Source organism: unidentified bacterial endosymbiont (assembly GCF_918797525.1).
Lineage (GTDB): Bacteria > Pseudomonadota > Gammaproteobacteria > Enterobacterales > Enterobacteriaceae > Enterobacter.
Map to the genome: position 1 here is coordinate 2,180,223 of NZ_OU963893.1, position 461,373 is coordinate 2,641,595.

Here is a 461,373-nt window from a genome sequence, read left to right on the forward strand (position 1 = left end):
AATCAAACCTATACTGTCCAGGAAGGTGACAATAAACTGCAGGCCATTGCCCGTCGGTTTAATACTGCCGCACAGCTTATTCTGGAAACCAATAATACCATTGCGCCGGTTAACCCTGCGCCCGGAACGGTTATCACTATTCCTTCCCAGATGCTGCTGCCGGATACGCCACGGGAAGGCATCGTGGTAAACCTCGCGGAACTGAGGCTCTATTATTTCCCGCCAGGAGAGAACCGTGTACAGGTCTTCCCGCTCGGAATTGGGCTACTGGGTCTGGAAACCCCGGTCAGCACCACGCGTGTGAGCCAGAAAATCCCGAATCCGACCTGGACCCCTACAGCGGGCATCAGAGCACGCTCTCTTGAGCAGGGCATTAAATTACCGCCGGTTGTACCTGCCGGGCCAAATAACCCGTTAGGACGCTTTGCGCTGCGTTTAGGCATAGGTAACGGAGAATATCTTATTCACGGCACCAGTGCGCCTGACAGCGTAGGGTTGCGGGTCAGCTCGGGCTGTATGCGCATGAATGCGCCGGATATCAAAGCGCTCTTCGAGCAGGTGCGTGTCGGTACGCGGGTACAGATTATTAATGAACCGGTGAAGTTCGCCGTCGAACCTGATGGCAAGCGTTATATTGAAGTGCATCGCCCGCTGGCGCAGGTAGAAGGTGAAAATCCTCAGGTTACGCCCATCACGCATTCCGCCGGGTTCGCGGCCTTTGTCGCTGAGTCAGAGAGTGATAAAGCGCTCATCAACAGAGCCTTGTCCCGTCGTGCGGGGATCCCGGTCGCAGTCACTGCGGGTAACGGCCCGTCAGCCAGCAATGGCGTGTTGTCGGTGCAGAACAGCCGGATATCAGCGGGCATAGCCGAGGGTGAAGGGGAGAGGGTAACGCAGTAGCGGTGTTACGCAGACAAAAAAATGGCGCACTGTGTGCGCCATTTTATTAACAGGTACTATTACTTACGGTATTTAGTAGCCTGGTTGTCCAGACGCTGGTTAGCGCGAGCTGCGTCGTCTTTAGCAGCCTGAACGTCAGAACGCATTGCGTTCACGTCGTTGCTCAGCTGGTCAACTTTAGCGTTCAGAGTCTGAACGTCAGAAGACAGCTGGTCGATTTTAGCGTTGCTGGAGCAACCTGCCAGCAGAGTAGAACCCAGGATTACCGCGCCCAGTACCAGTTTAGTACGATTCATTATTAATACCCTCTAGATTGAGTTAATCTCCATGTAGCGTTACAAGTATTACACAAAGTTTTTTAGGTTGAGAATATTTTTTTGTTGGGAATACGCCTATTTTTGATCGTTCGCTCAAAGAAGCAACGAATTCGGGGTTTTTATTGAAAAAGCTCTGTAAAAAAAGGCATTTTTCATCGGATTCATCTTAGATTAATCGCGATTAAATAGAAAAACTCGATTTGCTTTTTGAATTGTATTGGTTAAAGCGGGAAATAAAAAAAGCGCCCCGCAGGACGCTTCTTTAACAAAAATAATTCGCGTGGGAATTATTACAGCACGTGAACAGATGCGGTGTTAGTTGTACCAGACGGAACCAGCGCACCGGAAACCATCACTACAACGTCGCCTTTCTGTGCCAGACCACGGTCAACGAGCTGCAGAGCCACGTCTTTACCCAGACGATAGAAATCATCGGTAGAGGCAATCTCTTTTACCAGATGAGGCACAACGCCTTTACTCAGCACCAGCTGACGCGCCGTGGTTTCGTTGGTGGTCAGTGCCAGGATAGTCGCATCCGGGAAGTATTTGCGGATTGCACGTGCGGATTTACCGCCCTGGGTCGCCACCACGATCAGCGGCGCTTCCAGCTTCTCAGCCGTTTCCACTGCACCACGGCACACGGCTTCGGTGATGCGCAGTTTACGGCTGTCGTTGTTGTAGTCCAGACGGCTGGTCATCACGCGGTCGGTACGCTCACAGATGGTGGCCATAATAGAAACGGCTTCCAGCGGATATTTACCCTTCGCGGATTCACCAGACAGCATCACCGCATCGGTACCGTCGAGGATGGCATTTGCCACGTCGCCCGCTTCAGCGCGGGTAGGGCGTGGGTTTTTGATCATGGAGTCCAGCATCTGCGTCGCGGTGATAACCACTTTACGCGCGCGAACACATTTCTCGATCATCATCTTCTGCGCGAAGATAACTTCTTCAACCGGGATTTCAACGCCCAGATCGCCACGTGCCACCATGATGCCGTCAGACGCTTCGAGGATTTCGTCGAAGTTATTCAGGCCTTCCTGGTTTTCGATTTTGGAGATGATCTGGATCTTTTCGCCGCCGTGGGCTTTCAGGTGCTCGCGGATTTCAACCACGTCGGAACGTTTACGGATGAAGGATGCCGCAACGAAGTCAACGCCTTGTTCGCAGCCGAAGATCAGGTCTTGTTTATCTTTTTCCGCAAGCGCCGGCAGTGCGATGGAGACGCCCGGCAGGTTAACGCCTTTGTTCTCACCCAGGTCACCGTTGTTCAGCACTTTACACACTACGTTTTTGCCTTCAATGGCGGTCACTTCCATGCCGATCAGACCATCGTCCACCAGAACGGTGTTGCCAACGGACAGATCGCTGGTGAAACCTTCGTAGGTGACCGCTACGATTTCGTTGTTACCGACAACCGTTTTATCGGTGGTGAAGGTGAAGGTTTGGCCCGCTTTCAGCGAAACGTCGCTACCGCCTTCCAGTTTGATGGTACGGATCTCAGGCCCTTTGGTATCAAGCAGGATGGCTGCTTTCTTACCGGTCTTGCTCATGACGTTGCGCAAGTTCTGGATACGCTGACCGTGTTCTGCGTAGTCACCGTGAGAGAAGTTCAGACGCATAACGTTCATGCCGGCGTCCAGCATTTTGGTCAGCATCTCTTCGGATTCGGTTTTCGGGCCGATGGTGCAAACAATTTTCGTCTTTTTCATGACAGTCTTAGTCTTTAAGTTGGGAAGGATATGGAAATCTCGCTCCGGGGGCGCATCGCCGCAGAGCCAAACCTGTATTGCAAAAGAGTATATGACACGCACTAAGGATAGGAGACATCAAATGAGCGTGCAGAAGAAAGTGTGCCTGAATGTCAGCCCAACGGAGGAGAGGAAAAGTGGTACGTTGTTTTTTGTCTTCCAAGCGCTGAAACCATTCACCAGGGATTTGGGGCGCATTATACGCCGATTTTCACCTAAAAGGAAAATGAAAACAGCGTTTCAAAAATAATCTGTGCAGTTTCACATAATATTGTTATCAAGGCGTTAAGGCTTGTCGACAACTTTAGCCGACACACGAGGCGTCTGCCGCACGTTGCTCGTTTTCCTGGGTCTGGACGCGGTCGGCAAGTGGGTCGTTACTCTCTTCGATACCCACTGAAAGGCGGATTAACTGCACAACATTGCCCTTTGCCGGACATTGCGCAATCGCCTTTAAGTCCACGAGTTTAAGCAGCGAATTTATAGGGGTTTAAGGCATTATTCAGCGCCGCTTTGCAGGTGAAGGATTACGGCTTATGCGCCTTGCAGATAATCATTGCTGAAATGCCGCTTTTCCCATTGACCCCGGCTCGCCGTGTCTTATTTCGGGCCGTTATAAGAAATTCCAATTTGGTCATTTAAAAGCGGATAACGGCTGTTTACTCACTTTTGGACATCCATACTGCTTAACCGCTCTATGCGGCCGGATTGCGAAAAACAATGATAGTACTTAGCAATATTTCAAAGGTTTTTGACAACGGAAAGGTGGCGCTCACGGCTGCTGATAACGTCAACCTGACGATTGAACAGGGGCAGATTTACGGCATCATCGGTTACAGCGGCGCGGGTAAAAGTACCCTAAAAAATATAAATCACTGAAAGATCTGCCGGAAGCCGGCAAAATTATTATGCGTGATGCCGTTTCCGAAGAGGGACGTAGTCTCTCCATCTTCGAAAAAGAGGGAGTGATCAAGCTCAAGCCGGGCATCGACAAAGTGACCGCGCGTATCAGCGATATCATAGAGAACCCGAAAAAACTGCAGTTTACGCCTAACGTAGAAGCCTCACTGTTGCCGCAAATGTACAACAACGACGAAGGGGCGGCGGTGGTGATCAACGCTAACTACGCGATTGATGCGGGTCTCGACCCGATAGCCGTGGAGAGCGGTGAAAACAACCCGTACGCCAACATCATTACCGTGCAGCGCGGTGACGAGAAGAAAGATATTGTTGCGCTGGTTGACGTGCTGCACTCAAAAGAGTTTCAGGAGTGGATCCGTACCAGGTATAAAGGCGCTGTGATTCCGGTGAATAACTGATTACGGGATCCACAGATACAGCCCGGTGCGTTTCTCGCCGGGCTTCTTTTTTGTATCCAGCCCGCGGATCCATTAAGCTGATTTCTTTCGGGCAATGGAGTGATGGCAATGGGCAATGTGAGCAAAGATGATGCGCTGTATCAGGAGATGTGCCGGGTGGTTGGCAAGGTCGTGCTTGAGATGCGTGATTTAGGGCAGGAGCCGAAGCATATTGTGATTGCCGGTGTGCTCCGTACCGCGTTGGCCAACCAGCGCGTCAAACGCAGCGAGCTCACCACTCGGGCGATGGAAACGGTGGTCGATGCGCTGGCCGGATGATCCCCCCGCGTTTCGCCTGTTGCTCAGAACGGTATAAAAAGCGTCACCCTGAACTGCGCCGCAGGCGGGAAATCTACTGGAATGAGCTGTGCGTTGTCGCTGTAAAGAGAGGTTGAGCGGAAAAGTACGCAGGGAAAATCTCGGTTAACGAAAGCCGTTTTGTTACCTATATCTCCTTTCAATTTTAGGAGATAACGATGAAACGGACCACATTAACCACGGCGCTTTCAGCCCCTGTATTGCTGTTAGCAATGCAGGCGGCTCATGCCGGACCTCAGGCCCACGTTGTGTGCGGCTATTCTCACACCCTTGGCGATGACGCCATTATGATGTTCGGCAGGCCTAACGAAGCCATGCTGCACGATTTCTTCGGTAATACGCACACCGATGCCAGCTCGACCCGGGAGACATTGCGTGAGCAAGAAGAGACCACTTGCGATAACAAAGCGGACGGTTCCGCTTACTGGGCGCCGTCAATGCGTTTGCCTGACGGTACGGTGGTAACACCGGCGTATCAGAAAACCTACTACCAGGCGTCTAATGTAGAAACCTGGCCGCTGCAGCCGTTCCCCGCCGGGCTGTCTCTGCTGGCGGGCGATCACCACGGAGCGGCACCTAACCCCCACATCACGTTCTTATGCGCCAACGGCAAAGGTTACACCACCAAAACGGGTGAAGTTTGCGGATTACGTAAGGGGGGAGATGCCGTGCAGTTTAATATCGGCATTCAGTTCCCGAACTGTTGGGACGGCGTCAATCTTAAACCTTCTCATGGCGTCGCCAACGCAGCCTACGATACCAAAGGACAGTGCCCGACGGCGTTCCCGGTAAAAATTCCGACCGTGAACATGAACATTGCCTACGTGCTTCCTTCAATTACCTCTCTGGATACCAGCAAGGTACAGCTCTCGCTCGATCCCATTATGCATGGCGATACGCGTGAGGAGCTGTGGGGAAGCCTGTATACCGCACACGCTGATTTCATGAATGGCTGGACGGAAGACGCGGCGCGGTTTATGACCGAACTGTGCATGAACCGCGGAATGGACTGTGGAACCACCGTCCCTTACGGCTACTCGAAAGCTGAGGCGAACGTCGTGTTAAGCAGCCTGCAGCCTGAAACCTCCCAGCCCGATCCACAGGTTTTGCTGGTGCAGGATAACTGGCAAAATGGCGGAAGAACGAAAAACAGTGAAACCCTGTCACTGGTGAAATTCACCATCCCGGCGCTGCCAGCAGGGCAGGATCCGTCGCTGTTTAAATACCGCGTGCGCATCTATGGCGGAAAAGTGGAGACAGATGGCGCAGATCAAATCTTCTTCTACCCGACCAACAACAACTGGGATCCGTCCAGCGTCTCCTGGGCCACGCGTCCGGCGTGCAATTATAACTCGGATGCCGTGCTGTATCTCAACCACTCCCGTGAGTACCGAATGGTGGACGTAGACAAAGCGGTGCGCAAGGCGCTGGCGGAAGGAAAAACCGAGATTTCGTGGTATATCGGTGGCGATCGCCAGGGCAATCACTATCAGTTTGAACCAGCGGGATCGGAGCAAAGCCTGGTTCTGATGTTAAGCGGATTTAAAACCACGCCAGAAATCTGATGATACTACTGAGACGTAAAAAAAGCACCGGGTTGTCCGGTGCTTGCACTTAAATCTTGCAGGCGTCGCCGCAGTCATCATCGGCAATTATCGCCTGCGCTTTTTGATCCGCGTCGTCCAGACGTTGCGCATTACGCTCTTCGGCTTCATCCAGCCCGTTAAAGACTAAGTTATCGAGATCAATTTCCATGTTGCACCTGCTTGTTCGGTTTTTGATACGAGCAGAGTATAGGGCAAAAAACCTCGGTAATGTACCTCGCAGCACAGAAGGTGAAGCGCCGCAAGCAACGCAAACATAGCGATCCACCCCATACCAGTGGCATGATGTCAGTGCATTATTTGCAGATGCTCTGGCTACAGCAGGCAAAGAGATTTTGCGCCGAGATAATCCCGCTAAAAATACCGGGGCTTTTAATGCATCGTTTGAATTTCGCTTAACAGGATCGTGTTATTTGCGAAATTCTGTGTAGTGGATCGACTTAGTGATTTGGTGCGTCGCGGCGCTCAATCTCCATGCCTCAGACTGGAAGCCCTTGTCAAATCTGGATTTCCTCCCGTTCATTCCCGTGGAATCTCACGTACTTCCGGAAATATCTTCTGGATCAATGTAGTTGAGTCTATTCAGAAGAATAATCCCTGCCATACTCAGTGATTTACCGCTGAGGAACGCGCATGGCGATACTCTGTAAAACCTGTGGCACATCTTATGACCTGCAACCGGACCGCTGTCCCGTTTGCGAGGACGAACGACAATATGTCCCGAAAGAGGGGCAGACGTGGGTAGACTTCGCCACCCTGATCGCTTCCCACACCAATAAATGGCAGCAAATGGAGCCTCAGTTGCTCAGTATCCAGACCGTCCCTGCTTTTGGCATCAACCAGCGGGCGCTGCTTTTGCGGACCCCGCAGGGAAATATTCTGTGGGACTGCATTGCCAGCCTTGACCCGGCAACGCAAATGCTGCTGACGGCGCTCGGTGGCATCAGCGCGATCGCGATTTCTCATCCTCATTATTACACCACTATGCAGGACTGGGCGCAGACATTCGATGCGCCGATTTACCTGCATGCCAGCGACCGGGAGTGGGTCATGCGCGAAAGCGAGGCAATCCGCTTCTGGGAGGGGGACGCCCTTGACATTATGCCGGACGTGACGCTGCTACGGCTGGGCGGGCATTTTGCCGGGGGAACGGTGTTGCACTGGCAAGCAGGCCAGGGCGTGTTGCTGGCGGGGGATATTTTGCAGGTGACGCCGGGCAAAGACGCTGTTTCGTTCATGTGGAGCTATCCTAATATGCTGCCGCTACCCGCAAGCATTGTTGAACAGATTACCGGTCATTTGCAGGGCAAACCGTTTGAACGGCTGTACGGGGCATTCGAAGGGCAGGACGTAGAGGCGAAAGCGGATGAGATTGTGCAGCGGTCTGGCGAGAAATATATTGCTTGTCTGAAGTAAAGCACGATGGGTAAACTCCGGGAGTGTGATCGCGATCATGCCTACACTAAACAGATAAAAGAGAAATCGTTATGCAACATATCATTGAAGGTTTTCTCAGCTTTCAGAAACAGATTTTCCCGCAACGTAAAGAGCTGTTTCGCAGTTTAGCGTCTAGCCAGAATCCCAAAGCGTTGTTCATCTCATGCTCAGACAGCCGTCTGGTACCTGAACTGGTTACCCAGCAAGAGCCAGGACAGCTTTTTGTTATTCGTAATGCTGGCAATATCGTGCCGCCGTTTGGACCTGAACCAGGCGGTGTCTCCGCGACCATCGAATATGCGGTGGTGGCATTGGGCGTGACCGACATCGTTATCTGCGGCCACTCTAACTGTGGCGCGATGAAGGCGATTGCCGATAACGCCAACCTCGAGCCAATGCCAGCGGTATCACACTGGCTGCGCTATGCCGATGCGGCGAAAGCCGTGGTTGAGAACACGCGCTGGGAGACGCCAATCGACAAAGTGAATGCCATGGTGCAGGAAAACGTGTTTGCGCAGTTGAGCAATATCAAAACGCATCCGTCGGTGGCGGTTGGTCTGCGCAACAACGCCATTCGCCTGCACGGCTGGGTGTATGACATCGAAAGTGGCGACATCCGGGCGCTGGAGAAAGAGACAAAAACCTTTGTTTCTCTCTCTGACAACCCGGACGTCTACTTCGAGTAATCAGACTCCGGGGGCAGGGAAGCCCTTTTAATGTTCCACGAAAGGGAGTTTGCGGCGCGGCCTCAGTGCTGGTTTTTCCGCTGCTTTCGCCATCCATTCGCCAATCTCTGCACACTCTGCCAGACCCTGCACAAAGGGGTGATCGTGCATCAGCCAAGGTATCGCACCAAAAGCGATTTTGCCGCGAAGTATTTCAGGCGCCTCTAAGGTGTAATCTTCGCCTACGTCCGGTATCTCATCTCCCGCGGCCAGCAGTTGTTTGCGAAGGGTGGGGAAGGGCAGATCTTTGGTCTTGAGCGGTTTTTGCCCGCGTGCGTCAATAAAGACGTCGAAGCGCCAGCTTTTCTCCTTAGCGGTGATAACCGTTTGATCGCGGCCGACGTCCAGATCGTAATCATCCCCGAGCGCAACCACGCTAAGGATCCCGGCCTCACGCAGTGCGAGAAGCCGGCGGATAGACTGCGGAGGAATGGCGGCATAGTTATCGATAAATACGCGCGCCAGCCCGTGCCGGAATCGTTTACCGTCTTGCTCATTGAAATGAGGGACGATCGCCTGTACCACTTCATGCAGACGCAAAATGGTATAGCGCCAGGCAACGGTGCGTTTGTCACGCTTGTTTTGCTCAACTTCCTGAAGATTGTCTTCTGCCCAGGCGAAGGGGTCGTGCTTTTTGCGATCGGCAAACCACGCATCAAGAAGCGTGTCGGCATTCAGCGTGCGCAGCGCAATGGCCTCGCACCACCGGGGATCGGCACGCTCAAGTTCCTCCACCATCAGCGAAAATATCCGATCAAGCAGACCATCCGCGCCTTTTTGTACCTCGGCATCAGCGACGGTTTCACTGAGAATGCGCAGCGGTTCATACGGAATGGGGCAGTAGAAATCAGCCTCCGGAAGAATACCCGTGCGCGACATCAATACGATTTTCAGCCCCCGGCTGGTGTCATCCAGCCTGAACTTATCATCAATAAACTCCCCGTGCTGGATAACCACGGCCATCGCGGCATCCAGCCCACTGAGAGAGGTGCCCATGATACCCACATGGCAGGGAGGGATCCTGGCGTCCATAAGGCCGGACCACGGGCTTGGAAAGAAGGTGAGAGTGGCTTCATCTTCATCAGGCCAGACGTGGCCCGTAGCGATGATGGCCAAATCAAAGCGCTTTTTGAAAGGGGTTTGGTTGACCGAAAGCGTAACGCCCTCAGTGTTTGTATCGATATCTGTCACGCGGGCGTTTTCATAAACCTGCACATCGAAACCCCGATTTTTAGCCTCTTCAGTGATAGCCAAAAAACGGTCGCGGAAATACTCACCCAGCAAAATGCGGGGCAAGAACTGCCGGTCATGGAGCGTGGATTTATCTACGCCATAGCGCGCAAGATGCGCTGCGCCTTGGGTTTTTAGCCAGTCGAGATAGGTGATAAATAAGGGCGGAATTTCGATACTCGCGATATTCGCCAGCATCAGACGTGAGTTTTCTTCATCGCTGTAAGGCATACCCACACCGGCTTCTTCAGCCTGTTCGAAAACGGAGATAGAGAGGGGCGCTGTGTTTTTTAAAAGCGAATAAAAGGTGTAAATCCCTGTTGGGCCTGAGCCGATAATGGCGATTTTCTTCATCGACAGACTTCCTGTATTTTTTTCCATGAGAAAAGCGTAGCAGGTAAGGGGTAAAGAAACGGGAAGATTGGGATTATTCAGGATATTCAGAGAAAGATTGCACCATTTCAGGAGTGAAATGGTGCGTCCGAGTGGACTCGAACCACCGACCCCCACCATGTCAAGGTGGTGCTCTAACCAACTGAGCTACGGACGCAGAATGGTGCGTTCAATTGGACTCGAACCAACGACCCCCACCATGTCAAGGTGGTGCTCTAACCAACTGAGCTATGAACGCAACGCGTTGTCAGTGACAACGGGGACGAATATTAGCGGCACAGCTCCGAACAGGCAAGAGGGAAAATGCATTTTTCTCTCTGATTTCACTCGATTGCTTCAATACCGCGCAAAGTGAAGAGAAAGTAGCCGCCAGCAGGCGGCCACTGGATACTTAACGTGCGGCACGTTGCAAAATTACCGTCGAGGGCTGGCGTTGCAGGAAGCGCATGCGCAGCATCATCATGATGGCTGCGGCGGTCAGCCCGATGATAAAGCCCATCCAGAAGCCAGCCGGACCCATGCGTTCAACCACCCAATCGGTCAGCGCAAGAATATAGCCGCACGGCAGGCCTAACACCCAGTAGGCGATGAAGGTAATAAAGAAGATTGAACGTGTATCTTTATATCCGCGCAGGATACCACTGCCGACAACCTGAATGGAGTCTGATAGCTGATAGATAGCAGCCAGCAGCATCAGGTGCGAGGCGAGCATAACAACCTCAGGGTTATCGTTGTAGAGCAGGGCAATCTGCTCGCGAAGCGCGATGGTGAAAAGCGCCGTACAGGCAGCCATGCAGACTCCGACACCCAGCCCGGTTCGCGCGGCCGTTTGCGCCTCAAGCGTTGAGCCTTGCCCCAGACAAAAGCCCACGCGGATCGTCACGGCGGCGGCCAGCGACATTGGCAAGACGAACATCAGGGAGCTAAAGTTCAGCGCTATCTGGTGTCCTGCAACGTCAATAATGCCCAGCGGAGAAACCAGCAGAGCCACCACTGCAAACAGCGTCACTTCGAAGAACAGCGCCAGCGCAATAGGAAGCCCAAGCTGTATCAGACGGTTCATAATATTCCAGTCCGGGGCGCTAAAGGAATCTTCGTTACGAATATCGCGCATGGATCGGGCACGTTTGATAAAGGTGAGCATGCTAAAGAACATGACCCAATAGACCGCAGCCGTCGCCACGCCGCAACCGATCCCGCCGAGTTCGGGCATACCGAAGTGACCGTAGATAAAGATATAGTTCACCGGAATATTCACCAGCAGGCCAATAAACCCCATTACCATTCCCGGTTTGGTTTTGGCAAGACCTTCACACTGGTTACGGGCCACCTGGAAAAACAGATAGCCAGGCGCACCCCACAGCAAGGCGCGCAGATAGCCAACGGCTTTATCTGCCAGCGCCGGATCGATATTATCCATGGCGCGGATGATATGCCCTGCGTTCCAGAGCACGACCATGATCAGCACCGAGACGAAGCCTGCCAGCCAGAATCCCTGGCGAACCTGATGGGCAATACGCTCTCGTCGTCCTGAACCATTCAATTGGGCGATAACCGGCGTGAGCGCCAGCAGCAGTCCGTGACCAAAAAGAATGGCGGGCAGCCAGATAGAGGTTCCTATTGCCACTGCAGCCATATCGGTAGCGCTATACCCGCCTGCCATCACCGTGTCCACAAAGCCCATTGCGGTCTGCGCCACTTGCGCGATGATCACGGGTATCGCCAGCGCCAATAGCTGGCGCGCTTCATTCATGTACTTCTGCACGTGAACACCTATGTATTGTTGTTATTTAAGAGACTAAAAAAGCCGTCGTAACGGGCAGCAAGAAGAAAATCCAGAGGGGTGCCAGCTATTGTAGCGGGGTTAAAGTAATTATCTAGTGAAAAAATCGCCAGAAAATGCCCTCCACTGGCAACCTGTTTTTCCAACTGTTATTGTGGTGGGATTAAACGGTGTCACCGCCGTCCGGAAAAAGGAGTAAAAAGTATGTTTACTGGTATTGTACAGGGCATCGCCAAAGTGGTGTCTATAGATGAAAAACCTAATTTTCGCACTCACGTGATTGAGCTGCCGGAATATATGCTCGACGGCATTGAAACCGGCGCGTCGATCGCCCATAACGGCTGCTGCCTGACGGTGACCGAAATTAACGGCAACCATATTAGCTTTGATTTAATGAAAGAGACCTTACGCATCACCAACCTTGGCGAACTCGGGGTAGGTGACAGCGTTAACGTGGAGCGTGCCGCCAGGTTTAGCGATGAGATCGGTGGTCATTTGATGTCTGGTCACATCATGACCACCGCCGAAGTCGCCAAGATTGTGACCTCTGAAAATAACCGTCAAATTTGGTTTAAGGTGCAGGATCCGACACTTATGAAATACATCCTGTATAAAGGATTTATTGGTATTGATGGCATCAGCCTGACCGTTGGGGAAGTGACGCCGACCCGTTTTTGCGTGCATTTGATTCCGGAAACGCTCCAGCGCACAACGCTTGCTGCAAAAAAACTGGGCCATCGCGTGAATATTGAAATTGATCCGCAAACCCAGGCGGTTGTGGATACCGTTGAGCGCGTGCTGGCGGCAAAAGAGGCCGCAACAATCAAGGCTGCCGAAGAAGAATAAAAACGTTATCGCTGCTGATAAACAGAATGCCATCACTCTTTCATCAACGTTGTTTACTAAAAGTCATGTTCCGGTAACGGACTAAAATATGATTAATCAAAACATTGCCTGAGCCCGGGCGTATTAAGGGGGCCGAGCTGGCCCCCTTAATACGTTCGACTCTCTTTACCGTAACGGATGTCTAGCGGGCAACGCGCAAACCCTGTTCTATTCCCCGGCTAAACACGACCTGCCATAACTGAATATCACGTGCACGGAACGCACCCGCGCAGGCGTTCAGGTAATAGCTGAACATCCGTTTAAAGCGTTCAGTATAGTTGCCCTCAATATCTGGCCAGGCGTCCTGGAAACGTGAGTGCCAGGCCATCAATGTCGTATCATAATCTGCGCCGAAATTATGCCAGTCTTCGACGATAAAGTGAGGCTCACTGGCTGTGGCAATCTGGCGGACTGAGGGTAAACACCCGTTCGGGAAGATATATTTATTAATCCACGGGTCAACGTTGTTATCAGTCTGTTTTGAGCCGATGGTATGCAGCAAGAAGATACCATCAGGCTTCAGATTACGATCCGCGACGTTAAAGTAGGTGTCATAGTTTTTCGGCCCCACGTGCTCGAACATGCCGACGGAGACAATACGGTCAAACTGCTCGTTCAGGTCACGATAATCCTGAAGCCGAATATCAACGTCCAGAGCGTGACAACGTTCCTGCGCCATTTTTTGCTGTTCGGCTGAAATGGTCACCCCAACCACGCTCACGCCGTAGTGACTGGCCATATAATAAGCCAGCCCACCCCAACCGCAGCCAATATCCAGCACGCGCATTCCGGGCCGTAACTGCAGTTTTTCGCAAATCAATCGCAGCTTATCGCGCTGGGCCTCTTCAAGGCTTGATGCCTCTTTCCAGTAAGCGCAGGAATATTGCATAAAGGGATCAAGCATGCGGCTGAACAGATCGTTACCCAAATCGTAGTGCTCTTTGCCCACGATCCATGCTCGTTTTTTACTTTGCAGATTAAATAAACGTGCGGAGGCGACACGCAGGGTATCTTTAAAATTTCGCGGGATCTGTTTTTCCAGTCCGGCGCGTAAAACGCTTGAGAAAAAGATATCCAGCCGCTCGCAATCCCACCAGCCATCCATATAACTCTCACCCAGACCCAGCGATCCTTCCTGCAACACCCGTTTAAAAAAATCAGGGTGTTTGATCTGCGGATCGGAGGGGGACGATCCGTTAATGGTAATACCTGCGCGACCCAACAGTTCACTGACGATCCGGGACCAGTTGTCGTCCGGAACGCTGACTTCTTCTATACACGATGAACTCATAGCTTCTCCATCACCTTGCTGTGATCAGAACCTTCAAACAGCGTAGACGCTTTTTATGGTTTGTGAGAAGTCTCACGGAAATGGACCGTGAGGCTACTATCCGACGTAGAACCGAGGAAGGAAGATAACCCTTGCCGAAATGTTTTCTATAGCAAAACGGGAGCACCGTGGCTCCCGTTAACACTTAATATTTATAGTATTTAATTGAACCAAATGTAGTATAGGCCTCAAAATTTGTTGATTCAACATTAAAATGTTAGCAAGCTAATGACTTAAATGTAACATAATGCCTGACGCAATTATGCGTGCGACGTCTGTGTACGTCGCCTGTCATCATTCTCTCGTCGCGCCGCAGACTGCATGCGATAGCCAAGGGCCGCCAGCGCAACGGTCACCAGCATCACGCTGGTGGTGGTCAACAGCGGAGTAGAAATCAGCGCTGATACCACCAGGCTTGCGAGAAAGCAAAGGCCCAGTTGCAACGTATTTTGCAGCGCGGCTGCGCGACCTGTCGCCTGCGGGAACGGACGCAACGCCTGCGCCACGACGATAGGGTAAATGGCGCCATTCGCGATAGCCATGATGCAGAATGGAATCAAAATTTCAGCCAGCCCCGCACCTGGAATAAAGCCCACCGCCCAGGTTCCGATCACGCTAAACGCGTAGAGAACCAGCAACCAGGGCAGCATTTGCTGGCCTTCCCATTTCTGCAACGCCGCACGACAGCCATACCCTCCGACCAGGAAGGCGATAGTTTGTGGAACATAACTCAGGCCGATAGCCGCCGGGCTATAACCCATGCTGTGAAGAATAAACGGCGAGCCGGTCAGCCACGCGAAGAAGCTCGCCGAACAGGCCGCGTAAATCAGCACGTTACCGCGATATGCTTTCGTGCGCAGTAAAGAGGTAAAGGTAATCGGCTTCGCTTGCGCAGGCGTCTCTTTTTTCAGCGCGGGCTTTAGCGTAAACGCAGGCAACATCAGCACCAGGGTGATGACCAAGAGGGTGGCGAAGATTGCTTGCCAGTCGAAATGCGCAAGGATCCAGCTCCCCAGCAACGGAGCAAGGGCGGGAGAAAGTCCTACCAGCGGCATAATAGTGGCGAAAATGCGGTTTGTACGCGAGGCCGGATAATAATCGGTCACCAGCGCCTGCCAGGTTACCGCCGCGGCGCACACCCCGACGGCCTGAACAAAACGCAGCACCAGCAGCCAGGTCGCATCGCGTACCCACAACATCCCCAGACAGCCCACGGCAAAAATGGTCAGACCCAGTAACAATACTGGCTTACGGCCGAAACGATCTGAGAGCGGCCCCCAGAGAAGCTGAGCGATGGCAAACCCGGCGAGGAACAGGCTCAGGCTGGCGCTGATGGCGGCGGCAGGCGTTTGTAAATCTTCCTGCATCGCAGCAAACGCGGGCAGGTACATATCGGTGGCTAAAAAGCCCAGCACGCTTAATCCGCCGAGCCAGACCAGAAATCCTTTATGAGGTTGCACTGTTTTATTCTCCTTGAGGAGGCAGGTGTAGGTTGGCGCAGAGTGTATGGAGTGCAAAGCGGCTTGTGAAACGCTAATATTTGGTCGGTGCATTCAAAAATTTTGCAGGCAGAAAATGTGGTCAGATTATTCGCTTGAAGTGGTCGATGCTGTGGCGCGCAACGGCAGTTTTAGCGCTGCGGCGCAGGAGCTGCACCGCGTCCCTTCGGCAATCAGCTATACGGTGCGTCAACTGGAAGACTGGCTGGCTGTGCCGCTGTTTGAACGCCGTCATCGTGATGTGGAATTAACGCCTGCCGGGGCGTGGTTTTTGAAAGAAGGGCGTTCTGTTATCAAAAAAATGCAGATCACCCGCGAGCAGTGCCAGCAGATCGCCAACGGCTGGCGAGGCCACCTTTCTATCGCCGTGGATAACATCGTTAAGCCCGAACGGACGCGGCAGATGATTGTCGATTTCTATCGCCACTTTTCCGACGTCGAGCTTCGGGTGTCGCAGGAGGTCTTCAACGGCGTCTGGGATGCGCTGGCAGACGGCAGGGCAGAGATGGCGATAGGCGCAACCCAGGCGATCCCCGTCGGGGGGCGTTATGCCTTTCGGGATATGGGGATGTTGAGCTGGATTTGCGTCGTGGCGAGCCATCATCCGCTGGCGGCGCTGACGGGGCCGCTCAGCGACGACACATTACGAAGCTGGCCTTCTCTGGTGATGGAAGATACCTCTCGATCATTGCCTAAGCGTATCACCTGGCTGCTTGATAACCAGCGCCGGGTTGTGGTGCCGGACTGGGAAACCTCCGCGACCTGTCTCAGCGCCGGGTTGTGCGTGGCGATGGTGCCTGTGCATTTTGCGCGTCCCCGTATCGACTCAGGAGAGTGGGTGGAACTGGCGCTCGAAAATCCCTTTCCGGATGCAGCCTGCTGTCTGACGTGGCAACAAACTGACGTGTCGCCTGCAATGGCCTGGCTGCTGGATTACCTGGGCGACAGCGAAACGCTTAACCGGGAGTGGCTACGGGAGCCAGTGTAGCTGGCCCCATAAAGGATTAACGGCGGTAGTCGCGGAACGGACCGTCCGCGACGGAACGGCGTTCAATCAGGCGCGGGTGGACTTCAATGGATTGCGACTCTTCACGCTTGCTGACGATCCTGTCCATCAGCATATTGAAGGCCGTTTCGCCCAGTGAATCTTTCGGCTGGTGAATGGTGGTGAGCGCAGGTGTAAAGTAACGCGCATTACGCACGTTATCATATCCGATAACGGAAATGTCCTGAGGTACGCGCAGACCCAGCTCATCAGCGGCGCAAAGTGCGCCCATTGCCATGATATCGCCGCCGCAGAACACGGCGGTGGGGCGATGCGGCTGGGAGACGATTTGCTGCATAGCGCGATAACCCGATTCCGGCTCAAAGTCGCCCTGCACAATCCAGTTTTCCGGTACGGCGATCAGCGCTTCTTCCATAGCCTTCATAAAGCCAGCCAGACGGCCTGCGCCGGTATTACGCTCCAGCGGACCGGGGATCACGCCTATTTCACGGTGGCCCCGTTCGACCAGATAGCGTCCCGCCATATAGCCGCCTTCAAAGGCGTTATCGATGACGGAATCAGTGAAGTCTGCGCGCGCCTCACCCCAGTCCATTACCACCATGGGAATATGACGATACTCTTCCAGCATGGAAAGTACCGATTCCGGGTACTCGGAACACATTACCAGCAGGCCATCCACGCGTTTTTGCGCCATCATCGACAGATAGGCGCGCTGTTTTTCAATGTTGTTCCACGCATTGCCCAGAATCAGGGTATAGCCTTTCTGGAAACAGTTTTTCTCTACTGCTTCGATGATCTCGGCAAAATAGGCCGCTTCACTGCTGGTGGCCAGCAAACCAATAGACTTGGTATGATTAACTTTAAGGCTGCGCGCCACGGCACTTGGCGAGTAGTGCAGCTCCTTGATGGCTGCCCAGACGGCATTGCGCGTCTCTTCAGCAACAAAACGGGTTTTATTAATTACATGTGATACGGTTGTAGTGGAAACGTTTGCGCGTTTCGCTACGTCTTTAATCGTTGCCATTAAATGTCACTCCAGACCATATCCTAAGCTCCTGAAAAACATGAAGGTAAACGTTTGCCTTCTCTCACCCTTATCACGCAATCTGGAATTGCGACACGCCGGGAAAACGACACAGGACGTCAGGAGGGGGACAATGGCCGGTACGCTAATAAATTTAGCGTGGAATTTTGTCCTATCTTGATGAAAAGGGGAAGCGCTAAAGTCGATATCCGTCTAAATCCAGCAAGATTTTTGATGCAAACTGTGTAAAAATGAGCAGGCGCACTTTTCGTAGGGTGAATAAAAGGAGAAAAAATTGATGAACGCCAATCTTAAGTTTTCGTTAACGACCACCGTTATCGTTCTGGGTTTGATTGTGGCTGCCTCTTTAACGGCCATTCTGAACTGATTTATACGGGGGGAGAACGTGCTTCCCCCGGCTCTCCTCGATTGTTCCCTCTGCGGCAAAAATCTTTTGCCACATTGTTAACTTCTCATTTTTTGTGATTAATGTCATGCTTTTGACTTCTTAATTCTGTGTCGCTAGACGACACGGCATCCGGAGTTGACCCATGAAAATCAATTTTCCACTGCTGGCCCTGGCGATTGGCGCCTTTGGGATTGGTACCACTGAATTCTCCCCCATGGGATTATTGCCTGTTATTGCCCGGGGCGTGGACGTTTCTATCCCTGCGGCCGGTATGTTGATCAGCGCCTACGCGATAGGCGTGATGGTGGGCGCGCCCTTAATGACGCTGCTGCTTTCGCACCGTGCGCGCCGCAATGCGCTGATTTTTTTAATGGCTATTTTCACCCTGGGCAATGTGCTTTCCGCCATTTCGCCAGATTACACCACCTTGATGCTTTCACGTATTTTGACCAGCCTTAACCACGGCGCATTCTTCGGTCTTGGGTCTGTCGTTGCGGCAAGCGTGGTGCCAAAGCACAAACAGGCCAGCGCGGTAGCCACCATGTTTATGGGGCTGACTATCGCCAATATTGGCGGCGTGCCTGCGGCCACCTGGCTGGGGGAAGCGATTGGCTGGCGTATGTCCTTCCTCGCAACGGCTGGACTGGGTATTGTCGCGATGGTAGCGCTGTTCTTCTCGCTACCTAAGGGCGGTGCCGGTCAACGTCCGGATGTGCGCAAAGAGCTGTCGGTACTGATGCGCCCTCAGGTCCTTTCCGCGCTGCTGACTACCGTGCTTGGGGCGGGGGCGATGTTTACGCTTTACACCTATATTTCTCCGGTATTGCACGATATTACCCATGCAACGCCGCTCTTTATTACCGCGATGCTGGTGCTGATTGGCGTGGGTTTCTCTGTCGGTAACTATCTGGGCGGGAAGCTGGCCGATCGTTCGGTGACCGGGACGCTGAAAGGCTTTTTAACCCTGCTGATTGTCATCATGGTGGCGATCCCGTGGCTGGCGCGCAACGAATTTGGCGCGGCGCTGGCAATGGTCGTCTGGGGCGCAGCTACGTTTGCCGTGGTGCCGCCGCTGCAGATGCGCGTCATGCGCGTGGCGCATGACGCGCCTGGACTTTCGTCGTCGGTTAACATTGGCGCATTCAACCTGGGTAATGCCCTCGGCGCTGCGGCGGGCGGAGCGGTGATTTCAGGCGGGCTGGGATACAGCTTTGTCCCGGTGATGGGGGCCATGATTGCCGCGCTCGGTCTGCTGCTGGTGCTGATGTCGGGCCGCAAACAACCCGAAGTCGCCTGCGCTGCAAAATAGGTCAAAAACGCAGAAGGGTAAACCTTCTGCGTGCCTCCTTTATGCGGCGAAATTCTTCGCCACAAAGTCCCAGTTAACCAGTGCCCAGAAGTGCTCCAGATACACAGGACGCGTATTGCGGTAGTCAATGTAGTAGGCGTGTTCCCAGACATCCACGGTCATCAGCGGCGTAGCGCTGCTGGTCAGTGGAGTACCGGCGTTTGAGGTCGAAACGATAGCCAGTTTGCCGTCCGCTTCTTTAACCAGCCACGTCCAGCCAGAGCCGAAGTTTTTGATTGCAGCATCGGTAAACTTCGCTTTGAACTCAGCGAAGCGACCAAACGCGGCGTTTATCGCACCAGCCAGTTCACCGGTCGGCTCTCCGCCTGCATTGGGTGCAAGGCAGTGCCAGTAGAAGGTGTGGTTCCACACCTGAGCGGCGTTATTGAAAATTCCACCGTCAGAACTGCGCACGATCTCTTCCAGCGTTTTGCCTTCATAATCGGTGCCCTTGATCAGGTTGTTCAGATTGGTGACGTAGGTCTGATGATGTTTGTCGTAATGGTATTCCAGGGTTTCCACTGAAATGTGTGGCGCCAGGGCGTCTTTTGCATACGGTAGTGCAGGTAATTCGAACGACATTGCTTCTCTCCTTATATACCCGTCATACTTCAAATTGCATGTGCGTTGGCTGCACGCGTTCACCCCAGTCACGTACTTATGTCCGCTCCCGGGGATCCACTCCCTTGCCAATAACCACATAAGCAACAGGGAAATGATAGCAAATTGAAAGGGTATGCAAAAGAGGAACTTACCCTGCCACACGGTGGCAGGGCAGGAGCTAGCGGATAGTTTTTGGCGTCATGACGCGGCGGGCGCCCACATAGTGGCGGACCCAATAATCTTCGCTGAGCGAGGTGATTTGAATATCCTGACCGCTACGGGGCGACTGGATAAATTTCCCGTTGCCTACATAAACGCCAACGTGATCGGCGGTGCCGCGACCCTGGGTGCGAAAGAAGACCAGATCGCCATTTTCCAGTTCACCGCGGTTAACCGGCGCGGCATCGCGCAGGTGATACATTTCATTGGCGGTGCGTGGAATACGGAACTTGACCAGATCTTTATAGGCGTAATAGACAAGGCCGCTGCAGTCAAAACCGGTACGCGGAGAGGTGCCCCCCCCAGTGATACGGCTTGCCAATCTGCCCCATTAATTTGTTCATCGCCGTTTTTTTGCGCTTTTTGCATCCGCACTTTATGCACTTCCGCTAGTTTCAAGGCTTTGGTGCATTTCGCCTTGTGGCCTTTACGTGGAGTGCATGTTTGTGTCATAAGATTCGCAGCGGTTTTCGTCGTTTTACTTTTGCTGGCGTGGGCCGTGCGCAGGGATTTTGTTTTCGACTTGCTGGAGGCGATCTTTTTGCTCTGTAGGGTGGTTTTCTTCTTTGCGGTCTTACGGGTGGGTTTTTTCTTACGCTCAGCGTTTTTTACCAGATGCGTTTTTTGTACTGCAGAGTGCCGCGCCTGTTCAGAGGCATGTGCCGCCGGCGTCAAAGCCAATGATGTAAAAAGTAAAGCACAGAGCGTGATCGAGATTTTAGTTATCCGCGCCACTGGGCAGTCCCCTGGTTAATGCGGGCTATTAATAATACCCGCGCATGATTTACAAAACCCGTCGATTCTAATCTATAAAAACCCTGGAAGTTAATAGCAATTTTCAATCTTAATTCCTGTTTCGTTACCAGGTGCAAAAAAATGCATCATTTAACCACAATCATTAAAATAGAGGGACGTGACAAAAATGTTATTTTCCGCGGGCGGTCTGAACCGCTACAATGTCAGACTCATGCCGTAACAGTAGTCAAAGGAAGCAAACATGAGCACCACTATTGAAAAAATCCAGCGCCAGATCGCTGAAAACCCGATCCTCCTGTATATGAAAGGTTCTCCGAAGCTGCCAAGCTGCGGTTTTTCCGCGCAAGCCGTTCAGGCGCTGTCTGCCTGTGGCGAGCGTTTTGCTTACGTTGATATCCTGCAAAACCCGGACATTCGTGCTGAACTGCCAAAATACGCTAACTGGCCGACTTTCCCACAGCTGTGGATCGATGGCGAGCTGGTCGGCGGTTGCGACATCCTGATCGAAATGTATCAGCGTGGTGAACTGCAGCAGTTGATCAAAGAAACCGCTGCGAAGTACAAAACGCAAGAGCCTGACGCAGAATAATTTTTTGCGGATACAAAAAAGCGACTCCGTGAAGTCGCTTTTTTTATGCGAGGCGCGGGCTTAACCGGCCTGCGATTCAGTGTTAGCTTCATCGCCCATCGGTAATGGCCAGCCGCCCAGACGTTTCCAGCGGTTGACGATTTCGCAGAACAGTTCCGCCGTGCGCTCAGTGTCATATAACGCTGAATGCGCCTGAGTGCCGTCAAACGCAATTCCCGCCGTGATGCAGGCTTTTGATAGTACCGTTTGTCCCAGTGCCAGGCCGCTCAGTGCCGCGGTGTCGAAGGTGACGAAAGGGTGGAAGGGATTACGTTTAAGCGACGCACGTTCCGCCGCGGCCATCGTAAAGCTGTGATCGAAGGTGGCATTGTGAGCCACCATGATGGCGCGGCTGCAGTCATTCTCTTTCATGCCTTTGCGCACCATTTTAAAGATGGCGTGAAGCGCATCATATTCACTCACCGCGCCGCGCAGCGGGTTTGTAGGGTCGATACCGTTAAAGGCCAGCGCTTCTGGCTGCAGATTTGCACCTTTGAATGGTTCAACGTGGAAATGCAGCGTGGTGTCCGGTGTAAGCCAGCCCTGTTCATCCATCTTCAGCGTGATGGCGGCAATTTCAAGCAGCGCATCGGTTTTAGCGTTAAATCCGGCTGTTTCGACATCGATCACAACAGGATAAAAACCACGAAAACGGTCGCACAGACCGGTAAAATGAGCGTTATCGGACATCAGGGTCTCTTACAAGGGAAAAAAGCAGTGCGCATTATGGCAAATTTTAAGAGGGGATGCAGTAAAACTACGGGCGCATGTTGCGCCCTGAGAGATCAATTGCCGAGACCGCGACCCGCGTCTTTGGCCTCAATCAGCTCTATTTTGTAACCATCGGGATCTTCTACAAAGGCAATCACCGTGGTGCCGCCTTTGACCGGGCCCGCTTCACGGGTAACATTCCCGCCGTTGCTGCGAATGCGTTCACAGGCGTCGGCAGCGTTATCCACTTCCAGCGCGATATGACCATATGCCGTGCCCAGCTCGTAGGCGTCGACGCCCCAGTTCCAGGTCAGCTCAATTACCGCTTCATCCGCTTCCGGGCCGTAGCCGACAAACGCCAGTGAATATTTGTATTCCGGGTTTTCGCTGGTGCGCAGCAGCGTCATGCCCAGTACGTTCGTGTAGAAATCGATAGAACGTTGCAGGTCGCCAACGCGCAGCATGGTGTGAAGTAGGCGCATAATTTCCTCATTAACCTTTGGAATGGATTATCTTTTTTAACAGAAACGATGTTTTAGTATAGCGGCGATGTATCGCCGCTATCAATGCTCAGAGGCGGAATTAGAGCGAAGGGTAGTCGGTATAGCCTTCTGCGCCACCGCCGTAGAAGCTCTCAGGGCGCTGTGGGTTCAGCTCTGCTTTCTTCTGCAGACGAGCCACCAGATCCGGGTTGGCAATGTAGTCACGGCCAAAGGCGACGGCGTCGATCAGGCCTTTGTTGATCAGATCTTCAGCCTTCTCAGGGGTGTAAGCACCCGCGCCAATGATCACCCCGTTAAAGCGCTCACGCACTTTCTGACGGAAGGACTCAGTGTAAGGCTGGCCACCGGCCCAGTCCGGCTCGGACATATGCAGGTAAGCAATGCCGCGTTTCGCCAGTTCGTCAATCAGATACAGGGCATCGGCCTCTTCGTTCGGTCCGTTGTCGACATTCTGGAAAGAACCGATGGGGGAGACGCGGATACCTATCCGCTCCGGGCCCCACTCCTGGCAGACGGCATCAACCACTTCCAGCACCAGGCGGGCGCGGTTTTCTACGCTGCCGCCATACTGGTCGGTACGATGGTTAGACGACGGTGACAGGAACTGGTGCAGCAGATAGCCGTGAGCCGAGTGCAGTTCAACCAGGTCGAACCCGGCTTCACGCGCATTCGCCACCGCCTGACGGAAATCATTCACGATGCCCGGGATCTCGTCCAGCTCCAGCGCACGCGGCATCGAGGTATCGACGCGGATTGATTGACCGTTTTCATCGCGCAGAGAGGTACGGGTATTAGCGCTGAGGGCCGAGGCGGAAACTGGCGCCTGACCGCCTGGCTGGACGCTGGTGTGAGAGATACGGCCGGTATGCCAGAGCTGTACCGCAATGCGGCCATCTTCAGCGTGAACGCCAGCGGTGATTTTCTGCCACGCGGCAATTTGCTCAGGGCTGTGCAGACCCGGTGCGCCGGCATAGCCTTTCGCCTGGGCGGAAATCTGCGTTGCTTCAGAGATGATCAGGCCAGAGCTGGCGCGCTGGCGGTAATATTCACCCATCAGCGGGGTAGGGATGTCGCCCGGCTCAATGCTGCGCAGACGGGTGAGCGGGGCCATAAACACGCGGTTTGGCGCGGTAACGGCACCGACTTTTAGTGGGGTAAATAATTTTTCAGCGGACATAGAGACTCCTGAGTAGACCAGTCGACTAGTGATTAACTAAATAAAAACGCCTGTTAAACGGCAGGCGCAGAAAGCGTGCTTGTCACATGCGTCAGTGCGCTTTCTAGCGGCACTGCGCTGCGAGAAATTTTGGCCTGCAGGTTAGCCCCCAGCCAGAGAGCATATAATACCTGAGCCTGGGTTAATGGCTCGCCGGGGAAGGTCAGCGTTTTTTCATCACGACCCTTCTCCAGCGCCTGGGCGAGCAGGACGATAACCCCGCTGGCGCCTTTATCCATTGCAGTGCGCATATCTTCGGAGAGATCGCACACTTCGGCCGAGAGCTTAACCGTCAGGCAACCGCTGATGACGCCCTGCTGACAGAACTGGGTCAGCGTCTCCTGATAGTAGTTCAGAACACGATCCCGGTAATTACCTGCGCCGCAGGCAAAATGGGTCGCCAGACGCTGGTGATAGCTGGCATAGTGCCGCTCCAGCATCGCCACGCCAAAGGCTTCTTTGGACCGGAAGTAATGATAAAACGATCCTTTCGGTACCTCAGCGGTTTTGAGTAACTCGCTCAACCCCATACCGGTGAACCCACGATGCATGCAAAGACGCTCGCCGGTCGCCAGTAGATGTTCGCGTGTATCGTGTTCAGTATTTCTGCTCATGGCAACACTGTAATAGACCGTTCGGTCTATTGCAAGGGCGTGGCGCGTCGGTACAGGTTAAGTATATCCAGTTGTTGTTTATAAGCTGTTGATTTAACGCCCATTTTCCCCAGTACGGTAGTGAACAAATAAGTAAGCGCGGTATTCATGATCGGTACGGTTTTTTGGCGTTGGGCGGACAAATATCGCGATCGCTCGCACCAGCAGGGCATACCCCCCTTTTCCGGTGGGAATGCGCATCTCTGTGGTAAAGCCCTTGCACGCAAGGCATTTAACGTCTTCACTGTAATTGTTTGTTGCTTTTGGGAGGTGAGCGTGGCAGAGCAACTGGAATTTTTCCCCATCCAGAGCCCGTGCCGGGGGATTTGTCAGATGGACGAGCGCGGGTATTGCCGCGGGTGTATGCGTACCCGCGATGAGCGCTTTAACTGGCAAAGCTTGAGCGACACGCAAAAGCAGGACGTGCTTCGTCTCTGTCGACAGCGCTTTTTGCGTAAAATACGCGCGAACAAGCCCGGTGATACCGAAGAACCTCAGCAGTCTTCACTGTTTTAGTACGGTAAATGCGTATACTCATGGCATCACTTCCTTGAGGAAATTGTCATGGTTCAGCGTATTACCCTTGCCCCCCAGGGCCCGGAATTCTCCCGCTTTGTGATGGGCTACTGGCGGCTTATGGACTGGAATATGTCTTCCCTTCAACTGGCGAGCTTTATCGACGAGCATCTCGAGTTAGGGGTCACCACCGTCGATCATGCTGATATTTACGGTGGCTACCAGTGTGAAGCCGCCTTCGGTGAGGCGCTCAGGCAGGCTCCGGCGCTGCGTCAGCGCATGGAGATTGTCACGAAATGCGGTATCGCCACCACCGCCAGGCCTGAGCATACGCTGGGGCACTACATCACCGATAGCCGGCATATCATCAACAGCGCAGAACAGTCCCTGACCCATCTGGCAACGGATTATATCGATCTGTTGTTAATTCACCGTCCCGATCCGTTGATGGAGGCTGATGAGGTGGCAGAAGCGTTCCTCAATCTGCATCAAAGCGGGAAGGTGCGTCATTTCGGCGTATCTAATTTTACCCCCGCGCAGTTTGCGCTGCTTCAGTCTCGTCTGCCGTTTACGCTTGCAACCAACCAGGTGGAAATTTCTCCCGTTCATCAGCCGCTGCTGCTGGATGGTACGCTCGATCAGCTGCAGCAGTTGCGCATTCGTCCAATGGCGTGGTCTTGCCTGGGCGGCGGCCGGCTGTTCAATGATGAGCAGTTCCAGCCGCTGCGCAATGAACTGGAAACTATTGCGCTTGAGCTAAATGCCCGGACCATCGAACAGGTGGTTTACGCATGGATCCTGCGCCTGCCTTCAAAACCGCTGCCGATTATCGGCTCCGGCAAAATTGAGCGTGTGCGCTCTGCGCTGGCGGCGGAAGAGCTGCAGATGACCCGTCAACATTGGTTCCGCATCCGCAAAGCGGCGCTGGGGTACGACGTCCCCTAATCAGCTTTAAACAGGGCTTTTCGGTGAAATCTTTCCCCCTGGTATAAACTGAAGGGGGAAAATTAACCTGTGGAGGTCATATGAAGCGTTTTGCTCTGGCGTTCGTTACGCTGGTTGTTTGCGCAGGGGCGCAGGCAGCCAGCGATAAAGTGGAAATGAATCTCGTCACCTCTCAGGGGGTCGGCCAGTCTATCGGCACGGTAAACATTACCGAGACCGACAAAGGACTGGAATTTGCCCCCGATCTCAAAGCTCTTCCTCCTGGCGAACATGGTTTCCACGTTCATGCTAAAGGTAGCTGTCAGCCCGCCATTAAAGACGGTAAAGCCACGGCTGCCGAAGCGGCGGGTGGACACCTTGATCCGCAGCACACCGGCAAGCATGAAGGCCCGGACGGCGTGGGGCACCTGGGTGACCTGCCGGTGCTGGTGGTCAATAATGACGGAAAAGCCACTGACCCGGTAGTGGCCCCGCGTCTGAAAAAACTGGATGAGGTGAAAGGCAAAGCGCTGATGATCCACGTTGGCGGGGACAATATGTCCGATCAGCCTAAACCGCTCGGCGGTGGCGGTGCGCGTTACGCCTGCGGGGTAATGTGATCGCCAATTGAGCCCGGTGGCGGTGCCTGCTCCAGCTGCGACAGCGAACAGTGCAGCCGCCATATTATTGAGGCTAAGTCGTGTGACGCAGGTAAAGGGTGACGCGCAAGGGTATCGCAAATCCGCTGAAGCTCCGCAAGCGTGGCTTCCAGCGGACGCTGCTGTACGCCACGTTCATTCATCACATCGCGAAGCAGTGAAATGCACACGTCTCGTACCTGGGAAAGCGGATCGGAACGCGTTTCCCATGCGCGAAGCTGCCAGACCACATGCGAACAATTGAGCAGTACCACCCCCCAGCGTAACAACCAGCGACGGGAAAGCGAATCCTGGCTGTTATTGAGCTGGCTGACATGATGGTACACCAGCGACTCGTACTCACTTTCGTGCAGATGCGGTCTTCGGCTGAGCTGATCGACAAACCCGCGACGAAGCTCGCGGATATGCCTGCGGCTCTTACGGGCATCCGAACCCGGGCGAAGTACCGCAAATGCTAGCCAGGCCAGCCCCACGCCGACGATTTTCGCCAGGTTATCGTTAAGAAAATCGGCGTAATCGTAAACCGGTGGATTGGTTACCGAGATAAACGAACCCATAAAGACAATCAGTTGCCCCCACAGACCGGCCAGCCTGGGCATTTGCAGCTTAAGCAACTGCATAGTGGTTATCAGCGGGAATAAAAACAGCAGGAATTGCCAGAGGTCGCTTATCTGTACCATCAGGCCAAATTTCACCACAAAGCTAAACAGTGATAATAGCACCAGGGTGCGCAGTAATAGCGTGAGCGAGTTAAACGGTGAGGCGACCACGGAATAGAGCACACAACTGATGGCGGCAAGCGTCAATGCGGCCGAGCCGGAATCCCACTGCGTCATTATGGTCCACGCGCCAACCAACATAAGTGCGCAGAAGGTGCGAAAACCGCTCCACAACGCCTCCATGGCGTCGGTGTGCCGCGCCAGCGCCGGACTGCCGGGCACGGCAAACTCGGTTATCGGCGTGGCATTTTCGACGGCGTTAATCCAGCGACTGCTGCGCAAATATAACCGGCAAAAATCATTTAAACGCTGCCAGAAGGCGCGGTGGCGGTAGTCATACTCATCTTTAGGGGCCAGCGGGGCAATAATTCGCGCCACGGTATAGATGTCAGCATCCCGGCGGGCAAGGGCGGCGAGCAGCGCTTCGATAATGGCGCGCGTATTTTGTGGCGGCGTCGGCCAGTTAAGCAGCATCCGACGCAGGCCGGAGATCGCGCTGGTCATTCGTAACTGCTGGTGCAGTAAATAGTTAAGCAGGGTGTTCTGACGACGAAAACGATAGTGGCTCCAGAAGGCCTGAATGCGCAGCAGGTTCATGGTCAGGATCTGAGCAATGACCTTCTCGTGTGCAAGGCGGATGGCATCGTTGGAATCAGGCTGCCACAGCAAGCTGGCATGCTCAAGTAAACGGGTATGCATGTTCTTCAGAGCGGAGATAAGCGCCGTACCGTCGGAAGTGCTGGGCAGGATCATCATCATGAACCCGCCGCACAGGATACCGACAATCACCTCGCAGACGCGGGCCTGGGCGATATCCCACAGCTCCGTAGTGTCGAGAACGTTGATCACCGGGAAGGCAATAATGGCGGCGGTATAGCCTGCCAGTTGAAACGCGTAGGCGACGTTATGGCTGAAATGCGCGCAAGCCCAGGTACAAAAACCAAGCCATGCCGCCATGCTCAGTAAAAAGAGCCACGGATCGTTGAGGGTGTGGCCGGCCAGGATCAGCGCGGCCGTGGCGCCCAACAGACTTCCGGCTACGCGCCCCAGGCTTTTACTGATCACACCGCCGACGGTCGGGAAACTCACCACCGCCGCAGAGGTCATCGCCCAGTAGGGTTCATCCAGATTGAGACAATAGGCTACCGTGAGCGCAAGACACATTGCGATGCCATTTCGCAGCGCGTAGCGCCACTGGGGCCGTGTCGCTTTGATCCACGGGGTATTTCGCCAGGAGAACGCCCGCAGGTTCATTAGCGTGTTCCGAGGGAGACGGTACAGGTCGTGCCTGAGACCAGCGTAATATCCTGCGGTACACGGTCAAATTCTACGCGAACCGGTACACGCTGCGCCAGTCGTACCCAGGGAACGTTAGGTTTGATGTCCGGCACCAGCCCCGAATCGGTCTCCACGCTTTGGTCGTAAATCGCACGTCCGATACTGGAAACGTGACCTTGTAACGTTTGTGAGCCGCTGTAAAGGGTGATGGTTGCTGGCGCGCCTTCATGGATATGGCGTAGTTTGGTCTCTTCAAAATAGCCCACCACGTAGAAAGAGTGGCTGTCGATAAGGGCAAAGATGGGCTGGCCGGTAGTGGCATAATTGCCGACGCGGGCAGACAGATTGGTCACCCATCCGTCTACCGGTGCCTTGACCACGGTTTGCTCCCGCTCCCACTGAGCCTGTTTAAGGGAAGCCTCAGCCACATCAACGCTGGCCTGCATCGCTTTAACGGTAATATTGGCGGTATCCAGATCTTCGGCGGAAATGTAGTTTTGCGACAGGTGTCGGCGGCGGTTCGCTTCATTGTTCGCTTTCGCTAAATCAGAGCGGGCTTTAGCCAGTTGCGCCTGGGCGTTAAGAATGGCGATGCGGTACGGCGTTTCATCGATGCGCAATAAAACCTCTCCTTTTTTGACCAACTGGTTATCCTTAACAAGAAGCGCGGTAATACTGCCGGAAACCTGTGGCGTGATACTCACCTGCTCAGCGCGAATTTTACCGTCGCGTGTCCAGGGGGATTGCATATAAAAATTCCACAGCCACCATCCGGCAATCAGCGCCAGCGCCAGGACGAACAAGGTGGAGAAGTATTTCAGCGTTTTCAGAGACATATTTACCACACAATCAATACAGCGAGGCCCAGGCTCACGCAGAGGGCAAACAGGGAGAGATCCATGAGCATGGGGTGCCAGATCTCACCGGAGTACATCCAGTCGCGCAGGAGTCTGTGCGCCACAAGCCAGATCGGAAAGCCCAGCAGGACGGCTTTAAACAGGGGTGGAAAATAGAGTGATGCACCGAAGATAAGGTCCTGGAGGGGTAACCCTGCACAGCGATGAAAGAACGTCACGAGCAAAGATCCTTTGCAGTGGACACATTGCCACGATGGCCGGTCCGGTATGGTATTCAGTGTAAATCATACTTCTGTGTGTGTTGAATGCAGTATTGCATTTGTTTTGGCAATATAAATGCTGCACACTATTCTAAAATCAGTATAATCACTTAGCAAGCTAATTATAAGGAGATGAAATTGGAATCGCCATTAGGTTCTGATCTGGCAAGGTTAGTACGCGTCTGGCGTGCCCTGATTGACCATCGCCTGAAACCTCTGGAGTTGACACAGACGCATTGGGTTACGCTGCATAATATCCATCAGCTTCCGCCTGAGCAGTCACAAATTCAACTGGCCAAAGCGATTGGCATTGAGCAGCCATCACTGGTGCGCACGCTTGACCAACTGGAGGAGAAGGGGCTGATCTCCCGGCAAACCTGCGCCAGCGATCGTCGTGCTAAGCGGATTAAACTCACTGACAAAGCAGCGCCTATCATTACCGAGATGGAGGCTGTTATCAGCAAAACGCGAAGTGAAATCCTGACAGGGGTTTCACCTGCGGAGCTTGAAATGCTCATCAGTCTCATCGGTCGCCTTGAGCAAAACATCCATGAGCTGCAGTCACGTGACTAACGAGAAACAAGTGCCTTGCTGATGCAGGGCCTTTTAACAGGCAATAAGCAGATGAAAAATCAGTAAAAAAAGAGTGAGTGAAGTGAATTGTTTATGCGTAAATGCGGATGCGGCCTGTCAGCCACATCCGCAATGTGATTAGCGCGGGGAAACCGTAACCTGTCGGCCGTTGCTTGCCAGAACAACACGCTGCCCGGCGGAGAAGCGGGTATTGCCTTGCTTCTGTACCACCATAATGGTGCTGCCGTCGTCTTTACGAATTTCAAGCTCTACACCCTGGGACTTGTTCATTGCCCCCTGAACGCCCTGGCCTGCAACCCCACCCGCAACAGCACCCGCCGCCGTTGCCAGTGAACGGCCTGTACCACCGCCTACGGTGTTACCCAGGAAACCGCCCAGCACGGCGCCACCGAGAGCGCCAACAACGTTGTTTTCATCACCACCCTGGATCTGAACAGGACGAGCATTAACAACGGTACCGTAAGTGACGTTCTGAACTTGTTTAGCCTCAGAAGCGCGATAAACGTCGCCAGAAAGTGAACTGTCATTCACACAACCAGCCAGTGTTAAACCAATCAGGGAAACGCCCAGTACACGTAACATCATTTGAATCTCCTGTTCACCAAATACGCTCAGTTTGAGCATCCGTAATGGCTAAATTATAAGGCATTAAAGACTACAATTCATATCTTTGCATTAACAATGGGAAAATTGTACTCGAATTTGACTTAACGAGAGATAAACGGAGCCCGTCGCGTTACGTCTATGACATTGTTAAAAAATATTATCTCCGCATAGCCAAGCTGCGCCGTTTATGGTTGAGTGGTTAGCCTTAGCCCACGCAACGTAAGGAAAGCGCATGAAATCGGGTCGCTACATTGGCGTAATGTCTGGCACCAGTCTGGATGGGGTAGATGTAGTTCTTGCCGCCATTGATAACACCATGGTGGCACAGCAGGCGAGCCTGATATGGCCTATTCCTGTCTCGCTGAAAGAGGAAATTCTAAGCATCTGCCAGGGACAACCGTTGACGCTTTCACAGCTTGGGCAACTTGATGTACGCCTGGGGGCGCTGTTTGCTGATGCGGTGCTGGCCCTGATGCGCCAGCAAAATCTTCAGCCGCTGGATGTGGTGGCCATTGGCTGTCATGGCCAGACCGTCTGGCATGAGCCTACCGGCGATGCCCCCCACACCTTGCAAATTGGCGATAACAACCAAATTGTAGCCAGAACTGGCGTCACGGTAGTGGGGGATTTCCGTCGTCGTGATATCGCCCTTGGCGGCCAGGGCGCACCGCTCGTGCCGGCTTTCCACCAGGCACTGCTGGCACACCCGACAGAGCGTCGAATGGTGCTTAACATTGGCGGAATTGCTAATCTGTCGATGCTGATCCCGGGCCAGCCTGTTCGTGGCTATGATACCGGCCCGGGCAATATGCTGATGGATGCCTGGATCTGGCGCCGGTGTAGAAAACCTTACGATAAAAATGCCCGGTGGGCCAGCGAAGGCAAGGTTATCATCCCGCTACTGCAATCAATGCTCAGCGACCCGTATTTTGCGTTACCGGCGCCCAAAAGTACGGGTCGTGAATATTTCAATTATGGCTGGCTTGAACGTCATTTAGCCCGCTATCCTGCGCTCGCGCCGCACGATGTCCAGACGACGCTCGCCGAGTTTACCGCGGTATCAATAGCCGAACAGGTTCTCCTGAGCGGAGGATGCGACCGCCTGCTGGTCTGCGGTGGCGGAAGCCGCAACCCGCTGGTGATGGCGCGTCTGGCGGGATTACTGGCGGGAACTGAAGTCTCAACCACCGATGAGGCCGGGATAAGCGGCGATGATATGGAAGCGCTGGCGTTTGCCTGGCTTGCCTGGCGAACCGTGGCCGGGTTACCGGGAAATATGCCCTCGGTAACCGGCGTGCGGGAAGCGAGCGTGCTGGGGGCGATTTTCCCGGCGAACCCGCGACATAATCAGAGTTAACTGAAATTCAGCGCTATCTATAGTCGCTAGAATGGTGCCAATTGGGAGGGCAACGCTGCCCTTCAGGACCAGGATAGTCTTCGGAATATGACCATGAAAAAACTTCTTATTGCTGTGCCGTTATTGTTGTCCGGGTGCAGCGCCTATAACCAATTCGTTGAGCGCATGCAGACCGATACGCTTGAGTATCGCTGTGATGAAAAACCCCTGACGGTGAAGTTAAACAATCCGCGTCAGGAAGCCAGCTTTGTCTACGACAACACGCTGCTCACGCTTAAGCAAGGGATCTCCGCCTCTGGCGCGCGCTACACGGACGGGATTTATGTTTTCTGGTCAAAAGGAGACAGCGCGACGGTTTACAAACGCGATCGTATCGTGCTCAACAATTGCCAGCTCGAAAACCCGAAGCGTTGAGATTTTTACGGGGGGAGCGCACAATAGTGCCACCCAATGTCAATCTCAGCTAATGCCATGTCAGACAACGACGAACTGCAGCAAATTGCGCATCTGCGCCGCGAATACACCAAAGGCGGCCTGCGTCGCCCGGACCTGCCTGCCGACCCACTGGTGCTCTTTGAACACTGGCTGAAACAGGCCTGTGAGGCCAAACTGGCCGACCCGACGGCAATGGTTGTCGCGACGGTTGACGAAAACGGTCAGCCCTATCAACGTATCGTGTTGCTTAAGCATTACGACGAAAAAGGGCTGGTCTTTTATACCAACCTGGGCAGCCGCAAAGCGCACCACTTAGAAAATAACCCGCGTATTAGCCTGCTGTTCCCGTGGCACATGCTGGAGCGTCAGGTCATGGTCACAGGCCTTGCACAACGGCTTTCTACGCTTGAAGTAGTGAAATACTTCCACAGCCGTCCGCGTGACAGCCAGATCGGCGCCTGGGTCTCTAAACAATCCAGCCGTATTTCCGCACGTGGCATACTGGAAAGCAAATTCCTCGAGTTAAAACAGAAGTTCCAGCAGGGTGAAGTCCCCCTGCCCAGTTTCTGGGGCGGGTTTCGCATCCCGATTGAGCAGATGGAGTTCTGGCAGGGGGGGGAACATCGCCTGCACGACCGCTTTTTGTACCAACGTGTAAATGACGGCTGGAAAATCGACAGACTGGCGCCTTAATCCCCGAATTTGTTGTTTTAAGCGCTAGCGCTACGTGCGCCAGCGCTTTATTCTATGTACTTTTCGCATCAGGCGAAAAGTCGTGTACCGGCAAAGGTGCAGTCGCTTATACATGGAGAATTTGATGGCAAGCAGTAACTTGATTAAACAATTGCAAGAGCGGGGCCTGGTGGCCCAGGTGACGGACGAGGAAGCGTTAGCTTCGCTGCTGGCGCAAGGCCCGATCGCGCTCTATTGCGGCTTCGATCCCACCGCTGACAGCTTGCATTTGGGGCATCTTGTTCCATTGTTATGCCTGAAACGCTTCCAGATGGCAGGCCATAAACCTGTTGCACTGGTGGGCGGCGCAACCGGTCTGATTGGCGACCCGAGCTTTAAAGCCGCTGAGCGTAAACTTAACACCGAAGACACCGTGCAGGAGTGGGTGGATAAAATCCGCAAGCAGGTCGCACCGTTCCTCGACTTCGACGGTGGCGACAACGCTGCGATTGCCGCAAACAACTACGATTGGTTTGGTGGCATGAATGTGCTGACTTTCCTGCGAGATATCGGCAAACATTTTTCTGTTAACCAGATGATTAACAAAGAAGCCGTGAAGCAGCGTCTCAACCGTGACGACCAGGGTATCTCCTTCACCGAGTTCTCCTACAACCTGCTGCAGGGTTATGACTTTGCCTGCCTGAACAAACTGCACGGCGTCTCGCTGCAGATTGGCGGTTCAGACCAGTGGGGTAACATCACCTCCGGTATCGATCTGACCCGTCGTCTGCACCAGAAGCAGGTCTTCGGTCTGACCGTTCCGCTTATCACTAAAGCGGACGGGACGAAGTTCGGAAAAACCGAAGGCGGCGCGGTATGGCTCGATCCGAAGAAAACCAGCCCGTATAAATTCTATCAGTTCTGGATCAACACGGCGGATGCCGATGTTTACCGCTTCCTCAAGTTCTTCACCTTTATGGAGCTTGACGCGATTAATGCGCTGGAAGAGGAAGACAAAACCAGCGGTGCAGCACCGCGCGCCCAGTACGTGCTGGCTGATGAAGTCACCAGACTGGTACACGGCGAAGAGGGGCTGGTTGCGGCTAAGCGTATTACCGACAGCCTGTTCAACGGTACGTTAAGCGAGTTGAGCGAAGCGGACTTCGAACAACTGGCGCAGGATGGCGTGCCGATGGTTGAAATGGAACAAGGTGCAGACCTGATGCAAGCGCTGGTGGATTCCGGGCTGCAGCCGTCGCGCGGTCAGGCACGTAAAACCATCGCGTCTAACGCCATCACCATCAACGGTGAGAAGCAGGCTGACCCGGAATATATTTTTGCGCAAGGCGATCGTCTGTTTGGCCGCTACACGCTTCTGCGTCGCGGCAAGAAAAACTACTGTCTGATCTGCTGGAAGTCATAAGATGAGTGCAGGGCGTGGGAAACCACGCCCTTTTTGAAATGCAGGCGCTTGCGGCGCAGGAACGTATCGCGAAGCCGCGTCACACCTGCAGGCCCACGCCAGCGGGATAAATTAGTTCAACTCTTCCGCTTTCAGCGCCGCAGCCACCGCAGGGCGGGTCGCCACACGATCCATATACGCTGTAATATGCTCAAACCCTTCCAGGTTCAGCTTAACCGCACGCGCCCAGCGCAGAACAGTGAACAGGTAGGCATCGGCAATGGTAAAACGCGCGCCGCAAATCCACCCGTCGTCCTTCAGTGATTCGTTGATGTACTGCAGCTTTTTCTCCAGCAGAGTGCGTACGGTTGGCTTGTACTCTTCTGGGGTATCCGGGCGGAACAACGGCGTAAAGCCTTTGTGCAGCTCGGTTGCAATATAGTTCAGCCACTCCAGCGTCTTATAGCGGGAAATACTGTTTACCGGTGCCAGCAGCTGGCGATCCGGTACGGAATCGGCGAGGTACTGCATAATCGCCACGCCCTCGGTCAGTAACGTGCCGTCATCGAGCAGCAGGGCCGGAACTTGTCCTTTGGGATTGATAGCCAGGTAGTCATCGCCGTTTTCGAGGCACTTTTTCATCAGGTCAACGCCATCCAGGGTAAAATCTTTGCCGCTCTCGCGTAAGATAATGTGGGAAGCAAGAGAGCAGGCGCCCGGTTTATAGAACAGTTTCATCGGTAACTCCTTTTGGCTGAGATTCCAGCTATGTTAGTGCGCGAACGGATAAAAAAAAAGCCGCTAATGCATCCATTAGCGGCTTCTGTTCATTCGTTTCCCGATGACATTACGCGTCAGCGGACTTGTCGTCGTCCTGAGTCATACGGTTAAGCTTAGGTGCAGTCAGCAGCATCAGAATCGCGATAACCGCAGTCGCAATACCAATCTGCATAAATACGGTACCGTAGACATTCAGCGAAACCAGCGGGTCAGTTACGTTTTCCGGAACCGCCATCAGGTTCGCTATCTTACCGGCGATAAGTGCCGCACCGGCAGTGGTCAGGAACCAGCTACCCATAATGAAGCCCATCAGGCGCTGTGGAACCAGCTGTGCAACCATTGCCAGGCCCAGACCGGAGATCATCAGCTCGCCAATAGACTGCAGCGCGTAGCTCAGGATCAGCCAGTTAACGGAGACGATACCCGCGTCGGAGGCAAATTTGGTCCCCAGTGGCAGTACCAGGAACGCGCCAGAGCACAGCACCATACCGATCGCGAATTTATGCGGCATCGGCAGTCGGTCGCCCATCTTGTTATAGATGGCGGCAAGAATCGGGCTACCAACCATTATCCAGAACGGGTTGAGCGCCTGATACTGCTCCGGCTCGAAGGCGATACCCAGAATGGAGTGTTCAACGTTACGGATAGCGAAGAAGTTCAGCGACGTTGGCATCTGGCTATACAGCACGAAGAAGATAATTGCTTCCAGCATCAGGATGAACGCAACGATCATTTTACGGCGAGACGCTCCCTGCATGGCGAACGCTTCTTTGGCGAAGATGCAGACGATACCCAGCGCAACCACGCCCAGTACGGCACGTGCAACGCCCTGATTATGCAGCAGCCAGGTCGCGATAGCCGCGAGGACCACAATACCCACGAGCGTCGCCAGCAGTTTACCCATGTGGACAGGTTCGAAGTCTGGTTTAGAACCGTAATCTTTAACCCAGCTACGACAGAACAAGAAGTTCACGACCGTAATCAACATACCGACGAAACTCAGCGAAAACGCCACGCTCCAGCCGAATTTGGCCGCGAGCCATGGGGTCGCCAGCATTGAGAAGAATGAACCGATGTTGATGGACATATAGTACATGGTGAATGCACCGTCCAGACGCGGATCATCTTTGTTATAGCAGGTCGAGAGCAGGGAAGACGGGTTTGCTTTAAACAGTCCATTACCTACTGCGATAGTCGCCATACCCATGTAGACCACAGCGGCGTCGTGACCGGACCACGCAACCAGCGCATAACCGATCGCCAGTACAATCGCGCCCAGCATGATGACACGTTTGGTGCCGAGGACTTTATCGCCCAGCCAGCCGCCAATGGCGACCAGGCCGTACACTAATGCGCTGAATGAGGAGAACAGCGTGATGGAGTCCGCTTCGGACATACCCAGTTGCTTAACCAGGTACACCGCCATGATCCCTTGCAGGCCGTAATAACCAAAACGCTCCCATAACTCGATAGAGAAGATGAGATAAAACGCTTTAGGCTGTTTGAAAGCGTTAAGACTAACGCTCTCATCTGTTGGTTTATTGTTTGCAGTAGACACATATACCTCTTTTTTTACGTCCCATATTAACGGGGGTGTTCATGGCGTGATGACCGTAGTCTATCCGCCTTATAATTATATTGGGAGGGGAAACGGCGGGTAATGTTCACTATCCTGACCTGTCTGGCAATACGTTTGTAATAATCTGTTACATATAACTGACTCGGCATAATCAACGTATCGGACAAATATTATTCAGCGTTAAATTTCATTCGCTGAGTATTAGTGGTTTTTTTCACTGCTCAGAACCCTGTGTAATGGCATTACGGCAATATGTTCTGCTATTTTAGCGATTAAGTAGTGATATAGCCCATATTCTGAAAAATGACTGGTCTAATCTGCGGTAGTGAAGCGTTTAAAACTTGTCTGGCAGTGGGTTTGGGGCGGTTTTAACAACAAAAATTCAACACCAGGTTATCAGAGTGATCCCGATCACAAATGTATAGAAATTTTTGGTGACGAAAAAACAATTAACCTGTTTGAGCGTTATAAGACCGAATAATCGACAGGTACCTGTGCAAGATAAGCGTACAATTGCGGGTGACAGGACAAACTGACAGAAGCCCTGGTATTGATAAGGGCTTGCGTGTCGACAGGTAAAAACACAATCGCCCTCAGGCGTAGACTTTATCTTTATACTCGCACAGATCTTCGATGATGCAGGAGCCGCAGCGGGGCTTGCGCGCAATACAGGTATAGCGACCATGCAGGATCAGCCAGTGATGGCAATCGACCTTAAATTCAGCGGGAACAACTTTTAACAGCTTCTCTTCAACCTGCTCGACGTTTTTGCCAGGTGCAAAGCGGGTGCGATTAGAGACGCGGAAGATATGGGTATCTACGGCAATAGTGGGCCAGCCAAACGCGGTATTCAACACCACGTTCGCAGTTTTACGCCCGACGCCCGGTAGGGCTTCCAGCGCCGCCCGGTCTTCAGGCACTTCGCCACCGTGCTGTTCCAGTAAAATACGGCAGGTCTTGATGACGTTCTCCGCTTTGCTGTTAAACAGACCGATGGTTTTGATATACGACTTCACGCCGTCTACCCCCAGATCCAGCATCGCCTGTGGTGTATTCGCCACCGGATAGAGCAGGGCCGTGGCTTTATTTACGCTCACGTCCGTGGCCTGGGCAGAGAGCAGCACGGCGATTAACAGCTCAAACGGCGAGTTAAAATTGAGTTCCGTTGTCGGATGCGGGTTTTCATTTTGCAGACGTGTGAGGATCGCAATGCGCTTTTCTTTGTTCATGAAGCCTTCTCGGGTATCCCTTCCTGGACGCTGCGCTCGGCCGCACGGCGTTTACGTTTTTCATCAATCAGGTATTTTACCGCCAGCATCATGCCAAGGCCAATAAACGCGCCGGGGGGCAACATGGCCAGCAGGAACGGCGTATCCGTATGGAACACTTCGATGCGCAACGCTTTAGCCCAGCCGCCCAACAGCGCATCGGCCCCGTCAAACAGCGTACTGTTGCCCAGAATTTCACGCATCGATCCCAGCACGAACATCGCGCAGGTGGCGCCCATACCGATGGCAAAACCATCAAGCGCCGACATGGCCGGACTGTTCTTTACGGCAAAGGCTTCAGCGCGGCCAACAACGATACAGTTGGTCACGATAAGCGGAATAAAGATCCCAAGCGACTGGTACAGACCAAACGCATAGGCGTTGATTAGCATCTGAACGATGCTCACCACCGATGCAATAATCATTACATAGATTGGAATACGGATTTCCGTTGGCGTCCAGCGGCGCAGGGCAGAGATGGACAGGTTGGTCAGGGTCAAGACCAGCGTGGTCGCAAGCCCCAGCCCCAGCGCATTGGTGGCGGTGGAGGTGACGGCCAGCAACGGGCACATACCCAGCAACTGGACCAGTGCGGAGTTGTTCTTCCACAGACCCTGAACGATGACCTCTTTAACCTGGCTCATGATGACTCCTCACAGGCCGGAAGTTGATTGAGTTGCGCAGGCAGCGTTTCAGCATACAGCCCGGCTCGTTTGACAGCGTTAACTATTGCGCGCGGCGTGATGGTGGCACCGGTGAACTGGTCGAATTCGCCGCCATCTTTCTTCACCGCGAATGCGCTATCCTCTTCGCCATGAATAACTTTACCGGCAAAGTGTAAAATCCAGTCGCTCATGCGCGTCTCGATTTTATCTCCAAGACCGGGTGTTTCATGGTGCCCGGTCACCCGGGTACCCAGCACGGTTCCGGAAAAATCAGTGCCAACCAGCAGTTGAATCGCCCCCGAATAGCCATCGGGGGCGGTAGCTTCCATTACGACGCCCACCGGCTGGTCACCCTTACGGGCGATAAAGAGGCGATGCGGGCCTTTACCAAGCTGGGGAGCCTCAACCACGAAACAGCTTTTCTGCAGGTTATTATCATAGAACTCGGCTGGGATCACCTGATCAAAAAGCGCTTTTTGCTGCTTGACCGCCTGTTCTTCAATGGTTGTTTTGGTCAGCGCATTGACCAGCGCCGTCAGCCCAGTCAGGACAGCGGCGAAGACAGCCAGCGTAACGCCGTGTTTCTGCATCGTTTTTAACATGGCGAAGCCCTTAACGGTGACCGTAGACGCGTGGACGCGTGTAGTAGTCGATGAGCGGAACGGTGATATTGGCCAGCAGTACGGCAAAAGCCACGCCATCCGGATAGCCCCCAAAACTGCGGATAAGCCATACTAACAACCCTGCCAGCGCGCCGAAAATCAGGCGACCACGATTTGTGGTTGAGGCCGTAACCGGGTCGGTCAGGATAAAGAATGCGCCGAGCATGGTGGCGCCGGAGAGCAGATGCATCTGCGGGCTGGCCATTGACTCAGGGGAGAACAGCCAGCCCAACGTGGAGCAGACCGTAAGCGTAATCAGAAAGCTCAGCGGAATATGCCAGCGAATCGCCTTTTGTTGCAGCAGGATCGCGCCACCCAGCAGGTAGGCGAGATTGACCCACTGCCAGCCTGCGCCCGCCAGCATACCGCTGTAGATGGCGGATTTCATAATTTGCTCAACGCTGTGCCCGGCATGCAGCGACGTTTTAAAGGTGTCGAGCGGCGTAGCCTGGCTGATACCGTCCACGCCCATACGCAGCGCGGTCATATCGGTACCGAGTGCAGTATGGCCTGTAAAGATAACGTTCAGGGCATCCATAAAGCCAGGCACCGTGGCGGCAATTTCCTGCGGTGGCAACCAGTTGGTCATCTGCACCGGGAAGGAGATCAGCAACACCACGTAGCCGATCATCGCCGGGTTGAACGGGTTATGGCCCAGGCCGCCATACAGCTGTTTGGCGATAATCACCGCAAACACGGTTCCGAGCACCACCATCCACCAGGGGGCGAGCGGGGGAATACTGATCGCCAGCAGGAGGCCGGTCAGCAGCGCGGAGTTGTCGCTAAGAATGCGGGAAACGTCCATCTTGCGCAGCGTCAGGATCAGGCCTTCCGCCGCCAGCGCGCTGGCCGTGCCGAGTACTAACTGGAAAAGGGTTCCCCAGCCAAAAAACCAGAACTGAACGGCGATACCCGGCAGGGCAGCCAGGCAGACCAGCATCATAATACGCGACGTCTGGCGCTGGTTATGGGTATAGGGGGAACTTGCGATTCTGAAAACCATTTAATCCTCGTTAACTGCTTGCTGTGCGGCTTTCTTCGCCTGAACGCGGGCAATCGCGGCGGCGACAGCGGCTTTACGCGGATCGTCGTTGGTGGCCTGCGGCTCTTCCTGCTGTGCCGCCTTACGGGCTTTCGCGCGGGCGATGGCGGCCTCGACGGCTGCCTTGCGCGGGTCGACCGGTACGTCGGGTTCCGCAGTGGGCTGTGGCTGAGTCGCTTTTCGCGCTTTAGCGCGGGCAATAGCCGCCTCAACCGCCGCTTTACGCGGATCTGTCTCAGCGTCGGGTTGCTCATGCTGTGCCTGACGGGCGCGAGCCTGCGCTTTACGCGCCTCGCGGGCGGCAATGGCTTCGCTATTATCTGGTTTTTCACCCGCAGGGATCACGATAGCTTGTGCCGCCGTGGCTTTTTTCTCACGCACGCGAGCCAGCGCGGCGTTAATGGCATCCTGATCTTTTCCACCAGGCTGAACGGCGGCTTGCTTATGCCGCTCATGGCGGGCCGCTTTCTCACGCTCAAGCCGCGCCTGACGGGCTTCAAAGCGGGCTTTCGCTTCGGCGGCGCGTTTTTCTTCCATCGAAATAGCATAAATTTCGGCCTTCTCCTGACGGAAGTATTGCACCAGCGGGATATTGCTTGGGCAGACCCAGGCGCAGGCGCCGCACTCGATGCAGTCAGCCAGGTTATGGGCTTTTGCCTTATCATGGAGCTGGCCTTTGCTATACCAGTAAAGCTGCTGGGGTAGCAGGTCGGCCGGGCATGCGTCGGCGCAGGCGCTGCAGCGGATACAGCCTTTCTCTTCCTGCTCCTCACCCATCTCCGTGGGGGAAGGGGCGAGGAGACAGTTAGTTATTTTCACCACCGGAACATCCAGCCAGGGCAGGGTGAAGCCCATTAATGGGCCGCCCATGATCACCATCTGGTGACTGCCGGGGCAAAATTCAGCCTGTTCGAGAAGATGGCGTACCGGCGTGCCGAGACGCGCCCAGACGTTACCGGGACGCGCAACCGACTCTCCGGTTAAGGTCACAACGCGCTCGGTTAAGGGTTCACCATCGACCACCGCACGTTTTACCGCATAGGCGGTACCGACGTTTTGCATCAGCACGCCAATATCCGACGAGCGTCCGCCGTGCGGAACCTGTTTTCCGGTCAGAATTTGCGTCAGTTGCTTCGCACCGCCAGAGGGATACTTGGTCGGGATAACGCGCAGGCCAATATCATGGCTACCGGCCAGCACGGCACGCAGCATGGAGATGGCCTGGGGTTTGTTGTCTTCAATGCCGATGAGCACCTCACGCGGCTGCAGAATATGCGCAAGGATGCGGATCCCTTCTACTACCTGTGCGGCGCAGTCCTGCATCAGCCGGTCATCGGCGGTGATGTAAGGTTCGCATTCAGCGGCATTGATAATCAGCGTTTCAATTTTATCGCCCCCGCCGCGCAGCTTGGCGCCCGTCGGAAAGCCTGCGCCGCCGAGACCGGCAACGCCAAACTGATGGATGCGCTCTATCAGCGCTTCACGGCTTTGGGCGCGGTAATCACTCCAGCCATCACGTTCAATCCAGTGGTCTTCGCCGTCGGCGTCGATAATCACGCTCAGCTCAGAGAGGGCCGACGGGTGCGCCACGGTATGAGGAGAAATCGATACCACAGTACCGGACGTCGGGGCGTGCACCGGCAGCATACGACCGCGACCAAAGGTTAAGGGCTGGCCGCGAAGGACGGTATCGCCTTCTTTAACGCACAGTTCGCCTTCAGCGCCGAGGTGCTGTTTAAGCGGCATCACGTAACGGGTCGCCAGCGGGATCTGACGTAGCGGAGTGCCATTGGACTGGGTCTTCATTTCAGGCGGATGGATACCGCCGTCGAAGTCCCAAATCTTCTCTTTTCTGAAAGCCGAAAATAACTTAAGCATGGTGTTCCACAGGAATATTGCGAACCGGAATGGTTTGAAGATCCCACTTCCAGCTTTCGGTGGTCGTTTCGACCGGACGTAAGGTTATACACTGCGTCGGGCAGGGGGCCACACAGAGGTTACACCCGGTGCACAGATCCGCTACAACGGTGTGCATGGCGCGGGTTGCGCCCACAATGGCATCGACGGGACACGCCTGAATACATTTGGTGCAGCCGATGCAGTTAGGTTCGTCGATCACCGCCAGGACGCGAACCGGTTCCTGCACATCCGCATCGCCATCAGCAGGCTGCGGGTCAACGTTAAGCAGGGCGGCAATTTTCAGCATCACTGCTTCGCCACCCGGCGCGCAGCGGTTGATTTTTTCACCCTGCACGCCCACGGCTTCTGCGTAGGGACGACAGCCAGGATAACCGCATTGCCCGCACTGGCTTTGCGGTAAAAGCGCGTCAATTTTTTCGACAACGGGATCGTCCTCAACCGCGAAACGGCGAGAGGCATACCCGAGAATCAGACCAAACACCAACCCCAAAACGCTGATGGAGGCGATGGCAATCCAGATAGCATTCATTACAACTTCACCAGACCACTAAAGCCCATAAAGGCCAGAGACATTAAACCTGCTGTCACCAGGGCAATCGCGTTCCCACGAAACGGCGCGGGAATGTCGGCAGCCGCCAGGCGTTCACGGATAGAGGCAAACAGCACCATCACCAGCGAGAAACCGACGGCGGCAGAGAAGCCGTACAGCGCCGATTGCATAAAATTATGCCCGAGGTTGATGTTCAGCAGCGCCACGCCGAGGACGGCGCAGTTAGTGGTGATGAGCGGCAGGAAGATCCCCAGCAGACGGTACAGCGCCGGGCTGGTTTTACGCACCACCATTTCGGTAAATTGCACCACGACCGCGATAACCAGGATAAAGGCCAGCGTGCGCAGATATATTAATCCCAGCGGGATCAGGATCCAGGTGTCAATCCACCACGCGCAGATGGACGCCAGCGTCATAACGAAGGTTGTCGCCAGCCCCATGCCCATTGCCGTTTCCAGCTTTTTGGAAACACCCATAAACGGACACAGGCCAAGAAACTTCACCAGGACGAAGTTATTCACCAGCACAGTGCCGACAAAGAGCAGTAAGTAATCGGTCATTATTCAGCCTGAAATAAAAAAGCCGCCTATTATCGGACAAAGCACGACAGGCGACAACAGGTTAACTGTAAGGTTATTACGGGTTCACGAAGGTTTTCTTAACCCGCATCGAACGCTTGAAATAAGGCACCAGCAGCGCGGTCGCCAGTAACGGGAAAAGCAGTTGGCGAACGGCCAGGGCGTCCGAAACCGGTGAAAACGCAAAGGCTTTCACCGCCAGCAGAACTGAAATCAGCAGCCAGATAATGTAGTGCTTAGGTACGCCTTTGCGACGCTTAAAGAAAGCAATGGTCAACCAGAGCGTGTAGTACCACATGGCAATCGCGAAAACGAACGAGATAAACCACAGCGCAATTTTGAGCACGCTTTGCGACATCAACGTCTGCATGGCGTGCGGTGTGACGAGCGCGGTGGTGTAGAGCAGCAGCGCAAGCGTTGCGCTTAATAAAGCAACCAGCAGCCATGCCAGCGGGGCAAGTAACCAGCCTCCAATGCGTTCTCCAGGCGTTGCGGTCATAAACTCTCCCATAGGTCTGCGCGAAAAGGTATACAGAAATTTGCAGGCCGAAGAGTATATAACATTTCGCGCGGATGGCTACTTTCTTATAAAACGTAACGCCATACCGACTTTGGGACTTCGCCAACGTTGAACAAACGACCGCCGGAGACGAGCTCGGCACGGCGATGATCCGCGGCGCGGTACATATTAATAATTTGCTGATTATCCGACAGGGAGTAGTTCAGATGATCAAAGAGTTTTTCCAGGCTTTCAAGGGAATTGATTTTACGAAATTTTAATAAATAATCCTGAACCGTCATGTTAATAATTTTCCATTTAAAAAGGGTAAGATCACTAAGGATAATTCGATCGAATAATAAACGGATGAATAAAAGACGAAAACTCAGGCATCGATTGATGCCTGGAAATGAAGGTTAACGATGTTCATCACAACTGGCAATATGCCGCAGACACATTATGACACGCTTTAATGCCGGAAGGCGTTACTTAGGATGGGCAACAGTGACAGGCTCTGGCGGCTGGTAGTTATCGATATGGCTGGCAACGCCGAGCAAAATGACCGATACCCCAAGAACAATCCATCCCGCTAATTCAATGATTCGATTAAAAATTGATGTCATGATTGGTGTTTGTCATTTATCCATAAATACAGGGTGTAAATTTTACAGCGGCACCTCTTTGACGGCAAGCGCTTTGGGTATAGGTTCTTTAAATGAAATCAGAAGGTTAACCTGATGTAACAAAAAACGACGCATAGAGGATGCTATTCTTCAGGCTGTGGCACATTATTATTCTGTACTGATATCAGAAAAGTCTGTGCGAAATAAAAAATCCTGCCACAGGAGGACACATTTATGAGTGATAGCATCCGCGTCGGGTTAATAGGTTACGGGTATGCGAGCAAAACATTCCATGCGCCTCTGATTGCCGGGACGGCGGGAATGACGTTGGCCGCCGTGTCAAGCAGCGACGCAGACAAAGTCCATGGTGACTGGCCCACCGTGCCGGTGGTGTCTGAGCCAAAACATCTTTTCAACGACCCCAACATTGATTTAATTGTGATCCCCACGCCCAACGACACCCATTTTCCTCTGGCTAAAGCCGCGCTGGAGGCCGGGAAGCATGTTGTTGTCGATAAACCCTTTACCGTGACGTTGTCACAAGCAAGAGAGCTGGATGCGCTGGCGAAGAGCCTCGGCAGGCTGTTGTCGGTGTTTCACAACCGGCGCTGGGATAGCGATTTCCTGACGATAAAAGCGCTCCTTGCTCAAGGAACGCTGGGGGAGATAGCCTTTTTTGAATCGCACTTTGATCGTTTTCGCCCGCAGGTACGTAACCGCTGGCGGGAACAGGCAGGCCCCGGGAGCGGTATCTGGTACGATTTAGCGCCGCATTTGCTCGATCAGGCCGTCAATCTGTTTGGTCTGCCGGTGAGTATGACGGTCGATCTGGCTCAGCTCAGACCTGGCGCGCAGGCCACCGATTATTTTCACGCGGTGTTAAGCTACCCGCAGCGGCGCATCGTGCTGCACGCGACAATGCTGGCCGCGTCAGAGACGCCGCGGTATACCCTCCACGGAACGCGGGGTAGTTACGTCAAGTTTGGTCTGGATCCGCAGGAGGAACGGCTGAAAAACGGGGAGCGTTTGCCGCAGGAAGACTGGGGATACGACATGCGCGACGGCGTGGTCACGCGCGTAGAGGGGGAGGCGTGTGTCCAGGAAACCCTGCTGACTCTCCCGGGTAACTATCCTGCGTTTTATGCCGCAATCCGTGACGCCCTGAGTGGATCGGGTGAAAACCCGGTGCCAGCAAGCCAGGCGATTCAGATTATGGAGCTCATTGAACTGGGCATTGAATCTGCCAGGCACCGCGCGACGCTGTGTCTGGCATGAGTTCAGGCTGGCCGAAAGGCGGCACTGATGTTACCCGTGAGCCACTTTGTCGCGCAGCGCCTGTTTCTCTGCAGGCGTAATGAACGCCATTTCCAGGCCGTTAATCTGCGCCTGGCGGATCTGTTGCTGGCTCAGCCCGGCCTGCGGTGCGGCGAAGGTGTACTCGTGAATGATGTCCACACCCTGAACGGCCGGATCGTCGGTATTCAGCGACGCCAGCACGCCATGCGCAAGGAAGGTTTTTAACGGGTGCTTGTCCAGCGTCGATACCGTGCTGGTCTGCATGTTGGAGGTCAGGCAGGATTCAATCCCGATGCGCTGTTCCGCGAGGAAATCCAGCAGGGCGCGATCCTCGACGGCCTTCACCCCGTGACCGATACGTTCCGCCCCCAGTTCACGAATGGCCTGCCAGATGCTTTCCGGGCCCGCGGCTTCACCTGCATGAACGGTGATATGCCAGCCTGCGTCGCGTGCGCGGTTGAAGTGAGAAAGAAACAGGCTCCCCGGGAAGCCCAGTTCATCACCCGCCAGATCAACCGCGGTGATGTGGTCGCGATGCGCCAGCAGCGCGTCCAGTTCCTGCAGGCAGGCCGCTTCGCCAAAGGTACGGCTCATAATACCAATCAGGCGCGCCTGCACGTCGAATGCGTTACAGCCTTCACGCACGCCTTCAATTACGGCTTCCACTACGCCCGCTACCGGCAGGCTGTGGGTCATCGCCATATAGCCTGGGGAAAAACGCAGCTCAACATAGTGCAGGCCGTTTCGGGCGGCATCTTCAACGTTTTCGAAAGCGACGCGGCGGCAGGCGTCCAGTGAGGCCAGCATCTTCACACCCCAGTCGAGTTTGCTCAGAAAACTCACCAGGTCTGGTTCATTTGAGGTGACCTGAACGTGCGGAATCAAGGTTTCAAGCGTTTGCGCAGGCAGGGTTAAATTGAACTGGCGGCCAAGATCGAGAATGGTTTGGGCACGAATGTTTCCGTCGAGATGACGATGAATATCAGTTAAGGGCAGGCGTGTATCAATCATGGTCGCACTCTTTTCAGATTAAAGTGCGCCACAGTATAGAAACAAAACGGGATAAAAAGCGAATTGCGCAAAGGAATATTCCATTGCGCAACGCCATTACTGGAGTGAGGCGATCCCGGCAATGAGCCGTTGCACTCCTTGCTCGAGCTTGCTGCGTGGGCAACCCACATTGAGGCGAATAAAACCCTTGCCTTCGCGACCGTAGGTATAACCCGGCATGATCGCCACTTTTTGCTGCTCTATAAGCACCTTTTGCAGCGCGTTATCGTCAATGCCTAACGGGCGCAGATCGATCCAGGCGAGATAGGTTGCCTCGGGCGGCTGCCAGTTGAGTTGCTCAAAAGCCTGGTTTAATTCACGCGCCACGTACTGCAAATTTTCCTGCAGATACGCGCGCAACCCTTCAAGCCAGGGCTCGCCCTGCTGATAAGCCGCGATGTGTGCCGTTAACGTCAGCACTGAAGGCGAAGATAAGCCGTCACGCCCTTTGAGCGCACGCAGGTAACGAGTACGGCTTTCTTCGTCGCCAATGAGACCGTAAGCGCCCGTCAATGCCGGAATGTTAAAGCTTTTGGAACCTGAGGTCAGTAGCGCCCATGTGCCGCGCGCCACGTCGTTCCACGGCGTATGACGATGTTCACCCCACACCATATCCATATGGATTTCATCGCTTATCACCGCCACGTCGTAGCGGGCGCAAAGTTCAGCCATAACGGTTAGCTCATGACGCGTCCAGACCTTACCCGTTGGGTTTTGCGGGCTACACAATAGCAGAATTTTGTTCTCCGGCTTCGCAAGCGCAGTTTCAAGCGCCTGCATATCGCCTTGCCAGCCGGTGGTTTGTTTCAGCATCCCCACAGGCACTACGTTGCGCTGATTACCTTCGATCGCGTGATAAAACGCATCGTAGGCCGGAGTATGCACTACCACGCCATCACCGGGCTGTGACCAGATACGAATCAGTTCCGAGACCATATAGATGACGGAAGGGCCATAAACCACCGATTCCCTGTCGATGCGGCTGTTAAAGCGTTGCTGGAACCAGTGGGCGACCGCGGCCAGGAACGCATCGTTTTTCCAGCGGCTATAACCAAACACGCCGTGATCAATGCGTTGCTGCAGCGCGTCGATGATGCAAGGCGCGGTGGCAAAATCCATATCCGAGATAGTGAAGGGCAGCAGGTCGGCAGCGCCAAACCGGTCAGCGACATAATCCCACTGCGTACACCAGGTGCCGTGACGATCCACGACGGCAGAAAAATCAAACATGACGTTGTTCCTTAAAGTAAAACCCCCTCATGGTGAGGGGGCTGAGGCATCAGGCTTCTACTGTTCGCATCAGGGTCGCCAGTTCATCTTTCACCGACTGTACCTGCGGGCCAATGACAACCTGCAAATTATGCTGATTTAACTGTACCACGCCGATGGCACGGTTAGCTTTTAGCGCGTTGCTGTCCACTTTAGACATATCCGCAACCGATAAACGCAGACGGGTAATGCAGTTATCCAGAGAGGTGATGTTATCGGCACCGCCCAGCGCCGCCAGAATAGCAGGGGTGTTATAACCAGATTTCCCCACGCTGCCCGCAACCGCCGGTTCCACGCTGGTGGTCGTGTCAACGTCCCGACCCGGCGTTTTGAGGTTGAAGCGGGTGATGGCGAAGCGGAACAGCCCGTAGTAGACCGCGAACCAGATCGCCGCCACAATCGGCACCAGGTACCATTTCGTCGACAAGCCATGCAAGATACCGAACACCACGAAGTCGATCACGTTGCCGTCGGTGTTACCGATGGTCACGCCAAGTACCGCCATCACGGTGAAACCCAGACCGGTCAGCACGGCGTGGATGAGGTACAGCACCGGCGCGACAAACAAGAACAGGAATTCAATTGGCTCCGTTGTCCCGCCGACCACACAGGCAATTACGCCGGAAATCAACAGGCCTTTAATTTTATGGCGGTTTTCCGGACGAGCACAGTGATACATCGCCAGCGCGGCACCCGGCAGGCCGCCGAGGAAGGCCGGCATTTTACCCTGAGACAGGAAGCGCGTTGCGCTCTCAGAGAAGCCATGCGTCGTGGGGCAGCTCAGTTGCGCCTGGAAGATGGTCAGCGCACCGCTCACGTTTTGTCCGCACACGTCCATCGTGCCTCCCGCTTCGGTGAAGCGGATCAAGGCGACCAGAATATGTTGCAGACCAAACGGCAGCAGCAAACGTTCACCGGTACCAAAGATCATCGGGCCAAAATCACCGGCACCGTTGATAATACGGCCAATGCCGGAAATACCCAGCGCAAACACGGGCCAGATAAGCGGGATGATCAGACCGAACAGCCCCATGACCACGAGGGTAACGATAGGCACAAAGCGGGTGCCGCCGAAGAACGCCAGCGCGTCCGGCAGGCGGATATTATGAAAACGTTCGTGTAGCATCCAGATGATGACGCCCGCCATTACCGCCCCGAGGATCCCGGTATCGATAGACTGGATCCCAATCACGCTCTGGATGTTGTTGGCTTTCAGCACCGCGGCATCGGTAGTGGGTAGGATGCCTTTTGCCGTCAGCCAGAAGTTGACCGCCAGGTTCATCACCGCATAACCCACGAAGCCGGCAAAGGCGGCAACGCCTTTATTTTCCCGCGCCAGGCCCAGCGGAATAGCGATGCAGAACATCACTGGCAGGAAGCTAAATGCAAAGGAGCCGACCTTGCTCATCCATACAAAGATCGCCTGCAGCACAGGGTTGCCGAGGAACGGGAGTAAAGTGATAACATCGTTGCTGCTCAGCGAGCTGCCGATCCCGAGCATGATCCCGCAGAATGAGAGCAGGGCCACGGGCAGCATGAAGGTTTTACCCAGTTGCTGGAAAAATTCCCACAGCGATATTTTTGGTGTTGCTTTCGTCGTCATAAAACGACTCCTTTATCGTTAACGTCAGTTTATCCACCTCATGAGAAGATAAAACGTTTTATCAAACTTTAGTGCGCGCTAAATCACATTCTTAGGCTTTGACTGGGAGTATAAAGATAACGTATTGATAAAACGTTTTACCGATCTCATTTTAGGGAGTCACGCCTGTATATGGCTGTAGCGAAGAAGATTACCATCAACGATGTCGCCCACGCGGCTGGGGTTTCCGTCAGCACCGTATCCCTGGTATTGAGCGGGAAAGGTCGTATCTCATCTGCGACCGGACAACGGGTAAACGAAGCGGTAGAGCAACTGGGGTTTGTGCGTAATCGCCAGGCTTCAGCGCTGCGCGGTGGGCAAAGCGGGGTGATTGGTTTGATCGTACGTGATTTGACATCGCCCTTTTATGCTGAGCTAACAGCCGGGCTTACCGAAGCGCTTGAAGCACAGGGAAGAATGGTGTTTTTACTGCACGGCGGGCGCGAGGTCGATCAGCTGCTTTCCCGCCTCGATATGTTGTTAAACCAGGGGGTTGACGCCGTGATCGTGGCCGGAGCATCGGGCCTCGGCAAGGCGTTGTGCGAACGCGCAGCCGGGAAAGGCGTGCCGCTGGTATTCGCCTCGCGCGCCAGCTACCTGGACGAAGCCGATACGTTACGACCGGACAACATGCAGGCCGCGCAAATGTTGACCGAACATCTTATTCATCGCGGTCATCAGCGTATCGCCTGGCTTGGCGGTGAAAGTGCGTCCCTGACCCGAGCCGAGCGGGTGGGCGGCTACTGTTCAACCCTCATCAAATACGGCCTCCCGTTCCACAGTGAATGGGTGGTCGAGTGTGCTTCCAGCCAGAAGTCTGCGGCCGAAGCGATAAACACGTTGTTACGCAGCAGCCCAACGATCAGCGCCGTAATTTGCTACAACGAAACCATCGCCATGGGGGCGTGGTTTGGTTTACTTCGCGCCGGACGTCAGAGCGGCGAGGGCGGGGTAGAGACCTTCTTCGGCCATCAGGTGGCGTTAGGTGCATTTGCCGACGTCAGTGAAAATGCGCTGGACGATCTCCCCATCGTCTGGGCCACCACGCCCGCCCGCGAAATGGGCTACACGCTGGCGGACAGAATAATGCAGCGAATAGAGAACGCAGACGTCCAGACCGGCCACCAGATTGTCTCGGCGCGGCTGGTGACGACGAAGTAGTCGCTTGTCCCTCTCAGGTTTATCTGGCTGACCCTTCTCCGGCCACGGGCTGGAGAGAAGGGTGTAATTATATCCCACACCAATGTAATGGCTTACATTGAATCTCCCTGATAATAAAGATATATATTCAGCCACCGCGAATGGAGCAACCCTGCCGTCTGGCCGTTCATGTTGTTGAAATCAGCATGGTCCCAGTTTTAGGGTAACGGACGTGACGTGAGGCGCGGATGAAATTATATAACACCTTGTTTAAAAAGGAGAAAATATCATGCCTGAAAAGATAGATTTCAATACATCCCTGACATGGGATAGCCCCCTGATTAATAATGAACTTCTTGCGGAAACAATGGCCGATATCTTCCAGATCGAAGTTGAACAGTGGGCTCAACGCGAAATATCCAACGGGGCTGATGCGGCTGATATTGAAAAAGCGACGCGCGCGCTGTTGCAGGGCGGGCACGAAATCAATCTGGCTGGTCTTGATCTCACGTCTCTGCCCAATGTTATTTTACCTTCTGGTGTTTTGCGCCTGGATCTGTCGGGTAATCCGCAACTGGCCACAATCCCAGTCCGCTTTCTCAGCCAGTCCCCGGATGCCTTGATTGTCTCTGATGTGTCGTAGCTCTCCTTTCTGCGACAGCAGTTAAACGAAAAGCTACCGATGCCGTGTATGAGAGCGATGAAGTCCCGCAGGTGTTTGCGTCCAGCAAGCGTCCCAGGCTGCAGTAATAGGGTGCCAGATGGCAGCAAGTATGTGAGGGCAAACCAGGCAGGGGGGAATGGAGTGCCTGACAACGCTATTTATAACTCATCTTTGACATGGGATTCCCCGCTGTTTGACGATGAGCCTGTCATCCACCCACCAGTCGCTGTTTTCGAGGAGACGGTGCAGCACTGGGCAGAGCGTGAGTTATCCATGGGGACTGATGAGGCTAATATAATAAAAGCAGCACATGCCCTGCTCTACGGGGGGAGCGTCATTGACCTGGCCGGCCTAAATCTTACCTCTTTGCCTGATGTCACGCTCCCTTCGGGTGTCCTGAGGCTGGATCTTTCGAATAATCCGCAACTGACCGCTCTCCCTGCACGCTTTCTTGACCAGTCACCGTTTATCTATATTGTTATTGATTACACGCCTCTCTCCGGTGAGACCATCCGCTTTTTTGAGGCGCGCCTTGGGAGCATTCTCTTTCACTATGAACAACACCCAACTGGTGTCTCAGAGCCGCATGGGTGCAGCTTTTACCCAGAGCAACTCTTCACAGACGTGGGAATAAACCCGCTCAAAGATACGCCTCCTGATGGGACCCTTAATCCGTCCGTTATGGAACAGAATTTACTGTTACCTGAACACCGGGCATGGCTTAAGACCAATGTGGACGATAGAGTGTCTGGCGGCATAGTGAAAGCAAAAAGGCTTGCCACCCTGCTTGAGGGTGCTGAACCCTTGCCAAAGGGCCTTACCCAGGCAAACGTGGCCAGCCACTATGGGTTTAATACTCACATCCTGTACTCTGCCCTCGGCGAGGTTCGGCGGGCTAAAGTTTCTGTGCGAAGGCTTTCAGCCGTACACCGGAGATGGCTGGCGCGACACCTGGGTGAACCTGTGGCCAGCGTGAAGATGCTGGCGACCCTGTGCCTTGCCCACAGACCGTACCCGGCAGGCCTCACTGAGTTACTGATTGCCCGGTACTATAATGTCAAACGTACTACCCTCCATAATGCCATCGCACGAATCAGTCCGCCGGAAGTAGTGCCTCCATTGTCAGAGACGATGAGGGCGTGGCTTGCCTTGCACTGGGACGATAAAGTGCCTGAAGGCGAAGGGAAAATGGATGCGGTGGTTGCCCTCTATCTGGCCCATATCCCGTTACCAACGGGCCTCACCTGTGCGCAGATTGCAGTGCATTACAGGTTAAAATTTTCCACCTTTGAGTCATCCATCCAGCGATGCAGAACCCAGGAACCGCAACCTCCGCAATCAGACATCTTACTGACGTGGCTTGAGCAGCATTGGGACCCGCAGATGGCAGACATAAAGAGCAAGGGGGGAAAAACAAAGGCGCTGGCTGCCCTGTTTGTGTCCGATAACGCGAGACCGGAGGATCTCACCAGGATGCAGATTGCCGGGTACTACAAGTTAACGTATAACGCCCTTACTAAGGCCATCCTAAGAGCGAAGAAAACACAGGTACCGCAACGGTTGCGGATTGAGAATGCTGGCGTGCACAACAGGGAGAATTGATTATGCCAGACAACGCTATTTTTAACTCATCCATTGCATGGGATTTCTCCCTCTTTCACGATGAGCCTGTCACCGAAACATCCGCTACTGCGTTTGAGGAGAGGGTGCAGCAATGGGCAGAGCGTGAGTTATCCATGGGCGCTGACGGGGCTGATATTCACAAGGCGACACACGCCCTGTTGCACGGGGGAAGCGTCATCGATCTGGCCGGTCTGCATCTTACGTCTTTGCCTGATATCACACTCCCGCCGGGCGTTCTGCGTCTGGATCTGTCGGATAATCCGCGGCTGACCACACTTCCTGCACGTTTTCTTGACCAGTCACCGTATATCTGTGTCGTTATTGATAACACGTCTCTCTGCAGTGAGGACATCCGTTTTTTTGAGGATAGCCTTGGGAGCAAACTCTTTCACTATGAACAACAGCCAACGGATGGCGCAGAGCTGCAGGCGCGCTGCTCATACTCTGAGCTGTTCATCACAGGCGTGGAAGACGATACGGTTCATGAATACGCAAATCCGCTCTCCGGTGTCGCATCTGATCCCGCTGCAGGAGATGACACGGTAGACATGGCGCATGAGCGTGCAGAGTACGAGCAGGTTTATGCCTCCCCGGTTCATTCGGGTGCGGATATAGACAGTTATGCCTCATCCGTCCCTCCTGATGAGACCCGAAGCCCGGCCAGTATGGAGCAGGATTTGCCGTCACCTGAACACCGGGCATGGCTTAAGACCCACGTCGACGATAAACGGCCTGCTGGCAAAATGAAGATGATAACGCTTGGCAAGCTGCTCGAAAACGCTAAACCCTTTCCAGAAGACCTTAGCCTGGAAATAGTTGCCAAATATTATGGAATAGAGCTTTCCTCGGTGTATTCGGCCATTCGCGAGGCCCAGCGGCCTAAGGCGAATGGACGCGTGAGTGTACGTGGACTCTCAGTCGCAAACCAGGCATGGCTTGAGCGAAACCTGAGCGGACCTGTAGCCAGGAGCGAACGTAAAATGAAGACGTTGGCATCTCTTATTGTGGCGCAGAAGTCGTTGCCGGTGGGCCTCACTGAGAAGCTGATTGCCCAATACTATAATGTGAATCGTTCTACCCTTCATTCCGCCATCTTTAGAGCCCAAACACCGCAAATGCGGCCTCCCTTGTCAGAGGATAAGAGGGCATGGTTTGCTTCGCACTGGGACAACAATGTGCCTGCAGGCATAGAGAAAAAGGAGGCGGTGGCTGCCCTCTATCTGTCCCAAAATACCTTTCCATTGGGCATCACCTGTAGAGATATTGCAGAGTACTATAATCTAAAGTTTACCACCTTTGAGCATACCATTAAGAAACTCCGGTCGAAGGCAGTGCAGCCTCCGCTGTCAGACACAACCCTGGCATGGCTTGAGCAGAACTGGAATATTACGCTGGCAAATATCACATACGGAAAAATAAAGAGGCTGGCTGTCCTGTATCTGGCCGATAACACCAGGCCGGCGGAGCTCACTAAGCGGCAGATTGCCGGGTACTATAAGATCGATTATTACGCCTTTACCACGACCATCTGGAACGAGAAAAAAAACAAAGGTCCCGCCACAGCTAAGGATTAACAATGTAAACGGAAGGCCCAGCTATGCCTGATAATGCTATTTTTAACTCATCTTTGACATGGGATTTCTCTCCGCTTCACGATGAGCCTGTCACCGAAACATCCGCTACTGCGTTTGAGGAGAGGGTGCAGCAATGGGCAGAGTGTGAGTTGTCCATGGGCGCTGACGGGGCTGATATTCACAAGGCGATACACGCCCTGTTGCACGGGGGGAGCATCATCGATCTGGCCGGCCTGCATCTTACGTCTCTGCCTGATATCACACTCCCGCCGGGCGTTCTGCGCCTGGATCTGTCGGATAATCCGCGGCTGACCACACTTCCTGCACGTTTTCTCGACCAGTCACCGTATATCTGTGTCGTTATTGATAACACTTCTCTCTCCAGTGAGACCATCCGCGTTTTTGAGGCGCGACTCGGGAATAAACTCTTCCACCAGGAACAACAGGCAATGGATGGCGCAGAGCAGCAGGCGCGCTGCTTCTACCCTGAACTGTTCTGCACTGATGTGGAAGACAATCCGTTCGATGTTATGGCTCGTGAAGAGGCAAAACCGCTTTCCGATGTCGCATCTGAACCCGCTACAGGGGATGACACGGTGCATGAGCCTGCGGAGAACAGACAGGTTTATGCCTCCCCGGTTCATTCGGGTGCAGATGAAGACAGTTATGCCTCACCGGTCTCTCCCGATGAGTTTCGTCGCCCGTCCGGTATAGAGCAGAACTTGCTGCCACCTGAACACCAGGCATGGCTTAAGACCCACGTGGACGATAAACGGCCTGCTGGTAAAATGATGATGAAAACGCTTGGTACCCTGCTTGAGAAGGCTAAACCCCTGCCAGTGGGCCTTACCCGGGCGCAGATTGCCTGGTACTATGGGATACAGCGTACCTCCGTGTATGCGGCCATCCGCGAGGTCCGGCGGCCTAAGGCGCATGGGGCTGGGAGTGTGCCTGAACTATCAGACGCAAACCGGGCATGGATTGCGCTAAACCTGAGTGAACCTATGGCCAGAAACCCACGTGACGTGAAGACGCTGGCGTCTCTTTGTGTGGCGCATAAACCGTTGCCGGCGGGCCTCTCTGGGAGGCAGATTGCCCAGTATTATAAAGTAAATTATTCCACCCTTAATTCTGCTATCAACGCATTCTATGCACTGAAAACGCGGCCTCTGCTGCCAGAGGAGAAGAGGGCATGGCTTGCTTCAAACTGGGACAATAATATGCCTGTAGGCGTAGGGAAGGATAAGGCGGTGGCTGCCCTCTATCTGGCCGACAAAACCTTACCAGCGGGCATCACCTGTAGAGATATTGCAGAGTACTATGAGCTAAAGTTTTCCACCTTTGAGTATACCATTAAGCAACTCAGGTCGCAGGAAGCGCAGCCTCCGCTGTTAGACACAACCCTGGCGTGGCTTGAGCAGAACTGGAATCGAAAGATTGCCAATATCAGGCACGGAAAAATAAAAAGGCTGGCTGCCCTGTATGTGGTCGATAACACCAGGCCGGCGGAGCTCACCAGGCTGCAGATTGCCGGATACTATAAAGTCGATTATCAGTCCTTTACCAGGGCCATCAGGCAAAAAAAACGCACTGATCCCGCCACGGATACGCAATGAAAATATAGACGGGAGACCCGGCTATGCCCGGCAACGCTTTTTTCGACACATCCATAACATGGGGTAGCTCACTACTTCCCGATATCCCTGCCATTCAAACATCCGTTACTGTGTTTGAGGAGAGGGTGCGGCAATGGGCAGAGCGTGAGCTATCCATGGGGGCTAACGGGGCTGATATTCACAAGGCGACACACGCTTTGTTACACGGGGGGAGCGTCATCGATCTGGCCGGCCTGCATCTTACGTCTCTGCCTGATGCTGAACTTCCCCCTGACGTTCTGCGGCTGGATTTGTCGAATAATCCGCAACTGACTACTATCCCAGCCCGCTTTCTCAGCCAGACGCCGTTTATTTATGTCGTCATTGATAACACTGCGCTCTCCAGTGAGACTATCCGCTTTTTTGAGGATAGCCTTGGGTGCTTACTCTTTCACCGTGAACAACAGCCAACGGATGCCGCAGAGCCGGAGGCGTACTGCTTATTCCCCGAGCAATTCTTCACTGATGTGCAAGAATTACCCTTCGACAGGTATACCTCACTCGTTCTTCCTGATGAGAGCCATAGCCCGTCCGGCATGAAACAGCCTTTGCCTGCGCCTGAACAGCAGACAGGGCTTGAGCACCGGCGCGATAATTCACCTGAGGGTAAAGAGAGCGTGAAAGCACAGCCATCGATGCTATCCGATGAAAACCGGCGCTGGCTTGAGCGGAATTTTAGCTTCTCTATGGCCAGCAGCACTGACCGGGTAAGGACGCTGTCTGCCCTGTGTGTGGCTTATAAACCCTGGCCTGCGGAGCTCACCCTGGACCAGATTGCCCGGTATTATGGTGTACAGCTACCTCATAGCCTCAGGGCCAACCATCAACCCCGGGCGGAGCCCGCGCCGCATCCCATCTCAGCAGTAAACAGGGAATGGCTTGATCGGTACTGGCGCAATCACGTTCCTGAAGGCGAAGATAAAGTGGAGGCGGTGGCTACCCTCTATCTGAAGAGTCCATCATTGCCGATGGGCCTTACTATTCCACAGATTGCCGAGCACTTTACGTTAATGCCTGACAGCCTCAGGATGGCCATCGCGAGGGTGAAGGATAAGGTTGTGCATACTCCAGTCTCAGACCATCACCGTGCGTGGCTTGAGCAGAACTGGAGCCCTAAGCTGGCAGGTGTGCAGAGAGGAAGAACAGCGGCGCTGGCCGCACTCTGTGTGGCCTCCAAACCGCCAGCCGGGCTTACTCAGATGCAGATAGCCCGGTACTATGATGTAAAATATTACGGATTAACCACGGCTATATACAGGTGGCATCAGTGGATCCGTACCGAAACGGGTGTGGAGTGAGTGTATGTAACGTGCGGTTCGGCACCCATCTTAAGCCCCCCGGATGAGGGGCTTAAGCTATTACTGCTGGGGTGCTAACGGTACGGCAGGGGCCGCCGGTTCCGGTATTCCCAAACCAGGCATACCAAACATACCCACAAAATCTTCCAGCGGCATTTTGTCGCCGTTAAGCGTGACCTGGCCGTTGGCATACTGCAGGCTGGTTGAGATGGTATTGTCTTCGAGCTTAGTGATGCGGAACATCTGGCCCATTGCCGCCAGGCCTTTTACCTGTTGGTTAGCCAGCTTGCCGGCATCCTCTTCACCGTACCCTTCAAGCTTCGCAATCTGGGTCATAAACTCGGTTGCCATGTCCATTGGGATGGTCAATTTGCTGTCGAGGGATTTCACGCTGCGATCCACTTCCTGGGCCAGCGTCTGCGGCTCAGCCGGTGCCGGGTTTTTCAGGAACAGAGAGAGGTTAAAGTTGGTCTCGCCTTTGCTATTTTTCCAGCTCAGCGGAGCTACGGTTATCACCGGTTCACCTTTGAGCAGGATAGGCAGGTTGTTGAACAGCACCGCCATCGCCTGTTGCTGATAAACGACCGGGTTTTGCTGCAGTGCGGCATCGCTCAGCAGGGCCTGGCTCTCTTTACTGTATTTCTGGCTAAATTCATGCCACGCTTGTCCGTCGATATTGCCGATCTTCAGCGACAGTTTGCCAGTGCCGAGATCCTGGTTCTGCACTTTCAGGCTGTTGAGGGTGTAGTCGAGTTGAGTATTGATGCTTTTGCCATCTTTGGAGAGATCGGACTTACCGTTCAGAACCATCCCTTCCAGCACGGCCAACTCTTTACCTTCAACGCCAATGGTCATTTTATCGAGACTCAATCTCTGGTCACCCACGCGCTCGTCAAACCCGGTCATACGGCTGTTGCCGCTGACGTTCAGGTTATTAAACGTCAGTTGCACCTTCTGATCGTACTCATTGACGGCATTAACCAGCCCGCTTTCGGCTTCGCCTGTCAGGGAGACATTTTTACCGTCACGATCGGCTTCAAGCTGGAAATGACCGCCGCTAAAGGCAACTTTATCGTTACCTTTCTCATAGTTCAGCGCTTTCAGGGCAATATCAGAATGCGTACCCCCGGCATAGCTGATGCGGGTATTGATTTCGAATGGCGACTGGTTATTGGCCAACTCAAACAGCGGTTTGGTCACCTCGTTATTCACCAGTACCGTTCTGGCAAAGGCCATGGACGGGATCACATTAAACGATTTCAACTGGGCCAGCGGGAAAGGACCGTGGCTCACCACCTCATCCAGCACCACGCTCTGACCCGGTTTCAGCCATGCGGTTTGATTACCGGCCACAGGTTTCACCACCACCTGCATACGACTGGTAAACACGCCACGCTGATAATTCTGGTAGCTCAGTTCAATGCCTGCTTCAGGCGCGCTGCGTTTAATTTCGCTGTTTGCCTGCACCACCATCTCTGCCAGACGGCTTTCGAGTTGCTTACCGGTAAACCAGGAAGCCCCCGTCCAGACCACGCCTAATGCAACAATCACGCCTACCGCTACGACCGATTTTTTCATTGCCATTATCCCTAAATGAAACCAGGCGGTAATTACCGCCTGGTGATATAACGCTCTCAACTAGCTTAGCAAGAGTCGGTAAAAAATTCAGTAAGTGCTTAAAGCTTATTGAAAACACGCGCCAGACGGCCAGAGCCGCTCACGCTAATGGGAGATTCATTTGCCGCAACGAAAGCTGATTCACCTGGCTTTAGCACCAGACGCTGCCCCTCTTTATGCAGCATCGCTTCACCGTCCACGCAGAACAGGATCGCCGCGCTTTGCTGGGCGATAGCCGTTTCTGCTGCGCTCAGGTCGTGCAGCGCGAAGGCAAAATCATCCACCGGGATCGGGAAGTCCAGCTCAGGGCCATTTTTCACCGGTTGTGTCAGCAACTCTGCGGCAGGTTTCGCCACAAACTTGACGTTAGCAACCAGTTCCGGGATATCAATGTACTTAGGCGTCAGGCCCGCACGCAGTACGTTATCTGAGTTTGCCATCACCTCCAGCGCCACACCCTGCAGGTAGGCGTGCGGGGTTTCGGCAAACAGGAACATAGCATCGCCCGGGTTTAGCTTGACCACATTCAGCAGCAGGGGAGAGAACAGGCCGCTGTCGTCCGGGTAAAACGCGGAGATCAAACGAATCGTGTCCCAGGGCTCACCCTGCTGGCTGGCTAGCGCCGCTTTCAACACCGCCAGCGCGTGGAACTTTTCTTCGCCCTGCATGTTCAGCAGGCTGGCAAACAGCTGGCTCAGACCCGCTGCATCCGGGTTTTCAAGGAAATGCGCAATCGCCTTGCTGGCACCGGCGACAGGCTGCAGCAGAGAGATAATCTCCGGGAACGCGCGGAACGCGTTCATCGCCAGGAAGGGGGTGAGGGCGAAAACCAGCTCTGGCTTATGGTTAGGATCTTTGTAGTTGCGTTCGGCGGCATCTAACGGAATACCGGCTGTATTCTCTTTGGCAAAGCCAATTTCAGACGCTTTCTTGTTCGGGTGAACCTGAATGGAAAGCGGCTGGTCGGCACACAGCACTTTAAACAGGAACGGCAGCTCGCCAAAACGGGTCGCCACTTTTTCGCCGAGCAGCGCGGCTTTGTCGGCGTCGATCACCTCGCGCAGGCTGCGGACCTGGCCGTGGGTGTCTTCAATTTTTGAGCTGCTCTTCGGGTGCGCGCCCATCCACAGTTCTGCCATCGGCAGGTCGTTCGGGTTCGCGATACCGTAGAGATCCGTTAACGCAGTTTTACTTCCCCAGGCGTAGTTTTGCACTGAGTTGATGAGTTTTTGCATTATCAAGCCCTGATTCATGTGAAAGTAACTGCGGGTATTAAAGCAATAAACCGCGTGGAAGTAACCTGCGGATGTAAAAAGTCGTACTAGTCTCAGTTTTTGTTAAAAAATTGTGTAGGATAAGCTAACTCGCTTTTAAGCGGGCAGCGGAACATCTGCCCAATATAATCAGACCCAGGCAGTAAGTGAGAGAACAATGTCGAACAAACCCTTCTATTATCAGGATCCTTTTCCCCTCGCTAAGGATCAGACCGAGTATTACCTGTTAACCCGCGATCACGTTTGCGTCGCTGAATTCGAAGGCCAGCAGATCCTCAAGGTTGACCCACAGGCGCTGACGCTTCTGGCGCAGCACGCGTTCCACGATGCCTCCTTTATGCTGCGCCCTGCGCATCAGCAGCAGGTTGCAGATATTCTTAGCGATCCGCAGGCCAGCGAAAACGACAAATACGTTGCGCTGCAGTTCCTGCGCAACTCGGATATCGCGGCCAAAGGCATTCTGCCCACCTGTCAGGATACGGGCACAGCCATTATCACCGGTAAAAAAGGTCAGCGCGTCTGGACCGGCGGCGGTGACGAAGCGGCACTGGCGCAGGGCGTTTATAACACCTATATCGAAGATAACCTGCGTTACTCGCAAAACGCGGCGCTGGATATGTATAACGAGGTCAACACCGGCACCAACCTGCCGGCCCAGATTGATCTCTACAGCGTGGACGGGGACGAGTACAAATTCCTCTGCATCGCTAAAGGTGGGGGGTCAGCAAACAAAACCTATCTTTACCAGGAAACTAAAGCGCTGCTCAGTCCGGGCAAACTCAAGACCTACCTGGTGGAGAAAATGCGTACCCTCGGTACTGCCGCCTGCCCGCCGTACCATATCGCGTTTGTGATTGGCGGAACCTCGGCAGAAAGTACGCTGAAAACCGTCAAGCTGGCGTCCACCAGGTACTACGACGGCCTGCCAACCGAAGGCAACGAACACGGTCAGGCGTTCCGCGATATTCAGCTCGAGCAGGAACTGTTAAAGGAAGCGCAGGATCTCGGCCTTGGCGCGCAGTTTGGCGGTAAATACTTCGCGCACGATATTCGCGTTATTCGTCTGCCGCGCCACGGTGCTTCCTGCCCGGTGGGAATGGGCGTCTCCTGTTCTGCCGATCGCAACATCAAAGCGAAGATCAACCGTGACGGCGTGTGGATTGAGAAGCTGGAGAACAACCCTGGCAAGTATATTCCGCAAGAACTGCGTAAAGCGGGTGAAGGCGAAGCCGTTCACGTTGACCTGAACCGCCCGATGAGCGACATTCTGGCACAGCTTTCGCACTACCCGGTCTCGACGCGTCTTTCGCTAAACGGGACGATTATTGTTGGGCGCGACATTGCGCATGCGAAGCTAAAAGAGCGTCTCGACAATGGCGAAGGGTTACCGCAGTACATTAAAGACCACCCTATCTACTACGCAGGGCCGGCGAAAACGCCAGAGGGCTATGCCTCGGGTTCGTTAGGCCCGACTACGGCGGGCCGTATGGACTCCTATGTTGACCAACTGCAGGCCAACGGCGGGAGCATGATCATGCTGGCGAAAGGCAACCGCAGCCAGCAGGTCACGGATGCCTGCCACAAGCACGGCGGCTTCTACCTTGGCAGCATCGGTGGACCGGCAGCGGTACTGGCGCAGGGCAGCATCAAGAGCCTGGCGTGCGTGGCGTACCCGGAACTGGGTATGGAAGCCATCTGGAAAATTGAAGTTGAAGACTTCCCGGCGTTTATCCTGGTGGATGACAAAGGTAATGACTTCTTCAAACAGATCCAGTCGTCGCCGTGTTCGGCCTGCGTGAAGTAAATGAACACAGCCGGGGGGCGGCAATGCCTGACCCGGCAAATCAGAGAGCGCACAAAGCGCCATACGGATATTCATAAGCCATCAATACTTATCTCTTAAGCATGTGAGCAATCCCCTCTTTATGAACAAGGAGAAAGTAATGACCATTCATCGCAGCGAGCAAGACTCCATGGGCGCCATCGACGTCCCGGCCGATAAACTGTGGGGCGCGCAAACCCAGCGTTCGCTTGAGCATTTCCGCATATCGACCGAGAAAATGCCCGTCTCGCTGATTCAGGCCCTGGCGCTCACCAAACGCGCCGCAGCGAAAGTAAACCTGGATTTAGGCCTGCTGGCGGCAGATAAAGCCTCGGCGATTATTACGGCCGCCGACGAAGTGCTGGCGGGTAAACATCCCGACGAATTCCCACTCGCAGTCTGGCAGACCGGCTCGGGTACCCAAAGCAACATGAACATGAATGAAGTGCTGGCGAACCGGGCCAGCGAACTGCTGGGCGGCGTTCGCGGCATGGAGCGGAAAGTTCACCCCAACGATGACGTCAACAAAAGCCAGAGTTCTAACGATGTGTTTCCGACGGCGATGCACGTTGCGGCGGTGATTGCCATCCGTGAACAGCTTATCCCGCAGTTGCAGGTGCTCAAAACCACGCTTAACGAAAAAGCAGTGGCCTTTAGCGACATCGTCAAAATAGGCCGCACCCATCTGCAGGACGCCACGCCCCTGACGCTCGGCCAGGAGATTTCCGGCTGGGTCGCCATGCTTGAACATAATCTGAAACACATCGAACACGGTCTGCCGCATCTGGCCGAGCTGGCGCTGGGCGGCACCGCTGTCGGTACGGGGTTAAACACCCATCCGGAGTATGCCGTGCGCGTGGCGGCTGAGCTGGCCGATATTGCCGGACAGCCGTTTGTGACCGCGCCCAATAAATTTGAAGCGCTGGCGACCTGCGACGCCCTGGTCCACACCCACGGCGCGCTGAAAGGGCTGGCGGCATCGCTGATGAAAATAGCCAACGACGTGCGCTGGCTGGCGTCCGGCCCGCGTTGCGGTATCGGTGAAATCAGCATTCCGGAAAACGAACCGGGAAGCTCCATCATGCCGGGGAAGGTCAACCCGACCCAGTGTGAAGCCATGACCATGCTCTGCTGCCAGGTCATGGGGAACGACGTCGCCGTTAACATGGGCGGTGCATCGGGTAACTTTGAGCTAAACGTCTATCGTCCGATGGTGATTCACAACGTGCTGCAGTCTGTGCGCCTGCTGGCCGACGGCATGGAGAGCTTCAACGAACATTGCGCGGTAGGCATTGAACCGAACCGGGCACGTATCAACCAGTTGCTGAACGAGTCCCTGATGCTGGTGACGGCGCTTAACACCCATATCGGTTATGACAAAGCGGCCGAAATCGCCAAAAAAGCGCACAAAGAGGGGCTAACGCTGAAAGCCTCCGCGCTGGCACTGGGCTACCTGACCGAGTCCGAGTTTGATAGCTGGGTGCGCCCGCAAGAGATGGTCGGCAGCCTGAAGTAATCACTTAGCGACATACAGGTGCAGCCGTGGAATGATCGGCTCTAGCGGCTGCGCCTGCGGCTTATAGCGATGCTGAACGTTTTCAGCATCGTAGTTCAGCAGCTCGCCAATATCCGGCACAATGGCGCCATGATCGGCATCATACAGCGCAATCAACGGCGTTGGGCAGGCGTACTGCACCTGCTTTTGTTGCCCGGAATACCAGACGCGGGCAATAGGCTGCACCTTCACCGGACGCTTGATCTTGAGGCGGGTATCGGCCGGTAACGAGGCAATGCTGTGGTACTCCTGCTCCAGACGCGCTATCCACTGCTCGCGCGACCACGGCGCGACCGTTCGTGGCGTTTTCAGGCTTTTCTCCAGTTGCGCCAGGATTTCATCCCGGGTGAAATTTTTAATGATGTGTTTATTAGCCCAGCCAAAACGCAGCGTGGCGGGGTGGCGCAGTATGGTCAGCGAGCGATAGGCGTTGAGCGTAATCAGCCCTGGGAGCTGGCGATGCACCCACTCAAAACGCGCAGCAGGGGTGAGCCCCGACTCTTCGGTGACAATCTTTTCAAAGGTCGCTTTTAGCGTATTGATCTGCGCAATCCGGGCTTCCAGCGCTTCACGGGTTGGTGTATCGGTTTGCAGACAGATAACGCCAGGCAGACGCACGGCTGCCTTACTGCTGCGGTTTTCTGACTGCTGTTGGATAAACAAACGACGATAGTGCTGCAGCGTCAACGCCAGCGCGGCTTTGCCGAGATACTGCTGGACCTCGATGGTTTCCAGCGGGTCATGCTCTGCGCCTTTTGCCACATCGGGCAGGGTAAACACCCGCGCGGCTAACAGACGGCAGGCCTGCAAATGCGTTGTCAGGGCCAGGAGCTGGCGCTCAATGTCACGAAAAGTGGTGTTCAGACGTTCGAGAAGATCGTAGCTCGCCATAGTCATCTCTCATTAGTTACAACATACTTATTGTATAACACAGCACGCCGGGTCGGGCCAGCGTGCGGTCAGGGTCAAACAGCAGGGGGAAGGGCGACGTTATGATAAACCGGCCAGCTAAAGCAGAAACGCGCTCCGCCGAGCTCGCTCTCTTCACAGTGCACCGTGCCGCCCATCGCCTGGGCGATGGAGTGGACAATCGCCAGTCCCAGGCCACATCCGCCCGTTGCGCGATCGCGGCTTGGGTCGAGACGCACAAAGGGTTCGAAAACGGTTTCACGCGCCTGGGGCTCAATGCCAGGACCGTCGTCTTCAACCGTCAGGCTGGCCCGGTTGTCCTGCAAATCTAAGCTGATTTTCATTGTCTTTACGCTATAGCGCAGGGCGTTGTTGACCAGGTTATCCAGCACGCGCTCCATCAATCGCATATCCAGGGCACCGTAATCGCCGGGGGTGACGGTTGCCAGCAGCGTGCGCTGGGGGTTGACGCTCTGCACATCCTCAATATGCGTCTGCAACCAGAGCGGCAGATCGGTCATGCTGAGCGTTAGTTCGTTTTGCGGGCGGTCGAGCCGGGCGTAGGTCAGCAACTCTTCTATTAATGCTTCAAGCTGGCCGATATCGCGGTTGAGCGCCATGTGCTCTGTCCCGGTAAGGTTTTCACTCATCTCCAGCCGGTAACGCAGACGCACCAGCGGCGTACGCAGTTCGTGCGCTATGCCGTCGATCAGCTTTTTTTTACTGGCAATCAACGCGTTGATGTTATCAGCCATCTGGTTAAATGCGATGCCAAGTCGGTCAAAACTGGAACCCGCATCGAAGTGAATACGTTCGGTAAGATGCCCCTCGCCAAAGCGCTGGGCGGCTGACTCCAGTTTTAGCATGTCCTGCCAGTGGGGCCGCATCCAGATAAACACCGGAAAAGCCAGTGAAATGGCAATAAACACCATCAGCGCCATATCCAAAAGGCGCATCTGATGCAGGTAATAGAGATAAGGCACAGGCCCCACGGCCAGTACATAATGGCTACGAGGAATGCGCTGGATGAAGGTATATTTCTCATCCAGCGCCACAATATCCCCTTCGCGCAGACGCTGCCGGGCCGGGGCATCTAAATCGAAGTCTTTTAAAGGCTCAATGCGCAGATCAAACGACAGATTCAAATCCAGCTCTTTCAGGGTCTTAGCCCAGTCATGAGGCGGAATTTCCCGCAGCTCGCTGCGCATCAGATAGAGCGAGCTTTTCATTAAGTCATCCAGCGACTGCCGGCCCGCGCGTTCGGCGGTGAATTTGTAGACCAGCCCGACCAGCATGGTCATCACCAGAAAGCAGACAAACAACAAAAGATAAAATTGTACGAACAGCTTTTTCATTAAAAACCACCGAACGTTGAATATGTTAGCCACTACGCGTTTATGCTGGCAGATTACACGAATACGGTCGATGACGTAGGCATTTTGTGTATCACTCTCCGCGTTGTTCAGCGAAAATTACCGCGCCGTTATCCTCAAACGCGCCTCCAGTAACAATTAATAGACTTCTCAATTTTTTTACTTCTCTTACTATCAGAGTGGTTATTATTTCGTTAATGAGGTCTGGCTATGTTAAGTTCAACGATTCGGTCAAGTTCGGTTTTATTAAAGACGTCTTATGATGCTGATTTCATTTCCAGTGAGGACGTTCATAAAGCTATAGTTAAGGTTTTTGAAGGCTTTCCTACTGGAAGGGAGATGGCGGTTGAAATTGGCAAAGCATGGAAGAAATTTAAGGCGGATAATCCAGACGGGAGTAACCTGGTTTCCTCGCTGGCGTTCAGTTATAAGGGCTACGATATTCTTGTTGAGGGCGGGGGGGTAAAAGCATGGTACAAAATAACCGACCGCTATCAACAGATAACCACTCATGAGCTTTCTACTAAACAATCCACGTACTTTATTGAGCGGTGTGATCTTGCACAGCAGTTTAACGATATTAAAACGCTCAATCCGGATCTCGACATTGATTTCAAATACGAGCATGGTTCTGGTTATGACTCAGATTCTGAATCAGAGTATAAAGAAACACTAAACCGACTGAATCTTGATGGGCGTGACCTGAATAATGCCAACCTGAGTAACCTTGATCTGAAAAAGATTATGCTTGGATATACAAACTTAAGTGGAGCAGACCTGAGTGGTAGCGACCTTGAAGGTGCAGACCTTTGTTATGCAGAACTCATGAATGCGAACCTGAAGGGATGTAATCTGGAAAAGGCTGATTTGAGCGATGCCAGTCTGGATGGGGCCAACCTTCGCGACGTAAAGCTAAAAGGGGCTAAGTTTGACAAAACCTCTCTGAAGCAAACGGATTTTCGCGATACCGATCTGACCCACATTGCGAACGAAGAAGATATTGATTTTGAAGCCTGGGAACAGGCGATAATGGACCCCGAAATGCGGAAACATTTTGATAACGCAAAAGCCAGAACCCAGGTCGCAGAAAAGGCAGAAGCGTAAAGATGAATCTGCCTCAACTGTATAGAGATTGTCATTTTCGGCATCACATCGCTGGCTTACATTGCGTGCGTGCGAGATTTTACCCTGGCAATGAGCGTTTCCGTTATGGCCAGACCTTCCGCAACATGAGCGTCGATAACTGAAATTCCGAATTCTTTAATTAAATCAAGGAGTATTTCATAAGACTGGATCAGCTCAAGGAGAGTGAGTAGCGCTTTTTGGTCGGTGAGTGAGAGCGAGGGGCGGCTAATCGCTGTTTGATTAACAATCCACTCAAGATTGGTTTTGATGGCTTCGACCTTATCGTAACTATACATAAGTCATTGGCTTAAATCCTCATTTCAAGATTTTTGTGAAGAACATAACGGCAAGGCTTTGTTTTGTAAAAGCCGAACAACGCGTTGGCAAAAAGGACGAATGCAGGTGAGCCGGAACGGGCGGGTAGCAGTAGCGGCGCGGGTTTGCCAACGCTAGTGCCGTATGTCCCCAGAGAACGGGTATAAGGAGAGTAGGCTGTGTCCCTTAATCGTTTGAGCTATAGTAACTGTCTGTTTCCACAACATATTGAACTATGGCTCGCTACGACCTTCCTGATGAAGCATGGATTATCATCCAGCCTTTATTGCCTGCTGAACCCGTATCTCCACGGGCCGGACGCCCATGGGCTGAGCATCGTAAAATTATCAACGGTATGTTCTGGGTGTTGTGTTCCGGGGCTCCGTGGCGTGATTTACCTGAACGATATGGACCATGGAAAACGGTTTATAACCGCTTTAACCGGTGGTCAAAATCAGGTGTTATTAACATTATTTTCAACAGGTTGCTTTCGCTACTTGATGCCAGCAATCTTGTTGACTGGTCTGCTACGGCGCTGGATGGCAGCAATATCCGGGCGTTGAAATGTGCTGCCGGGGCTCAAAAAAACATCCCGATATCGCCGGAGATAATGGGCTGGGTCGCTCTCGCGGTGGTTTTGGCACCAAAATCCATCTGGCGACAGACGGAAACGGTCTTCCGTTAAACATAGTGCTGAGTCCCGGACAGGCTCACGAAAGCCAGTTCGCGCAACGTCTTCTCGACGGTATTGGTGTTCAGCGCCAGAACGGCAGCATGAAACGCCGTGGCCATGCGGTACTGGCCGACAAAGCGTACTCCGGGCATGCGTTACGCAACGAACTGAAAAGCAAAGGTATAAAAGCAGTCATTCCCCGAAAATCAAATGAGAAAATGGCATTGGATGGGCGTTCACAGCTCGATCGTAATGCGTACCGCAATCGCAACGTTGTTGAGCGATGTTTTGGTCGCCTGAAAGAATACCGTCGCATAGCGACGCGTTACGACAAAACGGCGAGAAATTATCTGGCGATGGTGAAGCTGGGCTGCATCCGGCTCTTTTATCAACGACTATATAATTAAGGGACACAGCCTAGATTAAGTATGCCTCAATTTGCCGTTTAAGCAAGGCGCGTTTGCGCAACCGGCAACGTTTCCTGGGGTATCCTCAAAAGCGCCGCCACGAACCACTAATAGACTTCTCTATTTTTTTGTACGTCGTAATCTGCCTTTTCTCCTGATTTGGATAATGAGGTAAGGATATGATTGGTCCGACCATGCAAAGCACACGTGTTCTTTCATACACAGAAGTCAGAGACGCCTGCTTTGCTGCAAGGGTGACTGATAAAGTCAATAAAGATATTATGACTGTTTTTAATTGCACGCCTTTGGCTGATGACCTGGCGAATGAAATGGGCAAAGCATGGAAAGCCTGTAAGGAGAATAATCCAAACTGGAGGGAAGAGGCGATCGCTCTGGAGGTGAAATATAAAGACTGTGATATTTTGTTAGAGAAAAAGAATATGAATTTTCCAGTGAACATTGTCGTTTTTTTATTGCGAAATGTAATCTTATAGAGCAATATAGCGATATTAAACGCCTGAATCCCGCGCTTAAAATCGCATTCGAATACGACAGCTCAGGTGGCAATGACACAGACTCTGATACCCAGTATGAGGATACCTTTAACCGTCTTAAACTCAATTCGGCACACATGGATAACGCTAACCTGAGTAACCTTAATTTGAGAGGGGTTCTGCTCGGAAATGCAAAATTGAACGGTGCAGATCTGAGTGGGAGTAATCTTAAAGGTGCAGATTTGGGTTGTGCAAAGCTCAACGATGCGAAACTGGATAACTGTAAGCTGGAAAAGGTAGATTTCACCTATGCAGAATTAGACAGGGCAAGCCTTCGCGATGTAAACCTTAAGGATGCGGTATTTGAGGGTACGTCTCTTATTAAAACGGATTTTGGCGATACGGACCTTACACAATTTGCAAACGATGAATGTGTATGTCCCGAAGAGTGGGACAACGCGATAATGAACCCGGAAATGCGCAAACGCTTCGATGAGGCGAAGGCCAGGGAAGCTGCTGCACAAACGTCAGACGAGGACATTTGAATTTGCCCCGACTCAATAAAGTAAAATAGAGCTAAATGCGTTACGCAGACAAAGGGGTCAGCTTTCCCAGGCGTGGGGGGCAAACAGATACCCTTTATTGCGTATGGTTTTGATGCGGTAGGGTTCGGTGGCGTTATCCTGTAATTTCTTGCGCAGGCGCGAAATGGCCACATCGACGCTGCGATCCATTCCATCGTAGCTGACGCCACGCAGATTCTTCAGCAGTGCGTCTCTGTCCATGATTTGCCCGGCATGGGTCGCCAGTTCCCAAAGCAGGTCAAAATCTGCCGTCGAGAGCGAAATAAGCTCGCCGGAAAGTAAAACCTGGCGGTTGACCGGATCGATAGACAAGGTGCCAAACCGCATCGCTTTATGCGGAGTCAGGGATGAAACAGGCGTTTCGCGACCAATGCTGGCACGCTGGCGCAAATGCAGACGCAGGCGGGCAAGCAGAACGGCTGGTGGGGTGGTTTTCAAAATGTAGTCGTTGGCCCCCATTTCCAGCGATAAAATATGATTCATGTCGCTGTCCAGAGAGGTCAGCAGCACGATAGGGCCATCCCACCTGGCGCGAAGATCGCGGCAAAGGGTCATGCCATCTTTGCCCGGCAGCATGATGTCCAGCAACACCAGATCGGGGTTTTCGCGCAGGACTACCTCTTCGGCACGGTCGCCGCGGGGCTCAACAATGACGTCTATATCATGTTTACCGAGATAAGCGGCAATAAGCTGACCGACTTCCGGTTCATCTTCCACATACACAATGTTGTTCATACAGCGTCTGTTATGGCGAAAAAAGCCAACATACACCGCGCCACGTAAACCTTCCATAACTCTTTCATTATTACCCCTGGTTCCGCTATTCTGCTTCCCATTGTTACTTGTTTGTTATAGGGAAAAGTATGGGGCTGGTGATTAAAGCCGCGCTGGGTGCGCTGGTGGTGGTATTGATTGGTATTCTGGCTAAAACGAAGAACTACTATATTGCCGGGTTAATCCCGCTGTTCCCGACATTTGCGCTGATCGCACACTATATTGTCGCCTCTGAACGGGGAGTCGACGCGTTGCGCACCACCATTGTGTTTGGCATGTGGTCCATCATCCCTTACTTTGTCTATCTGCTGTCGCTGTGGTATTTCACCGGTTTTCTTCGTCTCCCGCTGGCGCTGGGTGGGGCCGTGGTCTGCTGGAGCCTCAGCGCCTGGGTATTAATCTCTTTCTGGAGCCGTTTTCACTAACGCAGAGGCCGTCCCCCGTCCACCGCGAAGGTTCTGCCGGTGACGTAGCAACTGGTGAGCAGGTAATCAACAAGGTCGATTATCTCTTTCTCGCCGGGCTCGATTTTCATCAGCGATTTGTTAAGCGCCTGCTGGCGATACTCGGCATCATCGCCTTCGTTGAATAAAATCATCGCCGGGGCGATAGCGTTTACCTTCACTTCCGGGGCCAGTTTGCGGGCAAATGAGCGGGTCATATTATCCAGTGCGGCCTTGCTAGCCGCATAGGCAATATGCTTATCGCTCCCGCGCTCCACAACATAATCAGTGAAATGGATAATATCACCGGCGGCATGCCCGTGGCCGCGCAGTAGCTCCTGCAGGGCATGATTAAGCAGATAAGGCGCATTAACGTGGATCTGCATCATGCAAGAGAGCGTGTCGCAGAGCGGTACGCCTGGCTTTTCAGCCAGCCATGCGCTGGCGTTATGAATGATTGCCCGCAGTCCGTTGGTCGAGGCTTTTACCCGTTCAGCAAAAGCGAGAATACCGTCATCGGTTGAGAAATCAGCCTGAATGCAGGTCGCCCCGGCGTTTCTGAGCCCCTCAATCGAGGGATACTCCCTACGATAACTCACGATGACCGGATGGCGAAGGTTGAGAAAGTGATGGGCGAGGGCGAGGCCGATACGACGGCCTGCACCGGTAATCAGTATTGGGCGAAGCGGCGCTTTTTCCATCGTGTTCTCCATATTGTTCAACACTGGGGGAAGCTTCGCTATCCCATTAACATCCAGGTTGCGGGGGCAGCAGCAACCAGTAGCAGGACAATTAAGGCCATTTCACGGCGTTTAAGCGCCTGTTTAAGCTTATGCGTACGTCGGGCGTAAATAAACACCAGCAGCCCCGGGGCATACAACACCACCGACAGCAGAAGGTGTATTGGACCGGAAGCATACAGCAACCACAGACCGTAAATACAGGCTCCTACGCCCACGGCATAATGGGCCGGACGCGTGGCTATCTTCAGCAAATACGCGCCCACTAAGAAATAGGGTACCAGAATCATCTCTGAGGCGATGGTCAACAGGGTGTTATAATCTGAACCTGTGAGCCAGATCAGCACCAGGCAGACCTGTACGCTGATGTTGGTAAGCCACAGAGAGGCTGACGGCGCATTGTTTTTATTCTGACGGGCAAACAGGCGTGGAAACGCTTTATGCGTGGCGGCCAGAAACGGCACTTCCGCCGCCATAATTGTCCAGCTCAGATAGGCACCGCAGACCGAGACAATCAGCCCCGCGGCAATCACCACATCCCCCCAGGAACCGAGCATTTTCATCATCAGCCCGGCCATTGACGGGTTACGCATTTCTGCCAGTTCAGGACGCGCCACCACGCCCAGCGACAGCAGCGTGACCAGCAGATAGACGCTCAATGCCGCCAGCACGGCCAGCAGCGTGGCACGCCCCACATCGCGCTTATTGCGCGCGCGGGCAGAGACCACTACGGCACCTTCGACGCCGATAAACACCCACAAGGTGATCAGCATGGTATTTTTCACCTGCTCCCACACGGGAACGCCCAGCGCGAGACCGGTGAAATCGAGCTTAAACACGTCAAGACGGAAGGCGATAAACGCCAGCACAATAAACAGGCCAAGCGGCACCAGTTTGGCAAGCGTCGCCACCAGGTTGATACTGGCCGCCGTTTGCACCCCGCGTAACACCAGCCAGTGGACGATCCACAGCAGCACCGAAGCCCCCACAATGGACTGCCAGGTATTGCCATCGCCGAAGAAACGCAGTTCAGGGGTATCGGTAAAGAAGCTGATCGCCGAAAAGACAATCACCAGATACGAGACGTTCGCAATCACCGCGCACAGCCAGTACCCCCATGCGGAACAGAAGCCAATCAGCTCCCCGAAGCCTTCCCGGGCGTAGGTGAATATTCCGCCGTCGAGATCCGGGCGAATACGGGTCAGCAGCAGCATAGCGAACGCCAGCAGCAGTATTCCGGCACCGGTGATACCCCAGCCAATCATCAGGGCGGCAGGGCTTGCGACGGCTGCCATATTCTGCGGCAAACTGAATACACCCGCACCCAGCATTGAGCTTAAGACGAGCGCCGTTAACGCGCTCAGGCCAAGTTTCTTTTCCATTGGCTTCCTGTTATGAAAGGTCCACATCCAGAATAATTATTTCGCACAAGCGCATAAAAATGGTGGATCACACTAAGGCGCGGGATTTTACGGAGTGTCACGAAGTCATGCAATAAAGTGTGGCCTAAATTAGCAAAAAAGTGCCAAAAAGGCGGCATTGCGCCGCCCTCAGGAAACATTTTTGTTACTTGTACAGATCGGCGCTGATGGTCACGTTGTTACCACGTTCCTGCCACTGGCGGGTGATGTGGTAATACTTCGCCCCTTTCTTCGCTGCGCGCTTCGCGACCTGATAAGAGACTTCCGTCATGTTGCCGTAGTTGCCGGTAAATTTGATGCTGTCGAACGGCACCATCTGCGCGGCAGTGGCGTTGTTCAGCTCTTCAATTTTAGTGCCGTCTGGCAGCGACACGGAGTAACGCCCCCCCCTGGTGGACTGCGTTTCGAAGAAACGGCCCACGTCAGTGCTCGGTGCCGCCGACGTCGCCACGCCCGGGATTTCAACTTTCTTCGCTTCTTCACCGCCTTTGGCAATTGCAGCACGCCCCGCCTCGGAGTCTGCCGGGATCACATCCGGACTCTGCAGAACGCGTTTTTTCGCATCTTCTTTATAGATAAAGGCGGTAATGCGCTGGTTGCCGCCCTGGTTCGCATCAACCTGGCGCACAATGTAGAAAGCATAAGCTCCTTTCTTCTTCGCGGCTTTGGTGATTGCATCGTTCACTTCAGGCTGGCTGCGATAGAAGCCCTGAATGGTCACGGTGTCGAACGGTTCTAACAGAACTGCCTGTTCCTTTGGCAATTCAACAACGCCGTTAATGACGCGGTTGGTCGGTGCGTCAGCTTTAGGCGCGTTGTCTTTATACAGCGCAATGGTCACACGCTGATTACCGCTGTTGCCAGAATCAGACTGGTCGACGACATAAAACGAATCTGCGCCGTTTTTATCGGCGGCTTTAGATGCGGCGGCTACCGCATCGCCAATGGAATTATAACGACCCACAATGACCTTCTGGTCAAAAGGCTTTAACGCTGCCGCTTGCTCCGGCGTTAACTCTGTCGCGGCATTCGCAGACAGGGCGGTCGCAGAAAGAAGTGCGGACGCCAGGAGTGTGTTCTTAAGCTTCATAAAAATAATCCTTCGCCTTGCGCAAACCATGTACTGGTATTGTTGTAAATTTGAGACAGTCCCGATTATGGCATTTAACACCCGTCGCTGTCTGCGCCATTTTTCACAGCCTGTACTCAGGGTGAGACAGGCGGGAATGACATTTTATGATATGTTGAAAAAACAGACGTTTGACAAGCAAAACTGATAAAGCATATGACTTTTGCAAGTTAATTTAATGTTAATGGGATGATCACATATGGCGCTATATCATGTTTTTACCGCTCCGCTTGCGCGATTTATCGGTCACGGCGATGCATTTAAGGTAAATATCCCTGTCTGCGATGGCGATCGCTTATTTTTCACAGATAAAGTCAGAAATAGTGTTTTCTGAAGGTAGATCACAGGCGTTATTTTCAGTAGGTTATAGACAGTTTGTTACTATTTTATTTTCTGCGGTTAGTCATGTGTCGCTGTAATCATTCTGGTTAAAGTTGATACAAATTACGGGCATTTATCGACAAACCATCATCAAAAAAACCGATGGAAGGGAAAACTATGCGTATTGGGGTACCAAAAGAACGGTTAGCCAATGAAACCCGCGTAGCCGCGACACCGAAAACGGTGGAGCAACTACGTAAACTGGGTTTTACCGTCGCGGTTGAGAGCGGCGCGGGTAAACTGGCGAGTTTTGACGACGAGGCCTTTATTCAGGCAGGGGCAGAGGTTGTGGCGGAGGCTGAGGTCTGGCAATCTCCGATCGTTCTGAAAGTTAATGCACCGCAAGAGCGTGAGATCGCACTGCTCAATCCTGGCGCTACGCTTGTGAGCTTCGTCTGGCCGGCGCAAAATCCAGAGCTGATGGAAAAGCTGGCGGCACGCGGAGTGACTGTGATGGCGATGGACTCCGTGCCGCGTATTTCGCGTGCGCAGTCGCTTGATGCGCTGAGTTCGATGGCCAACATCGCCGGTTACCGTGCCATTGTGGAGGCTGCCCATGAATTTGGTCGCTTCTTCACCGGGCAAATCACCGCGGCAGGCAAAGTGCCGCCAGCGAAGGTAATGGTGATTGGCGCGGGCGTGGCCGGTCTTGCGGCCATCGGCGCGGCCAATAGCCTCGGCGCCATCGTGCGCGCTTTTGATACCCGTCCGGAGGTGAAGGAACAGGTGCAGAGCATGGGCGCTGAATTCCTTGAGCTGGATTTTAAGGAACAGGCGGGCAGCGGCGACGGTTACGCGAAGGTGATGTCCGAAGCCTTTATTAAAGCAGAAATGGCGCTGTTCGCCGCGCAGGCGAGAGAGGTCGACATTATTGTCACCACCGCGCTGATCCCAGGTAAACCGGCGCCGAAGCTGATTACCCGCGAAATGGTTGACGCCATGAACCCGGGCAGCGTGATTGTCGATTTGGCGGCGCAGAACGGCGGAAATTGTGAGTACACCGTGCCGAACCAGGTGACCACCACCGCCAACGGCGTGAAGGTGATAGGTTATACCGACCTGCCGGGTCGTCTGCCTACACAGTCTTCTCAGCTGTACGGTACCAACCTCGTTAACCTGCTGAAGCTGCTTTGCAAAGAGAAAGACGGCAACATCATCGTGGATTTCGACGATGTGGTGGTGCGTGGCGTCACGGTTGTGCGCGACGGTGAAATCACCTGGCCTGCGCCGCCTGTTCAGGTTTCCGCGCAGCCTCAGGCTGCGCCAAAAGTCGCGCCTGCAGCGAAAGAGCCTGCTAAGCCGGCTTCACCATGGCGTAAATACGCGATCATGGCGCTGGTTATCATTCTTTTCGGCTGGCTGGCAGACGTCGCGCCGAAAGAGTTCCTCGGCCATTTTACCGTCTTTGCGCTCTCCTGCGTGGTGGGTTACTACGTAGTATGGAATGTCTCGCACGCGCTGCATACGCCGCTGATGTCGGTCACTAACGCCATCTCGGGGATCATTGTGGTGGGGGCATTACTGCAAATTGGTCACGGCGGCTGGGTAAGTTTCCTGAGCTTTGTCGCGGTGCTGATCGCCAGTATCAATATTTTCGGTGGTTTCACCGTGACTCAGCGCATGCTGAAAATGTTTCGTAAAGGCTAAGGGGTAGCATATGTCTGGAGGATTAGTGACAGCCGCATACATTGTTGCTGCAATCCTGTTTATTTTCAGTCTGGCGGGACTTTCCAAACATGAAACGTCTCAACAGGGGAATAACTTTGGTATCGCCGGGATGGCGATCGCGCTAATTGCCACTATCTTCGGGCCGGATACCGGTAACGTAGCATGGATCCTGGTGGCGATGATCATTGGTGGCGCAATCGGCATTCGTCTGGCGAAACGCGTCGAAATGACCGAGATGCCAGAACTGGTGGCCATTCTGCACAGCTTTGTGGGGCTGGCGGCGGTGCTGGTAGGCTTCAACAGCTACCTGTATCACGAGCCGGGTATGGAACCTATTCTGGTGAATATCCACCTGACGGAAGTGTTCCTTGGCATCTTCATCGGCGCCGTGACCTTCACCGGTTCGATTGTGGCGTTCGGCAAGCTGCGCGGGAAGATCTCATCTAAACCCCTGATGTTGCCAAACCGTCATAAGCTGAACCTCGCCGCGCTGTTGGTGTCGTTTGTGCTGCTGGTTATTTTCGTGCGTACCGAAAGCGTAGCCGTGCAGGTGTTGGCGATCCTGGTGATGACTGTTATCGCGCTGGCGTTCGGCTGGCACCTGGTGGCATCCATCGGTGGGGCAGATATGCCGGTGGTCGTTTCGATGCTGAACTCCTACTCCGGTTGGGCGGCGGCGGCGGCAGGCTTTATGCTGAGTAACGATCTGCTGATCGTCACCGGTGCGCTGGTCGGCTCTTCCGGTGCGATCCTGTCCTACATCATGTGTAAGGCCATGAATCGCTCGTTTATTAGCGTTATTGCGGGCGGCTTCGGGACGGATGGTTCTTCCTCAGGCAGTGATGAGGAAGTGGGCGAGCATCGTGAAATTTCAGCCCAGGACACCGCAGAAATGCTGAAAGAGTCGCACACGGTTATCATCACCCCAGGCTATGGCATGGCGGTGGCGCAGGCTCAGTACCCGGTGGCGGAAATTACCGAAAAACTGCGCGCCCGCGGGATCAAGGTTCGCTTCGGTATTCACCCGGTAGCGGGGCGACTGCCTGGTCACATGAACGTGCTGCTGGCTGAGGCAAAAGTGCCTTACGACATCGTGCTTGAGATGGATGAAATCAACGATGATTTCTCTGAGACTGATACCGTGTTGGTTATCGGTGCTAACGACACCGTGAACCCGGCGGCGCAGGACGATCCAGGTAGCCCAATTGCGGGTATGCCGGTGCTGGAAGTGTGGAAGGCGCAGAACGTGATTGTTTTCAAGCGTTCGATGAACACTGGTTATGCCGGTGTGCAGAACCCGCTGTTCTTTAAGGAGAACACCCACATGCTGTTTGGCGACGCCAAAGCCAGTGTGGATGCCATTCTGAAAGCCCTCTGATCGTGGGAAAAGCCCGGCGGCGCAAGTTTGCCGGGCAAAAAAACCGCTGGTTTTCCCGGCGGTTTTTCGTTTTACGGCTCAATCATCCTCTGGATCGTCCAGCTCAACCGGCGTTTGATACTCATCCGGCTTAATGACCAGCAGGTCACAACGCAGGTGGTCAATTACCTGCTCGGCGGTATTGCCGAGAAACGCGGCGGAAATGCCGGTACGCCCAATGGTTCCCAGCACCACAATCCCGGCCTGCAGATGTTCCGCCAGATCCGGGATCACCTCTTCAGGCAAGCCTTTTTCGACGTGCGTCATTTTCTCATCGATACTGAATTTTTGACGTAGCGCTTTCATGGCCAGCAGATGTTGGCCCCGGATGGCGTCGTTATAGACGCTCGGGTCAAATTCTGGTAGCTCAATGGCGATGTTGATCGGGGTCACGGGATACGCGCCAACCAGATGCACCTCGGTGTGGTTAACCTGTTCGGCAAGCTGGAGCGTCTCCTTCACCAGTTTCTCATTCAGTGAATTATGGTAATCCTCTTCACTGGCGAGGTTTACCGCTACAACGGCTTTACCGCCTTCTGGCCACGGCTGATCTTTCACCATCCACACCGGACAAGGGCATTTACGCAGCAGGTGCCAGTCGGTTGGCGTGAAGATAACCGATTCCAGTTTATCGTGCTGGTGCGCCATTTTCAGCAACAGGTCGTGCCCGCTCGCAACAATCTCCTGGATAATGGCTTCGAAGGGCCGGTTGTGCCAGACCACTTTTATGTCGATAGGCACGCCTGCGTCGATGTAATACTTCGCCTGTTCGCGGATCCACGCGGTACGTTGGCTAATCACTCCCTGACGCATAGCGGTGCGCTCGTCAGGCGACAGAAGGGTGGTCATCTCATACGAAAAGTCATAGATCGGTAAAAATGCTTTGATTTTGCCGCCAATCCGTTGATGTAAATACACAGCACGTCGTAATGCTGGCTGATCGTCCTGATTGGGATCGATAGCCACCAGCATATTTTGATACTTTGCCATACAGGTCTCCTTACTGCTATCACCACAGTCTGTAAGTAAAAGAGTAACCTATATATCTTGAATGAAACAGGGGGGGAAGTTTTGCCAGATCAATAAATCAGGAAATTTATCGATCTGGCGTGAATGCGAAGGGATTACGCTACGCTACGTTGCGAGCGTGTCCGGCGAGCACCGCCAGCGCCTCACCGTTTTCGATGGTGATGTACTTACCTTTAACGGCCAGCATTCCGCTTTTCTGGAAACGCCCCAGCAGACGGCTGATGGTCTCAACGGTCAGACCCAGGTAGTTACCGATATCGCCACGCGTCATCGTCAGACGGAACTCGCGTGGGGAGAAGCCCCGCTCGGCGAAACGACGGGAGAGATTATAGATAAACGCCGCCAGACGTTCTTCTGCATTCTTTTTGGAAAGTAGCAGGATCATGTCCTGATCGCCTTTGATCTCACCGCTCATCAGACGCATCATCTGTTGGCGCAGGTTCGGCATTTTGCCGGACAGATCGTCCAGGGTTTCAAACGGGATTTCGCACACCATAGAGGTTTCCAGCGCCTGAGCAAAGCTCGGGTGGTGGCCAGTGCCGATGGCATCAAAGCCTACCAGGTCACCCGCCAGGTGGAAGCCGGTGATCTGCTCATCGCCTTGTTCGGTGATGGTGTAGCTCTTGATGGTGCCAGAACGGATAGCATAGAGCGACTTCAGTTCGTCTCCCGCTTTAAACAGCGTCTGCCCTTTCTGAATCGGTTTTTTACGCTCGATGATATTATCAAGCTGATCGAGCTCATGTTCATTCAGGGTAAAAGGGATACAGAGCTGGCTAATGCTGCAATCCTGGCAATGGATAGCACAACCGCCAGACTGAATGCGTCGTATAATTCGCTTTTCCGGGATCATAGGTTCGCTCAAGCCTTAATTGATATTGGTCAATTTTAACATCTTTTTGTTAAGTACGTAAGCCTGGTAATCCATCAATAAGGGCATGAGACGGCAATGTGTAGCCATCTTCTTGAAATTCCACAGCTTGATTAAGGATTTCTATCCTAACTGAAAGAAAATTAAGCACAAAAAGCCTGGGATCTAAAGCAACAAATACCCTTCATGCCGCAGTAACCACTGTTTGCGCTGCACGCCTCCGGCATAGCCCGTCATGGTGCCGTTGCGGCCGATCACGCGGTGACAGGGAACCACAATACTGACAGGGTTGGTGCCATTGGCCGCGCCTACCGCGCGCGCAGCACCTTCCCGACCGAGCAGCGCCGCGAGCTGACCATAGTGCATCACCTGTCCGCACGGGATGCTACGTAATGCCTGCCATACTTCACGCTGGAAGGGGGGTGCCGGCGGTGGTTGTTGGCAGGTCATTAATGCTGCTCAGTTCGCCCTCGAAATATGCGGCAAGCTTGTCGCTCAGCCCGCCCGGGTTAGTGGCGCTAATACGCTCAAAACCTTGCATGCGGTAATGAACGGCGAGCAGCGCTTCCATGCGGTCGCTGTGCTCCTCCCATTCGACGGCACGCAGGTTAAACTGCTCATCAGCGATAACCCACAGCGCCCCAAGCGGCGTTGCAATTTTATCTTCGAGTAATTTCAGCATCCTCTTTCCTTTAATTCAGCCGTGGGTGGAATCCCGGTCCTCTTTGCAGGTCGACAAGATACCATGCAGACGCATTACCAGCCATACTCCTAAAAAGCTAAGCGATACGATCATGAATTTAGGGTTAAAAAAGCGGTTGTCGTATTTTTCCGGGAAGGGCATTCGTCGGTAGGGTAAATAAATTAATGAACCGCGCAATTATAACGGAATGATGCTGACTTTGCGTGAGGGTTATTATCAACAGCTACAGGATATATTTTATTATCGTTGGTAAATACTACGGGCAGACTTTGTCTGCGAGAGCATCACTTCCTGCATGACTGTGGTCACATAAAGTATATTTATCAACGTATTATTTAATTCAGTGTTACGGGGTGATTCGTTAATCATACAATTCGGAATGGATGGTAAAAATAAAATAAAAACAATAAAAAAATAGAGTCTGTCCGACATCAGGCAGACCCCACAGTATACACAGCAGTGCATCCTTTCGCGGACCCTACGTCTTTTATCCATTGTGCAGGTGTATTTAGTTATAACAGCTTTCTCTTAAAAAGATAGGCGGCTGAGTGATTGTTTTCACGATTTTTTAACGTAAATTTTTGAGTTAACCGAGGCTGAAGTTTTAGTTAAGGTTTGTTGAAATATTAATTCATATGTATTTTATATATTCACCACATCAATATATTGCATTCCCTGACGTCGGGAGTTATTGAGAGGTGCATCTGGCGCAGGTATAGTACAGGCTCAGTTGTAGCCGGAGGAATTCCATGAACCCTGACGACAAATCACTTTTTCTCGACGCCATGGAAGATGTCCAGCCCCTGAAGCGCTGTACGGATATTCACTGGCAGCAGAGCCGCAACGCGCGGGTACGCCAGGAGATTGATACCGAGCAGCTCGATAACTTTCTGACGCTGGGTTTTCTGGAACTTCTGCCGCTTGATGAGCCTCTGGCGTTCCAGCGTGAAGGCGTACAGCAGGGGGTTATTGATAAACTGCGTTCAGGCAAATACTCCCGCCAGGCCAGCTTAAACCTGCTACGTCAGCCCGCCGAGCGTTGTCGGCAGATGCTCTATTCCTTTATTCGTCAGGCCGAACGTGACGGGCTGCGCAATCTGGTCATCGTTCATGGAAAAGGGCGTGAACCACATTCCCATCCCAACGTGGTGCGCAGCTACCTGTCGCGCTGGTTGACGGAGTTCGTGGAAGTGCAGGCGTTCTGCGTGGCACTGCCGCACCATGGCGGCAGCGGGGCATGTTATGTCTCATTACGTAAATCCGACGAAGCAAAACAAGAAAACCGGGAACGGCTCGCAAAGCGCAGCCGTTAGTGCATTGATGCAGGGGTTACACAACCACTCTCTGTGAGGTAGGTCAACATGAACAGCATTGAAAAAAGCGGGACGTTCACGCTCGGGACGCATACGGTAAAACGACTTGGCTATGGCGCCATGCAGCTGGCAGGACCCGGGGTTTTTGGCCCACCGAAAGACAAAAATGCCGCACTGGCGGTGCTTCGCGCGGCCATGAGCGCGGGGGTGAATCACATTGATACCAGCGATTTCTACGGTCCCCACATCACCAACCAGCTTATCTGCGAGGCGCTGCACCCGTACCGGGACGATCTCACTATTGTGACCAAAATCGGCGCCCGACGCGGCGGTGATGGCGCCTGGCTACCGGCCTTTTCCGCGCAGGAACTGACGCAGGCAGTACATGACAACCTGCGCAATTTACAGTTAGACGTGCTGGATGTGGTTAATCTGCGGATAATGTTTAGCGCCCACGGGCCAGCGGAAGGATCGATTACAGAACCCCTGACCACCCTGGCAGAGCTGCAACAGCAGGGGCTGGTTCGTCATATCGGGTTGAGCAACGTAACGGCCAGTCAGGTTGCCGAAGCGCAGAAAATGGTGTCTGTCGTCTGCGTACAGAACATGTACAACATCGTGAACCGCAGCGATGATGCGCTGCTGGATGCCCTGGCGCAGCAGGGGATTGCCTATGTGCCATTCTTCCCGCTCGGCGGTTTTACGCCACTACAATCTTCCGGGCTGCAGGCAGTAGCAGACGCGCTCGGCGCAACGGCTATGCAGGTTGCGCTGGCATGGCTCCTGCAGCGTTCACCGAACATTTTGTTGATCCCCGGCACCTCATCCGTTTCGCACCTGCAGCAGAACCTGGCAGCGGCAGAGCTGGTTTTACCGCCTGACGCCGTCGCGACCCTGAATGCGCTGGTGGATTAACACCCGGTTTTACGCCCGATAACCGCCGAAGGCTATCGGGCATATTTCGCGATCCGATAACGCTGCCGACGTCTCTGTCTGACTTTTTAGTCTGTGTAATACCAGGGCTTCCGCCACGATCTCCTGCTTATTTTTACGCGTCTCATAGGCAGTGATCCTGATGTACTATAGCAAACATCCTCTGAACATAACCTTGTTAATTTGTGCTGTGAAATATGCTTTCCCACGCTTTAAAAGTCAATGATTAGTGATGGGGGTAGGCTTTTTATTTGATTTTTCTTTTCCGTTAAATCATTTAAAAGTGATGCCTAAGTGTTTTGTCTTTGACGTTCTTTAACGACAGGGAAGGCGAAAAAGGTCTTTCCCGTTATTTGGTGGCTATTGCGCCCGGGGAGCACTTTGGGGACTATGGGCGTTATCACAACGAGAGGGGAATAATATGGACTTTAAGGCAGTCAAATTGCAGGTGACCAACGCGCCGCCGATTTTTTCGGATGTGGCTCCCGTTCCGCTCACGGACGCCACGCTGCAGGTCAGGAAAGAGAAACTCCTTACACGCATGGTGGAAGAGGGGTTCGATGCGCTGATTATTTACGCCGACAAAGAACACGGTAGCAACTTTGAATACCTGACCGGTTTCATTCCCCGGTTTGAAGAAGGGCTACTGATACTGAAGAAAAACGGTGAGGCGACCGTTATTCTCGGCAATGAAAATCTCAAAATGGCGGCGCACTCACGTATTCCGGTGACGCTAAAGCATAGTCCCTACTTCTCATTACCTAATCAGCCCATGGATAACGACAGGCCGCTGGATGCATTGTTCAGGGAGACAGGACTACCGGTCATGGACCGCATCGGGTTAGTCGGCTGGAAACTGTTTACCTCTGAGCACGCGGATAACAAACAGCTCTTCGATATTCCGGCCTTTATTGTTGATGCCATCCGTCACAGCACTCCGGCTGATGCACGTTTAGAAAATGCCGCCCACCTGTTTATTGGCGGAGATAACGGCGCCCGCATCACCAATAATGCTAACGAAATCGCCCACTATGAATATGGCGCTAACCTTGCTTCAACCTGCATCCTGAACGCGATGAATGCCGTCGAACCTGGTATTCGCGAGGCGGAGCTGGGGAGTTATCTTACGGCAGAAGGTCAGTACAATACGGTGGTGACCATCGCCGCAGGCGGACAGCGCTTTGAAAAAGCCAATCTTTACCCGACGTATAAACCGCTGCAGCACGGCCAGCCGCTTTCGATGACCACTGGCTTCAAAGGGGGGTTATCGAGCCGTACCGGGTTTATTATCGCCGATGAAGGGGAGCTGCCGGAGACGCAGAAAGATTACCTCGACCGGGTGGCTAAACCCTATTTTGCGGCGGTAGTGACCTGGCTTGAAAATATACGTATCGGCATGGCTGGCGCTGAGATATATACCCTGATGGAGTCCGTGCTGCCGAAGGCGAAATATGGCTGGCACCTGAACCCGGGCCATCTCAGCGCTGACGAAGAGTGGATGTCATCGCCCATTTTTGCACGCTCCGCGCAGACGCTGAAAAGCGGTATGATCCTGCAGATTGACATTATTCCGTCCGTGAAAGGCTATACCGGTACCAGTGCGGAAGAGTGTATTGCGCTGGCGGACAAGGCGCTGCAGGCAGACATTGCACACGCGTTTCCGGAGCTATGGGCGCGCATTGAAACCCGTAAGCGTTATCTCACCGATGTGCTTAACATTAAGCTGAGCGAGGATGTTATCCCGCTCTCCAGCACGGTGGCCTATTTGCGACCGTTCTTCCTTGCGAAAGATAAAGCCTTCACCTGCTAAGCCAGCATGGGCGTGTTTCAGCGCCCATTCTTAGCGTGCTGATGATTAATTTACCTCGACTATACAGAACGATACGGTATTTATGATACGTTCTCACAGGTTAGCTTATGGGTAATTAATGATTTGTGGGGGAATATGCGGGCATTTTATTCTGGCCGGTATCTACGCTGGTTTTGTATTTTACTTTTTCCGGTTAATGGTTATACCAGGGCTGATGGCGAATATCTGGATATGATCAGCTTTCATACGCCAAGTTCATCAGGCTTTCGCACCATAGATATTTTTGATACGGGCTTTGTTGGGGCTAAAATAACCATGAGCAGTAATAGCCCCTATCTGAATCTGAATAATTTACGCTTCAGTGTGAATCAAACGTGGTTAAAGATTGAAAATCACACAGAGGGGAGGGTGACGATAAAAATGGTCAGGCAGCCCAGCTATAATGAACGTTATGTGACGATGACCATTGAAAATATAAAGAACGGAGAGCTTAACCACAGACAGTTCAGGTTAGATAACTGGCTTACAGGCGATGGTGCGACGGGTGATTCTCTGGCAAGCGCGCGAGAGCGTTGTCATCGACATGGCGGCAGACTGCTCAATAAACGTGAATTTAAAAATATAGCCTATAACTGGTTTGGTATAAGTCACGGAACCGTTAAAGAAAGATACCCTGCATCTTATGTGTTTAACGAATCCTCTTTGTTGAGCGGTGGGTTTTGGGTCAAGGAAGGAAAGGCCCTGCATCTTCATACGGCCCAGAAATATGATGGAGCAAGAATAACAACGTTGTGCCGTTACGAATATTAAAGAAATGGGTTCAATTACCGAGGTAACTGAACCCATTCTCACAGCAAAACCATCTTAGGTTACTGGCTTGTCTTACATAGTCTGAACAGTACAGCCAAAACGGCAGTAACAAAGGCAGTAATCGTCCCGAAAATGATAACTTTGGTGATAGCTTCCCGATAGTGTGCTATCACCTCTATCTTCATTGACAGTTCGCCGATAAAGCCAATAGATAAAACCCACATAAAGGCGCTGATAACGCTAACGAAATAAAAACGTAAAACTTTGTTCGAGTTATTGCCAATTAACATTGGGGTTATGACGCGGACAAAGGGGATAAACCGCGATAAGAACATCGAAGAGATCCCATATTTGCTGACCAGTTCAGCCGCTTTCTCCAGTTTACTGAGCGGCACGACTCTGTTCAGATGTCGCATAACCGGAGAGGTCCTTAGCCAATAGCCTTGCCAGTATGCCAATATCGACCCTAGCCCGGCCGCAATGGGCAAATAGATGAAAATAACTTCCATCCCGATAACGCCCAGTCCCACCAGCGCCCCCGTCATAAAGACCAGGCTATCCCCGGGCAGAGGCAGAAATAACACCGCAGACTCCAGCATTAATATTATGCAAATCATGAGTACTAATAAGCCTAACATATCAGAGTGCGCTAGCTTATCGAGGTCATGTTCCCAGATAGCTAAGAGTATTTCATGCATAGTTGAGCCTCTAACGTAGGGTTTGGCAATACAATATTTTCCGGGGTTAAGGCCTTCGTTACGGCGCTGCTCATCAATTCGCGTTATGGAAAATATTTTTAATAACCCGATGAATTTAAAAATGATTTTGTCATAATTTTTTGTACTAAAGTGCTTAAAAAATAAATGTTTTGGTAAATAATCGATTCTTAAGTAAATTACGTAAAGGTTTTTCTGTGGATCAACCCTCTGATTATGTTTTAGCAAATTTTTGTACATGATATGTAAAAAATCTTCTGCTATCGCCTGACACGATTCAGCCTTGCTGGTCCGGACGTCTCATCCGTTCAAACGAATATTACCTAACGCTGAGTAAATCAGCATAACGGGTGGTATATCGGGGTGAGAGCATTTCCCGCTTCATCTGCCATTTTTGCTGAATACCCTGTCCTGCGAAGTAGAGCGTTCTACGACCCTTTTCAGCATTCAGTTGGTCTAATACTTCCATTAGCTGTTGGCTATTTTTCCGTGGAGCGCTGCCGTCAAACAGATTGAGTTGTGCGACTCCCTGGCTATAAAAATCGCCCAGCATCACTCCGGCTTTCTGGTACCGACACCCTTTTTTCCAGACTGCATCCAGGCAACGAACTGATGCCCCGATGATATCCCGACTATCCTGAGTCGGTGTGAGCAGTTTTACCGAAGCGCTATTACCATAATAAGGTTCGTTGAGCGTGAAGGGTGAGGTTTTAACAAATACGGAGATAAACCGGCAATGCTGATGCTCATGGCGAAGTTTCTCTGCTGCCCGGACCGCGTAACTGCAGATGGCCTGACGCATATCCTCATATTCTGTGATAAAACCGCCGAACGAGCGCGAACAGACGATTTCCTGCTTTACTGGCGCAAACGCTTCCAGCTCAAGGCACGGTTCCCCCCGCAATTCACGCACCGTCCTCTCCAGCACAACGTTAAAGTGTTTTCTGATGAAGCGGATATCGGCATCCGCCAGTTGCAACACGGTTTTGATACCCATGGCTTCGAGGTGCTTCGTGAGCCTCCGGCCTACACCCCAGACCTCGTCTACCGGCAGGGCTGCCATCAATCTTCTCTGACGATTCACATTCGACAGGTCTACTACGCCCCCCGTCTGTCGTTGCCATCGTTTAGCCGCGTGATTTGCCAGTTTCGCCAGGGTCTTTGTGGGGGCGATCCCCACGCCCACGGTGAGATGAGTGTGTTGCAGAACAGTCGCTCTCATTTCATGGCCAAAGTCGGAAAGATCGCGACAATTGCGCACGCCTGTAAGATCGCAAAAGATCTCATCAATTGAATATATTTCGCTACGAGGAGACATCTCTTCCAGCGTGTTCATCACCCGGTTGGACATATCAGCGTAAAGTTCATAGTTACTACTGAAACAGACCACACCATGATGCCTGAAGAGATCTTTCTGTTTGAAGTATGGTTCACCCATTTTGACAAAGGGTTTTGCTTCAGCTGAGCGAGAGATGACGCAGCCGTCGTTGTTTGACAAAACGACGACCGGCCGGCCCTTGAGATCCGGGCGAAAAACGGTTTCGCAGGAAGTATAGAATGAGTTCACATCACACAGTGCAAACATAGTCAGCTCGCCGCTTTCACGATATAGGTCACTACCCCGAAAACCTCAAGATTGTCTTCGCTGCCTATCAGAATTGGCTTGTAAGCGGGATTTTCAGGCTTGAGCATGACAACAGGATGCAACTGCAAGCGTTTAACCGTGAACTCACCGTCGACGGCAGCAATGACAATGCTGCCATGTTCGGCCTTGCGGGAGCTATCCACTACCAGCAAATCGCCTTCGCCAATACCGGCTTCACTCATTGAGTCGCCGCTGGATTTGACGAAGTAGGTCGCACTGGGGTGCTGAACCATAAGTTCGTTCAGATCAATACGACGCTCAACATAGTCCTGCGCTGGGCTGGGAAAACCGCAAGGAACAAGGTCATTAAACATAGGGAGCGCCACTATCTGGCGTAGCTCAGTAGGTGTGAAAAACTGCATTATAATCACCGTTAATGTTTACTGTATATGTATACAGTATTGTGGATAGGTAGCAGAGATCAAGAGAAGCATACGTTAGAGCGCTCTGATGCTGCTGGAGAAGGGCGAAGATCCTATCCAAAATTGTTGGCTGCAAAAACCAATAAGCCTTTATATTTATGCGCGTTTATTCATACTAACGAAATAACCGGTTTATTTTTGTACAGATGGTTAACCTGTTGATTCTCATGATCTTAAAAAATAATGGAATTATCGCGTGAATTATAACCAGTGACATATATTAATAGCATGATAACTAAATTATAATTCTTTTACATCCGGTAGCCCGCTGAGGTTAAAATGCGTTTAATTGTCATGTTGTTAAGCTTTGGGGTCACCTCACAGGTCTGGGCTGGTGAACTTCCTAAACCTGTCGGTAACGTCCTTTTAACTCTGTCCGGTAATATAAAAAATACCAATCAGGACGGTAAAGCCGTTTTTGATATCGCCAGCCTTGAAAAACTGGGCATGGTTAGTTTCCAGACCGCCTCACCCTGGTATAATGGACGTACAACCTTTACGGGTATTCCACTGCAAAAGCTTATGGACCATGTGGGAGCTAAAGGTTCGGTTGTTAAAGTGACTGCGCTCAATGATTACACGACGGAACTTTCTCTCAGTGATTTCAAAAAATACAATGTTATCCTTGCATTAAAAGTCAACGGAGAATATATGCGTATCCGTGACAAAGGCCCTTTTTTCATTGTCTATCCTTATGACAGCATACCTGAGCTGAATAATCAGATTTATTATTCAAGATCCGCGTGGCAGGTCAGCAGAATGAATATTGAGTAGGAGTTCAGAAGAAGATCATGAACAGAATACTGGCTGGCATCATATTTTCCCTTTTTATCGCGACCGGATATATTTCTTTCCTTGTACATGAAAGGCAACAAGAGTTACAAAAGCTGACTCATTACACCGATTCCTGGTCTGCTGCACAGCTGGTACCAGAATATTACCGATTCGAATCATGGCTTGGTCTTTACACTATCGATGATACTATCACGCTCGATACGGTACGCCTGCGTCTCGATATTATGCTGAGCCAGAGTGATTTAGTGAACGGGGGTGATTTGGGGCATTATATCGACAGTAACAAAGCACATCATGATCTGGCTGGACAACTCGAAAAGACGCTTCACTATCTGGATCTTCACCTTGAAAAAATGAATCATTCAGAACTCCAGTCATATTTAAAAGTTATGCATACGCTTGATGCGCCGCTGAGCCGCCTTTCATCCGGTGCATTAAACAAGGATGTGAATTCGATTAATAATGCCAACCTCAAAATCCAGACGCTGTACTATATTTATTCAGCAATGTCGGTACTGCTGATAATACTGAGTGCGATCCTCGGAGTGCTGATATTTTATCAGAACAGAAATATTCTGAAGGCGCATCTTCAGGTTAAAAGCCTTGCTGAGGAACTCCAGAAGTCTAAAGAAAAATTGCAAATCCAAAATGCGAAGCTGGAGTATGACGTCTACCATGACTCTCTTACGGAGATGAGTAACCGCCATTATTTTTGGGGAAATTTAAATAAAACCATCGAGTTAGCCAGGAAAAATAATGACGCTGTGACGGTAATGTTGTTCGATTTAGATCGCTTCAAAGAGGTAAATGACACCTATGGTCATGATGCGGGTGATATGTTGTTACGCCAGATCTCCCGGCGCCTGATTTCGATGGGCCTGACGTCAGATACGCTTTATCGATTAGGTGGGGATGAATTTGCATTCCTCTCATGTGGCCTGACAGAGAGCTGTGCCGTTTCCCGCGCCCAAAAAATATGTGATGCTATCAACCAGCCCTACACGATTTATAACACCATTATAAATATAACCACCTGTGTTGGGATTGTTATCTCTGAGACCGAACGCCGCTCTGATTATCTGTATAAATTTGCCGATCTGGCCCTTTATGAAGCCAAAAATGAAGGTTCCGGAAAAATAAAAGTCTTCCGTCAACGCATGTTAGACAAGCTGCAGGAGAGCAGAACGCTTGAGCATGATATGGCGTCGGCCTTAGTGAATAAAGAGTTCGTGGTTTATTATCAGCCGATTGTTGACTCGTTCAACCGGGAAATTTACAGCTACGAGGCTCTTATCCGTTGGATGCATCCTGTAAAGGGCCTCCTGTCGCCGGATAGCTTTATTCCCGTTGCGGAAAAAACAGGCATGATTAATGCGATGGGGAAATTTATGCTTGAAATGGCCTGCAGGGAAGCCGCTGGCTGGGCGGTTCCGACGAAAATTTCAGTCAACGTTTCACCTGTTCAGCTAAGCAGCAAAGCCTTTGCCGGCATTGTGCTGTCTATTCTGAAAGATACAGGACTGCCGGCAGACCGACTTGAGCTGGAAGTGACGGAGTCCTCTCTGTTTACCGAGAATCATACGCCGATGAATACCCTTAATAAGCTCAGAGCCCTGGGCGTAAAAATCTCCATCGATGATTTTGGAACGGGATACTCTTCGCTTTCGCGGCTGAGCAGGCTTGCCTTTGATAAAATTAAAATAGATAAATCCTTTGTGCATTCGATATCGACACAGGAAGACGCCCTTAATATTATCAAACTCATTACGGGCATGGCGAAAACACTTAATATGAAGGCCGTGGCAGAAGGTGTTGAAACGCAGGAGCAACTGGAAAGCCTTCAGGCGCTGGGCTGTGATTTCGCACAAGGTTATCTGTTCGGAAAACCTCAGCCTTATGTCGATGAGAAAATCAGGAACGGGTAAACTATTCCGTTTACGTTTTGTCATTAACTGATGAACAACAGCCCGTGTGAGCGGCAGACTCCTTGACTACTTCTTCTTATTCATCATCGACTTCAAATCGGCAAAGGGGTTAAACGTGGCGACACCCATATCCTTTTGCGCATCTTCACCGGCCACTACGGCGGTGCCGTAAAGATCGGCTTCAGTGTATTTCGAATGTTCATGGTCGTGGCAAAACAGACACAACAGCTCCCAGTTACTGCCATCGTCCGGGTTGTTGGTGTGATCGTGGTCGATATGGTGAACCGTCAGTTCACGCAGGTTAGAATAGACAAACTCCCGCGAGCAGCGACCGCACACCCAGGGGTAAATTTTTAACGCTTTCTCACGGTAGCCACTTTCCAGGCGCGCGTAGTTTTTGGGGATCAGAGCCATTGCTGATAGTACCTGTCATAAAAAATATGCCGTCAATATATCCCATAGATAAGGGAAGGGGAAATCTTCCCTGCATCAAAGCGTAAATGTCCCTTTCTGCGTATATACCCGTCATACTTCAGGTTGCATGTGCGTTGGCTGCACACGTTCACTCCAGTTACGTACTTATGTACGCTCCCGGGGATCTACTTCCTTGCCACCTTCCTGCAACTCGAATTATTTAGGGTATATGCCCTTCCTCGGGAACTGTTGCAAAATGCGTGTAGAGGTTGCCTTTAATGTTAGTGAAAAGTGTTATGTTTCAAAGTCTGAGGTCACCAGACGCATCTCGCTCAGGGATGCCCAAAATAAAATGATCTGGTCTGATCTTGCCGTCGCTTTGGTGGGGCCAGAATATACACGAAATATCAATGAATCCGTAGATAACCCTATTATGAAATTAGGGGGCGGGGAAATATGATACCGTCAAGTTCAATCGTTATAACTCCTGCACAGATATTATGTGTAAATTTACAGTGGATATTTTATGATGCCTTTACACGTTGGAAACACATCTTTTCCCGCCACAATCAGCGACAATCATGTTAACCGTATCGCCCGTTCAGATACCCCTGTTGAAATAAGCATCTGGAAAAAAATTGAGGGTTTTTTTTGCTCAACGCGAAAGCCTGAAGCGCTGAAGTGCATTCAGCAGATTTGTCACCTGCCGCCCGGAACGAAGCGGGAGGACGTAGCTGACAGTTTTGAACAGCTCTGGACGCTCGCGTATTCCGGATCAAAAGTAAACATTCAGTTCGACAGGCACGGAGAAAACCACTTCTGTATCCTTGATGCAGAAGGTCAAGAGATGCTTTCCGTCACCTCTGATGAAGCCGGAGAGTATTCCGTGAAAATGCAGGGATACAATGAAACACGAGAGTCAACACCCCACACTTTGAACTTATCCGACAGAGAAGAAATCGTGTCCCATGGCTGGAAAGGTAATGGTGCGCCGGGGAATTCCTGGCAGCCGCGCACAACGCTTTCCCCCACCATAAATCCAAACCAGACAGTACAGGGCGGGACCTTTATACAGTTTGCTGATGACCCCACAGAGCCGCTGGCGCTTAATCAGTTAACTCTTAATTCCGATGCGAGAGTTAAACGTAACAATGAGGCGAAGCAAAATTGTAATACATCAGACCTCTCTGATAAACTACGTTACTATTCAGATGAGTTTTTCAGGCTCAGGAGTGAAGATAAAACGTCTATTTTTAATAATCTGGAGAATATCGTTACTAAAGCTAAAACCAATAACACTATTTCTTCAGACGAAGTTCTTAAGGCAAAAACTTTGGTTAGACATTTAATAACAAAGGAGAGTGAAGCGTTAAATCAGCTCAATCAGTACAATAAAATTGTTGAAGATAGCAAGGGGGTCATTGAAAATTTCTGGTGGGAAAACAAGGAATATAATTATAAAGAGACCAACAAGAGATTAAATGAGGATATAACAACAAAAAAATCCCAGGTTGACAACATGGAAAAGATATGTGATGTTTTTCAGGATGCTAATCTGACAAATAATGAAAAAGTCATTTTACTGCGGGCTGAGCTTCGCTTTATGAATGCACTTACTCTTACGTTGTATTCGGATTATGTATCTGCGGCAAGATTCAATGTTATGAGCCTGGGAAAATTAATTGGATACGATACTGAGGACTTAACAACAGTGCCCAATGATGCAAAGCGAGCTTTCAGTCAGGAACATTTTTTCCCGGAAATTAAGAAGATTGTTATTGGCAGTTTAAACAATCAAAATACCAGCGCATCTTTCAGGAACAGATTAAAAGAAGACATTGTAAATATTGCCCGGGAAATAAAAAAGGAATACTCAATGCTGGATAATTCACAAAATGATAAGCTCGATTCTTTAGTAAACGCATTGAAGTAGGGGATTTACACCGTCTGGCCTCTTCACTGGCTCAACATATCGGACGTTCAATTAAAAAGGAGGACGGGCAAGCCCGGCTGGATAGTGATATGGAATGGCTGGTTCAGGCTCCAGGAAAGGGTTGAAGACTACAGACTGGCGATGTCTCTTGATCAGGAGATCTGATCAAGAGACAGTCGCAATGGCAGGGGGGATGAACTACTTATAGTTCATATCACTCAGCAACACCGCGATACTTTGCCCCCCGGCCGTCTGTTCAAGTCCAATCTTCACGATAATGGTCAGCGGTACGGAGAGCAGCATCCCGACGGGGCCGAGTAGCCAGCCCCAGAAGATCAGCGATAAAAATACTACCAGTGTCGAAAGCCCCAGCCCGCGTCCCATCATGCGTGGTTCAAGAATGTTGCCGAATAGCAGGTTAATCACCAGATAACCGGCCAGCAGAACAAGCGCATCGTAAAAACCGGTGAAAACCAATACCTGCAGAATGGGGGGAATGGCGGCCAGCACGGAGCCGATGTTGGGAATGTAGTTGAGCGCAAAGGCGAGTAAGCCCCAGACGAAGGCAAAGCGGACGTCCAGCGCAACCAGCATGCCCCAGACAACGAACCCCGTAACCAGACTGATAGCCGTTTTCAATACCAGGTAGCGGGAAACGCTATCCAGCGCGCGCTGGATAGCGCCCATACCTTCAACCGGACGAACCATGATTTGCTGTAGCTTCGCCGGTAGCTGCGGTACTTCAAGCAGCATAAACACTACCGTCAAAAAGAGGAGGAATATCGACGTCATAGCATTCGAGAGCTGGGCCAACAGGCTGGTGACAAGAGTCATGGCCGCGTTCGGGTCGATATATTTCAGCACCTCGTCAACCGAGATTTCTATTCCTGCACGCTGAAGCCAGGGTTCAAGCTGGAGCAGCGGGATCGCCAGCGACGAACGGTATTTGGGCAGGGTTCTTGCCAGCTCATTCAGGGAAGCTCCCAGATAGGCTACCAATAACACCATCGCGACGATGATAATGCTGATAAGCAAGGTAATCGCCAGCACTCGCGGTATGCGCAGCCGCACCATGCGCTGAACCAGGGGATTAAGGATCACTGCAACAAAAAGCGCCAGAATAAAGGGCACGATGATGTCGGCAGCAAAGCGAACCCCCGTGAGTATGATCACCAGCATGCCGAGCATGATGACAATTTTTAATCCGTTGAGGGTGATGATGGGTTTAGACATGGTGGTTCCTGAATAATATTTTTATTTATAATAGATGTGAAAGCCGTTCCAATAAACTAACTGAAATCAAACAGGATGGGTAAAGAAATGAAAAGACTTTGAGTAAATTCTTACCTTATGGTACAAATCAGATGTGTTCAACTACTGAGGACAATTTTCATCCGCACAGACGAGAAGCAACAACGCGGATAATTGTAATTTTATGGACAATGTGTTCAGGACCAACATTTCACATAACACTGCTGTATTTTCTACCTCCCTCCGCCTGCTGTCTGGTGAGCAACACTGGCACAACGGGTTATAGTCACGTCTTCTGCCTGAGCTGGCGCTATGCGCTTAGCTGACTGATCGCTATGTCTATTTTTGGGTTTGCTGTTCGCAGCGAGCCGCAATGGACTTTATTCTCAAGCAGGAGAAGAACATGTTTTACTGGATTTTATTAGCCCTGGCTATCCTCGCAGAAATTACGGGTACGCTGTCTATGAAATGGGCAAGCGTCAGTAATGACAACACTGGCTTTATTTTTATGCTGGTGATGATTTCACTTTCCTATATTTTTCTCTCCTTCGCCGTCAAGAAAATCGCGCTGGGTGTGGCTTACGCGCTATGGGAAGGAATCGGTATTTTATTAATTACACTGTTCAGCGTCATGTTATTTGACGAAACGTTATCAATCATGAAAATTGCGGGATTAACGACGCTGGTGGCAGGCATCGTGCTGATTAAATCAGGTACCCGTAAGCCGATGAAACAGCCTGAGGAGCGGAGCCATGCAACAGTTTGAATGGATCCACGCCGCCTGGCTGGCGTTCGCCATTGTTCTGGAAATTGTGGCCAACATCTTTTTGAAATTCTCTGACGGTTTTCGGCGTAAATTCTACGGCCTGATGTCGATTGTCGCCGTGCTGGGAGCATTCAGCGCCCTGTCCCAGGCGGTAAAGGGAATCGATCTTTCGGTGGCGTACGCGCTGTGGGGCGGATTGGGTATTGCCGCTACCCTGGCGGCAGGGTGGGTACTTTTCGGTCAACGGTTAAATCATAAAGGCTGGATAGGCCTGATGCTGCTGATTGCAGGCATGATTATGATAAAGCTCGCCTGATGCTGATGCCGCCATCGTTCTTTGTCAGGAGAGGCGTGCTGATTATTACTGTGCCAGCGCTTCCAGCCTGTCGCGAAACCCGGTAACGGATAAGGCCCGGTTATCGGCGCGCCATCTGTCTTTGGCGGCCGGCGCGGAACTCTGCACGCCGATAACCTGCCAGCCGTTGGCGGTTTTCAACATCAGCGGCGAGCCGCTATCCCCGGGCAAGGTATCGCACTGGTGGGAGAGCACGCTGTTTTGCGCCCAGCCGGTTACCACACAATCGTTATGCGTGTATAGCGAATCCAGATGATCGACAGGATAGCCAGCCTGCGTGACTTTACGATCCGCGGCTTTCAACGCGGCGGTCAGGGCGGCTTTATCGCCACCAAACAATGGCAGCGGCGTAATGCCAGACGGCGGATAACGTAAGATAATCAGACCAAAATCCCAGGAGGCTGCGCCAGGCGGCACGATCCAGCCATCGCCATCCGGCTTCAGACGTTTGCCAAGGGAAGGGGAGACCCGGCCTTCAATACCGTGAATTTCATAGCGCCACAGCCCTTTTTGCGACACAAAGCGTAAGGCAACCGCTTTATCCGGCTTGCCGTCTGGCGGGGTCAACAGACAATGTCCTGCCGTTAACGCAAGTTGAGGGGTGATCAACGTGGCGGTGCACAAGTTGCCGCTGGCGGTTTCAAGTTGCCCGATGGCATCCCAGGGGGCCTGCGTTGGGTCGGAGACGCGCGTGCGATCATCATGACCAAAAAACAGCGTCTTTACCTCTTTGGCGTTAATGGTGTCATCATCGCCATCATCCGCATGTGCGGTTCCAGAAATAAGCGCTAACGTTCCCAGTAACAACGCAACAGATTTATGCATATCACACTCTGGTGGGGTAATTATGATTATTAAAAGTGAACCCTATGAAAATACTATAGACGGGACAGCGCGAAAGTGGGAGTAAAATCAGCGTGCTACAGTCAGGAAAGATAAAAATGGCTTGCGATGAGCGCGCATATAATAAGTAAGATGAGAAGGAACTCAAACCGATAGCGTTGCAGCATACGCCCTCCGGATAAAAAAACCGGCGCCGAACCGAATGATTCCGCGCCGGTTTAACAACGTGCCCCAAAGGGCACGGTTAAATGTGTACGCTTACGCCGCTGGCTGTGCAGCTGGTTTAGCGTCGGGTTTTACCGCTTTTTTGTGATGCTTTTTTGCAGCCTGCGCTTTCTGCTCTGCAGCAGGTTTGGCGGCTTTTTTATGGTGCTTTTTAGCGGCCTGCGCTTTCTGCTCTGTAGCGGGTTTAGCCGCTTTGTGGTGTTTCTTATGATGAACGGTTTTTGCAGGCGCAGCGGTAGCGGTTGCCGCAGGTGCCGGCGTTGCCGTTGTTTCAGCAGCAAACGCAGCAGAAGAGAGACCCATAGTAGCGGCAACAACCAGAGCTAATACTTTTTTCATTCTCATACCCTCGAATTTGGTTTTTCATTTAACCCCACTTCGGGGCCGTTGAAATAACTATATCCCTGTAAATTCGAGGTTTCCGTGAGTGATTGGTATCGGCGTGTAACGGTATGTACAACACCGGGGAGCGCCCCGGCGTTGGGGGTTACAGATAGCGCGACGTGAGATGTTCGCGGAAGTAACGGATATTCAGATCTTCCCCCGTCGCCTGAGTGATAAGCCGGGAGGTACTAAAGCGGCTGCCGTGCTGCCAGATATTCTGGCGCAGCCAGTCAAACAGTGCCGAGAAATCGCCCTCTGCAATGGAGGTATGAAGGTCCGGCAACGCCGTTTTGGCGGCATGGAACAGCTGCGCGGCGTACATGGCCCCTAGCGTATATGACGGGAAGTAACCAAAACCGCCGTCGGTCCAGTGAATATCCTGCATACAGCCGTTGCGATAGTTATCTTTGGTGGACAACCCAAGCCAGGCCTGCATTTTTTCATCCCACAGTGCCGGGATGTCCTCAACCTCAATGTCACCGTTAATCAGCGCACGCTCAATTTCATAGCGCAAAACCACGTGGGCCGGATAGCTCACTTCATCCGCATCAACGCGGATATAACCCGGTTTCACGCGCTGGTTCCAGGCAATGAAATTCTCTTCGCTGAACGCGGCCTGACTGCCAAAGCGGGCGTGTACAGCCGGAAGAAGGTGTTTGAGGAAGGCATCGCTCCGCCCAAGCTGCATTTCAAAGAACAGGCTCTGGGATTCGTGGATCGCCGTGGAGCGCGCCAGCGCAACAGGCTGACCAGCCCAGGCGCGCGGCAGGTTTTGCTCATATCGCGCGTGTCCGGTTTCGTGTACTACGCCAAAGAGTGCGCTGAGCAGTTCGTTCTCGTCGTAACGCGTGGTAATGCGGACATCCTCAGGTACGCCGCCGCAGAACGGATGCGCGCTTACGTCCAGACGACCGCCGTTAAAATCGAAGCCGAGCATGCTCATGGCTTCCCGTCCCAGCTCGCGCTGTGCGGCGGTGGGGAACGGCCCCTGCGGTGGCACGAACGCGTGCTGAGCTTGTTTTTCTACCACCTTCGCCAGCAGCGCTGGCAGCCAGGACTTCATGTCGGCAAACAGCACGTCCAGACGGGCGCTGGTCATGTCCGGTTCAAAAATATCCAGCAGCGCATCATACGGCGAGCAGCCTTTAGCCTGTGCCCGCAGGCACGCCTCTTCGCGGCTGAGTTTGACCACCTCTTTCAGATTAGAGGCGAAACCGTGCCAGTCGTTGGCCGGGCGCTGAGTTCGCCAGGCGTGCTCGCACCTGTTGCCTGCAAGGGATTTGGCTTCTACCAGAGACGCCGGTAGCAAAGACGCTTGATGATAATGGCGCGTCATTTCATGCAGGTTTGCCTGTTCAACATCATTCAGGTTTTCACCTGCTGCTGCGGCCAACCAGTCTCCCACTTTTTTATCGGTCAGGATCTGGTGCTGCAGTACGCTCATTTCGGCCAGCGCTTCACCGCGCGTGGCGCTACCGCCAGGGGGCATCATGGTGAACATGTCCCAGCTGGCGATGGAAGAGAGGTGCGAGAAGCGGGAGAGACGCTGAAAGGTGCGGGTAAGTTGTTGATAGTTATTGTTTTCGCTCATTCTGTATTCTCTGTTAAAGACGATGTCATAGCTTGCGATGAGTAAGCAGCAAAAAATCCCAGTGAAGTCCAGGGCATCGCCTTTTATAGCATAGAGAAAGTTATGGCGCTTGCGTCTCACTGGCTATCTGTAAGGACTGGGCCCGGGTCTGTTGGGCTAACAACAGGCCATTCTTAAAGTGGGCAGCGGCCTGAGGATCGTTTGCGGATTGCATTAACACAGTAAAAAGTTGGATAACGGCATGGGTATAAGCGGTTTCAATTCCGCATTCAGTCACTGTCTGGTTAGACATACAACGCTCCTTTAAGGGTTTAGGTAGTAACACGTTCACCAATAACGATAGCGGCGGATCACAGTGCGAATGCAGACGTGAATGCGACGATGATAACAGATGACCATCGGCTGATGAAAAATGAGGGGCGAAGAGGCTTAATGCAGGCGCTTATGTAAACTGGCCCCGACCAATAATGCCGCACACAGCATCAGCGCGATAAACCCGCCGACGCCGCTCCAGCCGTAGTTAAGCCAGAACACGCCGCCAAGCGTCCCGGCTATACTGGAACCAAGATAGTAGCTAAACAGATACAGAGACGATGCCTGGCCTTTGGCGCGACGTGCGCGAGGACCAATCCAGCTGCTGGCGACGGAGTGCGCGGCGAAAAAGCCCGCCGAAAAGAACAGCATCCCAGCAAAGATAAGCCACAGGGAGGAGAAAAACGTCATCAGCACGCCGGCCAACATTACCGCCGTGAAGAGCAGAAGCACCGGGCCACGTCCATAGCGTGCGGTCATCGCTCCCGCTTTAGGCGAGCTCCAGGTTCCGGTGAGATAGGCGACGGAGAGCAGACCGACAACCGCCTGGCTCAAATGCCAGGGGGAGAGCATCAGGCGATAACCAATATAGTTAAACAGCGTCACGAACGAGCCCATCAGCAGAAAACCGGTGAGGAACAGGCGCGGCAGTCCTTTATCACGCCAGTGCAGGCGGAAGTTGATAAACAGCGTTTTCGGGCGCAGGGACGTGGGGCGGAAATGGCGAGATTCCGGCAGAATTTTCCAGAACATCAACGCCGATGCCAGGGCGAAGCAGCCAATCACCGCTACCGCAATTCGCCAGTTAAAGACGTCGGTAATCACTCCGCTCAGCAGGCGTCCGCTCATCCCGCCAATTGAATTGCCGCTAATGTACAGCCCCATGGAGAATGCGACAAAGCTGGGGTGGATCTCTTCGCTGAGGTACGTCATTCCAACCGCCGCCACGCCGCTTAGCGATAAACCTATCAGCGCGCGCATCGTCAGAATACCGTGCCAACTGGTCATCATGGTAGAGAGCAACGTACAGACCGACGCCAGCATCAGGGCGGTAACCATTACCTTTTTGCGGCCAATCGCGTCGGAGAGCGGCCCGGTAAAGAGCAGACCCACCGCCAGCATTCCGGTAGAAATAGAGAGTGAAATACTGCTGCTGGCGGGCGAAATGCCAAACTCATGCGACAACACCGGAAGGATCGGCTGAACGCAATAGAGCAGGGCAAAGGTTGCGAGTCCGGCTGAGAACAGCGCCAGCGTGACGCGCATAAACTGGGGTGTCCCCCGCTTGATAAACTGAACCGGCTGGGGTGCAGGGGGTAAAGTATCAATATCGCTTGCCGGAGGGATATCAATGGTAGTTGTACGACTCACACAGGTTCCTTGCATAAACATCCCCGTGATTTCGGGTGACGGGTTTGACTCCATGGACAGAGTAGAAAAATGTAAATATTCTGTCTAATATATTAATAATCTCAAATGATACTTTTAAAATATGAATATCGAGCTGCGTCATTTACGTTACTTTGTCGCCGTGGCTGAAGAGCTTCATTTTGGCCGGGCTGCGGCGCGGCTGAACATCTCACAACCGCCGCTGAGCCAGCAAATTCAAACCCTTGAACAACAGGTGGGCGCGCGTCTTTTGGCGCGCACCAACCGCAGCGTGAGCCTGACGCCGGCAGGAAGGCAATTTTTGGCCGACAGCCGACAAATTCTGAGCATGGTGGAGGAGGCCGCCGCCCGCGCCGAGCGGCTCTATCTGGGCGAAACCGGGGAGTTGCGCATCGGCTTTACCTCATCTGCCCCGTTTATCAGCGCCGTTTCAGAGACGCTTTCTTCATTTCGTCGTCATTACCCGGCTGTCCATATTCAAACGCGTGAAATAAATACCCGCGAGCAGATCGCCCCGCTTAATGAAGGAGCGCTCGATCTCGGGCTAATGCGCAACACGCAACTTCCGGATACGCTGGCGTGGCAGGTTCTGCTGCGAGAGCCGCTGATGGCGATGATCCCAGGCGATCATCCTCTGGCGTCGCAACCGACCGTAACGCTGACAGAGCTGGCGAAAGAGCCGTTTGTCTTTTTTGACCCACAGGTCGGAACCGGTTTATATGATGATATTCTTGGCCTGATGCGCCGCTACGGCCTTGCCCCGGTGATTACTCAGGAGGTGGGCGAGGCGATGACGATTATTGGGCTGGTGGCTGCAGGACTCGGCGTTTCTATTCTCCCCGCCTCCTTTAAACGGGTACAATTACGTGAAATGCGCTGGGTTGCCATCGCCGAAGTGGATGCCGTTTCAGAAATGTGGCTGGTGTGGTCAAAACATCATGAACAGAGCCACGCGGCACAGCGTTTCAAAAAGCAGTTAATCACCGCTTCCACACGGCAGCGTTTAGAGGGAAATGTGGGCGAAAATGTGCGGTAAATCACATGGCTAAGTAAATATTTGACGACGGCCACTGAAGTGCTTCACCATAGCCCTCAGTTTATTTCGAAGCTCGAAAATAAGGGAGTATGAGGTGGTTGCTGATAGTCAGCCTGGGCATATTGATCAGATTAAGCAGACCAACGCTGGCGCGGTTTATCGCCTGATTGATCAGCTTGGTCCGGTGTCGCGTATTGATCTGTCGCGTCTGGCACAACTGGCACCTGCCAGTATCACCAAGATTGTTCGCGAAATGCTGGAAGCTCACCTGGTCCAGGAAACGGAGATTCAGGAGCCGGGCAGCCGCGGCCGTCCGGCGGTCGGGCTGGTGGTGGAGACGGAAGCCTGGCACTATCTGTCGTTACGCATTCGCCGGGGGGAAATTTTTCTCGCCCTGCGCGACCTAAGCAGCAAACTGGTGGTAGAAGATCGGCTGGATCTGCCCCTCAACGCTGAACAATCGCTCCTTGATGCCATTGTCGCGCACATTGACCGCTTCTTTATTCGCCATCAGCAGCAACTTGAACGCTTAACGGCGATTGCCATTACCCTGCCGGGCATTATTGACACTGAAAAGGGTATTGTGCACCGCATGCCGTTCTATGAAGACGTTAAAGATATGCCGCTGGGTGAGATGCTGAAAAATCATACTGGCGTGCCGGTCTATATTCAGCATGACATCAGCGCCTGGACAATGGCAGAGGCGCTGTTCGGCGCGTCTCGCGGCGCAAGAGATGTGATTCAGGTGGTGATCGACCACAACGTAGGCGCGGGGGTGATCACTGACGGACGCCTTCTGCACGCCGGAAGCAGTAGCCTGGTGGAAATTGGCCACACGCAGGTCGACCCTTACGGTAAACGCTGTTACTGCGGGAATCACGGCTGCCTGGAGACAATCGCCAGCGTGGAAAGCGTGCTGGAACTGGCACAGGCGAGGCTTTGTCAGTCGATGAGCTCCACGCTCCACGGACAACCCTTGACCGTGGATTCGCTCTGCGCGGCGGCGGGCCAGGGCGATCTGCTGGCGAGGGATATCATTACCGGCGTGGGGACGAACATTGGTCGCATTCTCGCTATTATGGTAAATCTCTTCAACCCGCAAAAAATCCTCATTGGCTCACCGCTCAGCCAGGCGGCTGATATCCTCTTCCCGGCGATTTCTGCCTGTATAAACCAGCAGGCGCTACCGGCCTACAGCAAAAATATCGTGGTCGAAAGCACCCAGTTTTCGAACCAGGGCACAATGGCAGGGGCGGCGCTGGTAAAAGATGCGATGTATAACGGTTCGTTACTGATCCGCCTGCTGCAGGGTTAACTCTTTTTCACAGATGTAAGAAAAATTGCGCTATCTCAAGCCGGGTAGCGCACGTATCCCGTAGACTTCCTCCACTGAATTATTTACCTGGTTTATATTTTCAAAGCATACCCAAGAGGTGGAGTGAGTCATGCTTAAGCGTTTCTTTGTTACAGGAACAGATACTTCTGTTGGGAAGACCGTTGTTTCCCGCGCGTTGCTACAGTCCCTGGCGGCAAAGGGTAAACGTGTTGCGGGATACAAACCGGTCGCAAAAGGCAGTCAAGAGACTCAGGACGGGATGCGTAATAAAGACGCCCTGATACTGCAAAGTGTCTGCTCTCTGGATCTGCCGTATCACGCGGTTAATCCCATCGCCTTGAGTGAAAATGAGAGCAGCGTAGCGCACAGCGGTCCGATCAACTACTCCCTGCTGTCGGATGGCCTCGCCAGTCTGAGCGAGAAGGTTGATCACGTGGTGGTCGAGGGGACGGGCGGCTGGCGCAGTCTAATGAATGATTTGCGCCCGCTTTCGGAGTGGGTTGTACAGGAACAGTTGCCGGTAGTCATGGTTGTCGGTATCCAGGAAGGGTGTATTAACCATGCGCTGCTAACGGCGCAGGCCGTTGCCAATGATGGGCTACCGTTAGTGGGCTGGGTCGCAAACCGTATAAATCCAGGCCTGGCGCACTACGCTGAAATTATCGGGGTGTTGAGCAAAAAACTGCCCGGACCGTTAGTCGGTGAGCTGCCTTATCTGCCCCGTGCCGAGCAGCGTGAATTATCGCAGTACATCAATCTTTCTGCTCTCGGCAGCGTGTTGACCGTAGATAGAGTCGTGGCGTAACGTTCGCGACAGCACAGACGATCGGCGAAACATCGCGCGGATATCGGGGTAAGCGTGTTAAAAAAAGCCGGGCAAGCCCGGCGGATAAAGTCAGTTCTCGCTGTAAATATTCAACGCCCGACGCGTACGCCCTGAACTTAAATACTCGGCAATATAATCCTGCGAAATCTCGCCGTTATAGCGCCCGTCTTCATCCACAATCGGCATCCAGCTGGTATTGCTCTCGTACAAGCGCGAGAGCACCACGCGCAGGTTATCTTCTGCTTTCCCGGTCATGCGGAACGGATGGATGATGTCAGTACAGACACCGGTGGCGTTACGCGCTTCACGACGCTTGACAAAGCCCAGCGGTTTTCCCTGTTCATCAACTACGGTGATTGCGCGGATGTCATTATCATCCATGGTGGCAAACGCCTGTGCGAGCGGGGTAGAGCCGCGTACCGTAAGGGTAGGCTGCTGGTCGGTCACATCGCCTGCTGAAACCAGCAGTAAGCGTTTTAGGGTACGGTCCTGGCCCACAAACGACCCGACAAATTCGTTCGCCGGTTTGGCCAACAGTTCGTCGGGGCTTGCGCACTGAACAATGCGTCCCTGACGGAAAACGGCGATACGGTCGCCCAGTTTCAGGGCCTCATCAATATCATGGCTCACCAGCATCACCGTCTTTTTCAGCTTGCGCTGCATCTCAAGGAACTGGTTCTGGATCACCTCACGGTTGATAGGGTCGACCGCGCCGAAAGGTTCGTCCATCAGCAGTACCGGAGGATCGGCCGCCAGAGCGCGGATCACGCCGATACGCTGCTGCTGCCCGCCGGACATTTCGCGCGGATAGCGATGGAGAAATTTATGCGGATCCATTGCCACCATATCCATTAGCTCCTCGGCACGGGTTTTACAGCGGGCTTTATCCCAGCCGAGCATGCGTGGCACAACGGTGATGTTCTCTTCAATCGTCATGTTTGGAAACAGGCCAATCTGCTGGATAACGTAGCCGATGTTGCGGCGCAGCGTCACGGTATCCATACCGCTGGTATCTTCGCCGTTTATGAGGATAGCCCCGCTGCTTGGGGTAATAAGGCGATTAATCATCTTCAGGGTGGTGGTCTTGCCGCAGCCGGAGGGCCCAAGCAGTACGCACATTTCACCCTCGGGGACGTTCAGGTTGACGTTATCCACCGCCTTCATGGCCTGGCCGTTTTTCTGTGAAAATTGTTTGGTGAGATTTTCCAGTTTTATCATTATCGAATCCCCTTTGGAGTCAGTACCACCTGCAAACGGTGCAGCAACCAGTCGAGCACAATCGCTAACAGACAAATCATTAGCGCGCCCGCAATCAACATACGAATATCACTTCCGCCAATGCCGTTAAGCAGCAGCAGACCAAGGCCCCCCGCGCCAATAACGGCAGCAATCGCCATTACGCCGATATTCATCACCACCGCGGTACGAATGCCGCCGAAAATCACCGGCAGCGCCATAGGAATTTCGACCCAGCGCAGACGCTGCCAGAAAGTCATGCCGATACCGCGACCCGCTTCTCTCAGGCCGGGCGGCAGGCTGTCCAGCGCGGTATGGGTGTTACGTACAATCGGCAGTAATGAGTAAAGAAACACCGCCGTGATCGCGGGCAGGGCGCCTATGCCCTGACCGATCAGCGAAAAAAGCGGGATCATCAGACCAAACAGCGCAATAGACGGTATGGTTAGCACAAGGGTGGCAATCCCCAGAACCGGCGTGGCGAGCCATTTATGGCGGACAATCAAAATACCCAGCGGTACGCCGATAATAATCGCCAGGCCCACGGCCAGCGCCACCAGCCACAGATGCTGCAGCGTCAGGGTCAACAGATAGCCCCAGTTATCCAGAATGTAGTGAACGGTATCCATGGCGCCTCCTATAGCAACTTTTTGCTACGCAGGAAATCACGGGCGACCTGCTGCGGTGACTGATGGTCGATATCCACCTTTTTATTCAGTTCGGTGATGACCTCGTTATTAAGCTGACCGGAGAGGGTATTCAACGCGTCCTCCAGCCCCGGATTCGCCGCCAGCGTGTCTTTTCGCACCACCGGCGTGACCGCGTAGCTCGGGAAGAAACCTTTGTCATCTTCCAGTATCTTAAGGTCGAAACCTTTCACCCGGCCATCCGTGGTGTAAATAAGTCCGGCATCGACAAAGCCGTCGCGCACCGCGTTATACACCAGCCCCGGATCCATCTGCCGGATTTGCGGGCGGTCAAGCGGCATGTTGTAGGCGGCCTGCAGGGGTTTCATCCCATCACTACGACCGGCAAATTCCAGATCCAGGCCCAGCAGCCAGTTATTTTCCGGATCGGTTTTGCGGATCTGTTCAATTTTTGCTACCAACTCCGACATGGTGTAGATGTGTTCCGCCTCGGCGCGTTTGCGCTGCATAGCGAAGGCGTAGGTGTTGTTCATGTCTGCCGGCTTGAGCCATACCAGACCATGCTTCGCGTCCAGGCGCTTTACCGTCTCGTAAGACGCCTGCGGCGACATGCGTTTGTTGATGTGGTTAAAAATGATCAATGACGTACCGGTGTACTCCCATGTCATATCAATTTGTTTGTTGATCATAGCGTTACGCGAAATCACCGTCGCGATGTTGGTCTGCGGCTGTACCTGGAAACCTTTCTTTTGCAGGTACTGCACGGTCAAAGCCGAAAGGATGTGCTGCTCGGTAAAGCTCTTGGTCGCCAGGATCAGTGGCTCTGCGAGCGCCTGGACGGTGAAAAGCGCCGCGGCACAGAGTGCCGTCAGGCTGGAGAACAGTCTCATAAAAAGCTCCTGATGATTGTTATTGAGCGAGATGCGGACTCATCACGCGGCCCAGCGCAGCCAGCAGGGTATCGAGGATCAGGGCAAACAGGGCCGTCGCCGCTGCGCCCAGGATAAGCGTCGGAAAATCGTTGAGGTAGATGCCGGGGAAAATTAATTCGCCGTAACTGCTGGCGCCGATCAAGAAGGCCAGCGGTGCGGTGCCGACGTTAATGGCGGTAGCAATGCGGATCCCGGAAAGCATCACCGGCCAGGCAGTGGGCATTTCCACCTGGCGCAGGCGCTGCCATTTGGTCATACCAATCCCGTTCGCCGCCTCCAGCAACGAAGGAGGAACGGAGCACAATCCGGCATAGGTGTTGCGCACAATCGGCAGCAGCGAAGCCAGAAAAAGGGCAATAATGGCGGGTGTATCACCTATGCCAATCACCACCATCGCCAGTGCCAGAACGGCCAGCGGCGGCAGGGTATTGCCGACGTTAAAAATTTGCATAACATACTCGGCGATACCCCGCGCGGCCGGGCGGCTGAGTAAAATACCGCCTGGAATCCCCACCAGCAGGGCAAAAAACATTGATGAGAAAACCAGCATCATATGCTGTTTCCCGAGATAGATAAGGTCGAGCTGACGCGCTTTGATGGTCTCCAGCCCAATTCCCCACGTGAGGAGGGCGAGGACCACAAAAATTGCGCCGACGAAGAGCAGCGAACGTTTGAGTAAGGGGTGCATTGCGGTGTGTCTCCCTGTGCGCATGCGTTATAGCAACCACGGTTGCCTGTTGTTATGCCATGATTCGGCAGGGGTATTTCAGCTATAGCAACAGAATGGGAAGGGTTCCAGCGAAGGGGCAAAATCAGTAACCCTATGAATTCAGGGACAACCTTATGGTAAGCCTTATAGAGTAAGGCCTGGCAACAGGGCGGACAGAATAATCTTAAATAGCGTTTGTGAAAGTGACAGTGTCACATGGCGTGAAGATTAATCACGCCAGTGAGTCTTATCTGCCGAGGGGGGCGCGGACTTTTCGAACCCGTAGCGAAACGCGAACAACGGAGAAGCTGGCAATAAACACCAGCATGATTCCCAGCGCCAGCATCGCGTTAAAGCCAAACCACCTGAACAGTATTAGCCCGGCAATACCGCCGGTAATAAACGAGAACAGGGTGGTTAAATGTGTTTTGAGCTGACTGCGTTGCGCTGCCGTATCTTTGGAAAAGTCCCGGCGTAACATGGCAACCATAACGGACGCCAACGCGATACCCGCGTCGGTTAGTGTTCCGGTAATGTGAGTGGATCTCACCCTACCGCCGGAAAGCTGGGTTGAGGTTGAATTATGGATCCCCATCAGTCCGCAGAGAAAAACAATGATTTCACGGTTGGTCGTGAGCGCATGAAAGAACATTTCGTAAACGGAAACGCCTGTCAGTAATAATCCTTCAACGAACAGAACCTGACAAAAAATAAGCCGGACGTTATGAATGATGCCCCAAAGAATCATCATCCGCGCAACGATTGCCCCCGTCAAAAACGCCAGGATGAGGGTGGCAAAGAAGAGTATATCCGTCAAATCGGTGGAGGACACTTCGCTGGTTAGCTGTGAGGTGTTGCCCGTCATATGGGAAGGGAAGAAGCCAAATGCGCCCAGCGCAATGGCATTCAGTAATCCTGCAGAGGTCGCCAGCCAGAGAGCAAGCCGGCGATCCTCCTTGTGCGTTCGTTCTTTCTTGAGTTTAATCAGCAAAGAATACCTCCGGTTTGAGCTTTGCCTGAATAAACAGGCTAGCAAAGCCGTTTCTCTGGATGACCAGGACAGAGCTTAATTATTAAGGCTCCGGAGCATATTCGCGGTTTAGTAATTAATTAAATTAACCCTTTTATTAGCGCGGCTATCATGGCTTTGCTATCTTTTGTCTGCAAGCTTTGCCACTAAGCGGCTAACAACGATATAGAAACAGGACACAAAAAAATCCCCGCACTCACTGTGTGCGGGTAAGTCTATATAACCCTGATGATGGCTAAATATCTCTTCTCTTTATAGCGATCTGCGCCAAAAAATGTTACCAGAGGGAATGTTAACGCTCCTGGTCCTTACAATCGGTAGTCCATTTCACAAATGTTGCGTTATATACTGCATCAGTGTCACTGACAAAGGATGCCTCACCTGATTTGGCCTCATTCGACAACAATTTCCCAAGCAGCTCGGAATCTGTCATTCGCAACTCGAAACCTTTTCCTTGGGTATCGAAGGCTTTGTAACACCCGTTATGCCCGATTAACTCAACGGGTGATTTGTCTTTATTTATCACCGTCAAATTAAATGTTTTTTCATACATGGGTTTGCCTTTAACGACAACAGTCCCTTCAGAGGAGGGAATAGCCTGTATAACGAGCTTCTGCTCAATGTCATTGGCTGCGGTAGCGACGAATGATAACAGCGTAAGTGTTGGCAAAAGGACGAAAGCTATCTTTCTCATAAAAATTCCCTTAAATATGTTGAGCCTGACGTCATTTTCTGGACAGGGTTATCTATAGCAGCTTTAGTTTAAACAAAATGTATACAGACACAGGCATATAAGCTATACCTTTTTTAAATGTGATAAGGTTCACGATGAAAGCATGCGCAATAATGAATGCCCGTCTTAGCCTCTCCCGGGTATAAACGCTTTTGGTCTTAAGAAAATTCCTATGCGCTATACATATCACCACACTCTTATAAGTCATTTCTGGGGTTTAGCGTAGGTGGAATCTCCTAAAAACTAAATGCGAGATAAACAAAAACTTTAAAAGTGAAATATTTACTTTGCTGACATTAGCGTTACTTTGGCCTGCGAATAATCACACCAGATACTAACGCAATAAAAAAATCTTTATTTATCATTGATAACGACTTAGTTCATTTTATTAGCAATGTTAATTTCGATCATTCAATGTTTTTTGATAGTCTATAGCTATCAAAATCAAATTTTTGATCGCTGTTGACAATTCACATTGTGAGGAAGATTATTCCGCCAGTCTGAAGTTGAGGTCAGAATCGGTAATTGGCAATACGCACAGGATTTTTCTGTCTTTTCTGGTGTGGGAAATCCTGGGTGCGAGAAAATAGGGTAAAGGGAATTTTTATGCGAGATTGTAATAAAAAAACTAATTGGCTCATGAAGTCCGTAGAACTAAAGTTTAAAATTTTTCGCTGTTTTTTTTCAAATGATATTAAGTACAAGTCCAGGAAACATACTAAAGACTTTGGCCACGCTCCGAACTTAGTTAATCCTAAAACATTTAATGAGAAAATTATTTTCAGAATGCTTTATGAAGATAACGCCAGTTATACGCTTTTGGCGGATAAAGTAAATGCAAAGTTTTATGTTTCCAGCATTATAGGTTCTCAATATGTTGTGCCTGTTATAGGTGTTTATGAAAAATTTGATGATATCGATTTTGAAAAATTGCCTGTTTCATTTGTACTAAAATGCAGTCATGACAGTGAAAGTTGCATTATTTGCCATGACAAAAGGTTCTTTGATAAAGAAGAGGCAAGGAAGAAGATGCATTTTTGCCTCAGTAGAAATATGTATCATACAACCCGGGAAAAACACTACCGGTACATTGAACCGGTCATTGTTTGCGAAGAGTATCTGGATGTATATAAACATAAAAAAAGAGATTTAACACCAGAGCTGTACCGGGTTCATTGTTTTGATAGTATTCCTAAATTCATCGAGGCTGATTTTACTGACAGTAGCGGAAAGGAGTTTGTTAATGTTTATAATGATAATTGGGAGCTTCAGGATGTTACAGTTGGCTTCCCTAATAAAACAGAAAATATTGCCTGCCCGCAAGAGTTAAAAGAGTTGCTCAGACTGTCAACCATTCTTGCCGGGAAATTTGATTATGTGAGACTGGATTGGTTTGTGGTTGACGGTTCTCTCTTTTTTAGTGAATTTACATTCACTCCTTGCTCTGGAAGGATGAAGTTCCATCCTGTTGATTTCGATGCCGTTTTTGGTTCGTACTGGAATCAGGGTGTCTACGCGCGTAATAATATCAGATTTGCCTCTAATGAAATGGCTGGTCGAGATAGCTGGCTTGATAACCATCAATCTGAGAAATAAGTGTTATGAAATCTGCACGCTATGGGTTTGCACTTTTTGTATTATTTATTTTTTACTACCTTATTCCGATTGATGCCCGTCTATTATGGCAGCCGGATGAAACGCGGTATGCGGAGATTAGCCGGGAAATGCTGGTATCAGGAGATTGGGTCGTCCCCCATTTTCTCGGGCTTCGGTACTTTGAAAAACCGATAAGTGGATACTGGATAAACAGTATTGGACAAATGTTGTTTGGTCATAGCAATTTTGCCGTACGTTCAGGTGCAATATTTTCAACAGGGCTAACGGTATTAATGGTGATGTGGTTGACTCAGCATATCTGGCGAGACGGAAAAAGTGCACTGTTTGCAGGCACAATTTATCTGACGCTGTTTTTGGTCTACAGCGTGGGAACTTATGCCGTTCTTGACCCCATCGTGACCCTTTGGCTGGTTGCAGCAATGTGCAGCTTTTGGTGCGCTGCTCAGGCAAAGACGACGGCCAGAAAAGCAGGGGGGTATTTTCTTCTGGGAGCGGCCTGCGGCCTGGGGGTGATGACCAAAGGATTTCTCGCGCTGGCGGTGCCAGTGCTTAGCGTATTGCCCTGGGTTATTATCCAGAAGAGATGGAAAGAGGTGTTGATTTTTGGGTGGCTGGCGGTCGTTAGCTGTGCACTCATTGTCCTGCCCTGGGGGCTGGCAATTGCGCAACGTGAACCTGATTTCTGGCGTTATTTCTTCTGGGTTGAGCATATCCAGCGTTTTGCTCAGAGCGACGCTCAGCACAAAGCCCCCTTCTGGTTCTATTTGCCGGTTATTGCCGCAGGGGCTCTTCCCTGGTTAGGTTTACTGCCTGGAGCGCTTCGCCATGGCTGGCGTGAAAAGGCGAATGGAGGAGCAGGATTATATCTGCTTGGCTGGACTGTTATGCCGTTTCTCTTTTTTAGTATCGGGAAAGGAAAATTACTAACCTATATTCTGCCCTGTATGGCGCCACTGGCAATATTGATTGCTCAGTATGCCGTCGGGGCTGGGGATAAATGTTGGCGCGCCCTGCGGATCAATGCGGGTATCAATGTGTGCTTTGGCTTAACGGGCATCATTGCCGCGCTTATTGTTTCTCCCTGGGGGTTACTTGAGGATCCGCTCTGGGACGGGGATGAGCTTTATAAAGTGCTAAATGCAGTTATTGCATTTCTTATCTGGGCGGTAGTGGGCGGGTTAACACTACAGCAGTGTAAGAAACGTTGGGGGTGGGCAGCCCTGTGTCCATTAGGTTTAGCATTGCTTATCGGTTTTATGATACCGGACCGGGTGGTGAATTCTGAACAACCACAGTTGCTGGCTGAAACGTATCGCGACGCATTGAAGGAGAGTCAATTCGTACTGACTAATAATGTCGGAGTGGCCTCCACGCTGGCATGGGAACTTGAACGCAGCGACATTACCCTTTTTGATCAGGTTGGTGAGCTAAAATATGGCCTTAATTATCCCGATGGAGAAGGGCGATTTGTGGCAAAAACCGATTTTACACAATGGCTGGCTGAGCACCGAAAATAAGACACCGTTGCTCTGGTTATTTTGTTCTCGAAAGATGAACGCATTGAAAATTCTACTTTACCTAAACCAGACTGCATTTATGTTCAGGGAAGACTGGCATATTTCCAGTATTTACCGCATGCGTTAAAAGGGGTGGCCTGCTAAAAGCCTGTATGAATCAGCAAGAAATAAGCCACCTGCCGGGCAGGTGGCTTGTCAGCCAGACTATTTTGAATTATTTAAGGATACGCAGATGGTCAACATCTATTTCAGTGCGGCCATCATTTTTGTCGACATCACCGACAATGCGCACCTGTCTGCCGATAAGCGATCCTTCGTCGTCGTCATCAACGTCGATTCGTATTTTGCCGGTGCTGTCCTGCAACCAATACCGATCATCATCACCGGCACGGCTGGTAATTTTGCCTTCCAGTGTGACTCGCGCATCATCACGCATTTCTTTCGCTTGCTTAATAGTCGAAACATCCCGGGCCAGCGCATTATTCGCTACCAGGCATCCTCCCAGCAGTGCTATCAAACCCAGATACTTTTTCATTGAGATCATCCTTGTCGATAAAATATGAAATACGGCTCCCTGAGAGAGACACAGGGGAAAATCAGTAGCCTCTGACTGCTTTAGCGGTAAATGTAAATAAGTTGTATGAGCTGATGGGATTATAAATAATTTCTGTTAAGTAAAAAGCGTGAAACTTCTTAAAGTGAGGTGAAAAAGTGCCATGCCGTGTTGGGGACCGAGTCGTGCACTGGCTTGCTCAGCAGGTGTGAGCAAGTCAGCGGGGTTCATCGGTAAAGCGTTTTTTCGGCAACAGGAATGAGCAGCGTGGAGCGCCAGTCCGCCAGCGTCATTACGGCGAGTTCGCCCAGCGCATGATAAAACGGGTGTCCGGCCTTTTCGCTAAAGGCCGCGAGAAAACGCGTGCTCCACGGCAGCAGATGCCAGGCCAGAAGCTGGTCACGTTGTGCATCCCGGCTATTCTCCGCAAGCCATGCGGCCAGCAGCAGTAAGGTGCCAAAGTGATCTTCCGGTTCGTTCTGTCGCATCTCAAAGGCGATGTTGTTCTCCCGCATCCACTGGCGCAGCGCGAGGGTTGAGTCGCCAAACAGCACCGATTCGCGATCCAGCCAGACGGAACCCCAGGGGGGTGCGGGTAGGGCGAAAGGTCCAATAAACAGGCGCTGCCAGGCCTCGGTTAATGGCTCACTGGCGGAGGCTTTAAACGCTTCAGCCACTGGCTTTAGTCGCTCTGCCTGCAGCGGCCACTCTTCCAGCCAGCCGTCCGTCGTCAGGGCATCCACCAGCGGTGCGGCCTGCTCGCTGTCAGGCGCGAAATAAAACAGTGCCCCCAGTACCCGCGCGCTAAACGCGAACGACTCACTATCTGAGATTTCTTTCATTACACTCTTCCTTACTGGCGCGGGTTACCCCGCGTGCCTGCATTAACCCGCAATAGCCAAACCCGCAGTCATATGCATACCATAAAACAGGCCGCGACCCATCAGCTCCCCCAGCACAACCAGCACCACGCCCGCGAACAGGCCAGGGATTTTCGGCTCCTGACGGCGGATTAACGGGCACAGCCAGCAGCCTAATCCGGCGGCGATCAGTGCGATACGCCAGATTTGCCATGTACCGTAATCCGGCAGTAGTTCGCTCGCCTGCTGTACAGAACTGTGGATTGTCGCGAGGTCATTGCTTTGCAGCACAATAACCGCCACGCAGACCAACAGCGCCAGCACGCTGACGGAGGCGGCAAGGCTACCTTTAAATGTCGCTTTTGCCAGCCGAAGCAGCAGGGCTGCAAACAGCGTACCGCCGAGAACCAGCGTCAGGAAGAACGCCAGGGTGGTGTAACCCGTGTACCAGGTCGGGACGGTATCAATCTGATAAACCCGCGTCATGGCCCAGACAAAGACTATCCCCAGTATCTGACCGATGAGCAGCCATATTTTACCCAGCGCAGGCGGCATTTTACCCAGAACAGATACCAGCCACCAGAAACCGCCAACGGCAAAGAAGATGGAACCTGCCGCGATCTCATTGCTCAACGCTGAAGCACCAACGCGATTGAGGGAGTTAAATGCGCGCAGGGGCGAACCAAGATGTAGTACCGACGCCATAAACCCAATACCCATCACCAGCCACAGAAAGAACATGCTGCGCACGATCCGGGCTTTTACCGCCTCATCCTTTTCGTTAAACCAGACGAAACCCATCACAATTAGCGCACCGGCGACGCACTGTCCAAAAACGGTGAAGATCACCAGCGGCCATTCATGCCATCCACTTTCCATCTCATACCTCCTTCGGGTTTGCCAGGTAGCCGGTGGTATCACCTGTTGGCCGGCTGTTGGCGTTCGGTTTAATCACCATGTTCGGCTGCGTAAAATGGGCGGACGGCAGCGGTGCGACGGCGGCCAGCTTGCCGTGTTTTTTGCGCAGTTCCTCGATGGGGGCAAAATCCAGCGCACGCAGCGGGCAGGACTCGACGCAAATCGGCTTTTTACCGTCGGCGACGCGGGTATGGCAGCCATCGCACTTGGTCATGTGGCCTTTGGCTGCATTGTACTGCGGTGCGCCGTACGGGCAGGCCATATGGCAGTAGCGACAGCCGATGCAGACCTCTTCGTCCACCACCACAAAGCCGTCGTCACGCTTGTGCATCGCCCCGCTCGGACACACTTTGGTACAGGCCGGATCTTCGCAGTGATTGCAGGCAATCGACAGGTAATAGGCAAACACATTCTGATGCCAGACGCCGTTGTCCTCCTGCCAGTCGCCCCCCGCGTATTCGTAAACACGGCGGAAGCTGACGTCCGGGGTTAAGTCTTTGTAATCTTTACAGGCCAGCTCGCAGGTTTTGCACCCGGTGCACCGGCTGGAATCAATATAAAATCCATACTGGGTTGTCATCGGTTACTCCTTACGCCTTTTCAATTTGCACCAGATTAGTGTGCTGCGGGTTGCCTTTTGCCAGCGGCGACGGACGGTGCGTGGTTAAGGTGTTGATACACGAACCGTGGTCCACGCGATCGCCGTTCATGTTGGCGTCGTGCCAGGCACCCTGACCCATAGCGCTGACGCCGGGCATGATGCGTGGCGTGACCTTTGCCGGAATACGCACTTCGCCGCGATTGTTAAAGACGCGTACGCTATCACCGTTTTTGATGCCACGTTTTTCTGCATCGACAGGGTTGATCCACACTTCCTGACGGCAGGCGGCTTTCAGCACATCGACGTTGCCGTAGCTGGAGTGGGTGCGTGCTTTAAAGTGGAAACCAAACAACTGCAGTGGGAAGGTGCTGCGCGCTGGCGAATCCCAGCCGTCGAACGTGGAGGCATACACCGGGAGAGGACTGATGGTTTCATCTTTTTCCAGTTCCCAGGCGGCCGCAATTTCAGCCAGTGCGCTGGAATAAATTTCAATTTTGCCGGATGGCGTTTTAAGCGGATTCGCTTGCGGATTGTCACGAAATTTTTTATAGGCCACAAAATGTCCGTTAGGATCTTTGCGCTTATAAATGCCCGTCTTTTTCAGCTCGTCATAGGACGGCAGTTGAGGATCTTTTTCCAGCATTTTGGCGTACAGATACTGCAGCCACTGCGCCTGGGTGCGGCCTTCAGTAAACTGCTGGTGAATATCCGGCCCCAGACGTTTTGCCACTTCACTCATGATCCAGTAGATGGGCTTGCGTTCAAACTTCGGCGCGGTGACGGGCTGGAGGAAAATCAGATAGCCCATATTGCCCGCGTAATCGTTAGGAATGATATCTTCCTGTTCGACGGTCATCAGATCGGGCAGCAGAATGTCGGCATACTTCGCCGAAGAGGTCATAAAGTTGTCGATCACCACGATGGTTTCGCACGTGCTTTCATCCTGCAAAATATCGTGGGTCTTATTGATATCCGAATGCTGGTTAGTGATGGTATTACCGGCATAGTTCCAGATAAATTTGATCGGCACATCGAGTTTATCTTTGCCGCGCACGCCATCACGAAGGGCGGTCATTTCCGGGCCACGGGCGATGGCGTCGGTCCAGCTAAAGCAGGAAATCTGCGTTTTTACCGGGTTATCCGGCAACGGCATGCGCTCAATGGTGATGGTGTACGTTGACTCACGCGCGCCGCTGTTGCCGCCGTTGATGCCGACGTTGCCGGTTAAAATTGGCAGCATGGCGATGGCCCGCGAGGTCAGTTCGCCGTTCGCCTGACGCTGTGGCCCCCAGCCCTGGCAGATATAGGCCGGTTTCGCCTGGCCCATTTCGCGGGCCAGTTTGATGATGCGCTCGGCCGGGATCCCGGTAATGCGCGAAGCCCATTCCGGCGTTTTCGCCGTATGGTCATCACCCTGACCCAGAATGTAAGCTTTGTAATGGCCGTTTGCTGGCGCGCCTTCCGGCAGCGTTTTTTCATCATAGCCGACACAGTATTTATCCAGAAACGGCTGGTCGACCAGGTTTTCATCAATCAACACCCAGGCGATACCGGCCACCAGCGCAGCATCGGTGCCAGGGCGAATCGGGATCCATTCGTCTTCACGCCCGGCGGCAGTATCGGTATACCGTGGATCGATAACAATCATTCGCGCATGAGAGCGTTCGCGGGCTTGCTCAAGGTAATAGGCGATCCCGCCGCCACTCATGCGCGTTTCCGCCGGGTTATTACCGAACATCACCACCAGTTTAGTGTTTGCAATATCCGAGGTGCTGTTACCGTCATTGCTACCGTAGGTATACGGCATCGCGCAGGAAATTTGTGCCGTGCTGTAGGTGCCGTAATGGCTTAAAAAACCACCATAGCAGTTCATCAGCCGCGCCACCAGCGAAGCATAAGGCGAGGAGCGTGTGATATTGCCGCCCACAACGCCAGAGGAGTAGTTGATGTAAACCGCTTCGTTACCGTATTTTTCCACTACGTGTTTAAGGCTTGACGAAATGGTGTCCAGCGCTTCGTCCCAGCTAATTCGTTCAAACTTGCCTTCGCCACGCTTGCCGGCGCGTTTCATTGGGTAGTTAAGGCGGTCGGGGTGGTTAATACGACGGCGAATAGAGCGGCCACGCAGGCAAGCCCGCACCTGGTGATTGCCGTACAGATCATCGCCGGTGTTATCTGTTTCAACCCAATACACTTCGTTATCGCGCACGTGCAGGCGCAGCGGGCAGCGGCTACCGCAGTTGACGGAACAGGCGCCCCAGACAACCTTCTCCTCTACGGGCTGGACGGCGCGTTGTATCGCGGCGGCGGCGCTTTTTAAACCAAAAGGTAACGACAGCCCACCTGCGGCAAGCGCCAGCGACCCTATTGCCGTGGATTTGACCAGAGACCGGCGGGAAATACCGCCGTAATGTTCGATATCGGACATGACTCACCCCATCATTGTAAATACCGGTTATTTTCGCCCGTGACTACAATCGGGCTAATGATGGGGTGAGTGTTACTTATTTAGAGGTAGTAAATCTTAATCCTTATCAAATCAAAGGACAATGGCGCCGTAATTGTACCTCAATTACTGGGGTTCACCTTGCGGACTTTCCTGAGCCCCTACAGCACCTGTGCGGGTATACAAAATCTTGAAAGTATCGTTGGCACAATGCCCAACCACCTGCGCGTCAGGCTGGTCGGCCTGATCGTTGGGAACAATGTTAAGGCTAAAGCCAGACTCGGGCACGCCGTTATTGATGATTTTCTGCTGAATGTCGCTTTTTATGCGTTCGCAGGAATCTGGGGCGGCCAGCACGGCCGTTGACGCACTCATTAACAGCAGGGCGGTAATCCAGGGTAACCGTTTCATGTATAGCTCCTTTTCTCTGTGTAATGGTTAATTTTAGCAGGGTTCGTGTAAACATCTGTATTTGCTAATATGAATAAGAATAATCTTTCTAAAACGGTAAAAAGATGTGAAGAAATACGTAATTATGCTGCTCGCAACGACGCTGATCGGCTGTGACAATAGCTCCACGCCGCTGTCGTTTACGCCGGAGATGGCTAGTTTTTCGAATGAGTTTGATTTTGATCCCCTGCGCGGTCCGGTCAAAGATTTCTCCCAGACCTTGTTCAATGACAAGGGCGAAGTATCTAAACGGATCACCGGCACGCTGTCAGCGGAAGGCTGCTTCGACACTCTGGAACTGCACGATCTGGATGCCAACACCGGCGTGGCGTTGGTGCTGGATGCGAATTATTACCTGGATGCCGAAACCCAGCAGCGTAAAGTCAAGCTACAGGGGAAATGTCAGTTGGCTGAGCTGCCGTCTGCAGGCGTAACGTGGGAAACCGATGATAATGGATTTGTGGTCGCGGCGCACGGCAAAGAGAGGGTTGTAAACTACCGTTACGACGCTGATGGCTATCCGCTGGGTAAAACGACTGTCTCAGGGGACCAGCGTTTGTCCGTGCAGTCAACGCCGTCGAAAGACGTGCGCAAAAGAATGGACTATTCAGCTGTCAGCACGCTTAACGATAAACCGCTGGGGAACGTGAAGCAAAGCTGCGATTACGACAGACATAATAATACGATAAGCTGCGAGCTGATTATCTCAGATGAGAGCGTCACTCCTGCGGTGGAGCACCAGTACACCATTAAAAATACCATTGAATACTATTAACGCGAAATAACCGCGCAGTTTACTGCGCGGTCGGTTTCAACAGGCTGGCGGCTGAAGATTTGTGTCCAGCCAGATGCTGGTGCTGGAAAATGCACATCCGGATGGTATTGCGGTACTCGCCATTGATAAAGAACTCGTGAATCAGTTCACCTTCCACCATAAAACCTAATTTACGGTAGATATGAATGGCTTTTTCATTCTCTTTATCAACGATCAGATAAAGCTTGTACAGATTCAGGACGTTGAACCCGTAATCCATGGCAAGCTTTGCCGCGCGTGAGGCGAGTCCTTTCCCCTGATGCTCCGGCGAAATAATGATCTGAAATTCCGCCCGCCGGTGAACGTGGTTGATCTCTACCAGTTCAACCAGCCCGGCTTTTTCACCTCCGCACTCAACGACAAAGCGACGTTCACTCTGGTCGTGAATGTGCTTATCGTAAAGATCCGACAGTTCCACAAAGGCTTCATACGGCTCTTCAAACCAGTAGCGCATGACGCTGGCGTTGTTGTCGAGCTGGTGGACGAAACGCAAATCCTCCCGCTCCAGCGGACGCAGTTTTATGTCATGGTTTGGCGGCATTAGGGGGCAACCGTGCGGCCGGTGCGTCGATCCAGGCAGCGCAGGGTGTTCGGCTCCCAGTAAGCATTTGTATTCGCGCTCTGCTGACACTTATCGCGAGCATCGAAGGCGACATCTTCTTTATCCCACTCTTTTTCCACGCGGGAGTTGACCTTGTGGCGCAGGCTACGGGTGTCATTCCATTGTTCTTTGTCCATCGCTGCATTCTGGCGGCTTTGTGCACTGTCGCCAGATTCAATAATCAGTTTGCTGGTTTCCGCGGTTGCCGTCGCGGTGAAGGCGAGCGTAGACAGCGCCAGGGCGGCTGTCAGACAAAGGCGTTTGCTTAATGTTGTCATAGCATTTCCTTTTTGATGGGTGCAGATAATCAAATTATCCAGGATCGATTCTACACCAAAGCGAAAGGGTGGCATACCCGTACCGCAGGTATGGAAAAGTAAAAATCATTATCCGATGTGATGATTAAATCAAACCTCACCTGACGTTAGAAAAGTCCAAAAAGAGACCTTCGATTTTTGACCGCGCACGTTAGCACCTGGTTTTTGTGATCGTCCGCCAAATTTTAGATCGTCATACTTGTATGGTAGTAGTGTAGTTACGTAGATTTCCAGCATCACAACACGCGATGTAAGGAAATGGATTATGAAAATTGTAGGGGCTGAAGTCTTTGTTACCTGCCCGGGGCGTAACTTTGTCACCCTTAAAATCACCACCGACGAGGGGATTGTCGGTTTTGGGGATGCCACCCTCAATGGGCGTGAACTCTCTGTCGCGTCTTACCTTAAAGATCACCTCTGCCCGCAACTGATTGGCCGCGATGCGCAGCGTATCGAAGATATCTGGCAATTCTTCTATAAAGGCGCCTACTGGCGTCGCGGGCCGGTTACGATGTCGGCCATTTCTGCTATCGATATGGCGTTGTGGGACATTAAAGCCAAAGCGGCCAATATGCCGCTCTACCAACTGCTGGGGGGAGCATCCCGTGAAGGCGTAATGGTCTATTGCCATACCACCGGGCACACTATCGACGATGTTCTTGAAGATTACGCGCGGCATAAAGAGATGGGCTTTAAGGCCATCCGCGTGCAGTGCGGCGTGCCGGGAATGAAAACCACCTACGGTATGTCGAAGGGAAAAGGGCTGGCCTACGAGCCTGCCACTAAAGGGGATTGGCCGGAAGAGCAACTGTGGTCCACCGAGAAATACCTCGATTTCACACCGAAACTGTTTGATGCGGTGCGCAGCAAGTTTGGTTTCAACGAGCACCTGCTTCACGATATGCACCACCGCCTGACACCTATTGAAGCAGCCCGCTTCGGTAAGAGCATTGAGCCCTTCCGCATGTTCTGGATGGAGGATCCGACCCCGGCAGAAAACCAGGCTTGCTTCCGCTTAATCCGCCAGCACACCGTCACGCCCATTGCTGTGGGCGAAGTGTTTAACAGCATCTGGGATTGTAAACAGCTTATCGAAGAGCAACTGATCGACTATATCCGCACCACCATGACACATGCGGGTGGGATCACTGGCATGCGCCGTATTGCGGACTTCGCATCGCTCTATCAGGTGCGTACGGGTTCACATGGCCCATCGGATCTTTCACCCATCTGCCACGCGGCCGCGCTGCATTTTGACCTGTGGGTGCCGAACTTTGGCGTGCAGGAGTACATGGGCTACTCGGAGCAAATGCTGGAAGTCTTCCCACATAGCTGGCGCTTTGAGAACGGCTATATGCACCCGGGAGATAAGCCAGGGCTGGGCATTGAGTTTGACGAGAAACTGGCCGCCAGATACCCCTATGATCCCGCCTATTTGCCGGTAGCCCGTCTGGAAGATGGCACGCTGTGGAACTGGTGAGAAGGAGCCAAAAATGAAAAGCGTAGTGATTAAACAACCGAACGAACTGGTGATTGAAGAGCGCCCGCTCCCGATGCCTGCCGCGGGTGAAGTCCGCGTCAACGTTAAGCTTGCCGGGATCTGCGGTTCTGATAGCCATATTTACCGTGGACATAACCCCTTTGCTCACTATCCACGCACGATCGGCCATGAGTTTTTTGGTGAGATCGATGCCGTCGGGGAGGGAGTTAACCGTTCGCGTCTGGGCCAACGCGTTTCGGTTGATCCGGTGATTAGCTGCGGGCATTGCTACCCGTGCTCTGTCGGGAAACCTAACGTTTGCACCTCGCTGGTGGTACTGGGCGTCCACCGTGACGGCGGATTCAGCGAGTACGCGGTTGTTCCCGCACACAACGCCTGGCCTATCCCGGACGCTATTGCCGACAAGCACGCCGTCATGGTTGAGCCTTTTACCATTGCCGCCAACGTTACAGGCCAGATAGCCCCCACAGAGCAGGACGTTGCCTTGATCTACGGCGCAGGCCCGATGGGGCTTGTCACCGTGCAGGCGCTGAAAGGCGTCTATAAGGTGAAGCTGGTCATCGTCGTGGACCGGATAGACGAGCGTCTGGCAATGGCGCAGCGCAGCGGGGCTGATTGGGTGATCAACAATGGCGAGCGCTCATTACAGGCGGCCCTGGACGAGAGAGGGATCATGCCGACCATCGTTATTGATGCCGCCTGCCATCCGTCCATTTTGCAGGAGGCGATAACCCTTGCCTCGCCGGCTGCACGTATTGTGCTGATGGGCTTTTCCAGCGAGGCGAGCCAGATTGTTCAGCAAGCAATAACCGGCAAAGAGCTGTCAATCTTCTCTTCGCGCCTCAATGCCAACAAATTCCGGGTCGTCATAGACTGGCTGGAGAAAGGGCTAATCGACCCTGAAAAACTGATAACCCATACCTTTGACTATCACCATGTAACCGACGCCATTGAACTGTTTGAAAAAGACCAGCGGCAGTGCTGCAAGGTCTTGCTTACGTTCAGCCAATAATAAATCACGCGGTTAAGAGCCTGTGCAGACAGGCTCTAAGTAGTACGCATCTTACCTTTAGAGAAAGCCATTATGACTCAAGCACAACCTCAACGAACGACAGCCGATCTGGTCAAAGCCGCCGTATCCGGCTGGCTGGGCACCGCTCTGGAGTTTATGGATTTTCAGCTCTACTCGCTGGGTGCCGCATTGGTGTTCCACGAAATTTTTTTCCCGGAACAGTCTGCGGCGATGGCGCTGATTCTGGCGATGGGAACCTACGGCGCGGGCTACATTGCGCGCATTGTCGGGGCCTTTATCTTCGGCAAAATGGGCGACAGTATAGGCCGTAAGAAAGTACTGTTTATCACCATTACCATGATGGGGATTTGTACCACCCTGATTGGCGTGCTGCCGACCTACGCGCAGATTGGCATTTTCGCGCCTGTGCTGCTGGTTACCCTGCGCGTCATTCAGGGGCTGGGAGCTGGAGCGGAAATCTCCGGAGCGGGAACCATGCTGGCGGAGTACGCGCCAGCAGGCAAACGCGGCATCATCTCCTCGCTGGTGGCGATGGGGACCAACTGCGGAACCCTGAGCGCGACGGCCATCTGGGCGGTGATGTTTTTTGCGCTCGACCGCGAAGCGTTGATCGCCTGGGGCTGGCGCGTGCCGTTCCTGGCAACGGTGGTGGTGATGTTCTTCACCCTCTGGCTACGACTGAATCTTAAAGAGAGCCCGGTATTCGAGCAAGTGAACGACACGGAAACGACCGCACCAGCGGCTGTCCAGGATACCGGGTTGGGCGCAATGTTTAAGAGTAAATCGTTCTGGCTGGCGACCGGATTGCGCTTTGGTCAGGCGGGCAACTCGGGTTTAATCCAGACCTTCCTCGCCGGGTATCTGGTACAGACATTGCTGTTTGATAAAGGCATTCCAACCGATGCGTTAATGATAAGTTCCATCATCGGGTTTATCACTATTCCGCTGCTGGGCTGGCTGTCAGATAAAATAGGGCGTCGCTTGCCTTATATTATTCTTAATATCTCCGCCATTATTCTGGCCTGGCCGATGCTGGCCATTATCGTTGATAAGAGTTATTCCCCGGGCGTCATTATGCTCTCGATCATCGTAATTCATAACGTCGCGGTACTGGGATTGTTTGCCCTTGAAAACATCACTATGGCGGAAATTTTTGGCTCACGTAATCGCTTTACCCGAATGGCTATCTCAAAAGAGGCGGGCGGCCTGGTTGCGGTAGGTTTTGGTCCTCTTCTGGCGGGGATCTTCTGCGACATGACCGACGCCTGGTGGCCGATGGTGGCGATGCTAATCGTTTATTCCGTCATTGGTCTTATCTCCGCCATCCTGATGCCTGAAGTCCGGGATCGTGATTTAAGCCTGGCGGAAGATGCGGCTGAACCGGCAAGAGTAAAAAGTGTAAAAGCGGACCAGCCTGATTATGGCGCGCAAGCCTAATGTTATATAAATCTGCAGAGAAACTGGCGCGCGATGCGCGCCAAAAATAGACGCTATAAAAGATTATGCTTGCTGCACAACATGCACTTATTTCAAACGAAAATAATAAATACATTACTGCATTCTACTCATTGAGTAGGGGGTGAACTATGTCACAGAAAGCAAAAAATATTACTGTTCCGGTAAGCATTGGTTATGGACTTACGGATATTATGGGCGGCGGCGCATTTACCGTTATCGGCGCCTGGCTACTCTTCTTTTATACCACGTTTGTCGGCTTATCCCCGGTAGAGGCGGCCTCAATCGTCGCGATTGCACGTGTCGTTGATGCGGTGGTTAGCCTGTTTATGGGCAGTTTTACCGATCATTTCTACAAACATTATTTTGGCAAAAAATTTGGCCGTCGACGCTTTTTCTTACTGATTGGCGCGCCGTTGATGCTGGTCTATGCCTTGCTTTGGCTGGATGGGATGAATTACGGTTTTTATCTGGCGGTCTATCTTGCGTTTGAGATTATCGCGGCGATGGTTCTTATTCCCTGGGAAACATTGCCCTCTGAAATGACCAAAGATTACAACCAGCGCACCAAACTTTCCACCTGCCGCATGTTTCTTTCTGCCTCCGGTACTTTTTTGGCAACGTTTATTCCCGGGTTGCTAATTAGCTATTTCGGTGAAAACAGCGCACATGCCTATCTTATTAATGGCGTCATTTTTGCCGTCCTGTTTATGGTCTGCGTTTTTATCTCCTGGAACGTCACTTGGGAGCGCGAACTGACGCCAGAGATGCGGGCCGAGCTTGAAAAAGACGAACGGCAAAAAACGCTGGCGGAAAAACTGGCAAGCCTCTGTCATCTTTTCAGGGAGTATGGTTCAACCCTCAAAATTCGGGCATTCCGTAAGCATCTGGCCATCTATCTGCTCTCGTTTACCGGTAAAGATGTCTATAACACGGTGTTTGTCTTCTTCTGTGTTTACTGCCTGCACGTATCGTCCTCGCTTGCGGGAAGCTTATTATCGATGAGTATCGTCGGGCTACCCGTCACCCTGATTGCGGGTATCGGGATCATCAAATACGGACCCTCGAAGCTCTATGTCTTTGCCTATTTATTGATGTTGATCTGCCTGGGCGGTTTTTTTGCGGTGTACCAGATCCCGGCCCTGAACACCGTGACGATGCTGGTTGTTCTTGGCGGCCTTTATCAGGTGGGGCGCTGTGTACTGGAGTTCACCCCCTGGAACGTGTTCCCGTTCATTCCAGATATTGATGAGATGGTTAGCCACCAGCGTCGCGAAGGTCTTTTTGCGGCCGTTATGACCTTCTCGCGCAAAACCACCGTTGCGATCGCCACTTTTATCGTCGGCATTCTGTTGCAAAGCGGGGGCTTTATGAAAGGCAGCCAGACGCAGCCGCCGGAGGCTGTTCATACCATCGCAATGTTAATGTTCGTTGGCACAGCTGGACTACTGATTCTGGCGCTGTGGCAGGCGCTGACGTTCCATCTGAATAAACGGACGCATAAAATTTTTGTCGATGAGCTGGACCGGTTGAAAGCAAACGGTCACCCGCAGCAGGTCTCTGCCGAGGCGCGTCGTGTTGTGGAAGATTTAACGGGATATTCATGGGACACGCTGTGCCGTGAGCCCGCGGCGACAGTCACTGACGGAAATGTACGGCCTGTCCTGTGAGTTTGGTTTATATCTTTTGAACTGATATCACACAACTTGATTTTTATATCACACCAGTTAGATGAAAGTTAATGTAAATCAATGTTCATCTCAGGGGGATCCGTATGGTGAATGGCACGGTATGTTACAGCCACTGCCATTCTAGTTGGTGTAGTCAGCAGGCGCTGTCGCGCTAGTCACCGTGCGGCAGCGGATCACAGCGAAATTTACTTAACGAGTCTCAATCATGGAAAACCGGTTATTACAGGCGAAAGCGACGCTTCCTCAATACGATCGCGAGAGCCTCAAGGTACGCATTGTTCATTTAGGGTTTGGCGCTTTCCACCGCGCGCACCAGGCCGTGTATACCGACATTCTTGCGGCGGAACACGGCAGCGACTGGGGGTACTGCGAAGTTAACCTGATTGGCGGCGAGCAGCAAATTGCCGACCTCAAGGCGCAGGATAACCTGTACACCGTGGCGGAAATGTCGGCCGATGCGTGGACATCACGGGTAGTAGGGGTGGTTAAAAAAGTCCTGCACGCCCAGGTTGATGGCCTGGAGACCGTGCTGGCGGCCATGTGTGAACCGCAGGTGGCGATTGTTTCACTGACCATCACCGAGAAAGGGTACTGCCACTCCCCGGCGACCGGGCAACTGATGCTCGATCATCCTTTTATTGTAGCTGACCTGCAACACCCTCAGCAGCCAAAATCCGCGCCTGGCGTGGTGGTTGAAGCACTGGCGCGACGCAAAGCGGCAGGTCTGCCCGCGTTTAGCGTTATGTCCTGTGACAATATGCCCGAGAACGGCCACGTGATGCGCAACGTCATCTGTGCCTACGCCCGCGCGGTTGACCAGGCGCTGGCGGACTGGATTGACGCCAATGTGACATTCCCGTCGACGATGGTCGACCGCATTGTGCCCGCAGTGACGGCCGACACGCTTGATAAAATCGAACAGTTGACTGGCGTGCGCGATCCGGCTGGCGTGGCCTGTGAACCTTTCCGCCAGTGGGTGGTTGAGGATAACTTTGTGGCCGGGTGCCCGCAGTGGGAAAAAGCGGGCGCTGAACTGGTTGCAGATGTCATTCCGTTTGAAGAGATGAAACTGCGTATGCTTAACGGCAGTCATTCGTTCCTGGCCTATCTCGGTTATCTGGCGGGGTATCAGCACATCAATGACTGCATGGAAGACAAAAACTATCGCCTCGCCGCTCACGCGCTGATGTTGAAAGAGCAGGCGCCGACGCTGAAGGTCAAAGGCGTTGATTTAGCGCACTATGCCGATCTTCTGATCGCACGTTACAGCAACCCGGCGCTGCGTCACCGCACCTGGCAAATCGCGATGGATGGCAGCCAAAAACTGCCGCAACGTATGCTTGATTCCGTGCGCTGGCATCTGGAGCAGCAGAAGCCCTTCCCATTGCTGGCGCTGGGCGTGGCGGGCTGGATGCGCTATGTCGGCGGCGTGGATGAGCAGGGTAACGACATTGACGTGAGTGACCCGCAGCTTGCCACTATTCAGGCCGCAGTTGAGGGCAGCGCAGAGGGCGTAAGCCGTGTGAAAGCGCTGTTGGGCATTGAGGCTATCTTTGGCAAAACGTTACCGAAGAACGCGACCTTTGTGGATGCGGTATTGAAAGCGTATCAGACGCTGCTGCAACACGGGGCGAAAGCAACGGTTGCGCAGTACGCCGCACAGCCGTAAGCCGGATATGCCGCCTGCGACGGCATAATTCGTCAGCCAATGGTCATTACATTACGCTTGTGTACAGCATTTTACAAAGCAGACGCCTATTTACCTTATTAATAGTTTCTGCACGTAAACGTTGAGGGTTTGTTTATATTCTTAATGTCAAACTTACAGCAGAAAATAATTTCTTCCTCGGTATAAGGAGTCAGGCTTATGTATAAGAAAATTTTGATGCCTGTTGACGTGTTTGAAATGGACTTGAGCGATAAAGCGGTACGCCACGCGGCCAACCTGGCGAAAGCGGAGGGGGCATCGATAACCCTGTTGAACATTTTGCCCGCCAGTAGCCGGTCTTTGCTGCGCGGCTTTAACGCCGATATTAAGAAGTTTGAAACGTTCATGACCGCAGAATCCGAGAGAAAAATGAAGACCTTAAAGCGGCTCTTCGATATTTCGCCGGAGGATATTGACTGCAAAGTCTGTTTTGGCAATGTGCGTGATGAAATTATCAAGCTCAGCAAAGAAGGCGATTATGATGTGATTGTCATTGGCTCGAAAAACCCGAGCATCACCACGCATCTTCTGGGTTCGAATGCTGAATCCATCCTGCGTTACGCCACCATTCCGGTATTAGTCGTCCGCTGAATAACTCGCCGCAACCGTAAGGGCGCGGCGACCTTTACTCTTCGCTAAACCACTCGCTATTTTCCTGACGAATTAACTGCACCGACTCGCTAATTTCCTGCAAATGCAAGGTCATCGCTTTATCGACGCCATCAGCATCACGTTGTTCCAGAGCGTTGAAAATATCATGGTGCTGGCGAAGCAACATTTCCGGCGGAGAGACGTGGTCAAGGCTCATATAGCGCACGCGGTCAATGGTCGCTTTGATGTTCTCAATGGTATCCCAGGCCAGCTGGCAATCGGCTATTTGCGCCAGCTTCTGGTGAAACTCGTCATCAAGCTGGAAAAAATCGTTCAGTTGTTTACGGTCGATGGCCATTCGCTGTTGATGCAGGTTTTGTTCAAGATGGTACACCTGATTGTCGTTAATCAGCGATGCGGCACGTCGCGCCACCGCGCACTCAATGGCCTGGCGGACAAAACAGCCATTACGTACCTGAGTAAGCGAGATCTTATTAACATAGCTGCCGCGCTGCGGGCGTATCTGAATCAGGCCGTTTTCAGCGAGCTTAATAAACGCCTCACGCACTGGCTGTCGGGAAACATCAAAACGTACCGACACCTCTTTCTCAGAGAGCGGCGTTCCGGGTGGGATCAGACAATGGACAATATCACGTCGCAAAATACGATAGATCTGTTGATTAACAGGCTGGGTAGGATTGAGCTGGGATTCAACGGCCATGGATTGTGATTTCTCAGAGAGTTAACATGGACATACTACCATTCTTTTCCCTGCTAACATACCCGGCCCGCAGGCCGGGTAGGGCCGATTAGCCCCGGTGAACGCTGAGCCCGGCAAAGCTCTGGCTGACCGGCATCATTTCAACGGTATTAATATTGACGTGTTTCGGCAGCGTCGCCACCCACCAGACCGCCTCGGTAATATCTTCGGGGGTCAGTGCCGTGGTGTTTTCGTAGGTTTTATCCGCTTTCGCATCATCACCTTTGAAACGCACGTTGGAAAATTCAGTCCCGCCAACCAGACCCGGCTCAATGTCGGTGACGCGAACGGCGGTACCGTGCAGGTCGGTACGCAGGTTAAGGCTGAACTGGCGCACGAAGGCTTTGGTTGCGCCATAAACGTTACCGCCAACGTACGGCCAACTGCCGGCGGTAGAACCGATGTTGATAACGTGACCGCGGTTGCGTTCGACCATGCCTGGCAGCACGGCGCGGGTCATGTACACCAGCCCTTTGTTGTTGGTGTCGATCATATTTTCCCAGTCTTCCACGCTCGCCTTGTGAGCAGGCTCAAGGCCCAGCGCCAGACCGGCGTTGTTCACCAGCACATCGATGGCGCGCCATTCACCAGGCAGGTTTGCCATCATCTCTTCAATGGCGGCACGGTTGCGGACGTCCAGTTGGGCGGTCAGAATATTATCACCCAGCGCATCTTTCAGCTCCTGCAGACGTTCCTGACGGCGACCCGTTGCAATCACCTTATGCCCGTTGGCGACGAAACGACGCGTGATGCTTTCACCAAAACCCGCTGTCGCCCCGGTTACTAATACTATCATCTCACTGTTCCTCAACGTTTTTTATGTTGTATTACCATAGCACGCCCGCGCGCGATGCGTTAAGGCAACATTTGTATGACGCCATTGCAGGCGATGTCCGCCTGGCCTACTCTGGGGAGATATCCCGTGCTCAGGAGTAAAAGATGTCGGACAACAATCCCTTGTTTGAAAGCAGTTTGTTACCTTATCAGGCGCCGCGCTTTGATGAGATCAACGATAGCCACTATCGCCCGGCGTTCGATAAAGCGATGCGCCAGAAGCGGGCTGAGGTTGATGCTATCGTGGCGCAGGACGCGGCGGCGGATTTCAGCAATACCGTGCTGGCGCTGGAAAAAAGCGGAGCCATGCTGTCGCGTGTGTGCAGCGTTTTCTTCGCCATGGCCTCGGCACACACCAATGATGATTTACAGGCGCTGGACGAGGCGTTTTCCACCGAACTGGCAGCGCTGGCGAACGATATCTGGCTCAACGACACGCTCTTCTCCCGCGTGGAAAGCGTCTGGCAGGAGCGTACTGCGCTGGATACGGAATCCCGACGACTGGTGGAAGAGATCTATCAACGCTTTGTGCTCTCCGGCGCGCGCCTGAATAGCGCAGAAAAAGCGGAGCTGAAAGCGCTTAATACGGCGTCCGCCGCCCTGACCAGCCAGTTTAACCAGCGCTTGCTGGCTGCCAATAAAGCGGGTGGGTTAGTTGTCGATTACGCCCATCAGCTTGAGGGGTTAAGCCCGGACGAAAAAGCCACCGCGGCTCAGGCCGCGGCTGAAAAAGGGCTGAACGATCGTTGGCTGATCCCCTTGCTCAATACCACCCAACAGCCTGCGCTTTCGCTACTGAAGAACCGTCAGACGCGACAAAATCTCTTTCATGCCGGATGGGAACGCACCCAAAAGGGCGATGAAAACGATACCCGGGAGCTGGTTTGCCGCCTCACCGCTTTGCGTGCGCGTCAGGCACAGTTGCTGGGGTTCGAGGATTATGCAAGCTGGAGTACTGCCGATCAGATGGCGAAAACCCCCGCCGCCGCGCTGGCCTTTATGCGCGGTATTGTTCCGGCCGCGCGCGCGCGGGCAGAGCGTGAGCAGGCGGATATCCAGAAAGTGATTGATGACGAACAGGGTGGCTTTAGCGTACAGGTCTGGGACTGGTCGTTCTATGCCGAGCGCGTGCGGCAAAGAAAATATGCTCTGGATGAGTCGCAAATCAAACCCTACTTTGCCCTCAATACCGTGTTGCACGACGGCGTATTCTGGGCCGCCAGCCAGCTGTTTGGGATCCGCTTCGTCGAGCGGTTTGATCTTCCCGTCTATCACCCCGACGTTCGCGTATGGGAGATTTTCGACTACACCGGGGAGGGCATGGCTTTGTTCTACGGTGATTACTTCGCCCGCGAATCGAAAGGTGGCGGGGCGTGGATGGGGAATTTTGTCGAGCAATCCTTCGAGTTTGCCGCGCGTCCGGTCATCTATAACGTCTGTAACTATCAAAAACCGGCTAACGGACAGCCGGCACTGCTCTCCTGGGATGATGTGATGACGTTATTGCATGAATTTGGCCATACGCTGCACGGTCTGTTTGCCCGCCAGCGATACGCCACGCTTTCAGGCACCAATACGCCGCGTGATTTTGTAGAATTCCCCTCGCAAATTAACGAGCACTGGGCCAGCCATCCCCAGGTCTTTGCCCATTATGCCCGTCACGTTGAAACCGGTGAACCGATGCCGGAAGCCTTGCTGGAAAAAATGCTTAACACTGCGCAGTTCAATAAAGGCTACGACATGACGGAGCTGCTTAGCGCTGCGTTACTGGACATGAACTGGCATGGCATCCGCGATGCAGTAAGTGACGTCGAGGCGTTTGAAGCGGCAGCCCTGGAAAGAGAGGGGATGGATCTGCCCGCAATCCCACCGCGCTATCGCAGCAGCTACTTTGCCCATATCTTCGGCGGCGGCTACGCGGCGGGATATTACGCCTACCTGTGGACGCAGATGCTGGCCGACGATGGATACCAGTGGTTCGTCGAGCAGGGCGGATTAACGCGCGAGAACGGGCAAAAATTCCGCGAGGCGATACTGTCCCGCGGGAACAGCACTGATTTAGCTGAACTCTACCGGAACTGGCGCGGGCACGATCCGAAGATTGAACCGATGCTGGAGAATCGCGGGTTGAGCGCATAGGGTCATTGTTGGCTGCAAACATAACCGGGCATTGCGCCCGGTTTTATCGATAAGAGTGGAGAGGAACTCAGTATGGTCTGTGTGTATGACCCTTATCAATGCGGCTGAGCCGGGTAGGGCAACACCGCTACCCGGCACGCCAGCGTCAGGCAATGCTGTTAGGACAGGCTTCACCTTTCTCAAGCTGCAGCAGATTCTCAAGCGTGGTCTCAGAAATGCTGATCAGCGCTTCTGCAGTGAGGAACGCCTGGTGACCGGTGAACAACACGTTATGGCAGGCAGACAGGCGGCGGAACACGTCATCCTGAATGACGTCGTTGGACTTGTCTTCAAAGAACAAATCGCGTTCGTTCTCATACACGTCCATGCCCAGTGCGCCAATCTTCTGCGTTTTCAGCGCTTCGATAGCGGCCTGAGAATCAATTAATGCCCCGCGACTGGTATTGATGATCATCACCCCGTCTTTCATCTGGTCAAACGCGGCCTGGTTAAGCAGGTGGTGGTTATCAGGCGTTAGCGGGCAGTGCAGGGAAATTACGTCAGACTGTGAGAACAGCGTAGGCAGGTCGACATATTCCACGCCCAGATCCAGCGCAGCCGCACTGGGATACGGATCAAACGCCAGCAGGCGCATGCCAAAACCTTTCAGAATGCGAAGGGCCGCCACGCCAATTTTGCCGGTACCGACCACGCCTGCGGTTTTGCCGTACAGGGTAAAGCCCGTCAGCCCTTCGAGGGAGAAGTTCGCATCACGGGTGCGTTGATAAGCGCGATGAATACGACGATTCAGCGACATCATCATGCCAACAGCATGTTCTGCGACCGCTTCCGGCGAGTAAGCCGGGACGCGTACTACCTTCAAACCCAGTTCTTTTGCCGCGTCAAGATCAACGTTGTTAAAGCCTGCGCAGCGCAGGGCGATGAACTTCACGCCGTGTTTTTTCAACTCTTCCAGCACTGGACGGCTGCCGTCATCGTTGACGAAAATGCAGACACCCTCACAACCGTTCGCCGTTTTGGCAGTTTTATCGGTGAGCAGAAAGTCGAAAAATTCGAGTTCGAACCCGTAAGTCTTGTTAACCTGTTGCAGATACTTTTTGTCGTACTGTTTTGTACTATAAACGGCAAGTTTCATAAGACTTTCTCCAGTGATTTTGCCTTCACGTTAGCATGATTAAAAATAGCTTACAAATTCTAAAATTTCATTGAATTCAATAGGTTCTTTAAGGGTTTTCAGCCTATTCACGGCCCTTAATGAATTTTAATACATCAACAGCGACAGGCATTACCTCAGGGAAAATAGCGTCCGCATAGCGGCATTATTCGCCTGCTTCAGTTTAGCCTTTCAGAGGCAATCTCACCCTCGGTCCAGTGGACGTGATTAACTCTGTTATGCCATGATGCAAATAAGTTAATTTTTTGTACAACTCAGCAGAGTACCGCGTTATTGCACAGTTACGGGTCAGGCAGGTGATAAATGATGGCATACATGGAGTATTTATTAACTTATATTGAAGGGAATCCAGCGCTGGCCATTGGTTTTAATATCGTACTGCTGATTATCTCCGGGTTTTTTGCGCATATTATGTGCAAATTTCTGCTCATTAAAGTTGTCCGAAAAGTGTTCTTTTCCAGCCACAAACAGGATGTTCCCCTCGAAAAAGATCGGCGCATTGCTGAAAAGCTGTCCAATTTCGTGCCTGTTCTTATCGTTTATTATCTTCTGCAATTTATGCCGAATATGCCTGGCTCGTTGACCACGGCGATAAACACGGTATGTGGAATACTGTTCTTTGTTTTCCTGTCTCTCTTTTTCAATGAAATGCTGGATATCGTTAACAGCTCCTATTTACGCAAAACCAAGAGAAAAAATCACTCAATTAAAGGCTATATCCAGATAGGGAAGATTTTAGTCCACATCATCGCGGCGATTATGATACTGGCCGTGATGTCGAACAAATCCCCAGCCATTATCATCTCAAGTCTCGGGGCGGTTGCTGCGGTACTGATGTTAATCTTCCAGCACACGCTGCTTTCGCTGGTGGCCAACGTACAGCTCTCATCAAATGATGTGCTGCAGCTTGGCGACTGGATTGAAATGCCGGATAAAAATTTAAGCGGTGAAGTGACCGATATAGCCTTGCACACGATCACGATACGTAACTGGGATAATACTATCTCCCGTATTCCGACGAAAAATTTCCTCACCGAAACCTATACCAACTGGCAGGCCATGTTTTCGTCCGGGGCGCGACGGATAATGCGAAATACGACAATCGATCAGCACTCGGTGGTGTTTTTGTCTCAGGACATCCTGGCGCCCATGCTGGCGATCCGCGGCGTCAATGAACCTCTGGCAAAGCTGCTTGACGGACGTGATCCCACCGGGGTGGCGGACAGCTGGTTTGTGGATAATGGGCTGACCAATTTAACGCTTTTTCGCCACTATCTGATGGCGTACCTGGCAGAACGAACCGATATTATCAAGGATATGTACATCGTGGTGCGAACGTTAAAACCTTCACCGTCCGGGATCCCGCTCGAAATTTACTGTTTTACCACCTCAACCCTGTGGATGGATTATGAAAATACCCAGTCCGCTATTTTTGAGTATATTACCGCCGTCGCCGGGCGATTTTCCCTGCGTTTATATCAATATCCTGCGGGGCATGATTTCTGGCGTTTGTCACAGGAAAGTCGCCCGCAAAATAGTGAACAGCGGCCTGATGAGCCTTAAGTGATAGATTGCGCGCTACTGCATCAGCGACACTAAAAAAACTCCCGCAGGGGGTAAGTGCATCTATCCTTAAAAAGCCATCCGCTTCACCTGACTGGCTAAACATGCGACAATGATCGGCACTGCCGGCTTAATCTTACGCTAAATCAGGATATTAACTGCCCATGAAGGGTAAATACAAAGCCGCTATTGCGCTCTTACTGCTGTTCATTTTGTTGCCACTGACGCTGTTGATGACCCTCGCGCAGTGGGTGCCGACGCTCGCCGGGATTTGGCTGCCCGCAGGGACGCGTATCGCCTTCGAGAAGCCTCCCATCCTGACGCGCCACGCTATTGTTATCCCCGATCTTCGTTATCTGGTTGAGGACTGCGAAATTGCCCGCCTCGAAAATGCGACCCTGTCGCACCCCAGCCGCTGGGATCTGGATATCGGCGCGCTTGACATTCATTCCGTCTGCCTTGGCAAAATTCCGCCGTCCGCCCCCTCGACGGCCGCGCCAAAAACCCTGGCGCAGTGGCAGGCACTCTTGCCCAACGCCTGGATAACCATTCATCGCCTGACGCTTTCGCCCTGGCAGCAGTGGGAGGGTGAGCTTCGTGCATCGCTCACGCCTGCCCAACAGGAAGTGGCCTATCAAGGTGAACAGGTGAGTATCAAGGGGCAATTGCGTGGTCAAACGCTGGCTATCAGCCAGTTTGACGTTCAGCTTGCCGGTCAACCCCAGCCCGTTAAGCTGCTGGGTGAGTTCACCTTACCCCTGGTGCCGGACGGCGTGCCGGTTAAAGGCCAAGCGCTCGCGACATTTAAGGTGCCAGCGTTATCGTCGCTGGTCGATGCCGAACTGGAATGGCAAGAAAACCAGGGGCAACTGGTGGTCATGGCGCGAGATAACCCCGACCCCCTGCTCGACCTGCCGTGGCAAATTACCCGCCAAGAGTTGACCATCAGCGACGGTCGCTGGCACTGGGATCGGTCAGGTATGCCGTTGAGCGGTCGCGTTGGCCTTCGGGTCGACAACTGGCAACTGGGACTGGAAAAAGCCACGGTTACGGGGCGCCTGAATGTGCTTACCCAGGGCGATGCGGGGAAAGGTAACGCGGTACTGAATTTTGGCCCGGGCAGGCTCAGCATGGATAACAGCGACATGCCGCTCCACCTGAGCGGCGAGGCGAAACAAGACGACCTCGTGCTCTACGCCAGGCTCCCGGCAAAACTGACTGGCAGCCTGAGCGACCCGCAGCTCATTTTTGCCCCCGGTGCGCTATTGCGTTCACGCGGACGTATCATCAACGCCCTTGATATCGATGAAATCCGCTGGCCGCTGGCCGGTGTGAAAGTGACGCAGAAGGGCGTGGATGGACGGCTGCAGGCCATTTTGCGGGCGCATGAAAATGACATGGGGGATTTTGAACTCCATCTCGACGGCCAGGCCAGCGACTTTTTACCCGATAACGGACTGTGGCAGTGGCGCTACTGGGGCAAAGGAGGCTTCACGCCGATGCAGGCGCGTTGGGATGTAGCGGGAAGAGGCGAGTGGCGTGACCAGCTTATTGAGCTGACCGATCTTTCCACCGGTTTTGACCAGCTCCAGTACGGCACCATGACGGTGAGCAAACCTCGTCTGGTGCTGGATAAGCCTGTACGCTGGTTTCGCGACCCGGCGAGGCCCACGTTCAGCGGCGCACTCTCACTCAATGCCGGGCAAACGACCTTCTCCGGTGGAAGCGTGCTGCCGCCGTCGGTACTGGCGTTCAGCGTTGAGGGGCCTGACCCGACACGCTTCCAGTTCAGGGGCCGCCTCCATGCCGATAAAATTGGCCCGGTGCAGGTAAACGGGCGCTGGGACGGCGAACGTCTGCGCGGAGAAGCCTGGTGGCCGCAACAGTCGCTTAACGTGTTCCAGCCGCTTATCCCGACGGACTGGAAGATGACCCTGCGTGACGGCGAACTCTATGCGCAGGTTGCCTTTTCAGCCGCCGCAGACCAGGGCTTTGAGGCTGGCGGTCACGGCGTCCTTAAATCCGGTAGCGTCTGGATGCCAGATAACCAGGTCAGCGGCGTGGACTTCGTTCTACCGTTTCGTTTTCGCGAGGGGATCTGGTCGTTAGGCACCCGCGGTCCGGTAACCTTACGTATCGGCGAAGTGAAAAATCTGGTCACCGCGCGCAATATTACAGCGGACCTGCAGGGCGACTATCCATGGAGTGAGGAAAACCCGCTGCTGCTCACCAACGTGAAGGTTGAAATGCTGGGGGGCAAAATTACCCTGCAGCAACTGCGAATGCCGCAACACGTTCCGGGCCTGTTACGCGTGGACAATATCTCCTCCAGCGAACTGATTAGCGCCGTTAACCCGAAGCAATTTACCCTGTCCGGGCCGGTAAGCGGGGCGTTGCCGTTCTGGCTAAATAATGAAAAATGGATTATCAAAGACGGTTGGCTGACGAACCCGGGGACTATGACGCTGCGTATCGACCAGGATACCGCCGACGCCATCGTGCGCGACAATATGGTCGCAGGCGCGGCGATCAACTGGCTCCGCTATATGGAAATCGCCCACTCCTGGACAAAAATTAATCTTGATAATCTGGGGCAATTGACAATGCAGTCGGCGATCAAAGGAACCAGCCGGATGGATGGAAAAAGCGGTTCTGTCAACCTGAATTACACTCATGAAGAGAACGTCTTTATCCTCTGGCGCAGCCTGCGTTTTGGAGACAACCTGAAAACCTGGTTTGAGCAACACGCGGTCATACCCATTACCCGCAGTTCGACTGGCAAGGAAAGTGAGGAACAACAATGAAAAAGAGGGCTGGGGCACTTACCGTCGCCGTTGCCGCGCTGCTGAACGGCTGTACGCCGCGCATTGAAGTCGCCGCGCCGAAGGAGCCGATTACCATCAATATGAACGTGAAAATCGAACATGAGATCCACATCAAAGTCGATAAGGACGTTGAAACCCTGTTGAAATCACGCAGCGATCTGTTCTGAGGATGCCATGAAACAAACAGTAGCCCTTTTCATCCTGACGCTGGGAATGAACGTACAGGCGGCAGCGCTCACCTTAAACGACGCCCGGATGCAGGGGCGCGTGGGGGAAACCCTGAGCGGTTATATCGCGCCAGTTAGGCAAGATGCCGAGACCCTGGCACTGGTGAACAACATCAATGCCGCGCGTACGGAAAGTTATCAAAAACTGGCGGACAGCAATAACTTACCGGTCAATGAAGTGGCGAAAATGGCCGGGCAAAAACTGGTTGCCCGCGTCCAGCCCGGAGAATACGTGAAGGGGATTAACGGCAAATGGCTGAAAAAGTAGCGGGCCAAAACGCGTGTCATGAGCGTGACCACCGGTCCTGCCGCTAGATTTTCAGGGTATCAATAACGATGCGCAGGGCGGGGGAGACGTTGCGATGAGGGTAATACAGGAACAACCCCTCCATGCGCAGGCTGTAACGCTGTAACACCCGGATCAGCGTACCGCGTTCAAGATCGTCCGCAATGAGTTCGACAGGAACATAGGCCAGCCCCAGGCCCAACCGGGCGGCTTCTGCCTCCATATAGCTATCAGACAGCGCCCATTGCCCGTCTGGCCGGTGGATGATTTTTTTCCCGTCCTGAATGAGTTCCCACTGATACACACTGCCGTCGGCAAACTGGTAGGCAATGCAGGGATGGAGGGCTAAATCCGCCGGGGTCTGGGCAAAGCCGTAGCGACGAAAATGGTCGGGGGTGGCGACCACAGCCATCTCCATATCGGGGGTAATGCGCACCGCCACCATGCCCTGAGCCACCTCTGGCCCCAGGCGAACCCCCGCATCGAACCGTTCCTCAATAATATCGACGAAGCGACTCTCATTTATCAGTTCAAGCCTGATGTCGGGGTAGCGCTGTTTAAATACCGCAAGCTTTGGCAGGAGGCATTTATCAATAGCGTGCTGGCTGGCATTGATCCGCACCGTGCCAGAGGGGCTTTGACGATAATGGGCCAGAGTGGCAAGCCCCACGTCTAACGCATCAAACCCGGACTCAGCCTTCTGGTAAAGCTGCTCCCCGGCCTGCGTTAGCGACAGCTTGCGCGTAGTGCGCACCAGCAACTGAACGCCCACTCTCTCTTCAAGTTCACGAACAGACCGGCTGACGCCCGACTGCGCAAGCCCAAGCCGCTGAGCCGCCGCGGTAAAACTGCCTTCCCGCACCACCTGCATGAACAGGTAAAGCTCATTGTAATTTTCTCGTTTCGCCACCGCGATATCCCCGTCAGGTCCGGCGCTAATTTATAACAATATGGTATGAATCTTAGCATTTATCCCCCTCTAATCAGCACTAATTTTGCTCATTATACTGACCCTCAGTGAAATAAAGCACCGCAGCGTTGTCCGTAAGAAACCTGTATTTCTCTCTTGTTCTTTATGGGGATGTTTATGAATACGTTTGCCAGAAAACTGAAAACTGCGATGCCTGCCATGCTGCTATTCGCCTCATTAAGTGGAGTAACGACTATGAGTTATGCCGATTTAACCCATCCGAATGCCCCCGTGTCGATGATCAATAAATGGGATAAAACCTTCCCCGAGAGCGATAAAGTCGACCATCGTAAAGTGTCATTCCAGAACCGGTACGGCATCACCCTGGTGGGCGATCTCTACCTGCCTAAAGACCGGGGCGACCGTAAGTTTGCGGCGGTGGCGGTAAGCGGGCCTTTTGGCGCGGTGAAGGAGCAATCCAGCGGGCTGTATGCCCAGACCCTGGCTGAGCAGGGATTTATTACGCTGGCTTTTGACCCATCCTATACCGGCGAAAGCGGCGGTTATCCGCGTAACGTCGCCTCACCGGATATCAACACTGAAGATTTTAGCGCTGCGGTTGATTTTCTGGGATTACAAAAAGAGGTGGATCGAAACCGGATTGGCATCCTCGGTATTTGTGGCTGGGGAGGGATGGCGCTGAATGCGGCGGCGGCGGATACGCGCATTAAAGCGGTTGCGACCAGCGTGATGTATGACATGAGCCGGGCGATGGGCCACGGCGTAGGCGACGGCAAAGACCGTTACACCCCCGCCGATCGCCGCGCGGTATTGCACTATCTGAATGAACAGCGCTGGAAAGATACCCAAAGTGGAACCTTCGCACACGGCGGCCATGACATTAACGTCGACCGTAACGGCAACGTCAGCGCAGGCGAGCGCATCCTGCCCGAAACGCTGCCGGCAAATCCTCATCCGGTCCTGAAAGAGTTCTTTGATTACTACCGTATGCCGCGCGGCTTCCATGAGCGTTCCGTTAACTCGACCGGCGCCTGGACCGCCACCATGCCGCTGTCATTTATGAATATGCCGCTGCTGAGCTACGCGAAAGAGATAACCATCCCAACCCTGATCGTGACGGGTGAGAAGGCGCATTCACGCTACTTCGCGGAAGATGCCTTTAAGGCCGTGGGCAGTAAAAACAAAGCGCTGGTGATTGTCCCGGGCGCAAATCACGTCGATTTGTACGATAACGTTGCGGGCAAAATCCCCTTTGCCCGCTTTGAGCAGTTCTTCCAGACCAACCTGAAATAAGCGACAGCCACCCGTCTGCGGCGGGTGGCTTCGCTACTGAGCTGAATATGTCCACACTAAGCCAAACAGCTTCACAGAAGCGTCAGCACGCTCAATGGGGCGGTATTTTTGCCATGACCCTGTGTGTCTTTGTCTTGATTGCATCCGAGTTTATGCCCGTCAGCCTGCTCACGCCAATTGCCCGTGACCTGGGCGTGACGGAGGGGCTGGCAGGACAAGGGATTGCCATCTCCGGCGCGCTGGCGGTGTTAACCAGCCTCACCCTCTCAACCCTTGCCGGAACGGCGAACCGGAAATATGTCCTGATGGCGATGACGGTTCTGATGGCGGTGTCGGGCATTGTTATTGCGCTGGCATCCAGTTATCTGGTGTACATGGCGGGCCGGGCGCTGATTGGTATTGCCATCGGCGGATTCTGGTCAATGTCCGCCGCGACGGCGATCCGTCTTGTCCCGGATCATCTGGTGGCGCGTGCGCTGGCTATTTTTAACGGCGGGAATGCGCTGGCGACGGTAGTGGCGGCACCGTTAGGGAGCTACCTCGGGGCAATCCTCGGCTGGCGCGGAGCCTTCTTATGCCTAGTCCCCGTCGCAATGGTGGCGCTTATCTGGCAGAGCGTGAGCCTGCCCGACATGGCTGGTCATAAAAGCGATGCGTCACGCGGATCCGTGTTCAGCCTGCTCAGCCGCCCGGGGATCTCTCCTGGCCTGCTGGCCTGTGGCCTGTTCTTTATGGGCCAGTTTGCGCTCTTTACCTACGTGCGGCCGTTTCTCGAGACGGTGACGCGGGTCAATGACGCCGGGCTGTCGCTTATACTGCTCGCGATCGGCGTGGCGGGGCTTGTGGGCACGCTAATTGTCTCAAACTTCCTGAACGCGCAATTCTACCCAACGCTTTTCGCTATCCCTGGACTGATGGCGGCCGTCGCCATAGCCTTGATTCTGACCGGGCACAGCGTGTGGATTGTTGCGCCGCTGTTTGGCTTCTGGGGACTACTGGCAACGGCTGCGCCAACCGGGTGGTGGACCTGGATTGCGCGCACGCTGCCTGATGATGCCGAAGCTGGAGGCGGACTGATGGTTGCCGTGATCCAGCTCGCTATCGCACTGGGCTCAACGGCAGGCGGCGTTATGTTTGATAATCTCGGCTGGCAGAGCGCATTTGCCATGAGTAGCGTGCTGCTGCTGTGCGCCGTCGCCCTGACGTTCCTCACATCGCGCCGGGTTTAACCCTACCCCAGTCGCGACGGCGGGAACCGGTTCTCAGCGTGTCGCCACCGGGGCTTCACTTTTTACCGTCCGCACTCTCACCCTGATGCGCCATTGCCAGCGCGCTGGCGCTGGCGGGATCGAACAATGAAAGACTCTCAATCTGATTGAGTAAAATCACCTTTCGGAAGTCCATTGCGCTTTTAGGTTCTGAATCAAGCGCGATGTCGTGTTCGGCATACCATCTGCTGTAATTATTTTCGATGCGCAGGTTCATCGTCTCCTCTTCGCGGTAACCGCTCAACATCGGAATAAGCACGATATTGGCCGTTTTTTCATATTCAAGCGTGGCGGTGTGGATCATTCCCACATAGATGCGCCGCGAGCGGAGCGTCACCAGCGCCAGTTCGCCCTGTTCCATACACTGATACAGCAACTGTTCGATACCGCTCGACTGGGCAAGGCGTTTGTACAGTTTTTTTCGGCCTTCGCCATCCAGTCGCGCGCTTCCGGCCCAGTTGGAGCGATAAAGACAAAACAGGATCGCAAACGCCAGCATCACCACCACCGGAGCCTGGATCCCCAAAAAGCTCCAGTTCATAAAATCAATTTGCCAGTCGGCGTATTTCTGCGAGGTGAAATGAAAAGTGTTGTCGAGAGCGGAGAGGGCATACAGCAGTAGCCAGAGCAGACCGGTGGCAATCACCCCTTGCAGAACAAAAATACAGCCGTACAGCGCCACAAGAAAATAGACATCCCAGCCGAAAGAACGTTTGATTTTAAAGCGTGTGGAGAGATCGCGGCTGGTGTACCAGTATCCGCACACCATCAGCACCATAAAGATTGCCGTTCCCATATTACGCCCTCTTCAGCGCATTAACGTGGCGCAGAAAATCCTGGCGCACGTCGTTGCTTTTGTAGTTAACCGAGGCGTTACCGTCCTGATCGATAATGATCCGATCGCCATCCTCCACGGCTTCAATAATTTCCTGCTGGCTCATCACCTGAAGCAGGGACTCAGGGCTTGAGAAAAGTGAAATTAATAGTCGTCTCATGGCGTTACATCCTCATAAAGAAAAAGGATAAGCCTGGAAGAAAGAACGGAGGTTTTCCTTAAGGTTTAACTGAAAAGCATGGCGGGTGAGGCGACGCATAATCTGAGTGAAAAAAACCATCAAAATATGCTTCTCATATCTATATGAAATATATAAATAATACAAAATATCTCATCATAAACTTGGACAAATATCATTGAATGTGTAAGTTTTAATTATGCCCTTACGCTCCGTTGTTCACTGTCAGGATGTGACCCATGAACACCTTGCCCGCTGTTGTCAGTCGATTTATTGATTACTATGCCGCGCTTGATACCCAGCCGCCGTCCGCGCTGGCAGAGCTTTATCACGCGGATGCCACGCTTATCGATCCTTTCGGTAAACACGCTGGGCTATTTGCGCTGCAGCGCTATTTTACCCACCTGTTGGCCAGCGTCGAAAAGTGCCGTTTCGCCATCGAGTCCCCGTTACACCGTGACGATCGTTTTGCTGTCAGTTGGACGATGCACTGGTCGCACCCGCGTATGGCCGGTGGCGCGCCTCTGGAACTGCCGGGCTGTTCCATGGTGCAGGTTGAGAACGATCGGGTAATTCACCAGAGGGATTACTACGATGCGGGTGAAATGATCTACGAACACCTTCCCCTGATCGGCTGGGCGGTACGCGGCGTGAAACGCAGGGTGGCATCATGAAAACCGTGCTGATTACCGGCGCGAGTTCCGGCATAGGGGCCGGGCTGGCGAAATCCTTTGCCGACGAGGGTTACCAGGTGGTCGCCTGCGGACGGGATCCGGCGCGCCTTGAAGCCCTGCGGCACTACAGCCCGACGATCACGCTTCGCCCGTTTGACACGACAGACAGGGACGGCTGTCGCCAGGCGCTGACCGACTGCGATGCCGATCTGGTCATTCTCTGTGCCGGAACCTGCGAATACCTCGACCATGGCAGGGTAGACGCTGCGCTTGTCGAGCGGGTCATGAACACCAATTTCATGGGGTCGGTGAACTGCCTCGCGGCGCTTGAGACACGGTTGGCGGCGGGCAGCCGCGTTGTGTTGGTCAGTTCGATGGCGCACTGGCTACCCTTCCCACGGGCGGAAGCCTATGGTGCCTCGAAAGCGGCGTTAAGCTGGTTCGCAGAGAGCCTGCGCCTCGACTGGGAGCCAAGAGGAATTGCCGTCACCCTGGTGTCGCCAGGCTTCGTCGATACCCCCCTGACGCGAAAAAACGATTTTGCCATGCCCGGTCTGGTCAACGTCGACCAGGCCGTGAAGGCTATCCGCACCGGGCTGGCGAAAGGGAAGAACCACATCGCCTTTCCCGGCGGATTCAGCCTGATGCTGCGGGCGATCGCCAGCCTGCCCGCATCTGTGCAACGCGCCCTGCTGCGCAGGATGGTGCGCGCATGAACATCGCCATTATCGGCAGCGGCATCGCCGGTTTGACCTGCGCCTGGCGGCTGGCCGGTCATCATCAGGTAACCCTGTTTGAAGCCGGGGCCACGCCCGGCGGCCATACCGCGACGGTCGATGTCGCCACGCCGCAGGGGACTTACGCCATTGATACCGGTTTTATCGTCTACAACGATCGCACCTATCCGCGCTTTATGGGCCTGCTCAGCGAGCTTGGGATCCGCGGGCAAAAAACGCAGATGAGCTTTTCGGTGCACAATCCCCGCAGCGGGCTGGAGTACAACGGGCACAGCCTGACGTCGCTGTTTGCCCAGCGCCGCAACCTGCTGAATCCCGCGTTCTGGGCGCTTTTGCGGGAGATTATGCGTTTCAACCGACTGGCTAAACAGAGCCTCGCGCAGGACGTTGACCCGAGCGCTACCCTGCAGACCTTTCTGCAACAGCACCGTTTCACGCCATTTTTTGCCCGACATTATATTCTGCCCATGGGGGCGGCTATCTGGTCATCGTCGCTGCAGGAGATGAAACGCTTTCCGCTGCCACTTTTCCTGCGCTTTTTTGAAAACCACGGTTTGCTGGATATCCGCGATCGTCCCCAGTGGTACGTAGTGCCTGGCGGGTCGCGAGAGTATATCCGCGCCATGCTGGACACGCTGGGCGACAGGTTAACCTTGCGCCTCAACGCGCCCGTACAGCGGGTGATTCGACATGAACGTGGGGTGAAGATCCAGCTCCACACCACCAGCCATGAGTTTGATCAGGTTATATTTGCCTGCCATTCCGTCCAGGCGCTGGCGATGCTGGACGCGCCAACCTATGCCGAGCGCCAGATTCTGGGCGATATCGGCTGGCAGCGTAATGAAGTGGTGCTGCACAGTGACCGGCGCTGGCTCCCGATACGCCAGCGCGCCTGGGCTAGCTGGAATTACCGCCTGAGCGAACGCGACCAGGCCAGCGCGTGTGTCACCTATAACATGAATATTTTGCAGGGCTTGCCCGCAGGCAGCCCGCTATTCTGCGTGACGCTGAACCCGGAAACAGCGGTAGACGAACGCTTCGTTTTGCAACGTTTTACCTACGAACATCCGCTCTTTACCCCGCAAAGCTGGCGGGCACAGGCCCGGCGTGGCGAGATCAATGGTCACAACCGGAGCTGGTTTTGCGGAGCTTACTGGTACAACGGTTTCCATGAAGATGGCGTGCGCAGCGCGCTGGACGTGGTGCAGGCCGTAGCGTGCGCGGAGGGCCGTTAAGATGAACAGTTGCCTCTATCACGGGCTGATGCGCCATCGGCGTTTTCTGCCAAAGGCGCATCAGTTTAACTACAGCGTTTTTATGGCCTGGCTGGATCTCGACGAGCTGGATGCGCTTTCTTCTGTTGGCGTGCGTCGCAACCGCTTTGCCGCCGCCGCCTTTTACGATGCAGATTACCCGCTGGGAATGCCGCTCAAAGAAAACGTCCTCGCGCGTCTCGAGAGCCTGACGGGGGAGCGCCCCGAGGGACGCGTGATGCTACTGACGCAGTTGCGCTATTGCGGCTTTCATTTCAATCCGGTCAATTTTTACTATTGCTATGACGCTGGCGATACGCTGCGCTGGGTACTCGCCGAGGTGAGAAATACCCCCTGGAACGAGCGCCATTACTACGCCATAGAGGGGCAAGATGCCCCCCCGACCGCGAAAGCGTTTCACGTTTCGCCCTTCAATCCAATGGATATGGTTTACCACTGGCGCTTCAACTGCCCGGGTCAGACGCTGAACATGCATATCGAAAATCATCAGCAGGCCAAAGTGTTTGATGCCACGCTGGCACTGCGTCGGGCACCGCTTACGCGCTCTACGCTGCGTTCGCTGCTGTTGCGTATTCCGCTGATGACGCTTAAGACCGTTATCGCCATCTACTGGCAAGCGCTCAGGCTGTGGCTGAAACGTGTGCCGTTGCATAACCATCCTGTTAGCAGGAGTGAGCGATCATGACCGATCCCGCCTTTGCGCTTGAACCCGATATCCCGCGTAACGTTCGCATCGCTCGTTGGCTGCTTTTTCGCCTGCTGAGCGGTATTCGTGGTGGAACGCTCACCGTCCGTGAAGGCGCGCAGACGTTCCATTTTGGTGAAACTACCGCCGGGCTGCATGCCGACGTGCAGATCCTGACCCCGGGCGTATACTGGCGTCTCTTAACCGGGGGTAGCCTCGCCGCAGCGCAAGCCTGGATAGACGGGGAGTGGGAGACAGCACAGTTAACGCCGCTTCTTCAGCTCCTTGCGCTTAACGGACACGTGCTCGGTCGGCTGGAAAAAGGGTTCCGCCTGCTGGGAAGGCCTGTGGAACGGTTACGCCACTGGACGCGGCGAAACTCCCGTGCTCAGGCCCGGAAAAATATTGCCGCCCACTACGATCTGGGCAACAGCTTTTATGCTCATTTTCTGGACAAAGACCTGCTTTACTCCAGCGCGCTGTTTACCGCGGGCGAGGACGATCTTGCCCGGGCGCAGCAGGCGAAAATGGCCCGTCTGTGCGAACAGCTAGCGTTGACGGCCAACGATCGTCTGCTTGAGATTGGTACTGGCTGGGGGGCCATGGCGGAGTACGCCGCCCGCCATTACGGCTGTCGGGTAACCACCACCACGCTCTCACGGGAACAATATCTGTGGGCGAAGGCGCGGATCGCCCGGGCAGGGTTACAGGATCGCGTCGAGGTGCTGCTGTGCGACTACCGCGATCTCACCGGGCAATTCGACAAGCTGGTCTCCATAGAGATGATTGAAGCGGTAGGGCAGCGCTATTTGCCCACCTTCTTCCGGACCTGCCAGGCGCGGCTGCGCCCGGGAGGACGGCTGGCCATTCAGGCGATAACCATCCAGGATCAGCGTTTTGCCGACTACAGCAAAAATGTTGACTTCATTCAGCGTTATATCTTTCCCGGCGGTTTTTTACCCAGCATCACCGCCATGAACGAGCTGATGACGCGCCATACCGATTTTGTGGTGCGCAATCTGTTCGACATGGGGCCGGACTACGCGCGTACGCTGTCCCTCTGGCGGCAGCGCTTCGTGCACGCCTGGCAGGAGATAGAAACCCTGGGCTTTGATGAACGTTTTCGTCGGATGTGGCTGTATTACTTCGGCTATTGCGAGGCGGGGTTTAACGCCCGCACCATCAGCGTGGTGCAAATGACCGCGGACCGGGTATGAAGCGCTACGGGCAGGTGTTCCTGCTCGCCATTGCGTTCGATCTCTACTGGACGCTGGTGGTGCTGTTTCGCGAGCGTGGGCTGGTTATCTGGCTCGCGCTGGCAATATTCGCCTGCCTGATGCTGCCTGCGGCTCAACGCCTGTACGCCGTTGTTCTGGCAGCGGCGGGCAGCGTGCTCGACGCGCTCTGGGCGCTAACCGGGCTTCTCGCCTTTACGGGCGAGTCGCTGATGCCTTTGTGGATGGTGGCGCTATGGTTGATGTTCGCCACCGTCTGGACCCGGCTGACCCATACCACCACCTTACCGGGCTGGCTGCTCACGCTGATGGCAACGATCGGTGGGCCGGTGGCGTACCTGATCGGCAAGCGGCTGGGGGCGATCGTTTTTCTGGAGCCGACCTTTATCGTCGTCAGTTGGATGGTACCCGGCTGGCTGATTTTGATGCTGTTTTTCCACCTGATGATGGGGAGGCAACAATGAAAAACGCGTTATACGCCTGATGGCCGTTATCGCGGCCCCGGTCAGGATCACGCCTTGCTCATCACCTGCGTACGCAATACCCTGAACTTCGTCGACAGTTGATCGGAGACCAAAAATGAAACGAATCCTGATCATGGCGCTTGCCTTGACCATGCTGCTGGCAGGCTGTAGCACAGAGGTGACCGAGTATCGCCATCAGAAGCCGGAACTGGATATCTTTACGTGGTTTACCGGCAGCACCGAGGCGTGGGGCATGGTGCAGGATCGTAGCGGCAAGCAGATACGGCGGTTCCATGTTGACATCACCGGAAACGTTGTGGGCGATACGCTGACGCTCAACGAGCATTTTGTCTACGACGATGGCGAAAAGCAGCAGCGGGTCTGGCATATCCGACGTACAGGACCGGGCCGCTACGAGGGAAGGGCAGGCGATATTAAAGGCGTTGCCACGGGGCAGGCGGCGGGCAATGCTTTCCACTGGCGATACAGCATGAACGTTAAGGCCAACGGCAATACCTGGCTACTGCACTTCGATGACTGGATGTACCTGCAGGATAGCACGCACCTGTTCAATAAAACGGAGATGACAAAATTTGGCGTCACCGTTGCCACGGTGACGCTGTTCTTTACCCGCAAGACGCGAGCTTAATCGCGAGCGGTGCGGGGCTTATTGCTGGAGTAGATAAAAAACAGGGCAACCGCCAGGCAGAGGATCGCTCCCAGTCGGCTGGGTGAAAACGCAATCGCCGCATTGCCCAGCCAGCCAAAGTTATCGATCAGCATGCTCATGGCTAACTGCCCCAAAATCACCGCCACCGTCGCCACCGCGGTGCCAATACGCTGCACGGCGAGCACCATTATGACGATGTAGGGCACGCCGCACAGTGCGCCCAGCAGTTGCCACTTTGGCACGTCCAGCAAGGTGATCGCCTGTTTTGGCTCAAAGAAGAAGATCAGCAGGGCGGTCACCAGCGCGCCAACGGAAAAGGTCAGGAATGCACTTTTGAACACCCCCACGCTGCTGCCCAGTTGTCCGTTGATCGCAGCCTGGACGCTCAGCGTCGCCCCCCCTACCACGGCTAAAAAAATCATCATGACGGTCATAACGTTACCCCTGTGCAACCAGAATCAATGCAGCAATAATGAAAATTAACGCGAGAAAACGTTTAGTCTCTATTTTCCTGCGCGCCGTACCCAGTAGACCATAGTGATCGATGATTAAGCTCTTAAATACCTGGCCCGCCAGAATGCCAATCATCGTCATGGCAATGCCGATCGCAGGCGTGGCGATGGTCAAAATGACCACGTAAACCGGGCCGAGTACTCCACCCAGCAACTGCCAGCCCGGTTGAGAGAAGATAGAGGGGCTATTGCGCGGGCTGAAAAATAGCATCAGCAAAAACGTCAGGGCACTTCCCACCCCAAATATGCTGAACGTCGCCCATAAATCACCGACTTTCCCCCCCAGAGGGCCAAGTAAGCCTGCCTCGACGGACAGCCCCATTCCGGCCGCAATAACCAGTAAAATCAAAACAAATTGCATAGCATCCACTCTCGAGTTCTTAAGACGACGAAGACTACCGCTGAAGACCGATGTGAAAAATGCCATAATGTAATAAACACCTTTGCAGGAAATGCATAAATGTACGATGTGAGAAACATCAGCATTCGCACCATGCTTATCTTCATTGACGTCTATGAGACGCAAAATTTTTCCGTGGTTGCGCGGCGGGAAGGGGTGTCGGCTTCGCAGGTATCACGCGTTATACACCAGCTTGAAGATGCGCTTGGTCAACAGCTTTTTTACCGTAATACGCGGGCGATTATGCCCACGGAGAGTGGGCACCTTTTCGTGCGTTATGCCCGGGCGATGGCGGGAAGCCTTGAGGAGGCGCGACGTGAACTGGATGAACGTGCGAGCGAGCCTTCGGGCACCATTCGTATTAATGGCCCGGTCAACTTCGGCCAGAGGCACCTGGCGCCGGGGCTTGCTACGCTGTCGGCGCGTTACCCCCGGCTCACCATCGAATTGACGCTGACCGATGATTTTATCGACCCGCACCGGGATGCCGCGGATCTTATCTTCCGCATTGGCGCGCTGACGGACTCCTCCTTTCGCGCACGGGTTTTCGGACAGCAATTTTATCACCTTGCCGCCTCGCCAGCCTATTTACGCAAACAGGGTTCGCCTGAAGTGCCGGATGACCTCAGTCGCCATCACTGTCTTGTCTATCGCGGATCTTCCGGGCCAAACCGCTGGCTGGTCCGTCAGCCCGGGAAGGCGTGGATCCACTATCCCATTGCGCCGCTGATAACCTCCAACAATGCCGAAACGCTGCTGATTGCCGCCCTGGAGGGGATGGGGATTGTGCTCTTTCCGGACTGGCTGGTGAGTGAAAGACTGAAAAGCGGCGAGCTGGTGACGCTTATGCCTGAGCGGGAATGTTCCATCCATACCGAGCCACAAACCCTTGCGGCACTCTATCCTGATACCCGGCATCCGCCCCTCAACGTCAGGGCGGTAATCGATCACTACATCGAGCAGTTCGGCACGCCGCTATACTGGCAAAAATAGCGTTACTGAGTTAACGGCTAAGCTCACGACGGATAATCTCTGCCCCCGCGCTTAACGCATTCAGCTTGCCGTTGGCCACCTGGCGGGAGAGGGGGGCCATCCCACAGTTAGTCGACGGGTAAAGCTTGTCCGCGTCGACGAACTGCAGCGCCTTACGCAGCGTATCGGCGACTTCGTCCGGCGTTTCGACACTGTTGGTTGCCACATCGATTGCGCCCACCATCACCTTCTTACCGCGGATCAGTTCTAGCAGATCCATCGGTACCCGCGCGTTATGGCACTCCAGAGAGATGATATCGATATTGGACGTCTGCAGTTTAGGGAACGCCTCTTCATACTGACGCCACTCTGCGCCCAGCGTCTTTTTCCAGTCGGTATTGGCTTTGATGCCGTATCCATAGCAGATATGGACGGCGGTTTCGCATTTCAGCCCGTCGATGGCGCGTTCTAACGCGGCAATACCCCAGTCGTTCACCTCATCAAAAAAGACGTTAAAGGCAGGCTCATCAAACTGGATGATATCGACCCCGGCCGCCTCCAGCTCTCTGGCCTCCTGGTTAAGGATTTTGGCAAATTCCCAGGCCAGCTTTTCACGGCTTTTATAGTGGGCATCATACAGGGTATCGATCATGGTCATCGGCCCGGGTAGCGCCCATTTGATCGGTTTATCCGTCAATTGCCGCAGATACCTGGCATCGTCGACGAATACCGGTTTTTGACGCGCCACGGCATCGACAACGGTGGGGACGCTCGCATCATAGCGGTTGCGGATGCGCACCGTCTGACGGTTGGCAAAATCAACGCCACTCAGGTGTTCAATAAACGTGGTCACGAAGTGTTGGCGTGTTTGCTCGCCATCACTAACGATATCAATTCCGGCGCGGAGCTGGTCGTCGAGAGAGAGGCGCAGGGCATCCTGTTTGCCTGCCAGTAATTCCTGGTCCTGCAATTTCCACGGCGACCACAGGGTTTCGGGTTGAGCAAGCCAGCTGGGTTTAGGTAAACTTCCAGCCGTTGATGTCGGGAGCAATGTTTTCATTATAGAAGACCTTATTATTGATTATTTAACGTGTGAAATTATGAGACCACTGCTCAAGACGTTGTTGGTACGGCGTAATAAATTGCGCCTGGGTAAATTTGCCTTGTTCAATCGCCAGGCGGCTGCGCTCTTCACGATCGTAAACAATTTTTGTTACTGAATGATCGTCATGATTAAGATCTGGCTGATAACATTGTCCTGCCGTCGAGTTCGCATTATAAATCTCAGGACGATAAATTTTCTGAAAGGTCTCCATCGTGCTGATGGTAGCGATCAGTTCGAGATTACTGTAATCCGCCAGTAAATCGCCGGAATGATAAAAGGCAAAAGGCGCGGCGCTGTTTTCAGGCATGAAATAGCGCACCTTCAGGCCCATTTTGCCAAAATACTGTTCTGTCAAGGAGGTTCCTTCAGGCTGGTACTCAATACCCAGCACGGGATGGCTGTTACCGGTGCGGTGATAGATCTCCTTACTGGAAACGCTCAGGCAAATGACCGGTGGCTTTTTAAAGTGCTCTCTGTATTGCGCTGACCGGGTGAAATGCCTGAAGATGTTACCGTGCAAATCGCCAAAGTTCTCCGGAAGCGTAAAGCGGGGCTGATCTTTATTATGTTCGAGCAGTAACACGCTAAAGTCATAGTCGCGGACATAGGATGAAAAATTATTGCCGACGATACCCTCGATACGCTGATGTGTTTTTTTATCAACGATGGTGGTTTGTAATATTTCTATAGCCGGGAAGCTATTGCCATCGCCCATATTCATGTCTACGGAAATAATGTCAAGCGCTACCGCGTAACGATCGGCTTTTGGATTATCCCAACGCGCTAATGCATTAAAACGGTTATTGATCATCACCAGCGTATTGCGCAGGTTTTCCTGTCGTCTTTCACCACGGGCCAGATTGGCAAAATTGGTGGTGGTACGCGTATTTTCTGAAGGGTTATAGTTCTCATCGAAGCAACTGCGCTTAAGGGTGAATGTAAAAGCGTTACTCATTGTGTTATACATCCTACGTTCATGTTGCCAGGAAGTTATCAATGCGTAATTTATGCCTGAGCGAGTGGCGCAGGGGAAGTGACTTAATTTCACTGTAACATGAGTAATCGTCATGTACGCCTGCGCAGAGGCGACGGTGGCGGAGCGTATTTTCGGGTTAATGCAAAGTTAATAACCCACAGGAATGTCATCAAACAGGCCTTCTCTATCATTGCTTTACCTTACATCGCCATTGAAATTTTCAGTTGAATTACTCCGCAATATATACGTTTCAATGTCGGGCAGTGTGCCTCTCTCGGGGTAAAACGGTACAAGCGGTGATCCTTCACTGCCTGTCTGGTACAGGCTCCTCAATTGCCGGTATAATCATTAAAATTTCCACTCGGTTTAGAAGCGAACATGACAAAACTCACCTTACAAGAGCAGATGCTAAAAGCGGGACTGGTGTCCAGCAAGAAGATGGCCAAGGTTCAGCGCACGGCGAAGAAATCCCGCGTGCAGGCGCGTGAGGCCAGAGAGGCTGTGGAAGAGAACAAAAAAGCGCAAAGCGAGCGTGATAAGCAGCTAAGCGAACAGCAAAAGCAGACCGTGATGGCGAAAGAGTTCAAGGCGCAGGTGAAGCAGTTAATTGAAATGAACCGCATCACCGTGGCGAAAGGTAATATCACCTTTAACTTCACCGATGGCACTCTCATCAAGCGGATAGACGTCGATAAGCAGACGCAGGCCCAGCTCATTAATGGCCGTCTGGCCATTGCGCGCCTGGTGATAAACGCCAATGGCGACTGCGACTACGCGATTATCCCGGCCGTAGTGGCCGATAAAATTGCCCAGCGTGATGCCCGGAGCATTGTTTTAAACAGCGCCCTGAGTCAGGAAGAGCAGGACGAAGACGATCCGTATGCAGATTTCAAAATTCCTGATGATTTGATGTGGTAAACCGTTATCAAAACGGTGCGGCATGACGGGCGTTAATCACCTCTGCGCTCACCGGGTGAACAAAGTCCAGCCCGCTGGCGTGAAGCATCAGCCTTCGGGCGCTCTTCGCGCCCGGCATCTCAAGACCCCCGTAAAGATCGCAGCCTAAAATAGGGTGGCCCAACTGCTGGCAGTGAATGCGCAGTTGATGGGTTCGCCCGGTTTCAGGAAACAATTCGACCCGCGTCAACGGCAGCTCCGCGCCCTGATAAAAACGCGCGATCGCCCGATAGCGGGAGCGGGCCGGTTTGCCATGGTCAGGGCAAATCGACATCAACGGAAACAGCGCCGGATCGTTGGCTATCGGCGCATCAACCGTCCCTTCGTCGTCCGCGAGATGTCCGCACAATAGCGCGCTGTAGGTCTTGCTCACTGTGCGTTGGCTAAACTGACGGCACAGGGCGGCATTGATCGCTTTATTGCGGGCGATCACCATCAGCCCAGAGGTGCCGAAATCAAGACGGTGCACCAGCGTGCAGTCTGGATACGTCTGGACCAGACGATGATGAACGGAATCACGGTTTTGCGGGTTCTTGCCTGACAGGCTCAACAGCCCGGAAGGTTTGTTGATAAGCAACAGATGCTCGTCCTGCCAGAGAATATCAATCTCATCGCGACAGGGTGGGGCAATAAAGGTATCGACAATAACAGACATCGGGCTGCCCGGCTGGAAAGTGGGAGCGGATGATAACGAAATAGCGGGAAAAAGAACAACCCTCCCGCCGGAGGCAGGAGGAGGACATCCTAGGCTGCGACGAAACCGTCGATGGCAGCTTTAGCGTCAGACTGCGCTTTGGTCGCCACTTCCGGACCGTAAGCAATGCCTTCCGCGAACACGAAGTTGACGTCGGTGATGCCGATAAAGCCCAGGAACACGGTCAGGTACGGGGTCACCAGGTCAGTTGCGGTATCTTTGTGAATACCTCCACGGCTGGTCAGAACAAACGCGCGTTTGCCTTTTACCAGGCCTTCAGGGCCGTTCTCGGTGTAACGGAAGGTTACGCCTGCACGCGCCACCAGGTCGAAGTAGTTTTTCAGTTGAGTAGGAATATTGAAGTTATACATTGGGGCGTTGATCACGATAACGTCGTGCGCCTGCAGCTCAGCGACCAGCTCGTCAGAGAGCGCCAGGGCTTCCTGCTGACGCGGCGTCAGCGGCGCATCGCTCGGGCGCAGCGCCCCAACCAGTTCGCCATCCAGCACCGGGATCGGGTTTGCAGCCAGGTCACGGACGGTGATTTCGTCTGCGGAATGCTGTTCACGCCACTGTTCAACGAAGTAGTCAGACAACTGACCAGACTGTGAGTACCCTGCCAGAATACTGGATTTCAATACGAGAACTTTGCTCATGGGTCATTCCTGTTTTGCATTTGATTGAAGGGGGTTGCCCCGTTGCTTGTTGACACTTTATTCACAATCCTGTCGCAGGGATAGTGCAATATATCGAAGCCCATGTTCGAAATTTTTGAATAAGGCGCTGGAGGCGTCGATGTGATACGCTATACCTATCATTGAAAACAGAATTTATCCGGCAGAGCACTGCCCGTTAACGCTATGACAGAACACCAAAAATTAACCTTGCCGATGCTCCTGCAACAGCTTAATTCATTGATGCTGCGCGACAAACAGCGCTTTGCCCACCGTCTGCACGGAGTCAAGAAGGTTAAAAATCCTGATGCACAACAGGCCATTTACCAGGAGATGGCGAAAGAGATTGAACAGGCCGCAGGGAAGGTTGTGCTGCGCCAAGCCGCACGTCCGCAGATAACCTACCCGGAAAACCTGCCCGTTAGTCAGAAAAAGCAGGACATCCTTAACGCGGTGCGGGATAACCAGGTGGTGATTGTCGCCGGGGAAACCGGGTCGGGCAAAACCACCCAGTTGCCGAAAATTTGTCTGGAACTGGGTCGCGGAGTCAAAGGGCTGATCGGTCACACCCAGCCGCGTCGACTGGCGGCGCGTACCGTTGCCAACCGTATTGCCGAAGAGTTGCAAACAGAACCGGGTGGCTGTATTGGGTACAAAGTCCGCTTCAGCGACCATGTGAGCGATAACACCCAGGTCAAGCTGATGACCGACGGTATTCTGCTGGCGGAGATCCAGCAGGATCGTCTGCTCATGCAGTACGACACCATCATCATCGATGAAGCACACGAGCGCAGCCTGAATATTGACTTCCTGCTCGGCTATCTGAAAGAGCTGTTACCGCGCCGTCCGGATCTGAAAATCATCATTACCTCCGCCACCATTGACCCGGAGCGTTTCTCAACGCATTTCAACAATGCGCCGATTATCGAGGTCTCTGGCCGGACGTATCCGGTAGAGGTGCGCTATCGCCCGATAGTTGAAGAAGCAGACGACACCGAGCGCGATCAACTGCAGGCCATCTTCGACGCCGTTGATGAACTGGGTAATGAGAGTGCGGGCGATATCTTAATCTTTATGAGCGGCGAGCGTGAAATTCGTGATACCGCCGAGGCGCTGAACAAGCGCGACCTGCGTCATACCGAGATCCTGCCGCTCTACGCACGCTTATCGAACAGCGAGCAAAACCGCGTGTTCCTGGCGCACAACGGGCGCCGCATTGTGCTGGCGACCAACGTGGCGGAAACCTCGCTGACCGTGCCGGGCATCAAATATGTGATAGACCCGGGTACGGCGCGCATCAGCCGCTACAGCTACCGCACCAAAGTCCAGCGCCTGCCCATTGAACCGGTATCGCAGGCCTCGGCTAACCAGCGTAAAGGTCGCTGTGGCCGCGTGTCGGAAGGGATCTGTATTCGTCTCTATTCGGAAGACGATTTCCTGTCGCGTCCGGAATTTACCGACCCGGAGATTCTGCGTACCAACCTCGCGTCCGTTATTCTGCAGATGACCGCGCTGGGGCTGGGCGATATCGCCGCGTTCCCGTTTGTTGAAGCGCCCGACAAGCTCAATATTCAGGACGGCGTGCGTCTGCTGGAAGAGCTGGGCGCGATCGCCACCGATGCGCAGGCGACCGCCTATAAACTGACGCCGCTGGGCCGCCAGCTTAGCCAGTTGCCGGTTGACCCGCGTCTGGCGCGGATGGTGCTGGAAGCGCAAAAACACGGCTGCGTGCGCGAGGCGATGATTATCACCTCGGCGCTCTCCATTCAGGACCCGCGCGAGCGTCCCATGGAGAAACAGCAGGCCTCCGACGAAAAACACCGTCGCTTCCACGATAAAGAGTCCGATTTCCTCGCCTTTGTGAACCTGTGGAACTACCTCGGTGAACAGCAAAAAGCCCTGTCGTCGAATCAATTCCGCCGCCAGTGTCGCGTCGAGTTCCTCAACTATCTACGCGTGCGCGAATGGCAGGATATCTACACCCAACTGCGCCAGGTGGTGAAGGAGCTGGGTATTCCGGTCAACAGTGAACCGGCAGAATATCGCGAGATCCATCTCGCGCTGCTGACCGGCCTGCTTTCACATATCGGCATGAAAGATGCTGATAAACAGGAATATACCGGCGCGCGCAACGCCCGTTTCTCCCTCTTCCCGGGGTCGGGCTTATTCAAAAAACCGCCGAAATGGACCATGGTGGCCGAACTGGTGGAAACCAGCCGCCTGTGGGGACGCATTGCCGCGCGTATCGATCTAGAATGGGTTGAACCGCTGGCCCAACATCTGCTGAAACGCGCGTACAGTGAACCGCACTGGGAGCGGGCGCAGGGCGCGGTAATGGCGACGGAGAAAGTCACCGTGTACGGCCTGCCGGTGGTGGCGGCGCGTAAGGTCAACTACAGCCAGATTGACCCGGCGCTGTGCCGCGAGCTGTTTATCCGTCATGCGCTGGTGGAAGGAGACTGGCAGACGCGCCATGCGTTCTTCCGGGAAAACCTCAGGCTGCGCGCTGAAGTAGAAGAACTGGAGCACAAATCCCGTCGCCGCGACATTCTGGTGGATGACGACGCGCTGTTCGAGTTTTACGACCAGCGCATCAGCCACGAGGTGATGTCCGCCCGTCACTTCGATAGCTGGTGGAAGAAAGCCAGTAAAGCGACGCCAGACCTGCTTAACTTTGAAAAGAGCATGCTGATTAAAGAAGGGGCGGAGTCGGTCAGCAAGCTTGATTACCCGAACTTCTGGCATCAGGGCAACCTCAAGCTGCGCTTAACCTACCAGTTTGAACCGGGGACCGATGCCGATGGCGTCACCGTCCATATTCCGCTTGCGCTGTTAAACCAGGTGGAAGAGAGCGGGTTTGAGTGGCAAATTCCCGGCCTGCGCCGTGAGCTGGTGATTGCCCTGATTAAATCGTTGCCGAAACCGGTACGCCGCAACTTTGTTCCCGCGCCTAACTATGCCGATGCCTTTTTAGGCCGCGTAACGCCGCTGGAAATGCCGCTGCTGGATGCCCTCGAACGTGAATTCAGACGCATGGCGGGCACCACCATTGAGCGTGAGGCGTGGAACTGGGATCAGGTGCCCGATCACCTGAAAGTCAGCTTCCGGTTGGTAGACGATAAAAACAAAAAGCTGCAGGAAGGCCGCAGCCTGACCGCGCTAAAAGAGGCGCTGAAGGGTAAGGTCCAGGAAACTCTTTCCGCCGTAGCCGATGACGGCATCGAGCAGAGCGGGCTGCATATCTGGAGCTTTGGTCAACTGCCGGAAAGCTACGAACAGAAACGCGGCAACTACAGGGTGAAAGCCTGGCCTGCGCTGGTCGACGATCGGGACAGCGTTTCCATCAGGCTGTTTGATAACCCACTGGAACAGCAGCAGATGATGTGGCGCGGCCTGCGTCGCTTGCTGCTGCTCAATATCCCGTCGCCGATAAAGTATCTGCACGAGAAACTGCCGAACAAAGCCAAGCTCGGTCTCTACTTCAACCCGTACGGTAAAGTGCTGGATCTGATCGACGACTGCATCTCCTGCGGCGTGGACAAGCTGATCCATGAAGCGGGTGGTCCGGTATGGACGGAAGAGGGGTTTGCGAAGCTGCATGATAAAGTGCGCGCAGAGCTGAACGACACCGTGGTGGAGATTGCCAAACAGGTCGAGCAGATCCTGACAGCCGTCTTCAACATCAACAAGCGTCTGAAAGGGCGCGTCGATATGACCATGGCCCTGGGGCTGTCGGATGTCAAAGTGCAGATGGCCGGGCTGGTGTACCGCGGTTTTGTCACCGGCAACGGCTTTAATCGCCTGGGCGACACGCTGCGCTATCTGCAGGCGATTGAAAAGCGGCTGGAGAAAATGGCCACCGATCCGCACCGCGACCGCGCGCAGATGCTGAAAGTGGAAAGCGTGCAGCAGGCGTGGCAGCAGTGGCTGAACAAACTGCCGCCCGCCCGCCGTGAAGATGAAGACGTTAAGGCGATCCGCTGGATGATTGAAGAGCTGCGCGTCAGCTTCTTCGCTCAACAACTGGGGACGCCGTATCCGATTTCAGACAAGCGTATCGTGCAGGCGATGGAGCAGATCCCGGTATAAGAAAGCGCGTCAACACAGGCCCGGTAAGCGAAGCGCGACCGGGCCTGTCATTAGCTCATCGCCCATCCGCCGCCGAGGGCTTTGTACAAATCAATTTGCGCCAGCAGCAGGTTATTTTTGATCTGCACCACGTTAATCTGCACCGCGTACAGCGTTCGCTGCGCGTCCAGCACATCCAGATAAGAGGAATAGCCGTTGTTGTAACGGTTTTGCGCAATACGCAGCGTCTCCCGGGCAACCTCCTGCTGTCCCTCAAGTTCCGTCAGTTGTTGCCCAAAACGCGTTATGGCATCAAGGCAATCGTTCACCTCGACAAAGGCGTTACGCACAATTTTCTCGTAGCTGTACAGCGCCTGGTTACGCTGGGACTGGGAAATATCCACCTGCGCATTCAGCGCCTGGCGATTCAGGAGTGGAGCCAGAATGCTGCCGCCCACGCTCCAGAGCTGGAGTGGGTTATCCAGTAACCCCGCAAGGGTGCGATCCTGCACCGAACCGCTGGCTGTCAGGTTGACAGACGGCAGCAGGCTGGCCCGGGACGCCGCTAATGTGGCATCGGCGGCGATAAGCTGCCGTTCAGCCTGCACGATATCCGGACGGCGGTTAAGCAGCGTCGAAGGCAGTTGCGACGGGAGCGGTAGCGGCGTCAGAGAGTCAAAATCTCCACCGCGCGCCACCTCACCAGGGTTACTGCCAAGTAGCAGGCTGAGGGCGTTCTCCTGCTGAGCAATCTGGTGCTGCAGCACCGGCACCTGCGCCCGGGTGGCGCGTAGCTCGGAGTCAGATTGCATCCATTCCAGACGCGAGCTGTAGCCGGTGTCAAACTGCCGTCTGGCAAGGTTGAATGCCGCTTCGCGCGCGCTGAGCGTAGAGTCGGTCACGCGCAGTTGTTCATCGAGCGACAACAGCGTGACGTAGCCAGAGGCTACCGACGAGGCCACGGTCAAATCCGCCGCCGCTGCCGCCGCTTTCTGCGCGTCCAGCGACGCATCGGCAGCGTTAGCGGTGCTGCGGTTCACGCCCCAGATATCGACATCGTAACTGGCGGTGAGGCTGCCTTTATACAGCGTACCGTAAACCGGCAGGCCGGTTGCCACAGACTGTGAGCGCGCCCGTGTGCCGTTGACGCCTGCATCAAGCGTCGGGAAAAGGCTGCCGTCGGCGGCATAGACTCGCGCCAGATATTCATTGATACGCTCGCGGGCAATCAGCACGTCATTATTGTGTTCAAGCGCCTGATCCACGTAACGGTTCAGGTCGTTATCATGAAAATTACGCCACCAGAGCCGTTGTGCCGGACTGGCGGGGCCAGCATCGGCACGCCACTGGGCGGGAAGGGTCAGTGACGGTTGCGCAGGTGTGACGTCGACCGACTGACAGCCGGTCACCGTGATGGCAAACAGCAGGCCCGCTATCGGGCGCAGGGTCATGGCTTCGCCTCCCGCGTATCGATAGTGACCTGCACCGACATGCCCGGACGCAGTTGCGCTGAATCCTCAGCGCTGCCCAATACTTCGATGCGCACCGGAATGCGCTGGGCAATTTTGACAAAGTTACCCGTGGCGTTATCCGGCGAAATGGCGCTGAACTCACCGCCGGTGGCCGGAGAGATACTCTCCACCCGGCCCTGCCAGGCTTTATTGTTTAACGCGTCGACGGTGAACGTCACCGGCTGCCCGACGCGTATAGTGGCCAGCTGGGTTTCTTTGATATTGGCAATCACCCAGTGCTGAGGGGGAACCAGCGTGGTGAGGTGCGTCCCGGCGCTCACATATGCCCCCAGACGGACCGCAATTTGACCAAGCTGACCGTCACGCGGGGCGACAATGCGGGTGTTTTGCAGGTCGATTTGCGCCAGCTCCAGCGCGGCCTTGGCATTGTCCACGTCCGCCCTGAGCGCATCATCATTGACGATAACTGACTGCAGATCCTGCCGCGACATCTCAAGCGTGGCCCCGGCCTGGTCAATATCCGCGCGGCTCTGGGCGGCGCTGGCCAGCGCCGCATCGCGCTCGCGGATGGAGAGTGAACCGTCTGCGGTTAAGGCCTTCACGCGTTTCAGGTCGGCCTGGTACTTCAGACTTTGCGCGCGGGCGTTTTTCAGGGCGGCCTCGTTTTTAACGATCACCGCCTCGGCGCTTTTACGCTGCTGCAGGTTATTACTCAGCGCGGCTATTTTCATTGCCAGCTGGGCCTGGGCCTGATGGACGCGCTGGCGATAGATACGGTCATCAATCTGTAACAGCAGATCGCCTTTTTTGACCTGCACGAAATCCTGAACATTCACTTCAGTGATATATCCATTCACCTGTGGGCTGATAAACGTGGTCTGGCCGCGCACGTAGGCATTATCGGTAAACTGCGCATGACGGGTGAACGGCGGCAATTGCCAGGCATAGAGGATCACCAGTACGCCGACAATCGCGATCGCCGTGGCGGTGAAAACCGATACCACGCGGACATTTTTGCGGGTGTTGGCCTGCTCTTTAGCGGCATCCTGCTGACTCATAACTTCTCCTGAAACATCATAGTGTTAAATCCATTAATGATTGCCGGTCGCTTTCCTGAGCGCCATGCGGGCGGTGATGCGCAGGCGCAGCAAGCGCCAGAGAATCCACACCAGGGTGGCGGCGGCAATACAGGCCGTCAGTAAATAAGTATCGTTGTAAGCCAGAATGTTTGCCTCGAGCGCGGTCACCGTCTGTAGCTGGGTGATAGCCTGCGTCCCGAGCAGCGAGCTGTCGCCGATCAGGCTTTGGTACAGGCGGGTATAGGCCTGAATACGTTCACTAACCAGCGGGTTAAGGGTGGTGAGCTGGTCGGCCAGCAGGCTGGAGTGATACTTCTCGCGCCAGGTCTGGAAGGTGCCGAGAATGGCGGACCCAAGCAAACCGCCCAGGTTCTGGCTCATACCAAACATCACCGAAAAGCTGACCAGGTTTCGCGGCTCGGCGATTACCCCACCTATCGCGGCCAGCATAGCCGGGGCCAGGAAAAAGGCGCTGCCGAAACCTAACAGGAACTGGCTCAGCACCAGCTGGTCCGGGCGCGTCAGGTTGTTAGACTGGCTGTCCAGCAGCGAGGCCACAATCATCAGCGCCAGCGAGGTGACGATCGGCCAGGCCAGCTTTGTCGGTTTGATCGTCAGACAACTGGCAACGATACCGCAGGCAATACCGGCAAATATCGCCCACGCCAGATGCGTCATCTGTTCGTTTTGCAGGCCAACATACTGTAACCAGCCAATGACCCCGGTGTTCTGTTCCGCCAGCACGATGCGAATTAACAGCATGATTAACCCTAGTCGCAGGATGCTGCCGCTCGACAGCCAGCGGGTATTAAGCAACGGGTTGGTGCGGCCGTGTTCGAAGGTGATAGCCGCAACGATCAATACCAGCGATAACGCCAGTGACCAGCCGATCCACGGGGCTTCAAACCACCAGACGAGACGGCCCAGAGAAAGCACCGCGCACAGCAACGCCATGCCCGGGGCCAACAGAAAGAAGGTGACAAAGTCTTTTTTCTCGAACACCTTACGCCGATCGCCCGGCGGCAGCTTGAGCACCATCACGCAGGCCAATGAAACCAGAGCCAGCCCCAGCTCGAAGAAATAGAGCCCGCGCCACTCATCAAGCTGAAGCAGTTCGGTAGAGAATAGCCGGGCAAGGGGAATAGCCAGCGAGGAGCCGGTGATACCGATCGTCAGCGCCTTAAGACGGTGCTTTGCAGGCCAGGCCTGGATCTGATAGTAAATGCCCAGCGAACTGAGCGCGGCGGCGACCATTCCGTGTGCGGCGCGGACCATCAGCGCGGAGCTTAAGTCGTTTACAAACAGGTGGAAGAAGGTGACCAGCACATACAGCACCAAAAATCCTTCGGTGAAGGCGCGCAGACCGTACTGCTGGCGAAATTTTACCAGCAGCAGGTTGATCGAGACGTTGGTCATAACGTAGACGGCAGGCAGCCAGGCAATTTCTGTCGACCAGGCACTGAACGTTCCCTGCAGGTTTTGCAGATTGGCGGCGACCACCGCGTTGCCCAGAGCGCCCGTCAGACACACCAGCAGGCCAACGATGCCATAGGCAACTCGCTTTGGTGTACGGTGAACCGGCGTCGAGGGCGAACCCAGCAGGGCAGGTTTTTCATGAGGCTGCCACTCGCGAGGAGCATAGGGGTCGCGTTGGGGCAGGCGCATAACGGCTTTACCTTTGGAAAAGTTGAATAGTGAGCGGGCTAATGATTCTACGTCTGACACAAATCATAATTCAAGTGAATATGATTATCGCACGTTTTCGCGGCACATCATTGCCCGTTTGCGCAACCTTTGCCGCAAACGGGCATTTGCTGTTTCAAATATGTAACATCTTCATTGTAGTGATCGGTTTCTTTTATGAGATATCTCACAAAAACAGCGCGATAGAGTAGGCAAGTGATCCTGTGATAGTAGCTTTTAACAATAAGTTTACTTGTTAAAAACAGTGTAATTACAGGAGCAGGTCATGACAGTATCCGTACAACACCCGATGTATATTGATGGACGGTTTGTTCCCTGGCAGGGTGATGCCTGGATTGATGTGATCAACCCGGCAACCGAAGAGGTCATCTCCCGTATTCCCGATGGGGGGGCTGAAGATGCGCGCAAAGCGATCGACGCCGCTCAGCGCGCGCAGGCACAGTGGGAGGCGCAGCCCGCCATCGAACGCGCCCGCTGGCTGCGTAAAATTGCAGCCGGGATCCGCGAGCGTGCCAGTGACATCAGCGCGCTAATCGTGGCCGAAGGCGGCAAAATCCAGCAACTGGCGGAAGTGGAAGTTAACTTTACCGCAGACTATATCGATTATATGGCCGAGTGGGCGCGCCGCTATGAGGGCGAAATTATCCAGAGCGACCGTCCCGGGGAGAATATTCTGGTATTTAAGCGCGCGCTGGGGGTTACCACCGGGATCCTGCCGTGGAACTTTCCCTTCTTCCTTATTGCCCGCAAGCTCGCGCCCGCGCTGCTGACCGGCAATACCATAGTGATTAAGCCGAGCGAATTTACGCCCAATAATGCTATCGCCTTCGCTAAAATTGTCGACGAAATCGGCCTGCCCAAAGGGGTTTTTAACCTGGTATTAGGGCGCGGCGAAACCGTGGGACAGGAGCTGGCGGGGAACCCGAACGTGGCGATGGTGAGCATGACCGGAAGCGTTGGCGCCGGGGAAAAAATCATGGCTGCGGCGGCGAAAAACATTACCAGAGTGGGGCTGGAGCTGGGAGGCAAAGCACCGGCTATTGTGATGGACGATGCCAACCTGGAGCTGGCGGTAAAAGCGATTGTCGATTCCAGGGTGATCAATTCCGGGCAGGTGTGTAATTGTGTCGAGCGGGTCTATGTGCAAAAAGGCATTTACGACCGCTTTGTCAATCGCCTTGGTGAGGCAATGAAAGCCGTCCAGTTTGGTAATCCCGCCGAGCGTACCGACATCGCAATGGGGCCGCTGATTAACGCCGCCGCGCGTGAGCGCGTGGCGCAAAAGGTCGCCCGGGCGGTAGAGGAAGGGGCGAAGGTGGTTCTCGGCGGCAAGGCGGTTGCCGGAAAAGGGTATTACTATCCGCCAACGCTGCTGCTGGATGTGCGACAGGATATGGCCATCATGCATGAAGAGACCTTCGGCCCGGTGTTGCCGGTGGTGATGTTCACCACGCTGGAAGAGGCGCTGACGATGGCTAATGACAGCGACTACGGGTTAACCTCCTCTGTTTATACGCAGGATCTGAACGTCGCCATGAAGGCCATTAACGGCCTGAAGTTTGGTGAGACCTATATCAACCGCGAAAACTTTGAAGCGATGCAGGGCTTCCATGCGGGCTGGCGTAAATCAGGGATTGGCGGGGCAGATGGTAAACACGGGTTGAATGAATATCTGCAAACGCAGGTTGTCTATCTTCAGTCCTGATCTGCGTCTCCCCCTCTGCATGCGGCGGGGGAGACGGTTTCGTGAGGAGACATCGCTGAAAAACAATTCATAAAAATAATGAATTTTTAGCTAAAGCGGATTATGTTGGCGCGGTAACCGTTTTTTCAGGAAATCTCATGCGCACTCGATATACAGGCCTGCAAATTGGTATTCACTGGTTGGTGTTTTTACTGGTCATCATCGCCTACTGTGCGATGGAGTTAAGAGGCTATTTCCCCCGCACCGCGCGCCCGCTCGTTAACATGACCCACGTCTCGTGCGGTATCGCCATCCTGGTATTAATGGTCGCGCGTCTGCTGGTGCGCCTTAAATTCCGTGCGCCGCCCATTCAACCAAAACCGAAGGCGATGATTATCGGCATGTCGCATCTGGGACACTTAATCGTCTACCTGTTGTTTATTGCCCTGCCGCTGATTGGCATTGTGATGATGTACAACCGTGGACATGACTGGTTGGCCTTTGGCATGGTGATGCCGCATGCGGCGCAATCGAATTTTGATGTGGTGGATGTGCTCAAGGAGTGGCACGTGACGCTGGCAAAACTGGGCTATTTTGTTATTGGTCTGCACGCCCTTGCGGCGTTGATGCATCACTATTACTGGAAAGATAACACCCTCCTGCGCATGATGCCGAATAAACGGCAGTAACGCTGTAGCGATGCCCTGCCGCGTTCTGCAGGGCATCCTTCACGCGTCATTATTGCAGATGAGCGCGTTCTTCCGCCGTCAGCGCCAGCGTCTGGGTGGATCCGGTCTCTGAGGATTTCACCGCCGCTTCCAGCACCGCCATGACCGCCAGAGCCTCGACGGGATGCACCGGGTTATCGATTTTACCCGTCAGCGCATCGCGTACGTGGAGGTAATACTGGCGCTGATCGCCTTTCGGCGTTTTCAGCGCCTGCGCGTCGCCATTAGCGTCAAACAGCACCATATCATCGCTGTCTTCTCCCCAGCTTTCGCTGCCCGGGGTTACGCCTGCCAGAAGCTGAACTTCCTGCTGATCAATACGCCCCTTCACCACGCTGGCTTTATCGCCATGCACGGTAAAGCGTGATGTTCCACCTGCAACCAGCATGCTGCAATGCAAAATGACCTTATGCTTCGGGTAGTTCAGAACGACGTGCGCCCAGTCGTTAATTTCCGCGCCGTCACGCAGGGTGGCGATGTTTCCCTGTACCGACTGAGGCAGGCCAAAGAGCTGCAGCGTCTGGTCAATCAAATGCGGCCCGAGGTCAAACCATAATCCGCTCCCCGGGACGTTTTGCTCTCGCCAGCGCACGCGAACTTCCGGGCGGAAGCGGTCAATATGCGATTCCAGGAGCTTTACCTTTCCAATACGGCCTTGCCCGATAACCTGCTTAATGCCGAGAAAGTCGCTGTCCCAGCGGCGGTTATGAAACACGGAGAGCAGGCGTTGCTTTTCCTGCGCCAGGGCAATCAGCTCCCGGGCTTCCTGCATATCAAGGGTGAAGGGCTTATCAACCACCACATGTTTACCGGCGTTCAGGGCCAGCGCCGCCAGCGGCGCGTGGGTGGCATTCGGCGAGGCGATGACCACCAGGTCGATATCCGGATGATGAATCGCTTCCTCCGGGGTAGAGACAACCTGAACATCCGGCAGATCGCGCTTCACTTTCTCTTCATCGCCGGAAGAGACCACCGTTAGCCTAAGCCCTTCGACAGACTGGATAAGCGGGGCATGAAACGTTTTGCCGACAAAGCCATACCCAATCAGCGCAATGTTAATGGTCTTACTGTTATTCATAACGAGCTCCACGTTAGTTCGCGCAAATCGTGACCTGCAATGCGCCAGTATCCCCGGCTTCAGCCCAGGGACGGTCTAAAAACAGTTGATGAATATCGGTTAACCCGCAAACCAGCCAGGGTTCGCAGCGGTTCAGTTTGAGGTGGTCGGTAACAATCCAGTGCTGGCGGCTCGCCGCCAGCATGGCCCGTTTCACCTCGGCATCCGCTTCCTGGCTGGCGCTTAAGCCAAGCTCAGCATGGATCGCGCAGGCGCCGAGAATGGCAATATCCGCCCGATAGCGTGAGAGAAGAGCGAGGGTCGCGCTGCCAGCGAACAGGCGCTGCTGTATGTCCCATTTCCCGCCGAGCAGAACCAGTTCAATGTCCGTCCGCTCGCTGAAAAGTTGGGCAATATCCAGCGAGGGGGTAATGACGGTCAGCGGGCCTTTCAGAAAGGCGGCGACGGCCAGAACCGTGCTACCCGCATCCAGAAACAGCGTTGAACCTGCCGGAACGCTCTGCGCGACCCGTTTCCCGAGGCGCTGTTTGGTTTCAGGCAGCAGTGAATTTCTGCCCTGGCGGTTCATGGCCGAAAGATCAAGCGCAATGGCGCCGCCGTGGTTTTTCTGCGCCAGCCCACGGGTTTCCAGATCGGTCAAATCGCGGCGGATAGTATCAGCAGAAACCTGCAGTTTTCGCGCAAGCTCGCTGATGCTGGCTTGACCCTGTTCGCTGATGATCTCCAGAAGATGTCTCTGGCGGGCGGTTTTGTGCATCGTGACTTTAACCCTGCAAAATATCGCAATAAACTGCATATTACAGCAAATTGTCGAAATGTGAATCTGTTGCACTCAGGTTTAAGCAGGATGGAGTACAACATTCAGGGCGAGAAATGTTACGGTTACATGGCGTAATAATTGAAATATTATTAGTCAGTTATAAGAAATCTCTCAGAAATGTTAACAGCAGTATACTTTTATCATTTCATTTAACATTTCAGGTTATATGGCCGAAAAGTTGACAATAAACCATCTATAATCCCGCTAATTTATTTTTCTCTGGCATTAAAATCTAAATAAATGTTTATCTTAAGAGTAAAATATCGCTTTGCCGTCACTAATTACGTAAGCTGACAGTACTTTGAAAATCTTTGTGTCTGATGCGTGAGTAAATTAACGCAAAAATGTGCGGCGTGTTATTTGAAAATTTTACTTAAATAACAAGGGTTTTTAGAGCTTCATTCGAAAGGTGTTTTTTAAGCATTTGTCCAGAAATCTAAGGATTTTTCTTATACGTAACACCTCGTTAACATTGAAGGTGTAGTTGCGTATAACTCATTTTGGTAGACTGCAATTCAGTTTTAGGAATAAGTAAATTCTTAATTTTTTATAGGCCTTAGGGCGACTCCATCTCCGCGGAAATGGGTATGGGGAACTTTTCCTCCAAATTGAGGGAGAGAGTGAAGGATAATTTTCTAATTTTTATACCTCTTTTGGATCGGTATTTCCGTAAAGCTCAGAATCTGGGGGGTAGAAATTGACTACATTGCGTAATGACATGTTATTCAGATTTTCAACGGTAGTGATATTAATAGCGATGGCCTTCCCTCGGGCGCACGCTAATAGCAGCCAGGTTGGTATTTCCCCGGTTGCAGCGACCACCTTAAAAGAGAGTATTCTGTTTGCCATCGATCGTGACCCGTCAGTTAGCCAGCAGGCAGCGCAATTAGGCATTGGTCAGGCGCAAATAGACGAAGCACGCAGCGGTTGGATGCCGCAAATATCATTAAACGGTAGCACCGGGCACAGCCAAACAACCGATTCCAGCGGATCGTTAAGAAATTCTGCGGCGTGGGGATTGAGCCTGACACAGCGCCTTTACGATTTTGGCAAAACCAATAACAGCATTAGCCAGTCATCGGCGCAACGTGACAGCTACCGCTATAAGCTGATGGGCACGTTATCGGACGTGGCGGAAAAAACGGCCCTGAGCTACGTAGAGGTTAAGCGCTATAGCGACTTGCTGCAGGCGGCAAAAGAGAATGTTAAGGCGCTTAAAAATGTGGAGCAACTGGCAAAGTTGCGCGCTGATGCTGGCGTGAGTTCGACATCCGACGAACTGCAAACCCGTACGCGTATCGCGGGCATGCAGGCGATGGTGGAGCAATATAACGCGTCGTTAAACAGCGCCCGCGCGCGGCTTGCGGTGTTGACCGGCATGCAGGCACAAACGTATTCACCTGTTCCGGCGAAGCTTGCCGTTGAAGCTGACTCGCTGAATCGTATTGATTATTCGCTGATCCCGGCGGTCATGGCGGCGCAGAATATGGAACGCTCAGCCCAGTATGGCGTGGAAACCGCTCGCTCTCAGCACTGGCCGACGTTAAGCCTGAAAGGCGGTCGCACCCGTTATGAGTCGGACAACCGCTCGTACTGGGACGATCAGATCCAGCTCAATGTTGACGCCCCGCTTTATCAGGGAGGCGCCGTTTCAGCACGTGTGCGCCAGGCCGAAGAGGCGAGGGCGATGGCATCGTCACAGGTTGATCAGGCGCGATTCGATGTCCTGCAAAAGGCCTCCGTGGCGCAAGCCGACTGGACCGGCGCGCACGGCAGAATGGAAGCGGGCAAGGTGCAGCTGGAAAATGCCCTGCGAGCCCGCGATGTCTATAAGAATGAATATACCCTGAGCAAGCGGAGCATTAACGATTTGCTCAGCGTTGAACAGGATGTATGGCAGGCCACATCGGCGAAAATAATGGCTGAATATGATGGCTGGAGTTCGGCAATTAATTACGCCTCAGCGGTAGATAATTTGATGCCGCTTATTGGCATAGAGAAAAACGCGGCCGCCAAATTGCCTGATTTGAGTTAAAAAAAGACGCGCCTTTCTGCGCGAAATAAGTCTGACAATAATGGGTGATTCTTTCCCAGGGATAGCTATATCCATCTGCTGGATATATCCACAGGAATTCGTGCACCTGCAAGGAGTAGAATATGAGTAATGCAAAAGTTGTTGATGTCATCGTTCGCAAAACGGCGGAGAAAACGAAATTAACCGGCGAGGGTAATTTGTCGGTCTCTATTTCATCGCCGAGTGTGATTGAAATCCAGGGTTCTGCTCAGGATGTGGTGCGTTATGTGCGCCAGGGTAAAGATCTTCTCATCTATATGAAAGATGGCAGCGTTATTCGCTGCAATAATTATTTCGTAGAAGATACTGAAACGCATAACCAGTCTGAACTGGTGTTTAACGATAATCAGGAACTGACTCATGTTTCATTCGCCGATGCCGGGGAAGCCTCCGGCGTTGCGGGTAGCGAATTAACCGCGCAGGTCACACCGATCAGCAGTATTGAACCGTTCATGGAGCAGGGCAGCATTTTAGACGATGCGCCATGGGGATGGATTGCGGGGGCGGCATTAGGCGGCGGCGCCATTGGCGCGCTGCTGGCAAACGGCAATGATGGCGAAACCAAAACCCAGGTGATTGATAACACCAAAGAGGTTGAGAGCGCGAAGCCGACCTTTATGGTCACGGACAACGCAGGTGACAAGCAGGGGCTGCTGAGTGCGAAAGAGATCACGGATGACAACACCCCAACATTTAGCGGTACGGGGCAGCCGGGCGCGACCATTCAGGTTAAGGACAGCAGCGGCAGCACCATTGCCAGCACCATGGTCGGCAAGGATGGCGCATGGACGGTGAAATTGCCGACCCAGAAGGACGGGGAGCATACCTGGTCCGTGGTGCAAATCGACGGCAGTAAAACCACTGCCGCAGGCAGCATCACCGTGACCGTTTCCACCGCTGACGCTACCGTTACGCTCGCCACCACCGCAGGCGATAACGTTGTCAACGCCAGCGAACAAGCTGCAGGCTTTACGCTCTCCGGCGCCAGTAAAAATCTGGCGCAGGGCACTGAGCTGACCGTCACGCTGAACGGCAAATCCTATCGCGCAGAAGCGGGGGCAAACGGCGCCTGGAGCGTAAAAGTCCCGGCGTCCGACGCAAAGGCGCTGGCTGACGGTACCTGGACGGTTAACGTGAGCGGTAAAGACGCTGCGGGCAATACCGTGAGCGCCAGCCAGACGCTCGGTGTTGACACCACGGCACCGACAATTTCTGTCGATACCCTTGCCCAGGACAACATCATCAATGCCGCAGAGCACAATCAGAGCTTAACCCTCAGCGGCAAAACTGATGCGCAAGCAGGCCAGATTGTTACCGTGACCCTGAACGGTAAAAATCATACTGCCACGGTCGCAAGCGATGGCAAATGGTCCGTGACCCTGCCTGCCAGTGACGTGCAGGCGCTGGCTAACGGTAATCATACCCTGACGGTGAACGTCAGCGACAAAGCGGGAAATGGTTCTTCAGCCACCGCCGATTTCACCGTTGATACCGCCGCGCCAGTGGTATCGATCAATACCGTGGCGGGGGATAACATCCTCAACACCAGCGAGCAAAACCAGGCGCAGATTATTTCCGGCCAGGCGAAGGGCGCAGCGCCCGGAGATGTGGTAACGGTTAGCGTTGGTGGCCAGACTTACACCAGCGTTGTCCAGGCGGACGGCAACTGGAGCGTTGGCGTGCCTGCGTCTGTGGTCAGCGCGCTGGGCGAGGGTAATCACAGCATTTCTGTTTCCGTTACCGATGCCGCAGGCAATACCGGGAACGCGACGCACGACATTACCGTAAGCGGCCGCCCGCCGGAATTTACGATTGATGCCATTAGCCAGGATAACGTGCTGAATGCCCAAGAGGCGATGCAACCCCTGAGCCTCACCGGGACCAGCAATCTGCCGGACGGCAGCGCAGTCACCGTGACGCTGAATAATGTCAGCTATCACGCCACCGTCGCTAACGGCACCTGGTCTGTCCTGGTGCCGGTTTCGGACGTTCTGAATCTGGCGAATACGCTGTACACCATCAGCGTGAGCGGCACGGACAGCGTGGGCAATAGCGGCTCTGCCAACGCCAGCCTGCTGGTTGATACCGTGCTGCCGCAGGTGATTATCAACACCTTTGCCGGGGACAACCTGGTGAACAATGCAGAAGTGGCCGTTGATCAAACCCTCAGCGGACGGGTGACCGGCGCGGCAGCGGGTGACACCGTATCTGTTCTGGTAGGCGGCAAGAGCTACACGGCAACCGTAGGCAGCGATCTGACCTGGAGCGTAACGATCCCGACTGTGGATCTGCGTGCGTTTGGCGATGGCGATTTAACCTTCACGGCTTCTGTTACCAATGTGCACGGCAATACCGGGACCGGTGAGCGTGACATCAATATTAACGCCGAGCTTCCTGGACTGCGCGTAAACACTGTCTCTGGCGATGACGTCATCAACGCCATCGAACAGCAGCAGGATCTGACCGTAACCGGCTTCAGCACCCATCTGGCCGAAGGCACTCAGGTTACCGTCACTATCAACAATGTCGATTATGCCGCCGTGGTTAACGCCAACGGCACCTGGCAAATCGGTGTGCCTGCGTCCGACCTGAAGGCCTGGACGGCGGGTGAGATCACCGTTCACGTAGGCGCGCAAGATGCGTGGGGCAATGCCGTTGCCGCTGAGCATCCGATTGAGCTGGATGTTAATACGGTAGCCGTCACCATCGATACCGTCAGCAGCGACGACATGCTGAACGCGGCGGAAAAAGGGGCGGATGTCACGCTGTCGGGCCAGACCCAGGGAGTGGAAGCAGGCCAGACCGTGGTGGTGAAATTTGCCGACCAGACCTTTACCGCCCAGGTACAGCAGGACGGCGCCTGGAGCCTGAGCGTTCCGGCCAGCGCCATGGAAACCCTGATTGACGGACGCGCGCAGGTGAGCGTCAGCGTCACTAACGTCAACGGTAACAGCGCCGATGCGTCGCGCGTGGTCATCGTGGATACGCAAGCGCCGACCATCACGCTCGATAACCTGTCCGACGACAACATCATCAATGCGGCCGAAGCCCAGCAGGACCTGCTGATAAGCGGCAGCAGCAATGCCGAAGCGGGACAGACCGTCTCCGTCACCCTGAACGGCAAAACGTACCAGACCACCGTCATGGCGGACGGTCGCTGGCAGTTGAGCGTACCGGCAGCCGACGTTGGCGCACTGGCAGACGGCACCGTGACGGTGACGGCAACCGTGAGCGACGTGGCAGGTAACACCAGCAGCGCGGAGCGCATTGGGCTGGTCGATGCCACGGTTCCGCAGGTGACCATTAACGATTTTGTCACCGACACTAACACCGTAAACCAGATTGCCCATTCTCAGGCGCAGATCCTGAGCGGTTCCGTCACCGGTGCCGCAGCAGGTGATGCGGTGACCATCACCATCAATAACGTTGACTACACCACGGTGGTGGACGCCGCGGGCAACTGGAGCCTCGGCCTTCCTGCGTCCGTGATTCAGGGCCTGGCGGACGGGACCTGGACCGTTGGCGTCTCCGTGACCGATGCCTCTGGCAATACGGGCAGCAATACACTGGACGTGGTTGTTAATACGCAGAATCCACAGATTGCCATCAACACACTGGCGGTGGACGACGTGATCAACGCCACCGAGAAAGGCGAAGATCTGCTGCTCTCCGGCACCAGCAACCAGCCGCAAGGCACCACCGTGACGGTGAGCCTGAACGGCATCAATTACACCGCCATTACCGGCGCAGACGGCAACTGGAGCGTGACGGTTCCCGCTTCGGCGGTCAGTGTCCTGGGCGAGGCCCGCTACAGCGTGGCGGCCAGCGTCACCGACAGTGTGGGCAACAGCAGCAGCACCACCCACGATATTCTGGTCGACAGCTCACTGCCGGTGGTGACCCTCAACGCCATCGCGGGCGACGATGTGGTGAATGCGGCGGAAGCGGCGGCGGGCCAGACCCTGAGCGGTAGCGTAACGAACGCGCAGGCGGGCAACACCGTCACCGTGACCATCGGCGGCAATACCTACACCGCCACGGTGCAGGATGACCTGAGCTGGTCGGTCAACGTCCCGGCGGCGGTATTAACCGCGCTGGGTAACGGCGACCTGACCGTGTCAGCCTCTGTCACCAACGGCGTGGGCAACACCGGTACGGGCGAACGTGAGATAACCATCGACGCTAACCTGCCGGGCCTGCGCGTAGATACCGTGGCGGGCGACGATGTGATCAACAGCATCGAGCACGCACAGAACCTGATCATTACTGGCTCCAGCGAGGGCCTCAGTGCGGGCACGACGCTGACCGTCACCGTCAACGGCAAAGACTATGCGGCAACGGTACTGGCGGGCGGTACCTGGAGTGCGGCGATCCCGGCTGCAGACGTGAGCGCGTGGCCAGAAGGCACCGTGAACATCAGCGTCACGGGCAACAGCACGGCGGGCAACCCGGTCGCCATCAGCCATGACGTGACCGTCGATCTGGCGGACGTGGCAATCAGCATCAACGCCATCTCTGGCGACGACGTGATCAACGCAGCGGAGAAGGGCCAGGATCTGGTGCTCTCTGGCTCGACTTCAAATGTGGAAGCGAACCAGACCGTTACCGTCATCTTCGGCGGCAAAACGTATACCGCCACCGTGGATGAGAGCGGCACCTGGACCACCACCGTGCCGTCTGCAGACCTGGCGAACCTGAAAGACGGTGATGCCAGCGTGCAGGCGAGCGTGACCAACGTGAACGGTAACAGCGCGTCGGCGGGCCGTGAGTACAGCGTGGATGCGAGCGTGCCGAACCTGGTTATCGACATCATCAGCGATGACAACATCCTTAATGCGGCAGAAGCGCAGGCGGATCTGACCATTAACGGAACGAGCAATGCTGAAGCGGGACAGGTGGTGACGGTGACCCTGAACGGGGTGAATTACACCACCACCGTGGGCGCAGACGGCAACTGGACGCTGGACGTTCCGGCCGCCGATCTCGCCGCTCTGACCGACGGCACGGTTAGCGTAACGGCTTCCGTCAGCGATAAAGCAGGTAACCCGGCCTCCACGGCTCGCGACGTGCTGGTCGACATCACCGTACCGCAAATCTCCATCGATACCGTCTCCGGTGATGACGTGATCAACAGCACCGAGCACGGCCAGGCACTGATTGTCAGCGGCTCTGTCACCGGTGCCGCGGCGGGGGATGCCATCACCGTCACCCTCAACGGCAAAGAGTACACCGCCACGCTGGACGCCTCCGGCAACTGGCGCGTGGGCGTGCCGGCAGCGGACGTAAGCGGCCTGATCGCGGGTGAACACACTCTTACTGCCGCACTGACCGATAAAGCAGGTAACAGCAACAGCGCCACCCACAACGTGGAAGTGAACCTCACGGCACCGGTGCTGACCATCAACACCGTTTCCGGCGACGATGTTATTAACAACATTGAGAAAACGCAGGATCTGACCATCAGCGGAACAGCGACCGGCCTTGCGGCTGGCGCGGTTGTCACCGTGATGCTGAACGGCAAAGCCTACAGCGCAACGGTGGGTGACAATGGGCAGTGGACGACGACGGTACCTGCTGAGCAGGTTGGATCGCTTGGCGAAGCCCTGTATGACATTACGGCGTCAGCAACCGACAGCGTCGGCAACAGCACCAGCGCCACGCACAGGGTAAACGTAGAGTCCGTTCTGCCTGGCGTGACCCTCAACGCCATCGCGGGCGACGATGTGGTGAATGCGGCGGAAGCGGCGGCGGGCCAGACCCTGAGCGGTAGCGTAACGAACGCGCAGGCGGGCAACACCGTCACCGTGACCATCGGCGGCAATACCTACACCGCCACGGTGCAGGATGACCTGAGCTGGTCGGTCAACGTCCCGGCGGCGGTATTAACCGCGCTGGGTAACGGCGACCTGACCGTGTCAGCCTCTGTCACCAACGGCGTGGGCAACACCGGTACGGGCGAACGTGAGATAACCATCGACGCTAACCTGCCGGGCCTGCGCGTAGATACCGTGGCGGGCGACGATGTGATCAACAGCATCGAGCACGCACAGAACCTGATCATTACCGGCTCCAGCGAGGGCCTCAGTGCGGGCACGACGCTGACCGTGACCGTCAACGGCAAAGACTATGCGGCAACGGTACTGGCGGGCGGTACCTGGAGTGCGGCGATCCCGGCTGCAGACGTGAGCGCGTGGCCAGAAGGCACCGTGAACATCAGCGTCACGGGCAACAGCACGGCGGGCAACCCGGTCGCCATCAGCCATGACGTGACCGTCGATCTGGCGGACGTGGCAATCAGCATCAACGCCATCTCTGGCGACGACGTGATCAACGCAGCGGAGAAGGGCCAGGATCTGGTGCTCTCTGGCTCGACTTCAAATGTGGAAGCGAACCAGACCGTTACCGTCATCTTCGGCGGCAAAACGTATACCGCCACCGTGGATGAGAGCGGCACCTGGACCACCACCGTGCCGTCTGCAGACCTGGCGAACCTGAAAGACGGTGATGCCAGCGTGCAGGCGAGCGTGACCAACGTGAACGGTAACAGCGCGTCGGCGGGCCGTGAGTACAACGTGGATGCGACCGCGCCGTCCGTCACCATTAACACCCTTGCGGCAGACGACATCCTCAACGCCACCGGGGCGCAGTCTGACCTGACCGTCACCGGCACCAGCACCGCAGAGGCGGGGCAGACGGTTACCGTAACGCTGAACGGCAAAGACTACACTGCGACGGTAAGCGCAGACGGTGCCTGGACGCTGAACGTCCCGGCGGCAGACCTGGCGGCCCTGACCGACGGCACGGTTACCGTGACCGCCTCCGTCAGCGACAAAGCGGGCAACCCGGCCTTGGTTGACCACAATCTGGTGGTCGATACTACCGTTCCGTCGGTGACCATCAACACCGTGGCGGGCGATGACGTGATTAACCTGACGGAACACGGCCAGGCGCAGATCGTCAGCGGTTCGGCGACCGGCGCGGCAGCGGGGGATAAGGTCACCGTCACCGTGGGCGGCCAGTCGTTTACCACCGTGCTGGACGCCTCCGGCAACTGGAGCGTGGGCGTACCGGCCAGCGTGATCTCTGCGCTGCAGGACGGAACCGAAACCGTCAGCGTCAGCATCACCGACGCGGCGGGCAACACCGGCACCGGCACGCACGACGTGACCGTGGATACCGGTCTGCCATCCGTGGGCTTCGATGCCATCAGCAGCGATAACGTGCTGAACGCGGTGGAGAAAGGCCAGGATCTGAGCGTGAGCGGGACCAGCGCCAACCTGTCTGAAGGCACGCTGGTGACCGTGACCCTGAACGGTAAAAACTACACCGCCACCACCTCGGCGGGCGGCAACTGGAGCCTGACGGTGCCGGCAGCGGATCTGGCGGGCCTCGGTGAAGCCAGCTACACCCTGAGCGCGACGGCCACCAACAACGTGGGCAACAGCATCAGCAACACCGCGACCCTGCTGGTCGATACGGCGCTGCCGGTGGTGACCCTCAACGCCATCGCGGGCGACGATGTGGTGAATGCGGCGGAAGCGGCGGCGGGCCAGACCCTGAGCGGTAGCGTAACGAACGCGCAGGCGGGCAACACCGTCACCGTGACCATCGGCGGCAATACCTACACCGCCACGGTGCAGGATGACCTGAGCTGGTCGGTCAACGTCCCGGCGGCGGTATTAACCGCGCTGGGTAATGGCGACCTGACCGTGTCAGCCTCTGTCACCAACGGCGTGGGCAACACCGGTACGGGCGAACGTGAGATAACCATCGACGCTAACCTGCCGGGCCTGCGCGTAGATACCGTGGCGGGCGACGATGTGATCAACAGCATCGAGCACGCACAGAACCTGATCATTACCGGCTCCAGCGAGGGCCTCAGTGCGGGCACGACGCTGACCGTGACCGTCAACGGCAAAGACTATGCGGCAACGGTACTGGCGGGCGGTACCTGGAGTGCGGCGATCCCGGCTGCAGACGTGAGCGCGTGGCCAGAAGGCACCGTGAACATCAGCGTCACGGGCAACAGCACGGCGGGCAACCCGGTTGCCATCAGCCATGACGTGACCGTCGATCTGGCGGACGTGGCAATCAGCATCAACGCCATCTCTGGCGACGACGTGATCAACGCAGCGGAGAAGGGCCAGGATCTGGTGCTCTCTGGCTCGACTTCAAATGTGGAAGCGAACCAGACCGTTACCGTCATCTTCGGCGGCAAAACGTATACCGCCACCGTGGATGAGAGCGGCACCTGGACCACCACCGTGCCGTCTGCAGACCTGGCGAACCTGAAAGACGGTGATGCCAGCGTGCAGGCGAGCGTGACCAACGTGAACGGTAACAGCGCGTCGGCGGGCCGTGAGTACAGCGTGAATACCACCGCGCCGTCCGTCACCATTGATACGGTGGCAGGCGACAATGTGATCAACAGCAGTGAAGCGGCGGCAGGCGTAACGGTTTCCGGCACCACGACGGCAGAAGTCGGCCAGATGGTAACGGTTACCCTCGGTGGCCAGAGCTACAGTGCCCAGGTTCAGTTGGGCGGCGTCTGGAGCGTTAATGTGCCAGCCGCCGATCTCACTGCGCTGGCCGATAACGGTTACAGCGTGCAGGTCAGCGTCAGCGATGCGGCCGGGAACCCGGGTAGCGGCAGTAAAGCGATTGCCCTGGACACCACGCCGCCGGTGATTACGTTTAACACCGTCGCGGGCGATAACGTCATCAACAGCGTGGAACACGCGCAGGCGCAGATCGTCAGCGGCTCCGCGACCGGCGCGGCCGTTGGCGACAAGCTGGTGATGACCATTGGATCCCAGCAGTACACCACCACCGTTGACGCCTCCGGCAACTGGAGCGTGGGCGTACCGGCCAGCGTGATCTCTGCGCTGCAGGACGGTACGGTCACCGTCAGCGCCACCCTCACCGACAGCGCGGGTAACAGCAGTACCGCGACGCACGACGTGCTGGTCAATACCGCCTCTGTAGCGCTGTCCGTAAATACCCTGAGGGGTGATGATGTGATTAACGCTGCAGAAGCGGGCAACGCGCTGGTGATTAGCGGGTCGAGCGCGCAGTTTGCCAGCGGCACGCAGGTCACCGTCACCCTGAATGGCAAAAGCTATACGGCAACCGTTCAGAGCGACGGCTCCTGGACCACCACCGTTCCGGCGGCTGACGTGGGCGCACTGGCCGATGGCGCGAGCTATCAGGTCGCCGTTTCTGCGCAGGACAGCGCAGGTAACAGCGCTTCGGCCACACGTGACATCAGCGTGGATACCACCGCGCCTACGATCGGCGTCAATACGCTCTCCGGCGACGATGTACTCAATGCGGCAGAAGCCCAGCAGCCGCTGACCGTACACGGCTCGTCCAGCGCGGAAGCAGGCCAGACCGTCACCGTAACCCTGGGCGGTAAAAACTACACCACGACGGTGTCGAATGACGGCACCTGGACGCTGGACGTGCCGCCTGCGGACCTCGCCTCGCTGAGCGAAGGCGCGCTGACAGTGACAGCCTCCGTTACTGATAAAGCGGGTAACCCGGGCAGTACCACTCACACCTTAACGGTGGACACCCTGGCGCCAACCGTCACCATTAGCACCGTGGCCGATGACGATATCGTCAATAACGTGGAGCAACTGGCGGGCCAGACCATCAGGGGCACGACCACGGCAGAACAGGGGCAGACGGTCACCGTTTCCTTCAACGGCCATCGCTATGAGGCGAGCGTTGCGGAGGACGGTTCCTGGTCCGTGTTTGTACCAGGTCGCGATTTCCTCGGTCTGACCGACGGCGATTACACCATTACCGCAACGGTTAACGATAAGGCGGGTAACCCGGGTAGTGCCACGCATGAGGTGACCCTGAACGGTGATGTTCCGACGATCGCCATCAATACCTTTGCTGAAGATGACATTGTGAACGGGGCCGAGCACGGCACGCCGCTGGTTGTCAGTGGCACCACCGACGCGCCTGCGGGCCAGACCGTAACCCTTACGCTGAACGGGAAAACCTACACCACTACGGTACAGAACGACGGTACCTGGAGCACGACGCTCGGCAGCGCGGACGTGATGGCCCTGGCAGATGGCGGCGCATATGTGATTAATGCGCAGGTGAGTAACACCATCGGCAACGGCATCAGCGCCGATCGCACAATCAACGTGGATCTGACGCCGCCGGCCATGGGGATCAGCATTGACTCTCTGCAAAACGACACCGGCCTGAGCGCGAGTGATTTCATTACTCAGGACGGTCAGGTGGTGTTGAATGGTTCCCTGACCGCGCAGCTCGGCAATAACGAGAAAGCGCAGATCAGCCTTGACGGCGGGTCGACCTGGAATGACCTGACCGTCACCGGCGCCAGCTGGCGTTATACCGACGGTCGCACGTTGACCGACGGGACCTATCAGTACCAGGTCCGCGTTATCGACAATGCCGGGAACGTGGGGGCAACGGCCAGCCAGGACGTGGTGATTGATCTCACCGCTCCAGCATCCACCACCATTACCGTGGATTCCGTGACCCAGGATACCGGTCTGTCAGACGGTGATTTTATCACCAGCGACAACCAGATCAGCCTGAAAGGAACGCTTGGCGCGGCGTTGGATAACGGCGACCATGCACAGATAAGCCTCGATGGCGGTGTAACCTGGACCAACGTGAGCGTCAGTGGCCTGAGCTGGACCTATGTCGATGGCCGTCCCCTGGCCGATGGGGATTACAACTATCAGCTGCGGGTGATTGACGATGCGGGCAATATCAGCGCCACCGCAAGCCAGGTGGTGACCATTGATACCGTTGCGCCGGACGCCAGCAAAACTATCTCAATTGACAGCATCAGCGACGATACCGGCCTGAGCAGCAGCGACTTTATCACCAACGATACGTCGCTGACGGTCCACGGCTCGCTGGGCGCGACGCTGGCAGACGATGAGTATGCGCAAATCAGCGTCGATGGCGGCGTGACCTGGCAAAACGTTAACGTCACTGGCAACAGCTGGTTCTACGTTGATGGGCGTACGCTGGATAACGGTAGCTATACCTATTACGTACGTGTGGTGGATGCCGCAGGCAATGTGGGGTCAAACACGCAGCAACGGGTGACCGTTGATACCGTTGCGCCAGATGCGGCTATTACGGTGACGGTGGATAACATCGCCGTGGATACCGGCTTCGACAATAACGACTTCCTGACCAGCTCAACGTCCTACACGCTGAACGGTACGCTGGGTGCTGAACTCGGCTCTGGTGAATATGTCCAGGTCAGCATGGACGGTGGCACGACCTGGGTTTACGCCACCGTGAACGGTACTCAGTGGAGCTATAACGATACCCGTACACTGACCGATGGTAGCTACAACTATCAGGTGCGGGTGATCGATCAGGCGGGTAACGTTGGGGCAACGACGTCACAAGCGGTGACGGTAGATACTCAGGCACCGCAGTATGGCATCACCATTGACAGCATCAGCGAAGATACCGGGCAATCCAGCAGTGATTTCATCACTATGGATACCACGCTAACGGTGAATGGCTCGCTCGGAAGCGCGCTGGCCAGTGACGAACGTGTGCAGATCAGTCTGGACGGCGGCAATAGCTGGGTTGATGCCAGCGTAAACAACCTGCGCTGGAGCTACGTCGACACCCGTGAGCTGGCTGACGGTGATTATACCTACCAGGTGCGGATCATCGATCAGGCCGGTAACGTCGGTTCTACATCCTCGCAGGTGGTGACGGTAGATACCACGGCGCCTTCTACGGTGGGTACCGTTGTCAGTTACACCGACGGCGAGGGTGAGCGTCAGGGGATCTTTGGTTCCACGGTTGCCACGGATGATGACTCTCCTCTTATCAACGGTACGCTTAACCGCGCCCCGGACGAGGGTGAGATTGTGCAGCTCTATCGCGACGGGCTTCTGCTGGGGCAAGTGACGATGAACGGCAGCGCCAGTTGGTCATTCCAGGATAACGGCCTGCTTGACGGGAATCACACCTACATTCTGCGCGTGACAGATAAGGCCGGGAACTACACCGAGTCCGATGGTTTCGTATTAAATGTGGATACCAGCATTCCAACCACCACGGCGGCGATTACCGCCCAGACCACCTCGGATACCACGCCGATTATCAACGGTACGGTGTCAGCGGACCTGGTAAACGGGGAATACCTGGTGGTGATTGTGAATGGCAAAACCTACACCTCGCAGACAGGTGGCGCGGTGGTGGTCGATCCTAACCACAACACCTGGTATTTACAGATCCCAGACAGTGATGCGCTTGGCGTGGCGAGTTACGATGTGACGGCGCAGGTGAAAAGCAGCGCGGGCAACGGCAATACCACCGGCACGGCGACCGGCAGCCTGACGATCGACACCACCTCGGTGAATACCGACTGGGCGACCACGGCGGGGAACAACAACAACTCGACCATGACGGTGGGGACAAACAGCAGCGGCCTGTGGAATATCATAGCCAACGGACAATCTTACTCGAGTAGCGATGATTCGACCTATAACGCGAATGCGCTGACCAATACGCGAGGTTACTTCGTGGTGAGCCAAACCGCGATCGATTTCGATCGTAACGGCACTCAGGACGTATTCGCTACGGAAACGGGATATGCTGGTAATACCCAGGTGATGTGGACCTACGATGGTAGCTCCTACGTTGGTCGTCAGCAGCTCTTTGGTGCGCCGATCTGGTACGGTGGCGTGGTTGCGTACGACAAAACGGGTGATGGTTACCTTGATCTGGCTTATGGCGATGCAGGGTGGGACAGTCCGGCTTATTTAGTGAATAACAATGGCACCATGACGGCGGATGGCGTATCAGGGATGGGGGGCTTTAATGGACAGTTTGTGACCGGACGCGAAGTGTCTAGTGTCGACATCAATAACGATGGCACCGTGGATCTTATTCAGCATACCAACCGCAGCGGCAACGCGTACTCGCTTACCGTCCTGAACAACAACGGCGACGGTACGCTTTCCATCGGTCAGAATCTGACCAATGTGTTCGTAGTTAATGCCGCGAATACTACCACTGCGGCCTCCATGACGTGGGCGGACTTCAACGGTGACGGCTACATGGATCTGTATCTGGGTAGCAGCTACGGTAATACCGGCGGGGTGATTTACTACAACAACGGTGCAGGCCAGTTGACCGCGACCAAAAGCGCGGTTGAGGCCTCTAACGCCACGGCGGGCTATCTGTCGGTGGCGGTAGACTGGAATGGTGACGGGCAGATGGACATCGTTAAGCTCAGCACTTATGGCGGCTCGCAAACGGCGACCTTGTTTACCAATAATGGCTACGGTTCAACCTGGACCTCGAGCCTGCTGGCATCAGGTCTTGCGAACGTTACGGGTGTTGCCGCAGTTGACTACAACTGGGACGGTACGCAGGATCTGCTGGTTTCTCAGCAAAATGGCAAAGTTGTGCTGATGGAAAACAGCAACGCTATTGCTGACGGCACCGCAATGCATCTGCACATTGTCGATAGTGAAGGCATCAATGCCTACTACGGCAACACGGTCAATCTGTATAACGCCGCGGGCGTGCTAGTGGCCTCGCAGATCATCAACGCCCAGTCCGGTATTGGTTACAACGATTCCTCTGCGTTGGTGAGTTTCTATGGCCTGGATCCAAAAGAGACTTACTCAGCCGAAATCGTGAAAATCACCAATGGCGTGTCGGATAACGTCACCTGGACCGGCCTGGACGCGGCTAACGGCAAAGAGGGCTATGTCCTTACCGCCGAAGCGGCAACCGGCGGCCATAGCGGTACCCTTACCGGTACCGGGTATAACGACACCTTTATCGCGGAGGATGGGACCTATACCTATAACGGCTCCGGCGGCTGGAATACCCATTCCGACTACGACACCTGGAGTAATACCGGTGGCATGGACGTGGTGGACTACCGAAATGCGACCTCTGGCGTCACGGTTGATTTGCGACTGTCGACGGCTCAGGACACCGGTTTTGGCACCTCACGCCTGCTTAACATTGAGGGCATCAACGGCTCGGACTTCGATGACGTGATCACCGGCAACAGCGGTGATAACCAGTTCGAAGGCCGCGGCGGTAACGACACCTTCAACATTGGCAGCGGTGGTCAGGATACGTTGCTCTATAAGCTCATCAACGCTTCGGATGCCACCGGCGGAAACGGCAGCGACCAGGTGAACGGCTTTACCATCGGGACCTGGGAAGGCACGGCGGACACTGACCGTATCGACCTGCGCGACCTGCTTTCCGGCAGCGGTTATACCGGCACCGGCTCGGCGAGCTATGTGAACGGTGTCGCCACCCTGGACAGCGGCGCGGGCAACATCAGCGATTACATTCGCGTGGTGCAGAACGGCAGCAATACCGAAATCCAGGTTGACCTGGACGGCTCGGGCGGCCAGTTCTCGCCAACCACGCTGGTGACGCTGAACGGCGTGCAGACGGATCTGGCTACGCTGCTGGCTAACCATCAACTGTTAATTGCCTAAAAGCGTACCGCGGGGAGCAATCCCCGCGGTCGTTTTCGTTTCTTTACATGAAGAGTCATAACCCTATATTTCACAAGATTATTTTGCGGGTTCGTTTAGGTAATGTTCGGTTTTTAATCATCCCGTAAAGGTATCATTTCAGTGCGAAATTACCGCACTGGACAGGACGTAGCACTATGAAGACACATCCACAGTACGAACCCTGGCTACAGGGCATGCTTGTTATCGCAAAGCACTACCGGCTGGATTTCTCTGCCGAGCATGTTCGCGTCACGATTAACCATGAAAGCCAGTCTGCGCGTCAGCTGGTGCTGGAGGAGATGGCGCGTCAGCTTGGGCTGGGTCTACGGGCGGTGTCGGCTGAATCGGTATCGCTCGATCCGTGGCGTCTTCCCCTGCTCGCCGAGTTTAGCGAAGGGCAAATTGCGGTCATTAACCGCATGGACAACGAAGGAAATGTCAGCCTACAGTTCAGCGGTGACGGTGGTCTGGAAACGACACTAACCCGTGAGGCGCTGGGAACGCGTTTAAAAACCGTCTTCGTTCTTCGTCCGCTGGAATCCACGCCGGATGCGCGTGTCGACGACTACATTAAGCCTTACGAGAAAAACTGGTTCTGGCAGTTGGCCCTGAAAGACTGGCGGCGGTACAGCGATATTATGCTGGTCGCAATGGCGGCGAACGTACTGGCGCTATCCGGAATGGTGTTTTCGATGCAGGTGTATGACCGGGTGGTGCCATCACAGTCCGAAGCCACGCTGTGGGTGCTGTTTGGCGGCGTGATGATCGCCATCGTTTTCGAATTCATTATGCGCATGCTGCGCGTACATATTTCAGATGTGGTCGGTAAACGCGCCGACCTGCGCATTTCAGAGCGGGTGTTTGCGCACGCGCTACGCATCAAAAACGGGGCCCGGTCGAAATCGACGGGGTCGTTCATCGCGCAGATCCGCGAGCTGGAGTCGGTGCGTGAGCTGATCACCTCCACCACCATTGCGGCGATCTCCGATCTGCCCTTCTTCCTGCTGTTTGTATTCATCCTGTGGATGATTGGCGGCCCGCTGGTGCTGGTGGTACTGCTCGCCGTGCCGCTGCTGCTGATACCAGGCCTTCTGGTGCAGCGCCCGCTGGGGAAACTCTCCAGCGAAGGGATGCGCGAATCCGCCATTCGTAACGCCACGCTGGTGGAAGCGGTGCAGGGCATCGAAGACATTAAGCTGATGCGTGCCGAACAGCGTTTCCAGAATCAGTGGAATAACACCAATGACGTCGCGGCCAACGTCGGCATGAAGCAGCGCTGGCTAACCGGATTGCTGTTGACCTGGACTCAGGAGGTGCAGTCGATTGTTTACGCGGTGGTCCTGCTGGTGGGCTGTTACCTGGTGATCGGCGGCGACATGACCACCGGTGCGCTGGTGGGCACCTCCATCCTGGCCTCCCGTACCATTGCGCCTCTGTCGCAGATTTCAGGCGTGCTGTCCCGCTGGCAGTCGGCAAAGGTGGCGCGTAAGGGGCTTGATGATTTGATGCAGCGGCCGATTGACGATCCGCAGCAGGGCAAGAAGGTCCATAAAGCTCATCTGCGCGGGGACTATCTGCTCGAGGACGTGGGGTTCTGGTACGACGAAGAAGAAAAACTCACCGTGTTGAATATCAGCAAGCTTCAGATCCGCGCCGGAGAGCGCATTGCGGTGTTGGGCCGCAATGGTTCAGGTAAGAGCACGTTGCTACAGCTGCTGGCGGGAATGCAGGAGCCGCAGCAGGGCAGCATCCTGCTGGATGACATTGCGCTGAACCATCTCGATACCGCCGACGTGCGCCGCGACATGCAGCTACTCGGCCAGCAGGCGCGGCTGTTCTTCGGCTCCGTTCGCGACAATATCCTGATGGGCAACCCGCTCGCGACCGACGAAGAGATCCACCAGGCGCTGGTTAACAGCGGCGCGCTGGAGTTTGTGCGCAAGCAGAAAATGGGGCTGAACTACATCATCAATGAGGGGGGCGCGGGGCTGTCCGGCGGGCAGCGTCAGGCATTATTGCTGGCACGCGCGCTAATCACTTCACCGAATATTTTGCTGCTCGACGAGCCAACCGCCTGGCTGGACGAGATGAGCGAAAAGCAGTTCATTCAGCATCTTAAACAGTGGCTGGGCACCCGGCGCACGCTGGTGGTTGCTACGCATCGTCTGCCCATCCTTGAGCTGGTAGACCGAATTATCGTGCTGGAAAACGGCAAGGTGGTGATGGATGGGCCTCGTGACGCCATCCTGAACAAGCACGGCATGGCGCCGCAGAAAGCCGCAAAGCGTACTGTTACCATGAAAGCAGCTGCAGCGGCAGAGGAGGGTATGGCATGAATGATTTTTCTCGTTTTAACAGCCGCCTGAAGGAGCCGCGACTGCCGCGTTCCACGCGTGTAGCCTGGGCGCTGTTTGCCGTGCTGGCATCCTTTATTCTCTGGGCGAGCCTGTTCCATTTAGATGAAGTTACCACTGGCAGTGGCAAGGTGATCCCGTCTTCTCATGAGCAGGTGATCCAGTCTCTGGAGGGGGGCATTATCCACAGCCTGCTGGTGCACGAAGGCGATATCGTCGAGCGCGGACAGCAGCTTGCTCAGCTTGACAGGACCAAAACCGAGTCCAGCGTGCTGGAGAGTGAGTCCCGGTTGAACGCGGCGCTGGCGACTGCCGCGCGTCTGAATGCCGAGGTAAACAACACGGAGCTGGTTTTTCCGGAAGAACTCGACGATGACGTCGAGCTGGTCAAACAGGAAACGGCGCTTTTTCAGTCTCGTCGGGACAGCCTCGACAAAGGGCTGGCCGGTTTACGCCAGGGCGCCGAACTTGTTCAGCGCGAACTGGCATTAACGCGCCCGCTGGTCACCCAGGGGGCGGCCAGCAAGGTCGAGGTTTTACGTCTTGAACGACAAAAAAATGAGCTCGAAAGTAAAATCACCGAAATGCAAAATCAGTACTATGTCCGCGCCCGTGAGGAGCTGGCCAAAGCCAACGCGGAAATTGAGGCACAACGTTCAGTGATGAAAGGCCGTGAAGATTCCCTGACCCGCCTGACGTTCAACGCGCCGGTACGCGGAATCGTTAAAGATATTGACGTGACCACCGTGGGGGGGGTTATTCCTCCGAATGGCAAACTGATGAGCCTGGTCCCGCTTGACGATCAAATGCTGATTGAAGCAAAAATCTCCCCGCGCGACGTGGCCTTTATCCATCCCGGGCAAAAAGCGCTGGTGAAAATCACCGCCTATGACTACTCCATTTACGGTGGTCTGGAAGGGGAAGTCACCATGATTTCACCCGATACGCTTCAGGATGAAGTCAAAAGAGATGTCTATTATTACCGTGTCTATATCCGTACCGCCAGTAATCATCTTATGAATAAACAAGGTAAAGCGTTTCCGGTGTTTCCGGGCATGATTGCCACTGTGGATATCAAAACGGGAAGCAAAACGATCCTTGATTATCTGCTGAAACCGCTGAACAAAGCGAAAGAGGCATTGCGGGAAAGATAAAAAAAATGGCGTTCGGGAGACCGAACGCCAGAGTATTTACACTACCGACGTTATGCTGATAACAGGACGTCGTTCCTTAGGGACAACATTGATGTAATGAGTGACATAGGCGAAATATAACCCGGCATAATTTTCGACCAGATCAAAGAACGCAGGGTATATCGTCATCCGTCCGTCACCTCTGTCTTTTAGATAACCTGCTTCTTGTGCCGCTTTGATAATTCTGGTGACATGGATACGTGAAACGAAAAATTCTTTTGCCAGCGTAGCGGGTGAATACTCTATTGTCGCCCCGTGCGCATTCATATTTTGTTTGGCCTGCAGATAAAGATAAAGCATGATCATGCGCCCCCCATCTTTATCAATAAACAACTCGACTTCCGGCAACACTTTTTTTAGGGTCAGCCCACGAAAAAGATATTCAGCAGCGCGACGGAAAAAATTATTGCGCAAAATATCGTTGTCAAGAAGACTGACATCAATGTCAAAGTCCGGGTACAGAATGCTCACCGGCAAAAACGCGCCGGAAATATAGCGTTTGAGTTCATCAAGTCCTTTCTGGGTTGGGGCAATGATAGTTTTACGTCGGTCTTCGCTGCATCGCCATGTTTTGATGCGTCCCGTGGTTCGAAGTATGGTAATGATTGCGATCACACTATTGGGACTCGCAATTTTATACTTCGCGCACATGCTTTTTATCTCTGAAACCGATTCGGCCTGATTGCCAAAGATAAAGCAGCAGATCGAAAGAATAATATTGAATCTCGATTCCTGCAGCATTGTCTTGTAGAACAACGGTTGTTTTTTATAGATAGTTTCATTAATGGCGTAATGTTCTTTAATCGCCTGGCTAAATCGAGGGTTGTTTTTGATGACATCTCTGCGATGTAGCAAAGCTCTGGATGAAATGTGATTATCCATAGCATTTTCTCTTTATTGAACGAACCGATGAAATGAAGTATCCAGTCTTCTTTTCGGCAAAGTTATTATACCCTGCAAAACAACCATTTACCGTCGTTATTTGAAAAGAAACATATATTTATAGCTCGAATGCATGAGTGCGGAAATTGACGCAAAAATGTTCACCCTCAAATTGATGATAACCATTTATTAACCTGATGGGGTGCTGTAAGATGATTGTATGTAACACATTTATAATAAACGTTGTTGCAACGAGATTGTTGATTTTCGTCTTTCTTCCGTTTTTTTTATGCAGAAAAAATCTTCATAGCCAGGAGTAGAAAATGGCCCTTAGTTACACTATTAATGCGACTGCTTGCGGCAAGCAGAAGTATGTCATCTCTTCCTGCGCGTATACTTTTCAGGGGTATCAACTGCTGCTTAAAGAGCAGGGGATTAATGCTTCCCGCATCTTCTTTGAAGGAGATGACGTTTCCCATGAGGATGTTAATGAGATTATTTTAAATAAAAATGCTGAAATTTCAGTGTTTTTAGGTAGAGAGGCGGTGAGCCTGCTCGGTACATTAAAAAAACTGGCAGGACTGCTCAATGCGCTGCCGGTAATACGGCCGGTACTGTTGTATGGAAAAGTACCTGACAGTTGGTTGTACTTTACACTGGAAAATCTTGTTAGCCATAAAAGTAAATTATCCCTGGTCAAGATTGCCAGCCTTTCAGATATTGAAAATAGCTTCAGGAACCCGAAGGATATCCTACGGGATAATTCCAGATCGTTGGTTAAAGAGTCATTTCACTGTGCTTACAAGAGCGGAATGAAATATTTAACAAAAAGAGAATTTGAAGTTTTATTAAATCACTTCAGAGGAATGACCGTACAAGAACAATGTAAAAGAATGGAGTTGTCGAATAAAACGATTTATACTCATCGCAAAGAAGGACTGCGAAAATTACAGTTGATTCATACGTGGATTAATGATTTTAACGCCTCGCGAGTGGAAAAAATCCGGGGAAGAAATAATGAAAAAGAAACGCTGTCTAAACGCGAAATGGAAATTTTCAGTGCGTTAATTAAACGTGATATCTTTCCGGTCTATCAAATTATCACTAACTCCAGCAAACGCGTTATTGGGTTTGAAATTCTTTTGCGATGGAACCAGAACGGTAAAATCGTCAAACCTGTACAATTTTTATCGGATGTTTTAAATGTTGAGGTTTGGCTAAAGATCACGGCGTTAGTGATTCACGCTGCGGTATCCGGCATCAACAAATATAACGGTAAATATTATTTCTCGGTTAATATTCCTCCGCAGCTGGCGTCCGGCAACGCGTTACCAGGAATGGCTAAAAAAGCCATTGAGATGCTACTCAAACCTGAGTGGGCAGACAAACTGGTGTTCGAATTCGCAGAAACCATAGACGTGACGAGAAACAAAGAGATTCCGGAAACCATGCAGCGTTTACGCAACACGGGGTGCAGATTATTTCTGGACGATTGTTTCTCGAATCATCAGGTTATGTTTCCGGTCAGGCAGGTTCGCTTTGACGGCCTGAAGCTCGATCGGGATATTATTGAACACTTTGTTGCCAACGATAATGATTATAATCTTATTAAAGCAATACAAATGTACAGTGATATGACAGGAAGCGACTGTGTTGCCGAAGGCGTGGATAGCCAGGAAAAATTCGATAAGCTGGTCGCGCTGGGAGTGAAAAGTTTCCAGGGATATTATTTTTCGAAGGCGGTAAAAGAAGAAGAGTTAGATCGTATGGTAAGAATGTTTAGTTAATTCTCCAGGCTGGGGGCAGGGTAACGCGATGATTACTACGCGATCAGGCCCCGAAGGGCCTGGCGTTACTTACGTCCCAGGAGCAGACCCAGAACAATACCCACTGCACCTGCGGCAATTAAACCGGACAGGGGGTTATTACGGACGGCTTCAGTTACGTCGGCAACCGCGTCACTGGCCTGGGCTGCATATTTTTTTGCTGCGCCTTTAACCTGATGTTTAGGTGAATCGACAAAATCGCCAAACTGCTGCTGGGCAGAGCCAGCAAGTTCATCGAGTTTATTTTTCGCTTTGTCACCCGCGTACTCAGCATTTTTATCAGTGTCAAAATCAGACATGACTTCCTCCTTATGTAGACACTATAAGGATAGCCTCTGTTGGCAAAGTTGAGAAGTGAATCGCCAAGGATAATCTGGACACTTCCGAGCCGTTGATAATATTAGTTTTCGTATTCGGTAGGTGGCATAGATAAGAGATCATCTGATTGTTTTTCCATTAAATGATCGCTCATTCTACCTAAATTAAGCATTAACGTGCTAAGGGATAAGAGTACCAACTCAGAACCCATGGACTCTTTCTCGGGAGCCTCGATTATTCTGTCCAGCTTTTGGGGGCAGTAAAGTTTGAGACTGAAATCGACGAAAGAAAAGCATTTTTAGGACACATCTCCATCGGCACGCCCTGCGCTCAACCGCTAATTTTTGCGCAGGATGGCGTCTAACTGCTCGGTAATCACGTGAAGTATTGGCTGAATATCCGCATCCATAACGCGTCGCTCTTTTAACCTAATCTGTGTGGCGCAGGCGTAGTTGGGTCCCCAGACGTCAGCATTATCTGCTGGCGCGACCAGTATTTTGTAGGGATAGAGGCAGACTAATTTCTTATCAAATGCCCTGGCTACGTGTACGAATGAGGTGTCGGGGGAAATCACCAGTGCACTTTCTTTAATGATTTGTGCGGCCGAGAAGAAGGATGGGGTGATGTTTTTGGTTACATTTTCTGTGTCAGGAATAGTATTAATTTTGTGCTGTTCCCCGAGGATGATCACGTGAAAGGTGCTCTCATAGTGCGCGAGGTGACAGAGAATAGCGTCGATTTGTGCATCAGAGAAAAAACGCTCGCTAACGCTACCGTAAGGAATAAATGCGATGATCTTTTTATCGCTGGTTTTTTGGATGAACTCCCTGGCCGCGCTGGCGTCTTCATCGGGAATGACCACAGAGTAAGCATACGCTGTCGCTGGGATCCCCAGGTAATTTAACAGGTCAATGTATCTGGTGCTAATGTGCGCAAGAGGTTGACTGATGTTGATGACGCCATCGTACAGGCGGTATTGACGGGTGAAGCCAAGGGTTCTGTGTGGTTTAACACGCCTGATCAAATCAAATGAATCGACGTTTGAGTGCGTCACCTCATGAGAGTCGACAAAGATAAAGGGGTTAAGCCCTTTAAGCGCAGTGACGAGCGGTTTTTTGTTATCGGGATCGTAGAAGTACAACCCTTGCAGATTGCGCCACGCTTTGAACAGAAACCAGGTTCTTTTGTCGGCGATCACCGATACGCGAAAATTATGTTTCACCAGCGTATCAATCATCCCTCCGATGACGACCGCATCACCGATCCCTTTGCCGATAAAGGGGATGATAATGTGGTTGGTGTCTATCTCACCCCCTGCGCCAGGGTGACGGCCCTGCGCCGCCAATGTACTTAAGAGCTTAAGTTTTAACCGTAGTTTGGCCCTTTTCAGCACATAGTTTTTGGATCTGTTCATTTTCTTCAACCACCTGATCACGCACTGCCCCTCTTCAGTTTTGGACCGGGTGGAGTGTAGCCTCATTCCCTGGCATTTAACCAGCACTCGTTTTTGGGGTTGTAAAGTCTCATATTATGTCTATACGTTACATTTACAGATGATGAGCAGGACGTTAATTGTCAAGGCAAACTTAATATATACACGCGAATAATTTTCAGGGTACTATACCCCCCTATAGTATTGAGAGGAGGGCGCATGCCCCATTCACCCGCAGATAAAAAACGCATTCTGACCCGCGTCCGTCGCATTCGGGGCCAGGTTGATGCTCTGGAACGTGCGCTGGAAGCGGGGGAACCCTGTCTGGCCATCCTGCAGCAAATTGCCGCCGTGCGCGGGGCTGCCAATGGCCTGATGGGGGAAATGGTAGAAATTCACCTCAAAGATGAACTGGTGACGGGGGAGACAACCCCGGCGCAGCGGGCGGTCAGGATGGCGGACGTCGGCCATTTGCTGCGCTCTTATCTAAAATAAATTCACAGACCTCACCACAAGGGAAAAGACATGATGAAATCTCGCGCAGCAGTCGCGTTCGGCCCAGGCCAGCCGCTTAAAATTGTTGAAATCGACGTAGCCTCCCCGCAGAAAGGCGAAGTGCTGGTCAAAATTACCCATACGGGCGTCTGCCATACCGATGCGTTTACGCTCTCCGGTGACGACCCGGAAGGCGTATTCCCGGCTGTGCTGGGCCATGAGGGGGGCGGTATCGTTGTTGAGGTGGGCGAGGGCGTGACCAGCCTGAAGCCGGGTGATCACGTTATTCCGTTGTACACCGCAGAATGTGGCGAGTGCAAGTTCTGTAAATCCGGTAAGACCAACCTTTGTCAGGCGGTACGTGCCACGCAGGGTAAAGGCCTGATGCCAGACGGAACAACCCGTTTCTCTTATAACGGTGAACCAATCTATCACTATATGGGCACCAGTACTTTTAGTGAATATACCGTTTGCGCGGAAATCTCGCTGGCAAAAGTAAACCCGCAGGCCCCGCTGGACAAAGTCTGCCTGCTGGGCTGTGGCGTGACCACCGGCATCGGTGCGGTGCACAACACGGCGAAGGTCAAAGAGGGTGACACCGTGGCGGTGTTTGGTCTCGGCGGGATCGGCCTGGCGGTTATCCAGGGCGCGGTACAGGCGAAAGCCGGTCGTATCATCGCGGTAGATACCAACCCGGAGAAATTTAAACTGGCAGGCGAAATGGGGGCGACCGATTTCGTTAACCCGAAAGATCATGAAAAACCGGTTCAGGACGTCATCGTTGAGCTGACCGACGGCGGCGTGGACTTCAGCTTTGAATGTATTGGTAACGTGAACGTGATGCGTTCTGCGCTTGAGTGCTGCCACAAGGGCTGGGGTGAAAGCATCATCATCGGCGTGGCGGGCGCGGGTCAGGAGATTAAAACGCGTCCTTTCCAGCTGGTGACCGGTCGCGTATGGCGTGGCTCTGCGTTCGGTGGCGTGAAGGGTCGTAGTCAGTTGCCTGGCATGGTGGAAGAGGCGATGGTCGGCAACATTCAGCTCGATCCGTTCATCACCCATCGCCTGCCGCTGGCGCAAATTAACGAAGCGTTTGATCTGATGCACGAAGGGAAATCCATCCGTACCGTCATCCATTTCGGCGACAACTGATTATTCTGCCAGCGGTTTTTGCCGCTGGCCTCTCTTGAATAATCTTCTCCAAAGTGTGACCTGTCTGGCGCTTTTAGGCGTAATCAAATTTTATGTTTTGCCGATGACTCTTTTACAGGCGTGTTTTACGCATCAAACTTATAAGAGAGTCGACGGTCATGGACAACACAACTTCGATGCAGGCGCAGCACTCGCTGGGCTTCTTGCATCACATCAGGCTGGTTCCGCTGTTTTCCTCCATTCTCGGTGGCATTATTATTCTGTTTGCTTTAAGCGTGGGTCTGGCGGGGTATTTCCTGTTACAGGCGGATCTCGATCAGCAGGATCTGACGGCTGAAATTCAGGTACGTACCGGTTTATCCAATAGCTCAAACCATCTGCGAACGGCGCGTATCAATATGATCCATGCGGGCGCGGCAAGCCGTATCGCGGAAATGGAGGCGATGAAGCAGAACATTGATGAAGCACAGGCGCGCATTAAACAGTCGCAGGCCGGTTTTGCCGCTTACATGGGGCGTGGCGTACGGACCCCGGCGGATGAAGCCCTGGATGCCGAACTTAACGCCCGCTACGCGGACTATATCGCCGGTCTACAGCCGATGCTGAAATATGCTAAAAACGGCATGTTCGAGGCCATTATCAACCATGAAAACGAATCCGCCCGTCCGCTGGATGATGCCTACAACAGCATGTTGCTTAAGGCGATTAAACTCCGTACCGATCGTGCCAACGCGTTAACGGCGCAGGCGCATACGCGCACCCAACTGGGGCTAATGATTATGCCTGGCGCCTTCGTGCTGGCGCTGGGGCTGACGGCGATGACTTTTATCGTCCTGCGTCGCACCGTCATCAACCCGCTACAACGCGCCGCCACCCGCATTGAGAAGATTGCCAAAGGGGATTTAACCCTACCGGACGATTCGACGAGCCGCAGCGAAATTGGCCGACTGACGCGTGATCTGCAAACCATGCAGCACTCGCTGGTCACTACCGTGGGCAGTGTGCGTCAGGGAGCCGAGGAGATCTATCGCGGCACCAGCGAGATTTCTGCCGGAAATACCGACCTCTCCTCGCGTACTGAACAGCAGGCCGCCGCCATTGAACAGACAGCCGCAAGCATGGAACAGCTCACGGCGACGGTAAAACAGAACACCGATAACGCACACCATGCCTGCAAGCTGGCGGAAGATGCGTCAGGTAAAGCCAGCCGCGGCGGCCAGATGGTCTCTGGGGTGGTAAAAACCATGGGTAATATTTCCACCAGTTCGAAGAAAATCTCCGAAATTACCGCGGTGATCAATAGCATTGCTTTCCAGACTAACATTCTGGCGCTTAATGCGGCGGTAGAAGCGGCACGTGCGGGCGAGCAAGGCCGTGGGTTTGCGGTCGTGGCGAGTGAAGTCCGTACCCTGGCGAGCCGCAGTGCGAATGCCGCCAAAGAGATTGAAAGCCTGATCAACGAATCGGTGAATTTGATTGATCAGGGTTCCGGTGAAGTGGTTGCCGCCGGGAATACGATGAATGAAATCGTAAAGGCGGTTAAACGCGTTACGGATATTATGCTGGAAATTGCTGCCGCGTCCGACGAGCAGAGTCGCGGGATTGTGCAGGTGAGCCAGGCCATTTCTGAGATGGATAAAGTGACCCAGCAAAACGCCTCGCTGGTGGAAGAGGCTTCTGCGGCGGCGTCGTCGCTGGAAGAACAGGGCGCGCGCCTGACCGAGGCGGTAGGGGCATTTCGTCTGAATGGGACCACGGCGAGCCGTACGTTCACCTCTGCGCCAGAGCGCGCGCAGTTACGGCCAGCGGCTGCTGTGTCCGGGAAGAACGGGGAGACGTTCTGATCTGCAGGCTGTTTCTCGATAAAAAAGGGACCCTCAGGTCCCTGTCAGGTTACTTCTTATCCGGTAACGCGTAGGCAATAACGTAGTCACCACGGTCCGGTGACTGACGCGCGCCACCGGCGTTAATGATGATGTACTGTTTACCCGTTTTCGGTGAAACGTAAGTCATCGGGCCGGACTGGCTGCCCACTGGCAGACGGTCTTTCCAGATCTCTTTCCCGGTCGCGGTATCAAACGCGCGCAGGTAGAAGTCCTGCGTACCGGCAAAGAACAGCAGGCCAGACTGCGTGGAGAGGGACGCGCCCAGCGTTGGCATCCCGATTGGAATAGGCATATGCATGCGAATGCCCAGCGGGCCAGTGTCTTCTACCGTGCCGACCGGAACCTGCCACACCAGCTTGCCAGATTTAAGATCCACCGCAGACAGAGTACCAAAAGGCGGCTTCTGGCAAGGAATGCCCAGCGGAGACAGAAAGCGTTCACGCATCGCACCGAACGGCGTGCCATCCATCGGCACAATACCCATCTCGATACCGCTGGCATCTTTGGCAACATTGGCGCGAGGAACCATGTAGTTCGCCAGCCCCAGTCGCATATCGTTAACAAACATCAGGCCGTTATTTGGGTCAACCGACACGCTGCCCCAGTTCATACCGCCGAGCGATCCCGGGAACTGCAGAGAACGATCCAGACCCGGGGGGGTGAATACGCCCTGATGACGCATCTCTTTAAACTGAATACGGCACAGCAGGAGGTCAACCGGGGTTGCGCCCCACATGTCGGATTCGGTCAGCGTCTGGTTGCCGATCATCGGCATGCCAACAGAATAGGGTTGAGTAGGCGAATAACGTTCACCTGCAACATTCCCGGCCGGAACAGGACGCTCTTCAACCTTCGCAACCGGTTTGCCGGTTTCGCGGTTGAGCATGAAAATCATGCCCTGTTTGCTGGTTTGCACCAGTACCGGCGTCGTGCCACCTTTGCCGTCTGGCAGATCGTACAGCAGCGGCTGAGAAGGCAGGTCAAAGTCCCAGAGATCGTGATGGGTGGTCTGGAAGTGCCAGCGAACCTGACCGCTAGTTGCATCAACGGCCACAATAGAAGAGCTGTATTTATCATCAAGCGCAGTACGTTCACCCGCCCAGAAGTCTGGGGTAGCGTTACCGGTTGGCAGATAAATCAGGTTCAGTTTGGCGTCGTAGGACATCGCAGACCAGACGTTAGGCGTACCGCGTGTATACGTCTCTCCTTCCGGCGGCAGGCCGGTCAGGCTCGGATTACCCGGATCCCATGCCCATGCCAGTTTACCGGTATGCACGTCATAAGCACGCACCACTCCTGGCGGTTCGCCGGTGGAGAAGTTATCCGCTACGCGACCACCGACCACCACCACATTCCCGGCCACCAGCGGCGTAGAGGTTTGTTGATAGTAGCCTGGTTTGATTTCACCCATACCAGCGCTCAGGTCAACCGTACCGCGATCGCCAAAGTCTTCACAGGCTTTACCGGTGTCGGCATTAATTGCAATCAGGCGCGCATCGGTAGTCGGCAGGAAGAGACGACGCGGGCAGGCCGCAGACTGCGTCTCTATTTGTGACGTTGTCACGTTAGAGTGATCTTCGAAGTAGCCCAGACCACGGCAACGCTGCCAGTTTGGTGCCGTGGCTTTCGAATCGTAACGCCATTTCTCTTTACCAGAGTCAACGTCCAGCGCCAGCACTTTGCTGTACGGGGTACAGACATACAGCGTGTCGCCGATCTGCAGCGGGGTATTTTGATCTTCCGCGCCAGAACCGTTGCTCTGTGGAATATCCCCCGTGTGCGCGACCCAGGCGACCTGCAGCTCGTTAATGTTCTGCTTGTTGATCTGATCCAGCGCGGCGAAGCGATCGCCATGGGTGGTGTTACCCCAGTGCTCCCAGTTTTTTTGCTCCTCACCGGGCGCGACGGGTTTGACCGGTACAGCCTCATTGGCGGCAACCAGCGTCTGGGGCTTAAACATCCAGCCCAGACTGACCAGCATCGCCACGGCGAGCACGGCGGCAACGCCAAATGCCGGCGCCTTGTTAACCGGGGCGTGCGTGTTTGCCGCGCGCAGGAATGGCCAGACAAGGGCACATAAGAACGCCAGCACGGCGAAGGTAAATAAACGCGAGAACAGCGGCCAGAAATCCCAGCCGGCGTCGCTGACTGCCCAGAACAGCGAGGCGATAAACGCAACGCTATAAAGCACAATGCCACTGGTGCGGTTGCGGAAAATCAGGATGGCTGCAATCACCATCACCACGCCCATAATCAGGAAGTACCCACTTCCGCCTACTGTGACGAGCTTAAAGCCCAGGCCGCCAACCGCCAGACCGATGAGCGCCATCAGTCCGGCAAGGAGCCACTGCAGGATCCGGGGGATCCCTTGCGGCGCGCTACCAAATGCCATTTCTATCTCCTTTAATACTCCCGTCTTTATGGATCCGCGCTGTGCGGCGTGTGTACCAAATGGGTAACAAAAGACGAAAGCGATGCTGATATATACCCAACTGAGCGGCTCAGTTGCGCAGAAATCCACGATAAACACATAGCGTGCGAACCATTTGGTGAATTCGCGGCTATGATAAAACTGTTAAATTGTTTTACGCAATTGTTAATGGAAAATTTCGCATTATTTGACTATGACGGTGCGAAACCCGTCATCTTGACGGGCGCGAAAGGGGGATCAGGCAGGCATGGATTTGCGTATGGCACTCAATAGCGTCCTGGCCCCCGGGGAGAGAGGGACGTCAACGCGGGTCAGGATGCCGATAGGTTCTCCGGCTCCTGGCGAGGTCACCGGCAGCGCAGTGAGGATACCCTGGCGCAGATCCTCTTTCACCGCGCCGGAAGGGACAAACCAGACGTAGTCGAAATCGACGGTCAGCTGGCGAGACAGTGAGGCCGAAAGCGTTTCAATACAGCCTGACGGCATCGTGCATCCTTGCAGTTGCAATAACGTTTCGGCATTCTGCCGCGGGACGGTGCCTTTTGGTGATACCACGACGGGCCACTCCATCACCCGGCTCAGGGTGACTGTATCCTTGAGCAGAGGGTGCTGAGGGCGCACCACCAGCCTGAGCGATTCCAGGAACAGCAGTTCATAATTAAGACCGGTCATCAGTTCCGGATCGGACATTCTGCCAATACCCAGGTCCAGCTCGCCAGATTTTAACCCCGCGAGCAGCATTGTGTTATTCATGGTGGCGACCTGGAGAGTGGTGTGGGGCTGATGTTTATGAAAATGGCCGACAACGGCAGGCAGAATACCCAGCGCGGCCGTAGGGAGCGCCCCGACGCGCACGATCTCCGGAGCCTGTTCCTGTTTACGATGCAGCGCCTGACCGGCGGTGTTGAGCGCATCCAGAACGTTCACTGCATGGGTGAGGAACTGTTCACCGACCAGGGTCAACTGCGCACCCATGCGACCCCGGTCGAAGAGGCGGGTTCCGGTGAGTTGTTCCAGTTCGTTCAGGGTTTTTGACAGGGCCGGTTGACTAAGGTTAAGGGTTTCAGCCGCTCGCCCCAGCGTTCCCTGTTGAGCGACGGCCACAAATGTATGCAAATGGCGCAAGCGTATGCGCTGACTGAAAAGACCATTTTTTTCCATAGACGATGTTAAAAACAGAGCGACGCGGCTGACAAGTTAAGTTGTTTAAATTTGATAACCTAGTAGCAAAATATTTTTAACATTTGATTGGTTTGAGTTACAACAAATTTCGCCGTCGCCATGCTAAAGAACATCCATGTTCTTTAGGGGAACAATTGCAGGCCGGGCGGGGACAGGGTTACAGTACCCCGTCGCCGCCATCCGAACACCACACCTGGCCTGAGGTGTAAGAGCACTCGTCGGAGGCCAGCGTGACATACAAAGGTGCGATCTCAACGGGCTGCCCCGGACGGCCCAGCGGCGTCGTGCCCCCGAACTCTTTCACTTTCTCCTGCGGTTGCCCGCCGCTGGACTGCAGTACCGTCCAGTAAGGGCCTGGCGCAACGGCGTTGACGCGGATCCCGCGTGGACCGAGCTGTTTAGCCAAAGCTTTAGTGAACACCGCCAGGCAGGCTTTGGTCTGGGCGTAATCGAGCAGGATTGCGCTCGGTTTTGCCGCCTGCACCGACGAGGTATTGATGATGGCGGCGGACGCCTTAAGGTGGCGCAGGGCGGCTTTGGTTATCCAGAATGGCGCGTAGACGTTGGTTTTGAACGTCGCGTCAAAATCTTCCGTCGTCAGCTCTTCCAGCGTCTCCCGGTACTGCTGACGACCGGCGTTATTCACCAGAATATCCAGCCCGCCCAATTTCGCGACGGCATCCTCGACCAGCGTCTGGCAAAAGGTCTCATCCCGAATATCCCCCGGCAGGGCGACGGCTGTACGTCCTTCCGCTTTGATCAGGGCAATAACCTGGGCTGCATCTTGCTCTTCTTGCGGAAGATAGTTGATGGCGACATCCGCGCCTTCACGGGCATAGGCAATCGCCACTGCGCGGCCAATCCCGGAATCACCGCCGGTGATCAGCGCTTTCTTGCCCGTCAGGCGACCGTGCCCCCGGTAACTTTGCTCACCATGGTCGGGTACGGGCTGCATTTCAGAGGCCAGTCCGGGCGGCGTTTGCGGCTGTTCCGGAAACGGGGGCTGCGGGTAGGCGTTTGTGGATTGTTGGGTATCACTCATTACGGACTCCTTATGGCCTGAGGGGAAAATCGATGTAGTGGGGCAGCGTAGCGCTTCGCTGCTGTTATTTTTGCAAATGGTCGACGCGTACCACCGGTGGGGATGATTTTTTATCCAGCGAACCGCTAATACTGATCATATGGTCCGGTTTCACGGTCCGGTCATCAAAAACGGCCTTTGGAATAATAACGTCGATTTTTCCTGTTTTATCCTGGAACATGTATTTATCACCGCTGCCATCAATGAGATTTCCGCGCAGTGAAATTGAGGCGCCGTCGTGCATTTCTTTCGCCTGGTCGATGGTCATAATTCGGGCATCATCGGTACCGCGATAACCGCTGTCGAGGGCATGGGGAGGCGGGGGCGCTTCACCTTTTTGTAACCCACCGTTATTTTCTGCCCACGCGGCGGGAACCAGAAATATCAACAATGCGGAAATAACTATTAATTTCATTTGATATCCTCTGTTTCAAGTGTCTTGACTTCTTAAGTATTGTTGCTATTCCTTTAGGTGGCAAATGTGATAAGTCTTAAAAAAATAGCGTTATAAATCAAAAATCCTGAAAAATAAGCGAAGCGGTGATGGTCAACATGAATCGTAAAGATGACAAGGTTCCTGGTGTAAATGAAAAACATCGCTTGCTGACGTTTGAATATGCATTTCGCCAGGTGGGTTTTATCCTGCTGCTGGCTATTATTGTCGCGGCGATTCGCCGGTCTTTTTTCGAGCGGGGCGTTAAGCGACAGCGTAAAAACCAATTCGGTAAAAACGCTGGTAGTGAACTACGAGCGCTTTGGTCGTCGGGAGACTGAGTTTCCGCTGCAGATTGCGTTTCCGGTTAACACCCAGGAGGAGTACGTGATTAGCTTGACCAGCGAGGGGCCGGATGTCTATGAACCGGGCAGCGTCTGGCCGCAGCCTGATCGCATGTATAGCCACGGAAATACGCTTTTTTTCGTCTACACCCACCTCACTAATCATGACCCGTTCACCCTCAGAGTATTTATGACGCCCTCCAGGGCGGGCAAGTGGGAATATACAATCCGCGTAAATCGCGAGCCAGACGTTCGTTTCTGGCAGTTCATTTACCCCTAGGAGGCGAACATGGATATGGTCTTTCGTGCTCTGGCGATCTATCTTTTTCTGGTTGTGGTATTCAAAGTAGCCGGACGACGCGCATTATTGCAGATGACCAGTTTCGATCTCATTTTGCTATTAATCATCAGTGAAGCGACCCAGCAGGCCCTGCTCGGGCAAGATTTTTCCGTTACCGGGGCGATGATAACTATCACCACGCTGGTGGTGGTGGATATTATATTTGGCTTAATGAAAAAATATTTTTCTTCCGTTGAGAATATTCTTGACGGCACGCCGGTCATTTTGGTGGAGAATGGGGTCCCCTTAACGGATAAGCTGAAAAAAGTCGATGTTTCATGTGATGATATCCTGGTTTCGGCGCGGCAGAATAATGGGATAACCGAGCTGGGGAAGATAAAATATGCCATTCTTGAACGCAATGGCCATATCTCAATTATTCCTTTTGAATCACATGAGGCCTCTTAATGAATAATCTTGCGCATGATAACCATACCACCATTGCTGAACTCACCAAAAAGCTGGCACGTAAATTAACCGGTCTTGATTTACGGTTGACCACCGCAGAATCCTGCACCGGTGGGAAGCTCTCCGTGGCGCTCTGCGCTGAAGAGAATACGGCTGAGTTTTATGACGTGGGGCTGGTGGTCTTCAGCGACGCCGCGAAGGAGCGGATCCTCGGCGTTCGGCCAGAAACCCTGGCGCGCTTTACTGCCGTCAGTGAAGAAACCGTCACCGAAATGGCCGCGAGTATTCGTGAGCTGGCGCAGGCTGACGTCAGTATCGCAATTAGTGGCTATGCCGGGCCGGAAGGCGGTGAAGACGGCACCGCAGCAGGCACCGTCTGCTTCGCCTGGAACTTACAAGGCCATACTGAAACCAGTACCGTACTGTTTTCCGGTGAGTGTCAGGACGTGGTGGAAAAGGCGGTGCAACATGCCCTGGCGGAAATAGTACAAAAACTGACCCAGCACAAGCGTAAGGAGCCCGCTGCTTAATGATAACCTTCGGTATCCGACACTTTTCCCCGGAAGACGTAGTAGCTCCAGGCGGTGTAAACCAGAATCACCGGCACGATCAGCAGCGTGCCGACCAGCATAAAAAGTTGGCTGGCAGGCGGGGCGGCAGCATCCCACAGCGTAATATGCGGTGGAATGATGTTAGGCCACAGGCTGATGCCCAGCCCGCTAAACCCAAGGAAGATCAGCCCGAGCGTGAGCAGGAAAGGGCGCGTGTGGCTGGCGGGGTTGCGCGTTAGCCGCCAAATCAACAGGCTAAAGAGGCCTACCAGAAGAGGAACCGGCAGGAACCAAAAGACGTTAGGCAGGGTAAACCAGCGCTCGGCCACATACTGCCAGCCGAGCGGCGTCCAGACGCTCACCACCGCGATAACGGCCATCAGCGCCAGCAGCACTTTTCGGGTTAATACACGCATGTGGTTTTGCAGTGCCCCTTCGCTCTTCATGATAAGCCAGGTGGTCGCCAGCAGGGTGTAGGCCACCATCAGCCCAAATCCACAAAACAGATTAAACGGCGTCAGCCAGTCGAGAGATGAACCCGCAAAGCGTCGCCCTTCAACGTCGAAGCCGTTGATCATCGCCCCGACAACTATTCCCTGGCTGAAGGTGGCAACAAATGAGCCTCCGGCAAAGGCGTAGTCCCAGAACTTGCGGTGCGACGGCGTGGCTTTAAAACGGAATTCAAAGGCGACACCGCGAAAGATAAGCCCCATCAGCATGGCGGTAAGGGGGAGGGTGAGCGCGTCGGTAATCACCGCATAGGCCAGCGGAAAGGCGCCGAATAACCCCGCTCCGCCAAGGACCAGCCAGGTTTCGTTTCCATCCCAGACCGGCGCCACGCTGTTGACCATCACATCGCGTTCTTTTGCATCATTCACGAAGCTGAACAGCATTCCTATCCCAAGGTCGAAACCATCCATGATGATGTACATCAGGGTGGCGAAAACGATGATAGCAAACCAGATTACCGGAATATCAATGCCCATCAGCTTTTCTCCTGTTCCGGGACTGACTCCGCGGCAGAAAGGGGACGGGCAGGGGTGCCCAGGGTATCAGAGGTTAACGTATCCACCGGCTGCGGCCCTTTTTTGATAAGACGGGCGAGATAGACATAGCCTACGCCGAACACCGAGCAGTAGACCACCAGGAAGGCCGCAAGGCTGATACTCATCTGCAGGGTGCTGTGCAGGGATACCGCGTCTATGGTGCGCAGGTAGCCATAAACCACCCACGGCTGGCGACCCACTTCCGTCGTGACCCAACCCGCCAGCAGCGCCAGCAGACCGGCGGGACCCATACAGAGCGCAAACCAGTGGAAAGGCCGCGAAAGGTACAGCCGATGCCGGTAACGTAGCCAGAGGCTAAGCGCGCCGAGGGCGATCATCAGTAACCCCATTGCCACCATGATGCGGAACGACCAAAAAACAATCGGCGAGTTCGGGCGGTCTTCTTTTGGGAAATCTTTCAGCGCCGGGACCTGTTTATCCAGACTGTGCGTGAGGATCAGACTTCCCAGCGCGGGGATCTCAAGCCCATATTTTGTCCGTTCTTCGGCCATATCCGGTAGGCCAAACAGCAGCAGCGGTGTTGCTTCCCCGGGCGGGTTCTCCCAGTGTCCTTCAATGGCTGCAATTTTGGCGGGCTGGTGCTCAAGCGTATTCAGGCCATGCATATCGCCAACGATGGCCTGAACGGGGGCAACCAGCAGCGCCATCCACATCGCCATGGAGAACATTTTTCTGACTGCGGGCGTATCGTTGCCGTGCAGCAGATGCCAGGCGCCGGAGGCGCCAACAAACAACGCGCTGCACAGGAACGCGGCGATAGACATATGGATAAGACGATAAGGAAAGGAGGGGTTAAAGATAATCGCCAGCCAGTCCTCGGGGATCGCCTGGCCGTTCTCGATGCTAAAGCCCTGCGGGGTGTGCATCCAGCTGTTGGACGCGAGGATCCAGAACGTCGACATCAGCGTACCCAGCGCCACCATGCAGGTGGCAAAAAAGTGTAGCCCAGGCCCGACCTTGTTCCAGCCAAACAGCATCACGCCGAGAAAACCGGCTTCGAGGAAGAACGCGGTGAGTACTTCATAGGTCAGCAACGGGCCGGTAATACTGCCCGCAAATTGAGAGAATCCGCTCCAGTTGGTACCAAACTGGTAGGCCATGACCAGCCCGGAGACGACGCCCATACCGAAATTCACGGCGAATATCTTGAGCCAAAAGTGGTAAAGCGAGCGCCAGACGTCGTTTTTAGTGCGAAGCCACATCCCTTCGAGTACCACCAGATAACTGGCCAGACCGATGGTGATCGCCGGAAAAAGAATATGAAAAGAGACGGTAAACGCGAATTGGATCCTGGCCAGATGAAATGCATCAAGTTCGAACATGGGCCGTACCTCGGGAAAGGAGGGCGAACGGGAAGGGCCAGGCGTCGGGCTACCTGGCCCTGCCGATTACGGTTTTTTCTTACCCGCGCCAAGTTCAGCGCCTGTTAGCGGGTCGGCATTAGGGTCGGACTTGGTCCGCGCAGCCATTGCCTTAAGTAGCGTGGCTTGCTCTGTCGTCAGGGTTACGCTGGCGCTACCCTCACCACCGTCCACGGCAGGCTGAGGTGATTCCACGTATTCAAAATGTTTATCACTGTTCCAGCTACCACGAACGTCTTCGCCTTCAGACATATTGTAGTACTTGTTGGTGTATTCCTCGATGGGCGGCAGTTTACCGGGCGGGAAATTATTGCGGATGGACTGCAACGCTTTCTCGAAAGAGAGCTGATGCGCCGCCTCACGGGTCATCAGAAACGCCAGGGTATCTTTCACGCCCGGGTCGTCGGTCACATTGATGAGCCGTTCATAGATAATTTTGGCTCGGGCTTCGGCCGCGACGTTTGAGCGCAGGTCCGCCGTAGGTTCTCCAATGGTGTCCACGTAGGCGGCGGTCCAGGGAACGCCGGCAGAGTTGGTCAGCGGCGTTCCGCCACCGTAAAGCAGAGAGGTAATGTGGCTGTCGTTGCCATTTTCAGTCATGGAACGATAAAGCTCTGCTTCATTTTCGACGCCTTCCGCCAGTTGGCCTTTTGCCCCTTTGTTCAGCATCGCCACGAGGGTACCAATAATTTCCAGGTGACTTAACTCTTCCGTGGCGATATCCATGAGCATATCTTTACGCCCCGGATCGTCGTCGCTTAACCCTTGTGTAAAATAGCGACAGGCGGCGGCCAGTTCACCCTGTGGACCGCCAAATTGCTCAAGCAGAAGATTAGCCAGGCCCGGATTCGGTTCAGCAACGCGAACCGTATACTGTAATTGCTTAACGTGTCGGAACATAGCTTCTCCCTCAGGGTTATTTTTTCGCTTCCACGCCATCTGCGTCAGAGCGCAGCAAGAACTGTTCCGTCGTTTGCGGAATATGCTGGAGCAGCCAGTCGGCCATTTCGCGCTCTTCAGCAAGGATTGTCTCAATGGCGGGCACCGAGGCGGTATCACACGCCTGTCTGGCGGCGGCCAGCAGGGAGGTATAACAGGCGATTTCGAACTGTTCGAAGACGTAGCCGCTAATGGAGCCTTTCACGATTTCATCGGAGGGGAACATACCCCCGATAGACTGGCCAAGTGCCGCCATCTTGCTCATGGAATCTTTTAAAACCGAACGCGAAATATCGTTACGGTCGAGAATTTCCTCCAGCACTGTAATTTGCCGTTTTGTTTCATGAATATGTTGCTCAATGCGGGCGCGTACATCAGGATAATTATCAATACGGCTGGCCATCGATTCCAGCATAGATTCCGCCTGCTTTTCCATCGCATGGGCATCGCGTAGCCAGTCATGGTAATGTTCTACGGGATTCATGATTAACTCCTGGTTGATTTGAGTAATTCATTTGCTGAAGATGTTGTCATAAAGGGTGATTATTTATGCGCTTTGGTATTAATATTTCCAACCGCAAGATCGGTTAATTTAAGGTCGGTCTCTTTTTCCTCTTCCAGCGTTTCGGCAAGAAGTTTTACCGCCTTTTTATATCCTAATTGTTCGGCCAGGGTTGCGAGGGTACCGTAGCTGGCTATTTCGTAATGCTCCACTTTTTGCGCTGCGGCAATTAAAGCGGCATCACGAATTTCATTTTTTTCAGTGCTTTCGATCACTTCATTGGCTTCTTCAATTAAACCTTCCATTGCCACGCACTTCATCCGTTTGATTTTAAGGCCCTGTTCTTGTTCGATGATCTGATCAATACGTTCGATCTGACCGTGTGTCTCGTCCAGGTGGGCTTTGAACGCGGCGCTAAGCTGTTCGCTGGAGGCTTCGCGTGAGAGTTTACTTAATGCGCGGGTCAGCTGCTTTTCTGCGCTGTAGGTATCCGATAACAGGTGGATAAATACATCTTCAAGTGATTTCATATTCATATTATGTGCTCCAGAGTAATTAAAGAAGGGGACTGCGAGCCATTCGGCCCGCAGTCAACTCGCTGATTATTTGCTTACATCAGGAGTTATCAGATTTACGGCCTCCGCCGTGACTGTTCTGCCCGCCTTTTTTTCCTGCTTCAGATGCGCGTTGCGGGTCGTTTTTGAAATTACCCCCGCTCTGCTGACCACCTTTACGGCCAGCGTCAGATGCTTTTTCACGATCTTCAGCGAAATTACCGGAACCACCACGATGCTCTGCCATATTAAACCTCATTGATTGATTATGTCAGTAAGATACAGAATTATTTCCGTATCAGTCGTCGTTCGATTAATAACTTTAGTCGCTACTAATGATGAGTCAAACGGCGGGCGTGATAGCTTCAGTTCTTCCATATTAATTAACGCTTCGTTTGGCGTTGATATATTTATCAAGATGAAGCTAACCTCCTGTCTTAGCGCTAATAATTCTCGCAATGTAAATTTAGAAATACATAGATAGAGATTAATCCTAATTTAGCCTGTGGCCTGCACTGGCATCGGGATCTCTCCGCAGTGGGGTAAAGCGTGTAGGGTTTGAGCACTGGCGTCGTAAGATCACAGAACGTAAATTCTTCCCGCCGGACGGAGCGTGCTTTTCTACACTCCAGGGAGTATTCACTGGAGGCATGACATCATGGCGAACACCATCACGGCTGATGATATTCGGGAACATTTTTCGCAGGCAATGTCGGCGATGTACCAGCGGGAAGTTCCGCAGTACGGCACATTGCTCGACCTGGTCGCGGACGTAAACCTGGCGGTGCTGGAAAATAACCCGCTTTTACATGAACAACTGGCGAATGCTGATGAGCTGGCGCGCCTCAACGTTGAGCGTCATGGCGCCATTCGCGTTGGTACCGCGCAAGAGCTTTCTACCCTGCGTCGGATGTTTGCCATTATGGGGATGTACCCGGTCAGCTATTACGATCTCTCTCAGGCTGGGGTTCCGGTGCACTCGACGGCGTTTCGCCCGACAGAGGATGCGGCGCTGTGCCGTAACCCGTTTCGCATTTTTACCTCACTGCTGCGCCTGGAATTGATAGAGAGCATGACGCTGCGTAAGCGTGCGGCGGCTATTCTTTCGCAACGCACCATCTTTACCCCGCGCTGTCTGGAGCTTATCAACCTGCATGAGTCGGCAGGCGCTTTCACCGAGGCGCAGGCGCGGGAGTTCGTCCAGCAAGCGCTCTGCACGTTTTGCTGGCACCAGCAGGCGACGGTCGATCGCGAGACCTATCTGGCGCTGAGTCATGAGCACCGTCTAATTGCGGACGTGGTCTGTTTTCCCGGTTGCCACATTAACCACCTGACGCCACGCACGCTGGATATCGACCAGGTGCAGGCGCTGATGCCGAAGTACGGCATTGAGCCGAAAATACTCATAGAAGGGCCGCCGCGCCGTGACGTGCCGGTGCTTCTGCGCCAGACCAGCTTTAAAGCGCTGGAAGAACCGGTGCTGTTTGCCGGAGAACATACAGGAACACACACCGCCCGGTTTGGCGAAATTGAACAACGCGGCATTGCGCTGACGCCAAAGGGCCGGGCGTTGTACGACCGTTTACTCGGCCAGGCCGGGACCGGTAAAGATAACCTGATGCACCAGCTTCATTTACAGGAGGTATTTCGCGCCTTTCCCGACAGCGAAATGTTCATGCGTCGCCAGGGGCTGGCCTATTTTCGCTACCGCCTGACGCCCGCCGGAGAGGCGCACCGTTCTGCTTTTCGGGCCGGAGACGATCCGCAGCCGCTCATCGAGCGCGGCTGGGTGGTTGCTCAGCCCATCACCTATGAAGACTTTTTACCAGTCAGCGCCGCGGGGATTTTTCAGTCCAATCTCGGGAATCAAACCCAGGCGCGAAGCCACGGAAACGCCAGCCGCGACGCGTTCGAAGCGGCGCTGGGCTGCCAGGTTTATGATGAGTTCACGCTCTACCAGGAGGCTGAAGCGCGCAGTAAACAGCGTTGCGGTTTGCTTTAAAATCGTTACTCTTCAGGGGTGTGATGGAAAAAGAAGGTGGTTATGCAAAATCCCTCCGCCCCTGTGGTTGAAACACGCCAGGGCGTTCTGACTGGTTTTACTGATGAAAATATCCATGTGTGGTGCGGGATCCCTTATGCCGAACCGCCCGTTGGCGACTGGCGCTGGCGCTCTCCACGTCCTGCTAAACCCTGGGAAGGCGTTCGTCCGGCGACGGCGTTTGCGCCGTCAAGCTGGCAAAGCAGTGAATATTGCCAGGAGCTGGGCGGGGGCGACCCAGGCCAGTTTTCGGAAGATTGTCTCTATCTTAACGTCTGGTCCCCCGTGGAGCGTTCGGCTCCGCTTCCGGTGATGGTGTGGTTGCACGGTGGTGGTTTCACCCTTGGCGCGGGCGGGCTGCCGCCGTACAACGGTAAAGCGCTGGCACGGCGAGACGTGGTGGTGGTAAGCGTCAATTATCGCCTCGGGCACCTCGGCTTTTTTGCCCATCCGGCCCTTGACGGAGAAGAGGAGCAGGTAGTCCATAATTTTGCCCTGCTTGACCAGATTGCCGCCCTGAAATGGGTAGGTGACAATATTGCCGCCTTTGGCGGGGATCCAAACAACATCACCCTGTTTGGTGAATCGGCAGGCGCACGGAGCGTGCTGTCGCTGCTGGCTTCGCCGCTTGCCGGGGGGATATTCCACAAAGCGATTGTGCAGAGCGCTTATACCTTGCCGGATACGCCACGAGTAAAAGCCCTGCAAAAAGGAGAGGCGCTGGCCGCCCATTTCGGGCTGGAAAATGCCAGCGCCGCGCAGCTGCGCGCCATTCCCGCTGACGCGTTCTGGCCGCTGGCAGCGCCGCTGAACGTGGCCCCTGCGCCCATTGCCGGAGATTGCGTTCTGCCCGAGGCCATGCTGGATGTCTTCTTTGCCGCTCATCAACACTCTGTCCCGGTTATGGTTGGTTCGAACAGTGATGAAGCCAGCGTGATGGCGGTATTTGGCATTGATCTGGCCGGTGAAATAGAAAAACTTCGCCGTACGCGCCGCTTTGGCCTGGGGTTAATAAAGCTGCTTTATCCGGGCGTAAAAGGGGATGCGGAGCTGGGCCGACAGGTTTGTCGCGATATGGCGTTTACGACGATGGGTTATGTGGTCATGCAGGCGCAGCAACGCGTCGGCGCGTCGTGCTGGCGCTACTGGTTCGACTACGTGGCCGAAGCGGAGCATGCGACTTATGTCAATGGAGCCTGGCACGGCAATGAAATTCCTTACGTGTTTGACACGCTCGGGCAGATAGCGCCTTCACGGGACTACGTAAATGAAAACGACCTCAGATTTGCTGCGCAGGTGGCTGATTACTGGGTGAGCTTCGCGCGTGAAGCAGAGGCGCGCGAGATGTTACCTGGCCCAACCCACTGGCCTGCCTGCCGCAAAGGACGGGATGTGCTGCTACGCATTGGCGTGAATAAACATGCAGGTTTCAGGCTCGAAAACCGCTTTATGCGTGCACGCATGAGTCTGTTCAGGCGGGTGATGAAACACCATGTCAGCCTCGATTAAGCAAACAACTGCGAAATGCCGACAGGCCATTTTCTGTGCCACGTCACCTGCTGGCGGACGACACCCTCCTCGGCAGTGGTATTGGCTTTGGCTTGCGTAAAGGGGATAAGGCCACCGAAACGCAGCTTAATGACGCGATAGATAAAGTCCGTGCTGACGGCACGATCGCTACACTCGCTGATAAGTACTTCCCGGGTATCGATGTCAGCGTAAAAATAACCACCTCGTTAGCCCCGGCGGTGATTGCCTGCCGGGGCATTTTTATACATAACTTTACCCCTTTTTCAGCCCGTTCTGGTCGACAGAAAATATTTCTCGCTTTGTTCAAATAATCACCAGCCAACAATTGGATTCTTAACCTTTTTTGTTTAGGCTGTGCGTTCTTTCTTGCCGTCGTTTCGCCACGGGCGAAATACATTCACACGACCATAAGGACGTTTTCACGGGCATGAATCGCAGACGTTTTTTAAAAGGCTCGCTGGCAATGGCCGCCCTGAGCGGTACTTCTGGCCTTGCCTCACTGTTTTCTAAAGCGGCATACGCTGCAGACTCTGACATTGCCGATGGTCAGAGCCGTCGTTTTGACTTCTCCGTACTGCAATCCATGGCGCATGGTCTGGCAAAATCCCCGTGGGGAGGTGCGCCGCGTCCGCTACCGGAAACGCTGGCGACTATGACGCCGCAGGCTTACAACGCCATTCGCTACGATGAAAATCAGTCCCTGTGGAATAACATTGAAGGCCGTCAGCTTGACATCCAGTTCTTCCACATGGGGATGGGGTTCCGTCGTCGCGTGCGGATGTTCTCGCTGGATCACGCTACCTCTCAGGCACGCGAAATTCACTTTCGTCCGGAACTGTTCAGCTACGGCGATACCGGGGTCGATATAAAACAGCTTGACGGGCAGAGCGATCTCGGTTTTGCGGGCTTCCGCGCCTTTAAAGCGCCGGAACTGGCGCGTCGCGATATCGTCTCCTTCCTCGGCGCAAGCTATTTCCGTGCGGTTGATGACACCTGGCAGTATGGCCTTTCCGCGCGAGGACTGGCGATTGATACCTTCACCGATACGCCGGAAGAGTTCCCTGATTTCACGGCGTTCTGGTTCGAAACCGTCAAACCGGGCGATACCACTTTTACCGTTTATACGCTGCTGGACAGCCCAAGCATCACCGGTGCCTATAAGTTCGTTATCCACTGCGAGAAGAGTCAGGTGATCATGGAGGTGGAAAACCACCTCTATGCCCGTAAGGACATTAAACAGCTCGGTATTGCGCCGATGACCAGCATGTTCAGCTGTGGCAATAACGAACGCCGCATGTGTGACACCATTCATCCCCAAATCCATGACTCCGACCGCCTGTCAATGTGGCGCGGCAACGGCGAGTGGATCTGCCGTCCGCTGAATAACCCGCAAAAACTGCAGTTCAACGCCTTTATGGACAAAAACCCAAAAGGGTTTGGTTTGCTGCAGCTCGACCGTGATTTCTCGCATTATCAGGACGTTATGGGCTGGTATAACAAACGCCCAAGCCTGTGGGTTGAACCGCGCAACAACTGGGGGAAAGGCTCGGTAGGCCTGATGGAAATCCCTACTACCGGTGAAACTCTGGATAACATAGTGTGCTTCTGGCAACCTGAAAAACCGGTGAACGCGGGCGATGAACTGGGCTTCAAATACCGCCTTTACTGGAGCGCGCAGCCGCCTGTACGTTCTCCGCTGGCAAATGTGCTGGCCACCCGTACCGGTATGGGTGGGTTCCCGGAAGGCTGGGCACCGGGAGAAAATTATCCAAAAGTGTGGGCCCGTCGTTTTGCCATTGATTTTGTCGGTGGCGATCTGAAAGCCGCAGCGCCGAAAGGGATAGAACCGGTGATTACCCTCTCAAGCGGAGAGGCGAGGCAGGTTGAGATCCTCTACGTTGAGCCGTTTGACGGCTACCGGATTTTGTTCGACTGGTACCCCACAACCGACTCTACGGATCCGGTGGAGATGCGCCTGTTCCTGCGCTCCCAGGGCGAGGCGATAGGTGAAACCTGGCTGTATCAGTATTTCCCGCCTGCGCCGGATAAACGGCACTACGTTGATGATCGCATTATGCGTTAACCCTTCTGCCCGGTGGCGCTACGCCACCGGGCATTGAGGAGGTACTATGTCTTCAGAAATCATCCCCGTTTCACGGGATATCGAACTGCGCGCCGTCGACGAGGGCTATACCGCAGAACTCCACTCTCTGGTTATCAAAAACAAAGCCTGGCTGCAAACCGCCTTTGACTGGGCGCAGCACGTCGGCAGCGAGGAGGACACCCGTCGTAACGTGCAAAGCAATCAGATGCTGCACCAGCGCGGTTACGCCAAAATGTACCTGATTTTTCAGGCGGAGGAGCTGGTGGGCGTGCTGTCTTTCAATGCGATTGAACCCGCCAATAAAGCCGGTTACATCGGCTACTGGCTGGACGAAGGGCATCAGGGACAAGGCATTCTCTCTCAGGCATTGCAGGCTTTTATGCGCTATTACGCCGGGCGCGGCGAGATTCGCCGTTTCGTGATCAAATGCCGGGTGGATAACCGTAACAGTAACAGCGTTGCCGTACGCAACGGCTTTACGCTGGAAGGGTGCCTGCGTGAAGCCGAATACCTCAACGGCCGTTTTGATGATGTGAATACCTACGCGAAAATTATTCCGCTATAACGCGCCCAGCAGAGGCGTGCGGGTAATGTGCTGATTACCGTTAATCACCTTTACCCCGCGAAGATGAATGTTGTCGCCGTTAAGCCCCTCGATAACGGCGTCGTCGGTGATCGCTATCTGATGCTCGATAAGGACATCGCCGCTTATCCGCGCGCGTCCCTGAATGACCACTTTATCATCAATTAAAATCGGCCCACCGCGCAGCCAGGCCTGCCCGCCGATCAGCACATGATGTTTTATGACGCAGTTACCTTCAACCACCGCATTCTCTGCGACCTGAGAATTGTAGCGCAGGGTAGGGATGGCATCGTCGTCATAGCCGGCAATCATACACGCGTTGCCATACACTTTTGCGCAGTCGCATACCCAAACGTTGTTAAGTGCATTGCCTTTGAGGATCGCCTTGTCGAAGACTTCAGCACGATGTTCAACGAAGGCGTAACTGACCATCGCGTCGCCGTAAATTTGCGCCTGGTGGATAATACGCGACTCGCTCACCGTGGCCCTGTCATAGATTTTAAGCATTTGCGTTGGATCAGGCGTGAGTCCTTTGGCGGCGATAACGATGCTGTTGTGAAGTATGCGAGCATCGCCATAGATATGGCACTCGCCCCGCACGGAGGAGCGCTGTATCGTGACGTTGTCACTTATTTTTGCCCCGTGACTGACCTGCGCGCCATCCAGCCAGCAGTTGCCTGAAACACAGGCGCCATGGCTAATGACGCACGGCTGGGTAAGGCGCGCGTTGCCCGAGACGCGAGCACCGGCAAAAACAACGCTGTTTTCATCGTAAATCCAGCAATGACCGCTCTGTGCGAGGGCATTCTCATCTTCAACCCAGCCACCCCTGGTTCCACTCACCACGTCGTTAAAATCTACAGTAGCGATAATTTGCCGCAGCCTTGTGGCGTTTTTACGCTCACCTACGTGCCATTGCCAGAGACGAGTATCATCGCTAAGCCGGTATTTCTTCATACAGTTTTCCCTGAAAAAGTTCATAACTAAACGTAGCAAACTTTCGCCTTTTCGAATCGCTGGCGTCTGTCGGGGAAATACCCTAAAATGGTATTTAAAATACATTTTAAGATTTAAAATTATTACACATAAATAACAAAATGATGACAATAGACGACCATTACTTCAGTGAAAAATATGGCCTGACCCGTACGCACTCAGAGGTGCTGTACAGTGTTGGGCAGGTGAAACCGGGGAAGACCCTCGATCTCGGGTGCGGCAACGGGCGTAACAGCCTGTACCTTGCGGCCAACGGTTATGATGTGACGGCATGGGATAAAAATGCCATGAGCATCGACACTATCGAACGCATCAAAGCGGCGGAGGGGATTACCCATCTGCAAACGGCCCTTAAGGATCTGAACAGCCTGCGCTTTGAGGGTGAGTACGATTTTATTCTCTCTACCGTGGTGATGATGTTCCTGGAAGCGAAAACTATCCCTGGTCTTATCGCCAATATGCAGCGTTGCACCAGCCCAGGCGGCTATAATCTGATTGTTGCCGCCATGGATACCGCAGATTATCCCTGTACCGTCGGCTTCCCGTTCGCCTTCAAAGCCGACGAACTACGCAACTACTATAGCGGCTGGCAGTTGCTCAAATACAACGAAGAGGTCGGTGAGTTGCACCGCACCGACGCCAACGGTCAACGCATCAAGCTGCGTTTTGCCACCCTACTGGCGCGCAAGCCCGCTTAACGCGCGCCCCGGGATAAGCCCCGCAAGGCATAATTTTCACAGCCCGGAACCTGTCCTGGCAGCCTTTTTGCAAACTGTGCTGCCTGCATCATTTTTTGCCACAACAAAGACGCTCAGCTTTTGCTATAACTTCAACTGCATACTTTACATAACATGGAATTCCATCATGCGTACTCACACTTTTGTTAAAGTCGCAGTGCTTTCTGGTCTGTTGGCGTTGGCGGGTTGTGCCTCGAAAGTGGCCGCCCCCGACCAATTTTCAGGCTTTTTAAAAGATTATTCAGGCTTGCAGGAAACCACCTCAGCAACCGGTAAACCCGTGCTGCGTTGGGTAGATCCGTCGTTCAATAAATCTCACTATGATAATATTGTCTGGAATTCGATTACCTATTATCCGGTGCCAAAACCTTCCACACAAATTGGTCAAAGAACGCTGGATGAATTGCTGAACTACACCAATACCAAAATGAAAACCGCCATTGCTCAGCGGATGCCAATCGTGACGACGCCGGGTCCGCGCAGCCTGATCTTCCGCGGCGCTATTACCGGCGTCAGTTCCAAAGCCGAAGGATTGCAGTTCTATGAAGTGGTGCCGGTGGCGCTGCTGGTTGCAGGTACGCAAATGGCCTCTGGTCACCGCACCATGGACACGCACCTGTTCTTTGAAGGTGAGCTGATTGATGCCAACACCGGTAAGCCGGTGGTTAGAGTGGTTCGTAAAGGCGAAGGTAAAGAGCTCAATAACGAGAGCACGCCTTTAACGTTCGCCACCCTGAAACAGGTTGTTGATGATATGGCGACCGATGCCACCATGTTTGATGTGAATAAAACGGCAAAATAATGGAAAACGGCCTGCGCACTGCAGGCCTTTTTTACGCTGGACGTAAGCGTAAGAGAACGGCGTAATATATCCCGCCCAGCGCCAGTCCCCAGAAGGCAGAACCCATCCCCAGGATCGTTGTCCCACTGGCGGTCACCAGAAAAGTGACAATGGCGGCGTCACGTTCCGCGTCACTATTCAGCGCCTGAAACAAACTCCCGCCAAGGGTACTCACTAGCGCCAGACCGGCCAGCATCTGGATCCCGCTCTGCGGCAGCGCGGCCATCAAACCGGTAATCGAGCCGCCGAAGAGACCGGCCAGTAGATAAAATAGCCCTGCGGCGACGGCGGCGTGCCACCGTTTGTCGGGATCCGGATGCGCGTCCGGGCTGTGGCAAATCGCCGCGGTGATAGCGGCGATGCAGATGGAAAACACGCCGAAGGGAGATAACAGCAGCCCCAGCCCCCCGGTGAAGATAATCAGCCCAGACGCTGGCAGCGGATATCCCGAGGCTTTCAGCGTGGCGAAGCCGGGGGCGTTTTGTGAAGCCATGGTCACGAGGAAGAAGGGTACACCAATACTCACCAGACTTTTGAAGGTCAACGTCGGGGCGATAAATTGCGGTGCCACGACGGAGATGGCAAGATTTTCAGTGACAACGTCACCTCCCAGCCAGGCCACAATGCCACCGGCCAGCAGCGTGGCGAGGATGGCGCAGCGGGGGGCAAGCGCTTTGGTTAATAGCCATACCGCCAGCATGCTGGCGCAAAGCAAAAAATGGCCCTCCAGTTGGATAAATGCCTGCAGACCAAAGCGCAACAGCACGCCTGCCAGCATGGCGGCGGCGAGCGTATGCGGAATAATCTTCATCAGGCGGGAAAATAAGCCGGTCACGCCTCACAGCAGAATAAGGGCATTGGTAAAGATAAACACGCCGATGGTTTCGGAAAGCGTCACGCCCTGAAGGCTGGTGGCTAATAGCGCCGCGCCGGGGGTTGACCAGGCAGTGAGCACCGGCGCCTTATACCACCAGGAAAGGACCAGTGTGCTGATACCCATCCCGATTCCGAGCGCCGTCATCCAGCCGGCTATCTGCTGGGCATTCGCGCCTGCCGCTGCGGCTGCCTGCCAGATGATGGCCGCCGAACTGGCATACCCCACCAGGACGGCGACAAAACCAGCGAGCGCGGCAGGTATGAGATGGGGTGAAGGGCGCATGCGAACTCCGTTGTGCGTTTTAGCGTCCGATATAAGGTAGCACTGTGCGCTATAGCGTACAAGTGATATACTTAATACCTTCAGGAGGGAAAATGGACATTACACAACATCTGGCAAGCACGTTAAAAAAGCAGCGTCAGGCGCGCGGCTGGAGTCTGTCGAAGCTGGCGGAAGAGAGCGGTGTGTCGAAGGCGATGCTGGGGCAAATTGAGCGCAATGAGTCCAGCCCAACGGTCTCTACACTGTGGAAGATAGCCACCGGGCTAAACGTGCCATTCTCAACATTCATCACCCCAGAGACCGACCGACCGGCGGTCTTTGATCCCCAGCAGCAGGCCATGGTCGTGAAACCGCTATTCCCCTGGGATGAGGCGCTTAAATTCGACCATTTCTCCATCACCCTGGCGCCGGGAGCCATGAGCGAGTCTAAGCCGCATGAGGCGGGGGTGATTGAACATGTGGTGGTGGTTAGCGGTGAGCTGGAGATGCAAATCGACGGTGAGTGGCGGACGATTAAGGCCGATACCGGTGTGCGTTTTGCAGGGGATAAACCGCATGCCTACCGCAACAGCAGCACGCTGACAGTGCATTTTCACTCTCTCATTCATTATCCCCATTAAAGCCTTGCAAAACGGTTTCACTGTCGCAAACTTCTGACTACAATAGCCGCCATTTTGACCCTAACGGATAACGACGACGTATGCGCCTGCACTCTCATCATCTTGAACTTTTAAGCCCGGCCCGTGACGCCGCCATTGCCCGGGAAGCGATCCTTCACGGCGCGGATGCGGTCTACATCGGTGGCCCGGGCTTTGGTGCTCGCCATAACGCCAGCAACAGCCTGAGCGATATTGCCGGGCTGATCCCGTTCGCCCATCGTTTTGGCGCGAAAGTGTTCGTGACCCTCAACACCATTCTGCATGATGATGAACTGGAACCTGCGCAGCGTTTGATTACCGACCTTTACCAGACCGGAGTGGATGCCCTGATCGTTCAGGACATGGGCGTGCTGGCGCTGGATATTCCGCCCATTGAATTGCACGCCAGCACCCAGTGTGATATCCGCACGGTAGAGAAGGCGAAGTTTCTTTCCGACGTCGGGTTTTCTCAGATTGTCCTCGCGCGCGAGCTGAACCTGAACCAGATCCGCGATATTCACCAGGCGACGGATGCGACCATCGAGTTCTTCATCCACGGCGCGTTGTGCGTGGCCTATTCCGGGCAGTGCAATATCTCCCACGCGCAGACCGGACGCAGCGCCAACCGTGGGGATTGCTCCCAGGCTTGCCGTTTGCCGTATACTCTGAAAGACGACCAGGGCCGCGTTGTGGCGTTCGAAAAACACCTGCTGTCGATGAAAGATAACGATCAGACCGCCAACCTTGGCGCGTTGATTGACGCGGGCGTGCGTTCCTTCAAGATTGAAGGACGTTACAAAGATATGAGTTACGTGAAGAACATCACCGCGCACTATCGTCAGATGCTTGATGCCATTATTGAAGACCGGAGCGACCTGGCGCGCGCCTCGGCGGGCCGTACTGAACATTTCTTTATACCATCGACGGATAAAACCTTTCACCGCGGCAGCACTGACTATTTCGTGAATGCCCGTAAAGACGATATCGGCGCGTTTGATTCACCGAAGTTTATCGGCCTGCCGGTGGGTGAAGTGCTGAACGTGGCGAAAGATCACCTTGATGTGTCGGTCACGGAGCCGCTGGCAAACGGCGATGGGCTGAACGTGATGATCAAGCGTGAAGTGGTCGGTTTTCGCGCTAACACGGTGGAAAAGACCGGAGAGAATCGCTACCGCGTATGGCCCAATGAGATGCCTGCCGACCTCTGTAAAGCCCGTCCGAACGCCGCCCTGAACCGTAATCTCGATCACAACTGGCAACAGGCGTTGCTGAAAACCTCCAGCGAGCGCCGCATTGCGGTGGATATCGAACTGGACGGTTGGGAGGAGCAACTGATCCTGACCATGACCTGTGAGGATGGTATCAGCGTCACACATACGCTTGACGGTCTGTTCGAGGTGGCAAATAATCCGCTGAAAGCGCTTAACAGCCTGAAGGATGGCGTGGCTAAACTGGGGCAGACCCTCTATTATGCGCGCACTGTCACCGTCAATTTGCCGGATGCGCTGTTTGTGCCGAACAGCCTGTTAAATTCGTTCCGGCGTGAAACCGCGGAGTTGCTCGACAACGCTCGTCTGGCAAACTACCCGCGCGGCAGCCGCAAGGCTGAAACCGTTCCTGCGCCGGTTTACCCGGACAGCCATTTGTCTTTCCTCGCTAATGTGTACAACCATAAAGCGCGTGAATTTTATCATCGTCACGGCGTGCAATTGATAGATGCGGCGTATGAAGCGCATGAAGAGAAGGGCGATGTGCCGGTCATGATCACCAAACATTGCCTGCGATTTGCCTTTAACCTGTGCCCGAAACAGGCAAAAGGCAGCATTAAGAGCTGGAAAGCAACGCCAATGCAGTTGGTAAACGGCGATGAAGTGCTGACGCTTAAGTTTGATTGCCGCCCTTGTGAAATGCACGTAATCGGCAAGATGAAAAATCACATATTCAAAACGCCACAGCCAGGCAGCATTGTGGCTTCCGTCAGCCCGGAAGAGCTAATGAAAACCCTGCCAAAGCGCAAGGGTAATTAATTAGCAAAAAAAATCCATCAATCAAAGTTAGCGCAGAGTGCGTCACTTTTGGGCGATGGATAATGTTTATACACGAATAACGTAGCCGGAATTAAATTAGGAATTGGATGAAAAATTAAGAAAAACCCAAAAAAAACCACCAATTCTGGTGTCCCGGGAAGGCAGAAATTAAAGAAAAGTCCTATATAATAAGACTTTCTGGCTATGGAACAGGTCTTTTCAATGAATAAGCTATTGGGTCTTGGGCTTCTGGTCGTTGCCGTGGGGGCAACGGCATCAGCGAGCTATGACTGGGATGATAAACCGGAATTTATTCAGTCTGCGGAAACTCGGGTAGGATCATATTTAACCAGTGATTACGGCAAAGTCGTCTGTAGCAGCACCAGAATAAACGAACAACGCTGGGATTTAGGCTGTATCAATCAGGCGAAGGGAAAAATGTTCCAGTATGCGGTCTATTCTGCCGACCAGGCGCCGTATGCGGTTTCCCGGCCTTTCTATCTTGAAGCCATTAATGAAGACGCGAAACAGAGCGCCGAACAGGGCTTGATGCATTATTTGCAAATTAACACCAAAACGAGCTGACGCCCTGTTTACCCTCTGTTGAGTTAATGAATGTTAGGGTAGTCATCGATCCGCTGCCCGGCATGCCGTGTCGGGACGTAGAGACCAAAATACAAATCTATCCATGCAAGCATTTACCGCCAGATAATGGCGGTTTTTTTTGCCTGTTTACCGGCAGTAACGGGCAAACTGTTTGCGGTATTGCGCAGGCGAGAGCGCGAAATGCTGGCGGAAGTGATGGCGCAGGGTTGCCGCCTGCACGAAACCGGTTTGCTCAGCAATACAGTCAATGCTTAAACGACTGCTCTCGAGATAATCTTTTGCCCGTAGCAGCCGGGCATTGATGAGCCAGCGTGCGGGCGTGGTTCCCGTTGCATCCTGAAAGCGGCGCAGAAAGGTGCGCGGGCTCATGCCAACCCGACGTGCCAGCGAGTCAATGCTGTGGGATACGGCCAGATGGTTATGCAGAAAATCAAACAACTGCCCCAGACGCTGGCTTTCGCGCAATTGTGCCACCGGGCGGTTGAGCTGTTGCGGTTGCGCGCCATCCCGATGCGCGGGAATAACCAGACGGCGCGCAACGTGGTTAGCGGTTTCCACGCCAAATTCCCGGCGCACCAGATGCAGACACAGGTCGATACCTGCCGCACTGCCTGCGGACGTCAGGATATCGCCCTCATCCTGATAGAGTACATCCTCAATCACGCTAATCGCCGGATAACGGCGCTGAAGGGCATCCGTATATCGCCAGTGGGTGGTGGCTTTACGCCCGTTAAGCAGACCGGATGCCGCCAGCACAAAGACCCCGGAACAGATCGATAACAACCGGCACCCGCGTGCATGGGCGTCATGTAACGCTTCACAGAGCGCGTCAGGAACCGGTTCATCCAGACCTCGCCAGCCGGGCACAACGATCGCATCGGCAGATGCAAGCAGGCTCAAATCACCATCGGTCATGATGCGGATCCCGCCCGTTGCGCGCAGCTCGCCGCTTTCTACGCCCGCCACGGCAAAGCGATACCACTCATCCCCCAGTTCCGGTCGTGGCAGACCAAAAATTTCAACCGCCACGCCAAATTCAAAGGTGCATAGACCGTCATACGCCAGCACCACGACCAGCGGACGGTAAACCTGTCTTAAGTTTGTCATCTTTTTGCTGTTTTCTGGCATAAGTGGGCACATTCACTGGGTGAATTTATGGATAGAGTAGTGTTAACACAAACGCCAAAGATGAGGAAGGACCATGAGCTATGTTACTGAATTTCCGGCTGCAGAGCCGCAGGAAGCTGTTGCCCATTTTCTGCGCCGCCTGAGCCTGGAGACTGATTGCGCCGACGTGCATCATGCCCTGGTGAACCAGGAGCAGGACTTTGTGCTGCTGCATGTGGTCGGCAAGGCGGAGCAATTTGCCCGCCAGCATCTACCCGGTGCGTTGCATTTGCCCTGGAGGGAGATCACGGCCGAACGCATGGCGCAATGGCCTGCCGATACGCTGTTTGTGGTTTACTGCGCAGGGCCGCACTGCAACGGGGCAGACCGGGCGGCACTCAAGCTGGCCCGGCTGGGCTTGCCGGTCAAAATGATGCTGGGGGGAATAACCGGCTGGGAAGATGAGCAGTTTGAGTTTGCGCCCCCGTCGGTGCGGGCTTTGCGGTGAAGATGAATTTTTTTCACTGTAGATGAAATTTTCTCGTTTGAGGTCATGGCGCAGATATGACATCTTTTTTGGACATTTAGACATCCAGAAGTCTGTAAATTTAAGAGATGAACTATCACTGTTGGCAATTATCGCTAACTGATAAAGGAGATCACCATGCAGCGACAACACGCCCCGTACCGCGCCGATGTAGTCGGCAGTTTTTTACGCCCGGATGCCATCAAACAGGCCCGCCTGAAGTTTGCCAGCGGCGAGATTGATGCCAGCCAGCTTCGCACGGTGGAGGATGAGGCTATCCGCCACGTCGTTGAGCAGCAGTGTGGCTGCGGGCTGCAGGTGGTTACCGACGGCGAGTTCCGTCGCGCATGGTGGCACTTCGATTTCTTCGACGGCCTGCAGGGCGTGGAGCGTTACGACTCACAACAGGGGATCCAGTTCAACGGTGTACAGACCAAAGCCCACGGCGTACGCGTCACCGGCAAGCTGGGCTTTGGCGACCATCCGATGCTGGACGATTTTCGTTATCTGAAAAGCATCAGCGGCAATGCAGAGCCGAAGATGACCCTACCCAGCCCAAGCGTGCTGCACTTCCGCGGCGGTCGTAAGGATATTGACGCTACCGTTTATCCGGACCTGGATGTCTATTTTGACGATCTGGCGACCACCTGGCGCGATGCGATTCAGGCATTTTACAACGCGGGCTGCCGCTATCTGCAGTTGGATGATACCGTCTGGGCGTATCTCTGTTCAGACGATCAGCGTCGTCAGATCCGCGAACGGGGTGATGATGCAGACGCGCTGGCACGTATTTATGCCCGCGTGTTAAACAAAGCTCTGGAAGGCAAACCCGACGATATGACCATTGGTCTGCACGTTTGTCGCGGTAATTTCCGTTCTACCTGGATTTCCGAAGGCGGGTACGAGCCAGTGGCTGACGTGCTGTTTGGCACGGTCAACGTCGATGCCTTTTTCCTGGAGTACGACAACGATCGTAGCGGTGATTTTGCGCCACTGCGTTTTGTTCGCCCCGGCAAGCAGCAGGTAGTTCTGGGCCTTATTACCACCAAAAACGGCGAACTGGAAAACCCTGAAGGCGTGAAGGCGCGGCTGCAGGAGGCGGCAAAATATGTCGCCAGAGAGCAGATTTGCCTTAGCCCGCAGTGTGGCTTTGCCTCTACGGAAGAGGGCAATAGCCTGAACGAAGCCCAGCAGTGGGACAAAGTGCGCCTGGTCACCCGGATCGCCCGCGAAGTCTGGTAAACCCTTTGCCACAACGCTGCATTATAAAAGTGCAGCAGGGTACTGCAACGTGACGCCCAGCCCAACATGCTGGGTTTGTTGCAGCAGTGGGGGCACGGTGAAACGGATGAGGCCATACGCCAGGCGCTTGTATGGGGGGGGGAGGAATTGAACGGGTGAGTCCGCATAACACGTCTTACCGATCTGGGCCAGGCCTTACATATATATACAAATGGAATGCGTTAGCAGTGCGTATTACAGCGAGCAGGACAGGCGGGAATATGATTTATATATTCCCGAAGTGTCGTGTGAGGATCGCCACCCGTAATAGACTATTTATCGATGCCAAATCCCTGCTTCAGCAGGGCAGGAAGCACGTTCGGGAAATACACGTGCTGGTAATACCCGCTGACACTTTCACTCCATGTTTCACCGTCGGTACGGCTAATGGCCTGCCAGTGGTCGGTTATCTGCTGGTTATAGCGGGTAATTTTCTCCTCCAGACCCTCAGTTTTATAGACTTCATCGTGGCGGAACGTTTCAAGTGGAAGACGCGGTTTATGATGAGAAGGAATATCCACGTGGCCAATCACGACGCCCGCGACCGGGAAGGTGTGCTCCGGTAACCCAAGCAGGTCAATCATTGCCTGTGGATGCAGGCGGATTCCGCCGATCGGTACAATGCCAAGCCCTTCGGAGCGGGCGGCGGCCATCACAGATCCCAGTGCGATACCCACGTCGGTCGCGCCGGCGACGATACTTTCAATACTTTTATGCGCTACCTGCTCTTTACCCGCAAGCGTCATCCCGACCTGCGTTTTATGCATATCCAGCACAAAGGTGATAAAAACCGGCGCTTTGGCTATCCACGGCTGGCCACCCGCCAGCTTTGATATTTCTGCGCGTTTGCGTACATCGCGGGTCACTATCACTGATACCTGCTGAGAATGCACGGAGGTAGGAGCGCGGTATGCGGTGCTGATAATGCGCTCAAGCGTGGCGTCATCGATCGCGCGGTCGGTGAAACTGCGCTCGCTTTTATGGTCGTTGAACAGGTCAATAATTGTATTCATACTATCTCCAGGGTGAGTCGTAAAAGTCTAACAGCCCTTCATCGTTTTTCAATTAACACTCTTTGCGGTATCAGATGGTAAACCCGCACTAACGTTCCGGGAATATACTAATAAAATAACCATTTTTAACAAAATCAAAAAAAAGTTCGATTGACTTTCCTGGCTATTTACAAAAGCAGGCGTAGCCAGCTTTATATTAAGAGGAAAACTATTGTTGTTAATAGATATAAGGACACCTGCATGCTATAAAGCTATTTTTCATGGATGCAGAGAATTATTATGCCCATATCATCCTCACAGCATAGAATGTTAACCGGATTATATCAGAACACGCCACGCGATAATATCAGGGGAAAGATAGCAACACAGCTTCATGGCGTAAATTCGAATGAACCTGTTATTTCGGATGAAATAAGTCATTTTGCAAGCCGCATTAACAGGGCTTGCCATTCTGATGAGGGATGGAATAATACAGTGCCGCGCCAGGGCATAGCGATTCCGCTGTTAATGTTGCTGAGCCAGTTCAGGCTTGCCGATAGCCCACTTTCGGCTCCGCACACCTCACGGGCATTGACCGTTGAGAGAAACCCACTCTCTCCAGTTTTACGAAATACAGACATTAACAGCAATGGCCTCGGTATCATAATGAGCCCTTTAACAACAGCACTGTTCGAAACCGCTGAGTTTATAGCCCGGCATGACCCGCTGATATTTCCGGTCGCCAATGCATCGCCTGTGCCTCTACCGGGAGCCGAATCAACGATGGCGACAGACATCGTTGGGGATTTGAAAAGCGGCAGTTATATCATTACTGATGAGCAGAAGAAGGACGAATTGATTTCTAGCCTGGTGCAGTATCTGGTGCATGACGGGCAACTAACGGTAAATGAAGGTAAAGATATTGAACTCAGGTTGTGGTCAGAAGCCGCCGGTACGCCGATGGTTGCTGCCCGCCTGGATAATGAATACCCCGTCGGGAGTCGCCCGAAACGGGCACTGGCAGCGGAGAATGACCCTCGAACGGCAGTGCATATAAAAAAATACTGCGCATTTGAAGAGGAAGTGCTGGATGCACAGGAGGTTAACAAGGGGAAAGTGTTGTTATTTCAGGCTCAGAGAGCCGAAAATCCGTTCCGCATGATTTATGATAATAACCCAGATAGCAGGCCTTCTCCGGAGGAACGTGGGGTTGCTGAGGGCCTTAAAATATCGGCTGAGATTATTACGCTGGGGATTGCCCCCTTAATCGGGAAGCTTATCGCCAATGTCAAACGTCGGGAATATTATCAGAATCAGGGCGATGAAATCTGTGCAGAACGATTTAGAAGGCTTTTTTTTGCGGAGCTGGCAACATCTCTTGATGTGGATGGGCTGAAGTTTAGATTCCGGGCAAGCATCGGAAAAGTAAAGCCAACAGAACTTCTCCATGCTTTGCCGGAACCGAAGAGAGCAGCCTTTTACACCCGGAACCCACTTACGGGGATCAGAAAGGAAATACTGCTGGAGCTGAAACACGGACAAGGCGCAATAAATGATAATGGCCGCAAGGTTTATCTCAAACCAACAGAAAAAATTAATGAATTTGTTACATATTATCCTGATGCCGCAAAACCAGAATGGCTGGAAAGAAGGGTTATTGTTGACGAAAGTAATCTTTCATGGCGTTATGCCGATAGCTTTGACTCAACGGGGCTTAATGTGGAAATCAGCGAGGGAAAACGTCAGATAACACTAAGTGGAGAAAACTATCAACTTGAGCAGAATGCTGTCGGTGTCTATGAAATCATTGTAAATGAAGGGGGAGGTGTTAAAAAATTTATTCCGGTTTATATGGAACCATTATCAAAAACATGGCATCTCAGCACGCATAATAAACATCCCGCATTCAATGATAAGCAGTCTAAGCTTATAAATGAAATAAAAGCACAAAGAGAAAAGGGGTTTTATTATATTCCAAGAGGTAATAATAATAAAAACCTCTACGGACAAGGTAATATATACGTACAGGAAAAAATTGGTGATTATGGCCATTATGCCTGGGGACGATATGTTGAAATGAATGGCGAGTTACTTCCTGTAAGAAACACCAAACATCAGGGCCATGGTGTCCTGTACGAAGTTTATGACCGTAAGTTCCCTGATAAAGAAGGTTACCCGATTGAGTGGGACGGTAACCGCTGGTTATTTGAGCGGCAAACATCCGTTCATGTATCTGAAGCGCTGAGAAATCAGATTACCCCTGCTATGTACTCTAAACATATGGATATGACAACACTATCGGCTCCTGATCACATGGGGTTAAGAATCGATCCCAGAGGCACAAAATATCTAAAAATCAATGGTCAATTTGTTAAGCTTGAAAAACGTGAAGGGTCATTTTTCATCAAAGAAAATAATGATAAAAAGCTACTTATTGATTTTAAAAATAACGAATTCACATTGCATAATATGATGGTTGCGGACATGTTTGATGCCAGAAATCTGGCAAATATAGACATATCTGAAATGGGTATCAATTCGATGGCTGGCTATAAAAATATTTACGTCGCAAATAATGGCCATCTTTACATAAAGTTGAACAACAAACATTACCCGGTAGAGTTTATGGGTAAAGACAGACGGGTTGTTTTTATTGGCTCCCCCAATGAAATGCGTTTATCCTGCATATACTCACCGCAAGATGGTAGCATAAAAAACATAGGAAATAATCTTGGTCAGCACACGTTAAAATACAATAGAGATATTGATATATATATCGGCACCGACAGGTTAACAGAAGAAACTCACTTTATGCGATTTGATAATGAAAAAAATAACCTGGTCAACACCCGGATTTATTCAGTAAATAAAATTAACGACCAACTCAATAAAGTAGGATTCAAAGAATTTGACCTTTACATTCCCAAAAAAACGCCCCGCGACATATACCTCGCAGCCCATGCCGCACGAGACATTACTCTTTCCAGTCAAATACCCGCTAACATCGAGTTAGCGTTCTACACAGAAAAGGGAAAAAGTCTTTATGGTCATGTCGATGACTTACAGGATTTAGTGAATGGGAAATTCAACACGCTACAAAGCATAAAAAAAGGTGAGTTTATCGAGGGTTACGCTATAAGTTTCGATTATGACTCGCAAATTAATTACGCGCAACTGGCCATCGAATCAAATAAAAGCATTATAAAGATTAAAGAGCGTAGGGAAGTGAAGTTGAAAGATTTGCTCCGCGATATATCTTCCCTCTCTGTTGAAGATAAAACGCTTCATCTGTATATGTGCCGAGCGTTTTGAAACGCATGATGCGCGGTCAGAAAACCGCCAACCCGGATTCCCTCATCACAAACCAGGCAATAGTGCATATTATGAACCTGTGCCCTAGAATGATTCTGACAACCACCGACCATTAAGCTGGAAAATGAGATGAAAAAATTAATGATCAAATCCCTTTGTTTTCAACTGATATTGGCCAGCATGGCCTCCACCGCCGTGGCGGCACCAGGGAGTTGCGATGTGATAGGGGGCGGAGCAGGCTACACGACGGCTCTCCTGCCAGCGAATGCTGAAGGCTACGTTACTGCAACAACCTATGAGGAACTCAGGAAATACGTGGATGCCGGTCAGCCGTTTATTTTTATCCCCGGCACAGCAACGATTACCGTGCCTAATGCTCAGTCGTCATTGCGCGTTAAGTCGGGTCAGACGATTTTCAGTGACCGTGGCCTAAATGGAAGCCCAGGCGCGCTGCTTACAACCCCTCATATCAATGAGGACGAAAACAATTATCAAGTCTACGACCTGGAGAGCAAAGCTCGCATGACAGGTCTGCGTATTCAGGGACCTTCGGGTGAAACGACGACCAACAATAAGACTATCGGATTGCAGTTTGTTACCGGTTCGTCAGATATTGAGGTAGACAATAATGAAATCTTTAACTGGCCATGGGCTGGCGTTAGCGTTAAGGCCTCAGTCAATAACAAGGTTCATCATAATTTCATTCACGATAATATTCGTTCTGAGCTGGGTTATGGCGTTGTGGTGCAGAACGGTAACGCCCAGACGGAAGTCAGCTGTAACACGTTTAACGCCAACCGGCACGCTATAGCTGGCAGTGGTAATGATGGAGAAGGTTATAACGCGCATGATAATCTGGTGTTGCCCGGCGGTGGGCGTGGGGCATACCATCAATTTGATATGCACAGGTGGAATGAAGGGCATGGCGGGAAATACGTTATTGCCCACGACAATATTTTCGACTATGGCTCTTTCGGTACGTCAAACAGGAGCAGCATCTATATTCTCGGTGTCCCGACTGACGGGCCAGCTACGGTTAGCGGCAATATTTTTACCCAGCCATGGGTTGTAGGATCGCAGTTTGCGGTGGCGGGTATTAAGGGCGCAGTACCTTCTGAAGCGGAAATTAAAGCCACCAACACATTTGAAGCGCCAGCCACCTATACACAGGACGCTTCAGGCGTCTGCCGGGTAAATGTGAAAAATTTGGCTCTCCCCGTCAACTGTGCTTCTGTTGCTACGGTCTTGTCCAAATAATAGGTTTATGCACCGCTGAACATCAGCGCCCAATGGCGATCTATTAACGAGGCTATAGCTGGGTAAGGATCCTCCCCCGCGTTTCCTGCGCGGGGGAAGTACTACGCCTGTTTAACCTGTTCTTTCCCGACGAGCAGGGTGGTGAGAGCGAAAGATAAAACCAGCGCCACGATCACCCCGGTTAGGGCGAAAATGAAATACGGGCCGATATAGGCGGGCAGACTGAATATGCTCGACAGAATATAACCATAAAGGCGCACGCCAAAGAAGGCGATAAAGGCCGAGGCCAGCGAGCTGGCAACAGTGGCGGCAATAAAGGCCTTTTTGTAGCGGGTAAGTACCCCAAACAGCGCGGGTTCGGTAATGCCCAGCAGCGCGGAAATCGCGGCGGACAGGATGACCGACGTGTCCTGACGTTCTTTGCTTAAACGCCAGATAGCCAGGGTCGCTCCTGCAATAGCCATATTCGCCATAAACATCATAGGCATCAGCATGTCGTAACCGCGATCGCTAAAGTTTTGCAGCGCAATCGGCGTCATTGCATGGTGCATGCCGGTCAGGATTGCCACCGGGCGAATGGCCCCAACAATTAACCCGGCAAAGCCTGCCGACACGCTGAATAACCCTTCAATAAAAAGCGCCAGCCCTCTGCCTAACCAAATGCCTGTAGGTCCAATCACCACCAGGGCCGCCAGCGCCCCGATAAACAGCGTCAACGTTGGAGTGAACACGGTTCTCAGCACATCGGGCATGATGCTGTCCACCCAGCGATGGATGTAGCTCAGGGCCAGGATTGAGAAGATCACCGGGATCACGCTGGAGGCGTAGTTGAAAACCGAAACAGGGATCGCATTAAGCAGCCAGAGCGTACTGACCGCGCCATCCTGATGCGTCGCAAGGGCCCTGGCTGCATCAATCAGAGATGGGTACATCAGGCAAGCCGCAATAGCTGCCGCCAGGTATTCATTGGTTTTGAATATTTTCGCCGCCGATACCGCGAGGAAAAACGGCAGGAAATAGAACACGCCACTGGCAATCAAATCAATAATCACCACCGTATCGCTTTTTGTAGAAACCACGTTCAGGGCGATTAAACCCGCGAGCAGCCCTTTGATCATTCCGGCACCGGCAATCGCCGGCACTATCGGGCCGAACACCCCAGAAACCGTATCCATAAATAACGAGATCAGGCTCTTACGGCCTTTGCCCGACGCTGTTTCAGGAGCAGCGTTGTTGTCCAGAACAGTTAGCATTAGCGCATACCAGCTGTTCACCTTCGGCCCGATAATGACCTGAAACTGGTCGCTCTGGAGCTGCGCACCGAGCACGCCGGGCAATTTTTTTATCTCGTTCTGGTCAACTTTATCATCATCAATTAAATCGAAGCGCAATCGCGTCATGCAGTGCCAGACTTTATTGATATTCCCCTCGCCGCCGACCAGGCGAATAATATTATTGATGGCTTCTTGCGTCCCCATAAATCTCCCGGCGAATGTTGTTGTCGTTTTAATGTTGCCATGAAGAATAAGTAAAGCCAAACAACAAAACAAACCAATAATTTTTGATGTGACTCACAATCTAACACCTTTTATCATAATCAAACCGGGGTAAAGTATAATTGGTATGTTTTTTAACGATTTTTTAATCAAATATCAGACCAAAATAAAACGAGAAAAAAGAGTTTACCCGTTAACAATTTTAAGGCGATGATATTCGTTATATCCTGGTACCGTAGTGCAACAGAGGAGTTATTTCGTGACGCCTGTGATTATCAAAAATATTGAATGTTTTATTACCCGTCCGGACAGGCATAATCTGGTGACGGTGCGAGTGACAACCGAACAGGGCGTGACGGGTCATGGCTGTGCGACGTTCCAGCAGCGCCCGCTGGCGGTTAAAACACTGGTCGATGAATATTTATCGCCGCTGCTCACCGGTCGCGATGCGAACAACATTGAAGACCTGTGGCAGATGATGAACGTCAATGCTTACTGGCGTAACGGCCCGATCATGAATAACGCCATTTCAGGTGTGGATATGGCTCTGTGGGATATCAAAAGCCAGCGGGCAAGTATGCCGCTGTATCAGCTCTTTGGCGGCAAATCCCGCGATGCGATCCCGGCATACAGCCATGCCAGTGGGGAAACGCTGGAACACCTTTTCGCCTCAGTGGATAAGCTCATCGCCCAGGGTTATCGACATATTCGCTGCCAGCTCGGCTTTTATGGCGGCACCCCATCGGCGCTCCATGCACCGGACAATCCAACGCCTGGGACATGGTTTGATCAACACGAATACATGAGCAATACCGTCGACATGTTCCGCGCATTGCGCGAGAAATACGGCTTCGGGCTACATATTTTGCATGACGTTCACGAACGTCTGTTTCCGCAGCAGGCAGTACAGCTGGCCAAACAGCTTGAACCGTATCAGCCTTATTTTATCGAAGATATCCTTGCGCCTCAGCAAAGCGCATGGCTGGAACAGGTGCGCCAGCAAAGCTGTGTCCCGCTGGCAATGGGGGAGTTGTTTAATAACCCAGCCGAATGGCATGACCTGATCGTTAATCGCCGCATCGACTTTATTCGCTGCCACGTTTCACAAATTGGCGGTATCACGCCGGCCCTTAAGCTGGCCCATCTCTGTCAGGCTTTTGGTGTTCGTCTTGCCTGGCACGGCCCTGGCGATATGACGCCAGTCGGCGTCGCGGTGAATACGCATCTGAATATTCATTTGCACAACGCGGCTATTCAGGAGTTCATTCCACGTTCAGAAATGACGAACCAAATTTTTCCGGGTGCACCGGACGTGCGGGAGGGATTCGTCTATCCTCCGCAGGAGGTGGGAATTGGGGTAGGGTTCAATGAGGCGCTAGCCCTCGCACATCCGGTTGTGTATCGCCCTCATGAATGGACGCAAAGCCGTCTGCCGGACGGCGCGATTCATACCCCCTGATTTTGGCGCCAGTTTAAGTTATCGCGGTTGTAGGGAATAACGTAGGTGCAGTTATAGTTGATATCAATGATATCGCTGATCTCAAACACCCGGCCGCCGTCCATAATGCCGCGATTATTGATGTGCATTGCCGGGATACCTTTTTTGCAGCCCAATATTGCGGCCTGTTCCCGGCTCACGCTCACGGCGCGATAGGTGGTGAGCATATGGGAAATTGTTAATCCTTTATCCAGCACATACTGCTGGATAGAACGCTCATTGGCCTGCTGGTTAAGATCCGGAAAATCCGCCACGGGCATACTGGAAATCTCCAGTTGCACAGGGGTATTGTCGACATAACGCAGGCGACAGAAATGCCATATAAAACGCTCTTCATCAATACCAAAAATTTTTTGAGCTGACCGGTCCGGGCGCTTTTTATGCAGGCTAATCATGCGATAGCGGATCTGGTCGAAGCGTTTTTCAGTTATTGAGTTATAGACCAGTGGGTTACCGCGCGTCTGCTCGTTGATCCATGTACCGGAACCCTGCACAATCCGTACCACCCCAATGTTGACCAGCTTTTCCAGCGCCTCGCGGATGGTGGAACGCGATACGCCATATTCCTCGGCGAGTTGCCTTTCCGGCGGCAACTTACGCGGGCCTGGCGTCGTCTGCTGATAAATTTTGCTCAGTAGATCCTGAGTCACAAACTCTTTTTTCTTCATTGCGTTACCTGCTGCAATCAATTCCTGCCGGCGGAAGCAGTGTCGATATCTTCATTGATTCGTTCAATCATGTACGGGAAGAACGGGTTAGAAGACTGGCGCATAAGCGAGTCCAGCCCGACAACCAGCACAGAACGCTCGCCGCGTGCGGCAAAAGTACCCAGGCTAATGCCATATTGATTAAGAGGATGGGGGTAGCGGCCATACAGAGAATCACTCAAGGGGAAAGGTAGCGCGACATGAGAGAGTGAGTAAACGTCCGGCAGATAGCGCAGACCCGCCAGTTTTGCCACGGTCTGATCTTTTTTTCCGGCAAATGTCGTTCGGGCTTCCATTTCAGTGCTGCTGGCAACGCTGTTAGTAACAATCGTAGTTTTATACAGACGGGGAGGGGGAGGGAGGAGCCGTGACAGCGCGGTGTATGAGGTCCTCCTTAACAGGTTATTAAACCGAACCGCATGATTCAAATCAAAGAGAACTATTTCGCTATTATTGTTGGGTAAATGGTTATACAAGGCCGTGACGATTGCACGCGTGCTGACGGTTGAATCCATTACCGATTGAAATGTCAGAACCGGCGGTAGACGCTCAATTTTTTTATTCCTCGAGTCAGTAATAATCTGGCTCTGGAGCGCTTTAGTCAGCAGGAAAGACTGTCGGGCAGCGTTAGTCGGGAATGAGTTATATTTAAACGGATTAAATTCCGGCATGATGTTTAACCACGCGGCTTTCGAAAACGCCGGAAGGAAAGCGGGCCAACCCGCGAGGCCGGAAAAACGTGCGAAGCTCGTAATGCCGATCATGGGTGAGATCAAGATCAGGCGCTGTGGTTTTGCCAGACCAGGGTTATCCAGAGTATCCAGGGCATACTTCATTGCCAGCGCGCCGCCGTTGGAGAACCCGACAATATGCAGCGGCACATTATCACCCGCCAGGCTTTTCGCTTCTCTCACCGCCAGTCGCGTGGCGGCAAGCCAGTCCTGCCAGTTCGCCTCTGTCAGCCCGGCAGGCACAGTACCGTGACCCGGTAAACGGATACCAACCGCGATGAACCCATGCTGACGGTAATTTTCGGCAATATGACGGAGGCTGTATGGCGTGTCCGTTAAACCGTGCAAGAGAACGACAGCGCCTTTGGGTTCGGTATCCGGCATCATTATATAAGACCGGTTCCAGTTTGTCGGAAAGCTGTCCGGATAAATAGGGCTACCGCTATAGTAACGATTCAGTTCTGTTTGCTGTTGAACATCAAGCTTATCGGTGACGTTACGCCTGACGTCGACGAAAAGTTGGTTCTCTCTCCTGAGATAATCGCTCCAGTTGGCCAGGTCTATCTCTTCGCCGTTCATCTCATGAGGAACGTACGTATGCCAACGTTCCAGCTCGGGCCCACGCTGAATGTCATAAAGCCGGATCCCCATAGCCCCAACCGCTAAGAGGAGCAGGGAAAAAAAGATTCTTTTTAGCCACTTTACGCATGTCAACGTGATGATTCCTTGTCCTTATCATAAGATTTTAATTATAAAACAAAAAATCTTTACAGAACAGAAGGACCAAAGCCTGATTTAAAATAAATGCGACATTATTATTCTTTGCTACAATCTAATCAGTCTAAATAAAATTTCGTTCCTGAGGTCTGTAGAACGATAAATTCAGCCATCCTCCACAATGGTTACTCTTTCCAAAACTGAGGCGGTAGCACTGCACAAAAAAACCTACAAACTAGCATACAAAGAATTAACGTAATTACTTGTTTTTTATGTAAAAAAGCAGCTTAGTGTAAAGATTTATCATTTTTTGATAGGGTGATGCAAAATCATTGAAACTTTCAAACTTTTGAATATAGTGAATAATCATCGGAGTGATAAAGAATTGCGAAATTTCTCTACTATAATTGAACGTTTTTTTGATTAAATTAAATACCGCATAAACTACGGAGAGGACAAAAGTCCTTAATACTATGATTTCTGGGATACTCATCATCTGTCTTTTGATACTGTTCAGCGCCTTTTTCTCATTCTCTGAGCTTTCTTTAGCTGCATCAAGTTCTAACAAGCTAAAAATCTTATCTGAAAACGGCAACGCAAAAGCCACCAAAGCGCTGGAGTTCCAAAAAAATCCTGGCTTATACTTTACTGTCGTACAGATAGGCCTGAATGCAGTTGCAATTTTAGGGGGGATCGTAGGCGATAAATTTTTATCACCTTCATTAACAGCCTTGTTTGCTAATTATGTAGGGCTTATTGCCGCGGAACGTATCAGCTTTGTACTTTCATTCGCGCTTGTGACAGTGGCATTTATTTTGTTTGCAGATTTGCTCCCAAAACGTTTTTGTATGTTGAAGCCTGAAACCGTGCTGCTTAATGTTGTAAAACTGATGTCAGTAATCATTTCTTTGCTGAGGCCATTCCTGATACTCTTTGATTGGGCGGCGAAGGTTATCTTAAAAATGTTTGGTGTTTCACTGGAAAATAAAAACACAATAACTATTGAAGATATCGGTGAGATGATCAAGTCTGGTGCATCTGCTGGTATACTGTGCAAAGAAGAACAGGCGCTGATCCAGAACGTTTTTGATTTTGAATCAAAGTCCATAACATCCGTGATGACCCAAAGGGAAAATATTATTTGGTTCGACTTACACGAATCTTATACTGATATTAAAGAACGAATAGCCAAAAATCCGCATTCTAAATTCATAGTTTCTAACAGTACGATTGATAATCTGGTCGGTTATGTTGATTCAAAGATCATTTTGAGTAAATATTTGGACAATGCTGAGATTTCGATTTCAAAAGATATTGAGATCAATGATGTCATTCTCGTCCCGGATACTTTGAAGATGCTTGAGCTGCTGGGGCTGTTCAAGAAAAACAGACAAGATTTTGCCGTTATCATTAACGAATACGGCCTTGTAGTTGGTCTTGTTACATTGAAAGATATCATGATGGCGGTAATGGGCGATCTTGTTCATGAAGACAAGAAGAAAGCGATGATGCTATCTGATAATAACGCGTGGATTGTGTCAGGAAGAACCTCTATTCATGAAGTTATCCGCACGCTAGATATTCGTGAAACGCCTGAAATTGAACTTTATGAAACGATGTCGGGTTTTATGATGTATATGTTACAAAAAGTGCCTGCAACCAATGATAAGATCCTTTTTGATGGCTGGGAATTCATTATTTTAAGCGTTGAAAATAATATCATTGATAAGCTAAAGGCCACCAGAATTGATGGCGCTAAGGTGTAAGCCTGCCAGGGTTACTGATTATTTTGCAGAAGGGTCGCAGATGGAATTGCGGCCTGCGGTATTACGGATAGCGTATTCAGTCCCCGACCCACAAGCGTTTACAGGCAGTCCCCAGTAACGGTGGCGCGGTATTCGGAAATTTGTCGTCAGGGGTAATATAGACCTCTGTTGTGGCTACATACCCGTCACTGAAGGTCGCTTCTATGTAAGTGGCCTGCCACCCGCCGTCGGGGGTTGTTAAGGGAATGCTGAGGGTATTACTATCTGTAGCCAGACTCAGTGGAACTGAGCTGTATTTTACATTGCATGCATAACGAAAATCCCTTGCCGCCGGATTCCTGGCTGTCCACTGTAAAACAGCTGCAGGTTTCTCTGAGAAAGTGACTGCCAGCGCATTTTTCCCCTTTTCGCTGCTCTGTACCTTTTCCGTGATATCAGGAAGCTTTCGCTTTTCCTGAAAACGATTAACAAAGGTAATCAGCGACTGCTCCGTAACGGAAAGAATTCCATAATGTGTTGAGTTGGGTACAACCCGCAGGGATTTTGAACCGGGTAGCAGACTATAATAAAAACGACTGTTGTCAGGAACATAAAACTCATCACCGCTGGCATTAATAATATATTTATCAATTTTTAAGCGATCAGCCATATCGGTAGTGAGGTAAGTAAGCGGGTCTTCCAGCGTCATCAGGCTTGCAAATTCATCCGTACCAATCAGCTGGTCAACGTTCTGTTTATAAAACGGATAAAAGGCTATCGGCCAGTTTTTTCCGTATGTTTGATATATGTGTTCAAGCGTTTGTTTAGTGTTCAGCAGATCCATAGCGAATGGAACAACGGCAGCAACATCCGGATCCGACAGCGCTGTCAGCCAGGCGGCCCAGCCACGTTTGGAGACACCGGTAACAATAAATTTAGAGATGTTCTGTTGGGTAAGTTCTTTCTTCGCCAGCCTGAACGCCTGCGATACTGACGCAGCCATAGGAATATGGAGGGATGCGTTCTGGTATTTCTGAGTATCTCCCATAAACAGTTTCCATGAATATGCCACGCTGTCATCTTCTCCCAGAGGGAGCGCGACTCCCGGATAAGTAAGTTCCTGATTAGGGACGTTACTGACAGAAATCACAACCGTACGTGTGGCAATCGCTATACGTGAAAGTTCTTCCTCGTTGAAGTTTGTGGGTGCCTCAGGGATGCCTGAGCCATTATTGTTGCTGCCGTTATTAATGACGACCAGTGCATTTTTATCTCTGGATGTATCAGGAATATAGATATCCACCCCGTTCTGCCAGCGTTCCGGAGAGACGATGTCGTGTGGAGACCAGGACTGTGAATTCAGGTTATACCTCTTTAGCATAACGCCACGAAGATGCTTTTTTTCCAGGAAAGAATAATCCAGAGGAAATGTTGCAAGAGATAGCCGATAATCAGAAATGACATGGGATAGATTAACATTTTTATTGTTTTCATCCGCGAACAATGCCAGATCGGAAGGTGAGATCGGCCCAATTGGTATATATGACGTCCTGGTTATCATCAGTAAACCTTATTAGAGTATTGCTTATCCAACTACATTTAATTTAGAGGTATCCCTGCAAAATTGCATTCTGAAAATAACGATAGGTCTGCCTCTCTATTTCCCATGAAAATGTCATGCACGTCATTAGCAATAATTAAGAGTAATGAATTCTGGTTATTTCAGTGCCGCCATGTTATCAGCCACGGTACAGCAGTCCATACGGTGGAAGTAGCGGCCAGAGCTTCAGGGGTGTCGATCAGATTATCAGCCTTATTAACACCCAACGACACACGATTGATAATTTGACCGCATTCTTCGCCAGAGGTGATGATAACAGCCGAACGAAAAATTTGGCTGACTTTCTCCAAAGTAATACTATAACTTACGTCGTTATATTTTTCTGCGCTTTCCCCACTACCAATCACTAAATATATCGGCAAGAGTAATACCATCAATGGATTTATTTTCACTATTGGCTCCGGGCTTTTTTAATAAATGCCCATTATTCTCGCAATAAATTAGGTCACTCCGATATGGGGTGTTATACCTATTTCTGAGCTCAGATAAAAAATAGCTTAGCGCCAGAGATTCATTGGATTGCGTTCGGAAAAATATTTTGGAATCCTCAATTGCATTGATAAACTAATGACTTTAGTAGACGTTACCCGGCAGCAGCTGCCGGGTTTTCGGATTCGAATTATGGTTATAACTTCACTGTTTTATGGATAGCGTATTCAGTCCCCGACCCGAAAGCGTTTTACAGGCAGTCCCTGCCGACGGTGGCGCGGTATTCGGAAATTTGTCGTCAGGGGTAATATAGACCTCTGTTGTGGCTACATACCCGTCACTGAAGGTCGCTTCTATGTAAGTGGCCTGCCACCCGGCGTCGGGGGTTGTTAAGGGAATTCTGAGGGTATTACTATCTGTAGCCAGACTCAGCGGAACTGAGCTGTATTTTACATTGCATGCATAACGAAAATCCCTTGCCGCCGGATTCCTGGCTGTCCACTGTAAAACTGCTGCAGGTTTCTCTGAGAAAGTGACTGCCAGCGCATTTTTTCCCTTTTCGCTGCTCTGTACCTTTTCCGTGATATCAGGAAGCTTTCGCTTTTCCTGAAAACGATTAACAAAGGTAACCAGCGACTGCTCCGTAACGGAAAGAACTCCATAATGTGTGGAGTTGGGTACAACCCGCAGGGATTTTGAACCGGGTAGCAGACTATAATAAAAACGACTGTTGTCAGGAACATAAAACTCATCGCCGCTGGCATTAATAATATATTTATCAATTTTAAAGCGATCAGCCATATCGGTAGTGAGGTAAGTAAGCGGGTCTTCCAGCGTCATCAGGCTTGCAAATTCATCTGTACCAATCAGCTGATCAACATTCTGTTTATAATATGGATAAAAGGCTATCGGCCAGTTTTTTCCGTATGTTTGATACATGTGTTCAAGTGACTTTTGAGTATCCAGAAGATCTATAGCGATAGGAACAACTGCCGCAACATCCGGATCCGACAGCGCTGTCAGCCAGGCGGCCCAGCCACGTTTTGAAACGCCGGTGACAATATATTTAGAGATGTTCTGTTGGGTAAGTTCTTTCTTCGCCAGCCTGAACGCCTGCGATACTGATGCTGCCATAGGAATATGGAGGGATGCGTTCTGGTATTTCTGAGTATCTCCCATAAACAGTTTCCATGAATATGCCACGCTGTCATCTTCCCCAAGAGGGGTAGCAACTCCCTGATAATCAAGTTTCTGATTAGGGACGTTACTGACAGAAATCACAACAGTACGTGTGGCAATCGCTATACGTGAAAGTTCTTCCTCGTTGAAGTTTGTGGGTGCCTCAGGGCTGCCTGAGCCATTATTGTTGCTGCCGTTATTAATGACGACCAGTGCATTTTTATCTCTGGATGTCTCAGGAATATAGATATCCACCCCGTTCTGCCAGCGTTCCGGAGAGACGACACCCTGTGGAGACCAGGACTGTGAATTCAGGTTATACCTCTTTAGCATAACGCCAGGAAGCTGTTTATTTTCCAGGAAAGAATAATCCAGAGGGAGTGACGCAAGGGATAGCCGATAATCAGAAATGACATGGGATAGATTAACATTTTTATTGTTTTCATCCACAGATAATGCCAGACTGACAGGTGAGATAAATAACATCGTTAAGCATAACGTTCTGATTTTCATTAGAAAAACCCTCAAATGGATCCAGCTTCAATTTTCAAAGACCGATAACAATGACGGTCATCAGAATTATAATGATTCGGCCTAATCGGTAAAAATAACAAACCCTTTCATGTCCTCCTGCAAAGATATTTATAGTGAATATAAGTAACAATTATTTTATTATAATATATACTTTTAGTTGAAAACAACCATCTACTGAAATATTCATAAAATTTCACCTAATCAGATAAGGATGTCGCTTACACTACATTTTTTTTAATTTGAGTAGCATAGTGTTTTCACCTTGTTTTGAATTATTACTTCGTATGTGGAAGATCTCATGTAGGCTCATGAGAATTTTTAATAACCCTCGCAAATAGTGTGGTGGTAGGTTATTCTAAGATGTCAGGTTGGCCTGTTTTCTCGTTATTCAAGCAGGAGTTGTACCGCACGCCTTTACCGCACTGAACTGTCAGGAAATGTGTATTAACATGATATATTTCAACTTCAAGCGTTCAATGAATAAATTCTGAGATCCAATCATTAATACGGTGCAAGATTTATCGATTCAGTTATAGTTGGAGCTGAAGCGCCGGGTCGTGAGAATTGAATAGATACAGCGCCTACTACGTTATACCCACACTGGTTCGAAACAGTAAGATTATAATCATAAAAGCCAGCGCCGTTTTGAATCATTGCTGTGTTTCCCCACGTTGAGATAGTTATTCGGTTTGTGTTAATACCTGCAACACCTTTGACATTAAAGCAATTTGCATCGAAGGTATATCCTGGGGCAGGCGTAAATAATATGGAAATATTTCTTGGATAAAAATTAAGTCTTTGTGACCCAGTTATATTAATGCTTTTAGATTCGATACTATACTGATCAGAGTGAATAGACGAACTCCAACTTGCCAGCAACAGCGTGGCCCGGTTCCCGCTGCTGGTCGTCATTGCCGTGTAGGTTGCCGTGTAGCTGCCGTCACCGTTATCAGTCCAGTTGCTGCCGGATTCCAGGGTCGCGTTGGGCACCGTTACCGCCCCGGCGGTCAGCGCGGCTGCCTGACCGCTCACAGGATTATCCTGCGCATCCTTCAGCGTCACCGTCACCGTCATATCTGAACCGGCAATATAGGTCGTGCTGTCCAGTCCGATGGCCGAGTTTACCGATGCCGGGCTGTCGGCGGTGATGGCATACTCACCGGACTGCGAACCCGTACTCCAGCCTGCCAGGGTCAGCGTGGCCCGGTTTCCGCTGCTGGTCGTCATTGCCGTGTAGGTTGCCGTGTAGCTGCCGTCACCGTTATCAGTCCAGTTGCTGCCGGCTTTCAGGGTCGCACCGGGCGCCGTTACTGCCTCCTCAGTCAGCGCGGCTGCCTGCCCGGTCACCGGGTGATTCTGCGCATCCTTCAGGGTCACCGTCAGCATCATCTCCTCGCCCGCCACGTAATGGCTGCGGTCCACCTCCAGCGAGGACCGGTCGGGTACCGGGGACACGTCATTAATCACTACCGTCGCCGGGGCCAGGGATTCGCCCCGCACCACAGGCGTCAGGTGCACCGTTTCCGCATCTTCTCCGGCGGTGACGGTCACCTCAAAGACACCCGGCCCCTGACGTGATGGGGATGATACCGACGCACTTTTCACGCCGGAGGCCGTTACCTCCACCTCCCCGGGCGCGACGTCCATTGCTTTCCCCTGGCCGTCCCTGATGCTCAGCGTCAGTACACTGACGCTGCTGCCATCTGCCGGCAGCGTGCTCGCCGCTGGCGTAAATTCACTGTTTATCATGCTGACTTCCGGCGCCTGCAGCGTCACCCGGGTGGTGCTCTGGTTTGAGACATTACCCCGCGTGTCCACCGCCACCGCGGTCAGCGTATAGCTGTTTACCCCATCAGGCGCGGTGTTCCACGCCGGCAGCTCTACCGCCCAGTCCGTACCGTTCTCCACGATTTTCCCCCCGGCCGCAAGCAGCGGGGCGGCAGACCAGTCAATGCGCTCCAGGCCATGCCTGGTGGTGACCGACACCCCCAGCGATTTCTGTTCACCCGCGAAGCCGGTTACCTGCCCTGCGCTGCGCAGATGAATAACGGTCTTTTTACGGTATTCCAGCACAATATTATTGTTGCGCTCCACCAGGTCATAGCGGCTGCCTGCCAGCGAGCGTAAACCCGCCACCGCCTCCGGGTTAATCTGCTGGCGCCACGGAACGCCCGGCTGATAATTCACCCCGGCCCCGAGCCGGGTGTCATTACTACCCGATTTCCCCTGCATCTGCTCTGCGCTGAAGGTTAACAGCGGGAAGGGAGTGTAATTCACGCCGCCGGTAAGGGCATACGGGTTACGCTGGCGGTTATTCGTTCCGGACAGGGCCACCTCATTGCCGTAGTACTGCTCCCAGGTCAGCGTTGCCCCAAACTGTGGCAGCGCCGGCAGCCACCCCTGCGCCCGGATATCCCAGCCGCTGGCCGGACGCGCCTGATAATCCTCAAGTTCCGGCGCATCTTTCCAGTTCGTCAGGCGGTGGTAGCTGTTAGCACTGAGCTTCAGGAAGTCACGCCCGTATTCCAGGCCCAGTCCCAGCCGGGCGTGGTCACGTGAGAGGTCATAGTCGAGGAAGGTGTTGCCCCCCACCATCCAGTCTCCCGCAAACCAGCGATACCCGAGGCCCAGGTTCGCCTGGCCCCGGTCATCGGTGCGGTGAAGGCTGCTCTGGGTGAAAACCAGACTGTCCTTTTGTTCGGACAAAGGGACAAGCAGGTCAAGCTGCGCGTTTTTGAGGGAGAGATTTCTGTCGGTGTTAAGCTGCACGCGGGCGGTGCCGGCCTGGCCAAGCCACTGCTGAATTTCCTTTTCTGCGGCCCCGGAGGCCACGCCCCGGGCCAGGGAGGCTGCCGCATCCCGCCCCGGATTATCCGCGAAAAAGTGCCCGGCCTGCGTGGCCACGCCCGCCATTTTTTGCGCCTGTGACGTATCTGCGGGCGGGCTGTCCTGCCCCTGCCACTGCACCGCAGGCAGCGGCGACAGGGGGACATCCAGTTCATCTCCCGGCTGCAGGTTTTCAAAGCTGCGGGTAAACGTGCGGAACTGATTGAGCCTGTGCAGTGCCGCCGGGCTCATGTTGTATTTTTCTGCCACGGTAGCCACGGTTTCGCCTGCCGCCAGGGTATAGACCCGGGTTCGCAGGGGTGTGGTATCAGCCTGCTGCAGGAAGCGGCCCTTTTCTGAGGCCGCAGCGATGGCCGGGGTGAAGGCTACGGTAAGCGGAAAGGCCGCCTGGAAAAATAGGGTCGCCCAAACCAACAATTCCTGATGTCTGAAAATATTATTACGGGCACGATTTTTGCCACACGTCATAGCCGACCTCATTATTAATAGTTCAACGTTGAGCGAGGGCCATCGTGCATGAATATAATTGAACAAATATTGAACGAATGCTCATTGAAATGAAACCCTTACAAAGAAAAAGAATTACCATCTATTATTTTTATTAAAATGCAAATTCATTACACTTATCTAAGCTGATGCATCCGTTGAAAACGGCAATGTCAAAAAAACGTAATGAAGAACCCTATATTGTAATATTTGAAAAATATTTTTTAGGTGAAGTAAAATCATAGGGCAGGGGATGCCCCTGTTCACAGCTAAGGAAGGTCGACGGCTGGATTAGTCATGACGTATAAAGACAAAAATTATCTGCTCCGCGACGGTTGTGACCTCTTATATTGCTTGAGTATATATTCTAAACGAGTGTCGGCATTTTTCATCAACGTGAGTGCTCGCTGTGTCAGTTTTTATGTGACCAGCATTCAGGGCCTCGCGCAGGTTGTTTAGCATCATTGTCACCACAGCAGACACCTTGCATTAAAAGAATTTACCTCATTAAGTGAAATGGCAGGTGAGTGGTCATGTCTAATCTGGTTGTGTTTTTCATGTGATCACCCCTTTCCATAAACTTCAATAGCACCCAGTAACACCTCAAAGGCCTCAATTAATATATGGATATTCGAGGCAGCAGGCAAAGTATAAAAACAACACACTTCGTCCTCATCGTTTAAAGACATTACTGCCTGTGAGTAAGCGTCACTAAGATGGCTAAATTTTAATAATTCTACTAATTCATTTCTATCATAATGTTCGATTGATCCTAAGGTTGCCAGCATGAAAAATCGCTGGGGATCTATACAGCCAAAATGAATCGTATGTGCATCATTAATTTCCAAAGAGACAACATCCTGAAAATCTTCTGGTGCAACCTCAATATCAATATCAATATCAATATGGTTTAATAATTGCTCTACAGCGTGGTGAAACTCAATACAATCATGCATTTTCATACCTTCTGTAATTGAAGTTGATGTAAGTGGATTTCAGCTTATTTGATAAGGCCGTCAATATGACCGGCCTTATCCGTATGTAATCGTCATTTCAGTGAGTGGAATTTATTGTTATTATTCATGAGGTTAATTTTATTTTTCATGAGTTCAGGTACCAATTTCTCCATTTTGATTATATAATTCAGCCTTTCATGTGCTAAAGGCCCGTTTTTTACCCGATGGAAAATCTGTTTCTTATACGTCACCCCCTCTCTTTTAAAGAGGTTTTTAGCCCGTAAAGATTGTTTTGGATGCAGGAAGACGCTAAAACGCCCGTACGTCTTAACTTTTCCGGATTTCGTTACTGCGATATACTCTTTATTGTCTTTAGCCTTGAGCGCTACGTTGTCGGACATGTTTCGTGATGCAGCGAAAGTGTTCATCGAACTGTTTATCTTCATCTCTAGTCCTCATCATGGTTGAGAATGATTATTAGCTTTATGTTGCATTTTCAAAGTACAGAATTTTTTATCGTGAAACTTTCATAAAAGGATTATTTCAAATCTTGCGTAAGGTTGTGCCACGGGGACAGAGTAGTTTTAGTAACGTTTTAGTCGTATCAAAGATAAAATTAATAGTAATGTAAATTAGCTTAAAAAATGAAGTCAACCTCCCACGCAACAGAAAATCTTACAGAAGAATTGTAATGACATCACAAAAACATTCATAATGTTCCCGGCATTGATTTTGTATACGTTGTGTTGACATAAGCTCTGATACTAATGGTACGCACATTATGAAAAGGAGATGTTATGTACCCAATTGATTATAATAGTTTCCGTTCAGTTAAGAGTTTTAACCGCCGTGTTCGCTTTCTTGTTATGCATTACACGGCAGCTGGCTTTAAGGCATCTGTTGCCGCACTGACCGGGCCCTCGGTCAGTGCTCATTATCTCATTCCCGATCCTTCTGAAAAAACCTATATTGAAGCGGGTTTCAAGGATATGCGGATTTTCAACCTCGTTGATGAAAATGACCGTGCCTGGCATGCAGGTGTAAGTTCATGGGCCGGTCGCAGTAATCTCAATGATACGGCTATAGGTATAGAAATCGTTAATTTGGCTACCGATAACAATGGGAATTTCAATTTCCCACCCTATCATCCAGAGCAAGTTTTAGCCCTGGAGCAGCTCGCCTATAACATCATTCAGAGGTATCCCGATATCACGCCGACCAATGTGGTCGGGCATAGCGATATCGCCCCTGGACGAAAAAGCGACCCTGGTGCGGCTTTCCCGTGGAAAGATCTGTACGACGCAGGGGTAGGTGCCTGGTATGAAGAATCGACCATGGCGCGTTATCAGGCGGAGTTCAGTAGGTCCTTACCCGCTAAAGCCGATATTGTTGCGAAGTTAAAAACCTATGGATATGACACATCAGGTGCAGTAACAGAACGTGGGTATACTAATTTGATCCGCGCATTTCAGCTTCACTTCAGACAAAAGAATTACGATGGTATCGCTGATGTTGAAACCACAGCAATTCTTTATGCATTAGTTGACAAGTATTTCCCTAAAGCAAAGGCGTAGGGGGGATCGTCCTTAATCTGTACATATGACGATTTTCAGCCCTTGCTTGTTTTTTAAAATTTCCTGGAGCTTTGCTCCAGGAAATTTTTTTTGGCTGGTGCTGCAGAACTCACTATTCGATAAAACCCAGCTTAAATTGTGACTTATCTGCTAATGATGTCAGCTCGGGTTGCTCCGGGTAAGAGGCGAGAAGAGGTAAAAATACAGCGCCGCCAATAATACTTCGACGACTGGAATCCGCGGGGCGCAACCCCCATATATTCTGGTATGTCATCGGTACCTTCTGGCCATTAATAGTCGCATTACCGATATACAGCATGATATGTCCCGGGACGTATACCAGTGTGGTAAACGGCTTACCGTGTTCAGTCAGATAACGTAATCGGCCGATGATAGTTTCCTGGCTGAGATCGACAATTCGGTTGGCGGCCTGTATCTGTGACGCCGAATTTCTGGGGAAAAATAGACCAAAGGGCATCATCAGACTGAGGATTTCAGCCGAGCAGTCATTATAGAAGTTATAATTTCCCCAGCCATAGGGCCTGCCGTGCATCGAGCCCATCACTATAGCGAGATTACCGGGCGTCATTTTCCATGGCATGGCGACAAACGCCTCTTTTTTCAGTATGACCTGGCGGATCTCTGCGCCGCCGTCACTGTTACGCAGTGGCACAGAAACGTCAAAAAATTCACCCTGACGCTTCCTGAAGGGCAGAATAGTGCCGGGACGGGCTGTGAAATAAAACTGTTGTGGATCATGAACTGACACTGGCTCTTTGATAAATGCCCCCAGGTTGTTTGCCGCCAGCGTCAGCCATTCATTAACAAAGTGTTTATCTGCCCACGCAATATCTTCGCTTTGCACCCACCCGGTGACAGTAGGGGATAAGAGGTATTTCCAGCGTTTGTCACGACTGTCGGTCAACACATATACAGGGGTGCCGGGGCGAAGAGATGAATCCTGGAGATTGTCAAAGGGATATCCTTGTCCGGCCTTGCGCGGATCGTCAAAAGCCGGATCTGCAGTCGGAAGTATCCTGACCCGCGTTTCTCTGACCGTAATCCCCCGTGCCGAAGGGTGATAAACGCGGTCAATGGCGGTGCCTGCATTGTCGCGTACCTCACGTTTCCAGCGTTCCGGGTGGATCCTGAAGTTCTCACCCCAGGAGACACTGTTCTCATCAAGAAACTTTCTTATTGCCGCATCACGGGAATCTTCAACTTCCTCGCGAAGAACCGATGCAATATATACCGGATTCCAGGGGGATAGATCGCGCGCGGCCATTCCAAAATACCGGGATTTTAGTTCAGAAAAATGGCGTAACTGTGTCTCAGTATCCATCACTGGTATGTGCAAATGCGGGCCGGAGGGTATCCATTTTTCGACAGACTGCGGGTAATTCCCCAGCGGGAACAATGATTTGGTCGGATCGATATAAGCTGCCGACGCCCTGTCGGCAGTAGTGACGTTCTTTATTGCTGGCTCGAGTGGCGAGGTGTGGCATGCAGATAACAGCAGGGGAACAATCAGGCAAAGGGATTTAATACTTTCAGCTTTCTGATTTAATTTCATTCATCGGCTCCGGTAATGTCCGCGTCACTTAGACCGCAGTACGACGATACCCGGTTTCGCGCGCATGTATTCCAGGAACGGTGAATCCACTACTTTTCTGTTTGCAGCCAGCGAGGAGGCATTTCTGAACCAGACCTCTCCATTATGGCGAACCACGATACCTACATGTGAAACGTCCAGACCATCAAGCGTGGAATAGACACCGACATAATCTCCGGTTTCCAGACGGTCAAGCACCTGCTGATTAATCGCGTTTGCGGGAATGTAATTTATCTTTCGGTGATGAATGCCCAGACCCGGAACGTATTCGCCGCCATCCGGTTTACGATTGAGCTGTTTATTAGCCACGGCATAGTCTGGGCTGATCTCCGGTGTGATGTCACTGGCATTTTGCGGGGCAGTGGCGAACCAGTCAGAAAAGAAGTGGCGGCGGCTGAGATAGTCAACATTCCCTTCGCTATAGCGAACCTGCGCCAGATTATGCAGAAATGATTTTTGATCATGGCTGCGGGACAGGGCTTCAACGTAATCAGCCACGGTAAAGCAGTCTACGCCGTTGAAATTAGCGACAAGCGCTTCGGGAGTGTCAGGGCCCCCAATGAGGGTATTTGCCTTATAGGGCGTATCGAGGAAAGCCGTTGATACACGGCTGATAATTTCCCCGCGATCCTCACCGGAAGAAGGGATGACATCCGAACGGATAATTTGACGGACTTTTTCAGCCGTTACGCTGTCCATAATGGTCTGATATTTTTCTGCGCTTTTCGCGCTGCAGGTCGTGATATAGGCTAACAAGAGAGACGCCATCAATACATTTATTTTCATCATGATCTCCGGGACTTAAACAAGGCCCGGCATCATCGCAATCAGGTGATATAATTTAATATAGGGTTTTTTACTGATATTTTGACGAGTGTGTAAAAAGGTTCAAGGCTCTAAGGGGGGTAACGTTAAGCGAGTGTCTTGAAGAATATAGTACTTAAATGAAATGCAAGGTTATAACCTGATGCTCGTGGTAGGGCTTAAATGGCACCCTATATATGTATATTTTATGTCTGGAGCCTGGTGCTATTCCTCTTTTTTTACCCTCTTACCATTAGCATTAACAAAAAATAACAATCCCCAATGAAATCAACTATATTGATTAGCCTGTTAACCTTATTCCTTTTAATGTGTGGGCCACTGCGTATTATTGTCATGGAAAATTTGCGCAATGTTGGCGAAATGTCTCTTTCGCCGCGAGTTTACTTACACTGCAGTACGACTGGCTGTCGTTATCATCGTCTGGTTCTTCTGGCTGAGAAGCCCGCTGGCTCCTGATTACGTTACCGCTCCCGACCGCTCCCGCTCACCATAATGTCAGCGCCGAACAGAACGTGCTGTCGCTCAAGCATAGCCTGACGAAAGAACATGAAAAAGGAGTGTGAAATGTTATCTCCGGGAAGTTATAAAAAACAATTAAACTTATGTAATAAGGTGAATTGTGGGGATTTTTGATGAAATCTGAAAGGGGTAAGGTTAATTGCCGATAGACGCAAAAGCATTTCTCTCTGAATATGTCGCTGCAAGTTGATTCAGGAGAATAGGGAAAGATGTTTGATAAGTTGAAAGGGATTTCCTTTCTGGATGATCTTTATGTGTCCCATACCGATGTGGTAGCCAGAATGAATCTGGCCAAGCGGCCCGCCCGGGGATATTTCTGTTCTCTTTCAATGGTTTTGGCAATATTTATTGATGTGCCAAATTTTTTTACCGTTGATGCAGCAAAGTATATCACGGTACTTATTTCAGGCCAGCCAAACATGCATGATTACTCACTAATGCTCACACCAGAAGGGGCCTGGTTGTGTCGCAGTTACGATAAAAATATAACCGTTAAACAAATGGAGAAAGATATGCAGAATCATCTGGCGCTGACCTGTTGTCTGAGCCGATTAGTCACTGGTATGAAAGATGATAAAAAAAATAAATAAACTATGAAAATCTGTTCATTAACCGTTGGTATTTTAGGATTGTTTCTCCTGCCCGCCATGTCGGCTGAAAGTCAGACATTAACCTGGAAAGAACAAGATTTTTCTGTTCGGGCGCGCAATTTACCCTTAAGGAATCTGTTAGAAAACCTTGCGGAAAACTACAATACCCCCGTGCACATTGATCCGTCTGTTAATGGAACATTTAGCGGTGCGATATGTCCTGATGACCCATTAACGATTTTGAAAAATCTTTCAGCACAGTATAATTTGATAAGTTGGTATGACGGAAATACGTTGTTTATTTACCCGCAGTCCTGCTTTATACATCGGGTAATTACATTGAAAACGCTGCCTGTCAAATCTTTCTTACAATATCTCAAAGATCGGAAGGTAATTAGCCCTTACGCCTGTGATATTCGCCGGATACCAGATGTCAATGCGGTTGATGTCAACGGCGTACCAGCCTGTATCACGCGTATCACCCAACTCTCTTCCATGCTGGATAATGATCTGACTCGCAGACAGGGCGAAGCGGTCAGCGTAGCGGTATATCCCCTCAAATATGCCACAGCCACGGATGAAAATTATCAGTATCGCGATCAAACCGTGGTGTTGCCCGGAATCGTTAGTGTGCTGCGTGAGATGGGGCGCGCCAGTGTCACTACAGCAGGTACCGCTGCGGTGACCCAGGATACAGGATTGCCTCTTTTTTCCGCAGATTCACGTCAGAATGCGGTGATTGTTCGCGATCGCACAACAAATATGGCCAGCTATCGCAAGCTGATTCAGGAACTGGATGTGCGGCCCCAGATGATTGAAATTTCAGTGAGCATTATCGATGTGGATGCAGGCGTGCTCAGTCAATTGGGTATCGACTGGAGCGCGGCTGTTTCTTTAGGTGGCAATAAAATATCATTTAATGCTTCAGGCGGCACCGACAGTGGATTTTCGGCGATCATCGATAATACATCCGGATTTATGGCACGCCTGACAGCGCTGGAGAAAAACTCTCACGCCTATATTTTATCGCAGCCATCGGTTGTGACGCTGAACAATATTCAGGCGGTGCTGGATCGTAATATTACCTTTTACACCAAACTTGAGGGGGATAAAGTCGCGAAGCTTGAATCTATCATCACTGGATCGCTTCTGCGCGTTACGCCCCGGCTTCTTAATGAGAACGGTGAGCAACGTATTATGCTGAGCCTCAATATTAAGGATGGGCAACAAAACCCGCCACTTGATAAATCTGAACCCTTACCCATGATACAAAGCTCCGAAATCGCCTCGCAGGCCACCCTTGTAAACGGGCAAAGCCTGTTACTGGGCGGCTTTAAACAAGATAAACAGCTACAAACGGAGAAAAAGATCCCTCTGTTAGGGGATATACCCGGCCTCGGCCGCCTGTTCCGAAACGATATTAACCAGACGCAAAGCGTAATACGGCTGTTTCTCATAAAGGCAACCGTTGCTAACGGTGGCATGCATCATGAGCGTTAAATGGAAAATCCGTTTTCTGGGAGGAGAATTACATGGCCGTGAGGTATGGATTACCGATAACCAGTTAACAATAGGTGAGCGAGATTGCGATCTCTGTCTCCCCCTTGATAATGAAGGACATATCGTCTTTCGCGTTATTGATGACAGCTTATATATTGACGCGACTTCTCCTTGTATAAAGGTGAATGGACGAAAACATCGTGCCAATAATCCGCTGCCTCAGGAGGGCGTGATACAGGGTATGGGAATCGCCCTGGCGTTTGGCAATCAGGATGCTTCGCTTTCACGTTATCGTCCGCCGTCCGGCATGCATTTAATGCGCCGCTGGCTTGGGGCAGCAGTGGCGGCTATTGGCATGACGGTAGCCTTTTTAACGTTGGGTAACAGTGTAGATATGCAGGAGACGACTCAGGAGCGTGTTAAAACCGTGTTTAAGCAGCCCGGGCTGGAGCAACTCAATACGATCTGGAGCCCGGAGGGAACCTTGCACATTGAGGGATATGTTAAGGAGTGTGAGACAGTACGGACCTTACGCCAGAAGCTTAATGAGCTGGACGTCTTGTATCAGGACAGCGTGATTTGTGCAGGGGAGCTGGAAAATACGGTTCATGACCTGCTGGTACAGGAAGGCTACGTCGACGCCATTGTGAGCAGCCCAAAGCCCGGAGAGGTCCTGATCCAGGGTGATATCTCTAGCGGTAAGCGCTGGGATAACGTTCAGTCACTGCTCGCAGATATTCCAGGGCTTAAGAGCTGGAAAACAGACAACCCTCACAGGATCCAGGCGCAAACCTTGATTGATTCATTAATCGACGGCGATATGGCGCATTTGGTCAGCGTGACGGCTGTGGGCAAGAAATTTGTTATCAGCGGAGTGCTCAGCGCCAACCAGTTGCAGACCATGGATACTATTCTGGTGAAAGTGCGCAAACAATGTCCTGAGATCAAGCTTAATTACCAGAGTATCCCTTTCTCACGGGAAGGAACGAATCCCTTGATTTCGTCCGCGACAGCCATTGTCCACGGGAAAAAAGGCATCTATCTGCTCTTAAAGAATGGTACGCGCTTGCAGGTTGGAAGCCTGCTACCGGATGAAAGCCGGGTGGTCGCCATAAATGAAAAAACTATTGCGGTTCGGGGGAGTGAAACCCTGAAAAACTATCCTTTGAATCTTTGACTGGAGGCTTTATGCCCGCGTTAACACTATTAGAAGAAAATATTCGTCATTCAGAAGCCTGGACATTAGAACGGCTAACAATGCTGGAGGAATTACGCTTCCGTTTGCATCAATCATTAGTAAAATCCGTGGGCTCCGAACGGTATCAGGCAATAACCGTATTGCTGGATGTGGTCATTCAGGCTGAAGATATCATCAAGATTATTTATTTTCGCTATCATAATTCTCCGCTTGTTCAACCGGTATATAGCCAGGAGATGAAACATGAACGTAGTACACATTAAGACTGGTTATACAGGAGTGTAAAAATGGAAAATAATCTCGAAGCGCAATTAAAAATAATGGACCGGGAGTTTAAAAAACTGGATGGTTTTTTTAACCAGTTCATGCAGTTTAAGGTAAAGGTCGAGGATTTGACGCTAAGAGCACCTTCCGATCCTGTGGCTATGAAACAGCTTACACATCTCAACTCCCTTGTTCCTGTCGAAATTGAAGAAATTGAAAGAGAGATGAAAAAGGAAATTAACTCGCTTCGCCTCTCTTTAAAAAAGGTACTTGCCCGTATTCAGTTAACTGCAGGTTCGGAGGTGAAAAATGACGTTACAAATTAACGCCCCCCTCAACGCTAACCTATACCAGCGTGGTGAGGTGAACAATTGTCAGCATAAGAATATGATAAGTGATGATGGTGGCCCTTTTTTAGCCGGTTACAATGCATTCCGGATGATTTATGCCAATCTGGCACGTATGTTGAATGCCGAACTGGCTACAATCAAAAATAAATCCACGCGTGCCACCAATACTCAGGAGATGGCCAACCGTATGGATGAAGTTATTGCTAAAGCGTCCAAAGGCGATGACAAAACCCGCGAGGCGGTGCCGGAAGAGGTGATAAAATACATGCGTGATAATGGCATTCCGGTCGATGGGCAGACTATTGATAATTACATAAAAGCTCATGATGAAGGCGGACTGGATAAAGGATCGCTTACGGCTATCAAATCAAGTCTGGATACCAGTTATCACCGGGATGCTGATTTCATGCAACAGGAGCAACTCGTTATTCAAAATCTTTATCAGGAAGTTAATGCGGTAGTAACGCAAATGACAGGCTTGATCAGTAAGCTTGGTGAATTGTTGAGCATGATTGCACAAAAAATGTTTTAACCTGGGCGGCTAAGCCTATATACATTTTGTCGGCCGCTATAAATTGCCAGTGTAACAGCAGGATATTCCTATGAGCCAGATTAAAATGAATATTGAACCGGTGCAGGAGGCTGATTATTTAAATGCGCTGCTTGCGCAGAATAGCCCGCTGCAAAAAGAAAATATGCCGATATCTGCAGGTGCGCTAGCCTGTAAGAAACCAATAGCTGATTTATACGCTTCGCTATTAGCCACGGGAGATATTGGCGCAAAAACCGAGACAGTGTGCCCAGAAGCCGCAAAATTTGCGCAGTTGTATGCCCCGGAGTGTCCACAGAACGTGGCAATGATGGTTTTTTTGATCGTTATGAAAACCTACGGCAGTACGGCTGCGTCCATACAGGGGCAGATTAAAAATGCCAGTGACGTACAGACGTTCCTGCGGGATAAACAGGTTAAAGAGTATCAGGAGCAGATCAACAAAGCGATTAAGCAGGGCAGCGAGCAGCAGCGTGGACAGATTATAAATGCAGTCTTCGACTGGATTATCGGCGCGGTTGAAGCTGTTGTCGGGGCGCTGAAGCTGGTTGAAGGTATTTTCACCGCGGATCCTCTGGCGGTGGCGGATGCGGTAGCCTACTTCAGTGCAGGTGTGTTTGGCATGCTCAAAGCATTTGGCGAAACGGCAAAACTGCTTGGCGCAGATGGCCAGGCATTGGACCGGATGATATCTACATGTGGTACCGCTCAGTCTGTTTGTGAAGGCGTCGCCGTGGCGCTGGATATATTTCAAATTGCACGCGGTATTAGCGCTGCGCGCGCCATCACAAAATCTGCCCAGGAGGTGATGCACTCGCCAGAAGGTCATGCACTTTTAGAGAAGATTGCACAGGGTGCGGAAAGTGAAATTTCGCAATTGACTGAAAAAATACTCGACAAAGTCGCATCAAAAGGCGGGATGAGCGGAAATCTTACCGCCAGTTTTACGCGGGAAGGCATGGCGAAAATGATTCAGAAAAGTATCACCGAGGGGGCTAAAACACTGCAAAAACTCGAGGCGCGTATTCACCAGGAGCTATGGCAATGTATTGTCAGGACAACGATAAACGATTGTACCAACAAATGGCTTAAGCTAACGCTGGGCACCGTCACCGCTGCAAATAAAATATCATCGGGTGTTATTCAGTTGCGAGTGGCTGAGTTACAAAAATCGATAGATCAACTTGTTCTTGCCCAGAATTTCATCAATACCACGGAAGAAAATATCAATGCCATGTCCAGAATGCATATGAAAAATCTCAACGAAGCCTATCAAAATATGGTTGATGTGACTAAATATACATCTGATTTTATTAACGATCGTGGCGTTACTCTTGCACACAGTGCAAGAGGACTCGCCTGAGGAGAACGATGATGTCTGATTATTTATCGACTATTGCTGAACCTGTTATATCCACTGTCCCAGCCACAGCGACCGAACCTGGGGAGGGCACCGCTATGCAGTGGGATGCCGGGAATACATTTGATATTGTCAATAGCTGGCTGGAACTGGCGAAACTTAATATGCTCGCCCGCGACGTTATTCAGAGCCATGAGCAACGCAGGCGATTTATTGAGTGGGGGCTTGAAATTAATGCTCTGGAAACAAAAAAGAAGGCTATTGATGATTCGTTTCGCGCATCGCAAATAAGCGCAATAGGCGGGATTTTAAGCGGCGTCACCTCTATTGCGGGCGCTGGCTTAGGGGGTACAGGAAGATGTGGGCTTGATGTCGCTACGGGGACCCAAATAGGTTCAGCAGCAGGCGGGATCGGGAGCCAATTCGCGAATAGGTATGCCGCCGGTTATACCCGCCAGGCAGAAGAAGAAAGAGCCATTGGCGAGTTGCAGGACAAAGGGGCGCAATCCTATATGAAGACGCTTGAAGAAAGTATCACCCAGGCCCGCGAAATAATGCGCAGAGCAATGGAAGTGGGTCAGCAGTATATGGCGATAAATGGCGATCTGTTAAAAACACTGGCCAGATTATAATCCTGGGGAAATGTAATGAATGTTGATCAGATCATAAATTCTCTTTCGCAAATGGCACATAGCGCCGGAAACGCTGTTACAGATCAACTGAACAGCCAGAATATGAATAACCCTGAGTCGATGGTTAAGGCACAGTTCGCTGTCCAACAGTATTCGAACTTCATTAGCTATGAAAGCGCGATAATTAAAACCATCAAAGATATGTTGAGTGGAGTGATTGCAAAAATATGACTATTTTAACCAGGGAAGAGCGAGTGCTATTACTCGAGGTAGCCTTTGCTGGGGTCAACCATGGTCTAAAAAAACAGGTCTCTGAATTTTTACCTGCGCTCCAGCTGCTGGTGCCTGATGAAGATTCGCGAATGGTTTGTACCGCTTTTTTACTTAGTGCGCTGGGGGAAACAGAAAGAGCCATTCAACTTTTGGAGCAGTGCAACCATTCGGATGCGCCGTCGCTAAAACAAATTCTGACTCAGCGCGCTCATTATGAAGGAACCCTGCCATGAACATTACTGAGAGCGTCGCCATGCACAACGCTGCAGGTTATAGCGAAACGGCACCGGTCACGCCGATTACGAGTGATCACGCTGTGTTATTTAATAAGCTCCTTGCAGGCAGTCATCATAATCCCGTGCAAATGCTTACCCGCCAGGCGGAAATCATGAGTGCGACAGTGGAAGTAGAGTTAGGTGCAAAAATTGCAGGAGCCGTCTCGCAATCAGTCAATAAACTGGCGTCTATGTCATGAAATTCCGGTTTTACCTGCTATTACTGGTGTTGTTGCTTACAGGTTGTCGGGTTGATTTATATAACGAGCTGCCTGAAGGTGATGCCAACCAGATGCTGGCCATTTTAATGCTGCATAATATTGAGGCGGATAAAGAAGAACGCGCGGGGGGCGTGACGCTACGAGTTGAAAAATCGCAGTTTATCAATGCCGTAGATATCTTGCGGCTCAATGGTTTTCCGCGCCGTGTTTATGTCACTGCCCAGACGATGTTTCCGCCTAATCAACTGGTTGTTTCTCCCGCCGAGGAGCAGCAAAAAATCATCTTTCTTAAAGAGCAACGCATCGAAAATATGCTGAGCCTGATGGACGGTGTGGTCGATACAAATGTGACAATCGCTTCCTCCGCCCGCAACGATGAGAAAAGCGGCGAGACCTCTGTAGCCGTGTTTATAAAATATTCACCCCGTGTCAATTTCGAAGAGTTCCGTACGCAGATAAAGAACCTGCTGAATAAATCTATCCCCGGAGTGGATTACAGCAAAATAAGTATTCTGATGCAGCCTGCCGAATACCGTATGCACGTCAACAGGGGGTCCGAACGGCGGTCAGAAATATTTCCTGCATGGCTCTCGCAGCATCGGGTTATATGGATCGCGGTTATCTCAATGGTGCTGGCGATCGCGGTTGCATGGAGAGAAATTGCTAAATGGATAAAATACAAGAAATAACCGCATCGGACGCGCCGATCCTGCGCCTGTACCGCCGTTTGTGGCAGCCGGCTCGCTATGCTCACCCAAACTGGTTTATTGGCATGGGTTTTCATCCTCCGCTGTGTTGGCAGTATGGTCGGTACCCGGTGATGGACCGCATTTTGAATGAGGCGTTGCGCAGACGGCGTGGCACTCCGCGACTGACTGAACGCGCTGGGCAACCGAAGGCTGAAAGCTTCAGAGAGGCGAACTATCTGGAAACTCTTGCGCTGGCGCTGGGATTATTGATGCTGAATTGCAAAGACTATTTTCTGCTACCAGCTTACCGGCAAACGCTGAGCCAGCGCGTAAACGATGTCATTCTCTGGCAATTGTTCGGACTCTGTACCGGCGTTAAGCGTGCTGTTTTCACGCCACAAACCCTGCAACAACAGGCCACAGAAATTGGGCTGGCAGGGCTTTACCGCATTGCGGAAAAGGATGCAGCGCTGTATGCGTCTTTAGTCGCGCTCCCTCCCCGCGCACGCGCGTTGCGACCGGGCGTATCAAGGCGAACGTTTAACTTACTGGAGCAGGTGTTATGTGCCAACGAAAACTTCCTGTAACCCGGACTGGCGGTATGCTACCGGAAGGCAGTGTTATATCTGCCTGCGAATTTGAAGCCTATCTGTTTCAGGACCGCTCAAGACTGCAGGCGGCGCAGCAGGCAGACGCTATTCTTGTCGAAGCGCGCAGGAGAGCGGCGGTTTTGTTGCATAAAACGCGACGAAAATGTCATCAGGAAAAGGAAAAAATGCGCCTGCAGCAAGCCACGTTGCAGGAGGAGATCATGACGCGTTGTGAAGGCAAGTGGCGCGAAGAACATATTACACAGCTACGACAGGATGAAGCTTTGCAGCAGGAAATGGTTCGGCGTGTGGCGGTTTCTATCAGGCGGGGTATCCAAAATGTGCTGAGCGCATGGTTTGATCAACAAGATCTGGATGAGGTGCTGTGTCGACGACTCGCCCGTAACGTTGAAAAGATGGCCGTTGAAGGGGCGTTAAGCCTGCATATTCATCCCAGCGTAAAGGCCCGGGTTCAGGCGGAATTTGGCGAACGTTTCACCCTTGTTGAAGAGCCGCGTTTTACGCCCGATCGTGCGGCATTGGCCTCGGCTCAGCTCTCGGTCTCGTTTTCGCTGAAGGACCATTTTTATAAGCTGCTCGACTGGCTAGATACCCCTGGAGAGTGTGATGAAGATATTCGACACGGCTGCGACAGCGCACGTTAATAACGAACACGCTTCAGGCTGGCGTCAGCCGGAAGGAATAAGGTCGCCCATGGAGGCTGCGCTGGCAGAACTTTTAGCTTCAGAAGGCAGCGCGCTTACGGAAACGCTGGAAGAGATGGGGATGGCCCTTGCCGGACGCTTGAGAGACCATCAGCACAAAAATTCCTGCGAACATCGTGACGCGCTCAGGCAGAAAGCCCTGGTGACGATCCTCCGTCAGGCCGCCGAACAGGCAGGAGGCCTACAGGAGGCTTTTGCGTTAAAAAATCCGGCGTCGGGCACAGCCGGTCAGATTTTAGCCGTCGCCATCGCGATGGGGCAGACCCGCTTGAGTGACAAAAAAAGTAACGCCTTGAGCCGCCAGCTTAAAGCGTTAATGGAAGTGAAGGGATGGGAGGCGGAGCTTTTCGGGATGCTGGAGTTAGGACGCGCAAGCCGGCCGCTCATCGCCTCAATTAATCGGCTATTCCGCCAGGCTATGGATGAGGAAAAAGTTCCCTTAAGTGAATGGTTTATGCGACTGTCCGATTTACCGGATCGACGGCCTCGGGTACGGGCGCTGTTACGCATGCTGGTATTTGAACTCTCGGCCTGCACATCAATGTCCTTATCCGCGAGGCTAACGGCGACGCTGTCGAGTTTGAGGCGTTTATTGCTGTTTCTTGGGCTGGATGCGGAAAGCAGCCGGGTTGAAAATCTGTGCAAACTTCCAGCAAATACATTGCTCCCGTTGATGATGGATATCGTCAGTCAGAGCTGGTTATTCGACGAATGGCTCCTTTCCCGGTTGCTGGGCTGGAAAAGCCGGGGCGGGCGCCTGAATCTGCTGCTTCAGCATTTAGATGTTCTTTTCTCAATGTTGCCTGACCCTTGCTTCAATGATGATGAGCAACGTGAGCAAATCCTCTCGGTCGTTCGCGGCCTGAAAGGTAATCAGGCCATTGCCTGATTACTGGCATCGACGATATTCGGGAAGATGCTGCGTCGAAGAGAGAGTTAAATGGCGCCAGATTTAATGACACAAAGAAATATTCAACAGTTTATCCAGCTAACCAGGCTGGAGTTACAGCAGATCCAGTCAGATATTTACTGGCGCACATCTGATTTTGAAGTATGGCTCAATTATCGTAATAAACGTATCCACCTTAGCCAGTGTTTAATCACTGAAACTGACGATAGCATGTTAATGGAAGCATTACGTCAATGGCAACCGACACGCTTCTACGGAATTCCCCAACGTTTTTTTATCCTCAACCGTAAACTCGTTGTAAATTGTACTCCACTTGCGGACAGTACCGCCGAACACTGGTTCCGGCTGTATCAACGTCAACAGGCATTTCTGGAAAACTTATGTCACCCTACGTAATAGTGATGGAAAAGATAAAAGGCTGGTATTCAACGGGTGAAGGCGGTCTGGATATCATTCTGCCGGTCGTATTTCTTATCGCTATAATGATGATTCTGCTGCCCCTTCCCACGGTCGTTGTCGATATATTGATTGCGGTGAATATTACAGCCTCTTTAATACTGTTACTTATTGCAATTTCGATAGGTGAGCCTCTTGAATTGTCGGTATTTCCAACATTGTTGTTAATCACAACGATATTCCGTCTGGCATTGACCGTCAGTACCACGCGTCTGGTGCTGCTTCAGCATGATGCCGGTAATATTGTCGATGCATTTGGCCATTTTGTCGTCAGTGGCAACCTCACTGTCGGGTTGGTTATTTTCAGTATCATTACGATTGTCCAGTTCATCGTCATTACAAAAGGCACTGAGCGAGTGGCTGAAGTCAGCGCGCGTTTCTCACTCGATGGCATGCCCGGTAAGCAGATGAGCATTGACGGTGACATGCGCGCCGGTGCGATCGATGCCAGTCAGGCGCGGCAAATGCGCCAGATGATTCAGCAGGAAAGCCGATTCCTGGGTGCAATGGACGGGGCGATGAAGTTCGTCAAGGGCGATGCCATAGCCGGGATTATCGTGGTTCTGGTGAACATCATCGGGGGGATGATCATTGGCGTTGTGCAACACAACATGCCTCTAGCTGATGCAGTTCAGAAATACAGCGTGCTATCCATCGGGGATGGCTTGTGTGGCCAGATCCCGTCTCTGCTTATCTCTCTGAGCGCGGGGGTCATCGTTACCCGGGTTCCGGGTGAGAAAAAACAGAATCTCTCCCGGGAACTCTCCGCGCAAATTGGCAGGCAACCCCGGGCGCTTGTCCTTACGGCTGTCGTTATGTTGCTCCTGGCTATCGTGCCCGGTTTTCCCTTTTTCATCTTTTTCCCTCTGGCTGTTGTTCTGGCGATGCCGCTTTTGTTCACCTGGCATCAACGCTATTTTCCGCAAGGAGAGCCGGAGCGAAAGGAAACGGCGCTACCGGATACGATGACGCCTGGGGTAACGCCGATGATGCTACGCTTTGGCGCTGCGCTGGAGCCATACATTGTCGAAAAGCGCATTGACGCTTTGCGATGGAAACTGTTTGAAGAATATGGTGTTCCGCTGCCTGAAGTGACGCTTCTTCCCGCCCCCGGAGACGACGCTGGAAAGTTGACCATGTTTGTTTATCAGATCCCCGTGCTCTCTGTGATCGTTCCGGAAGAGTGCCCGTATCTGTTGACAGGAAAGGACGCACGCTTCGAAGGAAAGACGCAAACGCTCAATGAAGGGCTTGGAACCATAACCTGGCTTAATACTGAGGTCGGTCAGACTGCACGTGCCATGGGGATAACGGTTGCAGAAGGGGCAGATCGGATAACAGTGTTGCTGGAGAAGGTGTTTTTGCGCCACATGGCAGAATTTATAGGCGTGCAGGAAGCCTACTACCTGATGAACTCCATGGAGAGAGATTATGCTGAGCTTGTTAAAGAGCTTCAGCGACAACTTCCCAGCATCAGAATTACGGAAGTTTTGCGCCGGCTGGTGGCGGAAAAGGTCACTATCCGCGATCTGCGCCTGATTTTCGGTACGCTCATTGAGTGGGGTCCACGGGAAAAAGATGTGCTGATGCTGACTGAGTATGTCCGCGTGGCGCTTCGACGTCACCTTCTGCACCAGATTATGCCTCCGGACGGGATCCTTGAGGTCATTCATATCGGTGAGGTTATAGAGAATCTTATCAGAGAATCTACGCGTCAAACCGTTCAGGGGAGTTATACCGCGCTCAGTTCCGGGCAGAATGCAAAGATCCTCGAACGTATCACCGATGCGGTGATGGAGCACGGGAATGTCTGCATTGTTACCTCAATCGATGCCCGCCGTTACTTACGCAAGATGACGGAGGACACGCTGTTTGATGTGCCCGTACTGTCCTGGCAGGAGCTGGGGGAAAATTGCCAGGTGAGGGTGGTGTGTGGTGTTGATATTGACCCAGAGGAGAGTTGTGATGAGCAATATTGACGCGATGCAGCGAAGATTAGAGCAGATCCTCGCCGCGAAAAGCGACCCGCCGAAGGGATATCTGAGAACCGGCCGGTTGCGCACCGTGGGGCCCACGCTGATGAAAGCGCACCTCCCGGATGTTTTTATGGGTGAAGTGTGCCGCATTCTGCCGGGTAACGCGCTGGCGGAAGTGGTTGGCGTTGAAGGTTCCAGTGCGTTGCTCTCTCCCTTTGGCGATACGTCAGGTCATTACTGTGGACAACGCGTGATTCCCACCGGACGCCGACACCGGGTACCGGTCGGTACCGGCCTTCTGGGACGGGTGGTGGATGGACTGGGGAGGGCGCTGGATGGTGGTCCCCCATTGCAGGGCCCCTTGCGGGATTATGACGCGCCACCGCCTTCTCCTCTGTCTCGCCAACTGATAGAGCGCCCGATGCTGACAGGCATTCGCGCAATTGATTCCCTCACCACCTGCGGAGAGGGCCAGCGGATGGGGATTTTCGCTGCGCCGGGTGTCGGAAAAAGCGTTTTGCTGGCCATGCTCTGTCAGAGCGCGGACAGCGAGATAACGGTTCTCGCCTTAGTTGGCGAGCGCGGTCGCGAGGTGCGGGAGTTCCTGGAAAAAAATCTTAGCGCTGAGGTCAGGCAGCGCACAGTTGTTGTGGTCTCCACGTCAGACAGGCCAGCGATGGAGCGCATGCGTGCGCTCTTTGTCGCGACCACCATTGCAGAAGCCTTTCGTGACAGGGGACACAGGGTCATGTTGCTGGCGGATTCATTGACACGCTATGCGCGTGCAGCGAGAGAAATTGCGCTTGCGAGCGGTGAAACGATCGGCGCTATTGGTTATCCCGCCAGCGTATTTGCATCCTTACCCCGCCTGCTGGAACGAGCGGGTAAAGCTGAGCGCGGCTGTATTACGGCGTTTTATACGGTGCTTGTTGAAAACGATGACATGAACGAGCCGCTGGCAGATGAAGTCAGATCGCTGCTGGACGGGCACATCGTCTTATCAAGGCGGCTCTCCGAGGGGGGACATTCCCGGCCATTGACGTGCTGGCGAGTCTGAGCCGGTTAATGCCCCTGGTCGTAGATACACGGCATCGTGTTCTGGCCGGAGAAGTGCGTAACTTACTGTCTGTGTATCGTGACGTTGAACTTCTGGTGAGGATCGGTGAATTCAAACCCGGAGAAGATCCTGTCGCCGATCTTGCGGTGAAGAATTACCCGGCAATATGTGATTTTCTCAAGCAGAGGGAGTGCGAACCATGCGAACTCGAAGCATTGCTGCGCAGAATGCAACAACTGACAGGCAATTGATCCTGCTAAGTATTTTGAAAGTTAAAGAGCATTCCGAGGATAAATTACGACGGCAACTGACGGAGCTTATAAAGACTCAGCAAACTCTTGAAGTATCGAAGGCCAATTGTGCGGAAATAAGGGCCGGGCTGCGCCATACGCTGGGGCAGATGCTGGCGTGGTCCGGCACATTGCCCGCCAGCCTCCTGCAGCAAAAAAAAGGCCAGATGAACCAGTTATTTCATCATGAAAATGTACTTGCTGCCCAGGAGCGTCTGCTTAGCGATGAGATAAAAAAAGTGCAGGCTCATCAGGCTACGCTGCAGCAGAACGTGATTATTTTATTGAAAAAAAAGGAAAAAATACGGAGTTTGTTGCGCGGTGAATATGAAAATTGAAGGCTGTCTCTGGCATCATCTCCCGCAAAAGGAAGAAGAAACACAGGCTGATTACGCACAGAAAACGCGATTTTCTCGTTTAATGACCAGAGTGAGCCTGCCGCAACCTGTGCTGCGCTCAGGGTATGTCGGGTTGCGTCGGCGATACCGGCTGTCAGGCGGTACGGTAGGGGAGCTGACCTGTGAAATTGAAGAGGCGCAGGGAAAGCTGCATATTCAAATTGAGGTGCAGCGGGCTGACACTTACGCCACGCTCTTCCGGCTTTCGGCATGGCTGCATGAGCATTTGCGTGATGCCGGGTATAACGTCGCGCTGGAGGTGAAATATGTTGCATGTGACCACTGAAGAGTTCGCGCTCGTGCAATCTCTTGCGCCCTCGGGCGCCGCTATGGGTGCCTTACATGTAGACAGGACAGTGTGGCGTGTCGGCCTGGAGGGAATCAGTTTATCGGTCGAGATCGATGGGCACGACTGTTTTGTCTGGCTGCCGCTGACCGACTGGCGAGCGTGCTGCGAGGCGCTAGCAGGGGTTGCGGAACTTGACGCGTTAGACCCGTTGTTGAGCGCAGGTATTGTCGAATGGGCGCTGTCTCCCTTGCTACTGGCAAGCGAGGCCCGGCTGAGTAAACCAGTTAATATCCTCCCATGCAGTCTGATACCTCAACAGGTTACGCTTACTTTTTGCTGGAGCAATGAACATCAGCCTTTTCGCGCGCTCTTGTTTGGCTGGCCTGATAGCTGGTATGCCAGAATATTAAGCGCAATTGCCGCCACGCCCCGTGTGGAAAACCCGTTACCCGTGCTCACACTTCCGGTTTATATCGGCGGGGCGGTTCTTACGTTATCGGCCCTGGAACAGGTTCAGGTGGGCTGCGGCATAAAAATCGTCACGCCAGGCGATCCCGCTGAAGGGGAATTTCTTTTGAGTCTCTCTCCGACAGCGACGTTCGGAATAGTATTAACGGAGAATGAAATGCAATTAAATACGCTGGTAGAGGATATTGAAGGGTTGCTTATGCAGGAACAGGGTGAGCCTTATGCAGAGGCGGAAGGTTCGCTGGAACTCAATATGATCCCACAGACAGTGCTGGTGGAAGTGGGCTCTGTAGAGGTTTCATTGGGCGCGATACGCACTCTGGCTGAAGGCGACATTCTCTGCGTAGAACCACGGTTTCCGTCACAGATACGCCTGAAGCTGAATGGACGCACCATTGGCAGCGGGGAGCTTGTTGTCTGTAATGATAGCTACTGTGTCAGAGTGACCAAATGGTATTTGTCGGGGATTGACGGTCAATGATGTAAAAAACCACGCGAAGAGCTGGTGAACAAATCGAATATTGTCGAGGTATTACTGGAAATGCTGATGGCTCGATCGAATCCACGGTGTCTGTAATGATTGAGCATATCTTCTCGGCTGTTACCACAGAAAAACTCGCAGCCGTGGTGTTTCGCTTGCTCCAGCGCTCCAGACGAGAGGCGATTCCTCAAGTACCTGGAGGTCGGAATTGTGTGCGTTTCGTTCTTGTCTGGGAGCGTCAATGAGATTACCTCCAGCACATTTCGCACCTCTAGAAAATCTGGTTTTTCCCGATTAGGCAAAGAGAATTCACCAATTCTCGGTTGCATGGATTGTGAGATGGGTTGATTTTCGTTCAAAGCTTTCGTGAGAACCTCTTCTGTTAGGCTTAAATTGACCACTCTGCAATCAATATCCCCCGAAATTTTCTACATTGCTTTTAATTCTCTGGAGATCAGAAAGAATGAAGCCGGACTCCAGAAGTGTTTCTTCGCTCACTTTCATGGATTTTTATCCTTAAAATTCACCAAATCATCACAGGTAAATTGAACCTAAATCAGGGGATATATCGTCATTTACAAGTTAAATTTGGATGTTGATTATTTTCTTTTTTTAAACATTAAGATCTGTCGTTAGTGTGGTTTTTTACACGATTGACCGCTACGACCGGGCAATAACGGCGGAATAAAATCCGGTTTAGCCCCGATGGCACGATAGCCGAAGCAATAGCTATGATGCGCCATCATTGTGGTGTTCAGGAATTTTCATGCTTTTGCCCGACTCTCCATGGCAACTTATTGCTTTGCTGTTTTTACTCTCGCTGTTGCCGCTGTTTATGGTGATGGGAACATCATTTTTGAAGTTGGCGGTGGTGTTTTCTATTTTGCGAAACGCGCTGGGCATTCAGCAAGTGCCGCCCAATCTGGCGCTGAATGGTCTGGCTTTGGTTCTGTCTATCTTTATCATGGGACCCACGCTACTTGAGGTCAAAGCGCGTTGGCAGCCAAAAGTCGAGGAGGGTGCTCCCGCCTGGATGGCGGCTGGATGGGATAGCCAGGCTCTGACACCCTACCGTCAGTTTCTGGAAAAAAACAGCGACGAAAATCAGATCCTCTATTTTCGCGGCGTAATCGCCAAAAACTGGCCACCGGAAGCGCGGAGATATATCCGACCGAATTCGCTTATCATTCTTCTTCCGGCCTTCACTGTCAGCCAGTTGTCCCAGGCATTTCGTATTGGGTTACTCATCTATTTACCCTTCCTGGCAATAGATTTACTGGTATCCAACATTCTTCTGGCAATGGGCATGATGATGGTATCCCCGATGACCATCTCTTTACCGTTTAAAATTCTCATCTTTTTGATGGCCGGGGGATGGGACCTGATTCTCTCCCAGCTCATGCAGAGTTTCTCATGAACAATGCTGTACTTGCGCATCTGGTCACCGAGTTATTGTGGTTGGTCTTGATCACATCACTCCCGGTGGTCGTCATCGCCTCACTGGTCGGGATTGCGGTAAGTTTGATACAGGCACTTACCCAGGTTCAGGATCAAACCTTGCAATTCCTCATCAAGTTACTGGCGGTGGCGCTGACGCTGATGGCGACCTATCACTGGATGGGCGGACTGCTTATTGGTTATGCCTCTCAGGTTTTCCAGCAGACGGGGGCACGCTGATGAGCGGCGCAGTTCACGAACTGCTTGCAACGCTGACCCTGGCCTTAATGAGACCTTTAGGCGTTTCGCTGTTATTTCCGATACTGCAGGTTGGAAATCTCGGGTCGCAATTTATTCGTAACGGCGTGCTGATGGCACTGGCCATCCCCGTGCTGCCGTTAGCGCACGATCGGGTGCTGCAGGACGGCGAACGCTGGATGGCGCTCATCCCTGAAGAGCTGCTGCTGGGGCTGATTCTGGGTTTTATTGTCGCCATCCCCTTCTGGGCGGTTGATATGGCCGGTTTTATGATAGACACCCTGCGCGGGGCGACGATGAGCACGGTCTTTAATCCGACAATGGCCGCTCAGTCGTCTATTTTTGGCATGTTGTTCAATCAGCTCCTGTGCGCCTTTTTTTTCCTGAGCGAGGGCGTCACACTCTTTCTTTCGGTGATTTATGACTCCTACCGCCTTTTACCGCCGGGCAAAGGCCTGACGTTTGGACCGGCACTATTTGAGTTGATTCAGATAGAATGGCAATTGCTCTACCGTCTGTGCCTCGGTTTTTCCCTGCCGGTGGTCGTGGTCCTTGTGCTGGTCGACCTGGCAATGGGGCTGCTGAACCGCTCGGCTAAACAACTGAACGTGTTTTTCCTGGCAATGCCGATAAAAAGTGCGCTCGCGCTGCTGTTACTGTTGCTTTCTCTGCCCCTGGCCCTCGATCACCACCAACGGGAAATCAAGGCCATGTATCAGCGACTCGGGGAGTGGATTGCGCAGCATGAGTGATAAAACTGAAAAACCCACGGAAAAGAAACGCAAAGATAGCCGCAAGGAGGGCCAGGTCTGCAAGAGCTCTGAGGTGACCTCTTGCATTCAGCTGATCACCATTTTCCTCTTTTTTCATTCTTTTGCTCAGCAAGTGGTATATCAGACGATCAACGTGCTGCAACTCGCCCTGCACAGGGTAAATGAGCCCTTTCTCTTTTCACTGGTCATTGTGATGCAAGCCTGCCGGGATCTGATTGGATGGGTGCTTATGTATCTTGGCGGGATGCTTGCGGTCACCACCATTATCACGATCCTGATGCAGGTCGGGCTACTGCTGGCAACCAAAGCCGTCGGGTTCAAAGGCTCGAAGATTAGCCCTGTACAGAATCTGAAACAGATAGTATCCATTAACAGTCTGGTGGAATTACTTAAGTCGGTACTGAAGTTGACGCTATTAGCGTTTATTTTTTACTGCCTGTTTTTGTACTATTTCCCGACTTTTCAGTCGCTTCCCTATTGCACCATAGACTGCGCGCTACCGGTTTTTTTCGCGCTCACGCACTGGATATGGCTGGCAGTTATTGCTTTTTATGTCGTTTTAAGCGTCATGGATTATGCATTTCAGCATCATCAAATTATGAAGCAACTGCGTATGAGCAAGCAGGATGTCATTAAAGAAAACAAAGACAGGGAAGGAAATCCTGAGATCAAAAATATGCGCCGCGAGCTTCATCGTGAAATACAAAGCGGGAGCCTGGCGCATAACGTGAAACGCTCGACGATTATCGTGCGCAATCCTACCCATATCGCGATTTGTCTTAATTATCATCCAACTGAAATGCCAGTACCGCAGGTCGTGGAGAAAGGCCGCAATGCGAGAGCTGCACATATTGTCTGCCTCGCGGCACAGTTTTCAGTTCCCGTTGTAGAAAACATACCTCTTGCGCACCAACTCTACAACGAGGTTGGCTGTGGGGAGACAATACCTGAAACCTTGTTTGAGCCAGTGGCCGCTTTATTACGACTTGTTCTGAAAATTGACTACGAAACTGAATGCTCATAGGTTTCCATGACATTACGCGGCCACTGTTTACAATCAAACAACCGAGGATAATCCCCGTGTGACATGCCATGTGTCGCGGTTACCAATTCGCGCTGCGTTGGAAAGACCGATTATCGGTATCTCTCTTGCAACCTTATTACCGGGGGCACCCGTGTTAAATTCCTGAACATTGAGGTTGCCGCTATGCTGATATAATTTTTCCAGCAGCAGTTTATCGTCATGGCTTGGCTTACTGCCTGGCGAGCCCAGCATCTGTTGCTGATGATGGATAATCGCGCCATGTTTTAGTTCAATATCCAGGACACCCGTTCTGTCCTTACCGCTTTTACAATTCCAGCACGGCGTTATGCCGATCTCGTGGGTGAGCAAGGCAACACGTTTTGCCGCCTTGTAGGGCTCATTATTATCGGAATGATGTGAACGGTTCCGCCAGATCGTTTGAAGCTGCGCACTAAGATGCCTGACCAACGCAGCGTTGTGCGGTTTTTGTTGTAAATATTCCCCCACCCAGCCGCCGGGCTCTGCCCCCGGAGACATATCGTGACCAAGCAGCCGATTAAATGCGGTGGCATTGTAGCCGTCGGCGTACCTATTACCCAGTTTCAGCTTTAGCGATAATTCATTGACCCCGAAGTTAAACGTTGCAACATCCAAATCGATTTGGATCTTACGCAAGGTAGCGTGCTCGTCACGTATCTGCAGAACTAAAGGCTTTTCACTGGCGAGTTTATGCCAGACGTTCATCTGCTCATCCAGCATTCTTTTTTCAAAGAACATGCTGGCAGTCACCAGGGATGTAGACACGAGGCGTAATGGAACGGTTTCCCCCTTAAGCGCGTTAGCCAGCAATTCTGGTTTTGCGTACAGGGCTGCACAAATCACCTCCCTTGCACGGTTTTCAGCGCCTTCATTACGCTCGGGGCTGTTTTGATCAAGACCAAATGGCGACAGAATTCCATGCCTGATACCTTTGAAAAGCAGCGTTTCTTCCCTGGAGGAAGCAAACGTTTCGGATATCCAAAGATTAACGGCATGCTCCTTTTCCTGAGTGGATTTGCTGGAAACCCCTTTGTTATTATAAGTGTGGGCAAAGATGTCCATGCTGCCAAGTTTCATCTGCCCGGCGGGTATCTGAACACTTTTATATTTATGGCCTTTATGCTCGAATTGCGTTGTGAGCACTTTCCACTGCTGATTATTAAGCAGATTTTTCATTCCATTGTGATATAAAACTTTGGATTGCCTGTCGGCTTGCCTTCCTTTTATTCCGTCCTGAATGAGCGCCTGTTTGATGATGCGTTGCAGTTGCTTTTTAAGCCCGTGTGTTGATGCTATTTCCTGAGGATTCGCCAGGCGATCTTCACTGAATTGATGGGCCTGTAACGACGTTGATAGTTTCTGCAGAAACGTTACATCATAGCCCTTATGATTTTCCTGCAGAATGTTAATGGTCGACTTAACCATAAGCTGTTGAAGCTGGTACAATTTAAACAATGTTTGCGTTGCTGGCGGTTGTTCAGAATTCTCTGCTGCCAGTCGGAATTTTGGATTAACCTTTAGTTCGCAAATAAAGGCAGAAGATACTTTCTTCTTTGGCGATGCCATCGCGGACGGCACATTTCTGATGCCGAGCAGTTTTGAAAATATCGTTTTGATTTTGGCGAGTAAGCCGCAACCTGATGTGCACTTGCTCATTATGTGGGACGTTTTATGCCCGGCGCCAAAGTTTTCATCGTCCATAACGAGCAGCTTTGGGTGATTAAAATCGTAGCTTCCGGTGATTTTCATGGTTTTTCACTCCCGCGACGTTTGTTTCAGGTTGTAAGGAACATAACAGAACATTAATCATAAATGTGATTATCCATTCTAATTCCATCATGTTCAAAATCTTGCAGTAAACGATTATTTCTCTGCGATGTTGACTAATTGCAGTTAGCTAACTGGAACAGGTCCTTCGATGTCACGAAGTTAAATTCGTTTTCGTTCAGGAGGTATCACAAGTGAAAGTGTGGGTCTTAATATTTTTTGGATTTTTTGCAACCCGGCCAGCATGGGCCGACTGCTGGGATCATGCCGAACGAAGTTTTGGAATCGAAGCCCGGCTGCTTAACGCCATAGCGCAGGTTGAGTCTGGAATGAATCCTGTTGCCGTCGGCAAAAACAGAAATGGCACTTACGATTATGGATTGATGCAAATTAACAGTATCCATCTCCCTTCGCTACGTAAACTGGGGATTGATGCCGATGTGCTGAAACAGGATCCCTGTACGTCTGTGCTGGTGGGCGCATCAATACTGGCGGATATGATGAAAATCTATGGTTATAGCTGGGAGGCCGTTGGTGCATATAATGCTGGCACCGCCAAGAATCGCCATCATTTAAGAATGCGGTATGCGAATAAAGTCTGGCGCATCTATCAGCAAGACCGGCCAGACGTGGCTTAACGTCTCGCCGGATAGCTCATAGCCTGTCGGCCGAGAAAGGGCATCATAAGAATACATCATTATTAATGAAGGGTTAGTTATAATTCCATCATGATACGTTTAACTTATAAAACTATCATGAAGTTAGGTTGAATCAATGGGAATAAATTAAAACATGAATGACTTAATTGATTACCGCCTCGCATCATCGGGAACGACCATTGATGTGGTAAACACTGAATTGTGGCTGTTAACCACTAACATCCCGGAGGGTGGGTTAACGTTACAAAAGAAAAGTGAAATTGAATATCTTGAATTATTGCCAGAGCAATATAGTGTTGTGGCAATATCGTCAGGGACGGCATGCGCAGTTACAGGGGATGTTTATTATAAGAAAATAGATTTCAGGAGTCTGGCTAAGCTACAAGCATTTATTGATTCGTCGAAGCGTAGCGCGCAGATTTTTACGCCTGGAATATCATGGGCAGCATTGCCTGTAGATAAGGATTTCGACATAACCAGTAAAGCGCTGGAATACTGGTTTATCAGGATGAGCGTCGAATCAAACAATGATTTCATGCGCTTTTCCAGTGTGTTAAAAAATACGGAGTGGTATCAGTTAGTTTATTTTCTCCTTGAAATGTCTAACCTGGACAGTAATGAAAAGCTGAGTGACATGAGTGCGCGATACGGTGTCTCTGTGTCACATTTCAGACGTCTTTGCAGAACTGCGCTGGGTAATTCGACCAAAGTCGAACTTCGAGACTGGCGGCTCTCCAGAGCGATAGTAGAGCTGATGGGCGAGAAAAAAAACATTACTGAAATTGCGATGAAGCATGGTTATTCATCACTCTCTCATTTTTCTAACGAGGTGAAAACGGAATTTGGTGTATCGCCAAGGGAGCTGAAAAAGAACCTTACTCGAAAGGTAATTAGATGAAATACTTCACATTTTCTAAACGTTTAAGTGCAATCGCACTGAGTGCTGTTTTACTTAGCAGCGCCGTTTATCCGACGAGTTCCTACTCAAATCCCACTACGGCGGGTTACCGTGCCAGTCAGGAAGGCATAAAAGGCGTTTTTGACGCACTCTCTTCTGCCATGCGTAAACCCGTTATTCTGAGCAAGGCTGCAGAGCGAAAGAAGGTCACTGGCAACTTCGATTTTACGAACCCGATGAATACGCTCAAAGATCTCTCTGACCAACTCGGGCTGATTTGGTATGACAACGGTCAGGCAATCTATGTCTACGACGCGTCAGAACTGCGTAATGCGGTCGTTGCTCTGCGTAATACCTCATTCCCAGTTGTACGGGATTTCCTGATACAGTCAGGGGTATACGATCAACGTTTTCCGCTTCGTGCAGATAGCCGTAACACCACCTTCTATGTCTCCGGACCGCCTTCGTATGTAGAAACCATTACCAGCAGCGCGAAATTTCTGGATGAAAAAAGTGATGGTTTTGATGGCCGGGAAAACGTAGCGGTTATTCCACTGCATAATACGTTCGTCGAAGACCGCCACTATAAATTTCGTAATGACAACATCGTGATCCCAGGCGTGGCAACCGTGTTATCGCAACTGCTTGGCGGTTCTGGCCTTGGTGGGAATGTACAAATTTCACCGCTCTCCGAGCCTGCAGCAGAAGCGCCTGCCATGCCCGCTTTCCCTGGCGTTTTACCGAACCGTTCGCCTGCACCTGTTGTATCACTGGAAACCGCGGTTAAAAGCCGCCCGACTCATGCCGGGCTCTCTATCATTGCCGACCCTGGCACAAACAGCGTTCTGGTAAGAGGCAGTGCGGAACAAGTTTCCTACGTGCGTAACATCATCAGCGGTCTGGACGTCTCGAAGCGACATATTGAGCTGTCAGTTTATATTATCGACCTGCAGAAAGAGGCGCTGGATCAGTTAGGGGTACGCTGGTCCGGGAATGTGACAACAGGCGACAGCTTTGGTGTCGCGTTTAACGGCGGTAGCAGCACGATTGATGGCGCCAGCTTTATGGCTGATGTCATGGCATTGAGCTCCAAAAATAAAGCCAATGTTGTTTCACGTCCTATGGTGCTTACTCAGGAAAATATTCCTGCGGTCTTCGATAATAACCGAACGTTTTATACCAGACTGATTGGCGAGCGCAGCGTTGAATTACAGAATGTGACCTATGGTACCTCTATTAGCGTTTTACCTCGTTTTACCCAGGCGGGCGAAATCGAAATGATGTTAAACGTTGAAGATGGTAATCAGATGGGGCACGAGGTTGATTCCATGCCAGAGGTAGGCCGTACCAACATTAGCACTATCGCCCGTGTGCCGCGTAACAAAAGTTTGCTGATCGGGGGATATACCCGAGATGAAAGCTCAACGGTACAAGGTAAGGTGCCTTTGCTCGGTGATATTCCATTGGTAGGCGGTCTTTTCCGGTATTCAGTAGAGCGACAGTCAAATATGGTTCGCGTATTTCTTATTCAGCCCCGGGAAATTACATCCCCGCTGGATAAAGACGCCCACACTCTGGCTGGTGAATTAAGAAATGATTTATCTAACCCGGATCTGCATAACTGGATGTCTAATTACATGGAGAGTACCAGACGATGATTAATGTCAATGCGAATACCTTTGCCCTGAACGCAAATATTCAACGGCGTGAAAGAATGTTAGCTGAGAAGGAAAACAACGTTGACAAGGCTAACCGCAGACAATCTCTTGAGTCCAGCGATCAGTCAGAGATCGAGAACGAGGGCCAATCTGGCAGACAGCAGCGTATGCTGATGTCGCCCGAAGAGATGTCCTCCTCGATGAGCAAGCTTATCAACAGACGCAATAATGAAAAGAAAGCAGGCGCCAGCGAAGAGAGTGACTATGACAGAGTGCTGGATGATGAAGCCCCTCCGAAGGCACAGGAGATCGTCAGCATTGTAAAAAGTCCTTATGGTCGCAACTTCCAGGCTTTGCTTAAACAGATCCGGTCGCTATTTCCTGATGACAGCGATCTGGTATTAATACTGCGAGAACTGATCAAAAATAAAGAACTTGAGGAAATTGAGCGCAAACGTCTCAAAAAAATTCTGGCCCAGGTGGAAAAAAAGGCCAATCCCAAAAAGCTCAAAGCAGGGATTAACGTAGGTCTCAAGGCACGGATTTTTTCGCGAACGCTGGCGATCAAACCACAGTTATTGCGTGAAAGTTACCGACAATATTTAGAAAGCGATTGTGCAGAAGTTATCACTTATCAAGAGTGGGTGACAATTTACGGTGCGCAGAGCCGGAACATTATCATTGAATTTATGGAACAAGCGCTTTTTACCGATATCAATGCTCTGGACCCAAGCTGCAGCAGTATTGAGTTCGGCGAACTGCTGAGCAGGATGACGCAAATAAAACTATTTCGAAGCGCTGAGTGTGCTTTCCTCGGCCCGTTGATGAAAAGTGAGCTGGTTAACTCAGTTAATAATCAGGAAGCAGCGTGGCTTATGTTTATGCTAGCGATCATCCAGGACCCTCTTTCGATTGAGGATTGTCTGGCTGATATTTCAGGGGGAGGGCTGGTTCTCAATGATAATCGCCAGTATTTGACGTTGCTTCAGCTGATATATAGGGCGTTTAAAACGATTCCGCCGCGTTTCTTTATCGAAGCCGATGACCGGGACATACTGGATGACGAATTCAGACGCTGTACCGATGAGGCTTACAGTGCGAAGCAGCACTTCCAGCCGTGACTATTTGAACCACATGCTGATTGGGAAGATTATTTAAATGACCAATATCTTGAATCGACTTGGACGGCACCCGGAGATGTTTATTCTCGTGTTGGTGGTGACCATCATTTTCATGCTGGTAATTCCGTTGCCGACCTTTCTGGTGGATTTTCTCATTGGTTTCAATATTGTTTTATCGCTATTGGTTTTTCTGGCATCTTTCTATATTGACAGAGTATTAAGTTTTTCATCTTTCCCGTCAGTGTTGCTCATCACGACGATGTTCAGGCTTGCGCTGTCTGTCAGTACTACCAGGCTGATATTAAGCGAAGCCGATGCCGGTGACATCATCAATACGTTCGGCGAATTTGTCATTGACGGCAATCTGATCGTTGGCTTTGTTATCTTCACCATCGTGACGATTGTACAGTTTCTTGTTATCACCAAAGGCGCAGAGCGTGTGGCAGAAGTGGCTGCCCGCTTTTCACTGGACGGTATGCCCGGGAAGCAGATGAGTATCGACGGTGACCTGCGTGCCGGGACAATCGATGCAGAAGGCGCCAGTAGCCGCAGAAGTATTGTGGAAAGGGAAAGCCAACTTTATGGTTCCTTCGACGGCGCGATGAAATTCATCCGCGGCGATGCAATCGCCGGGATCATCATCATCTTTATCAACTTTATTGGTGGGATCGGGGTAGGCATTAGCCAGCATGGAATGGATATGTCTACGGCCCTCTCCACCTATACGATGTTGACCATTGGTGATGGCCTGGTATCACAGATCCCCGCGCTGCTCATCGCTATTGGCGCTGGTTTTATTGTGACCCGCGTCAATGGTGAAAAAGACAACATGGGGCATACCATCCTGCAGCAACTGTTGGGTAACCCTACGGTACTGGTCACCTCGTCGCTGCTGGCTTTAGGTATGGGAACGTTACCCGGATTCCCGTTTCCGGTGTTCGCCATCCTCAGTATGACCTTAGCCTCACTGCTGTTTTACCGGCAATGGAAAGATAAACAAACGGCTAAAGAGACGAAAATCGGTGCGGATCCGCAGCCTGTGGACGTCCAGCCAGCCGCCGGAGATGAACAACTGATCACCGATGTACAGGCACTCACCGCAGAAACGATTCCGTTGATGATCCTGGTGCCGTCTCAGCACGAAGAGTGGCTGCGTAATGTTAATTTTGCCGAAAGAATATTGAGCCAATTTTATATCGATTATGGCATCAGTCTGCCGGATATCCTGATTAGGCCATCGGCATCCCTGGACCAACACACCGCTATTTTGTTGATTAATGAGATAAAAGCCGGTGAGATCCACATCGAACACGACCGCTGGCTGGTTGTGAGTGAAGCCGACGGTATTGATATGCTGGGTATACCGGTTAATAAGGTTGGTAACGCCCTCTGGATAGATTCTGAGCATCGCGAGACGCTGATCGAGCTGGGCTATGCGCTGCGCAGTGCAATTGATGAGATTTATCACACCTTGTCCACTATTCTGGCGCGTCATATTAACGAATATTTCGGCGTTCAGGAAACGAAGGCAATGCTCGACAAGCTAGAGGATAAATATCCCGACCTGATGAAAGAGGTCGTCCGGCACGCCACCATCCAGCGTATTTCCGAGGTGCTGCAACGACTGGTATGTGAACGTATTTCTGTGCGTAATTTGAAAATGATTATGGAGGCCATTGCTTTATGGGCGCCAAGAGAAAAAGATATTATTTTACTTGTTGAACATGTTCGTGGAGTTATGGCACGCTATATTTGTCATAAGTTTGCCATTAATAATAACTTACGGGTTATCATGCTTTCACATGACGTCGAAGAGCAAATCCGCCAGGGTATTCGAATGACATCATCCGGTGCGTTTTTGAATCTCGAACCGCAGGTGTCTGAAGAGTTAATGGACCGCTTCAGTTTGCAAATGGAAAACACAACAGTGTCGCACAAAGATATTGTTGTCCTGTCGTCTGTAGATATTAGGCGCTTTTTGAAGAAGTTCTTAGAAAGTAAATTTAAAGGGTTAGATGTTATCTCTTTCGGTGAGATAACTGACAACGTCGCTATTAATGTCCTGAAGACCATCTAAAGTGAGGTTTTATGAATATCGATATCGCCGCAGTGCTCCGTCAGTCTTTACTTCTCTCAGGGGTGAATGAAAAATTACTTGAAGATTTCGATGGTCACTCCACCATCTCCCTCGATTTTGAAGATGACGTCAGCATTTGTATTGACGTTATTGATGAGGATGTCTGGATCTGGAATGGTGTGGCCGATGAGAACGCTAATTTAGTGTCACAGCGGGGCGCACTGCTGCTGGAAAAATTAATGCAGGGTTGTGCGTTTGCCCGGGGTGGGCAACTGATGCTATCAACTCAGGATGGTGAAATTGTCCTGAAGGGCATGATCCATCCGGAATTCCTGCAAAGCCCGGAACGCTTCATTGAGGCGCTTAACGAATTTTACGCGTCCGTGAAGGACATGCGTAAGAGTTTGCAGTAATGAACCGCGCGTCGCTATTACGTTATCAGGCGCATCCGCGCGTTATATCGGGCTCACTTGTTGAGGCCGTCCTAAATGGCTGTGTGATTGGCGAAATTTGCGAAATCAGACGCAGCTGGAGGGACAATACCGTCGTCGCGCGCGCGCAAGTCATTGGCTTTTCGCACGACAGCACGCTTCTGAGCCTGATTGGCACGGCTCAGGGGCTGTCGCGAGAGGCGGTTATCAGCCCCACCGGATGTGTATTGTCTATTCCCGTTTCTAAAGATCTGCTGGGTTGCGTCATTGACCCTTCCGGTGAAATTACGGAGCGCATAGCCGGGAACGGTACAGGCGGAGTGGGCGAAATGCGTGTGGTAAATGCATCACCGCCAAACTATCGCGAGCGCCAGGGGATCCACGCGCCGTTCATCACCGGGATCCGCGCCATAGACGGCTTAATTACCTGCGGCATTGGGCAGCGACTGGGCATTTTTGCCTCGGCGGGCTGTGGGAAAACGACGCTGATGCAAATGCTTATTGAGCAAAGTGATGCCGATGTTTTCGTCGTTGCCCTGATTGGCGAGCGTGGGCGAGAGGTGACTGAATTCGTTGAATCCCTGAAAAAGTCAAAGCGTAGCGACAACTGTATTCTGGTCTATGCGACGTCTGATTACTCTTCTGTCGATCGCTGTAATGCCGCGCTTGTCGCGTCAACCATCGCAGAGTTTTTCCGTGATCAAGGGAAAAATGTTGTGCTGGTCCTGGATTCCATCACCCGCTATGCACGCGCCCTGCGCGACGTAGCCCTGGCCGCAGGAGAACCGCCAGCGCGGCGCGGGTATCCTGCGTCAGTATTTGAGGCTTTACCCAGAGTACTGGAGCGGCCCGGGTCGACCCAGCGTGGAAGCATTACGGCGTTCTATACCATACTGCTGGAAAACGATGACGACCCCGATCCGATAGCCGAGGAGATTCGCTCTATTCTCGATGGACACATTTATCTGAGTCGGCAACTGGCTGCTAAAAATCATTACCCGGCCATTGATATTTTACGCAGCCTGAGTCGTGTCGCCAGTGAAGTTTGTGAAAAGGAGCATCTGGCATGCGCCGGAGAAATACGACGGATCATGGCAAAAATTGAAGAACTACAAATTTTTGTTGACCTTGGTGAATATAAATCTGGCGAGGATGAACAAAACGACCGGGCCATGTTTAAAAAGGAGGATATTTTCAACTGGCTTAGCCAGCCAGTCAGCGACCATTCTGACTTTACAACAACGTTAAGGGAGATGGAAAGGCTTGCAACATAAAATAAAACGTTTGATTCAACATTGTAATACCAAGCTTCAACATAACCAAAACGTACTTATTTCTCATGAGCGGGAACTTCGCATTAGTAAAGAGATGGTGGATGAACTTACAAATCGAATTCTAACGCTGAAACAACTTTGCATGAGTTTATGTAAGTCAGGAGAATTTAGTCGCAGCGAGCTTTTATCACTTCAGCGACGCCGGGCTACTCTTCTCAGAAAAATAGCCGAAACCGAGATAATGCTTTCGCAAAAAAAATCTGAGAGCGAAATGTGTGAAGTTCGCAAGGGTGAAACGCTTGCTGCCAGGAAGAATTTATTAAACAAAATGGATAAGTATGAACACCTGCATGACATTGAACGTAAGAAATTACGCCTCTTCCGGCAGGAGGCAGAAGAAAAAGAAATAGAGGAGAGAATATCGTGGCAAAGGTAACTAACACATCACCAATTTTCGTCGCGAAAATTACCGAAGGGTTAAGCTCTTTAGATAGCAGAGTGAAAGCGCAGAAGAAAAAATTGGCCGAAATGGATACGAGTGGGATGCTGAATGCTCACGCCGGACATGCCGTTATCAGCCAAACCTCTGTGCCACTGCCGATCAAGTGGGGGGGCGGATTGTCTCTTACTCCGGATAAAAACCCATCCGGCGCATACCGCAGTGAAGCGCTAACGAGCCAACTGCTGACGGCAAAACCGTGGGGCGAACAACCGGCCGCCAATGCACTCCAGCACGCGGGGCGCAACACAGCCAGCGTAGCCCATGTTAATAAGGGGATGATGCCGGCGGAAAATATCGGCCACTATCCACCACACTCGATGGAGAAAGCGGGGCGCGAGCAACAGATCCTCACTGGATTAAACCGTGCAGTACACATCACCGCGAGCGCTGGCATGCCGGGGAATTATCCAGAACGCGCCGGGCGTGAACTTGCCGTACCGGGCGCACTGTCGTCCGACAAAAAAGCCAGCATGGAAACAGCGGTAAATACTCTGGACGAAAAAAACTATCGTGGTGAATCTAAACTGAAGAGCCATGAAACGAAGCCTGTTAATCAGGAAAAAGTGCCTGAAACCCGGATGGCCGCGCCTGCAGACCTCACCGCGGCATCGCGCATGCCCGATATGAAAATGCCGCAGCCCGAAGCAACCAGACCGGCCCTTGCTCAGCAGCAATACTTTGCGCAGGTGAAAAGCAACGCAGCAAACACCAGCAGCGCCCATAACCTGCAGTACAACTTTTCTCAATGGGGCAGCGATCATCATGTCGCGATCTCAATGGCGAATCCGGGAAGCACCAGCACTTTCCATCCCTCGGATACTGTCGTGCACCAGAGGATGACGGCTAACCAGTGGGATGATAAGGCACAGCAAAATCGCTGGACCATGTCTGATGCTGACGAGCAGGGTGGCGCTCAGGATCAATCTTCTCATCAGCGTGATGAGGGTGAATCGTGATCGGTAAACATATTCCCGCCTTTAGTTATGCCGCCCAGGCAAACGGCCTGCTGCGTGAGCATTGGCAGAAAAATGGTTATGCATGCCGGGAATCTATTGTGCCCGACAGTGAAACATCCGTGCTGTTCACCACGGACAGCGGCTGGACAGGAATTATAGATGTGCTGGACTGGTTTGCCGCCGTGATGCCAGAAAGTGCTGGTTTGTGCCAGCATTTCTTCAGCCCAGAGCGCATCAGAGAGCTTCTGGCGCATAGCGATGCGCCTCTCCAGGGCCTGCCGCCGGAACTTGCCTGTCAGAAATTGGTGGCGTTGCAAACTGAATTTGCCGCACCGAAAGAAAAAGTAAACACCCTGATAACCCCGACCGGGCCACTCTGGTTAGTCTCCGTACCTGATGCGTTGACGCCCGATAACCGACAGGGCGAATTTCAGGCTGACCATTTGCCTGTCGCTGTCGAATATCACATTGGTTATAGCCAGCTTTCCGTGACGTTGCTAAAGCATATTGAGGCTGGTGATGTTTTATTTATGCGTCATGAAGACTGGCGGGTCGTTATTGCCAACCGTCGTATCTGCCGTTTCAAAAAAGAGGAAAATACGTTTATGTTTGAAGAATATGATGAAACTACGCCTGAAGAATTCACTTCTGAAATTGCAGAGACTCGTGAAGATATTCTGCTTCCTCGCGGCCAGATACCTGTAAAGGTGGATTTTATTCTGCAACACAGCACATTAACGGTTGAAGAACTGGAGGCCCTTTTTAAAGGCTCAGTTTTACCCTGCAATCCTGGGGCTGAGAATAATATTATACTCTCTGCGAATGGCGTTCATATTGCACGTGGAAGAGCCGTCTGGATTGATGATCGCTTTGCTGTCGAAATAGAGCAAATTTTTGCAAGGGGACAATATGCCACTGGGTAATGATATTTCGCTGATTGCGGTCTTAGCATTTTCTACTTTACTGCCATTTCTCATCGCGTGCGGAACCTGTTATATAAAGTTTTCGATCGTATTTGTTATGGTGCGAAATGCTTTAGGTTTGCAACAAATTCCTTCGAATATGACGCTGAATGGCATCGCCTTGATTATGTCTTTCTTTGTCATGATGCCAGTTATGAAAAAAGGCTACGAGGAAATCACCCTCGTGGGAGGGCCGAATCCTACCGTTGAGTCCGTCGCCTATGTTTTTGAAAATGGTCTGGATAGCTACAGAGATTATCTCTACAAATATTCAGACCCAGATATTGTACGATTCTTTGAGAATGCACAGACACAAAGAAATGAGTATTACGATATGGAAGAGGAGGAGAGAATGTCGCTTTTATCTCTGCTCCCGGCCTATGCGTTGAGTGAAATTAAGAGTGCATTTAAAATTGGCTTCTACCTGTATTTGCCCTTTGTTGTTATCGACTTACTGATCTCCAGCATACTGCTCTCCCTGGGGATGATGATGATGAGTCCGATAACCATTTCGGTGCCCATAAAACTGATACTGTTTGTCGTGCTTGACGGCTGGACACTGTTGTCCAAGGGGCTAATTCAGCAATATCTGGAACTGGCGATAGGATAGCAATGATATGGAAGCGATAACCTTTGCAGGAAATAAAGCGTTATACCTCATCCTTATGCTGTCTGTTTTACCGATTGCGGTGGCAACCGTTATTGGTCTGGTGGTGGGATTATTTCAGACAGTTATGCAGTTACAGGAACAGACTTTGCCATTTGGCCTAAAGCTGCTTGGCGTAGCCCTGTGTTTATTTTTAGTCTCAGGCTGGTATAGCAACATCCTGTTAGGCTTTGCGCGCGAAGTTATAGCAATGGCGCTTTCGGGGTAATATCAATGCAATTAGACCTGTATCTCCAGCTGCAACAGTACTTTATGCATATGGCCCTGGCCTCTGCCAGGATCATGCCGTGCTTTATGCTACTGCCATTCTTCACCAACAATGTTTTGTCTGGCACCCTGCGTTTGCCCGTCGCGATGCTGGTAGGACTGGCTCTTTGGCCAGCGGAACATCCGGTGATTGAAGATGGAGGGTACAGTTTTCTGGTCATGGTCATCACCAAGGAGGCCATCATTGGGTTAATTATCGCCTGTTTTATTAGCCTCCCTTTTTGGGTATTACATGCCGTCGGGAGTATGATTGATAACCAGCGTGGTGCAACGCTGAGTAGCAGTATCGACCCGATCAGTGGCGTTGATACCTCGGAGCTCGCGAATTTTCTAAACCTTTTCTCCGCCGTTCTGGTTTTACAAAATGGCGGTCTCGTGGTGATGATGGAGGTATTTCAACACAGTTATCAGCTCTGGCAACCGTTAACGCTGGATGTCCCTGGTATACATAATATTCTGACATTTCTCGGCATAGTGGTATCCAGAGCGCTGGTGATCGCCAGTCCGGTTATTATTGTTTTTCTTTTAAGCGAGCTCCTCCTGGGCATGCTGGCGCGATTTTCTCCGCAGCTAAATTCATTTTCATTAGCACTGACGGTGAAGAGCCTTATCGGATTCCTGTTACTTCTTTTATATTTCACACCGGTATTTCCGTATAAAATTATTGAAATGATGTTTTATCCAGTCTTTCAGGAAGTATGAACAGTTAACTGACATCTTATGTATGCAAAGGTAGGGAATTATGGCGGGTAACAAAACTGAGAAACCGACTCAGAAGAAAATTAAAGACTCTGCAAAAAAAGGCAAGTCCTTTAAAAGCCGCGACCTTATCGTAACCTGCATGATTCTGGCGGGCGTTGAGTATATTGTTCGTTTTATCCGAATCGATGAACTGATGTTTTTGTGGCAAATGATCATTGACAGTAATTTCACACTGAATCTTCATGACTACGCCCGCGTTGTTTTTCTAACCGGTGGAAAGATCTTTCTTCCATTTTTGCTGCTGTGTATATGTGCCTCTGCATTGCCCTCGCTTTTACAGACCGGTTTTGTCATGGCAGGAAAAGCGCTAAAGTTAAATTTTGATGCTTTAAATCCGGTCAATGGTATAAAAAAGATTTTCAGCCTGAGAACCGCGAAAGACTTTGTTAAAGCCTGTCTTTTTTTATCAGCCTTCGTCTGGTCAGGCTGGTACTTCTGGAATGCCAATAAGGTTATAATATTCTCACAGACAAATGGAACTCCTCTACAAATAATAATGCTTTGGGGTGGACTGTTCCGATCGTTGGTCCTCACCTGTCTGGTTTGTGTCATTGTTATTTTAGTGGTAGATGCGCTTGTTGAGTATTTCTTGCACATTAAAGATTTGAAAATGGATAAACAGGAAGTCAAGCGCGAATATAAAGATCAGGAAGGGGACCCGGAAATTAAATCCAGGCGCAAAGGGCTTCATGCGGAGCTCCTGTCAGAGCAGGTTAAGTCAGATGTAAAAAATTCAAAAGTTATCATAGTGAATCCAACCCATGTTGCCGTTGGTATTTACTTCAATCCGGATGTTGTTGGGCTACCCTTTATTTCCGTACTGGAAACAAATCAACGGGCCTTAGCGGTTCGTCGGTACGCCGAAAAGTCAGGCGTGCCGGTATTTGAAAATGTTGCGCTGGCTCGCCGTATCCTTAAAACGCATCGCCGTTATTCCTTTATCAACATGGATGAAATCGATGAAGTGATCAAAATTATTATCTGGCTTGAGCAGGTTGAAAATGCATGGATGCACGAGCAGCAAAGCCATGACATCGAACCGCACGAATCTGACCAAGTATCATCAACGATTACTCAGGAGAATGATGAAAAACCACGTGATGACTAAATGAGCGTTATTTATATGAACCTGGTTATATACCTTGCTTAAATGTGAGCATGGAATGAGCCAATTTAATGAATATGAGGACCTTATGACTGATAAACCAGTAGCGATGACCCAGGAAGAGTTAGAGACTCTCATCTCCACTACACTTTCTACAGGTGCAACGTTAAAAGAAATTTATGATATTCCAGATGGTACCATGGAGGATATCTATTCACATGCTTATGAGTATTACACCCAGGGACGTCTGGATGAAGCGGAAAGCTTTTTTAATTTCCTCTGCATGTACGATCTGAAGAATCCGGATTATTTTATTGGTTTGGGTGCCGTACATCAGCTAAAGAAGAACTACCATAAGGCCTGTGATCTCTATTCTCTGGCGTATATGATGGCTGAGAATAATTTCTCGCCAGTATTTTTCTCCGGGCAATGTCAGCTTCTTAATGGCGACCTTGCTAAAGCAATTCAATGCTTCAGGATTGTCTCTAAACGTTGTGATGATCCCGTTCTGGTAAAAAAAGCCAACACCTATCTGGAGACAATTAAAAAACATCGCCAGAGTCAACCGAAAATGGTCACGTAAATCAATGTCAGCTTTTACCTTGAGGGATTAACATGAACACCATTGATAGAACCAGTACATTTATATCCGGAAATGTACCCTCTCATTCTAGTGAGAAGATCTTAACACCAACCCAGGCTATGCCTGCCACCACCTCTGAAAAGCTGGACAATCAGAGTCAAGATGCTATCTCACGACAGTTGGGCAACCTCCCTGAAAGTGAATTAGCGCTGTTTTCTGACTCGCCGACCTTGCGTACGCCTGAGCGCGCGTTAAATAATTCGGGAAAACTGCTTTTGTTTATGGCCAGCCTAAAGCAAAACTTAAGTGAAATGGGTATCAATGAGCTCTCGACACGGCTGGCTATTTTCCAGTCGCAAAGTGATGCCAGAATTAGTCAGGCGAAGGAGGATGCCGCCAGACTGGATGGGCTAGGTGAAGAGTGGAATGAGTTAAACGGTGAAGTAGAAGGTCTGCAAAAGGCTCATACTGCTGCCAATAACAAAGTTGATTCCGCGCAGAAAAAATATGATTCCGCATTGCAGCATTTAAACACGCTGCTTGGTGAGATGGAGGCTGATGCCGAAGAAGGCCCGGAGATTCTCGCCGCCCGACAAGCCGTGGCCGACGCTGAGGACCAACTGAATACAGCCAAAAGCACGCTGGCGGATGTCAGTAAAACGCTGGATCAAAAGGTGAGTTTATTAAGTAGCAAAACTTTGCATCTTAATTCCCTGACCGAGGAGTTTAACCGCAAGTATAGCGATGTGTTGGTTTCGCAGCCCACCATCAACCAGGGTGCGCAACAGCGTTCGGAAGATGCACTGACCAGAAGCGGAATTTTAATTAAGTTACTCGCGGAGTTCATTGCGCAAATTGGCGAAAATTCTACTGACAAACTCAAGAATGATTTAGCCCTGCATCGGATACAGATGGAAGCGCGTCAGAAAGAGATGCAACGAAAGTCTGACGAGTATGAAGAGCAGGTCCGCAAAGCGGAAGAAGCGCAGAAAATGGCGTCATGTATCGGCAAAGTGTTGGGAGGCCTGGCTATTGCCTTTGGTGCATTAACTACTCTATTCGGCGGCGCCGGCCTGGGTTTGATGGCGGTGGGGATCGGTTTGATGGTCGCGGACCCGATTCTGGAAGCCCTGACGGGTCAATCGCTGACGGGCATGATTATGAATCCATTGATGGAGCATGTACTGATGCCCTTGATGGAAGCCATTGGCGGCATTGTTGCCACAATTTTTGACAAGACGCCACTGGGATTGCTGCTGAAGGCCATTGATAACGCCACTGGTGCCAATATGATGGGGATCATCCATACGGTGGTGACTGCTGCTGTTGTGATTGCCGCCATTGTCGCGCTTGCCTTTGTTGCCAAAAACTTTGCGCAGGCGGCAATCAACAAAATGTCTCAGGCAATGAGCAGCGCTGTCGTCCAGGCAGTCAAAAAAGCCATTGTTGAAGCTATACAAAAAATGGTGCCGCAGGTTGTCCGAAATGCAACCCGGCAAGGGGCTGCCGCAGCGAACAGACTCTTGCAAAGTACGACCCAGCAAATATCCAGAACCAGTAGCAGAATTGCGGAGAATGTTAATAACGTTTCAGATGCGATGAATAATAGCCTGATGAAAGCATTTCGCGTAAATAACCCTGACCAACTGAAAACGTTGATGGCACAGACGCTTAATTATGTTCGGATGGCGCAAACCGGCGTGCAAACGGCTAACCCTCTTATTCAGGGAGGGATGAATATTAATATCGCGACAATCCAAAGGGACGCGATGAAATTACTCTCTGAATTCACGATTTCTCGCGCCGAACTGGAAATGCTCAGACGTGGAGTGGAGAAATCACTTGCACTGTTTGAAAGAGAACAGCAGCTGGCGCAAGGCTTAATGCGCCAGATGAGTGACGTGCTGCAAAGTAATCAAACCACGGGTAATCATATTTTACGTAATATGCACGCCTGATTAAAAGAGAGGTATCGATATGGAAATAAAAGTAGCTGTACGTAATTTTACGCCCCCCCTTGCTGATGCGCAGCTGGATCGGGGTTTAATTAAGAATGGCGAGCATAAGCAGGCAGCAAAAACGGATGAGGCCAACGCCGCAAGCCAACGCGTAATTAGCGGTCAGGCTAACCAGAAAGCGGTTCCCGCGAACGTGGAACATGTCGTTCCTGAAATTCGTGTGCCGAGTAAGAAAGCCGGTGACGATACTGCGTCTGCACATCTGGCGTCGGTGCTGGGTAATTTTTCCACCAATGTGGGGAATCCAGCGGATAAGGCCAAAGCGACTGAGCAGAAGTCCGGTTTCAACATTATTGACAGTAGCCAGTCATTTTCTGCCCGGTTTAGCAGTGCGGCAGCGGAGGTTGCGCGTGCGCTCCAGACCCTTCGTCGCTCCGAGGCTGCCCAGGCACAGAATGAGACCAACATGAGTTATAAACAAGCCCAGTTGAGCGCGGCAAAAAATAATGAAGCTGCGCAGAAGATTGTACAGCGTGCGGCGACCAGTTTCGGCGTCACTGCGCTGGCGTCTGGCGCGGGGCTGGCAACGCAAATTAAAGGGTTGAACCATTCGAATAAGGCACACCAGACGTTCGGTAAAGAGATGAATAGCCTCAAAGCGCACGGCAACGAATTAAGTAGCGCCAGCGCGGCCAAACGAGTCAGAAGTGGCAGCGATACGGCGGAGACCCAGCTGCTGCAACGCCAGCCTGATGCGTTATTCGCCGATAGTGCTACCCGCAAACTGCAGAATGATGTGCAACAAAACATGGCCTCTAAAACGCAGGCAATGGGTCAGTTTGGCACACAAAACGCGGCTGCGCTCGGCAACATGGCAGGTGCGCCGACGGAGATTTCGCAAGCTGAGCTGACTAATCAGGCACGTCTTGCTGATACCAGCAAAGGTGTCTATGAGCAAACATCTGCTCAGAAACAGAAACAGTCCGACGCCGCACTAGAGATGGCGCGACAGATTGCCCAACTGGCGTACGAGATGGTCGCCAGCAAAAATCAGGCTGCGTCATCCGTTATCTCCAATATTCGCTCATAACGTAAATGCTATTCCCTCGCAAGAGGGAATATTTAAATGAGGAAATGATTATGGCCGTTTTATCAGGTGCCCGTCCGGAAAACTACCAGGCTTCACTGAAGCTCCTTCATACGCCCCCACCCCGGGAGGCTGAAACCGCTCTCGGCGGTGACATTCGCGAAGATGCGTCAACTGAAAGCACCAAGCAAGAGCGTATGAATACGCTAAGGCAACGTGCTGCACAGCACGGACAGGCTGGTCCGTTAAAGACATTCTCGAAAGATAATGCATTATCCTCTCAACCGCTCGATCATGCCGTAAGGCAAGCGGCCGGGAGCATTGAAAGCAAATTTAGCGCACACCGTGAAGATTTAAGCGCGCTATCGGAAAAGCTTGAATATTTTCTGGAACGCCACGCTCAGCGACACCCCCCTAAAACGGATTCCGCGAAAGAGATGATGGCCTGGTGCAGGGGAATGGCAGATAAACATGCTGCGAGGACGCTTCTGGAGGTCAGCATTCAGAATTCCCCGCTCATAGAAGATGAAGCAAGCGCGCCGGTTGCCTCGCGTTCTGTCGCGGAATATAGCGCGCTACAGCCGGCGACATTTACCTCCGGCTCCTCCGGTCCACTGTCGAGTGCTCAAATCTGCCAGAACGTTGCTGATGCTATTGCAGATATGAACAAAAACTATCTCGAAGTGTTTCAGGATGCCGTTGAGTTATACGCCAGCTTTTTCAGCGACTTCTCGGACCTGATGGGTGAGCTTTATAAATTTATTTCTGCAAATGACGATCGAACCGTCCTCGATGTGCGCGGTTTCGCCAATGCGTTAGATCAATTTCTGGCTAAATATCCCGTTAATCCCCCGAATGCAAACACTACGCTGTTTAGCGGGACGAAAGAGGAGTGTGAAGCATGGGCTCAGCAATTTGGTCTGGATGCCAGCAAAAGCGTTAAACAGGTAAATGGGCGTTATGTGGTGGTTATCGATACATCGTCTGTGCAAAATATCAGGAATTCTCTTAATAATTTAGACAGCCCTTCGCAGGAGTTTAACGTTGCACAATGGCAGGCGTGGCTTGCCAATGTTGATATGCAAAAAGAGAGTGTAAATAGCAATATGCAGACACTGACGCAAAAATATGCCAATGCTAGCTCAACGTTCGACAATCTGGTTAAAGTGCTAAGCAGTACCATCAGTAGCTTGCTGGACACGGATAAATCGTTTTTTAATATTTAAGGAGGGACTATGGGAGAGATAAATAACGTAAGGTCAATGCCAGTCATGTCTTATCCTGCGACGGCAGGCCCTTCAGCTCATTCACGTTCCGTTGGCGGACGTGTACAACGGGTGAGTAATTCCACCGCCAAACTGGCCACGGGGAGAACAAAAAAAACGAATTCTGACGATGTTATGGATAAAATCAAAGTGACTCTCCAGAGCGCACCGAGGGCCGGGGGCAGATCATCCTCTGGTACTGGATCTGAAGGTGGAAATCATGCGTCCTCCCGTCAGGCTTTTAATCAAATTCCATCGGGGGAAGCGTTTCGCCATACCACTGCTGAAGCGGCAGTGCAATTTGCCTATGCAGACAATCCCACCGTTCTGAGCGTTATTGAGAGTAACGCAGCTGCGCGGGCAACGATTGAATCCATTGCGATGCTCTATATGCAGGCAAAAGAGAGCCTTGTCGAAGGCGAAGCGGGAGAGCAACAGACAGTAAAGCTTGCGCAGCTCGAAAGCATAATGCAAAAAATCTCGTTATTTATTGCCAAAGATGGCGCGGGCGAAAAATCAGTACTCGGTGAGGGGACTGAGGTTAATATCGAAAAATTTAATCAGTTTAAAGCGCTCAAAAATCAGTTGGCACTCTTCACAGAACGAACCGCCGGAACCAGCTTTAACAAAGGGGTATCTCAGGCGGTTGCCGATCATCTCCGTGATATACCCAATCTTGACGCAACGCGTATCGAGGCATTTTTCCGCGACCCTGCGAAATATGAGTTGAATGCGATGATTGAAACCAATAGCGGCACCCACAATGCCGATGCCTTTACCCGCTTCCAACAGCGCTTTGGGCTGGAAACAACCCTCCTCGATCTGCTGAAATATGACGATCAAGCAGGGCCGACGCCCACCGCCTCTGCGGACACTGCGCCACCGCAGGCAGAGAACAGAAACAGTGGCGGAAATACCTATCATATTGTGAATAATTTTTACGATAGTCACGATCGTGTAGATAGCCATAATGTCACGTTAACCTACGCACCTCAGCTATCGTCAACGTTCACCGCGCCAGCGTCCTCCGTGCCGCAAAATGACACCAGGAATACTGCGCCGGGTAACGAGACAGGTGGTGGTCCCCGTGACGTAAACGCACAATCCGATGCGACAACCGCCCTGCATTCACAGCAACAGTCGACGCTCATGGCGCCGCCTGGCGGCGCGAGCCAGGCAAACCTCGTCAAGGAGGCCGCTGCTCCTTTGGTGACGGTACACTCTCCGGAACTGAAGAAACCTTCTGAAATAGTTATGACGCCGACAGCGTCAAGAACAGCACCGCCTAAAATCCAGCCTGACGCGCCATCTGTTCGTGGTTTTGTACCAACGGCAGCAAGCTTCTCTGGTCTGCCGCGTTCAGGTCAAGCGGGGCTCTATTCCTCAACTACATTCAAAGGGAGCGCAGGCTCAGCAACGTATCTCGGTGAATTTAACGGGCCAACAAACAAACAGGATGCCACCCTGCGCAACCTGTTTCAGAATATGTTCCCTGATAGCCCGGTTCAGTCACAACCACAACGCGCATCGTCATCGGCTCCGGCCCCCGATGCACTAACCTCTAACGAAGCTACCAGGGAAAATCTCACGCGTAACAGTACGCCGATAAACAACACGCGCTCCTCTGGCATGGGTCGGACCATGCAGCAAGTTTTGACAGCCGACACGGCTACCAGGCTGGCTTCCGCAACGAGCAGTGTAGACAGTTTACGGCCTATAAAGAGCAGTTTTTCAGGGCAGGGCTCTTATCTTGATTCCAGTCGGAAAATGATGGTGGGATCAACCGGGTCAGCGACGCACTTAGGTTATTTTGACGGGCCTACGCACCGGCAAAACGTAACAAAACAAGTGCACGCAAAACCGCAGAAACCACAGGTTAACCACGTGGTTAGAGATAATAACCAAAGCGAGAACCGAGAGGCAGTTAAGAGCGCGGCGCGCCCAAATGCGAAGCCAGAAGGGGTGTAAAGCATCGACAATGATATAAACGCTCCCGTAATACGCTTTGCTGCACCCATCTAACGGCAACAAGCGGGTTTACGGGAGACCAGGCACGTAGCTCCGGGATAAATTAATTTACTGCAGTTCACAGGGACAGCTATCTGGCGCGCGGCAATTTTAAAAAAATGTCATATAATGTAGAGGTTAACGCAATAACGCAGGAAATGTATCAGAGTGGGTGCAGAATCCTTTTACCCTGAATCCGTGGACGGGAGTGGAACATGACAATCATACGCAATGCCTTTACCCGCAACGCCGCTGTCATTCTCTCTCTCTTTATTGCTCCCGCTTACGCTGTCAATAGCTTGACAGGTGCGGGCGGTACGTTCCCGGCACCCATTTATGCGAAATGGGCTGATGAATATCGCAAAGCAAGCGGTACCAGAGTAAATTACCAGGGCATTGGTTCCTCGGGCGGCCTCAGGCAAATAAATGCCGGAACTATCGATTTCGCGGGCACTGATATTCCTTTAAAAGACGAAGACCTGGACGCAATGCAGCTTTTTCAGTTCCCTGCGGTTATCGGTGGCGTTGTGCTAGCCGTTAATATCCCGGGTATCGCTTCCGGAGAGTTAATTCTTAGTGGACCGGTGCTGGGAGATATTTATCTGGGCAACATCAAAAGATGGAATGATCCGGCTATCGCGAGGCTAAATCCGGCGCGTAAATTGCCAAATATTCCTGTGGCAGTTATTCGTCGCGCTGACGGCGCCGGAACCACCTATGTCTTTACCCGCTATTTGTCAAAAGTTAATCCTGAATGGGAAAAGAGGGTGGGCACTGGCGCCACCGTTAACTGGCCGACCGGCATGGGCGGGAAGGGGAACAGTGGCGTTGCTGCATTTGTACAGCGTGTGCGTGGCGCCATTGGCTTCGTCGAATACACTTACGCAAAGCCCGATAATATGGCCTACAGCAGAATGATCAATGCCGACGGAAAAGTGGTGAGTCCAAATGAAGCAGCATTTAGCGCTGCAGGCAACGGTGCGGACTGGAGCAAAACGTTCGCTGTGGATCTCACTAACCAGAAAGGGGTAGATGCGTGGCCAATAACAGCTGCAACATTTATTTTACTTCATAAGCAACAGAAAAATGCGGCCAGAGGAAGCGGCGTACTTCACTTTTTTGACTGGTCATTCAACAACGGTCAGCGGCTGGCCCTGGCACTGGATTATGCGATGTTGCCTGATTCGGTTCTTAACAAGATTCGGACCGCCTGGAATAAAAACATCACAGACAGCAATGGCAAGGCGCTTTACTGAGAGGTATATCTGGCAATAACCTAAATTTATTTCCTGTGTGACTACCCTTCTTTTCTACATCCAACTTAACATCTCATGCACATTCATTGGCTGTTTATTTCAAACAACATATTCAATGTAAAAAACTGTAATTATCAGATTAAGAATTGAGTAAAGCGCCACCTCGTTTAGCCGATGTTTATAATACCTGTTTTATGGTTAATTTGAATCATGAAAAAAGTAGCTTAGTGGTATGGGCAACATATCGCTATAGACTATTAGCCTTAATTTACTAAGGAGGCAGAATACTATCGTGATACCAAAAAGCCTTAATCTGGCTAGCATCTTATCATTTGATGTCTGAAACAAAATGTTTTGGATTTGTTAATTTTACTTTAAATCCATTCAGTGCAAAAGATATAAAAATAAAAGGCGGGAATTATCCACTACTTATCGGTAGCGCAGGGCGTAAAGCTAGAAAACCCCCCTGCACGTCTTCACTTACATAAGGATACATATATGGAATATAAATTCGAAAACTATCTTCTCCGGGATGGTTATGCTCTCTTATGTGCTGGTAAAGATATTTCTCTGCCGCCGAAAGAACTGGCTGTTTTATCATTACTAGTGAGAAATGCTGGTGAGATGGTTACTAAAGATCAGCTGATAGAGGAGGTCTGGCACGGGGGAATAGTCTCGGATGAGTCTCTGACGCGTTGTATTTATGCGTTGCGGCGCTATCTGGGCGAAGGCAAAAACACCCGCTATATCGATACAGTTTATGGTAAAGGTTATCGGTTTACCGCGGAGGTTGAGATTGTTGAAAGTGCGTCGCGAAGAAGTAAAGAACCTGAAGCGGGATGTAAAATCGCACTTTTTCCCTTCGAGATGGCAGATATGATGGCATCAAGATCGCTTCATGATTATCTGCTCAATCGCCTCTTTTTCTTAAAGATGGTTTCGGATACGCCGCTGGAAATCATCTCATCGTTAGCAACGCGACATTGCTATGATCATAGCAGCAGTATGCAATTGATAAACAGGATGAAAGTTGACTATTACATCTCTGGCATTGAAATCAGTGGTCATACCGGTACGTTAATCAGCCTGGAGCTGGTGAGAGCAGAAGATCACGCGATTTTGCAGCGTAAAGATATTCAATTTAAGAAAGCTTGCCCTGAAGAATACTGGCTTCAGTGCCAATATATCTATGAAATTCTATCAGATATACACCCTGATGTTAGAGAGATGCCGCGTTGTCAATCAGAATTCAACAAGCTATTCCATCGGGAGTATGCATCGAGATTAGGCTGTGTCCCTTAATCGTTTGAGCTATAGTAACTGTCTGTTTCCACAACATATTGAACTATGGCTCGCTACGACCTTCCTGATGAAGCATGGATTATCATCCAGCCTTTATTGCCTGCTGAACCCGTATCTCCACGGGCCGGACGCCCATGGGCTGAGCATCGTAAAATTATCAACGGTATGTTCTGGGTGTTGTGTTCCGGGGCTCCGTGGCGTGATTTACCTGAACGATATGGACCATGGAAAACGGTTTATAACCGCTTTAACCGGTGGTCAAAATCAGGTGTTATTAACATTATTTTCAACAGGTTGCTTTCGCTACTTGATGCCAGCAATCTTGTTGACTGGTCTGCTACGGCGCTGGATGGCAGCAATATCCGGGCGTTGAAATGTGCTGCCGGGGCTCAAAAAAACATCCCGATATCGCCGGAGATAATGGGCTGGGTCGCTCTCGCGGTGGTTTTGGCACCAAAATCCATCTGGCGACAGACGGAAACGGTCTTCCGTTAAACATAGTGCTGAGTCCCGGACAGGCTCACGAAAGCCAGTTCGCGCAACGTCTTCTCGACGGTATTGGTGTTCAGCGCCAGAACGGCAGCATGAAACGCCGTGGCCATGCGGTACTGGCCGACAAAGCGTACTCCGGGCATGCGTTACGCAACGAACTGAAAAGCAAAGGTATAAAAGCAGTCATTCCCCGAAAATCAAATGAGAAAATGGCATTGGATGGGCGTTCACAGCTCGATCGTAATGCGTACCGCAATCGCAACGTTGTTGAGCGATGTTTTGGTCGCCTGAAAGAATACCGTCGCATAGCGACGCGTTACGACAAAACGGCGAGAAATTATCTGGCGATGGTGAAGCTGGGCTGCATCCGGCTCTTTTATCAACGACTATATAATTAAGGGACACAGCCTAATCTGAGCTATCACCCTTTATGATAAAGAGGCTTGCTTAATGATGAATAACAAGCCTCTTTATATCTTTACATCCAGGTTATTAATCCGAGGCGCTGTGCGCAATTCATCAATTCGGTAACCTTATGGACATTTAACTTGCGCATGATGTTGAGACGATGTGTTTCAACCGTCTTGATGCTAATATGGAGTTGTTCACCAATAAGAGCGTTGGTATTTCCTTCGATAATGAGCTTAAGCACCTGTCGTTCTCTGGCTGTAAGTATGGGCCGCGTGTCATCTTTTTCACTTAGGGCTTTATCGATAGCATCGCGATTCAGCGTTGGGTCGATAAAAGGCTGATTCACCGCCAGCATTTGCAATGCGCTTAATATCGTTTGCTGGCTACTGCTCTTCAAAACATAACCATCAGCACCTGCGCGCAGAGCGCGAACTGCCATAAATTCTTCGTTATGAGCGCTGTAGATAAGAATGCGCATTTCAGGCCAGCGTCGGCGTAATTGAGGGATTAACTCCATTCCATTGATACCGGGTAATCCGAGGTCCAGAATAATAATGTTAGGTTCACTGGCAATACAGGCGTTATAGACGTCACGTCCATCAACAGTATGGCCGCTTATTTCGAAGCGAGGGTAGGGAGCCAGGAGAGTGGAAATACCATGTACGATCAGTTCATGATCATCCACTATCAGAATTTTGTGGTTGGTCATTATCATTACTCTTACTTAAAATGAGTGGGGGCGGACGATGTAATGGCTTCCATCGCTTGCTTTAACATTTGCTTCATTTGTTCTATCTGTTTTTTCTGTATACACTCTCCCTTTCGTATTGAATTTTCCAGTTCTGCAGCATATTTCTCTAGCGATTCCAGACCCGCCTGGCCGAGACAGCCTTTCATTTTATGCATTAATTCACCGGCGAGCGTTGAGTTGTTGCTAATGGTTTCTAACTCTTGCAACTGGTTCATCACCGATGACATGACTTTGTCTCTTATATCCTCATGTGTCAGGGTTAAGAGCGGCTGGCTAAGCGCCGGGTCTTGCGCCCTCAGAGCAATATTTCTGGAAAGCTGAAACTCGGTTGCCAGACTTATCGCATTGGCTAAGTGTCCAAGCCTCACGGGCTTGGTCATATAATGTGCAAATCCTGCTGCCTTACAGCGAATTTTTTCATCCCCACTGGCATTGGCTGATAACGCAATAATCATGCATTCGGGATCGATTATCTCGCCATCTTCCCGCCACAGTTTTGCACAGGAAACACCGTCCATTTCTGGCATACGGATATCCATAAGCACCATATCGTAGGCTTGTGCGCGACCTGCCTGTAACGCTTGCTGACCACCTTCAGCAAGATCGACATCCTGTCCGAGAGTGGCAAGCATCATGCTAATGATCTCCCGGTTAGTCGCCGCGTCGTCAACCAATAGAATACGTAAGCGCCACGGTTGCACAGGCACCCGGGTTTCCTCTCCTGGCTGTTGGTCCCCCTGGCTTTTCCTGATGGTTTCATAGAGCAGACCCGGCAGGAAACAGAGTTCTGCCCCATTGAGTAAGCCATTGCCAATGCCAGTAAGCGGTGTAATTCCCCATGCGGTTAACTGCGTATGCAGATGCACAGGAGCTTCTAATGTCGCTGCAAAAAAAGGAATGTCGTTATCGTACTGCTGACTGAAAGGCAGCTCTAAAGAGGCGCATGTCCCGTGACCAGGTTCGCTTTCCAATATCAACCTACCGCCCATCATCGCGGCAAGATTGCAGGCAATTGTTAAGCCCAGCCCTGTTCCTTGCGTCGTACCCTGTCCCTGATAAAAAGGTTTAAAAACAGATTGCTGGTCATCTGGGTGTATTCCCTTACCGCTGTCGCTTACGGAATAGATGATTTTTTCCTGCGCCGCATTAACGTTTAATCTGATACATCCGCTGTCGGTAAATTTCAGCGCATTGCCAAGCAGATTGACTAAAACCTGCCGCAGACGAACGCCGTCAATATCCAGCTTAAGCGGGACGCCAGGCCCGACGAACGTAGATAGCTTGATGCCTTTCTTCTGACTGGGCCCCTGAATCGTCTGCATCGCCTGATCGAGAAGAGGCAGAAGAGATGTTGAACTTATATGAAGCGACATATTCCCTGACTCAATACGTGAAAAGTCCAGCAGGTTATTGATTATGTCCAGCAGCGAAGAAGTACATTGGGTTGCTGTTTCAATCAAATGCCGCTGATGGGCATCAACGGAGGTGCTACTCAGCAATTCCATTGCGCCAAGGGAACCGTTCAACGGGGTGCGCAATTCATGGCTGATAGTCGTTAAATGCTCGCTCTTGCGCCGGTTTGCTCTTTCAGCGTTCTGCTTAGCAATCATCAATTCCTGGGTACGTTCAGCGACCCTGGATTCAAGCACGTTATACTGATCGTGCAGGGAATCGAGCAGTAAATTATAAGCTCGAGCAATTTCTCCTAGCTCATCGTTGCGATCGGCGGGTAACCTCACTGTCAAAGACTGCGGTCCGGTGTTGTGAATGGTGTGGATAAAATCCCTGAGCGGACGCGCCAGGTTGAGATGAAGAAACCAAAATAACATGGTCGCCAATAACAGCAGAGATCCTAATGCGATCGGCATACGTGCGAGAGCCTGCTGAAAAGCCTGTTTAAGGATATTCTCTTCCGGATAGAGAATAAGCTGCTGCCAGCCAGGCCCTTCCAGTTGCCTGCGAAATACTCGATACCCCGGTATTTCATTCCATCCATCCTGCAGGTTATTCAGGTGTGACAAGATTTTATCAGGCAGCAGAGGAGAAAATGGAAGCTGATGGTTATGACTATCCAGCCATACGTTAAAATCGTGGTTGGCGATAGGGTCATTGTAATACAGCATATTATCCAGCCTCAGTACCAGGCCCGGTAAGACACCGTCTGCATCGCAGGATGCCACCGGTATCACCCAGCCCTTACCGGGAATATACTCGGTATCTCCCCAGATCACCCCTCTGTCGCAAGACAGACTCATCAGACTATGCAAATTTTTCTTACGAAAATTCATAAAATCCTCAGTTGAATCGGCCGAGGTCAGCAAGGATACGCCAAATTTTGGATTGATAATAAAACTGTCGAGATAGTACGTTTGCTCGACGCTGCCGTACATTTGCAGAAATGCAACGTCTGAATCTTTATGTTGCTGCGTGTCATTCGCCGCCGAAAAAGGGAAATAGCAACTCGTTCTCGGATCGGTTATTTGTCGCGAAAATGGAATGTGGCTATTTGTAATGTAATATTTTGCCAGAGTTTTGACATCACGCTCTGCGCCTGCAAAACGATGATTATTCAATTTCACACGTAATGTTGCTAATCTTTCAATACGCGAGTAAAATTCTTTTTGTTGTTCCCGGTTGAATAGATAAGTTGAAATTGTGATGTAGATAAACCATACCGCAAAGAGGCTTCCTGATATACATAGTATCAACTTCATTACCAACGATTTTCCATTCATTACAACCCCCAAAATCAGACATCGGCATGCTTATTATCTGGTAGTGCGCGATGTGGTGTAGCGACTGGTTATGAGCAAACAATACCCAAATAAACCATGCTGCACATAGTAAGAATCGCTCATTTCAGTAATACGCACTGCCAATTCCCTTATAAAAAAATACATGCCCCTAACTCACCAGCGAGTCAGTTAAATCCAGAGAGGTACGGATTTGATGAGGGGCTGAACTTTATCGTTATACTCTCACCAATAATTCATCAGCAAGCATCACATTCCAATCATGTTTTCACCTGAATTTTTGTTAATGTTGAACTATAAAGTCAATATTATTTAATCATTCAAGGTTACTAAAACATGACCCCGGAAAAGAACAGTAACGTAGACTCGCCAAAAATAATAGTTAGAATACTTAAAGGTATTTTACGTGGTTGCGATTTTACGTTGATGCCGGGTGAAACCTCTTTCTTTATTGGGGATGAGGAGACCATTAGTCAACATCAAAAATACAATCACGATCGTATTGAACTAATTTATATCCCAACCGAAAAAGCAGATGCTAGCTGTAGGTTTGCCATCAATGCTTCATTCACTGATGATGCCCCTGCTATTTTGCTTATCGAAGGCGAGGGAGTAGAGCAGAATCGTATTGACTTGTGTTTTAACCAAATTGTTGATGTCGGAGGCATAAGTCTGTCGATACGTCCGTTTGATGAAAAATTTGATGACTCCAAATTATATTATCCTGAGGTGAAGGTAAAAAAAGCTAACAAAACAGACATTAAATCTGCAGCTTCACATGGAAAAGCCAAATATCTGTTGCCTGTAGCAATACTTCTGGCGGGTTGTGCCTTGACATACGGCATCATGAATAATGAAGGAAAACGCATTGCGAGCATTACATCGGTTATCGATCTGAATGCTTCCGCCTATACACTTCTCCATGGCCGGGATGGAGCTTATTATGTGATGACCTCCAGTGAAGCAGATGCCAACTGGATAAGTCAGACCCTGATCAGAAGAAATCTGCCTTACGATGTTCGCGTCGTGACCGTCCGGCAAGAGAACGACAGGGCGACCGAGTTTTTTAAAGTCAGCTTGCCTACTGTCCGCTTTCATCGGATCCTTTTTACAGATTCTGGAGACGTAACAGTAGAGTTAAGCCAGGAGAGAAACAGACTGAATGAATCCGAGAAAAAAGCCATCATCAGGAAATTACGCGATCACATTCCCTATGTAGCGGACGTAAAATTAAATTTTATTAGTGATTATGTGGTTTCCAATATTGCAGAGGAGGATTTAAAGAAAATCTTCGTTGAATACACCAGGGTCAAGAATGAGGATAGTATAACATTTGTCCTGACCGGGTCTATTAACGATGCTGAGCTTGAAAGAATTAAACTGTTTATTAATGACTATTATCGTCGATGGGGCGGTGAGTATGTAACATTTGCTCTTGAGTTAAAAGATGACTGGCTGCGAGGCAAATCTTTTAAATATGGCGACCGTGGTTACATAAAACTTTCCCCAGGTCACTGGTATTTCCCTAAACCTATATAAGGAATAAGTATGTCTACAATCCCCGGAAACTGGAATGGGTTTCTCAGTAATATGGCTAAAGGCTTTGATGATGGTGTTACTGAATTGAATTCAGAGCTGCAAAAGGCTCTCGATGATTTGACTAAAGATCCATCAAATCCGCAGACACTGGCAAATTATCAGTCTCGCTTGTCGGAATACACCCTTTATCGTAATGCGCAATCTAACGTTGTTAAAGTCTATAAGGATGTTGGTGCTGCCATCATTACTAACTTCCGCTAAGCCAACAGGAGAGTTAGCCGCTCTCCTTTTATTAAGGATTATAAATGATTATTTCACCGCTTAGTTTTCCAGACGATGAAATGTCGTCATATGCTGACGTTTCAATGAAGGGTAATGATTTGCAATCCCTTGATGACATTATGATTAATGCTTTTTCTAGAACGGCATTGGTTACTGAAGCTGAAAGAGCTTCCGTTCTTAGCAGTCTTCAACAAGCGCAAATCACTAACGATCCTGCAGAGTTATTCAAACTTCAGCAGCGTACGGCAAACTACAATCTTCAAGTTTCGACCATAAGTGCGCTTACGCGCAAAGGGGTAAGCACGATTGAAACTTTACTACGGAGTTAAGAAAAAAAGATTAGCTCTGGTCATTCCTTTGATCTCGGTCCTGCTTGTTGGCTGTAAAGATGAGACGCTTCTTAAAGGACTGGATCAGAACCAGGCTAATGAGATCATAGCACTTTTGCAGCGTAATAATATTGCGTCCAGCAAGCAGCACGTTTCAAAGGAGGGCTATGTAGTAAGCGTGTCGCCGCAGGATTTTGCTCCGGCAGTTGATTTAATGAATATTTACAATCTGCCGACCAGGCCACGGGTGGAAATCGCGCAGATGTTTCCGTCAGATAGCCTGGTGTCATCGCCAAGAGCGGAGAAAGCCCGACTTTACTCTGGCATTGAGCAGCGCCTGGAGCAGTCTATAACCTTACTGGATAAAGTGGTGTCTGCTCGTGTACATGTGAGTTACGATCTTAATTCAATAGAGGGGCAACGAAAGAGTTCTCCAATCCATCTTTCGGCAGTGATTCGCCATGATGGCACAATGCTTGAGCCAACGTTACTCATCAGTGACGTCAAACGTTTTCTGAAAAATAGTTTCGAGGAGGTCGAGTACGATAATATATCAGTTGTATTATCTCAAATTCCTGAGGTACAGAGGCTCGCGCCACAATCGGAACAAAGTTCTGGTTATTCCAGTACCCTGGTGAGCTTAGTTTTAGGAACAATAACGCTGGTTATTGCTTCATTTTATCTGATTTTTATAAACCGCCGCAAAGGCGGAGCGCATAAAAAAATTATTCCAGAAGGGGGTTTTTTTTCTAACTCCAGGCCGAGCTTCACAAGGAATAAAGTAGACAGCGAACCTCCGGAGACTAAAAAAGATGATAACCCAATATGACCAGGTTCTGTATGATCCCATATCATGGATTCATCATCAGCGTTTCTTCCTTCCAAAGATGATGGATAACAGTCGGTGCCGCAATATCTTAAATGGGATGATTTTTGATTATTATAAACTGAACGTGCTGGAGGTGAATAAAAACTGTCGATTAGAGCATATGTTTATTGTCAACTGGCAAAGGCTACATACGGCGTCGTTCTTGCTGTGCTGCATGCGAAACCGCTCTCAACTGGCTCAGCAAGGGGGATGATGGCGCTGCCCAAATTTGCCAGACAATTTGCCGTGCTGGATTTACCTGGTGCATCTCTTTCAACAACAGATAAAGTCAGCATAGATGATCTCTGGCTACGCTCTGGCGCAGAGTTACTCTGTTTTCGCAGTTTATTGTCAGAAGGAATAGCCTGTCGATTGCCTCTTTTGTTTTCGACAGAGTCCGTAGCGTATGCCGAAAAATCGACGATGATCGCGCCAGCGGTGTTTTCTTTAAAACTCGCTCTACAACATGTGGTACGCAATGAATAATAACCTAAAAATTCCCCTCCAGGAGGGTGTATTATTTAAAAAAGCACATCGAGACGTTTATTGTAACGCCGACCGCATACTTGATGAGGCAAAAAATCAGGCAAAAAAAATCATCAAAGAAGCGCAAAGCCAGCAGGAGCTTATCCGCCGTTATGCTTATGTTCAAGGATATCAGGAAGGAATAGGGCAGGCGAGCGATGCGGTATTACGTTTCCTCACGGTTAAAGAGGAACAGATGCGCAACTTATACATTGAAATGGAAAAGGAGTTAATGGCGTTTTTGGGTAATGTAATACATGATAAGTCTGTTGTGCTCCAGGCGCTGGAGACATGGGTATCGGAACTTACATTTAAAACGGGCAATTCAGTATTCAGAATTTTGGCACCACAAGAATTGCAAGCTTTTAAACCTCAATTAGTCAGGAAAGTAAATGAGGTTTTTGATGGAAGTGTCATTATTCAGTATCATGAGCAGAATAGATTTGTTATGAGTTATGGCGATCAGTTGGCCGAGTTCGACTATAATGATCTCATTGCTCAATACGCCAGGGCGTTGTTAAAAGATAAAAATCTGAAAGAGATTTGCAACGCGTTTTCATCAGAAGGGATTGAATCTCTGAAAGATCAAATCAATCATACGGCAATTCCAGCCAATAACATGATAGCGGAGGATGAACATGATCTCAGCAATAGCAAAAACCAGCGCCTTGATTTCCACGGTGGCTGATAACACGCAATCCCTCGAAGATATTGCCGCAAAGGCGGCTTCTCCCGGCAACGCTGGCGAAGTGAATCTAGGGTTTTTGATCATGTATGAGCAGTGGAAACAGGAGATTTTGTTATCAGATGGGATGACAGAAGACTATAACTCGGAGTGGTGATATGAAATACAAAACCGTATTACCTGCGCTGTCTCTCCTGTTGCTTGCCGGCTGTCAAAGTTCTGGATTTGGGGATTCATCCTCACAGACTCCACAATCAGCGGGTACGCAATTGTCGCAACTGCAGTCGCTGCGTTGTGCTTCGGGGCCTGTGACTCAGAATGCAACTTTGCCCTCCAGTCTTTATCAGGAAATGGTAACCTGTGCCCGGCGAGGACAGTTTGATAAAGCTGCCACATTTTATGGTATTGCAGGGACTTTCAGCAGCTACGATGCTTTATCCGTGAACACGCGATATGCCAGAGAACGGCACGTGAGCTTGCTCAATGAGGGGCTCGCTCCTTTAACGGCAAGCGAGAGGGAGAGAACATGGGCCGCGATTCGGGATACAATGGAGACTCCGCGAAAAAAAGAACTTTTATGTCAGCGAGTCCGTCATTTTGGGCCACCTCAATACCGCCCGGACTATATGCTGACAAACAGTATTTCCTTCCAGAGTACGAGTGCTGATGGAAGTATTGGCAGATGGAATGCAGCGCTCCGTAGCTATCTCGATTGCTAATCTTGATCCTCTTTGTACCGCAGATGATAGTTAAGCTTGTACTGCGGTATAATTCGATTTTTAACATCACAAAACAGTATTCTCAGGCCATAACCTGATGTAAATTTAGTATCGTCGATAATAGAGTTGGCTTTGCCTGTACATTGGTTAGTAAATTGTTGCACCCATGTTTTTCTCAAGGATGCTTTGAACTCAGGGGTTTATCATTATTATGCTTATGCACCAACATGTTGTTATACAGAAGGCGTCGTCGCTTAAGAAAATTCTTAGGCTGGGTTTTTTATCTTTATCCTTAACAAGTCTTATCAGCTGTAGCACGCATAATACGTCCTCGCAATACACGGACCGAGGTCGGTATATCGTTGACCATTCCTTTCCTTCACAAAGCCAAAACGAGCGAGTTAGATTCCTCATCATGCACTATACGGCATTAGATGATGCCGCATCCTTAAAGGCGTTGACCAAAGGAAACGTAAGCGCCCATTATCTGGTTAACTCATTGCCGGAAATGCGTGATTATAAACCGGTTATTCTACAACTCGTTCCTGAAGAGAAAAGGGCCTGGCATGCTGGTATTAGCAGCTGGAATGGGCGGGGAAATATCAATGATACATCAATTGGTATTGAAATCGTCAACCCGGGATTTACACAAGGAATGTTAGGTGACAAAATCTGGTACCCTTTCAACGACAAGCAAATGGATGCCATTGCGCTGCTGGCTAAAGATATTATTGTCCGCAATAAAATAGATCCTGACAACGTACTGGGTCATAGCGATATTGCGCCCTTGCGCAAGCAGGATCCCGGCAGGCTTTTTCCATGGAAAAAATTAGCGCTGATGGGAATCGGGGCGTGGCCAGATGATAGTACGGTAAACAAATATCTGGCAGGGCGAGACAAATATTCGCCCGGGGATGTTTTAGAAATTCAGAAGTCGTTAAAAAAATATGGCTATGACAAAATCCCTCAGAGTGGTGTCCTTGACGAGGAGACGCGTACCACAATCAGTGCCTTTCAAATGCACTTCCGGCAAGACGATATTGCGGGAAACGCAGATGCTGAAACTGAAGCAATTGCTAAGGCGCTGGTCGAAAAATATCGTCAATCCTAGCGCCCTAGTCCTCGCCCAGAGGGCGAGGACTTCTCAGCTATCGATCATCCCATCCATCTTCAGTCCAGGGTTCAGTTTCTGAATCCGATTCTTCTATTTTCTTGCGTCTCTCTAACATAGGGTATTTCTGCCGCAATCGTTATGCCGAAGGCAAAGGTGGTGACAGTGGCTACCGCAGGCTGTGTCGGTTTAACCGGCTCATGGGGGAGTCTACTTTTCACCCGTGAATCAGAGAAAATGCTGTATATGGCCACACCTTAAGCGTGTCAAACGCGCTTGGCATAGGGGCAGGGAGTTCCTTTTCCGGAAAGACAAAGCTGCTGCCAGGCTCAAAGGCGACAATGGCTTTGACCTTGTCATTTTTCATCGCCGTGTACCAGCTTGGTCCGCCACCCTGAGAGTGGGTGAAAAGGATAGCGGGGCCGGATTTATCCACGACGGCGGACATCGCATCAGAGATAACATTGATATCAAACGGCCCGGTATTTGGGATCATCTGACGGAAATACTGATTCAGTGCTTCTTTGTCGTGTGAGAACTGAACGCCCTTAATTTAGCACCCCTGATTGCCCTTATTTGGCAGACTCATGAATGCGGACGATTAACTGCGTATTGTCTCTAACAGATCGGTATTCAGGCTGCGGTGAATGACGCCCGCAATGACTCGTGTATTTCCGCTGCGGGAAAAGTACGCCACCAGAACACGGCTTTTACCATGAACGTTTGCGGTTCCGATGGCTGCCGATGCCAAGGAGACGTTCGCAAGCGTCAGCCCGGCAAGAGCCAATACCGCCATTTTGCTTGCCTACGTGCTTGAGCACGCTGACATGCGAGCGGGTGAGCTGGCGGAATACGCTGGCCGGGCAAGAATAAAAGGTTTGCAGTGTGAAAACACATATAAGGGGTTTGAGGGTCAATGGAACGAAAACGTACGTTAAGGAGATAATTCATTGTTTCAGCTGAATTAAGGCGTAACCAATACGCAACAAATCTGGTGAAGCCCTTGTCACATTTTGCCCGGCACTGACCGGGTATTTTTTGTCCGCTTGACGGTGGGTAACATAATTGTTACCCTGAATCCGTTAATCAATCAGGGGGCTTGTATGGCCAGCATTGAAACCGATGAATCAACAATCCGGTATCTGAAGGAAAACCCCGAAGCCAGAATGGCGGCAATAGACGAGGTTTACAGGCTGATACGTGAAGGTGATGTTGATGTGGCAAAGATAACGCTACGCATGATTATCAATCTTACTTGTGGATTTCCTGCCATTTCAAATGAGGTAGGCAGACATCCAAAGTCCATCATGCGCATGCTTACGCCTGATGTAGATCCAGGTATAAAGGCGTTTATGTCAGTGGTAAATGCCACGAAACGGCAGATAGCTAACGCGTCAACAGGAGGTATGAACGATGCGCAGTAATCTTTATGAAACAGACTTTTACGGGTGGACGCAGCAACAGGCGGCACTTCTCAAAGATGGACGTTTATCTGATTTAGACGTGATGCATTTAATGGAGGAAGTCGAATTTATGGGCGGCAGCGAACGCAGGGAACTTGAATCACGTCTTGAAATTCTGTTTATGCATTTGCTTAAGTGGAAATTCCAGCCCAGCCACCGTGGAACAAGCTGGACGCTAACCATTAAAGAACAGCGCCGTAAAATCGCCAGGCATCTTGAAAAGAACCCGACACTGAAAAGCAAACTGCCTGAAATGGCAACGGAGGCATACGGCGATGCCGTTTTATCTGCCGCGCGTGAAACGGGCTTTGATGAATCCACATTCCCGGAGTCGATGCCGTGGACGCTGTTACAGGCATTTGAGGCAAACTATCGGCCTGAGTAAAAGAAAGGCAATGCACCAGACCCGGCCACCGCGCCGGGTTTTTTTTATGCCCGAAGCAAACGAAACGCACACACGGTGCGGGTAGGGCGGACGCAATCGCGTTAATGTGCTGTTTGTAGTTGAAATAATCAGGCCTGAGAAGTGGACTGGAAGTTAGAGTCTTGCAACAAGGGCGTAAACTGCCTTGTCCTGCCTGTGTTTGTACATTACTGCTGTATTTAACATAATATACATTATGCGCACTAACGTTGTTAGAACCATTTAGTAATGTCCGCCTGTAGCTCATCCAGATGTCCGCATTATGATGATGCCTAAACTACCCTCGAAGCCACACGCCATTATATCGATAGACATGGCAAACCGCTGGCGCTGTAAAGTGATAAAGCCGGTGTTTTCCGCGTAAATTGCTTTCAGTAACCTCTGGCGGCGGTAAAATTAACGTTTACCCGCTCCTGCTCAGGAGCTGTTCTGGAAATTCTCAGGTATTAAATCATCAAAGGGAGTTTCGCTATGACTATCTCTCTCAGTCCCGGTATCGCCCGTCGTAATACGCTGGAATCAGTCACAAATACCTACGCCACTCAAGGCTCGGTCTATATTCCCGCAGTTCACTGTATCAACCAGACGTTGAAGTCCTGTAACGTTGGGCTAAGCTCACGGTCGCTGGCCAGTATCACCGACAACATTAAAAATGTTTATAAGGGCAACCGTACGGAGGCTGCTGCTTCCTTACGTGAATGCGCTGCGTTCACTCGCGATACTTTTGACGCCCTGGCTGTCGGGCATTTTGTCGACGCGCTGGCAAGCGCCAGCGGAGTAATAATGAATGGCGTGGGGAGTACACTCTATTTTGCTAACTATGATCGTGAACGATTGTCGCCTCACGCCAAAGCGCTGTACGACATGATGCATCCATAATCAACGAGCCAGGTTCTTCACGAGACGCGCATGCAGTCTGAGGACATTTTCAGTGATGGACCTGGCAACCTTCTGAGAGAAACGTTCTGGCAACGCCATTTTAACGGTTTCAAGCGCCTGCGGCACGTTTTCTACAAAATCCTGCAGGATTTGCCAAACCTGATCCTGTGGAAATTTCACGGCCTTTGCCGTGGCCAGAAAATGGCGTGGATGAATCTTGTCGATGGCATTTTTTCGCCCTTTTGACGCATTCAGGCTCATCGCCAGCTTTAGATCGCTGATATGAATACCAGTGCCACCCAACACCGGAAACGCGGAAATAATGTCGTAAAACGGCGTTAACCGATAACTTCCGCCTGGCAGAATAAAGACAGAGAAGTTTTTGGCGTGCCCATCCGTGGCCCCCAATAACCACTGGAAAACCAGGAATCTCATGAAGTTATAGCGGTCGGCCAGGGCTTCACTGGAGCCCAGTAAAAACGCCATAACTTCAGCTATACCTGGCCCGCCATCGGACTCATATTTGAGTGACGATGGCAGGCCAAAAGCCTGACACATATCTTCCTGAGGTAGTCTGAACAATACCGAGCGGTCTGCGCTCCAGCGTCTGTCAAAACGTTCAACCGCCAGTGCACGAACCCCGCCAGCAATAATAATTTCTGCATCCGGAACGTCAAAACCCAGCGTTTTTGCCATTAATAGGCAAAAGTATTCGTTATCGACGCTGTCACATAGATCCAGGGTGGCATTCGGTTGCTTTATTTCACCAATGGGTAATTTGATAATGTGCGTGGTCGGCGTCGTCGCTTTTGGTATACACCACGCGTCGCTCATTTTGAGCAGCGCAGTTTTTTCCTGCGCACCCGCGACGGAAATGCGAAAATCACTCTCTTCGTTGATCATGCCCAGCGGAATGTCTGATTTGTATGCCGACAGCACCGCTTCCAGTTTCTTCTCGCTCAGGGTCTCCCACGCCATGCCGGGCAAACTGATCTCTTCATTTTCAGCAAGCAACGTCACGGCGCCTACGCTGTCTCGCCCTATTTCCGCCAGTAGATCAAAGGGCTGCTTCGAACGTGCATGATAGCGTTTTACGATACGATCCCTTACCACTGGGCTGTCGGGAAGCAGATTATCAAAAAAATTAAATACTGCATCGGAGGTAATCTGGCCAAACTGTAGTGGCAGCGAGAGCGATAACGGTCGCGCATGGCGACTGTCCATCCACTCGCGTGCGTAATGAAACGTATGTGCCCCATTCGGCTGTTTTATTAATTCGCCCACGCGCTCATTATTCATCCATGTCACAAGCTTAGCCATTACCAGTCCAGATCCTGTTGGTTATCATCGCTCGACTGCGCCCGCGCATCACCGCGTTCATGCAGCGCCAGGGTCATTTCCAGAGACTGCAAGATTTTAAAAAAGGTAGTGAGGGTTGTCTTATCAGGATTGTTTTCAAAGTTGGATACCGTAGCTTGCTTAATGCCAATTTTTTTTGCCAACGCACTCTGCGTCCAGTTGTTTTTCTGACGCATCAGTTTCATGTAATTCGCTAGCTGAATCGGGCTGAAAATCATCGGTGGTTTCATAACGTTCACTTCCACGAAGGCTTATCCCCTGGTAGGGATAACGGAAGTATTATCCCTACCAGGGGATAATGTCAAATTAAAAGCACAAAGCGTTGTTCATATCCTCTGCAGGGTATAGAACAGCTATTATCCTCTCTAGGGGATAAATACATGCATTATCGCTCATAGGTATCATTACTAGCCTGCGTGATGTCTGCCGCGCTGACCTGAACATCCTTGAAAATCAGCCCCTTCACGCCAGAAATTTTACCGAACTCGGTTGCATCGATGGAGACTGACGACAAGGTTAATGCCTGCACAGGACGTTCCGGATAGCCTTCAATAAAAAACGCGCATGAAAACGGCTTACTGTCTGAACGGCGGGCAACAATATTTTCCAGCGTCAGCTGGCTAACCTCGGTAAGACCGGCCTCCCCTTCAATGCCCTCAGCCAGTTTGCGCCAGTGCTCTGGCTTACTCGCCAGGTCGTCTTTATTACCGTAACTGTACTGTGGAAACCAGTTTAATTGCATAAGTACCGGGAAACGGACATCGAGCAGTTGCAGGTCTCGCACGGTGATATCACGGATGAATCCACCGCGGTTGCGGGCCGATTTAATTCGAAAATCCACCCCCGTACTGTTAAAGCCGTTCTTTTCAATCAATACGCGTTCGATGCCACCGGATGTCTCACTGCCGAGCGTAATGCCAGACCCCTTGTTCAGGATGCACTCACGAATGACAATATCTCTCGACGATCGCTGTTTTAGTGCGGCTTCCTGCCCCCGTCCCGCTTTAATACAGATATTGTCGTCATTACAGGAGAGCGTACAACGTGCGATGCGTACCTGTTCGCAGGAGTCGATATCAATGCCGTCCGTGCTCGGCCCTGCTGAATTGCTGATACGGACGCCTTCAACGATAATATGACGGGAATAGCAAAGATGCAGGTTCCAGAAACCGGATTCGCGGCTGGTGAAATCCTGCAGCGTAATGTGCTCGCTTTCATACACCAGAATATTCCGCGGACGCTGGCAATCATAATCCACGACCCAGCGCAAACCTTTGGCACTGTACTCTTCCACCATTCCACTGTGCTCGTCGTCGCCCCAGAAGCGCTGCCACCAGACCAGCCCCTGTCCGTCAAGTGTCCCCGTCCCGGTAATGCTAACATCCTGACAGTCAATGATATTGATGATTGCAGCAGGCCAGCGCATATCAATGCCGGCGACGCGGGTCTCTATCTGCGGGTAGTCCTCAAGGCACTGACTGCCCAATAGCTGTGCGCCAGGCTCCAGATGCAAAGTGATGCCGCTTTTCAAAAAAAGGGCTCCGGTCAGAAAGGTGCCTGCGGGGATCACAACGGTGTCATCTGGCTGCGCGTTTGCGATAGCCAACTGGATCGCGACGGTGGATGGGCATTCAGCGAAGGGATCCGCGCCGAACGCAATAACAGAGATCGCTGCCATAAAAGGTCCTTTATAGGCTTGCTCAATCAGTGGATTTGACAATCAATGGAGTGTTTGTACAAACACGACCGCCGATCAGGATGGTCAACGAGCGCGAGGGCTGTGTGACCACGGTAATACGCAAATCAGCGGGTAAAAACTTAACCCGGTCAGAGGCGCGGTTTATTTACCCGGAAATAGTCAAATAAGAGCAGACAACACCTTGATAATCTGTGTCTGGCTTGAGACCACATTATCATCACCATTCCAGCCAAAAGTGACTTTGAGGCGATATTCATCCCTTTCGCGGTTGTCATAATAACGAATTGCAGGTGCCCATATTCCCTTGCTTGTTATCTGGAGCCCAGACGGGATTTTCTTTGATATTTATCATATTGACACCGTTTCGCTTGAATAAAGGGCACCGTCTCATTCTCTTCTTCAGATGCTGCTATTTTGCGCTTTTCGAGATCCGCCTGAATTTTCTCCATAAATTTATCATCCGGTTTGTAGAACAGAGATAAAAACCACAGCACCAGGTAAGAGGCGGATGGTGCAAGCGTTAACATCAAAATGATTCCAGTTGTCGCCAGGGGCGTCTGGACGTTGGACCCCGGTTGATAGCCAAACCAGCCAAGTGAAAAACCGACCAGCGCGCCGGCAAACGCCATCCCTAACGTTTAGCGGTATTCCGCGCAGCTATTTAGCTCGTCACGTCAGCTGATAGTACTTGTCCGGAAACTTTCTTTCCGGAATGTCTTCTTCATCGTTCATTTGCAGCAGGTCGCGTTCCATCATATTGCAGATGGCGTCAAGCGGCAGGTCGTTATCTTCGGTGCCAAACGGATCTTCCAGCTCTTCCGCCAGCGTATCAAGTGAAATAAAGGTATATGAAATCAGTGCGGAGACAAAGGGTGTCATGTAGTGCAAGTCAACAACCAGGGCAAATGGCAGCATGATGCAAAAAAGATAAACCGTACGGTGCAGGATCAGCGTATAGGCAAACGGCACGGGGGTTGTAGCAATCCGCTCGCAGCCGGAAAGAACCACAGACATATCGTTCAGCCGGTTGTTCAGGCTGTGGAACAGGATGTCAGACAGCTGACCTTCACGGCGGCGCACGGCAAGCCATTCTCCCATTTTCAGCAAAATACGATTCGCGGGGGAATTTGAATCCATCACTTTGCGTAAAACATCTGCGGAAAGATAGGCAGAAAGCTGTTCGGCATTCGTCTCCCTGCGTAGCGTCATGCGTAAGCAGTTGGCAAAAGCTATCTGCAGACGAACAAACTCCCCCAGGTGCTTATCGTCAGGGAGCGTGTTTTTAACCTCGCGAAACAGCGATCGTGCCGCTATCATCAGTTGCCCCCACAGCTGTCGAGCCTCAACATAGCGCGAATAGCAGGCGTTATTTCTAAAACCGAGAAATATCGCAATAGCCACACCGAGAATGCTAAACGGAGCAACGGTAAATTTGATGCCAAGTGAGGTGTACCACGGCAGCATCAGGATGACGGCAAGAGATAGCAGGAAGTTAAGCAGCAACCGGGTGTAGATTTTGGGTAAAACGGAACCGTGCCAGACAAAAATCAGTTGTAGCCAGTGCTGTTGAGGACGAACAATCATAGTCAGATTCTGTAAAGAAAAGAGCGTGGCTATTAAACGTGATCCCTATCACGGTTGCAAGCGTGTTAACGAGAGTTTGCATTTTACGTTCTGGGGGAGTAAACGGGAACAGTGCCCCTGCCTTCATCCTTCTCCACATTCAAGGAAAGGTAGACGACCCGCCAAACTCAAGATAAATTTTTGCCAGATTCTGCAACTGATTAAAGCGGTTTTCATCCAGCCGCAGTTCCGCCTGACGGCGTTTTTCCTGAGCATCGAGCCAGAATGAGATACGCGCTGCGCCCTGCCGATAACGCACTTCGTTTAATCGCTCCGACTTACGCGCAAGCTCCAGTCCCTCCCGAAGCCTTGTCTCCTGAGCCAGCAGTTGATTACGCAGGGAAAGCTCGTCTTCAATGCTGCTCATCGCCTTATAAAGCAGTTGTTTGAACTCCAGCACTCGCTGCTCGTAATCGTTACGGGCAATTTTTACCTCGACGCCCCGCTGCCGCCACTCGAGGAACGGCAGCGTCAGGTTAGCGCCTACGGAGCCGACCGGATTATGCAGGAACGTCAGCAGCGAAGTGCTGCTGGTACCAAGAGCGCCGGTCAGGTTGAAGGCGGGATAGTATTCGGTACGCTTGATATCAACCGTAGCCAGCGCCTCACGCACCCGCCACTCTTTAGCGCTGATGTCAGGCCGGCGCATCAGCACGCTGGCAGGAATGTTCGCATTTACCTTCGGCAGGTTTCCTTTTGGCAGCATTGTTGGCTCGACTACCGGGTTGCCCGGCACGGCGCCGAGCAAGACCGCCTGCTGATTGAGTCCCTGCAAACGCTCCCGCTGTAGCCCGGTAAGCCGGTTTTCCTGCGCGAGCAGGCTTTGTTGCGCATCAACCACATCCAGCGATGAGGCACCTCCCGCGCGATAGCGAGCTTCGGCCAGACGCAGCGTCTCTTTTGCATAGGCAATACTCTGCCGGAGGACGGCAATCTGCTGATTCACAAAGCTGATGCGCCAGTAATTATTACTGGCCTCTGAAAGCAGCGTCAGGCGCGCGGAGCGAAGATCCTCTTCGCTGGCATGGCTTGCCCACTCCGCCGCATCGCGCTGACGGGCAATTTTGCCCCAGAGATCCAGCTCATAGCCGGTGCTGAGGCTGGCGGAACTGCTTTTTGTCCAGCCGGACGAGTTATTCAGCTGGTTTTTTCCGTCCACGCCCAGCAAACCTTTTAGTCCAGGATCGTTGGTGATGCCTACTCTTTCCGCGTCCAGTCGCGCCCTATACACCCGCAGCACGGCTATAGCCACGTCGTTATTACTTGCCATCACCTGGCGGAGCCAGTTATCGAGATGAGGATCGTTAAACGCTTTCCAGTCAAACGGAGCTAAATCTGCGGCCATATCGCTCTTGTTCCAGCTGGCGGGATAGCTCACTTCGGGCGCGCGGTAGTCGCTTTTCAGCGTGTTGGCGCAGCCAGCGCTGAGCGCGGTGGCAAGGCATAAAGCCAAAGGGGATAAAATTTTCATAGGTTACTCGCTGGCCAGTGAAACAACCGGATCCATCCTTGCCGCCTTGCGGGCGGGGAGATAACCGAAGATCATGCCGATTAAGGTTGAACAAAAAAACGCAGCGGCGGCGGCCTGCCACGAATATATAGCCGTGAACATTCCGCCCGCCAGGATGGAAAAGAGCGCGCCTGCGGCATACGACAGCGCAATGCCTAACGCGCCGCCAATCAGGCAAACCAGTACGGCCTCAATCATAAACTGCTGCATGATGTCGCTACGCCTTGCGCCTACCGCCATGCGTACGCCAATTTCATGAGTACGTTCTGTCACAGAGACCAGCATGATGTTCATCACCCCGATACTGCCGATCATCAGCGCGATAGAGGCGACCATCAGAATTAAAATGGTGAAGGTCATTGAGGTGCGTTCGATAGATTTTCTGATCTGTTCGAAGTTATAGAGTTGGAAGTCTTTTACGCCGTGACGCTGGGTTAACAACTGGGTGATAGCACTAACCGCCGCCTCGTTAGCCACATTGTCCTTAAGCCTGACGCTAATGCTGGTCAGAACTGGTTTGCCTACCATGCGGTATATCACCGTGCTGTAAGGCATCCACACGGTAATGCGGTTTGGCGCATAGCTCCGGTTGTTGCTTTTGGCGATGCCCACCACGCGTGCCGGTACGGAACCCAGGAAGACAATTTGCCCCAGCGCCTGTAGCCCCGCGTCGTCGAAAAGCGCCTTGCGGGCGTTTTCATCAATAATGACTTCCTGCAGGGCGTTGCGGTCGTCCCTGAAGGTCGCTCCCTGCAACAACTCAATACCGTTTACCCGGAAATGATCCCGCCCGACGCCGTTGATGGAAGCCGTTGCAGATTTACCGAGAAAACGAATGTTGTCTGAGGTGCTAACTTCCGGGCTTACGCTGTCGACAAATCCTTGCTTCGCCAGCGCATCAGCGTCCGCAGGTACCAGCGTTCGAATGCCCTCGATGCTGTCATCGAAGAAATCGCGCCCGGGATAAATGCTGACCACGTTGGTCCCCAGTTCTTTAATATTCTCCAGCGTCTTCTGCCTGGCACCCTCACCCAATGCCACGACGGTGACGACGGCGGCAATACCGAAAATAATCCCGGTCATGGTAAGCGTGGTGCGTAAGCGGTGTGCGTTCATCGCTTTTAGCGCCATTTGCAGCGATTCACGCGTACGATCGAGCAGCGTTTGCCAACGGCTTTGCCGGATAGAGTTGGGCGGCGGCAGTGTTTCCGTCGCAGTTACGCAACTGCCGCTATCAGCGATAATTTCGCCGTCACGCAGCTCGATAATTCGCTTCGCGTACCGGGCGACATTCATATCGTGGGTCACCATCACTACGGTATGACCACGCTGATTGAGCTCGCTCAGAATGGCTAACACTTCTTGCCCGGACTGCGAGTCCAGCGCGCCAGTCGGCTCGTCCGCAAGGATTATCTCTCCGCCGTTGATCAGCGCTCGGGCAATACTGACGCGCTGCTGCTGGCCGCCTGAAAGTTCGCCGGGTTTATGATGCTCACGCCCTTCCAGGCCAAGTCTGCTAAGTAGGACGGTCGCACGCCGCCGACGGTTCTCGCGTCCGCTGCTGGCGTAAATGGCCGGGATCTCAACGTTGCCTAGCGCGCTAAGGTCAGGCATCAAATGGTAGCGCTGGAAGATAAAGCCGATATGTTCCCGGCGCACTCTGGCCAGCTCATCGGGCGAAAAGTGGGCGGCGTTTTGCCCGCCAATGGAGTAATCGCCGCTGTCGGGTACGTCGAGGCAACCCATGATGTTCATCAGGGTTGATTTGCCCGAACCTGAGGCGCCGATGATCGCCACCATTTCACCGGCCGCAATAGTCAAATCGACGTTTTTAAGAACGGTCAACGCCTGGCTACCGTTGCCATAAGTTCGACTAATACCTTTTAGCTCGATGATGTTTCTCACGGTACCCCCCCTTCCTCAGACGCATTCTCACCCGGCTGCGACAGCACGACATTTTCCCCGACCTTTAAGCCTTTGAGGATCTGAATATCCACGCTGTTGGTGAGGCCGGTTTTCACATCCCGGGTTTCCAGCGTGCCGTTCTCCGCCAGCACCTGGACCTGCTGCTTATTTCCTTCAGCTCTGCGCACTGCCTGAATGGGTACCAGCAGCGTATTTTGGGCTTCGCCCGCAAGCAGCGTAACCTGCGCCGTCATGGCAATACGGAGTCGGTTTTCTGGGTTAGGTACGTCAAGCAGAGCGTTGTAATAGACGGACGCATTTGAGGTGCCGGAGCCTGATGCCGAACTGGTGCTGGCAAGTGAGTCGTCTTTCATTATCGACTCCGGTGCCAGTTCAACGGTACGCAGCGTCGCGTCATAGTGTATGTCCGGCTCGGAGAAGATAGTGAAACGGGCTTTTTGGCCTGGGGAAATACGGGTGATGTCGGCTTCGGAGATCTGCGCTTTAATGGTCATGACGTCCAGACGCGCTAGCTTGATGATGGTCGGCGCACTCTGGCTTGAGTTAACGGTCTGCCCCTGCTGAGTGACGACGGCGATAACAATACCATCCATCGGCGCTACGACTCGCGTATAGCCAAGATCGACCTTTTTCTTATCGACTTCGATCTGCGCCTTAACCAGTTTGGCATTCAGAGACAGTAATTCAGCGCGCGTGGTGGCAAGCGTAGCCTCCGCAGACTCAAAATCTTCACGCGAGCTGGCATCTTCACTTAACATCTGGCGCTGGCGTTTAAAACGCCGTTCAGCCTGTTTCAGAAGCGCCAGCTTCGACTGGCGTTCGGCTTTCACTTCGTTGAGCGCGGCTTCGGCGTTGCGCAAGTCGTTACGCTGAGGCACGTCGTCAATGTCGGCAATCAACTGTCCTTTAGTCACGTGGTCGCCGAGCTTCACTTTCAATGATTTCACCTGGCCTGATACCTGCGCCCCTACGTTAACGCGTTCAATCGCGTCAATGCGACCGGTGGCCAAAACGGAATTTTCTATATCGCCTTTGCGCACAGGGGCCGTAATATATTCCGGCACATCAGGGCTTCTCAGAAAGAAGAACAAAGCGATAATAAGAACGATGAGCAGCGTCACGGCTAAGACGACGGCACGGCGAGAGAGAGATTTCGTTAGCATTGTGCAGGTTTTCCATAACGATGAAAGCGGTGATCCAGGTTCTCATAGTGAATGCCCCAGCTTCTACTGGAGCTAAACACGGTGCATCTGGTTAGATTTTATCCTTAAGTGGCAAGAGGGATGTCCGCTTTATTCTGTTCCGGAAGACGGGGTTAACCCTCTGAAAGATCAGGATGAACCATCCCCTTATTTCATTTCTCCGCTTGTCACTACTTAAAATGGCATCGTTCCTGCGATATTGTATTACTTCACTCCTGCTACCACCACCGGCCATTATTTTTACCACATCGAGCGCCGTCCGGTTCCCCTGGTAATGAGCAGGTAACAAAAGGTCAACTAATCCCTCAAGACTTAGACCGCACGGTGTTGCAGACTTTTTTAAATTTAATGCTATAGTATGTTGTAACTAATTAAGGTGCGGAAAAAACCCGGCTGAAGCCGGGCTAACGGGTTAGCCGAGCGGTTGTACCGCTGCGCGCATTCCCTGAAGCAAAATAGTATCGAGATCCTGCGTGACGTGGTCTACCAGTCCCGTGACCTGAGAGAGATCGCACTCCCAGTGTTCGCTCACGCTCAGTACAGAGCGCACCAGTTCATGGGTACTGATTTGTTTATCATGGTGCCGCGCCCAAAGCTGCTGATAACGTTCAAGCCAGTGCGCGTCATCCTGCACAGGATAAGGTTCACCGTTACGCTCGCCACGGTAAAATGCGATTAACGCGGCCAGAGCAAAGGTCAGCCGCGCAGGCAATTTACCGGTTGCCTTATGCCCTGCCAGCAGTTGCGGCAAAATACGCGTGCGGTATTTGGTCATTCCGTTAAGGGCAATCGACAGCAGCTGATGCTTAATGTACGGGTTACGGAAACGCCCCGTCACTGCGCTTGCAAAGGACGCCAGCTCGTCGCGCGGCAGGTCCAGCACCGGAATGATTTCATCGTAAATCGCTTTCTCTACGAACGCGCACACGTCAGCGTCGTTCATCGCATCACCTACTGTATCCAGGCCCGCCTGGAACGCCACCGGCACCAGTGCCGTGTGCGCGCCGTTGAGGATCGCCACTTTGCGCTCTTTATAGGGTTTGATGTCATCGACAATCAGCACGTTGAGCGGGAGTTTATCCAGCCGCAGCTCGCTGGCCAGCGATTTTGGTCCCTGAATCACAAACAGGTAGAAATGTTCGGCGGTATCGAGAAAGGCATCGTGGTAACCCCGTTCCTTTTCCAGCGCGGCCACTTCATCACGCGGATAACCCGTTACAATGCGGTCAACCAGCGTAGAGCAGAAACTGTTGGCGTCATTTAGCCACTGGGTGAATGCTGCGGGAAGTGCCCACTCTTGCGCATACCGCAGAACCAGCTCACGAAGCGCAGCGCCATTGTAGTCAATCAGCTCGCACGGAATGATTATCCAGCCTTTGTCCGCAGCGCCGTTGAAATGGCTGAAACGCTCATACAGTAGGCGCGTCAGTTTAGCCGGGTAGCTCACCGCCGGAGCATCATCAAATTTATCCTCAGCGTGATAGCTGATACCGGCCTCGGTGGTATTTGAGAAAACAAAACGCATCTGTGGGTTATGCGCCAGTTTCAGGAACTCATCGTACTGGCTGTAAACGCTGATTTCACGGTTAACGGAGCGGATAAGACGCGCATCACTGACCGCCTCCCCCTTCTCATTCAGGCCGCGGATGATAGTGGTGTACAGACCATCCTGAGTGTTCAATGACGGCGGAAAGTCGCTCTGGATAGGTCGCACAATCACCACCCCGGCGTTCAAATCGGTATGTTCGTTTAACAGGTCTATTTGCCAGTCAACAAATGCGCGCAGAAAGTTGCCTTCACCAAACTGAATGATGCGTTCCGGATAATGCGCACCGGGAAAATCACGACGGTTGAGTGTGTTCACAATGGGGGATCCTTTTATGATTAGTCATACAGCCTGACAAGATTGGTGTGATAACTTATCAAAACATAACGACCAGAATCCCCTGTCTGGATCAATTCATGACGTCATTGTGAAAATTAATCATAAGAAAAGTTTAAATTTTTTGCCCTGTCACCTTGCACACTGACGCTGTTGCTTCATGGCATACATTTTTTCATCTGCATCTTTTAGCCACTGCTGCATATCATCGCCGTTATGATCGAATTCGCTCAGCCCCCAGGAGAAGGATAACGTCCACGGATGCAGCTTCCGCGCGTTGTAGGCTTCAACCTGCTCGGCAAGGTGCTGCATCGCAATCCATGCCCCCTGCTCATGGGTATCGGCAAACAGCACGGCAAACTCGTCACCGCCAAAGCGCACCAGCAGATCGGCCTCACGAAAGGAGGATCGCATCAGTGTGGCCATCGCCTTAAGCGCATTGTCGCCCTCTTCATGGCCGTAACGGTCGTTGATCTCCTTGAAACGATCAAGGTCGAGCCAGCCCAGCGTTAACGGCTCGGCGCGACGTCTGGCGACGGAAAGCGTGAACCGGACAAACTGATTAAAGCCCCGACGATTAAATAAACCGGTGAGTTCATCCGTGGTTGCGGCACTGACGGCGGCAAATTCATCTTCTACCAGTGCGCCAAGGTCGTCTAACACCGCAAGATCGCCGGGTGAAAACTCACGCGGTGCGTAGTCTATAACGCATAAAGACCCCACGCTCGCGCCATCCCTTAAGCGCAAGGGAATACCTGCATAAAAACGGATCCCAGGCTTACCCACCACCAGCGGATTATCAACAAAACGCGGATCCTGTTGCGTGTCCCCCACCACCAGCGGAGCGTGGCTCAGGATTACATGACCACAGAATGAGATGTCACGAGGAAGGGTGTCAGGCCCCTGCCCGCTAACGGATTTCATTATCAGAGAATGTTCCTCGACGAGGTTAACCATCGCCAGCGGCACCCCAAAGAAGCGTTTTGCCAGTCGCGTAAGGCGATCGAACGCCGGGGAACGTTCAATCTCTAAGAGTCCAGACTCACGCAGCGAGTTCAGACGTTCCAGTTCATTTTCAGGGGTAGCGGGTGCTTTCATAACGTCTCCTGACGCATAGCATTACTAAAAGCGTAGCTTAAACAGAAACATTGTCATCCGGTTCTCATTATCGTGATCCGCTCAAGCTTGCTCGTCCGGGAAATGAGCGCTGGTGCGATTACGCCCCGCTTTTTTCGAACGATAAAGGTGGTCGTCCGCTTCGGCCAGAAGCTTATTGAACACCTCTGTCAGCTGTCGCGCCCCTGGTCTTCCACTTCCCAGGCCAATACTGACGGTCAGAAATAGCGTTTGCTGTCGCCAGGTGAACGGATGATGAGCAATAGTGACTCTAATACGTTCCGCCAGTTCGACGCCATGCTTCGCGTCTTCGCTATACACGACAACGGCGAACTCCTCGCCCCCCATCCGCGCGACCAGCCCGTCCTCCCCGACAACGTTCCGCACCTGCCGGGCAAATACGGCCAACACACGGTCTCCGCACTCGTGTCCATAGTTATCGTTAATGTTTTTAAAGTAATCGATATCCAGCAGCATGACGGTCAGGTAGCGTGAATGCCGATGTGTCTCTTCTTCTTTAAGCGCTTCATAAAGCCCGGAGCGGGAGTAAACCTGAGTCAGAAAATCATAATCCGCGCGCAACGAGACCTGTTGTATCAGGGAATTAATGGCCGCCATGCTAACGGAAACCATGATCGGGCAAATGGCCATCGTGGCAATACCGAGCCGGGCTGAGAACATCATCGGCGTCGACAGCGGCGCAGCCACGGCGATATTAATAATGCCGTTCGCCACCAGAATTACCTCCGCCGCGCCGGTGATAAAGGTCAGCAGACAGGTTGCCGGCAGGGAATAACGCACCGCACACCAGATAAGCGCGGGCAGTGGGAAGGCCAGACTCCCTGCCCCGCCAATCACCACAGACGCCATGACCGATACGATCAGCGCCAGCACCGGCAATAACCGTTCAGGACGCAAACGAATCTGCTTAACGGGTACGCTCACTGTCAGCATACAGGGCACGATGAGTACACCGGTCGAAAACTGTTCGCTAAACCAGTCGGCAAACAGCGGCCAGAAGGTTTGACTGTCAATACCCACTGAGCCAACCGCTCCGAGTAAGGCGCACAGCAGTGCAGCAATCAGGCAGTAATTAAACAGCCGTAGCGCATTAAGCGGATCGGGGGTTTTCTTCAGCATTCGCTTATCGCGTAGCACCAGCAGCGCGACCGTGACGATAAAAACCATATTTGACAGGTTAATGATAAGCGAAGCCATACCCCAACTGGTGGTCACTACGTCGTATACCAGCATCGCGACATAAGATACCGCGTAATAATGAATACGGTTCAGATACGCATAGCGGGCAAACACGCCAGCCATCACGCCATTTAGCGGCCAGAACAGGGATAACGCTTCAACCAGACGTAATTCCGCCCCCACAAAATAAAAAAAGGTAGTGAGGATAAAAATACCCGCCGCATTCCGCAGCGGGTTTTCTGCCTGAAAAAGCCTGAAAGTTAAGAGAGCAGGATGCATTGAACATCAGTCCATATAATGACTTACGGCAAGAATTTACGGTCGTCAGCATGAAGGAGAATGACTTGACGTCTATCTATAGCACATAAACGACAGGAGCATAACTCGTCAAATTTAGGGGTTCATCTGCACTCCCAGCTAATGGTAGAGCGCGCCAGACGGGAAAAAAGGGATTCAAGCGATGACATCAGTATACGGAACGCCCCAGGCGTTGGGTCAGTTGTTCAAGCACGGCCACACCGGCAAGTGAATTACCCGTCTCGTCCAGTTCCGGACTCCAGACGGCAATCGCCATCTCATGCGGCACAATCGCCACTACGCCGCCGCCGACACCCGATTTAGCCGGAAGGCCTACCCGCCAGGCGAATTCTCCGGCGTTCTGATACATTCCGCTGGTCGCCATCAGGGCGTTCACCTGCCGGGCCTGCATTGGGGAGACCACCTCCTCGGCAAGATGCGGGGCATATCCCTGATGCGCCAGAAACAGAAACGTCTGCGCCAGCTCAACGCAATTCATTTTCAGCGCACAGTAATGAAAGTAATTTTGCAATACAGTCGCCACGTCATTATGGAAATTGCCGAAGGATTTCATCAGCCAGGCGATGGCCGCATTGCGCGCAGAGTGTTCAAACTCCGAACGCGCGACGACGGGATCGTAGGCAATATCCGTAATTCCGGAAAGCTGACGTACGATTTCGAGCATCCGCTGGCGCGGTGCGCTAAGACGGCTTTGCAGCATATCGCACACCACCAGCGCCCCGGCATTGATGAACGGATTGCGCGGCTTCCCCTGCTCGATTTCGAGCTGCAGGAGCGAGTTAAACGGCTGGCCGGAAGGATCTTTGCCCACGCGCTGCCAGATCTCCTCCTCTTCGTAGTGACGCATCGCAGCGACCAGACTCAGCACTTTGGAAATGGACTGTATTGAGAAACGCTCTGTGGCGTCACCGGCCTGATAGCGTTGTCCGTCCAGAGTACAAATGGCAATGCCAAGCTTGTTCCCGCTAACCGAAGCGAGCGCCGGAATATAGTCGGCAACTTTACCTTTCCCGAGTAATGGACGAACCTGCGCCAGAATCTCGTCCAGCATCTCATTATGGATGACCGCAGCCACACTTTGCTCCTTGCCCTCAGGCTAAAACGGGCTGCGAGTATAACAGACGCTTATGACTTGCGTCAGGCGCTAAGACGAAAACGGGTAACAGCCTGCAGCAAGAGATCCGATCCCTTAAGGAGGCGCGCCGAAGCGTGCGAGGCGTCGGATACCAGCACGTCAGTCTGACGAGAAACCTGATTCAGGGCCTCAAGCTGACGGGTCATCTGATGGATACTCTCCCCCTGACTCAGGGTAGCCGTCGAAATATCATTCAGTAAACTGCTTAAATTCGCCACCAGCCCGGTGACCTGCTGAAGAGTGTGTTCAAGACGGTTAACCGCTTTCGAGCCATCTTCAATTCCCTGCAGGGAGTAATTAATCAGCTCCTGAATGGTCTGCGTTGAATGACTGCTCTTCCTGGCGAGCAGCCCCACTTCCCGGGCCACCACGGCAAACCCACGTCCCTGATTTCCCGCATGGGCAGCCTCAATCGCCGCATTCAGCGCCAGAATGTTGGTCTGAAACGCCACGCTGTTGATAAGCGCCACGATGCCCTGCATTTCGGACGAGCGGTCAACGATCGCCCGCATGGATTCATTCACTCTAGACATCATTTGATCGCCGCCTGCGGCCGCCTGACGCGCAGACTGCTGATACAGCTTCTGGTTACCCTCTGCCAGAGAGCCAATGTTCTCTACCATCGAGGCGGTGGCATTGCTGACCTGCATCACCAGTTGCTGAAGCCCGCGCTGCATGGTGATAATACTGTCATACAGCTGGCCGACCTCGCGGTTAAAACGGACAACCTCAGGAGGGGTGCCGGAAAGATCGCCCGCAGCCAGCCGGTTAATGTGTGTAATCAAGCGGCGCAGCGGCGCGATCACCCACTTCGCCATACCGAACCACACCGCCATAGCAATGCCAAGCAACACAACCGGGGCGAGCAGGAACAGCGTTTGCAGGTAAGAGAGTTGTTCCATCAGCGAATGTCGTCCTTGCACTGCCTGTTTCTCGCGAAGCTGCTGATAGCGCGCATAGTTGTCATTAAAGTCGGTCTGAAACGCCTGGGCGGGTACGGCAAAAAAGGCGTCGATGGCGTTGGTTTTGATAAGCCCCTCAGCCTGCTCGTTGATAGCGCCGTAGAAAAGCTGATAGCTGGCAATCAGCGCATCATCTTTTGGAGGATTCAGCGCCAGCCACGCATTCCAGTCCTGCTGCGAGGCATCCAGGGCTTTCTGCGCTTCATCCATCAGGCTATGCCAGCTTCCTTCAGACCCGGTCTCTTTATCCTGCATAAACCAGACACCAGAGCGGTTAAGCAGGTCGCTTGCCGCCAGCAGCGACACGCGCGCCATCTCCAGCTTACTCTTCTGCTGGTAGGCCAGTTGATTATGCTGTTCATTACGCTGAGCGTCTTTCAGGGAGGCAGTCAGCAGAAAGGAGGAGGAAAGCTGCAACGCGCAGAACAGCCCGATAATACAAAAGATAGCGGCCAGCAGATCAAACTGACGCGGGAGGATGCGCTGCGCACTACGGCGAAAAATTTGCGTTAGGTTCATAATTTTCTTCAGTAACAATGCGTTAGACGCTCGCGAGTCTACGAAACGAAAATGACAGAACCATTGCAGAAAAATGACAGGGGCAGTCATTGCCGCCCCGTTAACGTTACACCCGGTTTTTCCACACCGTCTGCACATTACAGAATTCGTGCAAACCAAAGTGTGAAAGCTCACGCCCGAAGCCGCTTTTTTTCACGCCGCCAAACGCAACGCGTGCATCACTGGCGCTGTAGCCATTAATAAACACCCCACCACACTCCAGCTCACGGGAGAATTTTTCCGTAAGCGCAGCGTCTGCGCTAAACACCGTGGCAGATAAACCAAAATCACTGTCGTTAGCCAACTGCAGGGCATGATCCGCATCCTTAGCCACGGTAATTGCCGCAACCGGGCCGAACAGCTCCTGACGGAACGCCGTCATATCCGCTGTTACATTACCGAGCACAGTTGGGGCGTAATAGTTCCCTGCTCCGGAAATTTTCTCACCGCCCAACAGCAGCGTGGCGCCTTCTGCAAGCGTAGCCTGTACCTGCTGGTGCAGCTCATCGCGCAGATCGTAGCGGGCCATTGGGCCAAGACAGGTTTGGTCTTGCTCCGGCGCGCCCATCTTCAGGCCAGCCGTCGCCTCGACGAAACGTCGGGTGAAGGCGTCAGCAATGCGCTCCTCGACAATAAAGCGTTTTGCCGCCGCGCAAACCTGGCCGGTATTCTGATAACGCCCTGCCACTGCCGCCTTCACGGCCAGATCCAGATCGGCATCATTCAGGACGATAAACGGATCGGCGCCGCCCAGCTCAAGTACGCACTTTTTGAGTGCCGCCCCCGCCTGGGCGCCGATGGCCGCCCCGGCTCGCACGCTGCCGGTCACGGTAATGGCCGCGATACGACGATCGTTTATCGCCTGGCTTACGCCGTCGTTAGTGGCATTTACCCAGCCAAACACGCCCTCAGGGAAACCGGTGTCAGCAAAAATCTGCGCGATAAGCGCTGCTGAACCCAGGACGTTGGGGGAATGTTTAAGCAGATAGCTGTTACCCGCCAGCAGGATGGGGACTGCGCCGCGCAGCACCTGCCAGAGCGGAAAGTTCCACGGCATTACCGCCAGAATCGGCCCCAGCGGACGGTACTCAATCACCGCGTTGTGGTTTTCTACAAGCGTGGGTTCGCTGTTCAGCATGGCCGGGCCATAGTCGGCGTACCAGTCGCACAGACTGGCAGATTTGCTGACTTCAGCACGCGCCTGAGCAATGGGCTTGCCCATTTCGCGCGTCATCATTTGCGCCATCTCTTCAGCCCGATGACGCAGCGCCGTGCCGAGATCGCGAAGCTTCTGCGCACGGTCAGCCACGCTTGCGTTACGCCACTGGCGAAAACCGGTATCGGCCAGGCTAAGGGCCTGTTCAACGTCTTCGGATGTCGCCCAGGGGCAGGCGGCCAGCGTCTCGCCCGTCGCCGGGTTAACCGAAAAGGCATGGGTAGCAGATGAATAAGTCATGATGTTCTCCACGTAATAACAGTTGCGTCAGTATGGAACACTCTGCTATTTCTTAAAAATGAATAATACAAACCATTTTATTCACAAAAAGAGAATGGCATGGATTTAACTCAGTTGGAAATGTTTAACGCGGTTGCACTCACCGGCAGCATCACCCAGGCCGCGCAGAAAGTGCACCGCGTTCCGTCTAACCTGACGACCCGTATTCGCCAGCTCGAAGCCGATCTGGGCGTGGAGTTGTTTATTCGTGAGAACCAGCGCCTGAGGTTGTCTCCTGCCGGGCACAACTTTTTGCGCTACAGCAAGCAGATCCTTGCTCTGGTTGACGAAGCGCGAAGGGTCGTCGCCGGGGATGAGCCTCAGGGATTGTTTGCCCTCGGTGCGCTCGAGAGTACCGCCGCAGTGCGCATACCGGAAAGCCTGGCGCTGTTTAATCAACGCTATCCGCGCATTCAGTTCGCGCTCTCTACCGGGCCATCCGGCACGATGATCGACGGCGTGCTGGAGGGAACCCTGAGCGCGGCGTTTGTCGACGGGCCGCTATCACACCCGGCGCTGGAAGGTATGCCGGTTTACCGGGAAGAGATGGTGCTGGTCACGCCAGCCGGACACGCTAAAGTCTCGAAGGCCGCTCAGGTCAATGGCAGCGATGTCTACGCTTTTCGCGCCAACTGTTCGTATCGCCGACATCTGGAAAGCTGGTTCCATGCCGACAGGGCAACGCCCGGGCGCATTCATGAAATGGAGTCCTACCACGGAATGCTCGCCTGCGTGATTGCGGGGGCAGGCATTGCGCTGATGCCGCGCTCAATGCTGATGAGCATGCCGGGACACCATCAGGTAGAGGCGTGGCCGCTGGCGGAAAACTGGCGCTGGCTGACCACCTGGCTGGTATGGCGTCGCAAAGCGATGACCCGCCAGCTCGAAGCATTTATCGCGCTGCTAAATGAACGAGGCTCCCCGAATCAGGGGGCCTACGGCGGAGGCAACGCCTGACAGGCACGGGCAGCTAACGCAAAAAAATCCGCCCTTTCAGGTATAACGTCGCCTGGCCGCCAATTAACACCCGGTCGCCCTTTTGCTCGCAGCGTAAATCTCCGCCACGGGCGGACACCTGGCGGGCATTCATCTGCGTTTTGCCAAGCTTAACATGCCAGTATGGGATCAGCATGCTGTGGGCCGATCCCGTTACCGGATCTTCCGGTACACCTTCGCCGGGGCAGAAAAAACGGCTGACAAAATCGTATTGCTCGCCCGGGGCGGTGACACAAACCATTTTATCCAGCGGGATCATCGCCGCGATATCCGGGGTTAACGCCTCCACCTGCCGCTGATTCTCCATCACCACCAGGTAATCCCGTCCGACACGCACCTCTTTCGCCGCATCAATGCCCAGCGCGCTGAAGAGCAGCGCCGGGGGATTGTCGACAGCCTCCGTTGACCAGGCCGGGAAATTTAACGTCAGCCAGTCGCCGTTACGCGTGACCTTAAGCTCGCCAACAAAGCGCGTCGAGAAAGTGATTTCAGTGTGCGGGTAATCCAGATATTCAAAAATGACATGGGACGCGGCCAGCGTCGCATGGCCGCAGAGGTTGATTTCATGGAGCGTGGTAAACCAGCGCAGCTCGAAGCCGGTGTCGGTACGCACGAAGAAGGCGGTTTCGGACTGGTTGTGCTGCTGAGCCATTTTGAGCAAGGTTTCGTCCGCAAGCCACTCTTCCAGCGGGCACACCGCGGCGGCATTACCGCCAAACACCCTGTCGCTAAACGCATCAACCAGATAAAAATCAATCTCCTGCATGGTTTTACCCTCTGTTTTTATTGTGCTGGTCTGTATATTCAGTGATAACAAAGTCTTTAGCTACCGTATTCATCCGCTAATTTTTGCGATATCCATCACATAATGGTTGAGTTTTAGCCGTTTATCGCTTTAAGATCGCCTCCTCGTCTTTTACGCAACGAATCTACGACATCCCTATGACAACGAACACAGTTACCCGCAGGGTCGCGTGGCTACGCGTGGTCACTCTGGCTATTGCCGCGTTTATTTTTAATACCACTGAATTTGTTCCGGTTGGGCTGTTATCTGACATCGCCGGAAGTTTCCAGATGGAGACGGCTCAGGTTGGCATTATGCTGACCATTTATGCATGGGTAGTGGCGCTGATGTCACTGCCCTTTATGCTGCTCACCAGCCAAATGGAGCGGCGCAAATTACTGATTGGCCTGTTCGTGGTGTTTATCGCCAGCCACGTGCTGTCGTTTATGGCGTGGAACTTTATGGTGCTGGTCATCAGCCGCGTAGGGATCGCCTTCGCCCACGCGGTGTTCTGGTCGATAACCGCATCCCTGGCCATCCGCCTTGCGCCTGCGGGGTAAACGTGCTCAGGCGCTGAGCCTGATTGCGACCGGAACGGCGCTGGCGATGGTGCTGGGCCTGCCGATCGGCCGTATCGTGGGGCAATACTTTGGCTGGCGCACCACCTTCTTTACTATCGGAATGGGCGCACTGGTTACGCTGTTATGTCTGATCAAATTACTGCCTACGCTGCCGAGCGAGCATTCTGGATCGCTGAAAAGCCTTCCGCTGTTGATACGTCGTCCGGCGCTGATGAGCATCTATCTGCTGACGGTAATTGTGGTTACCGCCCATTACACGGCTTACAGCTACATTGAGCCATTTGTGCAGGTTGTGGCCGGCTTTAGCGCAAACTTTGCGACCCTCCTGCTGCTTATTCTCGGTGGCGCAGGCATCATCGGCAGTATTCTGTTTGGCAGGTTCGGCAACAAGCATGCCTCGACGCTGGTCAGCTGCGCTATTGGTCTGCTGCTGGCGTGCCTGCTGTTGTTGATGCCTGCCGCGGCCAGCGAAAGCCATCTGGCGATCCTTAGCCTGTTCTGGGGGGTGGCAATTATGATTATCGGGCTGGGTATGCAGGTCAAGGTGCTGGCCCTGGCGCCGGATGCGACGGATGTCGCAATGTCACTGTTTTCCGGGATTTTCAACCTCGGAATTGGCGCGGGCGCGCTGGTGGGAAATCAAATCAGCCTGCACGTTTCAATGTCGGCGATAGGCTATCTCGGGGCGATCCCGGCGCTGGTGGCGCTTATCTGGTCAGTGCTTGTTTTTCGCAAATGGCCGGCCCCGATGGAAGAACAGGCGCATCGCGGATAATGTGATGCGGTTTTTGCCCGACAGCGCTACGCTTGCCGGGCAAAAAAATCAGGGGTAAGTTTTAATAATTTCCAGCACGCCGTTAATAATAAACTGCACGCCCATACATACCAGCAAAAAGCCCATCAGCCGGGAAATCGCCTCAATACCGCCCTTGCCCACCCAGCGCATAATGGCCCCTGAGCTACGCAAAGAAACCCATATAATGACGCCGATAATCGCGAAGATCAGCGGCGGTGCAACGGCCAGTACCCAGTCAGGAAACGTTGCGTTATCACGTACCGTCGAGGCGGAACTGATAATCATCGCAATTGTCCCTGGGCCTGCCGTACTCGGCATGGCAATGGGCACAAAGGCAATATTCGCACTCGGTTCGGATTCCAGCTCCTCGGATTTGCTTTTCGCTTCCGGAGATTCATGCGCTTTGTGCGCAGGAAACAGCATGCGGAAGCCGATAAAGGCCACAATCAACCCCCCGGCGATACGCAGACCGGGTATCGAAATGCCGAAGGTATTCATCACCACCTGGCCGGCGTAATATGCAACCATCATGATGGCGAACACGTAAATGGCGGCCATCATCGACTGATGATTGCGCTCCGCGCTGTTCATGTTCCCTGCCAGCCCCAGAAAGAGTGCAACCGTCGTGAGCGGGTTAGCCAACGGCAACAGCACCACCAGCCCGAGGCTAATTGCTTTAATCAAATCCACCATAAGTTGTCGTTGTCCTTATCCATATTAAATACCGCAATTATAGGGTGAAAAGGCGTCGCTGAGCCATGGTCACAACGTAAGGATTGTTGTCGTTGCTCATTGATAACCGTTTATTATGTATATGATTTAAAAGACGGCAAAAAATGCGCATAAAACGTTTTAGCAATTCGTGGCATCCCCTGATTCATTCAGTTGACTTATACTTGCCTGAGCAATAATATCTGCCGTGACTAAACTACTTGCCAGGGCAACCATTGTGAAAAGCACCAGTGATCTGTTCAACGACATCATCCCGCTGGGTCGGCTTATTCATATGGTTAACCAAAAAAAAGATCGCCTGCTCAATGACTACCTGTCACCGCTTGATATCACCGCAACACAGTTCAAAGTGCTGTGTTCCATCCGCTGCGAAGTGTGTATCACGCCGGTTGAGCTGAAAAAGGTGCTTTCCGTCGATCTGGGTGCGTTAACGCGCATGTTAGATCGTCTTGTGTGTAAAGGATGGATAGAACGGAGCCCTAACCCGAATGACAAACGTGGCGTGCTGGTGAAGCTCACTTACGACGGCGCAGCCATGTGTGAGCAATGTCACCAACTCGTAGGACACACACTGCACCAGGAATTAACAAAAAACTTAACGGCAGATGAAGTGGCAACGCTTGAGCTTTTGCTTAAGAAAATACTGCCGTAATCAGAAAAGAGGTATGACGATGTCCAGACGCAATACTGACGCTATAACCATTCATAGCATTTTGGACTGGATCGAAGATAACCTGGAATCGCCGCTCTCACTTGAAAAAGTGTCTGAGCGTTCAGGTTACTCAAAATGGCACCTGCAACGGATGTTCAAAAAAGAGACTGGTCATTCATTAGGTCAATACATTCGCAGCCGCAAGCTGACCGAAATTGCCCAAAAATTGAAAGAAAGTAATGAGCCGATCCTTTATCTGGCGGAGCGTTATGGGTTTGAGTCACAACAAACCCTCACGCGAACGTTCAAGAACTATTTTGACGTACCGCCGCATAAGTATCGTATCACCAGTGTTCCGGGTGAATCCCGATACCTCTATCCGCTCAAACATTGTAGTTAATTTCGCCTGTAAAGACGTAACCGAGGAAATCATGAAAGTCATCGCCTCCGCCGCCCTCGCCTTGCTGGTGCTTGTCTCCAGCCAGACATTCGCGGAGCAACCCCCCGGTGCAACGCAGCAAAATAATCGTGAAACGATGATTTTGCCGTCAGCACATGAACAGTCACCCTTTGATTTAAACCATATGGGTGCGGGTAGCGACAAATCCGACGAATTAGGCGTACCGTATTACAACTGATTCGCTTAGCCCCGCAGATGCGGGGCTTGTTCCTGTTTATCCCCGCAGCCGCCTCGCCCGACGCCAGCGCAAACCAAACACGTTGATGTACAGACCGGCCATAACCAGCACCGCGCCAAGCAACTGCAGCGCACTCAGCTTTTCATCCAGCAGTATCGCTGCACTGGCAATCCCCACTACCGGGACCAGCAGAGACAACGGCGCCACGCGCCAGGTTTCGTAACGCCCCAGCAGCGACCCCCAGATCCCATACCCCACGATGGTGGCAATAAACGCCAGATAGATTAGTGAAAGCACAGTAGTGAGATCGATTTCAATCAGGCTCATAAGCATAGTTTGCGGGCCATCGAGGATAAATGAGGCCGCCATAAAGGGGATAACCGGGATCAGCGCACTCCAGACAACCAGCGACATCACTGGCGGACGCGTCTGGTGCTGCATAATCAGTTTGTTGAAGATGTTGCCACAGGCCCAGCTCAGCCCAGCCGCCAGCGTGAGCATAAAGCCGAGTAACGCCACATGCTCGCCATTCAGGCTGGCTTCAATCAACACCAGCACGCCAAAAACAGCAAGGGTGATCCCCGCCAGCTGTTTCCCCTGTAGCCGCTCGCCAAAGACAAACGCGCCGAGAATGATGGTAAAGAAGGCCTGCGCCTGCAGCACCAGCGAGGCCAGCCCCGCAGGCATACCGAACTTAATGGCGCAGAACAAAAACGCAAACTGGCCGAAGCTGATGGTCAGGCCGTAACCCAGCAACAGTTTGAATGGGATCGTCGGGCGCGCGACAAAAAAAAGCGCCGGGAAAGCCACCAGTAAAAAACGCAGTCCCGCCAGCATCAATGGCGGCATGTTATGCAACCCCACCTTGATGACCACAAAATTCAGCCCCCATACAATGACCACCAGCAACGCCAGCAGTCCGTCTTTACGCGTCATATCCGCCTCCCCTCCTGAATATTAAATTTTTGTTAACACGTCAAGATAACGAAAAAAAAACGCTTACGAACAGATCATTAATATTGGCAGCCAGTCGACGGTGCTGAAAGCCTGGTTTGCCGATGTCCTGACGTCCAGTGAAAAAGCGCACGTCTTTTCGCTTAACTACACCTAAGAGATTAAGACGGTCTGAACGTTATGTCCTGTAATCAATATTTCCCACACGGGTTAAATAATAAACAACCCAACCTACCTCTGTGCTGAAAATATGCGCAGGTGCTTTTTTGCGCGTTTAAATCTCATTATCCTAAATTGTATATTTTATATATTTTAAGAAACACCTCATGTCTAAATGTGGACATTTAAACCAGTATGAATTATTTGGAATGCTGTTTATGATTTATTACCGTTTTAACTAGAACGGTATTACACACTTATTTTTTATAGGAAAACATCAATGAAACAATTAATCAAATTCAGCATAGCTGCTGCAATTGCGACTTCCTGCGCCACGTTTGCGGCAAATGCTGCCGATAATCAGGTGGATTTTACCGGTATTTTAGCCAGCTCGTCTTGTAATGTCTCTGTAAACGGCGGAGATAATACAGTTGATATGGGTCTTATTGACACATCAGGCATGGGCGCTGGAGAAATTACTGACGACGTTGCTTTTTCCGTTGACATTAAAAACTGCCCAACGACGCTGCAGACTGCGGTTCTGCAGTTCCAGGGCACGGCTTTCGATGGCAATAGCGCTTTATATAGTATTACCAAGCCTAGCGGTAACCAGCAAGATCATATCGCGCTGCAAATTAAAGATATCAATAGCCAGGGTTATATTAACCCTAATACCGACAGTGCTTATATCCTGTCACAAGGAAACGTTACCATTCCTCTTGCTGCCAGCATGAAACTGGTTAAGGATGGCGTGGATGATGGTGCATTTACGGTATCAACAACCCTGCATATTGATTATAAATAACAGCCCAGCCTGATATTGATTAATTAAGCCGCGCCTGGTCGCGGCTTTTTTAGTGGCGTTACGGATAAATTATATGAAACGTTGCCGTCGCGTTGAAATTCCCCTGAGACAGTTCGCCATCGCTTATTAAGTCTGCTTTAAACATTAATGCCCCCGTTTGCGGTGCCACTTTAAATATCCGGTTAAGATAAAGCGGACTCCCCTGCGAATGGCTAATACGAATAGCAATGCCTTTATCCTTAAGCTGCGGCGAGGATAAATAACCCTTGTCGGTGGCAACCCCCTCCCAGCGGGTTAAGATTGGCCCCTGAAAGGCGCACTGATAGCGCAAGGCGAAAGGTTTGCTGCTGATTACGGTTCCGCGAAAGGCATTTCGGTCAAAATCGACCTCGCCAAAATCGACTTTCTCATCCTGAACAATACATGACTCCTGGCGCAGATGTACGCCGTGCATTAACGAGATAAGCACCGCGGGCTTTCCGCTATCGGGCTGGATAACGCCATAAACTCCAGGATGCAACACGCCGCTCATCTCGACAGCCGGCAGCGTTTGCACTAACTGAAACGTTATTTTCGGCTTCACGGGCCAGGCATGATGGCAGTTGAAGCCTTTGCAGCTCAACGGCGCTCGCCAGGGAAAGTGTTTATCGTCCATCAAAAGACGATACCCTATTCCCCGTACATTGGTGGAGTAAATGCCATGGGCGTTTTTGCTGGAGTAACGCGCCAGCCCGGTCACGCGGCCGTCGCCGGAACAGATGAAAGGCTGCTCATCACTCTCCCCGGAAAGGGTGATCGTTTTTTGCGCCAGGATACTACCCGGCGGGTTTGATGCCGACAGCGTGATATCAGGCAGCATAAATTTTACGCGCTGGGTACGTTCAACATGGCAGCCCGCATGGGCGGCAGGAACAGAGAGGGCTACGATAAAAAATGAGGCCCGCCAGTAGGGGGAGACGCTACTGGCAGTGAAGCTGTAATTCATAAAGACGTTTTCCTGACTCTGTTTTGATTTTGTAGGGTGCATGACAGACCCGGGCTGGATCGCCCCATTGCGCGACGATCGTGCCCTCAGGCGACACGCCGGACAAATAGACCTGGCCATTTTCATCGATGATCCCCTCATTGCTCGCCTTCCCCGCCGTGGCAGTGGCGCCAAAGGGAAGCAGAGCGCCATCAGGTGCGCGCAGCGTGACTAACAGTTTTGCGCCGACGTGCGGCGAAAATTCCGCCACAACGATAGCCCCCTCGGTTGGCACCGTTGAGACGACGGTATTCCCCGGTTCGATATCACTGCGCATCTTTTCAGTATCCAGGGCCACGGTGTCCTGCCGATAAGGTTGTAAATAGGGGACGATGGCATGGCCGAAACGATCGGTCACTACCCCCGGATTATTTTTAATAACCAAACCGGGGGCATTACGGGCCTTAACCAGCGCAACCGCGTCGTTGGTGTCGAAAGGCTGCCCTGCCGCGATGCCACAGGCGGAGGCGATGAGGGAGCCTTTTACCTCATAACTGAGACTTTGGCGCGCGGTGGCATGGCTATAGTTGGCCGAATATTCTCCATGCCGCCCCTTATAATTCACGTTAGCACTTTGCTCGGTTGTCGCTGAATCACCATGCGTCGCGTTCATATTCCAGTTAAGGGAATCATCATCAAAAGCATTACCGTTTATTCCCAGGGACTGCGACGGTGCGCCTGGACGTTGAAGGTTGCTGGCAAGGGAGACCCAGGTGTCTTTGGCAAACAGAGCAAACGGGATCTGGACATTGAGCGAGAACTGCTGTTCAGTCTCGTTCTCTTCATTCTGCGTCCAGGCCCAGCCCATGCTGACGCTAACCTGGCCCAGAGAAAAGTTATCCGACAGCGACAGGCTCTCCTGAGTATCGCGATGCCAGTATTCAGCCCGCCACGCCGACAAGGCAAACGTGTTGGCGTCCCCGATGGGTTGATTGACCGAAACCTGAAGCTTGTTTTTCTGATACGCCGTCAGTTCATCGTCATCGTCGTAATGGGTTATCGCATCCGGAAAGGCGATATAGTTCTCTGACGGCGCGAACGACCACGAAAGCGAGATATCGGTATTGGAATCAATCAGATTTTTGGAATACTGCAGGCGATAATTTTGCCCCTCTGCGTACAGGGTGTCGGAATTAAATCGCATGGCGGTGACATCCGCCGAGATCGAGCCAAATTGCTGAAGACCAAGGGCATAGCCAACATCAGCAGCCTTGTATTTTTGCGCCACAAGTCCCCCGCCGAAAACCGTCATCTCACCCGGAAGGCCGTAAAAAAAGGTCATTTGAGAGAAGATCTGATTATCCGCGTCGTTATTGTCGGTTCGCCCGGCGTTAACGCTGTATCGAAGATGGCCCGGGCGCTGCATAGCGGAAACCATTCCCCAGGGCTGGGTAAAGTAATGCGTACTCCCATCAGCCTCGGTGATCCTGACGTTGAGTTCACCGCCGCCGGACTGCGGATAAAGATCGTTAATCACGAACGGTCCGGCAGAAACATAGCGCTTAGAAATCACATTGCCGTTCTGGCTAATTTCGACCTGGGCATTTGATGTTCGGGCGATGCCCCGGATGACGGGGGCATAGCCCTGCGCCTGGTCGGAGTACATGGCGTTATCCGTCGCAAGGGAAACCCCGCGGTAGGAAACGCTATCAAAGAGTGCGCCATCGCTGCTACTATCACCGGCGATCAGCATGCTTCGCAGCAGGGGAATATCGCGCTGCACCCACACCTGGTCGCTGCTCCAGGTGGTATTATCGTCCTCAGGTTTATCAAGCGTGCCAATGCTGCGAAACCGCCATGCGCCAACGTTAGCCCCGCTCATCAGGCGCATGTACTGCTCTTCGGGCTTAAAGCTCTCCCCTTGCTCTTGTTTTTGCGCTCCGTTGATATCGTAATTCAGGCTTAAGGCGTTTACGCCCTCATCCCACTGCGATGAAACAACACTCAGGTCGGCATCTGGCCCATTTTTTAAAAGAGCTTGCGGAATGTTGATATCGAGTATTTGTTTGATGAAGTTAAACGTGACCGATACCCCTTCCAGCGCCCCTGGAAACGCCAGCTTTTCATTAGCATCAATGGCATCATCGGCAAAAAATAGACCAAAGGTATGCAGCGTCGCAATAGACAAAACAGGAGCAAGCTTACCTTCTTTATTATGCACAAAATTAAGTTTGGTTCTGGCAACCAGTTTGTTATTTATTCTGACGGCGACATAATATTCTCCCTCCGGGTGGGAGTATCCATTAAATTGGTTCAGGTTAATATTTTTTGCCATCGTTTGGTTTGTATTCTCAATGGCAAAACTATCGAATGAAAACTCGGCACAATGAACGTTTCCTGAGCATAAAACTAAACCTGCAGCCGAACTGAAAAAATAAAACCGGGCATCCATCCGTCTATGATCCTGCGTAATTTATAAGGAAACGGTCTTTGCTTGAGAAATCTGTCCCTGGTCACCTAATGTTTGCCATGTAAGAGTATGAACACTGCCCGGGGCTGGAAAAGACATATTGCCAAAGGGATCCAACATGGAATTGACCGGCATTTTGATTTTTACGCCATTAATAGCCAGCGAATATAAGGTCACAAAATAGGCCGTGGGGTTATTCACGACGAGGTTAGATCCGCTCTGTTTGTAAGTTAACTGTTGCCCTGCCGCGTCGGCGAGCGCGCCTTCAAGGCTGGATGGGCGATAGAACAGCTTCATTGAGGAGTCAACCGAGATCATCAAACTGCTTTTTTTGTCTTTTACCTTGCCGGGAATGGCCTTCACGTTAAGGTAAAACACCGACTCTCTGTCCTGTGGTAAGGGTAAACTTTCCGTTTTGACAATATTTAATACATAGGATTCATCAGCCTCAATTTTAAATAAAGGAGGAGTCACAATGAAGGGGATTTTCTTTACTGTATCGTTCTTAACTGAAGCTGATTTTTTTGAGGCCTGGCCAGGCGGCGTATACACTGAAATCCATGACTGAACCAGATAGGGGTTTTTATCCCGGTTTTTAACGTTTATTGATAAACTGTCATCAGACGCGCCATAGACAAAACGCGTGCCCCCCAGAGTTATTGATGCTAAAGCTGATTGTTGCGTCATGAAAGATACAGAAATAACAAATGCAAGGGTCAGCAATTGTTTATAGCATTGCATAATAACTCCTGGAAATATTAACACTTAAATTATGTTGATAAAAATAGCCCCAGTCGAATAACCGCTTATATTTTCGACTCAGGGCTTTATCAACAAAGAGATAGTTTATTTAGCAGGGGTTAATGTTATAAAATCCATGAATTAAGACGAAGAGCAATTTTACACACCGAAGAGATACAGATGAGATACAGTACGGGCAGAATTGAAAGGCCGGGAAGGCACAATGCCACCCGGCGTAACCATTAGTGATGTAGCATTTCCTCCACCACCTGCTCCCTGAACATCTCGTTCGGGTAATAGGTCGGCCAGTTATCCATCTCTTTCAGCAGGGCCTCGTGCGAGGTATTACCCATAAAGAGATGGAAGTGGGCAGACGCTTTCGGCGCGATGGTATGATCGCTGAACTGAACAAATTTCGGCGCTTTGCTGTCTGCATCCTTACACTCGAAGAGATAACGTACGCCCTTTTTCCCCGACGCATAGGTCAGGATTTTGAAGCCGCTATAGTCATAATGGCAGCTTGTTACTGTATCACCGGTGTGGAATTCCATGACATTATTTTCAATGCCGATCGCCTCTACATTCGTCTTATAACCCGCACGATAGTAGGCTTTAACCTTATCAAAGGATTTGCTTTTATCCTTTTCGACTTTCTTTTTAAACACCGGATCCAGCGAGCCATCAAGCAGGAATGGATAGACCGACTGCCAGGTGCCGTCCCAGTCCGACAGTTCTCTGTCCTTAACGTCCTTGTCTTCAAAAACGCCGTTAGCCGCCTTCTGTTCCGCTTCGGTCATCTGATGTCCGTGCGAGTGGGCAAACAGCGGGCCGCTCACCAGCAACGCCCCCAGAGTCATTGCAAATTTTCCAATATGTGCCGCCAAAACATAACCCTCGTCCGTTTATAAGAATACAAATGTTATAGTATAACATATTAAATCGCAACCAATCCGCGTACGCACTCCTGCGCCCTGTTTTCACCGCGTCCTCGCTCAATAATCTGTGTGCTAACATTCGCCTGTCAGCCAGGAGAGGGGGTTAAGGGTGAGTAAACGTAATAATTAATCACATAACGGCCGCGCAAACGGGAAACCATGCTTCATCACAGTCAGGAAATATCACTGGACGACATCTATTTCCGGTTTGTCAGCCACTATCATCCGTTCCACTGGCAGCATCCCTGAATGACATACCGTCCCAGGGGGAACTGAACAGGTTGTAATCCCTGCGTCCTGGGATATTCCAGGCGTGGAGACGGTTAATTTTGGGGGATTGAAATGAAATCAGATATTTATAATTTACTTACTAAACCATTGAGCGGGGCAGCGCCGGACCGGGGATTGCTGCCGGGCAATAATACGAAGACCCGGCAGCGGCATCAGTGTAGGTTATGGCCGTCTGAATAACGTGATGCTTCTTCCGGCCAGCACATAATCCACGGCATGGGTAATAACGGCTCCAGCAGCGTTATCATCAGCCGTAGATAACTCAAGCACCCAACCTTTGTCACCCGTCTGCGGGATCTGGAACGGCACAGCACCGTCGAACGGATTAAACAGCATTAGCACATCGTGCCAGATGCCCTCCTCCTGTTTAAGATCCGCCCTGCTGATAGAGACGCCAAGCGTTGACCCCTCATCCCACTGTTCAGACTGCTGTGGCCCGCCTCCGGCGTTAAACCAGCGGATCTCTAGCCCGTCACGCCAGCTTTCCCTGCGCAGCAAGGGCTGCCGGGCACGAAGGGCAATTAAACGCCGGGTAAATTCGCGAAGCGCACTGTCGTTTTCAGACAAGCCTTGCCAGTTAATCCATGAGATCTCGCTGTCCTGGCAATAGCCGTTGTTATTGCCTTTTTGCGTCCGACCAAATTCATCCCCCGCCAGCAGCATCGGTGTACCGTGGGAGAGTAGCAGCGTGGTCAGGAAATTACGTTTCTGCCGTTCGCGGGTGGCAAGGATATCCTCATTTTCCGTCGGCCCTTCCTCACCATAATTATAAGAACGGTTATCGTTATGCCCGTCGTTATTCCCTTCGCCATTGTCGGCATTATGCTTCTCGTTGTATGACACAAGGTCATTGAGCGTGAAGCCGTCATGGGCGGTAATGAAATTGACGCTTGCCCAGGGGCGACGTCCGCGCAGATCGTACAAATCGCCGGAGCCAAGCAGGCGGGCGGCGAAGTCGGTTGAGACATTATCCCCCTTCCAGTATTCACGCACGGTATCACGGTATTTATCGTTCCATTCGCCCCATCCTGGTGGGAATCCGCCCACCTGGTACCCGCCCGGGCCGATATCCCAGGGTTCCCCGATAAGCTTGAGTCTGGATAACAGCGGATCCTGGCTTATCGCATCAAAAAAGCCACCACGCGGATCGAACCCTTCCGGCTCGCGACCCAGAATTGTCCCGAGATCGAAACGAAAGCCGTCAATATGCATGGATTCGGCCCAGTAGCGTAGGGAGTCCATCACCATCTGTAGCACCCTCGGGTGCGAAGTGTTAACCGTATTTCCCGTACCGGTATCGTTGATGTAGTAACGATGCTGGTCCGGCAAGGTACGGTAATAGCAGAAGTTATCAATACCTTTGAACGAGAGCGTGGGTCCCAGCTCGTTGCCTTCCGCCGTGTGGTTATACACCACGTCCAGAATCACTTCGATGCCCGCATCGTGATAGGCGCGCACCATATCGCGAACCCCCTGAATCCCCGCCGGACCGTAATAACGCGATGCCGGGGCAAAAAAGCCGAGCGTGTTGTACCCCCAGAAATTCTTCATCCCCCGATCAAGCAGGTGTTGATCGTCCGGGAACCAGTGGATCGGAAGCAGTTCGACCGAGGTAATCCCCAGGCTTTTGATATAGTCCACCGACGCTTTATGGCCCATACCTTCGAAAGTGCCGCGCAGTTCGGGCGGGATCGCCGGATTGAGCTGGGTGAACCCTTTGACGTGGCTTTCGTAGACCAGGGTATTTGGCCAGGCGACGTTTGGCCGGTTGTTATCCTGCCAGTCGAAAGCATTTGGGTCGATGACCTTACACTTAGGCGTGAACGGCGCGCTGTCGCGTGTATCAAAGCTCAGATCTTTATCGTCATGCCCTAACGCATAGCCAAAATGCGCCTCGTTCCAGTCGATATCCCCCACCAGTTCACGGGCATAGGGGTCAATGAGCAGCTTATGCGCATTAAAACGATGACCGTTCTCTGGATCGTAAGGCCCGTACACGCGATAGCCATATAACGCACCGGGTTTCAGGTCAGGCACGTAACCATGCCAGACTTCATGAGTATATTCCGGTAGCTCCAGACGGATGATTTCGTTTTTACCCGCAGCATCGTACAGACAGAGTTCCACTCGCTCTGCATGCGCCGAAAAAAGCGCAAAATTGACGCCTTTGCCGTCGTAATTCGCCCCTAACTGCTGGCCATGACCGGCCCGGATTTCAAATGCGTTACCCTTTGTCATAGTTATTCTCCACCTTCATCGCAGGTTATCAGTACCCGTACGTATCCCTTGTCTGACGTGAGATCCAGCGTCTCTGGCAGCGTACGCCTTTCCCCGCTGAAGACGTCCCGAAAGCGTTTCCCGACCAGCTCTTTGGGCAGGGTGACCGTGGTGTTGACCCACAGTTGTTCACTTGACGTCACGTCAAACATCAGTCGCGGCACCGCCACAACCAGCGCCTGTTGGTCTTTCACGCGGGCATAGACAATCAGGTTATCTTCGCGTTCACCGGTTACTTTTAACGGTAACCAGTCGCCATAGGCAAACAGCGCCGGATAGTGCGGCCTGAGCCGCAACAGCGTGGCGGTGACATACTGCTTCACGCTACCGTCCCGCCAGCACTGCTCATCATCAAATACGCGCCGATCCGCCGTGGCAAGTTGCTGCACCAGCGCAGTAAAGTCCGGTTCAAGGCGGTTATCCGGATCTACCAGGCTAAAGTTCAGCGCTTCGCTACCCTGATAGATGTCCGGTACGCCCGGGGCGGTGAGTTTGAGCACCGTCTGGCTAAGGCTGTTCATCAACCCCGCGCGAATAAATGGCTGCAACGAATCGCTGAAATCCTGCAGGAACAGGGTATTGTCCGGCGACAGCAGATGTCGGACATAGTCCATCACCACGTTCTCGTAGCTTTCGTTGCTGTCAATCCAGTCGGTACGCTGTTTGGCCTCGCGCAGGGCCTTTTCGATGAAACCGAGGAAACGCGCTTCGAGTGACTCAAGCCCTTGCCGATCGTCCGGTGACAAGGTTGCAGGCCAGACCCCAGCCAGCGCCTGATAAATCATCCAGCTATCGGCGGCGTTTGGCGCGGTGCCGTCGTTGAGGAACCTCACTCGGGTCTGGTTCATTTGCCGCCAGCGTGCCAGGCACTGCTCCCACTGTTCCGGCGCTTCGGTCAGGGTATACAAACGCGCCCGGGCATCTTCTCCGCGTTTGGTGTCATGGGTCGAGGTGCCTAACAGCGCGTCGGGCTGACGGGCCAGACGGATGCGCATCTCCTGGTGAAAACGGGATACCGAAAAGCTGCGCGGTACCGGGTCGGCCCCTACTTCATTTAACGCAAGTTCGAGGTTATGGCGAAAGAACAGCGTATCTTCTACGGATTTGGCCATAAGCGGGCCGGTGAGCTGTTGAAAGCGAGTTCTGAACAGGGCGGCGGTCTCCCGATCATGCTCGGGCAGATCGCCGGTCAGGATACGCACGATCAGGGTCAGCGCGGCTTCAGAGGTGTTTACGCTCGTAACCACCTGATTAAGCAAAGCGACATCGGGTGCGGTTAACCCCTCGCGGGTCCCGTAGGTACGGTAAACCGGGAAGGCGATCAGCAGTTCGCGCAACGCATGGCGAATCTCCTGCGTGGGCACATCAAGGTTATTGCGCCGCGCCAGTTCGCTGGCGAGCGTCAACAGGGTAGTAAATTCGCCTTCAAAGTTGCGGTCGGTCATCAACGCTTTGGCATCACGTAGTTCAGCGAGGCGGTCCACGGTTTCACCCAGCGTCTGGTCATGGACTTTTTCAAGATGTTCCAGATTGTTGTCGTCTACCAGCACCTGGGCCAGCGAGGCGATGAACTCATAGCCCGTGGTGCCCGATACCGGCCATTCGGGCGGAAGCTGTTCCCCCTTCGCCAGGATCTTCTCGACCGTGATGTAGCACTCGTCACCCGCCGCCTGGCGCAAACGCTGTAAGTATTCCAGCGGATCCGCGAGGCCGTCGATATGGTCGATGCGTAAACCATCGACAATGCCCGCGTGGACCAGTTCGAGGATCAGGCGGTGCGTCTCCTCAAACACCGTCTCATCTTCCACTCTTAATCCGACCAGACCGGTAATTTCAAAAAAGCGACGCCAGGATAACTGCCTGGACGCTTCTCGCCAGGAGAGTAATCGCCAGCTTTGCGCCTCGTGGATCTCAGCGAGACTTTTGTCCTCGGCGAAGGTGCCTGGATTGAGCGGATAAGCCGCGTCGTAATAAACCAGTGAGGCGCCATCGGTGACACTGTCACGCTCAAGCGTCAATGCCCCCTTTTCCAACTCGGCGTTAAAGCTATCACCCAGGAACGGCAACGTCAGCGGTCGTGACCAGTCGATATCAAAATAGCGGGCATAGCGGCTCTGTTTGCCATGTTCAATCACATCGCGCCACCAGCGATTCTCAAGTGAAGTGGACATATGGTTAGGGACGATGTCCAGAATCAGCCCCAGTCCCGCCTGCTTGAGCGCCGCCGCCAGGCGATTAAAGCCTTCACGACCGCCAATCGCCGGGTCGATTTCATTTGGGTCAGTGACATCATAGCCGTGGGTTGAATCCGTCGTTGCGGTAAAAATGGGTGACGCGTAAAGATGGCTGATGCCGAGGTCCTTAAAATACGGCACCAGGTCAATGACCCTGTCGAACGTCATGCCGTTGCGAAACTGAATACGGTAGGTGGCGGTAGGGATCATAACGGCGCATCTCCATTAGCAAAACGAATAACGATGCTGTTCGCAGGCAAAATGTCATCAACTTCCGGCCACGCAAAGAGCGTTTCGCCAGCCAGCTCTGGCAACACAACGGGGCTGTGGCTGATATTAAGCGCCAGCGACAACGTTCCGCCCGAAAACTGCCACCGCACGGCCACGACGCCCGGCGCGGTATGCATGATGTCGCCGTCCGCAGTACCGCCCGCACGCAGTAGCGGCACGATATAGCGGTGTCGCAACTCAAGCAGCTTACGGGTGAGCCGCAGCCACGTTTTGCCCTCTTCCGTGGCGATGCGATCCCAGTTAAGTTTGGAGTGGTTAAAGGTATTCACATCATTGGGATCCGGCACGGATTCACCGTGCCCGGCATAGCCCGTAAACTCTTTCGCACGTCCTTCCCGCACGGCGCTGGCGAGTTTGCCGTGAAAATCGGTAAAGAACAGAAACGGATGCGTTTCACCGTACTCTTCTCCCATAAACAGCAACGGAATATGGGGTGAAAGCAGCAGCGCTATAAGCAGCACCCTTGTCTTATCTGCCCCGGCCAGGGTGATTAACCGGTCCCCCTGAGCACGGTTACCCGTCTGATCGTGGTTCTGGATAAAATCGACAAAGAACTGTGGTGGCTGGGTATGGCAATCAACCCCTCTGGGCTCTCCGCTCTGAGGGGATATTTCGCCCTGGTAGACAAAACCATCGCTGAGCGCTCTGGCAAATTTCTGCTCAGGCTGATGCGCAAAATCCTGATAGTAGGCGTGGGTTTCGCCGGTCGCAAAGACATGCGCAGCGTTGTGAAAATCATCATTCCACTCGGCGGTAAAAAGTGGCGTTTCGCCGTGCTCATCCCGTGGGTGCAGAAAAATGACGTTACGGCTGTCTTCGGTGGTGAGATGGATATGACGATCGGGGATAAACTGACGGATACGCTCAGCGATCTCCTGCAGGATATGTTTGGCCGACGCGTCTTTAATCTGGTCGATGGCGTCAAACCGCAGGCCGTCGAGATGATATTCGGTTAACCAATACAGCGGCGCTTCGATGATATAGGATCTGACGGCGTCGTTTTCATAAGCGATACCGTTACCCCAGGGCGTCTTTCGCTGCGAATCAAAAAAGGCCGGCGACAATAAGGGCAGATAATTTCCCTCCGGGCCAAAGTGGTTAAGCACAATATCCAGCACCACTGAAAGCCCAAGCCCATGCGCAGCGTCGATAAAGGCATGGAACTCTTCCGGCGTTCCGTAGGCTGAGTGCGGCGCATACAGCAGCACGCCGTCGTATCCCCATCCCCGCGAGCCACCAAACTGCGACACCGGCATCACTTCCAGTTGGGTCACACCCAGTTCGGCGAGATACGGCAGCTTATCAATAGCCGCCCGGAATGTTCCCTCTGGGGTAAAGGTGCCGATATGCAGTTCATAAATAATGGTCTCTTCCCATGCGCGCCCTTTCCAGCCACGGTTAGCATGCAGATATCGGCTGGAATCAATGACGATAGAGGGGCCGTTTACATCCCCTTTTTGCGCGCGCGAGGCCGGGTCGGGGACTGCCATACCATCCTGCAAAACGAACTGGTACGCCGTGCCGTGCCTGATGCCCGGCACGTCAACCTGATACCAGCCGTCTCCGGCCGCCATCATCTGAATATCATTTTCTGGCAGACGCAGCGTCATATCGTTTTGCCCTTCAGCCCAGACGCGAAAACGCACAACGTCACTGGAAATAAACTCAGCCCCCCACTGCTTTTGAAATGTCCTGAATTCCATTCATCGTCCTCGATTGATCCACATTTTATGCGTAACGAATTACAAGCTTAGACCAGGAATGTGAGTGCGGATGTGCGAGAGCGTTATCTTAAACCGGGCATTTAGCCTGCGAGGAGGAGAACGCCCGAGCGGGCGTTCGCTTTTAACCCCAGCGCAAACCAGTCAGTCAGCTCAGTGTGACAGGGAGGATTAGCGTTGTTTCTTATACATAGCAAAGCGATGAATTTCTTTAACGTTATCGAACAGAAAGGAGGTATCCTGAACCCCTTCTTCGTGTTTCTGTTGAGGAACATATATGCCAAACTTACTGTAATGGCTACTGGAATTTTGCGCACCGAATGTCACATGAGTCTCAAATACACTTCGCCCATTAATCGCTACCTGAATATTGGGATGTTTTCTGTTCCAGACTATCCTGATTTTAAAGTTATACCATTCTTGAGGGCAACTGAGCGTCGCTATTTTTTGTCTTAACACACTGCCATGCTCAGAGTTGATGGCAATATGGATCTCTTTCTCATTCTTTAGATGAAGAGAAACCGGAGGCTTGCCTCGCCCGGTAGTCGTCATATTACCGCCGCTCTCTTTTACCTGAAAGAAAATCACACTACGTGCCGCATAACCTGCTCTCATCTGAAACTCATATAAAGAATCAGTATTCATGTTCAACTTATTTCTGTGCGCAAGCTCGACTCTGAAATTCCCTTTGTCTTTTGGCAGATAAAAACGTAATACGCGATCGTCTTTTTTTCCAATCCACAAGCCATTCACAAAAGAGAGAAATTTTTCATCGATGTATCTTTCTTTTTCTTGCTGCCCGGACGGACCTAATTGCGTATAGGTTTTAGTATTAATACTTACACTGTATTTTTTTAAGGAGTTTATGTTGTTAACAAAGGATGTTTTTATACTTTCAAGTTTTCGCCCACGACCATGAGAAATAGGATCATAATACTTATCCCTGTGTGATATTTTGACACAATGGGGGTCCAGACGCCGAATACGTCTTCTATTTTGCATAACGTTGCTCAGATACGCAGGCGTCGAAGCTACAGTACCAGGTGGTTGGTTTACAACTGACGATAAAGAGTACTTACTCAGGGCTGACAGCATTAATTCACCCTTATATAACATTCTGTATTACGGGTCGGTTTTTTTATGTTGAGATTCATATTGGCATTTCAATTAACACTCACACAAGATTCTAAAATACATCTGAAAAATACGTTTTACAAATAAAGAAGAATATAAAACCCTGATGGTGTTCTTTTAGAGTAAAGCCAAATAGTGAAGCTGACGCAGGATGTCAGAGTTGTTCGAGCGCCGTGAGGAATTTTTTCACTACCGCTGAGCGGATGATGTTGTGACAAACCAGCATCAATTGGCTCGGCCTGAGTCGGTCAAGAATATCGACATAAATAACGTTCTCTACGCTTACCGCTTTCGCCGAAGCCGGTAGCAGCGCAATCCCAAACCCCGCCGATACCAGACTGATAACGGTGGGAACGTCGCTTGCGTTTTGTACCACATTGGGCTGAAAGCCTGCGCCGTGGCAGGCATCCCAGAAATATTGCTCCAGCCCCATCCCCTCGGGATCGCGCAGGGAGATCCATTTCTCGTCTATAACAGATGCGAGCGTAAGCGCGGTGGAGTCTGCGAGTGGATGGTGGGCATAGACCGCGAGCACTGTTTTCTCAGCGCTAAAGGGGCGGCTTTGGAGACAGTCTGGCAGCAACGGAAGCGGCGCACGAATGATAGCAACATCCAGTTGATTGCTCTGTACAGCGGCGTACAGCGTTTGAACATTTCCCGTCATCAGTGAAATGGTTACAGCCGGCCAGCGCGCGTGCGTTTGGCGTAGCAGCGTTGGCAGTTTGCTATCGAACATCGCGCTCGACACGCATCCGAGGTTAAGTACCCCCTGCTCACCTCTTGCCGTCTGCCGGGCATCCAGAATAGCCTGCTCGGTCATGGCGATAGCCATTCTGGACTTACTGAGAAATGCCTCGCCGGCAGGCGTTAGCGTTAAACGGCGGTTTGCCCGGCTGAAAAGGATCACGCCGAGACGTTCCTCAAGGGTTTTAATCTGCTGGCTTAAGGCCGGTTGCGCCATATTCAAACGCTCTGCGGCGCGGTGCATGTGGAGTTCTTCCGCAACAGTAATAAAATTTCGCATCAGTCGGAACTGCATAACTCCCCCCTATTATTAATAATAAAAAAATTATCAATAATGCATTAATGATGCAATTGATCGTATCGATCATTCGACTAAAAATGGAGTCATTGATTCGAAGGAGGAAGAATGGAAAACCCCATTAACGATCTCAGAAGTGCCATCGCCTTACTGCAGCGTCACGACGGCCAGTATATTGAAACCAACCACCCGGTTGACCCGAACGCTGAACTGGCGGGTGTATATCGCCACATCGGTGCGGGAGGAACGGTAAAAAGACCTACCCGCATTGGCCCGGCCATGATGTTTAACACCGTCAAAGGTTACCCCGATTCCCGAATTCTTGTCGGTATGCATGCCAGTCGTGAACGGGCGGCTCTGTTGCTGGGCTGCGAGCCTTCAAAACTGGCACAGCACGTGGGCCAGGCGGTAAAAAATCCGCTCGCCCCCGTTGTCGTTCCGGCTGCTCAGGCCCCCTGTCAGGAGCAGGTATTTTATGCAGACGATCCTGATTTTGATCTGCGTAAACTTCTGCCGGCACCGACCAACACGCCTGTCGATGCCGGCCCGTTTTTCTGCCTCGGACTGGTGCTGGCAAGCGATCCGCAAGACGCTTCTCTTACCGACGTCACGATCCACCGTCTCTGCGTCCAGGAGCGTGATGAACTCTCTATGTTTCTTGCCGCCGGTCGCCATATCGAAGTGTTCCGCAAAAAAGCCGAAGATGCCGGAAAACCGCTGCCGGTCACTATTAACATGGGGCTGGATCCGGCTATTTACATTGGAGCCTGTTTCGAAGCACCAACCACGCCATTTGGTTACAATGAACTGGGTGTTGCAGGCGCATTACGCCAGCAACCCGTAGAACTGGTTCAGGGGGTGGCCGTACAGGAAAAAGCGATTGCGCGCGCTGAGATCATTATCGAAGGCGAGCTTCTGCCTGGGGTACGCGTAAGAGAAGATCAACATACCAACACCGGACACGCGATGCCGGAATTCCCCGGTTATTGCGGCGAGGCAAACCCTTCCTTACCCGTCATTAAGGTGAAAGCCGTTACTATGCGTCAGCAGGCGATCCTGCAAACGCTGGTGGGTCCAGGCGAAGAGCATACCACCCTCGCTGGTTTGCCAACCGAGGCCAGTATCCGCAACGCCGTTGAGGAAGCTATTCCCGGTTTTCTGCAAAATGTGTACGCGCATACCGCTGGTGGAGGTAAGTTCCTCGGCATTTTGCAGGTCAAAAAACGCCAGCCGTCAGATGAAGGCCGTCAGGGACAGGCGGCGCTTATTGCGCTAGCCACCTACTCTGAACTCAAGAACATCATACTCGTCGACGAAGATGTGGATATTTTTGACAGTGATGACATTCTTTGGGCGATGACAACCCGGATGCAGGGCGATGTCAGTATTACCCATCTTCCCGGTATTCGCGGTCATCAGTTGGATCCCTCTCAGACGTCGGATTACAGTCACTCGATTCGCGCAAATGGCATTTCCTGCAAGACCCTATTCGACTGTACTGTACCATGGGCGTTGAAATCCCGGTTTGAACGCGCCCCGTTTATGGACGTTGACCCAACCCCGTGGGCACCGACGTTATTCGCCGCTAAAAAATAACCGTATGTCGATCCAGGCCCCATCGATACGGGGCCTTCCCATAAACGGGATGCCATTGCCGCATCTCCTGCTTTCTTGTACCCTTTCACCGTTTATCCCACCCACAAAAAATGAGACAACCGAAGGCCTATGAGTACACCCGGTTCTAAAGATCCTCTGCATGGCGTGACGCTTGAAATGCAGGTTAACGCCCTTGTTGCGCGATATGGCTGGAGCGAGTTGGGCGAGCGGATCAAAATTAACTGCTTCCGACAAGACCCAAGCGTAAAGTCGAGCCTGAAATTCCTGCGCCGTACCCCGTGGGCACGTGCGGAAGTTGAAGCTCTGTACCTTGATTCCCTGGAAGATGACGGCGTTGAGCCTGCCTTTAATCCCTGGGCCACGAGCCGTATTATCAAGAGCTAAAACGCCCATGACGCAACATCTAAAACGGATGGGTGCGCTGGTGGGCTGTGCACTTTTACTGGCCAGTTGCGCCTCAAAGCCACCGAAATCACGCGTTACTCCGCTCCCGACGGCGAGCCATACCGCTCTGCAGGACAACGAACCGATGCGCGGGATCTGGCTGGCGACCGTCTCCCGGCTCGACTGGCCGCCGGTTTCGTCGCTGAACGCAAGCCGTTCTGAAATGCGCATCGCCCAGCAAAAACAGGCGTTAATAAATAAGCTCGACAAGCTCAACAGTCTCGGTATCAACACCGTCTTTTTCCAGGTCAAACCGGACAGTACGGCGCTTTGGTCGTCAAAAATCCTGCCCTGGTCAGATATGATGACAGGCAATATAGGCCACTATCCGGGATACGATCCGCTGCAATTCATGCTTGATGAAGCGCATAAGCGCGGGATAAAAGTGCACGCCTGGTTCAATCCCTATCGCGTCTCAACAAATACCAAACCCTCGACCATTGCCGCACTTAACCGCACTTCGTCGTTGCACCCTTCCAGCGTTTATGTCCAGCATCCGGAGTGGGTTCGCGTCTCTGGCGATCGTTTCGTCCTCGACCCAGGTATTCCACAGGTGCGAGACTGGATAACCCAGGTCGTCACTGAAGTCGTGGCGAACTATCCGATAGACGGCGTGCAGTTTGATGACTATTTTTATGCTGAATCGCCGGGTTCTGCGCTGAATGATGCGCAAACCTTCAGACAGTACGGACAGGGATTTACCTCAAAAGCCGACTGGCGCAGACATAATACACATCAGCTAATTGTGCAGGTTTCAAGAGCGATCAAACAGACTAAACCCGACGTTGAATTCGGCGTCAGCCCCGTTGGCGTCTGGCGCAACCGCTCGTTCGACCCGGCGGGCTCGGATACTCGCGGGTCCGCCGCGTATGATGAATCCTACGCCGATACCCGCCAATGGGTGCAGCAGGGCCTGTTGGATTATATCGCGCCACAGATTTACTGGCCTTTCGCCCGGGATGCGGCGCGTTATGACGTGCTAACCAAATGGTGGGCCGAGCTGGTGCAACCGACTCATACCCGCCTGTACATCGGCATTGCACTCTACAAGATAGGCGAGCCGTCGAAAAATGAGCCGGACTGGACGGTAGATGGCGGTGTGCCGGAGCTGAAAAAGCAGCTCGATCTCAACGATTCGCTGCCCGGCGTGGATGGCACGATTTTGTTCCGCGAAGATTATCTCAACCAGCCGCAGACTCAGGAAGCGGTTAACTACCTGAGAAATCGCTGGGGACGTTAAGCCCCGTACTCCGGCAGACACGCCAGTTCTGCCGGAGAGTGTTACGGCTTCGGCCCGAACATGGCCTCAAGCTGCTTCTCGTTCGGCATGCCCACCACCTGTTGCAGCTCGTTTTGTTCATTCAGGTAGTAAATCGCTGGAGTGGCACTGGCCCCCAGACTGTCCATCAATGTCTGATGATTTTGCACTATTTCAACCGTCTCTCGTGAGGCTGTACCTTCTGCTTGCGGCCGTTTTTTGCCGCCAGAGAGTTCATACTCTCTCCAGGCTGTAACGGGGTCTTTCGCATTCAGGATCGCGGCGGCGTTACGTCCGCTAGCGGGGTTCAGAAAAGCCACTAACAGGGTGTTAAGCTGAACCTTACCGGCTTTTACCCATGGCTGAGCTTCCGCCCAAAAGGCCTTACAATACGGGCAGAATGGATCGGCGAAGACAAACACTTTACGCGGAGCATTCTCCGCTCCCTCTTTCAACGGATGCGCAGCATTGAGTTTTTTCCACATTTCGCGTCCCATCGGGGCATAGATCTCTTTCTGAAAATAGGCCTCACTGATGTTTTTTCCTTTTTCATCATATAGATAGCCTGACACAACATGCTTTCCGTCCGGGGTTAAGAAGAGCGTCACGCCCATGTCCTGGTACTGGCCCAGCCAGCCAGGGGCGCCCCCGGGAGCATCGATTTGCTTAATGATAGTGATATTCTGCTGCTGGCTAACATTCTTCACGACATCAGGAATAGCCCCGTCGGATTGCGCCAGTCCCGACGCGGCCAGCAGGGTAAGTAACAGTAATTTTTTCATTGCAGCATCATCCTTTAGCGTTGTTCAGGTTCGTCGCCGGGAAAAGCGAAATGCGCTAACGCGCCATGTGAGGCCAGTTGATCGCGCCCACGCCGTTGAGCTGCGGACGGGCAAACAAAAACCCCTGGAAGCGGCGAATACCGGCGGACTCCAGCCAGCACCACTCTTCCATCTTCTCAATACCTTCCGCCACCAGCGAGATTTCCAGGTCGGTGCAACAGCTGACGATAGACCTTACAATCGCCTGCTTCGGCCCGCTAAGGTGAATATCGCTGACAATCTCTCGATCGATTTTGATCTTATCCGGCTGAAATTTGGTGAGCAGCGACAGCCCGGCGTACCCCGACCCGAAATCATCAATCGCCAGGCCAATGCCTTCCGCGCGCAACTGCTTGATGGCGCTGTTAAACTTGTTGAATCCGGAAATCATTTCGTTTTCGGTCACTTCAATGACTACCTGCTCTGGCAGCAGACCGTTGAGTTTGATCTGATTGACCAGAAACTCCACCGCGCCGGGCACATTCACCAGCGACATTGGCAGGAGATTGATCGCAATTTTATGCCCGCCAATCCCCAGCGCCTTCGCCAGGGCGAAGGCATAGGCTTTGGTCTGCAGATCGACTTCGTAAATCGTGTTCTGATCAAGGGTATTAAAAAAATGCTCCGGGCTGCCGCCATCGTTGCCGCGGATCAGGGCTTCGAGGGAACTGATTTTGCCTTCTGTGGGTTCGACAATCGGCTGGAGTGCAAACTGGCATGATTGATTGGCAATCAGCCCAACGCCTTCGCCAAACGGCGGGGTTTTCACGCGAAAGCGTCCATTTTTTGGCATCAAAGATAGTTCCAGAGTGATCGTTTCTTTTACCCGTTATGAACGTCTGAATAAACTTGAATACCCGGTCGTCGGAAGTCAGATAGCTTTCCAGTTTACTGTAGTGCAGTACGGACTGCAGAACCTCTTTCGCTGATTTCACCTGCAGATCGAACAGCAGCATCCCCACGTTCTCAAAACGTCTGCGTGGACCGTAGTCACGCATCAGTTCAACGACCCCACTGTGGCGCCTGTCATCACGGATCTTATTGAACAGCTTCACGACGCTCTCTTCCGTGCCTTCCAGAATTTGCAGGACCTCGCGACCGTTAGAAAGCAAAATACCGGTGATATTAAGCCCCGTATTACGGATCCTGGCGCGCTCCACTAACGTCCCCAATTGCGCGGATCGGCAGGATAAATTTAGCTGGCTTCGATAAATAATAGTGGTCAGCACAGATAAAGGTCCTGATATGAGGTATGCGGCTGGAAGTACTGTAAGCATACTTTAACAACCTGAACTAATACATAACTCATGCAAATCTTTCGTCACTCTTTACTAACGCCGATACGTGCGTCTATTCGCTCCTGCATATAGTCGTAGAACGGGTTCGACGTCACCCGCATCAACGCCTCTTTCCCTACGCTTAATACCGAGGTCTCTCCCCATAGCGCAATGGTTCCAAGGCTGATGCCGTAGCGGTTTTTCACTGCGGGCTGTCGCCCATACAGGTCGTCATCAGGCGCAAAGGGTATGGCAACGTGTGAGAGAGAATAGACCTCTTGCGGATAAGTCAGCCCTAACGGCTCAAGCGTCATGTGCGTACTGCCCGCAGGGGTGGTTTTCGCGACCGCTGCAAAACTATCTGCCCTGGCGTTGGTAATAACGGTGACACTGTAACGTCTTAGCGATACCGGCAGCAGTTCTGAGAGCGCCGTCCACGACGATGGCCTGAACAGGGGCCGGAAACTCGCGGCCTGGTTGATATCAAAGACCACCAGTTCACTGCCGTTTGCCGGCAGTTGATCGAACAGCTCCGTCACGACAGCGCGGGTGGTGACCGTCGAGTCCATCACCGACTGAAACGCCAGCACCGGCGGCAACCGCGTTAGCCGGTTTTCCCGCGCATCGCGGCTGAGCTGCTGCTGCAGGGCCTGCGTTAACAGCCATGACTGGCGCGCCGCATTGACAGGAAACGAATTGTATTTATAGGGATTATATTCAGGCGTGATATTCAGCCACGCCGCTTTGGCAAAGGCCGGTAATAACGCAGGCAGCCCGGCGAATCCGGCAAAACGGGCGAACGCGGTGACCCCAATCATCGGTGACAGGAGGATCACCTGCTGCGGTTCACGCAGTTCTGGGGCGTCGAGCGCATCAAGGGCATATTTCATCGCCAGCGCCCCGCCATTGGAGTAGCCAACCAGATGGAGCGGCACATTATCTCCCGCCAGACGAGTCGCTTCGCGAACGCCCAGACGAGTAGCCGCCAGCCACATTTCCCAGTCAACTTTCGTGAGCGCGCCAGGCGCCGTTCCATGGCCTGGCAGGCGGGGCACCACGGCGACATAACCGCGCTGCTGATAATCACGCGCGATGTGTCTGACGCTGTACGGCGAGTCGGTCAGCCCGTGGAGCAGCACTACCGCCCCACGCGGCTTTCCCTGGGGGATCAGCACAAATGAACGGTTTGCATCCGGCGAAAATTGTCCGGGCCATACCAGGCTCTGACGATAATAGCGGTTCAGCGGGGTACGCTGTTCCCCTTCCGTTTTCGCCGTGACCTGCCGCTCAAGATCGGCGAAAATTGCGCTCTCACGGGAGAGGTACTGCGCAAAATCCGCCTTATCCATCTCCTTTACCGACATCTCATTTGCGCGCCACGTGTGCCAACGATGCAGCTCCGGCCCCTGTTGCGAGAGATATACCCGTACTGCAAGGAGTACAATCAGCACGATCCCCAAAACCATCGCAATTTTCTTGATGAAATAGATCAGCCGTACGCTGATACGCCAGGGCAAATTTGCCATGCCGCTATCCCTTTATTATTTACAGTGTTTATAGCTTAACAAAAAATGTGGCGGGAATGACCTGTCCTCACGCGCGGGCTATTTTTACCGTTCAAGAGGGATAGCCGGGCTGGCACCCGGCTTTGGTTTAGTTCAGTTTATAATCCAGCGTGATTTCCGCTTTCAATACCTGTGAAACCGGGCAACCGACCTTGGCTTTTTGGATGATGCCATCAAACTGCTGCGGGTCGATGCCTGGCACCGTGACCTTACTTTGCAGCGCAATTTTGCTGATGGCAAAACCGCTGTCGGTTTTGTCCAGCGAGACATCTGCGGTTGTATCGATGGCATCCGCAGTGTAGCCCGCTTCCCCGAGCATCAGTGACAACGCCATCGAAAAACAGGCCGCGTGCGCCGCGCCAATTAACTCTTCGGGGTTGGTCCCCTTTGCACCTTCGAAGCGGGTATTAAAGCCGTAAGGTTGTTGGTCAAGGACACCACTCTCTGTAGAGACTGTCCCTTTCCCGCGCTTAATATCGCCAGACCAGTGTGCCGAACCGTGCTTATGAATCGTCATTTTTGCTCTCCTTTTGGCTTACAAAGGGTTAAGTATAGGACGTGTATTTGATTCTGCCGGTAAGACAGACGAGTCTTAACCTTCACCAAGATAGTGGGCCAGCGCGTCCAGGAATACCCGCTGTGCTGCCGGCTGATAATCTCGTGACTGATAAATGCCAAAAATAGCGATCGGTTTGGGGGTCAGTTCATGGAGTACAGGCACCAGTTCACCCCGTGACAGCGCCTCATGTGCCTCGCGCGCCGGTAACATAGCGATACCGCAATGGTTTATGGCGGCGTCCATTAATAAAGAGGAAATGCTCGCGCTCAAATTACCGCTCACTACCACTGACGCGACCGTCCCTTCCGGGGTTACGAAAGACCATGACTGACCAGCGAAGAAGCTGTAGTGCAGGCAGTTATGGTTAGCCAACGCTTCCACGGTTTCAGGGGCACCCTTCTTTGCCAGATAGCGCGGTGAGGCGCAGAGTACGGAACGACATACCCCGAGCCTGCGCGCAATCATGCCGGGTTCAGGGTTATCCGTAATACGGATCGCCACATCAATGCGCTCTCCCACCAGGCTCACCGGATGATTGTTCACCTCCAGCTCGATACGCAGTTGCGGATAACGTAAGAGTAATTCCGGCAAAACAGGACCAATCATATGCATGGCGGTAAAATGCGCGCAGGCGACGCGCAACGTGCCGGTGGGCATATCGTTTGCCGACTGGTCTTCAATCTCCTGCGAAATTTGCGAGAGCGTACGTGTTTTCAGCAACACCTTCTCCCCGGCGGCAGTCAGCGTCAGCATTCGTGTGGAGCGGTTCACCAGCCGTGTACCGGCCCATTTTTCCATCTGCTCAAGATAACGGCTGACCATCGGGCGAGAAATTCCCAGCGCACGGGCCGCCGCGCTCAGGCTCCCCAGTTCACAAATACGGTTATAAACCTGAGCGGCAATAACACGATCCATACCACACTCCATTTGCTCAATTCCTGAAACAAAGCATGTCTTGTTTCAGGAATTCTGGCAAATGAAGAGTGCCGTACAATAGAGACTTTCCTGACTGACTGAGACAAAAAAATGAAAATCACCCGCGTTGCACTCCTGAGCACCCTTTTCACCCCAGCCGTTTTTGCGGCTCCGTTAACCATTGATACCTATAACCCACAGGGAAATGGCATTTTTGCCGTTTCATCCACCCTGGTATCCGGCCCGAAAGAAGCGGTGCTGTTTGACGCGCAGTTCAGCGTAAAAGATGGGCAAGCGCTGGTGGATAAAATCCGTAAAAGCGGTAAAACGCTTAATAAAATTGTGATTACCTCTGGCGATCCGGACTTTTATTTTGGCCTGCAGCCGTTGGTTAGCGCCTTCCCGAATGCCGAGGTGGTTGCGACACAACAGGTTGTTGACCATATCAAGGCGACTAAGGACGCTAAACTTGCCTTCTGGGGCCCGCAGATGAAGGACGGCGCGCCCACCAGGCTGGTCGTCCCGCAGGTTATTGCCTCCACCACGTTTACGGTTGATGGCGAGAAAATCGAGATCGCACAGGCTGACAAATACGCGGCGTACGTATGGATCCCCTCAGCAAAAACGATCCTCGGTGGGACCGGCGTCTCCTGGGGCATTCACGTCTGGACAGCAGACACCCAAACGCCCGCACGTCGTCAGCAGTGGCAGCAAACCCTGGCGCGCATGGCGGGGCTTAAACCTGAGCGCGTGATCCCGGGTCACTACCTTGGGACCCCGCCTGCAGGAACCGGCGCTATCGATTTCACCCGTGAATATCTTGAGCGTTTTGAACAGGCATTGTCTGAGCATAAAGAGGCGTCAGGTGTAATTGCTGACATGAAAAAACAGTATCCCGATTTAGCAGAAGTGAGTTCGCTGGAGCTTAGCGCCAAAGTCAATACCGGCGAAATGAAGTGGTAACAGGCTGACTATCTCCTGCTATATTTTATATTTTTATAGCAGGAGGTAATCATGATTTCTGCCGTCAGAGGCATTGACCATATTGGCATTACGGTGCCGAACATTGAAGACGCAACCCTATTTTTTAAGCAGGCGTTTGGCGCGCAGGTTTTATACCATTCGGTTGATGCCGAAAGTGATGATATCGATCACGACGCCCAGCAGCATACCCTGCGATTATTCCCGGGCACTAAAATTCGCGCCATCCGCATGCTGGCATTACCGAATGGCCCGGGCATAGAGCTTTTTGAAATGCATGGCCCGGAACAGGGCATGCCTGCCCGCGCCAGTGATTTTGGCCTCCAGCATTTTGCCCTGTATGTTGATGATTTTGAATCGGCTATCACCGCGTTCACGCGTGCTGGCGGCGAAATATTTACCGAGCCTGAACCATTGTCTTTTCCGGCTGAACGCGGCGCCGGGAATGCCTTCTGCTATGGGCAAACGCCCTGGGGCAGCATTATAGAGTTGATCTCCTGGCCCACGCCGATGCCTTTCGAAAAAGAGACAAATTTACGTCGCTGGAAACCTTAATTAAAAAAGTGTGCTATGGAATATTATATTTTTATTTCCAGGACAAATCTGAACCACAACGGTTAAATTATTTGTCACTCTGGTTGCGAATTAAATTTTTGCAAGCCGTAACATTAAACAAATAACGACACGGAGGCAGTATGTTTACATATTACCCGGCTAATACTTCAGCAGCCCAACCAGAACTGGTTAACGCGATTGCACAAGGTCTGCACGCTGAGCACGGTGCAGTGACTGAAGATGACATTTTGATGGAACTGACCAGGTGGGTGGAAGCCACCGATAATGACATCCTCAGTGACATTTACCAGCAGACCATTAACTATGTTGTCAGCGGGCAAAACGCCCCCCTGTAAAAATCTGCTATGCTGGATCTGCAACCTAAGGGGTTACATTTCGTTTGCGTAAGCGAACTTGTCCTTAAAACTATCCACAGGATTGAGGAGTAAATATGAAATCGAACCGTCAGGCACGCCACATTCTGGGGCTGAACTACAAGCTTTCAAACCAACGCAAAGTGGTGATTGAAGGCGAAAGCGAAACGCAAGTCACCCACGCCACTGGCAGGAAACGCGCTGCCGGCAAGTAAGTTCCAGGAAAAGATCCTCAACGCCATCGGCACATCCGATGGCGTTTTTGTTTCTGTGTTGCGGTAATTACTCTTCAGCTCCTCTATACTACTCCCCGACCGCACCCGCAACACCGGCCAGAAAGATGACAAACAGCGGTGTCAGGGACGGATCTTCAAAAAAAGAGTGAGTGACATGGACAACAAACTGAAAAAACATCGTTCCTTATATATTCCGTACGCCGGACCGGTTTTACTTGAATTCCCCCTCCTGAACAAAGGCAGCGCCTTTAGTATGGAAGAGCGCAGCAGCTTTAACCTGCTGGGCCTGCTGCCTGAAGTGGTTGAAACCATTGAAGAACAGGCAGAGCGAGCCTGGATACAATACCAGGGCTTTAAAACCGAAATCGACAAGCATATCTACCTGCGCAACATTCAGGATACCAACGAAACCCTCTTCTACCGCCTGGTGCAAAATCATCTCGAAGAGATGATGCCGGTGATTTATACCCCAACCGTTGGCGCGGCCTGCGAGCGTTTCTCCGAGATTTACCGTCGCTCCCGGGGCGTATTCATCTCTTATCAGAACCGCCATAACATGGATGACATTCTGCAGAATGTCTCTAACCACAATATCAAAGTGATCGTCGTCACCGACGGCGAACGTATTTTAGGCCTCGGCGATCAGGGTATTGGTGGGATGGGCATTCCCATCGGTAAGTTGTCTTTGTATACCGCCTGCGGCGGTATCAGCCCTGCCTACACTCTGCCAGTAGTGCTCGATGTCGGCACGAACAACCAGCAGCTCCTGACCGACCCGCTGTACATGGGCTGGCGTCATCCACGCATTACTGACGACGAGTATTATCAGTTTGTTGATGATTTTATCCAGGCTGTAAAACATCGCTGGCCGGACGTTCTGCTGCAGTTTGAAGATTTTGCGCAAAAAAAACGCCATGCCGTTGCTGAACCGCTATCGCGATGAGATCTGCTCGTTTAATGATGACATTCAGGGGACTGCGGCTGTGACCGTGGGCACGTTGATTGCGGCCAGTCGCGCTGCGGGCAGCCAGTTGAGCTACCAGAAAATTGTCTTTCTCGGCGCGGGTTCTGCAGGCTGTGGCATTGCCGAGCAAATCATCGCCCAGACCCAGCGCGAAGGCCTGAGCGAAGAGCTGGCGCGCTCGCGCGTGTTTATGGTTGACCGCTTTGGTCTGCTGACCGACGCCATGCCGAACCTGCTGCCGTTCCAGACCAAACTGGTGCAAAAGCGCGAGAGCCTTAAAAACTGGGATACCGACAATGACGTGCTCTCCCTGCTGGATGTGGTGCGCAACGTCAAGCCGGATATCCTGATCGGGGTGTCAGGACAAACCGGTCTCTTCACCGAGGAGATCATTCGTGAGATGCATAAATACTGCGAACGTCCTATCGTGATGCCGCTGTCTAACCCAACCTCGCGCGTGGAAGCCACGCCTCAGGACATCATTGCCTGGACGGAAGGCAACGCCCTGGTTGCAACCGGCAGTCCGTTTGATCCGGTGGTGTGGAAAGACAAGCTCTACCCAATTGCCCAGTGCAACAACTCCTATATCTTCCCGGGAATTGGTCTGGGTGTTATCGCATCGGGCGCATCGCGTATCACCGACGAAATGTTGATGTCCGCGAGTGAGACGCTGGCGGGCCACTCTCCGCTGGTCAACGATGGCGAAGGCCTGGTGCTGCCGGAGCTGAAAGATATTCAGAAAGTGTCCCGCGCTATCGCCTTTGCGGTAGGTAAAATGGCGCAGCAGCAAGGTGTGGCGGTGAATACCTCTGCCGATGCATTGCAGCAGGCCATTGACGACAACTACTGGATGCCGGAATACCGTAACTATCGTCGGACGTCAATTTAACATCCCCCTCTTCCCACCGGGAAGAGGGAACGCCGTACTCTCTAGATGAAACTGAGAAAATAAGTCTCTGCGTGATTAACCGTAACCCGAATGCCACCCTCCTCGTTTTTTACGTCAATATCATTGAGACCGGAGAAATCCGTCACGGTAACGTGAACAACGCGTTTATCCTCAGAGCGCATAATCAGGTATTCAACGTCAGAGGTTGAGGGATTATCAGGCCCCTTGCCCTGAAAGAGTTGGGTCTCTCCCGGCGACCAGGACCAGGTACAAAATCGCCCCGTGCCGTACCAGGTATGTTTAATCACACCGTGCACGGCTTCGGCGTCTCCCACCACTATTCCGGGATGTAATCTTTTATCATACGTTCTCTGAATGGCCGGCTGGGCGTCAATAAGATATGACGTATCTACTGTCTGTCCATGCGGGTTATCGACAACTCGCATATCCATCAGCAGGTCATTTACAACGCTGATTGAACGACGAAATACGATATCTTGATATGCCGCCTCATCCCATTCCACCCGCGTCTTGCTGTCCGGCAGGACAGAGGCCGCTCTCCAGTCCACCTCGACAATCAGCCGCGTTAATGCATCATCGCGGAAGAAAGAGAGCACCCGCGGTATCGCTGGCGGCTGGTTTTTACCCTGCACGCACAGCGTATTGTGTGAATACGTATTTTTGTAATAACCATAATGCAGCGGTGCGCCATAGCCTGTAGTGCCGAGATCCGGGAAGACAGCGTGGCCGTCATGGAACACGCTCAACGCCAGGCTATCGTAGTGATCGTGTTCCCCACCGTAAGGCGTGTGCTTGACGCAAATAGCACGACCTGGCTTATTACGAATAATGGTTATGCCGCTCCTGGGGTCATGTTGCGTACCCTGCGGCGGCTCCAGAACATTGTCCGGCAAGGGCTGGCGATAAAACAGCGCGTCGACGCTATCCCGTTGTTGTTTTTCATAAATCAGGTTGAGCAATTGACCATACCGTTCATCTCCGTAAATCCACCAGGCGAACTCATAGACATCAGCATGATTCAGCTTTTCCTGCCCGTTGACGCAGTCGTTTATTTTCGGCAACGTCATATCCGGCATCATCATTTGCAAAGGGATGTTCAGCATCCGCCGGTAATAAGGCTTGTCCAGCAGGCTGTAATCACTCCCGCACGCGAGTTTCTCAAAGGCAAAGAATCCCTGTAGCGCATAAAAGTGATAGTGAAACGAACCTTCAAACCATAGTCCGTCCGGCAGCAGCGCGTGTTCGAGCTGATACGCGAGACCGTATTGGCCCTTTACGGCGAACTCAAGATAGCCATCGTCTTCCAGAACCGCCCCGATAATCGCGATAGCGGCATTAATTTTCACTTCGTGATTGTGGATTTGATTGCAGCGGTGGGCGATCAGGAAATCGGCCCCCGTACGCAGCAGCCTTTCGGCAATATACGCCTGCTCAGCCGTGCTTAAAGCAGACCGAATGATATCGAAACCACGGGCAAAATCGGTATGACAATTGGCTTCGCACAGCGTCTGCGCATTGGCTTTTCCTGGCCCGTTGTAGGGAATGCCACCGTGCTCCTCGTAGTCGGGGTAATAACGGGCATAGCCCAGTAGGATCTCCCGCACTTTGTTTAAATAGCGTACGTCCTCAGTCAAAAGCCAGAGGATCCCCAGCTCATAACTCGCCCTGGCGTTAAGGCCATTGAGCCAGCGCCACCAGGCGCCGTCGTAAGGCTCTCCGGTAAAAATTGCGCCGTCCTGCGGGCAGATATGCTGATGCGGCGAATGGCGATCCCACCTCAGACGTACGCTGTGGACCGGACAAAAAAAGTAGTGATTCCACGTGGCGCAACCAGTTTGCGGTACCAACACCGGGTGATGAATCACCTCCGCGTTATTCTCTATTAATGCCTGGATGATGGCGGGTGTAGCATGTTGCCGCGCCTGACGTACCTGAAGCTCGGTAAATTGTTTCATGTTTGCTCCGTTATTTAACCAGCACAGAACCGGGGAGAAGGATATTGATATCCCGACTGTTCGACGCGACAAGCCGTTCGGCGCTACGCAAAAACGTCGGTTCCTGCCACGCTCGCGCTGCCGCCAGCATGGGGCCAGTCGCCTCTCGTGGCGTATAGTGAATATCTTCATAGGGCCAGTCGGTGCGCGGCTTTCCTGTTTGTCGACTCACCACCCCGAACGCTTTTTTCATGGTTCGACCGTCCAGCCCGAAGCCCCAGACATCGTTCCCGAGCGTTTCACCGTAGCGCCCCATGTGGGCATAGGCCGCAAGCGCAAAGTTGGTATAGTGAAATGAGCGGGTTCGTTCTGTCTCAGAGGTTATTTCTCCCCGGGCGTTTACCTGAGAGGCAAGATGGCGCAATTTGAAAATGTCCGTTTGTTTTTGCGCCTGCTGCACGTTGCCGGTAAAGAGCGAGAACGCGGTCACCTGCGCGTCATACCAGGCGCCATGATTGTTATACCAGTTCGCTTCTTCAAACCCGTTTTGGCTGGTCAGTAACCAGCGCGTGTAGTCGGCATACCATTTTTTGTAGCCGCTCAGCGCCTGAGGGCTAATCAGGCCAGAGGGTTCCAGCAGGACAATGCTGTCCGCCACGTCAATTAATACCCGGGTATCAATAATGCCGATTCCGCGTCCGTCTACCTGCCCCGGAATGGCCTGAGCATATTTCAGGTTAGGGTTCATGCGGGTTGTGCGGTTTAAAAACCAGGTGTCCAACAGGTTTACCGCTTTGGCGGCGTATTTCTGGTCAGGTTGATAAAACCACCTCAGGGCAAGCAGGCGGAGATCGTCAGCAAACTGGACCAGCCGTTTACTGTCGGTAGCATTGGTTTTAGCATCGGGATTAATTTGCCCGTCTTTGCGCACGTAAGGCATCCCGTTTTTCCCCACCGGGTTGGGCCACCAGTAAGGTCCAAAACTGTAATAATCATGTTTATCTCCCGAGGCCGGGGTCAGTGTTTTATCCGTGACTGAATAGTTGGGGTGCGACAGCGCAGTTTCCGCATCACGTAACAAAGCCTGCCAGGCGGGTAAATAACGAGGATCCTGACGCGCAATGGCCTCTTTAATCGCCTCCATCCGGGCACAATCATAGGTCAGACAAGCATCATAATGCCGAGCAGCGAACGCTGATGACTGCGCAAACAATGCACAGCCAACAACAGATGCCAGTAATGAACGGCTCCATTTCATGGCGTAAATTTCCTTATCCAAAATTGATTGAGAGACCCACGCGGAAGCGGTTTTCGGTTAAGCCTGCTTCGCCATCATATTTACCCTGCTGGCCCATATAGTCCCATTCGACGTAAGGCTGCCAGGTTTTGTTGAGCTTATAACGGATCACTAAGTCATTCTCCCAGGCGTTCTTTTTGCCGTTATTAAAATGGAAGTCGTTTACGTAGCGATAAAATACCGGATTATCCTGGATATCCCAGCGGTTGTTACGCCAGCCGAGGTAAAGATCCAGTCGCGCCTGACTCCCTTTAGTGCGTTCGCCGGACAGGTCGCTTGAATCATATTGATTCCAGTCATAGCGCATGCGGATTGCCGAATAGAGGGACGGCGTCATATTCCAGCCAAATTTCACATACGGCCGGACCTGTGCCCCTTCGCTACCCCAGTGGTAAACCATTCCCGGCTGGATAAAGACGCTGTCATTGGGTTTATATTTATAATTCCCTTCCAGCTCGTTGTAATCCGTAGTGGATTGATCAAAATTATCCCCGCCCTGCTTATTATCGGTCTCCATACTGAGCCAGAAGGCATCCAGCGTTTGGCTCATCTTGAAGCGTGACTCATAGGTTTTACTGGCTGCTTTATATCCACCACGCATATCAAAGGTAACCGCGTGGCTGACCAGTGGGCAGCAGCAGGCCGCCAGCAATAAAGCCGTTTTTTTCATGGAAGTGTCCTTAGCGGATTAAAATTATGCTGTCGCCAGCGTTTGCGTTTTTTTAGGGGATTTAATTAATGCCCAAAGGAACAGCGCGCCGATTAAGTCGAACACGCCCAGGCCAACGAAGAAAGCGTTGTAGCCGATAACCATCACCGACGCGCCAAGGAACAGGCCGAAGAGGAAATTACCCATACTGCCGGTGAAGGCAGCAAAGCCCGTCGCGGTGGCGACTTCTCTTTTAGGAAACAGATCGGAAGACATACTGATAACGGTGATGGAGAGACACTGGTGAGCGAAACCCGCAATACAGAACAGCGCCAGCGCGGCATAAACGTTGGTGACAAACCCCACGCCCGCCATCGACAACATCAGTATTGCGGCAAAGGTAAAGGTGATGCGTTTGGCATTCAGGACGCCAATACCGCGATTGACCAGCACGCGTGAGAGATAGCCTGCGAACATGCAGCCAAAATCAGCCGTCAGGAACGGTAACCACGCATACATAGCAATGTGAGCCATATCCATATGGCGGACCGTCACAAGATACAGTGGCATCCAGTAATGCAGGGTTCCCCACGCGGGATCGGCCATAAAACGCGGAAGCGAAATGGCCCACAGGTTGCGGTCCGTGATTATTGAGCGCAGCGACGCTTTTTCTTTTACGACCTCAATCTGATCGTCCTGCACGGCAGCGTATTCCGCTGGGATGAGCGCACCGTTTCGTTCAGGAGAACGATAGAAAATATACCACACCAGCGCCCAGACCAGCCCCAGCGCGCCGGTCACCACAAACGACATTTCCCAGTTGTAATTGACAACCGCCCACACCACCAACGGCGGCGCCAGCATTGCCCCAACGGAGGTGCCGAGGCTGTAAATACCGCAGGCCAGGCCCCGCTCTTTCGCCGGGAACCATTCAGCGGTCACCTTCATCCCGGCCGGATTAAAGGCGGCTTCGGTCAATCCCAGCCCGCCGCGCAGCCAGGCCATCGGCAACCAGCTACTGCATAACCCCGTCAACATGTTGAAGATGGACCATAACGCCGCCAGCAGGGCGAAACTGAGGCGTAGCCCAAACCGGTCGATGATGAAACCACACACAATACCGCCAATCGCGTAGGTGAACGGGAAGACGGAGACTATCCAGCCATATTGCTCACTGGATAATCCGAGGGTTTTCATCATTTCAGGTGCGGCAACGCCAAGCGTACTTCTTGCCAGATAATTGGTAACGGTTCCCAGCATCACAAGAACGATGATGTACCATCTTAAATTTTTAATTTTCATAAATATTCCCACGTTAATTAACAATCAATGTAAAACACCATACCCAATAAAATGAAACAGTGTTTCGTACATATGAGAATCAAAAATTAATATTAAATCCGTGAAGTTTTTCACAAATACAATGGATGACACATTGTGGCAATAATTTTTGTGTATGCGGAAATGAACGACTTGCTCGAATTTCACAAAGCTTTTCATTGGGTTACACTTCACCGCGCACGAGAAATATTATAAATTGTCGTTAAAAAATAATACCACCCGCACATGCTAATGAATAAAGTAACAACACCATTTAACAACTATTAATATTATTCATGAGAGTGGCCTTACTCTATTTTGGTCATAAATATTCATCATTTTTGTAAAAATGAATCCTTTCATTCCTTGCGCTCTGGCGCAAAAAAACTAATACTTAAGAAGTAAGACCTATTCTCATCCACGCCCTACCTGCTCTGCAGATTCCGATCGTGAACAAGGAGATAAACATGAAGGCTGCTGTTGTCACTCAAGATCATCAGGTTGATGTTACCGAAAAAACATTACGCTCACTCAACCATGGCGAAGCGTTGCTGAAGATGGAGTGCTGCGGTGTGTGTCACACCGACCTACACGTTAAAAATGGTGATTTTGGCGATAAGACCGGGGTTATCCTGGGTCATGAAGGGATTGGCGTCGTCAAAGAGATTGGCCCTGGCGTGCACTCTCTGAAGGTGGGAGACCGTGCAAGTGTGGCCTGGTTCTTTGAAGGCTGCGGTCACTGTGAATATTGTAACAGTGGTAATGAAACCCTGTGCCGCGATGTGAAAAATGCGGGCTACTCTGTCGATGGCGGCATGGCCGAACAGTGCATCGTTACCGCCGATTACGCGGTAAAAGTGCCGGATGGCCTGGGTTCTGCTGAAGCCAGCAGCATCACCTGCGCGGGCGTCACCACCTACAAAGCCGTAAAAGTGTCTGAAATCAAACCGGGCCAGTGGGTGGCGATTTACGGTTTAGGTGGGTTGGGCAACCTTGCGCTGCAGTACGCTAAAAATGTCTTTAATGCCAAAGTTATCGCGATTGATGTGAACGATGAGCAACTTAAACTCGCGGCCACTATGGGTGCGGATTTGTTGATCAACTCCCGTAATGAAGATGCGGCAAAGGTTATTCAGGAAAAAACCGGTGGCGCACATGCCGCAGTGGTAACCGCCGTAGCAAAAGTGGCCTTTAACTCGGCGGTGGACGCAGTTCGTGCCGGTGGTCGCGTGGTGGCCGTGGGCCTGCCGCCGGAAGCGATGAGTCTTGATATTCCGCGTCTGGTGCTGGACGGTATTCAGGTCGTGGGCTCGCTGGTGGGTACACGCCAGGACCTGATAGAAGCGTTCCAGTTTGCGGCGGAAGGTAAGGTTGTACCAAAAGTGACCCTGCGTCCGCTGGAAGATATTAATGCTATCTTCACCGAGATGGAACAGGGGCAAATCCGTGGCCGTATGGTGATTGATTTACGCTCGTAACGATTTGATGCCGGGAGATGCCCGGCCTGTCACGACGAAGCACGCCGGTCTGAAATCCACTCCTGTACCTCAATCTGAAAGGTGTCCGGCGCTTTGCGGTACATTCTGCGAGCCAGGTCGAGAATGGTGTGGCGTGCTAACTCCTCTTCCATTCGCTGCTGTGCGCTATCCATAACGGCACGCACACCGCAGGGTCCATCGCATGCCCACGCCGGGGGCGTTTCGTCAAATACCGCCAGCCGCTGGCGCACTTCCCGACACTCAAACGTGTTTTTCTCGCCGTCGATGGCATGCGCGACATCCAGCACGGAAATCAGTTCTGCCGGACGTGCGAGCTTAAATCCTCCCCCCTTTCCTTCCGTGCTGGTGACCAGCCCGGCGCGGGACAAACGGGTAAAGATTTTCCCCAGATAGTCATATGGCACGCCCTGCAGGGCAGCCATCTCGCGGACGCTCATCTCACGTTCATTGCCTTTCGCATCCACCATACACATCAGACTGTGAATGCCATATTCCACACCGGAACTGTAAAACGCCATGGTTAACCTCGAAGTCACTGTTCCGGCCATTATAACGCGTTTTAACTCAGAAAGAAGTTGTCGTAGTTAACTGCGACAAGTATAGTTGCAGTTGAGTCAGGCAGACGGCTTGACGATCGCAAAGGATCAAAGATGAAAAAGCAGATTTTAATCGTGGGTAGTGGTTTTTCTGGTATGTGGGCAGCGGTTAGCGCCGCGCGCCTGTCAGCACTGGCGGGTAAAAACAGTCTTAAAATAGCGGTACTGGCGCCGGCCCCGGAACTGCGTATTCGTCCACGCTTTTATGAAGAAAACGTTTCAACGCTGGTGGCGCCGCTCAGCGAATTGTTCGCCGAACTGGATATCGAATTTATCGGCGCCAGCGCAGAACGCATTAACGCCAGCGAAAAAACTGTGAGTTACCGTAACGCAACGGGTGAACTGTTGACGGTGAGCTATGAACGTTTAGTGCTGGCGACCGGTAGCCAGGCCAAACGTCCTCCTGTCGCCGGGCTGGCGGAGCACGCGTTTGATATCGACCAGATGGAATCAGCCCAGGTCTTCGAGCAGCACCTTGATTCGCTGGTCACTCGCCCTTCAACGCCCGAGCGAAACACCGTTGTAGTTTGCGGCGGCGGCTTTACCGGCATCGAGCTGGCGACCGAACTCCCTGCCCGGCTCCGCGCACGCCTCGGCAATGATACAGCCACTAAAATAATCGTAGTTGAGAGGGGGCCGGCCGTGGGTGGCCGTTACAGTGAAGCACTGCGCAAGACCATTGAAGAGGCGAGTAATGACCTGGGTGTGGAATGGCGCCTGAATAGCGAAATTGAAGCGATTGATGCCAGAGGCGTGACGCTGAAAACGGGTGAGCACATTGCCGCAGCGACCGTAGTCTGGACCGCAGGCGTCGAGGCAAACCCGCTCAGCCAACAGATTGACGGGGAACGTGATAACCAGGGGCGTCTGAAAGTCTCAGCATCGCTGCAGGTCCCGGCGCATCCGGATATCTATGCCACCGGCGATATGGCGCACGCCAAAACTGACGATATTGGCAACACCGCCCTGATGACCTGCCAGCATGCGATCCAGTTAGGTAAATTTGCCGGTCACAACGCGGCTGCCAGCCTGCTGAATATCGAGCCCTATCCCTACCGCCAGGTGAACTACGTAACCTGTCTGGATTTGGGGGCCTGGGGTGCGGTCTATACTGAAGGCTGGGATCAGGCCGTTAAATCCGTGCGCGAGGATGCGAAAAAAATCAAAATCGCCATTACCCATGAGCTGATTTACCCGCCTGCAGCAGATAAAAGCATTGCCTTTGCCGCCGCCGACCCGCTGGCGAAATTTGTGTAGCGCGCCGTGGGGTTGCCGCTGAGTAAAATCAGGCCAGCGCGCGCGCGTTGGCCTGATTCTTTTTGGCCCGCAAACGGCCATACAGTAGCAGTGACGTCATAGCAGAGAACGACAAAATAGCCGCTGGCAAGGTAACGTAGTTCCAGCTAAAGCCGAGCGTAATCATCATCCCACCGAAGTATGCGCCAATCGCACTGCCCAGATTAAACGCCATTTGTCCTCCCGCCGCGCCCAGCATCTCGCCCCCTTTCGCATTTTGCAGCAGCAGAATTTGCAGCGGGGCAGAGAGCGCAAACAGCCCGGCACAGCAGACGAACCCCATTACCAGCGAGGCCGTTTTCAGCTCGCCGAAAGCGAAAAGAGAGAGAAGTGACGCGACGATCGCCAGGTCGGTAGTGGCGGCAATACGCAGCGGGCTAAAGCGGCTGGACAATTTGCCGCTCAACATATTACCCAACACCATACCGAGGCCCATTAACATCATAATGGCGGTCATTAGTCCTTCAGAAAAGCCAGAGACGTTGAGCATAAACGGCTTCACGAAGCTAAACCACGCGAACACACCAGCATTGCCAAACATGGTGGCAGCAAATATCAACCAGGGTTCTGGTTTTTTCAAAAAGTGGAACTGCTCGGTCAATTTGCGCTCTGATTTATCGTGCAGGTTAGGTACCCAAACCAGCACCGAGAGGATCACCAGCGCATCGAACAGGGCGATCAGCATAAAGGTATAGCGCCAGCTGAATTCATGCCCGAGCCACGTCCCCAGCGGAACCCCCACCAGATTCGCAACAGTCATACCGGCAATCATCCCGGCAACCGCAACCGTTACCTTCCCGGGCGGGGCAATTTTCGACAGGATAATGGCCCCGACGCCGAATATAGCGCCGTGCGGAAAACCGGAGATCAAGCGCCCCAGCGCGAGCCAGTGATAGGCGGTTGAGAAGGTGAAAATCGCATTACCGGCCGCGCACATCGCCATCAGGAATAACAGCGTCGTTTTTAACGAGAACTTATTGGAAAAAAGGGCCACAATCGGGGCGCCAATCACCACTCCGAAGGCGTAAAATGAGATCATATTTCCGGCAGAAGGAACAGAGATGCCGGTGTCATGCGCCAGTTCCGTTAACACGCCCATAATGCCAAATTCAGCCATTCCCAGGCCAAAAGTGCCCAGTGCCAACGAAAAAATTGTTTTTTTCATACCACGACCACGTGTTGAAAGTTTGCAGCCCGCATTATTGAACAAACTTGTATGGTGAACCAGTTCAAATCAGCACTCTGACACGTTAGTCCATTCATTCAGGTAGTTTACACTTCTTAGTGCGGCTTCTCTTTTCCCGCGTCCCGACAACAAGAGGATGGCAATATGGTCACTAAAAAGAAAACCCACGTCGTGGTTGATGAGGTAAAAAACACGCCCTTAAAAACGAAGGCGTATGAAAAAGAGCTACGCCGTCTCCACGTTGAACTGGTTAAGCTTCAGCAGTGGGTGGTCGCGAAGGGGTTGAAAGTGTGTATTGTTTTTGAAGGCCGTGACGGCGCCGGAAAAGGCGGGACCATCAAAGCGATTACCGAGCGCGTTAGCCCGCGCGTCTTTCGCGTTGTCGCCCTGCCCGCCCCAACCGAAAAAGAGAAAAGCCAGCTCTACCTGCAACGCTATGTACCGCATCTGCCTTCTGCAGGCGAAATCGTTATCTTCGACCGCAGTTGGTATAACCGCGCAGGCGTTGAACGGGTCATGGGGTTCTGTACCGAAGAGCAGGTCGAGAAATTTTTGGATGGCACGCCGGTGATGGAGAAAGCGATGGTTGATGCGGGGATCATTTTGCTGAAATACTGGCTGGAGGTGACCCCAAAAGAGCAAGAGCGTCGTTTACGCGATCGCATTAACGATGGCCGTAAAACCTGGAAACTCTCCCCAATGGATATTAAATCCTTCACTATGTGGGATGAATATACCGTGGCGCGGGATGCCATGTTTGAGGCCACCGATACCGCGTGGGCGCCGTGGTTTATGGCGCGTTCTGAAGACAAAAAACGCGTTCGCCTGAACATTATTACCCATCTGCTTTCACATATCCCCTATAAAGATTTACACATAAAGGCGATGGATTTGCCAAAGCGTAAAATAAGCAAAGTCAAACCCACTAAATATCCCTTCCGCTATGTTGAAGCGCGATTTTGACACCACTGGAAGACGGCTCGCAAAATGTTTATTCCCGGTGGGAAAGAGAGTGCGTCCTACAATGACGGAGCAAGCGCCGCCGGGCATAGCCGACGGCGTAAGGCTCATTTCATGCCTTCACGACTCTCTTTTTTGGCTTCCAGACGTTCAACGTCCCGGTACCAGCGTGGATGATGCTTTTGCGCCCAGCGGCGGCTTACTTTGCCTTCAATCATTCCTTTAATCGAACCTTTTACCCAGAAGGCCATATACATATGAATTAAGATGGCGTGGATCAGAATGATGGCCGAGGTTGCATGGATAAGCAGGCTGTAGCGCACCACCTGAATCGGGAAATAGTGGGCAAACCAGGGGCGCCAGATGATTACGCCGGTCACCAGCAGCACAAAAATCATGCTCATGATGGTCCAGAACATCATTTTTTGCCCGGCATTGTATTTACCGACTCTCGCGACTTTATGTTCGTTGCCCTTCAGGACGTCGACAATCCCTTTCACCCACGGAATGTCCTCTTTATCCGGGATGTTGTGGCGCACGAAGCGTACAAACATGAACATCAGCACCACAAAAACCAGCACGCCAAAGAATGGATGCAGAATGCGCCCCATCTGCGGCGTACCGAAGGTTTCAGTCAGCCACTGCAGGGTCGGGAAGAAAAACGATATTCCCGACACGGCGACCAGAAAGAAGCAAATGACCACCGTCCAGTGACAGGCGCGGTCGATAAATTTTGTGCGCACAATCCATTTATTCATGATGCTGCTCCTCGTCGTCATCCACCACTTTATTTGGCCCGATACCGATGTAGTGGTAAATCAGTCCGGCAAAGGTTGCGATAAAGCCCGCCGCCGAAAGCGGTTTTAAAGCGCCCTTCCAGAGGGTGATCGACGTATCAATCGCCGGATCTTTCGGCAGGTTATGATATAACTCCGGCTGGTCGTTATGGTGTAGCACATACATAACGTGCGTCCCGCCCACGCCCTTCGGGTTATAAATGCCCGCATTTTCGTAACCACGCGCCTTGAGCTTATCCACCCGCGCTTGTGCGACCTCCAGCATCTCTTTCCTGCTGCCGAATCGAATTGCACCGGTCGGACAGGTCTTGACGCAGGCGGGCTCTTGCCCAACGCTGACGCGATCCACGCAGAGAGTGCACTTATAGACCCGGTTATCTTCTTTATTGAGCCGCGGAACGGTAAACGGACAGCCCGCAATGCAGTAGCCACAGCCAATACAATTTTCCTGTTGAAAATCGACAATCCCGTTGGCGTACTGAATAATTGCCCCGGCAGACGGGCACGCCTTCAGGCAACCCGGATCGGCACAATGCATACAGCCATCTTTACGAATAAGCCACTCAAGCTTGCCGTTCTGGTCTGTTTCGCTAAAGCGCATTACCGTCCAGGACTTCGCGCTCAGATCCGCCGGATTATCGTAAACCCCTACGCAGTGGCCCACTTCATCACGGATATCATTCCACTCTGAGCAGGCCACCTGGCAGGCTTTACAGCCTATACAGGAGGAGACATCGATAAGCTTAGTGACTTCTGCCTTATAGTCCCGGCCACGCGGTGCGGGTGTTACAGAGTTAGTCGCGGAACGGTTAATGATGTCTTGTGTTTCCATCGCCATTGCATCGCTCCTTACGCTTTCTCGATGTTAACCAGAAACGCCTTGTACTCCGGCGTTTGCGAGTTGGAATCGCCGACGTTTGGCGTCAGGGTGTTGGCGAGGTACCCTTTCTGCGCCACACCTTCAAAGCCCCAGTGCAGCGGAATCCCGACGGTCTCCACCTGCTGTCCATGCACGTTCAACGCCTGCAGGCGGCGGGTTACTATCGCAACAGCACGAATAAAACCACGCTTGCTGCTCACCTTCACGCGATCGCCGTTGGCAATTCCTTTCGTTTTTGCCAGCGTTTCACTGATCTCCACGAACTGTTCCGGTTGAGCGATGGCGTTAAGCCGCGCGTGTTTTGTCCAGGTGTGGAAGTGCTCGGTCAGGCGATAGGTCGTCCCAACGTACGGGAATTTATCCTTCTTACCTAAGCGCAACATATCCTCGTCATAGATACGCACCACCGGGCTGGAAATCACGTTCGGATGCAACGGGTTAGTGCCCAGCGGCGTTTCCATCGGCTCGTAATGTTCCGGGAACGGCCCTTCAGCCAGCTTATCAAGCGCAAATAAGCGACCCAGACCTTCCGGTTGCATGATAAACGGCCCGGTCGCGCTGCCTGGTGCCGCCGTGTTGTAGTCAGGAATATCGTTACCCGTCCACGACGACCCGTTCCACTGGATAAGCATCCGTTTTGCATCCCACGGTTTACCGTTAATGTCGGCAGAGGCTCGGTTGTACAGCACGCGACGATTAAGCGGCCACGCCCATGCCCAGCCCAGCGTATTGCCCAGCCCGGACGGATCGGCGTTATCGCGATTTGCCATCTGGTTACCCTGCGCCGTCCAGCTACCGGTGTAGATCCAGCATGACGACGCGGTCGTACCATCATCCCGCAGCAGGGCAAAACTGCTGAGCAACTGGCCTTTCTTCGCCACCAGCGCTCCCCCGGCATCATAGAGATCGGCCAACGCAACGCCGTTGTTCTCTTTCGCCACCTCTTCCGGTTCAGGGTGATCCGGCTGCATGTAGTTCCAGCGCATCTTCAGCAGCGGTTCAACACCTTTTCCGCCCTCGGTGCGATACATCTCGCGCAGGCGGTGGTAAATCCCGGCGAGAATTTCTCCGTCGTTACGCGCTTCACCTGGCGCATCCTGACCTTTCCAGTGCCACTGCAGCCAGCGTCCAGAGTTGGCTATAGAACCGTCCTCTTCCGCAAAACAGGTTGACGGCAGGCGGAACACTTCGGTCTGAATGGAGGCGGGATCCACATCGTTCATCTCGCCGTGGTTCTGCCAGAAATTGGAGGTCTCGGTGACCAGCGGATCGATGACCACCATGTACTTGAGCTTGCTCAGGCTTCGGACAACGTTGTTTTTATCAGGGAACGAAGCCACCGGATTAAAACCCTGGCAGAGGTAGCCGTTGACGTTACCTTTATCCATCATATTGAAATACTTGATAACATCCCAGGATTGATCCCACTTAGGCAGCCACGCAAAGCCCCAGTCGTTCTCTTTTTGCGCCGCGTCGCCATAAAACGATTTCATCAGGCTGACGAAGAACCTGGGATAGTTGCTCCAGTAGTTCACCTGGTCCGCAAGAGTGGCTTTGGGCGTATTCGCCGCCAGATAGCTCTGCAGGTCAGTCTGTTTTTCTGACGGCAGCGTCAGATACCCCGGCAGGCTGGTGGACAGCAGACCGAGATCGGTTAAACCCTGGATATTTGAGTGCCCGCGTAAAGCATTCACCCCGCCGCCCGCCATGCCCATGTTGCCGAGCAGGAGTTGAATCATCGCCATGGTACGGATGTTCTGCGCACCCACGGTATGTTGCGTCCAGCCGAGCGCATACAGGAACGTTGTGGTTCTATTGGCCGCACTGGTTGACGCCAGCACCTCGCACACTCTGAGAAAGTCGGCCTTCGGGGTACCGCAGATGTTTTCCACGACGTCAGGCGTGTAGCGGGAAACGTGCTGTTTCAGCAGGTTCCATACGCAGCGTGGATGGGTTAGCGTTTCATCACGCATCGCGTAACCCTTTTCATCGAACTGGTAATTCCACGAAGACTTGTCGTACTGACGCTTTTCGGCGTCATAACCGCTAAACAGCCCGTCATCAAAGCTAAAATCATCCCGCACCAGCAGGTTCGCGTTGGTGTAATGCTTAACGTACTCCGCGTTAATTTTATTATTTTCAATCAGGTAAAGCAGTACGCCAGACAGGAACGTAATGTCTGTACCGGATCGGATCGGCGCATAGATATCCGCTACCGACGCCGTGCGCGTAAACCGCGGATCAACAACGATAAGCGTCGCATCGTTACTGTTTTTCGCTTCTAACGCCCAGCGGAACCCCACCGGATGGGCTTCGGCAGCATTACCGCCCATCACCATCACGACGTTAGCGTTTTTGATATCAACCCAGTGGTTGGTCATCGCACCGCGACCAAAAGTTGGAGCAAGACTTGCTACCGTTGGTCCGTGTCAGACGCGCGCCTGGTTGTCTACCGCCAGCATACCGAGCGAGCGCACAAATTTTTGTGTCAGCATGCCGGTTTCATTACTTGCCGCAGAGGCACACAGCATCCCGGTGGAGAGCCAACGGTTAACCGTCACGCCCTGCTCGTTCTTTTCAATAAAGTTAGCGTCGCGATCGGTTTTCATTAATTTTGCGATTCGGGAAAACGCCTCATCCCAGGAGAGGCGTTGCCACTTACTGGAACCCGGCGCACGGTACTCGGGGTAGCGCAGACGGTTTTCACTGTGCACATAATCCAGCAGCCCTGCACCTTTCGGACAAAGTGCGCCACGGCTCACCGGATGATCCGAATCGCCCTCAATATGATAAATCGACGCTTTGGCGTTCTTCGCGCCATCGCCCAGGCTATACATCAAAAGCCCACAACCTACGGAGCAGTATGTGCAGGTGTTACGGATCTCTTTGGCACGCAGCAATTTATAATTACGTGACTGAGCCAGCGCCATTTTGGGAGCAAATCCCAGCATCGCCGCTGTTGTTCCGGCCATACCGCCCGCGCAGATTTTGAAAAATTGTCTGCGGCTGACGTCCATTGTTGTCCTCGTTTTCGAATAAGACTTCGCGGCGCAAACTACCAGTAACGCCCCTGTTTTTTTTGCGTCAAATCAAGGTCCATCCTCTTCGCCCCCTTAATAGTCACCCCGGTAGAGTTTAATTACCCCTTAATGATTAAGCGCTTAACAGAATAATTCGCGGTGAGCGCGTCATTAATGCTATAAATTTTCCCTTGATGTTTTTAGCACTGGCAAGGTAATGGACAGAAAGAAAGCAACGCTGATTGGACTGGCGGCAATACTCTTATGGAGCACCATGGTCGGGCTCATTCGCGGCGTCAGTGAGGGGCTAGGGCCAGTGGGGGGCGCAGCGATGATCTACACCGTAAGCGGATTACTTTGTCTGCTGACGGTTGGCTTCCCGAATATTCGTCACTTCTCGCCCCGCTATCTTATTAGCGGCAGCGTGCTGTTTGTCAGCTACGAAATGTGTCTTGCGCTGTCGCTAGGCTATGCCGCAACGCGATCGCAGGCCATCGAAGTGGGAATGGTGAATTATCTCTGGCCAAGCCTGACCATTGTGTTTGCCATTGTTTTTAACCGGCAAAAATCAAATTTGTGGGTGATCCCAGGATTAGCCCTCTCTCTGCTGGGCGTTTGTTGGGTATTAGGCGGCGAACACGGGTTACAGATCGCTGAAATTACCCGTAATGTAATATCCAGCCCGCTGAGTTATTCCCTGGCGCTCGCCGGGGCTTTCATCTGGGCAGCGTACTGCACCGTGACGCGTAAATTTGCCAACGGGCAAAACGGCATTACCCTCTTTGTTTTGCTTACCGCCCTTAGTTTATGGGTAAAATATGCGCTCAGCGAGCAGCCGGAAATGGTGTTCAGCATTCCTGTGGTGGTAAAACTACTGATGTGCGGCGTCGCGCTCGGGTTCGGCTATGCCTCGTGGAATATCGGCATTCTTCACGGCAACCTCACCGTGCTGGCTACCGTCTCTTATTTCACACCAGTATTGTCCGCCGCACTGGCGGCTGTGCTCCTGAGTTCCCCGCTGTCGTTCTCGTTCTGGCAAGGAGCGTTGATGGTCTGCACCGGGTCGCTATTGTGCTGGTACGCAACGCGCAGATAACCGCCCTTATATCTGCCGGGTTTATTTCAGCCCGGCAACATAATTAACATAAATTTAAAATATGACGGCGCGTCAGAATAGCCATTGAATGCCAGAAACGCTGTTTAGATTTCGTTTATATTAACACGCAGACCTAAACTTAACCTGCAGTAATTGACGTAAACTGACACCCCTGGCAATTACTACCCGGCAAATATTAACGCTGGGTATATCGAAAATAACAATAGTAAATGACTCAACCATTCGCTGAAAACACGAAGACAACGATGAGATAAAAACACAACCCACTGTTTATAAACAATTTTATTACATCAATAAGACCTATACGTTGCGGAAATAACGAGATTTCGCTTCGCACACTACGCCAGTCAGCAACACTCACTCTATTAATAATCTTGCGGTGAAAATAAGCTGATTTTGAGTGTTTTATATGCAAATCAACCTGTTTAAGGGCAATTTATACGATCGCGATCACACTAATTGAAATTATCTTTAATATTTTGAAACTTATTATTGAAAGTAGGCTAGAAGATTCTTAAAAATAGCATGCCATTGACGAACAGCCTCGTTTAGCAATCGTTTAAAATTGGCCCAGGAAATACCCAAAAAAAATTATAAGGAATATTTAAGATGAAACTTAAATTAGTTGCAGTGGCAGTAACTTCCATGCTGGCAGCAGGCGTTGTAAACGCTGCCGAGATTTATAACAAAGACGGCAATAAACTGGATCTGTACGGCAAAGTAACAGGTCTTCACTATTTCTCTGATGACGCTGGCGCAGACGGTGATAAGACCTATATGCGTATTGGCTTCAAAGGCGAAACGCAGGTTAACGACCAGCTATCCGGTTATGGCCAGTGGGAATACCAGATTCAGGGTAATACTGACGAAAGTGACAACCAGTCCTGGACACGTGTCGCTTTCGCAGGGCTGAAATTTGCTGAAGCAGGCTCCTTCGATTACGGCCGTAACTACGGCGTGATCTACGACGTGACCTCCTGGACGGACGTTCTGCCAGAATTCGGCGGTGACACCTACGGTGCAGATAACTTCCTGCAGTCCCGGGCAAACGGCGTAGCAACCTATCGTAACCAGGACTTCTTCGGTCTGGTTGATGGTCTGAACTTCGCTCTGCAGTATCAGGGCAAGAACGGTAGCGTGAGCGGCGAAAATACTAATGGACGCAGCCTGCTCAATCAGAACGGCGACGGTTATGGCGCCTCTCTGACCTACGATCTGGGCGAAGGCTTCAGCGTGGGCGGCGCTATGTCCTCATCCCGCCGTACTGCAGATCAAAATGCAGCGAGTGTGTATGGTGATGGCGATCGCGCAGAAGTGTACAGCGGTGGCGTGAAGTATGACGCCAATAACGTTTACCTTGCTGCACAATACTCTCAGACCTATAACGCGACCCGTTTTGGTACTTCTAATGGTAACCGCTCAAACATTTACGGCTTCGCGAACAAAGCGCAAAACTTCGAAGTGGTTGCTCAGTATCAGTTCGACTTTGGTCTGCGTCCATCTATCGCCTATCTACAGTCGAAAGGCAAAGATATCGAGAACGTGGGCAACCAGAACCTGGTGAAATACATTGATGTCGGCACCTCTTACTATTTCAACAAAAACATGTCCACCTACGTGGATTACAAAATCAACCTGCTTGATGCTAACAACTTTACCCGTCAGGCAGGCATCGGTACCGATGATATCATCGCAGTGGGTCTGAACTACCAGTTCTAAAATATCTCCATAAATAAGGCCAGTCCTCGCGGCTGGCTTTTTTTATGCCGCCACGCGGCCCACGTTAATTCTCTTTTTCGTCCCCGCTTCACGCCGCAACGACTTTGTTCAAAACAAATTTTCCGCCCGGAACCGCTCGCCTGCACAAGATTATCCTTACACATTGAGATGTCTCTTTTTAGACGACAAAAACGTTATGCACCCGATAATTTTTCCTTTAGATTGCGATAATTCTTACAACAGAAAAACAGAAGGAAATACAATGAAGAGTAAATATATTGCGTTAATTATCGGAACAGCGTCCCTTATTGCGTCTGCAAATGTACTCGCCACTGCTGGTCCAACCATTAAATTTACGGGTTCAATTTCCGATGGCGGGTGTACCGTAAAAGTTAATGATTCCCAGGACAATGTCAGCCTGGATATGGGTGCTGTCGATATGTCTGGTCTGGCCATTAACCAAAGTTCAGACAGTATGGATTTCTCAATTAACATGAGCGGCTGCCCGGATACAGTATCAAACGCAACACTGAGCTTTGACGGTACCGCCTCAACTAAAAACGGCCAGTATTTCGCGCTGAGCGGCACCAACAGCAATAAAGTTGGGCTTGAATTAAAAAATGCCTATGGCACTGTCGTCAAACCAAATGCCGCAGATTCCGTGAGTATTGGCCTGCATGATGGCGATGGAAAAACTAAATATACTGCGCAGCTGGTAAAACTGGCTGATAAAGTGGACTCAACACAATTCGATGTTTCTGTTGCAGTCGATATTGCATATCAGTAATTAGTCCTTCAGTAAAAGGTGCATTGCCTGTACGTGCACCTTTTTTATCATTCCACGATTATTGTGTTGTCATGAGGTCTACTATTCGACCCGCAAAACATTATTCCCCCTCTGTTTTTTCATTTAAGATTTATGAAAATCAGACCCTGCAAAAAATTGAGATAAAGAATGTTGATGACTCTCAAAAATAGCGTCAAACCGTTGTTCATGGTGTGCTTTTTTGCCGCGATGCCTTTGGCGTCTGCGCAGGCGTCCATCACGCTTGGCAGTACACGTCTGGTTTATCATGAAGCTGACGATGGTCTTGCCTTTCAGCTTACGAATAGAGAGAAACTGCCTTATCTGGTCCAGTCCTGGATAACGCCTGCGTTAGATAGCCAGAATACATCTTCATCAACGAAATCCGCTGTTCCCTTTGTGGTAACTCCCCCGCTGTTTCGAATGAATGCAGGAGAAAAAAATGTCCTCAACATTATCAAATCCTCCGGTTCATTACCTGAAGATCGCGAGTCCGTTTTTTATCTTAACGTAAAGGCAATACCCGGGCGGGGAGAGAAAACGGTAAGTAATTTGACGATAGCCGTTAACTCCACATTAAAAATGTTTTACCGCCCAGCATCGTTAACCGATGACAACGTTCCGGCGGCCTGGAACCAACTCGTCTTCAGCCAGAATAAGGGGATATTAAATGTCAAAAACCCATCTCCTTTTTACATTACCTTTTTTTCACTTTCTGCCGATAATAAAAAAATTGCTTTCAATAATAATGCCATAATTTCTCCGTTCGGCACCCAGAGCTATCCTCTGCCGTCGCCCCATATCTCCAGTGTAAGTTGGTCAGTAATTAGCGATACCGCGCAACCTTCAGAGCAAAAAAACAAAATGCTTCCATAATAAGATAACTGGTACTTATTGTTATGAAATTGAATGCAATCACTCTGTCACTCGGAGTGATGTTTACTTCCACAACATTCAGCACCTGGGCAGATAATTATACATTCAGCGCTGAAGAACTGGAAAACACCAGTCAGACGGACGTGAGTGAAATTAACGTGGGGCAATTTAATACATCATCAAACTTACCGGGCACCTACTTTGTTAGCATCACCTTAAACGGCCATCCAGCCCCGAAAATGGAGGTCAAGTTTGTGGCGGGTTCCGATGGCTCATTGCTCCCTGCGCTAACCAGGCAGCAATTTCACATTTTGCAGCTACAGCCCGTTGATGTGGTTAGATACACGCCAGATAAAGCAGACCCGGCGAGCCTGGAAAGCTTTTTCCCCGGCAGCAGTGCCCATTTTGATTTCAACCGGCAATTATTGGAATTAAACATCCCGCAAATTTACATGACGAAAGGCCCCAATGACACTTTTGCTATAGCCCCCTCCCAGTGGGATGAGGGACTTAACGCTGTTTTTCTTAACTATGACGTAAGCGGAAGCCAAAAAAAGGATCGGGGAGAAGACATTTCAACGGGAGATCGGTTTGTGAAGCTCAATAGCGGGGTTAATTTGGGCCCCTGGCGTTTAAGAAACCAGTCAACGCTGGATAAGCCGGAGGAAGGTACGTCATCCTGGAATGGCAAAAATACCTGGGCCCAGCGCGATATTCCGTCCCTCGCCGGCGATATTTATATCGGCAATCGCGCAAGTGACGCACTGCTCTTTGATGGTTTTTCATTTACAGGGCTTGCATTAATGACCTCACAAATGATGCTCTCCGATCAAGCAAAAGGATACGCGCCGATTATTACCGGCATCGCCAGGACGGCAAATGCCCGGGTACAGGTCAGCCAGAATGGCAGTGTGATTTATCAGACGTATGTGCCAGCCGGCGCATTTGAGATCCACGATCTTTATCCTCAGTCAGGGGGCGGTGAATTACACGTCAGCATAAAAGAAACCAATGGAACCGAACAACGTTTCATTCAACCCTGGGGAACCGTGCCAGTGATGCAAAGGCCGGGCTATTTTAAATACTCCCTTGAGGCGGGGCGTTATAATACTGCCGGCCAGAGCCACAAACCGCGCTTTTATCAGGCCTCGCTTTTTTATGGCCTCCCCCACGCCATGACCCTGTTCGGCGGATCGCAAATAGCAGTAGGCTACACCTCTGCCGATATCGGATATGCGCTGAGTCTCGGGTTACCGGGTGCGATATCAGTAGATTTGACGCTGATGAAAAACCAGTTGGTGAAGGGAGAGACCACCATTGGCCGCAACTACCGCGTTCAGTACGTACTCAACCTGCCGGTCACCGACACCGATATTTCGCTCTCCTGGGCGAGCTCGCCCGATAGCGGATACAGCTCTTTTGCCACGGCAGTGCAAAATCTCGACAATGATGAGCTAAGCGACAACGACACCCAGAAAAATAAAGTCCAGCTCACCGCCAGCCAGCCCATTATGGGGAGTGGTTCTTTGACGCTCAGTGTGTGGAAACAGACATACTGGAGCCATAAACAGGACAAAAACATGTCCTTTAGTTATAACCAGACCTGGCATGACATAACGTTTAATTTGGGGTGGACCTGGACGCAGGATATGGACGGTAGCACCGATCAGCAACTGGCGTGCGATGTACAAATCCCGTTCTCTGTATTTTCCAGCGACACCTGGATTTCAACAGGGGTGAATTTACAAAGGCCCGGTACGGCCACTCAAAGCCTGGCCCTGAACGGTAATGCGCTCGATGACAGATTATCCTGGAGCACGGGCGCAATAAACGGGGACAGTGACAGCCGAAGCTTTAATGCCCAGTTGGACTATAAAGCGCGGCAGGGTGAATATCAGTTAGGTTACAGCGATACCGCTCACAACCAGGCATTGTCGTATCGGGCGCAAAGTTCCATTCTGGCAACGCCGTATGGCGTTGTCGTTGGGCAACCCTTTGATGTTCAGAATGCCGTTGCGCTGGTGAAAGCCCCCGGCACAAGCGGTTTGCAGGTGTCAAATAATCCAGGCGTTATAACCGACGGCAACGGCATGACCGTCGTACCCTATCTCATGCCATATGAAGATGATGCGGTTGCACTTGATATGACAAATATCGATCGAGACACCACCCTGGAAAATACAGAGGTTCATGTCATACCCACTGAGGGTGCGGTCGTCTTAGCCCCTTTTACCGCACATTCAGGCAGAAAAATACTGTTCACCTTACGTAAGCCAGACGGAACCTTTATTCCCTTCGGCGCGACAGCCGTTGCGGGAGAACAGAGCAATGAGGGCATTGTTGATGATAAAGGGCAAGTATTTTTATCCGGCGCGCCAGATGAGGGATCCATCGCGGTGAAATGGGGGGATATCCCGAATCTCTGTTCATCCCATTACCACCTCCAGCCCAAAAAAGGGAAACACCTTTATGAACTCAACCTTATTTGCTCGTAGATTTGCCCGCATGATGGCATTACTCAGCATAATATTGTCAGCCTGTACTCAGGCAGATTGTCATATCGACCATACTCAGGTTATGCGGTTTCATCTGCCGGATATTACGCTCAGCGGCACTGAGCATGCCGGCACCATTCTTGCCCAGGAATCGCGTGAACTCGGCGACAAGCTTAAATCCTCATCATTATCCTGCAATGCGGGCGGTAACCTGTGGGCATTCACCACCCACCGCACGGTGATGGGAAATCACACATTCGCGACAAATGTTCCTGGCGTAGGTTATCGATTATTCATAAACGATCGTCCTTTTCCGTTTAAAATAGCCACGCATTGCGATAGCGTTTCCTGTTATCCGAAGGGCGCGGACAACGCGCACATTAAACTCCAACTGGTACAAACAGCAGCCCATATTTCGGCTGCAGGCCAGGTGATGGGAGGAACCTATGGCACTATTCGTCCTGATACGGGCAAACCGGCGCTGCTAATCAATTTGCTTAATTCCATTACCCTACAGAGAGCGGCCTGCAACCCCGTCGTTAATACGGTTGATCTGGGCGTGGCGGAGGCTACCGATTTTCCTTCACTGTTTTCCGCCTCTCATCGGATAACATTTCGGCTAAATACAAACTGCCCGCTGGATATCCCTTTCAAGGCCAGATGGGAAGGCCATACGGATAATCGTGGACTACTACGCCCCTTAACGGGGAAAAGACAGGCCGGGGGAATACGTATTCGATTAAGGGATTCAGCCGGCAGCCCGGTTTCCTTTGGTCATACATTTGAAATCAATCACAATATTGAGAAAGAAACATTTTCGGCAGAAATGGTGCGCACTGGCGATATCACCCCGGGCGAAATTAATGCGTTAGCAACACTACACTTACTTTATCAATAATCGGTATTGATGCGCACCACATAATTATCTAGCACAGGTTGTTTAGCGCACTTGCTATTTCCGTTGCACTCAGGAAATAAAAATAATACTGCCTTAAAAATCACCTCGCGGTGTTATTTTGGACAGCATATTCCATTAATGAAAGCATGTTTAAACTATAAACTACCATTGCCATTTTTAATAAAGGAATAACTATGAAGAACAATTTTATCGCCCTGATCTTTACTGCGGCAATCATTGCCCCTTCAGCAGGCGCATTCGCCACTGACGCTGCCAGTATTAAATTTACCGGTAAGATCGCTGTTGCGGGCTGTACGGTCGCGGTGAATGACAAAAGTAATAACGAAAGCATGGATATGGGGACAATTGACATGTCCGCTTTGTCCGTTGGTGAAAGTACAGAAGAGTATCGCTTTTATGTGGACTTGTCTGGTTGCCCGTCCAGTATTGGGACTGCACGTGCCCGCTTCACCGGTACAGCGTCCTCTGGCGGAAACCAGTTTTTTGCGGTTAACGGCAATAATAGTGCCAACGTCGGGTTAGAGATAAAAAATCTGGATGGGAATATTGTTAAACCAAATTCAGACGATAATCATAATGTTGCTATTGGAACAGACGGTACTGCAAAATTCACTTATAGCGCGCAGCTGGTAAAACTCACCAATGCTGTGGCTGCATCTGATTTTGACGTCTCCGCTGGTATTAATATTATTTACGAATAATAACGCTGATATAAGGACGCATACGTTTATTACCCCGCAGGCGGCTCGCTGCCTGCTTCTCTGCGTAACCAGTTTTGCAAAAGTTTGCCATCCTCGGTCATATCCGAATCTACGCGCACACAGAGGTAATAATCACGCCCGTCTTCGATGGGTAAATCAAACATCTTCACCAGTTCGCCACGCTCAAGGTATGGCGCAATGAGCGGTTCGCGCATCAATGCGCATCCCAGCCCGGCCTGCACTCCCGCCAGCGTTAATAGCCCATCCTCAAACATCGGGCCGCTCCGGCGTACCGGGCGTTTTACCCCCTGGAGCGTCAACCATTGCGGCCAGGTTGATCGTTCTTCGTCGTGTAATAACGGCAGTTGCAGAAGCTGTTCTGGGGTGTCGATATGACCATGAACACGTAAAAACGCCCGGCTGCACACTGGCACCATTCGTCCTGAGATCAGTTTTTCACTTTGATAACCGGTCCACTGGCCATTACCGAAGCGAATCGACATATCAGACGCGTCGCTCAGGTAGTTGCGGTGGTTAGCATAGACGACGTTAATCTCCGTTTGCGGGTTGGCACGCATAAAAGTGGGCAGACGCGGAATAAACCACCCCATGCCGAACAGCGGGATAAGGCTTATCGTGACCTGCCGCGTTTGCCCCTGCTCGACCAGATGTTCTGTTGCCTGGCGCAGCACGTTAAAGGCCGAGCGGATCGAGCGATAATATTCCCGTCCCTGCTGGCTTAAAACCAGCCTGCGACCCTGACGTTCCGTGAGCGGAATCTGCAGATATCCTTCCAGCGCTTTGAGTTGGTGACTCACGGCAGACGGTGAAATATCCAGCTCCTGCGCGGCAAGCGTCACGCTGCCAAGCCTGGCGATAGCTTCAAACGCGCGCACTGCCCGCAGCGGCGGGTCGTTTGCCAGACGGCTTTCTGCGTAGATCGGCAATCCACTGAATTGTTCTGTTTTATTCATATATTGATTTCTTTTGGTTTTAGACCGTTAAACACCACAACATCATCCTCTTATAAATCATTAAGATAAAACAATATCGGTTTTTCATAAGAAATAATATATGTGTATTTTACAATTTAATTCAATTATTGGATGGTAGCCGCTGCAAAAGTCATGAGCGGGTACGAACGTTGGATACACTAATACAACAACTGATCAATGGCGTGATGCTGGGAAGCATTTACGCGCTGATCGCGCTGGGCTATACCATGGTGTATGGCATTTTGCGCATCATAAACTTTGCCCACGGCGATATTCTGATGGTGGGCGCGTTAACGACGCTTTCTGCCGTCAACGCCCTGAACCACGCCTTCCCGCACATGCCTCTGCTAGTGCAACTGGGCTGTGCGCTGCTGGTAGCGATGGTGGTCTGCGCCCTGCTGGCGATGGCGATTGAGCGTTTTGCCTATCGCCGTCTGCGCAATGCTCCGCGTCTGGCACCGCTGATCTCAGGTATTGGGCTTTCCGTACTGCTGCAAACCGTGGCGATGATTATCTGGACGCGTAATCCGCTAATGTTCCCGCAAATTCTGCCCATGGACCCAATTGCCATCACCGCCGGGAGCGTTGAGCATCCCCCGGCAATAGTGACCGTCACCGGTTTGGTGACCGTGGCGCTGGCGTTGCTGGTGATGACCGGGCTGTGGCTGCTGGTTGAATATACCCGGCTCGGCCGTGGTATGCGCGCCGTGGCCGAAAACCCGCGCGTCGCCACGCTGATGGGCGTAAATCCGAACGCCATCATTACCCTGACCTTCGCCATTGGCGGCGTGTTCGCTGCACTCGCGGGGGTGATGATGGCGAGCAACTATGGTAACGCCAGTTTTTCCATGGGCTTTTTGCCCGGCATTAAAGCGTTTACGGCGGCCGTGCTGGGGGGGATAGGCAATATTCGCGGGGCGATGATTGGCGGTATCTTGCTCGGCGTTATCGAAGCGCTGGGCGCGGGTTACCTCGGGGAACTCACCCACGGCGTGTTTGGCAGTAACTATCAGGACGTGTTCGCGTTCATGGTGCTGATTCTGGTGCTGGTCTTTCGTCCGGCGGGACTGCTGGGCGAGCGCGTGGCGCACAGGGCGTAAGGAATATAATGACAACCGTACAACTCCACAGGCTTGCCACGCCGCGTAAATTCTGGTCCGGCATGGTCCTGTTCTGCGTGGCGCTACTGATTGCGCCCGTGGTTGCCACTCAGCTCGGCGGTAACTATTGGGTTCGCGTAATCGACTTCGCCCTGCTTTACATCATGCTGGCGCTGGGACTGAATATAGTGGTCGGCTACACCGGTCTGCTGGATATGGGCTTTATCGCCTTTTACGCGGTCGGCGCCTATCTGGCCGCGCTGATGGCCTCACCGCATCTGCTTGAGGTATTTCCGCTTCTGGCCGCCTGGTTCCCCGACGGGCTGCATACCTCGTATCTGCTAATCGTTCCCGTGGCGGCACTGGTCGCCGCTGCGTGCGGCATTGTGCTCGGCGCACCTACGCTTAAGCTGCGCGGAGATTATCTCGCCATTGTCACCCTCGGTTTTGGCGAGATTATCCGTATCCTGATGCGTAACCTTGACCGTCCGGTCAACATCACCAACGGGGCGAAAGGCATTACTGGCGTGGATACCCTTAACCTGTTCGGCCTTAAATTCAGCGGTGTTTATCACTGGTTCGGCGTCAAAGTACCGGCACTGTGGCTGTGGTACTACCTGCTGATGCTGTTCATTGTAGCGATCATCTTCGTCTGCCTGCGTTTGCAGCATTCACGCATCGGGCGCGCCTGGTACGCTATCCGCGAAGATGAAGACGTGGCCCGCTCGATGGGCATCAACGTGCGTAACTATAAACTGCTTGCCTTCGCGATGGGCGCGTCATTTGGCGGCGTCGCGGGCGCGCTTTTCGGCGCGTTTCAGGGCTTCGTATCGCCGGAGTCATTTACTCTGCAGGAGTCGATTGCCGTGCTGGCTATGGTGGTGCTGGGCGGAATGGGACACATCCCGGGGGTTATCCTCGGTGCGGTACTACTCACCGCCCTGCCCGAGCTGCTGCGCAGTCAGGCCGCGCCCGTTCAGCAGGCGTTGTTCGGTACAGTACTGGTTGACCCGGAAGTTCTGCGCCAGCTGTTTTACGGCCTGGCGCTGGTGCTGGTGATGCTGGTACGCCCGTCCGGTATCTGGCCGCTACGCCACAGAGAGGTGAAAGCATGAGCCTGCTTACCGTGCGTAACATGACCAAACGCTTTGGCGGACTGACCGCCGTAGACGATGTCTCTCTGAGCGTGAATAAAGGCGAGATATACGGTCTGATTGGCCCTAACGGGGCGGGTAAAACCACCTGCTTTAACCTGATAACCGGGCTGTATCCGGCAGACAGCGGCGTGTTTTCGATTGCCGATAAACCCTACACGCCAAAACAGATCGAGAAAGTGACCGCCGCCGGGATTGCCAGAACCTTCCAGAACGTGCGGTTGTTCAATGAGATGTCGGTCCTCGAAAATGTAATGGTGGGCCGTCACGTGCGCACCCGCAACGGTTTGTGGGCCGCGCTAAGCCGCCATAAGCGGGCCCGCCAGGAAGAAGCAGAAACGCGCGAGCAGGCCTGGCACTGGCTGGCGTACACCGGGATTGCCAAATTTGCCCACTACCGGGCAAGCGATCTGGCCTATGGCCACCAGCGCCGTCTCGAAATCGCGCGGGCGCTGGCAACGGATCCGCTCATGCTGGCGCTGGATGAACCCGCCGCCGGAATGAACGCGGTGGAAAAAATAGCCCTTGGGGAGTTGCTTACCCGTATCCGCGATGACGGTAAAACCCTGCTAATGATTGAACATGACGTCAAGCTGGTCATGGGAATCTGTGACCGCCTGACGGTGCTTGATTACGGCAAAACGCTCACCACCGGGACGCCCGACAGCGTACGTCGCGACCCGGCGGTTATCGCCGCCTGGCTTGGAGGCAACGCCCATGTCTGAACTCTTAGTCGTTGAACGTCTGGACGTGCATTACGGCGGTATCCAGGCGGTACGCAATGTCTCGTTTACTCTGCATGAAGGCGAACAGGCCACGCTTATTGGCGCTAACGGTGCGGGGAAAAGCTCTACCGTAAGGGCGATCACCGGGCTGGAACGCTTTAGCGGCATGATGACATTCAATGGCAAAAATGTGTCTAAGCACCCACCCGAAGCCCTGTTGCGGGACGGGCTGGTCATGGTCCCTGAAGGCCGCGGTATTTTTGCCCGTATGACCGTGCTGGAAAATCTGCAGATGGGGGCATGGTCAAGGCGTGACACTGTCACGATAAAGCGAGAACTGGAGGCGATTTTGGCCCGTTTTCCACGGTTGGCAGAGCGCCAGCATCAGCTAGCGGGTTTGCTTTCCGGGGGAGAACAACAGCTGCTGGCGCTGAATCGCGCCCTGCTGAGCCGCCCGCGTTTACTGATCCTTGACGAACCCTCAATGGGCCTCGCCCCGAAGATGGTAGAGAACATCTTTGCCGTCATTGCCGGGCTGCGTGAGCGCGGCGTCGCCCTGCTGCTTATCGAGCAAAATGCGCGTCTGGCGCTGGAAGTGACCGACAACGCGTGGGTGATGGACAGCGGCAGCATTGTTCATCACGGCGCGTCGCAGGCGATGCTCAACAACGACCACATTGCACAGATTTATTTGGGCGACATGCCCGTTTGACACCACCAACACCAGGGAACAACAATGAAAACAGTAAAAATCAGTGCGCTCAGCGCCGCTATTCTGTTCAGCGGTTTGGCCCCGACGGGCGCATGGGCCGCGGGGAGTGAAACCGTGGTCATCGGCCTTGCGGGCCCGTTAACCGGCCCGTCAGCCCGTATCGGTAAAGATCTGGAAAACGGTGCACAGTTGGCCATTGACGACATCAATAAGCAGCATCCGACCATTGGCGGTAAAGCGGTGATTTTTAAACTGCAGTCCGAAGATGACCAGTCCGACCCGCGTACCGCCGTCGCCGTGGCACAGCGTCTGGTAGACAGCGGCGTTGTGGGCGTTGTCGGCCACTGGAACACCGGCACCAGCATTCCGGCGGCACGTGTGTATCACGATGCAGGTATTGCGCAGGTGGCGCCCGTCGCCACTGGCCATGCCTATACCCAACAGGGCTTTGATACCAGCTTTCGCGTAATGGGCCATGACGATGACGGCGGCCAGTTTGCCGGTCAGTACGCGGTGAATACCCTGAAAGCCAAACGTATTGCGGTGATTGACGACCGCACCGCCTTTGGTCAGGGTCTGGCAGATGAGTTTATAAAATCGCTGGAAGCCCAGGGCGTGAAGATCGTTGACCGCCAGTACGTTGATGACAAAACCGTGGACTTTAGCGCCGTTTTGACCGCTATCCGCAGCAAAAATACCGACCTGATCTTCTTCGGCGGCGTGGATAGCCAGGCCGCACCGCTGGCGCGTCGAATCAAACAGTTGGGCATGAACGCCACGCTGATGGGCGCAGGCGGCTTTGTCAGCCAGACCTTCCTGCAGCTGGCGCAGAAAGAGGGGGAAGGCGTCGTTGCGCTCGAACCGGGTCTGCCGGTTGACCAAATGCAAGGCGGTAAAGCCTTCGAACAGGCGTATCAGTCACGTTACCACACCCATATCGAACTGCACGCGCCGTTCGCCTATGACGCCACCCGCGTACTGGTGGCCGCGATGGAAAAAGCAGACTCGGTCGACCCGTCGGCGTATCTGCCTGCCCTGCGCGCCATCAATTATGCCGGCGTCACCGGAGAGATCGCTTTTGATAAAGAGGGCAACCTGAAATCGCCATCCTTCACCGTCTATAAAGTCGTTGACGGCAAATGGCAGCCGCAAACCGTGCTGGGCGGCGCGCAAGCTAAGTAACGTAGTGAGGCAATGCGATGAGTGATAATAATGAGCTGGGCATTCTTGCCCGCCGGAAAATTGAAGCAGAAATTATTAAGCCAATTTATGAAATCCTGGTGCGCGAAATTGGTAAAGCCCGCGCCCAGGCGGTGATTGGCGAGGCCATTGAGCAGGCCGCCATTCACGCGGGCAGAACATTTGCCAGCAAAGAACCTGACGGCGCGGACGTGAAGAGCTTTATCGCCCTGCAGTATCTTTGGGAGAAAGATAACGCCCTGGACGTTAACGTGATCGACGCCGATGAACATCAGTACAACTACAACGTCACCCGCTGCCGCTACGCCGAGATGTATCACGAAATGGGGCTGGGAGAAATCGGTCATCTGCTCTCCTGCGCCCGCGATGAAAAATTCATCGTGGGCTACGCGCCGGACGTCGAACTGACCCGCACCACCACCATTATGCAGGGCGGAACGTGCTGCGACTTCCGCTATCGCAGCAAAAAGGATACCCCATGATCCACGTTAACGCGCAACGGCTGTGGACAACACTCGAAATGCTGGCGCAGATTGGCGGCACGCCCGCCGGTGGCGTGACACGTCTGGCGCTCAGCGAAGAAGATCGTATCGCGCGGAACCTGTTGCGCGACTGGGCGCTGGAGGCCGGACTGACCTGCGATGTAGATAGCATGGGCAACATGTTTATCCGCCGGGTGGGCAAGAACTCAACGCTTGCCCCGGTAATGACCGGCTCACACGTCGACTCCCAGCCGCTCGGCGGCAATTACGATGGCATTTACGGCGTGCTGGCCGGGCTGGAAGTGCTACGCACGCTGAACGATCGCCAGGTGCAGACCGAGCGCGATATCGTGCTGGTGAACTGGACTAACGAAGAAGGCGCACGGTTTGCGCCGGCCATGCTTGCCTCGGGCGTCTGGGCGGGCCAGCTTACCGAAGAATTTGCCTGGTCCAGAATGGATAATAAAAAAGTCACGGTCCGCGAAGCCCTCGAGGCAATAGGCTACCGGGGAGAACGCCCCGCACGCGCGTTCCCGGTTCACGCCTGCTACGAACTGCACATCGAGCAAGGGCCAATTCTGGAAGATGACGCCATTGATATCGGGCTGGTGCGTGCGGCGATGGGCCAGCGCTGGTTTACGCTTACGCTGGACGGTTTTGCCGCCCATGCCGGTACCACACCGATGCACAGCCGTCGCGACGCCTTGACCGCCTTCGCCGAACTGGCGCTGAAAGTGGAAGAGATTGGCTATCATCATGCGCCTGACGGACGCGCAACCATTGGCATGGCGCAGGTCACGCCAAATTCCCGCAACGTGGTGCCGGCGCGGGTCGTGTGCAGCGTTGAGTTTCGTCACCCGGAACAGGCAGCGCTTGAGGCGATGGAATTCGCGCTACACCAGGCGGCAGAAAGCCTCGCCGCACGCGGCGTTACCGCCAGCGTCGAACGCCTGTTTGATTATGCCCCAATAGCGTTTAATGAGGCGTGCCTGGCGAGAACGGCCAACGCGGTTGCCGCGCTGGGCTATTCCTCTAAGCTGATGGTGTCCGGCGCCGGACACGATACCTGCTACGTCAGCAAAATCGCCCCTGCCAGCATGATTTTTATCCCCTGCGTGAAAGGTATCAGCCATAACGAAGCGGAAAGGATCCTGCCGGCGTGGTCAGAGAAAGGGGCGAATGTGTTGTTGCACAGCGTGTTAGCCGCCGCGCAGGAAACATAAGCCCGCCACGCGGCGGCCAGGCCCTCGCCCCTGCGGGCTGAGGGCTATTTACTGTTTCGGTACTTTCGCCAGACTGAACCAAATGCCCACCGCCAGCAGCAACAACATGCCTCCTGCACTGCCTAACGCCACGCTGTGGGAGGTGATAAACGCCGTTTTCGCCGCCTCGGTAACCGCCTCCGCCAGCGCGGGGGTAAGATCCTGTGCCACCTTCACCGCTTCGCCAATCGACGACGAGGCTTTATCAGCAAGCGTTCCATCCAGCCCTTGCGGCAGCGTAATGGACGCAGAAAAACTGCGGGTGAGCAGCAGGCCAAAAATGGCAATACCCAACCCGGCGCCCAGCTCATAAGACATGGTTTCGATCGCCCCGGCGGCAGCCGCTTTTTCTTTTGGCGCCGCGGCCATAATCGCGGAGGTTGATGCCAGAAGCGCACTGGCGGCACTGAAACCCAGCAAAACCATCAGAGCGGAGGCCTGCCACTGCTGGGTACTAAAGTCGAGCGTCGACAGGCCAATAAAACTCACCGCGCTCAGCCCCATGCCTCCTGCCGCAACGATGCGCAGCCCCAGACGCCCCACCAGCACGCCGGCTATCGGCCCGCTGAACCCGCTGGCTACCATCAGCGGTAGCATAAACATTCCGGCTTCGAACGGGGTAAAACCATGCACAAACTGCAGCTCCTGCGCCATCAACAGTTCAAAACCGACCAGCGCAATCATGGCGGTCATCGCCATCACCACGCCGCTCAGAATGACACGATGGCAGAACAGACGCATGTCGATCATCGGTACGCGGGCGCGGAGTTGGATCCGCACAAAGATAAACAGCATCACCGCGCCGGTAATGAGCGTACAGGCTACCAGCCAGGGCGACAGCACCCCTTTCAGCGCCGTTTTCGCACTGTAAACCAGCAGCAGGATGGCCATAATCAGCATGAGCGCATGGCTAATATTCAGCGGTTGCTCTGGCCGCCCCTGTTGGGCTGGCACCAGGCGTGCCGCCAGCGAGACCACCACCAGCACAATGGGCACGTTAATCAAAAATACCGAACCCCAGTAAAAATGTTCCAGCAAGATACCGCCAATCAGCGGGCCGAAGGCGGCACCGCCGGAGCCTACTGCCGCCCACACGCCAAGGGCGATGTTACGATCCCGCGGGTCGACAAACAGCGTGCGGATCCCCGCAAGCGTTGCCGGGATGATCATCGCCGCACCAATTGCCAGTGACGCACGCGCGGCAATCAGCCAGCCTGCCGTCGGCGCAAATGCGGCAAACAGCGACGACAAACCAAACAGGGTACTGCCGATCATCAGCAGGCGTTTGAACCCAATACGGTCTCCAAGCGCGCCCATCGGCAGTACCATCCCCGCCATCACCAGTGAATAGATATCGATAATCCACAGTAATTCGTTGCCGCTGGCACCCAGCGTCATGCTCAACGTTGGTGCAGCCACGTGCAGCACCGTCGCGTCAATCGCCACTGGAATATAGACCAGCACGATAATCACTAACGCTAACCACTGACGAAACATAAATTTCCTTATTACTCAAAAGCTGGACACATGTCCAGAATGCGATCCTACGTAAAGTTGAACACTTGTCCAGCTTTTTGTTACACTCGTTTCATACCTGTTAAGAGTGAAAAAAATGCGATATTTGAGTAAGGATGAACGAAGGGAAGCGATCCTACAGGCCGCCATGCGCGTAGCATTATCTGAAGGGCTAGCGGCAATGACGGTACGCCGTATTGCCGCAGAAGCAGGTATTGCCACCGGACAAGTCCACCACCATTTTACCTCCGGCGGCGAGCTAAAATCATTGGCGTTTGTGCGCGTGATCCGCGAGCTGCTGGACGCCGAAATCCCGGGTGAAAATGCCAGTTGGCGTGAACGGCTGCATGCCATGCTCGGCAGCGACGACGGCGGGTTTGAACCCTATATCCGCCTGTGGCGCGAAGCGCAGATCCTCGCCAGCCGCGATGCAGATATTAAAGGCGCTTATGTGCTGACCATGGAGATGTGGCACCAGGAGACCGTGGGTATCATCCTGGCGGGACACAAGGCAGGCGTATTCACCCTGTCTGACCGGGCGGAAAATATCGCCTGGCGCTTGATTGGCCTGGTCTGCGGCCTTGACGGCATTTACGTATTAAATATGCCCCAAATGGACGATGCCGCATTTAATAAACATCTGGATAAATTAATCTCGCTGGAGTTGTTTTAACTTCGCTTTTCTGGAGAAAGAGGTCGGCAATAAACAGCGTGCATCAATAGTCCCGCGTCATTGCCGTCAGTTCTGCCAGTGAAAAACCGTGTTTCGGATGGTCAACGCCCAAACCAAACTGCTCCTGCATTAGCTGATAAAGGGCTTGCGGATCCGCCAGATGGATCTGTTCTTTTACATGGTCGCCTTGCCAGTGCGTAAAGTTGAAGTTAGTCAGCGTAAGTTTGCCGCCGTCCGGCAGGTGGCGACACATGAGTAAATGATGGCGGAAGTGCGATTGTGGCCAGTGTGCTGACCAGAAATTCCCCATAACGTAATCACTGAAATACTGCGTCGTCAGGTCAAAATGGTACATTGACTGCCAGTGTTCGTGATGAAGGAACTGCAATACCCACTCATTACTTTCGCTCAGCAGACGATAGAGCCCGTGCGGCGTCTCTTGCTCTTCATTCGCGATGAGGCGGATCGGGGCCGTCAGCGTTTGCCCTCCGAAGCCAACGTCGGCGATCCAGCGCTCGCCGTTCAATTCCACCAGCAGTAATCTGTGCGTACGCGGCGGCATTTGCGGCGGATTGGCTAATACCACCCGCCCGAGCACGCTTCGCACGCAGAACCCTACCTCTCGCAGTACGCGCTCAAACAGGCCGTTTTGCTCGAAGCAGTATCCTCCCCGCCGTGCGGTCACGAGTTTATCGACCAGGTACTGATCGTCGAGATGAATGTCACGCGGCATCACGACATCAATGTTCTCGAAGGGGATCGCGCAGTTGTGATGTAAATGCAGCCCGCGCAGGGTATCGATATCCACCTGAACGGGCTGTTGCCAGCCCGTGCGGGCGAAATAAGCACTCAGAAATGGGGACATGATTCGCTTCCTTGGTAGGGTTTTCCTTGTTTATAAACTATTTTCCCGTAGACACATGCGTAAATGTGCTTTTTATCGCTGCGCGTTGCGCTGGATGATGCGTCTTGATCTCTGATACGCTTCAGACGGTTAATGCCCCAATATTTGTGAAGAGGAATGGTTATGTCCGCGTTTCGTCCTGTTGAACTCAAGCACGCCAGCCGATTGCTGAACCATGGCCCTACGGTGCTCATCACAAGCCATGATGAGAGCATCGGCAGGCGTAACGTTATGGCCGCCGCCTGGTCGATGCCTGTTGAGTTTGCCCCCCCGCGTATCGCCATTGTGGTTGACAAAAGTACCTGGTCACGCGAACTGATTGAGCGCAGCGGAAAATTTGGCATCGTCATCCCCGGCGTGGCCGCCGCAAACTGGACTTATGCCGTCGGCAGCATCAGCGGGCGCGATGAAGATAAGTTCAACTGCTATGGGATCCCCACGATCCATGGCCCCAAACTGGGCCTACCGGTAGTAGAGGAGAAGTGTCTGGCATGGATGGAGTGCCAGTTACTGCCCCTCACCTCTGCCGCAGAGCACTATGACACCCTGTTTGGTGAGGTGGTTTCGGCGGGGGCGGACGAACGCGCGTTTGTCGCCGGACGCTGGCTGTTGGATGAAGATAAACTGAGTACGTTGCATCATCTGGGTGCCGGGACGTTTGTGACCAGCGGGAAACGTGTGAAAGCCCTCGATTAAGATAAAAAGGTGAGCGAGCAGACGTGCCCGCCCACCTTGCTCCTTAAAATTAATGCTAATGTTGATCGGTTTTATTCATTTATAGGTGACTTATCATGAAGAAAAATATTTTTTTATTCGTATCTTTTTTAGATAATTTAACAGATTGAAAGTTAGAAAATTAACTGACATGTTTAACTACATCATTTTAGTTATGGATTGCCAAAAAATTACAGTTATTCCCATATTCCATTATCACAAACCTTCATTAAATCCCTATTTTTATGTGAGGCAGTTTTGTCTAATTTTGGTGCTACATTTTCAACATTATGGCTCTTTACGGTTATGCTCGTGTTGAACTTTACGCAAAAAATATCACTCCGCCATACAGTACACAGGGATGCGCCGGCGAGTCTTCGTTAGCGTGTCAAATACCTCTACTTCGGAGGTCACAATCTTTACGCCTGCTTTCCTGAGCCTTTGCACATCTGCGGCAATACGTTGAATGCCAAACCAGAAAAGGCCGTCGAGCGCCGTAACGGCAAGACCGTTTTCCAGCGCCAGCTTGAGGCGTTCCCGAGGGGCTTTAACCTGCCGGGCAATGTCCCGATAAGGCGCTTCACTTCCGCCATGCGCATCTGTTCGCTGAATGCGTGTTTTCAGATGATAGTGGTATTCATCGGGGATCCCGTCCAGCTTCATTTTGAGGCTATACACGCAACCAAAACGTTTACCATTGAACAGAACATTTTTCTGGCTGAGCGGTAGTTCCTCTCTGATCCCGGCAATCAACTGTGGCGCACGGGTCAGAAGTAACCTGAAGGGAAGTTCAAAGCTGGTGACATAATCCACATTAAGCAGCGCGAGGCGCAAGCGCGCTTCTGCCCCGGACTGCTGGTCACGACACTCTTCCAGTACCTCAGCCCACTGAAGCGTAAGGCGCTCTGGCTCAGCCGCCTCGGTCAGGAGATACTTTTCAATGCGGTAATCAATTCTTCCGGTCATGCTATACATCCCGTCGCGGTGGATGCGGTGATTCTATCGACTGGCGCGTGTTTTAGAAAGAGGGTCCAGGCGGATGAGAAACAGGCCATTATCAACCTTACGGCCGCAAGGATCGGGCTGGAGATGCTAAAGGGTCGTGCAGAACCCGCCGTATGGCGCTGTGCCGGGCCGGCGGGAATACGGTTTACATTGAATAGCCGGGTTTTTTTATCAACTTGTCCAGATTCGGGTCTATCTCGGTATCCCAGACCTGCGCTTTCCAGTCTTCAGGCTGTACCTGATTCAGCGCCACGGACACAGAGCTGTCTTTACTGTCGAAGTGGCGAATAATCACCTGAACGATGTCTTGCGCCAGCGCGGCTTTTTGGTCGTCGTTGAGATCGCGGGGAAAACATTTGATATCTATATGTGGCATGAGCAGGCTTCCTGTTTTGAGTGAGTCTTCCAGGTTAACAGATAATGACTTTCGTCTTTAACACCTTGTGCAGTTAACAACTGCATTACTGGCATGGCGCACCTTAGAGCACTTTAGTTTGCCGGAATTCAGAAATGCAAAAAAGGCCGGGGCAGAATCAACCTGCCCCAGCCCATCAGGCGGGCAGATTATCCACTATGTGCGCGAAAAGGGATTTATCGCTTTCCCGCTTCCCATAGTCGGGACTTGCCCATGCGCGATTAAACGTCACGAGATGTTCTCTCGCCTTCGCAATATCGTCGATCATTACCGCTTCAAGCTCATCATCCATCCCCATCTGGCGGCGTTGTTCATAGGTTTTATTCAGATTTACTGTTACTGCGTCTGTTAAAACAGAAATCTGTTTTGGCGTCATGTGAATATATAAACAATGGTAAGCAATTACGCCAGACTGCTGAACCGTACCATCGTGTGAAAAAGATTTCACTTTTTTATCCAATAATTTGGCAGACAATTGAAATCCTGTTTGTTTTTCAAATCCCCGGAGGGCGTCTTTGGTGATGTTTAATATATCCTCTGCACTTTCTTGATCCGTTCTGCCACCGGGCAAGAGATATTGTCCGGAAAACTTCAGAACATCCCCTTCAATATTGCCAACGTATTCATAATTAAAGAACAGGCCGTAAACTTTTTTCCTTATCAAAAACAATGAGTTATCAACGCGTGAATATATGCAAACATATGCGTAAGACATAAACATCTCAACCAATCGTTAATTAATTCTGAAGAAGTAACATCATTATAAAAACCATATGCTTATGTATATTTTATAAGATTTACCTTTTTTGAAGTTATACCCTGTGCTTTATAATTAATTTAGTATCTTTCTTAAGCTGGTAATTTACCAGAAAAAGATCTTACGCAGAAATATGGGGTTTATTGAAGTTTTATGATGTGATGCAGATCAAACATCACTCAATGGCATTCGTTTTATTGTTCAATATTTTACAATCGATCGATTGCGTGAATGATAAGCTAATGGATAATTGATCAGGCTGATCAATTACCTCTTTTTGCCGCACAGGATTAATTTTTTCGATGGCTACATCAGACTGACAGGCACCTGTGATTCGCACCAGGCGAACAGGCGAAAAAGCGCGGAGTGGTGATGCCAGCGTATTCCGGAGGATTATTTTCAGGGGAGAATACGCCAGCATTACTAATATGAGAGCGTCTGATATTGTGGGTCAGTGACTTTTTCAAGCCACTCAACGGGGCTACCGTTTACTGCTTCAGCAATGGCAATGTGGGTCATCGCCGTTTGTGCGCTGGCGCCGTGCCAGTGTTTCACACCCGGCGGGATCCACGCGATATCGCCCTGGTTTAGGGGTTGCGCCCCTTTTCCCCACTCCTGTAACCAGCCGCGGCCCTGGGTCACAATCAATGTTTGTCCCAGCGGATGGGTATGCCAGGCGGTACGCGCCCCGGGTTCAAACGTTACGGTTGCTCCACCCACTTTAGCGGGTTCTGTCGCCTGGAAAGGGGCATCAATACGCACTGTACCGGTAAACCACGCCTCCGGGCCCTGAATCGATGGTAATGAACCGCTACGGATAATTTTCATGTTCAACTCCTCGTTTGCTGTTGCGCTAACAGTAGCGCAAAGTCACGGCGGGCATTAGACTGCATAATCAGAAAGGAACCATGAGCATAATTCATAAATCAGGTGCGTCGCGATGTTAAAAGACAATTTCAATGATCTCCTCTCTTTTATAGTTGTCGCCCGCGAGCGCAGCTTCACGCGAGCAGCGGCGCAGTTGGGGGTTTCGCAATCAGCGCTGAGCCATGCGATGCGTAATCTGGAAGCCCGGCTGGATGTCCGCTTGCTAACCCGAACCACCCGCAGCGTGGTTCCCACTGAAGCCGGAGAACAGCTTTTCATGCGCTTAAGCCCGCATCTGCTGGAAATCGAACAGGAATTAGCGGCGCTTCGGGATACGCGCGACAGGCCTGCGGGAAATATTCGCATTACCGCCGGCGAACATGCGATGAGCGCCGTTCTGTGGCCGGTACTGAAGCCTTTTATGGCGCAATATCCCGATATCAACGTTGAGGTAACGGTCGATAACGGTCTCACCGATATTGTTGATGGCCGGTTCGACGCAGGCGTGCGTCTGGGAGACCAGGTGGCGAAAGATATGATTGCGCTACGGATCGCGCCGGATATGCCCATGGCCGTGGTTGGCTCGGCGGATTATTTGCAGCGTTTCGGCGTGCCACAAACGCCGGATCAGCTTGCTCAGCACCGCTGCATCAATATGCGCCTGCCGACGCGCGGTGGGTTATATGCCTGGGAGTTTGAGCGTGACGGACGCGAACTGCGCGTGCGGGTGGAAGGCCAGCTCACACTTAATAGCCTGACGCAGCGTATCGATGCTGCCGAAAGCGGACTGGGGCTTGCCTATGTGCCTAAAGATAGCGTCCGGGAGGCGCTCGCCGGAGGACGGTTAATCCAGGTTTTAGAAGCATGGTGCCCGACATTTGACGGCTATCATCTTTACTACCCCAGCCGCCGTCAACACACCACCGCGTTTGCTCTGCTGGTAGAGTCATTACGCCAGACTTGAGCGTTCTCCGGGGGGGAATCATCAAGCAAATCTGATGTTTAATACGCTCTGTCAGTGCGTGATTTGTCTAAAAATACACCACAATTCAGCGCCTTGTGGCCTTCATCTGTTCTGAGCACACAATTTCCTTCGAGGTGCGTCACTTTCGGCACGGTTATATTTTGCGTCACTGATCAATTGCGGGTAGGATGCCTCGCCATGTTTCACCTTATCCATACGCAGAATGACTGGAAAGGCGGCATGTGTCTGCACAGAGGCAATCGTTTGGTTTTCCCTCTGCCAGACAGAAAACGATGACAACAGGACAGACGGGTAAAACAGGTAACTCAATGAATACAAGCAATAAAAGCGCATCCGATCATCATGCTGCGAAACGTCGCTGGTTGAACTCTCATGAAGCGGGCTATCAAAAGGCGATGGGTAACCGCCAGGTGCAAATGATCGCCATCGGCGGCGCTATCGGCACGGGTCTGTTTTTAGGTGCAGGCGCGCGTCTGCAGATGGCGGGGCCGGCTCTCGCCCTGGTGTATCTGGTGTGCGGGATCTTCTCGTTTTTTATCCTTCGTGCGCTGGGCGAACTGGTTCTTCACCGCCCTTCCAGCGGCAGTTTTGTCTCTTACGCTCGCGAATTCCTCGGTGAGAAAGCCGCTTATGTCGCAGGCTGGATGTACTTTGTTAACTGGGCAATGACCGGGATCGTGGATATCACCGCCGTGGCGTTGTATATGCACTACTGGGGCGCGTTTGGCGATGTTCCTCAATGGGTGTTCGCCCTCGGCGCGCTGGCGATTGTCGGTACCATGAACATGATCGGCGTGAAGTGGTTCGCTGAGATGGAGTTCTGGTTTGCCCTCGTGAAGGTGCTGGCGATCGTGGTCTTCCTGGTGGTCGGTACGGTATTCCTGGGCAGCGGCAAGCCGCTGGATGGTAATACCACCGGCTTCCATCTGATAACCGATAACGGCGGTTTCTTCCCGCACGGACTCCTGCCTGCGCTGGTGCTGGTTCAGGGCGTGGTGTTCGCCTTCGCCTCTATCGAACTGGTCGGGACAGCAGCGGGTGAATGTAAAGACCCGCAGACCATGGTGCCAAAAGCGATCAACAGCGTGATCTGGCGTATCGGCCTGTTCTATGTTGGTTCCGTGGCGCTGCTGGTACTGCTGTTGCCGTGGAATGCATATCAGGCGGGCCAGAGTCCGTTTGTCACCTTTTTCTCTAAACTGGGTGTCCCTTACGTTGGCAGCATTATGAACATCGTGGTGCTAACGGCTGCCCTGTCCAGCCTGAACTCCGGCCTTTACTCTACCGGTCGTATTCTGCGCTCCATGTCGATGGGCGGCTCTGCGCCAAAGTTCATGTCGAAGATGAGCAAGCAGCAGGTCCCCTATGCGGGGATCCTGGCGACGCTGGTGGTGTATGTCTTTGGCGTGTTCCTGAACTATCTGGTGCCGTCTCGCGTATTTGAGATCGTACTGAACGTCGCCGCGATTGGCATTATCGCCTCCTGGGCCTTTATCGTGATTTGCCAGATGCGTCTTCGCAAAGCGATTAAAGAAGGCAAAGCTGCTGAAGTGAGCTTTAAGCTGCCAGGCGCGCCGGTGACCTCGTGGCTCACCCTGCTCTTCCTGCTCAGCGTCCTGGTGCTGATGGCGTTCGATTACCCGAACGGTACTTACACCATCGCCACCATTCCTCTGCTGGCGGTACTGCTCATCGCTGGGTGGTTTGGCGTGCGTAAACGCGTAAATGAAATTCACCTCACCGCGCCGGTTCATCCTGAGAATGAAAAGCAGGACGGCCCGCTGATTGAAGAGAAGTCGCGTTAACCACTAACCAGGGAAGGCAAATTGCCTTCCCTTTTTTATCGCCTTACAGCGCGATACGTATTACGTCGTCAGGCCGGGTCGCTTCCTGCTGGCGGGTCGATTTTTGCTTCACCGTCACGTACAGCGTCTTGCCATCGGCAGAGAGCGCCAGGCTATTTGGATGAACCGGCGTATCGTAGGTTTTGATGACCTTGTAGCTTTTGGTATCAATAACGCTTACCTTTCCTGCTTCGCGGTGCGTAACGTATGCTTCATTGCGCGCCGGATTAAACAGAACCGCCAGCGATTCTGGCGCCGCGATTTTCGCCATCACGCTGCCCTCTTTCAGGCTGACTACCAGCACTTCCGGCTGTTTTGAATCGGTGACAAAGGCGCGTTGCCCGGCGGTATCAAGGCTCAGGTTCAGATAAAAATGCTCTTTGCCGTCGTCCTGAATTTTTTTACGACTCAGGATTTTATTAGTCGCCGTATCAATTGTCACCAGCTCGCCGTCAGCGTTGGTGGTATAGAGCCGTTTTGCCTGCGCGTCCAGCGCCAGGCCGGTGCTGAACTTGCCGGTATCGGCGATAGTCTCTTTCAGCTTTAACGTTGCACAATCCACGACCCAGATGACGCTCTCTTTACCGATACCGGTGATGTATACCGTATTGGTGGTTTCATCCGCTACCAGCTGGCGCGGCTGCAGCGGTTTGACCGTTTCGCTACGTTTGCGCTCGTCAAGCACCAGACGCCCTTTCACATCGCCCGTTTTCGCGTCGATCGCGGTCACCGCACTACTGGTAGTGTTACCAAACCACAGCGTCTGAGTCGCGTTATCAAAGGTCGCGCCAAACGGTTTGAGATCGTTATGAATGGCTTGCGTCACGTCCAGCGTGACCGGATCAAGGCGATAGACAATGCCGCCCTTATCCATTTTACGACTTTGCGATGTCGCCACCCACAGCGCGTTCTCCTGCTGGCTCACGGCCATCTCATAAGCGCCTTTACCCACCGCTTTACGCAGCATTTTTTCAACGGCATGAGCCTGGAACGAACCCGCAAGCATCAAAGAACCTAACAGCAGAGAACCCCGCAGTCGCGGCGAGCACAGATGACGTAAAGACATAACAATTCCTTTTAAAATTTGCTGATTTACGGCTGACATGGCTTCCGGCAGGCAACGTCATGGCATTGCCGCTATTTTAATGAGAATAGTAATCATTAATGAAAGAAAAGTGGAGTTTTTCTTTCCCTGGCCCCTATCATTAACGCAATGTGCGGTTATAGTTTTCAAAACATTTACAAAAGATTTAACATACGTGTACATGTTCCATTTGGTTCGTTTTTCATTACATAACCGGTTTTATTCATGAAAATCATTTTTGCCCGTAAGGCAACGCTCCCATTGTTGCTGGTACCTGTCATTCTTGCGCCCATCGATGCCATGAGCGCAGATGAGCAGACCCTGATCGTTAGCGCTACGCCGCAAACCGTCTCTGAGCTGGATACGCCAGCCGCGGTGAGCGTGGTTAATGGCGATGATATGCGCCAGGCAGCACCGCGAATTAATCTGTCTGAATCTCTCGCCAGCGTCCCAGGCCTGCAAATTCAGAACCGCCAGAATTATGCTCAGGATCTGCAGCTCTCAATGCGCGGGTTTGGCGCCCGATCCACCTTTGGCGTGCGCGGCATTCGCATGTACGTGGACGGTATTCCGGCAACCATGCCTGATGGTCAAGGCCAGACCTCAAATATCGACCTCACCAGCGTGGATAGCGTTGAAGTATTGCGCGGCCCCTTTTCTGCCCTGTACGGCAACGCTTCAGGGGGCGTTATCAATATCAATACCCAAACCGGAAAGCAGCCACCGACCGTTGAAGCCAGTAGCTATTATGGCAGCAACGGCACCTGGCGCTACGGAATGAAAGCCACCGGCGCCATGGGCGACGGTACGCACGCGGGCGATGTGGACTACACCATTTCAACCACCCGCTTTACCACCAAAGGCTATCGCGACCACAGCGGCGCGCGTAAAAACCTCGCGAATGCCAAACTGGGCGTGCGTATAGACGACGTCAGCAAGCTGACGCTGCTCTTTAACAGCGTCGATATGAAAGCCAACGATCCGGGGGGGCTGGATTATCAGGAGTGGCGTGGCAACCCGCGTCAGTCTCCTCGCGGCGACCAGTACAATACCCGCAAAACCATCAAGCAGACGCAGGCCGGGCTGCGCTACGATCGTCAGTTGAGCGAGCAGGACGATCTGAGCGTAAAGATGTACGCCGGTGAGCGTGAAATGACGCAGTACCAGTCGATTCCTTATCAGCCGCAGCTGAGGCCAACACACTCCGGCGGCGTAATTGATATGCAACGTCACTATCAGGGCGTTGATACTCGCTGGACGCACCGCGGAGAAGTGCTGGTTCCGGTCACCTTTACCACCGGGCTCAACTACGAAAACATGAGCGAAGATCGTCGCGGATACGAGAATTTCGTCATGAGCAACGGTGTACCGGAGTATGGCGTGAAGGGTGACAAGCGTCGTAACGAACGTAACCTGATGTGGAATGTCGATCCTTATCTGCAGACCCGCTGGCAGTTAACGCAGAAACTCTCTGTGGATGCGGGCGTGCGTTACAGCTCCGTGTGGTTCGATTCTAACGATCATTATGTTACCCCGGGGAATGGCGATGATAGCGGCGAGGCAAGTTATCACAAATGGCTACCGGCCGGGTCCGTGAAATACGCCGTGACCGACGCGTGGAATCTGTATGCCGCGGCTGGACGCGGGTTCGAAACCCCTACCATCAATGAACTCTCTTATCGTTCAGATGATAAAGGCGGGCTGAATTTTGGTCTTAAGCCGTCCACGAACAACACGTATGAAGTGGGTAGCAAAACCCGCGTCGGCAACGGCCTGCTGACGGCAGCGCTGTTCCGCACCGACACCGATAATGAGATTGTGGCTGATGCCAGTTCCGGCGGACGTACCAGCTATAAAAATGCCGGTAAAACGCGTCGTCAGGGGGTTGAACTCTCCCTTGATCAGCAGTTTGCTGAAAACTGGAAGCTGAAGATGGCATGGACCTATCTGGACGCAACCTACCGCACCAACGTGTGCGGCGATGCAGAGTGTAACGGTAACCGGATGCCGGGCATTGCACGCAACATGGGTTACGCGTCGTTCGGCTGGCAGCCTGCAGAGGGCTGGTACGCGGGAACAGACGTACGTTACATGAGCGATATCATGGCCGACGACGAAAATACCGCTAAAGCCCCGTCTTACACAGTAGTCGGGCTGAATACCGGGTATAAACTCAACTACGGTAGCTGGGGAATGGATCTCTTTGGTCGCGTCGATAATTTGTTCGATAAAGAGTATGTTGGCTCAGTAATTGTGAATGAATCTAACGGGCGTTATTACGAACCCGCGCCGGGCCGTAACTATGGCGTGGGAGTGTCGGTCTCTTACCGATTTGAGTAATTGTAACCCGGCAGCACAGCGCTGCCGGGTATTTCTTAATACTATCCCCTCTTTTCTCTGCCCAACGTAACGATGCGCCCTTCTGCATTGCGAAATGTTTTGCAATATAAAATATAATGTCAGCGGTTCACCGCAATCAAGATTATCAGTTATTCTCAGGCGCACGCACAAACGAGGATAAATATATGATTGGACCAACTTCGAAGATTATTAGACCCTCTCACTCACCTATAAAAGAGGAGAGTATTCCTGTCAGTGAGGAAAAACTTAAAAATATCATAAATCGTTTAGAATCTGATATAGCGGATAACACCTGGTTTCATAAGGATTATGCACGTATGGATTTGAAAATGATGCCCGCTTTGATTGCGCAAGCAAATCATAAGCATCCAGATATGAATCTTCATTTTTTAATGTCTCCATTTGATCTGCCTGAGGAAATAGAAAAAAATATAGCGCAGGGTATTGAATCTGCCAGGTTCATCATCAACATGGGGTATAGCAGAATGCACTGTTGCGTTCTTGATTACAAAAAGATAAATGATAAAACGTCGCTAATATTGTTCGAACCCGTAAACTTTATTTTGACGAGTCCTGCTTTACTGGCTGTTAGAGTAGAAACTGCCCTGCAAAAACACCCCATACCTGACTGTCATTTATCCCTTGCAGAAATGGATATTCAGCGAAGCTCTTCTGAATGTGGTATTTTCAGTCTGGCGCTGGCAAAAAAACTTCACACTGAGCAAGAATACCTCTCCCCACTGCATGAAGCTAATATTAACGGTATGCTGGGCTCAAAGAACCAGCCTTTACAATATGCCAGGATCGACCCTTATCTCCCGGCCAGGTTTTATAAACATACGCAGAGCCAAGGCCGTCTTAATGAATATTTAAATGCCAACCCAATGCAAAAAAGCACTATCGTTAACAAAAAAAACGAAACGCTCCTTCTTAGAGCCAGTAACAATCAATCTGAAGTAAATGGCAAAATTATATCCACGTCGGCGCACAAGAAGAGAATCGCTGAATATAAGGGCTTGCTTAAATCTTGATAATATTCCTGATGGCGCAATGCCACCAGGAACTCATCACGTAAAAATTTTCACGCCAAAATTAAGGTCATCTGTGACATACTTCCTCAATTGAAATATTGCTTTCGTAAAAGTAAATTTGCTTCATCAATCAATTTATTAATGGCCTTCTGGCTGGCATCGGCATCTTTGCGCTCCAGCGCCGAGAGGAGTTCAGCATAGTGATAAGGCAAAGTGATGATATCGCTGCCCCGTTCATGAAGATAGTTAATGCATGGCCCAATGCGCACCCATAGTTGCTCAATTAATGCGCTCAACGTAGGCATTTCTGCATATTGATAGAGGGTAAAACGAAACGTGCGGTTGGATTGCAACGCCTGCTGAACGTTGCCGTTGTGCATCGCCTGATGAAACGCATCGGACAGTTCCCTCAATATTGCCAGTTTACTTTCCGACATATGTCGACAGGCCGCAGCCACTGCCATGGGTTCAAGCTGCTTTCTGATAGCGTTGATTTCGTTGTAACGATCCAGGGTCACCTCCGGCACCAGAAAGGCCTGCGCCGGGGTGGCATGCAGTGCCCCTGCTGAGACCAGTCGCAGAAGTGCTTCACGCACTGGCGTGATACTGGTGCCTAATTTATCAGCAATCTCTTTAGTAATGAGTCTGGCCCCTGGCTTCAGTGACCCCGTAATTAAAGCTCCTTTGAGACTAATCTCAACCTGCATAGTTAAGCTGATTCTCTGCGCTTTTTCTAAATGATCCAAATCAAGCATGTTCACTTCCCGTAACCAAACAAAACGCTATTTTCAGCGCCGGAGAACAAAACCGACGCCGGTTAGATATATCCTGTATCTTCATGTCTGGTATTGGAGCATTTGCTAAAAAATAAAATAACGTTGTGGTACTATTTTTCGGCTCATCTATGTTGATGGCGCGTTTGTTTGTGCAAATTAATTAAAGACAATATATCGTACTTTCACAAATATTTATGGCGGGTAATCCCGCCATAGCTGATTTTATCAGAAATCATCCGCCACGCGGATCACGACTTTACCGAAGTTTTTCCCTTCAAGTAGCCCGATCAACGCTTGTGGGGCATTCTCCAGCCCGTCGGTCACCTGTTCGCGATAGTGGATTTTCCCCTCCTGCAGCCAGCGCCCCATTTGCGCCTGGAACTCGTGGATACGGTGACCGTAGTCCTGGCCGATAATAAAGCCCTGCATCCGAATACGCTTTTTGAGGAGGGTGGCCATAAGCAACGGCAAACGGTCCGGGCCTTGCGGCAAATCTGTCGCGTTGTAGCCGCTTACCAGACCGCAAACCGGGACGCGAGCCGAGGTATTCAGTAGCGGCAGCACCGCATCAAACACTTTACCGCCTACGTTTTCATAATAGACGTCAATACCGTTCGGGCAGGCTTCAGCCAGCTGTGCCGCAAAATCCTCAGCATGATGATCCAGACACTGGTCAAACCCCAGCACCTCAACCGCATGACGGCATTTTTCAGCGCCGCCTGCCACACCGATCGCCTTACAGCCTTTGATTTTGCCAATTTGTCCCACCGTAGCGCCTACCGGACCTGTCGCTGCGGCAACCACCAGCGTTTCACCAGATTTGGGTTGCCCGATGTCCAGCAGCCCCATGTACGCGGTAAAGCCAGGCATTCCCAGGATACCCAGCGACCACGACGGATGGTCGGGGTTTTCCCCCAGGCTGACCACATCGCTGCCATCAGAAAGCGCATACGCTTGCCAGCCACTGTAGCTCAGCACCCATTCACCCGCCTTGAAATCAGGATGGTTCGACTGTTCAACGCGACTGACCGTTCCTCCCACCATCACCGCGCCAATGTCGACCGGCGGTGAATAGGAAGGTGCATCGCTCATCCGCCCGCGCATGTAGGGGTCCAGCGACAACCACACGGTGCGCAGCAGGATCTGCCCTTGCCCAGGGACGGGGACAGGTTGTTCTTCCAGACGGAAATTATCCGCGACGGGCACTCCGTGTGGACGTGTTGCCAAAACCCAGCGACGGTTTTGCAAAACAGATTGATTCATAAGGAACTCCTTATTGTGCAATGGTCATTAGAGCCTGGCGCATTATCCGACAGTTCGCATTACCATTACGAGCCAGACTGATTCAGCCTGACCACCAGATAAACACAGGATTCAGTGGTTTCATTGATAAACCGACAATCGTTAGGCGGCCCCAGCTCCAGGCAATCACCGGTCTGCATTTCGTGGCGGGTATCCCCTTCCTGAAATATCAGCTCACCGGATTGAAGCCAGATCAGCTGACGCGCCAGCGCGTAGGATGCTGCAGGCATGGGGATATCGCTCCCTGCCGGCAATTCAACCTGAACCAGATCGATTGGCAAATCGGTGCGTGGCGACACGTGGCGGCGCAGATAGTGGGTTTGCGGATCGCGCCAGACAGGCTGGTTCGCGACGCGTAGCAATTTCCCTTCCTGCATCTCTGCCCGGGCAATAAGTGTCGACATGCTGATACCGAACGCACCGGAGAGCCGGGCAAGCAAGGTCGCCGTTGGGCTACTGTCGCCGCGCTCAATCTTATGGATCATCGCGCGTGAAACAGCTGCACGCTCGGCAAGCTCGCTCAATGACCAGCCGCGAGACTCACGTTCAAGGCGAATCCTTGCGCTAATGCGTTGATTAATCGTGTCTGTCATAGTGTTCATCACGTCATACTATAGTGTATGAACTGCATTTCAATGGCGTTTTCCATAACAAAATAATATGACTTATGCTGTAGTGACTTTACCACAGCCTTGTGTACTATCGTAGCTATTGCGTAATACTATAGTAAACATTTTATACGGGGCCTAACCATGCGTGTTCGTCATGCCTGTAAAGTAGATTGCGCCGCAATAGGTGAGATCTACAATTATGCGGTGGTGCATACCGCTGCAATCTGGAACGACACCACCGTTGATACCGATAACCGTATCGCCTGGTTCGAGGCGCGTACGCTGATGGGATATCCGGTACTGGTGAGTGAAGAGGATGGCGTTATCACCGGATATGCTTCCTTCGGCGACTGGCGAGCCTTTGACGGCTTTCGCCATACGGTAGAACATTCGGTTTACGTTCATGCGGATCATCAGGGTAAAGGCGTTGGTCGGACATTAATGAACGCGTTAATTATTGAAGCCCGTAAAATCGGTAAACACGTGATGGTGGCCGGTATTGAAGCGCAAAACCAGGCCTCTGTTCATCTGCATGAGACGCTGGGTTTTGTGACAACCGGGCAAATGCCGCAGGTGGGCACCAAGTTCGGCCGCTGGCTGGATTTAACCTTTATGCAGTTGCAGCTTGACGAGCGTAGCAACCCGGATGAGATGTCATGAATCAATCGCTGACCCTGGCGTTTCTGGTCGCTGCGGGCGTCGGGCTGGTGGTACAAAATACCCTGATGGTGCGCATTACCCAGACCTCCTCCACCATTCTTATCGCAATGCTGTTGAATTCGCTGGTGGGTATCGTGCTGTTTATCTCTATTTTGTGGTTCAGACAGGGCTTCAACGGGTTTGGCGAGCTGGCCTCCACAGTGCGCTGGTGGACCCTGATCCCCGGACTATTAGGATCATTTTTTGTTTTCGCCAGTATCAGCGGATATCAGAACGTCGGCGCGGCGACAACTATCGCCGTGCTGGTGGCGAGCCAGTTAATTGGCGGGCTATTGATGGACGTGTTAAAAAGCAACGGCATACCTCTGCGCGCGCTGATTGGCCCGGTGTGCGGCGCAGCGATGCTGGTCGTGGGGGCCTGGCTGGTCGCCAGGCGTCAGTTTTAGAGGATCGTCCCGCCCTTCGTCAGTTGCTCGTGGCGCGCGTCCATCTCTTCCTTGTGCTGCTTACCGTGATGGGCTATCGCGGTACGTAGACGCTGTTGCTGGGTAAAACGCTCTTCGCGGCTCAGCCCGGCGTCATCGCTTAATTCAATCAGCAATGTATTCATATTCGCGATAACGCTCTCTTCAAGGGCCGCATCAACGCGGGCGGTGATCTCGGTTAAATGTGACATTGTCACTCCTAATTTACTGCCGGATGGCGGCTACGCCGGGTCCGGCATGACGTCAGTTCAGTTTCGCTTTTGAGAAATCGCTTCCCATCAGGCTCACGCTGTAACCCGTGATATTACTGCGGGTTGCATAGAATGTTTTGCCGTTAGCCAGCGCAATCCACGGCGCCTGCTGGTAGAAAATGTCCTGAGCCTGACCGTACAGCTTCGCACGCTCGGCGGGGTTGCTGGTTAGTTTGGCTTTCTGGACCAGGGAATCATACCCCTTGTCACACCAGCGTGCGGCGTTTGAACCGGTCTTAATGCTGTTACACCCCAGCAGCACATCGGCAAAATTATCCGGGTCACCGTTATCGGACATCCAGCCAAACAGCGCGGTGTCATGCTCGCCTTTGCGCATGCCGGAAAGATATTCCCCCCATTCATATGAGACGATTCTCGCCTTCACGCCCACTTTCGCCCAGTCTGCCTGGACCATTTCCGCAATACGGCGTGAATTTGGGTTATAGGGCCGTTGCACTGGCATGGACCAAAGCGTAACGTCCGCGCCTTGCTCCAGACCGGCCTGCTTGAGCAGGGCTTTCGCTTTTTCAGGATCGTAGCGGTAGTCCTGCAGATCTTCCCTGAAGCCCAGCATGTTGGGCGGGATGGGCGATTTTGCCACCGTACCGGACCCCATAAATACCGCGTTCACGATGGCCTGCTTGTCGGTCGCATAGTTCAGCGCCTGGCGCACCAGCACGTTATCAAAGGGTTTTTTCTCGGTGTTAAACGCCAGGTAGCCCACGTTCAGCGCATCCACTGAATGTAGCGTCAGATCCTTATTTTTGTTGATGACAGCAAACTGTACCGGCGAAGGCGCGGGAATAATCTGGCATTCGTTAGTTTGCAGTTTCGCCAGGCGTGTTTCCGCGTTGGGGGTGATTGAGAAAATCAGGTGCCTGGTCGGTACGGGGCCGTCCCAGTAGTTCGGGTTGGCGACATAGCGAATCAGTGAATCCACCTTGTACTGCTGCAATACATAAGGCCCGGTGCCGATGGGCCAGGTATCGACGTTTTCAGGTGTTCCCTTTTTCAGCATGTCGTTAGCATATTCAGCCGAGAGAATGGATGCGAAATCCATTCCCCAGTCGGCCAGGAAGGCCGCGTTAGGTTCGCTGAGGGTAAACTGAACATGATAATCATCGGTCTTCTTAATTACCTGGATGAGCTTATCCAGCCCTACATCATTAAAATATTCGTAATTACCCTGCGAAACGTGGTGATATGGATGTTTAGGGTCTTTCTGACGCATAACGGAGAAAATGACATCATCGGCATTAAAGTCGCGGGTCGGCTTGAAGTATTTATTACTGTTGAACTTTACGCCCTTACGCAGCGTAAACGTATAAGTCTTGCCGTCGGGAGATATTGTCCATGACTCTGCCAGTGACGGAACAGGGGTGTTTTTTTGCGGGTCAAAATTGATCAGGCGATTATATAGCACTTGAGAACTGGCAACAAATGAGGGGCCGGAGCTGGCAATCTGCGGGTTGAAGGACTCCGGCGAGGCCTCTGAGCAGTAAATAATGGTGTCGTTGCTCGCCGCCCAGGCGGCACTTGCCGGTAAAAGAGCGCTTAGCGCGAAGGCCAGCAGCGTTTTCCCTGTAGACATGGTTATAACCCTTTCGTTTTTTTATAGTGTAAGTAATAACAGCACAGCCGTTATGACCTGGCAAATAACGAAACACTATCAGGTTATTCTAAAGCCGCGTTTTTCGCTGGTTTAACCATCAGCATACAGACTGTGATTTGCCTTAAGTGACATTATTCGTCAAGGGTTCTATGCCGCAAGAAATCGGCTCTTTTGGCGTCTCTTCCTCCGTTTGTTTGCCTTCCCCTTTCGTTAAAGTGACGGCGTGAAGAAGTCTATGGGATCAAATCGTGGCAAAAACTCTTTTACGCAGCGGCAATCTGGATGATTTCCAGGCCGTTGGCGGCGGCGGTCAGGCCGTTTTTGAATCAGCATTGCAAATCCGTGAAGCACTCCGCCTGCGCAAACAGCAGGACATCGTCGACTGTCTGGCCATTCCACAGGTTAACGATGGCGGCGACCGCGTTGACTGGTACTCTCCTGTCGAAGGTCGCGTGTGCAGCTGGAAAGCCGCCGACGAAGAGAACCGATTACGCGCCCTGCGCTATCTGGAAAATACCCTGGCCTGCGTTGATTCGCTGAGTAAGAAATGCCTCCAGTCGCCCAAAACGGCGCAACAACTTTTCGGCTCCCTGCTCTCTAAAGCCTTTCAGTTTCCGGGCGAAAACTTCCTGTTTCTGGTTGACGGTAAACCGGTGATTAGCTTCTGGGGCTTTGTGAACCTCAATGAAAACGCACGTGACGACGTACTTGACTGTTTGCGCGAATCGCTCGCTCCTGAACCTGCTCCCGTTGTGATTGCAAAGCCAGATCCAGAGCCTGAACCTGTTACCGACGCGCCGTTGATCCCCCCTGCATCTGTGGTGCGTATCACGCCGGAAGCGCTATACGCACCGGAGCCTGCGGTTGTTGTGCCAGCGCCCGAAGCGCAGGCGCCGGTACGTGCGCCTGCAAGCGTGGCGAAAAAACGTCGCGTGCCGCTGTGGTCGCTTCCCGTTGCCGCAGTGATGGTGGCCGCCGTCGTCGCGCCGCTGCTGTGGCCAAAGCAGGCACCGTCCGCAGAGCCTGTGCCTGTTGCCCTTGCGCCAAAATCAATTAACGCCGTCGAGTTGCTGGCGATGCATCTTCCCCTGCAGCAGGCAGACGTTGTCGAGCGCAACGTGCAAGTCCCCGCTCCCGCGCCAGAAACGCCGCCCGTGATTATCGCGGCGATCCCGAAAGGCGCCATGGTGATGGAAGCAAATCAGGTGAAAGCCGGATCCACCCGATTTCTGAACGGCTCCTGGCGCGCGTTGCTGGATGTGAAGGACCCGATCACGGGCAAGCCGCCGTCATTGCGCTACCAGATCCAGAATAATAAAGGGTTCGCCCGGGTTGTTCATGGCCATAATGTCGTCTGCCGCGTTGAGGTGTTCTCAGGGCTGCACAGTACTGGCGAGCTGATGATCAAAAGCCGGGGTAATGCCCGCTGTACGGACGGTTCTCGTTACCCGATGCCGGAAATCGCCTGTAAAGCAGGCACCAGCGATATTGCAGAGTGCCAGGCTCGCTATGATGCAAAAACCGTCGTTCCACTGACGTTCAAGAAAGCAGGTGTATGATTCTATGCGGGTAAATCTTTGCGACTATAAACAGAGCGTCACGCTTATTGCCAACAGCGGCGTACAATTCCTTGATTTTGGCCTCACTCCGCAGGACACCGCCAGCAATGGGCGTTTCGTACGTAAAACCGCCAATGGCCCGCTTTTGCGCCTCAATTTCGACCTGGTGAATGGCCGTTACACGCTACCGGTAACGGGCGGCGGTCAGCCTGAGGTGGTCAAACCCGAGACCACAATTCCGCTACACCACTCGCTGGCGGTGCTTGACGGCGTATGGCTACCGGTTCCCTTCCTGCGCTTTAACCCGCCGCGTACTTTTGTTGACGGCCCCGATAACTGGGCTCGGGTTCAGGTACGCAAACTGGATGCGGCTGACCCCGCAGGCAATACCCACCGCGTTACGCTGGCGCTCGATAGCCAGATAGCGGAACATGCCAACTTCGCCCTCGCCCCGGTCAAAAACGATATTCTCAACGGGACCCGCTTTGCGCTGGCCTGGCGTGATGACGAGGTGGAAAACTTCCTCGACCAGACATGGATAGACGGCTGGCTGCGCGAGGCGTTCACCCAGTTTGCAACAAGCGTTGAAAACCGCTCTGAGCGCGACCTGCAGCAGGCGATGCGCGGCTTTGAGTATCAGGCGCACTGGCTCAACGTGCTGGCCATGCTCGGCGAACAACTCACCGTGCCTGAAGTAAAGTTTGTTACCCATACGCTCAGTACCCCCGCGATCCCCGTCGACCTGATCCTCGACGTGGGCAATACCCATACCTGCGGCGTGATTATCGAAGATCATGGCGATGCGAACGACGGCCTGCGGCAGACTGCCGAGCTGCAGGTGCGTTCATTAAGCGAACCCCAGTTCCTGAATGAACCACTTTTCACCAGCCGCCTTGAGTTCTCGGAGGCCCGGTTTGGCAAACACCATTTTTCGGTCGAAAGTGGCCGTGAAGATGCCTTTGTCTGGCCATCCATCGTCCGCGTCGGCGATGAGGCTCGCAAGCTGGCAATGCAGCGGCTGGGGACCGAAGGCAACAGCGGTATTTCCAGTCCGCGTCGCTATCTGTGGGATGAAACCCCGGTGGTGCAGGACTGGCGTTTTAGCCAGATGAACAGCAAGACCCAGCGCGAACCGCTGGCCACCGCGTTCCCGCTAATGAACCTGATGAACGATGACGGCGAACCGCTTTTCACGCTGCCGCAGGATGAGCGTTTGCCGGTGTTTTCACCCCAGTACAGCCGCAGCACGCTGATGACGCACATGCTGTGCGAACTGCTGGCGCAGGCGCTGGGACAGATTAACAGTGTCGCCACGCGCTTACGTCTGGGCTTTCCGGCTTCGCCACGTCAACTGCGCACGCTGATCCTCACCCTACCATCGGCGATGCCGAAGCAGGAACGCGAGATCTTCCGTCGCCGCATGTTCGAAGCGATCGCCATTGTCTGGAAAGCGATGGGTTGGCACCCGCAGGACGAAGATTTTGCCAGCCATAAACAGCAGGAAAAGAGCGTCGTCCCGGTTCCGGACATTCAGATGGAGTGGGATGAAGCAAGCTGTGGGCAACTGGTATGGCTGTACAACGAAGCCATTTCCCATTTCGGTGGGCAGACGGAAGCCTTCTTCGCCTCCCTCGCCCGTCCGGACAGTGAACCTGAGCCAGGCATTCAGCCGGGGCGATCTCTGCGTGTGGCCTCTATCGACATCGGCGGTGGCACAACGGATATGGCTATTACGCATTATCAGCTCGATGACGGTTCCGGTAATAATGTGAAAATCACGCCACAGCTTCTGTTCCGCGAAGGGTTTAAGGTGGCGGGGGATGACACCCTGCTGGATGTCATTCAGCGCTACGTGCTGCCTGCCCTGCAAACGCAGCTACAGAAATCCGGTATCGCGGATGCCTCCCTGCTGCTGGCGTCGCTGTTTGGTGACTCCGGGCGTATTGATACCCAGGCGGTGCTACGCCAGCAAACGGCGCTTCAGCTCTTCATGCCAATCGGGCATGCCATTCTGGCCGCGTGGGAGTCCAGCGATATCGACGACCCGCTGGCTGGTTTACATGCCACCTTCGGTGATTTGCTGATGCAAAAACCGACGCGAAACGTCATGCATTACCTGCAACAGGCGATAGATCATACCCTGCCGGCGGGTTCGGAAGCTTTTGATTTGTTCTCGGTACCGCTGCATGTAAACTTCCACGAGATGCAGGACGCGATGCTGGCCGGTCAGTTCACGCTGGCCGCCCCGCTTCATGCGGTATGCGAGGCTATCTCCTACTACAGTTGCGATATCCTGCTGATCACCGGTCGTCCCGGCTGTCTGCCGGGCGTGCAGGCGTTAATTCGCCACCTCCAGCCGGTTCCGGTTAACCGCATCGTCTGGCTGGATAAGTATCAGGTACATGAATGGTATCCGTTCAGCCAGCAGGGACGCATTGGCAACCCGAAATCGACTGCCGCCGTAGGGGCGATGCTGTGCAGCCTGGCGCTCGATCTGCGTTTGCCGCGCTTTAATTTCAAGGCCGCCGACATTGGCGCTTACTCCACGGTGCGTTACCTGGGCGTGCTGGACAACACGGTAAATACCCTGCGGGAAGAAAACGTCTGGTATCAGGACATTGACCTCGATAAGCCAGGCGCGAAGCTGGACGCGCGTCTGCATTTCCCGCTACGCGGCAATGTGACGCTCGGCTTCCGGCAACTGGCTAACGCTCGCTGGCCTGCCACACCGCTGTATAGCCTGAGCATCAACTCAGCCGAACTGGCAAAAGCGATCGCAGGCGATGGCGTACTCAACGTGCGGCTGACATTGCGTGGGGGCGGCAAGCATGAAGGCCCGGAGGCCTTTGAGCTGAGCGACGCCTGGCTGCAGGATGGAACACCGGTGCCCGCGGATGCCTTAACCTTTAAACTCAATACCCTGGCCGATCGCCGTCATAGCGGTAGCCACTACTGGATCGACAGCGGGAGCGTATACCTGAAATGAGAGCGACCACGACCACTACTCAGGCCTTAGTCGGGTGGATTAACGAGACGCGGCTTAATGCCCCTGCGCTGGATAACGATGCCGACGCCCTGCTCACGCGCGTATATGCGCTGCAGGCCCGGGAACAGGCTATTGAACGCGCCCTTCATCGCCAGAGCAGCATTGGGCTGTACGGTCATTCTCAGGAGGCCAAAGCCCATCTGCTTCTGTCGCTGTGCGGCAGCGGCAATGGTCGGCTGAACGTCGCCCCCGGGCAGCGCACCTTCGACTATTTTTCCCACATCAACCCAGGGCATGCCCTGACCAACATGGCCGTGCGTTTCACCCGCGTGAATGTCGATATCGCTGATGAGGCATTTCCGCTTCGCCTGAGCCTGGTCACCGAAGCCGAGCTGGTGCAACTGTTTATTACGCGCGCCTCTCAGCATCCGCAGATCACCGCGGTTGAGAAATCGGTCATTGAAGCCCGTCTGGAGAAATGGCGCGGGCTACGTCAGCCGCAGGCTGTGCCTGGGATCTGCGCGCAGGAAGTGGCGGCGATTGCCCGCTTCTGGCAAAGTACCGTGCCGGGTACAAAACAGCAAATTGATGATGCGCTGTGGCATCAGTTGGCCCTGCTGGTGCCTTCACTCGATCTCAGCACCCGCGCCAGCGTCTGGTCATTGCTGTGGGGTGAGCAACAGGCGTTAACCCAGCAGTGGTTAGCGCTCGCACAGGTTTTGCATCAAACCAGCCATGCCGGAGAACTTGCCGCGCCGCTGAGCCTGCTGGTGGATAAGGTTGGTCTGCCGGGCGAAGGGTTCCTTACCTGCGGCGCATTTGCCGAACCGGAAGCCCAGGAGACCCTGCTCCACCCGTTGCACAATGGCGAGATGCTCAACGCCATCAGTATCCCTGTCGACGTGCTGGCCTTCCTGACCCGCGAACTGGCGCTGCCTGTAGAAAATAGCGCCCTGGATAAGGTAGACATCATTGATATCCCGGTCTTTTCTGACCAGGATACCGATCCGTTAATTCAGGCCAAAAACCAGTGGCTGCTCGAACATTATCGCCAGCAGTTGCAGCCCGATGTGCTGGTTATTTGCAACGCGACAGCGCTTCATGAACAAACGGCCAAAAAGGCCAGCGTTCTGCTGAAATGGGTCAAAGAGACTCAGCCAGCAGAAGAGTCTGCCCTGCCGGGGCTGGTGTGGGCGATTACCCCTCACGATGCGCGGTTTACCACCCGGCAAAATCTTGATGAGGCCGTACAGCATTTATTGGGCAAACCCGGCCTGCGCTGGGGCACCCTGCAGGCGCTGGACGGCCATAGCATGCAGCGCGTGATCGAGTGGTTGTCCCAGGCGACGTTAGCATCTCAGCGTCACACGCGTCTTCGTACATTACAAACCCTGCTTAAGCACGAACTGTCAACGCTGATGCAGAGCTATCTTGATCCCCTCGTTCAGGAACCAGACGCAAGACGCTCTCAGGCAGAGAGCATGGTGCGAACGCTACAAGCCAGCGCGGCCCGCCACGGTGAACTGCTTGAAGGTCTGCTGGCGCCGCTTACCGCGTTTGAGACGCTTCTGGCTGTGCAGCAACCCCGGGAGGAGCAGGTGAACGGACTGTTTAACGATACCATTGATCTGTTTGGCGAAAACGTCCTGCAGCGTGCTGAACCATTCCAGACCAAAGACAAGGCGCGTCTGGCGCATAAGGTCTGGATTAATCATCTGCGCCAGTGGAGCCGTAATGACGCCGCCGCCGCACGCCTGGGGCTGGAACCGGCAATACTACAGCAGATCGCCGATGTTCTCATCGCGACCAGCTATCGGCTGAACCTGCCTTTGCAGCTGCAGGGCATTGTAGAGTCGGACAAAAGTCGTGCGGCACACCTGCACGCCGTGATGGGCAACTTCATCGGCTGGCTGGGTTACGACCAGACGCCGGTTGCCCAACGGCCCGCAAGCCGCATCCGTAAAGGTCAGGCGATTTTCGTTACGCCAGTCGTGAGCAGCGAAACACCGCGCCTGACGCGCCTGGGTGAGCAGCCGGTCCATGCCGCCACCGCCTACGTGTACGACTGGCTGGTAGCACTCTATAGCCGGGCTATCGAGAATATAGATTATCAACATCCGCATGATGTACAGCCCGATGCGCGTCAGGCTTTGCAGGCACTGCTGCGTTGAGACCTTCCGGCCCGCAATATGATGAATTACCGGATATCAAACGGCCACGCCAAATCGCAACATAGCGTTATTCATTAAACATATCCATTTGATTTAACTGTAAATTCATAGGTTTTTTTATTACTAATGCTCAGTAATTTTTGGGTGAGCATTAGCGGAGAAACGGGTATTGATAATGACGCGGTCGTCTCTAAGGCTTTAGGGCTGCCGAGTAAAAAAACGGTGTTTCCCTCAGGCTTATATTCGTGGTTAATGCGCGCCTGTAATCCTGTGTTGTAAATCTCAACATTCGTCACTAACGCATCTCCTGGAACATGAAGATTATTCAGAATAACGCATTTTGCAGAATTACCTGGATTTAACATAGTTGTCGAAACGTTTTTAACCGAGGTTAATGAGGTTACGACAGCAGGCTTGTCCTCTATAGTAGCCAGGCTAATATGCGTATCTACTGCTGGCACCGTTTTGTTAATAGCGTGATAATGTGTAGGCATGTTTCCCTCCAGGGCAGTCCCCTGTTTATCGTTTAAATGTGGAGTCGTGCTTCAGAAAAGCGAAATCAGTAACGCAACGGGAAAGCTCATGGGCCAGGTCGAACCCACCAGAAAAGCGCTCAACAAGCGAATGCGTTTACGATCTTTTGAGAGAAACCAGGTGATGAGTGCGCAGATGGACGCCATGATGGCGTAAAATACTAACATCTTTTGATACAACGTCATTCGATAGGCCTGAGCTGAAAAAAATAACCGCACGCAATATGCGTCATATGTTGATACAGATCAAGTTTTTCGTTACCCCCTCCCTGCGGAACTGGATAGTCAATAATGGCGTGCCTCAGGTAAAAGCCCTGGAGAGTGCGGGGCATTATTCCGGTATAATATGCGTCGCGTTCCGCTGCCGGGCTTATATTCTTATTGCCGGGCGTCATAACGTTTCAGTCTGGCACCGACCCCCCCGAAATGGTGTAATGCGCCCTTATTATCATCTATACCCTAAATAATTCGAGTTGCAGGAAGGTGGCAAGGGAGTGCATACATAAGTACGTGACTGGGATGAACGCGTGCAGCCAACGCACATGCAACCTGAAGTATGACGGGTCTATGAAGTTATTTTGGTTCCTGATATGCACGCGTTGAGGTAATGGTTTGCGAGAAAGTCTGTTTTTTATTTCCGTTTTTATTGCCTCGGTCACCTTCATTTTTATCTGGATTATGCTCGTGGGACCAATGAAAGGAGAGGAAAAAACCTACGTACAGGATTCAACAACCTTTGCCATTATCGTGATGGCGCTATTGTTAATGACATTCATCGTGGTTACTGTAACGATACTTTTGTTTTAGCCCGTAAAAACAACGTGGCTAAAAAATTTCAGCCACGTACTCACGCTTTAGTGTTTTATCATCACATGGCGAATAACAGTATAGTCTTCAAGACCATATACCGACATATCTTTTCCATAGCCAGAAAGTTTCATGCCACCGTGCGGCATTTCGCTCACCAGCATAAAGTGGGTATTCACCCAGGTGCAGCCATACTGCAGACGCGCGCTCAGGCGATGGGCGCGACCGACATCGCGTGTCCAGACGGAGGATGCCAGTCCATATTGTGAGGTGTTGGCCCATTCCAGAACCTGCGCTTCGTCGTCAAATTCAGTGATAGTCACCACCGGGCCGAATACCTCACGCTGTACGATGGCATCATCCTGCTTTGCCCCAGCCAGCAAGGTCGGCTGGAAATAGTACCCCCGCCCCTGCCTGTCTGCTTCCACCGGTGACCACGCGGATGTGGCTTAATGCTTTAGCGTCGTCAACGGCCTGACAGACGCGGGAAAGATGTGCTGCCGAGCTGAGCGGACCCAGTTCGGTAGATTCATCTCCGGGCGCGCCCATTTTCAGGCTGGCGACCGCCGCCCCCAGTTTTTCCACCAGCGCGGCATAAATCCCCTTTTGGACATACAGGCGGCAGGCTGCCGTACAGTCCTGGCCCGCATTGTAAAAACCAAACGTGCGTACGCCTTCGACAACCGCATTAAGATCGGCATCATCAAAGACGATAACCGGCGCTTTACCGCCGAGTTCCATATGGGTACGTTTAATGGAAGATGCCGTATGGCCGAGAATATGCTCTCCGGTGGCAATCGACCCGGTCAGAGAGACCATGCGCACTTTTTGATGTCCGGTCAGGGGGTCGCCTACCGTTTTACCACGACCAAAGAGCACGTTCAGCACGCCTGCCGGAAAGATATCTTTCGCCAGTTCCGCCAGCCTTAAGGCCGTCAGCGGCGTAATTTCAGAGGGTTTAATCACCACGCAATTGCCTGCTGCCAGCGCGGGGGCCAGTTTCCATGCCGCCATCATCAGCGGGTAGTTCCACGGGGCAATTGAGGCCACTACGCCCACCGGATCGCGGCGGATCATTGAGGTGTGCCCCTCAAGATACTCACCGGCGGCCAGCCCGTTGAGTGTGCGGGCTGCACCGGCAAAGAAGCGAAAAACGTCGACCACCGCCGGGATCTCATCCCCCAGAACACAGTGCAGCGGCTTACCACAGTTGAGAGACTCAATTTGTGCCAGTTCAACACCGTGAGCGTCGATGACATCAGCCAGTTTTAATAAGCACTCTGCGCGCGTTTTTGCGCTAGTTTGCCCCCACTGGACAAAAGCACGATCGGCAGCCGTCACCGCCGCATCGACCTGAGCCGCAGACGCTTCGGCAATCTCAAGCAATACCTCACCGGTAGCAGGGTTGTACACCTGCTGTTTTTCACCGTCGCCCGTTACCAGTTCACCATTTATCAGCAGTTGTTTTTGCATAGCATTGTCCTGTCGCAATAAAATTTAGCGGCCGCCGTTCGGTAAAATATGTCACCCATTAACGGGATTATAGACAAGGCGTTTGGCGCGAGGAGTGAGAAATATTAATCCAGCATGTCGCGAATTAATTTCCCTAGCTGAATAACAGCCTGTTCTTCGCGCTCTCCCCAGGCCCAGGACGTATTAAAGCGAAAGAACGGCGCCCAGGCGTTCGAGATGGAAAACATTTTCCCGGGAGCAATGCTGATAGAGTGAAGTAAGGCACTTTCGCTAAGCCTGGCGGCATCAAGCCGAGCAGGAAGTTCAAGCCATAAAAAGTAGCCACTGTCGTTATGATGAATTTTAACACCCGCAGGCATATGGCGCAAAAGCGACTGCCAGGCCTGCTGCTTGCGCTCGGCCAGTGTACGTCTCAGGCGTCGAAGATGGGCGTCGTAACGTTTAGTGGCGAGATAATCGACCAGCGCCAACTGCATCGGCGAACTGGTCGAGAGCGTGCTCATCAACTGCAGTTGCTGGATGCGTCGCGCGTGTTTGCCTGCCGCTACCCAGCCAATGCGAAAGCCCGCAACCAGACACTTTGAAAAAGATGAACAGTGCAGCGTCATATCCTGGCTGTCCCAGGCTTTCGCCGGAAGCGGTTTTTCACGGCCAAAGTAGAGTTCGCTGTAGACGTCATCTTCAATCAGCGTGACGTTATGGCGGGTTAACAACGCCACCAGACGTGCCTTTTTCTCCGCATTGAGCGTGAAACCCAGCGGATTTTGGCTGTTGGTCATTAGCCAGCAAGCTTTAGCCGGATAATCATTTAATGCCTGTTCAAGGGCATTGAGATCGATGCCCTCGCGGACGTCAGTCGCTATCGATAAAGCTTTTAATTTCAGGCGTTCCAGCGCCTGCAGCGCGCCGTAGAAACAGGGGTTTTCGACGATAACCCAGTCGCCGGGTTCGGTCACCGCCTGCAGGCTTAAGTTTAACGCTTCCAGCGCGCCCGCGGTAATGACAATCTCTTCCGGCGAGATATTCATCCCCTGCTGCGCGTAGCGGCGGGCAATCGCATGACGTAAGTCGACATTTCCCGGGGGCAGGTTTTCAATCACGCTCATTGCCGTAGCGGTTTTACTCACGTTAGCGAGGGAGCGGTTGAGCTGCTGGAGCGGGAAAAGCCGGGGGTCGGGAAAAGCGGAAGCAAAAGGCACGACTGACGGATCGCGGCTTGCCTGTAAGACGTCGAAGATATAGGTGTTGATATCTACCGCTTCATCCCGCATGACCTGGGCGGGCAGCGAGGGTTGTTGTGCGGTCGGGCGCGAGGCTACGTAATAGCCCGACTGCGGTCTGGCGACAATGCGCCCCTGGCTTTCCAGCATCTGATACGCGTGACCGACGGTCATAAAGCTCATGCCGCTGCTTGCCACCTGTTCTCGCAGGGAAGGCAGTTTATCGCCCGGCAACCATACGCCAAGCTCAATCTGCGAGATAATTTGTTGCGCCAGACGCTGGTATTTTTTCATCCGATTCTCCTTATTGCCGACAGTGTATATCAGCAGGAGAAAAAGAGAAGAATTAGCTAACTGTTATGAAAAACGGTGTTAATTACTTACGGTACTCAATGACATGGCTTTGTGCAGAGCGCGCAGCGGCCAGGTGGTCGAGCGTAATCATTGACGATTTGCAAAAAATGCATTTCGCGCCAAACGGATTGCTCTCAGAGACATCGAAAGCGGAAGTACGGTACTGCGAGCCATGACAGCACGGGCAGCGAAAATGGATATAAGAGGTCATAAAATTCTCCTGAAACGTAAAAACGTAAATTACTAATGGGCCGATCGGGCAATAATGGTTTGATACAAAACTAATCGGAAAGTAGATAAAGACCCAAGAGAGGCTGCGGAGAGGCACAACGTGATGAGAACTGCTTTATAAAACTACGCCAGATATTTATTTGGACTCAAAACCAGAAGACCATTAACGCATGTTGTTTACGACAACGCAAGCAGTTTAATGCCCATGCTTGACAAATTATATCAGAGCACGAAAAGCCCCCTTTTCTGATAACTGTTATACATAAATTTCACTTTTCTGCGTCTGCCAGTCATCTTTACGCCCCTTTACCCTATCAGCATGCCGTTTGACAGTGAGGCAGTACATGTTTGGTTTAGATGCTTTTCATCTCGCGCGGATACAATTTGCGTTTACCGTATCCTTTCACATTATTTTCCCGGCGATCACCATCGGCCTGGCAAGCTATCTCGCCGTACTGGAAGGCTTATGGCTGAAAACTAAAAACCCGGTCTGGCGATCGCTGTACCATTTCTGGTCGAAGATCTTCGCCGTAAACTTTGGAATGGGCGTGGTCTCCGGGCTGGTGATGGCCTATCAGTTTGGCACCAACTGGAGCGGATTCTCACAGTTTGCGGGCAGCATTACCGGCCCCCTGCTTACATACGAAGTGCTTACCGCATTTTTCCTCGAGGCCGGGTTTCTCGGGGTAATGCTGTTTGGCTGGGATAAGGTCGGGCCGGGGCTGCACTTCTTTGCCACATGCATGGTGGCGCTGGGGACCATCATCTCGACGTTCTGGATCCTCGCGTCCAATAGCTGGATGCAGACTCCGCAAGGCTATGAGATCGTCAACGGGCAGGTTGTGCCGGTGGACTGGTTTGCCGTGGTGTTTACCCCCTCCTTCCCCTACCGCCTGCTGCACATGTCGATAGCCGCATTCCTGAGCAGCGCGCTGTTTGTGGGTGCCTCCGCCGCATGGCATCTACTGCGTGGTAACTCTTCACCAGCCATTCGCGCTATGTTCTCAATGGCGCTATGGATGACCCTGTTTGTGGCGCCAATTCAGGCAATAGTGGGTGATTTGCACGGGCTTAACACCCTACAACACCAGCCCGCGAAAATTGCCGCTATTGAAGGCCATTGGGAAAACCCGCCGGATAAGCCTACCCCGCTTCTGCTGTTTGGCTGGCCGGATATGCAACAGGAGCGCACCCGTTACGGTCTGGCGATCCCGGCGCTCGGCAGCCTTATCCTGACCCACAGTCTGGAAAAGCAGGTGCCGGCGCTGAAGGAATTTGCAAAAGAAGACCGTCCTGATTCGACCATCGTTTTCTGGTCATTCCGCATTATGGCGGGACTGGGCATGTTGATGCTGCTGCTGGGCGTAACGGCGCTGTGGCTACGCTATAAAAAGCGCATCTATTCTTCGCGTCCGTTTCTCTGGTTTGCCCTGCTGATGGGGCCATCCGGACTGATCGCAATTCTGGCAGGCTGGGTGACCACCGAAGTGGGCCGGCAGCCGTGGGTCGTTTACGGACTGCAAAGAACGAAGGATGCGGTTTCTGCCCACGGCGACCTGCACATGAGCGTGAGTTTGCTGACCTTCTTCGTCGTCTACACCTCGGTCTTTGGCGTGGGCTACAGCTATATGGTGCGCCTTATCAAAAAAGGGCCTCAGCCGCATGAATCCTTCGCCACCGAATCCGACGGACGCCCTGCTCGTCCGCTTTCCGCCGTGACGACAGACCTTAAGGAGCAACCGTAATGGGTATCGATCTTTCCCTTATCTGGTTTGTCATTATCGTATTCGCCACGCTGATGTACATCGTGATGGATGGCTTTGATCTGGGGATAGGCATTCTGTTCCCGACAACGCAAGACGCCGCCGATCGTGATGTAATGGTTAACAGCGTCGCCCCTGTCTGGGACGGGAATGAGACCTGGCTGGTACTCGGCGGCGCGGCGCTCTTCGGCGCGTTCCCGCTGGCCTACGCGGTGATCGTCGACGCGCTGACCATTCCGCTGACATTAATGCTGATTGGGCTTATATTCCGCGGCGTGGCCTTTGAGTTTCGCTTTAAGGCCACACCCGCGCATCGTCCGTTCTGGGATAAGGCCTTCATTGGCGGGTCGATTCTGGCAACATTCACCCAGGGCATCACCGTGGGCGCGGTGATTAACGGGTTTGCGGTGACCGGGCGTGCCTATAGCGGCGGACCGTTTGACTGGCTCACCGCGTTTAACCTGTTCTGCGGCGCGGGTCTGGTTGTCGCCTATGCGCTCCTCGGTGCAACGTGGCTGGTGATGAAGAGTGAAAATGCCCTGCAACTGCGCATGCGTAAGGTTTCAAAAACGCTGTTGCTCGTGCTTCTGGCCTTCATTGCTATCATCAGCCTGTGGACGCCTCTGGCGCAACCGGCCATCGCGACGCGCTGGTTTACGCTACCAAATCTGTTTTACCTGCTGCCCGTTCCCGCGCTGGTGGGGGTGTTGAGCCTGTGTCAGTGGCATAGCCTGAATAATTGCGCAAGCCACAACACGCCGTTTATCCTGACGTTAGGCTTGGTTTTCCTCGGTTTTAGTGGCCTTGGTATCAGTATCTGGCCGCACATTATTCCGCCGTCGATCACCCTTTGGCAGGCTGCTGCGCCACCGCAAAGCCAGGGCTTTATGCTGGTGGGCGCGTTATTGATCATTCCCGTTATCCTGGTCTACACCTTCTGGAGCTATTATGTGTTTCGCGGGAAAGTACAGCATGGGGAGGGTTATCACTGATGCAACAACCTGTCTGGAAAAGACTGATGTGGCTGGTCATCATCTGGGGCGGCAGCGTACTGGCGCTGGCCGGCGTGAGTATGCTCTTTCGCCTGTTGATGGCCGCGGCGGGGTTTAAATCTCATTAATTATACTGCCGGGCGCAAACAGTGTGCCCGGCTGTGCTCGCACATTCAGATAAACCCCATTAACAGTTTGAGGAGTATCGTTACACTTGAAGAGATTCATGAAATTGATGGTTAAAGAAGAAAAATGAAAAAGCTCGTTGCGTTAAGCATTATCAGCCTTGTGCTCACCGGTTGCGTCAACCCGGGTAAAGCGTCGGTTCAGGTAGACCAGTTGCAGAGCCATCGATTTGTACTGGAGAATGTGGACGGCAAAACCCTCAAAAGTACATCGGCGCAGCCTGAAATGGCTTTTAGCGCCCAGCCAGGCATTGGCCTGCTAAAGAATATTTCCGTAACGGGCGTGATGTGCAACCGCTTCAACGGCCAGGGAAAGCTAACCGAAGGCGAACTGAAGGTCGGGAATCTGGCGATGACCCGCAAATTATGTGCGGATCAACAACTTAATACGCTGGATCAGGCCCTCACCGATATGCTGCGCAAAGGGGCACAGGTTGACCTGACACAAGACCAGCTAACCCTGGCAACCGCCGAAAGAACCCTGATGTTCAAGCGTGCAGAGTAATCAGTAGTTACCACAACGTCCAACGGCAAGCGACTGTTCGCTACAACGTTTGCCATTTGGCAAGGCGCACATTCCGATGGCGGAGCCGTCAAGCTGGCGGGCAACGGACAGTGAACCGCCAATCATCGCGCAGTTAGCCTGCCCGGAGTTAGACATGGCGGCTTTCATCCCCGGCGTGACGTGCGCCGCGGTGGCCTGCTGTACAGGTTCACTGCTACATGCCGATAACAGTAACGCGGCACACCCTACCCAAAACGCTGAACGCATGCTTTCTCCCCCATCATTTAAGCGAAACCTATGCATAATAGGCACCCTGCCCCGCGCCGTCGAGAGCGGATACGGGTATTTATGCGCTCCGGAAACAATTTCTCGCACTTTTTTTGCCAAAACGTTGATCTACTCATTGATACCTCGAATGCCAAGGACACAAAAGCGAAAATAGACAAACCTGACCTTTGCTAAAATAAGGAAATAATATTCAAGACTCGTCGTCGTTTTACGGGTCCCTCTTTTTGCGCAATGTAAGGGTGTCGTCCTATGCAAACTATTGACGGTAATGGTGCAGCCGCGTCAGTCGCGTTTCGCACCAGCGAAGTTATCGCCATCTACCCAATTACGCCAAGTTCTACCATGGCCGAGCAGGCGGATGCCTGGGCCGGAAATGGGTTAAAAAACGTCTGGGGCGATGTCCCGCGCGTGGTTGAAATGCAGTCCGAAGCTGGTGCGATTGGCGCTGTTCACGGCGCGCTTCAAACCGGAGCCTTGTCCACGTCGTTCACCTCTTCGCAGGGATTACTGTTAATGATCCCTACGCTATACAAGCTGGCAGGCCAGCTCATGCCGTTCGTGCTGCACGTTGCCGCGCGAACCGTTGCGACTCATGCGCTGTCCATTTTTGGCGACCACTCGGACGTGATGGCCGTGCGCCAGACCGGCTGCGCGATGCTGTGCGCCAGCAGCGTCCAGGAAGCACAAGATTTCGCGCTGATTTCGCACATTGCAACGCTGAAAAGCCGCATCCCGTTTATTCATTTTTTTGACGGTTTCCGCACCTCCCACGAAATCAACAAAATCGTTCCCCTCTCCGACAATACGCTACGTGAACTGCTACCGCAGGCGGAGATTGATGCCCACCGCGCCCGCGCGCTTAATCCGGAACATCCGGCGATCCGGGGCACCTCAGCTAACCCGGATACCTATTTCCAGTCCCGCGAGGCGACTAACCCTTGGTATGACGCCGTTTACGATCATGTAGAACAGGCAATGGACGATTTTACCGCCGCCACCGGACGCGAATATAAGCCGTTTGAATATTATGGACACCCACAGGCAGAGCGCGTCATTGTGCTGATGGGTTCCGCCATTGGTACCTGTGAAGAAGTGGTCGATGAGCTGCTGACCCGTGGCGAAAAAGTCGGCGTGCTTAAGGTGCGCCTCTATCGTCCGTTCTCGGCCAAACATTTGCTCTCGGTGCTGCCGGAAAGTGTGCATGCCGTGGCGGTACTGGATCGGACCAAAGAGCCTGGCGCCCACGCAGAGCCGCTCTATCTTGACGTTATGACCGCACTGGCGGAAGCGTTTAATCACGGAGAGCGCGAAACGCTGCCGCGAGTAATTGGTGGCCGTTATGGTTTATCCTCAAAAGAGTTTGGCCCTGACTGCGTACTCGCGGTGTTTAATGCGCTGAGCGCCGACAAACCCAAACCACGCTTTACAGTCGGCATTTATGATGACGTGACCAATCTCTCCCTGCCGTTGCCGGAAAATACCCTGCCCTCGACGGCGAAACTCGAAGCGCTGTTTTATGGTCTGGGCAGCGACGGTAGCGTCTCAGCGACCAAAAACAACATTAAAATCATCGGCAACTCTACGCCGTGGTATGCGCAGGGCTACTTCGTCTACGACTCTAAAAAAGCAGGCGGCTTGACCGTTTCTCACCTGCGCGTCAGCGAGCAGCCTATCCGCTCGGCTTATCTTATTTCACAGGCCGACTTTGTGGGCTGTCACCAGCTCCAGTTCATCGACAAATACCAGATGGCCGAGCGGCTGAAACCCGGCGGTATTTTCCTGATCAACACCCCGTACAGCGTAGACGAGGTGTGGGCACGTCTGCCGCAGGAGGTTCAGGCGGTGCTGAACCAGAAACAAGCCCGACTCTATGTGATTAACGCGGCTAAAATCGCCCGTGAATGCGGCCTGGCAGCGCGCATCAATACCGTCATGCAGATGGCATTCTTTCACCTGACCCATATTCTGCCAGGCGACAGCGCGTTGATGGCGCTGCAGGGAGCGATAGCGAAAAGCTACAGTAGCAAGGGACAAGAGTTGGTTGAACGCAACTGGCAGGCGCTGGCGCTGGCCCGTGAATCACTGTTCGACGTTCCGTTGCAGCCGATCAATGCCTCCAGCCCGTATCGTCCGCCGGTGGTGTCTGACGCGGCGCCAGATTTCGTTAAAACCGTCACCGCCACCATGCTGGCCGGACTGGGTGACGCCCTTCCGGTCTCTGCCCTGCCACCGGACGGAACCTGGCCGGTGGGGACGACCCGTTGGGAAAAACGCAATATCGCTGAAGCGATCCCAATCTGGAAAGAAGAGCTGTGTACACAGTGTAACCATTGTGTGGCAGCCTGCCCGCACTCGGCTATTCGCGCCAAAGTGGTGGCACCGCAAGAGATGGAATCCGCTCCGGAAAGCCTGCATTCGCTGGATGTGAAGTCCCGCGATATGCGTGGTCAAAAATATGTTCTTCAGGTCGCCCCGGAAGATTGCACCGGCTGTAACCTGTGCGTTGAAGTGTGCCCGGCGAAAGACCGTCAGAACCCGGAAATCAAAGCCATCAATATGATGTCGCGCCTGGATCACGTTGAAGAAGAGAAAGTGAACTACGACTTCTTCCTCGATCTGCCGGAAATCGATCGCAGCAAGCTGGAACGTATTGATATTCGCACCTCCCAGCTGATTACGCCGCTGTTCGAGTATTCCGGTGCCTGCTCTGGCTGTGGTGAAACGCCGTACATTAAATTGCTCACGCAGTTGTACGGCGATCGGATGCTGATAGCTAACGCCACGGGCTGTTCATCTATTTATGGTGGCAATCTGCCCTCTACGCCATATACTACCGACGCTAACGGTCGCGGCCCGGCGTGGGCTAACTCTCTATTTGAGGATAACGCCGAGTTTGGGCTGGGCTTCCGCCTGACCGTTGACCAGCACCGCGCCCGGGTCATGCGTCTGCTGGGGGAGTTTGCCGAGCGGATCCCGGCGGAGTTGAACGAGGCACTGCACGCTGAAGCAACGCCAGAGGTGCGCCGTGAGCAAGTGGCCGAACTGCGCAACGCGCTTCAGGGCGTGGAAGGTGCAGAACAACTGCTTACCGACGCTGACGCCCTGGTTGAAAAATCCATCTGGCTGATTGGTGGCGACGGCTGGGCCTACGACATTGGGTTTGGCGGGCTGGATCATGTTCTGAGCCTGACCGAAAACGTCAACATCCTGGTGCTGGATACACAGTGTTATTCCAACACCGGCGGACAGGCGTCGAAAGCGACGCCATTAGGCGCAGTCACGAAATTTGGCGAGCATGGTAAGCGCAAGGCGCGAAAAGATCTCGGCGTGAGCATGATGATGTACGGCCACGTCTACGTCGCGCAGATCTCGCTGGGGGCGCAACTGAACCAGACGGTGAAAGCGATTCAGGAGGCGGAAGCCTATCCTGGCCCGTCGCTTATCATTGCTTACAGCCCCTGTGAGGAGCATGGCTACGATTTGGCGCTGAGCCACGATCAGATGCGCCAGTTAACGGCAACCGGCTTCTGGCCGCTGTACCGCTTCGACCCGCGCCGTGCAGATGAGGGTAAATTACCGTTGGCGCTGGATTCACGTCCACCGTCAGATGCACTCGCCGAGACGTTGATGCAGGAACAACGCTTCCGCCGCCTGAATGCGCAACAGCCAGACGTCGCCGGGCAATTGTGGAAAGAGGCCGCCGCTGACCTGCAAAAACGCTACGACTTCCTGGCGCAGATGGCCGGAAAAGCGGAAAAATCGTCAAACGAATAATTGTCCTGCCCGGCTTGCCCGGGCTTTTTTTGCTCATAAAAAAAGCCCGATGCGCTTACATCGGGCTTATCCAGATAAACGGTGAACGGCGATAAAATCACGCGAATAACATTCACTGTAATTATGGATTAAAATCTTTAAGGCATATAACAACGTAGACACTACCTGATTTATCGGATGATGAATAATTTTTATTTAATATAATTCACGCAAAATCATTCACTGCACCAATCACTATTTCCGACGTATTATTTAGTTTATATTTTACTTAATTCGTAACAATTATATTTTATTATTCCTCTATGGGAGTGATTTAGCATGAGACCTCTTCCCGGAAGGGAAAGTTCAATACGAAACTATATAAAAACAACTGCAAAGGAATTTCACGATGCAAAGAAAAGTACTGGCCCTGATGATTCCAGCCCTGTTAATGGCTGGCGCTGCACATGCTGCAGAAATTTATAACAAAGACGGTAACAAACTGGATCTGTACGGAAAAGTGGATGGCCTGCATTACTTCTCCGATGATGCGTCTAAAGATGGCGATCAAACCTACATGCGTCTGGGCTTTAAAGGCGAAACCCAAATCACTGACATGATGACCGGCTATGCACAGTGGGAATACAACGTTCAGGCTAATAATACCGAAGATTCAGGTAATCAATCCTGGACCCGTCTGGCATTCGCGGGTATTAAAGTGGGCGACTTCGGCTCCTTCGATTATGGCCGTAACTACGGCGTATTGTACGACGTGGAAGGCTGGACCGATATGCTGCCTGAGTTCGGTGGCGACTCTTACACTTATGCAGATAACTTTATGACCGGCCGTGCTAACGGCGTTGCAACCTACCGTAACACCGATTTCTACGGTCTGGTGCAGGGTCTGAGCTTTGCCCTGCAGTATCAGGGTAATAATGAGGGGAACAACTGTGATGAGAACAACATTTGCTCCCAGGAAGGCACCAACAATCGTGCCGTTGACGATATTCGCAATCAAAACGGTGACGGTTTCGGTATCTCAACCACCTATGACTTCGGTATGGGTATGAGCGCGGGCGCTGCTTATACTTCTTCTGACCGTACCAACGATCAGGTAGAGTATACCACTGCCGGCGGCGACAAAGCCGATGCATGGACTGCGGGCCTGAAATACGATGCCAATAATATCTATCTGGCTGCTATGTATTCTGAAACCCGTAATATGACCCCCTATGGCGACAGTGCTGTCACCGTGGCAAACAAAACCCAGAACTTTGAAGTGACTGCACAGTACCAGTTCGATTTCGGTCTGCGCCCTGCCGTTTCTTACCTGCAGTCTAAAGGTAAAGACCTGGGCAACGGCCAGGACGACCAGGATCTGGTTAAATATGCTGACGTAGGCGCGACTTACTACTTCAACAAAAATATGTCCACCTATGTTGATTATAAAATCAACCTGCTGGACGAAGATGACAACTTCTACAAAGACAACGGCGTCAGCACTGATGACATTGTAGCCTTAGGTCTGGTTTACCAGTTCTAAGCTTAATAGCCCGCATATTTTGCGGGCTATTTTTCTATATTTTAAAGATAGCCCTCTGCACTTTTCAGCTTGCACAATATAGTCGCCCTGATAGATGATTAGTCTCTCGCTACAGGCAGTAAGAGGCTCACTATCATGGTTCATCATTCCGTCAAATCGTCACGTATTGCCTCTGTTGCTTACGATGAAGCCAGCGCTACCCTGGAAATTCGTTTTCGCGACCGAACCACGCTGCAATACTACCCCGTCCCTGCGCGCATTTTCATTGATTTTTTGAGTGTCGTTTCAAAAGGCCGCTTTTATGACGGCGTCGTTAAGGGAAAATTCAAGGAAATGAAAGTGCCTTGAGACGTTGATTGTTTGCATAACATAGGCTGAACGCCGGCCCTCGCTATGACATTAAGCCTATATTTATCGCACTCTCTGCATGTTTGAATACTCTCTCAAGAGTATATTTTCTCAAACCCAAGAGGGCTTAATAATGTCAAAAGTATATATTATCGTTTATGATGGTGCTAACGTATTAATTGGCCAGGGTGGCAATTCTGGCAACCCTTCAACGGCGCGCCAGGGTTATCATCTCCCGGGAGGAACGTATTTTACAGGAACAGCGGAGGATGCGGCTATTCGGGAACTACTGGAAGAGACCGGTATTAAAAAAGAAGCCATTAGAATAGAACACAACAATATTACAAGCGATCAAACGCGGGGGGTAATATTTGTTCTCGCCAGAACCGAGAGCGTCGAAGGGTTGGTCGCAGGGTTCGTTCGTCCCCCGGTTAAAAACCCCCACGATGAGCCTTTCAGATCTATTATCAGCGTAAGCGCGGAAAACCTGGCGGATAATGACAATTTTAGCGCGAAATTTTGCACCGACTGGTTTGCTCATGGGTTACGTGCCGCACAAGATTTAATGAAGCAGAAATAATCGCCTGGTGCATAAACCGGCCTTCAGGTCGGTTTATGCTTTGCAAAACGAGAGATATCCCAATACTCCGCTGGCACCGTCCAGGGGATGGTTAACACCGTCCATCACCACCACTTCAGGAAAATCGAACGGAGAGACAGTGTCGAAACACGCCACGTTAACCCCGTATTGGTCAGGATTTGAACGACGCTGGTGAAAGGTGTAGATCCCGCAAACCGAACAGAAGAAATGTCGCGCGGTGCCGGTGTTAAAGCGATACTCGGTAAGTTTGTCTTCACCCTGAGTAACGGTGATCCCCGTTAAAGGAGCAGACACCGCAATAGCGCCGCGCATACGGCAGAAAGAACAGTTACAACGACGGGCCGTGTTGAAACCATCGGTCAGTTCGACGGTAAATACCACCGCGCCGCAATGACACTGCGCGTTACGAATTTCAGCCATGGCTACACCCCTTTTCTCACCAGCTTAGCTGCCTTAAGGAAGACGTCATCCTCAACGCCATCCCCCTTTTGCCTGCCGAGCCTTAACAGTTCATCGACGATGCTTTCACGATTGATGGCTTTTTGTGCCGACACAAGGCCAATGACCGCAGCACCAATAGCGAGGCCGACTAATCCAGTTTGTTCATCTTTGTTCTTCATTCCAAAGCTCCCTTCTCCCCCTCAAAAAGCGTAGCAGCAGAACAGGAAAATGTACTCGCCTTAATGCATCCTTCCGCAGGGTATCAACCCCCGATCCGACGCTTGTGTAAAACGTGCTGGAATTCGTCGCCGTAATCCGTACCATACGCAATATACTTTTGCCTGTTGGCTTTTAACCCGTCTTTCTGGTGAGCCAGATGGGGCACGAAAACGCGCAAATGATTGGTGATATGGGCACTGTGAACAATGTTGCCCCTGTTTATGCCCCTTTTGGTTCCATAGGTAGTAATAAATGCAACAAAATAAAGACATTAATAAGAAAGAGCAATACAACCTGAACAAGCTGCAAAAGCGACTGCGCCGTAACGTGGGCGAAGCCATTGCAGACTTCAATATGATTGAAGAAGGCGACCGCATTATGGTTTGCCTGTCAGGCGGTAAAGACAGTTATACCATGCTGGAGATCCTGCGTAATCTTCAGCAAAGCGCACCGGTGAATTTTTCACTGGTGGCGGTCAACCTCGACCAGAAACAACCCGGCTTTCCGGAGCATATTCTGCCGGAATATCTGGATAAGCTGGGGGTTGAGTACAAAATCGTCGAAGAGAATACCTATGGCATCGTGAAAGAGAAGATCCCGGAAGGGAAAACCACCTGCTCTCTTTGCTCTCGTCTGCGTCGCGGCATTCTTTACCGCACGGCAACCGAACTGGGCGCAACCAAAATCGCCCTGGGCCATCACCGGGACGATATCCTGCAAACGCTGTTCCTCAACATGTTCTACGGCGGCAAAATGAAGGGTATGCCACCGAAGCTGATGAGCGATGACGGAAAGCATATTGTCATTCGCCCGCTTGCCTACTGCCGAGAAAAAGACATTGAGCGTTTTTCCCAGGCGAAAGCGTTCCCTATTATTCCCTGTAATTTGTGCGGGTCTCAGCCAAACCTGCAGCGTCAGGTTATTGGCGACATGCTGCGTGACTGGGATAAACGCTATCCGGGCCGCATTGAAACCATGTTCAGCGCCATGCAGAATGTAGTGCCATCGCATCTGGCCGATATCGAACTGTTCGACTTCAAGGGGATTAACCACCAGTCAGAGGTGGTGAATGGCGGCGATCTGGCATTTGACCGTGAAGAGATCCCGATGCAGCCTGCGGGCTGGCAGCCGGAAGAAGATGACACGCAGTTCGACGAGTTGCGTTTGAATGTGCTTGAAGTGAAATAACAAACTAGGCTGTGTCCCTTAATTATATAGTCGTTGATAAAAGAGCCGGATGCAGCCCAGCTTCACCATCGCCAGATAATTTCTCGCCGTTTTGTCGTAACGCGTCGCTATGCGACGGTATTCTTTCAGGCGACCAAAACATCGCTCAACAACGTTGCGATTGCGGTACGCATTACGATCGAGCTGTGAACGCCCATCCAATGCCATTTTCTCATTTGATTTTCGGGGAATGACTGCTTTTATACCTTTGCTTTTCAGTTCGTTGCGTAACGCATGCCCGGAGTACGCTTTGTCGGCCAGTACCGCATGGCCACGGCGTTTCATGCTGCCGTTCTGGCGCTGAACACCAATACCGTCGAGAAGACGTTGCGCGAACTGGCTTTCGTGAGCCTGTCCGGGACTCAGCACTATGTTTAACGGAAGACCGTTTCCGTCTGTCGCCAGATGGATTTTGGTGCCAAAACCACCGCGAGAGCGACCCAGCCCATTATCTCCGGCGATATCGGGATGTTTTTTTGAGCCCCGGCAGCACATTTCAACGCCCGGATATTGCTGCCATCCAGCGCCGTAGCAGACCAGTCAACAAGATTGCTGGCATCAAGTAGCGAAAGCAACCTGTTGAAAATAATGTTAATAACACCTGATTTTGACCACCGGTTAAAGCGGTTATAAACCGTTTTCCATGGTCCATATCGTTCAGGTAAATCACGCCACGGAGCCCCGGAACACAACACCCAGAACATACCGTTGATAATTTTACGATGCTCAGCCCATGGGCGTCCGGCCCGTGGAGATACGGGTTCAGCAGGCAATAAAGGCTGGATGATAATCCATGCTTCATCAGGAAGGTCGTAGCGAGCCATAGTTCAATATGTTGTGGAAACAGACAGTTACTATAGCTCAAACGATTAAGGGACACAGCCTAGCGTCTCAGAATGTTTCTGAGACGCTTTCAAACGCTTACTTGAGCAGGCGAACGCGACAGGCTTTGCCTTTAATTTTTCCGTCCTGTAGCTGCTTCCAGGCTTTATGCGCAACCGACTGGCGTACTGCGACATAAACATGCGCCGGATGTACCGTAATTTTACCGATATCCGCGCCGTCCAGACCAATATCCCCGGTCAGGGCGCCGAGCACATCGCCGGGACGCATCTTGGCTTTTTTGCCGCCATCAATACACAGTGTCGCCATACTGGCTTCCAGGGGAACAATGCTGATGCCCGGGGCGTTCACCCAGTTCAGCTTTAGCTGCAGCATTTCAGACAGAATATTCGCGCGCTGCGCCTCTTCCGGCGCGCAGAAACTAATAGCGAGACCGCTGTTGCCCGCACGCGCGGTACGGCCAATACGGTGAACGTGAACTTCAGGATCCCACGCCAGCTCAAAGTTCACCACCAGCTCAAGGGATTTAATATCCAGGCCGCGTGCCGCGACGTCGGTAGCCACCAGCACGCGCGCGCTGCCGTTGGCAAAACGCACCAGCGTCTGGTCGCGGTCGCGCTGTTCCAGATCGCCGTGGAGCGACAAAGCACACTGCCCAACCGCATTGAGGGCATCACAAACGGACTGACAGTCTTTTTTGGTATTACAAAACACCACGCAGGATGCTGGCTGATGCTGGCTCAGTAACGTCTGCAGAAGCGGAATTTTGCCCTGCTGAGAGGTTTCAAAGAACTGTTGTTCAATGGCGGGAAGCGCGTCGACGCTATCAATTTCGATAGTGAGGGGCTCATTCTGCACACGACCGCTGATGGCCGCGATGGCGTCAGGCCAGGTCGCTGAGAACAGTAATGTCTGGCGGTCTGGCGGTGCGAAACGGATCACTTCATCAATCGCATCGCTAAAGCCCATATCCAGCATCCGATCTGCTTCATCCATCACCAGCGTTTGCAGCGCATCAAAGCTGACGGTACCTTTTTGCAGGTGATCGAGCAGGCGGCCCGGCGTGGCCACAATAATGTGCGGCGCATGCTGCAGGGAATCTCGCTGTGCGCCAAAAGGTTGCCCGCCACAGAGGGTTAATATTTTAGTGTTAGGCAGAAAACGCGCCAGACGACGCAGTTCTCCCGCGACCTGATCCGCAAGCTCGCGGGTTGGGCACAGCACCAGAGACTGGGTTTTGAACAGCGCAACATCGATACGCTGCAACAGCCCAAGACCAAATGCGGCTGTTTTTCCACTGCCCGTTTTTGCCTGAACGCGTACATCACGGCCATCGAGAATAGCGGGCAGCGCGGCCGCCTGAACAGGGGTCATAGTGAGGTATCCCAGCTCGTTGAGATTCTCGAGCTGGGCGGCGGGCAGAACATTAAGGGTAGAAAAAGCAGTCACAATTTATTCTCGTGGTCATCTTTGCAGTCAGATGGCGTGTATCCTCGCAGATCTCGGGGTTTGATGCGACATTTTAATCGGTTCTTCATCCGGTGGCGGGTCGGGCATGGGCTGAGGACGCGGAACGGGATCCGGTATCGGGGCGGGATCGTCAGGTATTGGGCCTGTCGGGATGGAATAGCGTCGTTGAAGCGTGAATGGGTGGCTCATCTTTCCCTCCTGGTTTCAGCACTCTCTCTATTAGGGTAGACGCTGAAGAACAGGAGGCAAAAAAAAGCCGACTATAAAGTCGGCGTCGTACGAATCAATTGTGCTATGCAGTAATTCAAAAAAGGAAGTAAGACAATATGGAGCGCAACGCCCATCGCTTGACGTTGCATTCACCTGCAGGAGTAATATTGCACCTGTCAGAGCCAGGATTTATTGACTTTGCTCAATTAAAATGACGTTTTGATGCACTGATTATGTTGAAAAAGCGTAATTTTACAACCATTTACTGCGATGCAACCACCACGCAACACTCCCAATCAATACGACTAACATGACGCAAAACGCCGTGAAGCCGTAATGATACGCTCCGCCGGGAATGCCGCCCAGATTTACGCCAAACAACCCGGTCAGGAATGTACTGGGCAAAAAGACCATCGCCATCAGCGACATCGTATAGGTTCTTCTCGCCAGCGACTCTTGCATTACCTGCGCAATCTCATCTGACATCACCGCCGTTCTGGCGATACAGGAATCCACCTCGTCCAGGCCACGCCCCAGCCTGTCGGCGATATCCTGCATTCTGCGGCGTTGATCGTCATTCATCCAGCACAGACGCTCGCTGGCCAGCCGGGCGTAAACATCGCGCTGTGGGGTCATGTAGCGACGCATGACGATAAGCTGTTTACGCAATAATGCCAGGAAGCCGCGCGGCGGGATCTGCTGATCGAGCAGATTATCCTCAAGGTCGATAATTTTATCGTGCAGCTCTTCAATAAACTCACTCGCATGATCGGTTAAGGCATCACACACATCCACCAGCCAACTGCCGCAGTCGGTTGGCCCGGTGCCCTCTTTCAAATCATTCAGCACATCATCCAGCGCCAGGACTTTGCGCTGACGGGTGGAGACAATCAGCCGTTCATCCATATAGACTCGCATCGCCACCAGTTGATCCGGCCGTTCATCCGTGCTGCCGTTAATGCAACGCAGGGTGATAAGCGTACCGTCCCCCATTCTGCTCACGCGCGGCCGCAGGCTTTCGCCTGCCAGCGCATCACGCACGTTATTGGGTAAAAGGGGGGTCGATGCCAGCCAGCCAGCGCTTTCAGCATGGGTGTAATTCAGGTGTAGCCAGCAGGGATGCTCGTTATCTATCTCATCGCTGTTTTTCAGCGGCCGCGCACCGCCACGGCCATCGAAAACCGATGCAAAAACCGCATCCGGAACGTTAAGTTCCGATCCTTTAATGCTTTCCACTACGCCTCCCCCTATTATCTCTTACGTTGTCAGTCTAGCTTTCGTTGGGGGTTAAGCAACTATTATGTCGCGCATCGCGCTGAATTAGCTAAGAAAGGTCATAGAAAAAGCCTGGCACGTCACTGCAGGTTCTCGACAAAATGCGTGCCTGCCAATTGATGTTAGTTGACCCGCTCTGGCCGCTGCTGGAACGACAGCACACCCGCAGTGGCAGGCGATTGATGGCCTTGTTCAAGCCTGAAATTGCGTGTGCGTGCCTGCAGCTCAATGACCTGATTACGCAGAACATCAGACGATCCGTTAAGCTCCTCAGCCATGGCCACATTACTCTGGGTGACCCGCTCCAGTTCGGATAGCGCAAGTGTGATCTGCGCAATCCCCTTTTCCTGCTCTGACGTCGATGCAGAAATATCATCCATCAGCCGGCTGACATTACCCGATCCCGCCACGATTTCACGCATATTTTTCTCGGCTTCTGACACAACGGTTACGCCCTGAGTAACATTGTTGCTGGTCACTTCTATCAGCGTTTTGATATTTTTCGCCGCTTCGGCACTGCGGTGTGCAAGATTTCTGACCTCCTCCGCCACCACAGAGAACCCTTTGCCATGATCGCCCGCTCTGGCCGCCTCAACGGCCGCATTCAGCGCGAGGATGTTTGTCTGAAAGGCAATCCCGTCGATCAGCGAGATAATTTCCGTCATCTGCTGCGCGCATTCAGTGATGGACGCCATGTTGGTAGCAACTTGCCCCATTAGATCCCCGCCCTTACGTGCCTGGAGAGTCGCCTCGTTCGCCTGCTCACTGGCAAGACGCGTATTCTCAGCCGTGTTTCTAGTGCTCGCTGCCATCTGTTCCATACTGGCGGCGGTTTGCACCAACGATGCCGATTGCTGTTCAGTTTTTACGGAGAGCTGCTCGCTTCGTGCTGAAAGTTGCTCCGAAAGCGTCATCGCCGTTTGTGATGAGGCCCTGATCTCACGCACCAGCGTAGCGATATTACTCGACAGACTATTGATACCAGGGATCAAACGACCCGCGCAGTTGTTACCAAACTCAGGGATCGACACGGCAAGATTGCCCGATGTAACTTCTTCAATACTTTTCTTCACAGTATTGATCGGCGTCACAAGATATTTCGTCATATAGAACCAGAGTAAAAATAAAGCAATGAAATTTATAATATTCACTGAAATAAAGAGTGATGCGCTGTGTGAAAATAAAGCAATAACACCTGCACTTACTAAAAAGAGACATACAAGAAAATAAATTATGAAGGATCTGACACTCATGTTTCTTAGCATGATTATTCCCACAACTTTATATTTAGGTCGGCATTATCGTTTATAGCACCCGCCTTCAACTTTGTCCTCACTATCTCCGCTGGTTCGATGTTTCGCCACGAGACGCCTGGAGTTTACCTTAAGTCAGACAAAAAAATCACCATTGCAGAAAAGCTTTGCATCTACTGCTGCCATACGGGTTCTCGTCCAATTTAAGCGATACCATCAACGTGAGTGATACGTGATGATCGCCTTCATGTTTAAGGAGCATTGCTATAATCACGCGCATTTGTTTAGCAAGGCTTAATCGGTAAAGGGTGAGAATATATTTTGTTCTTTATCCCCGCCGTTTATTTTTAATACACGCGATCACGACTCACAATAAATAACTAATAGAGCCTGTCAGTAATTCTGTGTAACTGCCAACCTGCTGAATTCCGTATTGCAACGGCCAGTATGGTGGAAGCATGCTGAGTTCGTTCAATCTGGAGTTCACTTTTTCCGCGTATGCATCACTGGATTTAAGCCAGGTCGGTGCATCCTGGCGTAATTGTTCGACAACCGGAAGAGGCATGCTGGCAGGTAAAGGTCTGTCCGTCCGGTCGGGACATTTCCAGAGCAATGACCCGGGATGGCAAACTTGCCTCCAGCAAACCCGTTATCAGATCAAACAGCGGAGGAAACGCATTAGCCGGTTCCTCGTGGTCATAACCCGGTATGGCGTCAAGATCATGGTCCAGGGAAAAGGTCAGCATACTGCCTGCCAGACGAGCGAGCTCCGCCCACACCTGTTCAGGTGGACGGGAAGGAAAATGTTCGTATTCCGTCAGCACCCTGGCGAGGGAATTCAGCGCATTCAGCAACCTGAAAAGGGATACATCGGCGACGGCAAAATTGGCGAGTCTTTCGTTATTTTCACGACACATTGTCATCAGTCGCTGGCGTCGGGAGCGAAGCTAGCAATTGAGCAGCACCAGACGTTCGCGAAGGACCGGACTTGCCCCAAAAGATGCTACTGGAGGAATAAAAGACGGATCCTGTCGCCACGCATTTTGTCCATCCCGGATAAGCCTTGCTACCGGGCACACTTTCCAGGAATCATTACTTTCATGAGCAAACCGGATGGTGAAATTAAACCGGGCAACAGCCATGGATGCTTCTTCAGAGCCAAAGGCATCCTGCAACGTTACCCACTCTTCTCATTTGGTTACAAAAAAGCAGAGTAAACACCTGCTGCACAGAAATGTCTGAATTTTATTTAAGCACACCCGTTTTGTTGATTTAAATCAATACATCAAGGAGATGATAATTATGATTAATTCTGGCAGAGTGATGTAGATCAGAATTAACAACTGAATTATTTCTTTTACAGACTAAAGATGTGAAATAAATCCAGAATTGGACATTTAATTTCCCAGTTCTGCATTCTCAATTAGTTACCCCCTAAGACAGTTTTGCATTATAAATGCAATGTCAAACAGTTCCATGACCCGCTATCAATTCGCATTTTACCGCAACCGTTTTTCATTGAACACGTCAAAAGTACCGTCAGAAAAGTGATGCTTTCTGCTGTGGCGGGAGATGGTCAGAAGGAGAAACTGGCGCTGCAAGCCGCGCCAGCTCTGGGTTTAGCCGTGGTTACCTTGCATTAACTGAAAACCAGTACTAATTAGTGCTTTTCAATATACATCGTGCGGCTATAGGCTACATCTTCCGGGTTATTAATGGGATAGCCTTTCACCCAGGGTTTGATCAGACGTCCGTTGGTGTACTGATAAATCGGGGCAATCGGCGCTTTTTCGGCCAGGATCTTCTCGGCCATATTGTAATCGTCATTACGCGCTTTCGCCGTGCTTTCAAGCGCCGCCTGGTTGATGATCTTATCATATGCCGGGTCGTTGAAACGCGAGATATTGCCGGTATGGGTTGAGGTCAGTAGCGACAGGAAAGTCGAGGGCTCATTGTAGTCTCCCACCCACGACGCGCGGATAACGTCGAAATTGCCGGTGTTGCGGCTGTCAATGTATGTCTTCCATTCCTGATTTTGCAGCTTGACGTCGACCCCCAGGTTTTTCTTCCACATTGAGGCTACGGCAATCGCAATTTTCTGATGATTTTCCGAGGTGTTGTAAAGTAGGGTCAGTTTCAGCGGACGTTGTGGGCCATAGCCTGCAGCCTGTAACAGCGCTTTGGCCTGTGCGTTTAACTCCTGCTGTGACATTTTCTCAAACGGAGAAGGCTCCGGCGTAAACCCGGCCGTAACGTCAGGGGTGAAATGCCACGCCGGTTTTTCACCTGTTCCTAAAACTTTGTCGGCCATAATGCGGCGATCGATGGTCATGCTCAGCGCCAGTCGCACGCGGGCATCGGCCGTCGGCCCTTTTTGCGTGTTAAATGCGTAGTAATAGGTGCCCAGTTGGGGCGGTGTATAGACCTGTCCCGGAATATCTTTAAGCAGCTTCTGATACATATTTTTTGGGAACGATTCAGTGATATCGATATCACCCGCCAGATAACGCTTAGTGGCCGAAGATTCCTGGTTGACAGGGACAAAGGTCACTTTTTGCAGAACAGTTTTAGCGTTGTCCCAGTAGTGCGTATTTGGCACGACAACCAGTTTTTCATTTACGACGCGCTCTTTGAGAACGTAAGCGCCATTGCCGATCAGGTTCCCCGGGCGCGTCCACGTTTTATCGCTTTCAACGTTGTTTTTTTGAACAGGATAGAAAGCGAAGCTTGCCGTCAGGTTAGTGAACCATGGCAGGGGTTTATCCAACTGTACACGTAATGTTCGGGCATCAACGGCGGTTACACCCAGCGTATCGGGTGCGGCTTTGCCATCAATAATCGCCTGAGCGTTATTAATACCGGCCAGGGCCGCAAACCATGCAAATGGCGACGTGGTTTTCGGGTCAACCAGGCGCTGCCAGCTATAGACAAAGTCCTGGGCAGTCACCGGGGTGCCATCGGACCATCTGGCGTTATCACGAAGCGTAAAGGTCCAGATGCGGTTGTCGTTGCTCTGCCAGCGTGTTGCTACCCCCGGGGTCAGTTCCCCTTTCTCGTTCTGGTTCACCAGACCTTCAAAAAGATCGCGAATAACCTGAATCTCTGGCAACCCCACCGCTTTGGCGGGATCAAGAGAAGCGGGTTCATCTTTGATGTGTCTGACCAGCTCCTGCCGTTTGGCAAGCACGGTGCCTTGCGGCACGTCAGCTGCGTAAGCGAGTGAAGATAGCCCGCCCAGGCACAGCGCAGAAAACAGCAGCGAAACAGGATGCCTCATGAGATCCCCTTTTAAAAGTCCGTAACTCGTGGTTGCGTAATTATTTGTTTTGAAACATCGGAATGCAAATACCTTACGCCGGAAAGTTGATATCAGGCAATGTTATACTGGCGCGTAAACTATTTGATTAACCGCGAGTTTTGCACAACACTGCCAGAAGAGAATTTTTATCAGGATTTCCTATGGCAATCACCCGACCAAGAATGGAACGTGGCGCCTTTCCGCCTGGCGCCGAGCAGTACGGCCGCTCATTTTTAGGGGCATCATTGATTTGGTTCCCCGCCCCCGAGGCCGATCGCACGAGCGGTTTAATCATTGCCGGCACGCACGGCGACGAAAATTCATCCATCGTGACCCTCTCATGTGCGCTTCGTACGCTCGTGCCCGAACTGCGGCGTCACCACGTTATTTTGAGCGTAAACCCGGATGGCAGCCAGCTTGGTCTGCGGGCAAATGCGAGGGGGATCGACTTAAACCGCAATTTCCCGGCAGCAAACTGGCGCGCCGGGGAAACTGTTTATCGCTGGAACAGCACGGCTGAAGCGCGTGACGTTGTGTTACTGACGGGTGAAAAGCCCGGCTCGGAGCCAGAGACACAGGCGCTTTGCCAGCTTATCCATAAAATCCACCCGGCCTGGGTCGTCTCTTTTCACGATCCGCTGGCCTGCATCGAAGACCCTCGCCATACCGAGCTGGGAGAGTGGCTGGCTGAGGCTTTTACTCTGCCGCTTGTCACCAGCGTCGGCTACGAAACGCCTGGCTCATTCGGTAGCTGGTGTGCCGATTTAGGCTTGCACTGCATCACCGCTGAATTCCCACCCATATCATGCGATGAAGCCAGTGAAAAATACCTCAAGGCGATGGTGGCGCTTTTACGGTGGCAGCCTCAAGGATGAAGCACTCCACTGGTAAAACGCAGCGCAGGCGAAACATCAACCGCCAGCCATGTTGGGCCATCAAGATCGGCAAACAAGACCTGATTCACCAGGGGTAAGGCTGCGTTGATAGCCCGGGATGTGCAGAGCATGCACCCCAGCATCAACGAAAAACCTTGCGCCTGCGCCTCTGTTGCCAGCGCCAGCGCCTCGGTCAGACCACCGGTTTTGTCGAGCTTGATATTGACCATCTCATAGCGTCCCTGTAACGCCGCCAGACTGTCACGGGTATGACAGCTTTCATCGGCACAGACAGGCAAGGGATGGATAAAATTCTCTAAGGTCGTATCATCCTTCGCGGGTAGCGGCTGTTCCAGCATGGCAACACCTAAATCGGCGAGCAACTGACAGCGTGCGGCCAGCCCTTCAGGATGCCAGGACTCGTTCGCGTCCACAATGAGCGTTGCGCTCGGCACAGCCGAGCGGATGGCTACCATACGCTCGCTGATCAGATGATCGTCAAGTTTGATCTTAAGTAAGGTTGCGCCGGCGTCATTTAGCGCCCTGGCGCTGGCCGCCATCTGCGCGGGTTCGCCAATAACCACCGTCTGCGCAGTGACCACCGACGTCGGCAGCGTTACGCCCAGCATCGAGGGCAACGATTTTTGCCACGTAGCCGCCTCCAGGCTCCAGAGCGCGCAGTCAATGGCATTACGCGCGGCGCCTGCAGGCAATCGCTGCTGAAGTGCTGCACGCGAAAGCCCTGCTTGTAAGTCGGGAACAAGAGTCATAATTTGCGCCATCACGGACGCGAGACTTTCGCCATAGCGAGGATAAGGGGTGCATTCCCCCACCCCCTTGATCCCCGCATCTTCGATCTCCACGACCACGACGCTGGCCTCGCTGCGACTACCATGCGAAATGACAAACGGGGAATGCAATGGCCAGGCTTCTTCATAGACCTTAACGCTTCTCATCACTGACTCCTTGCGGCCCGGTAAGGCGTAAAATTGGTTTGCCGAGCTATCCGCTGATGGCATACACTAGTCCCGACGTTAACTATATGTAAACAGGAAGATATCTATGTCACAACTCGTTCATTTCCAGGGCAACCCGGTTGCTGTTGCAGGTTCCATTCCGCAGCCTGGTAGCAAGGCTCAGGCATTCACTCTGGTGGCTAAAGATCTGTCTGACGTCACGTTGGGCCAGTTTGCTGGAAAACGCAAAGTCCTGAACATTTTCCCAAGCATTGATACCGGCGTGTGTGCTGCATCCGTGCGCAAATTCAACCAACTGGCAACTGAAGTGGACAACACCGTGGTGCTGTGCATTTCTGCTGACCTGCCGTTTGCCCAGTCTCGCTTCTGCGGTGCTGAAGGTCTTAGCAATGTTATCACGCTCTCCACTCTGCGCAGCCCAGATTTCCTGGAGAAATACGGGGTTGGCATTTCCGAAGGCGCTCTGAAAGGTCTGGCAGCGCGTGCGGTTCTGGTCATTGATGAAAACGACAACGTCGTATTGAGCGAGCTGGTTAACGAAATCACCACCGAGCCGGATTACTCTGCTGCGCTTGACGTGCTGAAAGCATAGCCAAAAAAAGCCGTAACATCGCTGTTACGGCTTTATCAGACGTTAAAATTATAACTAACTTAGCGGATTATTTCGTTGGCTTTAACATATCGTCAGTAAGCGTTATGCTATCCAACACATTATAGATTTGATCGCTGACCTTAGTGCCAGCGGCTGTAGCAAAATAGACTCTATCTCCTGCCTTAATATTATTCAAAGACATAATTTCAGTTGCAGTCCAGGATACACCCTCATTTTGCCCATAGGTCGTACATTTGTCATTGCTTGCCTTACGTACCGTCTGGAACCACGAACCACACAGAGTGGTAGTGACCTTACCTTTCGCATCCTTGGTATCATAATACATATTCAGATATTGATAAGATGCCATCAGGCTAGATTTGGTCCCCACGGTATATTGCAGTTTTTTGTCTTTCACTGACGTTCTTGACGACACAATCTGAGATGCGTTACCGGCAGAAACATCCTCAAGTGTGTATCGATAGGTTAATACCGTTTTACCTTGTGCATCTTTAACCTCTACAACATGCCCCTCGCTAACTTGCAATGCATGTATTTGCAGACTGACATTGGAATAACCGTTACCTAAGTCCGTAATGATGGTGTTAGCTATCTTTTTATTACCATATTCGCCGAAATAGTAAGGCTGACCAATGGCATCACGATTCCAACCGTCATGCTGTAATGTGGCCGTATATTGCCCACTTTGAAGACTGGCAGTATTCTGCGTCCACTGTAATTTAGGATCCTCGGTCTTTTGATCGACGTTGATATCCTTTATTTCAGTGTCAGCCGATGCTTCGCTATGCGTAAACGGCGCAAACACTTCACTGAAGGCGTAAATTGGTGCTTGCTGTTCGGTTAGCCCGCTGTGTTCCGGTGACACCTGTTTAGCGACGCCAGGCTGGTCACGCATCATTGACCACATGCCAATCATACCCAGGTTGCGATCTTTGGCATCATCCAATACCAGGTTAGCATCCGACAGATAGAATACTTCCCCCTGAACGTCGTTATAACCGTTCATTGGCGTAACACCCATCATCGCGTTGATTTCATCGTCAGACTTATCGGTGAAAATCTGCTTCAGTTGGGAGAACAGGCTTTCAATTGCAGAGGTGGCGCACTTGCCGTGAATGTTTTGCCCTTCAGTGCCGTCGGACTGACAGATACTGCTGCCGTAGTCCATCGCCATTACATTCACCCCAGCCAGATCGACCCCTTTCTCCTTCGCATCGTTTAGTACGTACAGGCCGTCAGCGGTCAGACCCGTCGGCAGAATCGGCAGGGTATACCAGATCCCTACACTGCGGCCTTCTGCTTTCCATTGTGCCTGCGCGGCCTTAACGGCTTCGTTACGGCGGTTTATGGAGTCATGATCGGCGACCCATGTTCCTTCAATATCGAAATCCAGTACGTTCAGATTCAGGTTTTCAACGATGTCGTAGTAGTGCTTTTGCAGATCAGAAACGTTCTTACAGGCTGCCGCCAGCGGTGAGTTGTTAGCACCACCGATTGAAATCATTACGTCCCCGCCTGCTTCACGCAGCGCTTTGATCTTACTGTACTGGGTGTAATTGTTGATATCGTAAGCGGTACCCCAGGTTGGCAGACAGGTATCAGCATCTTTTGCTACCACAAAGGCCATAGTGAAGTGAGTGATACCCTGGTTCTTAGCGAGGCTGGCAAGGTCTGGCTGCGCGTTCAGCGTGTAATCGACATACGGAGCATAAACATGCGCAGGCCATGGCGCTTTAGGGGTACCTACCATTTCTTTAGTGCCGGACCAGTCAATATAAACTTTCCACGGATTGATATCGGAAGGTTTAACTTTCTGGACTTTAGCCTGGGAAACATAATTATCGCCGTTATAGCGAATTAATGTGCCGCTTTCATAGAGTGTTGCTGAATTAAATTCAGGCGCTTTATTTAATTGATCTATGGTATAGGATACGACATCACCCAACGGTTTCCAGGGACGACCATTGGTTCCGGTAGGGTTTTGATTGGCCTCCAGTGAAGGGTCATCGCCAAGGGTATAAAATAGTGCTTCATATTCCTGGCCATTTTTCTGAACTTTATCGCCTTTATTATAGGTGGTGGTGCCTGCCCACTGAGGAACCTCAGCGTACTGTTCCCACGGGTTGGCTGAACCCGGCGTAAACCCATAGGCACTTTGCGCCGTAGAGGTCTGCCAGGTCGCGCCGTTGTAGGAGACAATATCATTGGCGTTGTAAGCACTGGCGCTGCTGTATTCCGGATAGGTTACGGTACCGCCGCCCGTTTCGCAGGTCGTTGGGTTACCGTATTGCGTCATCTCGGCAGCGGTCGCCGCGCGTTCAAAACGCCATGGATTACTGGCTTCATCTGCCGAGGCATTCCCCGGACAATCTTTCGCGCCTACCCACCAGGCGTTGGTATACACGCCGCTGTCATAAATAACCTCATAAGGACCAGCACCCTCCTGACCGCTCCAGGCTTCGATAGCAAATACCGGGGCGGCGGCACACAGTGCCCCCATTCCTATTATAGCTTTAGTAAATATATTCAGTTTCATAATCATCCTTATTATTTAATCCCATATTAAAATGGCGATTAACTGTAAAAGGATTATCGATTAGGATAAATCAAATATTACTGTGCGCCTCTATTTTTAGGATTTAAGGGAATATGGTCGGACCATATTGATCATTAAATCATATATGAATTAATAATTACATTTAACATGGAAATATTTCTGTAGAATATCACGCCACCCCGAAGACGAGCTGGCGTTTAATAATATTACTCTTCCGCTTTCTTATGGTTTAGTCCATATTCACGTAATTTATTCGCAATCGCGGTATGCGATACCCCCAGCCTTTTGGCCAGCTTACGGGTACTGGGGTAGCTACGATAAAGTTGCGTTAATACCGAGCGCTCAAAACGGCTGGTAATGTCATCCAGAGATCCTTCCATCGCCTCTTCGCCCACCGATACTGTCCCGGCATCGTAGTCGGGTAACAGAATATCCTGTGGTCGCAGTTCATAACCTTCCAGCTGCGTGAGAGCACGGTAGACTGCATTCTTCAACTGGCGAATGTTGCCCGGCCAACCGTAACGCGTTAACACAGTGCCGAGGTCCGCAGAAAGCTTTGGCCGCGGCACCCCTTGTTCATCAGCGAAGCGGGCCACAAACAGCTCAGTCAGCGGCATGATGTCTTGTGGGCGGTCGCGCAGGGGGGGAATATTCAGCGTCAATACATTCAGACGATAATAGAGATCTTCGCGGAATACGCCTTTTTGCACCAGTTCAACAAGATTTTTCTGAGTAGCACAGATTACGCGTACGTCCACATGAACCTCGTGATCTTCCCCGACACGGCGGAAAGTACCGTCATTGAGGAAGCGCAACAGCTTGGCCTGCATACGCGGCGACATCTCGCCGATTTCGTCCAGAAGTACAGCCCCCCCCGTCGCCTGTTCGAAGAAGCCCTTTTTCCCTTCAGGAGCATGGCCGAACAGCTCGCTCTCTACGGCATCTTCCGGTATAGAGGCACAGTTTAGAGCCAGGTAGGGTTTTGCCGCTCGCGGGCTGGCCAGATGCACAGCGTGAGCCAGCAGATCTTTACCGGTCCCTGTATCGCCGGTAATCAGCAGCGGTGCGGTTAAATTCGCGAGCTTGCGCGCCTGCTCGACGACATGGCGCATTTTCGGGCTGACGGCAATAACCTGACTAAAAGCACCCACATCCTGGCTGGAGAGGTTTTGCAACTGGCGACCCATCCGTACGGTAGATCGCAGCATAATGACTGCCCCGGTCAGCACCCGGACATCGCCTTCCCCTTTCAGGTACACTGGCGTTATCTCCATCAGGAAATTCTGCCCGTTAATGGCGACATGCTCGCTATGGGTGTTTTGCGGATTGCTGTCCAGCCAGCGTTGGAAATTAAAGCCGGAGATCAACTGCGGAGCATGCTGATGGCTGAGCTTCTCCTTGTTCTGGGCGAATAACTGACAGCTGGCCAGATTGCCGCGCTCAACTTTACTTTTCAGATCCAGAGACAGGAAGGGTTCCGGCATGGCTTCCAGCAGGGCACTTAAGGCCAGGTGCTCACGCTCAGATGGCATCCAGGGAATGGTGCGCACATCCGTAACGCCAGCGATACGGCGAATTTCCGCCATCAGGCTGCTGAAGGTATTAAATTCAATTTCGGCAAAATTGAGGTAAATTCGTCCCACAGGATCGATTTCAATGCCACGTAAATCAATGCTACGTAAAACAAGAAGATCAAGTAACTCGCGGGTAAGACCGAGACGGTCTTCACAAAAGACTTCCAGACGCATGGGAAACTCACCGTTTTAAGCCAATAACATTAAAATGATATGTCAGAACACGATGATCAGGAAGATGGCTGTCAACAAATATTGACAGCCAGCACAAATTGTAACCAAAACGCTCACGGAGTCGGTTTTTTATTGAGCGTCTCTTTAAGCTGACCGATTAATTCACGGCGGAAATCCCCCAGCCGTGGCTTATCGCCGTCAATCCACGGCAGCGGACGGCAGACTTCCATCGCCTTAATGCCCAACCGCGCAGTCAGTAATCCGGCGCCAAGGCCTTGCGCAGCACGCGCCGAAAGACGCGCCGCCAGATCCTGTGACATCCAGTCCATACCCACCTCCCGCACCAGTTCGCTGGCACCGGCGAAGGCGATATTAAGTAAAACCAGTTTAAACAGCCTTAGACGGCTGTAATAGCCAAGCTCGATGCCGTAGAGGTTTGCTATACGGTTTATCAGACGCAGATTACGCCAGGCAATAAACGCCATATCGACCAGCGCCAGCGGACTGACGGCAATCATTAGCGTGGATTCTGCTGCCGAGCGGCTGATTTCGCGACGCGCCTGCGCATCCAGCACTGGCTGCACCATATGGGAATAGAGCGTCACTATTTCCCTGTCGTTCTGGGTTTCATGGATCGCGGCATACCAGCGTTGCAGCGCCGGATGTGACTGATCGATTCCGGCCTGAGCGGCCAGTTTTTCACAAAAAGCACGCCCTTTTCCGGTTCCATGGCTGTGCAGGAGATCCCGCGCTTCATCCCGTTCGTGCGCGCGCTGTCGCAGGCGCCACAAACGCCGCCACTCTGTGGCAACCGATCCAACCCCTGCGCCGATAATCAATGCCCCAGCAGCACTACCGCCCAGCGCTACCCAGTCCTGCGTTTGCCAGGCATTCATCGTCCACTGGACCCCTTGGGCTACAACGCTCACGCCAAACAGCACCAGCCCGGCGGTCACCATCCGGCGCCACAGGCTGCGTTTAGGACGTAAAGCGGCCTCAACTACCGCTTCCGCTGAGCCCTCCCCGGCTAAGAGATCATCTGTCAACGCTGGGGCAAAATGTTCCGCCTGCGTACCGCTAAAGGTCTGAGCGGATTTAAACGCGGGCTGTTTTTCCTGCTCAAGCGTACCGGTAAAGTCAATGCGCGGTTTTAACGGTTCCGTCATCGCAATTTATCTCCAATCAAAAACTCCAGCGCCGCGTCCAGACGAATGTGCGGTAACGGCCGATCGACGGCCATCGTCTGCGGGCGGAAGGCTTCAAACTGAAACCCCTGATGTTGCCAGAATGCCTGGCCTGGCAGACGCCCAGGCACTTCACCCGGATATACCGTAAGAGGCTCACCGTCACTGAGGCGGTTCCCACGTAACGCGGGAATTTTTTCACCCTTTACGTCTATCAAACCGCTCTCGGTCGCCTGGACAGATGCCAGCCCGAGACAATCCATGCCGATCCCTTCAAATGCCGCGTTTTGCCACGCGTCCTGCACCAGCTGCTGTAACAACGACACCATATTTACATGCTGATCGACCGTCACATGGTCAGCCTTGGTGGCGGCAAACAGCAGTTTGTCGATAACCGGAGAAAACAGGCGGCGGAACAGCGTCCGCTGGCCGTAGTGAAAGCTTTGCATCAGTTGCGTCAGCGCCAGGCGCATATCATTAAACGCCTGCGGCCCGCTGTTCAGGGGCTGAAGGCAGTCCACCAGCACAATCTGTCGGTCAAAACGCAAAAAATGATTTTTGTAGAACCCCTTCACCACTTTTTCGCAATAGTAGCTGTAGCGTTCCCGGAGCATGCCGGCGTTAGTGTGCTTATCAGCCTGCGCCAGCTTCGCCTCACCGAAAACGTCCACGTCCGGCCACGGGAAAAACTGCAGCGCGGGCGCCCCCGCCAGATCGCCAGGCAGAACGAAACGCCCGGGCTGGATGAAATGCAGCCCCTCCTGCTTACACTGGTGTAGATAATCGGTCCAGGCCAGGGCAATAGCAGCCAGCCGGTTTTCATCCGCTGGGGCGAGTGGGTCTAAACCTTCACAAAGTTGACGCCATTTAGCCGACCACGCCGCGCGTTGCCCCTGTAACAGTCCCGTCATCTGCCGGGACCAGCTCAGGTAATCCTGTGCCAGCATGGGTAAATCAAGCAACCATTCACCGGGATAATCCACGATTTCAAGATACAGCGTGGAGGTGTCCTTAAAGTGGCGCATTAACGAATCATTAGAGCGAAAACGCAGCGCGAGGCGAATTTCACTGACCCCACGGGTTGGCGTCGGCCAGGCTGGCGGGTCGCCATATAGCTGCGCCAGACCTTCATCATAGGTAAAACGTGGAATGCCGAAATCACGTTGCGGCACACGTTTAACGCCCAGCAGACGTTCTTCGCGTACCGCGCTCAACAGCGGTAAACGCGCACCGGCATGCAGGTTGAGGAGTTGATTGACCATCGCAGTGATGAACGCCGTCTTCCCGCTTCGGCTCAGCCCCGTCACCGCGAGACGGAGATGGCGATCGACGCCACGGTTCACCAAAGAATTGAGTTCGTTTTTAAATCGCTTCATCGCCGTCCTTAGTTGCTGGAAGCCAGGAAAATCCTGTTTAAGAATACAATAAATGGGGGCAGATCGTTGATTATCAATTCATAATTATTGCTATTGCCGTTTTTTCTCCAGTAAGATGAACACCATTGCCGTCTGTCGGAGTGAGTAAGGTGTATGTCTCCCACCATCTATGATATTGCGCGGGTTGCTGGCGTTTCGAAATCAACCGTGTCACGCGTTTTGAATAAGCAAACCAATATATCCCCCGAAGCCCGGGAGAAAGTGCTTAAGGCAATTGACGAATTACAGTATCAACCCAATAAACTTGCCCGCGCACTGACCTCTTCTGGCTTTGATGCCATTATGGTCATTTCTACCCGTTCGACGAAAACAACTGCCGGAAATCCTTTTTTCTCTGACGTTCTTCACGCCATCACGGCAAAGGCAGAACAGGAAGGGTTTGATGTTATTTTGCAAACCTCAAAAAGCAGTGAAGATGATTTGCTGAAATGCGAAAGCAAAATAAAACAGAAGATGGTCAAAGGGATTATTATGCTGAGCTCACCGGCAAATGAATCCTTTTTCTCCAGGCTGGATGTCTACGGCGTTCCTATTGTCGTTATCGGAAAAGTGGAAGGTGATTTCCAGAATATTTACTCCGTAGATACCGATAACTTGCACGATAGCGCGACCCTGACCGACGTTTTTATTAAAAACGGACGCCGCAAAATTGCCTGCCTGCATGCCCCACTCGATTATCATGTTTCTATCGATCGCCTTGCGGGCTATAAATCCAGTCTTGAAAAACACAATATCACGGTAAATCCGCAGTGGATTATAGATGGCGGCTATACTCATGAGAGTGCGCTTAAGGCGGCTAGTAAACTGCTCTCATCAGCCGCTCCCCCGGATGCGGTCTTTGCCACCGACAGCATGAAACTGCTCAGTCTCTATCGTGCGGCAGATGAGTTAAATTTGATGATCCCTGAACAATTCGCGGTGGCCGGTTACAGTGATCGGATGCTGTCGCTTATTTTGACGCCAGCACCGGCAGGCTTTGATATTCCCACCCGGAAACTGGGTGAAGAGAGCTGTGATGTCCTGTTTAAACGGATCGCCGGTCAGCCCACGCCGCAGAAAGTCCTGGTCGAGACGCACTTTGCTTTTGCTGATTCGCTTCCTCAAACCAGGGGCCATTAGCCCCTGGTCTGGCGCCTGTCAGAATGCATAGTTCACGCCGACACCTGCGTAATGGAAGCGATCGTTTTCGCCTTCATCATGGTTTTCCCATTCATAGGCATATTCCAGCGTCATCGAAAGGCCATTTGTGAAATCATAGGCATAAAGCAAACCCAGTCGGTTGAAGTCATGGCCCTCTCGCGCAGGATCGTCCTGCCAGTCCCAGTTAGACCAGCGGTCTAAACCCAGCCGGGTGTAGGGTGTTAGCGTGGTATTGCCCAACGATACTGGCAGATAGGCGCGGATTTCTTGGGTGGAAAATTCGCCGTTGTTACGTGAACTGTCCATATTGAATCCGCGCTCTAAGTAGTAGTTAACTTTCGCGGCGAAGGTTTCGTTAAGGGTCCAGGTAAAGCCGGTTTCGGTCTCAACGCGGCTGTCCGAATAGCCCGTTTTTGCCAGATCGTTGGCAAATTGATACATGGCAAACCAGCCGCTGAACCGCCAGTCGTCGCTAAGCCTGAGGTCCCAGTCAGGCTGTATTTTATAGCGCTGCATATTCGCGCTTCCGTCTTTAGCACCGTGTTCATCTTTAAAATGATAACCATAATTACGAAAACCCCCGGTAAGCCCGAAGGTAAAATCATCGGTGCCGATAAAGCGATAGCGTAATTCAAATTCGGGACGGTCAAAATAGGTCCCACGGGTCATTGTGCTGTAATCAACGGGACCTTCCTGATACATGGCAAGTGACAGCGTCCAGGCATCCCAGGTGGCATTAAACCATACGGAAGGTTCATATAATCCATCTTTATCGTCGCTTTGACCTTCGACGTTTTCAATTTCATACATGGCCCCAATATTAAACGCCCAGTGTTTAGCTGTTTCTGCCGCTTGCGCGCAGCTAACCCCTGCGCACAGAATCAGCGCAGCACATCTTTGTAGAGTATTCATTAAAATATTCCTTTATAATTAACACATAATAAAACCGGAAAATTTATTTCCGGCGAACACCTTTCTTATCTAATAGCCGCTTCAGTTTCAGCGTCGAAGAAATGGCATTTATTCATATCGAACTGGATGCCGATATTATCTCCGGCCGCATAGTCATTCGCAGCCCCTGCCCTGACAATCAGTTCATGCCCCCCCACGCTGACATAAAGCATGAATTCTGCTCCTGTGAGTTCCGCTACGCTGACTTTGGCGAGGATCCCTTCCGTTTTGCCGTGAGGGGTGAAAATATCCTCCGGGCGGATCCCTAATGTCACGGCCTTGCGCTGATAGCCCATGGCATTTAAAGCAGCGAGCTTGTCCATCGGAATGTCAAGACGCAGTGTCTCCGTCACGAAATAGCTTTCGTCTATCGCGCCGCGAATAAAATTCATTGCCGGCGAACCGATAAATCCCGCCACAAACATATTTGCCGGTTCGTTATAAACCTGTTTTGGCGCGCCGACCTGCTGAATAAAACCGTCTTTCAGGATCACAATACGGGTAGCCATTGTCATGGCTTCAGTTTGATCGTGCGTAACGTAAATCATGGTGGTATTCAGTTTTTGATGCAGCTTGCTGATTTCAGCGCGCATCTGTACGCGAAGTTTGGCATCAAGGTTTGAGAGTGGTTCATCCATCAGGAATACACCCGCCTCGCGCACGATCGCCCTGCCTAACGCTACGCGCTGGCGTTGGCCGCCAGATAATGCGCCAGGCTTACGCTTAAGGTATTCACGCAAGCCGAGGATTTGTGCCGCCCAGTTCACGCGTTCCGCAATAATGGCAGGGGCAATTTTTTGCATCTTCAGGCCGAACGCCATGTTGTCGTAAACCGTCATATGCGGATAAAGGGCGTAGTTTTGAAAGACCATGGCGATATCGCGGGATTTAGCCGGTACATCGTTCATACTCACACCGTCAATGACCAGTTCACCCGCGCTGATCTCCTCCAGCCCGGCAATCATGCGCAGTGTTGTCGACTTACCGCACCCCGATGGCCCAACAAAAACGATAAACTCTTTATCCTCAATCTCAAGGTTAAAATCCTTCACGACATGGACCTGGTTATCATAGATTTTCTGGATGTGTTTGAGAGACAGTTGCGCCATTGTTAGTTCCTTATCAATACTGACCGGGAGGCCCAGAAATCGGTCAGACATTGCCAGTTGAGTTCCCGTGTTGAATGAAGTTGTAGCCCTGCATGCACAAGGCCTGCGCCGATACCTACCGATAACATACCTGCCGCGTTAATCGCCTCGATGCCAGCAGCGGCGTCTTCAATACCGATAGCCTCTTCGGGACGGACATTCAGCCCCGCACACGCTGCCAGGAAAATTTCGGGGTCGGGTTTTGAGCAGACGATACGTGAGGCATCAGCACAAAAATCAAAGGCATTGTGAATGCCCAGCGCCTGCAGAATGCCAGGGGCATTTAGCGAAACCGAGGCCAGCCCTATCCTGACGTTCGCGCCACGGATCGCCACCAAAAGGTCGTGAATACCCGGCAGGAGTGAATCCTGAGTCAGAGACGCCAGCGACCGCACATAGAGGTCATTTTTTTTACCGGCAAGCGCCAGGCACTGCTTATCGTTGAATGCCCCCTCTTTCCCTCCGTAGCGCAGGATCCGCTGCAGAGAATCCATACGACTGATCCCCTTTAACTGCTCGTTAAACGCTTCGTCAAAGGTGATGCCAACCTCCTTCGCCACGGCACGCCAGGCCAGAAAGTGCAGATGAGCCGTATCGGTTATCACGCCATCCAGATCAAATACCACAGCTTTAAGCATCATCACGGCCCCCGCTGGTAGCGGTCCCATAATCAGGTGTAGTAAAGTCTTTCTGAGGCCATACTTGCCGCCCCGTTATGTTGATAGTCTTGCCCCATAACGTCAGCGTGACGGGCGCGGTGGTTTCAGTGGTTAGAACATCGTTTTCGAACGTGAAGCGCATATGCGCCTCACGCCAGCGCAATGGAAATGCCAGCCTGTGCCAGTGAGGCGGCATCTTTGGCGCGAGAGAGAGCTCTCCCTTCTCGATCTGCAGACCGGCAAATCCCTGAATCACGCCGGACCAGATTGCGCCAGTCGCAGCAGCGTGGATACCCTCGTCACTGCTGTGCGGGTCTTCCCCCAGGTCGATAGCTATACCGTCTCGCCAGAAGGCATAGGCCCGGTCCGTATCGCCACAACGCGCGCTGACAATCCCATGAATAGATTTACTGAGCGAAGAGTCGTGAATGGTGCGAGGCTCGTAGAAAGCCAGATTAGCGGCGCATTGTTGACTCGTGAATTTTTCTGGCAGCAGGTAGTTCAGCATTACCACATCGGCCTGTTTCAGGATCTGCATCTCATTTACTTCCGCCCGGGAGTAATCATGCAAAATAGTCTGCTTGCCTGCTTTCGCTTTGTAGCGGCTCAGGTCAATGGCGGGTTTCGACAGGAAGGTATCGTCCTGGGGAAGTACCCCGTCGGCAGTGGCTTGTGGTAACCACAGCTGCGCCAGAAACTGGCTGGCAAGTTGAGTAAAATGCGCGTCTTCATGGCCAAACATCGCGAGAAACCGGGATGCGCATGCAACGTTGTGCCAGGCCAGGTAGTTGGTATAAGCGTTATTGTTGACGTGCTCTGTATACTCATCCGGCCCAATCACATTATGGATTTCCAGACGCCCCTTTACCTGTTTAGCGCGCGCCATCCAGAACGATGCAGTTTCCAGTAACAGCGTCAGCCCTTCTTTACGCATAAAAACATCATCGTGCGTCGCCTGCCAGTATGTAACTACGGCCCATGCGATATCCGCCACGATGTGGTGCTCGGCCTGTGCAGAAGCCACTTTCTGACGAATCCCGGTGCGAATATTGATTGCCGCAAATTCTGGTGTCTCTTCCTGACCGCTGGCGGCACTCTCCCACGGAAACAGCGCACCTGACCAGCCGTGACGGCGGGCTTTTTCGCGCGCTCCCGGAAGCGTTAACCAGCGATAACGCAGCAGGCTGCGTGCCACTTGCGGCCGCGTGAAGAGGTGGAAAGGTAGCAGGAATATTTCGGTATCCCAGAATACGTGCCCCTTGTACCCTTCGCCGGTAAGGCCCTTAGCCGCAATGCTGATCCGCTCGTCGTGAGCAGGCGTCATTGCCGTCAGATGCCAGACGGCGTAATCCAGCGCAAGCTGATCCAGGTTATCTGAAGAGGCAACCTCTACCCGACTGTTTTTCCAGATATTTTCCCAGGCAGCCCCAGAGCTTTCAAGTAACGACGCATATCCTCGCTCAGCACTGCTTTTCAGTTCGGCCAGCGCATTATGCGCGAAGGTCTGGTGCGAAAGCACTTTGTCGCCACGGTGTGCGACCCATACTATCTTCTCGAGTGTGACAGTGTCACCTTTCGCGACACTTAACCCATAGTGGGCCGTTAAACTGCGGTTTTTCGCGGTAAAGCAGTTGTCGCTCTCCCTTGAGAGAGAGCAATATGCCGAGACCACGACACTGGCGGCACGGTTCTGCGTTTCATAAATACCCTGCATATAATGCTGGTCAAACACACGGACCGAGATTTCATCCAGATGCTGTCTGCCGCTGTTCGTTTGCGTGGCATCAATGCCGGTTTTCAACACCAATTGCGCGTTTGCATCCACAGGCGTTATGGACAACCGCATCGCGACCAGCGGGAGTTGATCAAGAGAAACAAAACGGCGGCTCTCAATGCGGTAGCATTTCCCACCAGGCGAACGCCAAAGTACGCGGCGGCGCAGCTCACCGCTTGCAAAATCCAGCTCTCTTTCCCAGTCAAGAATATCGCCGGAGAGCAGAGTAAAGTTGACGCCATCCAGTTCAATCACGATACCGGTGATATCAGGCAAATTGACCAGTTCGTTAGTTTCATTTCGGCCGGCCCGATGATACAGCCCGGCAAGATACATCCCTCGCGTTTGCTGGGTATACTCCTCCTCATGCGTGGCGCGAAGGCCCAGATAACCATTACCGCAAGCCATAATGGATGCGTATTTATTCAGGCTGTGCGGGCAAAAAACCGGGTCAGATAATACAGACAGGTTCAGCATAGGGTTACGCTTTCCCCTTTTTCAGCCGCTTCATATAACGCCGCGACCAGCTGTTGAATAACCAGACCCTGCTCTGCATCAGCGATCATTACCGGCTCTCCCAGAATATGGCGAACAAAGGCATCCAGACTGCGAAAATGTCGCCGATCGTCAGCGTCTTCACGCTGCATAAGCGTTTGCAGTGCACCGGCATCATCGGTGTAAATATGTGCCGGAAACAGGGTGGCACCAGCTTTCTCGCCGCAGAAGGAGACGTTCATAATGGACTGCTCACGAATATTGAGTGCAAAAGAGGTGTCCAGACGCAGAATGCCGCCGTTGCTGAATTCAATTGTGCCAAACAGCGCATCTTCAACGGTGAACTGAGCGGGATCCCACGCGCCAAACTGGCCGTTATTTTTACGGTTGCCTAATTTTTGATAGCTTTGCGCCGTGACCCGTTTGACTGCCGGAAAACCCAGGACGTACATCGCGGCATCCAGCATATGAATGCCGATATCAATCAGCGGTCCGCCGCCCTGCAGCGATTTATTAGTAAATACGCCCCAGCCAGGAACACCGCAGCGCCGTAGCGCTTGCGCCGACGTATAGTAGATTTCACCAAAGGTTCCACTCTGCACTGCCTCGCGCAACAGTTGCGTATCCAGCGCGAAACGATGATGAAAATCATACGCCAGCACTTTACCCGCCTTCCGGGCCGCAAGGCGCATTTCATCTGCCTGTTGAGGCGTCATGGCGGGAGGTTTTTCACACATAACATGGCAGCCCGCTTCCAGGGCCGCTAAAACGTGTTCAAAGTGAAAGCGATTAGGCGAACAAACGCTCACCACATCCGGTTTCACCGCCCACAGCATCGCGTGCACGTCACTCCAGGCCGAGGCAATACCATAACGTTCAGCAAACGCTTGTGCCTGCTCAAGGCGGCTGTCCATGACAGCCTCCATGTGAACATCACTGCGCGTGGCGTAATACGAGGCATGCACTTTGTCTGCTACCTGCCCGGCGCCAATAATGGCGACACGCAGAGGCGAAGGTGTAGAAGCTCTCATCGCGCTCGTCTTCCTTAGCATTCACGTAAATAATCGAGTGAGTCCTGATACGCCTGGGCGGGATCGTCGGCTCGTACGCGACACTCGTAAACCACGTAACCCTGATAATTATCGGCGCGGAGTTGATCAAACAGCGCGGCGAAATCCAGGCTGCCGCTTCCCGGTTGGTAGCGATGATTATCAGCAATATGGACATGTCCCAGCAGGTAGCGGTTTTCATGCAGCGCATCCAATAGGGAGTCTTCTTCAATGTTCATATGGTAAAAATCACCGATGATCTGCACATGGTTGAGTGCATTCTCTTCGATGTAGCGACGCGCTTCTGCCAGGGTATTAATCATGTGATCCTGATAGCGGTTCAGCGGCTCAAGATAGACGGTTGTCCCGGTACGTGCCGCCACATCATCCAGCCAGCGAAGTGAAGCGCTGACCGCCTTACGATCCCCTTCCAGACTGCGCGGAGAAGTCATTGGCGGCAGACGGAAAGTAAACATTCCCCAGGCGGCTGGCACGATAATCCCCTTTCCGCCCACCTCCGCGAGCGCCTCAAGGATACGTTCAATTTGCTTTAATCCGTTCAGACGGCGCTCTTCAATAAAGTCGCCTATCCAGCCATCGTAACCACCGCAGGCTGTTGTGACCGGTAAGCCAGTGGCGATGATAGCCGCTTTAACCTCGTCGAGATTATCCACCAGCAGTTTGCCGTCTATTTCATAGCCATCAAATCCCATACCCTTGATGTACTTAAATTTTTCGAGAACTGGTGTCGGGAAGAAGGCCTGATTCTGCGTTGCGATTTTCATTACTTGCTCTCCTTAGCTTAAAAAGTGACGCCCATTTTGATGCTCAGTTCGGGATGTAAATCGACATACTTCATATAGCTTTCATCGCTATGGGTGAATGTCACTATCGGGTCAATCAGATCGTTACAGTTGAGATAACCGTTCATCAACAATGTCCAGCAGGTCTCTTCTATGCGTTTGCGGCTCCAGCGCGGGTAGTCAGGATTGGGTTCACTGCAGGCTCGGGAAAAGACAATTTTCGCGTTATTGAAGTGCGCTTCACGGCCAAGGTTGAAGCCTCCGGCAAAGGGTTTTGCGAAAGCGACGTAAGCAATGGTTCCGCCGTAAGCAAGCCCGCGCAGGGCAGACTGCAGCGCGTCTGCATGACCGCTGGTTTCGATGAAAACGTCCGCCCCCTGCTTAGCGGTCAGCTTTTTGATTTCAAGGCCGATATCGGTACCGACAGGGTTTAGACAGTAATCCGCCCCGTGGCGACGGGCAATCTCGCAGCGGTGATCAATAGGATCGACGCCAATAACGATAGACGCGCCGGCTTTTTTGGCCAGTTGAATCGCTATCTGCCCAATGGCCCCTAGCCCCACGACAACTACATAATCCCCGACCCGCACGTTAGCATCACGCACGCCGCTCATCGCGAACTGTGCCGGGTCATAACAAACCGCGTTTTTCCAGGACGCCCCCTCCGGCATTTTGCGCAACTTGTAGTTATCAATGGCGTTGACAATCACCGTCTCCTGCAGCGGGCCATAACAGCAGACCTGCTCACCCGTCTGGTAGTCCCTCACCCTGGCGCCGCATTCAACGATCTCGCCCACGACCATGTTTCCTAACTGAAACTTTCCGAACTCAATACCGCGGACAGCCCCCTCTTCACGCGGCGTAAATAACTGCCACTCCGCGTTAAAATCTTCATTAATAAACGGACTGGCCGCCCTGAAATCCACGACCTCTGTTCCGTGTTTAGGCGCACCATAACGAACGTGAATTTTCACTTCGTTATCGGCCACGGGACGATCTTCATACTCAACCAGCGCCGCCACACGCGGCGCAGTAGCAACTAACTTTTTCATGACCTGCTCCTTGTTAAAATCGGCCGCCTCAGCCTTTAACGCCACCGGCGGTTAAACCACTTTTAATAAAACGTTCAGAAAGCGCATACATAATGACCACCGGCAGAGCTGTCACCAGCGATGCCGCCATCATGCGACCCCAGATATAATCTGGCGTACTGAAGAGCGTGTTCAGCCCTACCGGCAAGGTGAAATGGCTGGCACTTGACAAGAAGATGGATGCAAACAGATAGTCGTTCCACGCCACCATAAAGCAGTAGACGAAGACCGAGACCAGACCGGAAATCGCCAGCGGCACGGTAATGCGGAAGATAATTTGCAGACGGTTAAGCCCATCCATCATTGCCGCTTCTTCTATTTCATCCGGGATAGTGTCGAAATAGCTACGAAGCATGAACACCGCCGTAGGCAAGGTTTGGGTCACCATGGTGATGATGAGTGCCAGTTCGGTATCGTAGATCCCAAGTGCGGTAATGATTTTGAAAAGCGGCACCACCAGCAAAATCCCGGAAAACATATAGACGGTGTAGAAGCTGGCATTGATTGTCGCGCGGCCCCTGAAACGCAATTTGGATAACGCATACGCCCCCAGGGTACCGAGAAATACCGCAATCACCGACGACGTCAGCGACACCACCATGCTGTTTCGAAAGTAATCGACAAACGGGAAGATCTGCGGATTGAAAATGTCGATGTAATGCTGCAGCGTCCATATCTGGGGCAAAATGGTCGGATGCAGCGATATCGCCTCTTTCGCGCTCTTTAATGACGTCATTAGCATCACAAAGAATGGAAAAAGCGTGATTATTAAAAATACCGCCAGTCCCAGATAAAAACCTATACGTCCCAGCACACGTTTATTTGTTGCCATTGAGGTTCACCCTTTTTCCGGCCAGAAGAATGACGGTCAAAATGATCACAAATAGCACCACGGAGATAGCCGCGGCCTTGCCCAGATCATTGAACGCAAAGGCGGTTTTGTAGAGATACACGCCCAGAATATCGACCCTGGTGGTCAGCAGATACACATCGGCAAACATATAGAACATCCATATCGTTCGCAGCGTGATGACGGTTGCCAGTACCGGCATAATCGCGGGAAGCGTGACGATGCGAAAACGCTGCCAGCCATTCGCGCCGTCCATCTCAGCCGCTTCGTACAACGATTTATCGATGGTCTGCAGGATCGCGAGGAACGAGATAAACGCATACGGGAAATAGCGCCAGATGGCGAAAAGTACTACCAGCGCAAAGCTGCTGCCGGGATTGTCGAACCACAGCGGCGCCTGGTCATACAGATGCAGCAGGTCAACCCCGAGATAATTCACTATCCCGTAGCCGTTGTTGAACATGTACTTCCAGGCAAACACCAACGATATTGACGGCGTGACGTAGGACAAAATCACCAGCGAACGTGCCGTTTTGCGCAGGCGAAATTCGCGGTTAAAGAAAATAGCAACGGCGAGCCCGAGACCAGTACTGCCCACTACGACCAGGGCGGTATACCAGAACGTCATCCATAATGAGTGCCAGAAAGCTACATCACTCAGGATACGAATGTAATTGTCCAGCCCAACAAACACGGCGCTAATGCGCGGGTTAAGAGGCAGGCGTAAAAAACTGATTTCTATGTTGGAAATCATCGGCCAGGCCACCAGGCCCCCCAGCAAAATCAGGCTGGGGGCCAGCAGCAGCATGGCGAAAGGCATATCTGAACGACCAGAAAACAGCGTCTTCATAATTCCCTTGCGCAGCGCGCTCCTATCGTTGTGAAATCAGATCAGTCAGTCGCTTCTGGCTGTTGCTCAACGTTGTGCTGAGATCGTGCTGTCCCACCGTCACGTTATGCACCATGGAACTGATGATGCCGGAGCCCGTTACGTCGCCCATGCGGGTGAAATTTTTATCGCCCACGGCGCCGAATACCTGCACATTTGGAAACTGCGCAATCAACTCATAAGGCAGTTGGCCAAAGGCCTTAATGACATCGTTGTTTTTCCAGTTCTCGGTGCCAACCACAAGTTTATTAACCGGCAGTGCAGCACCCGGGGACATCATGACCCAGTCCGACGCGTTTTGAGCCTGCTCCATCCAGGTGACGAATTTCTGTGCCGCTTTGGTTTCGTCTTCTGTTTGGCCGTTTGTGATGGTCAGAGAGGTGACCATGCCGTAGACGGCAGCAGATTTTTCAGTCGGGACCACAAATCCCAGATTGGCAGGATCCCCGTCTTGATAAACGGCTGGCAGAATATAGGTTGAGTAAACGGCCATTGGTGCAGAGCCGTTCATAAAGGCGTCTTTGATTTCCATGACATCGTTTGAGCCGGGCATAGTGGTTGCCGCCAGGCTTTTATAAAATGCTAACGCCTTCGCCATTTCGGGCGTATCAATCTCAATATTGCCCCTGGCATCAAAGACGTTTGCCCCACCTGAAAGGGCAAATTGTGAAAACGCCTGTTCAGTCATCACGCTTTCCGCTGTAGGCAGTGCGATGCCATAGTGTTTTTTGCCCGGGTCGTTGAGCGCCTGGCTGGCTTTTAAGAGTTGTTCCCAGTTATGAGGCTCTTCTATTCCCGCTGCCGCAAGCACATCTTTGTGATACCAGACGCCGGAGAGCCAGGCGCTGATCGGGACCCCCGTCCACCCCTCACCGTCTTCAGTGCGAACGACACGCAGGATGCCGTCATAGAAAGTGCTTTCGCCCACCGCGTTGATTGCATCGGCCACCGCGTCACGATCCAGCAGTTGTTCTTTATCCATCACTTTTGCGTAGTCATGGCTAATTTCGATCACTTCCGGCAATGCGCCCGTGCGGGCCAGCGTAATGACCTTGGTGTTGTAGGCATCTTCTTCTACCGGCACCTGTTTCACCGCTATGGTCGGGTTCTCTTTCTCAAATTTCTCAATCAGTTTCGTGATCACTTCCTGCCGCTCCTGCTCTACCGACGAGTGCATAAACTCGATGGTCACGACAGATTCTTTGTCTTCTTTGCAGCCTGATAACAGGGCGCACGAAACCAGTGCTGATAACAGCACAATACTCGGCGTTTTCATTTTTACGGTCCTTTTTAGTTTTCTCTAATCCACATTACCTGCCATGGATTAAGGGTCAGAATCGTGCCAGTAATAGTGAATCCAGCAATCAATTCCCTGCCGGATTGAATATCTGAAAAGATGTTTTGTGCTTTATCACTAAAATTAAACAGGGCAGTAACACGCTCGCCGCTTTTAGCCGTACGAACGATTTTAAAAACATGCTCACCTGAAGTTGAGAAAATAGCCTGTGCGTCTGGGTGAAATGCATTTTCGGCCCGTCTGATTGCAATCAACGCCGTGAGTTCACAATATATTTTTTGACGTAATGGATTATTTCCATCAAGATCGGCATGAATATCTTCTGCAGCATATTTCTTTCTGTTAATAGCGCGATTATATCCCAATCGCTTAACGCCTTCGTAATCGTTCCGGGATCCCAAAACACTCTGAATATAGATAGCGGGCACGCCGGGAAAACTGAGTAAGACAGCATGAGCCATCATAAACCGGGCAATACGCTGATTGTCATCGTTCTCTTTTTTGCTTAATGCATCGAGATACGTGACATTGATTTCATAAGGGCTACGCGTTCCGTCAGGATTATTTTTCCAGCTAACCAGCGCCCCTTCCTGCTGCAGCGTTTCGACAAGTGAGAGGATCTCCTGCTCAGGTAAAATTCCGCGTAGTGGATTAAGGCCAATACCGTCATGGGACGCCAGAAAATTAAACCAGGTCGTGTTGTTTGAGGGGAGCTTTAGCGACA

At 52.3% G+C, this 461,373-nt stretch carries 406 protein-coding genes, 2 tRNA genes and 19 pseudogenes (2 of these 427 running past the window's edge); 220 read left to right on the top strand and 207 right to left on the bottom strand.

The genetic code is table 11. The annotated features are described in order from the left end of the window. Nucleotides 1-900 carry the 3' portion of a L,D-transpeptidase LdtE gene (gene ldtE / locus NL510_RS10390; RefSeq protein ID WP_253384306.1) on the top strand. It extends 114 nt beyond the left edge of the window, so 900 of the gene's 1,014 nt are visible here — the last part of the coding sequence; the start codon falls outside the window, past its left edge; it ends in the stop codon at nucleotides 898-900. A 59-nt stretch (nucleotides 901-959) separates the two neighbouring features. On the opposite strand, the gene lpp is transcribed toward ldtE, so the two are convergent. From lpp to ynhH, 3 genes are all read right to left on the bottom strand, one after another. After that, nucleotides 960-1,196 carry a murein lipoprotein Lpp gene (gene lpp, locus NL510_RS10395; RefSeq protein WP_001082307.1) on the bottom strand — a complete coding sequence of 79 codons (237 nt, stop codon included), beginning with the start codon at nucleotides 1,194-1,196 and terminating at the stop codon, nucleotides 960-962. A gap of 311 nt (nucleotides 1,197-1,507) precedes the next feature. Then, nucleotides 1,508-2,929, bottom strand: coding sequence for a pyruvate kinase PykF (gene pykF / locus NL510_RS10400; protein WP_253384308.1), 1,422 nt, complete (start codon nucleotides 2,927-2,929; stop codon nucleotides 1,508-1,510). Between the two features lie 7 nt (nucleotides 2,930-2,936). Beyond that, nucleotides 2,937-3,131, bottom strand: a complete 195-nt coding sequence (gene ynhH, locus NL510_RS23010; protein WP_436299121.1) for a protein YnhH — start codon at nucleotides 3,129-3,131, stop codon at nucleotides 2,937-2,939. A gap of 557 nt (nucleotides 3,132-3,688) precedes the next feature. Between ynhH and NL510_RS10405 the strand changes: the two are divergent. The 4 genes and pseudogenes from NL510_RS10405 to NL510_RS10420 all read left to right on the top strand — a co-directional run. Continuing rightward, nucleotides 3,689-3,829: pseudogene (locus tag NL510_RS10405) on the top strand (ATP-binding cassette domain-containing protein); the annotation flags it as partial. Further along, nucleotides 3,823-4,287, top strand: a pseudogene (locus tag NL510_RS10410) (MetQ/NlpA family ABC transporter substrate-binding protein); the annotation flags it as partial. The pseudogenes NL510_RS10405 and NL510_RS10410, both read left to right, overlap by 7 nt. 108 nt (nucleotides 4,288-4,395) lie before the next feature. Continuing rightward, nucleotides 4,396-4,605, top strand: a complete 210-nt coding sequence (fumD, locus tag NL510_RS10415) for a fumarate hydratase FumD (RefSeq protein WP_253384310.1) — start codon at nucleotides 4,396-4,398, stop codon at nucleotides 4,603-4,605. A 197-nt stretch (nucleotides 4,606-4,802) separates the two neighbouring features. Continuing rightward, nucleotides 4,803-6,209 (top strand): DUF1996 domain-containing protein, encoded by a 1,407-nt coding sequence (locus NL510_RS10420; RefSeq protein ID WP_253384312.1) that lies wholly within the window; start codon nucleotides 4,803-4,805, stop codon nucleotides 6,207-6,209. A gap of 49 nt (nucleotides 6,210-6,258) precedes the next feature. On the opposite strand, the gene NL510_RS10425 is transcribed toward NL510_RS10420, so the two are convergent. After that, entirely contained in the window at nucleotides 6,259-6,399 is a 141-nt protein-coding gene (locus NL510_RS10425; RefSeq protein WP_253384314.1) for a hypothetical protein, read from the bottom strand. Nucleotides 6,400-6,881: 482 nt separating this feature from the next. Between NL510_RS10425 and NL510_RS10430 the strand changes: the two genes are divergently transcribed. Both NL510_RS10430 and NL510_RS10435 read left to right on the top strand, forming a co-directional pair. Then, the gene (locus tag NL510_RS10430; protein WP_253384316.1) at nucleotides 6,882-7,664 is read left to right on the top strand and encodes an MBL fold metallo-hydrolase; all 783 of its coding nucleotides are present in this window, start codon (nucleotides 6,882-6,884) and stop codon (nucleotides 7,662-7,664) included. A 71-nt stretch (nucleotides 7,665-7,735) separates the two neighbouring features. Then, complete coding sequence (locus tag NL510_RS10435) at nucleotides 7,736-8,371, top strand: carbonic anhydrase (RefSeq protein WP_253384317.1); 636 nt, start codon at nucleotides 7,736-7,738, stop codon at nucleotides 8,369-8,371. 27 nt (nucleotides 8,372-8,398) lie between these two features. On the opposite strand, the gene NL510_RS10440 is transcribed toward NL510_RS10435, so the two are convergent. The 4 genes from NL510_RS10440 to mdtK form a co-directional block, all read right to left on the bottom strand. Beyond that, entirely contained in the window at nucleotides 8,399-9,994 is a 1,596-nt protein-coding gene (locus NL510_RS10440; protein ID WP_253384320.1) for an FAD-NAD(P)-binding protein, read from the bottom strand. A 119-nt stretch (nucleotides 9,995-10,113) separates the two neighbouring features. Beyond that, nucleotides 10,114-10,190, bottom strand: a tRNA-Val gene (locus NL510_RS10445). A 4-nt stretch (nucleotides 10,191-10,194) separates the two neighbouring features. Then, nucleotides 10,195-10,271: transfer RNA gene (locus NL510_RS10450), tRNA-Val, on the bottom strand. Between the two features lie 153 nt (nucleotides 10,272-10,424). Then, complete coding sequence (gene mdtK / locus NL510_RS10455) at nucleotides 10,425-11,798, bottom strand: MdtK family multidrug efflux MATE transporter (protein ID WP_253384322.1); 1,374 nt, start codon at nucleotides 11,796-11,798, stop codon at nucleotides 10,425-10,427. Nucleotides 11,799-12,020: 222 nt separating this feature from the next. Here mdtK and NL510_RS10460 point away from each other — a divergent pair, with 222 nt between their 5' ends. Then, complete coding sequence (locus NL510_RS10460) at nucleotides 12,021-12,662, top strand: riboflavin synthase subunit alpha (RefSeq protein ID WP_253384324.1); 642 nt, start codon at nucleotides 12,021-12,023, stop codon at nucleotides 12,660-12,662. 181 nt (nucleotides 12,663-12,843) lie between these two features. Here the strand turns inward: NL510_RS10460 and cfa are convergent, their stop codons facing one another. Continuing rightward, nucleotides 12,844-13,992 (bottom strand): cyclopropane fatty acyl phospholipid synthase, encoded by a 1,149-nt coding sequence (gene cfa, locus NL510_RS10465; protein ID WP_253384326.1) that lies wholly within the window; start codon nucleotides 13,990-13,992, stop codon nucleotides 12,844-12,846. 299 nt (nucleotides 13,993-14,291) lie between these two features. Next, nucleotides 14,292-15,491, bottom strand: coding sequence for a purine nucleoside transporter PunC (punC, locus tag NL510_RS10470; protein WP_253384328.1), 1,200 nt, complete (start codon nucleotides 15,489-15,491; stop codon nucleotides 14,292-14,294). A gap of 115 nt (nucleotides 15,492-15,606) precedes the next feature. Here punC and punR point away from each other — a divergent pair, with 115 nt between their 5' ends. Continuing rightward, a complete protein-coding gene (punR, locus tag NL510_RS10475) occupies nucleotides 15,607-16,518 on the top strand; it encodes a DNA-binding transcriptional activator PunR (protein WP_253384330.1) in 912 nt (303 codons plus the stop codon). A 16-nt stretch (nucleotides 16,519-16,534) separates the two neighbouring features. Here the strand turns inward: punR and purR are convergent, their stop codons facing one another. Further along, on the bottom strand, nucleotides 16,535-17,560 hold the full coding sequence (gene purR, locus NL510_RS10480) for an HTH-type transcriptional repressor PurR (protein WP_253384332.1): 1,026 nt from the start codon (nucleotides 17,558-17,560) through the stop codon (nucleotides 16,535-16,537). Between the two features lie 298 nt (nucleotides 17,561-17,858). Between purR and cydH the strand changes: the two genes are divergently transcribed. Continuing rightward, nucleotides 17,859-17,948 (top strand): cytochrome bd-I oxidase subunit CydH, encoded by a 90-nt coding sequence (gene cydH, locus NL510_RS10485; protein WP_253384334.1) that lies wholly within the window; start codon nucleotides 17,859-17,861, stop codon nucleotides 17,946-17,948. A 163-nt stretch (nucleotides 17,949-18,111) separates the two neighbouring features. Then, entirely contained in the window at nucleotides 18,112-19,278 is a 1,167-nt protein-coding gene (locus NL510_RS10490) for an MFS transporter (protein WP_253384336.1), read from the top strand. 39 nt (nucleotides 19,279-19,317) lie between these two features. Here NL510_RS10490 and sodB read toward each other — a convergent pair whose 3' ends face one another. Together sodB and NL510_RS10500 are read right to left on the bottom strand one after the other, a co-directional pair. Beyond that, the gene (gene sodB, locus NL510_RS10495; protein WP_253384338.1) at nucleotides 19,318-19,899 is read right to left on the bottom strand and encodes a superoxide dismutase [Fe]; all 582 of its coding nucleotides are present in this window, start codon (nucleotides 19,897-19,899) and stop codon (nucleotides 19,318-19,320) included. 199 nt (nucleotides 19,900-20,098) lie between these two features. Beyond that, nucleotides 20,099-20,874 (bottom strand): annotated as a pseudogene (locus NL510_RS10500) (C40 family peptidase). Between the two features lie 262 nt (nucleotides 20,875-21,136). Here NL510_RS10500 and grxD point away from each other — a divergent pair. After that, entirely contained in the window at nucleotides 21,137-21,484 is a 348-nt protein-coding gene (gene grxD / locus NL510_RS10505; RefSeq protein ID WP_253384340.1) for a monothiol glutaredoxin 4, read from the top strand. A gap of 60 nt (nucleotides 21,485-21,544) precedes the next feature. Here grxD and rnt read toward each other — a convergent pair whose 3' ends face one another. From rnt to NL510_RS10525, 4 genes are all read right to left on the bottom strand, one after another. Beyond that, the gene (rnt, locus tag NL510_RS10510) at nucleotides 21,545-22,213 is read right to left on the bottom strand and encodes a ribonuclease T (RefSeq protein ID WP_253384343.1); all 669 of its coding nucleotides are present in this window, start codon (nucleotides 22,211-22,213) and stop codon (nucleotides 21,545-21,547) included. 95 nt (nucleotides 22,214-22,308) lie between these two features. Further along, on the bottom strand, nucleotides 22,309-22,716 hold the full coding sequence (gloA, locus tag NL510_RS10515; protein WP_253384345.1) for a lactoylglutathione lyase: 408 nt from the start codon (nucleotides 22,714-22,716) through the stop codon (nucleotides 22,309-22,311). Between the two features lie 100 nt (nucleotides 22,717-22,816). After that, nucleotides 22,817-23,914 (bottom strand): alkene reductase, encoded by a 1,098-nt coding sequence (locus tag NL510_RS10520; RefSeq protein WP_253384347.1) that lies wholly within the window; start codon nucleotides 23,912-23,914, stop codon nucleotides 22,817-22,819. Nucleotides 23,915-23,967: 53 nt separating this feature from the next. After that, nucleotides 23,968-24,567 (bottom strand): TetR/AcrR family transcriptional regulator, encoded by a 600-nt coding sequence (locus tag NL510_RS10525; protein WP_253384349.1) that lies wholly within the window; start codon nucleotides 24,565-24,567, stop codon nucleotides 23,968-23,970. A 315-nt stretch (nucleotides 24,568-24,882) separates the two neighbouring features. On the opposite strand from NL510_RS10525, the gene NL510_RS10530 reads away from it, so the two are divergent. The 3 genes from NL510_RS10530 (at nucleotide 24,883) to sodC (ending at nucleotide 26,666) form a co-directional block, all read left to right on the top strand. Next, nucleotides 24,883-25,122 carry a DUF1289 domain-containing protein gene (locus NL510_RS10530; RefSeq protein WP_253384351.1) on the top strand — a complete coding sequence of 80 codons (240 nt, stop codon included), beginning with the start codon at nucleotides 24,883-24,885 and terminating at the stop codon, nucleotides 25,120-25,122. A gap of 48 nt (nucleotides 25,123-25,170) precedes the next feature. Beyond that, complete coding sequence (locus NL510_RS10535) at nucleotides 25,171-26,067, top strand: aldo/keto reductase (protein ID WP_253384353.1); 897 nt, start codon at nucleotides 25,171-25,173, stop codon at nucleotides 26,065-26,067. A gap of 80 nt (nucleotides 26,068-26,147) precedes the next feature. Beyond that, the gene (gene sodC / locus NL510_RS10540; protein ID WP_253384356.1) at nucleotides 26,148-26,666 is read left to right on the top strand and encodes a superoxide dismutase [Cu-Zn] SodC; all 519 of its coding nucleotides are present in this window, start codon (nucleotides 26,148-26,150) and stop codon (nucleotides 26,664-26,666) included. Here the strand turns inward: sodC and NL510_RS10545 are convergent. From NL510_RS10545 to NL510_RS10555, 3 genes are read right to left on the bottom strand one after another with little or no spacing between them, the layout of a single operon-like run. Continuing rightward, on the bottom strand, nucleotides 26,645-28,678 hold the full coding sequence (locus tag NL510_RS10545) for an FUSC family protein (RefSeq protein ID WP_253384358.1): 2,034 nt from the start codon (nucleotides 28,676-28,678) through the stop codon (nucleotides 26,645-26,647). The genes sodC and NL510_RS10545 overlap by 22 nt on opposite strands. Beyond that, nucleotides 28,678-29,538: an efflux RND transporter periplasmic adaptor subunit gene (locus NL510_RS10550; RefSeq protein WP_253384360.1), complete on the bottom strand. Its 861-nt coding sequence runs from the start codon at nucleotides 29,536-29,538 to the stop codon at nucleotides 28,678-28,680. Before NL510_RS10550 ends, NL510_RS10545 begins: the two co-directional genes overlap by 1 nt. A 2-nt stretch (nucleotides 29,539-29,540) precedes the next feature. Beyond that, nucleotides 29,541-29,777 (bottom strand): DUF1656 domain-containing protein, encoded by a 237-nt coding sequence (locus tag NL510_RS10555; RefSeq protein WP_253384362.1) that lies wholly within the window; start codon nucleotides 29,775-29,777, stop codon nucleotides 29,541-29,543. A 174-nt stretch (nucleotides 29,778-29,951) separates the two neighbouring features. Here NL510_RS10555 and slyA point away from each other — a divergent pair, with 174 nt between their 5' ends. Beyond that, nucleotides 29,952-30,392, top strand: a complete 441-nt coding sequence (gene slyA, locus NL510_RS10560; RefSeq protein WP_253384364.1) for a transcriptional regulator SlyA — start codon at nucleotides 29,952-29,954, stop codon at nucleotides 30,390-30,392. Nucleotides 30,393-30,530: 138 nt separating this feature from the next. On the opposite strand, the gene slyB is transcribed toward slyA, so the two are convergent. After that, nucleotides 30,531-30,998: an outer membrane lipoprotein SlyB gene (gene slyB / locus NL510_RS10565; RefSeq protein WP_253384366.1), complete on the bottom strand. Its 468-nt coding sequence runs from the start codon at nucleotides 30,996-30,998 to the stop codon at nucleotides 30,531-30,533. A gap of 253 nt (nucleotides 30,999-31,251) precedes the next feature. Between slyB and anmK the strand changes: the two genes are divergently transcribed. The 4 genes from anmK (at nucleotide 31,252) to tyrS (ending at nucleotide 34,906) form a co-directional block, all read left to right on the top strand. Further along, a complete protein-coding gene (anmK, locus tag NL510_RS10570) occupies nucleotides 31,252-32,376 on the top strand; it encodes an anhydro-N-acetylmuramic acid kinase (RefSeq protein WP_253384368.1) in 1,125 nt (374 codons plus the stop codon). A gap of 87 nt (nucleotides 32,377-32,463) precedes the next feature. Beyond that, entirely contained in the window at nucleotides 32,464-32,790 is a 327-nt protein-coding gene (mliC, locus tag NL510_RS10575) for a C-type lysozyme inhibitor (protein WP_253384370.1), read from the top strand. Nucleotides 32,791-32,847: 57 nt separating this feature from the next. Further along, nucleotides 32,848-33,504 (top strand): pyridoxamine 5'-phosphate oxidase, encoded by a 657-nt coding sequence (gene pdxH, locus NL510_RS10580; RefSeq protein WP_253384855.1) that lies wholly within the window; start codon nucleotides 32,848-32,850, stop codon nucleotides 33,502-33,504. A 124-nt stretch (nucleotides 33,505-33,628) separates the two neighbouring features. Next, nucleotides 33,629-34,906, top strand: a complete 1,278-nt coding sequence (tyrS, locus tag NL510_RS10585; protein ID WP_253384372.1) for a tyrosine--tRNA ligase — start codon at nucleotides 33,629-33,631, stop codon at nucleotides 34,904-34,906. Between the two features lie 111 nt (nucleotides 34,907-35,017). Here tyrS and gstA read toward each other — a convergent pair whose 3' ends face one another. The 12 genes from gstA to blr all read right to left on the bottom strand — a co-directional run bounded on the left by gstA (nucleotide 35,018) and on the right by blr (nucleotide 45,051). Continuing rightward, entirely contained in the window at nucleotides 35,018-35,623 is a 606-nt protein-coding gene (gstA, locus tag NL510_RS10590) for a glutathione transferase GstA (RefSeq protein WP_253384374.1), read from the bottom strand. Between the two features lie 109 nt (nucleotides 35,624-35,732). Beyond that, entirely contained in the window at nucleotides 35,733-37,223 is a 1,491-nt protein-coding gene (gene dtpA, locus NL510_RS10595) for a dipeptide/tripeptide permease DtpA (RefSeq protein ID WP_253384376.1), read from the bottom strand. 614 nt (nucleotides 37,224-37,837) lie between these two features. After that, nucleotides 37,838-38,473, bottom strand: a complete 636-nt coding sequence (gene nth / locus NL510_RS10600; protein WP_253384378.1) for an endonuclease III — start codon at nucleotides 38,471-38,473, stop codon at nucleotides 37,838-37,840. Beyond that, nucleotides 38,470-39,156 carry an electron transport complex subunit E gene (locus tag NL510_RS10605; protein WP_253384384.1) on the bottom strand — a complete coding sequence of 229 codons (687 nt, stop codon included), beginning with the start codon at nucleotides 39,154-39,156 and terminating at the stop codon, nucleotides 38,470-38,472. Before NL510_RS10605 ends, nth begins: the two co-directional genes overlap by 4 nt. Continuing rightward, nucleotides 39,153-39,779, bottom strand: coding sequence for an electron transport complex subunit RsxG (rsxG, locus tag NL510_RS10610; RefSeq protein WP_253384390.1), 627 nt, complete (start codon nucleotides 39,777-39,779; stop codon nucleotides 39,153-39,155). Before rsxG ends, NL510_RS10605 begins: the two co-directional genes overlap by 4 nt. A 10-nt stretch (nucleotides 39,780-39,789) precedes the next feature. Further along, the gene (rsxD, locus tag NL510_RS10615) at nucleotides 39,790-40,842 is read right to left on the bottom strand and encodes an electron transport complex subunit RsxD (protein ID WP_253384392.1); all 1,053 of its coding nucleotides are present in this window, start codon (nucleotides 40,840-40,842) and stop codon (nucleotides 39,790-39,792) included. After that, nucleotides 40,843-42,759: an electron transport complex subunit RsxC gene (gene rsxC / locus NL510_RS10620; protein ID WP_253384394.1), complete on the bottom strand. Its 1,917-nt coding sequence runs from the start codon at nucleotides 42,757-42,759 to the stop codon at nucleotides 40,843-40,845. Continuing rightward, nucleotides 42,752-43,330 (bottom strand): electron transport complex subunit RsxB, encoded by a 579-nt coding sequence (rsxB, locus tag NL510_RS10625; protein WP_253384395.1) that lies wholly within the window; start codon nucleotides 43,328-43,330, stop codon nucleotides 42,752-42,754. The genes rsxC and rsxB overlap by 8 nt, the downstream gene beginning before the upstream one ends. Then, nucleotides 43,330-43,911 (bottom strand): electron transport complex subunit RsxA, encoded by a 582-nt coding sequence (rsxA, locus tag NL510_RS10630; RefSeq protein WP_253384404.1) that lies wholly within the window; start codon nucleotides 43,909-43,911, stop codon nucleotides 43,330-43,332. Before rsxA ends, rsxB begins: the two co-directional genes overlap by 1 nt. Before the next feature lie 76 nt (nucleotides 43,912-43,987). Then, nucleotides 43,988-44,428, bottom strand: a complete 441-nt coding sequence (locus NL510_RS10635; RefSeq protein WP_253384406.1) for a DUF2569 domain-containing protein — start codon at nucleotides 44,426-44,428, stop codon at nucleotides 43,988-43,990. Between the two features lie 86 nt (nucleotides 44,429-44,514). Then, on the bottom strand, nucleotides 44,515-44,730 hold the full coding sequence (gene ydgT, locus NL510_RS10640; protein ID WP_253384408.1) for a transcription modulator YdgT: 216 nt from the start codon (nucleotides 44,728-44,730) through the stop codon (nucleotides 44,515-44,517). 183 nt (nucleotides 44,731-44,913) lie between these two features. Continuing rightward, the gene (gene blr, locus NL510_RS10645) at nucleotides 44,914-45,051 is read right to left on the bottom strand and encodes a division septum protein Blr (RefSeq protein ID WP_253384410.1); all 138 of its coding nucleotides are present in this window, start codon (nucleotides 45,049-45,051) and stop codon (nucleotides 44,914-44,916) included. A 234-nt stretch (nucleotides 45,052-45,285) separates the two neighbouring features. Here blr and NL510_RS10650 point away from each other — a divergent pair, with 234 nt between their 5' ends. Then, nucleotides 45,286-46,326: an oxidoreductase gene (locus tag NL510_RS10650; protein ID WP_253384412.1), complete on the top strand. Its 1,041-nt coding sequence runs from the start codon at nucleotides 45,286-45,288 to the stop codon at nucleotides 46,324-46,326. A gap of 30 nt (nucleotides 46,327-46,356) precedes the next feature. Here NL510_RS10650 and add read toward each other — a convergent pair whose 3' ends face one another. From add to malX, 3 genes are all read right to left on the bottom strand, one after another. Further along, the gene (add, locus tag NL510_RS10655; RefSeq protein ID WP_253384414.1) at nucleotides 46,357-47,358 is read right to left on the bottom strand and encodes an adenosine deaminase; all 1,002 of its coding nucleotides are present in this window, start codon (nucleotides 47,356-47,358) and stop codon (nucleotides 46,357-46,359) included. Between the two features lie 96 nt (nucleotides 47,359-47,454). Next, nucleotides 47,455-48,627, bottom strand: a complete 1,173-nt coding sequence (locus NL510_RS10660) for a MalY/PatB family protein (protein ID WP_253384416.1) — start codon at nucleotides 48,625-48,627, stop codon at nucleotides 47,455-47,457. Nucleotides 48,628-48,676: 49 nt separating this feature from the next. Then, on the bottom strand, nucleotides 48,677-50,269 hold the full coding sequence (malX, locus tag NL510_RS10665; RefSeq protein ID WP_253384418.1) for a maltose/glucose-specific PTS transporter subunit IIBC: 1,593 nt from the start codon (nucleotides 50,267-50,269) through the stop codon (nucleotides 48,677-48,679). Between the two features lie 171 nt (nucleotides 50,270-50,440). Here malX and NL510_RS10670 point away from each other — a divergent pair, with 171 nt between their 5' ends. From NL510_RS10670 to NL510_RS10695, 6 genes are all read left to right on the top strand, one after another. After that, a complete protein-coding gene (locus tag NL510_RS10670; protein WP_253384421.1) occupies nucleotides 50,441-51,469 on the top strand; it encodes a Mal regulon transcriptional regulator MalI in 1,029 nt (342 codons plus the stop codon). A 268-nt stretch (nucleotides 51,470-51,737) separates the two neighbouring features. Beyond that, nucleotides 51,738-52,091: a hypothetical protein gene (locus tag NL510_RS10675; protein WP_253384423.1), complete on the top strand. Its 354-nt coding sequence runs from the start codon at nucleotides 51,738-51,740 to the stop codon at nucleotides 52,089-52,091. 162 nt (nucleotides 52,092-52,253) lie between these two features. After that, entirely contained in the window at nucleotides 52,254-53,714 is a 1,461-nt protein-coding gene (locus NL510_RS10680; protein WP_253384429.1) for a hypothetical protein, read from the top strand. 2 nt (nucleotides 53,715-53,716) lie between these two features. Continuing rightward, nucleotides 53,717-55,309 carry a hypothetical protein gene (locus tag NL510_RS10685; protein WP_253384432.1) on the top strand — a complete coding sequence of 531 codons (1,593 nt, stop codon included), beginning with the start codon at nucleotides 53,717-53,719 and terminating at the stop codon, nucleotides 55,307-55,309. 23 nt (nucleotides 55,310-55,332) lie between these two features. After that, entirely contained in the window at nucleotides 55,333-56,925 is a 1,593-nt protein-coding gene (locus NL510_RS10690) for a hypothetical protein (RefSeq protein WP_253384434.1), read from the top strand. Between the two features lie 125 nt (nucleotides 56,926-57,050). After that, nucleotides 57,051-58,262 carry a hypothetical protein gene (locus tag NL510_RS10695; protein WP_253384440.1) on the top strand — a complete coding sequence of 404 codons (1,212 nt, stop codon included), beginning with the start codon at nucleotides 57,051-57,053 and terminating at the stop codon, nucleotides 58,260-58,262. A 60-nt stretch (nucleotides 58,263-58,322) separates the two neighbouring features. On the opposite strand, the gene NL510_RS10700 is transcribed toward NL510_RS10695, so the two are convergent. Both NL510_RS10700 and manA read right to left on the bottom strand, forming a co-directional pair. Further along, nucleotides 58,323-59,840, bottom strand: a complete 1,518-nt coding sequence (locus tag NL510_RS10700) for a YdgA family protein (RefSeq protein WP_253384446.1) — start codon at nucleotides 59,838-59,840, stop codon at nucleotides 58,323-58,325. A gap of 98 nt (nucleotides 59,841-59,938) precedes the next feature. Then, nucleotides 59,939-61,114: a mannose-6-phosphate isomerase gene (gene manA, locus NL510_RS10705; protein WP_253384449.1), complete on the bottom strand. Its 1,176-nt coding sequence runs from the start codon at nucleotides 61,112-61,114 to the stop codon at nucleotides 59,939-59,941. A 196-nt stretch (nucleotides 61,115-61,310) separates the two neighbouring features. Here manA and fumA point away from each other — a divergent pair, with 196 nt between their 5' ends. Together fumA and fumC are read left to right on the top strand one after the other, a co-directional pair. Then, on the top strand, nucleotides 61,311-62,957 hold the full coding sequence (fumA, locus tag NL510_RS10710) for a class I fumarate hydratase FumA (protein ID WP_253384452.1): 1,647 nt from the start codon (nucleotides 61,311-61,313) through the stop codon (nucleotides 62,955-62,957). A 139-nt stretch (nucleotides 62,958-63,096) separates the two neighbouring features. Beyond that, on the top strand, nucleotides 63,097-64,491 hold the full coding sequence (gene fumC / locus NL510_RS10715; RefSeq protein WP_253384458.1) for a class II fumarate hydratase: 1,395 nt from the start codon (nucleotides 63,097-63,099) through the stop codon (nucleotides 64,489-64,491). Here fumC and tus read toward each other — a convergent pair whose 3' ends face one another. Beyond that, nucleotides 64,492-65,421, bottom strand: coding sequence for a DNA replication terminus site-binding protein (gene tus, locus NL510_RS10720; RefSeq protein WP_253384465.1), 930 nt, complete (start codon nucleotides 65,419-65,421; stop codon nucleotides 64,492-64,494). A gap of 74 nt (nucleotides 65,422-65,495) precedes the next feature. Further along, nucleotides 65,496-66,794: a two-component system sensor histidine kinase RstB gene (rstB, locus tag NL510_RS10725; protein ID WP_253384467.1), complete on the bottom strand. Its 1,299-nt coding sequence runs from the start codon at nucleotides 66,792-66,794 to the stop codon at nucleotides 65,496-65,498. A 228-nt stretch (nucleotides 66,795-67,022) separates the two neighbouring features. On the opposite strand from rstB, the gene NL510_RS10730 reads away from it, so the two are divergent. Next, a complete protein-coding gene (locus NL510_RS10730; RefSeq protein WP_253384473.1) occupies nucleotides 67,023-67,916 on the top strand; it encodes a pentapeptide repeat-containing protein in 894 nt (297 codons plus the stop codon). Between the two features lie 56 nt (nucleotides 67,917-67,972). On the opposite strand, the gene NL510_RS10735 is transcribed toward NL510_RS10730, so the two are convergent. Next, the gene (locus tag NL510_RS10735) at nucleotides 67,973-68,233 is read right to left on the bottom strand and encodes a hypothetical protein (protein ID WP_253384479.1); all 261 of its coding nucleotides are present in this window, start codon (nucleotides 68,231-68,233) and stop codon (nucleotides 67,973-67,975) included. A 254-nt stretch (nucleotides 68,234-68,487) separates the two neighbouring features. Between NL510_RS10735 and NL510_RS10740 the strand changes: the two genes are divergently transcribed. The 3 genes from NL510_RS10740 to NL510_RS10750 all read left to right on the top strand — a co-directional run bounded on the left by NL510_RS10740 (nucleotide 68,488) and on the right by NL510_RS10750 (nucleotide 70,371). Then, nucleotides 68,488-69,332, top strand: a protein-coding gene (locus NL510_RS10740; protein WP_253376809.1) for an IS5 family transposase whose coding sequence is annotated in 2 segments (ribosomal slippage) — nucleotides 68,488-68,833 and nucleotides 68,833-69,332 — 846 coding nt in all. Because the reading frame shifts where the segments join, the coding sequence is not laid out codon by codon here. Between the two features lie 179 nt (nucleotides 69,333-69,511). Next, nucleotides 69,512-69,826 (top strand): hypothetical protein, encoded by a 315-nt coding sequence (locus NL510_RS10745; protein ID WP_253384483.1) that lies wholly within the window; start codon nucleotides 69,512-69,514, stop codon nucleotides 69,824-69,826. A 137-nt stretch (nucleotides 69,827-69,963) separates the two neighbouring features. Next, nucleotides 69,964-70,371, top strand: coding sequence for a pentapeptide repeat-containing protein (locus NL510_RS10750; RefSeq protein WP_253384486.1), 408 nt, complete (start codon nucleotides 69,964-69,966; stop codon nucleotides 70,369-70,371). Nucleotides 70,372-70,428: 57 nt separating this feature from the next. On the opposite strand, the gene rstA is transcribed toward NL510_RS10750, so the two are convergent. Beyond that, nucleotides 70,429-71,145 (bottom strand): two-component system response regulator RstA, encoded by a 717-nt coding sequence (gene rstA / locus NL510_RS10755; RefSeq protein WP_253384857.1) that lies wholly within the window; start codon nucleotides 71,143-71,145, stop codon nucleotides 70,429-70,431. Between the two features lie 128 nt (nucleotides 71,146-71,273). On the opposite strand from rstA, the gene NL510_RS10760 reads away from it, so the two are divergent. Then, a complete protein-coding gene (locus NL510_RS10760; RefSeq protein ID WP_253384488.1) occupies nucleotides 71,274-71,609 on the top strand; it encodes a GlpM family protein in 336 nt (111 codons plus the stop codon). Here the strand turns inward: NL510_RS10760 and folM are convergent. From folM to ydgH, 3 genes are all read right to left on the bottom strand, one after another. Continuing rightward, the gene (gene folM / locus NL510_RS10765; protein ID WP_253384490.1) at nucleotides 71,606-72,328 is read right to left on the bottom strand and encodes a dihydromonapterin reductase; all 723 of its coding nucleotides are present in this window, start codon (nucleotides 72,326-72,328) and stop codon (nucleotides 71,606-71,608) included. The two genes, NL510_RS10760 and folM, sit on opposite strands and share 4 nt — an antisense overlap. A gap of 38 nt (nucleotides 72,329-72,366) precedes the next feature. Then, nucleotides 72,367-73,749: an amino acid permease gene (locus tag NL510_RS10770; protein ID WP_253384493.1), complete on the bottom strand. Its 1,383-nt coding sequence runs from the start codon at nucleotides 73,747-73,749 to the stop codon at nucleotides 72,367-72,369. 184 nt (nucleotides 73,750-73,933) lie between these two features. Then, complete coding sequence (gene ydgH, locus NL510_RS10775) at nucleotides 73,934-74,878, bottom strand: DUF1471 family protein YdgH (protein ID WP_253384495.1); 945 nt, start codon at nucleotides 74,876-74,878, stop codon at nucleotides 73,934-73,936. A gap of 537 nt (nucleotides 74,879-75,415) precedes the next feature. Between ydgH and pntA the strand changes: the two genes are divergently transcribed. Continuing rightward, on the top strand, nucleotides 75,416-76,945 hold the full coding sequence (gene pntA / locus NL510_RS10780) for a Re/Si-specific NAD(P)(+) transhydrogenase subunit alpha (protein ID WP_253384497.1): 1,530 nt from the start codon (nucleotides 75,416-75,418) through the stop codon (nucleotides 76,943-76,945). 10 nt (nucleotides 76,946-76,955) lie between these two features. Further along, nucleotides 76,956-78,344, top strand: a complete 1,389-nt coding sequence (gene pntB, locus NL510_RS10785; RefSeq protein ID WP_253384499.1) for a Re/Si-specific NAD(P)(+) transhydrogenase subunit beta — start codon at nucleotides 76,956-76,958, stop codon at nucleotides 78,342-78,344. Between the two features lie 78 nt (nucleotides 78,345-78,422). Here the strand turns inward: pntB and uspE are convergent, their stop codons facing one another. The 3 genes and pseudogenes from uspE to ogt all read right to left on the bottom strand — a co-directional run bounded on the left by uspE (nucleotide 78,423) and on the right by ogt (nucleotide 80,965). Then, on the bottom strand, nucleotides 78,423-79,373 hold the full coding sequence (gene uspE / locus NL510_RS10790; RefSeq protein WP_253384501.1) for a universal stress protein UspE: 951 nt from the start codon (nucleotides 79,371-79,373) through the stop codon (nucleotides 78,423-78,425). A gap of 139 nt (nucleotides 79,374-79,512) precedes the next feature. Then, nucleotides 79,513-80,265, bottom strand: coding sequence for a fumarate/nitrate reduction transcriptional regulator Fnr (gene fnr / locus NL510_RS10795; RefSeq protein ID WP_006174991.1), 753 nt, complete (start codon nucleotides 80,263-80,265; stop codon nucleotides 79,513-79,515). A 183-nt stretch (nucleotides 80,266-80,448) separates the two neighbouring features. Next, a pseudogene (gene ogt / locus NL510_RS10800) lies at nucleotides 80,449-80,965 on the bottom strand (methylated-DNA--[protein]-cysteine S-methyltransferase). A gap of 770 nt (nucleotides 80,966-81,735) precedes the next feature. Between ogt and smrA the strand changes: the two are divergent. The 4 genes from smrA to NL510_RS10820 all read left to right on the top strand — a co-directional run bounded on the left by smrA (nucleotide 81,736) and on the right by NL510_RS10820 (nucleotide 85,852). Then, the gene (gene smrA / locus NL510_RS10805) at nucleotides 81,736-82,299 is read left to right on the top strand and encodes a DNA endonuclease SmrA (protein ID WP_253384503.1); all 564 of its coding nucleotides are present in this window, start codon (nucleotides 81,736-81,738) and stop codon (nucleotides 82,297-82,299) included. A 48-nt stretch (nucleotides 82,300-82,347) separates the two neighbouring features. After that, complete coding sequence (locus NL510_RS10810) at nucleotides 82,348-83,214, top strand: aldo/keto reductase family oxidoreductase (protein ID WP_253384505.1); 867 nt, start codon at nucleotides 82,348-82,350, stop codon at nucleotides 83,212-83,214. Nucleotides 83,215-83,653: 439 nt separating this feature from the next. Then, nucleotides 83,654-85,042 (top strand): M24 family metallopeptidase, encoded by a 1,389-nt coding sequence (locus NL510_RS10815; protein WP_253384507.1) that lies wholly within the window; start codon nucleotides 83,654-83,656, stop codon nucleotides 85,040-85,042. A 135-nt stretch (nucleotides 85,043-85,177) separates the two neighbouring features. Further along, complete coding sequence (locus NL510_RS10820) at nucleotides 85,178-85,852, top strand: hypothetical protein (RefSeq protein ID WP_253384509.1); 675 nt, start codon at nucleotides 85,178-85,180, stop codon at nucleotides 85,850-85,852. Between the two features lie 59 nt (nucleotides 85,853-85,911). On the opposite strand, the gene NL510_RS10825 is transcribed toward NL510_RS10820, so the two are convergent. The 3 genes from NL510_RS10825 to NL510_RS10835 all read right to left on the bottom strand — a co-directional run bounded on the left by NL510_RS10825 (nucleotide 85,912) and on the right by NL510_RS10835 (nucleotide 88,575). Beyond that, nucleotides 85,912-86,808 carry a DedA family protein gene (locus tag NL510_RS10825; RefSeq protein WP_253384511.1) on the bottom strand — a complete coding sequence of 299 codons (897 nt, stop codon included), beginning with the start codon at nucleotides 86,806-86,808 and terminating at the stop codon, nucleotides 85,912-85,914. Between the two features lie 79 nt (nucleotides 86,809-86,887). Further along, entirely contained in the window at nucleotides 86,888-88,153 is a 1,266-nt protein-coding gene (locus NL510_RS10830) for a Y-family DNA polymerase (RefSeq protein WP_253384513.1), read from the bottom strand. A gap of 2 nt (nucleotides 88,154-88,155) precedes the next feature. Then, nucleotides 88,156-88,575, bottom strand: a complete 420-nt coding sequence (locus NL510_RS10835) for a translesion error-prone DNA polymerase V autoproteolytic subunit (protein ID WP_253384515.1) — start codon at nucleotides 88,573-88,575, stop codon at nucleotides 88,156-88,158. Nucleotides 88,576-88,914: 339 nt separating this feature from the next. Here NL510_RS10835 and NL510_RS10840 point away from each other — a divergent pair, with 339 nt between their 5' ends. Continuing rightward, the gene (locus NL510_RS10840) at nucleotides 88,915-89,409 is read left to right on the top strand and encodes a putative pterin-binding protein (protein ID WP_253384517.1); all 495 of its coding nucleotides are present in this window, start codon (nucleotides 88,915-88,917) and stop codon (nucleotides 89,407-89,409) included. 17 nt (nucleotides 89,410-89,426) lie between these two features. After that, nucleotides 89,427-91,355, top strand: coding sequence for a putative bifunctional diguanylate cyclase/phosphodiesterase (locus tag NL510_RS10845; RefSeq protein ID WP_253384519.1), 1,929 nt, complete (start codon nucleotides 89,427-89,429; stop codon nucleotides 91,353-91,355). A 66-nt stretch (nucleotides 91,356-91,421) separates the two neighbouring features. Here NL510_RS10845 and yajD read toward each other — a convergent pair whose 3' ends face one another. After that, on the bottom strand, nucleotides 91,422-91,769 hold the full coding sequence (gene yajD / locus NL510_RS10850; RefSeq protein WP_253384521.1) for an HNH nuclease YajD: 348 nt from the start codon (nucleotides 91,767-91,769) through the stop codon (nucleotides 91,422-91,424). A 526-nt stretch (nucleotides 91,770-92,295) separates the two neighbouring features. Here yajD and NL510_RS10855 point away from each other — a divergent pair. Next, on the top strand, nucleotides 92,296-93,702 hold the full coding sequence (locus NL510_RS10855; RefSeq protein WP_253384522.1) for an NEL-type E3 ubiquitin ligase domain-containing protein: 1,407 nt from the start codon (nucleotides 92,296-92,298) through the stop codon (nucleotides 93,700-93,702). 198 nt (nucleotides 93,703-93,900) lie between these two features. Here the strand turns inward: NL510_RS10855 and NL510_RS10860 are convergent, their stop codons facing one another. Continuing rightward, nucleotides 93,901-94,935, bottom strand: coding sequence for an AI-2E family transporter (locus tag NL510_RS10860; protein WP_253384524.1), 1,035 nt, complete (start codon nucleotides 94,933-94,935; stop codon nucleotides 93,901-93,903). Nucleotides 94,936-95,137: 202 nt separating this feature from the next. Between NL510_RS10860 and NL510_RS23015 the strand changes: the two genes are divergently transcribed. From NL510_RS23015 to mdtI, 3 genes are all read left to right on the top strand, one after another. Next, complete coding sequence (locus NL510_RS23015) at nucleotides 95,138-95,239, top strand: protein YdgV (protein ID WP_436299122.1); 102 nt, start codon at nucleotides 95,138-95,140, stop codon at nucleotides 95,237-95,239. 117 nt (nucleotides 95,240-95,356) lie between these two features. After that, a complete protein-coding gene (mdtJ, locus tag NL510_RS10865) occupies nucleotides 95,357-95,719 on the top strand; it encodes a multidrug/spermidine efflux SMR transporter subunit MdtJ (RefSeq protein WP_253384526.1) in 363 nt (120 codons plus the stop codon). After that, the gene (mdtI, locus tag NL510_RS10870; protein WP_253384529.1) at nucleotides 95,706-96,035 is read left to right on the top strand and encodes a multidrug/spermidine efflux SMR transporter subunit MdtI; all 330 of its coding nucleotides are present in this window, start codon (nucleotides 95,706-95,708) and stop codon (nucleotides 96,033-96,035) included. Before mdtJ ends, mdtI begins: the two co-directional genes overlap by 14 nt. A 45-nt stretch (nucleotides 96,036-96,080) precedes the next feature. Here mdtI and NL510_RS10875 read toward each other — a convergent pair whose 3' ends face one another. The 6 genes from NL510_RS10875 to ynfM all read right to left on the bottom strand — a co-directional run bounded on the left by NL510_RS10875 (nucleotide 96,081) and on the right by ynfM (nucleotide 100,800). Further along, the gene (locus NL510_RS10875) at nucleotides 96,081-96,899 is read right to left on the bottom strand and encodes a trypsin-like serine peptidase (RefSeq protein ID WP_253384531.1); all 819 of its coding nucleotides are present in this window, start codon (nucleotides 96,897-96,899) and stop codon (nucleotides 96,081-96,083) included. Between the two features lie 101 nt (nucleotides 96,900-97,000). Beyond that, a complete protein-coding gene (ydgU, locus tag NL510_RS23160; RefSeq protein WP_494546347.1) occupies nucleotides 97,001-97,084 on the bottom strand; it encodes a small membrane protein YdgU in 84 nt (27 codons plus the stop codon). Nucleotides 97,085-97,175: 91 nt separating this feature from the next. Further along, nucleotides 97,176-97,481 carry an acid resistance repetitive basic protein Asr gene (asr, locus tag NL510_RS10880; RefSeq protein ID WP_253384533.1) on the bottom strand — a complete coding sequence of 102 codons (306 nt, stop codon included), beginning with the start codon at nucleotides 97,479-97,481 and terminating at the stop codon, nucleotides 97,176-97,178. Between the two features lie 148 nt (nucleotides 97,482-97,629). Further along, nucleotides 97,630-99,117, bottom strand: a complete 1,488-nt coding sequence (locus NL510_RS10885) for a carboxypeptidase M32 (protein ID WP_253384535.1) — start codon at nucleotides 99,115-99,117, stop codon at nucleotides 97,630-97,632. 100 nt (nucleotides 99,118-99,217) lie between these two features. Further along, nucleotides 99,218-99,409, bottom strand: coding sequence for a hypothetical protein (locus NL510_RS10890; RefSeq protein ID WP_253384537.1), 192 nt, complete (start codon nucleotides 99,407-99,409; stop codon nucleotides 99,218-99,220). 137 nt (nucleotides 99,410-99,546) lie between these two features. Continuing rightward, entirely contained in the window at nucleotides 99,547-100,800 is a 1,254-nt protein-coding gene (ynfM, locus tag NL510_RS10895; protein ID WP_253384539.1) for a multidrug efflux MFS transporter YnfM/SxtP(Kp), read from the bottom strand. A gap of 121 nt (nucleotides 100,801-100,921) precedes the next feature. Between ynfM and ynfL the strand changes: the two genes are divergently transcribed. The 3 genes from ynfL (at nucleotide 100,922) to bioD (ending at nucleotide 103,995) form a co-directional block, all read left to right on the top strand. Further along, the gene (gene ynfL / locus NL510_RS10900; protein ID WP_253384541.1) at nucleotides 100,922-101,854 is read left to right on the top strand and encodes a multidrug efflux transcriptional activator YnfL/SxtR(Kp); all 933 of its coding nucleotides are present in this window, start codon (nucleotides 100,922-100,924) and stop codon (nucleotides 101,852-101,854) included. A 94-nt stretch (nucleotides 101,855-101,948) separates the two neighbouring features. Continuing rightward, the gene (gene mlc / locus NL510_RS10905; RefSeq protein WP_253384543.1) at nucleotides 101,949-103,169 is read left to right on the top strand and encodes a sugar metabolism global transcriptional regulator Mlc; all 1,221 of its coding nucleotides are present in this window, start codon (nucleotides 101,949-101,951) and stop codon (nucleotides 103,167-103,169) included. Between the two features lie 130 nt (nucleotides 103,170-103,299). Continuing rightward, the gene (bioD, locus tag NL510_RS10910; RefSeq protein ID WP_253384545.1) at nucleotides 103,300-103,995 is read left to right on the top strand and encodes a dethiobiotin synthase; all 696 of its coding nucleotides are present in this window, start codon (nucleotides 103,300-103,302) and stop codon (nucleotides 103,993-103,995) included. Between the two features lie 90 nt (nucleotides 103,996-104,085). On the opposite strand, the gene osmV is transcribed toward bioD, so the two are convergent. The 6 genes from osmV to NL510_RS10940 form a co-directional block, all read right to left on the bottom strand. Then, complete coding sequence (gene osmV / locus NL510_RS10915) at nucleotides 104,086-105,234, bottom strand: osmoprotectant ABC transporter ATP-binding protein OsmV (protein WP_253384547.1); 1,149 nt, start codon at nucleotides 105,232-105,234, stop codon at nucleotides 104,086-104,088. Next, the gene (gene osmW, locus NL510_RS10920; RefSeq protein WP_253384549.1) at nucleotides 105,234-105,881 is read right to left on the bottom strand and encodes an osmoprotectant ABC transporter permease OsmW; all 648 of its coding nucleotides are present in this window, start codon (nucleotides 105,879-105,881) and stop codon (nucleotides 105,234-105,236) included. Before osmW ends, osmV begins: the two co-directional genes overlap by 1 nt. A gap of 8 nt (nucleotides 105,882-105,889) precedes the next feature. Beyond that, entirely contained in the window at nucleotides 105,890-106,789 is a 900-nt protein-coding gene (gene osmX / locus NL510_RS10925) for an osmoprotectant ABC transporter substrate-binding protein OsmX (RefSeq protein ID WP_253384551.1), read from the bottom strand. 19 nt (nucleotides 106,790-106,808) lie between these two features. Continuing rightward, nucleotides 106,809-107,519: an osmoprotectant ABC transporter permease OsmY gene (osmY, locus tag NL510_RS10930; RefSeq protein ID WP_253384553.1), complete on the bottom strand. Its 711-nt coding sequence runs from the start codon at nucleotides 107,517-107,519 to the stop codon at nucleotides 106,809-106,811. A 268-nt stretch (nucleotides 107,520-107,787) separates the two neighbouring features. Beyond that, nucleotides 107,788-108,531, bottom strand: a complete 744-nt coding sequence (locus NL510_RS10935; protein ID WP_253384555.1) for a YoaK family protein — start codon at nucleotides 108,529-108,531, stop codon at nucleotides 107,788-107,790. A gap of 331 nt (nucleotides 108,532-108,862) precedes the next feature. Beyond that, on the bottom strand, nucleotides 108,863-109,264 hold the full coding sequence (locus NL510_RS10940; RefSeq protein WP_253384557.1) for a DUF4354 family protein: 402 nt from the start codon (nucleotides 109,262-109,264) through the stop codon (nucleotides 108,863-108,865). A gap of 564 nt (nucleotides 109,265-109,828) precedes the next feature. Between NL510_RS10940 and NL510_RS10945 the strand changes: the two genes are divergently transcribed. Together NL510_RS10945 and arnT are read left to right on the top strand one after the other, a co-directional pair. Continuing rightward, complete coding sequence (locus NL510_RS10945) at nucleotides 109,829-110,899, top strand: ATP-grasp fold amidoligase family protein (RefSeq protein ID WP_253384559.1); 1,071 nt, start codon at nucleotides 109,829-109,831, stop codon at nucleotides 110,897-110,899. 5 nt (nucleotides 110,900-110,904) lie between these two features. Beyond that, nucleotides 110,905-112,581: pseudogene (arnT, locus tag NL510_RS10950) on the top strand (lipid IV(A) 4-amino-4-deoxy-L-arabinosyltransferase). 70 nt (nucleotides 112,582-112,651) lie between these two features. On the opposite strand, the gene NL510_RS10955 reads toward arnT, so the two are convergent. From NL510_RS10955 to NL510_RS10980, 6 genes are all read right to left on the bottom strand, one after another. Beyond that, a complete protein-coding gene (locus NL510_RS10955) occupies nucleotides 112,652-112,972 on the bottom strand; it encodes a YgiW/YdeI family stress tolerance OB fold protein (protein WP_253384561.1) in 321 nt (106 codons plus the stop codon). 245 nt (nucleotides 112,973-113,217) lie between these two features. Next, complete coding sequence (gene dmsD / locus NL510_RS10960) at nucleotides 113,218-113,832, bottom strand: Tat proofreading chaperone DmsD (protein ID WP_253384563.1); 615 nt, start codon at nucleotides 113,830-113,832, stop codon at nucleotides 113,218-113,220. Nucleotides 113,833-113,874: 42 nt separating this feature from the next. Next, the gene (locus tag NL510_RS10965; protein ID WP_253384565.1) at nucleotides 113,875-114,729 is read right to left on the bottom strand and encodes a dimethyl sulfoxide reductase anchor subunit family protein; all 855 of its coding nucleotides are present in this window, start codon (nucleotides 114,727-114,729) and stop codon (nucleotides 113,875-113,877) included. Nucleotide 114,730: 1 nt separating this feature from the next. Further along, complete coding sequence (locus NL510_RS10970; protein WP_253384567.1) at nucleotides 114,731-115,348, bottom strand: DMSO/selenate family reductase complex B subunit; 618 nt, start codon at nucleotides 115,346-115,348, stop codon at nucleotides 114,731-114,733. Nucleotides 115,349-115,358: 10 nt separating this feature from the next. Continuing rightward, nucleotides 115,359-117,797, bottom strand: a complete 2,439-nt coding sequence (ynfE, locus tag NL510_RS10975; RefSeq protein ID WP_253384569.1) for a selenate/tellurate reductase subunit YnfE — start codon at nucleotides 117,795-117,797, stop codon at nucleotides 115,359-115,361. Between the two features lie 144 nt (nucleotides 117,798-117,941). Further along, a complete protein-coding gene (locus NL510_RS10980; RefSeq protein WP_253384572.1) occupies nucleotides 117,942-118,226 on the bottom strand; it encodes a DUF1161 domain-containing protein in 285 nt (94 codons plus the stop codon). A gap of 106 nt (nucleotides 118,227-118,332) precedes the next feature. Here NL510_RS10980 and NL510_RS10985 point away from each other — a divergent pair, with 106 nt between their 5' ends. Beyond that, complete coding sequence (locus NL510_RS10985) at nucleotides 118,333-119,040, top strand: YnfC family lipoprotein (protein ID WP_253384574.1); 708 nt, start codon at nucleotides 118,333-118,335, stop codon at nucleotides 119,038-119,040. A gap of 19 nt (nucleotides 119,041-119,059) precedes the next feature. On the opposite strand, the gene speG is transcribed toward NL510_RS10985, so the two are convergent. Then, nucleotides 119,060-119,620: a spermidine N1-acetyltransferase gene (speG, locus tag NL510_RS10990; protein WP_253384576.1), complete on the bottom strand. Its 561-nt coding sequence runs from the start codon at nucleotides 119,618-119,620 to the stop codon at nucleotides 119,060-119,062. Continuing rightward, nucleotides 119,620-119,958 carry a DUF1283 family protein gene (locus tag NL510_RS10995; RefSeq protein ID WP_253384578.1) on the bottom strand — a complete coding sequence of 113 codons (339 nt, stop codon included), beginning with the start codon at nucleotides 119,956-119,958 and terminating at the stop codon, nucleotides 119,620-119,622. The genes speG and NL510_RS10995 overlap by 1 nt, the downstream gene beginning before the upstream one ends. Before the next feature lie 304 nt (nucleotides 119,959-120,262). Here NL510_RS10995 and manD point away from each other — a divergent pair, with 304 nt between their 5' ends. From manD to NL510_RS11025, 6 genes are all read left to right on the top strand, one after another. Further along, on the top strand, nucleotides 120,263-121,477 hold the full coding sequence (manD, locus tag NL510_RS11000) for a D-mannonate dehydratase ManD (protein WP_253384580.1): 1,215 nt from the start codon (nucleotides 120,263-120,265) through the stop codon (nucleotides 121,475-121,477). Between the two features lie 13 nt (nucleotides 121,478-121,490). After that, complete coding sequence (locus tag NL510_RS11005) at nucleotides 121,491-122,510, top strand: Zn-dependent oxidoreductase (protein WP_253384582.1); 1,020 nt, start codon at nucleotides 121,491-121,493, stop codon at nucleotides 122,508-122,510. 72 nt (nucleotides 122,511-122,582) lie between these two features. Next, entirely contained in the window at nucleotides 122,583-123,968 is a 1,386-nt protein-coding gene (locus NL510_RS11010) for an MFS transporter (RefSeq protein ID WP_253384584.1), read from the top strand. Nucleotides 123,969-124,117: 149 nt separating this feature from the next. Next, entirely contained in the window at nucleotides 124,118-125,656 is a 1,539-nt protein-coding gene (locus NL510_RS11015) for an MFS transporter (protein ID WP_253384586.1), read from the top strand. A gap of 226 nt (nucleotides 125,657-125,882) precedes the next feature. Beyond that, nucleotides 125,883-127,346, top strand: coding sequence for a mannitol dehydrogenase family protein (locus tag NL510_RS11020; protein WP_253384588.1), 1,464 nt, complete (start codon nucleotides 125,883-125,885; stop codon nucleotides 127,344-127,346). Between the two features lie 198 nt (nucleotides 127,347-127,544). Continuing rightward, the gene (locus NL510_RS11025; RefSeq protein ID WP_253384590.1) at nucleotides 127,545-127,976 is read left to right on the top strand and encodes a universal stress protein; all 432 of its coding nucleotides are present in this window, start codon (nucleotides 127,545-127,547) and stop codon (nucleotides 127,974-127,976) included. 34 nt (nucleotides 127,977-128,010) lie between these two features. Here the strand turns inward: NL510_RS11025 and NL510_RS11030 are convergent, their stop codons facing one another. Together NL510_RS11030 and ydfG are read right to left on the bottom strand one after the other, a co-directional pair. Then, nucleotides 128,011-128,697, bottom strand: coding sequence for a GntR family transcriptional regulator (locus NL510_RS11030; protein ID WP_253384592.1), 687 nt, complete (start codon nucleotides 128,695-128,697; stop codon nucleotides 128,011-128,013). 88 nt (nucleotides 128,698-128,785) lie between these two features. Continuing rightward, nucleotides 128,786-129,532: a bifunctional NADP-dependent 3-hydroxy acid dehydrogenase/3-hydroxypropionate dehydrogenase YdfG gene (ydfG, locus tag NL510_RS11035; protein WP_253384594.1), complete on the bottom strand. Its 747-nt coding sequence runs from the start codon at nucleotides 129,530-129,532 to the stop codon at nucleotides 128,786-128,788. Nucleotides 129,533-129,675: 143 nt separating this feature from the next. On the opposite strand from ydfG, the gene dcp reads away from it, so the two are divergent. Then, nucleotides 129,676-131,709, top strand: a complete 2,034-nt coding sequence (gene dcp / locus NL510_RS11040) for a peptidyl-dipeptidase Dcp (RefSeq protein ID WP_253384596.1) — start codon at nucleotides 129,676-129,678, stop codon at nucleotides 131,707-131,709. A 145-nt stretch (nucleotides 131,710-131,854) separates the two neighbouring features. Here the strand turns inward: dcp and NL510_RS11045 are convergent, their stop codons facing one another. After that, a complete protein-coding gene (locus NL510_RS11045; protein ID WP_253384598.1) occupies nucleotides 131,855-132,844 on the bottom strand; it encodes a 2-hydroxyacid dehydrogenase in 990 nt (329 codons plus the stop codon). Between the two features lie 345 nt (nucleotides 132,845-133,189). On the opposite strand from NL510_RS11045, the gene NL510_RS11050 reads away from it, so the two are divergent. From NL510_RS11050 to NL510_RS11065, 4 genes are all read left to right on the top strand, one after another. After that, on the top strand, nucleotides 133,190-134,446 hold the full coding sequence (locus NL510_RS11050; RefSeq protein ID WP_253384859.1) for a mechanosensitive ion channel family protein: 1,257 nt from the start codon (nucleotides 133,190-133,192) through the stop codon (nucleotides 134,444-134,446). A gap of 164 nt (nucleotides 134,447-134,610) precedes the next feature. After that, a complete protein-coding gene (locus NL510_RS11055; protein WP_253384600.1) occupies nucleotides 134,611-137,250 on the top strand; it encodes a YdbH family protein in 2,640 nt (879 codons plus the stop codon). Further along, nucleotides 137,247-137,438: a YnbE family lipoprotein gene (locus tag NL510_RS11060; protein ID WP_253384602.1), complete on the top strand. Its 192-nt coding sequence runs from the start codon at nucleotides 137,247-137,249 to the stop codon at nucleotides 137,436-137,438. The genes NL510_RS11055 and NL510_RS11060 overlap by 4 nt, the downstream gene beginning before the upstream one ends. Before the next feature lie 7 nt (nucleotides 137,439-137,445). Further along, on the top strand, nucleotides 137,446-137,766 hold the full coding sequence (locus NL510_RS11065; RefSeq protein WP_253384604.1) for a YdbL family probable chaperone protein: 321 nt from the start codon (nucleotides 137,446-137,448) through the stop codon (nucleotides 137,764-137,766). Nucleotides 137,767-137,809: 43 nt separating this feature from the next. On the opposite strand, the gene NL510_RS11070 is transcribed toward NL510_RS11065, so the two are convergent. Continuing rightward, the gene (locus tag NL510_RS11070; RefSeq protein WP_253384606.1) at nucleotides 137,810-138,694 is read right to left on the bottom strand and encodes a LysR family transcriptional regulator; all 885 of its coding nucleotides are present in this window, start codon (nucleotides 138,692-138,694) and stop codon (nucleotides 137,810-137,812) included. Nucleotides 138,695-138,871: 177 nt separating this feature from the next. On the opposite strand from NL510_RS11070, the gene NL510_RS11075 reads away from it, so the two are divergent. After that, nucleotides 138,872-140,008 carry an alpha/beta hydrolase gene (locus tag NL510_RS11075; protein WP_253384608.1) on the top strand — a complete coding sequence of 379 codons (1,137 nt, stop codon included), beginning with the start codon at nucleotides 138,872-138,874 and terminating at the stop codon, nucleotides 140,006-140,008. A 47-nt stretch (nucleotides 140,009-140,055) separates the two neighbouring features. After that, nucleotides 140,056-141,237 (top strand): MFS transporter, encoded by a 1,182-nt coding sequence (locus NL510_RS11080; protein ID WP_253384610.1) that lies wholly within the window; start codon nucleotides 140,056-140,058, stop codon nucleotides 141,235-141,237. 55 nt (nucleotides 141,238-141,292) lie between these two features. Here the strand turns inward: NL510_RS11080 and NL510_RS11085 are convergent, their stop codons facing one another. Both NL510_RS11085 and NL510_RS11090 read right to left on the bottom strand, forming a co-directional pair. Beyond that, nucleotides 141,293-142,072: a hypothetical protein gene (locus NL510_RS11085; RefSeq protein WP_253384612.1), complete on the bottom strand. Its 780-nt coding sequence runs from the start codon at nucleotides 142,070-142,072 to the stop codon at nucleotides 141,293-141,295. A gap of 1 nt (nucleotide 142,073) precedes the next feature. Next, nucleotides 142,074-142,271 carry a hypothetical protein gene (locus NL510_RS11090; protein WP_253384614.1) on the bottom strand — a complete coding sequence of 66 codons (198 nt, stop codon included), beginning with the start codon at nucleotides 142,269-142,271 and terminating at the stop codon, nucleotides 142,074-142,076. Nucleotides 142,272-142,528: 257 nt separating this feature from the next. On the opposite strand from NL510_RS11090, the gene NL510_RS11095 reads away from it, so the two are divergent. The 7 genes from NL510_RS11095 to NL510_RS11125 all read left to right on the top strand — a co-directional run bounded on the left by NL510_RS11095 (nucleotide 142,529) and on the right by NL510_RS11125 (nucleotide 148,007). Further along, on the top strand, nucleotides 142,529-142,963 hold the full coding sequence (locus NL510_RS11095) for a nuclear transport factor 2 family protein (protein ID WP_253384616.1): 435 nt from the start codon (nucleotides 142,529-142,531) through the stop codon (nucleotides 142,961-142,963). Then, entirely contained in the window at nucleotides 142,960-143,679 is a 720-nt protein-coding gene (locus tag NL510_RS11100; protein WP_253384618.1) for an SDR family NAD(P)-dependent oxidoreductase, read from the top strand. Before NL510_RS11095 ends, NL510_RS11100 begins: the two co-directional genes overlap by 4 nt. Further along, a complete protein-coding gene (locus NL510_RS11105; RefSeq protein WP_253384620.1) occupies nucleotides 143,676-144,935 on the top strand; it encodes an NAD(P)/FAD-dependent oxidoreductase in 1,260 nt (419 codons plus the stop codon). The genes NL510_RS11100 and NL510_RS11105 overlap by 4 nt, the downstream gene beginning before the upstream one ends. Before the next feature lies 1 nt (nucleotide 144,936). Further along, nucleotides 144,937-145,659, top strand: coding sequence for a DUF1365 domain-containing protein (locus NL510_RS11110; RefSeq protein WP_253384622.1), 723 nt, complete (start codon nucleotides 144,937-144,939; stop codon nucleotides 145,657-145,659). Beyond that, a complete protein-coding gene (locus tag NL510_RS11115) occupies nucleotides 145,656-146,876 on the top strand; it encodes an SAM-dependent methyltransferase (RefSeq protein WP_253384624.1) in 1,221 nt (406 codons plus the stop codon). The genes NL510_RS11110 and NL510_RS11115 overlap by 4 nt, the downstream gene beginning before the upstream one ends. Further along, nucleotides 146,873-147,358 carry a DUF2878 domain-containing protein gene (locus NL510_RS11120; protein ID WP_253384626.1) on the top strand — a complete coding sequence of 162 codons (486 nt, stop codon included), beginning with the start codon at nucleotides 146,873-146,875 and terminating at the stop codon, nucleotides 147,356-147,358. Before NL510_RS11115 ends, NL510_RS11120 begins: the two co-directional genes overlap by 4 nt. Nucleotides 147,359-147,473: 115 nt before the next feature. After that, a complete protein-coding gene (locus tag NL510_RS11125) occupies nucleotides 147,474-148,007 on the top strand; it encodes a DUF3833 domain-containing protein (RefSeq protein WP_253384628.1) in 534 nt (177 codons plus the stop codon). Here NL510_RS11125 and NL510_RS11130 read toward each other — a convergent pair. Together NL510_RS11130 and NL510_RS11135 are read right to left on the bottom strand one after the other, a co-directional pair. After that, a complete protein-coding gene (locus NL510_RS11130; protein WP_253384630.1) occupies nucleotides 148,004-148,462 on the bottom strand; it encodes a DMT family transporter in 459 nt (152 codons plus the stop codon). The genes NL510_RS11125 and NL510_RS11130 overlap by 4 nt on opposite strands. A gap of 4 nt (nucleotides 148,463-148,466) precedes the next feature. Continuing rightward, a complete protein-coding gene (locus tag NL510_RS11135) occupies nucleotides 148,467-148,901 on the bottom strand; it encodes a DMT family transporter (protein WP_253384861.1) in 435 nt (144 codons plus the stop codon). Nucleotides 148,902-149,000: 99 nt separating this feature from the next. Between NL510_RS11135 and NL510_RS11140 the strand changes: the two genes are divergently transcribed. Then, nucleotides 149,001-149,933 (top strand): LysR family transcriptional regulator, encoded by a 933-nt coding sequence (locus NL510_RS11140; RefSeq protein ID WP_253384632.1) that lies wholly within the window; start codon nucleotides 149,001-149,003, stop codon nucleotides 149,931-149,933. Nucleotides 149,934-149,943: 10 nt separating this feature from the next. Here NL510_RS11140 and NL510_RS11145 read toward each other — a convergent pair whose 3' ends face one another. After that, nucleotides 149,944-150,972 carry a methionine synthase gene (locus tag NL510_RS11145; protein ID WP_253384634.1) on the bottom strand — a complete coding sequence of 343 codons (1,029 nt, stop codon included), beginning with the start codon at nucleotides 150,970-150,972 and terminating at the stop codon, nucleotides 149,944-149,946. A 25-nt stretch (nucleotides 150,973-150,997) separates the two neighbouring features. Further along, nucleotides 150,998-151,972, bottom strand: coding sequence for a DUF1852 domain-containing protein (locus NL510_RS11150; RefSeq protein ID WP_253384636.1), 975 nt, complete (start codon nucleotides 151,970-151,972; stop codon nucleotides 150,998-151,000). 399 nt (nucleotides 151,973-152,371) lie between these two features. Between NL510_RS11150 and NL510_RS11155 the strand changes: the two genes are divergently transcribed. After that, nucleotides 152,372-152,911 carry a DUF2058 domain-containing protein gene (locus tag NL510_RS11155; protein ID WP_253384638.1) on the top strand — a complete coding sequence of 180 codons (540 nt, stop codon included), beginning with the start codon at nucleotides 152,372-152,374 and terminating at the stop codon, nucleotides 152,909-152,911. A gap of 7 nt (nucleotides 152,912-152,918) precedes the next feature. Here the strand turns inward: NL510_RS11155 and NL510_RS11160 are convergent, their stop codons facing one another. Both NL510_RS11160 and azoR read right to left on the bottom strand, forming a co-directional pair. Next, on the bottom strand, nucleotides 152,919-153,605 hold the full coding sequence (locus NL510_RS11160) for an RluA family pseudouridine synthase (protein WP_253384640.1): 687 nt from the start codon (nucleotides 153,603-153,605) through the stop codon (nucleotides 152,919-152,921). Between the two features lie 89 nt (nucleotides 153,606-153,694). Beyond that, nucleotides 153,695-154,300 carry an FMN-dependent NADH-azoreductase gene (gene azoR, locus NL510_RS11165; protein ID WP_253384642.1) on the bottom strand — a complete coding sequence of 202 codons (606 nt, stop codon included), beginning with the start codon at nucleotides 154,298-154,300 and terminating at the stop codon, nucleotides 153,695-153,697. 204 nt (nucleotides 154,301-154,504) lie between these two features. Between azoR and hrpA the strand changes: the two genes are divergently transcribed. Beyond that, entirely contained in the window at nucleotides 154,505-158,407 is a 3,903-nt protein-coding gene (hrpA, locus tag NL510_RS11170) for an ATP-dependent RNA helicase HrpA (protein ID WP_253384645.1), read from the top strand. A gap of 50 nt (nucleotides 158,408-158,457) precedes the next feature. Here the strand turns inward: hrpA and NL510_RS11175 are convergent, their stop codons facing one another. Genes NL510_RS11175 through NL510_RS11185 form a run of 3 tightly spaced genes read right to left on the bottom strand, consistent with a single transcriptional unit; the run spans nucleotide 158,458 to nucleotide 162,602 of the window. Continuing rightward, entirely contained in the window at nucleotides 158,458-159,837 is a 1,380-nt protein-coding gene (locus NL510_RS11175; protein WP_253384647.1) for an efflux transporter outer membrane subunit, read from the bottom strand. Further along, a complete protein-coding gene (locus tag NL510_RS11180) occupies nucleotides 159,834-160,916 on the bottom strand; it encodes an HlyD family secretion protein (RefSeq protein WP_253384649.1) in 1,083 nt (360 codons plus the stop codon). Before NL510_RS11180 ends, NL510_RS11175 begins: the two co-directional genes overlap by 4 nt. A 33-nt stretch (nucleotides 160,917-160,949) precedes the next feature. Continuing rightward, a complete protein-coding gene (locus NL510_RS11185) occupies nucleotides 160,950-162,602 on the bottom strand; it encodes an efflux MFS transporter permease (RefSeq protein WP_436299123.1) in 1,653 nt (550 codons plus the stop codon). Between the two features lie 304 nt (nucleotides 162,603-162,906). On the opposite strand from NL510_RS11185, the gene aldA reads away from it, so the two are divergent. Both aldA and cybB read left to right on the top strand, forming a co-directional pair. Next, a complete protein-coding gene (gene aldA / locus NL510_RS11190) occupies nucleotides 162,907-164,346 on the top strand; it encodes an aldehyde dehydrogenase (protein ID WP_253384651.1) in 1,440 nt (479 codons plus the stop codon). A gap of 137 nt (nucleotides 164,347-164,483) precedes the next feature. Next, on the top strand, nucleotides 164,484-165,014 hold the full coding sequence (gene cybB, locus NL510_RS11195) for a cytochrome b561 (RefSeq protein WP_253384652.1): 531 nt from the start codon (nucleotides 164,484-164,486) through the stop codon (nucleotides 165,012-165,014). A 49-nt stretch (nucleotides 165,015-165,063) separates the two neighbouring features. Here the strand turns inward: cybB and NL510_RS11200 are convergent, their stop codons facing one another. Both NL510_RS11200 and NL510_RS11205 read right to left on the bottom strand, forming a co-directional pair. After that, the gene (locus tag NL510_RS11200; protein WP_253384655.1) at nucleotides 165,064-166,131 is read right to left on the bottom strand and encodes an oxidoreductase; all 1,068 of its coding nucleotides are present in this window, start codon (nucleotides 166,129-166,131) and stop codon (nucleotides 165,064-165,066) included. Between the two features lie 13 nt (nucleotides 166,132-166,144). Next, nucleotides 166,145-166,888, bottom strand: coding sequence for a DeoR/GlpR family DNA-binding transcription regulator (locus NL510_RS11205; RefSeq protein ID WP_253384657.1), 744 nt, complete (start codon nucleotides 166,886-166,888; stop codon nucleotides 166,145-166,147). A 760-nt stretch (nucleotides 166,889-167,648) separates the two neighbouring features. Between NL510_RS11205 and NL510_RS11210 the strand changes: the two genes are divergently transcribed. The 4 genes from NL510_RS11210 to NL510_RS11225 all read left to right on the top strand — a co-directional run bounded on the left by NL510_RS11210 (nucleotide 167,649) and on the right by NL510_RS11225 (nucleotide 187,055). Beyond that, on the top strand, nucleotides 167,649-168,986 hold the full coding sequence (locus NL510_RS11210; protein ID WP_253384659.1) for a TolC family outer membrane protein: 1,338 nt from the start codon (nucleotides 167,649-167,651) through the stop codon (nucleotides 168,984-168,986). Nucleotides 168,987-169,108: 122 nt separating this feature from the next. Beyond that, the gene (locus NL510_RS11215; protein WP_253384661.1) at nucleotides 169,109-183,526 is read left to right on the top strand and encodes an Ig-like domain-containing protein; all 14,418 of its coding nucleotides are present in this window, start codon (nucleotides 169,109-169,111) and stop codon (nucleotides 183,524-183,526) included. A gap of 176 nt (nucleotides 183,527-183,702) precedes the next feature. Beyond that, a complete protein-coding gene (locus NL510_RS11220) occupies nucleotides 183,703-185,883 on the top strand; it encodes a type I secretion system permease/ATPase (RefSeq protein ID WP_253384663.1) in 2,181 nt (726 codons plus the stop codon). Further along, nucleotides 185,880-187,055, top strand: a complete 1,176-nt coding sequence (locus tag NL510_RS11225) for an HlyD family type I secretion periplasmic adaptor subunit (RefSeq protein ID WP_253384665.1) — start codon at nucleotides 185,880-185,882, stop codon at nucleotides 187,053-187,055. Before NL510_RS11220 ends, NL510_RS11225 begins: the two co-directional genes overlap by 4 nt. Nucleotides 187,056-187,091: 36 nt before the next feature. On the opposite strand, the gene NL510_RS11230 is transcribed toward NL510_RS11225, so the two are convergent. Further along, the gene (locus NL510_RS11230) at nucleotides 187,092-187,976 is read right to left on the bottom strand and encodes a MarR family transcriptional regulator (protein ID WP_253384668.1); all 885 of its coding nucleotides are present in this window, start codon (nucleotides 187,974-187,976) and stop codon (nucleotides 187,092-187,094) included. Nucleotides 187,977-188,299: 323 nt separating this feature from the next. Between NL510_RS11230 and NL510_RS11235 the strand changes: the two genes are divergently transcribed. After that, nucleotides 188,300-189,763, top strand: a complete 1,464-nt coding sequence (locus tag NL510_RS11235; RefSeq protein WP_253384670.1) for an EAL domain-containing protein — start codon at nucleotides 188,300-188,302, stop codon at nucleotides 189,761-189,763. 65 nt (nucleotides 189,764-189,828) lie between these two features. Here the strand turns inward: NL510_RS11235 and NL510_RS11240 are convergent, their stop codons facing one another. Together NL510_RS11240 and NL510_RS11245 are read right to left on the bottom strand one after the other, a co-directional pair. Further along, complete coding sequence (locus NL510_RS11240) at nucleotides 189,829-190,101, bottom strand: ElaB/YgaM/YqjD family protein (protein WP_253384672.1); 273 nt, start codon at nucleotides 190,099-190,101, stop codon at nucleotides 189,829-189,831. A gap of 356 nt (nucleotides 190,102-190,457) precedes the next feature. Then, nucleotides 190,458-191,534, bottom strand: coding sequence for a glycosyltransferase family 9 protein (locus NL510_RS11245; RefSeq protein WP_253384866.1), 1,077 nt, complete (start codon nucleotides 191,532-191,534; stop codon nucleotides 190,458-190,460). A 237-nt stretch (nucleotides 191,535-191,771) separates the two neighbouring features. Here NL510_RS11245 and NL510_RS11250 point away from each other — a divergent pair, with 237 nt between their 5' ends. From NL510_RS11250 to NL510_RS11260, 3 genes are all read left to right on the top strand, one after another. Further along, nucleotides 191,772-192,047 (top strand): metal/formaldehyde-sensitive transcriptional repressor, encoded by a 276-nt coding sequence (locus NL510_RS11250; RefSeq protein ID WP_253384674.1) that lies wholly within the window; start codon nucleotides 191,772-191,774, stop codon nucleotides 192,045-192,047. 33 nt (nucleotides 192,048-192,080) lie between these two features. Then, on the top strand, nucleotides 192,081-193,199 hold the full coding sequence (locus NL510_RS11255) for an S-(hydroxymethyl)glutathione dehydrogenase/class III alcohol dehydrogenase (RefSeq protein WP_253384868.1): 1,119 nt from the start codon (nucleotides 192,081-192,083) through the stop codon (nucleotides 193,197-193,199). A gap of 158 nt (nucleotides 193,200-193,357) precedes the next feature. Further along, complete coding sequence (locus NL510_RS11260; protein WP_253384676.1) at nucleotides 193,358-195,043, top strand: methyl-accepting chemotaxis protein; 1,686 nt, start codon at nucleotides 193,358-193,360, stop codon at nucleotides 195,041-195,043. Between the two features lie 49 nt (nucleotides 195,044-195,092). Here the strand turns inward: NL510_RS11260 and NL510_RS11265 are convergent, their stop codons facing one another. From NL510_RS11265 to NL510_RS11280, 4 genes are all read right to left on the bottom strand, one after another. Beyond that, nucleotides 195,093-197,477 carry a glucose/quinate/shikimate family membrane-bound PQQ-dependent dehydrogenase gene (locus NL510_RS11265; RefSeq protein WP_253384678.1) on the bottom strand — a complete coding sequence of 795 codons (2,385 nt, stop codon included), beginning with the start codon at nucleotides 197,475-197,477 and terminating at the stop codon, nucleotides 195,093-195,095. 276 nt (nucleotides 197,478-197,753) lie between these two features. Beyond that, nucleotides 197,754-198,677 (bottom strand): LysR substrate-binding domain-containing protein, encoded by a 924-nt coding sequence (locus NL510_RS11270; protein ID WP_253384680.1) that lies wholly within the window; start codon nucleotides 198,675-198,677, stop codon nucleotides 197,754-197,756. 178 nt (nucleotides 198,678-198,855) lie between these two features. Next, nucleotides 198,856-199,740 carry an SDR family oxidoreductase gene (locus tag NL510_RS11275; protein ID WP_253384682.1) on the bottom strand — a complete coding sequence of 295 codons (885 nt, stop codon included), beginning with the start codon at nucleotides 199,738-199,740 and terminating at the stop codon, nucleotides 198,856-198,858. 64 nt (nucleotides 199,741-199,804) lie between these two features. Further along, nucleotides 199,805-200,194 (bottom strand): YdeI family stress tolerance OB fold protein, encoded by a 390-nt coding sequence (locus NL510_RS11280; RefSeq protein ID WP_253384684.1) that lies wholly within the window; start codon nucleotides 200,192-200,194, stop codon nucleotides 199,805-199,807. Between the two features lie 137 nt (nucleotides 200,195-200,331). Here NL510_RS11280 and NL510_RS11285 point away from each other — a divergent pair. The 3 genes and pseudogenes from NL510_RS11285 to NL510_RS11295 all read left to right on the top strand — a co-directional run bounded on the left by NL510_RS11285 (nucleotide 200,332) and on the right by NL510_RS11295 (nucleotide 201,834). Further along, a pseudogene (locus NL510_RS11285) lies at nucleotides 200,332-200,836 on the top strand (hypothetical protein). Nucleotides 200,837-200,845: 9 nt separating this feature from the next. Continuing rightward, nucleotides 200,846-201,304 (top strand): DUF421 domain-containing protein, encoded by a 459-nt coding sequence (locus NL510_RS11290; protein WP_253384686.1) that lies wholly within the window; start codon nucleotides 200,846-200,848, stop codon nucleotides 201,302-201,304. After that, complete coding sequence (locus NL510_RS11295) at nucleotides 201,304-201,834, top strand: 2-oxo-tetronate isomerase (RefSeq protein ID WP_253376563.1); 531 nt, start codon at nucleotides 201,304-201,306, stop codon at nucleotides 201,832-201,834. Before NL510_RS11290 ends, NL510_RS11295 begins: the two co-directional genes overlap by 1 nt. Here the strand turns inward: NL510_RS11295 and cydB (NL510_RS11300) are convergent. From cydB (NL510_RS11300) to NL510_RS11325, 6 genes are all read right to left on the bottom strand, one after another. Then, complete coding sequence (cydB, locus tag NL510_RS11300) at nucleotides 201,831-202,841, bottom strand: cytochrome d ubiquinol oxidase subunit II (protein ID WP_253376566.1); 1,011 nt, start codon at nucleotides 202,839-202,841, stop codon at nucleotides 201,831-201,833. The two genes, NL510_RS11295 and cydB (NL510_RS11300), sit on opposite strands and share 4 nt — an antisense overlap. Continuing rightward, a complete protein-coding gene (locus NL510_RS11305; RefSeq protein WP_253376568.1) occupies nucleotides 202,841-204,244 on the bottom strand; it encodes a cytochrome ubiquinol oxidase subunit I in 1,404 nt (467 codons plus the stop codon). The genes cydB (NL510_RS11300) and NL510_RS11305 overlap by 1 nt, the downstream gene beginning before the upstream one ends. A 66-nt stretch (nucleotides 204,245-204,310) precedes the next feature. Next, nucleotides 204,311-205,183 carry a manganese catalase family protein gene (locus NL510_RS11310; protein WP_253376569.1) on the bottom strand — a complete coding sequence of 291 codons (873 nt, stop codon included), beginning with the start codon at nucleotides 205,181-205,183 and terminating at the stop codon, nucleotides 204,311-204,313. 16 nt (nucleotides 205,184-205,199) lie between these two features. Next, nucleotides 205,200-205,706 (bottom strand): ferritin-like domain-containing protein, encoded by a 507-nt coding sequence (locus NL510_RS11315; RefSeq protein ID WP_253376571.1) that lies wholly within the window; start codon nucleotides 205,704-205,706, stop codon nucleotides 205,200-205,202. Between the two features lie 59 nt (nucleotides 205,707-205,765). Beyond that, nucleotides 205,766-206,260 carry a YciE/YciF ferroxidase family protein gene (locus NL510_RS11320; RefSeq protein ID WP_253376578.1) on the bottom strand — a complete coding sequence of 165 codons (495 nt, stop codon included), beginning with the start codon at nucleotides 206,258-206,260 and terminating at the stop codon, nucleotides 205,766-205,768. Between the two features lie 79 nt (nucleotides 206,261-206,339). Beyond that, nucleotides 206,340-206,525: a con-10 family general stress protein gene (locus NL510_RS11325; protein WP_253376580.1), complete on the bottom strand. Its 186-nt coding sequence runs from the start codon at nucleotides 206,523-206,525 to the stop codon at nucleotides 206,340-206,342. A gap of 411 nt (nucleotides 206,526-206,936) precedes the next feature. Here NL510_RS11325 and hglS point away from each other — a divergent pair, with 411 nt between their 5' ends. The 5 genes and pseudogenes from hglS (at nucleotide 206,937) to rimL (ending at nucleotide 212,518) form a co-directional block, all read left to right on the top strand. Beyond that, nucleotides 206,937-208,280: a 2-oxoadipate dioxygenase/decarboxylase HglS gene (hglS, locus tag NL510_RS11330; protein WP_253376582.1), complete on the top strand. Its 1,344-nt coding sequence runs from the start codon at nucleotides 206,937-206,939 to the stop codon at nucleotides 208,278-208,280. Nucleotides 208,281-208,322: 42 nt separating this feature from the next. Continuing rightward, a complete protein-coding gene (locus tag NL510_RS11335) occupies nucleotides 208,323-209,828 on the top strand; it encodes a carboxylesterase/lipase family protein (RefSeq protein ID WP_253376584.1) in 1,506 nt (501 codons plus the stop codon). A gap of 50 nt (nucleotides 209,829-209,878) precedes the next feature. Next, nucleotides 209,879-210,043 (top strand): annotated as a pseudogene (locus NL510_RS11340) (ABC transporter substrate-binding protein); the annotation flags it as partial. A gap of 233 nt (nucleotides 210,044-210,276) precedes the next feature. Next, nucleotides 210,277-211,932, top strand: coding sequence for a glucan biosynthesis protein D (locus NL510_RS11345; RefSeq protein WP_253376595.1), 1,656 nt, complete (start codon nucleotides 210,277-210,279; stop codon nucleotides 211,930-211,932). 46 nt (nucleotides 211,933-211,978) lie between these two features. Further along, a complete protein-coding gene (rimL, locus tag NL510_RS11350; RefSeq protein WP_253376597.1) occupies nucleotides 211,979-212,518 on the top strand; it encodes a 50S ribosomal protein L7/L12-serine acetyltransferase in 540 nt (179 codons plus the stop codon). Here the strand turns inward: rimL and ydcK are convergent. Beyond that, entirely contained in the window at nucleotides 212,513-213,493 is a 981-nt protein-coding gene (gene ydcK / locus NL510_RS11355) for a YdcK family protein (RefSeq protein WP_253376599.1), read from the bottom strand. The two genes, rimL and ydcK, sit on opposite strands and share 6 nt — an antisense overlap. Before the next feature lie 140 nt (nucleotides 213,494-213,633). Between ydcK and tehB the strand changes: the two genes are divergently transcribed. Continuing rightward, complete coding sequence (gene tehB, locus NL510_RS11360; protein WP_301308555.1) at nucleotides 213,634-214,230, top strand: tellurite resistance methyltransferase TehB; 597 nt, start codon at nucleotides 213,634-213,636, stop codon at nucleotides 214,228-214,230. Nucleotides 214,231-214,396: 166 nt separating this feature from the next. After that, complete coding sequence (locus NL510_RS11365; protein ID WP_253376601.1) at nucleotides 214,397-215,071, top strand: DUF3313 domain-containing protein; 675 nt, start codon at nucleotides 214,397-214,399, stop codon at nucleotides 215,069-215,071. A gap of 31 nt (nucleotides 215,072-215,102) precedes the next feature. Here NL510_RS11365 and NL510_RS11370 read toward each other — a convergent pair. Beyond that, nucleotides 215,103-216,269 (bottom strand): annotated as a pseudogene (locus NL510_RS11370) (benzoate/H(+) symporter BenE family transporter). Between the two features lie 92 nt (nucleotides 216,270-216,361). On the opposite strand from NL510_RS11370, the gene NL510_RS11375 reads away from it, so the two are divergent. From NL510_RS11375 to NL510_RS11385, 3 genes are all read left to right on the top strand, one after another. Continuing rightward, entirely contained in the window at nucleotides 216,362-216,889 is a 528-nt protein-coding gene (locus tag NL510_RS11375; RefSeq protein WP_253376604.1) for a helix-turn-helix domain-containing protein, read from the top strand. A gap of 80 nt (nucleotides 216,890-216,969) precedes the next feature. Continuing rightward, nucleotides 216,970-218,934, top strand: a complete 1,965-nt coding sequence (locus NL510_RS11380; RefSeq protein WP_253376606.1) for a peptidase U32 family protein — start codon at nucleotides 216,970-216,972, stop codon at nucleotides 218,932-218,934. A 222-nt stretch (nucleotides 218,935-219,156) separates the two neighbouring features. Beyond that, the gene (locus NL510_RS11385) at nucleotides 219,157-219,519 is read left to right on the top strand and encodes a hypothetical protein (RefSeq protein WP_253376608.1); all 363 of its coding nucleotides are present in this window, start codon (nucleotides 219,157-219,159) and stop codon (nucleotides 219,517-219,519) included. 147 nt (nucleotides 219,520-219,666) lie between these two features. On the opposite strand, the gene ftrA is transcribed toward NL510_RS11385, so the two are convergent. Beyond that, on the bottom strand, nucleotides 219,667-220,668 hold the full coding sequence (gene ftrA, locus NL510_RS11390) for a transcriptional regulator FtrA (protein ID WP_253376610.1): 1,002 nt from the start codon (nucleotides 220,666-220,668) through the stop codon (nucleotides 219,667-219,669). A 73-nt stretch (nucleotides 220,669-220,741) separates the two neighbouring features. On the opposite strand from ftrA, the gene NL510_RS11395 reads away from it, so the two are divergent. Together NL510_RS11395 and NL510_RS11400 are read left to right on the top strand one after the other, a co-directional pair. Next, complete coding sequence (locus NL510_RS11395; protein ID WP_253376612.1) at nucleotides 220,742-221,155, top strand: rhodanese-like domain-containing protein; 414 nt, start codon at nucleotides 220,742-220,744, stop codon at nucleotides 221,153-221,155. A 156-nt stretch (nucleotides 221,156-221,311) separates the two neighbouring features. Next, nucleotides 221,312-222,415: a cobalamin-independent methionine synthase II family protein gene (locus tag NL510_RS11400; RefSeq protein WP_253376614.1), complete on the top strand. Its 1,104-nt coding sequence runs from the start codon at nucleotides 221,312-221,314 to the stop codon at nucleotides 222,413-222,415. Nucleotides 222,416-222,726: 311 nt separating this feature from the next. On the opposite strand, the gene NL510_RS11405 is transcribed toward NL510_RS11400, so the two are convergent. After that, nucleotides 222,727-223,467, bottom strand: coding sequence for a nitroreductase family protein (locus NL510_RS11405; RefSeq protein ID WP_253376616.1), 741 nt, complete (start codon nucleotides 223,465-223,467; stop codon nucleotides 222,727-222,729). A gap of 306 nt (nucleotides 223,468-223,773) precedes the next feature. Between NL510_RS11405 and NL510_RS11410 the strand changes: the two genes are divergently transcribed. Next, a complete protein-coding gene (locus tag NL510_RS11410; RefSeq protein ID WP_253376618.1) occupies nucleotides 223,774-226,758 on the top strand; it encodes a putative adhesin in 2,985 nt (994 codons plus the stop codon). A 129-nt stretch (nucleotides 226,759-226,887) separates the two neighbouring features. Then, nucleotides 226,888-228,015, top strand: coding sequence for a right-handed parallel beta-helix repeat-containing protein (locus tag NL510_RS11415; protein WP_253376620.1), 1,128 nt, complete (start codon nucleotides 226,888-226,890; stop codon nucleotides 228,013-228,015). 101 nt (nucleotides 228,016-228,116) lie between these two features. Here the strand turns inward: NL510_RS11415 and NL510_RS11420 are convergent, their stop codons facing one another. Beyond that, the gene (locus tag NL510_RS11420; protein WP_253376621.1) at nucleotides 228,117-229,493 is read right to left on the bottom strand and encodes a PTS transporter subunit EIIC; all 1,377 of its coding nucleotides are present in this window, start codon (nucleotides 229,491-229,493) and stop codon (nucleotides 228,117-228,119) included. Between the two features lie 277 nt (nucleotides 229,494-229,770). Between NL510_RS11420 and NL510_RS11425 the strand changes: the two genes are divergently transcribed. Beyond that, a complete protein-coding gene (locus NL510_RS11425) occupies nucleotides 229,771-230,970 on the top strand; it encodes an enolase C-terminal domain-like protein (RefSeq protein ID WP_253376623.1) in 1,200 nt (399 codons plus the stop codon). Here the strand turns inward: NL510_RS11425 and NL510_RS11430 are convergent. Together NL510_RS11430 and NL510_RS11435 are read right to left on the bottom strand one after the other, a co-directional pair. Continuing rightward, nucleotides 230,958-231,677, bottom strand: a complete 720-nt coding sequence (locus NL510_RS11430) for a GntR family transcriptional regulator (protein WP_253376626.1) — start codon at nucleotides 231,675-231,677, stop codon at nucleotides 230,958-230,960. The two genes, NL510_RS11425 and NL510_RS11430, sit on opposite strands and share 13 nt — an antisense overlap. Before the next feature lie 17 nt (nucleotides 231,678-231,694). Further along, the gene (locus NL510_RS11435; RefSeq protein WP_253376628.1) at nucleotides 231,695-233,098 is read right to left on the bottom strand and encodes an alpha/beta hydrolase; all 1,404 of its coding nucleotides are present in this window, start codon (nucleotides 233,096-233,098) and stop codon (nucleotides 231,695-231,697) included. Nucleotides 233,099-233,637: 539 nt separating this feature from the next. Here NL510_RS11435 and paeA point away from each other — a divergent pair. Beyond that, nucleotides 233,638-234,930, top strand: a complete 1,293-nt coding sequence (gene paeA, locus NL510_RS11440) for a polyamine export protein PaeA (RefSeq protein WP_253376630.1) — start codon at nucleotides 233,638-233,640, stop codon at nucleotides 234,928-234,930. Nucleotides 234,931-235,006: 76 nt separating this feature from the next. Here paeA and NL510_RS11445 read toward each other — a convergent pair whose 3' ends face one another. From NL510_RS11445 to NL510_RS11470, 6 genes are all read right to left on the bottom strand, one after another. Continuing rightward, a complete protein-coding gene (locus NL510_RS11445; RefSeq protein ID WP_253376632.1) occupies nucleotides 235,007-236,470 on the bottom strand; it encodes a PhoPQ-activated protein PqaA family protein in 1,464 nt (487 codons plus the stop codon). A gap of 161 nt (nucleotides 236,471-236,631) precedes the next feature. Next, on the bottom strand, nucleotides 236,632-236,922 hold the full coding sequence (locus NL510_RS11450; protein ID WP_253376633.1) for a hypothetical protein: 291 nt from the start codon (nucleotides 236,920-236,922) through the stop codon (nucleotides 236,632-236,634). A gap of 241 nt (nucleotides 236,923-237,163) precedes the next feature. Then, nucleotides 237,164-238,651, bottom strand: a complete 1,488-nt coding sequence (locus tag NL510_RS11455) for a PhoPQ-activated protein PqaA family protein (RefSeq protein ID WP_253376635.1) — start codon at nucleotides 238,649-238,651, stop codon at nucleotides 237,164-237,166. A 522-nt stretch (nucleotides 238,652-239,173) separates the two neighbouring features. Beyond that, entirely contained in the window at nucleotides 239,174-241,987 is a 2,814-nt protein-coding gene (locus tag NL510_RS11460) for an inverse autotransporter beta domain-containing protein (protein WP_253376645.1), read from the bottom strand. 581 nt (nucleotides 241,988-242,568) lie between these two features. Continuing rightward, a complete protein-coding gene (locus tag NL510_RS11465) occupies nucleotides 242,569-242,967 on the bottom strand; it encodes a CesT family type III secretion system chaperone (protein WP_253376656.1) in 399 nt (132 codons plus the stop codon). Between the two features lie 86 nt (nucleotides 242,968-243,053). After that, nucleotides 243,054-243,407: a hypothetical protein gene (locus tag NL510_RS11470; RefSeq protein WP_253376658.1), complete on the bottom strand. Its 354-nt coding sequence runs from the start codon at nucleotides 243,405-243,407 to the stop codon at nucleotides 243,054-243,056. 351 nt (nucleotides 243,408-243,758) lie between these two features. Here NL510_RS11470 and NL510_RS11475 point away from each other — a divergent pair, with 351 nt between their 5' ends. Then, nucleotides 243,759-244,535, top strand: a complete 777-nt coding sequence (locus NL510_RS11475) for an N-acetylmuramoyl-L-alanine amidase (protein WP_253376660.1) — start codon at nucleotides 243,759-243,761, stop codon at nucleotides 244,533-244,535. Between the two features lie 112 nt (nucleotides 244,536-244,647). Here NL510_RS11475 and NL510_RS11480 read toward each other — a convergent pair whose 3' ends face one another. Continuing rightward, nucleotides 244,648-246,108 carry an SH3 domain-containing C40 family peptidase gene (locus NL510_RS11480; RefSeq protein WP_253376662.1) on the bottom strand — a complete coding sequence of 487 codons (1,461 nt, stop codon included), beginning with the start codon at nucleotides 246,106-246,108 and terminating at the stop codon, nucleotides 244,648-244,650. Between the two features lie 24 nt (nucleotides 246,109-246,132). Beyond that, the gene (locus NL510_RS11485; protein ID WP_436299133.1) at nucleotides 246,133-246,915 is read right to left on the bottom strand and encodes a DUF1460 domain-containing protein; all 783 of its coding nucleotides are present in this window, start codon (nucleotides 246,913-246,915) and stop codon (nucleotides 246,133-246,135) included. Nucleotides 246,916-247,321: 406 nt separating this feature from the next. Between NL510_RS11485 and NL510_RS11490 the strand changes: the two genes are divergently transcribed. The 26 genes and pseudogenes from NL510_RS11490 to NL510_RS11620 all read left to right on the top strand — a co-directional run bounded on the left by NL510_RS11490 (nucleotide 247,322) and on the right by NL510_RS11620 (nucleotide 266,525). Continuing rightward, nucleotides 247,322-247,465: a hypothetical protein gene (locus tag NL510_RS11490; protein ID WP_253376664.1), complete on the top strand. Its 144-nt coding sequence runs from the start codon at nucleotides 247,322-247,324 to the stop codon at nucleotides 247,463-247,465. A 235-nt stretch (nucleotides 247,466-247,700) separates the two neighbouring features. After that, nucleotides 247,701-248,081 (top strand): pathogenicity island protein, encoded by a 381-nt coding sequence (locus NL510_RS11495; protein ID WP_253376665.1) that lies wholly within the window; start codon nucleotides 247,701-247,703, stop codon nucleotides 248,079-248,081. 3 nt (nucleotides 248,082-248,084) lie between these two features. Further along, nucleotides 248,085-249,581: an EscC/YscC/HrcC family type III secretion system outer membrane ring protein gene (locus tag NL510_RS11500; protein ID WP_253376675.1), complete on the top strand. Its 1,497-nt coding sequence runs from the start codon at nucleotides 248,085-248,087 to the stop codon at nucleotides 249,579-249,581. Beyond that, a complete protein-coding gene (sctD, locus tag NL510_RS11505; protein WP_253376686.1) occupies nucleotides 249,571-250,758 on the top strand; it encodes a type III secretion system inner membrane ring subunit SctD in 1,188 nt (395 codons plus the stop codon). Before NL510_RS11500 ends, sctD begins: the two co-directional genes overlap by 11 nt. Before the next feature lie 11 nt (nucleotides 250,759-250,769). Continuing rightward, on the top strand, nucleotides 250,770-251,042 hold the full coding sequence (locus NL510_RS11510) for an EscE/YscE/SsaE family type III secretion system needle protein co-chaperone (protein ID WP_253376689.1): 273 nt from the start codon (nucleotides 250,770-250,772) through the stop codon (nucleotides 251,040-251,042). A gap of 24 nt (nucleotides 251,043-251,066) precedes the next feature. Next, complete coding sequence (locus NL510_RS11515) at nucleotides 251,067-251,369, top strand: hypothetical protein (RefSeq protein WP_253376691.1); 303 nt, start codon at nucleotides 251,067-251,069, stop codon at nucleotides 251,367-251,369. Beyond that, the gene (gene sseB / locus NL510_RS11520) at nucleotides 251,353-251,925 is read left to right on the top strand and encodes a type III secretion system translocon protein SseB (RefSeq protein WP_301308556.1); all 573 of its coding nucleotides are present in this window, start codon (nucleotides 251,353-251,355) and stop codon (nucleotides 251,923-251,925) included. Before NL510_RS11515 ends, sseB begins: the two co-directional genes overlap by 17 nt. 70 nt (nucleotides 251,926-251,995) lie before the next feature. Further along, complete coding sequence (gene sctE, locus NL510_RS11525; protein WP_253376693.1) at nucleotides 251,996-253,306, top strand: type III secretion system translocon subunit SseC family protein; 1,311 nt, start codon at nucleotides 251,996-251,998, stop codon at nucleotides 253,304-253,306. Nucleotides 253,307-253,314: 8 nt separating this feature from the next. Next, the gene (locus tag NL510_RS11530; RefSeq protein WP_253376702.1) at nucleotides 253,315-253,935 is read left to right on the top strand and encodes a hypothetical protein; all 621 of its coding nucleotides are present in this window, start codon (nucleotides 253,315-253,317) and stop codon (nucleotides 253,933-253,935) included. Between the two features lie 15 nt (nucleotides 253,936-253,950). After that, nucleotides 253,951-254,166 (top strand): type III secretion system needle filament subunit SctF, encoded by a 216-nt coding sequence (gene sctF, locus NL510_RS11535; protein ID WP_253376704.1) that lies wholly within the window; start codon nucleotides 253,951-253,953, stop codon nucleotides 254,164-254,166. Further along, a complete protein-coding gene (locus tag NL510_RS11540) occupies nucleotides 254,163-254,441 on the top strand; it encodes an EscG/YscG/SsaH family type III secretion system needle protein co-chaperone (RefSeq protein WP_253376706.1) in 279 nt (92 codons plus the stop codon). Before sctF ends, NL510_RS11540 begins: the two co-directional genes overlap by 4 nt. Next, on the top strand, nucleotides 254,438-254,683 hold the full coding sequence (sctI, locus tag NL510_RS11545) for a type III secretion system inner rod subunit SctI (protein ID WP_253376715.1): 246 nt from the start codon (nucleotides 254,438-254,440) through the stop codon (nucleotides 254,681-254,683). Before NL510_RS11540 ends, sctI (NL510_RS11545) begins: the two co-directional genes overlap by 4 nt. Then, nucleotides 254,680-255,393, top strand: coding sequence for an EscJ/YscJ/HrcJ family type III secretion inner membrane ring protein SsaJ (ssaJ, locus tag NL510_RS11550; RefSeq protein WP_301308557.1), 714 nt, complete (start codon nucleotides 254,680-254,682; stop codon nucleotides 255,391-255,393). The genes sctI (NL510_RS11545) and ssaJ overlap by 4 nt, the downstream gene beginning before the upstream one ends. Next, nucleotides 255,372-255,980: a type III secretion system domain-containing protein gene (locus NL510_RS11555; RefSeq protein ID WP_253376717.1), complete on the top strand. Its 609-nt coding sequence runs from the start codon at nucleotides 255,372-255,374 to the stop codon at nucleotides 255,978-255,980. Before ssaJ ends, NL510_RS11555 begins: the two co-directional genes overlap by 22 nt. Beyond that, nucleotides 255,956-256,648, top strand: a complete 693-nt coding sequence (gene sctL, locus NL510_RS11560; protein ID WP_253376719.1) for a type III secretion system stator protein SctL — start codon at nucleotides 255,956-255,958, stop codon at nucleotides 256,646-256,648. Before NL510_RS11555 ends, sctL begins: the two co-directional genes overlap by 25 nt. Before the next feature lie 49 nt (nucleotides 256,649-256,697). Next, on the top strand, nucleotides 256,698-257,597 hold the full coding sequence (locus NL510_RS11565) for a SepL/TyeA/HrpJ family type III secretion system gatekeeper (RefSeq protein ID WP_253376720.1): 900 nt from the start codon (nucleotides 256,698-256,700) through the stop codon (nucleotides 257,595-257,597). A 51-nt stretch (nucleotides 257,598-257,648) separates the two neighbouring features. Further along, on the top strand, nucleotides 257,649-258,014 hold the full coding sequence (locus NL510_RS11570) for a type III secretion system protein SsaM (RefSeq protein ID WP_253376723.1): 366 nt from the start codon (nucleotides 257,649-257,651) through the stop codon (nucleotides 258,012-258,014). Next, nucleotides 257,999-260,053, top strand: coding sequence for an EscV/YscV/HrcV family type III secretion system export apparatus protein (locus tag NL510_RS11575; protein WP_436298272.1), 2,055 nt, complete (start codon nucleotides 257,999-258,001; stop codon nucleotides 260,051-260,053). The genes NL510_RS11570 and NL510_RS11575 overlap by 16 nt, the downstream gene beginning before the upstream one ends. Nucleotides 260,054-260,057: 4 nt before the next feature. Next, nucleotides 260,058-261,358: pseudogene (locus NL510_RS11580) on the top strand (FliI/YscN family ATPase). Further along, the gene (locus tag NL510_RS11585) at nucleotides 261,307-261,735 is read left to right on the top strand and encodes a hypothetical protein (RefSeq protein ID WP_253376725.1); all 429 of its coding nucleotides are present in this window, start codon (nucleotides 261,307-261,309) and stop codon (nucleotides 261,733-261,735) included. Before NL510_RS11580 ends, NL510_RS11585 begins: the two are co-directional and overlap by 52 nt. Further along, on the top strand, nucleotides 261,725-262,081 hold the full coding sequence (locus NL510_RS11590; RefSeq protein WP_494546348.1) for a Secretion system apparatus protein ssaP: 357 nt from the start codon (nucleotides 261,725-261,727) through the stop codon (nucleotides 262,079-262,081). The genes NL510_RS11585 and NL510_RS11590 overlap by 11 nt, the downstream gene beginning before the upstream one ends. Next, a complete protein-coding gene (locus NL510_RS11595; RefSeq protein ID WP_253376734.1) occupies nucleotides 262,062-263,033 on the top strand; it encodes a YscQ/HrcQ family type III secretion apparatus protein in 972 nt (323 codons plus the stop codon). Before NL510_RS11590 ends, NL510_RS11595 begins: the two co-directional genes overlap by 20 nt. 766 nt (nucleotides 263,034-263,799) lie before the next feature. Then, nucleotides 263,800-264,450, top strand: coding sequence for a type III secretion system export apparatus subunit SctR (sctR, locus tag NL510_RS11605; protein ID WP_253376744.1), 651 nt, complete (start codon nucleotides 263,800-263,802; stop codon nucleotides 264,448-264,450). Then, on the top strand, nucleotides 264,447-264,710 hold the full coding sequence (locus tag NL510_RS11610; RefSeq protein ID WP_253376746.1) for an EscS/YscS/HrcS family type III secretion system export apparatus protein: 264 nt from the start codon (nucleotides 264,447-264,449) through the stop codon (nucleotides 264,708-264,710). Before sctR ends, NL510_RS11610 begins: the two co-directional genes overlap by 4 nt. After that, nucleotides 264,710-265,480 (top strand): EscT/YscT/HrcT family type III secretion system export apparatus protein, encoded by a 771-nt coding sequence (locus tag NL510_RS11615; protein WP_253376748.1) that lies wholly within the window; start codon nucleotides 264,710-264,712, stop codon nucleotides 265,478-265,480. The genes NL510_RS11610 and NL510_RS11615 overlap by 1 nt, the downstream gene beginning before the upstream one ends. Next, entirely contained in the window at nucleotides 265,473-266,525 is a 1,053-nt protein-coding gene (locus NL510_RS11620; RefSeq protein WP_253376750.1) for an EscU/YscU/HrcU family type III secretion system export apparatus switch protein, read from the top strand. Before NL510_RS11615 ends, NL510_RS11620 begins: the two co-directional genes overlap by 8 nt. Nucleotides 266,526-266,558: 33 nt before the next feature. Here NL510_RS11620 and NL510_RS11625 read toward each other — a convergent pair whose 3' ends face one another. Beyond that, nucleotides 266,559-268,313, bottom strand: coding sequence for an inositol phosphate phosphatase SopB (locus NL510_RS11625; protein ID WP_253376752.1), 1,755 nt, complete (start codon nucleotides 268,311-268,313; stop codon nucleotides 266,559-266,561). A gap of 212 nt (nucleotides 268,314-268,525) precedes the next feature. Here NL510_RS11625 and iagB point away from each other — a divergent pair, with 212 nt between their 5' ends. From iagB to NL510_RS11735, 22 genes are all read left to right on the top strand, one after another. Further along, nucleotides 268,526-268,969: a type III secretion system invasion protein IagB gene (gene iagB / locus NL510_RS11630; protein WP_253376754.1), complete on the top strand. Its 444-nt coding sequence runs from the start codon at nucleotides 268,526-268,528 to the stop codon at nucleotides 268,967-268,969. A gap of 154 nt (nucleotides 268,970-269,123) precedes the next feature. Next, nucleotides 269,124-269,888 carry a helix-turn-helix domain-containing protein gene (locus tag NL510_RS11635; protein WP_253376756.1) on the top strand — a complete coding sequence of 255 codons (765 nt, stop codon included), beginning with the start codon at nucleotides 269,124-269,126 and terminating at the stop codon, nucleotides 269,886-269,888. Continuing rightward, entirely contained in the window at nucleotides 269,885-271,546 is a 1,662-nt protein-coding gene (gene sctC, locus NL510_RS11640; RefSeq protein ID WP_253376758.1) for a type III secretion system outer membrane ring subunit SctC, read from the top strand. Before NL510_RS11635 ends, sctC begins: the two co-directional genes overlap by 4 nt. After that, nucleotides 271,543-272,667 (top strand): type III secretion system gatekeeper subunit SctW, encoded by a 1,125-nt coding sequence (gene sctW / locus NL510_RS11645; protein WP_253376761.1) that lies wholly within the window; start codon nucleotides 271,543-271,545, stop codon nucleotides 272,665-272,667. The genes sctC and sctW overlap by 4 nt, the downstream gene beginning before the upstream one ends. Before the next feature lie 37 nt (nucleotides 272,668-272,704). Continuing rightward, nucleotides 272,705-274,744, top strand: a complete 2,040-nt coding sequence (locus tag NL510_RS11650; protein ID WP_253376763.1) for an EscV/YscV/HrcV family type III secretion system export apparatus protein — start codon at nucleotides 272,705-272,707, stop codon at nucleotides 274,742-274,744. An 11-nt stretch (nucleotides 274,745-274,755) separates the two neighbouring features. Next, nucleotides 274,756-275,157, top strand: a complete 402-nt coding sequence (locus tag NL510_RS11655; RefSeq protein WP_253376765.1) for an InvB/SpaK family type III secretion system chaperone — start codon at nucleotides 274,756-274,758, stop codon at nucleotides 275,155-275,157. After that, nucleotides 275,157-276,449: a type III secretion system ATPase SctN gene (gene sctN / locus NL510_RS11660; protein ID WP_253376767.1), complete on the top strand. Its 1,293-nt coding sequence runs from the start codon at nucleotides 275,157-275,159 to the stop codon at nucleotides 276,447-276,449. Before NL510_RS11655 ends, sctN begins: the two co-directional genes overlap by 1 nt. Beyond that, a complete protein-coding gene (locus NL510_RS11665) occupies nucleotides 276,439-276,885 on the top strand; it encodes a SpaM family type III secretion system protein (protein ID WP_253376769.1) in 447 nt (148 codons plus the stop codon). Before sctN ends, NL510_RS11665 begins: the two co-directional genes overlap by 11 nt. Beyond that, nucleotides 276,873-277,907, top strand: coding sequence for a SpaN/EivJ family type III secretion system needle length determinant (locus tag NL510_RS11670; RefSeq protein WP_253376771.1), 1,035 nt, complete (start codon nucleotides 276,873-276,875; stop codon nucleotides 277,905-277,907). The genes NL510_RS11665 and NL510_RS11670 overlap by 13 nt, the downstream gene beginning before the upstream one ends. After that, nucleotides 277,904-278,830, top strand: coding sequence for a FliM/FliN family flagellar motor switch protein (locus NL510_RS11675; protein ID WP_253376773.1), 927 nt, complete (start codon nucleotides 277,904-277,906; stop codon nucleotides 278,828-278,830). The genes NL510_RS11670 and NL510_RS11675 overlap by 4 nt, the downstream gene beginning before the upstream one ends. Further along, nucleotides 278,823-279,479 carry an EscR/YscR/HrcR family type III secretion system export apparatus protein gene (locus tag NL510_RS11680; RefSeq protein ID WP_253384879.1) on the top strand — a complete coding sequence of 219 codons (657 nt, stop codon included), beginning with the start codon at nucleotides 278,823-278,825 and terminating at the stop codon, nucleotides 279,477-279,479. Before NL510_RS11675 ends, NL510_RS11680 begins: the two co-directional genes overlap by 8 nt. Before the next feature lie 7 nt (nucleotides 279,480-279,486). Continuing rightward, nucleotides 279,487-279,744: an EscS/YscS/HrcS family type III secretion system export apparatus protein gene (locus tag NL510_RS11685; protein ID WP_253376776.1), complete on the top strand. Its 258-nt coding sequence runs from the start codon at nucleotides 279,487-279,489 to the stop codon at nucleotides 279,742-279,744. 5 nt (nucleotides 279,745-279,749) lie between these two features. Beyond that, nucleotides 279,750-280,505 carry a type III secretion system export apparatus subunit SctT gene (gene sctT, locus NL510_RS11690; protein WP_253376777.1) on the top strand — a complete coding sequence of 252 codons (756 nt, stop codon included), beginning with the start codon at nucleotides 279,750-279,752 and terminating at the stop codon, nucleotides 280,503-280,505. A 40-nt stretch (nucleotides 280,506-280,545) separates the two neighbouring features. Further along, entirely contained in the window at nucleotides 280,546-281,673 is a 1,128-nt protein-coding gene (locus NL510_RS11695) for an EscU/YscU/HrcU family type III secretion system export apparatus switch protein (RefSeq protein WP_253376785.1), read from the top strand. An 85-nt stretch (nucleotides 281,674-281,758) separates the two neighbouring features. Beyond that, nucleotides 281,759-282,253: a type III secretion system translocator chaperone SicA gene (gene sicA, locus NL510_RS11700; protein WP_253376787.1), complete on the top strand. Its 495-nt coding sequence runs from the start codon at nucleotides 281,759-281,761 to the stop codon at nucleotides 282,251-282,253. Between the two features lie 32 nt (nucleotides 282,254-282,285). Further along, on the top strand, nucleotides 282,286-284,211 hold the full coding sequence (gene sctE / locus NL510_RS11705) for a type III secretion system translocon subunit SseC family protein (protein WP_253376789.1): 1,926 nt from the start codon (nucleotides 282,286-282,288) through the stop codon (nucleotides 284,209-284,211). Nucleotides 284,212-284,230: 19 nt separating this feature from the next. After that, nucleotides 284,231-285,301 carry a hypothetical protein gene (locus NL510_RS11710; protein WP_253376791.1) on the top strand — a complete coding sequence of 357 codons (1,071 nt, stop codon included), beginning with the start codon at nucleotides 284,231-284,233 and terminating at the stop codon, nucleotides 285,299-285,301. Between the two features lie 50 nt (nucleotides 285,302-285,351). After that, on the top strand, nucleotides 285,352-286,524 hold the full coding sequence (locus NL510_RS11715; RefSeq protein WP_253376793.1) for an IpaD/SipD/SspD family type III secretion system needle tip protein: 1,173 nt from the start codon (nucleotides 285,352-285,354) through the stop codon (nucleotides 286,522-286,524). A gap of 9 nt (nucleotides 286,525-286,533) precedes the next feature. Continuing rightward, nucleotides 286,534-288,531 (top strand): hypothetical protein, encoded by a 1,998-nt coding sequence (locus tag NL510_RS11720; RefSeq protein WP_253376795.1) that lies wholly within the window; start codon nucleotides 286,534-286,536, stop codon nucleotides 288,529-288,531. A gap of 254 nt (nucleotides 288,532-288,785) precedes the next feature. After that, the gene (pstS, locus tag NL510_RS11725; RefSeq protein ID WP_253376797.1) at nucleotides 288,786-289,826 is read left to right on the top strand and encodes a phosphate ABC transporter substrate-binding protein PstS; all 1,041 of its coding nucleotides are present in this window, start codon (nucleotides 288,786-288,788) and stop codon (nucleotides 289,824-289,826) included. A 498-nt stretch (nucleotides 289,827-290,324) separates the two neighbouring features. Then, nucleotides 290,325-291,128, top strand: a complete 804-nt coding sequence (locus tag NL510_RS11730) for a winged helix-turn-helix domain-containing protein (protein WP_253376807.1) — start codon at nucleotides 290,325-290,327, stop codon at nucleotides 291,126-291,128. A 45-nt stretch (nucleotides 291,129-291,173) separates the two neighbouring features. Next, nucleotides 291,174-292,018, top strand: a protein-coding gene (locus NL510_RS11735) for an IS5 family transposase (protein WP_253376809.1) whose coding sequence is annotated in 2 segments (ribosomal slippage) — nucleotides 291,174-291,519 and nucleotides 291,519-292,018 — 846 coding nt in all. Because the reading frame shifts where the segments join, the coding sequence is not laid out codon by codon here. Nucleotides 292,019-292,098: 80 nt separating this feature from the next. Here NL510_RS11735 and NL510_RS11740 read toward each other — a convergent pair. Together NL510_RS11740 and NL510_RS11745 are read right to left on the bottom strand one after the other, a co-directional pair. After that, nucleotides 292,099-292,740, bottom strand: a complete 642-nt coding sequence (locus NL510_RS11740; protein ID WP_253376811.1) for a two component system response regulator — start codon at nucleotides 292,738-292,740, stop codon at nucleotides 292,099-292,101. Nucleotides 292,741-292,751: 11 nt separating this feature from the next. After that, entirely contained in the window at nucleotides 292,752-295,517 is a 2,766-nt protein-coding gene (locus NL510_RS11745) for a two component system sensor kinase (RefSeq protein ID WP_253376813.1), read from the bottom strand. 354 nt (nucleotides 295,518-295,871) lie between these two features. On the opposite strand from NL510_RS11745, the gene NL510_RS11750 reads away from it, so the two are divergent. The 8 genes and pseudogenes from NL510_RS11750 (at nucleotide 295,872) to NL510_RS11785 (ending at nucleotide 301,593) form a co-directional block, all read left to right on the top strand. After that, on the top strand, nucleotides 295,872-297,074 hold the full coding sequence (locus tag NL510_RS11750) for a PrgH/EprH family type III secretion apparatus protein (RefSeq protein WP_253376816.1): 1,203 nt from the start codon (nucleotides 295,872-295,874) through the stop codon (nucleotides 297,072-297,074). A gap of 9 nt (nucleotides 297,075-297,083) precedes the next feature. Then, nucleotides 297,084-297,335, top strand: a complete 252-nt coding sequence (locus tag NL510_RS11755; RefSeq protein WP_253376818.1) for a type III secretion system needle complex protein — start codon at nucleotides 297,084-297,086, stop codon at nucleotides 297,333-297,335. Nucleotides 297,336-297,379: 44 nt separating this feature from the next. Further along, a complete protein-coding gene (gene sctI, locus NL510_RS11760; protein ID WP_253376820.1) occupies nucleotides 297,380-297,685 on the top strand; it encodes a type III secretion system inner rod subunit SctI in 306 nt (101 codons plus the stop codon). Next, on the top strand, nucleotides 297,663-298,514 hold the full coding sequence (locus NL510_RS11765; RefSeq protein WP_253376822.1) for an EscJ/YscJ/HrcJ family type III secretion inner membrane ring protein: 852 nt from the start codon (nucleotides 297,663-297,665) through the stop codon (nucleotides 298,512-298,514). The genes sctI (NL510_RS11760) and NL510_RS11765 overlap by 23 nt, the downstream gene beginning before the upstream one ends. A 61-nt stretch (nucleotides 298,515-298,575) precedes the next feature. Then, nucleotides 298,576-299,039 (top strand): annotated as a pseudogene (locus NL510_RS11770) (OrgA/MxiK family T3SS sorting platform protein). Then, entirely contained in the window at nucleotides 299,032-299,766 is a 735-nt protein-coding gene (locus NL510_RS11775) for a hypothetical protein (RefSeq protein WP_253376824.1), read from the top strand. The pseudogene NL510_RS11770 and the gene NL510_RS11775 overlap by 8 nt, the downstream one beginning before the upstream one ends. Beyond that, nucleotides 299,717-299,920, top strand: a complete 204-nt coding sequence (locus NL510_RS11780) for a hypothetical protein (protein ID WP_253376826.1) — start codon at nucleotides 299,717-299,719, stop codon at nucleotides 299,918-299,920. Before NL510_RS11775 ends, NL510_RS11780 begins: the two co-directional genes overlap by 50 nt. A 779-nt stretch (nucleotides 299,921-300,699) precedes the next feature. Continuing rightward, nucleotides 300,700-301,593 carry an N-acetylmuramoyl-L-alanine amidase gene (locus NL510_RS11785; protein WP_253384884.1) on the top strand — a complete coding sequence of 298 codons (894 nt, stop codon included), beginning with the start codon at nucleotides 300,700-300,702 and terminating at the stop codon, nucleotides 301,591-301,593. Nucleotides 301,594-301,840: 247 nt separating this feature from the next. Here NL510_RS11785 and NL510_RS11790 read toward each other — a convergent pair. Next, nucleotides 301,841-302,143, bottom strand: a pseudogene (locus NL510_RS11790) (alpha/beta hydrolase); the annotation flags it as partial. A 66-nt stretch (nucleotides 302,144-302,209) separates the two neighbouring features. After that, nucleotides 302,210-302,389 (bottom strand): annotated as a pseudogene (locus tag NL510_RS11795) (flavodoxin); the annotation flags it as partial. Here NL510_RS11795 and NL510_RS11800 point away from each other — a divergent pair. From NL510_RS11800 to NL510_RS11815, 4 genes are all read left to right on the top strand, one after another. Next, the gene (locus NL510_RS11800; RefSeq protein ID WP_253376828.1) at nucleotides 302,328-302,531 is read left to right on the top strand and encodes a DUF2514 family protein; all 204 of its coding nucleotides are present in this window, start codon (nucleotides 302,328-302,330) and stop codon (nucleotides 302,529-302,531) included. The pseudogene NL510_RS11795 and the gene NL510_RS11800 sit on opposite strands and share 62 nt — an antisense overlap. A gap of 165 nt (nucleotides 302,532-302,696) precedes the next feature. Next, nucleotides 302,697-303,017 carry a hypothetical protein gene (locus NL510_RS11805; RefSeq protein WP_048029338.1) on the top strand — a complete coding sequence of 107 codons (321 nt, stop codon included), beginning with the start codon at nucleotides 302,697-302,699 and terminating at the stop codon, nucleotides 303,015-303,017. Continuing rightward, entirely contained in the window at nucleotides 303,007-303,441 is a 435-nt protein-coding gene (locus NL510_RS11810; RefSeq protein WP_253376830.1) for a DUF29 domain-containing protein, read from the top strand. The genes NL510_RS11805 and NL510_RS11810 overlap by 11 nt, the downstream gene beginning before the upstream one ends. A 510-nt stretch (nucleotides 303,442-303,951) precedes the next feature. Further along, nucleotides 303,952-304,359: a hypothetical protein gene (locus tag NL510_RS11815; protein ID WP_253376832.1), complete on the top strand. Its 408-nt coding sequence runs from the start codon at nucleotides 303,952-303,954 to the stop codon at nucleotides 304,357-304,359. On the opposite strand, the gene NL510_RS11820 is transcribed toward NL510_RS11815, so the two are convergent. From NL510_RS11820 to sad, 14 genes and pseudogenes are all read right to left on the bottom strand, one after another. Beyond that, the gene (locus NL510_RS11820) at nucleotides 304,360-305,679 is read right to left on the bottom strand and encodes a type II toxin-antitoxin system HipA family toxin (protein WP_253376834.1); all 1,320 of its coding nucleotides are present in this window, start codon (nucleotides 305,677-305,679) and stop codon (nucleotides 304,360-304,362) included. After that, the gene (hipB, locus tag NL510_RS11825; protein ID WP_253376836.1) at nucleotides 305,679-305,948 is read right to left on the bottom strand and encodes a type II toxin-antitoxin system antitoxin HipB; all 270 of its coding nucleotides are present in this window, start codon (nucleotides 305,946-305,948) and stop codon (nucleotides 305,679-305,681) included. Before hipB ends, NL510_RS11820 begins: the two co-directional genes overlap by 1 nt. Nucleotides 305,949-306,103: 155 nt before the next feature. Next, nucleotides 306,104-307,396 carry a glycoside hydrolase family 28 protein gene (locus NL510_RS11830; RefSeq protein ID WP_253376838.1) on the bottom strand — a complete coding sequence of 431 codons (1,293 nt, stop codon included), beginning with the start codon at nucleotides 307,394-307,396 and terminating at the stop codon, nucleotides 306,104-306,106. A gap of 332 nt (nucleotides 307,397-307,728) precedes the next feature. Then, a pseudogene (locus NL510_RS11835) lies at nucleotides 307,729-308,052 on the bottom strand (hypothetical protein); the annotation flags it as partial. Between the two features lie 34 nt (nucleotides 308,053-308,086). Next, a complete protein-coding gene (locus NL510_RS11840; RefSeq protein ID WP_253376840.1) occupies nucleotides 308,087-309,001 on the bottom strand; it encodes a bestrophin family protein in 915 nt (304 codons plus the stop codon). Nucleotides 309,002-309,140: 139 nt separating this feature from the next. Beyond that, the gene (etsC, locus tag NL510_RS11845) at nucleotides 309,141-310,511 is read right to left on the bottom strand and encodes a macrolide efflux RND transporter outer membrane subunit EtsC (RefSeq protein ID WP_253376843.1); all 1,371 of its coding nucleotides are present in this window, start codon (nucleotides 310,509-310,511) and stop codon (nucleotides 309,141-309,143) included. 3 nt (nucleotides 310,512-310,514) lie between these two features. Then, nucleotides 310,515-312,455, bottom strand: a complete 1,941-nt coding sequence (locus tag NL510_RS11850) for a MacB family efflux pump subunit (protein WP_253376845.1) — start codon at nucleotides 312,453-312,455, stop codon at nucleotides 310,515-310,517. Further along, on the bottom strand, nucleotides 312,452-313,639 hold the full coding sequence (etsA, locus tag NL510_RS11855; RefSeq protein ID WP_253376847.1) for a macrolide efflux RND transporter periplasmic adaptor subunit EtsA: 1,188 nt from the start codon (nucleotides 313,637-313,639) through the stop codon (nucleotides 312,452-312,454). Before etsA ends, NL510_RS11850 begins: the two co-directional genes overlap by 4 nt. A gap of 451 nt (nucleotides 313,640-314,090) precedes the next feature. Beyond that, nucleotides 314,091-315,542 (bottom strand): tagaturonate reductase, encoded by a 1,452-nt coding sequence (locus NL510_RS11860; RefSeq protein ID WP_253376849.1) that lies wholly within the window; start codon nucleotides 315,540-315,542, stop codon nucleotides 314,091-314,093. A 150-nt stretch (nucleotides 315,543-315,692) separates the two neighbouring features. Next, complete coding sequence (locus tag NL510_RS11865; protein WP_253376851.1) at nucleotides 315,693-316,658, bottom strand: sensor domain-containing diguanylate cyclase; 966 nt, start codon at nucleotides 316,656-316,658, stop codon at nucleotides 315,693-315,695. An 81-nt stretch (nucleotides 316,659-316,739) separates the two neighbouring features. After that, nucleotides 316,740-318,155: a sensor domain-containing diguanylate cyclase gene (locus NL510_RS11870; protein ID WP_253376853.1), complete on the bottom strand. Its 1,416-nt coding sequence runs from the start codon at nucleotides 318,153-318,155 to the stop codon at nucleotides 316,740-316,742. 187 nt (nucleotides 318,156-318,342) lie between these two features. After that, nucleotides 318,343-319,269: a glutaminase B gene (glsB, locus tag NL510_RS11875; RefSeq protein ID WP_253376855.1), complete on the bottom strand. Its 927-nt coding sequence runs from the start codon at nucleotides 319,267-319,269 to the stop codon at nucleotides 318,343-318,345. A gap of 62 nt (nucleotides 319,270-319,331) precedes the next feature. Next, nucleotides 319,332-320,810 carry a methyl-accepting chemotaxis protein gene (locus tag NL510_RS11880; protein ID WP_253376857.1) on the bottom strand — a complete coding sequence of 493 codons (1,479 nt, stop codon included), beginning with the start codon at nucleotides 320,808-320,810 and terminating at the stop codon, nucleotides 319,332-319,334. 106 nt (nucleotides 320,811-320,916) lie between these two features. After that, nucleotides 320,917-322,305, bottom strand: a complete 1,389-nt coding sequence (gene sad / locus NL510_RS11885) for a succinate-semialdehyde dehydrogenase (protein WP_253376867.1) — start codon at nucleotides 322,303-322,305, stop codon at nucleotides 320,917-320,919. Between the two features lie 99 nt (nucleotides 322,306-322,404). Between sad and ptrR the strand changes: the two genes are divergently transcribed. Beyond that, on the top strand, nucleotides 322,405-323,301 hold the full coding sequence (gene ptrR / locus NL510_RS11890; protein ID WP_253376869.1) for a putrescine utilization regulator PtrR: 897 nt from the start codon (nucleotides 322,405-322,407) through the stop codon (nucleotides 323,299-323,301). Between the two features lie 13 nt (nucleotides 323,302-323,314). Here ptrR and NL510_RS11895 read toward each other — a convergent pair whose 3' ends face one another. Further along, nucleotides 323,315-324,106 carry a PhzF family phenazine biosynthesis protein gene (locus NL510_RS11895; RefSeq protein ID WP_253376871.1) on the bottom strand — a complete coding sequence of 264 codons (792 nt, stop codon included), beginning with the start codon at nucleotides 324,104-324,106 and terminating at the stop codon, nucleotides 323,315-323,317. A 176-nt stretch (nucleotides 324,107-324,282) separates the two neighbouring features. Here NL510_RS11895 and NL510_RS11900 point away from each other — a divergent pair. Further along, nucleotides 324,283-325,480, top strand: a pseudogene (locus NL510_RS11900) (sugar transporter). 48 nt (nucleotides 325,481-325,528) lie between these two features. Here NL510_RS11900 and NL510_RS11905 read toward each other — a convergent pair. Continuing rightward, nucleotides 325,529-326,194, bottom strand: a complete 666-nt coding sequence (locus NL510_RS11905; protein WP_253376873.1) for a MarC family NAAT transporter — start codon at nucleotides 326,192-326,194, stop codon at nucleotides 325,529-325,531. Between the two features lie 256 nt (nucleotides 326,195-326,450). Here NL510_RS11905 and marR point away from each other — a divergent pair, with 256 nt between their 5' ends. From marR to marB, 3 genes are read left to right on the top strand one after another with little or no spacing between them, the layout of a single operon-like run. Beyond that, complete coding sequence (gene marR / locus NL510_RS11910) at nucleotides 326,451-326,885, top strand: multiple antibiotic resistance transcriptional regulator MarR (RefSeq protein WP_253376875.1); 435 nt, start codon at nucleotides 326,451-326,453, stop codon at nucleotides 326,883-326,885. 19 nt (nucleotides 326,886-326,904) lie between these two features. Continuing rightward, the gene (marA, locus tag NL510_RS11915) at nucleotides 326,905-327,285 is read left to right on the top strand and encodes an MDR efflux pump AcrAB transcriptional activator MarA (protein WP_008502237.1); all 381 of its coding nucleotides are present in this window, start codon (nucleotides 326,905-326,907) and stop codon (nucleotides 327,283-327,285) included. A gap of 31 nt (nucleotides 327,286-327,316) precedes the next feature. Further along, nucleotides 327,317-327,523, top strand: a complete 207-nt coding sequence (marB, locus tag NL510_RS11920; RefSeq protein ID WP_253376877.1) for a multiple antibiotic resistance protein MarB — start codon at nucleotides 327,317-327,319, stop codon at nucleotides 327,521-327,523. A 36-nt stretch (nucleotides 327,524-327,559) separates the two neighbouring features. Here marB and eamA read toward each other — a convergent pair whose 3' ends face one another. Next, entirely contained in the window at nucleotides 327,560-328,459 is a 900-nt protein-coding gene (gene eamA / locus NL510_RS11925; RefSeq protein WP_253376880.1) for an O-acetylserine/cysteine exporter, read from the bottom strand. Between the two features lie 457 nt (nucleotides 328,460-328,916). On the opposite strand from eamA, the gene NL510_RS11930 reads away from it, so the two are divergent. Next, a complete protein-coding gene (locus NL510_RS11930; protein WP_253376889.1) occupies nucleotides 328,917-329,441 on the top strand; it encodes a fimbrial protein in 525 nt (174 codons plus the stop codon). 58 nt (nucleotides 329,442-329,499) lie between these two features. On the opposite strand, the gene NL510_RS11935 is transcribed toward NL510_RS11930, so the two are convergent. The 9 genes from NL510_RS11935 to NL510_RS11975 form a co-directional block, all read right to left on the bottom strand. Continuing rightward, nucleotides 329,500-330,426: a fimbrial protein gene (locus NL510_RS11935; RefSeq protein WP_253376891.1), complete on the bottom strand. Its 927-nt coding sequence runs from the start codon at nucleotides 330,424-330,426 to the stop codon at nucleotides 329,500-329,502. After that, complete coding sequence (locus NL510_RS11940) at nucleotides 330,401-332,857, bottom strand: fimbria/pilus outer membrane usher protein (protein ID WP_301308559.1); 2,457 nt, start codon at nucleotides 332,855-332,857, stop codon at nucleotides 330,401-330,403. The genes NL510_RS11935 and NL510_RS11940 overlap by 26 nt, the downstream gene beginning before the upstream one ends. Nucleotides 332,858-332,878: 21 nt before the next feature. After that, nucleotides 332,879-333,616 carry a fimbrial biogenesis chaperone gene (locus NL510_RS11945; RefSeq protein WP_253376895.1) on the bottom strand — a complete coding sequence of 246 codons (738 nt, stop codon included), beginning with the start codon at nucleotides 333,614-333,616 and terminating at the stop codon, nucleotides 332,879-332,881. A gap of 242 nt (nucleotides 333,617-333,858) precedes the next feature. Next, nucleotides 333,859-334,500, bottom strand: a complete 642-nt coding sequence (zinT, locus tag NL510_RS11950; protein ID WP_253376917.1) for a metal-binding protein ZinT — start codon at nucleotides 334,498-334,500, stop codon at nucleotides 333,859-333,861. A 504-nt stretch (nucleotides 334,501-335,004) separates the two neighbouring features. Next, entirely contained in the window at nucleotides 335,005-337,080 is a 2,076-nt protein-coding gene (gene glgX, locus NL510_RS11955; protein ID WP_253376919.1) for a glycogen debranching protein GlgX, read from the bottom strand. A gap of 2 nt (nucleotides 337,081-337,082) precedes the next feature. Beyond that, the gene (gene treY / locus NL510_RS11960) at nucleotides 337,083-339,563 is read right to left on the bottom strand and encodes a malto-oligosyltrehalose synthase (RefSeq protein WP_253376921.1); all 2,481 of its coding nucleotides are present in this window, start codon (nucleotides 339,561-339,563) and stop codon (nucleotides 337,083-337,085) included. Continuing rightward, nucleotides 339,560-341,347 (bottom strand): malto-oligosyltrehalose trehalohydrolase, encoded by a 1,788-nt coding sequence (gene treZ, locus NL510_RS11965; RefSeq protein WP_253376923.1) that lies wholly within the window; start codon nucleotides 341,345-341,347, stop codon nucleotides 339,560-339,562. Before treZ ends, treY begins: the two co-directional genes overlap by 4 nt. A 189-nt stretch (nucleotides 341,348-341,536) precedes the next feature. Next, entirely contained in the window at nucleotides 341,537-342,460 is a 924-nt protein-coding gene (locus NL510_RS11970; protein ID WP_253376930.1) for a heparin lyase I family protein, read from the bottom strand. Nucleotides 342,461-342,653: 193 nt separating this feature from the next. After that, nucleotides 342,654-343,538, bottom strand: coding sequence for a LysR substrate-binding domain-containing protein (locus NL510_RS11975; protein WP_253376932.1), 885 nt, complete (start codon nucleotides 343,536-343,538; stop codon nucleotides 342,654-342,656). A gap of 111 nt (nucleotides 343,539-343,649) precedes the next feature. Between NL510_RS11975 and NL510_RS11980 the strand changes: the two genes are divergently transcribed. The 3 genes from NL510_RS11980 to NL510_RS11990 all read left to right on the top strand — a co-directional run bounded on the left by NL510_RS11980 (nucleotide 343,650) and on the right by NL510_RS11990 (nucleotide 346,842). Next, nucleotides 343,650-345,137, top strand: a complete 1,488-nt coding sequence (locus NL510_RS11980) for a UbiD family decarboxylase (protein WP_253376934.1) — start codon at nucleotides 343,650-343,652, stop codon at nucleotides 345,135-345,137. A 129-nt stretch (nucleotides 345,138-345,266) separates the two neighbouring features. Continuing rightward, on the top strand, nucleotides 345,267-345,542 hold the full coding sequence (locus tag NL510_RS11985) for a VF530 family protein (protein ID WP_253376936.1): 276 nt from the start codon (nucleotides 345,267-345,269) through the stop codon (nucleotides 345,540-345,542). A gap of 7 nt (nucleotides 345,543-345,549) precedes the next feature. Then, a complete protein-coding gene (locus NL510_RS11990) occupies nucleotides 345,550-346,842 on the top strand; it encodes a glycoside hydrolase family 10-like protein (RefSeq protein ID WP_253376938.1) in 1,293 nt (430 codons plus the stop codon). Between the two features lie 41 nt (nucleotides 346,843-346,883). Here the strand turns inward: NL510_RS11990 and dsbG are convergent, their stop codons facing one another. From dsbG to NL510_RS12015, 5 genes and pseudogenes are all read right to left on the bottom strand, one after another. After that, nucleotides 346,884-347,642, bottom strand: coding sequence for a thiol:disulfide interchange protein DsbG (gene dsbG, locus NL510_RS11995; protein WP_253376939.1), 759 nt, complete (start codon nucleotides 347,640-347,642; stop codon nucleotides 346,884-346,886). Between the two features lie 55 nt (nucleotides 347,643-347,697). After that, nucleotides 347,698-348,910 (bottom strand): annotated as a pseudogene (locus NL510_RS12000) (diguanylate phosphodiesterase). 92 nt (nucleotides 348,911-349,002) lie between these two features. Further along, complete coding sequence (locus tag NL510_RS12005; RefSeq protein ID WP_253376941.1) at nucleotides 349,003-350,484, bottom strand: alpha/beta hydrolase; 1,482 nt, start codon at nucleotides 350,482-350,484, stop codon at nucleotides 349,003-349,005. Nucleotides 350,485-350,611: 127 nt separating this feature from the next. Then, the gene (locus NL510_RS12010; protein ID WP_253376942.1) at nucleotides 350,612-351,040 is read right to left on the bottom strand and encodes an OsmC family protein; all 429 of its coding nucleotides are present in this window, start codon (nucleotides 351,038-351,040) and stop codon (nucleotides 350,612-350,614) included. Nucleotides 351,041-351,115: 75 nt separating this feature from the next. Then, nucleotides 351,116-351,997 carry a LysR family transcriptional regulator gene (locus NL510_RS12015; protein WP_253376951.1) on the bottom strand — a complete coding sequence of 294 codons (882 nt, stop codon included), beginning with the start codon at nucleotides 351,995-351,997 and terminating at the stop codon, nucleotides 351,116-351,118. 111 nt (nucleotides 351,998-352,108) lie between these two features. On the opposite strand from NL510_RS12015, the gene NL510_RS12020 reads away from it, so the two are divergent. The 5 genes and pseudogenes from NL510_RS12020 (at nucleotide 352,109) to NL510_RS12040 (ending at nucleotide 355,996) form a co-directional block, all read left to right on the top strand. Beyond that, the gene (locus NL510_RS12020; protein WP_253376953.1) at nucleotides 352,109-352,960 is read left to right on the top strand and encodes a Vmh family MBL fold metallo-hydrolase; all 852 of its coding nucleotides are present in this window, start codon (nucleotides 352,109-352,111) and stop codon (nucleotides 352,958-352,960) included. A 51-nt stretch (nucleotides 352,961-353,011) separates the two neighbouring features. Then, nucleotides 353,012-353,533, top strand: coding sequence for a VOC family protein (locus NL510_RS12025; protein WP_253376955.1), 522 nt, complete (start codon nucleotides 353,012-353,014; stop codon nucleotides 353,531-353,533). 140 nt (nucleotides 353,534-353,673) lie between these two features. Next, nucleotides 353,674-353,889 (top strand): biofilm-dependent modulation protein, encoded by a 216-nt coding sequence (gene bdm / locus NL510_RS12030; RefSeq protein WP_253376964.1) that lies wholly within the window; start codon nucleotides 353,674-353,676, stop codon nucleotides 353,887-353,889. Between the two features lie 95 nt (nucleotides 353,890-353,984). Beyond that, complete coding sequence (sra, locus tag NL510_RS12035; protein ID WP_253376966.1) at nucleotides 353,985-354,122, top strand: stationary-phase-induced ribosome-associated protein; 138 nt, start codon at nucleotides 353,985-353,987, stop codon at nucleotides 354,120-354,122. A 175-nt stretch (nucleotides 354,123-354,297) separates the two neighbouring features. Beyond that, a pseudogene (locus tag NL510_RS12040) lies at nucleotides 354,298-355,996 on the top strand (NAD-dependent malic enzyme). Nucleotides 355,997-356,037: 41 nt separating this feature from the next. On the opposite strand, the gene NL510_RS12045 reads toward NL510_RS12040, so the two are convergent. Genes NL510_RS12045 through NL510_RS12060 form a run of 4 tightly spaced genes read right to left on the bottom strand, consistent with a single transcriptional unit; the run spans nucleotide 356,038 to nucleotide 361,199 of the window. After that, entirely contained in the window at nucleotides 356,038-357,972 is a 1,935-nt protein-coding gene (locus NL510_RS12045) for a heparinase II/III domain-containing protein (RefSeq protein WP_253376984.1), read from the bottom strand. 10 nt (nucleotides 357,973-357,982) lie between these two features. Next, nucleotides 357,983-359,209: an alginate lyase family protein gene (locus NL510_RS12050; protein WP_253376986.1), complete on the bottom strand. Its 1,227-nt coding sequence runs from the start codon at nucleotides 359,207-359,209 to the stop codon at nucleotides 357,983-357,985. Nucleotides 359,210-359,222: 13 nt separating this feature from the next. Continuing rightward, nucleotides 359,223-359,918 (bottom strand): oligogalacturonate-specific porin KdgM family protein, encoded by a 696-nt coding sequence (locus tag NL510_RS12055; protein WP_253376988.1) that lies wholly within the window; start codon nucleotides 359,916-359,918, stop codon nucleotides 359,223-359,225. A gap of 24 nt (nucleotides 359,919-359,942) precedes the next feature. Then, entirely contained in the window at nucleotides 359,943-361,199 is a 1,257-nt protein-coding gene (locus tag NL510_RS12060; RefSeq protein WP_253376993.1) for an MFS transporter, read from the bottom strand. A gap of 485 nt (nucleotides 361,200-361,684) precedes the next feature. Between NL510_RS12060 and adhP the strand changes: the two genes are divergently transcribed. Further along, entirely contained in the window at nucleotides 361,685-362,695 is a 1,011-nt protein-coding gene (gene adhP, locus NL510_RS12065; RefSeq protein WP_253376994.1) for an alcohol dehydrogenase AdhP, read from the top strand. A 29-nt stretch (nucleotides 362,696-362,724) separates the two neighbouring features. Here adhP and NL510_RS12070 read toward each other — a convergent pair whose 3' ends face one another. Next, nucleotides 362,725-363,234 (bottom strand): RrF2 family transcriptional regulator, encoded by a 510-nt coding sequence (locus NL510_RS12070; RefSeq protein ID WP_253376996.1) that lies wholly within the window; start codon nucleotides 363,232-363,234, stop codon nucleotides 362,725-362,727. A 132-nt stretch (nucleotides 363,235-363,366) separates the two neighbouring features. On the opposite strand from NL510_RS12070, the gene NL510_RS12075 reads away from it, so the two are divergent. Further along, nucleotides 363,367-364,569, top strand: a complete 1,203-nt coding sequence (locus tag NL510_RS12075) for an NAD(P)/FAD-dependent oxidoreductase (protein WP_253376998.1) — start codon at nucleotides 363,367-363,369, stop codon at nucleotides 364,567-364,569. A gap of 28 nt (nucleotides 364,570-364,597) precedes the next feature. Here NL510_RS12075 and araJ read toward each other — a convergent pair whose 3' ends face one another. Beyond that, the gene (gene araJ, locus NL510_RS12080; protein WP_253377001.1) at nucleotides 364,598-365,773 is read right to left on the bottom strand and encodes an MFS transporter AraJ; all 1,176 of its coding nucleotides are present in this window, start codon (nucleotides 365,771-365,773) and stop codon (nucleotides 364,598-364,600) included. Nucleotides 365,774-365,938: 165 nt separating this feature from the next. Here araJ and ppk2 point away from each other — a divergent pair, with 165 nt between their 5' ends. Next, nucleotides 365,939-366,757, top strand: a complete 819-nt coding sequence (gene ppk2, locus NL510_RS12085) for a polyphosphate kinase 2 (protein ID WP_253377003.1) — start codon at nucleotides 365,939-365,941, stop codon at nucleotides 366,755-366,757. Between the two features lie 104 nt (nucleotides 366,758-366,861). Here ppk2 and fdnI read toward each other — a convergent pair whose 3' ends face one another. Genes fdnI through fdnG form a run of 3 tightly spaced genes read right to left on the bottom strand, consistent with a single transcriptional unit; the run spans nucleotide 366,862 to nucleotide 371,448 of the window. Beyond that, nucleotides 366,862-367,512 carry a formate dehydrogenase-N subunit gamma gene (fdnI, locus tag NL510_RS12090; protein WP_366518876.1) on the bottom strand — a complete coding sequence of 217 codons (651 nt, stop codon included), beginning with the start codon at nucleotides 367,510-367,512 and terminating at the stop codon, nucleotides 366,862-366,864. Beyond that, entirely contained in the window at nucleotides 367,505-368,389 is an 885-nt protein-coding gene (gene fdxH / locus NL510_RS12095; RefSeq protein ID WP_253377007.1) for a formate dehydrogenase subunit beta, read from the bottom strand. The genes fdnI and fdxH overlap by 8 nt, the downstream gene beginning before the upstream one ends. An 11-nt stretch (nucleotides 368,390-368,400) precedes the next feature. Continuing rightward, nucleotides 368,401-371,448 (bottom strand): formate dehydrogenase-N subunit alpha, encoded by a 3,048-nt coding sequence (gene fdnG, locus NL510_RS12100; RefSeq protein ID WP_253377009.1) that lies wholly within the window; start codon nucleotides 371,446-371,448, stop codon nucleotides 368,401-368,403. 220 nt (nucleotides 371,449-371,668) lie between these two features. Between fdnG and yddG the strand changes: the two genes are divergently transcribed. From yddG to NL510_RS12135, 7 genes are all read left to right on the top strand, one after another. After that, nucleotides 371,669-372,547, top strand: coding sequence for an aromatic amino acid DMT transporter YddG (gene yddG / locus NL510_RS12105; protein ID WP_253377011.1), 879 nt, complete (start codon nucleotides 371,669-371,671; stop codon nucleotides 372,545-372,547). A gap of 630 nt (nucleotides 372,548-373,177) precedes the next feature. Next, the gene (locus NL510_RS12110; RefSeq protein WP_253377013.1) at nucleotides 373,178-374,287 is read left to right on the top strand and encodes a porin OmpC; all 1,110 of its coding nucleotides are present in this window, start codon (nucleotides 373,178-373,180) and stop codon (nucleotides 374,285-374,287) included. Between the two features lie 262 nt (nucleotides 374,288-374,549). Continuing rightward, nucleotides 374,550-375,074: a fimbrial protein gene (locus tag NL510_RS12115; protein ID WP_253377015.1), complete on the top strand. Its 525-nt coding sequence runs from the start codon at nucleotides 374,550-374,552 to the stop codon at nucleotides 375,072-375,074. A gap of 174 nt (nucleotides 375,075-375,248) precedes the next feature. Next, nucleotides 375,249-375,968, top strand: a complete 720-nt coding sequence (locus tag NL510_RS12120) for a fimbrial biogenesis chaperone (protein ID WP_253377017.1) — start codon at nucleotides 375,249-375,251, stop codon at nucleotides 375,966-375,968. Nucleotides 375,969-375,991: 23 nt separating this feature from the next. After that, nucleotides 375,992-378,463 (top strand): fimbria/pilus outer membrane usher protein, encoded by a 2,472-nt coding sequence (locus NL510_RS12125; protein WP_253377019.1) that lies wholly within the window; start codon nucleotides 375,992-375,994, stop codon nucleotides 378,461-378,463. Next, entirely contained in the window at nucleotides 378,438-379,361 is a 924-nt protein-coding gene (locus tag NL510_RS12130; RefSeq protein WP_253377021.1) for a fimbrial protein, read from the top strand. The genes NL510_RS12125 and NL510_RS12130 overlap by 26 nt, the downstream gene beginning before the upstream one ends. A 194-nt stretch (nucleotides 379,362-379,555) precedes the next feature. After that, nucleotides 379,556-380,083 carry a fimbrial protein gene (locus NL510_RS12135; RefSeq protein ID WP_253377023.1) on the top strand — a complete coding sequence of 176 codons (528 nt, stop codon included), beginning with the start codon at nucleotides 379,556-379,558 and terminating at the stop codon, nucleotides 380,081-380,083. 29 nt (nucleotides 380,084-380,112) lie between these two features. Here the strand turns inward: NL510_RS12135 and NL510_RS12140 are convergent, their stop codons facing one another. Then, nucleotides 380,113-381,057, bottom strand: coding sequence for a LysR substrate-binding domain-containing protein (locus tag NL510_RS12140; RefSeq protein ID WP_253377025.1), 945 nt, complete (start codon nucleotides 381,055-381,057; stop codon nucleotides 380,113-380,115). A gap of 170 nt (nucleotides 381,058-381,227) precedes the next feature. Here NL510_RS12140 and NL510_RS12145 point away from each other — a divergent pair, with 170 nt between their 5' ends. The 7 genes from NL510_RS12145 to NL510_RS12175 are packed head-to-tail and all read left to right on the top strand — an operon-like array spanning nucleotide 381,228 to nucleotide 387,674. After that, nucleotides 381,228-382,178, top strand: a complete 951-nt coding sequence (locus NL510_RS12145; RefSeq protein ID WP_253377027.1) for a branched-chain amino acid ABC transporter permease — start codon at nucleotides 381,228-381,230, stop codon at nucleotides 382,176-382,178. An 8-nt stretch (nucleotides 382,179-382,186) separates the two neighbouring features. Further along, nucleotides 382,187-383,293 carry a branched-chain amino acid ABC transporter permease gene (locus NL510_RS12150; RefSeq protein ID WP_253377029.1) on the top strand — a complete coding sequence of 369 codons (1,107 nt, stop codon included), beginning with the start codon at nucleotides 382,187-382,189 and terminating at the stop codon, nucleotides 383,291-383,293. Continuing rightward, nucleotides 383,290-384,057, top strand: coding sequence for an ABC transporter ATP-binding protein (locus NL510_RS12155; RefSeq protein ID WP_253377031.1), 768 nt, complete (start codon nucleotides 383,290-383,292; stop codon nucleotides 384,055-384,057). The genes NL510_RS12150 and NL510_RS12155 overlap by 4 nt, the downstream gene beginning before the upstream one ends. Further along, nucleotides 384,050-384,769 carry an ABC transporter ATP-binding protein gene (locus NL510_RS12160; protein WP_253377037.1) on the top strand — a complete coding sequence of 240 codons (720 nt, stop codon included), beginning with the start codon at nucleotides 384,050-384,052 and terminating at the stop codon, nucleotides 384,767-384,769. Before NL510_RS12155 ends, NL510_RS12160 begins: the two co-directional genes overlap by 8 nt. Before the next feature lie 24 nt (nucleotides 384,770-384,793). Then, a complete protein-coding gene (locus tag NL510_RS12165) occupies nucleotides 384,794-385,951 on the top strand; it encodes a branched-chain amino acid ABC transporter substrate-binding protein (RefSeq protein ID WP_253377039.1) in 1,158 nt (385 codons plus the stop codon). A 17-nt stretch (nucleotides 385,952-385,968) separates the two neighbouring features. Beyond that, nucleotides 385,969-386,451, top strand: a complete 483-nt coding sequence (locus NL510_RS12170; protein WP_253377041.1) for an L-2-amino-thiazoline-4-carboxylic acid hydrolase — start codon at nucleotides 385,969-385,971, stop codon at nucleotides 386,449-386,451. Beyond that, the gene (locus NL510_RS12175) at nucleotides 386,448-387,674 is read left to right on the top strand and encodes a Zn-dependent hydrolase (protein WP_253377043.1); all 1,227 of its coding nucleotides are present in this window, start codon (nucleotides 386,448-386,450) and stop codon (nucleotides 387,672-387,674) included. The genes NL510_RS12170 and NL510_RS12175 overlap by 4 nt, the downstream gene beginning before the upstream one ends. 48 nt (nucleotides 387,675-387,722) lie before the next feature. Here the strand turns inward: NL510_RS12175 and NL510_RS12180 are convergent, their stop codons facing one another. After that, nucleotides 387,723-389,210, bottom strand: coding sequence for an MFS transporter (locus NL510_RS12180; RefSeq protein ID WP_253377045.1), 1,488 nt, complete (start codon nucleotides 389,208-389,210; stop codon nucleotides 387,723-387,725). Between the two features lie 115 nt (nucleotides 389,211-389,325). Between NL510_RS12180 and NL510_RS12185 the strand changes: the two genes are divergently transcribed. Continuing rightward, a complete protein-coding gene (locus NL510_RS12185) occupies nucleotides 389,326-389,901 on the top strand; it encodes a TetR family transcriptional regulator (protein WP_253377047.1) in 576 nt (191 codons plus the stop codon). Nucleotides 389,902-389,944: 43 nt separating this feature from the next. On the opposite strand, the gene nhoA is transcribed toward NL510_RS12185, so the two are convergent. Then, entirely contained in the window at nucleotides 389,945-390,766 is an 822-nt protein-coding gene (nhoA, locus tag NL510_RS12190) for an N-hydroxyarylamine O-acetyltransferase (RefSeq protein ID WP_253377049.1), read from the bottom strand. 162 nt (nucleotides 390,767-390,928) lie between these two features. On the opposite strand from nhoA, the gene NL510_RS12195 reads away from it, so the two are divergent. Then, nucleotides 390,929-391,501 (top strand): flavin reductase family protein, encoded by a 573-nt coding sequence (locus NL510_RS12195; RefSeq protein ID WP_253377051.1) that lies wholly within the window; start codon nucleotides 390,929-390,931, stop codon nucleotides 391,499-391,501. Nucleotides 391,502-391,855: 354 nt separating this feature from the next. Here NL510_RS12195 and NL510_RS12200 read toward each other — a convergent pair whose 3' ends face one another. From NL510_RS12200 to NL510_RS12215, 4 genes are all read right to left on the bottom strand, one after another. Next, nucleotides 391,856-392,485: an ECs1377 family protein gene (locus NL510_RS12200; protein ID WP_253377053.1), complete on the bottom strand. Its 630-nt coding sequence runs from the start codon at nucleotides 392,483-392,485 to the stop codon at nucleotides 391,856-391,858. Nucleotides 392,486-392,669: 184 nt separating this feature from the next. Further along, a complete protein-coding gene (pptA, locus tag NL510_RS12205; RefSeq protein WP_253377055.1) occupies nucleotides 392,670-392,900 on the bottom strand; it encodes a tautomerase PptA in 231 nt (76 codons plus the stop codon). Between the two features lie 175 nt (nucleotides 392,901-393,075). After that, a complete protein-coding gene (locus NL510_RS12210) occupies nucleotides 393,076-393,654 on the bottom strand; it encodes a hypothetical protein (protein WP_253377057.1) in 579 nt (192 codons plus the stop codon). Between the two features lie 465 nt (nucleotides 393,655-394,119). After that, nucleotides 394,120-394,524 (bottom strand): (R)-mandelonitrile lyase, encoded by a 405-nt coding sequence (locus NL510_RS12215; RefSeq protein WP_253377059.1) that lies wholly within the window; start codon nucleotides 394,522-394,524, stop codon nucleotides 394,120-394,122. A 112-nt stretch (nucleotides 394,525-394,636) separates the two neighbouring features. Between NL510_RS12215 and NL510_RS12220 the strand changes: the two genes are divergently transcribed. Further along, complete coding sequence (locus NL510_RS12220) at nucleotides 394,637-395,527, top strand: LysR family transcriptional regulator (RefSeq protein ID WP_253377061.1); 891 nt, start codon at nucleotides 394,637-394,639, stop codon at nucleotides 395,525-395,527. 329 nt (nucleotides 395,528-395,856) lie between these two features. Then, nucleotides 395,857-397,353 (top strand): L-asparagine permease, encoded by a 1,497-nt coding sequence (ansP, locus tag NL510_RS12225; protein ID WP_253377063.1) that lies wholly within the window; start codon nucleotides 395,857-395,859, stop codon nucleotides 397,351-397,353. Nucleotides 397,354-397,396: 43 nt separating this feature from the next. Here the strand turns inward: ansP and yncE are convergent, their stop codons facing one another. Next, on the bottom strand, nucleotides 397,397-398,458 hold the full coding sequence (gene yncE / locus NL510_RS12230) for a 7-bladed beta-propeller protein YncE (protein WP_253377065.1): 1,062 nt from the start codon (nucleotides 398,456-398,458) through the stop codon (nucleotides 397,397-397,399). Between the two features lie 243 nt (nucleotides 398,459-398,701). Between yncE and pqqU the strand changes: the two genes are divergently transcribed. After that, a complete protein-coding gene (pqqU, locus tag NL510_RS12235) occupies nucleotides 398,702-400,816 on the top strand; it encodes a TonB-dependent receptor PqqU (protein WP_253377067.1) in 2,115 nt (704 codons plus the stop codon). Between the two features lie 185 nt (nucleotides 400,817-401,001). Beyond that, nucleotides 401,002-401,868 (top strand): YopJ/AvrA family T3SS effector serine/threonine acetyltransferase, encoded by an 867-nt coding sequence (locus tag NL510_RS12240; RefSeq protein WP_253377069.1) that lies wholly within the window; start codon nucleotides 401,002-401,004, stop codon nucleotides 401,866-401,868. Nucleotides 401,869-401,954: 86 nt separating this feature from the next. Here NL510_RS12240 and NL510_RS12245 read toward each other — a convergent pair whose 3' ends face one another. From NL510_RS12245 to NL510_RS12255, 3 genes are all read right to left on the bottom strand, one after another. Continuing rightward, nucleotides 401,955-402,623 carry a GntR family transcriptional regulator gene (locus NL510_RS12245; protein WP_253377071.1) on the bottom strand — a complete coding sequence of 223 codons (669 nt, stop codon included), beginning with the start codon at nucleotides 402,621-402,623 and terminating at the stop codon, nucleotides 401,955-401,957. A 246-nt stretch (nucleotides 402,624-402,869) separates the two neighbouring features. Further along, complete coding sequence (gene curA / locus NL510_RS12250; protein ID WP_253377073.1) at nucleotides 402,870-403,907, bottom strand: NADPH-dependent curcumin/dihydrocurcumin reductase; 1,038 nt, start codon at nucleotides 403,905-403,907, stop codon at nucleotides 402,870-402,872. A 65-nt stretch (nucleotides 403,908-403,972) separates the two neighbouring features. Further along, nucleotides 403,973-404,548 (bottom strand): helix-turn-helix domain-containing protein, encoded by a 576-nt coding sequence (locus NL510_RS12255; protein WP_253377075.1) that lies wholly within the window; start codon nucleotides 404,546-404,548, stop codon nucleotides 403,973-403,975. A gap of 150 nt (nucleotides 404,549-404,698) precedes the next feature. Between NL510_RS12255 and NL510_RS12260 the strand changes: the two genes are divergently transcribed. After that, entirely contained in the window at nucleotides 404,699-405,217 is a 519-nt protein-coding gene (locus NL510_RS12260; protein WP_253377077.1) for a GNAT family N-acetyltransferase, read from the top strand. Continuing rightward, entirely contained in the window at nucleotides 405,214-405,663 is a 450-nt protein-coding gene (locus NL510_RS12265; protein WP_253377078.1) for a DMT family transporter, read from the top strand. Before NL510_RS12260 ends, NL510_RS12265 begins: the two co-directional genes overlap by 4 nt. Here the strand turns inward: NL510_RS12265 and NL510_RS12270 are convergent. Then, a complete protein-coding gene (locus tag NL510_RS12270; RefSeq protein ID WP_253377080.1) occupies nucleotides 405,660-405,893 on the bottom strand; it encodes a YdcY family protein in 234 nt (77 codons plus the stop codon). The genes NL510_RS12265 and NL510_RS12270 overlap by 4 nt on opposite strands. Nucleotides 405,894-405,945: 52 nt before the next feature. Continuing rightward, entirely contained in the window at nucleotides 405,946-407,544 is a 1,599-nt protein-coding gene (locus NL510_RS12275; protein ID WP_253377082.1) for an ABC transporter substrate-binding protein, read from the bottom strand. A 269-nt stretch (nucleotides 407,545-407,813) separates the two neighbouring features. On the opposite strand from NL510_RS12275, the gene NL510_RS12280 reads away from it, so the two are divergent. Genes NL510_RS12280 through NL510_RS12290 form a run of 3 tightly spaced genes read left to right on the top strand, consistent with a single transcriptional unit; the run spans nucleotide 407,814 to nucleotide 414,281 of the window. Continuing rightward, nucleotides 407,814-409,124 carry an SrfA family protein gene (locus NL510_RS12280; RefSeq protein WP_253377084.1) on the top strand — a complete coding sequence of 437 codons (1,311 nt, stop codon included), beginning with the start codon at nucleotides 407,814-407,816 and terminating at the stop codon, nucleotides 409,122-409,124. 4 nt (nucleotides 409,125-409,128) lie between these two features. Beyond that, nucleotides 409,129-412,110 (top strand): virulence factor SrfB, encoded by a 2,982-nt coding sequence (locus NL510_RS12285; protein ID WP_253377086.1) that lies wholly within the window; start codon nucleotides 409,129-409,131, stop codon nucleotides 412,108-412,110. Further along, nucleotides 412,107-414,281 (top strand): virulence factor SrfC family protein, encoded by a 2,175-nt coding sequence (locus tag NL510_RS12290; RefSeq protein WP_253377088.1) that lies wholly within the window; start codon nucleotides 412,107-412,109, stop codon nucleotides 414,279-414,281. Before NL510_RS12285 ends, NL510_RS12290 begins: the two co-directional genes overlap by 4 nt. A gap of 74 nt (nucleotides 414,282-414,355) precedes the next feature. Here NL510_RS12290 and NL510_RS12295 read toward each other — a convergent pair whose 3' ends face one another. The 5 genes and pseudogenes from NL510_RS12295 to ymcF all read right to left on the bottom strand — a co-directional run bounded on the left by NL510_RS12295 (nucleotide 414,356) and on the right by ymcF (nucleotide 418,879). Continuing rightward, nucleotides 414,356-414,775, bottom strand: a complete 420-nt coding sequence (locus tag NL510_RS12295) for a hypothetical protein (protein WP_253377090.1) — start codon at nucleotides 414,773-414,775, stop codon at nucleotides 414,356-414,358. Nucleotides 414,776-414,826: 51 nt separating this feature from the next. Then, the gene (locus tag NL510_RS12300; protein ID WP_003856960.1) at nucleotides 414,827-415,000 is read right to left on the bottom strand and encodes a GhoT/OrtT family toxin; all 174 of its coding nucleotides are present in this window, start codon (nucleotides 414,998-415,000) and stop codon (nucleotides 414,827-414,829) included. 668 nt (nucleotides 415,001-415,668) lie between these two features. Beyond that, nucleotides 415,669-417,094, bottom strand: a pseudogene (gene patD, locus NL510_RS12305) (aminobutyraldehyde dehydrogenase). 104 nt (nucleotides 417,095-417,198) lie between these two features. Then, nucleotides 417,199-418,608, bottom strand: a complete 1,410-nt coding sequence (locus tag NL510_RS12310; RefSeq protein WP_253377100.1) for an aminotransferase-like domain-containing protein — start codon at nucleotides 418,606-418,608, stop codon at nucleotides 417,199-417,201. 82 nt (nucleotides 418,609-418,690) lie between these two features. Beyond that, nucleotides 418,691-418,879: a cold shock small protein YmcF gene (gene ymcF / locus NL510_RS12315; RefSeq protein ID WP_253377102.1), complete on the bottom strand. Its 189-nt coding sequence runs from the start codon at nucleotides 418,877-418,879 to the stop codon at nucleotides 418,691-418,693. A gap of 364 nt (nucleotides 418,880-419,243) precedes the next feature. Between ymcF and NL510_RS12320 the strand changes: the two genes are divergently transcribed. The 4 genes from NL510_RS12320 to hslJ all read left to right on the top strand — a co-directional run bounded on the left by NL510_RS12320 (nucleotide 419,244) and on the right by hslJ (nucleotide 422,344). Next, nucleotides 419,244-420,644, top strand: coding sequence for a cytochrome ubiquinol oxidase subunit I (locus NL510_RS12320; protein ID WP_253377103.1), 1,401 nt, complete (start codon nucleotides 419,244-419,246; stop codon nucleotides 420,642-420,644). Further along, complete coding sequence (cydB, locus tag NL510_RS12325; protein ID WP_253377105.1) at nucleotides 420,644-421,654, top strand: cytochrome d ubiquinol oxidase subunit II; 1,011 nt, start codon at nucleotides 420,644-420,646, stop codon at nucleotides 421,652-421,654. The genes NL510_RS12320 and cydB (NL510_RS12325) overlap by 1 nt, the downstream gene beginning before the upstream one ends. Next, the gene (locus NL510_RS12330) at nucleotides 421,654-421,782 is read left to right on the top strand and encodes a DUF2474 domain-containing protein (RefSeq protein WP_253377107.1); all 129 of its coding nucleotides are present in this window, start codon (nucleotides 421,654-421,656) and stop codon (nucleotides 421,780-421,782) included. The genes cydB (NL510_RS12325) and NL510_RS12330 overlap by 1 nt, the downstream gene beginning before the upstream one ends. A gap of 124 nt (nucleotides 421,783-421,906) precedes the next feature. Next, the gene (hslJ, locus tag NL510_RS12335; RefSeq protein ID WP_253377109.1) at nucleotides 421,907-422,344 is read left to right on the top strand and encodes a heat shock protein HslJ; all 438 of its coding nucleotides are present in this window, start codon (nucleotides 421,907-421,909) and stop codon (nucleotides 422,342-422,344) included. Here the strand turns inward: hslJ and NL510_RS12340 are convergent, their stop codons facing one another. Continuing rightward, nucleotides 422,345-422,611, bottom strand: coding sequence for a putative hemolysin (locus tag NL510_RS12340; protein WP_253377111.1), 267 nt, complete (start codon nucleotides 422,609-422,611; stop codon nucleotides 422,345-422,347). A 270-nt stretch (nucleotides 422,612-422,881) separates the two neighbouring features. Between NL510_RS12340 and nifJ the strand changes: the two genes are divergently transcribed. From nifJ to NL510_RS12360, 4 genes are all read left to right on the top strand, one after another. Beyond that, entirely contained in the window at nucleotides 422,882-426,406 is a 3,525-nt protein-coding gene (gene nifJ / locus NL510_RS12345) for a pyruvate:ferredoxin (flavodoxin) oxidoreductase (protein WP_253377113.1), read from the top strand. A gap of 388 nt (nucleotides 426,407-426,794) precedes the next feature. Continuing rightward, nucleotides 426,795-427,928, top strand: coding sequence for a porin OmpC (gene ompC, locus NL510_RS12350; protein ID WP_253377115.1), 1,134 nt, complete (start codon nucleotides 426,795-426,797; stop codon nucleotides 427,926-427,928). 135 nt (nucleotides 427,929-428,063) lie between these two features. Beyond that, nucleotides 428,064-428,276, top strand: coding sequence for a KTSC domain-containing protein (locus NL510_RS12355; protein WP_253377117.1), 213 nt, complete (start codon nucleotides 428,064-428,066; stop codon nucleotides 428,274-428,276). Nucleotides 428,277-428,409: 133 nt separating this feature from the next. Then, complete coding sequence (locus NL510_RS12360; protein WP_253377119.1) at nucleotides 428,410-428,856, top strand: NUDIX hydrolase; 447 nt, start codon at nucleotides 428,410-428,412, stop codon at nucleotides 428,854-428,856. 33 nt (nucleotides 428,857-428,889) lie between these two features. Here NL510_RS12360 and NL510_RS12365 read toward each other — a convergent pair whose 3' ends face one another. Together NL510_RS12365 and NL510_RS12370 are read right to left on the bottom strand one after the other, a co-directional pair. Then, entirely contained in the window at nucleotides 428,890-429,297 is a 408-nt protein-coding gene (locus NL510_RS12365) for a GFA family protein (RefSeq protein ID WP_253377122.1), read from the bottom strand. Nucleotides 429,298-429,299: 2 nt separating this feature from the next. Further along, nucleotides 429,300-429,497, bottom strand: coding sequence for a hypothetical protein (locus NL510_RS12370; protein ID WP_253377123.1), 198 nt, complete (start codon nucleotides 429,495-429,497; stop codon nucleotides 429,300-429,302). A gap of 97 nt (nucleotides 429,498-429,594) precedes the next feature. Between NL510_RS12370 and NL510_RS12375 the strand changes: the two are divergent. Beyond that, nucleotides 429,595-429,721: pseudogene (locus NL510_RS12375) on the top strand (site-specific integrase); the annotation flags it as partial. A gap of 68 nt (nucleotides 429,722-429,789) precedes the next feature. Then, on the top strand, nucleotides 429,790-430,725 hold the full coding sequence (ttcA, locus tag NL510_RS12380; RefSeq protein ID WP_253377125.1) for a tRNA 2-thiocytidine(32) synthetase TtcA: 936 nt from the start codon (nucleotides 429,790-429,792) through the stop codon (nucleotides 430,723-430,725). An 18-nt stretch (nucleotides 430,726-430,743) separates the two neighbouring features. Here the strand turns inward: ttcA and NL510_RS12385 are convergent. The 7 genes and pseudogenes from NL510_RS12385 to NL510_RS12410 all read right to left on the bottom strand — a co-directional run bounded on the left by NL510_RS12385 (nucleotide 430,744) and on the right by NL510_RS12410 (nucleotide 439,092). Next, nucleotides 430,744-431,588 (bottom strand): IS5 family transposase gene (locus NL510_RS12385; protein WP_253376809.1). Its coding sequence is split into 2 segments (ribosomal slippage): nucleotides 430,744-431,243 and nucleotides 431,243-431,588, totalling 846 coding nucleotides; the frame shifts between segments, so codons are not numbered across the junction. Nucleotides 431,589-431,685: 97 nt separating this feature from the next. Further along, the gene (gene dbpA, locus NL510_RS12390; RefSeq protein WP_253377127.1) at nucleotides 431,686-433,056 is read right to left on the bottom strand and encodes an ATP-dependent RNA helicase DbpA; all 1,371 of its coding nucleotides are present in this window, start codon (nucleotides 433,054-433,056) and stop codon (nucleotides 431,686-431,688) included. A gap of 27 nt (nucleotides 433,057-433,083) precedes the next feature. After that, nucleotides 433,084-433,266, bottom strand: a complete 183-nt coding sequence (gene ynaL, locus NL510_RS22805; protein ID WP_301308562.1) for a proline-rich small protein YnaL — start codon at nucleotides 433,264-433,266, stop codon at nucleotides 433,084-433,086. 273 nt (nucleotides 433,267-433,539) lie between these two features. Continuing rightward, a complete protein-coding gene (gene zntB / locus NL510_RS12395; RefSeq protein WP_253377129.1) occupies nucleotides 433,540-434,523 on the bottom strand; it encodes a zinc transporter ZntB in 984 nt (327 codons plus the stop codon). Nucleotides 434,524-434,684: 161 nt separating this feature from the next. Further along, nucleotides 434,685-435,827 carry a methyl-accepting chemotaxis protein gene (locus NL510_RS12400; protein ID WP_253377131.1) on the bottom strand — a complete coding sequence of 381 codons (1,143 nt, stop codon included), beginning with the start codon at nucleotides 435,825-435,827 and terminating at the stop codon, nucleotides 434,685-434,687. Nucleotides 435,828-436,390: 563 nt separating this feature from the next. After that, nucleotides 436,391-437,005, bottom strand: a pseudogene (gene tssK, locus NL510_RS12405) (type VI secretion system baseplate subunit TssK); the annotation flags it as partial. Nucleotides 437,006-437,475: 470 nt separating this feature from the next. After that, the gene (locus tag NL510_RS12410; RefSeq protein WP_253377133.1) at nucleotides 437,476-439,092 is read right to left on the bottom strand and encodes a peptide ABC transporter substrate-binding protein; all 1,617 of its coding nucleotides are present in this window, start codon (nucleotides 439,090-439,092) and stop codon (nucleotides 437,476-437,478) included. Nucleotides 439,093-439,274: 182 nt separating this feature from the next. Here NL510_RS12410 and mpaA point away from each other — a divergent pair, with 182 nt between their 5' ends. Beyond that, on the top strand, nucleotides 439,275-439,988 hold the full coding sequence (gene mpaA / locus NL510_RS12415; protein ID WP_253377135.1) for a murein tripeptide amidase MpaA: 714 nt from the start codon (nucleotides 439,275-439,277) through the stop codon (nucleotides 439,986-439,988). On the opposite strand, the gene ycjG is transcribed toward mpaA, so the two are convergent. Then, entirely contained in the window at nucleotides 439,979-440,944 is a 966-nt protein-coding gene (gene ycjG, locus NL510_RS12420; protein WP_253377137.1) for an L-Ala-D/L-Glu epimerase, read from the bottom strand. The two genes, mpaA and ycjG, sit on opposite strands and share 10 nt — an antisense overlap. A gap of 106 nt (nucleotides 440,945-441,050) precedes the next feature. Between ycjG and tpx the strand changes: the two genes are divergently transcribed. Beyond that, nucleotides 441,051-441,557 carry a thiol peroxidase gene (tpx, locus tag NL510_RS12425; protein WP_253377139.1) on the top strand — a complete coding sequence of 169 codons (507 nt, stop codon included), beginning with the start codon at nucleotides 441,051-441,053 and terminating at the stop codon, nucleotides 441,555-441,557. 67 nt (nucleotides 441,558-441,624) lie between these two features. On the opposite strand, the gene NL510_RS12430 is transcribed toward tpx, so the two are convergent. The 4 genes from NL510_RS12430 to NL510_RS12445 form a co-directional block, all read right to left on the bottom strand. After that, a complete protein-coding gene (locus tag NL510_RS12430; RefSeq protein WP_366518877.1) occupies nucleotides 441,625-444,114 on the bottom strand; it encodes a glycosyl hydrolase family 18 protein in 2,490 nt (829 codons plus the stop codon). A 227-nt stretch (nucleotides 444,115-444,341) separates the two neighbouring features. Continuing rightward, nucleotides 444,342-445,883 (bottom strand): transcriptional regulator TyrR, encoded by a 1,542-nt coding sequence (gene tyrR / locus NL510_RS12435; RefSeq protein ID WP_253377146.1) that lies wholly within the window; start codon nucleotides 445,881-445,883, stop codon nucleotides 444,342-444,344. A 113-nt stretch (nucleotides 445,884-445,996) separates the two neighbouring features. Further along, on the bottom strand, nucleotides 445,997-447,049 hold the full coding sequence (locus NL510_RS12440; protein ID WP_253377148.1) for a YcjF family protein: 1,053 nt from the start codon (nucleotides 447,047-447,049) through the stop codon (nucleotides 445,997-445,999). Next, nucleotides 447,046-448,443, bottom strand: a complete 1,398-nt coding sequence (locus NL510_RS12445) for a YcjX family GTP-binding protein (protein WP_253377150.1) — start codon at nucleotides 448,441-448,443, stop codon at nucleotides 447,046-447,048. The genes NL510_RS12440 and NL510_RS12445 overlap by 4 nt, the downstream gene beginning before the upstream one ends. A 153-nt stretch (nucleotides 448,444-448,596) precedes the next feature. Here NL510_RS12445 and NL510_RS12450 point away from each other — a divergent pair, with 153 nt between their 5' ends. Then, entirely contained in the window at nucleotides 448,597-449,622 is a 1,026-nt protein-coding gene (locus NL510_RS12450) for a LacI family DNA-binding transcriptional regulator (protein ID WP_253377152.1), read from the top strand. 18 nt (nucleotides 449,623-449,640) lie between these two features. Here NL510_RS12450 and NL510_RS12455 read toward each other — a convergent pair whose 3' ends face one another. The 11 genes from NL510_RS12455 to NL510_RS12505 all read right to left on the bottom strand — a co-directional run. Beyond that, nucleotides 449,641-450,555 carry an OmpG family monomeric porin gene (locus NL510_RS12455; protein ID WP_253377154.1) on the bottom strand — a complete coding sequence of 305 codons (915 nt, stop codon included), beginning with the start codon at nucleotides 450,553-450,555 and terminating at the stop codon, nucleotides 449,641-449,643. Nucleotides 450,556-450,620: 65 nt separating this feature from the next. Continuing rightward, complete coding sequence (locus tag NL510_RS12460) at nucleotides 450,621-451,703, bottom strand: ABC transporter ATP-binding protein (RefSeq protein WP_253377156.1); 1,083 nt, start codon at nucleotides 451,701-451,703, stop codon at nucleotides 450,621-450,623. A gap of 2 nt (nucleotides 451,704-451,705) precedes the next feature. Next, a complete protein-coding gene (pgmB, locus tag NL510_RS12465; protein ID WP_253377158.1) occupies nucleotides 451,706-452,383 on the bottom strand; it encodes a beta-phosphoglucomutase in 678 nt (225 codons plus the stop codon). Further along, entirely contained in the window at nucleotides 452,373-454,652 is a 2,280-nt protein-coding gene (locus NL510_RS12470) for a glycoside hydrolase family 65 protein (protein ID WP_253377160.1), read from the bottom strand. Before NL510_RS12470 ends, pgmB begins: the two co-directional genes overlap by 11 nt. Further along, complete coding sequence (gene ycjS / locus NL510_RS12475; RefSeq protein ID WP_253377162.1) at nucleotides 454,646-455,701, bottom strand: D-glucoside 3-dehydrogenase; 1,056 nt, start codon at nucleotides 455,699-455,701, stop codon at nucleotides 454,646-454,648. The genes NL510_RS12470 and ycjS overlap by 7 nt, the downstream gene beginning before the upstream one ends. A gap of 14 nt (nucleotides 455,702-455,715) precedes the next feature. After that, nucleotides 455,716-456,504 carry a 3-dehydro-D-guloside 4-epimerase gene (gene ycjR / locus NL510_RS12480; RefSeq protein WP_253377164.1) on the bottom strand — a complete coding sequence of 263 codons (789 nt, stop codon included), beginning with the start codon at nucleotides 456,502-456,504 and terminating at the stop codon, nucleotides 455,716-455,718. Nucleotides 456,505-456,521: 17 nt separating this feature from the next. Next, the gene (gene ycjQ / locus NL510_RS12485; protein WP_253377166.1) at nucleotides 456,522-457,574 is read right to left on the bottom strand and encodes a D-guloside 3-dehydrogenase; all 1,053 of its coding nucleotides are present in this window, start codon (nucleotides 457,572-457,574) and stop codon (nucleotides 456,522-456,524) included. 28 nt (nucleotides 457,575-457,602) lie between these two features. Continuing rightward, nucleotides 457,603-458,445, bottom strand: coding sequence for a carbohydrate ABC transporter permease (locus tag NL510_RS12490; protein ID WP_253377169.1), 843 nt, complete (start codon nucleotides 458,443-458,445; stop codon nucleotides 457,603-457,605). Continuing rightward, the gene (locus NL510_RS12495; RefSeq protein ID WP_253377171.1) at nucleotides 458,432-459,313 is read right to left on the bottom strand and encodes a carbohydrate ABC transporter permease; all 882 of its coding nucleotides are present in this window, start codon (nucleotides 459,311-459,313) and stop codon (nucleotides 458,432-458,434) included. Before NL510_RS12495 ends, NL510_RS12490 begins: the two co-directional genes overlap by 14 nt. A 22-nt stretch (nucleotides 459,314-459,335) precedes the next feature. Further along, nucleotides 459,336-460,628 (bottom strand): ABC transporter substrate-binding protein, encoded by a 1,293-nt coding sequence (locus NL510_RS12500; RefSeq protein ID WP_253377173.1) that lies wholly within the window; start codon nucleotides 460,626-460,628, stop codon nucleotides 459,336-459,338. A 14-nt stretch (nucleotides 460,629-460,642) separates the two neighbouring features. Next, nucleotides 460,643-461,373, bottom strand: the end of a protein-coding gene (locus tag NL510_RS12505; protein WP_253377175.1) for a sugar phosphorylase. Its footprint extends 967 nt past the window's final position; only the last 731 of its 1,698 coding nucleotides appear in the window; its start codon lies off the right edge, out of view; it ends in the stop codon at nucleotides 460,643-460,645.

What these genes read in the sequence shown, in the direction of transcription:
- lpp (WP_001082307.1), bottom strand. Translation starts at nt 1,196, where the DNA reads ATGAATCGTACTAAACTGGTACTGGGCGCGGTAATCCTGGGTTCTACT.
- pykF (WP_253384308.1), bottom strand. Translation starts at nt 2,929, where the DNA reads ATGAAAAAGACGAAAATTGTTTGCACCATCGGCCCGAAAACCGAATCC.
- fumD (WP_253384310.1), top strand. Translation starts at nt 4,396, where the DNA reads ATGGGCAATGTGAGCAAAGATGATGCGCTGTATCAGGAGATGTGCCGG.
- NL510_RS10420 (WP_253384312.1), top strand. Translation starts at nt 4,803, where the DNA reads ATGAAACGGACCACATTAACCACGGCGCTTTCAGCCCCTGTATTGCTG.
- NL510_RS10425 (WP_253384314.1), bottom strand. Translation starts at nt 6,399, where the DNA reads ATGGAAATTGATCTCGATAACTTAGTCTTTAACGGGCTGGATGAAGCC.
- NL510_RS10430 (WP_253384316.1), top strand. Translation starts at nt 6,882, where the DNA reads ATGGCGATACTCTGTAAAACCTGTGGCACATCTTATGACCTGCAACCG.
- NL510_RS10435 (WP_253384317.1), top strand. Translation starts at nt 7,736, where the DNA reads ATGCAACATATCATTGAAGGTTTTCTCAGCTTTCAGAAACAGATTTTC.
- NL510_RS10440 (WP_253384320.1), bottom strand. Translation starts at nt 9,994, where the DNA reads ATGAAGAAAATCGCCATTATCGGCTCAGGCCCAACAGGGATTTACACC.
- NL510_RS10460 (WP_253384324.1), top strand. Translation starts at nt 12,021, where the DNA reads ATGTTTACTGGTATTGTACAGGGCATCGCCAAAGTGGTGTCTATAGAT.
- cfa (WP_253384326.1), bottom strand. Translation starts at nt 13,992, where the DNA reads ATGAGTTCATCGTGTATAGAAGAAGTCAGCGTTCCGGACGACAACTGG.
- punR (WP_253384330.1), top strand. Translation starts at nt 15,607, where the DNA reads ATGTGGTCAGATTATTCGCTTGAAGTGGTCGATGCTGTGGCGCGCAAC.
- purR (WP_253384332.1), bottom strand. Translation starts at nt 17,560, where the DNA reads ATGGCAACGATTAAAGACGTAGCGAAACGCGCAAACGTTTCCACTACA.
- cydH (WP_253384334.1), top strand. Translation starts at nt 17,859, where the DNA reads ATGAACGCCAATCTTAAGTTTTCGTTAACGACCACCGTTATCGTTCTG.
- NL510_RS10490 (WP_253384336.1), top strand. Translation starts at nt 18,112, where the DNA reads ATGAAAATCAATTTTCCACTGCTGGCCCTGGCGATTGGCGCCTTTGGG.
- sodB (WP_253384338.1), bottom strand. Translation starts at nt 19,899, where the DNA reads ATGTCGTTCGAATTACCTGCACTACCGTATGCAAAAGACGCCCTGGCG.
- grxD (WP_253384340.1), top strand. Translation starts at nt 21,137, where the DNA reads ATGAGCACCACTATTGAAAAAATCCAGCGCCAGATCGCTGAAAACCCG.
- rnt (WP_253384343.1), bottom strand. Translation starts at nt 22,213, where the DNA reads ATGTCCGATAACGCTCATTTTACCGGTCTGTGCGACCGTTTTCGTGGT.
- gloA (WP_253384345.1), bottom strand. Translation starts at nt 22,716, where the DNA reads ATGCGCCTACTTCACACCATGCTGCGCGTTGGCGACCTGCAACGTTCT.
- NL510_RS10520 (WP_253384347.1), bottom strand. Translation starts at nt 23,914, where the DNA reads ATGTCCGCTGAAAAATTATTTACCCCACTAAAAGTCGGTGCCGTTACC.
- NL510_RS10525 (WP_253384349.1), bottom strand. Translation starts at nt 24,567, where the DNA reads ATGAGCAGAAATACTGAACACGATACACGCGAACATCTACTGGCGACC.
- NL510_RS10535 (WP_253384353.1), top strand. Translation starts at nt 25,171, where the DNA reads ATGGTTCAGCGTATTACCCTTGCCCCCCAGGGCCCGGAATTCTCCCGC.
- sodC (WP_253384356.1), top strand. Translation starts at nt 26,148, where the DNA reads ATGAAGCGTTTTGCTCTGGCGTTCGTTACGCTGGTTGTTTGCGCAGGG.
- NL510_RS10545 (WP_253384358.1), bottom strand. Translation starts at nt 28,678, where the DNA reads ATGAACCTGCGGGCGTTCTCCTGGCGAAATACCCCGTGGATCAAAGCG.
- NL510_RS10550 (WP_253384360.1), bottom strand. Translation starts at nt 29,538, where the DNA reads ATGTCTCTGAAAACGCTGAAATACTTCTCCACCTTGTTCGTCCTGGCG.
- slyA (WP_253384364.1), top strand. Translation starts at nt 29,952, where the DNA reads ATGAAATTGGAATCGCCATTAGGTTCTGATCTGGCAAGGTTAGTACGC.
- slyB (WP_253384366.1), bottom strand. Translation starts at nt 30,998, where the DNA reads ATGATGTTACGTGTACTGGGCGTTTCCCTGATTGGTTTAACACTGGCT.
- anmK (WP_253384368.1), top strand. Translation starts at nt 31,252, where the DNA reads ATGAAATCGGGTCGCTACATTGGCGTAATGTCTGGCACCAGTCTGGAT.
- mliC (WP_253384370.1), top strand. Translation starts at nt 32,464, where the DNA reads ATGACCATGAAAAAACTTCTTATTGCTGTGCCGTTATTGTTGTCCGGG.
- pdxH (WP_253384855.1), top strand. Translation starts at nt 32,848, where the DNA reads ATGTCAGACAACGACGAACTGCAGCAAATTGCGCATCTGCGCCGCGAA.
- tyrS (WP_253384372.1), top strand. Translation starts at nt 33,629, where the DNA reads ATGGCAAGCAGTAACTTGATTAAACAATTGCAAGAGCGGGGCCTGGTG.
- gstA (WP_253384374.1), bottom strand. Translation starts at nt 35,623, where the DNA reads ATGAAACTGTTCTATAAACCGGGCGCCTGCTCTCTTGCTTCCCACATT.
- nth (WP_253384378.1), bottom strand. Translation starts at nt 38,473, where the DNA reads ATGAACAAAGAAAAGCGCATTGCGATCCTCACACGTCTGCAAAATGAA.
- NL510_RS10605 (WP_253384384.1), bottom strand. Translation starts at nt 39,156, where the DNA reads ATGAGCCAGGTTAAAGAGGTCATCGTTCAGGGTCTGTGGAAGAACAAC.
- rsxG (WP_253384390.1), bottom strand. Translation starts at nt 39,779, where the DNA reads ATGTTAAAAACGATGCAGAAACACGGCGTTACGCTGGCTGTCTTCGCC.
- rsxD (WP_253384392.1), bottom strand. Translation starts at nt 40,842, where the DNA reads ATGGTTTTCAGAATCGCAAGTTCCCCCTATACCCATAACCAGCGCCAG.
- rsxC (WP_253384394.1), bottom strand. Translation starts at nt 42,759, where the DNA reads ATGCTTAAGTTATTTTCGGCTTTCAGAAAAGAGAAGATTTGGGACTTC.
- rsxB (WP_253384395.1), bottom strand. Translation starts at nt 43,330, where the DNA reads ATGAATGCTATCTGGATTGCCATCGCCTCCATCAGCGTTTTGGGGTTG.
- rsxA (WP_253384404.1), bottom strand. Translation starts at nt 43,911, where the DNA reads ATGACCGATTACTTACTGCTCTTTGTCGGCACTGTGCTGGTGAATAAC.
- NL510_RS10635 (WP_253384406.1), bottom strand. Translation starts at nt 44,428, where the DNA reads ATGACCGCAACGCCTGGAGAACGCATTGGAGGCTGGTTACTTGCCCCG.
- ydgT (WP_253384408.1), bottom strand. Translation starts at nt 44,730, where the DNA reads ATGACGGTTCAGGATTATTTATTAAAATTTCGTAAAATCAATTCCCTT.
- blr (WP_253384410.1), bottom strand. Translation starts at nt 45,051, where the DNA reads ATGACATCAATTTTTAATCGAATCATTGAATTAGCGGGATGGATTGTT.
- NL510_RS10650 (WP_253384412.1), top strand. Translation starts at nt 45,286, where the DNA reads ATGAGTGATAGCATCCGCGTCGGGTTAATAGGTTACGGGTATGCGAGC.
- add (WP_253384414.1), bottom strand. Translation starts at nt 47,358, where the DNA reads ATGATTGATACACGCCTGCCCTTAACTGATATTCATCGTCATCTCGAC.
- NL510_RS10660 (WP_253384416.1), bottom strand. Translation starts at nt 48,627, where the DNA reads ATGTTTGATTTTTCTGCCGTCGTGGATCGTCACGGCACCTGGTGTACG.
- malX (WP_253384418.1), bottom strand. Translation starts at nt 50,269, where the DNA reads ATGACGACGAAAGCAACACCAAAAATATCGCTGTGGGAATTTTTCCAG.
- NL510_RS10670 (WP_253384421.1), top strand. Translation starts at nt 50,441, where the DNA reads ATGGCTGTAGCGAAGAAGATTACCATCAACGATGTCGCCCACGCGGCT.
- NL510_RS10675 (WP_253384423.1), top strand. Translation starts at nt 51,738, where the DNA reads ATGCCTGAAAAGATAGATTTCAATACATCCCTGACATGGGATAGCCCC.
- NL510_RS10685 (WP_253384432.1), top strand. Translation starts at nt 53,717, where the DNA reads ATGCCAGACAACGCTATTTTTAACTCATCCATTGCATGGGATTTCTCC.
- NL510_RS10690 (WP_253384434.1), top strand. Translation starts at nt 55,333, where the DNA reads ATGCCTGATAATGCTATTTTTAACTCATCTTTGACATGGGATTTCTCT.
- NL510_RS10700 (WP_253384446.1), bottom strand. Translation starts at nt 59,840, where the DNA reads ATGAAAAAATCGGTCGTAGCGGTAGGCGTGATTGTTGCATTAGGCGTG.
- manA (WP_253384449.1), bottom strand. Translation starts at nt 61,114, where the DNA reads ATGCAAAAACTCATCAACTCAGTGCAAAACTACGCCTGGGGAAGTAAA.
- fumA (WP_253384452.1), top strand. Translation starts at nt 61,311, where the DNA reads ATGTCGAACAAACCCTTCTATTATCAGGATCCTTTTCCCCTCGCTAAG.
- fumC (WP_253384458.1), top strand. Translation starts at nt 63,097, where the DNA reads ATGACCATTCATCGCAGCGAGCAAGACTCCATGGGCGCCATCGACGTC.
- tus (WP_253384465.1), bottom strand. Translation starts at nt 65,421, where the DNA reads ATGGCGAGCTACGATCTTCTCGAACGTCTGAACACCACTTTTCGTGAC.
- rstB (WP_253384467.1), bottom strand. Translation starts at nt 66,794, where the DNA reads ATGAAAAAGCTGTTCGTACAATTTTATCTTTTGTTGTTTGTCTGCTTT.
- NL510_RS10730 (WP_253384473.1), top strand. Translation starts at nt 67,023, where the DNA reads ATGTTAAGTTCAACGATTCGGTCAAGTTCGGTTTTATTAAAGACGTCT.
- NL510_RS10735 (WP_253384479.1), bottom strand. Translation starts at nt 68,233, where the DNA reads ATGTATAGTTACGATAAGGTCGAAGCCATCAAAACCAATCTTGAGTGG.
- NL510_RS10745 (WP_253384483.1), top strand. Translation starts at nt 69,512, where the DNA reads ATGATTGGTCCGACCATGCAAAGCACACGTGTTCTTTCATACACAGAA.
- NL510_RS10750 (WP_253384486.1), top strand. Translation starts at nt 69,964, where the DNA reads ATGGATAACGCTAACCTGAGTAACCTTAATTTGAGAGGGGTTCTGCTC.
- rstA (WP_253384857.1), bottom strand. Translation starts at nt 71,145, where the DNA reads ATGAACAACATTGTGTATGTGGAAGATGAACCGGAAGTCGGTCAGCTT.
- NL510_RS10760 (WP_253384488.1), top strand. Translation starts at nt 71,274, where the DNA reads ATGGGGCTGGTGATTAAAGCCGCGCTGGGTGCGCTGGTGGTGGTATTG.
- folM (WP_253384490.1), bottom strand. Translation starts at nt 72,328, where the DNA reads ATGGAAAAAGCGCCGCTTCGCCCAATACTGATTACCGGTGCAGGCCGT.
- NL510_RS10770 (WP_253384493.1), bottom strand. Translation starts at nt 73,749, where the DNA reads ATGGAAAAGAAACTTGGCCTGAGCGCGTTAACGGCGCTCGTCTTAAGC.
- ydgH (WP_253384495.1), bottom strand. Translation starts at nt 74,878, where the DNA reads ATGAAGCTTAAGAACACACTCCTGGCGTCCGCACTTCTTTCTGCGACC.
- pntA (WP_253384497.1), top strand. Translation starts at nt 75,416, where the DNA reads ATGCGTATTGGGGTACCAAAAGAACGGTTAGCCAATGAAACCCGCGTA.
- pntB (WP_253384499.1), top strand. Translation starts at nt 76,956, where the DNA reads ATGTCTGGAGGATTAGTGACAGCCGCATACATTGTTGCTGCAATCCTG.
- uspE (WP_253384501.1), bottom strand. Translation starts at nt 79,373, where the DNA reads ATGGCAAAGTATCAAAATATGCTGGTGGCTATCGATCCCAATCAGGAC.
- fnr (WP_006174991.1), bottom strand. Translation starts at nt 80,265, where the DNA reads ATGATCCCGGAAAAGCGAATTATACGACGCATTCAGTCTGGCGGTTGT.
- smrA (WP_253384503.1), top strand. Translation starts at nt 81,736, where the DNA reads ATGAACCCTGACGACAAATCACTTTTTCTCGACGCCATGGAAGATGTC.
- NL510_RS10810 (WP_253384505.1), top strand. Translation starts at nt 82,348, where the DNA reads ATGAACAGCATTGAAAAAAGCGGGACGTTCACGCTCGGGACGCATACG.
- NL510_RS10815 (WP_253384507.1), top strand. Translation starts at nt 83,654, where the DNA reads ATGGACTTTAAGGCAGTCAAATTGCAGGTGACCAACGCGCCGCCGATT.
- NL510_RS10820 (WP_253384509.1), top strand. Translation starts at nt 85,178, where the DNA reads ATGCGGGCATTTTATTCTGGCCGGTATCTACGCTGGTTTTGTATTTTA.
- NL510_RS10825 (WP_253384511.1), bottom strand. Translation starts at nt 86,808, where the DNA reads ATGTACAAAAATTTGCTAAAACATAATCAGAGGGTTGATCCACAGAAA.
- NL510_RS10830 (WP_253384513.1), bottom strand. Translation starts at nt 88,153, where the DNA reads ATGTTTGCACTGTGTGATGTGAACTCATTCTATACTTCCTGCGAAACC.
- NL510_RS10835 (WP_253384515.1), bottom strand. Translation starts at nt 88,575, where the DNA reads ATGCAGTTTTTCACACCTACTGAGCTACGCCAGATAGTGGCGCTCCCT.
- NL510_RS10840 (WP_253384517.1), top strand. Translation starts at nt 88,915, where the DNA reads ATGCGTTTAATTGTCATGTTGTTAAGCTTTGGGGTCACCTCACAGGTC.
- NL510_RS10845 (WP_253384519.1), top strand. Translation starts at nt 89,427, where the DNA reads ATGAACAGAATACTGGCTGGCATCATATTTTCCCTTTTTATCGCGACC.
- yajD (WP_253384521.1), bottom strand. Translation starts at nt 91,769, where the DNA reads ATGGCTCTGATCCCCAAAAACTACGCGCGCCTGGAAAGTGGCTACCGT.
- NL510_RS10855 (WP_253384522.1), top strand. Translation starts at nt 92,296, where the DNA reads ATGATGCCTTTACACGTTGGAAACACATCTTTTCCCGCCACAATCAGC.
- NL510_RS10860 (WP_253384524.1), bottom strand. Translation starts at nt 94,935, where the DNA reads ATGTCTAAACCCATCATCACCCTCAACGGATTAAAAATTGTCATCATG.
- NL510_RS23015 (WP_436299122.1), top strand. Translation starts at nt 95,138, where the DNA reads ATGGACAATGTGTTCAGGACCAACATTTCACATAACACTGCTGTATTT.
- mdtJ (WP_253384526.1), top strand. Translation starts at nt 95,357, where the DNA reads ATGTTTTACTGGATTTTATTAGCCCTGGCTATCCTCGCAGAAATTACG.
- mdtI (WP_253384529.1), top strand. Translation starts at nt 95,706, where the DNA reads ATGCAACAGTTTGAATGGATCCACGCCGCCTGGCTGGCGTTCGCCATT.
- NL510_RS10875 (WP_253384531.1), bottom strand. Translation starts at nt 96,899, where the DNA reads ATGCATAAATCTGTTGCGTTGTTACTGGGAACGTTAGCGCTTATTTCT.
- ydgU (WP_494546347.1), bottom strand. Translation starts at nt 97,084, where the DNA reads ATGCTGCAACGCTATCGGTTTGAGTTCCTTCTCATCTTACTTATTATA.
- asr (WP_253384533.1), bottom strand. Translation starts at nt 97,481, where the DNA reads ATGAAAAAAGTATTAGCTCTGGTTGTTGCCGCTACTATGGGTCTCTCT.
- NL510_RS10885 (WP_253384535.1), bottom strand. Translation starts at nt 99,117, where the DNA reads ATGAGCGAAAACAATAACTATCAACAACTTACCCGCACCTTTCAGCGT.
- NL510_RS10890 (WP_253384537.1), bottom strand. Translation starts at nt 99,409, where the DNA reads ATGTCTAACCAGACAGTGACTGAATGCGGAATTGAAACCGCTTATACC.
- ynfL (WP_253384541.1), top strand. Translation starts at nt 100,922, where the DNA reads ATGAATATCGAGCTGCGTCATTTACGTTACTTTGTCGCCGTGGCTGAA.
- bioD (WP_253384545.1), top strand. Translation starts at nt 103,300, where the DNA reads ATGCTTAAGCGTTTCTTTGTTACAGGAACAGATACTTCTGTTGGGAAG.
- osmV (WP_253384547.1), bottom strand. Translation starts at nt 105,234, where the DNA reads ATGATAAAACTGGAAAATCTCACCAAACAATTTTCACAGAAAAACGGC.
- osmW (WP_253384549.1), bottom strand. Translation starts at nt 105,881, where the DNA reads ATGGATACCGTTCACTACATTCTGGATAACTGGGGCTATCTGTTGACC.
- osmX (WP_253384551.1), bottom strand. Translation starts at nt 106,789, where the DNA reads ATGAGACTGTTCTCCAGCCTGACGGCACTCTGTGCCGCGGCGCTTTTC.
- osmY (WP_253384553.1), bottom strand. Translation starts at nt 107,519, where the DNA reads ATGCACCCCTTACTCAAACGTTCGCTGCTCTTCGTCGGCGCAATTTTT.
- NL510_RS10940 (WP_253384557.1), bottom strand. Translation starts at nt 109,264, where the DNA reads ATGAGAAAGATAGCTTTCGTCCTTTTGCCAACACTTACGCTGTTATCA.
- NL510_RS10955 (WP_253384561.1), bottom strand. Translation starts at nt 112,972, where the DNA reads ATGAAAAAGTATCTGGGTTTGATAGCACTGCTGGGAGGATGCCTGGTA.
- dmsD (WP_253384563.1), bottom strand. Translation starts at nt 113,832, where the DNA reads ATGAAAGAAATCTCAGATAGTGAGTCGTTCGCGTTTAGCGCGCGGGTA.
- NL510_RS10965 (WP_253384565.1), bottom strand. Translation starts at nt 114,729, where the DNA reads ATGGAAAGTGGATGGCATGAATGGCCGCTGGTGATCTTCACCGTTTTT.
- NL510_RS10970 (WP_253384567.1), bottom strand. Translation starts at nt 115,348, where the DNA reads ATGACAACCCAGTATGGATTTTATATTGATTCCAGCCGGTGCACCGGG.
- ynfE (WP_253384569.1), bottom strand. Translation starts at nt 117,797, where the DNA reads ATGTCCGATATCGAACATTACGGCGGTATTTCCCGCCGGTCTCTGGTC.
- NL510_RS10980 (WP_253384572.1), bottom strand. Translation starts at nt 118,226, where the DNA reads ATGAAACGGTTACCCTGGATTACCGCCCTGCTGTTAATGAGTGCGTCA.
- speG (WP_253384576.1), bottom strand. Translation starts at nt 119,620, where the DNA reads ATGCCGCCAAACCATGACATAAAACTGCGTCCGCTGGAGCGGGAGGAT.
- NL510_RS10995 (WP_253384578.1), bottom strand. Translation starts at nt 119,958, where the DNA reads ATGACAACATTAAGCAAACGCCTTTGTCTGACAGCCGCCCTGGCGCTG.
- manD (WP_253384580.1), top strand. Translation starts at nt 120,263, where the DNA reads ATGAAAATTGTAGGGGCTGAAGTCTTTGTTACCTGCCCGGGGCGTAAC.
- NL510_RS11005 (WP_253384582.1), top strand. Translation starts at nt 121,491, where the DNA reads ATGAAAAGCGTAGTGATTAAACAACCGAACGAACTGGTGATTGAAGAG.
- NL510_RS11010 (WP_253384584.1), top strand. Translation starts at nt 122,583, where the DNA reads ATGACTCAAGCACAACCTCAACGAACGACAGCCGATCTGGTCAAAGCC.
- NL510_RS11015 (WP_253384586.1), top strand. Translation starts at nt 124,118, where the DNA reads ATGTCACAGAAAGCAAAAAATATTACTGTTCCGGTAAGCATTGGTTAT.
- NL510_RS11020 (WP_253384588.1), top strand. Translation starts at nt 125,883, where the DNA reads ATGGAAAACCGGTTATTACAGGCGAAAGCGACGCTTCCTCAATACGAT.
- NL510_RS11025 (WP_253384590.1), top strand. Translation starts at nt 127,545, where the DNA reads ATGTATAAGAAAATTTTGATGCCTGTTGACGTGTTTGAAATGGACTTG.
- NL510_RS11030 (WP_253384592.1), bottom strand. Translation starts at nt 128,697, where the DNA reads ATGGCCGTTGAATCCCAGCTCAATCCTACCCAGCCTGTTAATCAACAG.
- ydfG (WP_253384594.1), bottom strand. Translation starts at nt 129,532, where the DNA reads ATGATAGTATTAGTAACCGGGGCGACAGCGGGTTTTGGTGAAAGCATC.
- dcp (WP_253384596.1), top strand. Translation starts at nt 129,676, where the DNA reads ATGTCGGACAACAATCCCTTGTTTGAAAGCAGTTTGTTACCTTATCAG.
- NL510_RS11045 (WP_253384598.1), bottom strand. Translation starts at nt 132,844, where the DNA reads ATGAAACTTGCCGTTTATAGTACAAAACAGTACGACAAAAAGTATCTG.
- NL510_RS11050 (WP_253384859.1), top strand. Translation starts at nt 133,190, where the DNA reads ATGGCATACATGGAGTATTTATTAACTTATATTGAAGGGAATCCAGCG.
- NL510_RS11055 (WP_253384600.1), top strand. Translation starts at nt 134,611, where the DNA reads ATGAAGGGTAAATACAAAGCCGCTATTGCGCTCTTACTGCTGTTCATT.
- NL510_RS11060 (WP_253384602.1), top strand. Translation starts at nt 137,247, where the DNA reads ATGAAAAAGAGGGCTGGGGCACTTACCGTCGCCGTTGCCGCGCTGCTG.
- NL510_RS11065 (WP_253384604.1), top strand. Translation starts at nt 137,446, where the DNA reads ATGAAACAAACAGTAGCCCTTTTCATCCTGACGCTGGGAATGAACGTA.
- NL510_RS11075 (WP_253384608.1), top strand. Translation starts at nt 138,872, where the DNA reads ATGAATACGTTTGCCAGAAAACTGAAAACTGCGATGCCTGCCATGCTG.
- NL510_RS11080 (WP_253384610.1), top strand. Translation starts at nt 140,056, where the DNA reads ATGTCCACACTAAGCCAAACAGCTTCACAGAAGCGTCAGCACGCTCAA.
- NL510_RS11085 (WP_253384612.1), bottom strand. Translation starts at nt 142,072, where the DNA reads ATGGGAACGGCAATCTTTATGGTGCTGATGGTGTGCGGATACTGGTAC.
- NL510_RS11090 (WP_253384614.1), bottom strand. Translation starts at nt 142,271, where the DNA reads ATGAGACGACTATTAATTTCACTTTTCTCAAGCCCTGAGTCCCTGCTT.
- NL510_RS11095 (WP_253384616.1), top strand. Translation starts at nt 142,529, where the DNA reads ATGAACACCTTGCCCGCTGTTGTCAGTCGATTTATTGATTACTATGCC.
- NL510_RS11100 (WP_253384618.1), top strand. Translation starts at nt 142,960, where the DNA reads ATGAAAACCGTGCTGATTACCGGCGCGAGTTCCGGCATAGGGGCCGGG.
- NL510_RS11105 (WP_253384620.1), top strand. Translation starts at nt 143,676, where the DNA reads ATGAACATCGCCATTATCGGCAGCGGCATCGCCGGTTTGACCTGCGCC.
- NL510_RS11110 (WP_253384622.1), top strand. Translation starts at nt 144,937, where the DNA reads ATGAACAGTTGCCTCTATCACGGGCTGATGCGCCATCGGCGTTTTCTG.
- NL510_RS11115 (WP_253384624.1), top strand. Translation starts at nt 145,656, where the DNA reads ATGACCGATCCCGCCTTTGCGCTTGAACCCGATATCCCGCGTAACGTT.
- NL510_RS11120 (WP_253384626.1), top strand. Translation starts at nt 146,873, where the DNA reads ATGAAGCGCTACGGGCAGGTGTTCCTGCTCGCCATTGCGTTCGATCTC.
- NL510_RS11125 (WP_253384628.1), top strand. Translation starts at nt 147,474, where the DNA reads ATGAAACGAATCCTGATCATGGCGCTTGCCTTGACCATGCTGCTGGCA.
- NL510_RS11130 (WP_253384630.1), bottom strand. Translation starts at nt 148,462, where the DNA reads ATGACCGTCATGATGATTTTTTTAGCCGTGGTAGGGGGGGCGACGCTG.
- NL510_RS11135 (WP_253384861.1), bottom strand. Translation starts at nt 148,901, where the DNA reads ATGCAATTTGTTTTGATTTTACTGGTTATTGCGGCCGGAATGGGGCTG.
- NL510_RS11140 (WP_253384632.1), top strand. Translation starts at nt 149,001, where the DNA reads ATGTACGATGTGAGAAACATCAGCATTCGCACCATGCTTATCTTCATT.
- NL510_RS11145 (WP_253384634.1), bottom strand. Translation starts at nt 150,972, where the DNA reads ATGAAAACATTGCTCCCGACATCAACGGCTGGAAGTTTACCTAAACCC.
- NL510_RS11150 (WP_253384636.1), bottom strand. Translation starts at nt 151,972, where the DNA reads ATGAGTAACGCTTTTACATTCACCCTTAAGCGCAGTTGCTTCGATGAG.
- NL510_RS11155 (WP_253384638.1), top strand. Translation starts at nt 152,372, where the DNA reads ATGACAAAACTCACCTTACAAGAGCAGATGCTAAAAGCGGGACTGGTG.
- NL510_RS11160 (WP_253384640.1), bottom strand. Translation starts at nt 153,605, where the DNA reads ATGTCTGTTATTGTCGATACCTTTATTGCCCCACCCTGTCGCGATGAG.
- azoR (WP_253384642.1), bottom strand. Translation starts at nt 154,300, where the DNA reads ATGAGCAAAGTTCTCGTATTGAAATCCAGTATTCTGGCAGGGTACTCA.
- hrpA (WP_253384645.1), top strand. Translation starts at nt 154,505, where the DNA reads ATGACAGAACACCAAAAATTAACCTTGCCGATGCTCCTGCAACAGCTT.
- NL510_RS11175 (WP_253384647.1), bottom strand. Translation starts at nt 159,837, where the DNA reads ATGACCCTGCGCCCGATAGCGGGCCTGCTGTTTGCCATCACGGTGACC.
- NL510_RS11180 (WP_253384649.1), bottom strand. Translation starts at nt 160,916, where the DNA reads ATGAGTCAGCAGGATGCCGCTAAAGAGCAGGCCAACACCCGCAAAAAT.
- NL510_RS11185 (WP_436299123.1), bottom strand. Translation starts at nt 162,602, where the DNA reads ATGCGCCTGCCCCAACGCGACCCCTATGCTCCTCGCGAGTGGCAGCCT.
- aldA (WP_253384651.1), top strand. Translation starts at nt 162,907, where the DNA reads ATGACAGTATCCGTACAACACCCGATGTATATTGATGGACGGTTTGTT.
- cybB (WP_253384652.1), top strand. Translation starts at nt 164,484, where the DNA reads ATGCGCACTCGATATACAGGCCTGCAAATTGGTATTCACTGGTTGGTG.
- NL510_RS11200 (WP_253384655.1), bottom strand. Translation starts at nt 166,131, where the DNA reads ATGAATAACAGTAAGACCATTAACATTGCGCTGATTGGGTATGGCTTT.
- NL510_RS11205 (WP_253384657.1), bottom strand. Translation starts at nt 166,888, where the DNA reads ATGCACAAAACCGCCCGCCAGAGACATCTTCTGGAGATCATCAGCGAA.
- NL510_RS11215 (WP_253384661.1), top strand. Translation starts at nt 169,109, where the DNA reads ATGAGTAATGCAAAAGTTGTTGATGTCATCGTTCGCAAAACGGCGGAG.
- NL510_RS11220 (WP_253384663.1), top strand. Translation starts at nt 183,703, where the DNA reads ATGAAGACACATCCACAGTACGAACCCTGGCTACAGGGCATGCTTGTT.
- NL510_RS11225 (WP_253384665.1), top strand. Translation starts at nt 185,880, where the DNA reads ATGAATGATTTTTCTCGTTTTAACAGCCGCCTGAAGGAGCCGCGACTG.
- NL510_RS11230 (WP_253384668.1), bottom strand. Translation starts at nt 187,976, where the DNA reads ATGGATAATCACATTTCATCCAGAGCTTTGCTACATCGCAGAGATGTC.
- NL510_RS11235 (WP_253384670.1), top strand. Translation starts at nt 188,300, where the DNA reads ATGGCCCTTAGTTACACTATTAATGCGACTGCTTGCGGCAAGCAGAAG.
- NL510_RS11240 (WP_253384672.1), bottom strand. Translation starts at nt 190,101, where the DNA reads ATGTCTGATTTTGACACTGATAAAAATGCTGAGTACGCGGGTGACAAA.
- NL510_RS11245 (WP_253384866.1), bottom strand. Translation starts at nt 191,534, where the DNA reads ATGAACAGATCCAAAAACTATGTGCTGAAAAGGGCCAAACTACGGTTA.
- NL510_RS11250 (WP_253384674.1), top strand. Translation starts at nt 191,772, where the DNA reads ATGCCCCATTCACCCGCAGATAAAAAACGCATTCTGACCCGCGTCCGT.
- NL510_RS11255 (WP_253384868.1), top strand. Translation starts at nt 192,081, where the DNA reads ATGAAATCTCGCGCAGCAGTCGCGTTCGGCCCAGGCCAGCCGCTTAAA.
- NL510_RS11260 (WP_253384676.1), top strand. Translation starts at nt 193,358, where the DNA reads ATGGACAACACAACTTCGATGCAGGCGCAGCACTCGCTGGGCTTCTTG.
- NL510_RS11265 (WP_253384678.1), bottom strand. Translation starts at nt 197,477, where the DNA reads ATGGCATTTGGTAGCGCGCCGCAAGGGATCCCCCGGATCCTGCAGTGG.
- NL510_RS11270 (WP_253384680.1), bottom strand. Translation starts at nt 198,677, where the DNA reads ATGGAAAAAAATGGTCTTTTCAGTCAGCGCATACGCTTGCGCCATTTG.
- NL510_RS11275 (WP_253384682.1), bottom strand. Translation starts at nt 199,740, where the DNA reads ATGAGTGATACCCAACAATCCACAAACGCCTACCCGCAGCCCCCGTTT.
- NL510_RS11280 (WP_253384684.1), bottom strand. Translation starts at nt 200,194, where the DNA reads ATGAAATTAATAGTTATTTCCGCATTGTTGATATTTCTGGTTCCCGCC.
- NL510_RS11290 (WP_253384686.1), top strand. Translation starts at nt 200,846, where the DNA reads ATGGATATGGTCTTTCGTGCTCTGGCGATCTATCTTTTTCTGGTTGTG.
- NL510_RS11295 (WP_253376563.1), top strand. Translation starts at nt 201,304, where the DNA reads ATGAATAATCTTGCGCATGATAACCATACCACCATTGCTGAACTCACC.
- cydB (WP_253376566.1), bottom strand. Translation starts at nt 202,841, where the DNA reads ATGGGCATTGATATTCCGGTAATCTGGTTTGCTATCATCGTTTTCGCC.
- NL510_RS11305 (WP_253376568.1), bottom strand. Translation starts at nt 204,244, where the DNA reads ATGTTCGAACTTGATGCATTTCATCTGGCCAGGATCCAATTCGCGTTT.
- NL510_RS11310 (WP_253376569.1), bottom strand. Translation starts at nt 205,183, where the DNA reads ATGTTCCGACACGTTAAGCAATTACAGTATACGGTTCGCGTTGCTGAA.
- NL510_RS11315 (WP_253376571.1), bottom strand. Translation starts at nt 205,706, where the DNA reads ATGAATCCCGTAGAACATTACCATGACTGGCTACGCGATGCCCATGCG.
- NL510_RS11320 (WP_253376578.1), bottom strand. Translation starts at nt 206,260, where the DNA reads ATGAATATGAAATCACTTGAAGATGTATTTATCCACCTGTTATCGGAT.
- NL510_RS11325 (WP_253376580.1), bottom strand. Translation starts at nt 206,525, where the DNA reads ATGGCAGAGCATCGTGGTGGTTCCGGTAATTTCGCTGAAGATCGTGAA.
- hglS (WP_253376582.1), top strand. Translation starts at nt 206,937, where the DNA reads ATGGCGAACACCATCACGGCTGATGATATTCGGGAACATTTTTCGCAG.
- NL510_RS11335 (WP_253376584.1), top strand. Translation starts at nt 208,323, where the DNA reads ATGCAAAATCCCTCCGCCCCTGTGGTTGAAACACGCCAGGGCGTTCTG.
- NL510_RS11345 (WP_253376595.1), top strand. Translation starts at nt 210,277, where the DNA reads ATGAATCGCAGACGTTTTTTAAAAGGCTCGCTGGCAATGGCCGCCCTG.
- rimL (WP_253376597.1), top strand. Translation starts at nt 211,979, where the DNA reads ATGTCTTCAGAAATCATCCCCGTTTCACGGGATATCGAACTGCGCGCC.
- ydcK (WP_253376599.1), bottom strand. Translation starts at nt 213,493, where the DNA reads ATGAAGAAATACCGGCTTAGCGATGATACTCGTCTCTGGCAATGGCAC.
- tehB (WP_301308555.1), top strand. Translation starts at nt 213,634, where the DNA reads ATGATGACAATAGACGACCATTACTTCAGTGAAAAATATGGCCTGACC.
- NL510_RS11365 (WP_253376601.1), top strand. Translation starts at nt 214,397, where the DNA reads ATGCGTACTCACACTTTTGTTAAAGTCGCAGTGCTTTCTGGTCTGTTG.
- NL510_RS11375 (WP_253376604.1), top strand. Translation starts at nt 216,362, where the DNA reads ATGGACATTACACAACATCTGGCAAGCACGTTAAAAAAGCAGCGTCAG.
- NL510_RS11380 (WP_253376606.1), top strand. Translation starts at nt 216,970, where the DNA reads ATGCGCCTGCACTCTCATCATCTTGAACTTTTAAGCCCGGCCCGTGAC.
- NL510_RS11385 (WP_253376608.1), top strand. Translation starts at nt 219,157, where the DNA reads ATGAATAAGCTATTGGGTCTTGGGCTTCTGGTCGTTGCCGTGGGGGCA.
- ftrA (WP_253376610.1), bottom strand. Translation starts at nt 220,668, where the DNA reads ATGCCAGAAAACAGCAAAAAGATGACAAACTTAAGACAGGTTTACCGT.
- NL510_RS11395 (WP_253376612.1), top strand. Translation starts at nt 220,742, where the DNA reads ATGAGCTATGTTACTGAATTTCCGGCTGCAGAGCCGCAGGAAGCTGTT.
- NL510_RS11400 (WP_253376614.1), top strand. Translation starts at nt 221,312, where the DNA reads ATGCAGCGACAACACGCCCCGTACCGCGCCGATGTAGTCGGCAGTTTT.
- NL510_RS11405 (WP_253376616.1), bottom strand. Translation starts at nt 223,467, where the DNA reads ATGAATACAATTATTGACCTGTTCAACGACCATAAAAGCGAGCGCAGT.
- NL510_RS11410 (WP_253376618.1), top strand. Translation starts at nt 223,774, where the DNA reads ATGTTAACCGGATTATATCAGAACACGCCACGCGATAATATCAGGGGA.
- NL510_RS11415 (WP_253376620.1), top strand. Translation starts at nt 226,888, where the DNA reads ATGAAAAAATTAATGATCAAATCCCTTTGTTTTCAACTGATATTGGCC.
- NL510_RS11420 (WP_253376621.1), bottom strand. Translation starts at nt 229,493, where the DNA reads ATGGGGACGCAAGAAGCCATCAATAATATTATTCGCCTGGTCGGCGGC.
- NL510_RS11430 (WP_253376626.1), bottom strand. Translation starts at nt 231,677, where the DNA reads ATGAAGAAAAAAGAGTTTGTGACTCAGGATCTACTGAGCAAAATTTAT.
- NL510_RS11435 (WP_253376628.1), bottom strand. Translation starts at nt 233,098, where the DNA reads ATGGGGATCCGGCTTTATGACATTCAGCGTGGGCCCGAGCTGGAACGT.
- paeA (WP_253376630.1), top strand. Translation starts at nt 233,638, where the DNA reads ATGATTTCTGGGATACTCATCATCTGTCTTTTGATACTGTTCAGCGCC.
- NL510_RS11445 (WP_253376632.1), bottom strand. Translation starts at nt 236,470, where the DNA reads ATGATAACCAGGACGTCATATATACCAATTGGGCCGATCTCACCTTCC.
- NL510_RS11455 (WP_253376635.1), bottom strand. Translation starts at nt 238,651, where the DNA reads ATGAAAATCAGAACGTTATGCTTAACGATGTTATTTATCTCACCTGTC.
- NL510_RS11460 (WP_253376645.1), bottom strand. Translation starts at nt 241,987, where the DNA reads ATGACGTGTGGCAAAAATCGTGCCCGTAATAATATTTTCAGACATCAG.
- NL510_RS11465 (WP_253376656.1), bottom strand. Translation starts at nt 242,967, where the DNA reads ATGAAAATGCATGATTGTATTGAGTTTCACCACGCTGTAGAGCAATTA.
- NL510_RS11470 (WP_253376658.1), bottom strand. Translation starts at nt 243,407, where the DNA reads ATGAAGATAAACAGTTCGATGAACACTTTCGCTGCATCACGAAACATG.
- NL510_RS11475 (WP_253376660.1), top strand. Translation starts at nt 243,759, where the DNA reads ATGTACCCAATTGATTATAATAGTTTCCGTTCAGTTAAGAGTTTTAAC.
- NL510_RS11480 (WP_253376662.1), bottom strand. Translation starts at nt 246,108, where the DNA reads ATGAAATTAAATCAGAAAGCTGAAAGTATTAAATCCCTTTGCCTGATT.
- NL510_RS11485 (WP_436299133.1), bottom strand. Translation starts at nt 246,915, where the DNA reads ATGGCGTCTCTCTTGTTAGCCTATATCACGACCTGCAGCGCGAAAAGC.
- NL510_RS11490 (WP_253376664.1), top strand. Translation starts at nt 247,322, where the DNA reads ATGTTGGCGAAATGTCTCTTTCGCCGCGAGTTTACTTACACTGCAGTA.
- NL510_RS11495 (WP_253376665.1), top strand. Translation starts at nt 247,701, where the DNA reads ATGTTTGATAAGTTGAAAGGGATTTCCTTTCTGGATGATCTTTATGTG.
- NL510_RS11500 (WP_253376675.1), top strand. Translation starts at nt 248,085, where the DNA reads ATGAAAATCTGTTCATTAACCGTTGGTATTTTAGGATTGTTTCTCCTG.
- sctD (WP_253376686.1), top strand. Translation starts at nt 249,571, where the DNA reads ATGAGCGTTAAATGGAAAATCCGTTTTCTGGGAGGAGAATTACATGGC.
- NL510_RS11510 (WP_253376689.1), top strand. Translation starts at nt 250,770, where the DNA reads ATGCCCGCGTTAACACTATTAGAAGAAAATATTCGTCATTCAGAAGCC.
- NL510_RS11515 (WP_253376691.1), top strand. Translation starts at nt 251,067, where the DNA reads ATGGAAAATAATCTCGAAGCGCAATTAAAAATAATGGACCGGGAGTTT.
- sseB (WP_301308556.1), top strand. Translation starts at nt 251,353, where the DNA reads ATGACGTTACAAATTAACGCCCCCCTCAACGCTAACCTATACCAGCGT.
- sctE (WP_253376693.1), top strand. Translation starts at nt 251,996, where the DNA reads ATGAGCCAGATTAAAATGAATATTGAACCGGTGCAGGAGGCTGATTAT.
- NL510_RS11530 (WP_253376702.1), top strand. Translation starts at nt 253,315, where the DNA reads ATGATGTCTGATTATTTATCGACTATTGCTGAACCTGTTATATCCACT.
- sctF (WP_253376704.1), top strand. Translation starts at nt 253,951, where the DNA reads ATGAATGTTGATCAGATCATAAATTCTCTTTCGCAAATGGCACATAGC.
- NL510_RS11540 (WP_253376706.1), top strand. Translation starts at nt 254,163, where the DNA reads ATGACTATTTTAACCAGGGAAGAGCGAGTGCTATTACTCGAGGTAGCC.
- sctI (WP_253376715.1), top strand. Translation starts at nt 254,438, where the DNA reads ATGAACATTACTGAGAGCGTCGCCATGCACAACGCTGCAGGTTATAGC.
- ssaJ (WP_301308557.1), top strand. Translation starts at nt 254,680, where the DNA reads ATGAAATTCCGGTTTTACCTGCTATTACTGGTGTTGTTGCTTACAGGT.
- NL510_RS11555 (WP_253376717.1), top strand. Translation starts at nt 255,372, where the DNA reads ATGGATAAAATACAAGAAATAACCGCATCGGACGCGCCGATCCTGCGC.
- sctL (WP_253376719.1), top strand. Translation starts at nt 255,956, where the DNA reads ATGTGCCAACGAAAACTTCCTGTAACCCGGACTGGCGGTATGCTACCG.
- NL510_RS11565 (WP_253376720.1), top strand. Translation starts at nt 256,698, where the DNA reads ATGGAGGCTGCGCTGGCAGAACTTTTAGCTTCAGAAGGCAGCGCGCTT.
- NL510_RS11570 (WP_253376723.1), top strand. Translation starts at nt 257,649, where the DNA reads ATGGCGCCAGATTTAATGACACAAAGAAATATTCAACAGTTTATCCAG.
- NL510_RS11575 (WP_436298272.1), top strand. Translation starts at nt 257,999, where the DNA reads ATGTCACCCTACGTAATAGTGATGGAAAAGATAAAAGGCTGGTATTCA.
- NL510_RS11585 (WP_253376725.1), top strand. Translation starts at nt 261,307, where the DNA reads ATGCGAACTCGAAGCATTGCTGCGCAGAATGCAACAACTGACAGGCAA.
- NL510_RS11590 (WP_494546348.1), top strand. Translation starts at nt 261,725, where the DNA reads ATGAAAATTGAAGGCTGTCTCTGGCATCATCTCCCGCAAAAGGAAGAA.
- NL510_RS11595 (WP_253376734.1), top strand. Translation starts at nt 262,062, where the DNA reads ATGTTGCATGTGACCACTGAAGAGTTCGCGCTCGTGCAATCTCTTGCG.
- sctR (WP_253376744.1), top strand. Translation starts at nt 263,800, where the DNA reads ATGCTTTTGCCCGACTCTCCATGGCAACTTATTGCTTTGCTGTTTTTA.
- NL510_RS11610 (WP_253376746.1), top strand. Translation starts at nt 264,447, where the DNA reads ATGAACAATGCTGTACTTGCGCATCTGGTCACCGAGTTATTGTGGTTG.
- NL510_RS11615 (WP_253376748.1), top strand. Translation starts at nt 264,710, where the DNA reads ATGAGCGGCGCAGTTCACGAACTGCTTGCAACGCTGACCCTGGCCTTA.
- NL510_RS11620 (WP_253376750.1), top strand. Translation starts at nt 265,473, where the DNA reads ATGAGTGATAAAACTGAAAAACCCACGGAAAAGAAACGCAAAGATAGC.
- NL510_RS11625 (WP_253376752.1), bottom strand. Translation starts at nt 268,313, where the DNA reads ATGAAAATCACCGGAAGCTACGATTTTAATCACCCAAAGCTGCTCGTT.
- NL510_RS11635 (WP_253376756.1), top strand. Translation starts at nt 269,124, where the DNA reads ATGAATGACTTAATTGATTACCGCCTCGCATCATCGGGAACGACCATT.
- sctC (WP_253376758.1), top strand. Translation starts at nt 269,885, where the DNA reads ATGAAATACTTCACATTTTCTAAACGTTTAAGTGCAATCGCACTGAGT.
- sctW (WP_253376761.1), top strand. Translation starts at nt 271,543, where the DNA reads ATGATTAATGTCAATGCGAATACCTTTGCCCTGAACGCAAATATTCAA.
- NL510_RS11650 (WP_253376763.1), top strand. Translation starts at nt 272,705, where the DNA reads ATGACCAATATCTTGAATCGACTTGGACGGCACCCGGAGATGTTTATT.
- NL510_RS11655 (WP_253376765.1), top strand. Translation starts at nt 274,756, where the DNA reads ATGAATATCGATATCGCCGCAGTGCTCCGTCAGTCTTTACTTCTCTCA.
- sctN (WP_253376767.1), top strand. Translation starts at nt 275,157, where the DNA reads ATGAACCGCGCGTCGCTATTACGTTATCAGGCGCATCCGCGCGTTATA.
- NL510_RS11685 (WP_253376776.1), top strand. Translation starts at nt 279,487, where the DNA reads ATGGAAGCGATAACCTTTGCAGGAAATAAAGCGTTATACCTCATCCTT.
- sctT (WP_253376777.1), top strand. Translation starts at nt 279,750, where the DNA reads ATGCAATTAGACCTGTATCTCCAGCTGCAACAGTACTTTATGCATATG.
- NL510_RS11695 (WP_253376785.1), top strand. Translation starts at nt 280,546, where the DNA reads ATGGCGGGTAACAAAACTGAGAAACCGACTCAGAAGAAAATTAAAGAC.
- sicA (WP_253376787.1), top strand. Translation starts at nt 281,759, where the DNA reads ATGACTGATAAACCAGTAGCGATGACCCAGGAAGAGTTAGAGACTCTC.
- sctE (WP_253376789.1), top strand. Translation starts at nt 282,286, where the DNA reads ATGAACACCATTGATAGAACCAGTACATTTATATCCGGAAATGTACCC.
- NL510_RS11710 (WP_253376791.1), top strand. Translation starts at nt 284,231, where the DNA reads ATGGAAATAAAAGTAGCTGTACGTAATTTTACGCCCCCCCTTGCTGAT.
- NL510_RS11715 (WP_253376793.1), top strand. Translation starts at nt 285,352, where the DNA reads ATGGCCGTTTTATCAGGTGCCCGTCCGGAAAACTACCAGGCTTCACTG.
- NL510_RS11720 (WP_253376795.1), top strand. Translation starts at nt 286,534, where the DNA reads ATGGGAGAGATAAATAACGTAAGGTCAATGCCAGTCATGTCTTATCCT.
- pstS (WP_253376797.1), top strand. Translation starts at nt 288,786, where the DNA reads ATGACAATCATACGCAATGCCTTTACCCGCAACGCCGCTGTCATTCTC.
- NL510_RS11730 (WP_253376807.1), top strand. Translation starts at nt 290,325, where the DNA reads ATGGAATATAAATTCGAAAACTATCTTCTCCGGGATGGTTATGCTCTC.
- NL510_RS11740 (WP_253376811.1), bottom strand. Translation starts at nt 292,740, where the DNA reads ATGACCAACCACAAAATTCTGATAGTGGATGATCATGAACTGATCGTA.
- NL510_RS11745 (WP_253376813.1), bottom strand. Translation starts at nt 295,517, where the DNA reads ATGAATGGAAAATCGTTGGTAATGAAGTTGATACTATGTATATCAGGA.
- NL510_RS11750 (WP_253376816.1), top strand. Translation starts at nt 295,872, where the DNA reads ATGACCCCGGAAAAGAACAGTAACGTAGACTCGCCAAAAATAATAGTT.
- NL510_RS11755 (WP_253376818.1), top strand. Translation starts at nt 297,084, where the DNA reads ATGTCTACAATCCCCGGAAACTGGAATGGGTTTCTCAGTAATATGGCT.
- sctI (WP_253376820.1), top strand. Translation starts at nt 297,380, where the DNA reads ATGATTATTTCACCGCTTAGTTTTCCAGACGATGAAATGTCGTCATAT.
- NL510_RS11775 (WP_253376824.1), top strand. Translation starts at nt 299,032, where the DNA reads ATGAATAATAACCTAAAAATTCCCCTCCAGGAGGGTGTATTATTTAAA.
- NL510_RS11780 (WP_253376826.1), top strand. Translation starts at nt 299,717, where the DNA reads ATGATCTCAGCAATAGCAAAAACCAGCGCCTTGATTTCCACGGTGGCT.
- NL510_RS11785 (WP_253384884.1), top strand. Translation starts at nt 300,700, where the DNA reads ATGCACCAACATGTTGTTATACAGAAGGCGTCGTCGCTTAAGAAAATT.
- NL510_RS11800 (WP_253376828.1), top strand. Translation starts at nt 302,328, where the DNA reads ATGGCTGCCGATGCCAAGGAGACGTTCGCAAGCGTCAGCCCGGCAAGA.
- NL510_RS11805 (WP_048029338.1), top strand. Translation starts at nt 302,697, where the DNA reads ATGGCCAGCATTGAAACCGATGAATCAACAATCCGGTATCTGAAGGAA.
- NL510_RS11810 (WP_253376830.1), top strand. Translation starts at nt 303,007, where the DNA reads ATGCGCAGTAATCTTTATGAAACAGACTTTTACGGGTGGACGCAGCAA.
- NL510_RS11815 (WP_253376832.1), top strand. Translation starts at nt 303,952, where the DNA reads ATGACTATCTCTCTCAGTCCCGGTATCGCCCGTCGTAATACGCTGGAA.
- NL510_RS11820 (WP_253376834.1), bottom strand. Translation starts at nt 305,679, where the DNA reads ATGGCTAAGCTTGTGACATGGATGAATAATGAGCGCGTGGGCGAATTA.
- hipB (WP_253376836.1), bottom strand. Translation starts at nt 305,948, where the DNA reads ATGAAACCACCGATGATTTTCAGCCCGATTCAGCTAGCGAATTACATG.
- NL510_RS11830 (WP_253376838.1), bottom strand. Translation starts at nt 307,396, where the DNA reads ATGGCAGCGATCTCTGTTATTGCGTTCGGCGCGGATCCCTTCGCTGAA.
- NL510_RS11840 (WP_253376840.1), bottom strand. Translation starts at nt 309,001, where the DNA reads ATGATTGTTCGTCCTCAACAGCACTGGCTACAACTGATTTTTGTCTGG.
- etsC (WP_253376843.1), bottom strand. Translation starts at nt 310,511, where the DNA reads ATGAAAATTTTATCCCCTTTGGCTTTATGCCTTGCCACCGCGCTCAGC.
- etsA (WP_253376847.1), bottom strand. Translation starts at nt 313,639, where the DNA reads ATGCTAACGAAATCTCTCTCTCGCCGTGCCGTCGTCTTAGCCGTGACG.
- NL510_RS11865 (WP_253376851.1), bottom strand. Translation starts at nt 316,658, where the DNA reads ATGAAAGCACCCGCTACCCCTGAAAATGAACTGGAACGTCTGAACTCG.
- NL510_RS11870 (WP_253376853.1), bottom strand. Translation starts at nt 318,155, where the DNA reads ATGCATCCTGCTCTCTTAACTTTCAGGCTTTTTCAGGCAGAAAACCCG.
- NL510_RS11880 (WP_253376857.1), bottom strand. Translation starts at nt 320,810, where the DNA reads ATGAACCTAACGCAAATTTTTCGCCGTAGTGCGCAGCGCATCCTCCCG.
- sad (WP_253376867.1), bottom strand. Translation starts at nt 322,305, where the DNA reads ATGACTTATTCATCTGCTACCCATGCCTTTTCGGTTAACCCGGCGACG.
- ptrR (WP_253376869.1), top strand. Translation starts at nt 322,405, where the DNA reads ATGGATTTAACTCAGTTGGAAATGTTTAACGCGGTTGCACTCACCGGC.
- NL510_RS11895 (WP_253376871.1), bottom strand. Translation starts at nt 324,106, where the DNA reads ATGCAGGAGATTGATTTTTATCTGGTTGATGCGTTTAGCGACAGGGTG.
- NL510_RS11905 (WP_253376873.1), bottom strand. Translation starts at nt 326,194, where the DNA reads ATGGTGGATTTGATTAAAGCAATTAGCCTCGGGCTGGTGGTGCTGTTG.
- marA (WP_008502237.1), top strand. Translation starts at nt 326,905, where the DNA reads ATGTCCAGACGCAATACTGACGCTATAACCATTCATAGCATTTTGGAC.
- marB (WP_253376877.1), top strand. Translation starts at nt 327,317, where the DNA reads ATGAAAGTCATCGCCTCCGCCGCCCTCGCCTTGCTGGTGCTTGTCTCC.
- eamA (WP_253376880.1), bottom strand. Translation starts at nt 328,459, where the DNA reads ATGACGCGTAAAGACGGACTGCTGGCGTTGCTGGTGGTCATTGTATGG.
- NL510_RS11930 (WP_253376889.1), top strand. Translation starts at nt 328,917, where the DNA reads ATGAAACAATTAATCAAATTCAGCATAGCTGCTGCAATTGCGACTTCC.
- NL510_RS11935 (WP_253376891.1), bottom strand. Translation starts at nt 330,426, where the DNA reads ATGAATTACAGCTTCACTGCCAGTAGCGTCTCCCCCTACTGGCGGGCC.
- NL510_RS11940 (WP_301308559.1), bottom strand. Translation starts at nt 332,857, where the DNA reads ATGGATGCCCGGTTTTATTTTTTCAGTTCGGCTGCAGGTTTAGTTTTA.
- NL510_RS11945 (WP_253376895.1), bottom strand. Translation starts at nt 333,616, where the DNA reads ATGCAATGCTATAAACAATTGCTGACCCTTGCATTTGTTATTTCTGTA.
- glgX (WP_253376919.1), bottom strand. Translation starts at nt 337,080, where the DNA reads ATGACAAAGGGTAACGCATTTGAAATCCGGGCCGGTCATGGCCAGCAG.
- treY (WP_253376921.1), bottom strand. Translation starts at nt 339,563, where the DNA reads ATGATCCCTACCGCCACCTACCGTATTCAGTTTCGCAACGGCATGACG.
- treZ (WP_253376923.1), bottom strand. Translation starts at nt 341,347, where the DNA reads ATGGAATTCAGGACATTTCAAAAGCAGTGGGGGGCTGAGTTTATTTCC.
- NL510_RS11970 (WP_253376930.1), bottom strand. Translation starts at nt 342,460, where the DNA reads ATGCTGTCAGCCCTGAGTAAGTACTCTTTATCGTCAGTTGTAAACCAA.
- NL510_RS11975 (WP_253376932.1), bottom strand. Translation starts at nt 343,538, where the DNA reads ATGCAGTTCCGACTGATGCGAAATTTTATTACTGTTGCGGAAGAACTC.
- NL510_RS11980 (WP_253376934.1), top strand. Translation starts at nt 343,650, where the DNA reads ATGGAAAACCCCATTAACGATCTCAGAAGTGCCATCGCCTTACTGCAG.
- NL510_RS11985 (WP_253376936.1), top strand. Translation starts at nt 345,267, where the DNA reads ATGAGTACACCCGGTTCTAAAGATCCTCTGCATGGCGTGACGCTTGAA.
- NL510_RS11990 (WP_253376938.1), top strand. Translation starts at nt 345,550, where the DNA reads ATGACGCAACATCTAAAACGGATGGGTGCGCTGGTGGGCTGTGCACTT.
- dsbG (WP_253376939.1), bottom strand. Translation starts at nt 347,642, where the DNA reads ATGAAAAAATTACTGTTACTTACCCTGCTGGCCGCGTCGGGACTGGCG.
- NL510_RS12005 (WP_253376941.1), bottom strand. Translation starts at nt 350,484, where the DNA reads ATGGCAAATTTGCCCTGGCGTATCAGCGTACGGCTGATCTATTTCATC.
- NL510_RS12010 (WP_253376942.1), bottom strand. Translation starts at nt 351,040, where the DNA reads ATGACGATTCATAAGCACGGTTCGGCACACTGGTCTGGCGATATTAAG.
- NL510_RS12015 (WP_253376951.1), bottom strand. Translation starts at nt 351,997, where the DNA reads ATGGATCGTGTTATTGCCGCTCAGGTTTATAACCGTATTTGTGAACTG.
- NL510_RS12020 (WP_253376953.1), top strand. Translation starts at nt 352,109, where the DNA reads ATGAAAATCACCCGCGTTGCACTCCTGAGCACCCTTTTCACCCCAGCC.
- NL510_RS12025 (WP_253376955.1), top strand. Translation starts at nt 353,012, where the DNA reads ATGATTTCTGCCGTCAGAGGCATTGACCATATTGGCATTACGGTGCCG.
- bdm (WP_253376964.1), top strand. Translation starts at nt 353,674, where the DNA reads ATGTTTACATATTACCCGGCTAATACTTCAGCAGCCCAACCAGAACTG.
- sra (WP_253376966.1), top strand. Translation starts at nt 353,985, where the DNA reads ATGAAATCGAACCGTCAGGCACGCCACATTCTGGGGCTGAACTACAAG.
- NL510_RS12045 (WP_253376984.1), bottom strand. Translation starts at nt 357,972, where the DNA reads ATGAAACAATTTACCGAGCTTCAGGTACGTCAGGCGCGGCAACATGCT.
- NL510_RS12050 (WP_253376986.1), bottom strand. Translation starts at nt 359,209, where the DNA reads ATGAAATGGAGCCGTTCATTACTGGCATCTGTTGTTGGCTGTGCATTG.
- NL510_RS12055 (WP_253376988.1), bottom strand. Translation starts at nt 359,918, where the DNA reads ATGAAAAAAACGGCTTTATTGCTGGCGGCCTGCTGCTGCCCACTGGTC.
- NL510_RS12060 (WP_253376993.1), bottom strand. Translation starts at nt 361,199, where the DNA reads ATGAAAATTAAAAATTTAAGATGGTACATCATCGTTCTTGTGATGCTG.
- adhP (WP_253376994.1), top strand. Translation starts at nt 361,685, where the DNA reads ATGAAGGCTGCTGTTGTCACTCAAGATCATCAGGTTGATGTTACCGAA.
- NL510_RS12070 (WP_253376996.1), bottom strand. Translation starts at nt 363,234, where the DNA reads ATGGCGTTTTACAGTTCCGGTGTGGAATATGGCATTCACAGTCTGATG.
- NL510_RS12075 (WP_253376998.1), top strand. Translation starts at nt 363,367, where the DNA reads ATGAAAAAGCAGATTTTAATCGTGGGTAGTGGTTTTTCTGGTATGTGG.
- araJ (WP_253377001.1), bottom strand. Translation starts at nt 365,773, where the DNA reads ATGAAAAAAACAATTTTTTCGTTGGCACTGGGCACTTTTGGCCTGGGA.
- ppk2 (WP_253377003.1), top strand. Translation starts at nt 365,939, where the DNA reads ATGGTCACTAAAAAGAAAACCCACGTCGTGGTTGATGAGGTAAAAAAC.
- fdnI (WP_366518876.1), bottom strand. Translation starts at nt 367,512, where the DNA reads ATGAATAAATGGATTGTGCGCACAAAATTTATCGACCGCGCCTGTCAC.
- fdxH (WP_253377007.1), bottom strand. Translation starts at nt 368,389, where the DNA reads ATGGCGATGGAAACACAAGACATCATTAACCGTTCCGCGACTAACTCT.
- yddG (WP_253377011.1), top strand. Translation starts at nt 371,669, where the DNA reads ATGGACAGAAAGAAAGCAACGCTGATTGGACTGGCGGCAATACTCTTA.
- NL510_RS12110 (WP_253377013.1), top strand. Translation starts at nt 373,178, where the DNA reads ATGAAACTTAAATTAGTTGCAGTGGCAGTAACTTCCATGCTGGCAGCA.
- NL510_RS12115 (WP_253377015.1), top strand. Translation starts at nt 374,550, where the DNA reads ATGAAGAGTAAATATATTGCGTTAATTATCGGAACAGCGTCCCTTATT.
- NL510_RS12120 (WP_253377017.1), top strand. Translation starts at nt 375,249, where the DNA reads ATGACTCTCAAAAATAGCGTCAAACCGTTGTTCATGGTGTGCTTTTTT.
- NL510_RS12125 (WP_253377019.1), top strand. Translation starts at nt 375,992, where the DNA reads ATGAAATTGAATGCAATCACTCTGTCACTCGGAGTGATGTTTACTTCC.
- NL510_RS12130 (WP_253377021.1), top strand. Translation starts at nt 378,438, where the DNA reads ATGAACTCAACCTTATTTGCTCGTAGATTTGCCCGCATGATGGCATTA.
- NL510_RS12135 (WP_253377023.1), top strand. Translation starts at nt 379,556, where the DNA reads ATGAAGAACAATTTTATCGCCCTGATCTTTACTGCGGCAATCATTGCC.
- NL510_RS12140 (WP_253377025.1), bottom strand. Translation starts at nt 381,057, where the DNA reads ATGAATAAAACAGAACAATTCAGTGGATTGCCGATCTACGCAGAAAGC.
- NL510_RS12150 (WP_253377029.1), top strand. Translation starts at nt 382,187, where the DNA reads ATGACAACCGTACAACTCCACAGGCTTGCCACGCCGCGTAAATTCTGG.
- NL510_RS12155 (WP_253377031.1), top strand. Translation starts at nt 383,290, where the DNA reads ATGAGCCTGCTTACCGTGCGTAACATGACCAAACGCTTTGGCGGACTG.
- NL510_RS12160 (WP_253377037.1), top strand. Translation starts at nt 384,050, where the DNA reads ATGTCTGAACTCTTAGTCGTTGAACGTCTGGACGTGCATTACGGCGGT.
- NL510_RS12165 (WP_253377039.1), top strand. Translation starts at nt 384,794, where the DNA reads ATGAAAACAGTAAAAATCAGTGCGCTCAGCGCCGCTATTCTGTTCAGC.
- NL510_RS12170 (WP_253377041.1), top strand. Translation starts at nt 385,969, where the DNA reads ATGAGTGATAATAATGAGCTGGGCATTCTTGCCCGCCGGAAAATTGAA.
- NL510_RS12175 (WP_253377043.1), top strand. Translation starts at nt 386,448, where the DNA reads ATGATCCACGTTAACGCGCAACGGCTGTGGACAACACTCGAAATGCTG.
- NL510_RS12180 (WP_253377045.1), bottom strand. Translation starts at nt 389,210, where the DNA reads ATGTTTCGTCAGTGGTTAGCGTTAGTGATTATCGTGCTGGTCTATATT.
- NL510_RS12185 (WP_253377047.1), top strand. Translation starts at nt 389,326, where the DNA reads ATGCGATATTTGAGTAAGGATGAACGAAGGGAAGCGATCCTACAGGCC.
- nhoA (WP_253377049.1), bottom strand. Translation starts at nt 390,766, where the DNA reads ATGTCCCCATTTCTGAGTGCTTATTTCGCCCGCACGGGCTGGCAACAG.
- NL510_RS12195 (WP_253377051.1), top strand. Translation starts at nt 390,929, where the DNA reads ATGTCCGCGTTTCGTCCTGTTGAACTCAAGCACGCCAGCCGATTGCTG.
- NL510_RS12200 (WP_253377053.1), bottom strand. Translation starts at nt 392,485, where the DNA reads ATGACCGGAAGAATTGATTACCGCATTGAAAAGTATCTCCTGACCGAG.
- pptA (WP_253377055.1), bottom strand. Translation starts at nt 392,900, where the DNA reads ATGCCACATATAGATATCAAATGTTTTCCCCGCGATCTCAACGACGAC.
- NL510_RS12210 (WP_253377057.1), bottom strand. Translation starts at nt 393,654, where the DNA reads ATGTCTTACGCATATGTTTGCATATATTCACGCGTTGATAACTCATTG.
- NL510_RS12215 (WP_253377059.1), bottom strand. Translation starts at nt 394,524, where the DNA reads ATGAAAATTATCCGTAGCGGTTCATTACCATCGATTCAGGGCCCGGAG.
- NL510_RS12220 (WP_253377061.1), top strand. Translation starts at nt 394,637, where the DNA reads ATGTTAAAAGACAATTTCAATGATCTCCTCTCTTTTATAGTTGTCGCC.
- ansP (WP_253377063.1), top strand. Translation starts at nt 395,857, where the DNA reads ATGAATACAAGCAATAAAAGCGCATCCGATCATCATGCTGCGAAACGT.
- yncE (WP_253377065.1), bottom strand. Translation starts at nt 398,458, where the DNA reads ATGTCTTTACGTCATCTGTGCTCGCCGCGACTGCGGGGTTCTCTGCTG.
- pqqU (WP_253377067.1), top strand. Translation starts at nt 398,702, where the DNA reads ATGAAAATCATTTTTGCCCGTAAGGCAACGCTCCCATTGTTGCTGGTA.
- NL510_RS12240 (WP_253377069.1), top strand. Translation starts at nt 401,002, where the DNA reads ATGATTGGACCAACTTCGAAGATTATTAGACCCTCTCACTCACCTATA.
- NL510_RS12245 (WP_253377071.1), bottom strand. Translation starts at nt 402,623, where the DNA reads ATGCTTGATTTGGATCATTTAGAAAAAGCGCAGAGAATCAGCTTAACT.
- curA (WP_253377073.1), bottom strand. Translation starts at nt 403,907, where the DNA reads ATGAATCAATCTGTTTTGCAAAACCGTCGCTGGGTTTTGGCAACACGT.
- NL510_RS12255 (WP_253377075.1), bottom strand. Translation starts at nt 404,548, where the DNA reads ATGAACACTATGACAGACACGATTAATCAACGCATTAGCGCAAGGATT.
- NL510_RS12260 (WP_253377077.1), top strand. Translation starts at nt 404,699, where the DNA reads ATGCGTGTTCGTCATGCCTGTAAAGTAGATTGCGCCGCAATAGGTGAG.
- NL510_RS12265 (WP_253377078.1), top strand. Translation starts at nt 405,214, where the DNA reads ATGAATCAATCGCTGACCCTGGCGTTTCTGGTCGCTGCGGGCGTCGGG.
- NL510_RS12270 (WP_253377080.1), bottom strand. Translation starts at nt 405,893, where the DNA reads ATGTCACATTTAACCGAGATCACCGCCCGCGTTGATGCGGCCCTTGAA.
- NL510_RS12275 (WP_253377082.1), bottom strand. Translation starts at nt 407,544, where the DNA reads ATGTCTACAGGGAAAACGCTGCTGGCCTTCGCGCTAAGCGCTCTTTTA.
- NL510_RS12285 (WP_253377086.1), top strand. Translation starts at nt 409,129, where the DNA reads ATGCGGGTAAATCTTTGCGACTATAAACAGAGCGTCACGCTTATTGCC.
- NL510_RS12290 (WP_253377088.1), top strand. Translation starts at nt 412,107, where the DNA reads ATGAGAGCGACCACGACCACTACTCAGGCCTTAGTCGGGTGGATTAAC.
- NL510_RS12295 (WP_253377090.1), bottom strand. Translation starts at nt 414,775, where the DNA reads ATGCCTACACATTATCACGCTATTAACAAAACGGTGCCAGCAGTAGAT.
- NL510_RS12300 (WP_003856960.1), bottom strand. Translation starts at nt 415,000, where the DNA reads ATGACGTTGTATCAAAAGATGTTAGTATTTTACGCCATCATGGCGTCC.
- NL510_RS12310 (WP_253377100.1), bottom strand. Translation starts at nt 418,608, where the DNA reads ATGAAAAAATACCAGCGTCTGGCGCAACAAATTATCTCGCAGATTGAG.
- ymcF (WP_253377102.1), bottom strand. Translation starts at nt 418,879, where the DNA reads ATGACCTCTTATATCCATTTTCGCTGCCCGTGCTGTCATGGCTCGCAG.
- NL510_RS12320 (WP_253377103.1), top strand. Translation starts at nt 419,244, where the DNA reads ATGTTTGGTTTAGATGCTTTTCATCTCGCGCGGATACAATTTGCGTTT.
- cydB (WP_253377105.1), top strand. Translation starts at nt 420,644, where the DNA reads ATGGGTATCGATCTTTCCCTTATCTGGTTTGTCATTATCGTATTCGCC.
- NL510_RS12330 (WP_253377107.1), top strand. Translation starts at nt 421,654, where the DNA reads ATGCAACAACCTGTCTGGAAAAGACTGATGTGGCTGGTCATCATCTGG.
- hslJ (WP_253377109.1), top strand. Translation starts at nt 421,907, where the DNA reads ATGAAAAAGCTCGTTGCGTTAAGCATTATCAGCCTTGTGCTCACCGGT.
- NL510_RS12340 (WP_253377111.1), bottom strand. Translation starts at nt 422,611, where the DNA reads ATGCGTTCAGCGTTTTGGGTAGGGTGTGCCGCGTTACTGTTATCGGCA.
- nifJ (WP_253377113.1), top strand. Translation starts at nt 422,882, where the DNA reads ATGCAAACTATTGACGGTAATGGTGCAGCCGCGTCAGTCGCGTTTCGC.
- ompC (WP_253377115.1), top strand. Translation starts at nt 426,795, where the DNA reads ATGCAAAGAAAAGTACTGGCCCTGATGATTCCAGCCCTGTTAATGGCT.
- NL510_RS12355 (WP_253377117.1), top strand. Translation starts at nt 428,064, where the DNA reads ATGGTTCATCATTCCGTCAAATCGTCACGTATTGCCTCTGTTGCTTAC.
- NL510_RS12360 (WP_253377119.1), top strand. Translation starts at nt 428,410, where the DNA reads ATGTCAAAAGTATATATTATCGTTTATGATGGTGCTAACGTATTAATT.
- NL510_RS12365 (WP_253377122.1), bottom strand. Translation starts at nt 429,297, where the DNA reads ATGGCTGAAATTCGTAACGCGCAGTGTCATTGCGGCGCGGTGGTATTT.
- NL510_RS12370 (WP_253377123.1), bottom strand. Translation starts at nt 429,497, where the DNA reads ATGAAGAACAAAGATGAACAAACTGGATTAGTCGGCCTCGCTATTGGT.
- ttcA (WP_253377125.1), top strand. Translation starts at nt 429,790, where the DNA reads ATGCAACAAAATAAAGACATTAATAAGAAAGAGCAATACAACCTGAAC.
- ynaL (WP_301308562.1), bottom strand. Translation starts at nt 433,266, where the DNA reads ATGAGCCACCCATTCACGCTTCAACGACGCTATTCCATCCCGACAGGC.
- NL510_RS12400 (WP_253377131.1), bottom strand. Translation starts at nt 435,827, where the DNA reads ATGCTAAGAAACATGAGTGTCAGATCCTTCATAATTTATTTTCTTGTA.
- NL510_RS12410 (WP_253377133.1), bottom strand. Translation starts at nt 439,092, where the DNA reads ATGAGGCATCCTGTTTCGCTGCTGTTTTCTGCGCTGTGCCTGGGCGGG.
- mpaA (WP_253377135.1), top strand. Translation starts at nt 439,275, where the DNA reads ATGGCAATCACCCGACCAAGAATGGAACGTGGCGCCTTTCCGCCTGGC.
- ycjG (WP_253377137.1), bottom strand. Translation starts at nt 440,944, where the DNA reads ATGAGAAGCGTTAAGGTCTATGAAGAAGCCTGGCCATTGCATTCCCCG.
- tpx (WP_253377139.1), top strand. Translation starts at nt 441,051, where the DNA reads ATGTCACAACTCGTTCATTTCCAGGGCAACCCGGTTGCTGTTGCAGGT.
- NL510_RS12430 (WP_366518877.1), bottom strand. Translation starts at nt 444,114, where the DNA reads ATGAAACTGAATATATTTACTAAAGCTATAATAGGAATGGGGGCACTG.
- tyrR (WP_253377146.1), bottom strand. Translation starts at nt 445,883, where the DNA reads ATGCGTCTGGAAGTCTTTTGTGAAGACCGTCTCGGTCTTACCCGCGAG.
- NL510_RS12440 (WP_253377148.1), bottom strand. Translation starts at nt 447,049, where the DNA reads ATGACGGAACCGTTAAAACCGCGCATTGACTTTACCGGTACGCTTGAG.
- NL510_RS12445 (WP_253377150.1), bottom strand. Translation starts at nt 448,443, where the DNA reads ATGAAGCGATTTAAAAACGAACTCAATTCTTTGGTGAACCGTGGCGTC.
- NL510_RS12450 (WP_253377152.1), top strand. Translation starts at nt 448,597, where the DNA reads ATGTCTCCCACCATCTATGATATTGCGCGGGTTGCTGGCGTTTCGAAA.
- NL510_RS12455 (WP_253377154.1), bottom strand. Translation starts at nt 450,555, where the DNA reads ATGAATACTCTACAAAGATGTGCTGCGCTGATTCTGTGCGCAGGGGTT.
- NL510_RS12460 (WP_253377156.1), bottom strand. Translation starts at nt 451,703, where the DNA reads ATGGCGCAACTGTCTCTCAAACACATCCAGAAAATCTATGATAACCAG.
- pgmB (WP_253377158.1), bottom strand. Translation starts at nt 452,383, where the DNA reads ATGATGCTTAAAGCTGTGGTATTTGATCTGGATGGCGTGATAACCGAT.
- NL510_RS12470 (WP_253377160.1), bottom strand. Translation starts at nt 454,652, where the DNA reads ATGCTGAACCTGTCTGTATTATCTGACCCGGTTTTTTGCCCGCACAGC.
- ycjS (WP_253377162.1), bottom strand. Translation starts at nt 455,701, where the DNA reads ATGAGAGCTTCTACACCTTCGCCTCTGCGTGTCGCCATTATTGGCGCC.
- ycjR (WP_253377164.1), bottom strand. Translation starts at nt 456,504, where the DNA reads ATGAAAATCGCAACGCAGAATCAGGCCTTCTTCCCGACACCAGTTCTC.
- ycjQ (WP_253377166.1), bottom strand. Translation starts at nt 457,574, where the DNA reads ATGAAAAAGTTAGTTGCTACTGCGCCGCGTGTGGCGGCGCTGGTTGAG.
- NL510_RS12490 (WP_253377169.1), bottom strand. Translation starts at nt 458,445, where the DNA reads ATGGCAACAAATAAACGTGTGCTGGGACGTATAGGTTTTTATCTGGGA.
- NL510_RS12495 (WP_253377171.1), bottom strand. Translation starts at nt 459,313, where the DNA reads ATGAAGACGCTGTTTTCTGGTCGTTCAGATATGCCTTTCGCCATGCTG.
- NL510_RS12500 (WP_253377173.1), bottom strand. Translation starts at nt 460,628, where the DNA reads ATGAAAACGCCGAGTATTGTGCTGTTATCAGCACTGGTTTCGTGCGCC.